The 335,000-nt window shown below is 65.1% G+C and carries 291 protein-coding genes, 3 tRNA genes and 1 pseudogene (1 of these 295 running past the window's edge); 151 read left to right on the forward strand and 144 right to left on the reverse strand.

All coding sequences use genetic code 11. From position 1 onward, the window contains the following. The first annotated feature begins 80 nt into the window (after window positions 1–80). Together AC1DRD_RS00005 and AC1DRD_RS00010 are read left to right on the forward strand one after the other, a co-directional pair. Complete coding sequence (locus tag AC1DRD_RS00005; RefSeq protein ID WP_478039402.1) at window positions 81–1,097, forward strand: IS110 family RNA-guided transposase; 1,017 nt, start codon at window positions 81–83, stop codon at window positions 1,095–1,097. Window positions 1,098–1,516: 419 nt separating this feature from the next. Beyond that, a complete protein-coding gene (locus AC1DRD_RS00010) occupies window positions 1,517–4,447 on the forward strand; it encodes a TIM-barrel domain-containing protein (RefSeq protein ID WP_478039404.1) in 2,931 nt (976 codons plus the stop codon). A 124-nt stretch (window positions 4,448–4,571) separates the two neighbouring features. Here AC1DRD_RS00010 and AC1DRD_RS00015 read toward each other — a convergent pair whose 3' ends face one another. From AC1DRD_RS00015 to AC1DRD_RS00025, 3 genes are all read right to left on the reverse strand, one after another. After that, on the reverse strand, window positions 4,572–6,005 hold the full coding sequence (locus AC1DRD_RS00015) for a GH1 family beta-glucosidase (RefSeq protein ID WP_478039406.1): 1,434 nt from the start codon (window positions 6,003–6,005) through the stop codon (window positions 4,572–4,574). 128 nt (window positions 6,006–6,133) lie between these two features. Next, complete coding sequence (locus tag AC1DRD_RS00020) at window positions 6,134–6,481, reverse strand: antibiotic biosynthesis monooxygenase family protein (RefSeq protein WP_478030730.1); 348 nt, start codon at window positions 6,479–6,481, stop codon at window positions 6,134–6,136. Continuing rightward, window positions 6,478–6,783 carry an NIPSNAP family protein gene (locus AC1DRD_RS00025; RefSeq protein WP_478030729.1) on the reverse strand — a complete coding sequence of 102 codons (306 nt, stop codon included), beginning with the start codon at window positions 6,781–6,783 and terminating at the stop codon, window positions 6,478–6,480. Before AC1DRD_RS00025 ends, AC1DRD_RS00020 begins: the two co-directional genes overlap by 4 nt. Window positions 6,784–6,854: 71 nt before the next feature. Between AC1DRD_RS00025 and AC1DRD_RS00030 the strand changes: the two genes are divergently transcribed. Next, entirely contained in the window at window positions 6,855–7,511 is a 657-nt protein-coding gene (locus AC1DRD_RS00030) for an ArsR/SmtB family transcription factor (protein WP_478039408.1), read from the forward strand. Window positions 7,512–7,736: 225 nt separating this feature from the next. On the opposite strand, the gene AC1DRD_RS00035 is transcribed toward AC1DRD_RS00030, so the two are convergent. Next, window positions 7,737–8,393, reverse strand: coding sequence for a Crp/Fnr family transcriptional regulator (locus tag AC1DRD_RS00035; RefSeq protein ID WP_478039410.1), 657 nt, complete (start codon window positions 8,391–8,393; stop codon window positions 7,737–7,739). 72 nt (window positions 8,394–8,465) lie between these two features. Here AC1DRD_RS00035 and AC1DRD_RS00040 point away from each other — a divergent pair, with 72 nt between their 5' ends. Then, window positions 8,466–9,296 (forward strand): TauD/TfdA dioxygenase family protein, encoded by an 831-nt coding sequence (locus tag AC1DRD_RS00040; protein WP_478039411.1) that lies wholly within the window; start codon window positions 8,466–8,468, stop codon window positions 9,294–9,296. A gap of 226 nt (window positions 9,297–9,522) precedes the next feature. Here AC1DRD_RS00040 and AC1DRD_RS00045 read toward each other — a convergent pair whose 3' ends face one another. The 3 genes from AC1DRD_RS00045 to pgi all read right to left on the reverse strand — a co-directional run bounded on the left by AC1DRD_RS00045 (window position 9,523) and on the right by pgi (window position 12,963). Then, the gene (locus AC1DRD_RS00045; RefSeq protein WP_478039413.1) at window positions 9,523–9,891 is read right to left on the reverse strand and encodes a hypothetical protein; all 369 of its coding nucleotides are present in this window, start codon (window positions 9,889–9,891) and stop codon (window positions 9,523–9,525) included. A gap of 142 nt (window positions 9,892–10,033) precedes the next feature. Next, a complete protein-coding gene (gene gorA, locus AC1DRD_RS00050) occupies window positions 10,034–11,383 on the reverse strand; it encodes a glutathione-disulfide reductase (protein ID WP_478030719.1) in 1,350 nt (449 codons plus the stop codon). An 89-nt stretch (window positions 11,384–11,472) separates the two neighbouring features. Then, window positions 11,473–12,963: a glucose-6-phosphate isomerase gene (gene pgi / locus AC1DRD_RS00055; protein WP_478039415.1), complete on the reverse strand. Its 1,491-nt coding sequence runs from the start codon at window positions 12,961–12,963 to the stop codon at window positions 11,473–11,475. A 119-nt stretch (window positions 12,964–13,082) separates the two neighbouring features. On the opposite strand from pgi, the gene lepB reads away from it, so the two are divergent. The 3 genes from lepB to era are packed head-to-tail and all read left to right on the forward strand — an operon-like array spanning window position 13,083 to window position 15,564. Then, window positions 13,083–13,973: a signal peptidase I gene (gene lepB, locus AC1DRD_RS00060; RefSeq protein ID WP_478039417.1), complete on the forward strand. Its 891-nt coding sequence runs from the start codon at window positions 13,083–13,085 to the stop codon at window positions 13,971–13,973. Next, window positions 13,910–14,674, forward strand: coding sequence for a ribonuclease III (gene rnc, locus AC1DRD_RS00065; protein WP_478030713.1), 765 nt, complete (start codon window positions 13,910–13,912; stop codon window positions 14,672–14,674). Before lepB ends, rnc begins: the two co-directional genes overlap by 64 nt. Then, on the forward strand, window positions 14,671–15,564 hold the full coding sequence (gene era, locus AC1DRD_RS00070) for a GTPase Era (protein WP_478030711.1): 894 nt from the start codon (window positions 14,671–14,673) through the stop codon (window positions 15,562–15,564). Before rnc ends, era begins: the two co-directional genes overlap by 4 nt. Before the next feature lie 127 nt (window positions 15,565–15,691). Here the strand turns inward: era and AC1DRD_RS00075 are convergent, their stop codons facing one another. Both AC1DRD_RS00075 and AC1DRD_RS00080 read right to left on the reverse strand, forming a co-directional pair. After that, window positions 15,692–16,390 (reverse strand): NAD-dependent deacylase, encoded by a 699-nt coding sequence (locus tag AC1DRD_RS00075; RefSeq protein WP_478039419.1) that lies wholly within the window; start codon window positions 16,388–16,390, stop codon window positions 15,692–15,694. Window positions 16,391–16,469: 79 nt separating this feature from the next. Beyond that, a complete protein-coding gene (locus AC1DRD_RS00080; RefSeq protein ID WP_478039421.1) occupies window positions 16,470–16,904 on the reverse strand; it encodes a hypothetical protein in 435 nt (144 codons plus the stop codon). 182 nt (window positions 16,905–17,086) lie between these two features. Here AC1DRD_RS00080 and kynU point away from each other — a divergent pair, with 182 nt between their 5' ends. Then, on the forward strand, window positions 17,087–18,280 hold the full coding sequence (gene kynU / locus AC1DRD_RS00085; RefSeq protein ID WP_478039422.1) for a kynureninase: 1,194 nt from the start codon (window positions 17,087–17,089) through the stop codon (window positions 18,278–18,280). Continuing rightward, window positions 18,277–19,113 carry a tryptophan 2,3-dioxygenase gene (kynA, locus tag AC1DRD_RS00090; RefSeq protein ID WP_478039423.1) on the forward strand — a complete coding sequence of 279 codons (837 nt, stop codon included), beginning with the start codon at window positions 18,277–18,279 and terminating at the stop codon, window positions 19,111–19,113. The genes kynU and kynA overlap by 4 nt, the downstream gene beginning before the upstream one ends. Before the next feature lie 6 nt (window positions 19,114–19,119). Here the strand turns inward: kynA and AC1DRD_RS00095 are convergent, their stop codons facing one another. From AC1DRD_RS00095 to AC1DRD_RS00115, 5 genes are all read right to left on the reverse strand, one after another. Continuing rightward, window positions 19,120–20,568, reverse strand: coding sequence for an ATP-binding protein (locus tag AC1DRD_RS00095; protein ID WP_478040591.1), 1,449 nt, complete (start codon window positions 20,566–20,568; stop codon window positions 19,120–19,122). 105 nt (window positions 20,569–20,673) lie between these two features. Continuing rightward, the gene (locus AC1DRD_RS00100) at window positions 20,674–22,089 is read right to left on the reverse strand and encodes an efflux transporter outer membrane subunit (protein WP_478039425.1); all 1,416 of its coding nucleotides are present in this window, start codon (window positions 22,087–22,089) and stop codon (window positions 20,674–20,676) included. After that, window positions 22,086–23,204, reverse strand: coding sequence for an HlyD family secretion protein (locus AC1DRD_RS00105; RefSeq protein WP_478039427.1), 1,119 nt, complete (start codon window positions 23,202–23,204; stop codon window positions 22,086–22,088). Before AC1DRD_RS00105 ends, AC1DRD_RS00100 begins: the two co-directional genes overlap by 4 nt. 1 nt (window position 23,205) lies before the next feature. After that, window positions 23,206–24,870, reverse strand: coding sequence for an efflux MFS transporter permease (locus AC1DRD_RS00110; RefSeq protein WP_478030697.1), 1,665 nt, complete (start codon window positions 24,868–24,870; stop codon window positions 23,206–23,208). 254 nt (window positions 24,871–25,124) lie between these two features. Beyond that, window positions 25,125–25,556 (reverse strand): hypothetical protein, encoded by a 432-nt coding sequence (locus tag AC1DRD_RS00115; RefSeq protein WP_478030695.1) that lies wholly within the window; start codon window positions 25,554–25,556, stop codon window positions 25,125–25,127. Window positions 25,557–25,614: 58 nt separating this feature from the next. Here AC1DRD_RS00115 and AC1DRD_RS00120 point away from each other — a divergent pair, with 58 nt between their 5' ends. From AC1DRD_RS00120 to AC1DRD_RS00180, 13 genes are all read left to right on the forward strand, one after another. Then, window positions 25,615–26,997, forward strand: a complete 1,383-nt coding sequence (locus AC1DRD_RS00120; protein WP_478039429.1) for a glycosyltransferase family 4 protein — start codon at window positions 25,615–25,617, stop codon at window positions 26,995–26,997. Window positions 26,998–26,999: 2 nt separating this feature from the next. Beyond that, the gene (locus tag AC1DRD_RS00125) at window positions 27,000–28,721 is read left to right on the forward strand and encodes a glycosyltransferase family 9 protein (RefSeq protein WP_478039431.1); all 1,722 of its coding nucleotides are present in this window, start codon (window positions 27,000–27,002) and stop codon (window positions 28,719–28,721) included. Then, window positions 28,718–29,356, forward strand: a complete 639-nt coding sequence (locus AC1DRD_RS00130; protein ID WP_478030691.1) for a D-glycero-alpha-D-manno-heptose-1,7-bisphosphate 7-phosphatase — start codon at window positions 28,718–28,720, stop codon at window positions 29,354–29,356. The genes AC1DRD_RS00125 and AC1DRD_RS00130 overlap by 4 nt, the downstream gene beginning before the upstream one ends. 108 nt (window positions 29,357–29,464) lie before the next feature. Beyond that, entirely contained in the window at window positions 29,465–30,670 is a 1,206-nt protein-coding gene (locus AC1DRD_RS00135) for an AGE family epimerase/isomerase (protein ID WP_478040592.1), read from the forward strand. A 68-nt stretch (window positions 30,671–30,738) separates the two neighbouring features. Then, window positions 30,739–32,211 carry a D-glycero-beta-D-manno-heptose-7-phosphate kinase gene (gene rfaE1, locus AC1DRD_RS00140; RefSeq protein ID WP_478039433.1) on the forward strand — a complete coding sequence of 491 codons (1,473 nt, stop codon included), beginning with the start codon at window positions 30,739–30,741 and terminating at the stop codon, window positions 32,209–32,211. Between the two features lie 54 nt (window positions 32,212–32,265). Then, the gene (gene rfaD / locus AC1DRD_RS00145; protein WP_478039435.1) at window positions 32,266–33,237 is read left to right on the forward strand and encodes an ADP-glyceromanno-heptose 6-epimerase; all 972 of its coding nucleotides are present in this window, start codon (window positions 32,266–32,268) and stop codon (window positions 33,235–33,237) included. Next, window positions 33,234–34,409, forward strand: a complete 1,176-nt coding sequence (locus tag AC1DRD_RS00150) for a KpsE/RkpR family capsule polysaccharide export protein (protein ID WP_478030686.1) — start codon at window positions 33,234–33,236, stop codon at window positions 34,407–34,409. The genes rfaD and AC1DRD_RS00150 overlap by 4 nt, the downstream gene beginning before the upstream one ends. 2 nt (window positions 34,410–34,411) lie before the next feature. Next, on the forward strand, window positions 34,412–35,200 hold the full coding sequence (locus tag AC1DRD_RS00155; protein WP_478030684.1) for an ABC transporter permease: 789 nt from the start codon (window positions 34,412–34,414) through the stop codon (window positions 35,198–35,200). Next, the gene (locus tag AC1DRD_RS00160) at window positions 35,187–36,398 is read left to right on the forward strand and encodes a KpsE/RkpR family capsule polysaccharide export protein (protein WP_478039437.1); all 1,212 of its coding nucleotides are present in this window, start codon (window positions 35,187–35,189) and stop codon (window positions 36,396–36,398) included. The genes AC1DRD_RS00155 and AC1DRD_RS00160 overlap by 14 nt, the downstream gene beginning before the upstream one ends. Further along, the gene (locus tag AC1DRD_RS00165) at window positions 36,391–37,107 is read left to right on the forward strand and encodes an ABC transporter ATP-binding protein (protein WP_478030681.1); all 717 of its coding nucleotides are present in this window, start codon (window positions 36,391–36,393) and stop codon (window positions 37,105–37,107) included. The genes AC1DRD_RS00160 and AC1DRD_RS00165 overlap by 8 nt, the downstream gene beginning before the upstream one ends. Window positions 37,108–37,177: 70 nt before the next feature. Continuing rightward, the gene (locus AC1DRD_RS00170) at window positions 37,178–38,299 is read left to right on the forward strand and encodes a polysaccharide biosynthesis/export family protein (protein ID WP_478039439.1); all 1,122 of its coding nucleotides are present in this window, start codon (window positions 37,178–37,180) and stop codon (window positions 38,297–38,299) included. A 97-nt stretch (window positions 38,300–38,396) separates the two neighbouring features. Beyond that, window positions 38,397–39,509 (forward strand): SAM-dependent methyltransferase, encoded by a 1,113-nt coding sequence (locus AC1DRD_RS00175; RefSeq protein ID WP_478039440.1) that lies wholly within the window; start codon window positions 38,397–38,399, stop codon window positions 39,507–39,509. Window positions 39,510–39,543: 34 nt separating this feature from the next. Continuing rightward, window positions 39,544–40,734, forward strand: a complete 1,191-nt coding sequence (locus AC1DRD_RS00180; protein ID WP_478040593.1) for an FkbM family methyltransferase — start codon at window positions 39,544–39,546, stop codon at window positions 40,732–40,734. Between the two features lie 106 nt (window positions 40,735–40,840). Here the strand turns inward: AC1DRD_RS00180 and AC1DRD_RS00185 are convergent, their stop codons facing one another. Genes AC1DRD_RS00185 through AC1DRD_RS00195 form a run of 3 tightly spaced genes read right to left on the reverse strand, consistent with a single transcriptional unit; the run spans window position 40,841 to window position 43,807 of the window. Next, the gene (locus tag AC1DRD_RS00185; protein ID WP_478039442.1) at window positions 40,841–41,905 is read right to left on the reverse strand and encodes a hypothetical protein; all 1,065 of its coding nucleotides are present in this window, start codon (window positions 41,903–41,905) and stop codon (window positions 40,841–40,843) included. Beyond that, window positions 41,902–42,666 carry a phosphocholine cytidylyltransferase family protein gene (locus tag AC1DRD_RS00190; protein ID WP_478039444.1) on the reverse strand — a complete coding sequence of 255 codons (765 nt, stop codon included), beginning with the start codon at window positions 42,664–42,666 and terminating at the stop codon, window positions 41,902–41,904. Before AC1DRD_RS00190 ends, AC1DRD_RS00185 begins: the two co-directional genes overlap by 4 nt. Window positions 42,667–42,709: 43 nt before the next feature. Then, window positions 42,710–43,807, reverse strand: a complete 1,098-nt coding sequence (locus tag AC1DRD_RS00195) for an inositol-3-phosphate synthase (protein ID WP_478030673.1) — start codon at window positions 43,805–43,807, stop codon at window positions 42,710–42,712. Between the two features lie 595 nt (window positions 43,808–44,402). Between AC1DRD_RS00195 and AC1DRD_RS00200 the strand changes: the two genes are divergently transcribed. Beyond that, on the forward strand, window positions 44,403–45,293 hold the full coding sequence (locus AC1DRD_RS00200; protein WP_478039446.1) for a glycosyltransferase family 4 protein: 891 nt from the start codon (window positions 44,403–44,405) through the stop codon (window positions 45,291–45,293). Here AC1DRD_RS00200 and AC1DRD_RS00205 read toward each other — a convergent pair. Beyond that, window positions 45,266–46,141 (reverse strand): CDP-alcohol phosphatidyltransferase family protein, encoded by an 876-nt coding sequence (locus tag AC1DRD_RS00205; RefSeq protein WP_478030669.1) that lies wholly within the window; start codon window positions 46,139–46,141, stop codon window positions 45,266–45,268. The two genes, AC1DRD_RS00200 and AC1DRD_RS00205, sit on opposite strands and share 28 nt — an antisense overlap. A gap of 157 nt (window positions 46,142–46,298) precedes the next feature. Here AC1DRD_RS00205 and AC1DRD_RS00210 point away from each other — a divergent pair, with 157 nt between their 5' ends. Beyond that, the gene (locus AC1DRD_RS00210) at window positions 46,299–47,405 is read left to right on the forward strand and encodes a CDP-alcohol phosphatidyltransferase family protein (protein WP_478039448.1); all 1,107 of its coding nucleotides are present in this window, start codon (window positions 46,299–46,301) and stop codon (window positions 47,403–47,405) included. Between the two features lie 200 nt (window positions 47,406–47,605). On the opposite strand, the gene AC1DRD_RS00215 is transcribed toward AC1DRD_RS00210, so the two are convergent. Continuing rightward, window positions 47,606–49,687: an SMP-30/gluconolactonase/LRE family protein gene (locus tag AC1DRD_RS00215; RefSeq protein WP_478039450.1), complete on the reverse strand. Its 2,082-nt coding sequence runs from the start codon at window positions 49,685–49,687 to the stop codon at window positions 47,606–47,608. 329 nt (window positions 49,688–50,016) lie between these two features. Next, window positions 50,017–51,006, reverse strand: a complete 990-nt coding sequence (locus tag AC1DRD_RS00220; RefSeq protein WP_478039452.1) for an aldo/keto reductase — start codon at window positions 51,004–51,006, stop codon at window positions 50,017–50,019. A 98-nt stretch (window positions 51,007–51,104) separates the two neighbouring features. Here AC1DRD_RS00220 and AC1DRD_RS00225 point away from each other — a divergent pair, with 98 nt between their 5' ends. Continuing rightward, on the forward strand, window positions 51,105–52,010 hold the full coding sequence (locus AC1DRD_RS00225) for a LysR family transcriptional regulator (protein WP_478039454.1): 906 nt from the start codon (window positions 51,105–51,107) through the stop codon (window positions 52,008–52,010). 286 nt (window positions 52,011–52,296) lie between these two features. Here the strand turns inward: AC1DRD_RS00225 and AC1DRD_RS00230 are convergent. Next, window positions 52,297–52,383: transfer RNA gene (locus AC1DRD_RS00230), tRNA-Leu, on the reverse strand. 117 nt (window positions 52,384–52,500) lie between these two features. Between AC1DRD_RS00230 and AC1DRD_RS00235 the strand changes: the two genes are divergently transcribed. The 7 genes from AC1DRD_RS00235 to AC1DRD_RS00265 all read left to right on the forward strand — a co-directional run bounded on the left by AC1DRD_RS00235 (window position 52,501) and on the right by AC1DRD_RS00265 (window position 62,265). After that, a complete protein-coding gene (locus AC1DRD_RS00235) occupies window positions 52,501–53,457 on the forward strand; it encodes an NAD-dependent epimerase/dehydratase family protein (RefSeq protein ID WP_478040594.1) in 957 nt (318 codons plus the stop codon). Window positions 53,458–53,510: 53 nt separating this feature from the next. After that, window positions 53,511–54,317 (forward strand): undecaprenyl-diphosphate phosphatase, encoded by an 807-nt coding sequence (locus AC1DRD_RS00240; RefSeq protein WP_478030663.1) that lies wholly within the window; start codon window positions 53,511–53,513, stop codon window positions 54,315–54,317. A gap of 156 nt (window positions 54,318–54,473) precedes the next feature. After that, a complete protein-coding gene (locus AC1DRD_RS00245; protein ID WP_478039456.1) occupies window positions 54,474–55,913 on the forward strand; it encodes an NAD(P)-dependent oxidoreductase in 1,440 nt (479 codons plus the stop codon). 4 nt (window positions 55,914–55,917) lie between these two features. Continuing rightward, complete coding sequence (locus AC1DRD_RS00250) at window positions 55,918–56,622, forward strand: DUF2059 domain-containing protein (RefSeq protein WP_478039458.1); 705 nt, start codon at window positions 55,918–55,920, stop codon at window positions 56,620–56,622. Next, window positions 56,619–61,130 carry a glutamate synthase large subunit gene (gene gltB / locus AC1DRD_RS00255; RefSeq protein WP_478039460.1) on the forward strand — a complete coding sequence of 1,504 codons (4,512 nt, stop codon included), beginning with the start codon at window positions 56,619–56,621 and terminating at the stop codon, window positions 61,128–61,130. Before AC1DRD_RS00250 ends, gltB begins: the two co-directional genes overlap by 4 nt. Before the next feature lie 60 nt (window positions 61,131–61,190). After that, window positions 61,191–61,607 (forward strand): hypothetical protein, encoded by a 417-nt coding sequence (locus AC1DRD_RS00260; protein ID WP_478039461.1) that lies wholly within the window; start codon window positions 61,191–61,193, stop codon window positions 61,605–61,607. Window positions 61,608–61,707: 100 nt separating this feature from the next. After that, entirely contained in the window at window positions 61,708–62,265 is a 558-nt protein-coding gene (locus tag AC1DRD_RS00265; RefSeq protein ID WP_478039463.1) for a carboxymuconolactone decarboxylase family protein, read from the forward strand. A 190-nt stretch (window positions 62,266–62,455) separates the two neighbouring features. Here the strand turns inward: AC1DRD_RS00265 and AC1DRD_RS00270 are convergent, their stop codons facing one another. Further along, entirely contained in the window at window positions 62,456–62,929 is a 474-nt protein-coding gene (locus AC1DRD_RS00270) for a hypothetical protein (protein ID WP_478039465.1), read from the reverse strand. A gap of 42 nt (window positions 62,930–62,971) precedes the next feature. Between AC1DRD_RS00270 and AC1DRD_RS00275 the strand changes: the two genes are divergently transcribed. Continuing rightward, complete coding sequence (locus tag AC1DRD_RS00275; RefSeq protein WP_478039467.1) at window positions 62,972–63,643, forward strand: glutathione S-transferase family protein; 672 nt, start codon at window positions 62,972–62,974, stop codon at window positions 63,641–63,643. Further along, entirely contained in the window at window positions 63,643–64,014 is a 372-nt protein-coding gene (locus AC1DRD_RS00280) for a tRNA-binding protein (RefSeq protein ID WP_478039469.1), read from the forward strand. The genes AC1DRD_RS00275 and AC1DRD_RS00280 overlap by 1 nt, the downstream gene beginning before the upstream one ends. 189 nt (window positions 64,015–64,203) lie before the next feature. On the opposite strand, the gene pepN is transcribed toward AC1DRD_RS00280, so the two are convergent. Next, entirely contained in the window at window positions 64,204–66,819 is a 2,616-nt protein-coding gene (gene pepN / locus AC1DRD_RS00285; protein ID WP_478039471.1) for an aminopeptidase N, read from the reverse strand. Window positions 66,820–66,929: 110 nt separating this feature from the next. On the opposite strand from pepN, the gene AC1DRD_RS00290 reads away from it, so the two are divergent. Then, window positions 66,930–68,618, forward strand: coding sequence for a M28 family metallopeptidase (locus AC1DRD_RS00290; RefSeq protein WP_478039472.1), 1,689 nt, complete (start codon window positions 66,930–66,932; stop codon window positions 68,616–68,618). Then, entirely contained in the window at window positions 68,605–69,369 is a 765-nt protein-coding gene (locus tag AC1DRD_RS00295; protein WP_478039474.1) for a Rossmann-fold NAD(P)-binding domain-containing protein, read from the forward strand. The genes AC1DRD_RS00290 and AC1DRD_RS00295 overlap by 14 nt, the downstream gene beginning before the upstream one ends. Here AC1DRD_RS00295 and AC1DRD_RS00300 read toward each other — a convergent pair. The 3 genes from AC1DRD_RS00300 to AC1DRD_RS00310 form a co-directional block, all read right to left on the reverse strand. Then, window positions 69,366–70,289 (reverse strand): DMT family transporter, encoded by a 924-nt coding sequence (locus tag AC1DRD_RS00300; RefSeq protein WP_478039476.1) that lies wholly within the window; start codon window positions 70,287–70,289, stop codon window positions 69,366–69,368. The two genes, AC1DRD_RS00295 and AC1DRD_RS00300, sit on opposite strands and share 4 nt — an antisense overlap. Before the next feature lie 255 nt (window positions 70,290–70,544). Continuing rightward, window positions 70,545–71,549, reverse strand: coding sequence for a threonine aldolase family protein (locus tag AC1DRD_RS00305; RefSeq protein ID WP_478039478.1), 1,005 nt, complete (start codon window positions 71,547–71,549; stop codon window positions 70,545–70,547). A 218-nt stretch (window positions 71,550–71,767) separates the two neighbouring features. Continuing rightward, a complete protein-coding gene (locus AC1DRD_RS00310) occupies window positions 71,768–73,882 on the reverse strand; it encodes a transglycosylase domain-containing protein (RefSeq protein ID WP_478039480.1) in 2,115 nt (704 codons plus the stop codon). 127 nt (window positions 73,883–74,009) lie between these two features. Between AC1DRD_RS00310 and AC1DRD_RS00315 the strand changes: the two genes are divergently transcribed. Further along, window positions 74,010–74,588: an NADPH-dependent FMN reductase gene (locus tag AC1DRD_RS00315; RefSeq protein WP_478039482.1), complete on the forward strand. Its 579-nt coding sequence runs from the start codon at window positions 74,010–74,012 to the stop codon at window positions 74,586–74,588. Window positions 74,589–74,620: 32 nt separating this feature from the next. On the opposite strand, the gene AC1DRD_RS00320 is transcribed toward AC1DRD_RS00315, so the two are convergent. From AC1DRD_RS00320 to hutI, 5 genes are all read right to left on the reverse strand, one after another. Continuing rightward, window positions 74,621–75,247 carry a DUF4142 domain-containing protein gene (locus AC1DRD_RS00320; protein WP_478039484.1) on the reverse strand — a complete coding sequence of 209 codons (627 nt, stop codon included), beginning with the start codon at window positions 75,245–75,247 and terminating at the stop codon, window positions 74,621–74,623. Between the two features lie 60 nt (window positions 75,248–75,307). Further along, window positions 75,308–76,972 carry a urocanate hydratase gene (gene hutU, locus AC1DRD_RS00325; RefSeq protein WP_478039486.1) on the reverse strand — a complete coding sequence of 555 codons (1,665 nt, stop codon included), beginning with the start codon at window positions 76,970–76,972 and terminating at the stop codon, window positions 75,308–75,310. Next, on the reverse strand, window positions 76,969–77,766 hold the full coding sequence (gene hutG / locus AC1DRD_RS00330) for an N-formylglutamate deformylase (RefSeq protein WP_478039487.1): 798 nt from the start codon (window positions 77,764–77,766) through the stop codon (window positions 76,969–76,971). Before hutG ends, hutU begins: the two co-directional genes overlap by 4 nt. A gap of 160 nt (window positions 77,767–77,926) precedes the next feature. Further along, window positions 77,927–79,447, reverse strand: a complete 1,521-nt coding sequence (hutH, locus tag AC1DRD_RS00335) for a histidine ammonia-lyase (RefSeq protein ID WP_478039489.1) — start codon at window positions 79,445–79,447, stop codon at window positions 77,927–77,929. Next, the gene (hutI, locus tag AC1DRD_RS00340) at window positions 79,438–80,628 is read right to left on the reverse strand and encodes an imidazolonepropionase (RefSeq protein ID WP_478039491.1); all 1,191 of its coding nucleotides are present in this window, start codon (window positions 80,626–80,628) and stop codon (window positions 79,438–79,440) included. Before hutI ends, hutH begins: the two co-directional genes overlap by 10 nt. A gap of 59 nt (window positions 80,629–80,687) precedes the next feature. On the opposite strand from hutI, the gene AC1DRD_RS00345 reads away from it, so the two are divergent. Together AC1DRD_RS00345 and AC1DRD_RS00350 are read left to right on the forward strand one after the other, a co-directional pair. After that, a complete protein-coding gene (locus AC1DRD_RS00345; protein WP_478039492.1) occupies window positions 80,688–82,034 on the forward strand; it encodes a formimidoylglutamate deiminase in 1,347 nt (448 codons plus the stop codon). Then, window positions 82,031–82,702: a UTRA domain-containing protein gene (locus AC1DRD_RS00350; protein ID WP_478039494.1), complete on the forward strand. Its 672-nt coding sequence runs from the start codon at window positions 82,031–82,033 to the stop codon at window positions 82,700–82,702. The genes AC1DRD_RS00345 and AC1DRD_RS00350 overlap by 4 nt, the downstream gene beginning before the upstream one ends. A gap of 6 nt (window positions 82,703–82,708) precedes the next feature. Here AC1DRD_RS00350 and AC1DRD_RS00355 read toward each other — a convergent pair whose 3' ends face one another. After that, on the reverse strand, window positions 82,709–83,296 hold the full coding sequence (locus tag AC1DRD_RS00355) for an SAM-dependent methyltransferase (RefSeq protein WP_478039496.1): 588 nt from the start codon (window positions 83,294–83,296) through the stop codon (window positions 82,709–82,711). Window positions 83,297–83,447: 151 nt separating this feature from the next. Beyond that, a tRNA-Thr gene (locus AC1DRD_RS00360) sits at window positions 83,448–83,522 on the reverse strand. Window positions 83,523–83,619: 97 nt separating this feature from the next. On the opposite strand from AC1DRD_RS00360, the gene AC1DRD_RS00365 reads away from it, so the two are divergent. Together AC1DRD_RS00365 and AC1DRD_RS00370 are read left to right on the forward strand one after the other, a co-directional pair. After that, window positions 83,620–83,766, forward strand: a complete 147-nt coding sequence (locus AC1DRD_RS00365; protein WP_478030629.1) for a hypothetical protein — start codon at window positions 83,620–83,622, stop codon at window positions 83,764–83,766. An 11-nt stretch (window positions 83,767–83,777) separates the two neighbouring features. Beyond that, window positions 83,778–84,806, forward strand: a complete 1,029-nt coding sequence (locus tag AC1DRD_RS00370) for a glycosyltransferase family 2 protein (protein ID WP_478039498.1) — start codon at window positions 83,778–83,780, stop codon at window positions 84,804–84,806. Between the two features lie 105 nt (window positions 84,807–84,911). On the opposite strand, the gene AC1DRD_RS00375 is transcribed toward AC1DRD_RS00370, so the two are convergent. Then, window positions 84,912–85,643: a class I SAM-dependent methyltransferase gene (locus AC1DRD_RS00375; RefSeq protein ID WP_478039499.1), complete on the reverse strand. Its 732-nt coding sequence runs from the start codon at window positions 85,641–85,643 to the stop codon at window positions 84,912–84,914. Further along, complete coding sequence (locus AC1DRD_RS00380; protein ID WP_478039501.1) at window positions 85,643–86,023, reverse strand: GtrA family protein; 381 nt, start codon at window positions 86,021–86,023, stop codon at window positions 85,643–85,645. The genes AC1DRD_RS00375 and AC1DRD_RS00380 overlap by 1 nt, the downstream gene beginning before the upstream one ends. Before the next feature lie 106 nt (window positions 86,024–86,129). On the opposite strand from AC1DRD_RS00380, the gene AC1DRD_RS00385 reads away from it, so the two are divergent. After that, entirely contained in the window at window positions 86,130–87,926 is a 1,797-nt protein-coding gene (locus AC1DRD_RS00385) for an AcrB/AcrD/AcrF family protein (protein ID WP_478039503.1), read from the forward strand. 84 nt (window positions 87,927–88,010) lie between these two features. On the opposite strand, the gene AC1DRD_RS00390 is transcribed toward AC1DRD_RS00385, so the two are convergent. From AC1DRD_RS00390 to AC1DRD_RS00430, 9 genes are all read right to left on the reverse strand, one after another. Further along, entirely contained in the window at window positions 88,011–88,637 is a 627-nt protein-coding gene (locus tag AC1DRD_RS00390) for a MarC family protein (protein ID WP_478030620.1), read from the reverse strand. Beyond that, window positions 88,634–89,251, reverse strand: coding sequence for a hypothetical protein (locus tag AC1DRD_RS00395; protein WP_478039505.1), 618 nt, complete (start codon window positions 89,249–89,251; stop codon window positions 88,634–88,636). Before AC1DRD_RS00395 ends, AC1DRD_RS00390 begins: the two co-directional genes overlap by 4 nt. Continuing rightward, window positions 89,248–90,123 carry a bifunctional methylenetetrahydrofolate dehydrogenase/methenyltetrahydrofolate cyclohydrolase FolD gene (gene folD / locus AC1DRD_RS00400; protein ID WP_478039506.1) on the reverse strand — a complete coding sequence of 292 codons (876 nt, stop codon included), beginning with the start codon at window positions 90,121–90,123 and terminating at the stop codon, window positions 89,248–89,250. The genes AC1DRD_RS00395 and folD overlap by 4 nt, the downstream gene beginning before the upstream one ends. After that, window positions 90,120–90,377, reverse strand: coding sequence for a DUF167 domain-containing protein (locus AC1DRD_RS00405; RefSeq protein WP_478030616.1), 258 nt, complete (start codon window positions 90,375–90,377; stop codon window positions 90,120–90,122). Before AC1DRD_RS00405 ends, folD begins: the two co-directional genes overlap by 4 nt. 38 nt (window positions 90,378–90,415) lie before the next feature. Continuing rightward, complete coding sequence (locus AC1DRD_RS00410) at window positions 90,416–90,718, reverse strand: YggT family protein (protein WP_478030615.1); 303 nt, start codon at window positions 90,716–90,718, stop codon at window positions 90,416–90,418. A 103-nt stretch (window positions 90,719–90,821) separates the two neighbouring features. After that, window positions 90,822–91,721 carry an acetylglutamate kinase gene (gene argB / locus AC1DRD_RS00415; protein WP_066810266.1) on the reverse strand — a complete coding sequence of 300 codons (900 nt, stop codon included), beginning with the start codon at window positions 91,719–91,721 and terminating at the stop codon, window positions 90,822–90,824. Between the two features lie 296 nt (window positions 91,722–92,017). Then, complete coding sequence (locus tag AC1DRD_RS00420) at window positions 92,018–92,671, reverse strand: queuosine precursor transporter (protein WP_478030613.1); 654 nt, start codon at window positions 92,669–92,671, stop codon at window positions 92,018–92,020. A gap of 79 nt (window positions 92,672–92,750) precedes the next feature. Continuing rightward, entirely contained in the window at window positions 92,751–93,134 is a 384-nt protein-coding gene (locus AC1DRD_RS00425) for a hypothetical protein (protein WP_478030612.1), read from the reverse strand. 307 nt (window positions 93,135–93,441) lie between these two features. Beyond that, window positions 93,442–93,891 (reverse strand): hypothetical protein, encoded by a 450-nt coding sequence (locus tag AC1DRD_RS00430; protein ID WP_478030610.1) that lies wholly within the window; start codon window positions 93,889–93,891, stop codon window positions 93,442–93,444. Between the two features lie 254 nt (window positions 93,892–94,145). On the opposite strand from AC1DRD_RS00430, the gene AC1DRD_RS00435 reads away from it, so the two are divergent. After that, entirely contained in the window at window positions 94,146–95,423 is a 1,278-nt protein-coding gene (locus tag AC1DRD_RS00435) for a NupC/NupG family nucleoside CNT transporter (protein WP_478030608.1), read from the forward strand. A gap of 47 nt (window positions 95,424–95,470) precedes the next feature. Here the strand turns inward: AC1DRD_RS00435 and AC1DRD_RS00440 are convergent, their stop codons facing one another. The 7 genes from AC1DRD_RS00440 to gluQRS all read right to left on the reverse strand — a co-directional run bounded on the left by AC1DRD_RS00440 (window position 95,471) and on the right by gluQRS (window position 101,449). Continuing rightward, entirely contained in the window at window positions 95,471–96,340 is an 870-nt protein-coding gene (locus tag AC1DRD_RS00440) for a 3-hydroxybutyryl-CoA dehydrogenase (RefSeq protein WP_478030607.1), read from the reverse strand. 79 nt (window positions 96,341–96,419) lie between these two features. Then, window positions 96,420–97,193 carry a class I SAM-dependent methyltransferase gene (locus AC1DRD_RS00445; RefSeq protein ID WP_478039508.1) on the reverse strand — a complete coding sequence of 258 codons (774 nt, stop codon included), beginning with the start codon at window positions 97,191–97,193 and terminating at the stop codon, window positions 96,420–96,422. Next, window positions 97,190–98,167 (reverse strand): L-histidine N(alpha)-methyltransferase, encoded by a 978-nt coding sequence (gene egtD / locus AC1DRD_RS00450; protein ID WP_478030603.1) that lies wholly within the window; start codon window positions 98,165–98,167, stop codon window positions 97,190–97,192. Before egtD ends, AC1DRD_RS00445 begins: the two co-directional genes overlap by 4 nt. Continuing rightward, complete coding sequence (gene egtB / locus AC1DRD_RS00455; RefSeq protein ID WP_478030601.1) at window positions 98,167–99,426, reverse strand: ergothioneine biosynthesis protein EgtB; 1,260 nt, start codon at window positions 99,424–99,426, stop codon at window positions 98,167–98,169. Before egtB ends, egtD begins: the two co-directional genes overlap by 1 nt. 76 nt (window positions 99,427–99,502) lie before the next feature. Further along, a complete protein-coding gene (locus AC1DRD_RS00460; RefSeq protein WP_478030599.1) occupies window positions 99,503–100,060 on the reverse strand; it encodes a cob(I)yrinic acid a,c-diamide adenosyltransferase in 558 nt (185 codons plus the stop codon). Between the two features lie 11 nt (window positions 100,061–100,071). Continuing rightward, window positions 100,072–100,305 carry a twin transmembrane helix small protein gene (locus tag AC1DRD_RS00465; protein WP_066810249.1) on the reverse strand — a complete coding sequence of 78 codons (234 nt, stop codon included), beginning with the start codon at window positions 100,303–100,305 and terminating at the stop codon, window positions 100,072–100,074. Between the two features lie 280 nt (window positions 100,306–100,585). Then, a complete protein-coding gene (gene gluQRS, locus AC1DRD_RS00470; RefSeq protein ID WP_478030597.1) occupies window positions 100,586–101,449 on the reverse strand; it encodes a tRNA glutamyl-Q(34) synthetase GluQRS in 864 nt (287 codons plus the stop codon). Window positions 101,450–101,544: 95 nt separating this feature from the next. On the opposite strand from gluQRS, the gene AC1DRD_RS00475 reads away from it, so the two are divergent. The 3 genes from AC1DRD_RS00475 to AC1DRD_RS00485 all read left to right on the forward strand — a co-directional run bounded on the left by AC1DRD_RS00475 (window position 101,545) and on the right by AC1DRD_RS00485 (window position 106,172). Next, the gene (locus tag AC1DRD_RS00475) at window positions 101,545–102,111 is read left to right on the forward strand and encodes an HNH endonuclease (RefSeq protein WP_066810247.1); all 567 of its coding nucleotides are present in this window, start codon (window positions 101,545–101,547) and stop codon (window positions 102,109–102,111) included. 318 nt (window positions 102,112–102,429) lie between these two features. After that, complete coding sequence (ppc, locus tag AC1DRD_RS00480) at window positions 102,430–105,099, forward strand: phosphoenolpyruvate carboxylase (protein WP_478039510.1); 2,670 nt, start codon at window positions 102,430–102,432, stop codon at window positions 105,097–105,099. Window positions 105,100–105,152: 53 nt separating this feature from the next. Continuing rightward, window positions 105,153–106,172 (forward strand): cell wall hydrolase, encoded by a 1,020-nt coding sequence (locus AC1DRD_RS00485; protein ID WP_478039512.1) that lies wholly within the window; start codon window positions 105,153–105,155, stop codon window positions 106,170–106,172. Between the two features lie 4 nt (window positions 106,173–106,176). Here the strand turns inward: AC1DRD_RS00485 and AC1DRD_RS00490 are convergent, their stop codons facing one another. From AC1DRD_RS00490 to AC1DRD_RS00500, 3 genes are all read right to left on the reverse strand, one after another. Then, window positions 106,177–106,959, reverse strand: coding sequence for a hypothetical protein (locus AC1DRD_RS00490; protein WP_478030591.1), 783 nt, complete (start codon window positions 106,957–106,959; stop codon window positions 106,177–106,179). A 105-nt stretch (window positions 106,960–107,064) separates the two neighbouring features. Beyond that, window positions 107,065–107,547: a methylated-DNA--[protein]-cysteine S-methyltransferase gene (locus tag AC1DRD_RS00495; RefSeq protein ID WP_478030589.1), complete on the reverse strand. Its 483-nt coding sequence runs from the start codon at window positions 107,545–107,547 to the stop codon at window positions 107,065–107,067. An 81-nt stretch (window positions 107,548–107,628) separates the two neighbouring features. Next, entirely contained in the window at window positions 107,629–108,204 is a 576-nt protein-coding gene (locus AC1DRD_RS00500) for a cytochrome b (RefSeq protein WP_478030587.1), read from the reverse strand. Between the two features lie 92 nt (window positions 108,205–108,296). On the opposite strand from AC1DRD_RS00500, the gene AC1DRD_RS00505 reads away from it, so the two are divergent. Continuing rightward, the gene (locus AC1DRD_RS00505; RefSeq protein ID WP_478039513.1) at window positions 108,297–109,754 is read left to right on the forward strand and encodes a glycosyltransferase family 2 protein; all 1,458 of its coding nucleotides are present in this window, start codon (window positions 108,297–108,299) and stop codon (window positions 109,752–109,754) included. A gap of 93 nt (window positions 109,755–109,847) precedes the next feature. Here AC1DRD_RS00505 and AC1DRD_RS00510 read toward each other — a convergent pair whose 3' ends face one another. Beyond that, window positions 109,848–110,228: a hypothetical protein gene (locus AC1DRD_RS00510; RefSeq protein ID WP_478039515.1), complete on the reverse strand. Its 381-nt coding sequence runs from the start codon at window positions 110,226–110,228 to the stop codon at window positions 109,848–109,850. A gap of 54 nt (window positions 110,229–110,282) precedes the next feature. Then, window positions 110,283–110,639: a hypothetical protein gene (locus tag AC1DRD_RS00515; protein WP_478030581.1), complete on the reverse strand. Its 357-nt coding sequence runs from the start codon at window positions 110,637–110,639 to the stop codon at window positions 110,283–110,285. A 164-nt stretch (window positions 110,640–110,803) separates the two neighbouring features. On the opposite strand from AC1DRD_RS00515, the gene AC1DRD_RS00520 reads away from it, so the two are divergent. Further along, window positions 110,804–111,082 carry a hypothetical protein gene (locus tag AC1DRD_RS00520; protein WP_478039517.1) on the forward strand — a complete coding sequence of 93 codons (279 nt, stop codon included), beginning with the start codon at window positions 110,804–110,806 and terminating at the stop codon, window positions 111,080–111,082. A gap of 72 nt (window positions 111,083–111,154) precedes the next feature. Here AC1DRD_RS00520 and AC1DRD_RS00525 read toward each other — a convergent pair whose 3' ends face one another. Beyond that, a complete protein-coding gene (locus AC1DRD_RS00525; protein ID WP_478031358.1) occupies window positions 111,155–111,547 on the reverse strand; it encodes an acyl-CoA thioesterase in 393 nt (130 codons plus the stop codon). A gap of 111 nt (window positions 111,548–111,658) precedes the next feature. Continuing rightward, entirely contained in the window at window positions 111,659–113,722 is a 2,064-nt protein-coding gene (locus AC1DRD_RS00530; RefSeq protein ID WP_478039519.1) for a S9 family peptidase, read from the reverse strand. A gap of 218 nt (window positions 113,723–113,940) precedes the next feature. Here AC1DRD_RS00530 and AC1DRD_RS00535 point away from each other — a divergent pair, with 218 nt between their 5' ends. Further along, complete coding sequence (locus AC1DRD_RS00535) at window positions 113,941–115,740, forward strand: aminopeptidase P family protein (protein WP_478030574.1); 1,800 nt, start codon at window positions 113,941–113,943, stop codon at window positions 115,738–115,740. A 42-nt stretch (window positions 115,741–115,782) separates the two neighbouring features. Here AC1DRD_RS00535 and AC1DRD_RS00540 read toward each other — a convergent pair whose 3' ends face one another. The 8 genes from AC1DRD_RS00540 to AC1DRD_RS00575 all read right to left on the reverse strand — a co-directional run bounded on the left by AC1DRD_RS00540 (window position 115,783) and on the right by AC1DRD_RS00575 (window position 124,547). After that, window positions 115,783–117,126: a GH1 family beta-glucosidase gene (locus tag AC1DRD_RS00540; protein ID WP_478039521.1), complete on the reverse strand. Its 1,344-nt coding sequence runs from the start codon at window positions 117,124–117,126 to the stop codon at window positions 115,783–115,785. Next, window positions 117,123–117,908, reverse strand: coding sequence for a carboxylesterase family protein (locus AC1DRD_RS00545; RefSeq protein WP_478039523.1), 786 nt, complete (start codon window positions 117,906–117,908; stop codon window positions 117,123–117,125). The genes AC1DRD_RS00540 and AC1DRD_RS00545 overlap by 4 nt, the downstream gene beginning before the upstream one ends. Window positions 117,909–117,919: 11 nt before the next feature. Further along, entirely contained in the window at window positions 117,920–118,735 is an 816-nt protein-coding gene (locus AC1DRD_RS00550; protein ID WP_478039525.1) for a carbohydrate ABC transporter permease, read from the reverse strand. After that, entirely contained in the window at window positions 118,732–119,607 is an 876-nt protein-coding gene (locus AC1DRD_RS00555) for a carbohydrate ABC transporter permease (protein ID WP_478030567.1), read from the reverse strand. Before AC1DRD_RS00555 ends, AC1DRD_RS00550 begins: the two co-directional genes overlap by 4 nt. Continuing rightward, on the reverse strand, window positions 119,604–120,893 hold the full coding sequence (locus AC1DRD_RS00560; protein ID WP_478039527.1) for a sugar ABC transporter substrate-binding protein: 1,290 nt from the start codon (window positions 120,891–120,893) through the stop codon (window positions 119,604–119,606). The genes AC1DRD_RS00555 and AC1DRD_RS00560 overlap by 4 nt, the downstream gene beginning before the upstream one ends. Then, on the reverse strand, window positions 120,890–122,335 hold the full coding sequence (locus tag AC1DRD_RS00565; RefSeq protein ID WP_478039528.1) for a glucoamylase family protein: 1,446 nt from the start codon (window positions 122,333–122,335) through the stop codon (window positions 120,890–120,892). Before AC1DRD_RS00565 ends, AC1DRD_RS00560 begins: the two co-directional genes overlap by 4 nt. Continuing rightward, window positions 122,328–123,332: a LacI family DNA-binding transcriptional regulator gene (locus tag AC1DRD_RS00570; RefSeq protein WP_478030563.1), complete on the reverse strand. Its 1,005-nt coding sequence runs from the start codon at window positions 123,330–123,332 to the stop codon at window positions 122,328–122,330. The genes AC1DRD_RS00565 and AC1DRD_RS00570 overlap by 8 nt, the downstream gene beginning before the upstream one ends. Before the next feature lie 108 nt (window positions 123,333–123,440). Beyond that, window positions 123,441–124,547, reverse strand: a complete 1,107-nt coding sequence (locus AC1DRD_RS00575) for an ABC transporter ATP-binding protein (protein ID WP_478039530.1) — start codon at window positions 124,545–124,547, stop codon at window positions 123,441–123,443. A 230-nt stretch (window positions 124,548–124,777) separates the two neighbouring features. Between AC1DRD_RS00575 and AC1DRD_RS00580 the strand changes: the two genes are divergently transcribed. Together AC1DRD_RS00580 and AC1DRD_RS00585 are read left to right on the forward strand one after the other, a co-directional pair. Next, window positions 124,778–126,244, forward strand: a complete 1,467-nt coding sequence (locus AC1DRD_RS00580) for a hypothetical protein (RefSeq protein ID WP_478039532.1) — start codon at window positions 124,778–124,780, stop codon at window positions 126,242–126,244. 216 nt (window positions 126,245–126,460) lie between these two features. Continuing rightward, the gene (locus AC1DRD_RS00585) at window positions 126,461–126,727 is read left to right on the forward strand and encodes a GCG_CRPN prefix-to-repeats domain-containing protein (RefSeq protein WP_478039534.1); all 267 of its coding nucleotides are present in this window, start codon (window positions 126,461–126,463) and stop codon (window positions 126,725–126,727) included. A 106-nt stretch (window positions 126,728–126,833) separates the two neighbouring features. Here AC1DRD_RS00585 and lpdA read toward each other — a convergent pair whose 3' ends face one another. From lpdA to AC1DRD_RS00630, 9 genes are all read right to left on the reverse strand, one after another. Beyond that, a complete protein-coding gene (gene lpdA / locus AC1DRD_RS00590) occupies window positions 126,834–128,225 on the reverse strand; it encodes a dihydrolipoyl dehydrogenase (RefSeq protein WP_478039536.1) in 1,392 nt (463 codons plus the stop codon). 108 nt (window positions 128,226–128,333) lie between these two features. Then, on the reverse strand, window positions 128,334–128,600 hold the full coding sequence (locus AC1DRD_RS00595) for a GIY-YIG nuclease family protein (protein ID WP_478040595.1): 267 nt from the start codon (window positions 128,598–128,600) through the stop codon (window positions 128,334–128,336). Window positions 128,601–128,732: 132 nt separating this feature from the next. After that, on the reverse strand, window positions 128,733–129,965 hold the full coding sequence (gene odhB, locus AC1DRD_RS00600; RefSeq protein ID WP_478030555.1) for a 2-oxoglutarate dehydrogenase complex dihydrolipoyllysine-residue succinyltransferase: 1,233 nt from the start codon (window positions 129,963–129,965) through the stop codon (window positions 128,733–128,735). An 88-nt stretch (window positions 129,966–130,053) separates the two neighbouring features. Continuing rightward, entirely contained in the window at window positions 130,054–132,987 is a 2,934-nt protein-coding gene (locus AC1DRD_RS00605; RefSeq protein WP_478039538.1) for a 2-oxoglutarate dehydrogenase E1 component, read from the reverse strand. Between the two features lie 191 nt (window positions 132,988–133,178). Continuing rightward, window positions 133,179–134,063 (reverse strand): succinate--CoA ligase subunit alpha, encoded by an 885-nt coding sequence (gene sucD, locus AC1DRD_RS00610; protein ID WP_066587047.1) that lies wholly within the window; start codon window positions 134,061–134,063, stop codon window positions 133,179–133,181. Further along, complete coding sequence (locus AC1DRD_RS00615; protein ID WP_478039540.1) at window positions 134,063–134,596, reverse strand: hypothetical protein; 534 nt, start codon at window positions 134,594–134,596, stop codon at window positions 134,063–134,065. Before AC1DRD_RS00615 ends, sucD begins: the two co-directional genes overlap by 1 nt. A gap of 5 nt (window positions 134,597–134,601) precedes the next feature. Next, on the reverse strand, window positions 134,602–135,564 hold the full coding sequence (mdh, locus tag AC1DRD_RS00620) for a malate dehydrogenase (protein ID WP_478039542.1): 963 nt from the start codon (window positions 135,562–135,564) through the stop codon (window positions 134,602–134,604). Window positions 135,565–135,705: 141 nt separating this feature from the next. After that, entirely contained in the window at window positions 135,706–135,984 is a 279-nt protein-coding gene (locus AC1DRD_RS00625; RefSeq protein WP_478039544.1) for a hypothetical protein, read from the reverse strand. A gap of 1 nt (window position 135,985) precedes the next feature. Then, entirely contained in the window at window positions 135,986–136,309 is a 324-nt protein-coding gene (locus tag AC1DRD_RS00630) for a YbjQ family protein (protein ID WP_478039546.1), read from the reverse strand. Between the two features lie 184 nt (window positions 136,310–136,493). On the opposite strand from AC1DRD_RS00630, the gene AC1DRD_RS00635 reads away from it, so the two are divergent. Then, entirely contained in the window at window positions 136,494–137,189 is a 696-nt protein-coding gene (locus AC1DRD_RS00635; protein WP_478039547.1) for a helix-turn-helix domain-containing protein, read from the forward strand. A gap of 64 nt (window positions 137,190–137,253) precedes the next feature. After that, window positions 137,254–137,931, forward strand: a complete 678-nt coding sequence (locus tag AC1DRD_RS00640; RefSeq protein WP_478039549.1) for a class I SAM-dependent methyltransferase — start codon at window positions 137,254–137,256, stop codon at window positions 137,929–137,931. Between the two features lie 8 nt (window positions 137,932–137,939). Here the strand turns inward: AC1DRD_RS00640 and zapE are convergent, their stop codons facing one another. From zapE to AC1DRD_RS00660, 4 genes are all read right to left on the reverse strand, one after another. Beyond that, window positions 137,940–139,076, reverse strand: coding sequence for a cell division protein ZapE (gene zapE, locus AC1DRD_RS00645; RefSeq protein WP_478039550.1), 1,137 nt, complete (start codon window positions 139,074–139,076; stop codon window positions 137,940–137,942). Between the two features lie 40 nt (window positions 139,077–139,116). Then, window positions 139,117–139,614, reverse strand: coding sequence for a PaaI family thioesterase (locus AC1DRD_RS00650; RefSeq protein ID WP_478039552.1), 498 nt, complete (start codon window positions 139,612–139,614; stop codon window positions 139,117–139,119). Further along, the gene (locus tag AC1DRD_RS00655) at window positions 139,607–140,392 is read right to left on the reverse strand and encodes a succinate dehydrogenase iron-sulfur subunit (RefSeq protein ID WP_066825678.1); all 786 of its coding nucleotides are present in this window, start codon (window positions 140,390–140,392) and stop codon (window positions 139,607–139,609) included. Before AC1DRD_RS00655 ends, AC1DRD_RS00650 begins: the two co-directional genes overlap by 8 nt. Window positions 140,393–140,454: 62 nt before the next feature. Then, a complete protein-coding gene (locus AC1DRD_RS00660) occupies window positions 140,455–140,769 on the reverse strand; it encodes an ArsR/SmtB family transcription factor (protein WP_478039554.1) in 315 nt (104 codons plus the stop codon). A 131-nt stretch (window positions 140,770–140,900) separates the two neighbouring features. Here AC1DRD_RS00660 and AC1DRD_RS00665 point away from each other — a divergent pair, with 131 nt between their 5' ends. Next, window positions 140,901–141,650 (forward strand): SDR family NAD(P)-dependent oxidoreductase, encoded by a 750-nt coding sequence (locus tag AC1DRD_RS00665; RefSeq protein ID WP_478039556.1) that lies wholly within the window; start codon window positions 140,901–140,903, stop codon window positions 141,648–141,650. A 62-nt stretch (window positions 141,651–141,712) separates the two neighbouring features. Here the strand turns inward: AC1DRD_RS00665 and creD are convergent, their stop codons facing one another. After that, on the reverse strand, window positions 141,713–143,116 hold the full coding sequence (gene creD, locus AC1DRD_RS00670) for a cell envelope integrity protein CreD (RefSeq protein WP_478039558.1): 1,404 nt from the start codon (window positions 143,114–143,116) through the stop codon (window positions 141,713–141,715). A gap of 225 nt (window positions 143,117–143,341) precedes the next feature. Then, window positions 143,342–144,700, reverse strand: coding sequence for an NAD-dependent succinate-semialdehyde dehydrogenase (locus AC1DRD_RS00675; RefSeq protein ID WP_478039559.1), 1,359 nt, complete (start codon window positions 144,698–144,700; stop codon window positions 143,342–143,344). Window positions 144,701–144,858: 158 nt separating this feature from the next. On the opposite strand from AC1DRD_RS00675, the gene AC1DRD_RS00680 reads away from it, so the two are divergent. From AC1DRD_RS00680 to AC1DRD_RS00720, 9 genes are all read left to right on the forward strand, one after another. Next, complete coding sequence (locus tag AC1DRD_RS00680; protein ID WP_478030531.1) at window positions 144,859–145,110, forward strand: GlsB/YeaQ/YmgE family stress response membrane protein; 252 nt, start codon at window positions 144,859–144,861, stop codon at window positions 145,108–145,110. A 58-nt stretch (window positions 145,111–145,168) separates the two neighbouring features. Then, window positions 145,169–145,408 carry an exodeoxyribonuclease VII small subunit gene (locus AC1DRD_RS00685; RefSeq protein WP_066590374.1) on the forward strand — a complete coding sequence of 80 codons (240 nt, stop codon included), beginning with the start codon at window positions 145,169–145,171 and terminating at the stop codon, window positions 145,406–145,408. An 11-nt stretch (window positions 145,409–145,419) separates the two neighbouring features. Continuing rightward, a complete protein-coding gene (locus tag AC1DRD_RS00690; RefSeq protein WP_478039560.1) occupies window positions 145,420–146,316 on the forward strand; it encodes a polyprenyl synthetase family protein in 897 nt (298 codons plus the stop codon). Window positions 146,317–146,333: 17 nt separating this feature from the next. Further along, window positions 146,334–146,843, forward strand: coding sequence for a pantetheine-phosphate adenylyltransferase (gene coaD, locus AC1DRD_RS00695; RefSeq protein ID WP_478030527.1), 510 nt, complete (start codon window positions 146,334–146,336; stop codon window positions 146,841–146,843). 329 nt (window positions 146,844–147,172) lie between these two features. Further along, window positions 147,173–147,982, forward strand: a complete 810-nt coding sequence (locus tag AC1DRD_RS00700; protein ID WP_478039562.1) for a peptidylprolyl isomerase — start codon at window positions 147,173–147,175, stop codon at window positions 147,980–147,982. Between the two features lie 26 nt (window positions 147,983–148,008). Continuing rightward, window positions 148,009–149,046: a tRNA preQ1(34) S-adenosylmethionine ribosyltransferase-isomerase QueA gene (queA, locus tag AC1DRD_RS00705; protein WP_478039564.1), complete on the forward strand. Its 1,038-nt coding sequence runs from the start codon at window positions 148,009–148,011 to the stop codon at window positions 149,044–149,046. Window positions 149,047–149,221: 175 nt separating this feature from the next. Beyond that, window positions 149,222–149,731: an RNA polymerase sigma factor gene (locus AC1DRD_RS00710; RefSeq protein WP_478039566.1), complete on the forward strand. Its 510-nt coding sequence runs from the start codon at window positions 149,222–149,224 to the stop codon at window positions 149,729–149,731. 114 nt (window positions 149,732–149,845) lie between these two features. Then, window positions 149,846–151,624 (forward strand): vWA domain-containing protein, encoded by a 1,779-nt coding sequence (locus AC1DRD_RS00715; RefSeq protein WP_478039568.1) that lies wholly within the window; start codon window positions 149,846–149,848, stop codon window positions 151,622–151,624. 160 nt (window positions 151,625–151,784) lie between these two features. Continuing rightward, window positions 151,785–152,933, forward strand: coding sequence for a tetratricopeptide repeat protein (locus AC1DRD_RS00720; RefSeq protein ID WP_478039570.1), 1,149 nt, complete (start codon window positions 151,785–151,787; stop codon window positions 152,931–152,933). 16 nt (window positions 152,934–152,949) lie between these two features. On the opposite strand, the gene AC1DRD_RS00725 is transcribed toward AC1DRD_RS00720, so the two are convergent. After that, complete coding sequence (locus AC1DRD_RS00725; protein WP_478039571.1) at window positions 152,950–154,782, reverse strand: methyl-accepting chemotaxis protein; 1,833 nt, start codon at window positions 154,780–154,782, stop codon at window positions 152,950–152,952. Between the two features lie 191 nt (window positions 154,783–154,973). Here AC1DRD_RS00725 and AC1DRD_RS00730 point away from each other — a divergent pair, with 191 nt between their 5' ends. The 7 genes from AC1DRD_RS00730 (at window position 154,974) to AC1DRD_RS00760 (ending at window position 161,831) form a co-directional block, all read left to right on the forward strand. Beyond that, on the forward strand, window positions 154,974–155,363 hold the full coding sequence (locus tag AC1DRD_RS00730; protein WP_478039573.1) for a TrbC/VirB2 family protein: 390 nt from the start codon (window positions 154,974–154,976) through the stop codon (window positions 155,361–155,363). A 125-nt stretch (window positions 155,364–155,488) separates the two neighbouring features. Then, a complete protein-coding gene (locus tag AC1DRD_RS00735) occupies window positions 155,489–155,995 on the forward strand; it encodes an EF-hand domain-containing protein (RefSeq protein ID WP_478039575.1) in 507 nt (168 codons plus the stop codon). 2 nt (window positions 155,996–155,997) lie between these two features. Beyond that, entirely contained in the window at window positions 155,998–156,639 is a 642-nt protein-coding gene (locus tag AC1DRD_RS00740; RefSeq protein WP_478039577.1) for an HAD hydrolase-like protein, read from the forward strand. Between the two features lie 39 nt (window positions 156,640–156,678). Next, on the forward strand, window positions 156,679–157,500 hold the full coding sequence (locus AC1DRD_RS00745; protein ID WP_478039579.1) for a nucleotidyltransferase domain-containing protein: 822 nt from the start codon (window positions 156,679–156,681) through the stop codon (window positions 157,498–157,500). Then, complete coding sequence (gene tgt, locus AC1DRD_RS00750; protein ID WP_478039580.1) at window positions 157,497–158,633, forward strand: tRNA guanosine(34) transglycosylase Tgt; 1,137 nt, start codon at window positions 157,497–157,499, stop codon at window positions 158,631–158,633. The genes AC1DRD_RS00745 and tgt overlap by 4 nt, the downstream gene beginning before the upstream one ends. Window positions 158,634–158,635: 2 nt before the next feature. Continuing rightward, window positions 158,636–158,830: a hypothetical protein gene (locus AC1DRD_RS00755; RefSeq protein WP_478039582.1), complete on the forward strand. Its 195-nt coding sequence runs from the start codon at window positions 158,636–158,638 to the stop codon at window positions 158,828–158,830. 136 nt (window positions 158,831–158,966) lie between these two features. Then, window positions 158,967–161,831: a M16 family metallopeptidase gene (locus AC1DRD_RS00760; protein ID WP_478039583.1), complete on the forward strand. Its 2,865-nt coding sequence runs from the start codon at window positions 158,967–158,969 to the stop codon at window positions 161,829–161,831. 171 nt (window positions 161,832–162,002) lie between these two features. Here the strand turns inward: AC1DRD_RS00760 and AC1DRD_RS00765 are convergent, their stop codons facing one another. After that, the gene (locus AC1DRD_RS00765) at window positions 162,003–162,701 is read right to left on the reverse strand and encodes a Crp/Fnr family transcriptional regulator (RefSeq protein WP_478031357.1); all 699 of its coding nucleotides are present in this window, start codon (window positions 162,699–162,701) and stop codon (window positions 162,003–162,005) included. A gap of 360 nt (window positions 162,702–163,061) precedes the next feature. On the opposite strand from AC1DRD_RS00765, the gene murA reads away from it, so the two are divergent. Then, window positions 163,062–164,345, forward strand: coding sequence for a UDP-N-acetylglucosamine 1-carboxyvinyltransferase (gene murA / locus AC1DRD_RS00770; protein WP_478030503.1), 1,284 nt, complete (start codon window positions 163,062–163,064; stop codon window positions 164,343–164,345). A gap of 3 nt (window positions 164,346–164,348) precedes the next feature. Beyond that, a complete protein-coding gene (locus tag AC1DRD_RS00775) occupies window positions 164,349–165,923 on the forward strand; it encodes an MFS transporter (protein ID WP_478039585.1) in 1,575 nt (524 codons plus the stop codon). Between the two features lie 3 nt (window positions 165,924–165,926). Here AC1DRD_RS00775 and AC1DRD_RS00780 read toward each other — a convergent pair whose 3' ends face one another. From AC1DRD_RS00780 to lgt, 8 genes are all read right to left on the reverse strand, one after another. Further along, window positions 165,927–167,921, reverse strand: a complete 1,995-nt coding sequence (locus tag AC1DRD_RS00780; RefSeq protein WP_478039587.1) for a GMC family oxidoreductase N-terminal domain-containing protein — start codon at window positions 167,919–167,921, stop codon at window positions 165,927–165,929. 98 nt (window positions 167,922–168,019) lie between these two features. Further along, window positions 168,020–168,811: a hypothetical protein gene (locus tag AC1DRD_RS00785; protein ID WP_478039589.1), complete on the reverse strand. Its 792-nt coding sequence runs from the start codon at window positions 168,809–168,811 to the stop codon at window positions 168,020–168,022. A 43-nt stretch (window positions 168,812–168,854) separates the two neighbouring features. Further along, window positions 168,855–170,180: a cystathionine gamma-synthase family protein gene (locus AC1DRD_RS00790; protein WP_478030497.1), complete on the reverse strand. Its 1,326-nt coding sequence runs from the start codon at window positions 170,178–170,180 to the stop codon at window positions 168,855–168,857. A 49-nt stretch (window positions 170,181–170,229) separates the two neighbouring features. Next, on the reverse strand, window positions 170,230–170,991 hold the full coding sequence (gene pgeF / locus AC1DRD_RS00795; protein WP_478039590.1) for a peptidoglycan editing factor PgeF: 762 nt from the start codon (window positions 170,989–170,991) through the stop codon (window positions 170,230–170,232). Then, window positions 170,988–171,506 (reverse strand): N-acetyltransferase family protein, encoded by a 519-nt coding sequence (locus AC1DRD_RS00800; protein ID WP_478039592.1) that lies wholly within the window; start codon window positions 171,504–171,506, stop codon window positions 170,988–170,990. The genes pgeF and AC1DRD_RS00800 overlap by 4 nt, the downstream gene beginning before the upstream one ends. Further along, window positions 171,503–172,012, reverse strand: a complete 510-nt coding sequence (locus AC1DRD_RS00805; RefSeq protein WP_478039594.1) for an N-acetyltransferase family protein — start codon at window positions 172,010–172,012, stop codon at window positions 171,503–171,505. Before AC1DRD_RS00805 ends, AC1DRD_RS00800 begins: the two co-directional genes overlap by 4 nt. Beyond that, window positions 172,009–173,052, reverse strand: a complete 1,044-nt coding sequence (locus AC1DRD_RS00810) for a class I SAM-dependent methyltransferase (protein WP_478039596.1) — start codon at window positions 173,050–173,052, stop codon at window positions 172,009–172,011. The genes AC1DRD_RS00805 and AC1DRD_RS00810 overlap by 4 nt, the downstream gene beginning before the upstream one ends. Window position 173,053: 1 nt before the next feature. Then, window positions 173,054–173,938, reverse strand: a complete 885-nt coding sequence (gene lgt / locus AC1DRD_RS00815) for a prolipoprotein diacylglyceryl transferase (RefSeq protein WP_478039598.1) — start codon at window positions 173,936–173,938, stop codon at window positions 173,054–173,056. 78 nt (window positions 173,939–174,016) lie between these two features. Between lgt and AC1DRD_RS00820 the strand changes: the two genes are divergently transcribed. From AC1DRD_RS00820 to AC1DRD_RS00845, 6 genes are all read left to right on the forward strand, one after another. Next, on the forward strand, window positions 174,017–175,702 hold the full coding sequence (locus AC1DRD_RS00820) for a class I adenylate-forming enzyme family protein (RefSeq protein ID WP_478040596.1): 1,686 nt from the start codon (window positions 174,017–174,019) through the stop codon (window positions 175,700–175,702). Between the two features lie 80 nt (window positions 175,703–175,782). Next, window positions 175,783–178,026: a xanthine dehydrogenase family protein molybdopterin-binding subunit gene (locus AC1DRD_RS00825; protein WP_478039599.1), complete on the forward strand. Its 2,244-nt coding sequence runs from the start codon at window positions 175,783–175,785 to the stop codon at window positions 178,024–178,026. Between the two features lie 187 nt (window positions 178,027–178,213). Beyond that, window positions 178,214–179,218 carry a ferrochelatase gene (gene hemH, locus AC1DRD_RS00830; RefSeq protein WP_478039601.1) on the forward strand — a complete coding sequence of 335 codons (1,005 nt, stop codon included), beginning with the start codon at window positions 178,214–178,216 and terminating at the stop codon, window positions 179,216–179,218. Between the two features lie 47 nt (window positions 179,219–179,265). Beyond that, window positions 179,266–179,988, forward strand: coding sequence for an acetoacetyl-CoA reductase (gene phbB / locus AC1DRD_RS00835; RefSeq protein ID WP_478039603.1), 723 nt, complete (start codon window positions 179,266–179,268; stop codon window positions 179,986–179,988). Window positions 179,989–180,129: 141 nt separating this feature from the next. Then, complete coding sequence (locus AC1DRD_RS00840) at window positions 180,130–180,807, forward strand: YwqG family protein (RefSeq protein WP_478039605.1); 678 nt, start codon at window positions 180,130–180,132, stop codon at window positions 180,805–180,807. Between the two features lie 267 nt (window positions 180,808–181,074). Then, entirely contained in the window at window positions 181,075–182,079 is a 1,005-nt protein-coding gene (locus tag AC1DRD_RS00845; RefSeq protein ID WP_478039607.1) for an amidohydrolase family protein, read from the forward strand. A gap of 18 nt (window positions 182,080–182,097) precedes the next feature. On the opposite strand, the gene galA is transcribed toward AC1DRD_RS00845, so the two are convergent. Both galA and AC1DRD_RS00855 read right to left on the reverse strand, forming a co-directional pair. Then, complete coding sequence (gene galA / locus AC1DRD_RS00850) at window positions 182,098–185,007, reverse strand: beta-galactosidase GalA (protein ID WP_478039609.1); 2,910 nt, start codon at window positions 185,005–185,007, stop codon at window positions 182,098–182,100. A gap of 309 nt (window positions 185,008–185,316) precedes the next feature. Beyond that, window positions 185,317–186,054 carry a GntR family transcriptional regulator gene (locus tag AC1DRD_RS00855; protein ID WP_478039611.1) on the reverse strand — a complete coding sequence of 246 codons (738 nt, stop codon included), beginning with the start codon at window positions 186,052–186,054 and terminating at the stop codon, window positions 185,317–185,319. A 265-nt stretch (window positions 186,055–186,319) separates the two neighbouring features. On the opposite strand from AC1DRD_RS00855, the gene AC1DRD_RS00860 reads away from it, so the two are divergent. The 6 genes from AC1DRD_RS00860 to AC1DRD_RS00885 all read left to right on the forward strand — a co-directional run bounded on the left by AC1DRD_RS00860 (window position 186,320) and on the right by AC1DRD_RS00885 (window position 202,334). Further along, window positions 186,320–188,632 (forward strand): beta-N-acetylhexosaminidase, encoded by a 2,313-nt coding sequence (locus tag AC1DRD_RS00860; protein ID WP_478040597.1) that lies wholly within the window; start codon window positions 186,320–186,322, stop codon window positions 188,630–188,632. Next, window positions 188,629–191,220 carry a beta-mannosidase gene (locus tag AC1DRD_RS00865; protein WP_478039613.1) on the forward strand — a complete coding sequence of 864 codons (2,592 nt, stop codon included), beginning with the start codon at window positions 188,629–188,631 and terminating at the stop codon, window positions 191,218–191,220. Before AC1DRD_RS00860 ends, AC1DRD_RS00865 begins: the two co-directional genes overlap by 4 nt. After that, entirely contained in the window at window positions 191,217–193,781 is a 2,565-nt protein-coding gene (locus tag AC1DRD_RS00870; protein ID WP_478039615.1) for a glycoside hydrolase family 3 C-terminal domain-containing protein, read from the forward strand. Before AC1DRD_RS00865 ends, AC1DRD_RS00870 begins: the two co-directional genes overlap by 4 nt. Window positions 193,782–193,862: 81 nt before the next feature. Then, on the forward strand, window positions 193,863–195,785 hold the full coding sequence (locus AC1DRD_RS00875) for an alpha-L-fucosidase (protein ID WP_478039616.1): 1,923 nt from the start codon (window positions 193,863–193,865) through the stop codon (window positions 195,783–195,785). A 573-nt stretch (window positions 195,786–196,358) separates the two neighbouring features. Then, a complete protein-coding gene (locus tag AC1DRD_RS00880; RefSeq protein WP_478039618.1) occupies window positions 196,359–199,370 on the forward strand; it encodes a TonB-dependent receptor domain-containing protein in 3,012 nt (1,003 codons plus the stop codon). Between the two features lie 339 nt (window positions 199,371–199,709). Next, window positions 199,710–202,334: a glycosyl hydrolase 115 family protein gene (locus tag AC1DRD_RS00885; protein ID WP_478039620.1), complete on the forward strand. Its 2,625-nt coding sequence runs from the start codon at window positions 199,710–199,712 to the stop codon at window positions 202,332–202,334. 189 nt (window positions 202,335–202,523) lie between these two features. Here the strand turns inward: AC1DRD_RS00885 and AC1DRD_RS00890 are convergent, their stop codons facing one another. Both AC1DRD_RS00890 and AC1DRD_RS00895 read right to left on the reverse strand, forming a co-directional pair. Next, the gene (locus tag AC1DRD_RS00890) at window positions 202,524–203,918 is read right to left on the reverse strand and encodes an HlyD family type I secretion periplasmic adaptor subunit (protein WP_478039622.1); all 1,395 of its coding nucleotides are present in this window, start codon (window positions 203,916–203,918) and stop codon (window positions 202,524–202,526) included. Then, entirely contained in the window at window positions 203,915–206,068 is a 2,154-nt protein-coding gene (locus AC1DRD_RS00895; RefSeq protein ID WP_478039624.1) for a type I secretion system permease/ATPase, read from the reverse strand. Before AC1DRD_RS00895 ends, AC1DRD_RS00890 begins: the two co-directional genes overlap by 4 nt. A 383-nt stretch (window positions 206,069–206,451) precedes the next feature. Between AC1DRD_RS00895 and AC1DRD_RS00900 the strand changes: the two genes are divergently transcribed. Further along, entirely contained in the window at window positions 206,452–211,263 is a 4,812-nt protein-coding gene (locus AC1DRD_RS00900; protein WP_478039626.1) for a beta strand repeat-containing protein, read from the forward strand. Between the two features lie 126 nt (window positions 211,264–211,389). Here the strand turns inward: AC1DRD_RS00900 and AC1DRD_RS00905 are convergent, their stop codons facing one another. The 9 genes from AC1DRD_RS00905 to AC1DRD_RS00945 form a co-directional block, all read right to left on the reverse strand. Continuing rightward, complete coding sequence (locus AC1DRD_RS00905) at window positions 211,390–213,573, reverse strand: calcium-binding protein (protein ID WP_478039627.1); 2,184 nt, start codon at window positions 213,571–213,573, stop codon at window positions 211,390–211,392. 276 nt (window positions 213,574–213,849) lie between these two features. Then, window positions 213,850–214,374 (reverse strand): flavin reductase family protein, encoded by a 525-nt coding sequence (locus AC1DRD_RS00910; protein ID WP_478039629.1) that lies wholly within the window; start codon window positions 214,372–214,374, stop codon window positions 213,850–213,852. Next, window positions 214,359–215,129, reverse strand: coding sequence for an enoyl-CoA hydratase-related protein (locus AC1DRD_RS00915; RefSeq protein WP_478039631.1), 771 nt, complete (start codon window positions 215,127–215,129; stop codon window positions 214,359–214,361). The genes AC1DRD_RS00910 and AC1DRD_RS00915 overlap by 16 nt, the downstream gene beginning before the upstream one ends. A gap of 3 nt (window positions 215,130–215,132) precedes the next feature. Then, complete coding sequence (locus AC1DRD_RS00920; protein ID WP_478039632.1) at window positions 215,133–216,392, reverse strand: cytochrome P450; 1,260 nt, start codon at window positions 216,390–216,392, stop codon at window positions 215,133–215,135. Between the two features lie 22 nt (window positions 216,393–216,414). After that, window positions 216,415–217,497 carry a zinc-binding dehydrogenase gene (locus AC1DRD_RS00925; RefSeq protein ID WP_478039634.1) on the reverse strand — a complete coding sequence of 361 codons (1,083 nt, stop codon included), beginning with the start codon at window positions 217,495–217,497 and terminating at the stop codon, window positions 216,415–216,417. Between the two features lie 220 nt (window positions 217,498–217,717). Beyond that, the gene (locus tag AC1DRD_RS00930; protein WP_478039636.1) at window positions 217,718–218,332 is read right to left on the reverse strand and encodes a TetR/AcrR family transcriptional regulator; all 615 of its coding nucleotides are present in this window, start codon (window positions 218,330–218,332) and stop codon (window positions 217,718–217,720) included. 80 nt (window positions 218,333–218,412) lie between these two features. Continuing rightward, a complete protein-coding gene (locus AC1DRD_RS00935; RefSeq protein WP_478039638.1) occupies window positions 218,413–219,363 on the reverse strand; it encodes an SMP-30/gluconolactonase/LRE family protein in 951 nt (316 codons plus the stop codon). Between the two features lies 1 nt (window position 219,364). Continuing rightward, entirely contained in the window at window positions 219,365–220,222 is an 858-nt protein-coding gene (locus AC1DRD_RS00940; RefSeq protein ID WP_478039640.1) for a crotonase/enoyl-CoA hydratase family protein, read from the reverse strand. 63 nt (window positions 220,223–220,285) lie between these two features. Further along, on the reverse strand, window positions 220,286–221,392 hold the full coding sequence (locus tag AC1DRD_RS00945) for an LLM class flavin-dependent oxidoreductase (protein ID WP_478039642.1): 1,107 nt from the start codon (window positions 221,390–221,392) through the stop codon (window positions 220,286–220,288). Window positions 221,393–221,561: 169 nt separating this feature from the next. Between AC1DRD_RS00945 and AC1DRD_RS00950 the strand changes: the two genes are divergently transcribed. The 3 genes from AC1DRD_RS00950 to AC1DRD_RS00960 are packed head-to-tail and all read left to right on the forward strand — an operon-like array spanning window position 221,562 to window position 225,200. Then, window positions 221,562–223,235, forward strand: coding sequence for a class I adenylate-forming enzyme family protein (locus AC1DRD_RS00950; RefSeq protein ID WP_478039644.1), 1,674 nt, complete (start codon window positions 221,562–221,564; stop codon window positions 223,233–223,235). A gap of 25 nt (window positions 223,236–223,260) precedes the next feature. After that, window positions 223,261–224,409: a 3,4-dihydroxy-2-butanone-4-phosphate synthase gene (ribB, locus tag AC1DRD_RS00955; RefSeq protein WP_478032864.1), complete on the forward strand. Its 1,149-nt coding sequence runs from the start codon at window positions 223,261–223,263 to the stop codon at window positions 224,407–224,409. 44 nt (window positions 224,410–224,453) lie between these two features. Next, the gene (locus AC1DRD_RS00960) at window positions 224,454–225,200 is read left to right on the forward strand and encodes an SDR family NAD(P)-dependent oxidoreductase (protein WP_478039645.1); all 747 of its coding nucleotides are present in this window, start codon (window positions 224,454–224,456) and stop codon (window positions 225,198–225,200) included. Window positions 225,201–225,223: 23 nt separating this feature from the next. On the opposite strand, the gene AC1DRD_RS00965 is transcribed toward AC1DRD_RS00960, so the two are convergent. Next, complete coding sequence (locus tag AC1DRD_RS00965) at window positions 225,224–225,883, reverse strand: TetR/AcrR family transcriptional regulator (RefSeq protein WP_478039647.1); 660 nt, start codon at window positions 225,881–225,883, stop codon at window positions 225,224–225,226. Between the two features lie 290 nt (window positions 225,884–226,173). Here AC1DRD_RS00965 and AC1DRD_RS00970 point away from each other — a divergent pair, with 290 nt between their 5' ends. The 7 genes from AC1DRD_RS00970 (at window position 226,174) to AC1DRD_RS01000 (ending at window position 234,781) form a co-directional block, all read left to right on the forward strand. Beyond that, window positions 226,174–227,322 (forward strand): LLM class flavin-dependent oxidoreductase, encoded by a 1,149-nt coding sequence (locus AC1DRD_RS00970; protein ID WP_478032860.1) that lies wholly within the window; start codon window positions 226,174–226,176, stop codon window positions 227,320–227,322. 624 nt (window positions 227,323–227,946) lie between these two features. Continuing rightward, entirely contained in the window at window positions 227,947–230,394 is a 2,448-nt protein-coding gene (locus tag AC1DRD_RS00975; protein ID WP_478039649.1) for a TonB-dependent receptor, read from the forward strand. A 139-nt stretch (window positions 230,395–230,533) separates the two neighbouring features. Continuing rightward, a complete protein-coding gene (locus AC1DRD_RS00980) occupies window positions 230,534–231,757 on the forward strand; it encodes an NAD(P)/FAD-dependent oxidoreductase (RefSeq protein ID WP_478039651.1) in 1,224 nt (407 codons plus the stop codon). Window positions 231,758–232,202: 445 nt separating this feature from the next. Then, window positions 232,203–232,397, forward strand: a complete 195-nt coding sequence (locus AC1DRD_RS00985) for a hypothetical protein (RefSeq protein ID WP_478039652.1) — start codon at window positions 232,203–232,205, stop codon at window positions 232,395–232,397. Continuing rightward, window positions 232,394–233,653: a S8 family peptidase gene (locus AC1DRD_RS00990; RefSeq protein ID WP_478039654.1), complete on the forward strand. Its 1,260-nt coding sequence runs from the start codon at window positions 232,394–232,396 to the stop codon at window positions 233,651–233,653. The genes AC1DRD_RS00985 and AC1DRD_RS00990 overlap by 4 nt, the downstream gene beginning before the upstream one ends. Then, complete coding sequence (locus tag AC1DRD_RS00995; RefSeq protein ID WP_478039656.1) at window positions 233,607–234,359, forward strand: TorF family putative porin; 753 nt, start codon at window positions 233,607–233,609, stop codon at window positions 234,357–234,359. The genes AC1DRD_RS00990 and AC1DRD_RS00995 overlap by 47 nt, the downstream gene beginning before the upstream one ends. Before the next feature lie 71 nt (window positions 234,360–234,430). Next, window positions 234,431–234,781 (forward strand): cupredoxin domain-containing protein, encoded by a 351-nt coding sequence (locus tag AC1DRD_RS01000; RefSeq protein WP_478039658.1) that lies wholly within the window; start codon window positions 234,431–234,433, stop codon window positions 234,779–234,781. Here the strand turns inward: AC1DRD_RS01000 and AC1DRD_RS01005 are convergent, their stop codons facing one another. The 3 genes from AC1DRD_RS01005 to AC1DRD_RS01015 all read right to left on the reverse strand — a co-directional run bounded on the left by AC1DRD_RS01005 (window position 234,782) and on the right by AC1DRD_RS01015 (window position 237,163). After that, complete coding sequence (locus tag AC1DRD_RS01005; RefSeq protein WP_478039660.1) at window positions 234,782–235,480, reverse strand: TylF/MycF/NovP-related O-methyltransferase; 699 nt, start codon at window positions 235,478–235,480, stop codon at window positions 234,782–234,784. Next, on the reverse strand, window positions 235,477–236,838 hold the full coding sequence (locus AC1DRD_RS01010) for an O-antigen ligase family protein (protein ID WP_478039662.1): 1,362 nt from the start codon (window positions 236,836–236,838) through the stop codon (window positions 235,477–235,479). Before AC1DRD_RS01010 ends, AC1DRD_RS01005 begins: the two co-directional genes overlap by 4 nt. Window positions 236,839–236,905: 67 nt before the next feature. Next, window positions 236,906–237,163: a hypothetical protein gene (locus AC1DRD_RS01015; protein WP_478039663.1), complete on the reverse strand. Its 258-nt coding sequence runs from the start codon at window positions 237,161–237,163 to the stop codon at window positions 236,906–236,908. 197 nt (window positions 237,164–237,360) lie between these two features. Between AC1DRD_RS01015 and AC1DRD_RS01020 the strand changes: the two genes are divergently transcribed. From AC1DRD_RS01020 to AC1DRD_RS01045, 6 genes are read left to right on the forward strand one after another with little or no spacing between them, the layout of a single operon-like run. Then, window positions 237,361–238,038, forward strand: a complete 678-nt coding sequence (locus AC1DRD_RS01020) for a class I SAM-dependent methyltransferase (protein WP_478039665.1) — start codon at window positions 237,361–237,363, stop codon at window positions 238,036–238,038. Between the two features lie 2 nt (window positions 238,039–238,040). Next, window positions 238,041–239,096 carry an amidohydrolase family protein gene (locus AC1DRD_RS01025; RefSeq protein WP_478039667.1) on the forward strand — a complete coding sequence of 352 codons (1,056 nt, stop codon included), beginning with the start codon at window positions 238,041–238,043 and terminating at the stop codon, window positions 239,094–239,096. After that, complete coding sequence (locus AC1DRD_RS01030) at window positions 239,096–240,556, forward strand: hypothetical protein (protein ID WP_478039669.1); 1,461 nt, start codon at window positions 239,096–239,098, stop codon at window positions 240,554–240,556. The genes AC1DRD_RS01025 and AC1DRD_RS01030 overlap by 1 nt, the downstream gene beginning before the upstream one ends. Next, window positions 240,553–241,278: a polysaccharide biosynthesis/export family protein gene (locus AC1DRD_RS01035; RefSeq protein ID WP_478039671.1), complete on the forward strand. Its 726-nt coding sequence runs from the start codon at window positions 240,553–240,555 to the stop codon at window positions 241,276–241,278. Before AC1DRD_RS01030 ends, AC1DRD_RS01035 begins: the two co-directional genes overlap by 4 nt. After that, a complete protein-coding gene (locus AC1DRD_RS01040) occupies window positions 241,278–243,479 on the forward strand; it encodes a GumC family protein (RefSeq protein ID WP_478040598.1) in 2,202 nt (733 codons plus the stop codon). Before AC1DRD_RS01035 ends, AC1DRD_RS01040 begins: the two co-directional genes overlap by 1 nt. A gap of 12 nt (window positions 243,480–243,491) precedes the next feature. Beyond that, on the forward strand, window positions 243,492–244,676 hold the full coding sequence (locus AC1DRD_RS01045; RefSeq protein ID WP_478039673.1) for a hypothetical protein: 1,185 nt from the start codon (window positions 243,492–243,494) through the stop codon (window positions 244,674–244,676). Here AC1DRD_RS01045 and AC1DRD_RS01050 read toward each other — a convergent pair. Genes AC1DRD_RS01050 through AC1DRD_RS01070 form a run of 5 tightly spaced genes read right to left on the reverse strand, consistent with a single transcriptional unit; the run spans window position 244,663 to window position 248,773 of the window. After that, on the reverse strand, window positions 244,663–245,190 hold the full coding sequence (locus AC1DRD_RS01050; protein ID WP_478040599.1) for a GNAT family N-acetyltransferase: 528 nt from the start codon (window positions 245,188–245,190) through the stop codon (window positions 244,663–244,665). The two genes, AC1DRD_RS01045 and AC1DRD_RS01050, sit on opposite strands and share 14 nt — an antisense overlap. Beyond that, window positions 245,190–245,906, reverse strand: a complete 717-nt coding sequence (locus AC1DRD_RS01055; RefSeq protein WP_478032757.1) for a sugar transferase — start codon at window positions 245,904–245,906, stop codon at window positions 245,190–245,192. The genes AC1DRD_RS01050 and AC1DRD_RS01055 overlap by 1 nt, the downstream gene beginning before the upstream one ends. Continuing rightward, the gene (locus AC1DRD_RS01060; protein WP_478032756.1) at window positions 245,906–246,814 is read right to left on the reverse strand and encodes a transketolase family protein; all 909 of its coding nucleotides are present in this window, start codon (window positions 246,812–246,814) and stop codon (window positions 245,906–245,908) included. Before AC1DRD_RS01060 ends, AC1DRD_RS01055 begins: the two co-directional genes overlap by 1 nt. After that, window positions 246,807–247,646, reverse strand: coding sequence for a transketolase (locus tag AC1DRD_RS01065; protein WP_478039675.1), 840 nt, complete (start codon window positions 247,644–247,646; stop codon window positions 246,807–246,809). Before AC1DRD_RS01065 ends, AC1DRD_RS01060 begins: the two co-directional genes overlap by 8 nt. Continuing rightward, window positions 247,643–248,773: a DegT/DnrJ/EryC1/StrS family aminotransferase gene (locus AC1DRD_RS01070; RefSeq protein WP_478039676.1), complete on the reverse strand. Its 1,131-nt coding sequence runs from the start codon at window positions 248,771–248,773 to the stop codon at window positions 247,643–247,645. The genes AC1DRD_RS01065 and AC1DRD_RS01070 overlap by 4 nt, the downstream gene beginning before the upstream one ends. Window positions 248,774–248,882: 109 nt before the next feature. Here AC1DRD_RS01070 and AC1DRD_RS01075 point away from each other — a divergent pair, with 109 nt between their 5' ends. Genes AC1DRD_RS01075 through AC1DRD_RS01085 form a run of 3 tightly spaced genes read left to right on the forward strand, consistent with a single transcriptional unit; the run spans window position 248,883 to window position 252,807 of the window. Continuing rightward, window positions 248,883–250,115, forward strand: a complete 1,233-nt coding sequence (locus AC1DRD_RS01075; RefSeq protein ID WP_478039678.1) for a glycosyltransferase family 4 protein — start codon at window positions 248,883–248,885, stop codon at window positions 250,113–250,115. Further along, window positions 250,112–251,539: a hypothetical protein gene (locus AC1DRD_RS01080; RefSeq protein ID WP_478039680.1), complete on the forward strand. Its 1,428-nt coding sequence runs from the start codon at window positions 250,112–250,114 to the stop codon at window positions 251,537–251,539. Before AC1DRD_RS01075 ends, AC1DRD_RS01080 begins: the two co-directional genes overlap by 4 nt. Window positions 251,540–251,556: 17 nt before the next feature. Beyond that, a complete protein-coding gene (locus tag AC1DRD_RS01085; protein ID WP_478039682.1) occupies window positions 251,557–252,807 on the forward strand; it encodes an oligosaccharide flippase family protein in 1,251 nt (416 codons plus the stop codon). On the opposite strand, the gene AC1DRD_RS01090 is transcribed toward AC1DRD_RS01085, so the two are convergent. Genes AC1DRD_RS01090 through AC1DRD_RS01105 form a run of 4 tightly spaced genes read right to left on the reverse strand, consistent with a single transcriptional unit; the run spans window position 252,782 to window position 257,251 of the window. After that, window positions 252,782–253,984, reverse strand: coding sequence for a glycosyltransferase family 4 protein (locus tag AC1DRD_RS01090; protein WP_478039684.1), 1,203 nt, complete (start codon window positions 253,982–253,984; stop codon window positions 252,782–252,784). The genes AC1DRD_RS01085 and AC1DRD_RS01090 overlap by 26 nt on opposite strands. 9 nt (window positions 253,985–253,993) lie before the next feature. After that, window positions 253,994–255,115 (reverse strand): non-hydrolyzing UDP-N-acetylglucosamine 2-epimerase, encoded by a 1,122-nt coding sequence (gene wecB / locus AC1DRD_RS01095; protein ID WP_478039686.1) that lies wholly within the window; start codon window positions 255,113–255,115, stop codon window positions 253,994–253,996. Beyond that, window positions 255,112–256,224: a polysaccharide biosynthesis C-terminal domain-containing protein gene (locus AC1DRD_RS01100; protein WP_478039688.1), complete on the reverse strand. Its 1,113-nt coding sequence runs from the start codon at window positions 256,222–256,224 to the stop codon at window positions 255,112–255,114. The genes wecB and AC1DRD_RS01100 overlap by 4 nt, the downstream gene beginning before the upstream one ends. Beyond that, window positions 256,214–257,251 carry a polysaccharide biosynthesis protein gene (locus AC1DRD_RS01105; protein WP_478039690.1) on the reverse strand — a complete coding sequence of 346 codons (1,038 nt, stop codon included), beginning with the start codon at window positions 257,249–257,251 and terminating at the stop codon, window positions 256,214–256,216. The genes AC1DRD_RS01100 and AC1DRD_RS01105 overlap by 11 nt, the downstream gene beginning before the upstream one ends. A 180-nt stretch (window positions 257,252–257,431) precedes the next feature. Here AC1DRD_RS01105 and AC1DRD_RS01110 point away from each other — a divergent pair, with 180 nt between their 5' ends. Further along, entirely contained in the window at window positions 257,432–259,375 is a 1,944-nt protein-coding gene (locus AC1DRD_RS01110; protein ID WP_478039692.1) for a polysaccharide biosynthesis protein, read from the forward strand. Window positions 259,376–259,436: 61 nt separating this feature from the next. Here the strand turns inward: AC1DRD_RS01110 and AC1DRD_RS01115 are convergent, their stop codons facing one another. From AC1DRD_RS01115 to AC1DRD_RS01130, 4 genes are all read right to left on the reverse strand, one after another. After that, on the reverse strand, window positions 259,437–259,754 hold the full coding sequence (locus tag AC1DRD_RS01115) for a hypothetical protein (protein ID WP_478039694.1): 318 nt from the start codon (window positions 259,752–259,754) through the stop codon (window positions 259,437–259,439). An 81-nt stretch (window positions 259,755–259,835) separates the two neighbouring features. Next, entirely contained in the window at window positions 259,836–260,939 is a 1,104-nt protein-coding gene (locus tag AC1DRD_RS01120; RefSeq protein ID WP_478039696.1) for a glycosyltransferase, read from the reverse strand. Further along, window positions 260,936–262,048, reverse strand: a complete 1,113-nt coding sequence (locus tag AC1DRD_RS01125; protein ID WP_478039698.1) for a glycosyltransferase family 4 protein — start codon at window positions 262,046–262,048, stop codon at window positions 260,936–260,938. Before AC1DRD_RS01125 ends, AC1DRD_RS01120 begins: the two co-directional genes overlap by 4 nt. Then, window positions 262,045–262,932: a hypothetical protein gene (locus AC1DRD_RS01130; protein WP_478039699.1), complete on the reverse strand. Its 888-nt coding sequence runs from the start codon at window positions 262,930–262,932 to the stop codon at window positions 262,045–262,047. Before AC1DRD_RS01130 ends, AC1DRD_RS01125 begins: the two co-directional genes overlap by 4 nt. Window positions 262,933–262,986: 54 nt before the next feature. Here AC1DRD_RS01130 and AC1DRD_RS01135 point away from each other — a divergent pair, with 54 nt between their 5' ends. Genes AC1DRD_RS01135 through AC1DRD_RS01150 form a run of 4 tightly spaced genes read left to right on the forward strand, consistent with a single transcriptional unit; the run spans window position 262,987 to window position 267,493 of the window. Further along, window positions 262,987–264,375, forward strand: coding sequence for a B12-binding domain-containing radical SAM protein (locus tag AC1DRD_RS01135; protein ID WP_478039701.1), 1,389 nt, complete (start codon window positions 262,987–262,989; stop codon window positions 264,373–264,375). 3 nt (window positions 264,376–264,378) lie between these two features. Continuing rightward, window positions 264,379–265,179 (forward strand): class I SAM-dependent methyltransferase, encoded by an 801-nt coding sequence (locus AC1DRD_RS01140; RefSeq protein ID WP_478039703.1) that lies wholly within the window; start codon window positions 264,379–264,381, stop codon window positions 265,177–265,179. After that, window positions 265,176–265,967 (forward strand): class I SAM-dependent methyltransferase, encoded by a 792-nt coding sequence (locus AC1DRD_RS01145; RefSeq protein WP_478039705.1) that lies wholly within the window; start codon window positions 265,176–265,178, stop codon window positions 265,965–265,967. The genes AC1DRD_RS01140 and AC1DRD_RS01145 overlap by 4 nt, the downstream gene beginning before the upstream one ends. Next, complete coding sequence (locus AC1DRD_RS01150; RefSeq protein ID WP_478039707.1) at window positions 265,964–267,493, forward strand: B12-binding domain-containing radical SAM protein; 1,530 nt, start codon at window positions 265,964–265,966, stop codon at window positions 267,491–267,493. The genes AC1DRD_RS01145 and AC1DRD_RS01150 overlap by 4 nt, the downstream gene beginning before the upstream one ends. On the opposite strand, the gene AC1DRD_RS01155 is transcribed toward AC1DRD_RS01150, so the two are convergent. Together AC1DRD_RS01155 and AC1DRD_RS01160 are read right to left on the reverse strand one after the other, a co-directional pair. After that, window positions 267,467–268,573: a nucleotidyltransferase family protein gene (locus AC1DRD_RS01155; RefSeq protein WP_478039709.1), complete on the reverse strand. Its 1,107-nt coding sequence runs from the start codon at window positions 268,571–268,573 to the stop codon at window positions 267,467–267,469. The two genes, AC1DRD_RS01150 and AC1DRD_RS01155, sit on opposite strands and share 27 nt — an antisense overlap. 362 nt (window positions 268,574–268,935) lie before the next feature. Continuing rightward, window positions 268,936–269,178 (reverse strand): annotated as a pseudogene (locus AC1DRD_RS01160) (DDE-type integrase/transposase/recombinase); the annotation flags it as partial. A gap of 118 nt (window positions 269,179–269,296) precedes the next feature. Here AC1DRD_RS01160 and AC1DRD_RS01165 point away from each other — a divergent pair. Continuing rightward, window positions 269,297–270,700: a glycosyl hydrolase family 28 protein gene (locus AC1DRD_RS01165; RefSeq protein ID WP_478039711.1), complete on the forward strand. Its 1,404-nt coding sequence runs from the start codon at window positions 269,297–269,299 to the stop codon at window positions 270,698–270,700. Next, entirely contained in the window at window positions 270,697–272,376 is a 1,680-nt protein-coding gene (locus AC1DRD_RS01170) for a glycoside hydrolase family 43 protein (protein ID WP_478032719.1), read from the forward strand. Before AC1DRD_RS01165 ends, AC1DRD_RS01170 begins: the two co-directional genes overlap by 4 nt. A 55-nt stretch (window positions 272,377–272,431) precedes the next feature. Here the strand turns inward: AC1DRD_RS01170 and AC1DRD_RS01175 are convergent, their stop codons facing one another. Further along, complete coding sequence (locus AC1DRD_RS01175) at window positions 272,432–272,575, reverse strand: hypothetical protein (RefSeq protein ID WP_478032717.1); 144 nt, start codon at window positions 272,573–272,575, stop codon at window positions 272,432–272,434. A gap of 276 nt (window positions 272,576–272,851) precedes the next feature. Here AC1DRD_RS01175 and AC1DRD_RS01180 point away from each other — a divergent pair, with 276 nt between their 5' ends. Beyond that, window positions 272,852–274,819, forward strand: coding sequence for a glycoside hydrolase family 97 protein (locus AC1DRD_RS01180; protein ID WP_478032715.1), 1,968 nt, complete (start codon window positions 272,852–272,854; stop codon window positions 274,817–274,819). Window positions 274,820–274,822: 3 nt separating this feature from the next. Here AC1DRD_RS01180 and AC1DRD_RS01185 read toward each other — a convergent pair whose 3' ends face one another. Further along, on the reverse strand, window positions 274,823–275,908 hold the full coding sequence (locus tag AC1DRD_RS01185) for a LacI family DNA-binding transcriptional regulator (RefSeq protein ID WP_478039713.1): 1,086 nt from the start codon (window positions 275,906–275,908) through the stop codon (window positions 274,823–274,825). A 534-nt stretch (window positions 275,909–276,442) separates the two neighbouring features. Here AC1DRD_RS01185 and AC1DRD_RS01190 point away from each other — a divergent pair. Beyond that, a complete protein-coding gene (locus tag AC1DRD_RS01190; RefSeq protein ID WP_478039714.1) occupies window positions 276,443–279,358 on the forward strand; it encodes a TonB-dependent receptor in 2,916 nt (971 codons plus the stop codon). A gap of 140 nt (window positions 279,359–279,498) precedes the next feature. On the opposite strand, the gene AC1DRD_RS01195 is transcribed toward AC1DRD_RS01190, so the two are convergent. Next, entirely contained in the window at window positions 279,499–279,738 is a 240-nt protein-coding gene (locus AC1DRD_RS01195; protein WP_478039716.1) for a hypothetical protein, read from the reverse strand. 76 nt (window positions 279,739–279,814) lie between these two features. On the opposite strand from AC1DRD_RS01195, the gene AC1DRD_RS01200 reads away from it, so the two are divergent. From AC1DRD_RS01200 to AC1DRD_RS01215, 4 genes are all read left to right on the forward strand, one after another. Then, window positions 279,815–280,900, forward strand: coding sequence for a LacI family DNA-binding transcriptional regulator (locus tag AC1DRD_RS01200; RefSeq protein ID WP_478039718.1), 1,086 nt, complete (start codon window positions 279,815–279,817; stop codon window positions 280,898–280,900). Window positions 280,901–281,015: 115 nt separating this feature from the next. Next, a complete protein-coding gene (locus tag AC1DRD_RS01205) occupies window positions 281,016–282,278 on the forward strand; it encodes an oligosaccharide MFS transporter (protein ID WP_478039720.1) in 1,263 nt (420 codons plus the stop codon). Between the two features lie 11 nt (window positions 282,279–282,289). After that, on the forward strand, window positions 282,290–283,441 hold the full coding sequence (locus AC1DRD_RS01210) for a glycoside hydrolase family 88 protein (protein WP_478032706.1): 1,152 nt from the start codon (window positions 282,290–282,292) through the stop codon (window positions 283,439–283,441). 89 nt (window positions 283,442–283,530) lie between these two features. Beyond that, on the forward strand, window positions 283,531–284,475 hold the full coding sequence (locus tag AC1DRD_RS01215) for an aldo/keto reductase (RefSeq protein WP_478032704.1): 945 nt from the start codon (window positions 283,531–283,533) through the stop codon (window positions 284,473–284,475). Here the strand turns inward: AC1DRD_RS01215 and AC1DRD_RS01220 are convergent. From AC1DRD_RS01220 to AC1DRD_RS01230, 3 genes are all read right to left on the reverse strand, one after another. After that, the gene (locus tag AC1DRD_RS01220; RefSeq protein WP_478032702.1) at window positions 284,374–284,919 is read right to left on the reverse strand and encodes a hypothetical protein; all 546 of its coding nucleotides are present in this window, start codon (window positions 284,917–284,919) and stop codon (window positions 284,374–284,376) included. The two genes, AC1DRD_RS01215 and AC1DRD_RS01220, sit on opposite strands and share 102 nt — an antisense overlap. A gap of 177 nt (window positions 284,920–285,096) precedes the next feature. Next, complete coding sequence (locus AC1DRD_RS01225) at window positions 285,097–285,480, reverse strand: VOC family protein (RefSeq protein WP_478039722.1); 384 nt, start codon at window positions 285,478–285,480, stop codon at window positions 285,097–285,099. Between the two features lie 11 nt (window positions 285,481–285,491). Then, window positions 285,492–286,457 (reverse strand): hypothetical protein, encoded by a 966-nt coding sequence (locus AC1DRD_RS01230; protein ID WP_478039724.1) that lies wholly within the window; start codon window positions 286,455–286,457, stop codon window positions 285,492–285,494. Between the two features lie 312 nt (window positions 286,458–286,769). Between AC1DRD_RS01230 and AC1DRD_RS01235 the strand changes: the two genes are divergently transcribed. Beyond that, on the forward strand, window positions 286,770–287,519 hold the full coding sequence (locus tag AC1DRD_RS01235) for an SDR family NAD(P)-dependent oxidoreductase (RefSeq protein WP_478032697.1): 750 nt from the start codon (window positions 286,770–286,772) through the stop codon (window positions 287,517–287,519). A 132-nt stretch (window positions 287,520–287,651) separates the two neighbouring features. Here the strand turns inward: AC1DRD_RS01235 and AC1DRD_RS01240 are convergent, their stop codons facing one another. Together AC1DRD_RS01240 and AC1DRD_RS01245 are read right to left on the reverse strand one after the other, a co-directional pair. After that, window positions 287,652–288,290, reverse strand: coding sequence for a response regulator transcription factor (locus tag AC1DRD_RS01240; RefSeq protein ID WP_478039726.1), 639 nt, complete (start codon window positions 288,288–288,290; stop codon window positions 287,652–287,654). Continuing rightward, the gene (locus AC1DRD_RS01245) at window positions 288,280–291,393 is read right to left on the reverse strand and encodes a sensor histidine kinase (RefSeq protein WP_478039728.1); all 3,114 of its coding nucleotides are present in this window, start codon (window positions 291,391–291,393) and stop codon (window positions 288,280–288,282) included. The genes AC1DRD_RS01240 and AC1DRD_RS01245 overlap by 11 nt, the downstream gene beginning before the upstream one ends. Before the next feature lie 167 nt (window positions 291,394–291,560). Between AC1DRD_RS01245 and AC1DRD_RS01250 the strand changes: the two genes are divergently transcribed. From AC1DRD_RS01250 to AC1DRD_RS01265, 4 genes are all read left to right on the forward strand, one after another. Continuing rightward, window positions 291,561–291,947 carry a hypothetical protein gene (locus AC1DRD_RS01250; RefSeq protein WP_478039730.1) on the forward strand — a complete coding sequence of 129 codons (387 nt, stop codon included), beginning with the start codon at window positions 291,561–291,563 and terminating at the stop codon, window positions 291,945–291,947. A 78-nt stretch (window positions 291,948–292,025) separates the two neighbouring features. Then, entirely contained in the window at window positions 292,026–292,688 is a 663-nt protein-coding gene (locus AC1DRD_RS01255) for a response regulator transcription factor (protein WP_478027575.1), read from the forward strand. An 82-nt stretch (window positions 292,689–292,770) separates the two neighbouring features. Then, window positions 292,771–293,136, forward strand: coding sequence for a response regulator transcription factor (locus AC1DRD_RS01260; RefSeq protein ID WP_478027576.1), 366 nt, complete (start codon window positions 292,771–292,773; stop codon window positions 293,134–293,136). After that, entirely contained in the window at window positions 293,130–294,755 is a 1,626-nt protein-coding gene (locus tag AC1DRD_RS01265; RefSeq protein WP_478039732.1) for a sensor histidine kinase, read from the forward strand. Before AC1DRD_RS01260 ends, AC1DRD_RS01265 begins: the two co-directional genes overlap by 7 nt. A 41-nt stretch (window positions 294,756–294,796) precedes the next feature. Here AC1DRD_RS01265 and AC1DRD_RS01270 read toward each other — a convergent pair whose 3' ends face one another. Continuing rightward, a complete protein-coding gene (locus AC1DRD_RS01270) occupies window positions 294,797–295,618 on the reverse strand; it encodes an alpha/beta fold hydrolase (RefSeq protein WP_478039734.1) in 822 nt (273 codons plus the stop codon). 328 nt (window positions 295,619–295,946) lie between these two features. Here AC1DRD_RS01270 and AC1DRD_RS01275 point away from each other — a divergent pair, with 328 nt between their 5' ends. The 8 genes from AC1DRD_RS01275 (at window position 295,947) to AC1DRD_RS01310 (ending at window position 301,910) form a co-directional block, all read left to right on the forward strand. Beyond that, window positions 295,947–296,705, forward strand: coding sequence for an SDR family oxidoreductase (locus AC1DRD_RS01275; protein WP_478039736.1), 759 nt, complete (start codon window positions 295,947–295,949; stop codon window positions 296,703–296,705). Between the two features lie 24 nt (window positions 296,706–296,729). After that, the gene (locus AC1DRD_RS01280) at window positions 296,730–297,653 is read left to right on the forward strand and encodes a sensor histidine kinase (RefSeq protein WP_478039738.1); all 924 of its coding nucleotides are present in this window, start codon (window positions 296,730–296,732) and stop codon (window positions 297,651–297,653) included. Beyond that, on the forward strand, window positions 297,650–298,237 hold the full coding sequence (locus tag AC1DRD_RS01285; protein ID WP_478039739.1) for a glutathione S-transferase N-terminal domain-containing protein: 588 nt from the start codon (window positions 297,650–297,652) through the stop codon (window positions 298,235–298,237). Before AC1DRD_RS01280 ends, AC1DRD_RS01285 begins: the two co-directional genes overlap by 4 nt. Further along, window positions 298,234–299,007 (forward strand): SDR family oxidoreductase, encoded by a 774-nt coding sequence (locus tag AC1DRD_RS01290; protein WP_478039741.1) that lies wholly within the window; start codon window positions 298,234–298,236, stop codon window positions 299,005–299,007. The genes AC1DRD_RS01285 and AC1DRD_RS01290 overlap by 4 nt, the downstream gene beginning before the upstream one ends. Next, window positions 298,983–299,933, forward strand: coding sequence for an alpha/beta fold hydrolase (locus AC1DRD_RS01295; RefSeq protein WP_478039743.1), 951 nt, complete (start codon window positions 298,983–298,985; stop codon window positions 299,931–299,933). Before AC1DRD_RS01290 ends, AC1DRD_RS01295 begins: the two co-directional genes overlap by 25 nt. 114 nt (window positions 299,934–300,047) lie before the next feature. Continuing rightward, the gene (locus AC1DRD_RS01300) at window positions 300,048–301,031 is read left to right on the forward strand and encodes a Dyp-type peroxidase (protein ID WP_478040600.1); all 984 of its coding nucleotides are present in this window, start codon (window positions 300,048–300,050) and stop codon (window positions 301,029–301,031) included. A 204-nt stretch (window positions 301,032–301,235) separates the two neighbouring features. Then, complete coding sequence (locus AC1DRD_RS01305) at window positions 301,236–301,643, forward strand: cupin domain-containing protein (RefSeq protein ID WP_478027585.1); 408 nt, start codon at window positions 301,236–301,238, stop codon at window positions 301,641–301,643. Window positions 301,644–301,739: 96 nt separating this feature from the next. Continuing rightward, complete coding sequence (locus AC1DRD_RS01310; RefSeq protein WP_478039745.1) at window positions 301,740–301,910, forward strand: hypothetical protein; 171 nt, start codon at window positions 301,740–301,742, stop codon at window positions 301,908–301,910. 192 nt (window positions 301,911–302,102) lie between these two features. Here the strand turns inward: AC1DRD_RS01310 and AC1DRD_RS01315 are convergent, their stop codons facing one another. Beyond that, complete coding sequence (locus tag AC1DRD_RS01315) at window positions 302,103–303,086, reverse strand: LysR family transcriptional regulator (RefSeq protein WP_478039747.1); 984 nt, start codon at window positions 303,084–303,086, stop codon at window positions 302,103–302,105. A gap of 303 nt (window positions 303,087–303,389) precedes the next feature. Here AC1DRD_RS01315 and AC1DRD_RS01320 point away from each other — a divergent pair, with 303 nt between their 5' ends. The 13 genes from AC1DRD_RS01320 to AC1DRD_RS01380 are packed head-to-tail and all read left to right on the forward strand — an operon-like array spanning window position 303,390 to window position 317,246. Continuing rightward, window positions 303,390–304,079 (forward strand): nuclear transport factor 2 family protein, encoded by a 690-nt coding sequence (locus AC1DRD_RS01320; RefSeq protein WP_478039749.1) that lies wholly within the window; start codon window positions 303,390–303,392, stop codon window positions 304,077–304,079. A 37-nt stretch (window positions 304,080–304,116) separates the two neighbouring features. Continuing rightward, window positions 304,117–305,718 (forward strand): GMC family oxidoreductase, encoded by a 1,602-nt coding sequence (locus tag AC1DRD_RS01325; RefSeq protein ID WP_478039750.1) that lies wholly within the window; start codon window positions 304,117–304,119, stop codon window positions 305,716–305,718. A 37-nt stretch (window positions 305,719–305,755) separates the two neighbouring features. Then, a complete protein-coding gene (locus AC1DRD_RS01330; protein ID WP_478039752.1) occupies window positions 305,756–308,206 on the forward strand; it encodes a TonB-dependent receptor in 2,451 nt (816 codons plus the stop codon). Then, on the forward strand, window positions 308,176–309,675 hold the full coding sequence (locus tag AC1DRD_RS01335) for an aldehyde dehydrogenase (RefSeq protein WP_478039754.1): 1,500 nt from the start codon (window positions 308,176–308,178) through the stop codon (window positions 309,673–309,675). Before AC1DRD_RS01330 ends, AC1DRD_RS01335 begins: the two co-directional genes overlap by 31 nt. A gap of 35 nt (window positions 309,676–309,710) precedes the next feature. Then, on the forward strand, window positions 309,711–310,094 hold the full coding sequence (locus AC1DRD_RS01340) for a carboxymuconolactone decarboxylase family protein (protein ID WP_478039755.1): 384 nt from the start codon (window positions 309,711–309,713) through the stop codon (window positions 310,092–310,094). Then, on the forward strand, window positions 310,091–310,966 hold the full coding sequence (locus tag AC1DRD_RS01345) for an NAD(P)-dependent oxidoreductase (RefSeq protein ID WP_478039757.1): 876 nt from the start codon (window positions 310,091–310,093) through the stop codon (window positions 310,964–310,966). The genes AC1DRD_RS01340 and AC1DRD_RS01345 overlap by 4 nt, the downstream gene beginning before the upstream one ends. Next, a complete protein-coding gene (locus AC1DRD_RS01350; protein ID WP_478039758.1) occupies window positions 310,963–312,429 on the forward strand; it encodes a carotenoid oxygenase family protein in 1,467 nt (488 codons plus the stop codon). Before AC1DRD_RS01345 ends, AC1DRD_RS01350 begins: the two co-directional genes overlap by 4 nt. 24 nt (window positions 312,430–312,453) lie before the next feature. Next, window positions 312,454–313,386 (forward strand): NAD(P)H-binding protein, encoded by a 933-nt coding sequence (locus AC1DRD_RS01355; protein ID WP_478039760.1) that lies wholly within the window; start codon window positions 312,454–312,456, stop codon window positions 313,384–313,386. A 2-nt stretch (window positions 313,387–313,388) separates the two neighbouring features. Further along, window positions 313,389–313,811 (forward strand): nuclear transport factor 2 family protein, encoded by a 423-nt coding sequence (locus AC1DRD_RS01360; protein ID WP_478039762.1) that lies wholly within the window; start codon window positions 313,389–313,391, stop codon window positions 313,809–313,811. Next, complete coding sequence (locus AC1DRD_RS01365) at window positions 313,798–314,562, forward strand: SDR family oxidoreductase (RefSeq protein ID WP_478039763.1); 765 nt, start codon at window positions 313,798–313,800, stop codon at window positions 314,560–314,562. Before AC1DRD_RS01360 ends, AC1DRD_RS01365 begins: the two co-directional genes overlap by 14 nt. A 15-nt stretch (window positions 314,563–314,577) precedes the next feature. Next, on the forward strand, window positions 314,578–315,087 hold the full coding sequence (locus AC1DRD_RS01370) for a DUF3237 domain-containing protein (protein WP_478039765.1): 510 nt from the start codon (window positions 314,578–314,580) through the stop codon (window positions 315,085–315,087). Further along, window positions 315,087–316,781 (forward strand): acyl-CoA dehydrogenase family protein, encoded by a 1,695-nt coding sequence (locus tag AC1DRD_RS01375; protein ID WP_478039766.1) that lies wholly within the window; start codon window positions 315,087–315,089, stop codon window positions 316,779–316,781. The genes AC1DRD_RS01370 and AC1DRD_RS01375 overlap by 1 nt, the downstream gene beginning before the upstream one ends. Window positions 316,782–316,817: 36 nt before the next feature. Beyond that, a complete protein-coding gene (locus tag AC1DRD_RS01380) occupies window positions 316,818–317,246 on the forward strand; it encodes a nuclear transport factor 2 family protein (protein ID WP_478039767.1) in 429 nt (142 codons plus the stop codon). 351 nt (window positions 317,247–317,597) lie between these two features. Here AC1DRD_RS01380 and AC1DRD_RS01385 read toward each other — a convergent pair whose 3' ends face one another. The 3 genes from AC1DRD_RS01385 to AC1DRD_RS01395 form a co-directional block, all read right to left on the reverse strand. After that, entirely contained in the window at window positions 317,598–320,417 is a 2,820-nt protein-coding gene (locus AC1DRD_RS01385) for an ATP-binding protein (protein ID WP_478039769.1), read from the reverse strand. A 73-nt stretch (window positions 320,418–320,490) separates the two neighbouring features. Then, complete coding sequence (locus AC1DRD_RS01390) at window positions 320,491–321,333, reverse strand: SDR family NAD(P)-dependent oxidoreductase (RefSeq protein WP_478039771.1); 843 nt, start codon at window positions 321,331–321,333, stop codon at window positions 320,491–320,493. Between the two features lie 13 nt (window positions 321,334–321,346). Next, complete coding sequence (locus tag AC1DRD_RS01395; protein ID WP_478039772.1) at window positions 321,347–322,456, reverse strand: redoxin domain-containing protein; 1,110 nt, start codon at window positions 322,454–322,456, stop codon at window positions 321,347–321,349. A gap of 197 nt (window positions 322,457–322,653) precedes the next feature. Here AC1DRD_RS01395 and AC1DRD_RS01400 point away from each other — a divergent pair, with 197 nt between their 5' ends. The 3 genes from AC1DRD_RS01400 to AC1DRD_RS01410 are packed head-to-tail and all read left to right on the forward strand — an operon-like array spanning window position 322,654 to window position 325,164. Further along, entirely contained in the window at window positions 322,654–323,922 is a 1,269-nt protein-coding gene (locus AC1DRD_RS01400; protein ID WP_478039773.1) for an epoxide hydrolase family protein, read from the forward strand. Window positions 323,923–323,950: 28 nt separating this feature from the next. Next, the gene (locus AC1DRD_RS01405; RefSeq protein ID WP_478039775.1) at window positions 323,951–324,364 is read left to right on the forward strand and encodes an organic hydroperoxide resistance protein; all 414 of its coding nucleotides are present in this window, start codon (window positions 323,951–323,953) and stop codon (window positions 324,362–324,364) included. 23 nt (window positions 324,365–324,387) lie between these two features. Then, window positions 324,388–325,164 carry an alpha/beta fold hydrolase gene (locus AC1DRD_RS01410; protein ID WP_478039776.1) on the forward strand — a complete coding sequence of 259 codons (777 nt, stop codon included), beginning with the start codon at window positions 324,388–324,390 and terminating at the stop codon, window positions 325,162–325,164. A gap of 156 nt (window positions 325,165–325,320) precedes the next feature. On the opposite strand, the gene AC1DRD_RS01415 is transcribed toward AC1DRD_RS01410, so the two are convergent. Together AC1DRD_RS01415 and AC1DRD_RS01420 are read right to left on the reverse strand one after the other, a co-directional pair. After that, window positions 325,321–325,854, reverse strand: coding sequence for a cytochrome P460 family protein (locus AC1DRD_RS01415; RefSeq protein WP_478039777.1), 534 nt, complete (start codon window positions 325,852–325,854; stop codon window positions 325,321–325,323). Window positions 325,855–325,900: 46 nt separating this feature from the next. Further along, a complete protein-coding gene (locus tag AC1DRD_RS01420; RefSeq protein ID WP_478039779.1) occupies window positions 325,901–326,950 on the reverse strand; it encodes an alpha/beta fold hydrolase in 1,050 nt (349 codons plus the stop codon). Between the two features lie 186 nt (window positions 326,951–327,136). Here AC1DRD_RS01420 and AC1DRD_RS01425 point away from each other — a divergent pair, with 186 nt between their 5' ends. Then, entirely contained in the window at window positions 327,137–327,583 is a 447-nt protein-coding gene (locus AC1DRD_RS01425; RefSeq protein WP_478039781.1) for a DUF1348 family protein, read from the forward strand. A gap of 15 nt (window positions 327,584–327,598) precedes the next feature. Here the strand turns inward: AC1DRD_RS01425 and AC1DRD_RS01430 are convergent, their stop codons facing one another. Further along, window positions 327,599–328,834, reverse strand: a complete 1,236-nt coding sequence (locus tag AC1DRD_RS01430) for an MFS transporter (RefSeq protein ID WP_478039783.1) — start codon at window positions 328,832–328,834, stop codon at window positions 327,599–327,601. A 105-nt stretch (window positions 328,835–328,939) separates the two neighbouring features. Between AC1DRD_RS01430 and AC1DRD_RS01435 the strand changes: the two genes are divergently transcribed. Together AC1DRD_RS01435 and AC1DRD_RS01440 are read left to right on the forward strand one after the other, a co-directional pair. After that, window positions 328,940–329,479 carry a TetR/AcrR family transcriptional regulator gene (locus AC1DRD_RS01435; RefSeq protein ID WP_478039784.1) on the forward strand — a complete coding sequence of 180 codons (540 nt, stop codon included), beginning with the start codon at window positions 328,940–328,942 and terminating at the stop codon, window positions 329,477–329,479. Between the two features lie 45 nt (window positions 329,480–329,524). Continuing rightward, a complete protein-coding gene (locus AC1DRD_RS01440; protein ID WP_478027598.1) occupies window positions 329,525–330,493 on the forward strand; it encodes a quinone oxidoreductase family protein in 969 nt (322 codons plus the stop codon). A gap of 55 nt (window positions 330,494–330,548) precedes the next feature. Here the strand turns inward: AC1DRD_RS01440 and AC1DRD_RS01445 are convergent. Beyond that, a tRNA-Ser gene (locus AC1DRD_RS01445) sits at window positions 330,549–330,639 on the reverse strand. Window positions 330,640–330,727: 88 nt separating this feature from the next. Here AC1DRD_RS01445 and AC1DRD_RS01450 point away from each other — a divergent pair. Together AC1DRD_RS01450 and AC1DRD_RS01455 are read left to right on the forward strand one after the other, a co-directional pair. Next, window positions 330,728–331,624: a peptidylprolyl isomerase gene (locus tag AC1DRD_RS01450; RefSeq protein ID WP_478039786.1), complete on the forward strand. Its 897-nt coding sequence runs from the start codon at window positions 330,728–330,730 to the stop codon at window positions 331,622–331,624. A gap of 131 nt (window positions 331,625–331,755) precedes the next feature. Then, the gene (locus AC1DRD_RS01455) at window positions 331,756–332,172 is read left to right on the forward strand and encodes a DUF2147 domain-containing protein (protein ID WP_478027600.1); all 417 of its coding nucleotides are present in this window, start codon (window positions 331,756–331,758) and stop codon (window positions 332,170–332,172) included. 175 nt (window positions 332,173–332,347) lie between these two features. Here AC1DRD_RS01455 and AC1DRD_RS01460 read toward each other — a convergent pair whose 3' ends face one another. The 4 genes in view from AC1DRD_RS01460 to AC1DRD_RS01475 are tightly spaced (at most 1 nt apart) and all read right to left on the reverse strand, a layout consistent with a single transcriptional unit that may run on beyond the window. Beyond that, window positions 332,348–332,929: an ABC-type transport auxiliary lipoprotein family protein gene (locus AC1DRD_RS01460; RefSeq protein ID WP_478039788.1), complete on the reverse strand. Its 582-nt coding sequence runs from the start codon at window positions 332,927–332,929 to the stop codon at window positions 332,348–332,350. 1 nt (window position 332,930) lies between these two features. After that, the gene (locus AC1DRD_RS01465; RefSeq protein ID WP_478027601.1) at window positions 332,931–333,881 is read right to left on the reverse strand and encodes an MlaD family protein; all 951 of its coding nucleotides are present in this window, start codon (window positions 333,879–333,881) and stop codon (window positions 332,931–332,933) included. Beyond that, a complete protein-coding gene (locus tag AC1DRD_RS01470; RefSeq protein WP_478027602.1) occupies window positions 333,881–334,684 on the reverse strand; it encodes an ABC transporter ATP-binding protein in 804 nt (267 codons plus the stop codon). Before AC1DRD_RS01470 ends, AC1DRD_RS01465 begins: the two co-directional genes overlap by 1 nt. Then, window positions 334,684–335,000, reverse strand: the final stretch of a protein-coding gene (locus AC1DRD_RS01475; RefSeq protein WP_478039789.1) for an ABC transporter permease. It continues 799 nt past the right edge of the window; 317 of the gene's 1,116 nt are visible here — the last part of the coding sequence; its start codon lies beyond the right edge, outside the window; the stop codon is at window positions 334,684–334,686. Before AC1DRD_RS01475 ends, AC1DRD_RS01470 begins: the two co-directional genes overlap by 1 nt.

Below are 335,000 nucleotides of genomic sequence, written 5' to 3' on the forward strand. Positions count from 1 at the left end.
GACGTGGCGTAATTGAGGTAGCCATCCTCCTGCTTAGGTGCGGAGTCGCCTTTCGGCGCTCCAGAGCAGGAGGATGACCGGTGAAGATTTTCGCAGCATTGGATGTTGGGGACAAGGCCACGCATATTTGCGTGCTCGATGACGAAGGCGATGTGGTGTGGCGTGGAGTCTGCGCGACTGATCCCGAGGTGATCGCCAAGACGCTGGCGCGTCATGCTCCCGGGCTGGTCCGTGTGGTGCTCGAGACCGGTCCGCTATCGGCGTTCCTCTATCACGGCTTGGTCGAGCGCGAGGTGCCAGTGGTGTGCATCTGTGCGCGACACGCCAAGGGGGCGCTGTCGGTCCGGGTCAACAAGAGCGATGTGCATGATGCCGAGGGTCTGGCGCAACTGGCGCGCACCGGCTGGTTCAAAGCGGTACATATCAAGGGGAGCGCGACCCATCTCGACCGAGCGCAACTCAAGGTGCGCGAGCAGCTAATCCGCGCGCGCCTGGCGATGGCCAACCAACTGCGTGGGCTATTCAAGTTGTTCGGCCTGCGGATGGGCAAGGTCACCACACCGGGCAAGCGCGCCGAACGGTTGGAAGCGCTTCTCGTCCAGAAGCCGGAGTTACGGCCGATCCTCGCGCCGCTGGTAGCGGGACTGGAGGCGCTGGATGCGCAGATCGCTGCCTCGACGCGCAGCATCAAGGCGCGCGCCGCCGCCGATCCGGTGGTCGCGCTGCTGATGACCACGCCGGGCACCGGACCGATCACGGCGCTGACGTTCAAGAGCAGCATCGAGGATCCCACACGCTTCGAACGCGGCGAGGATGTGGGTGCGTTCGCGGGCCTCGCGCCGAGACGAAGCCAGTCGGGCGAGCGCGACGTTCATGGCCGCATCTCCAAGGCCGGCGATCCGATGCTGCGTTCGGCGCTTTACGAAGCAGCCAACAACCTGCTCTGCCGGGTCAAGCGGCCATGCCATCTGCAGACATGGGGCAAGGCGCTTGTCGCAACCAAAGGGGTCAAGCGCGCCCGTGTCGCGGTCGCTCGCAAGCTTGCCATCCTGCTCCACCGACTCTGGATATCCGGCAACAGCTTCCAATGGGCCTGAAGGCTCGGACTGACCGGATATCCAGACGGGCGACCTCGTTGCACGTGTAGAGCATCAAGCTCGTCGGTGACCTGGAGGCGCTCGATAGTTACCGCCTGACCGCAACCATGACGGCATCGACAATCACGGCTCCTCAGCCAGTCGATGACCTCGAAGACAACCATAGATGACGGTCACGCTTACTTGAGAAAGATCACATCATGCCAATATCAATTAGACAACACGTGCAATAACCCCTTTACTGAGATCAATCACTCGCGAATCTGGACGGCCGTCGGCGGCCCGCGGAATGTTTGTCGTGCCGATCCCATTTGGCGATTGCCATGCAGGGCATGTTTTGCAACTGATAGCGCTATCATAGTCGGCGCGTCCCTTCAAGCAGGGGCTGTGGCGAACAATTGAAGTGGGGAGAGAACCGGATGGGCGGCGGCAGTATCGTGGTTTTCGCGCTCCGTGTGGCGGCGATAGCGCTGATCGCCGGTAGCGGCGCGGCCAACGCGAAGGAGATTCCGACAGGACTCGATGCGAACGGGCACCTCCAGCTAGTCTCGCCAAAAGGCGGCCGTGCCTTCGCCTACCAACGCCTCGCCGATGGCCTGCAGTTGCGTGTCAATGGTGTCACCAAGAATATCATCTTCTACGGCCCCGACACGGTGCGGGTGAACGCCAATCTGGGCGAGAATTACTGGACGGCGCCCAGCATCGTCATTGTCAAGAAGCCGCAGCCGGTTCCCTTCACGATCGCCGAGACGCCGAGATCCCTGGCGATCATCGGTCAGAAGCTGCGGATCGAGGTGGACAAGGCGACAGGGGCCTTGCGCTTCCTCGATCCGAAGGGGGGGCTCTTCACTCAGGAAAAGGCGGATGGGCCGCAGGAGCTGAAGAAAGTCACCATCGCGGGCGCCCCTAGCTATGAGGCGACCAACAGCTTCACCCTGCGCCCGGACGAGGCGATCTACGGCTTCGGTTTCACTGGCGACGATACCAGCAACCGGCGCGGCAAGGACCTGCTCCTCGTCCAGACCAATGTCGGCATCATCATTCCGGTCATGATGTCGACCCGGCGTTACGGCATAATGTGGGATACGTATTCCCAGATGCGCTTCAAGGATGATGCCGGCGGCGCATCGCTCTGGGCTGAAAGCGCGCCGGGAGGCGTCGATTATTACTTCATGGCGGGCACGTCGGCGGACGACGTGGTCGCCGCCTATCGTGCACTCACCGGACAGGTGCCGATGTATCCGAAGCAGGCGTTCGGCCTGTTCATGAGCAAGGAGCGTTACAAGACGCAGGCGCAGCTGCTCGACATCGCGCGCACCTTCCGCAAGGAGAAGTTCCCGCTCGATTACGTCGTACAGGACTGGCAATATTGGGGCTCGGACAAAGACGGCAGCTGGAGCGGGATGATATGGGACCCGACCCGCTATCCCGATCCGGGCAGCATGACTCGCCAGCTCCACGACATGAACCTGAAGCTGATGGTGTCGATCTGGCCGTCGATCGGCAACGATACCGCGCTCGCGCGCGCGTTGGACGCGCACCATCTCCGCTTCGAGCCGCTGCACTGGATCTCGAAGCATGCGCGTGTCTACGACGCCTATAGCCCGCTCGGGCGGCAAATCTATTTTAAGTACATCAAGTCGGGCCTGCTCGATCAAGGCGTCGATGCACTGTGGATGGACGGCACCGAGGTCGAGGTGAGCAGCGCCATGTGGAACGCGGCCGACAATATCCGCGACACCAAGGCGCTCGGCTCCAACGCGCTCGGCGATTTCTCGCGCTATCTCAATCCCTATTCGTTGCTGACGACGCAGGGGACCTATGACGGCGAGCGCGCGACGAGCAACAAGCGCGTCTTTACCCTCACCCGATCGGCTTGGGCCGGCGCACAGCGTACGGGCGCGGCGTCGTGGAGCGGCGACATCTCCGCGAGCTGGAAAACGCTCAAGCAGCAGATCGCCGGTGGCGTCGACGTGACCGTGACGGGCAACCCCTATTGGACCAACGACACTGGCGGCTTCTTCGTTTCAGATTTCCCCGGCGGCGAGCAGAATCCGGCATGGCGGGAGCTGTACGCGCGATGGTTGCAGTTCGCGGCGTTCAACCCGATCATGCGCATCCACGGCACCGACGTCGAGCGCGAGCCCTGGCGTTTCAAGACGCTCGACCCGCAAGTCTATGCCTCGCTGCTCGACAGCACGCGCCTGCGCTATCGGCTGCTACCCTATATCTATGGCTTGAGCTGGAAGGTCACGTCGGCGGGCTACACGCTGATGCGGCCGCTGATGATGGACTTCCCCGACGATCGGGCGACCGACACGATCGACGACAGCTTCATGTTCGGGCCATCATTGCTCGTCCATCCCGTAACGCGAGCAATGTATCACATCCTGCCGCCGCCGGCGGCGACCGTGCCGACCGAATATCTGCGCACGCCCGATGGCCGGCCGGGGCTTGCCGGCCAGTATTTCGAGGGCGAAAAGTTCGAAACGCCGAAAGGCCGCTTCGTCGATACCAAGATCGATCACAACTGGCCCGACCCGCCCCTAGCGGACATTCCCGGCGGCCTCGCCAGCCTCAGTGACTTTTCTGTCCGCTGGCAAGGCACGCTGACCGCGCCCGAGGACGGCACTTACGAACTTGGGCTGGAAGGCGATGACGGGTTCCGCCTGATCGTCGACGGCAAGACGATAGTGTCGAACTGGCAGGTTGGCGCCGCGCGCTACGAGGGCGCCAAATTGTCCTTCCGCAAGGGGCAGCAGGTTGCCGTCAAGATCGAGTATTTTCAGGGTGGCGGCAATCGTTCGCTGCGCTTCGGCTGGCGACTGCCGAGCGAGTTGAACGCTACGGGAAACGCTACCCAGGTACTCGATACCTCGGTTTCGACCTATCTGCCCAAGGGTGCTGACTGGTTCGATTTCTGGAACAACCAGCGTCTCTCCGGCGGGCGAACGGTGACGCGGGACGCGCCGCTCGACATAGTCCCGCTTTATGTCCGCGCCGGCTCGATCGTGCCGATGGGGCCGGAAGTGCAATATGCCACCGCCCAGGCTGACGCCCCTTATGAGGTGCGCATCTATCCGGGCGCCGATGCCCGGTTCACGGTTTATGAGGACGACAACGAGACCTACGATTACGAGAAGGGTCAGCGCGCGACATACGATCTCGTCTGGGACGACAAAGCCCGCACCCTGAGGGTCGGTGCGCGGCAGGGGGCGTTTCCGGGCATAGTGAAGACGCGGGAGCTTGATCTCGTGCTTGTTGCGACCGCCGGCCAGGGTGGGCTGGCCCCCGCCGCGGCCGCCAAGCGCATCACCTATGCCGGCCGCCCGATGGCGGTCCGTTTTTGATGCCGAATGGACGTCGCCAAATGCGCCTCAGCCTTCATAGGCGGTCGGCATGTGCTTTGATGGTCAGGTTGATGAAAGTCACTCGAATGCAAGCCAGCCGCGATACCCACGTCGCCGAAATCCATCATTTCGCGGCACCGGTCTGGGCCGCGATCAGCTTGCGATACCAATAATAGGAATCCTTCGGTGTCCGGCGTTGCGTGGCGTAATCGACGCGCACGAGACCGAAGCGTGGTCCGTAGCCGTCGGCCCATTCGAAATTGTCGAGGATCGACCACACCAGATACCCGCGCACATCGATACCGGCATCCATCGCCTTCCTGACCGCGCGGATATGGGCGTCGAGGAACGCGATCCGGTCGGCGTCATGCACCGCGCCTCGCACGACATCATCGGTGAAGGCCGCGCCGTTTTCCGTGATCACGATCGGGGGCAAGGCGGAGCCGTAGCGATCGCGTAACCCCAGCAGCAGGTCGGTCATTCCCTGCGGATCGACTGGCCAGCCCATCGCGGTTCGCGCGAATTTCGCCGGCGGCGGCGCTTCCTCGATCGGCTGGGCGCTGCCCGGCGGACTGACGCGCATGAAGTTGGTGTTGTAATAATTGACGCCGAGGAAATCGAGCGGCTGCGCGATCGCCGCGAGGTCGCCGTCGCGGACCGCCGTCGCGGTGAGGGAAGCGGGCAATTCGGCGGGGTAGCGGCCGAGCAGCAGCGGATCGACGTGCAATCCCCAATAATAGAGCGTCATTGCCTGGGCAGCCGGTTCGTCCCGCGCCGGATCGGCCGGCCGCACCATCGCCAAATTCTGGGCGATGCCGATCTGCGCCTTGCGTTTCACCGTCGCGCGGAGCGCCTGGACGGCCTTGCCGTGCGACAACAGCAAGTGATGCGCGACCGGGAAGGATTGCGGCATGTCGAGCTTCAGCCCCGGCGCGTTGACGCCGAGAACGTGCCCGAGGACATGGTGCATGAAGGTCTCGTTATGCGTGATCCAGCGCGGCACGCGATCGCCGAGATGCTCCGCCATGATGTGCGCATAATCGGCGAACCGATCGCACGTGTCGCGGTTCTGCCAGCCGCCGGCATCCTGCAACTTTTGCGGCAGATCCCAGTGAAACAGCGTCGGCATCGGCGCGACGCCCTTGGCCAGTAGCTCGTCGACCAGCCGCGAATAGAAATCGAGACCCTTGGGATTGGCCGCGCCGCGGCCCTCGGCTTGAATCCGGGGCCATGCGATCGAGAACCGATAGGCCCGCGCGCCGAGCTGACCGATCAACCCCACGTCCTCGCGATAACGATGATAGTGATCGCACGCGATGTCGCCATTGGCGTTACCCGCGATAGTACCGGGTTGGCGGCAGAACGTGTCCCAGATCGACGCGCCGCGATCGTCCTCGTTTACGGCGCCTTCGATCTGATAGGAGGACGCTGCCACTCCCCATAGAAAATCGCGTGGGAATGCCGGCATGGCGGGTTGTGCCCCGGACTTCGACGCCGCGATCAGGCCAGGTGCCGCGATCGTCGCGCCCGTCGCCAGTACGAATTCACGCCTCCGCATGCTCGCCTCTCCCACCTCCCCATGGTCTCGGCCGCAACGGCACAAGCGGGGTAGTTGGCCGATCAAAGAGCGCGCCGAAACAATAGTCAACGCTATATTTTGGCATGAGGTTACGGCAGCAATAGCGCCTAAATCTCGTGCGCCGCCCGACTATCCTCCGGCGCCTCGTCCCGCTCCGTCATCCCATAATCCCGGACCACTCGTGCCACCCGCAACCGATAATCCGCGAACACCCCGCCGCGCCCCGCCGCCTGCGCATGGCGATGGTCCTCGGTGTTGCGCCACGCTGCCACCGCCGCCTCGTCACGAAAGAAGCTCAGCGACAGCATTTTGCCGGGATTGGCCAGGCTCTCGAACCGCTCGACCGAGATGAAGCCGTCGACCGCCTCCAGTTCGGGTTTCAACCGCGCGGCGATGTCGAGATAGCTGTCGCGCTGCCCCTCGGCGGGCTCGACCTCGAAGATCACCGCGATCATCGGTCGACCCTGGCCAGAAAGACGCGATCCTCGCGGCGGATGAAGCGCTCGCCTTGCGCGAAGGCGAAGTTCTTGCGGCCGAGCGGATGGTCCTTGAGCCGTGCGCGATAGGCTTCGTACTCGGCCAGGCTCTCGACGGTGTAGACGCCGTAAGCGGTGGTCGCCGATCCCTCGTGCGGGGCGAAATAGCCGATCAGGTCGGCGCCGCAGTCGGGGATCGCCTGACCCCAGGCGCGGGCATAGTCGACGAATGCGTCGCGGCCCCAGGGCTCGATATCGTAGCGGATGAAGCAGGTGATCATTCGGTCTTCTCCAAAGTGTCCGCGCACTTTAGCGATTCCGGCTGCTGCGATGGTTCGGTACAGATCGAACCATGAGAGAAGGCCCCTATATCGCCGAAATCGCCGCGCTGATCGGCGACCCCGCGCGCACGAACATGCTGACCGCGCTGATGGACGGGCGCGCGCTGACGGTGAGCGAGCTGGCGCAGGTAGCGGGCATCACGCTGCCGACCGCGAGCGGGCATATCGCGCGGATGGAGACGGCAGGGCTGCTCGCCGCGGAGAAGCAGGGGCGGCATCGCTATCTGCGGCTGTCGGGGCCGGATGTCGCTACCGCGCTCGAGGCGCTGATGGAGCTTGCCCAGCGCACCGGCGCGGTCAGGGTGCGGACGGGGCCGCGCGACCCGGCGCTGCGCGAGGCGCGGGTGTGCTACGATCATCTCGCCGGCGCGCGCGCGGTGGCGGTGGCGGCGAAGCTGGCGGACGAGGGGATGATGGTCGATCACGGCCTGACCGATGCCGGCCGTTTCTGGCTTGCCGAGCGCGGGTTCGTGCGCGGCGATGGGCGGCGACCATTCTGCCGCACGTGTCTCGACTGGAGCGAGCGGCGGCACCATCTCGGCGGAGCGCTCGGCGCGCAGATCTTGAGCCGCGCGCTCGACGAGGGCTGGGCGCGGCGCGGCGAGGGCAGGGTGATCGATTTCGGCCAGCGCGGCGCGGCGGCGTTCGACCGGCTGTTCGGGCTCTGAGCGAGTTGGCGGGACCTAAGCGAGGGCGGGTCGACCTTCAGTTTTTCGGACGCCCCTCCCTGCAGGGGAGGGGTTGGGGGTGGGTGCGCGCGTCCGCGCGCTCACAAAGACTCATAGGCCGACCGCCAGACAGCCTCGGTCGAGGCATCGAGCCTCGCCCGACGCTACACCCACCCCTTGATCCCCTCCCTTGCAGGGAGGGGAGAATCGTAACGTCGATACGGCCTAGATTCCCGCAACGCCGCGAAGCGCCGCTGCGTCGAGCACCCGCAGCGAGCGATAGCCCGGCGCGATCCAGCCGCGTTTGGCCAGCGCCAGAATATGTCCGCTCGCCGACTTGCGGCTGAGCCCGCACATCTCGGCGAGATCGGCTTGGGTCGCTGGAACTTCGCCCTTGTCGTCGGCTAGCTGCGCCAGCCGTGCCGCAACACGCTCGCGCGGCGACAGGCAGAGGTTGAGCGCGGCATTGTGCACCGCGACGTCGAGCTGGTCGTAGAGCAAGGCCATCGTCGCCGGCCACGCGCCGGGCTGACGCGCCGCTATTCCCGGCAAGGCGACATCAGGAACCAGCAGCACGCGCGCCGCTCGCTGGGCACGCGCGGTCACGATCCGCCGCCCGCCGCCGAAGCGCCGGGACTGGCCTATCGCTTGGCCGGGGCCTGCCAGCCCGAGCAGCACGTCGCGGTCGGGGCCGACGCTCGCCTCCAGTCGCAACACGCCCTCGATTACTAGACACAAGCCCGGCTCCTCATCGCCCTCCGAATAGATCCATTGCCCGGCGTCGAGCGTGGCGACACGTCCGGCTGCGATCAGTTCGGCGGCAAGCGCGGGGTCGAGCGTGGCAAACCAGCGGCCGTGGCGGAGAGTGTTGAGCAATTCCATCGGCCAATTGCTACGATCGTAGCAATTCTGTCGCAAGCGGCGCGATAGTGTCGCGGGCAAAGGAGAGGACTCATGACCATCCAGATTCGCCCGATCGCCGATCATTGCGGTGCCGAAGCCAGCAGCATCGATCTGCGCGACGTCGACGATGCCGGGATCGAAACGCTCAAGGCGGCGGTCGCCGATCGCGGCGTGCTGTTCATCCGCGATCAGGAGCTCAGCCCTGAGGATCACATCGCCTTTGCGCGCCGTTGGGGCGAGATCGACATCAACAATTACTTCCCCGCGAACGGCGGCCATCCCGAGATCGCCGAGGTGCGCAAGGCCGAGACGCAGACCACCAATATCGGCGGCGGTTGGCATACCGATCACAGTTATGACCAGGTCCCGGCAATGGGCTCGATCCTGCTCGCGCGCGAAACCCCGCCGACCGGCGGCGATACGCTGTTTGCTAGCCTGGGCGCAGCCTACGATTCGCTGTCGGACGGGCTCAAGGCGACGCTCGAGGGGCTCCGCGCGGTCCATTCGGCCGATCACATCTATGGCCATGACGGCATCTACGCGAAGACCGACCAGGCCGCCGACCTCAAAGGGCATGAGATCCGCGCCAATGCGGTCCATCCCGTGGTGATCCACCACCCGGTGACGGGCCGCAAGATCCTCTACGTCAATCCCGCCTTCACGCTCCATTTCGAAGGCTGGACGCGCGAGGAGAGCATGCCGTTGCTCGCCTACCTCTATTCGGTCGGCATGCGGCCGGAATTCCAATGCCGCCTGCAATGGGCGCCGGGCTCGCTCGCGATCTGGGACAATCGCTCGACCTGGCATTGCGCGATGAACGACTATCAGGGGCATCGAAGAGTGATGCACCGGATTACGATTTCGGGGGTGGCACTCCGTTAGGAGGATGCCAAATTCCCTCTCTCATTGGGAGAGGGAGGGAGCCGCCGGAGGCGGCGGAAGGGCGAGGGCAGCATTAGGTTCTCTAACTGCCCTCACCTTCCCACTCGGCTGCGCCGAGCGGGCCCCTCCCTCTCCCAAAGGGAGAGGAAATCGCGCCAGATTTAAGGCGTTAAGCTGGATCGAAGGCGACCGCGCCAGATGGGAGCATGTCGGATTTGCAGCGTGATCAGGCCCTGAGCTGGTCCGGTCGCGCCGCCTGCGGGTGAGCGCCGGCACCGCGTTTCACGGTCCAGGCGAGGACGATCGGCACGAGATTGACCAGGCTACCGATGTGCCAGCCGTGCCATCCCGGCCCGACATTAAAGCTGATGATCATCAGGCCGATCCACGCACCCGCCAGTGCTGCGTCGCGTAGCCGGTAATATGTGATCACGATCAGCAGGATGTAGAGCGCGATTCCGATCAGCGCGCCGATCCAGTCGGGACCGCCCAGCATGTTGAGGATCGCAGGAAGCCCGAAGGCGGCAAGCAACAAGATGACCGACGCTATCCTGTACGGCGTGCGCGCGGCACAGCTTTGCACGAACGAGCCCATGCGCGCTTTCTATCCTGTCCGATGCCTGCGTTCCAGGGATAGTGACGTCGCGCCTGCCGTCGTGCGCCACGCCGTCGGACGTGCGGCCCGCCGCCCGACGTGACGAGTCCCGGATTTGCCGCGGGCAAATCCGGGCCGTCCGCTACTTCATCAGCACCAATTCCTCCGCCATCGTCGGATGCAGTGCCACCGTCTGGTCGAACGCGTCCTTGGTCAGTCCCGCTTTCACCGCGACCGCCGCCGCCTGGAGGATCTCCGCCGCCTCCGGCCCGATCATGTGGATGCCCAGGATCTTGTTGGTCTCGCCGTCGCAGATCATCTTGTAGAGCGCGCGCTCGTTGCGGCCGGCGAGGACGTTCTTCATCGGGCGGAAGTCGCTGACATAGACTTTGACCGAACCGAATTTTATCTTGGCCTGGCTCTCGGTGAAGCCGACGCCGGCCATCTGTGGGTGGCTGAACACCGCGGCGGGGACGCAGTGATAATCGACCTTGGTCGGCTTGTTGCCGAAGATCGTGTCGGCAAAGGCTTGGCCTTCGCGGATGGCGATCGGGGTCAGCTGGATGCGGTCGGTGACGTCGCCCACGGCGTAGATGCTCGACACGGTCGAGCGATTGTCCTCGTCGACCTTGATCGCGCCTTTCTCATTGAGTTCGACTCCCGCCGCGTCGAGCCCGAGATTCTCGGTATTGGGCACGCGGCCGGTGGCGAACATCACGCAATCGACCTCGATTGGCGCATGGTTCGACATCGACACCTTCAAGGACCCGTCGGCCTGCTTCTCGATCCCTTCGAACTTGGCGTTGAAGCGGAAATCGATCCCCTTCATCATGCTGATCTGTAGCAGCCGGTCGCGGATCTGCTCGTCATAGCCGCGCAGGATCTGGTCGCTGCGGTTGATCAGGGTCACCTTGGCGCCGAATTCGTGGAAGATGCCGGCGAATTCGTTGGCGATATAACCGGCCCCCGCGATCAGGATGCGCTTGGGCACGCTTTCCAGGTGGAACGCCTCGTTCGAGGTGATGCCGTATTCGTGGCCGGGGCAGGTCGGGATGTGCGGCCGCGCGCCGGTCGCGATCAATATGTATTTGGAGGTGACCTCGCGTCCCGATGCCAGGCGGATCGAATTGGGGCCGGTCAGCTCGGCGCGCTCGTTGATGACCTCGACCTTATGGCTGTCGAGCGTGGTGTTGTACGCCTTGCTGATCCGGTCGACTTCCTCGAACACATTGCCGGTCAGCGTCTTCCAATCGAACTTGCAGTCGGCCGGGACATCCCAGCCGAAGCGCCGCGCGTCCATCAGATCTTCGGCGAAATGCGCGCCATAGACGAGCAGCTTCTTGGGAACGCAGCCGCGGATCACGCAGGTGCCGCCAACGCGATATTCCTCCGCCGCCGCGACCCGCGCGCCATGCGCCGCCGCTACCCGCGCCGCGCGCGTGCCGCCAGATCCGATGCCGATGACGAACAGGTCGTAGTCGTAGTCAGCCATTCACTCTTCCTTCGTCACCCCAGCGAACGCTGGGGTCTCGTGCCGTATTTCCCCGCCTGAGATCCCAGCTTTCGCTGGGATGACGGTTGTTACCCAAACGCCCGCTTGATCAAATCCTGGGTCGAGGCGTCGAAATCGCCGCCGCCCTTGGCCGCCGCCTTGGCCATTTCCTTGCCCAATTCGACGCCGAACTGATCGAACGAATTGATCCCGAGCAGCACGCCCGACACGAACACGCGATGCTCGTGATAGGCGATCAGCGCGCCAAGGGTGCGCGCGTCGAGTTCGTCGAGCAGCAAGGTGGTCGACGGCCGGTCGCCGGGATAGGCGCGGGCGAGGTCGTCGGGATTCTCGCGGCCCTTCATCAGCGCGGCGCCCTGCGCGAACATGCTGTTGAGCAGGGTCTTGTGATGGTCCTCGCTCAGCGTATCGGCCTGTTCGATCACGCCGATGAATTCGAGCGGGACGAGATGCGTGCCCTGGTGGAGCAACTGGAACACCGCATGCTGCTGGTCGGTGCCGACCCCGCCCCAGGTGATCGGCGCGGTTGGACGACCGACGGGCTTGCCCTCGATCGTCGCCCCCTTGCCGTTCGATTCCATCTCGAGTTGCTGGAGATAGGAGGGGAGCAGCCGCAGCCGCTCGTCGTAGCAGAAGACGCCGCGCGTCTCGCAGCCGAACGCCTGGGTGTAGAGCAGGTCGGTGAAGGCGGCGAGCGCGGGGACGTTTTCGTGCAGCGCCGACAGCCGGAAATGGCGGTCCATCTCGGCCGCACCCTCGAGCAGTTCGGAAAAAGCGTCCCAACCGAGCGCCATTGCCGCCGGGAAACCGATCGACGACCAGAGCGAATAGCGCCCGCCGACCGTATCCGCGAACGGCAGGACGCGGGTCTCGTCGACGCCCCATTCGATCGCCTTGTCGGGATCGGCGGTCAGCGCGACGACGCGGCCATAAGGGTCCTCGACTCCGCCCGCCTGCATCCACTCGATCACGCTTTCGGCGTTGAGCATCGTCTCGGTGGTGGTGAAGGTCTTGGACGCGATCGCCAGTACGGTCGCGCTCGGGTCGAACCGCTTGAACGCTTCCTCCAGCGCCAGCCCGTCGACGTTCGAGACGATCGCCACTTCGTAGCGATTGGCGTCGCGCCCCAGCGCGTCGATCAGCAGATCGGGACCCAGCGCCGACCCGCCGATCCCGACGTGCAGGATATTGCGGATCGGCCCCAGCGCCTCGGCCTCGATCGCGTCGATCAGCGCGCGCATCCGGGCGTGGAGTGCCTGCGCCGCGGCGACGTCGTCCTTGGCACCTTCGCCGCGCTCGGCGGTGTGGGTGACGGCGCGGTTCTCGGTGACGTTGATCACCTGGCCCGAAAACAGCGCCTCGCGCTTGCCGGCGAGGTCGCTCGCCTTGGCCAGTTTCTCGAACGCCTTGATCGCCTCATCGGTCAGATGCGTCTTCGACCAATCGAAATGAATGCCGGAAACGTCGGCCGAATATTTGCCCAGCCGCTCGGGATCGTCGGCGAACAGCTTGGTCAGGGGGATGCGCTTCAGCGCCTCGATCTCGCTCCAATCGGCCATGTTTGGGTTCCTTATTCGACACTGGGGCCTCAATGGGCGTTCCGGCCGTCCCGTTCAAGGAAGCGCGGCGTCCCGAGCTAAGCTTGACGCGCGCAACGCGGATGCGCAAACCGCGCGCCATGACCGATACACCTCAGGCGACCCCGACCGACGCCGCGCTCGATCCCGTTGTGGCGCCCGCCGGCACGCCTGCGCCCGCCGCCAAGAAACCCAAGAAGGAAGAGGATTGGAAAGACACGTTCAGCTTCATCATCAAGCTGGTCGTCGTCGTTGTGATCTTCCGCAGCTTTCTGTTCTCGCCTTTCTCGATTCCGTCGCAATCGATGCTGCCGCGGCTCTATATCGGCGACTATCTGTTCATCTCGAAATGGAATTACGGCTTTTCCAAGCATTCGCTGCCGTTCAGCGTGCCGCTGATCCCGGGGCGAATCCTCGGCCGTAATCCGACGCCGGGCGACGTCGTGGTGTTCAAGGCGCCGCCGGGCAATGATCAGGATTATATCAAGCGCGTCATCGGCCTGCCCGGCGACACGATCCAGATGCGCCACGGCCAATTGATCCTGAACGGCGTCGCGGTGCCCAAGGTGCGCGTCGCCGACTTCGTCATCCCGCTGACGCCCAATTATCCCGCCGGCAAGGAATGTCCGGCCGAATTCCAGGCGACCGACAGCGCGGGCACGCCGATCTGCCGCTATATGCAGTTCAAGGAAACTTTGCCCAACGGCGTCAGCTACACCGTGCTCGACCGCGGCGAATTCCCTGACCGCGACGATACCGATGTCTATACGGTTCCCGCCGGCCACGTCTTCCTGATGGGCGACAATCGCGACGATTCGGGCGACAGCCGCTTCCCCGCGCAGGAAAATGGCGCGATCGGCATGGTCCCGCTGGAGAATCTGGAGGGCAAGGCAGTCGTCACTTTCTGGTCGACCGACGGCAATGCGCAATGGTTGCTGCCCTGGACCTGGTTCTCGGCGGCGCGCTGGAGCCGCTTGGGACAGGGCTTTTGACCGCTGCCCCTCGATCGGGGAATAGCCACGTGACGACCAAGGAGCTTGCCGGCTGGATCGTCGCAACCTTTGGCCGTGCGCCCGGTGACCTCGCGCGGTTCGAGCGCGCGCTGACGCATGGCAGCCAGGCGAGCGCGAATTACGAGCGGCTCGAATTCCTCGGCGACCGCGTACTTGGGCTGGCCATGGCCGAATGGTTGTACGAACTGTTCCCCGATGAGCCTGAGGGCAGCTTGTCGAAACGCCTCAACGCGCTGGTCACCGGTCCGGTCTGCGCCGACGTCGCGCGCGAGATCGGGGTGCGGCCGTTCCTCGGGCTGGGCAAACAGGCGCGCGACGATGGCGCCGCCGATAGCGACAATGTGCTGGGCGATGTGATGGAGGCGCTGATCGGCGCGCTCTATCTCGACGGCGGGTTCGAGCCGGCGCGCGATTTCGTCCGCGCGCGCTGGGCCGATCGCGTCCATGCCGATGCGCGCGCGCCGCAACATCCCAAATCGGCGCTGCAGGAATGGGCCGCCGCGCACAATCGCAAGTCGCCGGTCTACGAAGTCATCACGCGATCCGGACCGCAGCACGCGCCGCGTTTCACGGTGCGCGTGTCGCTCGGTGCCTTCGCCAGCGCCGATGCCGAAGGATCGAGCAAGCAGGAAGCGGAAACCGCCGCCGCCCGCGTGCTCCTCGCGCAGGTGCAGCCATGACGCAACATTGCGGTCTCGTCGCCGTGCTCGGCGCGCCCAATGCCGGCAAGTCGACCCTGGTCAATGCGCTGGTCGGGCAGAAGGTCGCGATCGTCAGCCCCAAGGCGCAGACCACACGCACGCGGCTGCTCGGTGTGGCGATCGAGGGTGAGACGCAGATCCTGTTGGTCGACACGCCGGGCATTTTCGAACCGCAGCGCCGGTTCGACCGCGCGATGGTCGCGGCCGCCTGGGGTGGGACCGAGGGGGCCGACGTGACCGCTTTGGTAGTCGATGCCAAGGGCGGGCTCGGCCCCAAGGTGATGCCGATCGTCGAGAGCATCGCGGGCCGCCCCGAACGCAAGTTCCTGGTGCTCAACAAGGTCGATATCGCCGACAAGGCTCGGCTGCTGGTCCATGCCGAGCGGATCAACGCGGCGACGCATTTCGATGAGACCTTCTTCGTCTCAGCCTCGACCGGCGACGGTCTGGCCGAACTCAAACAGGCGTTGAGCTACGCCATGCCCGAAGGGCCATGGCATTTCCCCGAGGATCAGGTCAGCGACGCGACCGAACGCGCGATGGCGGCCGAGGTAACGCGCGAACAGCTCTACCTCCAACTGCACGCCGAATTGCCTTATGCCAGCGCGGTCGAGACCGAGGCGTTCACCGAACGCGAGGACGGATCGGTCGAGATCCGCCAGCAGATCCTGGTCGAGCGCCCGACCCAGCGTGCGATCGTGCTGGGCAAGGGCGGCAGCCGGATCAAGGAGATCGGCGCGCGGGCGCGAGCGCAGTTGAACGAATTGCTCGATCGTCCGGTGCATCTGTACCTGCACGTCAAGGTCAAGCCGGGCTGGGACGAGGATCGCGAGGTCTATCGCGATATCGGGTTGGATTGGGTGGATTAGGCCTTCCGTCACCCGCGAACCCTGCCGTCATCCCAACATACTTCCGTCACCCCAGCGAAAGCTGGGGTCTCGTACGGTGACGCGATGCGGCTTGAGATCCCAGCTTTCGCTGGGATGACGGAGTGGGTCAGGCGACCATCTGACCCACCCACTCCGGCACCAGCACTCCTGCCGGCCCCAAGCGACTCTCGTGAAACCACCCGCTGCCCTCGGATCGATCGAGGTTGAGCTCCAGCGTCCGCGCCCCGTGATACTTCGCGGTCTGGACGAACCCCGCCGCCGGATAGACCGCGCCCGACGTCCCGACCGATACGAACAGATCGGCGCGCGAGATCGCGCGCTCGATCACATCCATCGCGTAAGGCATCTCCCCGAAGAACACGATGTCGGGCCGCACCGCCGTCGCGCCGCACGCCGCGCAGATTGTCCCCGGCGGCATCTCGCCTTCCCACACCTGGCGGTGCTCGCACACCGCGCACAATGCCGACTTCAACTCGCCGTGCATATGAAGCAGCCGTTTGGCGCCCGCGCGCTCGTGCAGATCATCGACATTCTGCGTGACGATCAACAACTCGCCCGTCCACTCGGCATCTAGCCTGGCCAGCGCATGATGCGCCAGATTGGGGTCGACCCCGGCCAGCGCCGCACGCCGGAGGTCGTAGAAGCGGTGCACCAACTCAGGATCGCGCGTCAGCGCCTGCGGCGTGCAGACATCCTCGACCCGATGCCCTTCCCACAGCCCGCCCGGTCCACGAAACGTTGCAATACCGCTCTCGGCGGAAATGCCCGCGCCGGTCAGGATGACGATGTTGTGGATGTCTGTCATTGCGCTGGTCTAATCAAACACATCGCCATCGGCCACCACGGAGGAGCGGCGGTCGCGCGATGCGCAACCTAGCTCAGCATCATGAGCCCGGTGATCCAATATTGAATATCTTCTCGACCAAGCTAGCCACAAATATCATGAAAAATCCGACCGGGACGGCAAGGAAGACTGCAAGCAAGGTGGGATCGAAAGTCTCGATCTTCGGTTGCATTGCAATGAACACCTCTACCAAGAACAAGAATATCATCGTCGCTGTGAAACGCGCGTCGTGAATGATGCGACGTTTTACATACAATACCGTCAGCAGATCGAATGTGAGCATCGCAGCCGCAACGCCGCGGTTGATTTGATGGAATGGGATGAACGCCAGGAAAATCGGAAAAACCAAAAGGCTGAATCCGCATCCGACGAGTCTCCCCTTCGAGATATGGAACTCCGACCCCCCGTCTTTTATCTCCAGCATCGCCACCCCAATCGATCGTTGTACCGCCAAAATTATGATGCGACCGGCCACGCCGCCACCGCGATCTCCGCTTCACCCATCAACGCCGTCACGCGCCTGAAGGGCATTTTCGGTTAGTTAAGTCCTTTCGATCAAGGTCGACACCAGCGTGTGCTTCTGCTTCCTGTGCCGCACCGAGCGTATAGGTGACTCCAGATCGCCGCGTTCGGCGAGTGGATTCTGGCGGAGGCCGAATGACCGATTTCGCGACGACCCGGCGGTTGTTCCATCTGCCCGGGGGTGTGCTTTACCTCGACGGCAATTCGCTCGGGCCGCTGCCGCTCGCGGCGGAGGCGCGCGTGCATGAGGTGATGACGAGCGAATGGGGTAATCAACTGATCAAGGCGTGGAACACAGCCGATTGGATCAATTTGCCTGCGCGCGTCGGTAACCGCATCTGCAAGTTGATCGGAGCGCCCGAGGGCAGCGTCGCGACCGGCGATACGCTGTCAGTCAAGGTGTTCCAGGCGTTGGCCGCGGCGCTGGCGTTGCGGCCCGAGCGCAAAGTAGTATTGTCGGATACCGGCAACTTTCCCTCGGACCTCTATATCGCCAGCGGGTTGCTCCAGGCGCTGGGCGGCGGGCTTGAATTGCGGTTGGTGGAGCCCGAAGACGTCGAAGGTGCGATCGACGAGAGCGTCGCGGTGACGTTGATCACCGAAGTCGATTACCGCACCGGCCGCTGCCACGACATGAAAGCGCTGACCGCCAGGGCGCATGCGGCGGGCGCGGTGACGGTGTGGGATCTCGCGCACTCGGCCGGGGCGGTGCCGGTCGACCTGACCACCGCTGATGCGGATTTCGCGGTTGGTTGCACCTACAAATATCTCAACGGCGGCCCCGGCGCGCCCGCCTTCATCTATGTCGCGCCGCGCTTTGCCGACAGCGCGCGGCCGATCCTGTCCGGCTGGATGGGGCATGAAGCGCCGTTCGCGTTCGACCTGGATTACCGCCCGCATGCCAGCGTCGAGCGGATGCGCGTCGGCACGCCGCCGGTGCTGGCGCTGGCGGTGCTCGATGCCGCGCTCGATGCCTGGGACGGGGTCGATATGGCCGATGTCCGCGCCGCCTCGATCGGCTTGAGCGAGCGCTTCATCGCCGAGGTCGAGGCGCGTTGCCCTGACCTGACGCTCGCCTCGCCGCGCGACCCGCAGGCGCGCGGCAGCCAGGTCTCGTTCCGCCACCCGCAAGGCTATGCGATCATGCAGGCGTTGATCGCCAACAATGTGATCGGCGATTTCCGCGCGCCCGATCTGATCCGCTTCGGCTTCACCCCGCTCTATCTGTCGAAGGAGGATGTCGTCGCCGCGGCGAAAGTGCTCGAACGTGTGATGACCGAGCGCTTGTGGGACGACCCTGCCTATGCCACGCGATCGAAAGTGACATGAACGACCACCATTCAAATGCCGGCGACGCCGGCGGGCCAGAAACCGACTTCGCCGATAAGATGGCCTATGGCGACTATCTGCGCCTCGACCTGATCCTCGGCGCACAGCAGCCGCGCTCTGCCGCGCATGACGAGATGCTGTTCATCATCCAGCACCAGACGTCGGAACTGTGGATGAAGCTCGCGGTGCACGAACTCGAATCGGCGTGCGACGCGATCGCCAACGACAAATTGCCGCATGCCTTCAAGATGCTCGCGCGCGTCTCGCGCATTCTCGAACAGCTCAACAACGCCTGGGACGTGCTGCGCACGCTGACCCCGAGCGAATATACCGAATTCCGTGCAGATCTCGGCCAGTCGTCCGGGTTCCAGTCACACCAATATCGCGCGATCGAATTCCTTTGCGGCAATCGCAACGCCGCGATGCTCAAGCCGCACGCCCACCGCGCCGAGGTCATGGCAGAGCTCGAAGGCATCCTGTCGCGGCCGAGCCTGTACGACGAAGCGATCCGCCTGCTCGCGCGCTCCGGCTTCGACGTCGGACCGGAGCGTGCCGACCTGGGTGAGCAGCGCGTCGAAAGCGACAAACTCCGCGCCGTCTGGGCTGAGATCTATCGCGATCCCGACACGCATTGGTCGCTCTACGAACTGGCCGAGAAACTGGTCGATCTCGAGGATTATTTCCGGCGTTGGCGGTTCAACCATGTCACCACGGTCGAGCGCGTGATCGGCCTCAAGCGTGGCACCGGCGGCACCCAGGGCGTCGCCTATCTGCGCCGCATGCTCGAAGTCGAGCTGTTTCCCGAATTATGGCACGTGCGGACCGAACTTTAGCGCGCGTCACGCGTCGGTCGACGCGGTCGTCCAGCCGAGGCGCGGGATCGTCACTGACCGCCGCCCCGACAGATCGGTGCGCGTCACGATGACGTCGCGATCCTCCATATAGGCCAATACGCGGCGCGCGCGGCCGAGCGAGCTGGTGCCATAGATGCGCGCAATCTCCTCGTCGCTCGGACAGGGCGCATTTTCGCGCGCGGCGCGGGCGATCAGCAGGAAGGCGCCGAGCATCTCGTCGGGCACCGCGGCGGCGGCGGTCATCGCCGGCGCCCATTGCTCGTCCTCGGGCTGGTAGATCCCCGCGCGCGCCGCGGCCAGCCGGCGCGCGAAGCTCGACGGGTCGAGCGCGATGCGGCGCAGCCCGGCCATCCGGCAGCGTACCTGGAAATCCTGGAACAAGGCGGCGGCGGGACGCAGCGCGCTGTCGGGATCGGCGACGATGCCGTGCAGCGCATCGGCCATGACCGCATCGGCATCGACCGGGTCGGCGTCCTCGGGTTCGGCCGCGGGAGTCGCGGCCAGCGCCTCGAGTAATTCGGCCGCAGGCGCCGGGCGCGGCGGCGGCGGGGGAGGCAGCGGAAGCGACAGCGTTTCCTCGACCGGCGCCAGGATGAAGTCGCGCATGTCCTTGGCCGGGCTCTGGTCCGGGAGCGGCACCAGCTTGGGGCTCGAACTGCGCGCGCTGGTCTCGACCTCGCCGATGCGGATCGTCACCGAACGCCGCGCAACCGCTGGGCCCAGCCCGAGGAAAGTACCGCGCGGCAAGTCGCGGATCGCTTCGGCCTGGCGCCGCTCCATCCCGAGCAGATCGGCGGCGCGCGCCATGTCGATGTCGAGGAAGGTCCGCCCCATCAGGAAGTTGCTTGCCTCGGCGGCGACGTTCTTCGACAGTTTCGCCAATCGTTGCGTGGCGATGATCCCGGCCAGTCCGCGCTTGCGCCCGCGCGACATCAAATTGGTCATCGCGCCCAATGAGGCGCGGCGGACTTCCTCGGCGACCTCGGCTCCGGCAGCGGGCGCGAAGATCTGCGCCTCGTCGATCACCACCAGCGCGGGGTACCAATAATCGCGCGGCGCATCGAACAACGCCGACAGGAACGTCGCCGCGCAGCGCATCTGCCCTTCCATCTCGAGCCCTTCGAGGCTGAGCACGACCGAGGTGCGATGCTCGCGGCAACGCGCCGCGAAGCGCGTGATCTCGGCCAGCGAATAATCGACCGCCTCGATCGCGACATGGCCATAGGGACCGGCGAAAGTGACGAAGTCGCCCTCGGGATCGACGATGACCTGCTGCACCTGGCGCGCGCTGCCTTCGAGCAGACGGCGCAACAGATGCGACTTGCCCGATCCCGAATTGCCCTGGACGAGCAAACGGGTGGCGAGAAGTTCTTCGAGATCGACGCATGCCGGCCGGCCGCTCGAATCGATCCCCATATCGATCTGGAACGTCATCGCCCCGCGCATGGTGGCAACCGCCATCGAAGGGCAAGCCGTGACGGCGAAAAAAGCTGCGGATTATCCGTTCGCTATGCTGGGCGGAGGCACGAAGGCCACCGATCAATAGCCGGCAATCTCCGGCACGCAGGTATCTCCCGCCGTCGGGCATCGTTGCCAGCCGCCGCCCATTGCCTGGAACAGTTGGACGCGCGCGGTGAGTGCGTCGGAACGAAGCTGGATCAGCGACAGCTGGGCGCCGAGCAGTCCGCGCTGGGCATCGAGCTGTTCGAGATAAGGCGAATAGCCTTCGCGATAGCGGTTGGTCGCCAGCCGTAATCCCTCCGCCAGCGCATCCTGCTGCGCACGGGCGAGGCCCACTTGCTCGTCGAGCCGCTTGGCGCTGGCCAAGGCATCCTCGACCTCGCGGAACGCGGTCAGTGCGGCGCGGCGATAGGAGAACGCCGCTTGGTCGCGCTGCGCGCCGGCCGCTTCAGCCTGCGCGGTCAGCCGGCCGCCCTCGAAAAGCGGGGCCAGGATGCTGCCGCCAACGGACCAGATCGTGATCGGGTCCTTGAGCAGGGTGGAAAAGGCGGCACCGGCGGCGGCGCTAAGCCTGACTTGCGGCAGGAAGCGTTTGCGCGCGGCGGCGAGCGACTTGTCCGACGCGGCGAGCTGGAACTCGGCTTGCGCCACGTCGGGCCGCCGGCGCAGCAATTCCGACGGCAGTCCGGCGGGAACAAGCGGTACGGCCAATCGGTCGAGCGGGAGGCCGCGATCGATCGCTTGCGGCGTCTCCCCGGTCAGCTGGCTGAGTGAATCCTCGGTCCGCGCGATGGCGAGCTCGATCTGTGGCACGATCTGCGCGGTGGCGTCATATTCGGCCAGCGCCTGCTGGAGCTCGAGCTTGGGCGAATAGCCGCGCCCAACCCGCGACTTCGCCAGCCGGAGCGATTCCGCCCGCGCCGTGACGGTGGCCTTCGCGACCTCCAGCCGGGCGTCGAGCCCGCGCAGGGAAATATAGCCGCTCGCCACCGCGGCGGCGACCGATAGCCGCACCGAATCGCGCGCCGCCTGGCCGGCGAACCAGGCGTCCCTGGCCGCTGCTTTCTGGTCGGCGAGCCGGCCGAACAGGTCGACCTCGTAAGCGGCCTGGACCTGGGGTTGCGCGGCATTCTGCACCGACGGCAGGCCGAACGCGTTGACCGAGCGCGACCGCGCGCCGCTGAGACTGGCATCGATCGTCGGCAGCAATTGCGCGCGCGCGAGCGCCAGATTGGCCTCCAGTTCGCGCACCCGCCCCATTGCGGCGCCGATATCGGTGTTGTTGGCCAGCGCCTTGTCGATCAGCGCAGTCATCGCCGGGTCGCCGAACGACTGCCACCAGGCGCGGTCGATCGGCGCCACCGGACCGGCATCGGTGCGCCAGGTTGGAGGCGGCGCCACCGGCGGCACCGCGGCGGTCCTCACCGGAGGGCCGGCGCAGGACGCCAGCGCTACCACCAGCGCGAGCAGCGGCGTGGCGTACCGCAGCTTCATCGTTGCCGCCCGCCACGCGTGTCGATGCTGACCTCGACCGACATGCCGGGCCTGAGCCGCGCCGCCGCGGCCTGTCTCGGGTCGATCGCGATGCGGACCGCGATACGTTGCGCGACCTTGACGAAATTGCCCGTGGCATTGTCGGGCTTGAGTACCGAGAATTCAGATCCCGCCGCCGGCGACAAATTCTCGATCCGGCCGTTGAGCCGCGCCCCGCCAAGCGCATCGACCTTGAACGTCGCGCGCTGGCCGATTGCCATGTCGCGCGTCTGTGTCTCCTTGTAATTGGCGATCACCCAGACATTGTGCGGCACGATCGACAGCAATTGCGTGCCGGCGGTGACATAGGCGCCGTCGCGCACCCCGATCTCGGACAATTGGCCATCGACCGGCGCGCGAATGATCGTGTTGTCGAGATCGATCTGGGCAAGGCGAAGCTGCGCCTTGGCCGATTCGACCGATGCCTCCAGCCCGGCGCGACCGACGACGACAGTGCGGACGTCCTGCGTGCCGATCGCGCGGCTGGCCTGGGCCTGGCGCACGCCGGCCTGGGCGGCCAGCAAGGCGGCGCGGGTCTGGTCGAATTCGCGCGTCGAGATCGATCCATCGGCGACCAGCGCGCGGGCGCGGCGCATATCGGCCTGCGCCTTGACCAATTGCGCCTGGGCGTTGGCGATGCCGGCATTCTGCGCTTCGGTCGCGACTTCGCGCGAGCGTTGCGCCTGCGCCGAATTGGCCAACGAGGCTTGCTGTGCCGCGACATTGGCTTCCGCCTGGGCGACGCGGGCGCGATAGATGCGGTCGTCGATCGTCGCCAGCACCTGGCCTGCCTTGACCTCGGCAAAGTCCTGAACGGTGACGTGCATCACATAGCCGCTGACTTGCGGACTGATGATCGTGACGCGACCACGGACATAGGCATTGTCGGTCTTTTCCGACCAGCCGGCGAAGGGCGGCAACCGCCACGCATAGAGGATCGCCAGGATCGCGCAGAGCGCCAGCACGATGATCGCCGCTACGGTTACGCGTGACTTGGCCGGCGGCCGCCAACTCGATGGTGCTGGATCGACCTGAGCGTCGGGTACTGGTTCCGCTGGCAACGGTTGGTCGCTCATCTCATTGCCCCTTTTGCGCTTGCGCCTGAGCCTGCATCTGCTGCTGGAGCAACACAACCGGCGATGCTTCGCCACGCCGCCAGATCGACCAGCGGATCACGAAACCCCACAGCGCCATCAGGATGGCAAGCACCCCGACCAACAGGAAAACGTCGTTGAACGCCAGGATATTGGCCTCGCGCGAGACCTGTTGGCTCAGCAGGGCCGCGCCCTGGGCGCTGCGCAAGGTTGGATCGCCCACTACGCCGGCGATCGCGCCGCCGCTCGCGCGCAGCCGCGCCGCGACCAGGGGATCGGTCGCCACGATGCGCTGGACCAGTTCGTGCGAATGGAATTTCTCGCGCATCACCTGAAACGTGCCGAGCAACGTGCCGCCGAGCAATCCGCCGACGCTCTGGCTCAAGCCGAACAGCACGACGAAACTGACGAAGTTGCGGCCGCCGGCGAGCAAGGTTCGCGCGATGCCGATCACCATCGCCTGGGCCAGGAACAGCAAGGAGGCGAAGCCGATCAGGGCCTGGCTGACATAGAAGCTGCTCGGCCGGGTCAGGTTGGTGGCATCGGCGTCCATGAACGCGCCGATCACGATCAGGATCACCGCGATACTGATCGGTAGTCCGACGTCGCTCGGTCGGAAGGTCAGCACCGCGGTGACCAGTCCGGCGATCGAGGCGAGCACGATGATCCAGTTCAAGGTGACCATCTGGTCGTTGATCAGCCCGAGCACGTTGAGCAGGCCGACCGACCCGAATGCCTGTTCGGACAGGAGGATGCGTACCGACGCGGCGACCACCATCAATCGTACGATCTCGCGGCTGCCCAGCCAGCGCGTATTGATCAGCGGATTGGCGCGCTGGTGTTCGACGATCACCGCGCCCGCGATCAGAGCGATGCTGGCGGCGAGCGCCCAGCCAATCCAGGGCTGGTCGGTCCACCATTCGATCCGCCCCTCCGACAGGACCGCGATCAGCAGCCACAGCCCCGGGGCGAGCAGCCCGAAGGTCAGGAAATCGGCCGGCTCGAACGCTTTTTCGCGCTCGCTCGGGGGTAACGGCAGGCTCATCACCGCCGCCAATGTCGCCAGCGCCAGCCCCAATTCCAGCCAGTAGAGATTGTGCCAATCGCCCCATTCGAGCAGGTGCGGCGACAGAATCCGGGCGAACGGCGTCGCCAGTTGCGGGATGCAGATCCCGATCATCACCCCGGCGAGGCGCTTGGCCGCGGGCAGCGACTGGAAGAAATAGAGGATCGTCAAGGTCGTCAGGCCGCTCGCCGCGATACCGCTCATCGCCCGCACCGCTACGGACGTCCAGAAATCGTGGACGAACAAATGCATCAGCGTCGTCGCGGCATAGACGACCAGCGAATAGCGGATGAAGGGCTGCAGCCCGAATTGCTGGCGGTATTTGACCAGCAACAAATTGGCGGTGACGTTGGTCATGAAATAGGCGCCGGTCAGCCAGGCGCTCTCATTGGTGTAGAGGTCGAGCGTCCCCTGCGCGAAATTCAGGTTTACCGTGACCAGCGCATTGCCCAGTCCGCCGGTGATCCCGATCAGGCAACCGATCAGGAAATAGAGCAACCGGCGGCTTGCCGGGTGATCGGGATTGGCCGGCGACCCGGGCAGCGTCGGCCTTTCGTGCGGCTTGAAGACATAGTCCGTCACGCATCTGCCCCTGGCATCCCGGCCACCCACCGCCGGCCGCCCAGAGTTATCAGCTTTCGCTCGATTGGCCAGTAGCGCAGGCTGGTGAGGGCGAAAGTCCAGAACACTCCCGAAGTTTAGCTTTCGCGGCGGCAAAGCCGCACGACGCGGCGCCGACGATCTGACATCGCGAGAGCGGCCTTCGGGCCGCTCTCCACTTCCCTTCCTCGACCATCGCCTAGCGGCGCGGGCGCTGAGCCACGATCACAATCTCTTCACCGCATTCCCTCTCGATGCAGGTCGCTTCGAGCATCCTGTCTAGTTTCGTCACGATCGGACCGGTCGAGACGGCGGTCGTCTTTGCCAGCCTGACCGCCGGCGTCTAATGCAGCCAGCGCCGCAGCCTGGTATTGCGTTCGGTGACGATCGCCGGCTTCGTCCTGCTGCTGTTCGCGGTCGGCGGCGCGCTCGCGCTTTCGCTGCGGCGCAACCAGAGCGCTTCCCCTGTCGTCAGTTTCCTTAGCAGCGGCTCGCCAAAACGCCGAAACGACGCCGATATGGACCGAATTCCCCGGGGACACATTGACGGCCGGCAAAATTTGCGCGTAAGCCAACCTATCGTTCCTACAGGATTTCTTTGCCAAACAGCAGGACTCAAGCGAACCTTTTCCTGTGTCTTCCGCGCTCGCCGCGGGCGGGGTTGCCATGACGGTGACTCCGTTGGTCGCGGGTATGTTGACGTAGTGGCGTATCGAGGCGGACTGCATGCTGGAACGGGAATTTGCTCTTGACGTGAGTCGCCTGGTTTGGCGCAGTTGGTCGCGACGCTTGGCGACGGGCATAGACCGCGTTTGCCGCGCATATCTGGAATACTTCGGAGATCGCTCGCAGGCGGTGGTTCAATATCGCGGCGTCGCTCGTTTTCTTTCGGCCGGCCATTCCGACGCGCTGTTCAAAATCCTTCTCGATGATGATGATGATGGTGAGAATTTCAGAAGAAGGTTGCTGGCGCTCGCGCCCAAGGCGTTGAGCGATTCGCAATCCGTACTGAACTGTGATGGCGCCTATTACATCAACGTCGGGCATACGGATATCGATCTCGATCGATCGATGCGCTGGATCGATACCTGCGGGTTGCGATCCATTTATCTAATCCACGACTTGATTCCCCTGACGCATTCGGAATTCTGCAACCCGAGTTCGATCGTCCGTCATCGCGGTCGCGTGACCAATGCACTCAATCATGCCGCCGGCATCATTACGAATTCGAACGCATCGGCGCGGGATTTGGAGCGCTTTGCTGTCGCGGAGGGTCTGCGCCTCCCGCCCGTCATTCCGGTCTGGCTCGGCGGCGCGCGGATCGAAAAGCCCGATGCGTTACCGTTCGCGGCGCACTCTTATTTCGTGTGTGTGGGGACAATCGAGGCGCGCAAGAATCATTACCTCCTGCTTCAGATTTGGCGCAGGCTGGTGGAACGTTTGGGCGCTGCCGCGCCACGGCTGGTGATTATCGGCCAAAAGGGTGCCCAGGCGAACCATGTCGAAAATATGATCGAGCGATGCACAGCCATCCAAGATCATGTGATCACCCTGCCATATTGTTCCGATGAGGAACTGGGGCGTTGGATCGGCGCTGCACGAGCCCTGTTGATGCCGTCGTTCGCCGAGGGTTTCGGCCTGCCGATAATCGAGGCGTTGCAAATCGGCACTCCCGTGATCGCCAGCGACTTGCCATGCTTCCGCGAGATCGGCGCTGGCATCCCCACGTTGCTGGACCCGCTCGATGCAATGGCATGGGAGCAGACGATCACGGGATTCCTGGACAACGGGCCGGATCGCAGTCGTCAATATCGCCTTTTGCGTGACTATCGGGCGCCAACCTGGACGGACCATTTCGCGCAAGTGGAGGCGTGGCTCGAAACATTGCCGCGCCATGGCGCCGGTCGCAGGTTGCCGAGCTTGGCTGCCGCTGGTCCGAATGGGCGCAATTTCAGAAAGCCGCCGGACGACCGCCGAGCTGCGATGAGCCCGCTTCACCTTTTTACTCAGGCGACTTCTGAGCCGGCAAAGATCGAGCGATCACGAGTGCGACTTGATCAACAGTGGATCGAGACGCGTGCACAAGCGGCCTGGTCGCTGGGCTCCTGACCATGGATATCATGACCCACATTCACGATCGCGCCGAAGGCGCGGACCTGCTGGCTCGTTTCTTCGCCGAATTTCTCGACGAGAACGCGTTTTCCGAATTCCGCAGGATCGAGCGCCTATTCGATAATTTGCGCGAACAGGGTGCAACGGTTTCGGGGTATCCGGTTATCCGTCCGAGCGACTGCGCCCGGATCACGAGATCGCTCGACGAGTTTTTCGAGCAGTGCCGGCCACAATTCCGGACGTGCGATGTCAGGATCACCGAACGATTCGAGGAATTGATCGGCGCCTTTCACGCCTTTTGCCGCTCCATCTATCCGAGCGAGGCAGCCGCGGTGCTGGTGTTGCACGGTAAAGTTCTTCTGTTCATGGGCCGGATCGAACGGGTGATTGAGCTCGTCTCCCACCTCGCTCTCCGCCCCTATGCGGTCGAAAATAACCTCGGGCATTGCATCGAATTGGTCGAATTGTTCGGGCAAGCCCATTTGCAACGGGGCTCAGTTGCAGAGCAGCCGCTCTCCTTCATTGCCTTCGGCGCTTGGTTGTTGGCGCAGGCGAAAGGGCCGTCCACAGCCGCCGTGGCGAAAAGGATGGCGCCTTATGTCAACAACGAGCGCTCAGAGGGCGCCGCGCCCTTCAGGTTGCGGCTGATCCGGTGGGCAACCGCTGGGTATTTGCGGGCTATACGTGGTCATATCGGGATTCGAAGCAACGTCTCGGCCTTCTTAAGGCGGAACCTCTATCTCGGGCTGATGACGTTGGGCTACCTGACCCTGCGCCGCGCGCCTGGTCGCAATGCACCCTTCTCGCTACGAATGAACCAGGCGGGAAAAACCCTCATCACTCGCGGAATGGGCGGAATCGGCGATTTGCTGATGATGGCCCCCGGCCTGGCGGCGCTGGCCGAGCGGGAAAAGGTCGCGGTGGATTTCGCCATCCCGCGGAAGTTCTTTCCGGTTTTCGCCAACAATCCGCACGTCCGACTGATCGATATCGACGGACCGGCAATCGATATCTCTGCCTATCGGCGGTTCGTGAACCTGAGTTTTTGCCCCGCAGGCCAGTATGAAAGCCGCACACGTCCTTTCGTGAAGCGAGGCCGGGTAGAGATTTTCGCGCGAGCGATGGGAATTCGGTCGTCCGAATTGCAGAAGCAGGGCTGGCATATCGATCAGTTCGTTGATGCGGAGCGGGAAGCTTTTTGCGGCGCGTTCTTGGCCGAAAGAGATCTGGGCGCGCGGCCCATCGTGGGTGTTCAGCCCTATTCACGCGACAGCTACAAGGATCACCCCAATATCCGCGGGATCATCGCGGCATTGGCGGTGCATTATGATGTCCTGATCTTCCATCATGTCGCCGACGGACTGCCCCAGGGGCCGGGCGTCGCCACTACCGCGGGTACGGCTCTTGCCAATTCTCTGGCACTTGTCTCGCGGCTAGATGCCATGGTCTGCGTGGATAGTGCGTTTCTCCACGCAGCTGCTGCACATCACATCCCGACCATCGCGCTTTTTGGCCCGACCGACGCGCGAACCTTTACCAGGCATCATCGCGATGTAACAATTTTGTGGAAGCCTCAAATCTTCGGATGCGTCCCTTGCTGGCGCAATGAGGACATCCCTTGTCGAATTACCGGACAGCGCTCGCTCAGCCCATGCCTTGCGGCCATCACAGCCGAAGAAGTGCTCGACGCGACGGCAAAAGCAATCGGATCGCCGCGATGACGGACCTGGATGATGCTCTGAAGCCATGGGTGCAGATCGCGACGCAACCGGCGGCGGATTCGCGGGCGCTGTTCCTCGATCGCGACGGAACGATCATCGAAAATGTCCCCTACCTTTCGGACGCCGATGCGGTCTCCCCGATCCCCGGGGCGACCGACGCGATCAATGCATTCCATAGTGCCGGCTTCGCGGTGGTCATCGTCACCAATCAATCCGGCGTTGCGCGAGGGCTGATCAGTCCGGAGCAGTACAATGCGGTGGATGCGGCGACCCGGGAGCAACTGGGTCGAGGATTTGTCAACGCGACCTATGCCTGCCCCTATCATCCCGAAGGCGAAGGACAATATGGCGGCGACCATGACTGGCGCAAACCAAATGGGGGCATGATAACGGCCGCCGCAGAGCATCTGCGGTTGGATCTTACCCGATCCGTGATGGTGGGCGACAGCCTGACCGACATCATGGCCGCGGCAAACGCCGGCGTCGGCGTCGCGATACACGTTCTGACGGGACACGGCGCGAGTGAACGCGATGCGGTGGAGCAATGGGTCGCGGACCAGAAAGCGGGGGGAGCTATGCCGCACGTGCGGTTCGTTTCGAGCATAGCCGCTATCTCGCCAGAGGACCTCGCATGATGCTCGTCGTATTGCCCCCGCGTTTGGCGACTTATCTGGACTTGGCTGTGCCGCCCGGTCTAACTGCGCGGACCCCACGAGTCGCCAAAAGCAGAGATAAGTGACGTGATGTACGCAGAAAATTTGCGCCACGCCGATATCGGCACGCCCTTCGACCCGCGGGTCTGGCTCCAGCTTTTCGACTATGAGCGTTTGCTTCAACCTGCGAAATTACCGGTGGTCGAGCGGTTCGACTGGTCGGGTCGTCCCGTCGAGCCCGGCTTTCGCCGCGTCCGCGTTATGGCGCGGCAGACATATGTCTTGAGCCATGCCGCGATCGGTGGGAGCCCCTCGGCTGCCGCAGCGGCTCCGCGTGCTGCCCGTGCGCTGATGGATCACGGTGTGGACGCCGGCCAGTTCCATTGTCGGCTTGGTCCGGACGGGGCAGTGCTCGATTCAACGGCGGACTTGTACGACATCGCGTTCGGCCTCTTCGCGATGGCATGGTGGTATCGCTATTCCGGTGACGAAATCGCTCTCTCCGTGGCCGAGCAATCGATCGCGCATCTTCGGGAACACCTCGCCAGTCCCTCCGGACGGGGTTTCGAGGCAAGGGCGGGCGGCACGGGCCGGCACGAACAGAACCCGCACATGCACCTTTTCGAAGCCGCGATCTTCCTCACAGCATTTTCGGCGCGACCGGCATTCCGCGCCCTGGCCGACGAGTTGTTCGCGCTGGCGGAAGACGTGCTGATCGACCGTGGCACGGACACGCTGGCCGAATTTTTCGATGACGAATGGCGGCCGATCGCAACTGACGGGGCCGTGCTCGTGGAGCCTGGCCATCATTACGAATGGGTCTGGCTCCTCCACCGGTACAGCGCCCTTGCAGATCAACCGCGGGCTTTTGCGATCGCTGACCGACTATTCGATTTTGCCCTTCGCCACGGCCATGACGTCCGCACGGGGCTGGTCCTTGCTGCCGTCTCGTCCACGGGGGAATCGCTCGGAACCGACCTGCGCGCCTGGCCGAACACCGAATTTCTGAAGGCCCAAATCGCCATGCGCGAACTCAGAGGAAGCCGGCCCGGCTTCAATGAGGCGGCGATCGAAACAAACATCAACCGTATCTGGTCATATTTCCTGAGGTCGCCAGCGGACGATATCATGGCCGGACTCCAGGATGGGATGTGGATCGATTGTGTCGAAGCGCAGGGCTATCGACCGAAAGGCGACCATGTGCCCGCGTCCACGCTCTACCATCTGTTTTTTGGCTTTTCCGAATTGCTCCGCGATCGCGGGGGTCACCCGCAATTCAGCGGGCTTCCATGGTAACAGCGCGGTTCACTCCGGTCGGCGGCACCGCCGAGAATCCCGCATCTGATGGCGTAACGAGAGCTGATATGTCGACGTACCTGCCCCAGCACTTCTCGTTCGACGGCGCGCGCGTGCTCGTGATCGGCGACATCATGCTCGACAAATTCCGCTATGGGTCGGTCAACCGGATTTCCCCGGAAGCGCCAGTGCCTGTCATGCATGTTTCCAGCGAGCAGGCGATGCTCGGCGGAGCCGGCAACGTGCTGGCGAATCTCGCCGCCTTGGACTGCGCCTGCGGACTGATCGCGGTGGTGGGAGAGGATGAACCGGGTCGGCATTGCCGGCGGTTGATCGAGAAGGTGGGGGCGAACCCTGAGTTGTTGGTCACTGCGCCGACCCGCATGACGACCCAAAAAACGCGGCTCGTCAGCGGTAGCCACCAACTCCTGCGGTGCGACGAAGAAGATGCGACGCCCATCGATGCCGAGCTCGAGGCATCGATCATCGAGCGATTTGACGAGGTCATCCTGGGCTATACGGCGGTTGCGATCTCGGACTATGCGAAAGGGGTCCTCAGCGATCGAGTGCTTCGGCACGTGATTTCCCGCTGCCGCGAGGCCGGCATTCCGGTCATAGTCGACCCCAAACGGCGCGATTTCGGGGTCTATGCGGGCGCCACCGTCATCAAGCCGAACCGGGCCGAACTCGCAGCCTATGTCGGCAGGCCTTGCCGTGACCTTTCGTCAAGCCGTGTAGCGGCCGATAAGGCCATGGAGGCGACGGGGTCGGCAATTCTGCTCACACTCTCCGAAGATGGCATGGCCCTGTTCAGACCGAACATGGAAATGCAGCATTTTCACGCTACCGCGACGGAAGTGTACGATGTCTCCGGCGCGGGAGACACCGCGCTGGCGATTTTTGCCGCGGGCATCGCGGCGGGCTTGCCGATGGACGAGTGCGTGATGCTGGCCAATGCCGGTGCCGGCGCCGTCGTGCGCAAGCTCGGCACCGCTACATTGAACCGTCTCGAACTGACCCGGGCCGTCCATGCGGTGGGCGATCCCCGGATCGGGGCGGTCTGCAGCCAAGAGGACGCCGCGATGCAGGTGGCGCACTGGAAACTCGAAGGGCTGCGTGTCGGCTTCACCAACGGCTGTTTCGACATCGTGCATGCCGGTCACATCGAGATCCTGCGGCAATCGCGTGCTCGATGCGATCGTTTGGTCGTGGGGCTCAACAGTGACGCGTCGGTGTCGCGGTTGAAGGGGCCCGACCGGCCGATCCAGCCCGAGTCATCGCGCGCGCAGGTGCTGGCGGCGATCGACGCGGTCGATCTGGTCGTGGTCTTCGACGAAGACACGCCGCTGAACTTGATCAAGACCTTGATGCCGACCGAACTGATCAAGGGTGCCGACTATAGCGAAGATGCGGTAGTGGGGGCTCATGAGGTCAAGTCTGCCGGCGGCCGGGTGCACCTGATCGACCTGATCCCTGGGCTTTCCACCACGCGCGCGGTCAAACGCATTCGCGGGGAATTGGCGCCGTCCTACCGAATCTGAAGGCCTGAATTGCATGTTGAGTCGCGCGTACACGAGAACAGGTAACGGTCGGTCATGATTCTAATTACGGGGGGCGCGGGCTTCATCGGCGCGAATATCGCCGTCGCTTTGCAGGGACGCGAGCCCATCGCGGTGCTGGACAGGTTCAGCGCCGACGACAAGTGGAAGAATCTCCGTCATGCACGGGTCGATCACTATGTCTTCCCCGAGGAGCTTGACGCGTTCCTGGCCGAGCACGGGCCCGCGCTGTCGAGCGTCGTCCATATGGGCGCGATAAGCGCGACGACCGAGCGGGACGTCGATCTTATCGTACGAACCAACCTCCACCTGAGCCGTACGCTTTGGGCCTTCTGCGCCCGCCGTGGCATCCCCTTCATCTACGCCTCATCGGCTGCCACCTATGGCGATGGCAGCTTCGGTTTCGACGATCGCTCCGACGACGCCCATCTCGGCCAATTGCGTCCGCTGAACCCCTATGGTTGGAGCAAGCTCGCCTTCGACCGCATGGTCCTCGATATCGTGCGCCGAGGCGAAGCAGCGCCGCCGCGTTGGGCAGGGTTGAAGTTTTTCAACGTCTATGGCCCGCGCGAGCAGCACAAGGGATCGATGCGGTCGGTGATGACCAGCAATTTCGATTCGCTGCGCGATGGCGGAAGCCTTCGCCTTTTCCGTTCCGATCGACCGGATTACCCCGATGGCGGACAGAAGCGCGACTTCGTCTATGTCGACGACTGTGTCGGAGTGATTTCCTGGATGCTCGACCACGAATTTCCGGCGGATCTCTACAATGTGGGTACCGGCAAGGCGCGGACATGGCTCGACGTGAGCGATGCCATGTTCGCCGCGTTGGAACGCGACCCGGCGGTCGAATTCGTCGATATGCCCCCGACGCTGGTCGGGCGATACCAATATTTTACCGAGGCACGGATGGAGAAGCTCGCCGGAATCGGCGCACCGATTCCCGCCACGAGCCTGCGCGATGGCGTGGCGGCGACCTATCGATATCTCGCGGCGGAAAGCGAATGAGCGCCGGCCAAGCCAAACTGCAATCGCTTCGTTTCACGACGGAAGAAAAACGCGGGCCACTGCGCACCTATCTCTCGGCGCATTACGGCCGCGTCCTGTTCGTCGCGGTCTTTATTCTTCCGACATTGTTGGCCGCCATCTATTTTGGGCTCGTCGCATCGGATCGATATATTTCGGAAGCGCGCTTCATCGTGCGCTCGGCCGACAAGCCAGCATCGCAGGGCGCGGCCGCGTACCTGCAGGATTTCGGCATCACGCGCGCCAATGACGATGCATTCGCGATCGCCGATTACATCCATTCGCGCGATGTGATGCAGGCGATCGAAAAGCAGATCGACATTCCCGCCGTCTATTCGCGCCCTGGCGCCGACATTTTCAGCCGTGTCGGCGGTCTATCGGGTAGGGCGAAGTCCGACGAAGCGTTGTTCCGCTATTTCATCCGACAAGTCGCGGTCGAGAAGGACCCCGAAAGCGGGATTACGGCGGTGAAGGTCAGCGCCTATCGACCGGAAGACGCCAAGGCGCTGCTCGATCGGATCGTCGCGCTGAGCGAAGCTCGGGTCAACCAGCTCAATGTCCGGGCGCGGCGCGACAGCCTGGCCGATTCCCAACGGGCGATGGACGACGCGGCACGCCGACTGGCCCAGGCGACGGTGGATGTCACTCGCGCTCGCGAGATTGCCGGTACCGTCGATCCGCAGCAGAGCGCGGGCGCCACGGTCGATCGCAGCTCTTCGCTTCAGCAGGAACTTGCCCAATTGCGGGTCACCCTGCAGACCATGGTGGCGCGGGCGCCCGGCAATCCATCGATTCCGGCGCTGCGCCAGCGCATCGCCGCACTTGCCGGGCAAGTGACGGCGCAACAGAACCAATTGACCGGCCGGCAAGGGTCTCTGTCCGGCAAGCTGGGCGATTACGAACAGCAGCAAGTCGAACGCGAATTGGCCGAAAAGGCCTATGAAGCCGCGCAGAAGCAATTCGATACCGCACGCTCGGAAGCGGATCGCCAGCAGGTCTTCATCGAATTGATCGCGCGGCCGAACCTGTCGGACGACCCTCAGGAGCCGCGCAGGTTGCGCTACATAATGACGGCCGCGTTGCTGTCGTTCTGGGCCTTCCTCATCCTTTACCTTCTGCTCTCGGGCAGCCGCGAACATTTGAATTTGAATTAGCGATGGCGGCTTCTCTCTCTTTCCCCCGGCTCCGGAAAAAGGCGCGGACTATCAACGCGCTGCTGATCCGCGAACTGATGGCGCGTTTCGGCCACCACAATATCGGCTTTTTGTGGCAGGTGATCGAGCCGCTGATGCTCACGCTCGGCGTGATGATCTCCTGGTCGTTCATCTACGGCGAGCGCAATCACGGCGTCCGTGTGATCCCGCTCGTGCTCACCGGATATACTTATCTGACGCTGTGGCGACATATGGTGGCGCGCCTGACGCACGCATTCCGACACGGCTCGGGATTGTTGTTTCACCGGAACGTCAAGCCGGCCGACATACTCGTGGCGCGTGGTTTGCTCGAGAGTATCGGGACGATCATCTCGTTCTTCGTCGCCTATATCCCATTGGCGTTGCTCGACGTGATTCAGCCCGTGGACGACTATCTCATTCTGCTGAGCGCCTGGACGCTGATGTGCGCGTTTTCGTTCGGGGTGGCGATGATCATCACCGCCTTGGCGCATTTTTCGGACGCGTTCGACCGCGTGGTCCAGCCGATCATGTACCTGATCCTGCCCCTCACCGGCGTGTTCTACATGGTCTATTGGCTGCCGGCGTCGTTGCAGATGATCGTGTCCTATTCGCCGCTCGTGAACATAATCGAGATGTTCAGGGCGGGCTATTTCGGTGCCGACGTGCCGACGACGTGGGACGTTGGCTACGTCGTCGTGTGGGTGATCGCGGTGAATGCCATCGGGTGGGTGTTGGTGCTCAAGGCGCAGCGGCATATTGAGCTGGAATGACGCCACGATGCGAGCTGGAAACCCTAAAGTGACGGACGAGACGTCGGACACCGTCAAACACCATCGTCAGCTGGTGCTCCTAGAAGGGGCCCAGGGCATCGACGATCGCGAGGACGTGACCGCGCGCCGTCGCGACCTCTTCCTGTTGGGTGTGTTTCTGGTCGTGGCGCTGGGGGCGGCGCTGTACAATTTCGTGATTGCGACCCCGCGCTACAGCTCCGAGTTCAGTTATGTCGTCCGCTCGCTCGACAGTTCGCACGAGCGCTTCAGCATTCTGAACGTTGCCGCGACCGGCGGCGGAAGCGACAATAGCGAAGCGATCGTGTCATTCGTGGGGTCCCGCGACATGTTGGCCCTGATCGATCGCGATGGCCTCATAACGCGCATGTTCGCCGCGAAGGGCATCGATGTCTTTTCCGCGTTTCCGTCCTTTGTCTCCGGGCATAGCCGGGAAGATCTATACCGTCATTTTCAGCATTATGTTCGCGCGTCGTTCGATCAATCGACCAATATCACCCATGTCGAGGTCCAAGCCTTCTCTCCCGGCGAGGCTCAGGCCATCGCCCTCCGCGTGATGCAGGCGTCCGAGCAAATGGTGAACGCGCTCAATGACCGGGCAAGGGCCAGCCTCGTCACCTCCGCGGAAAAGGAGGTCGACACCGCCAACGCGTCGCTGACGAGCACGCTGGACCAGCTCAACCGCACGCGCAACGACCTTCGGCTGCTCGAACCCAAGTTGGAGGCTGGCGCCGCGATCAAGAATTCGTCGGGCGTCGCCAGCGAACTGGCGCGGAGCAATGTCGAGCTCGCTCAGACGATGCGCGTCGCTCCGAACAGCCCCGCGATGGGCCAGTTGCGCGCCCGTCGCGCCGCGCTCGAGGCCGAATTGTCGCGGCAGATATATGCGTCGGCAGGCGCTCCTGGCTCGCTAGCCGAGCGGACCCGCCCGTACGAGGAATTGAATGCCAAGCGTGACATCGCCGAAAAGCACCTGCTGGCGGCCAGCCTGGCGCTTGCCAGCGCACGGGCGAGCGCAGGGCGGACGCAATTATATGTGGAACGCATTTCGCAACCCAATCTTCCCGATGAGCCTCGGTATCCGCGGGGTTTGGTCAATTTGCTGATCACCATGGCGCTCGCTCTTGGCGTGCTGTGGATCGTCCGCTCGCTTTCGGAATTGTTTCTCGACCATGACTAGTTTGCCGGACCTTCTCATCCCGCCTCGGGAAAAACCCGTCGCTGCCAAGCGGCGCGACGGTGCGATAACCGCGCGTCGGATCAGCAAGATTTACGAGACGCCCACTGGGCCGAAAAAGGTGCTTACCGATATCGACTTCACGATCGCGCGAGGTCAGAAGCTCGCGGTGCTCGGCCGTAACGGCGCCGGGAAGTCGACGCTGGTCAAGATCATCGGCGGTGTCGAGCGGCCCACGACCGGTGAGATCCGTCGCGGCATGTCGATGTCGTGGCCGCTGGCATTTGGCGGTGGCTTCGAAGTGAGCATGACCGGGTTGGACAACATCCGGTTCATCGCGCGGATCTATAATCACCCGATCGAGGAGACGATCGAGCGGGTCGACGATTTCGCCGAACTGGGGAAAAACCTGCTTCTGCCGGTGAAATATTACTCGTCCGGCATGCGCGCGCGCCTGGCGTTCGCCCTCACTCTCGCGATCGATTTCGACTGTTTCCTGATCGACGAGGTCATCGCCGTCGGCGACCAGCGCTTCCACCAGAAGTGCCACGACGCATTGTTCCGCGACCGGCGCGACGCGGCGATGATCCTCGTCAGCCATGACACTGGCATCATTCGGGAATATTGCAGTTCGGCGTTAGTGCTCAAAAATGGCCATGGCCGCGAATTTGAAGATCTCGACCTGGCGATCAGTATTTATGCCACCCTCTGATGATTACCGAAATGCCGACGACCGGGCAGCCAGGTTCGCGCGCGCCGTTGAAGGACTGCAGGAGAAAATGATGCGCCGGGCCAACCGCAGCAAAATGACCAAGGCCATGGCCTGCGCCTGCCTGACGATGATGAGCGGTTGCGCCGCGCTTCCGCAAGCCGGTCCGATCGGCAAGACGATTACCCGCGCTGGCGAGCGGGGGGCGTTCACCGTGGTGGAAGTGGATACAGGCGCTGCGCTCCCGCCGCTGCCGGCCGCGCCCGATTATGCGCCGCTACCGGCGGTTGGGGCACAAGATGTCGGCGCGATTGCGCCGGGCGATGTGATCAGTGTCATCTATTACGAGGTTGGCGCGCGCGTCTTTTCCGGTGGCGGGTCGGCACCGGGGAGCGCGTTCGACCCGGCGGCCAAGGAGCAGCGGGTCGGGCCGATCGAGGTAGATGAGAATGGCCAGATTCGCCTGCCCTATACCGGCACGATACGGGCAGCGGGACGCACGCCAACGCAATTGGCGCGTGATGTCGAAGCCAGCCTGCGTGGAAAATCCGAAAACCCGCAGGTCATCGTCCGCCTGGAAGCTGCGAACGGCAGTTCGGTGATCGTCGGCGGCGAGATCGGCAGCCCCGGCCGGGTCCGGCTGAGCGGCGCTCATGAGAAGCTGCTCGACATCATCAACCTGGCCGGCGGGCATCGCGGTTCGGCGGCGGACATCCTCGTCCAGATCAACCGACAGGGCACGATCAGTGACGTACCGTTCGAGAATCTGACTTATGCCAATATCGGCGGCATGGCGATGCAGCCGGGCGACCGGGTCGAGCTGATCCGCCAGCCGCGCAGCTATTCGGTTCTGGGCAGCGCGAACAAGGTCAACCAATATGATCTTCCGTTGCGGCGCTTTTCGCTAGTTCAGGCTCTGGCATTGTCGGGCGGACCCAATGAGAATCTCGCCGACCCCGCCGCGGTGTTTATCTTCCGGTTCGAAAAGAGCGGGGAGAACGGGACCGAGCGTCCGATGGTCTATCACTTCAACATGTTGAAACCCGCCTCCTATTTTCTCGCCCAGCAATTCTTTCTGACTGACAAGGACGTGCTCTACGTCGCTGGCGCGGAAGCGAACCAGCCAGCGAAGCTGCTGCAGATTATTGGGCAGGTGTTCACGCCGATCGTGATCGCGAGGCAGGTGACGAATTAATTTAGTTATACCAAACGGTATTCGTGTGCATCGAAAATTCCGTTCTTATATCTTGCTCTCTTCTTCTTTTTTTTGAATACTAATGGAGTAATATTGTATGTCGCTTCCCCAAAACCCCTTCGCGCGACGCACTCAAACGCCTCCGCAATCCCCAGAGAAAGTCGGTGCACGGCCGGAGTTGCCTTCCGAATCAGTGCCTTCTGTTCGTGACCAATTGCCGGAGTTGCTCAGCCTTACGAACGCCGAGGGACATCCTAATATCAACGCTCTGACCGAGCTTCTGCGTGACTTCAGCGCCATGAAGTTCAACATGAAATTTTTCGGTTATGAATTAGCAAAAACGCTCGCGGAAGCACTGCCACCGTTGCCGAGTAACGGACCATTTGACGTCGACCTCGAATCTAAACCGTCGACCCAGGCCGATTTGGAGGCGAACTGGACGCGCCATTGGTCCTCTGAGCTCCGCGTTACGCATGTCATGCATCGAAAAATCTGGGAGCTGGCCTACGTGCTTCAGGTCATCTGGCAGACCGGCAATATGCAGCCCGGACGGCGCGGGCTTGGCTTCGGCTGCGGGGAGGAACCATTGCCGTCGTATCTCGCTTCGAAGGGATGCGAGGTCACCGTTACTGACCTTGAACCCACCGACGAGCGCGCTGCGGGTTGGGTCGCAACAGATCAACATGCCAGTGTCGATAGGGCGTTCCGATCCGAATTTCTCGACCGTGCCACTTTCGATAAACTGGTCGATTTCCAGTATGTCGACATGACGAAAATTCCTGATCACTTGCGCGACTATGATTTCTGCTGGTCGATCTGCGCCTTTGAACATCTGGGCTCTATCGAAACCGGCATCGATTTCATCGACAAGGCGGTGGATGTGCTGAAGCCGGGGGGCGTCTCCGTCCATACGACCGAGTTCAATTTTATGAACGACCTGGAAACGGTGGACAATTGGAATACAGTTCTGTTCCAGCGCCGGCACTTCGAAGAGATGAAGCGTAGATTGGAAGCGAAAGGCTGCGTGGTGGCACCGCTTAACTTCGACGTAGGGTCGAAGCCGCTGGACAAATTTATCGACGTGGCGCCTTATCCGCATGACTGGAACTTTGCCCAAGCAAATGCCTGGGTTGGGGATGCCAATCACATCAAATTAACTGCGGATGGTATTCCCGTGACATGCTTCGGCATCATAGCGATTAAGCAATGACCGCATTGCTTAATTAAGAGTCGGGGCATTGGCGGTGAATGAATATTACTACCTCGGAAATTCCACTGGTATGGCCAGGCTTCACGGCTCTTCGAGCCTGATCTGCGTGGATACGCGATCGTGGGAGTCGTTGACCTACATCCAGGGATATCCAGTCGAACCGCATGAGGTTTCCGTCATGCGACGCTTCCTTTCGCCCGGTGACGTTTTCCTTGATATCGGCGCGAATTTCGGCCTGTACTCGATGATCGCGAGCGAAATCATCGGGAGCAAAGGGGAGGTCTTCGCGTTCGAGGCCAACCCGCATACGTACAAATTTCTTCGCCGATCGGCGATGGCCAACCGGTTGATTTGGTTACCCCAATATCATTGGGAAAACCTCGCCGTCGCCGATCAGGATGGCGAATTGGAATTTGCATACGATCCCGAGCACCTTGGTGCGGGTCATATTCGCAACCCGGGCGACACAAGCGACACCCAGACGGTCATCAAAGTCCGTTCGATTACGATCGACAATTTCCTGCCCAGTGACATCAATCCCAATTTCGTCAAAGTGGACGTTGAGAGTCATGAACTCCCTGTTCTGAAGGGTATGGAAAAAACCATCAGGCGGTCGCCTGACATTCGCCTTCTGCTCGAATATTATACCAACACGAACGAGATCACCGAATACGGACGCAATGTCGTAGAATTTGTCCGGCATCTTGGTCTGGGTCTGTGCGTCGTCGAAGGTAGCGGAACGCTGCGGGTCGTCCCGGAGGGCGAAATTCCGACGGGGAACATCTATCTTCTAGCGACCCGAACACCGGAAAATGACGCAATGCAGTCGCCGACCGCAATGTCGATCAAGCCTGCAGGGTTGCACTATCACGCTGTCTTCGCGGAAGGCGACGGAGCCTTGCTTCGTTCGGACGGCACCTTCCGATATCGCCGCGCGGATCACCCTGACGTTGCTGAGCCCAGTTTGTTTTTCGGGCCTTATGTGAGCTTGCCTGCAGGAAATTACACGCTGAGGATCGATGCCGATGCGATCGGCACCGCGGATTTGTCGATCACGACCGATTTCGGTCATTCGATCATTTTGTCGAAAACGCTTTCGCATTGGGATAGCAAAATCAACTTCACGCTGCCCCGCCCGGTCGAGGCTTTCGAAATCGTGTTGCGCAAGCGCGACGATCTCGAGCAATTGGACCTGAAAAGAATGATCGTCGAGCGGATTGAGTAACGTCAAATCCTTCTCGACGGCACGCATGAACCCGGCGCGAACAACATGGATGTGCGCCCCGCGCGCTCATGATGCGCTGGAGAACTGTTCGATAGTTCTATCGGCATCACTGGCTGTAGCGCTCCAGGGCAAGCGAGTGCAACTTTAGCCCTCCCTCGATCGACCCGCGGCGTAAATGGCTTCGGAACTCGAACGGATAATATGGATCGTCTATTTTGAACCGAAACTCGATAGAGAACTTACCATCAACCTCTATTTCGAAATTTTCCTCCAGCTTGATTTGCTCATCAGCGGTAACATCGAAGCCAATCACGTTCGTCGATCGGTTGTCCGACGAGGAGAAGGTGAGAACGCTCTTCCAGTCGCCCCTCGGCAAATGGAGATATGGTCCGATACTCAAACACCGCGCGGGGCCGAGCAGGTCGAACGGATGGGTCGCGGGCAAATAAGGAGGCGCCGCCTCAATCAACAGTTCGAGTGGAAGGTGCCATGCCGGATCGCGCTGCTCGGCATGAAAGCTGTAGAAGCGATCAAGTCGGCATAACAGCTCGGTAACCTCCTCGGAAGGTTGTTGCCGTTCGTAGTTGAAATGCGAGGCGAGAACATCGCGCAGCGGGCGATGGAGATCGCGTTCATCGATCATCGCCTGACACATTGCCGGGTCGACATTGCAAATGGCCGCGATGCGTCCGGCGAGAGCCGAAACGGGTTCCCGATGGTTCGCCGCCAGCAACTCGCTCCGCGGGATCTCAAGCAATGCATCCAAACCGATCTGCGCACGGGCCATCGTCCGCACCGTATCGAGCAGCTTCGCGTCGCGCGCCGCAATGAAATCCAGGCTTGCTTCGGAGAAACTCTGGTCGATTATAAGCACGGGAAAGTCGAACCGACCGATCGCCTCGGCGACGGCGGCGTCGGGAACTTCCGAGAGAAACATGATGGGATGGCTGGCGGATGCGATCTTTTCGAGCGTCGCTTCGCCGAGATCGTTGAGCGGGATCACTTCACACGCGCCGTATTTGCGCGACAACAGGTCGCGGCAGAGTTCGGCGGCGAAATAGGTCGCCGAGCACGGCAGCCCACCGACCAGGGCCAGGTGATTGCTTTTGGAAGAAAGCGGCGAAAGCGCGGTCACCGGCTCGTTGAGGGCTGGGTCAAGCTCGCCGGTCATGGACAGCCCGTCGTAGCAATCGCGCGGTCCGCATAGAGATCGGCCAAGCGCGCCGGCGCCTCGGCTTCGGCAATCGTCAACGCGCGCGGATCATCCACGTCGAGCCACCAGGCTCCGTCGATCTCCATCGTCGCCGCTCGTCCACGGTCCGCCAGTCGCTGCATGCCGTCGGAGAGGCTGCCCGGCCGGCCGGCCGCAATCGCCTCGGCAATCGCGGACGACAGCGCCGGCGTCGCCAGGAACGCACCGCAGTCCACCGCATCATATGGCGAAACCGTTTTGCCGATCGCCGTAATGAACCCACGCTCATCCAGCCTGACCCAGGTGGCATCCTCCGGATCGACCAGGGGACTGTCGACCCGACGATCTATCGCCAGCGTCACGTCGCGATCGGTTCCGCCCCGACCGACCAGATCGGCGAGGATCGATCGCGTAAAAAGATGGTCCGCCATCATCAGCAGATAATTGCCCTCGATGCGCGCGGCCCCCGCCATCACCGAATAGCCATTGGGTAACGACCAATCCTCGACCCGCTGCGCGACCACCGGAATTCCCGCGCCGCGCGCAAAGGCGGGCAGAGCCGCCTCGACCGCCTCAGCGCCATGCCCGGTCACGACGACGGCGCGCCGCGCACCTGCGCTTGCCGCCTGCCGGATGCCGAGTTCCAGCAGCGCCACTCCCAATATCGGGGTCAGCGGCTTGGAATCGGAAACGGAACGCAGTCTGCTGCCGAAGCCGGCCGCGATGATCAGCGCGTCCATCGAAGCATCATCCGGAGATCAGCAACAGGTATCGGCTCGGGCATCAGCCCACGGCGCGCGCGACTTCGACGATGTAGGCGTCGAGCATGCGGCCCGCGACTTCGTCATTGAATTGCTGGGGCGGATGCTTGCAGAAATAGGCCGAGGGCGCGATCAGCACGCCGCCTTCGCCGCGCTCGAGCGCGATCTTGCAGCAACGGATAGCATCGATCACGCACGCCGCGGCGTTCGGGCTGTCTTCCACGGACAGGCGCACTTCGACGTTGAAGGGCACATCGCCCCATTGCGTACCCTCGACCCGGAGGAAGCAGACCTTGTTGTCCTTCTGCCACGGCACGTATTCGGACGGGCCGATCAGAATGTTTTCGTCTTCCAGCCGCTCGGCAAGCGCGGCCTGCACGGCTTCGGTCTTGGATAGTTTCTTGCTGGTGAGGCGTTGACGATCCAGCATGTTCATGAAGTCGGTATTGCCGCCGGTGTTGATCTGATAAGTGCGCTGAACGGTCACGCCCCGTGCGGTGAACAGGCTGGAGAGCGCGCGGTGGACGATCGTTGCGCCAACCTGCGCCTTGATGTCGTCACCGACGATCGGAAGCCTGCGCTCAGCGAAACGAGCCTCCCAATAGGGGTCGCTGGCGATGAAGACGGGCATGCAATTGACGACCGCCAAACCTGCCTCAAGGGCGCATTCCATATAGAATTCAGTAGCATCCTGCGATCCGACGGGCAGGAAGTTGACGAGTATCTCCGCGTTGGATTGCCTCAGCGCCTCGACGATGCCTTCCTTGGTGGCATCCGGTCCATCGGCGAGCACGAACCCGCGCTCCCCGGCTGTAGTCATATGCGGAGCGACGCCGTCAAGCGCGCGTCCACGGATCACCGTCGCGCCCGTCAACGGCACATCGGGATTGAACACCGTGGTGTTGTTGGGCGCGGCGTAAATCGCCTCCGCAATGTCCTTGCCTACCTTGCGGGCGTCGACATCGATGCCGAGCACGAACTGCACGTCACCCGCACCGTACCGCCCGATCGTCTCATGGATTAGTCCCCGCGACGCATCGCCCCGGTAATGATATACCCCCTGTACCAGCGAGCTTGCGCAATTTCCGATGCCGACAAGCGCGACGCGAATCGATTTCATTTTACCTCACTCATTTACTCGCCTTCAAATCTCGGCGCGGGTAGGACGACCTGCTCGTTGATACCAGAGTAAGTTTGCCAGGGAACGGAAATTCCATCCATTTTCGCAGGTTATCCAATCACAGGCACGGTTGGGCTTTGCGGATGGGATATTTTCCACCTATTGCGGCATCGCCGCGGCGCATTTTTGCTGGCCAATGGCCGCGAGCCCATCGGCTAGGAAAGACGGCGGGCTAGGGAGTGTTTTCGAGGTTCGTCCCTGATGCGTTTACGGCTCCCCAAAATGGTAAAGCATCGCTTCGTCGGCGAGCAGCCTGGCTGGGACCGATGAGAGAGCAACCCCGATCCATTATCCGTGCTGCATGACGACCGTCTGCATCGACTGCCGGTATATCGGGCCGCGTCCCAGCGGCATTGGCGAGGTGGTGCAAGGTCTGGTCGACTTCCTGCCGGGTCTTGCCCCTGACCTTCGATTCCTGCTGCTCCGCAATCCTTCCGCAAAGCGGCTCAGCATGGCCGAGAATGCCCGCGAGATAATTGTCCGACAAGCCGCCAACGGCCCCGCCACCTTATGGTGGATGTCGCGTTGCGCCGATTTGTCGGGCGTCGACCTGTTCCATGCTCCTTTCAACATCATGCCCGGTCGCCTTTCGATGCCGTGCGTCACGACCGTTCACGACATCATGTGGCTTTCGAATCCGGAATGGTGCGCTTCCGGGATGTTCGCACCAGTCAAACGAACTTTCTATACTCGCGGAATCGATCGCGCCCTGCGCTACTCGGCGGCGATCATGACGGTCAGCGCGGCAAGTCGGGATGCCATCGCCGCTTGGTTGCCGGATGCTGCGGATCGGATCGCGGTGACGCGATCGGGCGTTTCGCCGGCGTTTCGCCCGGTCGACCCAGATCCGACTCTGCTCGCGTCGCTCGGATTGCCTGCGGGGAAGCGCTTTGTACTCACGGTCGGTCAGTTCGCGCCCTACAAAAATCATGAAGGCGCTCTCCGCGCCTTCGCCGCGGCCTTTGCTGACCGTGATGAGATCGACATTGTCCTCGTGCAACGAATGAGCCGGGGCACCGGGCGGCTGTTACGGCTCGCCCAATCACTCGGCATTTCGGGGAGGGTGCACTTGCTGGGAAAGATCGATCGCGAGGAACTCGTGCATCTCTATTCCGCCGCGCTTGCGTTGCTCCACCCGTCGCTATGTGAAGGATTTGGCAACCCGCTTGCCGAGGCGATGGCGTGTGGCTGCCCGGTCGTCACGAGCAATTGTTCGGCAATGCCGGAAACCACCGGAGGTGCCGCCATCCTGGTCGATCCGCGCAATCCGCTGGAGATTGCCGGGGCGCTCCGGCGTATCGCCGAGGATCCCGGGCAGGCGCGCGAAATGCGCGAACGCGGTCTGGCACGCGCCGCCGAACTGAGCTGGCGCGATTTCGCCAGGGCCAATCTGGACGTTTATCGTAAAACGCTGGCGCGCGGTTGACCGAGCAGGGCGTCAACGCGAATCGTCGCGGTCCTGCAGCGGCCGATCGACCGGAACAGCAGGAGGTTTAGGATTATCGATTCATAGAGGAAATAATAGATCGGTGACCCAAAGAGCATGGAAAGGCCCAGCATCAACGTTCGCTGATTCGCGCCGAGCAGTTGCAACTCGGCCAAGGGCTTGAGGAACTGTCCGCGCACGACCGAACGAATTTTCTCCAGCGCCGCGGGATCGTTTGCGGCGGCTTCGATGGCGTCGTCGATCCGTCTCGATGTAGGAGCCACACTGTTTGCCACCGCCAGATAAGCTGCGCCCAGAACGAACAAACCGCCTTTGTTACGGAATTCGCCGCGGGGCGCATTGCGCAACCAGGGCACGGCATACACCCACCATTGATACTGACGCCGCTCGACCTCAAAATGATTGGCCTGCAGGATGCGGCTCATCCCTGCGGCAATCGTCGGCATCCAGGCAATTGGGCCGATCGCTCTCTGCAGCATTGCGCCCAGCGCGAGATACAGGACGACATGCCCTGCATAGTCGCAAATGCCGTCGATCACTTCCCCGATCGGTCCGCTCCGTCCGGTGAGACGCGCGACGTCGCCATCGGCGCCGTCCAGGACATGCCAGGCCATGTGAAATAGCAACCCGAGGGCCGCGGATAACGGCCAGGCCAGCCGGGTATAGGCGATCGCTGCGGCTACGATGCACAGGCCCCCAGCGACCGAAATCATGTTCGGCGTGATCGGTGTCCTGGCGAGCCGCCGAGCGAGCCACCAGGCAAGCGGGTGATATAGATGGAAGTTCAGCGCATCCTGCAACTCGCGCGGACGCGATTGGCGACTCATCGGATTCGCGCCTTCTTTTCGCCCATCGTCCTCACAAATATCTGCCGCGACATTTTATACCCTCTGAATCAATCGCATCGGCGCCTTTCTCCACTTGCATAAGAGTTCGCCCGACGGGAATAGCGTCGGCGCATTCTTTTTCGGAGCTCCTCGCACTGTGACCAGTCTGGTGCTCGTGTTTTCACGAGCGGATACCGCCAATTATCTCGTCGCCGGCGTACCGGCGGCTGCCCGTGCCGCGCGGGAGGTTTCGCTGGCGGGCCGCGAGATCGACGCGATCGGGCGATGCATTATCGCTGTGCCCGGCGGCTGGAGCCCGAATGCCCGATGCGAAGCGGAACTAAAACGACTCGCGCCCGACCGCACCTGGACTATTGCCGACGCTTGCCTGTTAGGCCCGCTCTCCGACGCGCTTTATCTGCGCGGCGAAGCGCTTTCGCGTGCGCCCGACATTATAGCAGCGATAACAAATCCGCTCGCGGCATTGTCCGGGATCTGCCGTGATCAATTTGATCTGGCCCACATGGCCGACCCCGGCTCGGTGAGGAAATCCCTTGCCGAATTGAACAGACGGAGCGGGGAGATCTTGCTCGCAACGGCAAAACCGAGCGACGGCATCGTATCGCGCACGATCAACCGTCCGATTTCCCGGACCATCAGCCGAGTTCTGCTATGCGTGCCCGGCATCACGCCGCTGCATGCCACCTTCGGTACGGCGGCACTCGGCATTGCGATGGCGGCCTGCTTGTTCCTGGGCCATTCAATGGGCTTGATCTGGGGCGCTGTACTGTTCCAGGCGGCGTCAATCTTCGATGGCGTCGACGGCGAGATTGCGCGCGCTACTTTTCGAACGTCGGCGAAGGGCGCGATGCTCGACAGTGTTACGGATGCCGCCACAAACCTCGCCTTCATTGCGGGACTGACGATCAATCTGGGGATCCAAGGCCGGCACGTCGCCGCCGCCGCGGGCGCGGAAGGTCTTGCGATGCTGACGTTGGGACTAATCCTGATCGGCCGACGCGCGCATTTAAGAGGCGGACCCTTCACTTTCGATGCGGTAAAGGATCATTTTCGCGCAAAGCCGTCGCGGCTCATGCAAGTGCTGACCTGGATAACGATGCGGGACTTCTTCGCGGCTGCCGGCGCCGTTTCTATCCTGTTGGGATTGGCTTCCGAAACGCTAATCATCTTCGCAATTGCCGCGACAATCTGGCTGGCTATTACCTTATCGGTACTTCTACGAACTCACAAAGAACCAGCATGAGCGAGAACGCCCTACGCGAATAGGTGGTGCGGACGGCGCTGCAGGACGCCGCGTCGGTGACGTCGTTGCTGATCACGACCGAAGTTTTGGTCGCCGAGCTGCCGAGGGAGGAAAAGGCCGCGCCGATGCCGACGATGGATTATTGATCGAGATCGTGGAGCGCGCCGCGGCCGCGCTCCACATCCGGCCGGTGTCCAGCTTCAGCGGATCGTGATCGGCAGATCGCGCCCGGCCGATGCGACATTTCCGGCGCGGTCCGCGGCATGGATGCGGATCGTGTAATTGCCGGGAGCGACATCCGCCGGGTTCCAGCCGCCGGGACTGACGCGGCCATGTCGCACGACGTTGGTGACGACGTAGAGAAAGCGCGTCCGCTGGTCGCTATGGACGGTATCGCCGCTGGACGGCGCGTAGGCGATTTTCGCCGCCAAAGGCGCGGTCGGCATGCGATCGAACTCGATCGTGATGCGCGGCCGTTCGAACCCGGCCACCGGCGTGCCGTCTTGTTTCAGGATCTGGAAGCCTGCCGCATAGAGACCGAGACGGCGGCGCGCGGCATTCTCGTCGACCTGGTCCCATGCGTCGGCAACGATCCCGACCGCGCCGCCTGCGGCGGGAACGATCAGCCGGCCATCCTGCTTTTCGCTGAGGCGCTGACCATTGGCATCGAGCACATAGATGTCGTCGATATGCGGCGCGACGTGATCGCCGAAATTGGGGAAGTGCAGCAACAGCGCATTGACCTTGGCGCGCGCGGCCCCGAGTTCGAGATGGACATGCGCCATGCGGTTGATCGTGCCGAGCGGATCGCCGACCTGGAAACGAGTGCCGCGCTTGACCCGGACCCGGACGACATGGCCTTCGCCGTCGCGGACGATCTGGAACCGATTCGTGTCCAGCGGAACGCCGGTCGCGGTGCGGCCGACGCGCATATGGATATAGGTCATCTGGTCGACGCGCAGCCCTTCGCTCAGACCCTCGACATCCCAATTGGGGAGCGGGTCCCGCACCGTCTCGTCCGCGGAGGCGAGCACCGTTCCTCCTACCGGCGCGCTGATATCCAGCCCGGCATGGAGATGGTCCCGACTTTCGCCATCATAATTGCCGCGCACTTCGCCCATGTCGCCGACCACTTCGTGCCAGCCAAATTGCGGGTCGACCGGCCAGGGGAAGACCGGCTTGCTGACCAGCGCGGGGGCAATTGGTTCGGGAATGGCCGCAGGGATCGGGGCGGCACCGACAAGACGCGGACTGAACTTGCGAACGGCATAGGCCGAAGCGTCGGCAATATAGAGGCCGCCAGCACCATCGATCGCGAGCCCGGCCGGCCCCGTTAGCGGCAGCGCGGCATTGCCGTCGATCGTCGATCCCGGCCCGGCGAGCACGCGTAGCGATCCCGCGGGCGACATTTCGACGATCCGCCCGCGGCGATAGGAAGCGATATAGACGAACCCGTCCCAAGTCGGCGCCAGTCCGATGATCCCTTGCAACAGGCCGGCGCCATCATTGGGATCGGTACGGGCGAGCGTCGATACGCGGCCGTCCTTTTCGATCTTGCGGATCGCGTTGTTGCCCGAGTCCGCGACGAGCAGCACGCCGTGCCGGTTGAGCGCGATCCCGGTCGGCGTGTCGAACGCCGCGGCCGCGCCCTGTCCATCGGCAAAGCCCGGCGCGTCCTGGCCCGCCAGCGTCCGCACCCGGCCTTCCGGCGTGATGACGCGGATACGATCGTTATAGCTGTCCGCGACATAGACATTGCCTTTGTCATCGGCCGCCACGCCGATCGGCCCATTGAAGCGCGCGGTTGCGGCGGGGCCATCGCGATACCCCGCCGCTCCGTCTCCGGCGAGTGTCGTCACTATGCCGTCGGGACTGATCTTGCGGATCGTATTGGCGCCGGTGTCCGCGACGAAGAGGTTGCCAGCGGCGTCGAGCGCAAGGCCCGATGGCGTTTCGAACGATCCCGGCAAGGTGGTCACCTTGCCGTCGGGATCGATCTTGCGGATGCGGCCAGTGTCGCCGGCGTCCGCCACGAATAAAGTGCCGCGCGCATCCAGGACGACCGCGAAGGGATCGCCGAATCGCGCTTTTGCCGCTCCGCCGTCGGTCTGCCCTCGCGCTCCCTCGCCGGCGACAGTGGTCATGGCGACTGGCCAACCGAACTTTGTCGACGGCGGCGTGAACCAGCCCAGCGTCATCAGTAGCCAAACCACGCTCCCCGCCGCCGCGAGGACGATCAGACCCAAAAAGATGGCGACCTTGCGGGGCGATTTCACGAGCATGCGGATGCCCTAGCAACAAACCGGCCGGCATCTCCACAGGCTGCTACAATCGCTCACCACCCGATTCGCGGCCTCGCTGAACGGTCCAATCGAGCTGCGAGCGAACGGATTGTGTCCGTCTCTTGGCACTGACCTGCCGCGCATTGGCGCGCTGGCACCGTGATCAGGCGAGGGGTCACGGCAGCGTTTTGGTCCGCCCAGAGCTCAATCGTCGAGAAATGCCGAGCCTGCCGATCGGCGTGATTTCGGCCGCATGGCCTCCGCCATCGAGCGGAGACCATGCGGCTTTTCAGGGCCGATTTGCTGTGGCCCGATTGCAACCGACGAGATCACTTCCGGTCGACCAGCGCCGCCTCGCGCTGGCCATAGCGCTCGCCCCGCACGTCAGCCATGACGCCGCCGATACGGGCGATGTCGTCATCCGACAATGCGATGTCGGCGGCGGCGACATTGTCTTCCAGATGCGGGATTTTGCGCGCGCCGGGGATCGGCACCACGTCATTGCCCTGCGCCAGCACCCAGGCGAGCGCCAGTTGCGCCGCCGTGACGCCCCGCTCGCCCGCCATGGCCGAGAAGGTGTCGACCAGCGACAGGTTCGCCTCCAGATTGCCCTCGGCAAAGCGTGGCAGGGTCGAGCGGAAATCATTCTGCTCGAGATCGTCTTTGCTGCGAATCTGGCCCGACAGGAATCCGCGTCCGAGCGGGCTATAGGGTACGAACCCAATGCCAAGTTCGCGACACGCCGGCAGGATGCTTGCTTCTACGTCGCGCTGCCACAGCGAATATTCGCTCTGCAAGGCGGCGATCGGATGAACCGCATGCGCGCGCCGCAGCTGGTCAGCGGTAACTTCGGACAGGCCGATCGCGCGCACCTTTCCTTCCCGGACCAGGTCCGCCATCGCGCCGACCGAGTCCTCGATCGGGGTCGCCGGGTCGGGGCGGTGGAGATAATAGAGGTCGATCACGTCGGTGCCCAACCGCTTCAGCGACGCCTCGGCGACGCGCTTTGCATTGGCCGGCGATCCATCCAGTCCGTTGGCTCGCTGGAAGCCGACGCCTTCGTCGCCGATCCGGAAGCCGAATTTGGTCGCGATCTGGACCTTGTGCCGAACCTCTTTCAGCCCGCGGCCGACGATCGGTTCATTCTCATAAGGGCCATATACCTCGGCTGTGTCGAACAGAGTGACGCCGAGCTCGACCGCGCGGTGCAGCGTCGCGATCGACGCGCCTTCATCCTGGCCGCCATAAGCCGCGGTGAAGCCCATGCAACCGAGCCCGATGGCCGAAACATCCAGAGGTCCGAGTTTTCGCATTTGCATGATCACGTCTCCATCAGAAAGTGCGCCAGCGATATGGCGTGCTCGACTGTCCGGATTAGACCAACTATATCGTACATCCTGTTCGATGAGGTCGATCAATGGATCGCGACCGCTTGCCCCAGCTTGCTTTGTTTGCCGAAGTCGCCCGCACCGGCGGCTTTCGCGCCGCCGCCCGCCAACTCGGCATGTCGCCATCGGCGGTCAGTCACGCGGTCGGCGCGCTGGAGGCGCGGCTGGGCATGCGTTTGCTCAATCGCACCACGCGCAGCCTCGCGCTGACCGAAGCCGGGCAGCGGCTGCTGGGCCGGCTCGGTCCGGCACTGGGCGAGATCGAGGAAGCGATGCGCGATGCGCACGCTACCGACACCACGCCCGCCGGTCCTGTGCGCGTGACTGCGCCGCGCTCTGCCACGCTGCAGATGATCGGACCGCATCTTGCCGCCTTTGCCGAGGCCTATCCGTCGGTGGCGATCGATCTGGTCGTCGAGGATCGCTTCGTCGATATCGTCGCCGATGGCTTCGACGTCGGGCTTCGCCTCGGCGAAAACCTGCAGCCGGACATGATCGCCACACGGATTGGCGGACCGCAACGCTTCACGATCGTCGCCGCCCCAGCCTATATCGACCGCCACGGCGCTCCCCTGGCGCTCGAGGATCTGGCGCGGCATCGGTGCCTGGTTCGCCGCTTCACCGGCGGCGGCGTCTATCAATGGGAAGTGGTCCGCGACGGCGCGGAAATCACGCTAGGCGCCGCACGAGACTCCTTCACCACCAATGACGATCAGCTCATGGTCCGCGCTGCGCTCGATGGCATGGGGATCGCCTTCCTCCACGAACATCGGATCGCGGATTACCTGGCCAGCGGGGAATTGGTGGAACTGTTTCCCGATAATTGCCCGCCTTTTCCCGGCTATTATCTATACCATGCCAGTCGCCGTCACGTACGCCCGGCGGTTCGCGCGTTCATAGACTTCTTCGTCGCCGCGAACCGTCCGGCTCGCTAATCGCGCTCGCCGTCGGCGCTTCCGTCACAAATTCGGACCAGTTGACCGGAAAATGTCATTGCCCGTCTCCGTATGGCGCCCGCGTCCGCAGTCCCGTCGTTCAGTCGCGCAATCGACGACAACATCCCGATTGGTCCGTGCGACGGTGATTCTGTAGCACACGTGCGATTCAACGCTGGGCGCTCCGCGCGCTCCCATAGCGGCAGGTTCATTCGGCGATTTTCGATAAAAATATGCTGTAAACCAGCCGCTCGGTGGACCTTTCCGGACGATGCCGGAAGGTCCCTGGTGCCCAGAAGAGGACTCGAACCTCCACGCCCTTGCGAGCGCCAGCACCTGAAGCTGGTGCGTCTACCAATTCCGCCATCTGGGCACGGGGTAGGGGGCGCGCTCTATTGGCGCACCTGCTGGTTGTCAACAGCGACCGCGACGCTTGCGGCACGGCGCGGGGCGCGGCATGGGGAGGGCAGGCATGGTGTCGAGGATCGTCATGAAGGACAAGCTGGTAACACTGATCGGCGGAGGCGGATTCATCGGCCGTTACGTCGCGCAGGAATTGCTCGCCGCGGGCGCGCGGATTCGCGTGGTCGAGCGCGATCCGCGCCGCGCCTGGTTCCTGAAGCCGCTGGGCGGGCTCGGTCAGACGCAGTTCGTCGCCGCCGACGTGACGAAGCCGGACACGATCTCGCGCGCGGTCGCCGGCTCGGACGCCGTGGTTTATCTGGTGGGAACCTGGGGTCCCGATTTCCACGGCATCCACGTCGCGGGCGTGCGCGCGGCGGCGAAGGCGGCGCGCGATACCGGCGCGGCGGCGTTCCTCCATCTCTCGGCGCTCGGTGCCGATGCCGAGTCGCCGTCGCGTTATTATGCCAGCAAGGCAGCGGGCGAAGCTGCGGCGCGCGAGGTTTTTCCGGATGCCATCGTGCTCCGTCCCTCGGTCGTGTTCGGGCCTGAAGACAAGTTCCTCAACCGCTTCGCCGGGATGATCAGCAGTGCCCCGGGCGTGTTCGGCCGCGCGGCGGTGCCGGTGCTGCGCGCGGGCGCTAAATTCCAGCCGGTCCATGTCGTCGACGTCGCGCGCGCGGTCGTGCGGGCTTTGGAAAAGAGCGATTCGCAGGCTGGCCGGACGATCGAGGCGACCGGTCCCGAAGTCATCACGATGCGCGACCTGCTGCGCTGGCTATCCGAGACGATCGGGCGCGAGGCCGACTTCATCGAATTGCCCGACATTGCCGGCCAGGCGATCGCTTACGCCGGCTTCCTGCCGGGCGCGCCGATCAAGCTCGACCAGTGGAAGATGCTCAAGACCGACAATGTCGCCGGCGGCACGCTTCCCGGATTGGAGTCGCTGGACATCGCGCCGACGCCGATGGAAGCGGTCGCGGGGTCCTGGCTGGTGCAATATCGCAAGGCGGGCCGGTTCGGCCTGCGCGCCAAGGCGGCCTGACCTTCCAACAGACATCCGTTCGCGGCTGCGCCCGCGTATAGGGAGTATCCCCCGTGAACGACGTGATTACCGCCATCATCCTCGGCATTGTCGAGGGCGTGACCGAATTCCTGCCGGTTTCCTCGACCGGGCACCTCATCCTGGCCAGCGCGCTGCTCGGCTATAATTCCGAATATTGGGCGCTGTTCAACATCGTCATCCAATTGGGCGCGATTCTGGCGATCGTCGTCCTCTATTGGCGGACGTTCTGGGCCGTGCTCCAGGGGCTGTTGCGGTTCGATCCGACCTCGGTCCGCTTCGTCCGCAACCTGCTCGTCGCGTTCCTGCCCGCCGCAGTGATCGGGCTCGTCTTGCACAAGCAGATCGAGAAACTGCTCGGATCGCCGCTGACGGTGGCGATTGCGCTGATCGTCGGCGGCATCGCGATCATCGGCATCGAACGCACGGTCAGGGAAGGCCGGATCAAGGGCGTCGCCGAGATTCCGCTGCCCAAGGTAATCGGCATCGGCTTCATCCAATGCCTGGCGATGATCCCCGGCGTCAGCCGCTCGGGCGCGACGATCCTCGGCGCGTTGAGCCTGGGGGTCGAACGCCGGACGGCGGCCGAATTCAGTTTCTTTCTCGCCATCCCGACCATGCTCGGCGCGACCGTGCTCGAACTCGTCACCAAGCGGCACGAACTGATGGCCGCGAACAGCGTCGGGTTCGGCCTGATCGCCGTCGGTTTCGTGGTCGCGTTCGTCGTGGCCTTGCTCGTGGTCAGGTGGTTCGTCGGGCTGGTTGGCAAGACGGGGTTCAGCCCGTTCGGCTGGTACCGAATCGCTGTCGGCGCCTTGGCACTGGTGTTCCTACTCAAATAAGTCCACATCGGAACTAAATAGATGATCTTCTCCACGCTATGCGGCGGAACAACCCAGAATGACGGTTAAATAAGGCAGTATAACTGCCGTATCGGACCGAATTTGCGTGACGAACGGAGAGAAACAGGCTAGCGGCCGTTCCGAAGGGAGCGGGCGATGGCCGGTGATATGCTGAAATTCGTGGGTGTAACGCAGGCCTATCCGGCCAAGCGCGACGCTCAGCAGCGCGCGGAGGACTTTCACGAGATCGCCGACCGCTATGGTGTGCCCGCCGCCGAGGAACAGTCGGCGCGCTGCTCGCAATGCGGGGTGCCTTATTGCTCGGTGCACTGTCCGCTGCACAATCATATCCCCGATTGGCTGCGGCTGACCGCCGAGGGTCGGTTGCGTGAGGCCTATGAGCTCAGCAACGCGACCTCGACCATGCCCGAGATTTGCGGCCGCATCTGTCCGCAGGACCGGTTGTGCGAAGGCAATTGCGTGATCGAATTCTCCGGCCATGGCGCGGTGACGATCGGCTCGGTCGAGAAATTCATTACCGACACCGCCTGGGAGAATGGCTGGGTCGAACCGATCGTGCCGGGGCCCGCGCGCGGCCAGTCGGTCGGCATCATCGGCGCGGGGCCGGCCGGGCTGACCGCGGCCGAGTTGCTGCGCGTCGCCGGATACGAGGTCCATATCTATGACCGCCACGACCGCGCGGGCGGGTTGCTGACTTATGGCATCCCCGGCTTCAAGCTCGAAAAGCCGGTGGTGATGCGTCGCGTCGATCGCCTGAAAGCGGGCGGCATCGTGTTCCACGAAGGGTTCGAGGTCGGGCGCGAGGCGGACCTCGAGGAATTGCGGACCAAGCACGACGCCATCCTGGTCGCGACCGGCGTGTACAAGGCGCGCGGTCTTGCCGCCCCGGGGGTCGAGGCGAACGGCGTGGTCGAGGCACTCGACTATCTGACCGCATCGAACCGCAAGAGCTTCGGCGACGCCGTGCCCGATTTCGACAGCGGTGCGCTCGATGCGGCTGGCAAGAATGTGATCGTGGTCGGCGGCGGCGACACCGCGATGGATTGCGTGCGCACCGCGGTGCGCCAGGGCGCGGCCTCGGTCGCCTGCCTCTATCGCCGCGACCGCGCCAACATGCCCGGCTCGCAACGCGAGGTCGGCAATGCCGAGGAGGAAGGCGTCGAATTCGTCTGGCTATCGGCGCCCGAGGCATTCGGCGGCGGCGATACGGTCGACAGCGTATCGATCGCGCGGATGCGGCTCGGCGCGCCTGACGCCAGCGGTCGCCGCGCGCCGGAACCCGATGGTGGCGAGAGCGAAGTTCGTCGGGCCGATCTGGTGATCAAGGCGCTTGGCTTCGACGCTGAGGATCTGCCGCGATTGTTTAACGCGCCCGAGCTCGGGGTGACGCGCTGGGGGACGTTGCTGGTCGACAATGCCACGCTGATGACCAGCCTGGATGGCGTGTTCGCCGCCGGCGACATCGTCCGCGGTGCCAGCCTGGTGGTCTGGGCGGTGCGCGACGGGCGCGATGTCGCGGCGCATATGGACAAATATTTGCGCGCGAAGAGGGCGATCGAAAGGAAGGCGGCATGACGGGGTGCGCGGACGCGCGGGGGAAACTGCCATGATTAGGGCACCCCTTTTCACCATCGCGACAATGCTCCTCGCCGCACCGGCGTCTGCGCAAAGCGTGCCGTCGGCAGCATCTTCGCCTGTAGCTGGCCCGGCCGACCTCGGACCGGTCGACCCCGCGCGGCTGGCGGCTGCGCGACAGGTTATCGACCAGGTCTGGCCGCTGGGGACCTACGAGCGCATCATGCGGGCGGTCATGGACCAGATGGTGAACGGGACGATGGCCAGCATGTACGACATGCCTGCAGACACGTTCGCCAAGGGATTGAAGGCGGACGGCCCCGATAAATCGACAGGCAAGACGTTTCGCCAAGTCTTGGCTGAGGACGATCCCTTTTTCGAGGAGCGTATGCGCCGGTCGATGAACGTCATGATGGGTGAAATGACCGCCCTGATGAACGAGGTCGAGCCCGACGTGCGAGTCGCGTTTGCGAATGCCTATGCACGGCGATTTACCGTCGCCCAGCTCAATGACCTCCACACCTTCTTTCAGACTCCGACCGGCCAGATATACGCGCGCGAATCGATGACGCTGATGATGGGTCCGGACATGATGAAGGCGATGCAGGCTTTCGCACCGAAGATGATCGAGCGGATGCCGACGATCATGGCCAAGGTCGAGGCGGCGACCAAGGATCTGCCGCCCCCAAAGAGAAAGACAGCGCAATGACCGATCAACGCGCCCGCCTGGCTGCCGAGGGGATGTACCGTCCCGAATTCGAATCCGATGCCTGTGGCGTCGGCCTTGTCGCCGCGACCGACGGCCAGCCGTCGCGCCGGGTCGTGCAGTCGGCGATCGATGCGCTGAAGGCGGTATGGCACCGCGGCGCGGTCGATGCCGATGGCAAGACCGGCGATGGCGCCGGCCTCCATGTCGACTTGCCGCACAAATTCTTCGACGAGGCGATCCAGGCGTCGGGGCACAAGGTCGCTGACAACCAGCTCGCGGTCGGCATGATCTTCCTGCCGCGCACCGATCTTGGCGCACAGGAATCGTGCCGCACGATCGTCGAAAGCGTGATCATCGAGGCGGGCTATTCGATCTATGGCTGGCGGCAGGTGCCGGTCGACGTGTCGGTAATCGGCCGCAAGGCGCAGGAAACGCGGCCCGAAATCGAGCAGATCATGATCGCCGGCCCCTTGCCGGGCACGCAATCGGCCGAGGAGTTCGAGAAGGATCTGTATCTCGTTCGCCGCCGCATCGAAAAGCGCGTCATCGCCGCGCAGATCAACGGCTTCTACATCTGTTCGCTGAGCTGCCGCTCGATCGTCTATAAGGGGCTGTTCCTGGCCGAGAGCCTGTCGGTCTTCTACCCCGACCTCAAGGACCCGCGGTTTGAGAGCCGCGTCGCGATCTTCCATCAGCGTTATTCGACCAACACCTTCCCGCAATGGTGGCTGGCGCAGCCGTTCCGCTGCCTCGCGCACAATGGCGAGATCAACACGATCCGCGGCAACAAGAACTGGATGCTCAGCCACGAGATCAAGATGGCGGCGAACGCGTTCGGCGAAGCGTCGGAAGACATCAAGCCGGTGATCCCGGCGGGGGCGTCGGACACCGCGGCGCTTGACGCGGTGTTCGAGGCGATCTGCCGCTCTGGCCGCGACGCGCCCACCGCCAAGCTGATGCTGGTGCCCGAGGCATGGGGACCGAAGGGCGAGATGCCGAAGAAGCATCTCGACATGTTCAAATATCTCGGCTCGGTGATGGAGCCGTGGGACGGCCCCGCCGCGCTGGCGATGACCGACGGCCGCTGGGCGGTCGCCGGCATGGACCGCAATGCGCTCCGGCCGTTGCGCTATACCCAGACTTCCGACGGGCTGCTGATCGTCGGGTCGGAAGCGGGCATGGTCGTCGTGCCCGAAACGATGATCGTCGAAAAGGGCCGGCTCGGACCGGGCCAGATGATTGCGGTCGATCTCGAGCAAGGGCGCCTGCTCCACGACCGCGAGGTCAAGGATCGCATCGCCGACGAGCACGATTACGCCACGATGATCGGCGAGTTCCTGACCGTCGATGAACTTCCGGCGCCCAAGGGCGAAACGGTCACCCGTTTCGACCGCGCCGAGCTGCTGCGGCGCCAGGTCGCTGCCGGCCAGACGCTGGAAGACATGGAGTTGATCCTGTCGCCGATGGTCGAGACCGCCAAGGAAGCGATCGGATCGATGGGCGACGATACGCCGCTTGCGGTCATCTCGGACAAGCCGCGACTGATCAGCCAGTTCTTCCGCCAGAATTTCTCGCAGGTCACCAACCCGCCGATCGACAGTCTGCGCGAGCGTCACGTGATGTCGCTCAAGACGCGGTTCGGCAACTTGGCCAACATTCTCGACACCGGCGTGCGGCGGGACCGCGTGCTGGTGCTCGAAAGTCCGGTGCTGACCGGCGCCGACTGGGCCAAGCTCAAGGCGCATTTCGGCAGCCAGACCGCTGAAATCGACTGCACTTTTCCCTCGGGCGGGGGACCCGATGCGCTGCGCACCGCGATCCAGCGCATCCGCAACCAGGCCGAGCAAGCCGTGCGCGAGGGAAAGAGCGAAATCTTCCTGTCCGACCGCGCGATCGGCCCGGACAAGGTCGCGATCGCCGGCGTGCTGGCGGCGGCGGCGGTGCACACGCACCTCGTCCGCCGGGGCCTGCGCTCCTATTGCTCGGTCAATATCGAGACCGCCGAATGCCTCGACACGCATTATTATGCGGTGCTGATCGGGGTCGGCGCGACCACAGTCTATGCCTATCTGTCCGAAGCGGCGATCGCCGATCGTCATGCGCGCGGCCTGTTCGGCGAGCAGAGCCTCGACAAGTGCCTCGGCAATCATCGCAAGGCGGTCGAGGAAGGGCTGCTCAAGATCATGTCCAAGATGGGGATCGCGGTGATCTCCAGCTATCGCGGCGGCTATAATTTCGAAGCCGTCGGTCTGTCGCGCAGCCTGGTCGCCGATTTGTTCCCGGGCATGCCGGCGAAGATTTCGGGCGAGGGCTATGCCTCGCTCCACCTCAATGCCGAACTGCGTCATCAGCAGGCGTTCGATACGGGCGTGGCGACCTTGCCGATCGGCGGCTTCTACCGGCAGCGCTATGGCGGCGAGACGCATGCTTATTCGGCGCAGCTGATGCATCTGCTGCAAACCGCGGTCGGAACCGACAGCTATTCGACCTATCAGAAATTCTCGCGCGGGGTAGCCGATTTGCCGCCGGTCTATCTGCGCGACCTGCTCCAGTTCAATTTCCCCGACGAAGGGATCGCGATCGACCAGGTCGAGCCGATCACCGAGATCCGCAAGCGCTTCGTCACCCCGGGCATGAGCCTGGGCGCGCTGTCGCCCGAAGCGCATGAGACGCTGGCCATCGCGATGAACCGGATCGGCGCCAAGGCGGTGTCGGGCGAGGGCGGCGAGGACAAGCTACGCTACCAGCCCTACGAAAACGGCGACAACGCCAATTCGGGCGTCAAGCAGATCGCCTCGGGCCGGTTCGGCGTGACGGCGGAATATCTCAATGCTTGCGACGAGATCGAGATCAAGGTCGCGCAGGGCGCCAAGCCCGGCGAGGGCGGCCAGCTGCCCGGCTTCAAGGTCACCGAATTCATCGCCAAATTGCGCCACGCCACGCCCGGCGTGACCCTGATCAGCCCGCCGCCGCATCACGACATCTATTCGATCGAGGATCTGGCGCAGCTGATCTACGATCTGAAGCAGATCAATCCGCGCGCCCGGGTCTGCGTGAAGCTGGTCAGCTCGGCGGGAATCGGCACCGTGGCAGCCGGCGTCGCCAAGGCGCATGCCGACGTCATCCTGGTGTCGGGCCATGTCGGCGGCACCGGCGCGTCGCCCCAGACCAGCATCAAATATGCCGGCACGCCGTGGGAAATGGGGTTGTCCGAAGTCAACCAGACGCTGACGCTCAACGGCTTGCGCGGCCGGGTGAAGCTGCGCACCGATGGCGGGCTCAAGACCGGACGCGACATCGTCATCGCCGCGATCCTGGGGGCCGAGGAATTCGGCATCGGCACGCTCAGCCTGGTCGCGATGGGCTGCATCATGGTGCGGCAATGCCATTCCAACACCTGCCCGGTCGGCGTCTGCACCCAGGATGCCAAGCTGCGCGACAAGTTCACCGGAAGCCCGGAAAAGGTCATCAACCTGATGACCTTCATCGCCGAGGAAGTGCGCGACATCCTGGCGCGGCTCGGCGTGCGCAGCCTCGACGAGATCATCGGCCGCACCGAATTGCTGCGTCAGGTCAGCCGCGGCGCCGAACATCTCGACGATCTCGACCTCAACCCGATCCTGGCCAAGGTCGATGCCGATGAGGACCAGCGCCGTTTCAGCCTGCAGACCTGGCGCAACGAAGTGCCCGACAGCCTCGACGCGCAGATGATCAAGGATGCGGCGCATGTCTTCTCGCGCGGCGAGAAGATGCAGCTGACCTATTCGGTGCGCAACACGCACCGCGCGGTCGGGACGCGTCTCTCCAGCGAGATCACGCGTACCTTCGGGATGGACAAACTCGCCGACGGCCATGTTACCGTGCGGTTGCGCGGCTCGGCCGGGCAGAGTCTCGGCGCGTTCCTGTGCAAGGGCATCACGTTGGAAGTGTTCGGTGACGCCAACGACTATGTCGGCAAGGGGCTGTCGGGCGGCACGATCGTTGTTCGCCCGGTCGTCTCTTCGCCGCTGGCGAGCCAGGAAAACACCATCATCGGCAACACCGTGCTCTATGGCGCGACCAGCGGGCGGTTGTTCGCGGCGGGGCAGGCCGGCGAGCGGTTCGCGGTGCGCAATTCGGGAGCGAGTGTCGTCGTCGAGGGCTGCGGCGCCAATGGCTGCGAATATATGACCGGCGGCATCGCGGTCGTGCTCGGCGCGGTCGGGGCCAATTTCGGCGCCGGCATGACCGGCGGGATGGCGTTCGTCTACGACGCCGGCGCCAGCTTCGAGCGGCGCGCCAATGGCGACTCGATCATCTGGCAGCGGCTGGCTTCGGCGCATTGGGAAGCGGTGCTCAAGAACCTGGTCCGCGCGCATGCCGCGGCGACCGACAGCAATTGGTCGCAAGGGATTCTCGACGATTGGGATCGCGCGCGCACCAAGTTCTGGCAAGTTATCCCGAAGGAGATGCTCGAGCGATTACCGCACGCGCTCGACGACAGCGAGGAACTCCAGGCCGCAGAGTAGCGTTGAAGGGGCGATCGGTGCTATAAGGCGACTCACCGGTCGTTTCTCGGGTGATGTGTCATGCGTAACTATATGCTGCTTCCCGTCCTCGCTTTCGCCGCGACTCCGGCGATCGCGCAAGATCGCGATGCCCCGCCGCCGCAGATGGACGCGCGCGCGGCGGCCAATGCGCTCAACAACCCGATGGTGCAGAATGGCGTCGTCGGACTGATCGACGCGCTGACCGATGCAGTGATGCAGACGCGAGTCGGCCCAATGGCCGCGATCGCGCCCGATTCGAGCATCCGTCCCAGCGACACGCTCGACAGCATGGCGGCGCGCCGCAATCCCGATTACCGCAACGAGATTCACCGTAACGCCAAGCAGACGGTGGTCGCGGCCGGCCGGACCGCAGGCGCCGCGGTGGCGGTGTCGGACGAGCTCAAGGCGACGACCGAGCGCATTCGCCGGGTGCTGGGGACGACCAACCCTAACTGACCCACTCGGAAAACCGAATATGGTGACCTGATGGCGTTGCTGTCGGGCTTGTCGAACGATGGGTATCGGCTACCCTTCTCCAACATAAGGAGAGGGATCGATGAGGCTCAGCCAGCCGCGAGTGGCGCCGCTCGCCGATAGCGAACTCGACGACGAACAACGCGAGGTGCTGGCACCGTTCGGTGGACGCGTGCTCAATATCTTCCGCACGATGGCGCGCGCGCCCAAGGCGCTGAAGCGGTTCAACCTGTGGGGCGGGTATATCCTGTCCGACCGCAATTCGCTGGCGCCGCGCGAGCGCGAATTGCTGATCCTGCGCTCCGGCTGGCTGTGCCGCTCGGGCTATGAATGGGTGCAGCACACGCGGATCGGGCTGCAATCGGGGCTCAGCCAGGAAGAGATCGACCGTATCAAGCTCGGCCCCGACGCCCCGGGCTGGAGCGCGGCCGATGCCGCCCTGATGCGCGTCGCCGACGATCTGGTGCGCGATTTCTTCGTCAGCGACGCGACCTGGGCGGGCCTGAGCGATTTGAGTGAGCGCCAGCGGATGGATGCGGTCTTCACCGTCGGCCAATACACCCAGGTGTCGATGTTCCTGAACAGCTTCGGGGTGCAACTCGACGACGGGCAAATGCTCGACGCGGACTTCCCGCGATGACCGGGCGCGTCGCCGGCAGGGTCGCGCTGGTGATGGGCGCGGGGATTGGTCAAGCCTGATTGGTATGGATTGAATTCCACCCCGGGGAAGGCTGGGGGCCAGTATGGGGATGGCGCCGCTGGGAGCGGATCGCGGCTGGGCCCCAGCCTTCGCCGGGGTGGTCTAAATACGATTCTGCCGGATAGAGATTTTACGCCGTCGCGGTCCGCTTCCATAGCATGAAGTAGGACGGCGTGCGCGGTGGCGGCGCGCCGTTGAACACCAGCAACAGCTGCGTGAGCAGCACCAGCGCAATCGTCGCCATGCCGTCGTCCGGACCGATCAGGACGAGCGCCACGGGCATCGCCGTGGCCGCAAGCAATGCCAGAACGACGATGATGCGATACAATCCGGGCAGTCCGAACGCGTAGGGTCGAACCGCCGCGGGCCGCTCGGCGACTTCGGCGAGCAGGTCGAGTGCCTCATTCAGGGACCCCAGGGCGACGCGTATCTGGATACCCTGCAGCGCGGTCAGGATCGGACCCTGTGCCGAAACATGCCGGCGCCCGAGTGCAAACGCCGGGATGCCGTAGAAGTCGAACATCGACAGCATCACCGCGGCTTCGGGTTGGCTCCAGGTGATTGCGACGGTCTCGAAGCGATCGTCGAACGAATAGTCTGCCAAGCCATCTTCCCCCGCCCGTCGCCAGCTTATAACAGCGGTAGGATGTGGCAACTCCTTCAATTCCCGCTCTGCCCCTTCTCGCGCAAGGTCCGGCTGCTCCTCGGGGAGAAGGGGGTCGGCTATACATTGGTGCGCGAGAATCCGTGGGAGCGGCGCGACGAGTTCATCGACATGAACCCGGCGGGACAGACGCCGGTGATCACCGACGCCCAGCGGGACATCCGGCTGATCGATTCGCTGGTCATCTGCGAATATTTCGAGGAGACGGTTGATAAGGCGCAGATGATCAACGGCACCGCGATCCAGCGCGCCGAGATCCGCCGCCTGGCGACTTGGTTCGACACCTTCTTCTTCCGCGACGTGACCGAGCGACTGCTGGGCGAGCGCATGCTCAAGCGCGTCGTCACCAAGGCGAGCCCCGACGCGCGCGTGCTGCGCGAGGCGATGAAGTCGGCGGTCGAATATCTCGATTACACCGACTACCTACTCGATCGGCATAATTGGATGGGCGGCGCGACGCTCAGCCTCGCCGATCTGGCGGCCGCGGCGCAGATCTCGGTCGCCGACTATCTCGGCGGGATCGACTGGAAGAATCACGAACAGACCGCGCGCTGGTATGGTGGCATGAAGAGCCGCCCGAGCTTCCGCCCGCTGTTGAGCGAGCGGATGGAAGGCATTCCCGCCTCGCCGCATTATCATGATGTGAATTTCTGATGCACGTCACCCACGACAGCGCCGCGCCGGCGGCCGAGACGATCGCCTTCGACGATTTCCTCAAGGTCGACATCCGCGTCGGCACGATCGTCGCCGCCGAGCCCTTCCCCGAGGCGCGCAAGCCGGCGTTCAAGCTGACGATCGATTTCGGCGATCCGATCGGCACCAAACGCTCGTCGGCGCAGATCACCGAACATTATGCGCTGGAGGATCTGATCGGCCGCCAGGTCGCCGCCGTGGTCAATTTTCCGCCGCGCCAGATCGGGCCGATGAGGTCGGAGGTGCTGACGCTGGGGTTTCCGGATTCGGGCGGCAAGGTGGTGCTGATCGGGCCGAGCGAGCCGGTGCCCAACGGCGGGCGGTTGTTTTAGCCATTAAATCCTCTCCCCTTGTGGGAGAGGATAGCGAAGCTTGCGAGCTTGCTCGCTAGCGTAGCTTGGTGAGGGGAAGCGGAGCGCGGTCGCGTCGCGACCGCTTCCCCTCTCCCAACTACGACTAGGGTCCTGACGGACCCAAGTCTCCGTATCCCTCTCCCACAAGGGGGGAGGGTTTATTTGGCACTACCCCTCCAAACTCTTCGACGCCTGCTCGAACAGATCCTTCGACAGGCCCGGCGTTGCCAGGATCCGCTCCAGCTCCGCCTTCATCAGTGCCGCGCGAGTCTCGTCGAACCGGCGCCAGCGACCCAGCGGCGGCAGCAGCTTGGCGGCGGTCTGCGGATTGAGCCGGTCGAGCGCGATCAGATTGTCCGCCAGGAAGCGATAGCCCGCGCCGCCCGCGGCGTGGAACGCGCGCTGGTTGACGCTGAACGCGCCGACCAGCGAGCGCGCGCGGTTGGGATTGGCCAGCGTGAAGTCGGGATGCCGCGCCAGTTCCTCGACCGTCGCCGGGGTGTCGTCGCGCGACGACAGCGCCTGGGTCTGGAACCATTTGTCGAGCACCAGCGCGTCGGTCGAATAGCGATTGTAGAAGATGTCGAGCGCGGCGATCCGCTTGTCCGACATACCGTTGGCGAGCGTGGTCAGCGCGCCCTGGCGGTCGGTCATATTGTCCGCTGTCTCGAACTGGGCGAACGCCACATCGGCGGCATCGTCGGCGCCCGAGGCGGCGATATAGCCGAGAGCGACGGTGCGCATCCGGCGATCGGCCTTGGCGGCGGGCGAATAGACGAACGGGGCGCCGGTCGAGGCATCGACATAGGCTTGGCGCCATAAGGGTGCGAGCGTCTTGCCCAGGTCGCGGCGCAGCGCCTCGCGCGCGCGAAACACCGCCTCGGGATCGACCCGCTCGAGCTGGTCGCCGATGAAGCTGTCCGACGGGAGTAACACCGCTTCGGCGACAAAGGCATGGTCGAGCGCCTCATCCTCGAGCGTGCGGCGCACCGCCTCGATCAGCGGGCCATGATCGGCGCGGCCGAGCTGCGTCGCGGTCACCAACGTATCGAGCATCAGCTGTTGCATCGCTTCGTAGCGCGCGAACGAGTCGTCGTCGTGCGCCGAGAGGAACGCAAGGTCGCGCGCCGAACGGTCGCTTTCGATGATGACCGGCGCGGAGAAGCTGCGGTTGATCGACAGCACCGGCGCTTCGCTCACGCCATCGAACACGATCTCGCTGGTCGGCTGATCGAGCAGATAGAGCTGCTCTTGACTTAGCGCCGCGCCAGTCGCGCTGCCGAAAAGCTTGAGCTTGAGCGGCAGGACCATGGGTTCCTTGACCGACTGGCCAGGCGTGGGCGGCGTGCGTTGGGCGAGGCGCAAGGTGGCGCGGCCCGACCCGGCGTCGTGATCGAGCGCGGCGGAGACGCGCGGGGTCCCGGCTTGCGAATACCACAGGCGGAACTGGGTCAGGTCGATCCCGCCGCCTTCTTCCATACAGCGGACGAAATCCTCGCAGGTCGCGGCCGTCCCGTCGAAGCGGTCGAAATAGAGGTCGGTGGCGCGACGGAAACGATCCTTGCCCAGGATCGTCGCCATCATCCGGATCAATTCGGCGCCCTTGTTGTAGATCGTCGCGGTGTAGAAGTTGGAGATCTCGATATAGCTTTCCGGGCGAACCGGATGCGCCAGCGGGCCGTTATCCTCGGGGAACTGGCTGGCGCGCAGGCCGCGCACGTCCTCGATCCTTTTGACCGCCGCCGATCCCTGGTCGGCCGAGAAGCTCTGGTCGCGAAAGACGGTGAAGCCTTCCTTCAAGCTGAGCTGGAACCAGTCGCGGCAGGTCACGCGATTGCCCGACCAATTGTGGAAATATTCGTGCGCGACCACCGCGGCGATCGCGTCGTAATCGTAATCGGTCGCGGTATCGGGGTCGGCCAGGATGTAGCGGCTGTTGAAGATATTCAGCCCCTTATTCTCCATCGCGCCGAAGTTGAAATCGTCGACCGCGACGATGTTGAACACATCGAGATCATATTCACGGCCATAGACTTTCTCGTCCCACGCCATTGCCAGTTGCAGCGCGTCGAGCGCATGCTGGGTCTTGGCCAGATCGCGTTCGCGCACCCAGATGCCGAGCTCGACCTTGCGCCCCGACATGGTGGTGAAGGTCGCGCGATTGGCGGCAAGGTTGCCCGCGACCATCGCGAACAGATAGCTTGGCTTGGGAAAAGGGTCGCGCCATTCGGCCCAGTGGCGGGTCGGTTTCCCTTCTTCTGGGTCGAGATCGCCCGAGGCGATCGGATCGCCATTGGCGAGCAGGATCGGGAAGCGCTTCTTGTCCGCCGTCATCCTGACCGAATAGCGCGCGAGCACATCGGGCCGGTCGGGAAAGAAGGTGATGCGGCGAAACCCTTCCGCCTCGCATTGCGTGCACAGATTGCCGCCCGACGCGTAGAGCCCCATCAGCTGGGTATTGCGGTCGGGATGGATCTCGACCTCGGTCTCGACCCGGTGCTTGCCGGCGGGAAGGTCGATGACCAGGTCCGACCCGTCCATCCGCCAGTCATTGTGCGGATTGCCGTCGACGCTGACCGACAGCGGCACCTGCCCGTCGCCATCGAGCCGGAGCGGGCGATCGTGATCGCCGCTGCGCGTCACATCGAGCGCCGCCTTGACCCGCGTCGTCGCCGGATCGAGCTCGAAATCGAGCGCGATGTCCGGGACCAGCCAATCGGGCGCGCTGTAATCCTCGCGGCGCGTCACGACTGGGTTGGCAAGGGCGGATTGGGCGTCGATCATTCTGTTCTCGTTCGTTCTCGTTGGCCTGGCTGTATCGTAAACATCACGCAGCGTTGCCAAGTTTCATCGGTCTGCTACGCGCCGCGACAGGGACAGCCAAGAGGAAAGCCATGTTGAGACTGATCGGCGCGGTCGCATTGACGCTCGCCGCCGGGACTGCGCTGGCGCAGACCGGGAAGGTTCCGGGCATCCCGACTCCGAAAAAGGAGAGCGCTAGGTCGATCAACGAGCGGGTCAATGCGCCGCTTCCCGCCGACCAGGCGGCGATGAAAGCCCATGTCATGTTCCTGGCGTCCGACGCGATGCGCGGGCGGGAAGCGGGTAGCGCCGAATTCGACATCGCCGCGCAATATGTCGCGGCGCAATTCTACGCCGCCGGGCTGCGCCCTGGGGGCGATGATGGCGGCTATCTTCAGAAGGTGCCGCTGATCGGCGTCAAGCTGGCCGACAAGGGCAATTTCGTCTGGACGCCGTCCGGCGGGAAACCACAGACGCTCGTGTTCGGGGAGGATTTCGTGCCCTCGGCCAATGCCGCCAAGGCGGAGACCAGCGTCAACGCGTCGATCGTCTTCGTCGGCTACGGCATCGTCGCGCCCGATTACAAACGCGACGATTATCGCGGCGTCGATGTGAAGGGAAAGATCGTCGCTTTTGTCGGCGGCGCGCCGACCAAATATGACGGCGAAGAAAGAGCCTTCTTCTCGAGTGCGGCGACCAAGGCGCGGATCGCCGCCGACCATGGCGCGATCGGCGCGGTCCAGATCGAAAGCCCGCGCGGCGGGCGCGGCAATTTCCCGATCGCGGCGCTGGCGCGGTCCTGGGACCGCGAACGGGTGACCTGGTCCAACGGCAAGAGCACCGGCGGCGCCGAGGGCGTGCCGGTGCTGGGGACCTTGTCTACGGGCGCCGCTGCGAAGATGTTCGCCGGCGCCAGGATCGGCTGGGATCAGATACGCAGGGCAGCGGACAGTGACGATGCAGCGTTCAAGCCGGTCGCGCTCAACGGTACCTTGTCGGTCGCGATCAAGACCGAGACGCGACCGATGCCGTCGTCGAACGTGATCGGCGTCCTGCTCGGAAGCGACCCCAAGTTGCAGGATGAAGTTGTCATCCTGTCGGCGCACCTTGACCATATCGGCGTCGGTGCCCCCGACAAGACCGGCGACACGATCAACAATGGCGCCGAGGATAACGCCATCGGCATCGCCAGCCTGATCGAAGAGGCGAAGCGGTTCGTCGCGTCGGGCAAGCCGCCGCGGCGAACGATCCTGTTCCTGGCGGTGACCGCCGAGGAAAAGGGCCTGATCGGCTCGGACTATTTCGCCAACAACCCGACCGTGCCGCTCAAGTCGATCGTCGCCGACGTCAATCTCGACATGCCGCTGATCACCTATCCGTTCGAGGACATGGTGGTGTTCGGGGCGCAGCGCTCGACGCTGGGGCCGATCGTCGAGCGCGCGGCGGGATCGGTCGGCGTGTCGATGTCGCCCGACCCGATGCCGGAGCAGGGCATCTTCGTGCGCTCCGACCATTTCCGTTTCGTCCAGAAAGGCATTCCCTCGGTCTTCCTGTGGCCGGGTGAGAAGGGCGCGGGCAAGGCGGCCTGGGACGACTTCATGGCCAATCATTACCATCAGCCGTCGGACGACCTGTCGCAGCCGCTCGATTGGGCGCAAGGGGTGCGGTTCGTGACGGTCAATTACACGATCGCGCGCGAAATCGCCGATAACGACGAGCGGCCGCGCTGGAACAAGGGCGATTATTTCGGGACGTATTTCGGCGGTTATGGCGCGAAATAACCTTCTGATCTTTGGCTTGGGCTATGCGGCGAGCGTCGTCGCCGCCCGGCTCCAAGGCTGGGAGGTCGTCGCGACCGGGAGCGCGGGCAATCTCGATTTCGACGATCGCGACGGCGTGATCGCGGCGATCGATCGCGCGACGCATATCCTGTCCTCGGTGCCGCCCGACGCGGTCGATCCCGTCTTCGCACGCTACGGCGCGGCGCTGGCGGATGGCGGCAAGTGGCTCGGCTATCTCTCCTCGACCGGCGTCTATGGCGACGCCGGAGGGGCCTGGGTCGACGAAAGCGCGCCGATCCTTGGGCGGCGGCAGGCCCGCAACCGCGCGGATGCCGATTGGCTGTCGCTCGGCGCGCGGGTGTTCCGCCTGCCGGGCATTTACGGTCCGGGCCGTTCGCCGCTCGATCGCGTGCGGAGCGGACGGGCACACCGGACCGGAATCGCCGGGCAAGTGTTCAGCCGCATCCATGTCGACGATCTCGCCGCCGGCGTGATCGCCGGGTTCGACGCGCCGCCTGGTGCCTATAATCTGTCCGATGACATGCCCATGAGCCAGGATGCGGTGATCGAGTTCGCCGCGAATTTGCTCGGCATCGATCCGCCGCCGATCGTCCCGCTCGACGCACTGACGCCCGAAGCGCGCGCCTTCCACGCCGAGAACCGGCGGGTGTCGAACCTGAAGGCGAAACGCGTGCTTGGATGGCGGCCGGTCTATGCCGACTATCGGTTGGGCCTGCGTGCTCTGCTTTAGCGATTGGGCCTTCTGGCCCTGAGGGCGATCACCAGCCCGAACGCGGCCAGCGCGGCGCCGCCGATCGCCAGCCCCGACCAGCGATAGCCCTCGAACAGGGTCGACAGCATCATCGCGATGACCGGCACGATCACGCTCGAATAGGCCGCCTTGGCCGGGCCGATCGTGCGGATCACTCCGAAATAGAGCGGGAAAGCGAGCGCGGAGGCGAAGATGCCGAGATAGAGGATGCCGAGCAGATAGACCGCGCGATGCTCGATCACCGGCGCGCCCGTCGTAGCGTAAGCGAAGATGGCATCGATCGCGGCGCCGACGAGCATCGCTACCGCCACCGTGCTGCCCATCGGGTAGCGTGCCGCTGTCGGCGTCGCCTGCATGACGTTGGCGGTCGACGCACACAGGATCGCGCACAAAGTGAAGCCGATCCCGGCGAGCACCTGGCCCGGTCCATGCGGGTCGACTCGCGCTTCGCGCACGAACAGCAGGATGACGCCCGCCATCGCGATCGCCGATCCGATCATCAGCTGGCGGCCGAGCTTTTGGCCGAGGAAGATGCGGCCGAACAGCGCGTTGGGGATCAGCAGCATCGCGAATACCACCGACACCAGGCCCGAGGTGACGTGCTGTTCGGCGCGATAGACGAAATTGAAATTACCGGAGAATTGGAGCAGCCCGAGCAAAGCCGCGAAGCCATAGCCGCGCGCGCCCAGCCGCCAGCTCTCGCGCTTCCACAGCGCCCAGCCGGCCATGCAGATGCCGGCGACCAGGAAGCGATAGGTCACCGACCAGCTCGGCGGCACCACGCCCAATTGATCGCGGATCACCAGCCAGGTCGATCCCCAGATCAGGGTGACGATGCCGAACGGCACCAGCACGCTGAGCGTGGTCGAGCGGGGCTTGGCTTGGGGCGGCTGGAGCACGATTCCGCTCTACCGCGGTGCGTGGGCGTAACAACCCGGCTTCTGCTTGTCGGATGAAAAGGTCACCTCATGGAAATGTTCTTCCGATCCTCTCGCGGGCGGGACAACTAGCCCTCTCCCGCTTGCGGGAGAGGGTTGGGTGAGGGTCTTCTTTCTTCTGCTCTGCGGCTCAATGCCAAACAGAAGAAAGAAGACCCTCACCCTCCCGCTTCGCGGGCCCCTCCCTCTCCCGCAAGCGGGAGAGGGGATAGGGAATTATGCCAAAGCGGCAATCGCGTCCGCCAGCGGGCGGATCGCGTCCTCGGCCTGGTCCCAGCAGGTGACCAGTCGCACTTCGCCTGGCGCCCAGTCGTAGAAGTCGAAGCCCAGAGCACGCAAACTCGCCGCTTCCGCCGGCGTCGCGCGCAGGAACACCTCGTTCGCCTCGACCGGATAGACCAGCCGGTCACCCGCCGCGCGCGCCAGCAGCGCCGCGCCGGCATTGGCGGCGCGCGCATTCTTCAGCCACACGTCATTGTCGAGCATCGCCAGGATCTGCGCCGCCAGATAGCGCCCCTTCGACGCGAGCAGCCCGGCGCGCTTGCGACGATAATGGCTCGCCGCGGCAAGCTCGGGCTTGAAGAACACCAGCGCCTCGGCGGTCATCCCGCCATTCTTGATGAACCCGAAGCTCAGCGCATCAACCCCGGCGCGCCAGGTCAAATCGGCGAGATCGGCGCCCGAATGCACCACGGCATTGGCGAAGCGCGCGCCGTCCATGTGGAAGCCGAGTCCGCGCGCCTTGGCGAGGTCACCCAGTGCGGCGACTTCATCGGGCGTGTAGCTGAGGCCGTATTCGGTCGCGTTGGTGATCGATAGCGCATGCGCCTGGACCTGGTGGACGTCGTTGCGGATGCCGGCGAGCACGCCCTTCACCGCGTCCGGCGTCACCTTGGCGCCCGGCCCCTCGGCCAGCAGCAATTTGGCGCCGTGGAGGTAGAAGCCCGGCGCTCCCGCCTCGTCATTGTTGATATGTGCCTCACGGTGACAAATGACCGCGCCGTGCGGCTGGCAGAGCGCGGCCAGCGCCAGGCAATTCGCCGAGGTGCCCGAGGGTGTCCACAACACCTCGACTTGCGTTCCGAACAGGTCGGAGAAGCGCCCGTTGAGCTGCTTCGACCAGCGGTCGCCGTCATAGGCGGTGTCGAGGACATTGGCGGCAGAGATCGCGTCGATCACCGCGGGGCAGGCCGGGGCGGCGTTGTCGGAGAAGAAGCGCATAATGGCTCCATCTTTCATGCGGGGGCGAGAGGGAAGAGGGAAATATCCTCCTAGCCCTCTCCCGCTTGCGGGAGAGGGTTGGGTGAGGGTCTTCTTTCTTCTTCTTTCTCATCGCGTCGATCGAAGAAGAAAGAAGACCCTCACCCTCCCACCGCTGCGCGGCGGGCCCCTCCCTCTCCCGCACGCGGGAGAGGGGAAACAAGAGGTCGAGCTAGAGCTTAATGCTCGCCATCATCCTCATTGGGCGGCCGCGGCGGGCGGTCGCCGGGGTCGGGGGCGGGCGACAGGCGCAGGGTGCCGTCGCGCTTGACCTGGAGGTTGACGCCCAGCCCGGAGATATTGCCCTCGACCGGCAGTGGACCGGTGCCAGGATCGATCATGGTGCCGTCCTCGTCGCCGTCAGTTGCATTATCATCGACCGGCGGCGGGGCGACCGGCGGCGGCGGGGCGATGCCCAGCGCGTTCTGCATGAAGTCCTTCCACACCCGCGCCGGAATGCCGCCGCCCGACAGGCCGGCATTGGGGGTATTGTCGTCATTGCCAACCCACACGCCGACCACCAGGTCCTTGGCGAAGCCGACGAACAGGGCGTCGCGATTGTCCTGCGTCGTCCCGGTCTTGCCATAGGTCGGGACCGACAAAGCCGCCTGCCGTCCGGTGCCCCCGTCGGTCGAGGACGACAGCAGGTCGAGCATTTCGTCGCGGATATTGCCGCCGAGCGAGCGCGGGCCGCCGACGATGTTCGAATACCAGGCCTTGCCCTCGGTCGCCTCGATGCCGCGCGCGCTGACCGGATAGCCGTCGCCGGCGATCGCCGCGAACGCACTGGTCAGTTCGAGTAGCGACCCGGTCGAGGTGCCGAGCGCGATCGACGCGTCGTGAGCGATCGGAGTCGAGATGCCGAGGTCGCGCGCCGCCTTGATGACGTTGTCGATTCCGACCTTCTGGATCAGCCGCGCCGCGGCGACATTGCTCGATTTCTGGAAAGCTCGGCGCAGCGTGATCTGGCCTTCGTAGCGGCCGTCGCTGTTCTTGGGGCTCCAACCGCCGATCGTGATGGGTTCGTCCTCGACCATATCGTCGGGAGTCATCCCCGCGCGCATCGCCGCCAGGTAAACGAACAATTTGAAGGTCGATCCGGGCTGGCGGCGCGCTTGCGTCGCGCGGTTGAACGGGCTGGTCTTGTAATCCTTGCCGCCGACCATCGCGACGACGCGGCCGTCGGGGCGCATCGCGACGATCGCGACTTGTGCCTGGCGCAGGCCCGCGCGCCTGACCGCGCGCTCGGCAGCCTTTTGCAAACGAGGTTCGAGCGTGGTGACGACCCTGGTTTCCTGGCTGAGATCGCCTTGCGTATCGCGCGCCTCTGGCAGGACCCAGTCGGCGAAATAGGTGCCGTCGGGCAATTCCTTGACCGGCCGTACGCGGACCGAAGCCAGCCGCACATCGACCTGATCCTTGGTCAGGACGCCGGCGGCGACCATCGCGCCGAGCACTACCTTCTCCCGATCCTGAGCGCCCCGCAGATTGCCGGTCGGCGCCAGCTTGGACGGCGCCTTGACCAGCCCCGCCAGCATCGCCGCCTGGCTGACGCTCAACTGCTCGGGTTCGACGTTGAAATAATGGAGCGAGGCGGCGCGCAGGCCATAGACGTTGTCGCCGAAATAGACGTTGGACAGATAGCGCGACAGGATCTCGTTCTTCGACAGCCACGCTTCGAGCCAGAAGGCGATCAGCGCCTCGCGCAGTTTGCGCCCGGCGGTGCGATCCGAATCGAGAAAGGCGTTCTTGGCCAGCTGTTGGGTGATCGTGCTGCCGCCTTCGCGCACGCCGCCGGCCATCACATTGTGCGCCATCGCGCGCATGATACCCCAGGGATCGACGCCCCAATGCGAATAGAAGCGGCGGTCCTCGATCGCGATGAACGCGCCTGGCACGTATTTGGGCAATTTCGACGCATCGACGGGTTTGTCGACCGTTGCGCCCCGCCGCGCGATCGGCGTGCCGTCCGCGGCGAGCAAGGTCACCGAGGGTGGCGTGGGCGGTTGTAGCGACTTGGACAGAGGAGCGGTGATCGCCAGCCAGCCGACCAGGATCACGAACAGCACGACGCACGCGGCCATCGTCCGCACGATGATCCGGCCCCAGCGGCGCCTCTTGCGAACGACCGGCAGGTTGGTGGTGTAGCCGGGCTCGGGCTGACCCGAACCGCCCGGGGAATCGGGTGGAGGAACCGCCGTTGCCGCCTGGCTCAGATAATCGTCGGGATAGGCCGAATGCGCGCCCCAGCGGGGGTCGGGTCGTCGGTTGCCGTCAAAGGGGTCGTCGCGCATCCACTGCTTCCACACGGCCCACGGGGCCAACAGGCGTATTACTCGAATAACACAGACCGTGCAATGCCGCTGTAGCAGATCGCGCGCAGGGAGGCTATCGCGGGGCATTGGTGGCGAAGGAGCAGGCATGCCGGACAAACCGTTGATCGTCGGAATCGGGGGAACGATCGGCGCGGTTTCGTCGACCGAACGCGCGCTCAGGATCGCGCTGGACGCGGTCGAACGCGAAGGGTTCGCCACGCGGCTGTTCGGCGGCGAGGACATGGCGCGGCTGCCGCTCTATGATCCGCGCGCAACCTCGCGGACGTCGCAGGAACGCGAGTTCGTCGACGCGGTGCGCAAGGCGTCGGGCGTGATCATCGCCAGCCCCGGCTATCACGGCAGCCTGTCGGGCGTGGTCAAGAATGCGCTCGATCTGCTCGAGGAGACCGCCAAGGACGATCGACCTTACCTCGCCGACATGCCGGTCGGGCTGATCGCCACCGCTTATGGCTGGCAAGCGACGGGGTCGACGATCGCGGCGCTGCGCTCGATCGTCCACGCGCTACGCGGCTGGCCGACGCCGTTCGCGGCGGCGATCAATACCCAGGTCACGCAGTTCGATGGCCAGGGCGGGGCGACCGACCCGGCAGTGGTCGAGCAATTGTGCCTGATCGGGCGGCAAGTCGCCCGCTTTGCGCCGCTGGTCGAGCGGACGAGTAGTTAGGCTTCTAAGCCCCTCCAGGGGCTTGATGAGCTCTACTTCTTCAGCTTCTTCGCCATATCGAGGTGCTCCCGCACCTTGGGCAGAATCTCGCCCGCCGCTGCCTTCAGGCTCGGCGTATCGCCCTTGTCGGCATAGTTTTTCATCAGGGACAGGGCGTCTTCGTGTGCCGAAACCTGGCCGTCGATATAGGCCTTGTCGAAATCGGCGCCCTTGAGCTTGGCGAGATCGTCGAGTTTCGACTGCAGGTTGCTGGTAAGGGCCGGATCGGGCTTGATCTCGGGGGTCGCCTTGGCGGCGGCGGCCTTGATCTTGGCGGTTGATCCGGTGTGCGCCTCGATCATCGCCGCGGCGAATGTCTTGACGTCGGCCGACTCGGCATTGGTCTTGGCGAGCTTGGCCGCGGCGATCTCGAATGCGTCGCTCTTGGCCGCCTTGTCGGCGAATTCTTGTCCGCTGGGCGTGGGATTCAGCGCGTTGCCGGCGGCATCGAGCGCATTGCCGGCGACGTTGCCCGCCGCGTCGATCGCACCACTGGTCGTATTGCCGATGTCGGACCCGATATCGGTCACCGCATTGGTGGTCGTGTCCTGCGCCTTTTGCGAGCAGGCACCGAGGGCCGCGATAAGCGCGATCGCACCGAAGCTAAGTTTGGCGTTCATGCTTTCTCTCCTTCGAGGGGCACGAACGCCTTGGTGGCCGGGGACGTTCCGATGTCCCGCCTAAGCGAGGCTCGGCAAGTCGAGCGCCTTCTCGCGCGCGCAGTCGATCGCGATGTCGTAGCCGGCATCGGCATGGCGCATCACGCCCGTCGCGGGGTCGTTCCACAATACGCGCTCGAGCCGCTTCGCTGCCTCGGGCGTGCCGTCGGCGACGATCACCATGCCGGCGTGCTGCGAATAGCCCATGCCCACGCCGCCACCATGGTGGAGCGACACCCAGGTCGCGCCGCTGGCGGTGTTGAGGAGCGCGTTGAGCAGCGGCCAGTCGCTGACCGCATCGGAGCCGTCCCGCATCGCCTCGGTCTCGCGATTGGGGCTGGCGACCGATCCCGAATCGAGATGGTCGCGGCCGATCACCACCGGTGCCTTCAATTCGCCGCTGGCCATCATCTCGTTGAACGCGAGGCCGAGCCGGTGGCGGTCGCCCAAGCCAACCCAGCAAATCCGCGCGGGCAGGCCCTGGAAATGGATCCGCTCGCGCGCCATGTCGAGCCAGCGATGGAGAGGCGCATTGTCGGGCAGCAACTCCTTCACCTTGGCGTCGGTCTTGTAGATATCCTCGGGATCGCCCGACAGCGCGACCCAGCGGAACGGGCCGATGCCGCGGCAGAACAGCGGGCGGATATAGGCGGGGACGAAACCGGGGAAATCGAAGGCGTTGGCGACGCCTTCGTCCTTGGCAACCTGGCGGATATTGTTGCCATAATCGACCGTCGGCACACCCGCCGCCTGGAAATCGAGCATTGCGCGGACATGGACCGCCATCGATGCCTTGGCGGCCTTGGCCACGCCTGCCGGATCGCGCTTGCGCCCCTCGAACCATTGGTCGAGCGTCCAGCCGATGGGGAGATAGCCGTTGACCGGATCGTGCGCCGAGGTCTGGTCGGTCAGCAGATCGGGGCGGATGCCGCGGCGGAACATTTCGGGCAGCAATTCGGCGGCATTGCCGAGCAGGCCGACCGAGGCCGCCTTGCCCTCGGCCTTGGCGCGGTCGAGGATCGCCATCGCTTCCTCGATAGTGTCCGCTTTATAGTCGAGATAGCCGGTCGCCAGCCGCATCTCGATCCGGCTCGGCTGGCATTCGATCGCCAGGCACGAGGCGCCCGCCATCACCGCCGCGAGCGGCTGCGCGCCGCCCATCCCGCCGAGCCCGGCGGTCAGCAGCCAGCGGCCGGTCAGGTCGCCGTCATAATGCTGGCGGCCCATTTCGACGAAGGTCTCGTAGGTGCCCTGAACGATGCCCTGGGTGCCGATATAGATCCACGACCCGGCGGTCATCTGGCCGTACATCATCAGCCCGGCGCGATCGAGCTCGGCGAAATGCTCCCAGGTCGCCCAATGCGGGACGAGATTCGAGTTCGCCAGCAGCACGCGCGGCGCATTCTCGTGGGTACGGAACACGCCCACCGGCTTGCCCGACTGGATCAGCAGCGTCTCGTCGCTCTCCAGCCGGCGCAGCGTCTCGACGATGCCATCATAGCTTTCCCAGTCGCGCGCGGCGCGACCGATACCGCCATAGACGACCAGTTCCTGCGGATTCTCCGCCACGCGCGCGTCGAGATTGTTCATCAACATGCGCAGCGGCGCTTCGGTCAACCAGGATTTGGCCGAGAGTTCGGTGCCGGTTGCGGCCTGGATGTGACGCTGATTGTCGATGCGGGTCATGCTTGGTCCTTGGCGAACGAAAGAGCGGCGGCGAGCACGTGCGCAAGGTCGGCGCGCAGCGGGGCGGCGAAATCGGGATTGTAAGCGGGCGGCCAGTTGCTCTCGTCGGGCTCGCCTTGCGGCTCGTCGAGATAGGCGCGCATCGCGATTTCCATCTGGATCGCGTGGACGCCTTGCTCGGGCTGGCCGTAATGGCGCGTCGTCCAGCCGCCGCGGAAACGGCCGTTGAGGACGTGGCTGCGGCCGGCGCAGGCGGCGACCACCGCATTGCTCAGCGCCGGATCGCACGTCGCGCCGTTGTCGGTGCCGATATTGAGTTCGGGAAGCTCGCCGTCGAACAGCCGTGGGACGTGGCTTCGGATCGAGTGGCAGTCGTACAGCACGACGCGCGGATGGAGAGTGCGGAGGCGCGCGATCTCGGCCGCGATCGCGGCGTGATAAGGCGTGAACCAGGTATCGCGACGCGTCGTGACCTCGGGCGCGGCACCGTCGCGATAGAGCGGCTCGCCATCGAACGTCTCCGTCGGGCACAGGCCAGTCGTCGCCTGCCCGGGATAGAGCGACGCGCCGGAGGGATCGCGATTGCAGTCGATCACGCTGCGCGACACGTCGGTCCAGATCAACGTCGCGTCGGCGAGGCCGTCGTACAGCGCGCGGATATGCCAGTCCGCATCGCGGACCGCCCACCAGCGCGAGCGGAAATCAGGGAGCAGGAGGTCTGGGATCTCAGTTCCGCCATGGGGGAAGGCGAGGATCAGCGGGGAGTCGCTGCGCTGGACGTGGAGCCAGGTCATGCTGTGTGCCCTCCGCTCGCGCCAACTCCCAACGTCATCCCGGCCTTGTGCCGGGATCCACCGTGCCGCGAACCCTGGACAAGGGGCTCAAGCTTCGCGCTCGGTTGCGCAGTGGACCCCGGCACAAGGCCGGGGTGACGGGTAAGGAGACGGGGCCCGATCATCCCACCACTCCCGGCAATTCCCCCACCGCCACCAACAACCGCTTCGATCGCACCAGCTCGGTTGCGATCGCCATGTCGGGTGCCATGTGCCGGTCGTCGGTCAGCATCGGCACGCGTTCCCGCAGCAACCGCCGCACATGCTCGACCGGCTCGCTCGACAGCATCGGCGTATGGAAATCGCAGCCCTGCACGCCAGCGAGCAATTCGATCCCCAGCACCGCGTCGACATTCGCCGCCATCTCGATCAGCCGCCGCGCGCCGTGCGCCGCCATCGAGACATGATCCTCCTGATTGGCCGAGGTCGGGATCGAATCGACGCTGGCGGGCGTCGCGCGTTGCTTATTCTCGGACACCAAGGCGGCGGCGGTCACTTGCGGGATCATGAAGCCCGAATTGAGCCCGGGTTTCGGCGTCAGGAACGCCGGTAGCCCCGACAAGGCCGGATCGACCAGCATCGCGACGCGGCGTTCGGCGAGACTCCCGATCTCGCAAATGGCGAGCGCGATCATGTCGGCGGCGAAGGCGACCGGCTCGGCATGGAAATTGCCGCCCGACAAAGCCTCGTCGGTTTCCGGGAAGATCAGCGGATTGTCCGATACGCCATTGGCTTCGGTCACCAGCGTCTCACCTGCCTGGCGCAAGATGGTCAGCGCCGCACCCATCACCTGGGGTTGGCAACGCAGGCAATAAGGATCCTGGACGCGCGTATCGCCTTCGCGGTGCGAGGCGCGGATCGCCGACCCCTCCATTATCCGGCGCAGCGCGTCCGCCGTCTCGATCTGACCGCGATGGCCACGCAATGCATGGATGCGGTGGTCGAACGGCGCGTCGGAGCCTTTGGCCGCCTCGGTCGACAGGATGCCGGTGACCAGCGCGACGCGGTACAGTCGCTCGGCCTCGAACAAGGCGGCGAGCGCATAAGCAGTCGAGAACTGCGTGCCGTTGAGCAGCGCCAGCCCTTCCTTGGGGCCGAGTTCGAGCGGCTCGAGCCCTGCCTGCACCAGTGCGTCCGTCGCGGGCAGGCGCTGGTCGCCGACAAACATCTCGCCGACCCCGATCATCGCCGCGGTCATGTGCGCGAGCGGTGCGAGGTCGCCCGACGCGCCGACCGATCCTTGCGCGGGCACTACCGGCACCAGGCCTTTGGCCAGCATCGCTTCGAGCAACTCGACCGTCGCCGGCGCCACACCCGACGCGCCGCGCGCCAGGCTGGCGAGCTTCAGCGCCATCATCAGCCGCGCGATCGGCACCGGCATCGGATCGCCAACCCCGGCGGCATGGCTCAGCACGATATTGCGCTGGAGCTTCGCCAGATCCTCGTCGCCGATCCTGACGCTGGCGAGCTTTCCGAACCCGGTATTGATGCCATAGATCGGCTCGTGCCGCGCCAGGATGCGCCCCACCGCCGCCGCGCTTTCGGCGATCGCCGGGCGGCAGACGGGATCGAGCACCGGCACGGCACCTTCATAGATCGCTTGCCACGCCGAATAGGGGACGGCACCGGGAGTCAGCAGCATTCGCCGTCCTTCACGCGTAGATGGAGAGGATTGAAGCCGATCCGGTAGACCAGCTCCGCCGGCGCGGAGATGTCCCACACCGCCAGGTCGCAGGCCCTGCCGGGTTCGAGCGTGCCGATCGTGTCGGCGAGACCCAAAGCGCGGGCGGCATTGACCGTCACGCCGCGCAACGCCTCGGTCACGGTCAGCCGGAACAGCGTCGCCGCCATGTTGAGCATCAGCAGCAGCGAAGTGGTCGGCGAGGTGCCGGGGTTGCAGTCGGTGGCGATCGCGATCGGCACGTGATGCGCGCGGAACAGGTCGACCGGCGGCAATTTGGTTTCGCGCATGAAATAGAAGGCGCCGGGCAGCAGCACCGCAACCGTCCCCGCCGCCGCCATCGCCTTGGCGTCGGCCTTATCGGCATATTCGAGGTGATCGGCGGATAATGCACCAAAGCTTGCGGCGAGGCTGGCGCCGTGGAGCGCCGACAATTGCTCGGCATGGAGCTTGACCGGTAAGCCGGCCTGACGCGCCGCCGCCAATACGCGCCCGGTCTGCTCGGGCGAGAAGCCGATCCCCTCGCAAAAAGCGTCGACCGCATCGGCGAGGCCGTTCGCTGCGGGGATCATCTCCTCAGTGACCAGCGCGACGTAATCGTCGGGCCGCCCGGCATATTCGGGGGGCAACGCATGCGCGCCAAGCAACGTGGTCGCGACACGCACCCGGCGTTGCTCACCCAGCGACCGCGCGGCGCGCAGCATCTTGAGTTCGTCGGCGACGGTCAGGCCATAGCCCGACTTGACCTCAATCGTCGTTACGCCCTCGGCGAGCAAGGCGTCGAGCCGGGGCAGAGCGGTCGCGATCAGATCGGCCTCGCTTGCCGCCCGCGTCGCGCGCATCGTCGACACGATGCCGCCGCCGGCCCGCGCGATCTCCTCATAGGACGCGCCGGCGAGCCGCATTGCCCATTCGCCCGATCGGTCGCCGGCATGGACCAGATGGGTATGGCAATCGATCAGCCCCGGGGTGATCCAGCGTCCGCCGCAATCCACGATCTCACCGGCCGTCGCGGGCGCATCGTCACGCGGGCCGGCGTAGGTGATCGCGCCGTCGCGGCTCGCGACCACGCCGTCCTCAATCACGCCCAGCCCGTCGCCGGCCATGGTCGCGAGTCGGGCATTGGTCCAGGTCCGCTCCATGACCTCCATCCTTGCCCGGGCGCATTATTATGTCTAGACATAATCGACAGGAGGACCCGATGCCGTATCTCTGGTTCGAACGCGCATTGCTGCCGGATGGCTGGGCCGAACGGGTCCGCATTGCGATCGATGGGGCGACCATATTCGCCATCGACACCGGCGTCATGCCCCAGCCCGGCGATCAGCGGCATGGGGCGGCGCTCCCCGGCCTGTGCAACGTCCACAGCCACGGTTTCCAGCGCGGCATGGCGGGCCTGTCCGAGCGTCGCGGCCGCCCCGACGACGATTTCTGGAGCTGGCGCGAGGTGATGTATCGCTTCCTCGACCGCCTGGCTCCCGACGACATCGAAGCGATCACTGCCCAGGCCTATGTCGAGATGCTCGAGGGCGGGTTCACTCGCGTCGGCGAATTCCATTACCTCCACAACGACGTGGACGGCGCGCGCTACGCCGATCCGGCCGAGACTGCGGGCGCGATCGTCGGCGCGGTGGAGGCGACAGGCATCGGTCTGACCTTGCTGCCGGTCTTCTATGCGCATGCCGATTTCGGTGGCGCTCCGCCCGCGCCGGGGCAGCGCCGCTTCATCTCGGACGTCGATGGGTTCGCCCAATTGGTCGAGGCGAGCCGCGCCAAATTGCCCGCCGATGCCGCGCTTGGCATCGCGCCGCATTCGCTCCGCGCGGTGACGCCCGACGAGCTCGCCGCGATCCTGCCGCTGGCCGATGGCGGTCCGCTCCACATCCACGCCGCCGAACAGGTTCGCGAGGTCGAGGCCTGTATCGCCTGGAGCGGCGCGCGGCCGGTCGAGTGGCTGCTCGATCATGCGGCGGTCGACCATCGCTGGTGTCTGATCCACTCGACCCATGTCGATGCACACGAGGCCGCGCGTCTCGCGGCAAGCGGCGCGGTTGCCGGCCTGTGTCCGGTGACCGAGGCCAATCTGGGCGACGGCGTCTTCCCTGCGGTCGACTATCTCGCGGCTGGCGGGCGGTTCGGCGTCGGCACCGATTCGAACATCCTGATCGACGCCCCTAGCGAACTCCGCGGACTCGAATATTCGCAGCGACTGACGCTCAGAAAGCGCGCCCTGCTGGTCAACGGGGCCGAGCCCTCGGTCGGCGCGACCCTGTTCGCCAAGGCGCAGGCCGGCGGGGCGCAGGCGCTCGGCGTGGCCAGCGGCATCGCTGTGGGGAACGCCGCCGACATCGTCTCGCTCGACCTCCAGCACCCCGCCTTGGTCGGTGCCGGCAGCGACTTGCTCGACCGCTGGATCTTCGCCGCGCGGCCGGGCGCGATCGATTCGGTCTGGCGCGGGGGTCGCAAACTGGTCGACCACGGCCGCCACATCGCCGCCGACACGATCGCCGACCGCTATCGCCGCTCCGTCGCCGCTCTGCTGGCATGACGGTCGAGGCGCGCATCCGTCACGATATCGAGGCGCGCATCCATTCGGGCGAATGGAAGCCCGGCCATCGCATCCCGTTCGAACACGAGCTGGTCGCGACCTATGGCTGCGCCCGCGCGACCGTCAGCAAGGCGCTGGGCGGTCTCGCCAAGGACGGCCTGATCGAACGCCGCCGCAAGGCCGGATCGTTCGTTGCGTATCCCCAGGTCCATTCCGCGGTGCTCGAAGTCCCCGATCTCGCGCAAGTCATCGCCGCGCGAGGCGAGGAATATCGCTGGCAGTTGACCAATCGCTACATCGTAGACCACGCCGAAGACGTCCCGCTTCCGGCTTTGCTGGTCGAAGGCGTGCATCATGGCGGCGGCGAACCCTTCGCGCTCGAACACCGATTGATCGCGCTGGGCGCGGTCCCCGACGCCGCGCAGGAGAGTTTCGCCGACGAAGCTCCAGGCACCTGGCTTCTCCACCACGTCCCCTGGACCGCCGCGCGCCATCGAATCCGCGCGGTCGAGGCGACGACAGCGGAGGCGAGGGCTTTGAGGCTGCGGCCGCGCGGCGCCTGCCTCGAGCTCGACCGCACGACCTGGCGCGCCGGCCAGGTCGTCACACACGTGCGCCAGCTGTTTCGCGGCGATCGCTACGATCTCGTCGCGGAGTTCAAGCCGTAAGCGGGGTCAGTCGACGACCCAGAGGAATACTTCGCGTCCATCGACGGTCTCGTGGGCGCGCGGCGCCCAGTCGGGCATCGCAAAGGCATGGCTGAGGACGCGGCTGCCCGAGGCAAGCTCGGCGCGCAGACGCGCGGCGAGCAGTCGATTGGGAAGCGGCAGCAGATAGAGCGTGACCACGCTGGCGCCGTCCAGCCGCGTCGCGAACAGGTCTTCGCAGCGGAACCCGACGAGATGCTCGAGGCCCGCTTTATGCGCTGCCGCCTCGGCTTCGGCGATGCGCTCCGAATCGATGTCGACGCCAAGCGCGGTGGCGCCACGCCGCGCGGCGGCAATGACGACGCGGCCGTCGCCGCAACCGAGGTCGATGAGATGATCGCCGGGCCCGACCCTGGCGAGATCGAGCATGCGCTCGACCAGCGGCTCGGGCGTCGGCCAGAAGGGGGCATCGAAATGATGCGGCGTACCGGCCCAGGGTCCACGGAGCGTCTTGAACGCGCGGTCTTCAGGGTCTTCCGCGGCGGTCGTCGGGTGAGTTGGATCCACCGCGTCCTGTTCCTTGCCGATATCCATGCCCATTGCCGCCCCGATCATGGCGGCTTTTCGTCCGCTCGTTCGCGAGAATGGGAGGCTGGGTACGCCAGGTCAATCCAATGCCGGCATCGGGCGCGCATTGTCTCATGCGTTGCCCATGCCGCCCGGGAGGCGACGGCAGGGGTTTGATATCAGCCAATTATCGGAAAAATGGTGCTGCCGGTGAGGATTGAACTCACGACCTCAGCCTTACCAAGGATGCGCTCTACCACTGAGCTACGGCAGCACTCACGCGGGACCAAAGGCCCCGACGGAGGCGCGCCTATGTCCGTCGACCCGGATATTGTCAAGGCGCGGTCGGCGGGTTTAGGTGATTCCGCCTGATGACCGCCAAGAACGACAAACCGGACCGTGCCGCCCGCCTGGCCGAGCAATTGCGCGCCAATCTGCGCCGTCGCAAGGCGCAGGCGCGCGAGGGCGTGGCTGTGGAAACCACGAAAGGCGATGACGCGGACCGCGCAGACGATTAAGCAGCACCGCCATGCACCGTCCCAAACTGTCGATCGTCGTCCCCTGTTATAACGAGGCGCTCACCCTCGAGACTTTGCACGGCCGCGTCACTGCCGCCGCCAAGGCGGAGGTCGGCGAAGATTACGAACTCGTCCTGATCAATGACGGATCGAAGGACGATAGCTGGTCGATCATGCGCCGGCTGTCGCAAAGCGATCCGCGTTTGGTCGCGATCAACCTGTCGCGCAATCACGGCCACCAGCTTGCACTGACCGCCGGGCTCGATCTGTGCGCGGGGCAGCAGATCCTGATCATCGACGCCGATCTGCAGGACCCGCCCGAATTGCTCGGCGATATGCGCAAGATGATGGCCGCGGAGGATGCCGATGTGGTCTATGCCGTTCGCCGCAAGCGCGAGGGCGAGACTTTGTTCAAGAAGGCGACCGCCGCGGCCTTCTATCGTCTGCTCGATCGCGTCACCGACACGCCGATCCCACTCGACACCGGCGATTTCCGGTTGATGTCGCGCCGCGCGCTCGATGCGTTTCTGTCTCTGCCCGAACAAGCGCGTTTCATTCGCGGCATGGTTGCCTGGATCGGCTTTCGCCAGGTGCCGTTCCCGTATGACCGCGCAGAGCGCTTCGCCGGCGAGACCAATTATCCGCTGTCGAAGATGCTGCGCCTTGCGTTCGACGCGATGACCGGTTTTTCGACCAAGCCGCTGACTTTTGCCAGCCATGTCGGCCTCGCGCTGACCGGGGCGTCGTTCCTGCTGCTGATCTATATCGCGGTGGGCTTCTTCTCGGGGACCGCGGTGCCGGGTTGGACATCGCTCGCGTTCATCGTCGTGCTGCTGGGCGCGGTGCAGATGTTCGTGCTGGGGATGATCGGTGAGTATCTCGGACGGCTGTACGTCGAGTCGAAGCGGCGGCCGCTGTATCTGGTGTCGGATGTCGCCGGGCCGGTGCAGGGCAAGGCGACCTTGGGCTATCGCGCCGAGGATCGGGAGCAGACGGCTAAAATCCTCCCCGTTCACGGGGAGGGGGACCAAGCCGCGTAGCGGGTTGGTGGAGGGGGCAGGCGGCTGCTGGAATCCGAGGAGGCGAACCCGCTCCACCACGCGACTTCGTCGCGCGGTCCCCCTCCCCGCAATGCGGGGAGGATTTTACCCCTTCGGCATTGCCAGCGTCAGGATCGACAGACCCGGCGTCATCGGCACGCGTCCGACCATGTGACGCTCGAGCCGGAAGATCGTCTCGAACAATTTGTTGACCGGACCTGGCGGCGGCGAATCGTCGCTGTCGTCGCGGCCGGTCATCCGGCCGGCGACACGCGCGGCGGCAGCCAGCGGGAACAGTAGCGAGTTGAAATAGCCGAACTTGCGCGTCTCCAGCCCGGCGGCATGGATCGCTTTTTTCAAGCTCCCCTTCGAATAGCGGCGATGGTGATGGTTCACGACGTCGTGCGCCGACCACATCCATTGGTGCGCGGGCACCGCGATCAGGATCTTGCCGCCGGGCCTCAGGCAATCCTTCATCGCGTGCAGCGCGGCAACGTCGTCATCGATATGCTCGACCACGTCGAGCACCGCGATCATGTCATAGGCGCCGCGTTCGATCCCCGGCAGCGTCGGCAGCGGCGCGTTGCTGACCGGCTTGTTGAGCCTTTTGCTGGCGATCGCGGCGGCGGCGGGATCGATCTCGATCGCGTCGACATCCCCGAATTGCTGCAACATCGCCAGATTGTGCCCGGTGCCGCAGCCGATCTCCAGGATACGCGCCTGTTTGGGCAGATCGGCGTAGCGCGCGACATAATCGTGCAGGATATCGCGACGCGCGACATACCACCAATGCGACGAATCATGCTCCGCCATGCGGTCGTAAACGATACGGTCCATTAAGCGAACACCAGCCAGCGATTGAGGATGAACGTGAAGATCGTTGCCAAGGCGATCGCCGGCAAGAGCGGTGCCCAGGCGGGATAGCCGAGCAACGCGGTCCCGACCCAGGTGATCAGGGCATTGAGCCCCATGCCCGACGCCTGCACCATGACGAACTTGACCTGCTGTGCGCCGCCCGGTTGGCGCGTGCCGTGGCCCTTGAAGCTCCAGCGGCTGTGCAGGAAGAAACCGGCGGTCACCGCGACGGCAAAGGCGAAGGGAACGGCATAGACTGCGTGCGCGCCGCGGAACACCCAGGTGGTGAGCGGCAGATAGACCACCGAATAGATCAGCGTCGAAATCCCGCCGGCGACGCCGAAGCGCACCAGCTGGCCCATGAGGCCGCTTTCCCGCCACGTATCGATTTGTTTGAGAATTGCCGTCACACGCTTGCCCCGGGAGTGGGGGTCCCCCTAAAGCGAGCCAAGGCGCGAGGGAAGCATTTTGAGCAAGATCGAAAGCTGGTGGTCCGACCTGGTCGCTGAACTCGACCGGCACTGGATCAAATACGCGCTGCTCGCCTGGTTCATCGTCAGCCTGTGGTACGTCATCAGCTCCTGGCCGCAGATCCGGTCGCTGGGGCTCGGCGATACCGACGACAATATGCGGCTGATGCAGGTCCGCGCGCTGCTCAACGGGCAGGATTGGTACGATCTGCGCGATTATTACCTCAATCCGCCGGGCGGCTTCGACATCCATTGGAGCCGCATCGTCGACTTGCCGATCGCCGGGCTGATCCTGATCCTGCGGCCGTTCGTCGGCACGCCTTGGGCGGAGCGGGTCGCGTGCGGCATCGCGCCGCTGCTGCCGCTGTCGATCGCGTTTATCGGCCTGGGCGCCACCGTCCGCCGGCTGGTCAGCCCGCATGCCTGGCCGCTCGCGATGGCGCTGCTGGTCTGCGCGTGCACGCCGACGATGCTGATGTTCGCGCCCGATCGGATCGATCATCACGGCTGGCAACTGGCGATGCTCAGCCTGACCGTCGCCGGGCTGTGCGATCCCAAGGGCGCGCGTGGCGGCGTGATCGTCGGGCTGGCGAGCGCGGTGAGCATCTCGATCGGCCTCGAAATGCTGCCTTATGCCGCGATGGCGGGGGCGATCATCGCGCTGCAATGGATCTGGGATCGCGGTGAGGCACGGCGCGTCGCTGCCTATGGCGTCAGCCTGGCGAGCGGCACCGCGCTCGGCTACGGCGCGTTCGCGTCCTATGCCAATTCGGTGATGCGCTGCGACGCGCTGACGCCGGTCTATTTGACCGTGATGCTGGTGGCGGGCGGCTTGCTGTTCGTCCTCGCCTGGTTGAGCCCGGCGTCGCGTTGGGCGCGGTTGGGGCTGGCGGTGGCAGCGGGCGCAGTGATCGTCGCCGGCTTCGCTTGGCTGTTCCCGCAATGCTTGGGCCGGCCCGAACAGGTATCGCCCGAACTCGTGCGCAACTGGCTCGACAATGTGCGCGAGGCCAAGCCGATCTACCAGCATCCCTTCCGCCAGGCGTTTCCGATCGTCACCCTGCCGATCATCGGCCTGCTGGGCGCGGCAATCGCGACCAAGCGTGCCATCGACGGTCGCGCGCCGAATATGGTCGGCTGGTCGGCAGTGACGCTATTCACGCTGTTCGCCTGCCTGATGCTGTTGTGGCAGACGCGTGCTGGGCCAGCCGCGCAATTGCTCGCGGTGCCCGGAGCGGCGGCGTTGATCTGGATCGCGGTGCCGTTGCTGCTCGACAGCCCTAATATCCTGGTCCGCGTGCTCGGGCCGGTTGCGGTGGTGCTGATCGCCTCGGGCATGTTCAGCGGGCTGTCGCTCAGATACCTGCCGATCGATAAGCCCGATGCGCGGATGACGACGATCAACCGTGCGAGCGCGCGATGCCCCGCCATCACCAGCCTCGCGCCGCTCAATCGATATCCGAGCGCGACGATTTTCAGCTTCGTCGATCTCGGGCCGAGGATCATCGTCGTCACGCATCACAAAGCGGTGGCGGGGCCCTATCACCGCAACGGCGACGCGATCCTGGACGTCCAGCACGCTTTCGGCGGATCGCCCGACCAGTTCCGCGCGATCGCCAAGAAGCATGGCGCGACCTTGCTGTTGATCTGTCCGAACATGGCCGAATCGACGATTTATCGTGTCCGCAATCCGGGCGGATTCTACGATCGCATGGCCAAGGGCGAGACGTTCGCGTTCCTTGAGCCGCTGGAACTGCCGAAGAATTCGCCGTTGCGGTTGTTCCGGATCAATTAGGCTAGCTCCGTCATCCCAGCGAAAGCTGGGATCTCAAGCGATATTATACTTTGCGCGAGACCCCAGCGCGCGCTGGGGTGACGGTTACGTCAGCCCCAGGCTGATCCGAATCCCGTCGATCACGAACTGCACCGCCAGCGCGCCGAGCAGCACGCCAAGAATGCGCGTGATGACGGCCTCGATCCGTGCGCCGAGTAACCGCATCAGCGGCCCGGCGGCGAGCAAGGCAGCCAGGGTCAGCGCCAGGATGGTCGCCAGCGCGGCGAGCACCACGGCCACTCTCTCGAAGCCATGGTTGCGGCTCATCATCAGCATGACCGAGGCGATCGATCCCGGCCCGGCGATCATCGGCATCGCCATCGGGAAGATCGACACGTCCTCGACTTCGGGGCTCTGCGCGACCTTGGCGGCACGGTCCTCGCGGCGTTCGGTGCGTTTCTCGAACACCATTTCGAGCGCGATCAGGAACAGCATGATGCCGCCGGCGATGCGGAAGGCCGCCAGGCTGACGCCCAGCGCCTTGAGCATCGCCTCGCCGACCGCGGCGAACACGAACAGGATGATCGCGGCGACGACCACCGCGCGGATCGCCATCGATCGGCGATGCGCGGGCGTCGCGCCATGCGTCAGCCCGGCATAGATCGGCGCGCAACCGGGCGGATCGATGACGACGAAGAAGGTGACGAGTGCGGAGAGGTAGAGTTCGATCACTTTTCGGCTGCGATCCGGTCGTCGATTACGGTGACGAGCTTCTTTCCATTGTAAGAAAAGACCGTGAACTGGCGCTCGCCGTTCGGCATGACGACCCAAAGCCATTGCAGCGAACCGTCATCGGACTCTCCTCTTGCGGTCTTTGCGCTGGGAGCGTTGGCGACGGTTCCGACGGCGTCACCGCTCCTCAAGCACTGCGCGATCTTGACCCGCGGCGCGGTTGGGCGCCTGCGAGCGACTTTTAGGTCGTCCCCACCATCGACGATCCACTTCCATCCGCCATCGGGCTGAAGTCGCCATACGGTCGAAAAATAACCGACCTTGCCGTCGGGACGCTGCCAGCCGCCGGTATTCACCGCCAGCTTGCCATCACACGAAAGATAGCTCGCGGTCGGCCACCAATCGATCGCCTGGGGTGGATCCTTGCGGTTCTTGAGGAAATCGTGGGCGTTGGCCGGCTGCGGCACGAACATCACCGCATCGTCGGTCGACCATTTGCGGAAGGCGGTCCATTGTCCGATCGTCTTGGCATCCGCGGCGAAAGCGCGCTCGGCGTCGACGGCCGTCGTTGCCGGCGCATCGGCCCCCGCCAGCATCAGCAACAACGGAATCATAGCGCCCCCTTGTCATACGCCACACCCGCGCGGCGATGCGCGGACACCAATGTGTTCCGGAGCAACACCGCGATCGTCATCGGTCCGACGCCGCCCGGCACCGGGGTGACCGCGCCCGCGACGCTGAGCGCGCCGGCAAAGTCGACATCGCCGACCAGGCCCCGTTCGGTGCGGTTAATGCCGACGTCGATCACGGTCGCGCCGGGCTTGATCCACTCGCCCTTGACCATTTCCGGTCGGCCGACTGCTGCCACCACGATGTCGGCGCGCTTGACCACGCTCGACAGGTCGCGGGTCTTCGAATGCGCCACGGTGACGGTGCAGCTTTCCTTGATCAGGAGCTGCGCCATCGGCTTGCCGACGATGTTCGAGCGTCCGATCACCACCGCGTCGAGCCCGGCGAGGTCGCCCAATTGATCTTTGAGCAGCATCAGGCAGCCGAGCGGCGTGCAGGGCACGAAGCCATAAAGCCCGGTCGCCAGCCGCCCGGCATTGACCGGGTGGAAGCCATCGACGTCCTTGTCGGGATCGATCCGCGTGGTCACCACGCGCTCGTCGATATGGCTGGGCAGTGGCAGCTGGACCAGGATGCCGTCGACCGCGGGATCAGCATTCAGCCGGTCGACTAGCGCGATCAGATCGGCCTGCGACGTATCGGCGGGAAGCTTGTGTTCGAAGCTTTCCATTCCCGCGCCGATGGTCGCTTTGTGCTTGTTGCGGACATAGACCGCCGAGGCGGGGTCTTCGCCGACCAGCACCACCGCCAGCCCGGGCGCGCGGCCCGCCGCCGCGCGGAAGCTCGCGACCTGTTGCGCCACGCGCTCGCGCAATCCCTGCGCGAACGCTTTCCCATCGATGATGCTCGCCGTCATGGCCCGGCCTGATAGAGCGCGGCGGCGATCTTCGCCAGCGCTTCGGCGTCTCCTGCGATCGTCAGTCGCTTCAATCTGGCGCGATCACCGGCGATCAGCCGGACGTCGCGCTTGGCCACCCCGAAATGCTTGGCCGCGAGGTCGATCAGCGCGGTGTTGGCGGCACCGTCGACCGGCGGCGCGTTGAGTCGCGCCACGGCGTGGCCCGGACCCGGCGACAATTCATTGCGCGACGATCGCGGTGTCACGCGCACCGCGATCTCGATTCCGTCAGGTGTCGTGCGCCAGCCGCTCAGAGCGCGCCTGCGCCGACCCACCACAATGCCAGCCGCCCGATCGCGATCTGGATACACCAGATGATCAGCAACACGACCAGCGGCGACAGGTCGAGCGCGCCAAAATCGGGCAGGATGCGCCGGATCGGCCGATAGAAGGGCTCGGTGATCCGATCGAGCGCCGTCCAGATCGCGCGCACGGTGTCGTTGTGCGTGTTGATGACATTGAACGAGATGAGCCAGGACAGGATCGCCTGGATGATGATGATCCACTGCGCGACGGTCAGCAGGACCTGCAGGATACTGAGGATGGTAATCAAGTTTGTCTCCGGACGTGCGGCCCTGTCCGGATCGATATAGGAACGAACCGGCCGCGAACAGCCCTTGGAGCGTGATGGCGGAGCAAACTCACGCCATCACGCTCTAGGCGCGCACCAGCGTGCCGGCGCCGCGCCGGGTGAAGATTTCGAGCAGCATGCCGTGCGGCACACGACCGTCGAGGATGACCGCTGCCTCGACCCCGGCCTCGACCGCGGCGACGCAAGTGTCGACCTTTGGGATCATCCCGCCGGAGATGGTGCCGTCATCCTTCATCGCCTCGATTGCCGCGCGGTCGAGGTCGGTCTGGAGCTCGCCCGCTTTGTTGAGCACACCGGCGACGTCGGTCAGCAGAAAGAAGCGCGTCGCGCCCAGCGCGCCGGCGATCGCGCCTGCCATCGTGTCGGCGTTGATATTGTAGGTTTCGCCATCCGCGCCCAGCGCGACCGGCGCGACGATCGGGATGAACCCGTCGCGCGCTAGATTCTTGAGGATCGATGGATCAACCTTCACCGGCTCGCCGACAAAGCCCAGGTCGACATGGCGCTCGATGCCTGAATTGCGGTCGGGTTCGGTGCGGGTGACCTTTTTGGCGATCACCAGATTGGCGTCCTTCCCCGAAATGCCGACCGCGCGACCGCCGAGAGCGGCGATCCAGCCGACGATTTCCTTGTTGATCTTGCCGGCCAGGACCATCTCGGCGACCTCGGCAGTCGCGGCGTCGGTGACGCGCAGCCCTCCGATGAATTCCGATTCGACGCCGAGCCGCTTGAGCATCGCGCCGATCTGCGGGCCGCCGCCATGGACGACCACCGGGTTGATCCCGACAGCCTTGAGCAGCACGACGTCCTCGGCGAAATCGCGCTGCGCCTCGGGGTCGCCCATTGCGTGGCCGCCATATTTGATGACGAAGGTCTGGCCCGCGTAGCGCTGCATGTACGGCAGCGCCTCGACGAGCGTTTCGGCCTTGGCGAGCAATTGGGGCGAGGGGCTATGGTCGGTCATGGGCGCGCCATACTCATTCCGTCACCGCAGTGAAAGAATATCAGGAGGCTCCTGTCTCGGACGATCTAGGCTTGGGTGTCATGCTCAATCGGATCTGGTTCGATCGACGGCGAGAGATGCCAGTTTCCGCTGACAGGGCGACCCCAAGTGGATCGATCCGACCACCCCACATCCGCAATCCGTCATGCCGGGCTTGTCCCGGCATCCACCGGGCACCGCTCCTAGCGCTCAAGCCTCTTGCTTCTCGGCTGGCGGCACGGTGGACCCCGGCACAAGGCCGGGGTGACGGTGAAGAGTCAGGCGCGATCCAGCCTTTTCCCCAGCGCGACGAAGCCGGTGATCAGGAACGGCACCAGCACGATCGACAGCACGATTTTGGTCAGCATCTGCCCTTCCATCAGCTGGAGGATCGGGCGCTCGCCGTAGAAGGAGATGGTGATGAACAGCAGGGTGTCGACGATCTGGCTGATCACGCTCGCCACCATGCCGCGGAACCAGACCAGGCGGCCCTTGCCTTCCTGGCCCTTGAGCTTGGAGAAGATGAAGACGTTCAAGGTCTGGGAGGTGCCGTAGGAGACGAATCCCGCGAGCATCATCCGCACGCTCTGACCGACGACGATCGGGAACGCGTCGATCGCCGGCGGATACATGCCCGGATCGTGCGGCAGCGCGAGCACGATCTGGATCAGCGCGGCCGAGGTGAACAGGGGCACGAAGCCGAGCCGGACCAGCATCGTCGCGGTCTTTTGCCCATGAATCTCGGCGACCGCGCTCGACAGCACGACCAGCAGCAGGAAGCCGAAAATACCCGCCTCGACCGCGAGCGGTCCCAGCGCGACTTGTTTGACGCCCAGCACGCCCGCCATGCAGACCATGCCGCCATAGAGGATCGAAAAGACGAAGAGCGAACGGGGCAGCTTTATCTCTAGGGCGGGAGCGGGTGTTTCCATGCAGATCAACGCTAGCGACTATTCCGCTAACGTCAAACGGCCCGGCCGACAGGGGGATCGACCGGGCCGCCCCCGTGGGTCACTTCAGCCGCTTGTTGCAGGCGCTCCAATATTGCGGCCAGGTCTGGCCCGGTGCGATCTTGCCGGCAGCCTTGTCGGCCTTCCACTGGTTGCCGCACTCGTGCTGGCGAGATGCGGTCGCGGTCTGCGCCGCGCTGCGAGGACGCCTGGCGCCAGTCGATGCGGCTGGTTTGTCGCCACTAATGGCGGCGGATTTGGGCAGGGATGCACGGCATTGCGCGAGGAACTGCATCCATGTCTGTCCGGCGGGCAAGGTGCCGGCGGTCTTCGCTTCCCGGTATTTAGCGCCGCAAATCTTCATCGGATTGTCGGCGGCCAGCGCCGGAGTCGCCAGCACACCAAGGCCTGCAATCGTGATCGCAGCCATCGCGGTCTTCACCATCATCGTCATCCCACATCCTTCCTTTGCGACGTGTTCGCCGCCGGCGGTGGCCGACCGGAGGATACCGGCGGCCGTGGGATGGGAGATACCGCACTTGGTGCATCCGAGTCCGCGATTGCCTCCAAAACCGATCAATTTGTTCGGCATTCGTTCCCGGCTCGTGCCGCGAACTGAGATGCGCACCGTTGGGGGCAACTAGGAGGCTAAGACGGCGAGGTGGGCTCTCTGCGTTGCGCCAGACCCAAGCGTGCCGACAATCCACCGTAAACGGCCCGGCCGGTTGCCGCCGGCCGGGCGCTTGGAGCAGTTATTTCATACGCTTGTTGCACGCGCTCCAATATTGCGGCCAGGTCTGGCCGGCGGGAAGCTTGCCGGCGGCTTTCTCGGCGCGATATTGCGCGCCGCACTGACGTTCGCGGGCATACATGGCGGCCTGCGCAGGGCTCGGCTGGCCTGGGGTCTTAGGCGGCTTGGCCACAGCGACGCGCGTCGGGGCCGGTTTCGCCGCAGCGGCCGGCTTGGCGGCGACCATTGGCTTGGCCGGCGTCGTCACCGCGGCCGGCTTGGGCAAGGATGCCCGGCATTGCGCCAGATACTGGTTCCAGGTCTGGCCCGCAGGCAGGGTCTTGGCGGTCTTGGCGGCCTGGTATTTGGCGCCGCACACCTTCATCGCGTTGTCGGCCGCGAACGCAGGAGCGGCGGTGCCGATCCCCGCTAGCATCGCCGCGGCCACCGCGATCTTCATGATATGAGTCATCGTCCATGCTCCCTCGCAGGCGCGCCCTGCCACGCGGCGCGGGCTGCCTGTTTTATACGGCGTGATCCCGCGAAGATGAACGCCAGATGACTGAATTTATGCGCCGAAGAAGCTGTTGGTAAAGACGTCGGCCAAGGGGCTGTCCTAGTCCGATTTTTGCCGCCATAGTTGCCGGCAATTCGAACGATCGCATGCGCGGGCGCGGGGTATGCCCGCCACGGGCACCAGATGAGTGAGTGGGGGCTTACCAACACATGCCACGTTTCCTGATCGGCGTTGCCGGCATCCTGGTCATTCTGGCGATCGCCTATCTGCTTTCCACCAACCGGAAGGCGATCCGGCTGCGCGTCGTCGGCGCGGCGTTCGCGCTACAGGCAGTGATGGCGGTGCTGGTGCTGTACGTGCCAGCCGGCAAATTGGTGATCGAAAAGATGGCGGGCGGGGTCACCGCGTTGCTCAATTACGCGCATGAAGGCACCAATCTGATCCTCGGCCCGCTGGCGACCGATCCCAAGTTCAAGGATGGCTTCGCGATTTCCGCGCTCCCGGTGATCATCTTCTTCGCCGCTCTGGTGTCAGTGCTCTATCACCTCGGCATCATGCAGTTGATCGTGCGCTGGCTCGGCGGCGCGATTGAGAAAGTGGTCGGCGTCAGCAAAGTCGAATCGCTATGCGCGGCGGCCAATATATTCGTCGGTCAGTCCGAGGCGCCGCTGGTCATCCGGCCGTATCTCGCCGCGCTCACGCCGCCGCAATTGTTCGCGGTGATGTCGGTCGGCATGGCGGGCGTCGCCGGCACCATCCTGGCAGCCTATGCATCGTTGCTCGGGCCGACCTCTCTGCCCTATCTGCTGGCCGCCTCGTTCATGTCGGCGCCGGGTGGGCTGCTGATGGCCAAGCTGATCATGCCCGACGATCTGGTGCCCGCCGGCGAATTGCCACTCGAGGGCGGCGCGGCGATGCTCGCGCATGAGGACGATGCGATCCGCGTCGCCGATGTACAGGTCGAGGAAGAACGCGCGTCGAACGTCATCATGGCGGCGGCGATGGGCGCGCAGACCGGCGTCAAGATCGCGGTCGCGGTGGCGGCGATGGTGCTCGCCTTCGTCTCGCTGGTCGCGCTCGCCAACGGGCTGCTCGGCTGGGTAGGCAGCTGGTTCGGCTATCCGACGCTGAGCTTCCAGGGACTCCTCGGCGATATCTTCGCGCCGGTCATGTACCTACTCAACATCCCGTGGAACGAGACCGGCGCCGCCGGGCAATTGTTCGGGCAGAAGATCGTGCTCAACGAATTCGTCGCTTTCATCGACCTCGGCCAGATGAAGAATCTGTCACCGCGCACCAACCACATCGTCACCTTTGCCCTGTGCGGCTTTGCCAATTTCTCGTCGATCGCGATCCAGATGGCCTCGACCGGCAGCCTGGCACCCAACCAGCGGCCGATGATCGCCAAGCTTGGCCTGCGCGCGCTGGCGGCGGGCAGCCTCGCCAATCTGATGTCGGCGGTGCTGGCGGGGATGCTGATTCCGTAAGGGCGACCGCGCGGACCGGAGTTAATGCCACCCCCGAGCCTTGTGGCTCACCGCGTCGGCACCGGTTCCGCGCCCGAATAATCGTAGAAGCCGCGCCCGGTCTTGCGGCCGTACCAGCCGGCCTCGACATATTTGACCAGCAAGGGCGCGGGGCGAAATTTGGGATCGCCGGTGCCCTCGAATAGCACGCGAGTGATTTCCAGGCAGGTGTCGAGCCCGATGAAATCGGCCAAGGTCAGCGGCCCCATCGGATGGTTGAGCCCGAGCTGACAGGCGAGGTCGATGTCGCGGATCGTCGCCACCCCTTCGCCGAGCGCGAAGCACGCCTCGTTAAGCATCGGCATCAGGATGCGGTTGACGATGAAGCCGGGTGCATCGTTGGCGCGCACCACCTGCTTGCCGAGCGCGGCGGCATAGGTCTCGATCAACGTTACCGTCTCGTCGCTGGTGGCGAGGCCGCGGATGATCTCGATCAGCCCCATGACCGGGACCGGATTGAAGAAATGGACGCCGATGAATCGTTTGGGGTCGGGCGTCGCCTGGGCGAGCCGGGTGATCGGGATCGATGAAGTGTTCGAGGCCAGCACTGCGTGGGCGCCGAGCACCTTGCCGACCTCAGCGAAGATTGCGCGCTTGATTTCCTCGCGCTCGGTTGCCGCTTCGATGATCAGCCCGCATTTGCCCATCGCCGACGGGCCCTCGATCGTCTCGATCCGTGCCAGCGTCTGATCAGCGACCTCCGCGGTGATCTTTTCCTTCGACACTGCGCGCGCCAGCTGCGCGGCGATTCCCGCCTTGCCGGCATCGGCGCGTTCCTTGGTCACGTCCGCTAGGAGCACGTGATAGCCGGCCTGTGCCGATACCTGCGCGATGCCTGCGCCCATCTGTCCCGCTCCGATCACGCCGACGCTCTGCATGTCATTTCCCGTTCAAGCTGTTGCGGCCGAGGCCAATCCGGTCCGCCCTAGCCATAGCGGCGGGCGCGCGGCAACCCGGTCAGTCGATCCGGCGGCAATCGTAAGCACGAGTTACATAGGGGAAATGGACCTTGCGCTTGCCGGCCAGCTCAGGCGTCGCGGCAATCATCGCGCGAATTTCATCGACCAGGGTGGCGCGGCGATCGTCGGGCAAAGCGGCGATGAAGCTGGTCGACAAAGTGCGGCCGATAATGACCTCTTCGGCGGTTCCGGCATGATCGTAGCGCATCGCGGTTTCGTGGAGCGGTGAGAAGCCGGGCGCCGGAAATACGTCACGCCATGCCTGGGACTTCTGGCGCGGCGCGTCGTCCTGATAACGATCGGTGATCTCCGACAATCGCCGCACCCAGGGGACCTCGGTATCGCGCACGTTCCAGATCAGCCCGAGCGTTCCGCCCGGACGCAGCACGCGATGGAATTCTGCGAGCACCGGCGACGTGGCGAACCAATGGAAGGCGGTGGCGCAAATCACGGCGTCGACCGACTCCGCCGCGACCGGCAATGTCTCGGCGGTGGCGATGGCAGTCGCGACGCCCGGCACCGTCGCCGCCAGATGGGCAAGCATCTCCGCCACCGGGTCGACAGCGAGGACCCTGGCGCCGGTTTCCAGGATCAGGCGCGTGAACAGCCCGGTGCCTGCGCCGACTTCCACTACGCGGCTGGCCGCCCCGATTCCCATCCGGTCACGCAGCCAGTCGAGCGCCTCGCCCGGATAGGCGGGGCGGCTCGCGGCGTAGATGTCGGCGCCGTCAGCAAAACCGGTCGCAGCGGCGCGATGGACGCCGGCTGTCACGGCGCGGGGCGCGGCGGCTGGGCCTCGGCAAGATAGAGCGCGAACTGGTCGTCGGAGTCGGTCCATTCGGCGATCGGCGTCCACCCGCCCGACCGCAGCAGCAGACGGGCGTCGCGCGCGCCGTATTTGTGGCTATTCTCGGTATGGATCGTCTCGCCCGCTGCCATCTCAAACGGTCGGTCTTCGACCATGAACCGCACATCGCGCACGGCTTCGAGGTGCATTTCGATCCGCGCGCGATCGTCGTTCCAGATCGCGCGGTGGCGGAATGCCTCGACCGGGATCGTCCCGTCGAGTTCGCGATTGATCCGTTCGAGCAGGTTGAGATTGAATTGCGCGGTGACCCCGGCGGCATCGTCATACGCGCGTTCGAGCACGCTTACGTCCTTGATCCGGTCCATCCCGATCAGCAGCATCGCGCCCTGGTCGAGCGACGCGCGCATCGCGCGCAGCAGGTCGGTCGACGACAAGGGGATCATGTTGCCGATCGTCGATCCCGGAAAGAAGCCCAGCTTGGGCGCCGTGCGGACTTGTTGCGGCAACGCGATCGGTTTGAGGAAATCGGCCTCGACCGGGAAGACCGGCAGGCCGGGGAATCTCTCAGCCAGCGCGCGCGAGGATTCGCGCAGGAAATCGCCCGAAATATCGATCGGCACATAGGCCGAAGGATCGAGCGCCTGGAGCACGATTGGTGTCTTGGTCGACGATCCTGACCCGAATTCAACCACCGCGCGGCCCGGTCCGACACGCTCGGCAATCTCTTCCGCGACCGAGCGCAGCAAAGCGGTCTCCGTCCGTGTCGGATAATATTCGGGCAATTCGGTGATCGCCTCGAACAATTCGGAGCCGCGATGATCATAGAACCAGCGCGCCGGAATCGCGCGCGGCCGTCGCGCCAGCCCGTCGATCACGTCGGCGCGGAAAGCAGGATCCGCGAAACTTCGAGTGCCGTCCTCGATTTCCTGTTTGAGCATCAGATATCCTTGGCAAGGCGCACGCCGGTGAATTGCCAGCGCTGATGGGGGTAGAAGAAGTTGCGGTAGCTGGCGCGGGCGTGACCGCGCGGCGTGGCGCACGATCCGCCGCGCAGCACGAACTGCCCGCTCATGAACTTGCCGTTATATTCGCCGACCGCGCCCTCGGCCGGGTGGAAGCCCGGATAAGGGCGATAGGCGCTGCCGGTCCATTCCCAGACATCGCCGAAAAACGCGGGGCCGCCAGGGGAGGGACGTGGTTCAACCGGTCCGGCGACGTCGAGCTGATTGCCGCTGTCAGGATCGTAGGCCGCCGCGGCGGCTTCCCATTCGACTTCGGTCGGCAATCGCGCGCCGGCCCAACTGGCATAAGCATCCGCCTCGAAGAAGCTGACGTGCGTGACCGGCGCGGCGGGGTCGATCGGCCGCCGCCCGTCAAGCCCAAAGCGGGTCCAGGCGTCCTCGCGCTGTTCCCAATAAAGCGGCGCCGTCACGCCCTCGCGTTGCACCCAGGCCCAGCCGTCGGACAGCCAGTGGCGCGGCTCGGCATAGCCGCCATCGGCGATGAATGCGGCCCATTCGCCATTGGTCACGGTACGGTCGGCGATGGCATGCGGGTGGAGCAGCGCGCTGTGGCGCGGCCCTTCGCAATCGAACGCGAAATGCGGGCTGTCATGCCCGATCTCGACCACGCCGCCCGGATGCTCGATCCAGCCCAGCGCATCGGGCATGCCGACCGGTACCTTGCGTGCGCCCGGCCAGATCGCCGGCTCGATCGGATTTTCCGAAAACAGATGGAGGATGTCGGTCAGCAGCAATTCCTGATGCTGCTCCTCATGATGACAGCCGAGACGGACCAGTTCGCGCGCCTCTTCCGGCAATGTCGGCAACGCCGCCGCCAGCGCGGCGTCGACCGCGGCGCGATAGCCCAGCACCTCATCCAGGCTCGGCCGCGTCACCATGCCGCGCCGCGCGCGGCTGTGACGACGGCCCTCCGCCTCGTAATAACTGTTGAACAGGAACGGGAAGCGATCGTCGTGGAGCGTATAGCCGGGCACGAAATCGCGCAGCACGAACGTTTCGAAGAACCAGGTCGTATGCGCCAGATGCCATTTGGCTGGCGACGCATCCTCCATCGACTGCACCGTCGCGTCCGCGTCGGACAGCGGCGCGACGAGCGCCACGCTCAGTCCGCGCACCGCCGCATAACGGGCGCCAAGCGCTTCCGGAGTCGGGCGGAGGCCAAGTCGCGTTCTCATTATGTTCCTCTTTTCGGTCGTTTCGCCGACGGAGTCAATCGCTCACATAGGAAATACGGGCCGAAACCCAAGTGGGTCAGCGCGAGGCGCCAGGAACCCAAAGAACGTCGCTGGCGCCCAAATTGTTCAATCGCCGCGCGGCGACGAACAGCCAGTCGGACAGGCGATTGATATAGGTCAAGGCCTTGGGACTGAGCGCATTGTCGGCTGTAGCGGCGACCGCGCTGCGCTCGGCGCGGCGGACGATCGCGCGCGCCAGGTGAAGCTGCGCCGCCCCGGCCGCTCCGCCGGGCAGGACGAAGCTGGTCAGCGGCGAAAGAGCGGCGTTCATCGCGTCGATCTCGCGCTCCAGCCGGTCGATCTGCTCGGACGTCACGCGCAACCCGCCGTCCATGTCGAGCGGCGTCGCGAGATCGGCGCCGAGGTCGAACAATTCGTTCTGGACGCGCCGCAAGGGTACCACGGTGCTCTCGTCGTCGATCGACACCAGCGCCACGCCAATCGCGCTGTTCGCCTCATCGACGTCGCCGATCGCCGCCATCAGCGGATCGGCCTTGGAGATGCGCCCGCCGCCGACCAGCCCAGTAGTGCCGTCATCGCCGGTGCGCGTGTAGATCTTGTTGAGCTTGACCAACGGTCAGCCGCTCAATGCTGGCGGCCGACGAGCAACAATAACAGCACCGCGATCAGGATCGCTACCGCCTGAAAGATGATGCGGTACATCATCATCTGGTTCGACCGGATCGAGGTCGCGCTGGGGCCTTCGCCGCTCTTCACATCGTCGGTCGCGCCCTTGAGGAACAGGATGACGCCGCGGACCAAAGCAGCGACGGTCGCGATCATCGCGGCGATCAGCAGGAGGGCGAGGAAAGTGGTCATGGGGTTTATCTAGGCTTGGTCGAGTGCGAAGCCAATGGGGAGGGGCGTTCATTTGGCGACCGCGCCGTTCGCCGGTCGGCGTTTTCTGAGCCCTCTCCCGCTTGCGGGAGAGGGTTTGGGTGAGGGTCTTCTTTCTTCCAAGCAGGTAGAACCAAAAAAGAAGAAAGAAGACCCTCACCTTCCCACCGCTTCGCGGCGGGCCCCTCCCTCTCCCGCTAGCGGGAGAGGGAGCAGCCAATGCGTTACTTAGCCGTCCTTGCCAGCGTATATTTCCCGTCCGCTACGCTTGGTCGAGCCTATATCCGAAAGGTAATTCACCGACCCGCAATCGCTCGACCAGCGCGATGCCATCCATCCCTTCGGCCCGCCAGTCAGCCAGCGTGGGCGCGCTATGGCGCTTGGCGAGGCGGTTGCCCTCGGCATCCAGCACTAGGCTATGATGCCGATAGCGCGGCTCGGGCAGACTGAGCACGGCTTGGAGCAGGCGATGCGCGTGGGTCGAGGGCATGATGTCGCGTCCGCGCACGACATGGGTCACCCCTTGCGCCGCGTCGTCGACCACCACAGCGAGGTGATAGCTCGCCGGGCGATCCTTGCCCTTGAGCACCAGGTCGCCGAGCAGTTGCGGATCGACCGGCGTCGTGCCGGCCAGTTCGTCGGTCCAGGCGAGCGGCCCCGCGCGCCGCGCCGCTTCGCCCGCATCGAGCCGCCAGGCGTAGGCCTCGCTGGCCATCCGCGCCGCGCGCGTCGCCGGATCGATCACTCGGCACGTGCCGGGGTAAAGCGGTCCGTCGGGACCATGCGGCGCGTGCAGGCTGGCGGCGACTTCGCGTGCGATCTCGGCGCGGGTGCAGAAACAGGGATAGGCGAGTCCGGCATCGCGCAATTGATCGAGCGCGGCATCGTACAGCGGCAACCGCTCGGATTGCATCGACATCTCATCCCAGCCCAGCCCGAGCCACTCGAGATCGGCGATGATCCCGGCGACATGTTCCGGGCGCGACCGCGTCACGTCGGTATCCTCGATCCGCAGGAGGAACCGCCCGCCCGCGTTCTTCGCACGATCATGCGCCTGGATCGCCGACCAGGCGTGGCCCAAATGCAACCCTCCGGTCGGGCTCGGCGCGAAACGGCTGACGATCATCGCGGCGACTCTTGACCGCGAGTCATGGCCTGTGCTGTCATCATGGCGTCATCCTGATCGGCTTTACGCCCGCCAGGAAAGCGAAGGGGGAAGGTGTGTTTCATCCCGACCTAATGCGACATCCGGACAGTTGCCCGGCGTTGGTGCTGAACGCGGACTATACCCCGCTCAGCTATTACCCGCTCTCCGTCTGGCCATGGCAGACCGCCGTCAAGGCGGTCTTTTTGGATCGGGTCGATATCGTCGCGCATTACGAACGCGAAGTGCGCAGCCCGACCTTCGCGTTGAAGCTGCCCAGCGTGATCGCGCTCAAGCAATATGTCCGGCCGAGCGCGTTCCCGGCCTTCACCCGGTTCAACCTGTTCCTGCGCGACCGTTTCCAATGCCAATATTGCGGCACGCACAAGGATCTCACCTTCGACCATGTCATCCCGCGCGCTTATGGCGGACGCACGACCTGGGAGAATGTCGCCACCGCCTGCGCGCCGTGCAATCTGCGCAAGGGCGGGCGGACGCCGCGCGAGGCGAAGATGCCGCTGCATGTCGAGCCGATCCGCCCGACCAGCTGGCAATTGCAGGAACATGGGCGGAGTTTTCCGCCGAACCATCTGCACGATACGTGGCATGACTGGTTGTATTGGGATGTCGAGCTGGAGGCTTAGGGGCTGCGGCCCCGAAAACAGTCATTCCCGGGCATTATTCGAGCAAAATGACGCGGCTGGGTGAACTCAACCCGTCACGCCGGGCTCGTCCCGGCATCCACTGTGCGGCAGACCGAACGGCCTGAGTTCCTCGTCCTGCGCCGGCGGCACGGTGGATCCCGGCACAAGGCCGGGATGACGGTCGGGATATAGACGCTTGCTGATCTGTTTCATGCAAACGTATGCGCCCTCCGTGAGCGCATTTTGGAATAAAATGCCATGAGCGGGTCCGATAACGAAATGATTGACCCAAATCGCGCTGCAGTGCAGCAGGGCGACATGGCCGACCTCCCCACCATCACCAACAATCCCGACGTGCGATTCCTGGGCAAATTGCTCGGCGACGTGATCCGCGCTTATGGCGGCGAGGCGCTGTTCAAGCGCACCGAATATATCCGTTCGGCCTCGGTCGATCGCCATCGCGGCGTCGGCGGCGATGTCGATCTCGGCCTCGACCGCCTGTCGCTCGACGAGACACTCGATTTCGTTCGCGGCTTCATGCTGTTCTCGATGCTCGCCAACCTGGCCGAGGACCGGCAGGGCGTCGCCGCCGAGCCGGGCGCGGATGTCGCGGCGGCGCTGCAACGGCTGGCGGATGAGGGGATCGGCAAGGACAAGGTCATGCATCTGCTCGACCACGCTTTGGTCGCGCCCGTCCTGACCGCGCATCCGACCGAAGTGCGGCGCAAGTCGATGATCGACCATCGCAACCGCATCGCCCAATTGATGGCGCTGCGCGATCGCAAGGTGGCGACGACCCAGGAAGGCGACGATGTCGAGCAGGCGATCACGCGGCAAATCGCCTTGCTGTGGCAGACGCGCGTGCTGCGGCGCGAGCGGCTGTACGTCGCGGACGAGGTGGAGACCGCGCTCTCCTATCTGCGCGACGTGTTCCTGCCGGTGCTGCCAGGGCTGTACCAGCGCTGGGACCGCGCGCTCGGGGAACGTACGCCGAGCTTCCTCAAGCCGGGCAGCTGGATCGGCGGCGATCGCGACGGAAATCCCAATGTCGTCGCGGAATCGCTGACCGCGGCACTGGCCCGTTCGTGCGAGGCGGTCCTTGGCTATTATCTCGACGCGGTCCATGCGCTCGGCGCCGAATTGTCGATCTCGACCGATCATGCGCGAGTCAGCGATGAGTTGCTCCAGCTGGCGGCGGCGAGCGGCGACGATGCGCCGAGCCGCGACGACGAGCCGTATCGCCGCGCGTTGTCGGGGGTCTATGCCCGGCTCGCGGCGACGCATCGCGCGCTGACCGGCAAGTCCGCACCGCGTCCGGCCGCGCTCAAGGGCGAGGCTTATGCAGATCCGCAGGCGCTGCGCCGCGACTTGGTCATCATCGCTCACGCTTTGGCGGACGAAGGCGCGGGGCCGCTCGCCTCGGGCGGCGCGCTTGGCCGGCTGATCCGCGCGGTCGATACGTTCGGCTTCCATCTGGCGACGCTCGACCTGCGCCAGAACAGCGCGGTCCACGAACGCACGGTCGCCGAATTGCTCAAGGTTGCAGGGGTCGAGGCCGATTATATCGCGCTCGACGAAGCCGCGCGCGTGGCGCTGCTGCGCCGCGAACTCGCCAATGTCCGCCCATTAGTCAGTCCCTATGCGACCTATAGCGCCGACACCGCGTCCGAACTCGCGATCCTGCGCGCGGCGGCGGAGGCGCATGGCAAATACGGGCCGGCCTGCATCCGCCAATATATCGTCTCGATGGCGATGTCGGTCAGCGACCTGCTCGAAGTCCATCTGATGCTCAAGGAAGTCGGGCTCTACGTGCCCGGCGATCCGCCGACCGCGGCGATCATGGCGGTGCCGCTGTTCGAGACGGTTAGCGATCTCGAAGCCGCACCGGCGATCATGGCCGAATGGTTCGGCCTGCCCGAAATCGCCGGGCTCGCGGTCGGGCGCGGCGTCCAGGAAGTGATGATCGGCTATTCGGATTCGAACAAGGATGGCGGTTATCTGACCTCGACCTGGCAATTGAGCCGCGCGTCGGAAGCGCTCGAGCCGGTGTTCGAGCGGGCGCATGTCGGCATGCAATTGTTCCATGGCCGCGGCGGCGCGGTCGGGCGCGGCGGCGGGTCGTCCTTCGCGGCGATCCAGGCGCAGCCGCCGGGATCGGTCCAGGGCCGCATCCGCATCACCGAACAAGGCGAAGTGATCGCTGCTAAATACGGCACCCGCGAAAGCGCCACCACCAATCTCGAGGCGATGGCCGCTGCGACCCTGCTCGCCAGCCTCGCCCCGCCCGCGCTATCGGATGCCGACCGCAAGCGGTTCGGCATGGCGATGGACGAGCTGTCGGCGACAGCGTTCAAGGCCTATCGCGACCTGGTCTATGGGACCGAGGGCTTCCGGACCTTCTTCCGCGAAATGACCCCGATCGCCGAGATCGCCAATCTCAAGATCGGCAGCCGCCCGGCGAGCCGCAAGAAATCGGACGCGATCGAGGATCTGCGCGCGATCCCCTGGGTGTTCAGCTGGGCGCAGGCCCGCGTGATGCTGCCGGGCTGGTACGGGGTCGGCCAAGCGCTGGCGGCGTTCGAGGACAAGCCATTGCTGCGCGAAATGGCGCAAGCTTGGCCGTTCTTCGCGGCGACGCTCGACAATATGGAGCAAGTGATCGTCAAATCCGACATGGCCATCGCCGAACGCTATTGCTCGCTGGTCAAGGACCGCGCGCTGGCCGAGGCGATCTTCCCGCGCATCCGCGACGGCTGGAAATGGACCCGCGATGGCCTGCTCGACGCGACCGGACAATCGCGGCTGCTCGAACGGAATCCTGGCCTCGATGCCTCGATCCGCTTGCGCCTGCCTTATATCGAGCCGCTCAACCTGCTCCAGATCGAGCTGATGAAGCGCCACCGCGCGGGGGAGGACGATCCACGGATCGGCGAAGGCATCCTGCTGTCGATCAACGCGATTGCCACGGCATTGCGAAATTCAGGCTGAAGACGCGTCTCTGGTTAACCAGCTTCTAACATCCTGCCGTTACTGCGGCGGGCGTGTCACGGCGCTGGTTCCTCCTTCGAACGCGTATTCCGGCAGGCTTCGGCCTGCTGGCGATGGTCGCGTCGTGCCTGCCCCAGGCCGGTGTACCGCTGCAAAGCACCCAGCGTCCGATCGCGACGGTGACGATGATCAATCGCCTCGCGCTCGACTTGCCGGCCGATATCGCTGCCAAGCTTCCGGCTTTGGTCGATGCCACGGTTTCCAATGCCGCGATCAGCGCCGCCCAGCCGCTGCTGGCGCTGTCGACGACGCGCAGCCCCGACGATGCCGCGCGCGCGATCGAATGCATGACCGCGGCGGTCTATTATGAAGCACGGTCGCAGAATGACGACGGCCAGCGCGCCGTCGCGCAGGTCGTGCTCAATCGCGTGCGCGATCGCGCCTTTCCCGACAGCGTGTGCGGCGTGGTCTATCAGGGATCGACCCGGCGCACCGGATGCCAGTTCAGCTTCACCTGCGACGGATCGATGGCGTTCCGCCGTGATCCCGCTTCCTGGGCGCATGCCCGCGACATCGCGGTTTCGGCGCTGTCCGGCCAGGTCTATGCGCCGGTCGGCTCGGCAACCTTTTATCACGCCAATTACGTGCTGCCCTGGTGGGCATCGAGCATGGATCGCATCGCGACGGTCGGCGCCCATATCTTCTACCGCTGGCGCGGCGGGCTGGAAGGCGCGCTCGCCAACAGCCAGAATTATTCGGGCCTGGAGCCCAGCGTCACTGGCCGCACAACGCCATGGCCAGGCGGCGACAGCGGCACTGCCCTCGCGGCAACCTATGCCGGCTTTAATGCGCAGGAAGTCGATTCGGGGGTGGTCGTCCATCGCGGCGGCGCGACCGCTCCTGCGCCCGAGATCGCGGCGCTGTCGGCCCCGGTTCCGGTCGCGCCGCTGCCGATGGGCAAGCGCATCCGTGTGAGCAGCGCGATGGCCTCGACGGGCAATGTCCGTGTCCATCGCGGCGTGGGGCTGGCGGATGCCGGCGATATGCCGGCCGATCTTCCGAGCGCTGATTAAGCGATCAAGCGGCGCGCATTGCTGCGCGCGGCTTCGGCCAAGCGGACCATAACGACGCTGCCCCGGCCAGGATGCCGATCGCGGCCAGCGCCGCTACCGGAACCCGGGTCAGCGCGGCAAAGGCCTCGGTCCAGGCCGCGCTACGCCCGAAGCTTTCGACCAGAGCGGCCTGCGCAACGGTGATCGCGGCGACCGTCAGGAACGGCCTCCGGCTGCGGGGATAGGCCAGAGCGAGCAGGACGGCGACCACGCCGGCGCCCAATTCGGCGGTCAGGTAAGCGGCATCGAACGGGCTCAGCCCGGGAACGGCCATTGGCGGCAACAGCCGGGTCACGATCGGCGGCAAGACCAGCAACAAAGTCGATAACATGTAGCCGGCATGCAGCCAGACCTGGCGGCGATCGAGCAACGCGGCGCGGACGAAGAACAGGAGCGCGATACTGGCGATCGCGTCGTCGAGCCCCAGCATCGCGCCGAACGGGGCGTAGAAGGGATGCCCGGCGAGTGCTTTCGCCGCCATGCTCTGCATTGCCAGCAGCGCGCCCGCCATGAACAGCGGCACGACGGCGAACACCGCCAGGCCGGCCGTGCGATGAAGGGCATTGCGTCGCTGATGGATCGACCAATGCTGAAAGAAGACCAGGGCGATCCACAAGGCGGCGGTGAGGCCGTGGGCATGAAGCGCGAATGCGGCGTGCGGCAGGTCATGGAGATATTGCGGCCAGAACGCGACCGCGATCATCGGCACCAGCAGCAGCAACGCCCATCCGGCATGACGAAACGGCATGTGTCCCCCATCCCCCTTAACCGTCACCCCAGCGCAAGCTGGAGTCTCAAGCATATCGCGCTTCTGCTTGAGATCCCAGCTTGCGCTGGGATGACGGGTGGAAGGTCAGGCCGCGCCCTCCAGTTCAAGCAGGAAGGCTTTACCCTCCAAGCCCCCCGCAAAGCCGGTCAGCGCGCCGTTGGTGCCGATCACGCGATGGCAGGGCGCCACGATCGAGATCGGATTCTTCCCGTTCGCCGCACCCACCGCGCGGAACGCGGTCGGGCGGCCGAGCTGGCGGGCGATCTCGGCATAGGACCGCGTCTCGCCGAACGGGATGGTCAGCAATGCCGCCCACACGCTCTTCTGGAAATCGGTGCCGTGGAAATCGAGCGGCAGGTCGAAATGGGTGCGCGTGCCAGCGAAATAGTCGCTCAACTGGCGCATTGTCTCGACCAGCACCGGGTGGTCGGGCTGTTCGGTCATCGCGCCCAGCCGGACGCGATCGGGATCGTCATTCTCCCACAGGATCGCGGCTAGCCCGCGGTCGCTCGCGACGAGCTTGAGCATGCCGACCGGGGAGGCGTAGCTGGTGAAAGCAAAGGTCATGGCTTGGTCCTTCGTGGCTTGGACCAAGGATCTAGGCGCGCCACCGACCGCCGGCTTCCCGGCCCTTGCGCTCAATGCCATTTAGCGTCCAATCCCCATGCGCTGCAGCTCCTTATGCCCTTCCATCTGGTGCTTGATCGCGCCGGCGAGATGCAGGACGAACAATAGGTAGACCAGATAGGCGATCAACTCGTGCGCTTCGCCGAAAGTGGAATGGATCCATTCTTTGGTGTCAGGCGCCATGCTCATGATGAAGCCCAGCCGCGGCCATTCGAACGTGCCGAAGAACAGCATCGGATGCGTCGCCGCGTCCTTCCATGCCGAATCCATCACCCACCCGGTGATCGGCATCGCCAGGATGACGACATAGAGCCCCCAATGGACGATATGCGCCGAGATCCGCTCCCATGGCTTGTAGCGGGCGGGAAAGGGAGGCGGCTTGTGCCCGATCCGCCACAACAGCCGCAGGATGGCGAGCGCCAGAATGGTGACGCCGGTCGATTTGTGGATGTCGATCATCGGCCGGACATATTCGCCGATCGCGTCGTTATGATCGCCGAGCGGCCAGACCCAGGCAAGGGTGACGTTGGTCACCACGCCGATCGCGATCAACCAGTGCAACCAGATTGCGGTTTTCGTGAACCGTTCGTTCTCCACGACGTACTCCCGTAAGCAATTACCATTCCGGCTAGTCCGGCGCCGTAACGAACGCTAGGGATATGGCGCCCCCAAATGAAGTCGTGTTCTCCATGATTCAGCGTACCCCGGCGGACGCGCTCGCCCAGTCCTTCGCCAAGCTTTCCCCGCGCCTCAATCCCCGCCGCGTGGGGTGGCCGAGCCGCGGGGTGACGGCACTCGTATATGTGGCTTTCGCCGCCTTGGTGGTTCAGGCGTTCCTGCGCCAGGGCTTCCTGGTCTGGTCGGTCGGCGTCGGCTATATCCTCTATGACACCGCGCTGTTGATCTTCACCGCAGTGCAGATCTGGCCGCTGCGCCACGGTGCGCGACCCGCACCCCCGTCCGACGCCCGGTCCAGCCTCGCCATCATCGTCGCCGCGCGCAACGAAGCCGCGGTGCTCGACGTGACGATTGATCGCCTGGCCGCGCAGAAGGACGCACCCGACCTGATCCTGATCGCCGATGACGGATCGGACGACGCGACGCCGGAGACGCTTGCCCGCTATGGCCTGGCGCAGCCAGCGCGGGGCACGATCAGCCCGCAGGCGCCCGGCCTGCCGTCGCTGCGCTGGCTGCGGCTGCCGCATGGCGGCAAGGCGCGCGCGCTCAATGCCGCGATCCTCCATGTCGACGAGGAGATCGTCGTCACGGTCGATGCCGATACCTTGCTCGAGCCCGGCGCGATCGCCGCGATGCGCAACGCCTTCGCCGCCGAACCCGAACTGGTCGCCGCAACCGGCGTGATCCGCCCGATGTGCGGGCCCAGCCTGTCCGGCCGGCTGTTCGAGTGGTTCCAGACCTATGAATATGTCCGCAACTTCCTGTCGCGTTATGCCTGGGCGCGGCTGAACGGCCTGCTGCTGGTGTCGGGTGCGTTCGCCGCGTTCCGGACCAGGGCAGTGGTCGAGGTCGGCGGGTTCGACCCGGATTGCCTGGTCGAGGATTACGAGCTGATCCACCGCCTGCACCGCGTCGCGCACGATACGGGCCGCGATTGGCAAGTCCGGGTGGTCGGCGATGCGCTCGCCTCGACCGACGCGCCGGCGACGCTTCCCGCGTTCCTGCGCCAGCGCCGCCGCTGGTTCGGCGGGTTCCTGCAGACTCAGCATTGGAACCGCGACATGGTCGCCAATCGCCGTTTCGGGAAGCTTGGCACCGCGATGCTGCCGGTCAAGGCGGCCGATACGGTGCAGCCGATCTTCGGCCTGACTGCGTTCGTCATCCTGTTGGTGGTCTTGTTCAGCGGCCGCTTCCACATCGTGCTGCCGATCCTGATCATCATGGCGGCCAAGATCCTGGTCGACCTGACTTTCCATCTGACCTCGCTCCACCTCTATTCGCGCTGGACCGGGCAGACCAAGGGGCTGCGTTTCGGGCCGGCACTGGCGGCGGCCGTGCTCGAGCCGTTCAGTTTCCAGCTATTCCGCCACTGGGGCGCGATCCTTGGGTGGAAGGCGTTCCTGACCGGCCGCGAGACCTGGGCGCGGCAGAACCGGACAGCGATTGCGGAGGTGAAAAGAGAGGGGTGAGGTTTGCCTGCCGTCTGCCGCGCCGTAGATGTCCGGAAGGAGTCATTGGCGGCGAAAGCTTAGGCGCGGGGCTAAACTCGCCGATTCGAGCGATTAGCAGCCACCGGACGGTAGCTGCCACGTAGCCGGCATGTCCGCGAAGTAGCCCCATGATTCCCAGGGACCGACGCTGCCGCTCGACGGCGTTGCCAATCTCCACTCAGGCGGATCGGGAAAGCCATGCCAGGCTAATTGCATTAGCAACATATCCTCGCCTTCATGCGTAGCGAAATATCCCACGTCGGCGCCCACACGCTTCTGTTTTTCGATCCCGAACAACGACGGGCCTGCGGCAGGCAACAGCGTCCAGCCGATTGTCTTGGCTGCTCTCGCTTGAAATCCCTTCAATTGGGAATTGGCTACTTCATCGGAAGCATCCCATGGGTCGGCTTCCCAAACGTTTGACGCGGAATTCATGCGCTCGGCTTGAGTCATCGCCGTCTCCGTCCGGTACCTTATGCCGTAGGTTGAAGGTTGGCCAGTGCGTCGTTAGCCGCTATTCGTTAGCGAGCGTTCGCTGAGTTTTACGAGCCAGGCTTGAGCCTGTTTGGGCTCACCCACGGCGCTTGATGCTACCGGGCCGCGGGATGCCAGGAACTCCTGATGCAGCTCGAATGCTTCCAATGAGAGCTGCTCGCGGAGGCCATCGATTGCCTGAGCAAGCTCGCACAGATTCTCGACGACCGGCGCTATTTTAACACGTGTCCAACGATCTTGATTGTGATCGAACAAGCCCCAGGCACCGGCGGCGGTGACTTGAAGAGCCGCGATCAACGTCTCCAAATATTCCGCTTCCAGCTCACCTCGCCGAATGTCCAGGCGTTCGAGACGATCAGCTTTTCCCATGGGAGAGTCGTAGCTGGGATGAGGTGGCCGTCAATGATCTGGGATCTCTGAGGCGATCGGCGAGCGCGCAATCCAACCCTAAACCCAGCCTGTACGGCCGGTTCAGCGCCGGCCAATATTGCGGTCGATAAACCTCGCTCGGTCATCACCGATAGGAGGTTGTAATGACGCGTACCATGATGTTGCTTTCGACTGCCGTGGCGGGCAGCCTTCTCGCTTTTATGCCGGCTTCTGCGTCCGCGCAGCGCTGGGGTTCTTCGTATAGCCAGGATTATCGCGGCTATGGCTATAATGATGGCTATTATCGCGATGGCCGGCGCGACCATTGGCGCGAACGCCGCGAGCGTTGGGAAGCGCGGCGGCGCTGGGAGCGCGAGCGCGAATGGCGCCGCGAGCATCGTCATCACCGGCGCTACTGGGGCTATGACGACTACCGCTATTGAATGATGCGGCGCGGCGCGGGCTCCCAAGCTCGCGCCGCGAGCGTTGCCGTTGCGTTACACGGAACGGCGGCGTCAGTCGAGAAACGGTGCCGCGAGCTCGGGCCTGACCCGCATCAGGCGGCCCGTCGCCCGGTCGATCAGCGCCCAGGTTGTGACCGCCTCGACCTTCACTTTCCCATCCGCGCCGGTGAACCGGACATGGCGGTCGAACCGCGCGCCTTGCGGCGGCTCCGACACCCAGGTCTCGGCTGTCACCGTCTCTCCGACCGACACGTTGCCGCGATAATCGATCTCGTGCCGCGTCACGACCCAGATCATGGCGTCGCGCTGTTCAGGCGTGGCGATCGTGTTCCAATGCGCCACCGCAATATCCTGGATCCACTTCACCCAGACCGCATTGTTGACATGGCCGAGTTCGTCGATGTCCGCCTCGGTCGCGGTGATGGGGTAACTTAGCCCCGCCATCTCAATAGTCGTCACCCCGGACTTGTTCCGGGGTCCAAATCTCCGCAACGGAATCCCGCCGTTGTTGCGCGTTGGATGCCGGAACAAGTCCGGCATGACGGTGTGAGGCCTTCACTCCTCGACCCCCATTTGCCACAACACGAAGCAATGCTCCTCGGCGCCTTCGTACAGGCTGTCGAACCGCCCCGACTTGCCGCCATGGCCTGCGCCCATATTGGTCTTGAGCAGCAATAGATTGTCGTCGGTCTTGGTCGCACGTAGCTTCGCCGCCCATTTGGCCGGCTCCCAATAGGTCACGCGCGGGTCGTTGAGTCCTCCGCTGATGAACATCGGCGGATAGGCCTGGGCAGTGACATTGTCGTAGGGCGAATAGGAGCGGATCAGCTCGAACGCCGCTTTGTCCTCGATCGGGTTGCCCCATTCGGGCCATTCGCCGGGAGTCAGCGGCAAGCTGTCGTCGAGCATCGTGTTGAGCACGTCGACGAACGGCACGTCGGCGATCACCGCGCCCCACAGATCGGGGTCCGAATTGACCACCGCGCCCATCAGCTCGCCGCCCGCCGAACGCCCGGCGATCGCGATCTTGCCGGCGCTGGTCCAGCCATCCGCCACCAGCGCGTTCGCCACGTCGACGAAATCGTTGAACGTGTTGCTGCGCTTTTCGAGCTTGCCGTCGTGATACCATTGCTGGCCGAGATCGTCGCCGCCGCGGATATGCGCGATGGCATAAGCGAAGCCGCGATCGAGCAGCGATAGCCGCCCGGTCGAGAAGCCCGGCGGGATGGCATAGCCATAAGCGCCATAGGCATAGAGGAAGAGCGGACGCGATCCGTCTTTCGGAAAGTCCTTGGGATAGACGATCGACACCGGCACTTCGGTCCCGTCGCGCGCCTTTATCTTGAGCCGCTCGGTATCGTATTTGTCGGCGTCGTAGCCCGAGGGGATTTCCTGGACTTTGAGCGTCGTCATCTCGCCCGTGGCGACGTCATAGTCGTAGACCGTTCCCGGGGTGACCATCGATTCATAGCCGAGCCGGATCACCGGCATATCGTATTCGGGATTGTCGCCCAGGCCAGCGGTGTAGCTCGCCTCCGGAAACGTGATCCGTTGCGGCGTGATCGCCGGATCGTAGCGATGGATCCAGATCTGATCGAGCCCGTCCTCACGCCCTTCGACGACGAAATAGTCGCGATAGCATTCGACCCCGGTCATGTAGAAATGCTTGGACGGGGCGATCAGCTCGCTCCATTTTTCCGGATCGGCGATCGGCGCGGTCACCAGCCGCCACATCGGGTCGGTGTCGTTGGTGTGGATGTAGAGCGTATCGCCATGCGTCTCGACATCATATTCGCGACCTGTCTTGCGCGGCGCGACGCAAATCGGCCTGGCCATCGGGTCGCTTGCCGGGAGCAGATAGACTTCGCTGGTGACATGGTCGCCTGTGGCGATGACGATCCACTGGCGGTCGCTGGTCTCGCTGACCCCGACGCGGAAACCTTCGTCATGCTCGTGATAGAGTTCGATATCGGTCGCGGGATCGGTGCCGAGCTTGTGCAGTCGGGCATTGTCGGTGCGCCATTGCTCGTTGGCGAGGCCGTAAAGGAACGCGCTGTCGTCGACCGCCCAGACGATCTCCGACAACATGCCGGGGATGGTGTCGGACAGGTGCTCGCCGGTCGCCAGATCCTTGACCCGGATGGTGAAGCGTTCGGACCCGTTGTCGTCGATCGCATAAGCGAGCAATTTGCCGTCGTTGGACACAGAGAAGGCGCCGAGCCGGAAATATTCCTTGCCCTCGGCGAGCGCGGGTTCGTCGAGCAGCAACTCGTCGGGACCACCCGCGACGGGCTTGCGCCACCATTTGCGATACTGGCCGCCGGTCTCGTACGCGGTCCAATAGAGCCAGTCGCCGTCCTTTTGCGGGACCGAGGCATCGTCCTCTTTTATCCGCCCCTTCATCTCTTCGTAGAGCCGGTCAGTCAGCGGCTTGTGCGGCGCCATCATCGCCTCGAAATAGGTGTTCTCCGCCTCGAGATAGGCGAGCACGTCCTTGTCTTTCACGTCGGGATAGCTGGGGTCCTTGAGCCAGGCCCAGGGGTCCTCGATCGTGATGCCGTGGGTGGTGAAGGAATGCGGACGGATCGCTGCGACGGGCGGCTTGGGTTGGTCGGTCATGGCACCGACATAGCGACGCCGCGGCACTTGTCGAAGGCCTTGCGTGACGGGAAAGGCAGGCACACGCCTGTCCCGTTCTGCCACAGCGCCGGGCGTTGTGTTCCCGCCGCGCGTATCGTCGCTTGACCTCTGCGTCTCGCGCGCAAATGTGCGCCATTGCGCTTTTCGCGCGTTAACCACCCTGTCGTCCCGGGGACGCCGCCGATGGAAATAGCCTGATGTCCACTTATGCCGACCGTCTTTCCGCTCTTCGCGAACAATTGAAGCGCGAGCGCCTAGACGGTTTCGTCGTGCCGCTGACCGACGAGCACATGTCCGAATATGTCGGCGCCTATGCGCAGCGGCTGGCCTGGCTGACCGGGTTCCAGGGATCGGCCGGGACCGCGGTGGTGCTGCCGGCGGAAGCGGCGATCTTCACCGACGGGCGCTACACGCTCCAGGTGCGCGAGCAGGTCGACGGCGATCATTGGCAGTTTGTCGGCGTGCCGGAGACCAGCGTATCCGATTGGCTCGGTCGCCATGCCGGACAGGGCGCGCGGATCGGCTACGATCCCTGGCTGCACACCTCGGCCTGGGTCAAGGAGGCCGAAAAGGCGCTGGCGGCCAAAGGCGCGACCCTGGTCGCGGTCTACACCAATCCGGTCGACGCGGTGTGGCCTGACCGGCCGGCGCCGTCGGATGCGCGGCTGGTGGTCCAGCCCGATGCGCTTGCCGGCAAATCCTCGGCGGAGAAGCGCGCCGATATCGTCGATTGGCTGAGCGAGCAGCAGGCCGATGCCGTGGTGCTCTCGGCGCTCGATTCGATTGCCTGGACGCTCAACGTGCGCGGCGCCGATGTCGAGCGCACGCCGGTCGCGCTCGCTTATGCCATCGCCAATGCCGACGGCACGGTCGACCTTTACGTCGCGCCCGAGAAGATGAGCGAGGAGGTCGCCGCGCATCTCGGCAATGCGGTGCGCGTGCATGATCGGAACGATTTCGCGCCGGCGCTCGCGGCTTATGGCGGCAAGCGCGTCGCTGCAGATCCCGAACGCGCTGTGGCGGCGATCTTCGACGGTCTGCAGCGCGGTGGCGCGACGGTGCTCGCATTGCGCGATCCCGTGGTGCTGGCCAAGGCGATCAAGAACCCGGCCGAGGCGGCAGGGCATCGTGCCGCGAGTGTGCGCGACGGGGCGGCGCTGACCCGCTTCCTCAAATGGTGCGAGGAGACGCTGCCCAAGGGTGCCGAGACCGAGTTGACCGCAGCGGCCAAGCTGCAGGAGTTGCGCGAGGCGACCGGGCTGCTCAAGGATCTGAGCTTCGACACGATCTCGGCGACCGGGCCGCATGGCGCCAGCCCGCATTATCGCGTCGACGAAGACTCCAATCTGAAGATCGAACAGGGCCAGCTCTATCTGGTCGATTCGGGCGGCCAATATGCCGATGGCACTACCGACGTGACGCGCGTCGTCCCGGTGGGCGAGCCGACCGCCGAGATGCGCGATCGCTTCACCCGCGTCCTTCAGGGACATATCGCGCTCGCCACCGCGGTGTTCCCGGAAGGCACCAATGGCGGTCAGCTCGACAGTTTCGCGCGCCGGCCCTTGTGGGAGGCCGGTCTCGATTTCGCGCACGGCACCGGCCATGGCGTCGGCTCGTACCTTGCGGTGCACGAAGGGCCGCAGCGCATCGCCAAGCCCAATTATCCCGGCGGCGGTCCGGCCGAGCCGCTTCGTCTCGGCATGATCATCTCGAACGAGCCGGGTTATTACAAAGCGGGCGAATACGGTATCCGCATCGAGAATCTCGTGCTGGTCGAGCGGCGCGACATTCCCGGCGCCGAACAGCCGATGATGGGCTTCGAGACGCTGACCTTCGCGCCGATCGAGCGCCGGCTGATCGAGCCGGCGATGCTGACCCAGGCCGAGCGTGCGTGGCTCGACGCCTATCATGGCCGCGTGCTCGACGTGCTGGGGCCGGAGCTCGGTGCCGACGAACGGGCGTGGCTGTTGGCGAAGTGCGCGCCGATCGGCGGATAAGGGCGGCTCCGAATTCGCGACGGGCGGGGAGGGCGGATTTGATCAGCTCAAACACGCCCCGTTCGTTGCGATCACCTCGCCGTACAGCTTGGCCGAATCCTTGAACGTCCGTTCCTGCGTTTCGAAATTGACATGGACGATGCCGAACCGTTTCGAATAGCCGAGCGACCATTCGAGATTGTCGAACAACGACCACAACATATAGCCCTTGATCCGCGCGCCCTGCTCGATCGCCTTGCCGACCGCGGCGACATGTTCGCGCAGATAGGCGGCGCGCAACGGGTCCTCGACCCGGCCTTGCGATGCGGCGGGGGGGTCGTAGAAAGCGGCGCCATTCTCGGTGATGTAGATCGCCGGATCGCCGTAATTGTCCTTCACCCACAACAGCACGTCGGTCAGGCCTTGGCCGAACACTTCCCAGCCGGTGGTGGTGTAAGTCGCTTGCGGTTGCACCACCATGCCTGCCCGCACCGGGAAACTGTCGTCGGCCTTGGTGACGTTGCGGGTGTAGTAATTGACCCCGACGAAATCGATCGGCTGTTTGGCCAGCGCCAGATCCTCCGCCGACCAGTCGATCCAGGCCTCGCCGAACACGTCGGCGAGTTCGGGCGGGTTCGTGCCATGGATGGCGGGGTCGAGATATTGGCGGTTCATGTAGGCCGTGGCGCGCGCGGTCGCGGCCTGGTCCTCGGGCGAATCCGACGCCGGATATTTGGGCTCGAGATTCACCACCAACCCGATCTCATGCTTGCCGATCTCGCGATAGGCTTTCACCGCGGCGCCATGCGCGCGCATCAAATTGCGGCTGGCGATCGGCGCTTCGAACACATTCTTGTGTCCCGGCGCGAGCGCGCCGTGAAGGTAGCCGCCATCGGTCACCACCCAAGGTTCGTTGAGCGTCACCCACTTCGTCACGCGGCCATCGAGCCGGTCGAACAGCACGCGGCCATAATCGGCGAACCAGTCCGCACTATCACGATTCAGCCAGCCGCCTCTGTCGTCGAGGGCGGCCGGCAGGTCCCAATGATAAAGCGTGCACAACGGCTCGATGCCGTTGGCGAGCAACGTGTCGACCAGTCGCTCGTAAAAGCCCAGCCCGGCCTCGTTCACCTGGCCGATGCCGTCGGGCAGCACGCGGCCCCAGGCGACCGAGAAGCGATAGGCCTCGAGCCCCAGCCGCTTCATCAGCGTGACGTCGTCGGCCATGCGGTTATAATGATCGCAGGCGACGTCGCCGGTATCGCCCTTGGCCGCCATCAGCCGCGGATCGTGGCTGAATCGCTGCCAGATCGACGCGCCGGCGCCATCGGCGAGCGGTGAGCCCTCGATCTGGTATGCCGCGGTCGCGCATCCCCACAGGAAATCGTCGGGGAACGGATTACTCATGTGTCTCGGGCCTTCTTTTTGTTGGTTTTCTGGGGACCGCCTGGGGCGGGAACGGTGCGGCGCTGCTCGAGCAGCCAGCGCCACATCGCCGGATCGTCATAAGCAGGCTCCCACGATCCGTGGGTCATCTGCGGATAGATCGTCATCTTCGGGCGGACACTGCCCTTGCAGGCATCGACCTTTTTGACGATCGCGAAGCCTTGCTGGGGATCGACAACGTCGTCCTGGTCGCCGTGGAACGCCCAGATCGGCACGTCCTTGAGCACGCAGGGGTCGAGGTCCTTGTCCTCGGACAGGCCGGCGACCGGCACGATCGCGGCGAACAGTTCGGGATGCCTCAGTGCCCAGGCCCAGGTTGCGTACCCGCCCAGGCTGAGCCCGGTCAGGTAGATGCGGCTGGAATCGACACGATACTGCTTGCGGACGGCGGCGAGCAATTGGTCGAGCTTGGCCGTGTCCCACCGCTTGTCGTCGTCGCTGGCGGCTTCGAGCTGCGGCGACACCAGGATGAAGGGCGATCCGGGATGCTGTGCGATGATCTTGGGCGGGCCGTTGCGTTTGACCGCCTCGATATCGCTGCCGCGCTCGCCCGATCCGTGGAGGAAGATGACCAGCGGCCATTGCTGCGTCTTGTCGGCATCGTAACCGCGCGGCTTGAAGAGCAGATAGGGATAGCCGCCCTCGGCCGGCGCGGGTTGCGCGGTCTGCACGCCTTCGGGAAGCGGGGGAGGGGCGGAAGGGTGTTTGGTCGCGGCGATCGTCGCCGCGGCGGCCAGAGCCAAGATCAATCTCCTCATCCCTTGACGCTCCCCGCCATCAGCCCGGCAATGTAGTAACGCTGCAACAACAGGAAGAGCAGGAGGACGGGGATGAGCGTCACTACGGTGCCGGCCATCATCAGCTCGATATCCTGGACATGCTCGCGGCTGAGGTTGGCGAGCGCTACCGGCAAGGTCTGCTTCTGGCTGTCGTTGAGGATGATCAGCGGCCAGAGGAAATCGGACCATGAGCCGAGGAAGCTGAACGTCGCCAGGGTGGCCAGGATCGGCTTCAAGGTCGGCAGCACGATCGAGCGGAAGATCCTGCCCTCGCTTGCGCCGTCGATGCGCGCGGCCTCGAGCATCTCGTCTGGGATCGACAATGCATATTGGCGGACCAGGAAGATGCCGAACACCGTCGCGATCGACGGTACCAGCACGCCGGCGAAGCTGTTGACGATGCCGAGCGACTTGCAGATCAGGAACAGCGGAATCATCGCGACCTGCGCCGGGATGACGAGCGCGGTCAGCAGGAAGCGGAACAGCCGCTCGCGCCCGCGGAACCGCAATTTGGCGAAAGCATAACCAGCCATCACGTTGAAGGTCAGCGACATCAGCGTCGCTAATGTCGCCAGGGTCAGGCTGTTGACCAAATATCGCGCCATGTCGGTGCTGGCGAAGAGTTCGACGAAATTGGCAATGGTCGGATGCGCCGGGAGCAGGGGCGGCGGGAAGGACGAGGCCTCGCCCGGGGTCATCAGGCTGACCGATACCATCCACAGCAATGGCGCCATCGCGAACAGCGCGATGGCCCACAGTGCCAGATTGGGCAGGACACCGCCGCGCTTCATTGCGTCCACCGCTCGCTGACGCGCAGCTGCACCAGGGTCAGCGCGAACATGATCAGGAACAGCACGAAGGCGATCGCGCTGGCGAAGCCCAGGTTCCACCAACGGAATCCCTGCTCGTACATGAAATAGAGGATCGAAACGGTGCTCTCGACCGGGCCGCCCTGGGTCATGACATAAGGCTCGGCGAAGAGCTGGAAATAGCCGGCCATGGTCAGGATCGACACCACCAGCAGCACCGGGGCGAGGCCGGGAAGAGTGACGTGGCGGAGGCGCTGGAAGGCGTTGGCGCCATCGATCCGCGCCGCTTCGTGCAACTCCTCGGGGATGGTCTGCAACCCCGCCAGGATGATGATCATGTTGTAGCCGAAATTCTTCCACACCGCGAACAGCACGATCGCGGGCATCGACCAATGCGGATCGCCCAGCCAGTCGATCGGCGCGACACCGATCCCACCCAGCGCCCAATTGATCAGACCGTATTTAGTGTGGAGCAAATAGCGCCAGATCACCGCCACCGCGACGAGCGTGGTGACCACCGGCGCGAAATAGACGGTGCGGAAGAAGCCCTTGAACCGCGCCAGCTTGTTGTCGAGCAGCAAGGCGGCGGCGAGCGACATCATGATCGACAGCGGCACGCCCAGCACCACGAACCAGGCGGTGTTGCCCAGCGCTTTCCAGAATAACGGCGTCTCGAGCAGGTGGAGGTAATTATCGAACCCGACGAAGCGCAGATTGCCGATATCCGCCACCGCATAGATGTCGAAATCGGTGAAGCTCAGGATCAGCGCGGCGGCGACCGGCAGGAAGAAGAACAGCCCCAGCGCAACCAGCGCTGGCGCGACGAATCCCCAGGCTGCGCGCTCCTGGTTCATGACCGTACCTCCGCGAGCACGCCGACTTGCTTCTTGCGCGCCAATATCCACCGCCGTTTGGCGAGTATCTCATCGGCGCGCTTGTCCAGCTCGGCGACGGTCTGGTCGGTGGTCAGCTCACCGTGCGCGGCCTTCTCGGAGACGAGTTTGAGCTCGGTCGCGATCCGCTCCCATTCCGGGACCTTGGGCGTGGCACGCACCCGCGTCATCTGTTCGCCGAACGCCTTGGCATAAGGGTCGTTGGCGAGTTCGGGCGTTTTCCACACACTGATCCTGGGCGGCATATCGCCGGTCAGCGCATGGAAGCGAATCTGGATGTCGGGACGCGACAGGAACGCGACCAGCTTCCACGCCGCATCCTTCTTGGTCGAGGTTTTGAACAGCACCAGGCTGGACCCGCCAGCATTCGACACGCCGGGGCCGTCGGGGCCGGGCATCGGCGCAGTCATCCATTCGCTTTGGTGTGCGAGCGGCAGGCGGCGCTTGAACTCGCCGATCTGCCACGGGCCGGTGATGTAGAAGCTGAACCAGCCGCGATCGAATTCGTCCCAGACATTTGCGACCTGGGTGGTCGCCGCGACCGGCGCGAGTCCGTCGCGCATCGTGCTCAGGTAGAAATCGAGCGCCTTGCGGAACCCCGCGCTGCGAAAATTGCCGCGCGCATCGTCGGTAACCATCGGCTCGGATGCCTGCAGTCCGAGGATTTCGAGCGGCTCATATTCGTTGAGCGGCAAATAGGCGGCGTATTTGTCGGGCCCGACCAGTTTCTTGATCGCCACCATCTGGCGGCGCCATTCCGCCCAGTCGCGCGGCGGATGGTCGAAGCCCGCCCGCTTGAGGATATCGCGGCGATAGAAGAGCAACCGCGTGTCGACATACCAGGGCACGCCGTAGAGCTTGCCGTCGACGACATTCGAGTCCCAGATGCCCGGATAATAGTCCGCGCGCGGGATCGCCGGGGTCGCCGCGATCCGCGCGTCGAGCGGTTCGAGCGCGCCGAGCGTGGCGAACTCGGGTACCCAGCTATTCCCCAATTGCGCCAGGTCGGGCATCGCGTCGCCGACGAACGCGGTCAGCAATTTCTCGTGGGCGGCGGTGAACGGCAGCTGCTGGATGCGGACCTTCACCCCCGGATTCTCGCGTTCGAATTCGGGGACGAGATCGCCGATCACCTCGCCCTCGCGGCCCATCGCCCAGACGTCGAGCACCGTCGCCGATGGCGCGGCCGAGCACGATCCCAGGAAGATCGAGACCAACCCGAAGACCAGGGGCAGCAGCCGATTCACCCCAGCCAGCCGCCGGAGAATCCCGCGCGCTGCAGCCCGCGCCTGATCGCGGGGTGGCTGCGCATCGCGTCCCAGATCATGCCGCTCCGCTGGTTCTCGATCATCGTCACGACCGGGCCCTGGTCGAAGCCGAGAAAGTCGCTGTCGACCCAACCTGCCGTCGCCGTGATCGTGCCATGTTCGTGCGGCTGATCGGCGAAGCTGAAACTCGGGTTGAACGCGTCGAGGAAGCCGTACTGGCCGTAAATCGCGCTACCGTAGCGCGTGTACAGCGCCTGAGTGGCGGGCTCGACGATTTCCGGCGCAAAGGGCAGCGAGCCGACCACGGCGGTCGGCGCGAGCGTGCCGTCGTCGAACCCGTCGGGCAGGCCGATCGGACCGCGCGCCGAATAGCCGGTGAACTGGCGTTGCGTGCCGTTGACCATCCCCTGCACGCCGCCGGGTCCATCGCACGCGGTCAGACCCCAGATGTCCTGCGAATAGCCGACCCACCTGCCGGGGTTCCGCTTCGCGTAGTCGCGTTGCCAATAGGTCGCGCGGCGGCTGTTCTCGAAATAGTCGAACCCGGCCTCGCGCATCGTCGCGTCGCGGATGCCACGCATGTCGAGCCAACACTGAGTATATTGGTGCGCAAAGTGCGGGCCGAAGCCGAGATGGCGTGTGTCGCCGCTGCCGCGCCAGCTGTTGGGATAGGTCGAGCACCACCCGTCATAGGCGTCTTTGTCGAGGTAGAAATCGGGCGCACCAAGCGCGAGGACGTAGAGAATCTGCCCCTCGGTATAGCCGAACCACGGCGTCGCGATGAATCCGCTTTCGGGGTGCCAGCCCATCGAGACGCGCTTATGCGCGTCCTGCTGCTGAAACCACCGCCAGTCGCATCGTGCGTAGATCTTGGCCGAGAGGTCGCGGATCTCGGCCTCGTCGGCCTGGTCGTAATATTGCCCGGCGAACAGCACGCCAGCGAGCAACCAGCTGGTGTCGACCGAGGACAATTCGTTCTGCCGGAAGCGCAGCCCGGTATCCATATCGAGGAAGTGGTAGAAGAAGCCCTTGTAGCCCGCCATCCCGCTCGGCGCGTCGCCTTGCGGCGCGGTCCAGAAGAAACGCAACGTCGCCAGCGTACGCTCGCGCGCCTGATCTCGCGTGATCCAGCCGTGCTTCACGCCGATCGGATAAGCGGTCAGCGCGAATCCGGTCGCGGCGATGCTCGAGAAGCTCGGCGTCGGCCAGCGATCGACCATCAGGCCGTTGGCCGGGTTCGACCGTTCCCAGAAGAACCGGAACGTGCGCCGTTGCATGTCGGTGAGCAGATCGGCGGTCGACATCGCCGCCGGCGCCGGGGACGCGGAGCTCGACGGCGCACCGCTCATCAGATCGGTGGAACAGCCGCCGAGCAGCGCCGTAGCGCCTCCGGCAAGCAGCAACTGGCGACGGTCAAGCATGGCGACGGCTGGACGCGCGGATGACGAGTTCGGGCTTGAGCATTTCGGTGGTCGCCTCGACAGTATCTTCGGACTCGGTGATCGCGACGAGCTTTTCGAGCGCGCGCTCGCCGAGTTCGGCGAGGTTGAGCGCCATCGTCGACAAAGCGGGCGTGACATATTGCGCGATCGGCACGCCGTCGAAACCGATGATCGCGACATCGTCGGGCGCGCGCATGCCGCCTTCGGCCAGGGTTGCCATGCACGCGACCGCCATCATGTCGTTGGCCGCGAACACGCCGTCGATATGCGGGCGCTGGCTGAGGATCTGCCATGCCGCGTCGATTCCCGAGGCTTCGCTGAAATCGCCTTCGATCTCGATTGCTGCGTCGGCGCCGAGCAACTCGGTCACCGCCGCGCGGAACCCGGCGCGGCGCGCATCGGCGTCGGCATTGCCTTGCGGCCCGGTGACGTGCGCGATCCGCTTGCAGCCCTGCGCCACCAGATGCGCGACTGCCTCGCGCGCGCCGGCCAGATTGTCGATCGCGATCGTCGGATGCGTGCCGTCGCTCGCCGCGGCGTTCATGACGATCGCGGGCAGCCCCTTGGGCAAGTTGCGACCAAGGAATTCGGCATCGACTTGCGGTGACATGACGAGCAATCCGTCGACTCGCCCGCGCATCGCCCGGATCGCCAACTCGGTCTCGTCGGCGCTGCCATGCATGTTGGACAGCAGCAGCTGAAGTCCGCGGCGATGCGCGGCGTAATCGATGCCGCGGATGATTTCGGAGAAGAACTCGCCGAACAGATCGGGCAGCACGACGCCGATCGTGTTGGAGCGGCCGCGCGACAGGCTGCGCGCGCCGAGATGCGGCACGTAATCGAGCGCGCGCGCCGCCTCGATCACGCGCTGGCGCGTCGCTGGGGTGACGCTGGCATGATTGTTGAGCGCGCGGCTGGCGGAGGCGACCGAAACCGCGGCGCGGCGAGCGACATCGCGAATGGTGACGGCCGACATCTATTCCTCCCCAACGCGCCCGCGGGCTGCGCGTGTAACCGTTTCCACGAACTCTTCTAAGCCCCAATCGGGCGCCGCGCCAAGCGGCTTTTTATGAACGTATCGATGCTAAGCGGCAGCGCGTGGGACAGCCGGCATCGGCCGCGGCAGCGCACGACCGTATTCGTCGAACAGGTGCAGCGTCTCTGGCGCCAGCGCGATACTGAGCGTCTCACCCGCCGGTCGTGTTGGCAGCGAGGCGACCAGCGGTTCGGCGAGCCCCTCGATCGCGAGATGGACGTGATGCACCGCACCAAGCGATTCGACCATCCCAACCGTGCCTGTCAGTCGGTTCGTCGCGCCGTCGGTTCCTACATGCTCGGGCCGGACGCCCAGCGTCAGGATTGTTCCGTTCGCGATCACCTCGGTGGCGATCATGGTTTCGATGACCAGACCGCCGGCCAATCTGACCGTCGCGCCCTTCGCACCCGGTCCGGCATAGGTCGCCGGAATCAGGTTCATCGTCGGCGATCCGATGAACCCCGCGACGAACATCGTGTCGGGCCGTGCATACAGATCGTCGGGCGTGCCGACCTGTTCGATCACGCCGCCGTTCAGCACGACGATGCGATCGGCCAGGGTCATCGCCTCGATCTGGTCGTGCGTGACGTAGATCATGGTCGTTCCCAGCGCCTTGTGCAGGCTGGCGAATTCGTAGCGCATGCGCACGCGCAGCGCGGCGTCGAGATTGGACAAAGGCTCGTCGAACAGGAAGACCTTGGGCTGGCGGACGATCGCGCGACCGATCGCGACGCGCTGGCGCTGGCCGCCCGACAATTCCTTGGGCCGCCGGTCGAGCAGATGCGCGATGTCCAGCGTCGCCGCAGCGGCATCGACCGCCTCCGCAATTTCCGCCTTCGATCGTCCGGCCAGCTTGAGCGCGAAGCCCATATTCTCGCGCACGCTCATATGCGGGTAAAGCGCGTAGGATTGGAACACCATGGCGATGCCGCGCTCCGACGGCGCCACGTCATTGACCGCGCGGTCGTCAATCTCGACCGTCCCCGAACTGAGAGATTCCAGACCGGCAATGCTGCGCAACAGGGTCGATTTGCCGCAGCCCGAAGGTCCCACGAACACGACGAACTCGCCATCGGCGATATCCAGATCGATTCCCTTCAGGACCTCGACCGGCCCGAACGCCTTGGCTGCTTGTGTCAGGCGTACCGTCGCCATCGCGCTCTCCTGCTGCGGCGGTGCCGCTTGCCGCGACCCTAACTGCGCTACGCCGCGATGCAAGGCGGCGGTGCGAGCGGTGACGGCAGCGATTGACTCCATGCCGCCGCACGTCAGGCTGCGGCGTAGATATGGGGCGTGATCAAGACAACGCGGGCTGAACGAGCGCGACAGGGTCAGTTCATTGACATTGTGCGATGACCTCGGCGGTGTCGGCAGGAGTGGGGCAGATGATGACGCGGAAGCGGATCGGTTCGGTGACAGGGGCGATTTTCGTGCTGTTGGCGAGTGTGGCGCTACCCGGCATGGCCGCCGCGCGGGATGGACCTTCCGTCGCCGCATCCGCATCCGACGACGCTTATCGCTATATCGACGATGCCGATGCGCTGCTCGACGCGATGGGCACCTCGCCGCCCGATCACGGCTTCAGGTTCGACGGTGTGGATTGCTGGGCCTGGGTGATGGCCGATGGCTCGACGATCCTCGCCGAGCCGCTCGGCGACGATTACCGCTATTACATCTTCGCCCCCGGCGACGATTATCCCTTCTTCGTCGGCGACCGGACCTATGCCTATGGCTTTGACGGGCGGACGCTCGCCGCGGTCTATGGCGACAACGGCGACCTGATCGATCCGTCCGACGACATCGCCGACGGGGCGGCTTGGCTGTCGGATCGCGGTTTCGGCATGAAGCGGGCGATGCAGACTCCCGAGCCGGTCTATGCCGGCGACTGGGCCGACAGCATCGGCTGGTTCGGCGCGATCGAGCTGCGGCTCGACACCTGGCGCAATCGGCCGGGCTGGGTTCGCTATCGCGCCGGACCGGGACGGTGGCATCATCGCGACTGGCGCGAGAAGCTCGGTGCCGAGGGCCAAAAGCGGCGTGAGCGCGCCGAGTGGTTCGACCGGTGGCGGCGTGGCGGCTATCGCGGCCGGCCGCAAGATGGCGGCAAATGGGTCACCACGCCGGGCGGCGCGCAGCCGGGCAAGGACATCGGCCCTGGCAATCGGCCTGGCAGAGGCCATTGGATCGGGCGCCCACGGCCGGTCGCACCCCCGACGCCAGGCACGCCTGGAGCGACACCGGGCTGGCCGGGTCGCGGTGACGGTGCCGGGCCAGGTCGCCGGCCCTACCCGCCGCGCTTTGGCCGGCCGGTCCCGGGTTCGCCCATGCCGGCCGCTCCCACTGCTCCCGAGACCTCCCCGACGCCGGGCGGCGACCGTCGCGATCGCCCGGTGCGCTGGCCTCGGATACAGAGCGATGGCGATCGGCCGACTATAGTTGCGCCACCGGCTGCGCCCGCACCCGCTCCGGCACCAGCACCTGGCGCGATGCGCGGCGGGCGCTTCGAACGGCCGGTCCGCATCGCGCCACAGCCGCCGATGGTGAAGATAGACCGCGGGGGAGCGACCGACTCGCTCCCACCCGAAGTGCGGGCCGTATCGCCGCGCCCCGAGCCTCGGCGCTTCCGGCCGCCCGTTTCGATCGCGCCGCGGCCGAGCTTCACACCGCCGCGCGCACCCGTCTCGGCGCCGCCCTCGCCGCCACCCTCTCCGCCTTCGCCACCGGCGGCGGCGCGAGTCGCTCCGGCGCCGCCGGCCGCGCGACCAGGCGGCCTGGCTTCCGGGCCACGCAACGTCGGATCGCCGCGGGGCGATGGCGGCAACAGGCCCGGCGGCAAGGGCAGAGACAAATAGCGCTACCGGCATGATCACCCCGGTTGCTCTCGCGGCGGAAGGGTCCCGCGCGCGCTCCGGAGCCGGCGCGACGTGCGTGTCCAAACTGCAACCGACCGCGCATAAAATCGTTTCACCTGCCGCGCGATCGGAGGGAATTCCGCGGTCGTGCGTTGATGACATGTCCGGCGGCGTTTGACGCGTTACCGGGCGTGTAAGAAGAAGTGAGAGGTCACCATGCGTAACAAGATGATTCTGGCTTTGGCTGCCGCCGGCACGATGCTGGTCGCCGCTACCCCAGCCGTGGCGCGCGACGGATGCGGTCGTGGTTTCCATCGCGGTTGGCATGACCGCTGCGTGCCCAATCGTGGACCGGGCTATTATGGGGGCGGCCCGAATGTCCGACTGGTCATCGGCAATTATTATCCCAATCGCGGCTATTGGGACGGTCGCCGCTATTGGTGGCACCGCGAGCGGTGGAACGGTGGCTGGCGCTATCGCTGAGCTGACGAAGGGCTAGGCGGCGCGGCAAAGCCGCGCCGTCGGACGGGCCGGGCTGCGCCCGCCCGCCGGCCGGGGCAAACCCCTTTGATCCACATTTAGCCGCAGGCTAAATGTGGATGGGTTTGCCCGTCACCGCCATCGCCGCTTCCTTGATCGCCTCGCTGTGCGTCGGATGCGCGTGGCAGGTATAGGCGATGTCCTCGCTGGTCGCGCCGAACTCCATTGCCTGCGCGGCCTGGGCGATCATCGTGCCGGCGACGCTGGCGATGCACCAGACTCCCAGCACGCGATCGGTCTTGGCATCGGCGATCACCTTCACGAAGCCGTCGGGCTCGTGATTGGTCTTGGCGCGGCTGTTGGCCAGCATCGGGAATTTGCCCACCTTCACTTCGCCGCGCTCCTTCGCCGCTTCCTCGGTCAGGCCGACACCGGCGATTTCGGGCCAAGTATAGACCACCGACGGGATGACATCGTGGTTCACGATGCCGTGCTGGCCGGCAATGTTCTCCGCGACCGCGATGCCTTCGTCCTCGGCCTTGTGCGCGAGCATTGGGCCGGGAACGACGTCGCCGATCGCCCAAATGCCGGGGACCGAGGTGCGGAAGTCGTGGTCGATCTCGATCTGGCCGCGCTGATTGGTGCTGAGCCCAGCCTTGTCGAGCGCCAGGCCATCGGTGTTCGGCTTGCGACCGATCGACACCAGGACGGTATCCGCCTCGATCGTCTCGGCCGCGCCGCCGGCGGCTGGCTCGATCGTCACAGTGGCCTTGTCGCCCTTCACCGTGACGCCGGTGACCTTGGTCGACAGCTTGAACTCGAGACCCTGTTTCTTGAGGATCTTGTTCGATTCCTTGCGGACCTCACCGTCGAAGCCGGGCAGGATCTGGTCAAGGAATTCGACCACAATGACCTTGGCGCCGAGCCGGCGCCACACGCTGCCGAGCTCGAGCCCGATCACGCCGCCGCCGATCACGACCATCTGCTCCGGCACCTTGGGCAGTTCGAGCGCGCCGGTCGAATCGACCACCACTTTCTGATCGATCTCGACGCCGGGGAGCGGGGTGACCGACGAGCCGGTGGCGATGACGATGTTCTTCGCGCGCACGCTGCGGTCGCCGACCTGGACGGTATCGGTGCCGGTGAACGCGGCGTGGCCCTTGATCCACTCGACCTTGTTCTTCTTGAACAGGAATTCGACACCGCCGGTCAGCTGCTTGACCGCGTCCTTGCGCTGGCCGTGCATCGTGTCGAGGTCGAGCTCTGGCGTGACCTTGATGCCCAATTTGGCCATCATGCCGTTGGCGGCGTGATCGTAGAACTCGCTGGCGTGCAGCATCGCCTTGCTTGGGATGCAGCCGACATTGAGGCAAGTCCCGCCCAGCGTCTCCCGGCTCTCCACGCACCCGGTCTTGAGCCCGAGCTGCGCCGCACGGATCGCCGCGACATAGCCGCCGGGGCCGGAGCCGATCACCAGGACGTCGAAATCATAGTCAGCCATCACACACTCCACCGTGCTCCTGCGAAAGCAGGAGCCTAGGGTAACAGAGCCCTTCGCGGCCCTGGGCTCCTGCTTTCGCAGGAGCACTGATAAAAACAGCGATACGCATCAGAACAGCGTGTCGTACAAATCCTTCCACTGCGGGTTGTCCCGCTCGATTACCTCGATCTTCCAGCTCCGCTTCCATTTTTTCATTTGCAATTCGCGACGCCGTGCTTCTTGAAGATCGTCATACGCTTCGTACCAAACAAGGAGCGTGCAGCCATGCTTCTTGGAGAAACCGTCGACCACCTTGTTGCGGTGCAGATAGGCCCGCCCCGGCAGATCGCTGGTAACGCCCAGATATAGCGCGCCGTTTCGCCCGCTCGCCATCAGGTAGACGCAGCCTGACTTCGTGGTCGGTCTCCTTCCTCATGCGTTCCTGCGAAAGCAGGAACCCAGGGCCAAATCTCCAGCGGCCCGCGATATAACCCTGGGCTCCTGCTTTCGCAGGAGCACTGCAGGGACTTACAGGTCGATCAAAATCCGCGTCGGGTCCTCAATCGCGTTCTTAAGCGCGACCAGGAAGGTCACCGCCTCGCGACCGTCGATCAGGCGATGGTCGTAGCTGAGCGCGAGATACATCATCGGGCGCACCACCACCTGGCCGTCGCGGACTACCGGGCGGTCCTCGATACGGTGGAGGCCGAGCACCGCCGATTGCGGCGGGTTGATGATCGGGGTCGACATCAGCGAGCCGAACACGCCGCCGTTAGAGATGGTGAAGGTACCGCCCTTCATCTCCTCCATCTTGAGCGTGCCGTCCTTGGCGCGCTTGCCGAAATCGCCGATCGTCTTCTCGATGCCGGCGACCGACAGCTGGTCGGCGTCGCGGATCACCGGCACGACCAGGCCCTGCGGCGCCGAGACGGCGACCGAGATGTCGGCATAATCGTGATAGACGATTTCCTCGCCGTCGATCTGGCCGTTGACCGCGGGCACGTCCTTCAGCGCCATGCAGGCGGCCTTCACGAAGAAGCCCATGAAGCCCAACCGGACGCCGTGCTTCTTCTCGAACAGATCCTTATACTTGGTCCGCGCTTCGATCACCGCCGACATGTCGACGTCGTTGAACGTCGTCAGCATCGCCGCGGTGTTTTGCGCGTCCTTGAGCCGCTTGGCGACGGTCTGGCGCAGGCGCGTCATGCGGACGCGCTCTTCCTTGCGGCCGGTTGAGGCGGCGACCGATGGGGTCTGGACCGGCTCGGCAGCTGGCGCGGGTGCGGCGGGGGTTGCGGCGGCAGCGAGCACGTCGTCCTTGGTCAGCCGGCCGTCCTTGCCGGTGCCCTTGACCGTCGCGGGATCGACGCCGGTTTCGAGCACCGCACGGCGCACCGAGGGGCTGAGCGCGGCGGGTGTATCGCCCGATGCCGGCGCCTGCGGACCGGCGGTCGCGGCGGGGGAAGAGGCGAGCGTCGGCGCGGGCGCCGCCGGGGCAGGGGCCGGTGCGGCGGCGCCGGCACCGCCTGCCTCGATCGTGGCGAGCAACGCGCCGACCGCGACATTGTCGCCGACCGCAACCGCATGCTGGCCCATCACGCCGGCGACCGGCGAGGGCACTTCGACCGCGACCTTGTCGGTTTCCAGGCTGACGATGGGTTCGTCGGCCTTCACCGGATCGCCCGGCTGTTTCAGCCATTCGCCGACAGTTGCCTCGACGATCGATTCGCCCAGCGTGGGGACATTGACTTCGGTTGCCATCTTCACCTCGTCATCCCAGCGGAAGCCGGGATCTCATGATTGGTATCTGCCGCTCGAAACCCCGGCTTTCGCTGGGGTGACGGGCGGATTAGCTCTTCCGCGTGCGGCGGATTTCTTCGCGTACGTTATGGCCCAGCGCGTCGGCGACGAGCGCGGCCTGTTCGGTCTGGTGGCGCTTGGCGAGGCCCGTCGCGGGCGACGCCGAAGCAGCGCGGCCGGCGTAGCGCGCGCGCTTCACCTTGCACTTGGCGGCGGTCAGCGCTTCCTCGATCAGCGGCTCGACGAAGAACCAATAACCGTTGTTGCGCGGCTCTTCCTGCGCCCAGACGATCTCTTCGAGATTGGGCATCCGGCGGACGCGCTCGGCGAGCGGGTCGCCCGGGAACGGATAGAGTTGCTCGACACGAACGATCTGGGTGTTCTTGTCGCCCGCCGCGTCGCGTGCCTCGAACAGGTCATAGGCGACCTTGCCCGAGCACAGCACCAGCCGCTTGGTATCCTGGTCGGCCGACGCATCCGGATCCGACAATAGCCGGCGGAAGTGGCTGTCGCCCAGGAAATCCTCGGCCTTCGACACCGCGCGCTTGTGGCGCAGCAGCGACTTGGGCGTGAAGATCACCAAAGGCTTGCGGAACGTCCGGTGCATCTGGCGACGCAACAGATGGAAGATGTTGGCCGGCGTGGTGCAATTGGCGACTTGCATATTGTCGCCGGCGCAGAGCTGGAGGAAGCGTTCGGGGCGCGCCGAGCTGTGCTCGGGCCCCTGGCCTTCGTAACCGTGCGGCAGCATCATCACCAGGCCGTTGGCGCGCAGCCACTTGGCTTCGCCCGACGCGATGAACTGGTCGATCATGATCTGCGCGCCGTTGGCGAAATCGCCGAACTGCGCTTCCCAGATCACCAGCGTCTTGGGATCCGCGAGCGCATAGCCGTATTCGAAACCGAGCACGCCATATTCGCTGAGCGGCGAATCGAGCACTTCGAAATTGCCGTGCTCGACGCTCCAGAGCGGCACGTATTTGTGCTCGTCATTCTGGTCGACCCAGACAGCGTGGCGCTGCGAGAACGTGCCGCGGCCCGAATCCTGGCCCGACAGGCGGACGCCATAGCCTTCGGACAGCAGCGACCCGAATGCCAGCGCCTCACCGGTCGCCCAGTCGAAATTCTCGCCCGACTTGAACATCTCGCGCTTGGCGTCGATCACGCGGTTGAGCGCCTTGTGGACGGTCAAATCCTCGGGGATCGTGGTCAGCGTGCGGCCCAGACTGTCGAACAATTTGCGCTCGATGCCTGTCTCGACGTTGCGCCGCGCGCTCTCAGCATCGGCCGGCGCGTGCAGCCCCGACCAGCGGCCGGCGAACCAGTCGGCCTTGTTCGCTTTGTACGATGCGCCCGCTTCGAACTCGCCTTCGAGCAAGGTATCGAACTGATGCGTGATCGTGTCGATCCAGGCCTGGTCGACCACGCCCTCGGCGATCAGCCGCTTGCCATAGACTTCGCTGACGCCGGGATGCTGGCGGATCGCCTTGTACATCAAAGGCTGGGTGAAGCTCGGCTCGTCGCCTTCGTTATGGCCGAAGCGGCGATAGCACCACATGTCGATAACGATGTCGCGATGGAATTTCTGGCGGAACTCGATCGCCATCTTGCAGGCGAAGGTCACCGCTTCGGGGTCGTCGCCATTGACGTGGAAGATCGGCGCCTGGACGCCCTTGGCGACGTCCGAGCAATAAGGCGACGAGCGCGCGAATTGCGGGCTGGTGGTGAAGCCGATCTGGTTGTTGATGACGAAGTGGATGCAGCCACCAGTATTGTAACCACGGATGCCGGAGAAGCCGAAGCATTCCCAGACGATGCCCTGGCCCGCGAACGCCGCGTCGCCATGGATCAGCACCGGCAGCGAGTGGCTATGCTCCTCGAGGTCGCCGGCCAGCGTCTGGATCGCGCGGACCTTGCCGAGCACGACCGGGTCCTCCGCCTCGAGGTGCGAGGGGTTGGCGACCAGCGACATATGGACCTTGATCCCGTCGAACTCGCGGTCCGTCGAGGTGCCAAGATGGTACTTCACGTCACCCGATCCGCCGACGTCCTCGGGGTTGGCCGAACCGCCGCCGAATTCGTGGAAGATCACGCGCAACGGCTTGGCCATGACGTTGGCCAGCACGTTGAGGCGGCCGCGATGCGCCATGCCGAAGACGATCTCGTTGACGCCCATCGCGCCGCCATATTTGATCACGCTTTCGAGCGCGGGGATCATCGCTTCGCCGCCGTCGAGGCCGAAGCGCTTGGTGCCGACGAACTTCTTGCCGGCGAAGCGTTCCCACTGCTCGGCCTCGATCACTTTATTGAGGATCGCCTTCTTGCCATCGACGGTGAACTGGATGGCCTTGTCCTTGCCCTCCATCCGCTCCTGCAGGAAGCGGCGTTCCTCGACATCGGCGATGTGCATATATTCGAGGCCGACATTGCCGCAGTAATTGGCGCGCAGGATGTCGACGAGTTCGCGGATCGTCGCCCATTGCAGCCCCATCGTGCCGCCCATGTAGACCGGGCGATCGATGTCGCTTTCGGAAAAGCCGTAATATTCGGTCTTGAGGTCGTCGGGCAGGTCCTGCCGGATAAGGCCGAGCGGATCGAGCGTCGCCGCGAGGTGACCGCGTACGCGATAGGTGCGGATCAACAGCATCGCACGGATCGAGTCGCTCGCCGCCTTGACGATATCGTCCTGGCTGGCCGGCTTGGCGGCCGGAGTCGGCACGGGAGTGCCGCCGCGCGCGGGCTTGGGCGCGGGCTCCATCTGGGTCGGGTCGAGCGCAGCGGTCAGATCGTCGGTCGACGCCAGCGGCCAGGCGGGGTTCGCCCAGCTCGCGGTCGACGGGCCGCTCTCCAGCCCCTCGAACCAGCCGCGCCATGACGGCTCGACCGACTCCGGCGATTCCTTGAACTTCCTGTACAGCGCTTCCACGAACGCAGGCGATACTCCCGCCGCGATCTCGCTGAAATCCAGACCTTCGTAGCCCATCTTACTTCTCCTTCCCCTCTCCCCTTGTGGGAGAGGGAGGGGCCCGCTCGGCGGAGCCGAGTGGGAGGGTGAGGGGAGCGAGCCGAAGGCTCGCGCGGCGCCTGGGCGCCGCTCCCCTCATCCAAGCTCCGCTAGGCAGCAAGCTGCCAAGCTTCGCTATCCTTCTCCCACAAGGGGAGAAGGAAGAATCATCAACCCTTCAACACCTCGAGCAGCGTCTCGCCGAGCAGGCTCGGGCTGGCCGAAACCTTGATGCCGGCCGATTCCATCGCCGCGATCTTGTCCTCGGCGCCGCCCTGGCCGCCCGACACGATCGCCCCGGCATGGCCCATGCGGCGGCCCGGAGGCGCCGTGCGGCCGGCGATGAAGCCGGCCATCGGCTTCTTGCGGCCGCGCTTGGCTTCGTCCTTCAGGAACTGCGCCGCTTCTTCTTCGGCCGATCCGCCGATCTCGCCGATCATGATGATCGACTTGGTCTCGTCATCGGCCAGGAACAGTTCGAGCACGTCGATGAAATTGGTGCCGTTGACCGGGTCGCCGCCGATCCCGACCGCGGTGGTCTGGCCAAGCCCTGCATTCGAGGTCTGGAACACGGCTTCATAGGTAAGCGTACCCGAGCGGCTTACAACGCCCACGGAGCCCTTCTTGAAGATGCTGCCCGGCATGATGCCGATCTTGCACTCGCCGGGCGTCAGCACGCCGGGACAGTTCGGGCCGATCAGCCGCGACTTGGAGCCGGACAAAGCGCGCTTGACCTTGACCATGTCGAGCACCGGAATGCCTTCGGTGATCGTCACGATCAGCGGCACTTCGGCGTCGATCGCCTCGAGGATCGAATCCGCGGCGAAGGGCGGCGGGACGTAGATCACCGACGCGGTCGCGCCGGTCTTGCTCACCGCCTCGGCGACGGTGTCGTAGACCGGCAGGCCGAGATGCTCGGTGCCGCCCTTGCCCGGCGTCACGCCACCGACCATCTGCGTGCCGTAATCGAGCGCCGCCTTGGTGTGGAAGCTGCCGGTTTCGCCAGTCATCCCCTGGGTGATGACCTTGGTGTTCTTGTCGACGAGGATGGACATCAGTTTTCCTTCTTCGCGTCTTTGGCGGCACTGTTGCCGATGACGAGGATGATGGTGGAGGCGGTGCTATCGGTCTTCGGTGTGACGACCGGGATAATCAATTCGCTGTTCGGGAGCGCGATCGGCGTCGGTTGGCCGCCCGGTATCGGGGCCTGCACCGTGGCGCCGACCGCCGCACTGACTTGCGGATAGAAGGTCGCCGGATTGAACGAGGCGTCGCCCTTGGCCATCACGACGCAGCCGCCATCGATCCCGGTCTTGTAGATCACCAGGACGTTGTCGCGCTGCAGGACGGTGCCGTCGGGGCCGTTATCAAGCCCCTTGCTCTGGTCGGCCGTCGCGGGTGTCCAGCCCGCGAAGCGAGTCGCCTGGCTGGCGGGGTCGGTCGTCGTACCCAGGCAAGCCTTTGCTGCAGCGACGATCGTCGCCTGCGGGGCCGGTTGCAGGTTCGGATCGTCCGCCGCTGCGGCCGGCGCGGTGGCGAGAATCAGCGCCGCTGTAACGCAGCCTGCCAGCCCCAAGGAGGAACGCATCGGTATCACGCCAGCGAGCCGTCGATGCCCTTGCAAGCCACCAGCAATTCCTTGACCGCGTCGACCGAGACACCGAGGTTCGCCTTGGCTTCATCGTCCAGCGCGATCTCGACGATCTCCTCGACACCGCCGGCGCCGATGATCACCGGCACGCCGACATAAAGGCCGTCGAGACCATATTTGCCGTCGACATAAGCGGCGCATGGCAGCAGCCGCTTCTGGTCGCCGAGATAGGCTTCGGCCATCGCGATGCCGCTGGTCGCGGGGGCGTAATAAGCCGAGCCGGTGCCGAGCAAAGCAACGATCTCGCCGCCGCCGCCGCGGGTGCGCTTGACGATCGCGTCGATCCGCTCCTGCGTCGACTTGCCCATCTTGATCAGGTCGGGGACCGGGATGCCCGCGACGGTCGAATATTGCACCACCGGGACCATCGTGTCGCCATGGCCGCCGAGCACGAAGGTGGTGACGTCGCGCGCCGACACGCCGAACTCGTCGGCGATGAAATGGCTGAAGCGCGCCGAGTCGAGCACGCCCGCCATGCCGACGACCTTGTTGTGCGGCAGGCCGGAGAATTCGCGCAGCGCCCAGACCATCGCGTCGAGCGGGTTGGTGATGCAGATGACGAACGCGTCGGGGGCGTTGTTCTTGATGCCCTCACCGACCGCCTTCATTACCTTGAGGTTGATACCGAGCAGATCGTCGCGGCTCATGCCCGGCTTGCGGGCGACGCCGGCGGTGACGATGATGACGTCCGCGCCTGCGATATCCTTGTAATCGTTCGAGCCGGTGATCTTCGCGTCGAAGCCCTCGATCGGGCCGCACTGGCTGAGGTCGAGCGCCTTGCCCTGGGGCACACCCTCGACGACATCGAACAGGACGATGTCGCCCAATTCCTTCTGGGCGGCGAGATGGGCGAGCGTGCCGCCGATATTGCCGGCGCCGATCAGCGCGATCTTCTTGCGGGCCATGAGCACTCCTAAGCGCGAGTGGGCGCACCCCAAGGCGCGCGGGACGCGACGGCGCTTAGGCGCTTGGCGGCCCCGAAGCAACCGCTAAACGGGAGGAATTAACTTGCATTACTGCAATTCATTCGCAAGTGCAATAGTGCGTCAATCATCGATATAACGGCGCTCGCCGGTTGATGCGTTGAACCAGACAGTGATCGGCCGCCCGGTCGCCTCGTCGAGAAAGCGTTCGTTGGTCGGTCGCCAATTGGCGTCGAGCGGCGTGCTGGCATTGCCGCGGTAATTGACGCGTTCGAACACGATCCCGGCGACGAGGATCGCCGGGACAATCAGCATCGGCCAGCCGGCGGCGTCGACCAAGGTGACCCACAGCCCGACCGCCAGCCAGGCAAGGCCGAGTGCCAGGACGACGTTGCGCAACATGTCAGGGGGCCGGGTCGAGGACGACCGCCGTGCCATAAGCGACGACCTCGTTCATCGCCTGCGCGATCTCGCCCGAGTCGAAGCGCATCATGACGACGGCATTGGCGCCCATCACGGTCGCGTTCTGAATCATGCGGTCGATCGCGTGCCGCCGCGCATCCTCGACCAGCTTGGTATATTCGGGAATCTCGCCGCCGACGATCGAGCGCAGGCCGGCGGTGATATTGCCGCCCAGGCCCCGGCTGCGGACGACGACGCCGAACACCTGGCCCAGATTCCTGACGACGTTGTGGCCGGCGACGTTCTCGGTAGTGGTGACGATCATGCAGCTTCTCCTGGATTGGGGCGGGCGCAATTCCATCGTGAGGGCGCGGCTTTGCCGGATGCCGGCGGCACGCAATCGCCCAGCGTATTTGTATTCGGATGGCCTTGAACGGCAAGCCTGATAAAGCTGCGCACACCTTTTGGCGGAATGGTCGATGCAGGACAGGGTTGGCAAAGACTCGGGTATGCCCGGACCCGACGAAGCGTCCTCAGATGCCGTGGGGACGCTGTTCGTCGGCGACGGCTATATCGATCTGGACGGCTGGATCGGCGAGAATGCGGCGCACAGCCATCTCGCGTTCCAACTCAGCATCGGTCTCGACGGACCGATCGAGCTGGTCGGAGAAGGCGAAACCAGATTCGTTGCCGATGCGGTCCTGATCGCGCCCAATACGCGGCATTGGATGGGTCCGATCGGACGGCGTGTGCGGTCCGTCTATGTCGAACCGCAATTGCCCCTGGCGCGCTTGTTCGCGGGGCGGCTTGGTGCACGGCGCATGATGGGCGGCGCGGCCGACCTGGTCGCACTGGCCGGTCAGCTCGTAGTCGGCAGCGACGGCAGGGCGGCACGGTTGCGGGCGCTGATCGAGAATGCGCCGACCGAGCAGGGGCCACGCGATTGGGCCAGGGCATGGAACTTGTCTCCCAGCCGCTTCCGCGCGCTATGCGTCGAATTGCTTGGCGCCCCGCCGATCCGGCTGCGGCAATGGGGGCGCCTCAAGACCGCGGCCCGCGCCCTCATGGACGGTGCCGGCCTGGCCGAGGCGGCCGCAGCAGCAGGCTATGCCGATCAGGCGCATTTCACGCGCCAGCTCCGGCGCTGGTTCGGTGTGTCGCCCGCGCGTGGCCTGGCCTCGTTCAGGATACGCGCCGCGCGATAGCAGGCGTTTCGTTCAAGCCGCTCGCCCCGCTTCCCGGCTAGGCCCCGGCGCGAGGAGAAGGTTGATGACCGAGGATACTCTGCCCGCGCCCGCCCGATTCACGCCGGCTGCCGGCTGCCGCTGGCTGACGCCCTTGTACGACGGGCTGGTCATTTTGCTGACGCGCGAGAAGGCGTGGCGAGACGCGCTCGTCGCACAAGTCGCGCCAGCACGCGACGACGTGATCGTCGACTTGGGGTGCGGGACGGGATCGATGCTGATCCGGTTGGCGGCCGCGGATTCGGGGGCAAGCCTGATGGGGGTCGATCCCGACCCGGCGATCTTGCGGCTCGCGCGTCGCAAGGCTGCCGCTGCCGGGGTTTCGCTGCAACTGCTCGACGGTTTCGGGCGCGATGTCGCCGGTCTGTTCGGTGGCTGGGGCGTGACCAAGATCCTGTCGAGCCTGGTGCTGCACCAGGTGCCGCTGGTCGAAAAACGCGCCACCCTGGCAGCGGCATACGATCTGCTGCTGCCGGGCGGCGAGCTGCACATCGCTGATTACGGGCGACAAGCCGGCGCCGTGATGCGTCTGCTGTTCCGGATGACGGTGCAGATGGTCGACGGGGTCGCCGATACGGGTCCGCAAGCCGACGGCATCCTGCCGGACCTGATCGCCGAAGCGGGCTTCACGGACATTGTCGAGACACGGGCGTTCGACACGCCGACTGGCACCATCCGTCTGTACCGGGCGATGCGGCGATAATGCGGTCGCTACTTTGACGCCGCGTGGAAGCCGGCGTCACCCAGCCCGTGACCTTGCGCCAAATAGTCGTCGGAGCGCATTTCCTCGAGCCGGCTGACGGTGCGCTCGAACTCGAAGCGGCCGTCGCCCTTGGGGTAGAGGTCGGCGGGTTCGGCATCGGCGGCGGCGAGCAATTTGACCTTGTGCTCGTAGAGGGCGTCGATCAGCGAGACGAAGCGCGCCGCCTCGTTGCGGTTGTCGGGCCCGAGTTTGGGGATGCCGACCACGATCACGGTATGATAGCGCCGTGCGATCGCGAGATAATCGGCGCTTCCACGCGCTTCCGCGCATAATCGCTTGAAGCTGAACACGGCGACGCCCTTGAGCGACTTGGGCACATGCAGCGTCCGTCCGCCCTGGACCGGGATATCCTCGCTCGGCACATGCGCGGCGTCCTCGGGCGGATAGTCGGTCAGGCGGAAGAAAGCGGCGGACAATTCCTTGGTCACTTCGGGACCGTTGGGCACCAGCCAGGTTTCCTGCTGGCCGAGCCGGTCGCGGCGATAATCGACCGGGCCGTTCAAAGGCAGCACATCGAGGCGCTGCTCGATCAGGTCGATAAAGGGCAGGAAATGCTCGCGGTTGAGGCCGTTCTTGTAGAGGTCCTTCGGCGGCCGGTTGGAGGTGGTGACGACGGTCACGCCGGCTTCGATCAGCGCGGTGAACAATCGTGACAGGATCATCGCGTCGGGCGAGTTGGTCACCATCATCTCGTCGAACGCGAGCAGCCGCGCTTCATCGGCCAGCGCGGCGGCGACGGGCGCGATCGGGTCGCCGACCTCCTTCTTGCGCTCCTCGGCAATGCGCTGGTGCACTTCGAGCATGAATTCGGCAAAATGGACGCGACGTTTGCGGTTGATTGCCAGGCACCCGAAGAACAGGTCCATCAGCATCGATTTGCCGCGCCCGACATCGCCCCACATATAGATGCCGCGCGGGGAATCGGGCTTGCGGCCGAGCGCGCGCCACAACACCGATCCGCGTTTGGGCTGGGCTTCGAGTTCCTGCTGCAGCCGGTCGAGGCGCCGGGCGGCGGCTTCCTGGTCTGGATCAGCGCGCAGTTCGCCCGCCGCGATCAGGGCTTGATATTGGTCGATGACCTTCATCAACGCCCTCTCCCCGATGAGGAGAGGGAGAAAGAGCGCCTCATTGGGTGCCGCCCGGAGGTGACGACTTGCGCAACGTCCCCGTAAAGCTCGCGATCGTCGGCGCGCCTTCCTGCACGATCAGCCCGCGCAGGAACAGCATGCGGCTGGTTTCGCGCAGCAATTCGATATGCGCCTCGAGCGGCTCGCCGATCATGCCGCCGCCGATGAATTGCGCCGACAAATCGAGCGTCACCGCGCCGCCGGCGCTCAGGCATCCGAAGGCCCGGCTGGCGGCGAATAGCGACACGTCCATGAAGCCCAAAAGCGCGCCGCCATGGACATTGTCGCGCATGTTGGAATGATCGTGGCGCGGCATCATGCGGACTCGCGCGATACTGCCCTCCAGCTTGACCTGGAGCGGCTCGAGGAAGGAATTGAACCGGGTCGAGTCGCGAAACTGCCAGCGCTTCCAGCCGGGCAGATCGGGATCGTCGTCGTAGAGGAAGAGCGGGCTCGGCGCGTCGGTCACAACTGGTCCGGCCGGGGCGTCAGACAATCCGCTCGGCTTCCATCTTCTTGATCTCGGCGATCGCCTTGGCGGGATTGAGTCCCTTCGGGCAGGCGTTCGCGCAATTCATGATCGTGTGGCAGCGATAGAGGCGGAACGGATCCTCGAGCTGGTCGAGCCGGTCGCCAGTCATCTCGTCGCGGCTGTCGGCGAGCCAGCGATAGGCCTGGAGCAGGATCGCCGGGCCGAGGAACTTGTCGCTATTCCACCAATAGCTCGGGCAGCTGGTCGAGCAGCAGGCGCACAAAATGCATTCGTACAGGCCGTCGAGCTTCTCGCGATCCTCGGGGCTCTGCAGCCGTTCCTTGCCCGCGGGCGCCGGGGTGACGGTCTGCAGCCACGGCTTGATCGACGCATATTGCGCATAGAAATGAGTGAAGTCGGGGACCAGGTCCTTGATCACTTCCATGTGCGGCAGCGGGGTGATCGTCACCTCCGACTTGCAATCCTCAATCGCGGTGGTGCAGGCGAGGCCGTTCTTGCCGTCCATGTTCATCGAGCAGGATCCGCAAATCCCTTCGCGGCACGAGCGGCGGAAGGTGAGCGACGAATCCTGCTCGGACTTCATCTTGATCAGGGCGTCGAGCACCATCGGGCCGCAGGTATCGAGGTCGACCTCGAAAATGTCGTAGCGCGGATTCTCGCCGGTGTCGGGATCGTAGCGATAGATTTTGAAGCGCCGGATATTGGTGGCGCCTTCGGGTGCCTTGTGGACCGTGCCGTTCTTGCGGATCTTGCTATTCTTCGGCAGGCTGAACTCGGCCATTGCGTGTCCCTATCGCGGTGCTGCGGTGCGGCTATGCCTTTCGGCTGCGGAGTGCAACCCCGTCAAACCGCGTTGTTGGCAAGTATCGCATCGAGCAGGCCGGGAAAGCGCCGGTCGAACTCGGCGCGGCGCAGCACGTTGATCATCTCGCGGCCCGATTGCGTGGTTTCGATCAGTCCCGCGGCGCGCAGCGTCTTCAAATGGTTGGATAGCGTGCTTTTGGGAACCGGCGCGTCGCATGGCGCGGCGTTCGCACAGCTCAGCCCCGTCGCGGCCGCCAGTCGTGCGACGATCGTCAGACGATTGGCATCGGCCAGCGCATGGAGCGCCAGATCGAGCGGCACGTCCTCCAGCCGGGGATGGGTAAAGCGGGGCATGCGACGAATATAGGAAAGGTTCGTGATTTTCATAGTTCGGGAATATTGAACTATTTAACCGAGCTTCCCAGATCACGGTCCGCCGGCAGCGCACGACGTCGTGATCGCGGGCAGATATTCGGAGAAGACACATGTCCCATAGCAAGGTCCTCGGCGGCAAGAAGGCGCTGGTCACGGGTGGATCGCGCGGGATCGGATCGGCGATCGCCAAGCGGCTGGCGGCTGACGGCGCCGATGTCGCGATCACCTATGCCGGCAACAAGGCCGCCGCCGACGCGACCGTCGCGGCTATTGAGCAAGCAGGTGGAAAGGCAGTGGCGATCCAGGCCGACGCCGCCGACGATGCCTCGCAGCGTGCCGGGATCGAAGCGGCCGCCAAGGCGTTGGGCGGGATCGATATCTTGGTCCATAATGCCGGCGTCGCCGAGTTCTTCGAGGTCGATCAGGATACCGACGAGTCGTTCGCCCACCAGTTCGGGGTGAACGTTCGCGGCCTGCACGTCGGAACGCGCGCGGCGCTGCCGCATATCCCCGACGGCGGACGGATCATTCTGATCGGATCGATCGCGGGCGACACCGCGGCATTTCCGGGCATCGCGACCTATGGCGCGACCAAGGCGGCGGTGGCCGGATTGGGGCGTGGCTGGGCGCGGGATCTCGCCGCCCGCAAGATCCTGGTCAACGTCATCCAGCCGGGACCGATCGCCACCGATCTGGCGCCCAGCGAGGGGCCGGTCCACGATCTGCTGATCTCCCAGGTACCGCTCGGCCGCTTCGGCGAGGCCGAGGAAGTCGCCGGGGTCGCCGCTTTCCTGGCGGGGCCGGATGCGTCGTACATTACCGGCACGACGCTGACGATCGACGGTGGCATGACGATCTGAGGCGGAGCGGAGAACAAAAAAAGCCCCTCCCCGGACAGGGAGGGGCTTTCAGATGGTTTAGCCTAAACCGGAACCGGCGGCGCCGTCCGTCCCCAGTCGATGTTGCGGGTGAGGAACATCACCGCCGCCAGGGCCGCGAACAGCAGCAGCGATCCGATCAGCAGCGAATAAGCCTCCAGGCTGAGCAGGATATAGAGCACTGCGTAGAGCGCCACGAGCAGGCCGAGGATGAACCCGGCGCGCCGGCGGCTCTTGAGCACCGCTGCCGAATAGGCCGTCAGCAAGCCGACGATCGCGGCTGCCGCGACCAGATAGGCGAGCGTGAAGCCGACCACTTCCGCGAACGCCAGCAGCATCACGAAGAACAGGATCAGGCCGGCGCCGACCAGCAGATATTCGACCGTCGCGACGCGCACCCCACCGACCACATCGAACATCAGGAACGCCATGAAGGTGAAGCCGATGAACAGGAAACCGTATTTCACCGAGCGGTTGACCTGGTCGTAGAGGTCAACCGGCGTGACCAGGTCGACCTGCGCGGTCATCGCTTGCGGGCCGGCGGCAGCCGTGCGCTCGACCGATGCGGAGCCGGGCGATGCCGGGACGACCGGCGCGGCCGCTGTGTCGCCGGTATCGACCAATGTCCGACCGAGCGCGAGGTTGCCGACGCGATAGGTCGCGGTGAACCCATTAGCCGCGACATGACGATCGGTTGGCAGGAATCCGCCCTGGAAGCTGGGATTGGGCCAGGGCGAAGTGATCGCCCAGCGCGTGTCGCCGGCACGCGGGACCAGGGCCAGCGACGCGTTACCGCGCAGGTCGAAGGCGAAATCGGCGATCATCGGCTTGGTCGCGAGCGTGGTGGCGTCGAGCCAGGTATAGAAGCCGGCACCGTTGGTTTCGCCAGGTCCCTTGCCGGGCTGGAGCGAGCGCGCAACGCCGTCGATCGTGACCTTGGGCGGCGCGCCGTAGAGACCACGCGGATCGGATACGCCGAAGCGCAGTTCGGCACGATCGAGCTGGAGTTTGTCGGCGGCGACGCCATAGCGCAGCAGGTCGGCGGGCAAGGCGAAGCGCGCCCGCCCGGCGGTGTGCGCGCCATAGACGACCGCTTCATAGATCGACCGCTTGCGAACCTCGGGCGCGATCTTGGTCACGACATCGGCGGTTTCCGGCGAGAGCACCAATTCGCGCGTCTCGATACCGGTCTTGGTCACCTGCTTGCCGTCGACCGTCTCGGTGGTGGTGGTCTCGGCCCGATAGGGAATGACCAGCAGCGGTCCGATCAGCGTCTGCGGTCCGCCCCAGCCCTGCGCGATCGAACTGCGTGCGGTATCGGACTGGTGCTCGCGATCATAGACCAGAAGGTAGATCGCGAAGAGCGGAACGGTCAGCATCATGGCGATGACGATCGCCAGGATGAGCTTCAATCCGGGCGATCTCTGAGAGGCGGTATCGGGCTGCATGCGCGTGCTCCGTCGACGAACCGTGCTGTTTCATAGACGAATTGAGTAGGGCGTCAAGGCTGTCGCGATAGAGCGACGTTCAACTCCGTCATCCAGTCAACATCCCGTCACCCCAGCGGACATTCTTCGTCACCCCAGCGAAAGCTGGGGTCTCGTGCGGTGTTGCGATGCGGCTTGAGATCCCAGCTTTCGCTGGGATGACGGAATGGTCGGATGAGGGGGCAGTCAACCGATCACGGCCTTCAGGTTCATGAATTCGTGCAGGCCCCAGGGTCCGAGTTCGCGGCCATGGCCCGAGCGTTTGATCCCGCCGAACGGCGCCTCGGGAGTCGAGGAAAGCATGCGGTTGACCGCGGTCATGCCGGCGGCGATGTCGCGAGCGAAGCGCTCCTTTTCGGCATCGTCATTGGTCCAGACCGACGATCCCAGCCCGAACGGCACGTCATTCGAGAGCGCTATGGCCTCGTCGATATCCTTGACCTTGAAGACCATCGCGACGGGACCGAACACTTCCTCCTTAGCGACGTCGCTGTCGGGATCGACATCGACCAGCACGCCGGGCGTCAGATAGGCACCCGGCAAATCGGGCTTCTCCGCGCCGAACAGCAAGGTCGCGCCGGCGTCGCGGAATTTCGCGATCTGGCCGAGCACGGTTTCCCGCTGCTCTTCGGACGAGAGCGGCCCCATCTCGGTTGCCGGATCCATCGGGTCGCCGGTCTTCACCGCTTTCATGCCCGCCGAAAACGCATGCATGAAATCGTCATAGACATCGGCGTGGACGATCATCCGCTTGGCACAGATGCACGACTGGCCCGTATTCTGGGTCCGCGCGGTGACCGCGGTCTTGGCGGCGAGCGCGATATCGGCGGACGGCATGACGACGAACGGGTCCGATCCGCCGAGCTCGAGCACGACTTTCTTGAGTGCGCGACCCGCAGCCTCGGCAATCTTGGCACCTGCTCCTTCGCTGCCGGTCAGCGTCACCGCGACGATACGGTCGTCGGCGATCAGCTCGGCGACCTTGCCCGATTTGATCGCCAGATTCTGGAATAGGCCTTCGGGCGCTCCGGCCGCCAGGATCGTCTCCTCCAGCGCGGCGGCGCAGCCCTGGACCGAAGAAGCGTGTTTCAACAGCCCGACATTGCCGGCCATGATCGCCGGTGCGGCGAAGCGGACCACTTGCCAATAAGGGAAATTCCACGGCATCACCGCCAGCACGGGCCCCATCGGCAGCCAGCGCGTGACGGCATGGCCGACCGGCGTGTCGACTTCGACCGCCTTGAGCAGTTGCGCCCCGTACAGCGCATAGTAACGAAAGGCGGACGCGCATTTCTCCACTTCGGCGACTGCCGATTTCAGCGTCTTGCCCATTTCCTCGGTAGCGATCCGCGCCAGCCGATCCTTGTCGTCCTCGAACCGCTCGGCGATGTGGCGGAGCAGGGTCATGCGGTCGGCGAAATCGCTGCTGCGCCAGGCGAGGAAGGCCTCGTGCGCCTTGGCCAGCCGTGCTTCGACCTGCGCATCGGTCAGTTCGGCGAAGCTGCGACCGGGCTCATTGGTGGCAGGGTTGATGCTGGTGAACATAGGGTTGCCTCTCGTTTCGGTCAGCCGAACGCACGGCTCCGATGGCGGGTCCCGTGGTCCGCATTCTCCAGGGAACGACTTCTCGAACGAGTCATTGTGCAACCGGAATGGTCATGCAATCCTGCTGACGCCACATGGCCTTAGGGAGAGAGAAAGTAATGGGTATCATCCGCATGATCATCGTCGGATTGATCGTCGGCGCGCTGGCGCGCTGGTTCTATCCCGGTCCCGTCCACGTCGGTTGGATCGTCACGATCTTGCTGGGCATCGCTGGTTCGTTCGTTGCCGGTTTCGTTTTGCAGCTGCTCAATCGTAGGGCGAGCGAGCCGTTCCATCCGGCGGGTCTTATCGCATCGATCCTTGGCGGCATGGTGCTGATCTTCGTCGCGCGGCTGCTGCATATCGCTTGATTACAAGTGGCGGATCGGCGGGTTGCCCCCGCCGGTTCGCTGCCGCATAGCGTAGCGGATGGACACGCCGATCGATGACCTGTCGTTCGAGGACGCGCTGAAGCGCCTCGAGGAAATCGTCCGCCAGCTCGAAAGCGGCGAGGCGAAACTGGATGACGCCATCCGCCTCTACGAGGAAGGGACGCGCCTCCGTCAGAAATGCACCGAGCGGCTCGACGCGGCGCAGGCGCGAATCGAGGCGATCCGGCTCGATTCGGATGGCCGCCCCGCGGGTGTCGCGCCGTTCAACGCCGCATGAGCGTCGGCGCCGTGGCAACCTCCCCGTCGCTCAAGGCCGCGTTGACCCAGGTGGGCGCGGAGGTCGATCGCCGCTTCGACGTGATGCTCGCGGTACCCGACGATCCGCGCGCCGAATTGTACCAGGCGATGCGGCATGCGGCGATCGGTGGCGGCAAGCGGCTGCGGCCGTTGCTGGTCTTCGCCACCGCCGGCCTGTTCGGGGTCGATCGCGAATGCACCGCGCGCACCGCCTGCGCGATCGAGGCAATCCATGTCTATTCGCTGATCCATGACGATCTGCCGGCGATGGACAATGACGATATGCGCCGCGGCAAACCGACCGTGCATCGCGCTTTCAGCGAAGCGGCGGCGATCCTCGCGGGTGACGGCCTGCATGCCCTCGGGTTCGAATGGCTCGCCGATCCGGCGACCCATCCCGATCCCTATGTCCGCGCCGAATTGGTGCTCGAGCTCGCGCGCGCGGCGGGGCCCGGCGGGATGGCCGGCGGGCAGGCGATGGACTTGAAAGCCGAAACCCAGACGTTCGACCTCAACACCGTCACGCGGCTGCAGGCGATGAAGACCGGCGCGCTGATCAGCTGCGCGGTGGAGATGGGCGCGATCCTGGGCCGCGTCGCGCCCGAGGGGCGGACGGGGCTGCGTGGCTATGCCCGCGATATCGGGCTCGCGTTCCAGATCTCCGACGATTTGCTCGACGTCGAGGGCGATGAGGAAAAGGCGGGCAAGAAGTTGCGGAAGGACCAAGGCGCGGGGAAAGAGACGTTCGTCTCCCTGCTCGGCGTCGATCGCGCACGCGGCCAGGCCCGGATGCTGGTCGATCAGGCGATCGATCATCTGCGCGGTTATGGGCAGGAGGCCGACCTGCTGCGCAGCATCGCGCGCTATGTGCTAGAGCGCGACCGCTAGCCGAAGGGAGGGGGGACATGACCATTCGCACCGGGGTCTATCCCGGCACGTTCGATCCGATCACGCTCGGGCATATGGACATCATCCGGCGCAGCGCGAAGCTGGTCGACCGGCTGGTGATCGGGGTTACCACCAATATCGCCAAGTCACCCTTGTTCGCTGACGACGAGCGAATCGCGATCGTCCGCCGCGAGGTCGAGGCGACCGGCATCGACAATATCGAGGTGGTCGGGTTCAGCTCGCTGCTGATGGACTTCGCCGACAGTCAGGGGGCGTCGATCGTCATCCGCGGCATTCGCGGCGTCACCGACTTCGAATATGAATATCAGCTCACGGGCATGAACCGGCAACTCAATCACCGCGTCGAAACGGTGTTCCTGATGGCCGACGTGTCGCTCCAGCCGATCGCCAGCCGGCTGGTCAAGGAAATCGCGATGTTCGGCGGCGACATCTCCAAATTCGTCACCCCCAGCATCCGCGACGAGGTAATCGCGCGAATCGACCGCGACGGCCTGCGGCGGGTTTAGGTCGGCAGTGATTTTGCTCGCACAAAGACACGAAGGCGCAAAGTAGGGAAGAATTGGTTCGCGCATAGGCGTAGAGCGCGCAGAGGTTGGTTGGGCTCCCTTTTGGGCGGCAGATTGCCCCACAGCCCCCACTGCCCACTGCCCGGTGCCCGTGCCCTAAGCGGACCAATCTTCGCGTCTTCGTGTCTTTGTGCGAGTCATTCTTCGAGCCATGTCGCCGGCGACGGCACCAAAACCTGCCTCAAAAAAGCCGCACGCACTGCGCATTGGCGCTTGGCGATAATTGCTCTAAGCCCCCACACCGAATGACCGTCTTTTCCGGAGTGCCCATGCGTTTCTTTTTCGGCCTGATTGCGATGATGAGTGTCGCGATCGCCGGCAGTCCTTCGATCGCTGCCAAGAAGCAGAAGGCACCTCCGACTCCGCCGGCGGCACCGCGGCTCGCTCCGCCGCCGATGACCGACAAGGAAAATCTGCTCTATCTCGATTTGTCGACCGGCGGCCGCGTGGTGATCTGGCTGCGGCCCGATGTCGCGCCCAAGATGGTCGAGCGGGTGAAGACGCTGACTCGCCAGCATTTCTATGACGGCCTCAAATTCCACCGCGTGATCGACGGTTTCATGGCGCAGACCGGCGATCCCAAAGGCGACGGCACCGGCGGCTCGACGCTTCCCGACCTGCCCGCCGAGTTCAACTATCTGCCGCACGTGCGCGGCGCGGTGGCGGCGGCGCGCGAGGGTGCGGCGCCCGACGCCTCGCCCGAGGACAAGACCAAGGCGGAGAACAGCGCCAACAGCCAGTTCTTCATCGTGTTCCTGCCCAAGCTGGCGCTCGACAAGAAGTACACCGTCTTCGGTCGTGTCATCTCCGGGATGGAATATGTCGACGCGGTCGAGCGTGGCGAGCCGCCGGCGAACCCGTCGACGATCTTCCATGCCTATGTCGCCGCGGACAACCCGCCGCCTTATAGCGCGCCACCGCCTCCTCCGCCGCCGCCGGCCCCCCTGCTGGCGCCCGCGCCGACGCTGACAACGCCGACCCCGGCACCGGGCAAGAAGGCGCCTGCGGCCAAGGTGCCGGCTGAGAAAGCACCGGCAGCAACGACGCCAGCGCCGACGCCGGCTCCGGCCAAGAAGTAATCACGACCAACTGACGCGAGGGCGGCGTGGACGTCGACCTGTTCGACTTCGACCTGCCGCCCGAGCGGATCGCGCTGCGCCCGGCCAGTCCGCGCGACGCGGCGCGGATGCTCGTGCTCGATGGTGCGGGACCTGACGGGGTGACCCGCGACCGGCTAGTCAGCGACCTAACGGGCGAGCTGCGGCGCGGCGACGTGCTGGTGTTCAACGATACGCGGGTGATCCCGGCGCAGCTCGAAGGCGTGCGCGGAGAAGCGCGGATCGGCGCGACGCTGCACAAGCGTGAAGGCCCACGGCGCTGGCGCGCCTTCATACGCAACGCCAAGCGACTGCGCGACGGCGAGACGATCGATTTCGGCGCGGGCGTCACCGCGATCGCAACGGACCGTGCCGCGGATGGCAGCTTCGTGCTCGATTTCGCCGGCGACGAGCCCGTCGAATTGCTGCTCGACCGCGCCGGCCGGATGCCGCTCCCGCCGTACATCGCCGCGCGCCGCCCGACCGATGCGCGCGACGCCGACGATTATCAGACGATGTTCGCGAACGAGCCCGGCGCGGTCGCGGCGCCGACGGCCGCGTTGCACTTCACGCCCGGCCTGATGGCGGCGCTGGAGGCGGCAGGCGTCGGGCACGTTACGCTGACGCTTCATGTCGGCGCGGGCACGTTTCTGCCGGTCAAGGTCGAGGACACCGATGAGCACAAGATGCACGCCGAATGGGGCCGCATCGACGCCGCCACCGCCGATCGCATCAACGCGACCCGCGCCGCCGGCGGCCGCGTCATCGCGGTCGGTACCACCAGCCTCCGCCTGATCGAGAGCGCGGCGGATGAAGCGGGCCGGGTTCACCCGTTCGAGGGCGACACCGCGATCTTCATCACCCCGGGAGTTCGAATCCGCGGGGTCGACGGGCTGATGACCAACTTCCATTTGCCGAAGTCGACCCTGTTCATGCTGGTTTCGGCGTTGATGGGGCTGGAGCGCATGCAGGCGGCGTACGCGCACGCGATCGAGAACGGCTACCGCTTCTATTCGTACGGGGATGCCTCACTGCTGTTGCCGTGACGGTGCTGTTGCCGTGCGGTTGGACCTATCGGAGCGATGGCATCGGCGGCGCGAATGAGGCACAAAGCAAGTCATGTCGGGGGAAATGGCGTCGCCTTGGTCCGGGAAACCATCTCGCCGCTGCGGTAGCCGCTGACCCATGGCCGGTCGCGGCGATGATCCTGACGCAGACTTGGTGGCCGGCGCGGTTGCCGGTGACCGCGCGGCATTCAGCGCGCTGCTCGAACGTCATTATGACCGCATTCACGGCCTGGCCTGGCAATTGACCGGGACGCGCGCCGATGCCGACGATATCGCGCAGGACGTGTGTTGCGCGCTGGTCGAGCGGATCGGATCGTTTCGCGGCGAGGCCAAGTTCACCACCTGGCTGTGCGGCATTGTCTTCAATGCGTGCCGCGACTTTCATCGCCGCCGCAAATCCCTGGGCGGGTTCGCCGCGCGCCTTGCGGTGCTGGCGGGGCTGGCGCGGGGTCCCGACGGCCGCGATCTGCATGACGCGATGTGGGTGAAGAGCGCGATCGCCGGCCTGCCGCCCGCGTATCGCGACACGGTGGTGCTGGTCGCCGGACAGCAGTTGTCGCATGCCGAAGCTGCGGCGATCCTGGGGGTGGCCGAGACCACCGTGTCGTGGCGGATGCACGAAGCGCGGCGGATGCTCGCCGGGAAGGAGGCCGCCGAAGCCTGACGCCTGGCAAGAGGCGCGCGAAAAAAATCTCGACCCTTGTCCAAGGAATCCCCGCCGAGCCGCGTCGAAGGGGAATGCGGACGATCCTGCCCGCTGCAACCAAGGGAGAATGATATGTCCCATCTGTATCGGGCAGTCGCCACCGGGCTGGCTCTGACATTGCTCGCGTCCTGCGCCGGATCTGACACCCGCCTCACATCCGCGTCGGACGCAAAAGGGGAGGCCAAAGCGGATGAAGGCGCCGCTGAGATCGTCGTCACCGGACAGAGCATCGCCAATGCGCCGACGGACAGAGCGTCGCGAATATCGACCTTCGCCCCGCCAGCTCCGCCCGCACCGCCGCCATCGCTATCGTCCCCGCAGCAGCCCTCGGTGCCGTCGCCCGTGATGACCACCAGTCGGCTTGCCAAGCGCGCAGCGCCGGAGCCGCGGCCTTATCCCCCTTATTATCAGGATGTCGGCCGCGACAAGTTCACCAGCGTCGACCAGAATGCGTTCAAGATCGTCAAGGAAGAGCCGGTCTCGACCTTCTCGCTCGATGTCGACACCGCCTCCTATTCGTTCGTCCGTGCCTCGCTCAACCAGAACACGCTGCCGCAGCCAGCGGCGGTGCGGACCGAGGAGATGGTCAATTACTTCCCTTATGACTATGCGCCCGCGGCCGGCGCGTCGCAGCCGTTCAGCACCAATGTCGCGGTATTCCCGAGTCCCTGGACGCCCGGCCGCAAGCTCGTCCGGATCGGCGTGAAGGGCTATGAGATCGGGCGCAGGACGCGGCCGCGCGCGAACCTGGTATTCCTGATCGACACGTCGGGATCGATGTACGCGCCCAACAAGCTGCCGCTGGTCAAGCAATCGCTCGAAATGCTGCTCGATCAGCTCGACGGCAACGACAGCGTTGCGATCGTCACTTATGCCGGCAGCGCCGGTACCGCGCTCGAGCCGACGCCGGCCAGCGAGAAGGCCAGGATCAAGGCCGTGATCGAGGGGCTGGGCGCGGGCGGCAGCACCGCCGGTGCCGAGGGTATCCGCCAGGCCTATCGGCTGGCCGAGCAGCATTTCGATGCCAAGGGCGTCAACCGCGTGATCCTGACCACCGACGGCGACTTCAACGTCGGCATCACCAATCAGGACGAGCTCAAGGGCTATATCGAGCGCGAGCGCGGCAAGGGCGTGTTCCTGTCGGTGCTCGGCTTCGGCATGGGCAATTACAACGACGCGATGATGCAGACGCTGGCGCAGAACGGCAACGGCACCGCTGCCTATATCGACACGGTCAACGAAGCGCGGAAGACCTTGGTCGACGAGGCGACCTCGACCCTGTTCCCGATCGCCAAGGACGTGAAGATCCAGGTCGAGTTCAATCCCCGCACCGTCGCCGAATATCGCCTGATCGGTTACGAGACGCGGATGCTCAAGCGCGAGGATTTCGACAATGACAAGGTCGATGCCGGCGATGTTGGGTCGGGCCAGACCGTGACGGCGTTGTACGAGGTCGTGCCGGTCGGCGGGCCGCGGGCGAATGGCGATTTGCGCTATGCCGCGCCGGCCCCGGTTGCCGCGGCGGGATTAAGCGGCGAACTCGGCTTCGTGAAGATCCGCTACAAGCTGCCCAAGTCGGACGCGAGCCTGTTATTGTCGACGCCGATCGATCGGCGCGTCCAGTTCGCGCGGTTCGAAGACGCGCCGCAGGATGCGCGCTTCGCCACCGCCGTCGCCGGTTTCGCCGAATTGCTCCGCGGCGGGCGCTATAACGGCGCGCTCAGCTATGACGACGTCCTGCGCATGGCGAGCGGCGCCAAGGGCAAGGACGAATTCGGCTATCGGACCGAGTTCATCCAGCTCGTCCGCACCGCCCGAATTGCCAACGGCATTGCGGCGACCGGGCAATGATGTGGAACGGGACGCTGCGGTTGCGGCGTCCCGCATCGCCGTTCGCGATCATGGCTTAGACCGGGCAAAGATTGCCGTTATAGACCGATCGATGTCCGTTTCCCGCCTTCCTTGCCTCAGCGGCGCCGGCCATTGCCGGTTCGTCATTTGGGGGCGTTGAATGGCCGACGACAGCGATCTCGCCCGCCTGCTCCCCGACTCGCCACCGCCGCGGCCCGCCGCGCGCGATGCGGCGATCACGGCTGCGATGCGTCGCTTCGACGGCGTCTCCGATCCGACGCCCGCCGCTGCTCCCGCTCGGCGTCCAACGCGATGGGTGTCCGGCAAGCAGATCGGTGCGTTCGCCTCGATCATCCTCGTCGCCGGGATCAGCCTGTCGATCGCGCTCAACCGGCCCGGTGGTCTGCAGCCCGGCAAGGTCGAGCAGCCCCCGGCCGACATCGCGCCGCGCTCGGCGCCGGCGCCTGATCGCCCCGGCGTTTCAAAACCGCCGGCGACCAGTGCAGCCAAAGAGTCGACGCCTGCCGTCAAGCCGGAGCCGCCAATCCAAAAGCCGACCGCTCCGGCTGCCCCGGTCACCTTGGCCGGCGGTGCTGATCGTCGCGCCTCCGAGGACCTGGCACGGTCCGCCTCGCCGCCACCTCCGCCGTCGCCTGCGCCCCCCGCAGCCATGGCACCACCGCCGATGCAGTTCGCGCCACGGAGCGCGGCACCGGCTCCGCCAGCTGACGAGAGTCCGGTCGCTGCTGCCGGGCGCGTGGCGCAGCCGAAAGCGATCGAGTCCGCGAGTCCGGTCAGTATGGCAAGCAAGAAGGCTGATGAAGATGAAGGGCCTCGCGACGTCGTGGTAACGGGTGCGCGAAGGCGTCCGAATGCCTATGCCGCGCGTGGCGATTGGAATGCCTGCACGGTGATCGATCCCGAGGAAAGCCTGCGCGGCTGCAAGAGCGTGCTTGGCATTGGTGCGAAGGGACCGGCGGGCGAGGCGGCGGCGCGGCTTGCCAATGGTCTGGCGCTTGCCTGGCGTGGAGACTTGGACGGCGCGATCGCCGCGTTCGATCAGGCCATCGCCCTCAAGCCCAGATTCGCCTTCGCATATCTCAACCGGGGACTGGCCTATCAGCGCCAGGGAGAGCCGGCGCGCGCCGCCGCCGATCTCGATCTCGCGATCAAATATGCGCCCTATGCGGCGCGCGGCTATTACAATCGCAGCGTCCTGCGGCGCGAACAGGGCAACCGGCGCGGCGCTGACGCCGATGCGAATCGGGCGGTCCAGCTTGACCTGGATTATCCGGACCCTGCGCAATGACTCCGACCGACGATCCCTAGGCGGCGGCCTCCAGCCGTTCGACCAGGGCGGCGAAGCGGGCGTCAAGCTTTTCGGCATGCCTCCGGACCGCGAGTCCGATCACCCGGGTCGAGCCGGCAGTGTCGGCCACCTGATCCAGCGCGGCGGAGATTGCCGTGATCGCTTCTTCGGAAGTGCGGACATTGTCGGCAATGCCGATCGAGTTGCGCTGGATCGCGCCCACCGCCTGATGCTGCTGGTGGGCAGTCGTCGCCGCCTTTCCGACGGCGTCGAGCAAGGCGCCCATGATGCCGTCCACCTGATCGACCAGCGCGACTGTCTCGCGCACCGCCGAGGAGACGCCATCGACGCGCCCCTTGATCGCCGACGTCGTGTCGCCGACCTGCTTGGCGAGTCCCTTTACTTCGCCCGCTACCACGGCGAAGCCCCGCCCTGCCTCGCCGGCGCGCGCCGCCTCGATAGTGGCGTTGAGCGCCAACAGGTTGGTCTGGCCGGCGATCTGGGCGATCAGCTCGGCCGCCTCGCGGATCAGATCGACGTTGCGGACGAGGTTGCCATTGGTGCTCCGCGCTCGGGCGGATTGCTGGCTTGCATCGTTGACGGCGACGCGTGCCCGCTCGGAAGCCGTGCCGATCTCGCCGATCGAGGAGGAAAGCTCGGTCAGCGTATCGGAGATGGATTGCGTCGCGCGGCTCGCCTCGTGCGAGCGATCGCGGATTGCACCGGTTTGCGCCTGCTGGTCGGCGATGACGGAAAGCATTGTGTCGGCGCTGCGTTCCAGCGCGCCGGCGGAATCGATCAGATCGGTGACGAGGCTGGCCAGCGAGCGGCGCAATTCTTCCGCGACGTCGCGCTGGCTTTCGCGCAGCTGGACCTCGTGGCGCGCTTGTTCCTCGACCGCGTGGGCGGCGAGCCGATCGGCGCGAACTCTCGCTTCCTCGGCCTGGCGGAGCGCGTTGGCCGTTTCGGCGGCGCTGCGTTCGGCGCGGCTTGCCTCGGCTTGCGCGGCGCGCATGCTGTCCTCCAGGCGTCGGCGCGACCGGAGGATCAGCCGCAACAACCAGGCGGAGGTCAGCGCGAACGCGCCGCCGACCGCGAGCAGTATAGGCAGGATGCCACGTAGCGCGTCCTGCCCGGCGGTGGCCAGCGGCCAGGTTATCGTCCCGATCGGCACATTAGCGGCATCGCGCACCATTAGCCTATTGGGCGCATCGCCCGTCATGGACGACCAGCCGATGCTGGTCAGGCCATAGGCGTCACCCCATGCTGACAGCACTCGGCTATCCAGCTCGCGCACTAGCACCAAATAGCGCAGTCGCTCCACTTGCCTGGGCCGCAAAAGAGGCAGGATCGGCATGCCCGAAATCACCGCCGGTCGACCCTGAAAACGAACCGGGAAGGCAGTGCCGGTGGTCATCCTTTCGGCTATGCGCTGGCTGTGCGGAAGGCGCGACATCAGGGCGGCAAGGGTGCTGCCGATCGCGCCGGCAAGCGGCACCGGCTTCCCCTTGCCGTTGGGCGGGCAAGCCCAGAGCGTGTTACCCTGATCGTCGATGATGTAACTGTGCATCGGATAGGAAAGGTTGGTGCGGGCCCATTCCGCATCGACGCGGCCATAGAGGTGATCGACGGCGTCGTCCCAATGAGCAGTAGTCGATGTCGAGTCGGCCAGGCTCCGCGTCTCGCGCTTGACGGCGCCGGACACCAACGTGTGCATGGTGGCGGTATCGTTGCTGTCGACGCGATGCACCAGCGAGACGACGACAAGCGCGGCGCCAGTCGCCGCCAGACCGATCAGGGTCAGCAGCGGGCCGAGCAACCCATCGAATTTCCTGCCGGCTACGTCCAACTCACGCCCCCTACGACTGGGGCAGTCTAATATGAGTTGGTTATCGCGCTCTTAAGCATGGCTCCGAAATCCTGCCAAGGTTGGGGTGGGCGAGCCTGTTTCCAGTCGGCGCGATCGCGATCGAGCTTTCGCGACTGAATGCGGCACAATGCGCGCTGTTCCTTTCCGCGCCTTCGGCATAAAATCCGGATGTGATCCTATCCTACGCCCCGATTTCGCTCGCCGATTCCCCCGCCGGGTCCAGCGTGCTCGTCGCGGCGATATCCTGGCTGCAGGATGTGCTGCTCGGCACGGCGGCGACGTCGATCGCGGTGATCGCGATCGCGGCGATCGGGTTCGGGATGCTGACCGGGCGAGTCAATATCCGCCATGGTGCGACCGTCATCCTCGGCTGCTTCATCCTGTTCGGCGCGTCGACCATCGTCAACGGACTGCGTTATGCGGCCAGCGGCGTCGGGGGGTATGACCCGCCGCCGGTAGTCGTCGCCGCACCTCCGCCGCCGCCGCCTCCACACGTCCAGCCGAGCAAGACGCCGGCGCCCTATGATCCCTATGCCGGGGCATCGGTTCCGATGCAGTAACGCAGCACATCGCCAGTCAGTGGCTGTTGCCGAGCCCGGCCCGCTGGGGCACAGCCTGTCTCATGCCGCCGAATCGCTTTACGCCAGCCATCCGCCGCGGCTTTGCCCTGGCTCCTCGGACTTTCGTGCTTGCCTCCGCCCTGGTGGCGATCGGCTTGTCGAGCCCAGCCGCCGCGCAGAACGATAATCGCGTGCCCGTACCGCTCGGCAGCAAGAAAGGCGCGCCGGTATCGATCGCCGCGCCGCCGATCCTGGTGGTCGAGCCGGTGGCGATGATGATCGCCGCGTTCGACACGGACGGCGATGGCCGCGTGACGCGCGACGAGATGCGCAAGGGTGTGGCGAGGAGTTTCGCCGCGATCGACACGGCCAATACCGGCAAGCTCGGCTATATCGCCTTTTCCGACTGGGCGCAGAAATGGCTCGGCGATCCCAACGCGCTGCCCGGCGCGTACGAGACCGACAGCGACAGCGACAACCAGATCACGCTGGCCGAACTCCAGGCGAAGTTCGACCAGATCTTCACCCGGCTCGACAAGGACAAGGATGGCGTCCTGACTCGCGCCGAACTGCTGACGATCCGCGCCTTCCCGATGGGCGATGGCGGGAAGCGCGGGAAACGAGGCGGGTAATCGTGGTGGCCGCTCGGCATCCATATCAGCTGGTCATTTTCGATTTCGACGGGACGCTGTCCGACAGCGGCCACTGGTTCCTGTCGATCGTCGACGATCTCGCCGAACGCTTCCGGTTCCGCAGCGTCCATCCCGACGAGGTAGAGGGATTGCGCAAGCGCACGACGCGCGAAGTGATCGACCATCTTGGCATCTCGCGCTGGAAATTGCCGCTGATCGCGCGCCACGTCCGCGCGCGATTCGGTCGGCATACGGATGAAATCCAGCTGTTCGACGGCATCCGCGACATGCTGAAGGCGATCAGCGAGACGAACGTCCGGATGTTCGTCTGTTCGTCCAATTCGGAAGCCAATGTCCGCGCAGTCCTGGGACTGGAGGATTGCGCCAGGATCGAGCGCTTCTTCTGCGGCTCGGGCCTCTTCGGCAAAGTGCGCAAATTCCGCCAGGCGATCAAGGCAAGTGGGCTCCCGCCCAGCGCGATCTTGTCGATCGGCGACGAAACTCGCGACGTCGATGCCGCGCGCGCAGTCGGGATCGGCGCCGGCGCGGTGTTATGGGGCTATGCCAATCCCGAAATGCTGTTGGCGATGAAGCCCGACAAGACGTTCGCGACACCGCAAGAGGTGGTCGACTATCTGACCTGAGGTCGACAAACCGCAGACCCCGCCGCTAGAGCGACGGCGATGTCTCCCCAGCGCTCTATTCCCGATAGTTTCGATCCTGAGATCGTCGCGGGCATCGATGCGCGCCTCTCCGAGGCGGAGCGCGACGAACTTGTCCATATCCCGATAGCGATCGAGAGCGGCAGTCGTGCCTGGGGTTTCCCGTCGCCCGACAGCGACTATGACTGTCGGTTTGTGTTTGTGCGGAGCCAGGACGATTATCGTTCGCTCTGGCAACCACGCGATGTGATCGAGACGCCCCTTGATGCGATCTATGATGTCGGCGGTTGGGATCTTGGCAAGCTTATCAAGCTGATGGTCAGGGGCAATGCTGTTGCGATCGAATGGCTGACCTCGCCGATCCGCTATCGATTCGACCAGCGTATCGCCAACCGCCTGCTGGATCTGGCGCGTGATGTGACCGATCGGGCCGCGGTCCGACGGCATTATTACAATCTGGCCAAAGCGTCTTGGGTGCCGCTCGATCGCGAAACGCACGATGTCCCGCTCAAGAAGCTCCTTTATGCGTTGCGTCCAGTCGTTGCGATGACTTGGCTCGACCGCCATCCCGGCGAGGTCGTGGCACCGATGGCGTTCACGCAGTCGCTCGCTGCGATCGATCTGCCCCTGGCGCTCCGTGCCGAGATCGATTCGCTGATCGAACGCAAGTCGGTCACCGCCGAGCTAGGAGGAGGGCCGGTGCCACCCGCGATCGCTGCGCTGATCGATGCAGCGCTTGCCGCCGATCCGCCGATTGCCGTCGATCCGGTCTCGCCGGAAGAACGACGCCGCGTCGCCGATCGCGTTTTCCTCGACCTTCTCGACGAACTGGCTCCCGCATGACTCCCCGCTTCGACTTCACCATCCACGCCACCGACGGCAAGGCGCGCACCGGCGAGATCGCGATGCGCCGCGGCACGATCCGCACGCCTGCCTTCATGCCGGTCGGCACCGCCGCGACGGTCAAGGCGATGAAGCCGGGCGATGTCCGGGCCGCCGGCGCCGACATCATCCTGGGCAACACCTATCATCTGATGCTGCGCCCGACCGCCGAGCGCGTCGCGCGGCTGGGCGGATTGCATCATTTCATGGGCTGGGACCGGCCTATCCTGACCGACAGCGGCGGCTATCAGGTGATGAGCCTGTCCGAACTCACCAAGCGGGACGAGAATGGAGTCGAGTTCAAGAGCCATCTCGACGGCACACGGCACCTGATGAGTCCCGAGCGCTCGATGGAGATCCAGCGGCTGCTCGGATCAGACATCGTCATGGCGTTCGACGAATTGGTGCCGACGACCTCGACGGCCGAGGTGCAGGCGGCGGCGATGGCACGGTCGATGCGCTGGGCGCGGCGCTCGCGCGAGGCATTCCTTGGCGGCGGCGAACATGCCGAGAACGCAGCGCAATTCGGCATTCAGCAGGGCGCGCTGAACGAGCAATTGCGTGGCGAAAGCGCGGCGGCGCTGACCGAGATCGGGTTTGACGGCTATGCGATCGGTGGGCTTGCGGTGGGAGAAGGGCAGGCGGCGATGTTCGGCTGTCTCGATTTCGCGCCGAGCCAGCTTCCCGCCGATAAGCCGCGTTACCTGATGGGGGTGGGCAAACCGGACGACATCGTCGGTGCGGTCGAGCGCGGGGTCGACATGTTCGACTGCGTGCTGCCGACGCGCTCGGGCCGCACCGGCCAGGCGTTCACACGGACCGGTCCGATCAACATCCGCAACGCGAAGTTCGGCGAGGATCAGGGGCCGCTCGATCCCGAATGTGGCTGCCCGGTCTGCGCCACCTGGGAACGCGCCTATCTCCACCATCTGGTGCGCGCCGGCGAGATTCTGGGCGCGATGTTGATGACCGAGCACAACATTTGGTTCTATCAGGCGTTGATGGCGGACTTGCGCGCAGCGATTGCCGCTGGAACGCTCAACGCATTTGCGAGCGGATTCCGGGCACGCTACGGACAGGGTCGAGGAGAGTGAGCGTGAGCGACAAGCCCGAAGAAGAGAATGAGATCATGGCCGCGGCGCGGATTGCCAAGGAGCGCCAGAAAGGCGCCGAGGGCACGCCCGAGCCGGCCAAGCTCAGCAAATGGGGCCTGGCGGCACTGGGCGCGGGTGTCGGATCGGCGGCGATCGCCGCGGCAGTGCTCTACGCCAATCGCAACAAGAAGCGTTGAAGACTTCTCCCGTCTGATCGCTGACGATTGTTCGTCGGCGATGGCGGCGGGCGGAGCCAGGTTCGGCGGGCGATTGACTCGCGGTGTTTTAGCGCGACACATCGGCGTCATCCTCACCTCCTTTGCGGAGAATTGAATGCGTCTGACTCGTGCCGCCCTGTTAATGGGCGCCGCCCTGATTCCCGTCGCCGCCACCGCCGCCACGCCCGCCCGGAAGCTCGCTCCAAAAACGGCGGCGGCCACCAGTGCGACGGCGGTCAAGCCGATCGCCTATACCGTCCGCACGCTTGCCAATGGCCTGCGCGTCTATGCGATCCGCGACACCAAGACCGCCAATGTCTCGGTGCAGGTCTGGTACGATGTCGGCTCGAAGGACGATCCCAAGGGCAAATCGGGCTTCGCGCACATGTTCGAACATCTGATGTTCAAGGCGACGAAGAATCTGAAATCGGAGAATTTCGACCGCCTGACCGAGGATGTCGGCGGCTATAACAACGCCTCGACCAACGACGATTACACCAATTATTTCGAGGTCGTCCCGGCCAACCATCTCGAGCGGCTGCTGTTCGCCGAGGCGGATCGCATGGCGAGCCTGGTGGTCGAACCGGTCAGCTACGCCTCCGAGCGCGACGTGGTGAAGGAAGAGCTTCGCCTCCGCACCTTGGCGACGCCGTACGGCAAGCTCTATTCGATCTACTATCCCGAGATCAGTTACCGCGTGCATCCCTATGCGCGACCCGGGATCGGCAGCCTGGAGAATCTCGAAGCTGCGACGATCGACGACGTTCGGGCGTTCCACGCGACCTATTACCGCCCCGACAATGCGGTACTGGTGGTGGCGGGCAATTTCGATCCCGCCGAGCTCGATCGATGGGTCGACAAATATTTCGCGGGGATCAAGAAGACCGACCGCCCGATCCCGCGCGTGACCGTCGCCGAGCCCCCGCGCACCACGCCTACCCGCTATACGGTCTATGAGGCCAACACGCCGCTGCCTGCGGTACTGATCAGCTATCAGGTGCCGTCGGACAACAATGCCGACATCCCGGCACTGACTCTGCTCGACGCGATCCTGTCGCGCGGCGATAGCTCGCGGCTATATCAGGACCTGGTCTATCGCGATCAGCTCGCGCAATCGGCCAATACTTTCCTCGATACCAAACAGGGCACCGGCTCGTTCGTCGTCACCGCGACGATGGCTGACGGCAAGAGCGTCGCCGATGGCGAGAAGGCGTTACGTGCCGAGGTCGCCCGCGCGCGCGACACCTTAGTCACCCCGGCCGAGCTGACCCGCGCCAAGAATCAGCTGATCACCGCGACGATCGAGAGCCGTGAGACCGCCGATGGCAAGGCGTCGACGATCGCGCGATCGGTGATCATCGACGGCGATCCCGCCGCCGCCGACAAGCAGCTTGCCGCGATCGGCAAGGTGACTGCCGCCGACATCCAGCGTGTCGCGCGCAAATATCTGACCGACAATGGCTCGGCGATGATCAACTATATGCCCGCCGAAATGGCGCCCAAGGACGGGACGAAGGGCGACAAGATCGCGGTCGCCGATACGGTCGAGGTCGCCGAGCTGAAGACGCCGGGCAATGTCGAGGTCGTCAAGCCGGCGAGCGATGCCGACCGCGTCGCCGTGCCCGCGCCGGCCAAGCCGGTGGTCGCGGCACTGCCGGCGCCGGTGACGGCGACTTTGGCCAACGGCATGAAGCTGATCGTGGTCGAAAAGCACGATCTGCCGCTGATCACCACGCAGGTCCTCGCCAATGGCGGCGGCGCCGCGGACCCGGCCGACCGCGCCGGGCTCAACAGCCTGGCCGCCGATTTGATGACCAAGGGGACCAAGACGCGCTCGGCGACGCAGATCGCCAATGAGGTCGAGAAGCTCGGCGGATCGATCAGCTCGGCCGTCGCCTGGGATGCGGCGGCGGTGACGCTGCAGGTCAAGTCCGACCAGATCGCTCCGGCGATGGCAGTGCTCGCCGACGTCGCGCGCAATCCGGTCTTCACGGCCGAGGAACTCGAACGCGATCGCGCGCAGACGATCGACAGCGTCCAGGTCCAGCTCAAGAATCCGGGCCGGCTCGCCTCTTTGGTCGCGGCGCGGACGGTAATGGGCGGCGGGCCTTATGGTCATCCCATCGCGGGTACGCCGACCTCGCTCAAGGCGATCACGCGAAGCGAAGTGCAGACCGCCTATGCGCGCACCTGGGCGCCGGCGCGCGCGACCATGGTGATGGTCGGCGACATCACGCCGGCGGCGGCGAAGGCGCTCGTCGAGGCCAATTTCGGCAGCTGGCAGGCTAAGGCCGCGCCGGTCGCCGCGCCCAAGACCGATTCCGCCACCGCAACGCCGCGGATCATCGTCGTCGATATGCCCAATGCCGGCCAGGCTGGGGTCGTCGTTGCCCGCCCAGGCATTGCCCGCAGCGACCCGGATTTCTACGCGGCGAGCGTCGCCAATGCCACTTTGGGCGTCGGTTTCTCGTCGCGGCTCAACCAGGAAATCCGCATCAAGCGCGGCCTCGCTTATGGCGCGGGCAGCGGCATCGCGGCGCGGCGCCAGCCCGGCTATGTCGCGGCCAACACCCAGACCAAGAACCCCTCGGCGCCCGAAGTGGTCGGGCTGATCATCGACACGATGAAGGGGATGGGATCGGCGCCGGTGCCGAATGACGAACTCGCCTCGCGCAAGGCGGTGCTGATCGGCGATTTCGGCCGCGATACCGAAACGACCGGGGGGATTGCCGGCGTGCTGGGCGATTATGTCGTCGAGAACGTGCCCCTGTCTGAACTCAAGGCGTTCACGCCCAAGATCGAAGGCGTCGATGCGGCGGAGGTGCAGCGTGTCGCGCAACGGCTGCTCGATCCGACCGACGCCAGCGTCATCGTCGTTGGTGACGCGAAATTGTTCCTCGACGATCTCCGCAAGAAATATCCGAATGTCGAGGTGATCCCGGCGGACAAGGTCAATCTGGACAGCACGACGTTGCGATAGCGCCCTCCGTCATGCCGGCCTTGTGCCGGCATCCACCGAGCCGCAAGCGCCAGGGGCGTGAGGAGGAGTGGACCCCGGCACAAGGCCGGGGTGACGGCTAGGGCTAGGGGCGGGGCACCCAATTAACGTCGGGGGAACGGTTGCCCATCCCCCCGACGCCCCCTCCGAGCTCTAACGCGGTGCCGGCAGCCAGCTCAGGTCGAGACCCTCATAGCGGTCGATATAATTGGCCGCGCGCAGCAGCCCGCGTTCGTTGGTGAAGGTGACACGCCCGTTCACGCGCGCGATCAGCCCTTCTTCCTCGATCTGACGCAGCATGCGGTTGACATGGACCGCGGTCAGGCCGGTCGCGTCGCCGATCTCTTCCTGGGTCAGGCCGATCGTGAAAGTGTCGGTGATCGACTTGTCACCCGCGCGCAGGCGGTTGCGCATATCGATCAGCATCGCGGCGACACGGGTCTTGGCCGAGGTGCGGCCGAGCGCCGCAAGCCGGTCGGTCAGCGCCGCGCGCTCGATCTGGCTATAGACCAGCAGCAGCGCCGCGAGTCGCGGATGCGCCGCGATGACGTCGCTCAACATCGATCGCTCGAACGGCGCGACGACCGCGTCGCTCAGCGCGGTGAGCGTCTCGGGCGTCTCGCGATAGACCAGGCTCGACAGCGCGATCACATCGCCGGGGAACAAGAACCGCAGGATTTGGCGGCTGCCGTCGTCGAGCAGCATCGACGACATCAGCATACCCTTGCGAACGATGAACATCTCGCCGGCGCGATCATTTTCTCGCTGGATTGTGGCACCCCGCCGGACCGGTCGCTCGCGCTCCTCCAGCCGCTCGAGCGCCGCATGTTCTGCCGGAGTAAGAGTAACCAGATCGCCCAATCTTTCGGCGAAACAACTGCCTGACACGTCGACGCAAACTCCCCCGGACCTTGGAGGCTACAGAGCAGCGCGCGCGGACCTGTGCATTAAAGTCGATCAATGGGTGTGGTGGCGTTGTTTGCAGCTTCGCTGAGTTGGCACCGGCCCGCATTGGGTGAACAGCGCCCCGCGCTGTTCACCCAATGCCGGGGGCATGGCAGATCCAATGCGCCCCCACCCGACCACCCATAGAATACGCTGTTGGGCGGTCGGGTGGGGGAGCGGGCCGGTGCGGCAACCGTTTCAGCTCCGCTGAAACACAAGAGACGCGTTACGCTTGCTTGTGGTGCGGCGGGCGATAGAAGCCTTTGGATGGACCGTATCCTCATTCGCGGCGGTAATCGCCTGACGGGCAAACTGCCGATTTCGGGCGCCAAGAATTCGGCGTTGACGCTGATGCCGTGTGCATTGCTGACCGAGGAGCCGGTGACGCTGCGCAATTTGCCGCGGCTCGCCGATGTCGACAGCTTCGGGCATCTGCTCAACCAACTCGGCGTGTCGACCGAGATCGAAGGCGCGCGGCCGAGCGATTTCGGCCGCGTCATGACGATGCGCGCCGGGCGGCTGACCTCGACCGAGGCGCCGTACGACATCGTGCGCAAGATGCGCGCGTCGATCCTGGTGCTGGGCCCGCTGGTCGCCCGCGCGGGCGAGGCGACGGTGTCGCTGCCTGGTGGTTGCTCGATCGGCAACCGCCCGATCGACCTCCACCTCAAGGCGCTCGAGGCGATGGGCGCGCGGATCGAACTCGCCGCCGGCTATGTCAAGGCGATCGCGCCAGGCGGGCGCCTGCCGGGCGGTCGCGTCGCCTTCCCGATCGTGTCGGTCGGCGCGACCGAGAATGCGGTGATGGCGGCGGTGCTCGCCAAGGGCGGTACGGTGATCGAGAATGCGGCACGCGAGCCCGAGATCGTCGATTTGTGCAATCTGCTGCTCGCGATGGGCGCGTCGATTTCCGGCGTCGGGACCGAGCGGCTGGAGATCGAAGGCGTCGACCGTTTGCACGGCGCCACCTATCGCGTGATGCCCGACCGCATCGAGGCCGGCAGCTATGCTTGCGCCGCTGCGATCACCGGCGGCGACGTCGAATTGATCGGGGTCAAGGCCGACGATATGCGCGCGACCATCGCGGCCTTGATCGACGCCGGCGTCAAGGTCGAGGAAAAGGGCAGCTCGCTGTTCGTATCGTCGGACGGCAAGCTCAAGCCGCTGACGCTGTCGACCGCCCCGTTTCCCGGCTTCGCCACCGACATGCAGGCGCAATTCATGGCGATGCTGTGCAAGGCCGACGGCGCCAGCGTGCTGACCGAGACGATCTTCGAGAACCGCTACATGCACGTGCCCGAGCTGGCGCGAATGGGGGCGGACATCCAGGTGCGCGGCCGTACCGCCGTCGTGCGCGGGGTCGACCATTTGGTCGGCGCGCCGGTGATGGCGACCGATCTGCGGGCGTCGATGAGCCTGATCATCGCCGGGCTGGTCGCCGACGGCCAGACCGAGGTCAGCCGCGTCTATCACCTCGATCGCGGCTATGAGCGACTCGAGGAGAAATTGTCGGCGGTCGGCGCCGATATCGAACGCGTCGGCGACGGCTGATCCATGACGGTTAGGGGGTTCAGCACGACGCTCAGCGACCGCCAGGCGCTCTGGGCGTTTGTGCTGGGATGCGTCGCGGTGACCGCCGGCGTGGCCATGCATATCCCGATGTTCCTGATGGGCCGGACGATGCACTACCGGCTCGCCGGCATGGCGATGGGCTGGGACATGGTGCTCGGCATGGGGCTGATCATCGCCGGTGTTGGCGTCGCCGCTTACGGCCTGTTGCCGCGCGACATCGGCAGGCAGCGGGCCGAGAGCGGTGCGATCGAGATTTCCGCGCCCGAGGACGCGCCGTTGAGCTGGGCGCATTGGCGGTTGATGCTGGTGCTGGTCATCGCGCTGATCATCGACGTGATGAAGCCTGCCTCGCTGGGCTTCACCGTGCCCGGCATGGTCAGCGAATATGGCGTGCCCAAAGCGACGGTCAGCCTGGTGCCATTCTTCGCCTTGATCGGCACCGTGACCGGATCGGTGCTATGGGGCGTGATCGCCGACATCTACGGCCGCAAGGCGTCGATCCTGTTGTCGGCGGTGATGTTCGTCGGCACGTCGATCTGCGGTGCGATGCCCAGCCTCGCCTGGAATATCGGCATGTGCTTCATGATGGGCGCGGCCGCCGGCGGGATGCTGCCGGTGACCTATGCGCTGCTCGCCGAGATGATGCCCAACAAGCATCGCGGCTGGAGCCTGGTGCTGGTCGGCGGGCTCGGCGCGGTCGGCGGCTATTTCGCCGCGAGCGGGCTGTCCGCGTTGCTCCAGCCCCAATTCGGCTGGCGGATATTGTGGCTGCTCAATTTGCCGAGCGGGTTGATCCTCGTCCTGCTTGGCGGCTTGATTCCCGAATCGGCCAAGTTCCTGTTGGCGCGCGGCCGTGATGCCGAGGCGCGGACAGTGATGGCGCGGTTCGGCTCGACCGCGAAGCGGCTGGCAGCGCTGCCGCCGCTGCCCGCGGGGACAGTGAGCCATGCGCTGACCGGGGCCAAGCTGGTCGGCAAGTTGGCCGCTTTGTCGATCGCGGCGATCGCCTGGGGGCTGGTCAATTTCGGGTTGCTGCTGTGGTTGCCCGCCGATCTCGTCGCCAAGGGATATTCGGTCGCGGTGTCGAGCAAGCTGCTTGCCGAATCGGCGCTGATCGCCTTTCCGACGGTGTTCGTCGCGGCGCTGATGTACAGCCGCTGGAGCACCAAATGGTCGCTGGTCACGATGATCGGCGTCACTTTGTTGGGGTTGGTCGGCGTGCTGCGGCTGGAGTTCGCCGGGATCGGCAGCCCGGTCCTGCCGGTGGCATTGCTCATCGTCGGATCGAACGGGATCATCGCGATTCTGCTGCCTTATACCGCGGAAAGCTTCCCACTGCGCGTCCGCGGTCGCGCCACCGGCTGGGTCGCGGCGTGCACCAAAGGCGGCGGCGTCGCGGCTCAGGCGCTCAGCATCACCGCTTTGGTCCCGGCGATGGGCGTGACCGCGGGGCTGATCATCGTGCCGACGGCGCTCGCGCTCGGTCTGTGTGCCTGGTTCGGCCGCGAAACCAAGGGCAGGGACCTCCGTTTGCTCGACGACGCACTGGCCGGCTGACGCTCAGAACGGTGCGATCGCCGTCGCGTAATGCGCCATCGCCATCGTCGTCAGCTGTGCATTGACCCGGATACAGCTGGCGAAGGTGCTGGCATCGGTGACGAGCACGTTGGCGGTGCCGTGGACGCGGCAATCGAGGTCGACCACGCCATGCTCGCGATCCTTGCCACGGGCATTGCCGCCTTGGGGATGCGAGCTCGACAGAGTAATATCGTCGGCCTCGCTGATCGCGCTGTCGAAAAAGGCATCGACATCGTCGCCGGGCTTGAGCGTCTGACCGCGCGCGAGCGCCGGATAGACTTCCTCCGCGCCGGCCGCGAAATGGACCTTGGTCAGTGCTGACAGCGCGCGTTTGATCAACGGAATTTCGACATCGTTGCGCAATTTGAAACTCAGGCCGGAATCGATCAGCTGGCCGCAGCGATCGGCGGGGATCAGGATGCCGGCCGACGCCAGCCGGCCGTAATTGCGCATCCGCTGGGCATGGTCGCCGAACCAGCCGGGCATCAGGGTCGACATGCTCATCGGCGGCTGGAAATGCGATTCGAGCAGGAAGTCGCCGCGATCGACATAGGTCGCCATCTGGTCCTCGTCCCAGCTGCGCATCGACTGCTCGCCGGGCATCAGCGCGACCACCGGGCAGGCGATGTTGAGCGAGATACCGGTGCCGGTGCCGTCGATCCCGCTCGCCGCGAGGATGCGGCTCGACGCCATCGTGCCGGCCGCGACCACCACGCCTTCACGCGCGCGGATGAAATGCTTGCGGCCGTCGGCCAGCACGACCTCCACTCCGGTCGCGCGCCGCTTGTCCCAGTCGAGCGGGGTTTCCCAGCGGATCGCCGTGACCTTGGTATCGGCCAAAATATGCGCGCCGCTCCTGCGTGCGTCGAGCAGGAAGGACTGCGCCATACCCTGCTTGCGGCCATAGGGGCAGCCGGTGTTGCAATAGCCGCAATAGGCGCATGCCGCTCCGGCGGAATCGGGGCCGTAATTCTTGCTGAACCAGGGCGTGGGCGAAGACTGGTCGCCTGGGAGACCGGTCGCGGCCGCATGTGCCGCCCAGCCTCGTTGCAGATGCGGACCGTTATTGCGCCCGGCGCGCGCGTCGATCGGACCGACCGACAAGCGTTGTTCCACTGCACGATAAGCGGCATCGAACCGGTCGCGGTCGACCGGCGCGCCGAGCTCGGCCCATTTGGCGAAGATGTCGGGCGCTTGCGGGTGCGTCAGCCCGGGCTGGTTGACGCGCAGGCAGATGCCATTGTTGAGCACGGTCGATCCGCCGACGACGCGGCCCTGGAACACGACCACGTCATGGTCGCGGCTGGTCTGCACGCCGCCATCGACGAACAGCCGCGCGGTCATTTCCCATTCGCGGTGATTGATCTTCGAAGAAGGGTAAAAGGGACCAGCTTCCACCACCAGCACGTCGTGCCCTTGCGTCGCCAGCGTCGCTGCGGCGACCGCGCCGCCGGCACCCGATCCGATCACGATCACCCCGGCTTCGTCGGGCGCCTCTTTCAGAATGTCGGCATCGGTCAAATCGCGGCCGGGAAAATCGGTGATCGGCACTTCGCCCGGCGCCGAGCGATCGCGATGAGCGGGCAGGGTAAAGCCGATCTGCGCGAATACCGGATTGTCGCGGTTATCGTCCTGGGTCTCGCCCTGCCAATGGCCGTAATAGCCGGCATAAACCACGCTCCGCACGCGGGCGAGATCCTGCATCAGGTCGTTGCGCGTGCGCTCGAGCCGCCTGGCGACTTGCCGCGCGCGCCAGGCCGGGCTCAGGATCAGGAACAACGGCCCGCCCATCACCAGGCAGAGCAGATAGAGGCTGAGCCCGATCTCGGTCGCCTTGCCGCCTTTCACCAGCGCGAACTGGCGCTGGAGGTTGGCGACCACCTGGCTCGAGGGGATCGCCATGTCGGTATCGTGGAACAGTGCTTCGGCCAGCGCCTTCAGGATTGCGGCCTGGACGAAATTGAACGGCTTCCCCATGCCCTTACTCCCCCGCTGCAAGGTCAGTCGGGCTCGGTCATAGCCGGTTTGTTGGCCACCCGAAATCGCGTTTGAGGTCACAATGGGGAGAAGTGACTCTACACCTCCCACCATCCATCTTTGTTGGGCGTCCACCATGGCGCGCCGGCGGTGATGCGCGCGGCGAGCCCGGATTCCCGAGACAACACGAGCGGCAGGCCGGTTTGCGCCGCCAGGCGTTCGACGTCGGCGTCGGAAAAGTCGGTCGGCATCCCGCCAGCCTCGCGACAGGCGAGACGAAAGAGTTCCATCTCCTGTCCCCAGAAATAGAGCGAGCTCGCGCCGATATTGGCCTGAAGGCGGTGGACGTCGTCCCATTTGCCGGGCTCGACGATCTTGGCCCAGATGTCCGCCTGGAGGCTGTCGACCGCGGCGTCGGGGCGCCAGTCGAAGGCGTCGGCATTGACGATCGTTACCTTGTCGCGGGCGGCGCTGGGAAGCTGGTCGAAAACGCCCTGCTCGGCGATCAGCGCGATCACGTCGGCGTCCCGCTCAATCACGGTGACGCGATCGACTTTGGGGTTCAGCGCCACATTGGCCGCGGCCCAGCCCATGCCCAGCCCGAGCACCACGGTATGGCCGCTTGCGGCGGCGATGCCGATTTCCTGGCTTTCGACCTCCATCGGGACGATCGACATCCAGGTGGCGTCGCCGTCGCGGACGGGGCCGCTGAGCACCGCACTGCCCAGCGTGGCATAGGTTTGTCCCCAATATCCACGTCCGGCCGCGAGGAACGCGACCCGTAGCGACCATTCGCCCCAAGTACCGGCGCGATAATGCGGCAGCCACAGACTGGTCGTGAACTGACCGAGCAGGTCGATCGGACTGATCGCTTCCGGATCGTACGTCACGACGCAGTCGGCTGGACGTGTGCGTAGCTGTCGGGCCGTTCGCTCACACCGTTTCCAGCGCCGCCGCGAAATCGGCGATCAGATCGTCGGCATCCTCGACGCCGATCGAGATGCGGACCAGATTGTCGGTAATCCCCAGCGCCTGTTTGCGCGCGTCGGGCACCGACAAATGGGTCATTCCGGCGGGATGCGACGCCAGCGTTTCCGTCCCACCCAGGCTGACCGCCAGCTTGGCGATCTTGAGCGCGTCGAGGAAGGCAAATGCCTCTTTCTCGCCGCCCTTGAGGTAGAGCGAGAAAGTCGACCCGGCGCCCGAGCAATGCCGCTCGTAGATATCCGCCTGGCGCTTGTCCTTGCCGTCCTTGAGGAAGCCGAGATAGCCGACCTTCTCGACCTTGGGATGATCGCGCAGGAATTCGCAGACCTTGACGGCATTCTCGCCGGCGCGGCTCATTCGCAGTTCGAGCGTCTCCAGGCTGCGCAGCAGCATCCAGGCGGTGTTGGGATCGCAGATCGTGCCGATCGTGTTGCGCATCAATCGGATCGTGTTGATGTGCTCCTTCGACCCGAGCACGCCGCCTGCGACGAGGTCCGAATGGCCGCCGGCATATTTGGTCAGCGAATAGACGACGATGTCGGCGCCATGTTCGAGCGGCTTGTGCCACAGTGGCCCCAGGAAGGTATTGTCGATCGCGATCGGCGGCTTGTTGGCGCCGGTGAAGATCGCGTCGCGGCTGGCGGCGACCGCCTCGACATCGACCAAAGCGTTGGTCGGGTTGGCCGGGCTTTCGAGATAGATCAGCGGGACATTGCCCGACGACGCCTTTTGCAGCACCGCGTCGATCTCGGCGCGCGTCGCGCCGGCCGGGAAGTCGAGCCAATGGACGCCGAAGCGACCAAGAATGCGTGCGATCAGCGTCTCGGTCGCAGCGTAAAGCGGACCCGAATGGACGATCGTGTCGCCGGGCTTGACCATGGCGAGAAACAGGGTCGCGATTGCCGACATACCTGAGGAGAAGGCAAGCGCATCCTCGGCGCCTTCCCAGATGCCCAGGCGATCCTCGAGGATTTCCTGGTTTGGGCCGTTGAAGCGCGAATAGACCAAACCCTCGGCGCCACCCGGGCGCTTACCCGTCACGCCCTCGAAATGGCGCTTGCCGGCGGCGGCGTTGGGGAACACGAAGGTCGAGGTCAGGAAGATCGGCGGCTTGAGCGATCCTTCGGACAGTGTCGGATCATAGCCATGGCCCATCATCAAGGTCGATGGCTTGAGTTGCCGCCCGCCGATCGATGCCGGCTCGGTCTTCTTGGGTGCGAGGGCCTCGACCCCGGTCAAATCGGCTTCGGTCTGGGTCGGCTTCTTGGACATCATCTACTCCTTTGGCCGACGCTGTAGCGCCGTGTGGTTTCAGAAGAAACTAAATCCCGATGATCGAAATCTGTCGTCCATAATCGGGCTCACCCCGGTGCGTCGCGCGGCGGAAGCTGTAGAAACGATCCGCGTCGGCATAAGTGTCGAGCCCCATCATTTCGATGGTCGGCACCCCGGCGGCGGCGAGGCGATGCGCGACATAGCCTTCCAGGTCGAACTGGGCATGGCCCTCACGGCCCGACGTGAAGAAGCGTTCGTTGGCGGGGTCCTCGGCCTCGAAGCGGCGCTGGAACGCCTCGTCGACTTCATAACTGGCGCGCGCGATGCACGGGCCGATCGCGGCGACGATGCGGTCGCGGTCGGCGCCGAGCTTTTCCATCGCGGCGACGGCCGCGTCGGTGACGCCGCCGATCGCGCCTTTCCATCCGGCATGCGCCGCACCAACGATCCCGGCATCGCGATCGGCGAGCAGGACAGGCGCGCAATCCGCGGTCAGGATGCCGAGCGCGAACCCGGGACGGTCGGTCACCATCGCGTCGGCATGCGGCCGATCGGTATCGTCCCAGGTCGTGGCGAGCGTCACACAGTCCGCTGAATGGACCTGATAGAGTGTGACGAGCTCGGCGCCCGGCAGCACCGCGGCGACCGCACGGCGGCGATTCTCGGCAAGGTCGGGGCCGATTTCGACTTGCCCGCGCCGGCCGAGATCGAGCCCCGCGGTGATGCCGGTAGAGACGCCGCCGCGGCGCCCGAGGAACCCATGCGCCACGCCATCGAGCGCGCGAGCGCGATTGATCTCGACCGTCACAGCGCCAGCCGCATCAGCCGGTCGTCGTCTTCCTGTTCGCCGACCATGAATTTGTATTGGCCGATTTCCTCGAAGCCATAGCGTTCGTAGAACCGCCGCGCGCGATGATTGTCGATATAGACCGACAGGATCATCTCGCTGGCGCCGCGCGCCCGCGCCTGATCGAGCGCCCAGTCCATCAGCACCGGCGCCAGGCCCGCGCCGTGATGATCGCCAAGGATATAGAGTTGGTGCAGCTCGATCGCTTTATCCGGCCAGTCACCGGGAAAGGTGACCGGGCCGATCTTGCAATAACCGACGATCGTGTCGTTGTCGGTCGCGACGCGGACGCGATAAGCGGGGTCGGTCAGGTCTGCGGGCAACCCCGCCGATCCGAACGCCGCATCGAGGAACTGCGCGAGATCCTGCTGGCGATAGAGCGTGCCGAAGGTATCGGTGAAGCTGCGCCGCGCCATCGCCGCGAGTTCCGGTCCATCGGTGGGTGTCGCGTCGCGATAGGTGATCGCCCCGCTCACAGCGCCAGCCGCATGATATGGTCGGTGTCGACCTGGGTGCCGACCGCGAAGGCATAGTCGCCGATATGGTCGAAGCCGTGCTTGCGATAGAAAGCGGCCGCGCGGTGGTTTTCCTCCCACACCGTCAGCAGCAACGCCGTCGCGCCTTCCGCCCGCGCGGTAGCGATCGCCCAGTCGAGCAACGCCTTGCCGACGCCGGCGCCATGCTGGTCGCTGCTGACATAGATCTGGCTCAATTGCAGCGCGCTGGGCTCGGCATCGGGCAGCCAGGGCGGGTTGACCTTGGCATAGCCGACCACCCGGCCGTCAACGAGCGCGAGGTGAAAGCGTGCCGCGCCGCTCGACAGATCGGCGAGCAGCTTGCCGTTGGGGCCATAGGCCTGGGCGAGATAGGTGGCCGCATCCTCGGCCGAGACGCCGTGCGCGAACGTCTCGATCCAAATTGCCTGCGCCATGGCGTCAAGCGCGTCGCCATCGGCGGGGGTAGCATCGCGATATTCGATCATAGGAATCCTGCTGGAATTGGCCAGTCGCGCGCGGTCCAGGCCATCGCCCTGAACAATGTTCCCATCTGGTCGTGCTCGACCAGCCGCGCGCGATCGGCGGCGATCGCCTCGGCCTTTTCTGGCGTCGATCGCGCCAGCGCCTCGGCGCGCGGAGCGATCCCCAATGCAGTTAGAAATGCGCCTTGCCCGACCGGGCCGTCGACCCTCACGCCCTCGATCCCGGCGGCGGCGGCCAGAGTGGCGAAATCGACATGGGCGGTCAGGTCGCGGCTGCCCGGTTCCTCGAACGGATTGGCGAATTGGTGTCCGCTCACCGCCTGCAACGTGTCGCCGATTGCCGGACCGTCATAACCATAATCGACCACCAAGGCGGCCCCGCCGTGCAGCATCAGGCGCTGCGCCAGCGCGCGACCAATCGCCACCGACGCCGGCGAGGTTTCGATCACCGATCCGACCGGCGCATCGCGCAAATTTTCCGGGATCACGCTGGCGGGCACGTCCTTGCCGGCGATCGGCAGGAACATCAGGTCCTGACAAGCGACCAACCGCTCGCGCCAGGCATCGCCCGCCTTGACCAATTGGCGGATCGGCAGCGCGTCGAAGAATTCGTTGGCGACCGCGATGATCGGCCGGTCGTCGGGCAATTGCGTGATATCGTCGTGCCAGGTGGCATAGGGGACCGCAGCGCGCTGCCGGGCGCGCAGCGTCGGGCTGGTTTCGACGAAATGGACCGGCGGATCGAGCCCGACCCGGCCCATCGCGCGCATCGCATCGGCGGTCAGCGTGCCGCGCCCGGGGCCGAGTTCGACCCAATAGATGTCAGGCTCGCCTGCGCGCTGCCACAGATCGGCGGCCCATAGTCCGATCAGCTCGCCGAACATCTGGCTGACTTCGGGCGCGGTGGTGAAATCGCCCGCCGATCCCAACGGGTCGCGGGTCGCATAATATTCGGCATTGGCCGCTGCCATGTACTGCGACAATGGGATCGGCCCCGCCATGGTGATGGCGCGCGACAGCCGATCGGGCAGCGACCCGTCCATCTCAGGCGACGCTTTCGTCCCCGGCGATCGGGGTGACGCGATCGCGCCGGCCTTTGGCCGTCCAGATCAGATAGATGCCACCCAGAATCATCGGCACGCACAGCCATTGGCCCATGTGCAGATAGCCATTGTCGAAGATCGTCCCCTGGAACTGGGCGTCGGGCTCGCGGAAGAATTCGACGATGAAGCGCGCAAGGCCGTAGCCGGTCAGGAACAGCCCGACGAGCTTGCCCGGCTCGTAGCGCGCCTTGGTTCGCCAGAAGGCGTAGGCGAGCAGCGCGGCCAGCACGACGCCTTCGAGCAGTGCCTCGTAAAGCTGGCTGGGATGGCGCGGCATCGGACCGGCATTGGGGAAGATCATTGCCCAGGGCAGGCTGGCATCGGTGGGCTTGCCCCACAATTCGCCGTTCACGAAATTGGCCAGACGACCGAAGAATAGCCCGAACGGGGCGCAGCAGGCGACATAGTCATGGACGCGGAGCCAGCTGAGCTTGTTCCGCCGCGCGAACCAGAAGATGCCGAGCGAGGTGCCGATCACACCGCCGTGGAAGGACATCCCACCTTCCCATAATTTGAAGAAGCCAAATGAAAACAGCAGGCTGGGGAAATGTGTGTCGTAGAACAGCACATAGCCGATCCGTCCGCCGAGAATGATGCCGAGCGTCGCGTAGAACACCAAATCCTCGACGTGCCGCTTCGCCATCGGCGCGCCCGGCGCGCGCAGCATGCGCATCAGGTACATCCAGCCGACGACGATGCCGGCGATGTACGCAATCGAATACCATTTGATGTCGAATATATCGCGCCCGAACAAATGGATGTGCAGCAGCACCGGGTTAAGGTGCAGGTCGTTGAAATCGATCGCGGTCAGTGCATGCAGGATCAAGGCTTTTCCCCGGGCTTTGTCGCTCCCATAAGGGGGTCAGGGTCCCAAGTCGACAAAGACCAGGTGGAGAGAATGCCGATGCCGAGTGCGCTCGATCTACGGATGGACCGCGGAATCGCAAAGCTGACCGGTCCCGGCGCGCCGATGGCGGTGAGCGAGATCGAGGTGCGCGGTCGGACCTATCCGGCGATCGCCGCGGCACCGCCCAGCCTGGCGCATTATTTCGCGCATTTCTGCGCCCAGCACGCCGACGTGACGTTCCTGGTGGCGGGCGAGGAGCGGCTGACGTTCGGACAGGTGTACGACCAGGCTGGCGGCGTCGCGCGGTCGTTGGTGGCGCAGGGAATCAAGCGCGGTGACCGGGTCGGCATCGCGATGCGCAATTCGCCGTCCTGGATCGCGCTTTATATGGGCGTGCTGTTGGCGGGCGGCATCGCGGTGCTGCTCAACGGCTGGTGGCAGTCGGAGGAATTCGCCAACGCGCTGGCCGAGGTCGAATGTTCGATCGTGTTCGCCGATCCGCCGCGCGGCAAAAGGCTGGCTGACATCGAGGGCCTGACCGCCAGGGTGGTGGTGATCGACGATTTCAAGCCGCTGTCCGAGGCGCTCGCCACGACGATGGGCAACGCGGAGACGGCGCTGCCCGAGCTCGGTCCCGACGATCTTGCCACGATCCTATTCACCAGCGGCTCGACCGGGCAATGCAAAGGCGCGCTCAGCGATCATCGCGCAGTGCTGCAGGCGACGCTCAATTACCTCACCCAGGCGCTGATGATGCTGGGTTTCGCGACGGAAGACGGCAATCCGCCGCAAGGCCAGCCATCGACTCTGCTCAACGTGCCGCTTTTTCATGTCACCGCCGAGGTGCCGGTGATGCTGCAAAGCTTCGCAATGGGCCGCAAGCTGGTGCTGATGCCCAAATGGGATGCCGAGGACGCGATGCGGCTGATCGAGCGCGAGCAGATCAGCTATTTCGTCGGTGTGCCGCTGATGAGCTTCGAGATCCTGACGCACCCCAATCGCGCCAAATACGATCTGTCGACGGTGACCGATTTCGCCGCCGGCGGGGCGCCGCGCCCAATCGACCATGTCCGCCGGATCAACGAGGAAATGGGCGGGGGCGCGCCACTGATCGGCTATGGCCTGACCGAGACCAATGGCGTTGGCTGCGGCAATTGGCGCGAAAATTATCTCGCCAAGCCCAATTCGACCGGCCGCGCCTCGGCGCCGTTGGTCGATCTCGCAATCCTCGACGATGCGGGCAACAAGGTCGCGGCGGGCGAGCGCGGCGAGGTGGCGATCCGCTCGATCTGCAATTTCCGCGAATATTGGCACCGGCCTGACGCGACTGCCGCGGCGTTCAGCAAGCATGGTTATTTCCTGACCGGCGATATCGGCTATCTCGACGAGGACGGCTATCTGTTCATCGTTGACCGCAAGAAGGATATCATCATCCGCGGTGGCGAGAATATCAGCTGCCAGGAAGTCGAGGCGGCGATCTACGAGCATCCGCTGGTCGCCGAGGCGGCGGTGTTCGGCCTGCCCGATGAGCGTTTCGGCGAAGTGCCCGGCGCCGTCGTCCATTTCCATGATGGCGAGACGGTCGACGAAGCCGCACTGCAGGGTTTTTTGTGCGAGCATATCGCGGCGTTCAAGGTGCCGGCGCGGATCTGGATCGCGCCCGACCCGCTGCCGCGGCTGGGCACCGAGAAGATCGACAAGGTCGGTCTCCGCGCCAAATATCGCGCGCTGGCGGTTGCCTAGCGACGTTGAAAATCCGCTTCCGTCCAGGAGAGGAGCTTGGCGGGCTTCCCCGCCAGGCCCCCTCGCGATAGAGCGGGGCGATGGCTGACGACGCTCCGACCAAAGCCCACCTGACGCGTCGCCAGTTGCTGATCGGTGGCGGCGTCGGAGTCGGGCTGGTGATCGCTTGGACAGTCTGGCCCCGGCGCTACGGCCCGAACCTGACGGCCGCGAAAGGCGAGCACATCTTCAATGCCTGGCTGAAGATCGGCGAAGACGGGCATGTCACCGTCGCGGTGCCGCAAGCCGAGCACGGCCAGGGGAGCTGGACCACCCTGCCGCAGATCGTCGCCGATGAGCTTGGCGCCGACTGGCGCACCGTCGCGGTCGAGCCGGCGCCGCTCAACCCGCTCTACGCCAACCCGCTGGCGGCATCGGAATTGTTCGACGGCGTGTTCGATCGATTGCCGCAGAATATACGCGAAGGCCATGTCACGCGGTCGGCGCTGATGCTGACCGCCAGCTCGACATCGGTGCGCCAGTTCGAAGGCGATCTGCGCGATGCGGGCGCCGCGGCGCGCGTGCTGCTGCAGAAAGCGGCGGCGAAACGGTGGAATACCGATTGGCAAGCGACTGGCACCGCGCAAGGCTTCGTCGTCCACGACAAGGACAAATTGCGGTTCGGCGAGCTGGCCGCCGAGGCGGTCGGCGGCAGCTTGCCCGACCCGCTGCCGCTGCGCGCGGGCGAAAACGGCCGGCTTTCGGGCCAGTCGCTGCAACGGCTCGACAGCCCGGCCAAGATCGATGGCTCGGTCAATTTCGCCGCCGACATGCGCCTGCCCGGCATGGTGTTCGCGGCGATCCGCCAGGGGCCTACGCCCGACAGCCGGTTGGTCAGCGCCGACAAGGCGGCGGCGGATCGCGTGCGCGGTGTGCTCAAAGTGGTCGAGGGCGATCATTGGGTCGCTGCCGTCGCCGACAATTGGTGGGCGGCCAACCGGGCGCTCGGCGCGCTTGCCCCGCGCTTTGCCGCGCCGGTCGGCGGGGCGAGCGATTATTCGATCCGTAGTGCGCTCGATACGGCGCTGAACGGCGACGGTATCCGGATCGGTGCCGCCGGCGATGTCGGCGCCGCCTTTCGTGGCGTGCAGGTAGTGAGCGCGGAATATCGCGCCGCGCCCGCGCTCCATGCCGCGATCGAACCGCGAACGGCGACCGCCGCTTGGAGCGACGGGTCGGTCGAATTGTGGATGCCGACGCTTGCCCCAGGACTCGCGCGATCGGCGGTCGCCACGGCGATGGGCGTGGGCGAGGATGCGGTGATCGTCCATCCGATGCCGATCGGCGGCGGGTTCGGGATCGGGCTCGAATCGGACGCCGGGGTGCAGGCGGCGGCGATCGCCCGCGCGATCGACCGGCCGGTGCAATTGACCTGGTCGCGCGCCGAGGACTGCGTGCATGATCGGTTCCGCGCGCCGGCCGCGGCGCGGATGACCGGACGCGTCGATCAGAACGGACGGCTGGTCGGGCTGCTCGCCAAGATCGCCGCGCCATCGACCGGTCACGAACTCGCCGCGCGGTTGCTGGCGAGCGACAAGGCGGCGCAGGCCGCGCTGGCGCTGCCCGCCAATGGCGATGCCTATGCCGTCGCCGGCGCCACGCCTTTCTACCAGATTCCCAATTGGGCGCTCGATCATCATCCTGCTGACGTCGGTATCCCGACGGGCCATTGGCGGTCGGGCGCGCACAGCTACACCTGCTTCTTCACCGAATGTTTCATCGACGAACTGGCCCACGCCGCCAATACCGAGCCGCTGTCATTCCGCGTCGCGATGCTGGGCGGTAATGCCCGGCTGGCGCGCTGCCTGACGACGGTGGCCGCGCTCGGCGGCTGGGAAGGCGGTGTGGCGGGGAGCGGGCAGGGGATCGCCTGCCACAGTTTTCGCGGCAGCCATATCGCGGTGTTCGCCGAAGCGCATATCGAGGAGGACCAGTCGATCGGGATCGACCGCATCGTCGCCGCGATCGATTGCGGGCGGCAGATCAATCCCGACATCGTCCGCCAGAATATCGAAGGCGGGTTGGTATTCGGCATCGCCCAGGCGCTCGGCGCCTCGACCCGGTTCAAGGACGGCATCGCCACTTCGCGCGGGTTCGGCGACCTCGATCTGCCGGTGCTCGCCGACATGCCCGACATTACCGTCGAATTGATCGCCAGCGAGGCCGATCCCGGCGGCGTGTCCGAACTGGCGGTGCCGCCGGTCGCGCCGGCGATCGCCAACGCCCTGCAATCGGCGACGGGTTTCCGCATTCGCAGCCTGCCGCTCAAGATAGGAGAGGCGTGATGCGCGCCTTCAACCCCGCCCGTCACCCCGGCCTGGTGCCGTGTTCGAGCTTTGGCTTGCCCCCGGCAAGCCAAGATCGTGTCCGGGGGACACGATCTCGCTCGAACATCAACCCTCCGCAACGGAATCCAGCCATTGTCGCGCCTTGGATGCCGGGACAAGCCCGGCATGACGGGGAGGGCTTGGCGTGACGATACCGCCAAACCACCCGTCCATCCCAGTTCCCCGCATCGGCGTGTTGCTGATCAATCTCGGCACGCCTGACGAGGCCAGTCCGAAAGCGGTGAAGCGCTACCTCGCCGAATTCCTGTCCGATCGCCGGGTGGTGGAAATCCCCCCGCTGGCCTGGCAACCGATCCTGCGCGGCATCATCCTCACCACCCGCCCGAAGAAGTCGGCGCATGCCTATCAACAGGTCTGGACCGACGCGGGATCGCCACTAGCCGCCGTCACCCGTGCGCAGGCGGAAGCGCTGAAAGACGCATGGCCGGGCGTCACCGTCGACTGGGCGATGCGTTACGGCAGCCCGGCGATCGGCGACCAATTGGAGGCGATGAAGGCGGTGGGATGCGAGCGCATCCTGATCGCCCCACTTTACCCGCAATATTGCGCCGCGACGACCGCGACCGCCAACGACAAGGCGTTCGAGGCACTGGCTGCGATGCGCTGGCAGCCGGCGATCCGCACCTTGCCGCCTTATCACGATGATCCCGCTTATATCGACGCGCTGGCGCAGTCGGTGCGCGCCTCGCTCGCAGCACTCGATTTCGAGCCTGAGGCATTGATGGCGAGCTTCCACGGCATGCCGGCGCGTACACTCGAGCTCGGCGACCCCTATCATTGCCATTGCCAGAAGACCGCGCGCCTGCTCGGCGAGGCGTTGGGGCGCGAGTTGATCGTCAGCTTTCAATCGCGCTTCGGTCGGGCCAAATGGCTCGAGCCCGCGACCGATACGACGCTCGCAGCATTGCCGGGGCAGGGGATCAAGCGCATCGCGATCATCGCGCCAGGCTTTTCGGCCGATTGCCTCGAGACGCTGGAGGAATTGGCGATCCGCGGCCGCGATACGTTCCTGACCGCGGGCGGCGACCGTTTCGCGTATCTGTCATGTCTCAATGATAGCGCGCCGGGCCTGACCATGCTCCGCGACATCTTGTCGCGGGAACTTGCCGGTTGGATCAGCGCTCAATAGCCTCGACCCGACGACACCGCCCGAATCAGGGCCAATAGGAGAGAAAAATGGCACGCGTAGCGATCGTAACCGGCGGAACGCGCGGGATCGGCGAGGCGATCAGCCTGGCGCTCAAGGACATGGGGATGACCGTCGCGGCGAATTATGCCGGCAATGACGAACGCGCCCGCGAATTTTCCGACCGCACCGGGATCAAGGCGTTCAAATGGGACGTCGGCGACTATGATGCGTGCCAGGATGGCGTGAAACAGGTCGAGGAAGAGCTCGGCCCGGTCGATGTGGTGGTCAACAATGCCGGCATCACTCGCGACGGCACGATCCTCAAGATGACCTACCAGATGTGGAAAGAGGTCATGGACACCAATCTGGGCGGTTGCTTCAACATGGCCAAGGCGACTTTCCCTGGCATGCGCGAGCGCAAATGGGGTCGGATCGTCAATATCGGTTCGATCAACGGCCAGGCCGGGCAATATGGCCAGGTCAATTACGCCGCGGCCAAATCGGGCATCCACGGCTTCACGAAGGCGCTGGCACAGGAAGGCGCGCGGGCCGGCGTGACGGTCAACGCGATCGCGCCCGGCTATATCGATACCGACATGGTGGCAGCGGTGCCGGCCGACGTGCTCGAGAAGATCGTCGCCAAGATTCCGGTCGGGCGCTTGGGCCAGGCGCAGGAGATCGCGCGCGGCGTGGCGTTCCTGTGTTCCGAAGATGGTGGGTTCGTTACCGGCTCGACGCTGAGCATCAACGGCGGGCAGCATATGTACTGACGGGCGGAGGCGCGGAAGCGACGCTTCCGCGCCGGTCGCGCCTGCGGCGCGAGCGCCCGGCACGGCCGGCGGGTCGGCAAAGCCGAACCCGTCCGACGACGGCGGCTTTGCCGCCGGCGGGACGCCATGGGAATTATCCACATGAAGTCCGACCTTGATAAAGCTTGGGGGGAATTGGAGTCGATCCGACGCTCGGCCTCTGTGGCCAAAATCGGGGGATTCCGGCCGCCAGACGATCCGATCACTTCTTGGATGATCAAAGGCGTTAGCCTTCAGGGCGAGCGCGCGCCGACTTGGAACGGCAGAGAAATGTTTCCGCTTATTCAAGTCAGGATCGATGAGCTGCCAGTCGTCCCGCAATCTTTGCATGGCGTCGCGATGCTAGTCGTGTTCATGACCCGATCGACAATACCGTTCGACAAGGCGCACGGAGAAGGTTGGTTAATTCGGGAGTATGCGTCGTTGGATGGCCTCGTGCCGATGCCAGCCGGTGATGTTCCGTATCGCCCGTTCGCAATTGCCTGGGAAAAAGTCGAAGATGACATGCCGGGATGGGAAGATGCTTGGGAATTGGTTGATCTGACGGCGATCAACGACGATGAAACGGCAAGCAACCGGTTCTTCTCCGAATTCAACCGCTATAACGGCACCAAATTTGGCGGATACCCGGTCGAAATCCAACACGGCGCCGGCGTTGGTGATTTTGTCTTTCAAATTGATTCAGACCCGAAGTCCGGCTGGAACTGGGCTGGTGATGGCATCGCTCATTTTCACCGTGCGGAAGGCGAGGATTGGCGTTTCTCGTGCCAGATGACCTGACCCCAAGACGCTGTCAGAAATTCATTATTGAGCGCGCGCCGCGCTAGGTGCGGCGACAGAAAGGCCGCCGGCAAGCCATCGATCGGATCGGGCTTCGCGCCCCCGCCGACCGTGTTGGTCGCTCGCGCTTTACGCGATCGGCGCTTTGCTCTGACGGTGCCACGCCTTTGCCTCGCGATATGACCTGCGAGGTCATGTCGCGGGGCCCGTGCGCTTGGTAACCGATCCGCACGGGCGCGAAAGCGCGTTTCAGTTCGGGGTGATGATATGCAGATCGCGCGCAGAGACTTCCTGAAATACGGCGGCGGCACGGTGGCGGCGCTCGCGGTTCCGGGAGGATTGGCGGCTGCCGTTGGTCCTCGCAAGCCGATCATCGACGTCCACATGCATGCTTATCCGGCCACGATGAAGCTGCCCGTCCCGATCGTGAACCCGATCACCGGCGCGAAGAGCTCGATCATCACCGGGGCAGACCATCTCACTGCCTGTCTCGAGCAGATGCGGCGGTACAATATCGTCAAGGGCGTGGTCAGCGGCGGCGATGGCGACCGCTTGCAGGCAGCCTATGATTGGCAGGATCGCGATCGCGCACGCATCGTCGCCGGCGCCGGCATCCGCGGCTCGGAGGACACGCCGCTGCCGCCGCTCGAAACGCTGCGCAGCGCCTTCGCCTCGGGCAAGCTGAAGGTGTTGGGCGAGATCACCGCGCAATATGCCGGCCTGTCGATCAGCGATCCCAAATACGACCCCTATCTGGCCCTCGCCGAGGAATTCGACGCCCCGGTGGCGATCCATCTCGGCACAATGCCCGCGGGAACCACGTTCGATCCATGTTGCCGCACGGCGCGGGCGGCGTTCGGGCATCCGGAGACGGTGGAGGGCGCGCTCAACAAGCATCCAAAGCTGCGCGTCAACCTGATGCACAGCGGTTGGCCCTATATCGAAGAAGCCGAGGCGATGATGATGCTCTACGACAACGTCAACATCGACACAGGCGCGCTGTCATGGCTGCTGCCGCGGCCGGCCTTTCACGACTATCTGCGTCGACTGGTCGATGCCGGCTTCGGCAAACGGGTGATGTTCGGGTCCGACCACATGTACTGGCCCGATGGGATAGGGCTCGCGGTCGAGCATGTCGAGGCCGCGACGTTCCTGACCGAGGAGCAGAAGAGCGACATTTTCTACAATAATGCGGCGGCCTTTTATAAGCTGGCACCCGCGGCTCCCGTGACCCTCTCCGATGCTGATGCAACCCGCACACCGAATGGCTAATGTTGGCGTGTCAGGCTTCTAGCGCGCGGTGACCGCCACCGGGCCCAGGATGCCGGAGGGCTGGCCAGCCGGTGCATAGACGAGCAGCGCGACGATGCGCGGTCCGGCGCCGGGCGCGATCGGTGCGCGCAGGGGAGCGGTATCGGTGCCGTCCTTGACGGCTGTTCGGGTGCCGTCGATCCAGAGTTCGGCCCTGCCGCCAACCGCGTCGAACGCGATCATGCCTCCTTCGGCGGCGATACGCTTCCAGGGGATGATGCGCGCTCGATAGAGCCGCCACCCGGGCTGCGCCTCTCCGGGCGTGGGGTCGCCGCTATGGATGAGGTCCCAGCTGTTGTTGTCGCCATCGGCGGGGGCGAGACCGGGATCGGGGCGTTGGGTGAAGGTCGGCGAACGGCGCCAATCACGTAGCTTCAACACGGTCGGAACGACCGCGACCTGCGGGCGCGGGGCGATATCGGCACGATCGAGCTTCAGCACGGCGGGTTTCAGCCCGGACGCTGTGGCGCGGACGGTGATGCGTCCCCGGCCCGCATCGGCGCGGATGATCAACTGGGCCAGGCCATTGAACAGCGACCGTTCGCCCGCAGGCCCCGCAAACTGCTCGGGCTCGTGACTGTTGGGATCGCCATTGCCGACACCCAATAAAGTCGCACCCTCGACCGTGAAGCGCGTCGCCAGATTGGCGGTCGGGACGTGGCGGCCGCGCGCATCGATCGCGTCGATGGTGATCGGCTGGGCGTCCTCGTCGTCGCCGGCCATGACCATGCGCGCGGGCGTAAGTCGCAGCGCCACCGGCGCGCCCGCTGTCTCGTGCACCGCGGTCGCCACCACCTTGCCGCCGCGCATTGCCCGCGCCTCGATCCGGCCGGGAGCATAGGGAACGGTCCATTCATTCCCCATGATGCGGTCGACCCGCTGCACGCCAAGGTCGCGGCCGTTGAGCATTAGCGCCACGGTCTCGGCGTTGCTGGTGACGAAGACCTTGATCGGCTGACCCTCGCGGCCGGGCCAGGTCCAGTGCGGGGCGATCGCCACGACCGGCCGGTCGTCGACCCAGTGTGCGCTGTGGATGTCGAAGGCGGTCTTGGGAAAGCCGCACAGGTCGAGAATGCCGAAGAAGCTGGAGATGGTCGGCCATTCGTGCGGCGTCGGCTCGCCGTGATAGTCGAACCCGGTCCAGACGAAGCCGCCCGCGACGAAGGGGCGCTCGGCGATGTTCTTCCACGATGCGCGGTGCGTGCCGCCCCAGCTTGCGGCATCGGTGTCGTAGGACGTGATGACATGCCCGGCGGGATCGGTGGTGAAGGCGCCGCGCGTCTCGAACGCGCTGGTGTCCTCCGAACTCGTCATCGGCTTGCTCGGGTTGAGCCGGTGAAACTTGTCGTAATCGCCCTGATAATAGTTGAACCCCATCACGTCGACGACGGACGACACGTTGGAAGGAGTGTAGAACGAGCCGTTCATCGCCGCGGTGATCGGCCGGCTGTCGTCGAGCCGGCGGACAGCGGCCGACATACGGCGCACCATCTCCACCCCGGCTTCGGTGCCCTGCATCGGCTCCTCGTTGAACACCGACCAGAGAATCACGCTCGGGTGGTTGCGGTCGCGCCGGACGAGCCATTCGAGCTGGGCGAGATAGTCGGGCGCCGGATTGAAGTTGCGATTCTCGTCCATGACGAGGAAACCCATCCGGTCGCACCAGTCGAGCAGCTCGGCAGTGGGCGCGTTGTGCGACATGCGGATCGCGTTGCAACCCATCGCCTTGAGCCGCTCCAACCGCCAGGCGAGCAGCGCATCGGGCATCGCGACGCCGACCCCGGCATGGTCCTGATGGAGGCAGACTCCCTTGAGCTTGACCGGTCGGTCGTTGACGAACAGCCCCTTGTCGGCATCGAAGCGTATCGTGCGGAAGCCGATCGCGACGCGACGCTCGTCGACGATCTCGCCACCGCGCAGCACGCGGGTCCGCACCGTATGGAGCGTCGGCGTCTCGACCGACCAGCGCGCGGGGGTGCCGGCCTCGAGAGTCAGCGCGGCATCGGCTCGTCCCAGCACGGGGACGGGCACGTCGGTCCGTTCCGTCGCGATCTCGCGGCCGTCGGGATCGAGCAGGGCCGTCTCGACCGTCACGTTCGCAGCGGCGCGATCGATGTTGGCGAGGGTCGCGGTGACGGGGACGCGCCAGTGTCCGTCGGGCCCCTGGCGCGGATCGCAATGGACACCGTCGCTGACGATGGCGACGGGGGCGCGGCGAACCAGCCAGACATGGCGGTAGAGGCCGGCGCCCTCGTACCACCAGCCCTCCTTGGCATCGGCATCGGCGCGCACGACGATCATGTTGGTCTCGTCGCCGAAGCGCGCGAACGGCGTCAGATCGACATAGATGCTGTTATAGCCCGACCAATTGTGCACAGCGAGGCTGCCATTGACCCAGATCGTTGCATTGGTGGCGATGCCGTCAAAATGGAGCTCGATCGTCTTGCCGCGATCGGCCGGGTCGAGCCGCAGCGCGCGCCGGTACCAGCCGATGCCGCGCGGGCGATACCCTTGCGAGACGTTCGCGGTGCGGACGAAGGGTTGCGCCGCCGCCCAGTCGTGCGGCAGCCGCACTTCCGCCCAGTCCGAATCGTCATAGGCCATCGCCGCCGCGCCGCGCGCATTGCCGGCCTTGACGCTCATATAGGTGTCATCGTGCCCCTGCGGCTCCGGCGTCGGGACGTCGCCTTGATGGAAACGCCAGCCCAATTCGAGGCGCGTGCGTGAGGGATCGGGCTCGGGGAGCCGCGGCAGGAGGCGCCGCTGGGGCTCCGGCATCGGAAAGCCGTCGCCATCGCCGCTCCCGTGCGTGGCAATCGCCGCCTGTCCGGGCACCGCAAGCAGCGCGCCCACACCGGCACCTCCGAGGAGAAGTTGGCGACGATCCATTGCTGATACTCCAACACGATGCGGGGAATGCGGGGTGCCCAGAGCGTGATGACGTGAGTTTGCCCCGTCGTGACGGAGCGGATTTTGGCGCAGGGCGAGGAACGAGGAGCGGAGCGATGCATAATGCATCGTGACCGACGAGAGACGCTGCCATGCGCCAAAAGGCGCCCGCCGCTTTGCGGTTGCCCGGGCGCGCCCGCTGGTCTGCGTCGCGGTCCTTGCGCGTAGCGCCGCTACGCGCTGCACGCCGCTCCTTGCCAGCGAACACGCCCGGGCAATCACGACGGGGCAAACCCACGTCATCACGCTCTAGACGTCGCTCAATTCGGCGACGAAATCATAGGCGTCGCCGCGATAATAAGAGCGGGTGACTTCGGCCGGGCGGCCATCGCGCAGAAAGGCGCGGCGCTCGATCAGCAGGCCGGCATGGCCGGGATCGACACCGAGCATGCGGGCATGCTCGCCGCCAAAAGGTACAGCCCTGAGTCGCTGCAGCGCGCGCACCGGCCGATTGCCGACTTTTTCGAGCGCGCCATAGAGCGAGTCCTCGACCGCATCGACCGAGGCGAGGCAATAGCCCGCGATGGTCGAGAATTCGAGCGCCATCGGTTCGTCATCGGCATAGCGGATGCGCGCGAAGCGGAGCACCGGCGCGCCTGGCGACAGCCCCAGCATCATCGCTTCTTCCGGGTTCACCTGGCCGGGTGCGCGCGAAATCCAGCTGCTGCTCGCCCGGCGGCCACGCGCCGCCATGTCCTCGGTGAAGGAGGAGAGCTTGGAGAAACTCTTTTCGACACGCCCGGCAACGAAGGTGCCGGCGCCGCGCCGGCGGGTGAGCAGCCCCTCCTCGACGAGCCGGCCGATCGCCTTGCGCACGGTGATGCGCGACACGTTATATTCGGTGGCGAGATCGCGCTCGGGAGGGATCGCGTTGCCGGCGACGAGGATGTCGGCGCCGATCGCGTCGCGAATGAGCTGTTCGAGCTGGAGGTAAAGCGGGGACGGATTGTCCTCGCGCAAACGTCCCATCTGATCCGAAAACGCCATCAACTCCTCCCCCCGGGAGGCATCTTGTCGCCATCGCTGCCTCGCATGAGGTAACGCTATCGCAACCGGCCCGGTCGGGCAATGGGATGGTAGTGGATTTATATTGGTATCTACCGATGAAACCGCTCCTGAGTAGAGGTTGGCGTAGGGGCAGGAGCAAAAAAGTGGGAGCGGTAACAGTCTCCTATTGTGCCATAGGATCTATATTGGTTACACGTTCGGCGGCCGCGCCGGCCGGCGGAGGATGAAGATGCGGATTGCCGGGATGCGGCTGCGGAATCTGACTTGGGCGATAGCGTTCTGCAGTTCCGCGGCTTTCGCACAGGCATCCGATCCGCTCCCGTTGACACCTCTTCCCCAGTCCGTGGTGCGCGGCACGGGCAGCTTCACCGTGTCGGACGATGCGACGATCGGTACCGCACCGGATGACAGTGGCGCCAAGGCCGCGGCGCGCGTGCTGGCGGCGCATGTGAGGATCGAGCGCGGTCTAATGCTGGCTCCGCGAGAAGGCGCAGGCACGATCACGCTTGCGCGCGACGCTTCGATCCGCGGCGACGAAGCCTATCGGCTCGTGGTCGACGCGCGGGGCATCCGCATCAGCGCCTCGGGTGACCGCGGATTGCTCTACGGCGCGATGACCGTCGCCCAGCTGCTGAGCCCCGATCGCCGCTTCGGCGCGCCGGTCAAGGTGCCGGCGGTGGCGGTCGAAGATGCGCCCCGCTTCGGCTGGCGCGGGCTAATGCTCGACGTTGCCCGCCACTATCAGCCGATCGAGGCGATCTACGTGGTGGTGGACCAGATGGCGTCGGTGAAGCTCAACACGCTGCACCTGCATCTGACCGACGACCAGGGCTGGCGCTTCGAAGTGAAACGCTATCCCAAGCTCACCGAGCTGGGCGCGTGGCGCACGCCCCCTTCGGCCGGTGGTTCGCCTGGCGCCAAGGTGGGCGGCTTCTACACCCAGGACCAATTGAAGGCGTTGGTCGCCTATGCCGCCGAGCGCGGCATCACCATCGTCCCCGAAATCGACCTGCCCGGACATGCCCAGGCGCTGGTCGCGGCCTATCCCGAGTTCGGCGTGTTCGGCGACCGGCCCAGTGTCTCCCACGACTGGGGGGTCAATCCCTATCTGCTCAACCCCGGTCCCGAGGGCGTCGCCTTCGTCAAGCAGGTGCTCGACGAGCTGATCGCGGTGTTCCCAGGTACGTACATCCATCTCGGCGGCGACGAGGCGATCAAGGATCAGTGGCAGCGGTCCCCGCAAGTCCAGGCCCAAATCAAGGCACTCGGGCTGAAGGACGAGGATCAGCTGCAGAGCTGGCTGATCGACGAATTCGGCAGTTACCTAGCCGCCAAAGGTCGGCGCCTGATCGGCTGGGACGAGATTCTCGAGGGCGGGCTGCCGCCATCGGCCTCGGTGATGTCGTGGCGCGGCGAGAAGGGCGCGGTCGACGCCGCCAACCAGAATCACGACGTGGTGCTGAGCCCCGCGCCGACCTTGTATTTCGACAGCCTGCAGAGCGATCGCGCCGACGAACCGCCGGGGCGGCTTTCGATCCAGACGCTCGCCGATGTTTATAAATATGAGCCGATGCCCGTGGGGATTGATGCCGACAAGGCGAAACATGTGCTCGGTGCACAGGCCAATGCGTGGAGCGAATTCCTCGTCACGCCTTATCAGGTGCAGCACATGCTCTTCCCTCGCGCCGCGGCGCTTGCCGAGATCACCTGGTCGGCGAAGGGGAAGCGCGATTTCCCTGATTTCCTCGCGCGGCTCGATCCCCAGATCCAGCGCTGGCGGCGCTCGGGCGTGGAGGTCGCCGACAGCGCCTTTGCGGTGGGATTCCGGCTCGAGGGCACGCGCGGCGCGGCATTGCGCGCGAACCGGGTGCGCGTCGCGCTCGCGACCCAGGCGCCTTACGGCACGATCCGCTATACGCTCGACGGCAAGGCGCCCGGCGCGACATCGTCCGTCTACAAGACGCCGCTGGAGCTCAAGCCCGGCGTGACGATCCGCGCCGCGGCGTTCGACGCCGCCGGCCAGGCGACCGCTCGGCCGCGTAGCTTCGACACTGGCCGGACGGCGCTGCTCACGCGGACCAGCTCCGAGCTGGTTGCCTGTCCGCACGGCGCCTTCGGCCTGCGTGTGCCGCTGACCTCGGAGGCGACCGACAACGCGCCCGCGTTCAACGTCAATTTGTTCGACACGTGCAGCGCCTATCCGGCGGCACCGCTCGATCTGGCCAGGAGCTTCACCGTCGACGTTGCCCGGCTGCCACGGCACTATGGGCTCGCGCACGAGGCCAAGGCGCTGCGCGACCATTATAATATCACCACTTATGGCGAATTGGTGATCGTCGCGCGCTGCATCGCCGCAGCCAAGGACAAGGCAATCGCGCCGATCGTGGTCGCCACATTCCCGCTGCCCGACCCGGCGGCGGCGCCCGCGCGGTTCAGCGTCTCGGGCGCTCTGCCGGCGATGGCGGGTGACGAGGATCTCTGCTTCCAGTTCACCGCGCCGCTGTCCGGCCCCTATTATGCGGTCGAACGCGCGATACTCCGGGAGACGACGAAATGAGGTGGGGTAGGCTCGCGCTGTTGCTGCCGGCGCTCCTCGTCAGCGTATCCGCCTGGGCGGCGCCGCGCGAGACGGTATCGCTCGACGGGGCGTGGGAAGTAAGGATCGATCCCACCGACCAGGCGGCGAAGGCGCACCCTAAAGAGGCGCGATGGTTTCCCGCGCACGTGCCGGGCAGCGTCCAGCAGGACCTGATCGCCGCCGGTCGGGTCCCGGATCCTTTCAAGGGGATCAATGAGGCACCGATCCAATGGGCAGGGCTGACGAACTGGCAGTTTCGCCGGGTGATCGACGTGACGCCAGCGATGCTGGCGCGCGGGCGTGTCGATCTGGTGTTCGACGGGCTCGACACGTTCGCGACGGTGACCGTGAACGGCAAGCAATTGCTGACCGCCGACAATGCGCATCGGCGCTGGCGGGTCGATGCCAAAGCGGCGCTGAAGCCGGGGCGCAACGAGCTGATCGTCGCCATCGCCTCGCCGATCCGGACGCTCCAGCCGATGGTGCTGGCCACGCCCAATCCGCTGCCGGGCGAATATGATTCCGCGTTCGGCGACGAGCCCAAGGGCAAGCAGACCTCGCCTTACATCCGCAAGCCCAAATATCAGTACAGCTGGGACTGGGCGCCACGGCTGGTCGCCATTGGCCTATGGCGGCCGGTGCGGCTCGAGGCGTGGGACGAGGCGCGGATCGACGGCTTCCGCGTGGACCAGGAAGCGATCAACGACAATGAGGCGCGGCTGGTCGCGCGCTGGCGGATCACGGCCGATGGCCCAGCGAACGTGACGGTGCGGGCGCGGGTGACCGGGCCGGACGGCAGGGCCATCGAGGTCAGCCGCGCCGCCAGCCTGATTGCCGGCGACAATTGGGTGAGCGCGCCGATCGCGATCGAGAAGCCGCAGCGCTGGTGGCCGGTCGGCTATGGCGCGCAGCCGCTCTATTCGGTCGAGGCGCTGCTCGACACTGGCGGCGGGGCCAGCGACCGTGTGGTCCAGCGGATCGGGCTGCGCACCACCGAGCTGATCCGCAAGGACGGTAGCTTCGGCTTCCGGATCAACGGCGTGCCGATCTTCGCCAAGGGTGCCAATCTCGTTCCGTTCGACAGCTTCCCCACGCGCGTATCCGACGCGCAGATGCGCCAAATCCTGCAAAGCGCGCGCGACGCCAATATGAACATGATCCGGGTCTGGGGCGGCGGTTATTATCTGGACGATGCTTTCTATACGCTCGCCGACGAGATGGGCCTGATGATCTGGCAGGACTTCATGTTCGGCGGAGCGGTGACGCCGCCCGATGCGGCGTTCCGCGACAATGTGCGGGTCGAGGCCGAGGAGCAGGTCGAGCGGCTCCAGCCGCATCCCGCTTTGGTCGGCTGGTCGGGCGGCAACGAGATCCTGGCGGGCTGGGAGAATTGGTCCGACCGCAAGGACTTCAAGAAGCGCGTCGGCGCCGACGAACAGGAGCGGATCGGTACGGGCATGGCGGTGCTGTTCGACCGCGTGTTGCGCGACGCCGTGCTGACCCGAGCACCGGGCACGCCCTATTGGCCGGGCTCGCCCTCTACCGATTATGAAGGGCCCATCGACACCGGCAAGGATGGTGACCGGCATTTCTGGGACGTGTGGTCGGGCTCCAAACCGGTCGAGCGCTATCTCGATTCCTGTCCGCGCTTCATGTCCGAATATGGTTTTCAGGCGATGCCGGACCTGTCGACGATCCGCGGCTTCGCGGGCAAGGGGCCGCTCGCGATCGACAGCCCGGTGCTCAAGGCGCATCAGAAGTTCCTGGCCGGCGAGGGCAATAGTCGCCTTCAACTCTATCTCGACCAGCGGCTGCGCAAGCCCCGCGATTTCGCCGATTTGGTCTATCTCACTCAGGTCAACCAAGCCCAGGCGATCGAGATGGCGGCCCGGCACCACCGCGCGTGCCGTCCGGTGACCCTGGGCTCGCTCTATTGGCAGCTCAACGACACATGGCCGGCAATCTCGTGGTCGAGCATCGACTATAATGGGCAGTGGAAGCTGCTCCAATATGCGGCGCGGCGCTTCTTCGCGCCGCAGGCGATCGTCGCCGAGCATAAGGACGACGCCACACGCATCGCACTCGTCTCCGACGCGACCGCCCCGATCGCGGCCGAATGGCGCATCCGGGCGTTCGACATGGCCGGTAAGCCGATCGGCACGAAGAGCGCCAAAGTGACGCTCGCGCCGTTGGGCGCGCAGGAAGCGGCGAGTATCGCCGATGCCGATCTGTTCGCGGGCACCGATCCCAAAGCGAGCTTCGCCGTCGCCGAGTTGCTGGTCGACGGACGCGCCGTCTCGCGCACGATCGTCGAACGCGCGCTGCCCAAGGACATGACCTATCCGGCGCCCGCGCTCACTGCGCGCTGGGACGGCAAGCGCGTGACGATAACCGCGGGCGCGCTTGCCCGCGCGGTGATGCTCGATTTCGGCGACCTCGCCGCGCAGCCGAGCGATGATGGGTTCGACCTGCTCCCCGGCGAGAGCGTGACAATCGACGTGGTATCCGACGCATCCGGTGCGGCGCTCCGCAAGGCCCTCACTTTGCGCACATTGGGGCCGCAATGAGCATTCCGCTGATCCTGCTCGCCTTGTTCGGGCCCGATCCCGACGCCGTGGCCAAGGCGGTCGATACGATGACCGTCGAGGAGAAGGCGGCGCAACTCCAGAATACGGCCCCCGCCGATCCCGAGGCCGGGCTTCCCGCTTATGACTGGTGGAACGAAGGGCTGCACGGGCTGGCCCGCGACGGCGATGCCACCGTCTTTCCCCAGGCGATCGGGTTGGCCGCAACCTGGGATACCGACCTGATGCGGCGCGTCGGCGATGTGGTCGCGACCGAGGCGCGCGCCAAGTTCAATGCGCGCCCGATCGGGGCCGATCGGCGGATCTATGAAGGGCTGACGATCTGGTCGCCCAATATCAATATCTTCCGCGATCCGCGCTGGGGCCGCGGCCAGGAAACCTATGGCGAGGACCCGTATCTGACCGGGCATCTCGGCGTAGCCTTCATCCAGGGCTTGCAGGGTCCCGACCCCGCCCACCCCAAGGTGATCGCCACGCCCAAGCATTTCGTGGTGCATAGCGGCCCCGAGGCGGGGCGCGACGGCTTCGACGTCGATCCCAGTCCGCAGGACCTGGAATCGACCTATCTCCCCGCTTTCCGGCTGGCGGTGACGGAGGGCAAGGCGCGGTCGCTGATGTGCGCGTACAACGCGATCCATGGCGTTCCCGCCTGCGCGCTGCCGTCGCTGATGATCGACCGCCTGCGCCGCGATTGGGGTTTTACCGGCTTTACCGTTTCCGACTGCGATGCCGTCGCAAACATCTCTCTGTATCACCATTACCGGCTCGACACGGCGGCGGCCGCCGCCGCGGCGATCAAGGGCGGCACCGATCTCAATTGCGGATCGGCCTATGCCGCCTTGCCGCAGGCGGTGAAGCGCGGGCTGGTGAGCGAGGCCGAGATCGACACCGCACTCGTCCGCGCGCTCTCGGCGCGGCAGGCGCTCGGCATCGTCTTTGGCGCCGCCAGCCCTTGGAACCGGATTGCTCCCGACGCGGTCGGCGCGCCGGCGCATCGCGCGCTGGCGCTGGAGGCGGCGCGCAAGGCGATCGTGCTGCTCAAGAACGACGCCGGACGGCTGCCGCTCGCGCCGGGCAGTCGCGTCGCCGTGATCGGCGCCGATGCCGACGATCTGAACATCCTCGAAGCCAATTACCATGGCACTGCCGTCGATCCCGTCACGCCGCTGGAGGGCATCCGTCGCCAGTTCGGCGCGACCAATGTGCGTTATGCCCAAGGCTCGACACTGGTCGATGGCGCGCCCGTGCTGGTACCCGAGACCGCGTTCACGACAGACGGCAAGCCCGGGCTGAAGGCTGAATATTTCGCGAGCGCGACCGTGGCCGGCACACCGGTCGCGGTGCGGCAGGATCGGCGGATCGACTTCAACTATACGCGCGCCGCGCCGCTTGCCGGGCTCGACCCTCGGGGCTTCGCGGTGCGCTGGACGGGGGTGCTCGTGCCGCCGGGCCCGGGCCGCTACACGCTGGCGATTGATATTCCGGCGTGCTGGAAGGATTGCAAGACGCACGACGCGGTGCGGCTGTGGATCGACGGCAAGCCGCTCCACCAGGGGCCGCTCGGCAAGGGGCGCGTCGAGCTTCCGTTCGTCAGCGACGGACGCCACCACGATTTCCGGCTCGAACTCGACCATCACGGCGAGGATGAGGGGATCAGGCTGCTATGGGTCCCGCCGGCCGAGCCCTTGCTCGCCCAGGCGGTGGCGGCCGCCCGCGATTCGGACGTGGTGGTGGCGGTGCTCGGACTCTCGCCCGATCTCGAAGGCGAAGCGCTGCCGGTGAGCGTGCCCGGCTTTGTCGGCGGCGATCGGACCGATATCGCCTTGCCGCTGGCGCAGCAGCGGCTGCTCCAGTCGCTTCGCGATACCGGCAAGCCGGTGGTGCTGGTGCTGGCCAGCGGCAGCGCAGTCTCGGTGGATCCAGGCATGGCCGATGCGATCCTCGCATCATGGTATCCGGGCGAAGCGGGCGGAACGGCGCTGGCCGAGACGCTGGCGGGGCTGAACAACCCCTCGGGACGCCTGCCCGTGACTTTCTACCGGTCGACGTCGGACCTGCCCGCATTCGTCGATTACGGGATGAAGGAGCGCACTTATCGCTTCTTCACCGGTACGCCGCTCTGGGGTTTCGGCTATGGCTTGAGCTACACCCGCTTCGACTATGCCGGGGTGATGGCGAAGGCGATCGGTACCGCCGCGCCGGTCGATGTGCGCGTCACCGTACGCAATAGCGGTGCGCGGGCAGGCGAGGAAGTCGTGCAGGCCTATCTCGTGCCGCCGGCCGAAAAAGGCACGACGTTCACAGCGCCCGTGCTGCAGCGCCAGTTAGTCGCTTTCCGCCGCGTGCCGCTGGCTCCCGGCAAGACCCAGACGCTGCGCTTCACGCTCGATTCGCGCAGCATCAGCACGGTTGCGCGCGACGGCACGCGTCGCGTCCTCCCGGGCCCCTATCGCCTCTGGGTGGGCGGCGGCCAGCCAGGCATGGCGCCTGGCCAATGGGTCGATTTCACGCTCGGCGGGGAAGCACAGGCATTGCCGAAATGATCGACCATCGCACCTTCGCCATCAGCCTTCCCGCGCTCGCCGACCGGCCGCCATCGTTATACTCCCGCTGAGAGAATCCGCATGACCGAGCTTTCCCGGCGCAGCCTGATCGCCACTGGTCTGGCGGCCGGCGCCGTGCCCGCACTTCCGGCAATGGCAGCCGCGCGTTCGGCTGCGCCCAAGCCGTTCGGCGCGGTGCCCAGCCCGCGGCAGTGGCGCTGGCATGGCCGCGAGCAATATGCCTTCGTCCATTTCTCGATCAACACCTTCACCGACAAGGAATGGGGTTATGGCGACGAGGACCCCAAGATCTTCAACCCCAGCGACTTCGATGCCGACCAGATCGTTGCCGCCGCCAAAACGGGTGGGCTCACGGGGCTGATCCTCACCGCCAAGCATCATGACGGCTTCTGCCTGTGGCCGACCAGGCTGACCGAGCATTGCATCCGCAACAGCCCGTACAAGGCCGGCCAGGGCGACATCGTGCGCGAGATGGCGGACGCCTGCCGCCGCGCGAAACTGCCGTTCGGTGTCTATCTCTCGCCCTGGGACCGCAACCACGCCGATTATGGCCGCCCCGCTTATGTCGATTATTATCGCGCCCAGCTGACCGAATTATGCACCCGCTACGGCGCATTGTTCGAAGTGTGGTTCGACGGCGCCAATGGCGGCGACGGTTATTATGGCGGCGCGCGCGAGGCGCGGAAGATCGATGCGCCGCGCTATTACGATTGGCCGTCGATCGTCGCCTTGGTCCACAAGCTCCAGCCCGATGCCTGCACCTTCGACCCGCTGGGTGCCGACATCCGTTGGGTCGGCAATGAGGACGGCGTTGCCGGCGACCCCTGCTGGCCGACCATGCCCAACGAGCCCTATGACCAGAAGAACGGCAATGCGGGGGTCCGCGGTGGCGCAATCTGGTGGCCCGCGGAAACCGACGTGTCGATCCGCCCGGGCTGGTTCTATCATGCCGACGAGGATTCCAAGGTCAAAAGCCCCGAACGGCTGATCCGGCTCCACGACGAATCGGTGGGGCGTGGGACCAATCTGAACCTCAACATCCCGCCCGATCGCCGTGGGCGGATTCCCGACCAGGACGTGCGGATCCTCAAGTCGTTTGGCGACGCGATCCGCGCCACCTTTGCCCGCGATCTGGCGCGGGATGCGGTCGCGCATGCCAGCCACAGCCGTGGCCCCGGCTTCGAGCCGGCGCGCGTGCTCGACGGCGATCGCGAGACCTATTGGGCAAGCCCCGACGGCGTGGTCGGTCCGACGCTGACGCTCGATCTCAAGCCGGGGACGCGCTTCGATGTGATTCGCCTGCGTGAGTATCTGCCGCTCGGCGTGCGGGTGACGCGCTTCGCGGTCGATGCGGAGATCGATGGCGCCTGGCGCACGCTTGCCGAGCATGACTGCATCTCGGCACAGCGCGTGATCCGGCTCGACGCGCCGATCGCGCCGCGCCGCGTGCGGCTGCGCGTGCTGGATGCGCCGGTCTGTCCGGCGATCAGCGAGTTCGCGTTGTTCCGTGCGGTCGCGCCGGTGCCCGTGCCGGCGATCGTCTCGAGCGACCCCAATGTGCTCGACGTGACCAAATGGAAGGTCGTGTCCGCCAGCGCGCCCGGTGCGGAGAGACTGCTCGATAATGATGTGGCGACGATCTGGGTTCAGGCGCGCCCGACGCCTGATGCGCCCGCGCAGGTGACGATCGATCTGGGTGCGGATACCAACCTCGCTGGATTCAGCCTCACTCCCTCGCGTCAGGTGATGACCGACGCAGCGCCACCCAAAGGCTATATCGCCGAAACGAGCCTGGATAATACCAATTGGGAACCAGCGGCGGCGGGCGAATTCGCCAATATCGCTTATGCGCTGTCCACACAGCGAATCGCCTTCGCAAGAAGGCGCCGCACTCGCTATCTGCGGTTGACCTTTGCTGAAGCGGCTGTGCCGGCGGCGAAGCTCGCGATCGCGGGCATAGGCGGATTTGTCGCGCGTCCATAGCGCCGAACGCTTCCCAAGCCGACGCCATCACCGGCTTCCAACCCTTTGAATAATTGCCCGACTGACGGCCCTGCGCGCGGCGCGGCGGCGTTTCCGTGCGACCGGAAGCGGCGAGTTGGTATGCAAGTGGTGCGAAAATGATAAACCAAAGTAATTTTTGGTATTGAATTGAATTTTTATATATGAGAAATTCTGTTGCACACGGAAAGAGTTTCCGGGGACGATTGGGGCGTTTTGAGCCTCTGGCAGGTCGCGAAGGATCTGGGATTGATAGCGATGGGGACGTCTCGCCGCGGCGCATTTGACTTCGGACTTGCCGGAGCCTCAGCGGCTGTCGTGCAGCCGGCGCCGGCGCGGCCAGCCGTCATCGTCGCGACCTTGAATCTCGATTCCGCCGCCAATGGCGTGGCCTTGAAGTTCGACCGCCGGGCGAGCACCGCTGCGCTGCGGCCCGGCCTAGCCTTTGCAATGAACAGCCAAGCAGGGGGCTCGTAAGTCCAAGCCGCCGAGAGCCCAAAGGGCCCGGTGGAACGAAGTGATTGTCAGGGATCGAAAAACAAGAGGGATTTAGTCATGCGTTTGCACAAGCTGTTATTGAGCACCACTTGCGCCGCCGGCCTGTTCGCCGTGCCTGCGATGGCACAGGAGGCGGCCAATCCGCCGGCCCCCGAAACCGCGCCGACCAACAATGTCGACATCATCGTCACCGGCAGCCGTATCACGCGTCCCAATACCAGCGCCGCTGCGCCGGTCACGTCGGTCACCTCCGATGCGATTCGCGCCCAGGCCGCGGTCAATATCGAGGAAGTGCTGAACCGCCTTCCGCAGGTCGCGCCGGACAGCCAGCAGAATTATCAGGATTCGGACGGCCGCCAGCGCGTCAAGCTGCGCAACCTGGGCTTCGAGCGTACGCTCACGCTGATCGACGGCAAGCGCGCCGGGACGATGAACGGCGTCGACCTCAACATGATCCCGACCGCGCTGATTGAGCGCGTCGACGTCCTGACCGGCGGCGCCTCGGCGGTCTATGGCTCGGACGCGGTTGCCGGCGTCGTCAATTTCATCATGAAGGACGACTTCACGGGCATCCAGCTCAACGCGAATTACAATTTATACGCGCATCAGAACAAGCCTGGCCTGATCTCGCAGGTTGCCAGCCAATACGGCTTCGCCCAACCGGCCCGCGGTTTCACCAACGACGGCGGTCGCGCCGATTTGTCGCTGACCGCAGGCACCAAGCTGTTCAACGATCGCTTCCACATCTCGGGCTATGTCAATTACCGCAAGGCCAACCTCGTTCCCTATGACGCGCGCGAGACTTCGGGCTGCCAGCTGGTCGAGGCCGTCAAGGACGGCCCGCTGACCTGCTCGACCTCGACCTACACCTATAACGGCTATGTGTCGCCGCTGAGCGGGCCCAACGCCGGCAACGCCTATGTGAACAATCCGAACGGCACGCGTACGTTCATTCCGTATTCGACTGCCGTGGCCGCCAACCCCTATTCCGATTATTCCTTCCAGCGCGCCAACGAACGCTGGAATGCGGGCGGCTTCGCCTCGTTCAAGATCTCCGACGCCGCGGAAATCTATACCAGCGCGATGTGGTTCCGCGACAAGTCGGTCAACGGCTTCCCGGCGCGGGTCTACAGCTACACCGCCTTCGGCTCGACGCCCTATCAGGTCAATTGCAACAACCCCTATCTCTCCGCCTCGCAGTCGCAGGTGATCTGCGGCGCGCAGGCCGGAACCAGCGCGATGGTACCGGTCGAGCTTCGCTACCGCTTTGCCGGTGTGCCGGATCTCGACGACCGCTACATGAACGAGGGGCTGCGCCTCACCGGCGGTATCCGTGGCCAGATCGCCCAGGGGTGGAGCTACGATGTCGGCGGTGTCTATGCGCGCAACCAGCAGGACTATAGCTGGTCCTTCCCGTCGATCGACCGGGTCAACAACGCGCTCAACGTCGTCAACGTCAATGGCGTGCCGACCTGCGCGTCGGGAACGGCGGACGGGTGTCTCCCGCTCGATCCGTTCAGCTCGCTCTCGCCGGTCAACAATATCGGCGTGTTCAACTATCTGGTGAATGGCAGCTACGGCACCCAGAGCACGGTGAACCGCCTCTACAACGTCGTCGCGACGGTGCAGGGCGACCTGGGTACCTATGGCATCAAGGCTCCTTGGGCCGAGCAAGGCGTGGCCATCGCGTTCAGCGCCGAATATCGTAAGGACGAGCTGGAGAGCACCGCCGACGCGCTGTGGCGCGCCAATATGGGCGGTAGCGACCAGAATCTCTCCCAGCATGTCTGGGAAGGGATGGTCGAGCTCCAGGCCCCGATCGCGCAGCACAAGCCGTTCGCCGATCTCTTGCAGGTGAACGGCGCGTTCCGCCTCTCGAAATATAGCAGCAACCCGAACACCTTCTCGACGTGGAAGGCGGAAGCCTTGTGGGCGCCGATCCCGGACATCACCTTCCGGGGGTCGATCAACCGCGCGCAACGCGCGCCGACCGTGGTCGAGGCGTTCCAGGGCAGCAACATCAGCTACGACCGCATCACGACCGCTTATAACGACATTTGCGGGCCGACCCCGATCGGGACCACGACGGATCCCAATACCGGTCAGCAGATTCCGATCTATGGTGCTCCCCAGGCGTCGCAAGCGGTCTGCGCCGCCACCGGCCTGCCCGCCAATCTGTACGGCAGCCCCACCTTGCTGTGCCCGACCGATGTCGGCTGCACCGTGCGGCGCGGCGGCTTCACGGTGAATCCGGAAACGGCTTATACCAAGACCCTCGGCGTTGTGCTGAAGCCGCGCTTCCTGCCGGGCCTGACCGTGTCGGTCGATCGCTTCGTGATCAATCTCAACGACTCGATCGGCTACAACGACTATGACTATTTCTCGAACGGCTGCCTTGCTACCGGCAGCGACTTCTTCTGCAAGATGTTCGTGCGCAACGCCGACGGCACGCTCTACAGCACCCCGTCGACCAATCCGGCGACCGGCTTCCTGCGCGGCGGTACGACCAACTATTACAAGAGCAAGTCGCACGGCTGGGATTTCCAGGGCCAATATGCGCTGTCGCTGGGCGGCGCGGGGCGGCTGGACTTCGACTTTACCGGTTCGTTGACCACGCTGGCCGGCGGTCAGGATTCGCCGATCCTGCCGAAGTATAATTGCGCGGGCTATTATGGCGGCGGCTGCGGTCAGCTGATCCCCAAATGGTCGCATGAACTGCGGGCGACCTATACGACCAATGACAAGTTCTTCAGCGCTTCGGTGAACTGGCGCCATTTGGGGCCGCTCACCAACGTGACGAACTCGGGCGATCCGGCGCTCGGCTGGACGCCGGAGGGTGTGCGCACGACCTTCTATCGGATCCCGGCGTACGACTATATCGATCTGGCGCTCAGCTTCCGGGTCAACAAGGCGTATTCGTTCCGTATCTCGGCGAACAACCTGTTCGACCGGACCCCGCCGATTCTGCCGAATTCCTACAATTACGGCCTGTCGCGCAGCAACACGCTGTCGGCGCGCTACGACTCGCTCGGCCGCCAGGTCGCCGTCGGAGTCACTCTCAACTTCTGACCTTCCCTCCACCCCTGGAGGATTCCACTGAGCCCGCCTCTTCGAGGCGGGCTCTTTTTTTGTCATTTCGGTGTGGTGCAAGCGTGGCCCGGAAGCCGCATTCGCTGGCGGTTCCTTGTCGATAAAGGCATCAGCTTCAAAAAAAGAGCGTGCTGCCCTCAGAACAGATCGGCGCGATATGGCCCGAGACGAGGAACTGGAATGAGACGACAAGTGATCGGCGCGTGGGCTGTTCTTGCCGTGGCCGCCGCCATCCATCCTTTGAGCGCAATCGCTAGAGAGACGGTTCTTTACGACGGCCGCAACGTACCGACGATCATCCGCGATAATGATCGTACGATGACGTTGGCCGGAAATATGCTGACGCATGATCTTACGGCACTCACCGGGCAGACGCCCGTCGTGTCCTCCGATATTTCCGCATGTCACCGGCTCTGCGTTGTTCTCGGCCGCTATGATTCCGATCTGGTGCGCGGAATTGCCAGCGAGGCTGGCGTCGATCTTAGCCCGCTGAGGGGGCAATGGGAGCGGTATGAGCGTATTCTGGTGCGCTCGAAGCGCGACCCTGGGACGCGTTATCTCCTGATTGTCGGGTCGGATACGCGCGGCACGATCTGGGGCATTGTCGACCTGACCCAGGAGCTCGGTGTTTCGGCCTGGGAGTGGTGGGCAGACGTCACGCCGCGCCGGGTCGGGCGGCTCACGGTCGACGGCGATCGCCGGCTTTCGGATCCGCCTTCGGTCAAATATCGCGGTATCTTCCTCAACGACGAGGACTGGGGGCTCGAGCCCTGGGCCGCCAACACCTATGAGCCCGAAACGGGCAATATAGGCCCCAAGACCTACGCGCGGATTTTCGAACTGCTGTGGCGATTGAAGGCCAACACCATCTGGCCCGCGATGCATCCGTCGACCAAGCCATTCTACCAAATCCCGGGCAATGCCGAGGCCGCGCACGATTATGCGATCGTCGACGGCAGCGCGCACGACGAGCCGATGCTTCGCAACAACGTGCGCGAATGGGACGACAAGAACGGGCCGTTCAACTTCTTCACCAACCGCGCGGCGATGGTCGGTTACTGGCGTCAGCGCGTGGAACAGGTGAAGGACTTCGAGAATGTCTACACCATCGGCCTGCGCGGCAGGAGTGACTCGGCACTGGAGGGCGCGAAGACGCCGGAGGACGCGCTCGTCGCGACCGGCCAGGCGATAGCGATCCAGCGCGGACTGCTCTCGAGCGTCTTGGGCCGGCCGGCGGACGCGGTGCCGCAGATATTCATTCCGTACAAGGAAGTGCTCGACATCTACAACACGGGCTTAAAAGTGCCCGACGATGTGACGCTGGTCTGGCCGGACGACAATTACGGCTACATCAGCCAGCTCTCGAACGCAGCGGAGCGCCGGCGCGGCGGTGGTTCCGGCCTCTATTATCACATTTCCTATTGGGGGCGGCCGCACGATTATCTGTGGCTCGGGACCACGCATCCCGCGCTGATCCGCGAGCAGCTCGACCGGGCCTGGCGCATGGACGACCGAAGGTTGTGGGTCGTCAATGTCGGCGACATCAAGCCGGGCGAGATTCTGCTTCAATATTTCCTCGCTCTCGCCTTCGATCACAAATTGGCCGCGCAGACTCCGCAGGCCTACCTCACCGGCTGGGCGGCGAGGCAGTTTGGCGAGGCGGAAGCCAGCGAGATTGCGGCGGTCCTGACGGAATATTACGACCTAGCGTTCGAGCGGCGACCCGAGTTCATGGGGTTCGGCCAGGTCGAGCCGATAACGCCCAACCGGACAAGCGACTACATCCGCACCGGCGGCGGCGAAGCGCATAACCGCATCGACCGGTATCGGGAGATCAGCGCCCGCGCCGCGGCGGTGGCGAACCGCCTTCCCGCCGATCGCCGAGACGCTTTTTTCGAACTCGTGCTCTACCCTGTGCGTGCGGCGGCAAGCCTCAACGAGCGCAACCTGCTGCTCGACCTCGCCGCGCTCTACGCGCGCGAAGGCCGCGCCAGCGTCAACATCTATTCGGATCGCGCAAAAGATGCTCATGACCAAATCGTCGCCGATACCGCGACCTACAACGGGCTCAATCACGGCAAGTGGCGCGGGATCATGAACATGGCGCCGCGCAATCTGCCGGTATTCGAGGAGCCGCTCTATCCGCACGTGACAACCCCCGATCGGCCGGGCTGCGTGGTTGATGCGTCGGAGTTGACCTTCGTCACCGGCCGTCCGGCCATGCATGTGCTGACGGTCTATACCCGCGGTAGCGCCGCCGACTGGTTGGCGAGCGGCCAGAAAGGCCTCGCGCTCTCGGCTAGCGAAGGTCGGCTCGATGCCGCCAACGGGTTCGAGCAGCGGGTGCGAGTCAGGTATGATGGCAGCGGCGCCATCGACGGCGGCACCATCACCTGCGGCGGCAAGCCACTTCGGGTCGATGTGACGCAAGTCGCAACTACAGCCTCGGACGCGCCGGTCGAAATCGACCACATTGTGTCGCTCACCGCCGCGATCGCCGACAGTCCGGACTGGGAGAAGGTGCCCGGCCTCGGCTCACGTGACGGAGCTCTGCGGTCCAAGCTCGACCTGCCGTCACGTAACGACGTGAGTGCAGCGCCGCCGTTGACCTACAGCTTTGAGATCGACGGTACGTCCGATGCCCAATTGAAGATCGTCACCGTTCCGGTTCACCCACTCACCTCCGAGGATAACCTGCGACTTGCGGTGCAACTCGATGACCGGCCGGTCCAACTGCTCGATTACAAAACTTCCGGCCGCAGCGACGAATGGAAGCAGAACGTTCTCACAAACACTGCCGTTCGAACCGTCGGGATCAGTCAGCTTGCAAAAGGTAAACATCGGCTCAGAGTCTTCGCGATGGATCCCGGGTTTATCCTCGACCGAATCGATGTGCGGCTCGACCGCGCTCCCGACTTTTACGGCGCGCCGCCGCTAAGGTAGATGCTGTCGATGGCGTGCGGCCGCGCTCGACGGCGCGCCCGATCCGCGCTCGTCGTCTTCGCGATGCAAGTGCGCCAACATTTCGGGAGGTGCTGCCAGTCTGAAGCGAACTTGTCTCTCGACGGCGGCATTGCGCGCGTTAGCGGTCCGTCTCCCAACGAGTGGGCATTTGCTCTGAGAGAGCCGGCGTTAGTGCTCCCGCGCGGCCGTCTTGCGGATCTCGTCGATCGGGCTCAGCAGATAGGAGACGAGCGAACGACGGCCGGTGCGGATATCGGCGGTGACCGCCATGCCGGGGGTAAGGGCGACTGTAGCACCGTCCCGCTGGATCGTCGCACGGTCCAGCGTCACCCGCGCGGTGTAGATCAGTCCGCGTTTATCGTCCTGTATCGCGTCCGAGCTGATCTGCTCGAGCCTGCCCTGCACGGCGCCATAGCGCGTGAAAGGAAAGGCCTCGATCTTGAGCGCGACCGGTTGGCCGGGACCGACGAAGCCGACATCCTTGTTGGCGATCGCCACTTCGGCGACCAGCGCCCCGCGCGCGGGCACGATCACCATGATCGGCTTGGCCGCCTCGACCACGCCGCCGACGGTGTGGACGGCCAGTTGCGTGACCGTGCCGTCGACCGGGCTGACCAGGCGTTGGAGGCTGCTGCGTTTGGTGGCCTTGGTCAGTTCCTCCCTGCGCAGCCGCGCGTCGCTCTCGGCCTTGGCGAGATCGGCGAGGACGCGGGCGCGCGCCTCCGCGGTGGACTGGCTCGAATTGCCGCCTGTCACCGCGATCTGCGCCTCCGCCTTGCGTGCGGTGGCGAGGGCGGCGTCGCGGTCGCGCGCGGCGCTGAGGCGCTGGCGGCGCATCTCGATCACGCGCAGCTTCGAGACATAGCCCTTTTCGAGCAGCTTCTCGTTGGCGGCAATCTGCTCGTCGAGCAGCGGGAGGGTCTCGGTGAGCTTGGCCGCTTCGATCTGCGCCTCGGTACGGGCGGCCTGGGCGACCTGAGTGTCGGCGGCGCGCGTTCGGCCGGCCGCCTGGATCTCGGCAAGCTGGGCGCGGGCGAGCGAGAGCTGGGTGGCGGCGACTTCGGGCGTGGTCCCGGCGGGCGGGGTGAATCGCAGACCTTGGCCGTCGAGCGCGGACAACACAGCGCGCAGCCGCGCGGCGTCGAGCATGGCGGTTTCCAGCGCCTTGCTGGCTTGCGCCGTGTCGGCATCTGAAACGGTGGGATCGAGCTCGACCAGAGGCTGGCCGGCGCGGACGCTCTGGCCGTCGCGGACCAATATGGCGTGGACGATCCCGGCCGCGCCGGGCTGGATCAGCTTGACGTCGTCGGCGGGGACCAGCTTGCCCGGCGCCGAGGCGACGACGTCGACCTGGCCAAGGACCAGCCAGAGCAGCGCGACCGCGAGCAGGCCGAGCAATAGCCAGGCCGTGACCCGTGCGGTCGGCGACACGGGGCGTTCGATCACTTCGAGCGCGGCGGGAAGGAAGTCGGCCTCTTCGGTGCGCAGAACCCGGCGCGACCGCGCGCGCTCATTGTCGAGCGCGTCGCGAACGGCAGTCCAGTGATGGGTGAGCGCGTTCATGCCGCGGCCCCTGACTGAACGCCGATCTGGCGATGGTGGAGCGAGGCATAGCGGCCGCCGAGACGGAGCAGCTCGTCATGCGTGCCGCTCTCGACGATGCGCCCCTTGTCGAGCGTCAGGATATTGTCGCATTGGCGGATCGCGGAGAGGCGATGCGCGATGATCAGCACGGTGCGGCCGGCGGCGATCGCCTTGAGATTGCGCTGGACGATCTCCTCGCTCTCGGCATCGAGCGCCGAAGTCGCCTCGTCGAGGATCAGGATGCGCGGATTGGTGATCAGCGCACGGGCGATGGCGAGACGCTGGCGCTGCCCGCCCGAGAAGTTGACGCCGCGCTCCTCGACGATCGTGTCATAGCCCCGCGGCAGCGCCAGGATGAAGTCGTGCGCGCCGGCGAGGCGGGCGGCGGTCATCACTCGCTCGATCGGCATGGCAGGATCGGCGAGCGCGATATTCTCGCGGATCGAGCGGTTGAACAGGATATTCTCCTGCAGCACCACCCCGATCTGGCGGCGCAACCAGGCGGGATCGATCTGCGCGACATCGACGCCGTCGACCAGCACGCGGCCGCTCGCGGGCAGATACAGGCGCTGGAGCAGCTTGGTGAGCGTCGACTTGCCCGAGCCCGAGGCGCCGGCGATGCCGAGCGTGACGCCGGCGGGCAGGTCGAGGCTGATGTCGTCCAATGTCCAGGGGCCGTCGGCGGCATAGCGGAAGCGGACATTCTCGAAGCGGACATGACCGGCGAGCGCGGGTAAAGCGGTGCGCGATCCGGCGCCGGGCTCCGCGCCGGTGTTGAGGATGTCGCCCATTCGCTGGACAGAGAGGCGGACCTGCTGGAAGTCCTGCCAGAGCTGCGCCATGCGGATGACCGGGCCGGAGACGCGCTGGGCGAACATGTTGAACGCGACCAGCCCGCCGATCGTCAGCGCACCGGCGATCACTTGCTGCGCGCCGAAGAACAGAATCGCGGCGAGGCTGAGCTTGGAGATGAGCTGGACCGCCTGGCTGCCCGAATTGCCGAGGTTGATCACCCGCTGGTTGGCGGCGCTGTAGGCGGCGAGTTGGCGTTCCCAGCGGTTCTGCCATTGCGGCTCGACCGCGGCTGCCTTGAGCGTCTGCATGCCCGAGACGCTCTCGACCAGCAGTGCGTTGTTGGCGGCGCCGCGCGCGAACTTCTCGTCGAGCCGCCGGCGCAAGGGCCCGGTGACGGCGATCGAGACGACCACATAAGCGGGGAGGGTGAGCGCGACGATGACGAACAGGAGCGGCGAGTAGAGGAACATCGCGACGAGGAAGACGATCGTGAACAGCGGATCGACCAGCACGGTGAGCGACGCGCTGGTCATGAATTCGCGCACCGTCTCCAGCTCGCGGACGCGAGTAACGGTGTCGCCGACGCGGCGATTCTCGAAATAGGCGAGCGGCAGGCGGAGCAGGTGGCGGAAGAGGCGGCTGCCCAGCTCGACGTCGAGCTTCTGGCTGGTCTCCGAATAGAGTCGAGTGCGCAGCCAGCCGAACGCGACTTCCCAGAGTGAGACCAGCACTAGCCCGATACTGAGCACCTGCAGCGTAGCCAGGCTGTTGTGCGCCAGCACCTTGTCGACAACGTTCTGGAAGAAGAGCGGCGCGGCGAGACCGAGCAGGTTGAGCGCGAGGGTGATCAGCAGGACTTCGCCGATCAGCTTTCGGTATTTGACGATCTGGGGGATGAACCAGGTCATGTCGAAGGCGGCCGCGGCAACCTGCGCGGAATCGCGGGTGGCGACGAGGAGCAGCGTGCCCGTCCATCGGGTCTCCAGCACGGCGCGGTCCCAGCGTTCGATCGCGGCGCCGGGACGCTGGATCGCCACGGCATCCTCGCCGACGCGGCCGATCACGAACCAACCCTCGGCGCCACTCGCCATCACCGGCATGGGAAGGCGCCTCAATCGTTCGAAATCGCCGGTCGTCGCGCGGGCGCGCACGCCTTCGATACGCTTTGCCAAGCGTAGCAGATCGGAGGTCGTGACTGGATTGGCATGGCCGAGGCTGTGGCGCAGCTCGGACGGGTCTGCTGCGATGCGGTGCATGGCGAGGATCAGGACGAAAGCGTCGAGGCCGGTGTCCGCGGGCGGTCGGGACGTACCGAAGGACAGGTCCTGATGCACGGTGGATCTCCGATCGGGTTCCTCAGGCGTGGCAATCTCCAGCGTGCGGCAGGCTGGCGTAGAACATGCGCCTCCCGCTCAAAGTCGCTGCGTTGCTTTTGCGGTGCAGCAACATGAATCGTCGATCCTTGGTAGCGGTCAAAGTCTGGAGAGCGAAGGCGCCAGCGGCTCCGGTCGTCGATGCAAAGGGGCGATTCGGCTTTCGCGGACGCAGCATATGGTTGACCCGGGCGCCGTCGCGGGCTGTCTGGTGCGACAAGACGGGTCAGCTTCCCCCAAGCGCGTGCGGCGTGAGCTTCGAACAGACGCGCGACGCCGGGGTGGCACTGTGCAGGCGATCGGATTTGGGGGGTGCGTTTTGGGCTTATGACGGGAGTCTTGCCTTGCCTACCCTGTACATCTCACCGACCGGCAGCGGTTCGGGCGACGGCTCAAGCGCCGCGAACGCCGCGACGCTGAAGGATCTGCCGCGACTTATCGCGGCGGCCGGACCGGGCGGGCAGGTGCTGCTGCTCGCCGACCAGGGAGCCTATATCGCGCCGTCCGACGCGTTGGCGATCGTCGCGGGCGGGACGGCGAGCGCACCGGTGACGATCCGCGGGGTCGATAGTGCGGGCAATGCGATGGCGGCGACGGTCACCGGCACGCGACCCGAGCCCTTCGACCCGGCCAACCCTCCGGGCGAGGAAATATTCCGGCTGCTGAACGGCGCGGACAATCTGCGCTTCACCGATCTGACGTTCCAGAATGTCGGCACGGCCTTTCGCGTCGGTGCGGATGTGCACAACCTGGCGATCGAGCATGTCGACGCCGCCAACGTCGCCCGCTTCTTTGACGACATGGTTTCGGGGGCCAGTGCCAGCGCGACGATCACCGGGTTGACGATCCGCGACGTCGCGGTGAACGGCTATTCCAAGGGCGCGATCCGCATCCAGTATGACAGCAATGACGTGCTGATCGAGGATGTGCGCGGCGATAGCCAGTTCCAGGACGGCGACAATTTCGCGATCGGCGTCCACATCACCGGCACCGCGCACGACGTGACGATCGATCGTGTCGCCATGCGCAACGCGCTCGACACGGTGAACGACTATCGCAACGGCGACGGCTTCGCGACCGAGCGCGGCACCTATGACATCACGCTGCACGACGTCATCGCCACGGGCAACAGCGATGGCGGGCTCGACTTGAAGAGCGATAACATCGTCGTCGACGGCGCGATCGTCTCGGGCAACGGCCGCAACATCCGGCTGTGGGGCACCGGCGCGCAGCTGAGCAATATCGTCAGTCTCGACGGGGGTGCGCCGCTGGCGGGCGGCAATCGCGAGCATATCTGGTTGGCCGAAGGCGCGAGTGCGACGATCCATGGCGCGCTCTTTTCCGACCCCGGATCACCGAAGCTGTTCAACCTGGCGGAGAGGAACGGCAGGCTGGTGGTCGAGGATTTCGGACTCGTCACCGGGCCGGGCACGATCCAGTCGCAGCGTGGCACCGGATCGGTGCTGACCCTGACCGGGCAACGCGTCGCGGTGGCGGCGGGCACCGCGGGCGACGACCTGCTGGTGGGCACGGCCGCGGCCGATACGCTGGCGGGGGGAGACGGGCGCGACATGCTGGTCGGCGACGCCGGCGACGACCATGTCGAAGGCGGCGCGGGGCGGGACATCATGGTCGGCGGCGCGGGGCAAGACCTGCTCAGCTATGCCGGCAGCGCCGCCGGGGTGCGGATCGACTTGCTGCGCCTCACCGCGAGCGGCGGGGATGCCGAGGGCGACCTGTTCGACGGGTTTGAGGGGGTCGAAGGCTCGGCCCTCGCCGATGTCCTTGCGGGCGACGCGGGCGCGAACCGGTTGTTCGGCGGCGTGGGTGACGATGTGCTTTCGGGCGGTGCCGGCGATGACATGCTGGACGGCGGTACGGGCGCGGACCTGCTCGACGGGGGCGCGGGGTTCGATTGGGTGGACTATGGCAGCAGCGGCGCCGCGGTGGTCGTCGATCTCGCCAATGGTGCGGCAAGCGGCGGTGAGGCGGCGGGCGATCGGCTGATCGGGATCGAAGCGGTGCTCGGCTCGCGCTTTGCCGATACGCTGTCGGGCAATGACGGCGCGGACTCGATCGGCGGCGGCGCGGGCGACGACCGGATCGACGGGCGCGGCGGTGACGATCTGCTGGTTGGCGGCGCAGGCGCCGACACGCTGATCGGCGGCGCTGGGTTCGACAGTGCGGATTATTCGGGCAGCGGCGGCGCGGTAACGGTCGACCTTGTCGCCGGCACCGGGATTGGCGGCGATGCCCAGGGCGACCGGCTCCAGGGGGTCGAGCGGCTGATTGGCTCGGGCTTTGGCGATGTGCTGACCGGCGACGGCTTCGACAACGTGCTGGTCGGCGGCGCCGGTGCGGACCGGCTGACTGGCGGCGCCGGGATAGACACGGCCGATTACTCGACGAGCGGCGCAGCGGTGAACGCGGTGCTGGGCGGCACCGGCAGCGGCGGCGATGCCCAGGGCGATGTGCTGACGGGAATCGAGAATCTGGTCGGCGGCGGTTTTGGCGATGTGCTGGTCGGCGACGGCGCGGCCAATGCGCTGTCGGGCGCCGCCGGTGACGACCGGTTGATCGGCAATGGCGGGGCGGACCGGCTCGACGGTGGAGCGGGTGTCGATATCGCCGACTTTTCGACCCGCGCAAGCGCAGTGACGGCGGACCTTGCGGCGGGCGCGGCGTCGGACGGGGTAAGCCTGATCGCGATCGAGGGCCTGATCGGCTCGGCCTTCGACGATGTGCTGAACGGCGATGCAGGCGACAACCGGCTGGTCGGCGGCAAGGGCGCGGACCTGATCAATGGGCGCGATGGCTTCGATACTGCCGACTATTCGGGCTCGGCGGCGGCAGTGCAGGTCGATCTTGCTTTGTCGGTGCAGGGCGGCACCGGCGATGCGGCGGGCGATCGGTTGACCAGCATCGAGGCGCTGGTCGGCTCGGCCTTCGACGATTCACTGGCCGGCGTGGATGCTGCCGAGGCGTTGTACGGCGGCGCGGGCGCGGACCGGCTCGACGGGCACGGCGGTGACGATCTGCTCCAGGGCGGTGCGGGCGCCGATATGCTGATCGGCGGGGCCGGTATCGATACGGTCGACTATAGTGCCAATGCGAGTGCCATCTCGATCAACCTCCAGACCGGCGCGAGCAGCGGCGGCGAAGCGGAGGGCGACCGGTTCGACGGGATCGAGCGTTTCATCGGTACCGGCTTCGCCGATACGATCGTCGGCGACGGCGCGGACCAGATTCTGGCCGGCGGCGCCGGGGGTGACCGGCTGGACGGTGCCGGCGGCTTCGATATCGCGGTCTATACAGGCAGCGCTGCGGGCGTGAAGATCAATCTGGCGACCAATATCCTGTCGGGCGGCGATGCGCAGGGCGACAGTCTCTCCGGGATCGAGGGCCTGGCGGGGAGCGCCTTCGCCGACACGCTGACGGGCGACGCGAACGCCAACCGGCTCGAGGGCGGCGCGGGCAACGACACGCTGGACGGCGGCGCGGGCGCGGACCTGATGATCGGCGGCACCGGCGATGATTCCTATGTCGTCGACAATGCCGGCGACCAGGTGATCGAAGCGGTCGGCGGTGGGCTCGACATCGTGCGTACGAGCCTGTCTTCGCTGACGCTCGCCGATGGCGTCGAGGATCTCAGCTATAGCGGCAGTGGCGGCTTTACCGGCACCGGCAATGCGCTCGATAACAGTCTCTACGGCAAGGCATCGGACGATACTCTCTACGGGCTCGACGGCGACGACAAGCTGGTCGGCGGCGCGGGCGCGGATCTGCTCGACGGCGGGGCGGGCCGCGATCAGGTCGATTATACCAAGTCGGCTGCGATCAATGTGAACCTTGCCACCAACGTCAATCACGGCGGTGAGGCCGAGGGAGACCGGCTGGTTGGCATCGAGACCGTGATCGGCTCCAACTATTCCGACAGCATCACCGGTAGCGATGATCCGCTGCTCGGTGATATCCTCTATGGGCGGGGTGGCGACGATCTGCTGGTCGGCGGGTCAGGTGACGATCAGCTCGATGGCGGCAGCGGCAACGACGTGATGCGCGGCGGCACCGGCAACGACCTCTATATCGTCTATGAGGCTGGCGATCAGGTGATCGAGGCGGCGGGAGAGGGGCGCGATCGCATCCGCACCGCCGCGACCAGCTACACGCTCGGCGCCAATATCGAGGAGCTGGTCTATACCGGGACGATCGGCGCGACGATGACCGGCAATGCGCTCGACAATTTCATCGTTGGCGGCGGTGGCGAGGATCGGCTCTCCGGCGGAGACGGCGCTGACATGCTGCGTGGCGGGGCGGGCGGCGATCTGCTCGACGGCGGCACGGGATCGGACACCGTGGATTATACCGGCTCGCTCGGCGGCGTGTTGGTCAATCTGCGTACCCAGACCGGGAGCGGCGGCGATGCCATGGGCGACAGCTTGGTCAGTATCGAGAACGCGCAGGGCTCGGCCTTCGGTGATGTGCTGCTGGGCAGCGCCGGTGCCAATGTGCTGACTGGCGGCGACGGCGACGACGCGCTCTCCGGCGACGACGGCAACGATACGCTACGGGGAGGCGTCGGCACCGACCGGCTCGATGGCGGCAAGAACGAGGATATTCTCTACGGCGATGATGGTGACGATACGCTGTACGGCGGGCAGCAGACCGACCGGTTATATGGGGGCGCGGGCAACGATCTTCTGATCGGGGATACCGATTGGGTCTCGTCGCTCGCCGCCAGGGACACGCTCGACGGCGGCGACGGCGACGACATATTGATCGGCGACGGAATGAACATGACGGCGAGCGGGGTCGGCGGTGCTGACACGCTGATCGGCGGGCTCGGCAACGACGTGCTGTACGGCGACGCCGTGAACATGGCGGCTGGCGCGCGGGGCGGGGCGGACAAGCTGACCGGCGGCGCGGGCGCTGACCGCTTCGTTTTCGCCCCCGGCTCCGGCGCCGATGAGATCACCGACTTCATCCGCGGCGGGGCCGAGGCCGACCATATCGACCTCAGCGCCTTCGACATCGCCTATGAGGCGCTGCGTTTCACCACGAGCAGCGCGGGGGTGACGATCCAGCTGGGCGGCAGCGATACTATCTTCGTGCGCGGCGTCACCGCGCTCGATCATGCGGACTTCGTCTTCGGCTAGAGCGGAGTGCGTGATTTCTGAATCACGCACTCCGCTCTAGTTATTTGTTGTCGCATCGCTCTTTGCGGAAAACCGGTACCCACTTTTCCGCGCGATGCTCTAAGCGCTCTTTCCCTTGAGGGGACCTCAGCCGAAGACGAAATCGTTGGGGGAAAGCTCCTGCGCGCCGCGGACGAATATGCTGTCGGTGCCCATGGAAATGCGAACGCCGCCCGCGCTCGTGGCGAAACCGAGTTGCTCATAGGCAATGTCGAAGGCGCTGAGATCGATATGGTCCGCGCCCGGGGTAAAGTCGGTGATCTCGTCGGCGCCGGAATCGGGCGCGAACACGAACCAGTCAGCGCCCGCGCCACCCTCGAGCAGGTCGTTGCCGCCGCCTCCTGTCAGGTGATCGGCGCCGTCACCGCCATAGAGCTTGTCGGCGCCGCCGGTCACCGTCGCGGCCGACTCCCGACCGTCGCCATAGAGCCAGTCATTGCCGTCGCCGCCGTCCAGCGTGTCAGCGCCACCCTTGGCGCTATCCGTCATCACGTCACCATCGCCGATCAGGATGTCGTCGCCCGCGCCGCCGGTCAGCCGGTCGCTGCCCCCTTTGCCGCTGTCATAGATATTGGTCGCATCGCCGATCAGCAGGTCGGCATCGTCTCCGCCGTCGAGCCGGTCGTTGGCGCCCTGGCTGCTCAGCCATTCCTGGTCGCCGAGCAGCCGATCGGCCCCCGTGCCGCCATCGAGCCAGTCCGACTGCCAGCCGCCGAGCAGCATGTCGGCACCTGCCTGGCCCTGGAGCAGATCCTCGCCATTGCCGCCCGCGAGCGAATCGTCGCCCGAATTGCCGGCAATGGCGTCATTGGCGGCAAGCCCTCCCAGCGTATCGCTGCCCGCGCCACCGATCATCGTGTTGGCGAGCGCGTTGCCATTGCCGGTGAAATCGGCGGCGCCGCGGCGGATCAGTTCCTCAACATTGCCGGGGAGCGTGTAGTTGTCGAGCGTCGTCTCGACCCGGTCGAACCCCGCGTCGGCGGCTTCGGTGATCCGGTCGCCGGTGTTGTCGACAAGGAAGATGTCGTCGCCGGCGGTGCCGAGCAGCGCGTCCGCCGTGGCCGTGGCGGGCAGGGGCAGCAGCGCGATATAGTCGGTCGCGCCAGGCGACGCGCTGCCCTGATCGACGGTCAGTGTTTCGCGGATCGTCTCCGCGCCGCTGAGGCCGGCGAGCGAATCGCTGGTGGCGAGCGTCGAGAGTTCGGACCGGGTGATCTCGACGTCCTGCAAGGTGAGGTGCCCCAGGGAGGAGATCACCTTGGTGCGCGATCCGGCGTCGTCAAAGTGTCCGCCGATCACGGTGACGTTGGCGGCGTCGTCGAGCCAGAGCTGGTTCTGCTCGGAGATGCCGCCGCGCAGCACCGGATTCAGGCCGACCGAGTCGATCAGCGTCGCCTCGCCCCAGAGCCGGTAGTTGCGGCCATTCTCTTCGCTGAGCGCGCGGACAAGCACGGTGTCATTCGACTTGAGATCGTAGCCGCCGTCGCTGTTGCCGCGCGCGACCGTGTCGATGAAGCGCACGTCATAGACACCGCGCTCGCTCGCGAAGCCGTCGCCGTTGAAATAGGCGCCGGCGGTGCTTTGGACATTCTCCATCACCACCTGGCTGAGCGTGACGTTGTGGACGGTGCCGTCGAGATGGACGCCTTCGGGCAGGTCGTCGCCGGTTTGCCCGGCCATGTCCGCCGTGACGTTGTCGATCACCACGTTATTGGTATCGTACTGGAGGCGGATCGCGGCCTTGGAGAATCCCTGCACGTCGACGTCGCGGATCGTTAGCCCGGTGACCGTCGCGGTACCCGATGGCGCGCTGGAATAATCCTCGAAGAAGCGGCGGACGTTGTTCGCGTCGACATCCTCGATATGGAGATTGCTGAGATCGGCGGTGGCGCGGAAGGCCGTGCCGACATTGTCGATCCGCAGGTCGCGGAATTCAAGATTGTCCGCGCCCGTGCCGAGTTTGAACAGCTCGTTGCCGGAGGCATCTCCCGCCTGCCAGTCGGCCGGGCGCGAACCGGTGAAATGCGCGGCCATCGCATTGCCGTCGGAATCGATGCCGCGCACGACCACGGGCTGGCCCTCCGCCCCGCCGCGGGTGATGCCGAGGATACCGGTAACGTTGTAGTCGCCCTGGTCGGCCAGCAGCAGCACCTCGCCCCCCGGCCCCGCCTTTCCGATCAGCGTGTTGAGCGAACCGATCGAAGCTGCGTTGTTGATGTCGCTGCCGCTTTTGTCCCCAGATCCGGCAGGCGAGATATACAGGCTTGGCATGGCGAATCCCCTGCTGTTTCACGAGGTTAACCTCGATCAAGTCGCAATGCTGCACGGAAGCGTGGTTAAGCCAACATCATGCTGATAATCGGTGAGATTATCGCGATGGACCGTCGTGGATCGAGGCCGCGCAACGATTAAGTCCGCCCCTTGAGGGCGAAGCCGGCCGGCGAGCGACTGGCGCTCGGCCAACTCGGCGGGGCGTCACTCCTTGGGGATTTTTGCGATCAACAAGTTAGCTGGTCCAGCTCTCGACATCTGCAGCCCGACCCAACTTCAACAGGACGGGGTGTCGATCAGCGGCGCGAAGTTGCCGTACTTTCCACGAAAGAAGAGCAGTGGCTGATCGGCGCGAACGATGTCGAGTTCGCGCACATGGCCAAGAACGATGAAGTGATCGCCCGCCTCATGAACGGCATCGACCGTGCAATCGATCCAAGCGACGACCTCGTCAAAGATCGGCGATCCGTTCGTGGATAGCCGGTAATGGAAGCCTTGGAATTTGTCGTCACCCTTGGCGGCAAAGCGGCGGCAGAGATCTTGCTGGTGACTGCCCAGGACGTTGACGCAGAATCGACCCGCCCGCGCGATCCGCGGCCAACTGGTCGAACCGCGATCCGGAAAGAACGCGACAAGGGGCGGGTCGAGCGAAACGGAGGTGAAGGAACCGACCACCATCGCCGCGGGCGTCCCTTCGGGTTCGATCGCTGTAACGACACAGACCCCGGTCGGATAATGGCCCAGCACGCGCCGGAACGTCGCACCGTCGATGGGCTGCTCAAGCTTCACTGTCCGGTCCACAATGGCTTCCTTCGTTCTTTGGCGGCCGTTTCGGCTTCGCGCTTGTCAAGGCTGTCGGCGTAAAGCTCGATCGGTTCGAACCGCGTTGCCAGCGCGACGTCGAGCGGATGACCGAGCCGGGAAAGCGCTGCGGCCTTCGCCGCCTGGTTGGCGAGCGGAGATGCCGCGTTGATTTTATTCGCCCAGCGCGCGGCTGCGTCGGCCAGATCCGCAAGAGGTACGATCTCGTTGACGAGACCGAATTGGGCGGCGGCTTGCGCCGATATGCGTTCTCCCGTCAGGATCATCGCCATCGCGATATGATGCGGTAATTGGCGTACGACGCGGTGCACGACCCCGCATTCACCGATGACGCCGACCTTGGTCTCGGGAAGGCCGAACTGTGCATTGTCCGCCGCCACGATGATATCGGCGCACATCGCGAGCTCGAACCCACCCCCGACGCAAAAGCCCTGGACGGCTGCGATCAACGGCTTTTTCAGGGTGACGAGCGGGCCACCTATCCCCGTCAGGCCACCACCCAGCGCCATCCGCCGCGGCCGATCGATTCCTTCCGAAAGATCCGCGCCGATCGAAAACGCGCGTTCGCCTTCCGCCGACAGGATCGCGCACCAGATGCCCGGGTCGGCATTGATCGTTGTCCAGGCGTCCGACAACAGATCGTCCATCGCGCTGGTCAGCGAATTGAGCTGATCCGGACGGTTGAGCCGCACATGCGCCACGCGTCCGTCGCGATGGAACTGGACCTCGGTCAATGGTCAGTGCCCGGCCGTGACCGGCCATTCGAGCTGAACGTCGTCGACAGCGGCGATGATGCCCGACCTGAAATTGGGGCTGGTCCCCGGTTTGACATGAAAATCGGGAATGCGTGACAGCCATTCCTGCAAGGTCACGATCGCCTCCATGCGCGCCAGATGCATGCCGGCGCAGCGGTGCGGACCGCCCCCGAAAGTCATATGCGACGGCCGCTTGCGGCGGATGTCCAATTCCATCGCGTCGGCATTCTCGCTTTCGTCGAGCCCGTGCATCGCGGTCGGGATCAGGATCATGTCGCCGCGCTTCAGTTCGACGCCGCGATAGACCTGATCTTTTGCCACCATCCGGGCTTCAGCGATCACCGGGAAGCGCCGGAACATCTCCTCGACACCGCGTTGGAGTACCAAAGGATCGCTGCGCAGGTCGGCGACGATTTCCGGGTGCTTGGCGAGGTGAAACATCATGAAGCTGAGAAAATTGACGACCGTGTCCAGTCCGCCGAGCAGCAAGAGCGAGATCAGGCCGATCGCACGCTCATGGCTGATCGGCTCGCCGTTGATATCGTTGTTGACCATGACCGTGATCAGGTCATTTCCCTCGCCGCCGCGACGAGCGTTGACGATCGGTTCGACATAATTGTCGAAGCCCGCCTGGGCGGCCTCCAGCGCTGCTGCCATCTCTTCTGGCGTCGCGCCCGGCGGCCGCGTCATGTCTTCGGCGAACCGCGTCAGCATCGCCGCGTCCGACATCGGCAGATCGCACAATGCCATGAACACCCGAACGGGAAAGATGCGCGCATATTCCGTCGAGAATTCGCAGCCGCCTTTTGCCACCAGCCCTTCGATCAGTTCGATCGAGATTGCCCGGACTTCATCCTCGACGCGGCGCATCTGGGCAAGGTTCAGACCCCTGTCGAGCGTCTTGCGATAGGGGGTGTGCTCGGGCGGATCCATCCGCGTCGGCACCATCAGATACTTCTCGCCGGCTTCCTTGGGCAGGAAAATCACCTCGCTCGAGAAGCGCGTCGGGTCGGTATAGATTTCCTTGATCAGTTCGCCGCGCGTTGCGACCCAATGCCCGCCGGTAAATGGCGTCCAGACGAGCTCTGGGACGTCCGGGCGCTGCAGCGCGCGCCACGCCTCGTGATACCCATTCTCGATCCCGTCGGGCGCATACATGTCGATATCGCGGACTAGATGATCCGGAACATGGGCAGGCTTCGGTGTGCGGTGGCGCCCGATATGGGGGTCTGCGTCGGCCATAAGAAATCCTCTCTAATGATGGTCAGAGTGTCGGATCGATAATTGCTTTGATCACCTCGCCCTTCTTGACCGCGTCGAGCGCCTTGGCGGCATCGCCGATCGCGAAGCGGTGGCTGATCAGATCGGCCAGGGGAAAGCGATCCTGCAGGCGGGCAGCGAGATGCATCGCGCCGTGATAGTTCTTGGGTTTGGGAAAGCTCGCGCCGCCGATCGTCAGGTTCTTGGTCGACAGATCGCGCGGGCTGATCGGTTGCGTGCCGATCGCGCCCCACAAACCCAGGATGATGTAGCGCGCGTGATTGCCGGTGAGATCGACGCCTTCGGGGAATGCCGGCAGAAACCCCGCCGCCTCGATCACGACGTTGGGGCCATTGTGCCCGGCAATATCGCGTACCTTGCGCAGCCGTTCTTCGGGCGAGTCCCGCAACGATATGGTCGCGGTGGCGCCGAGCGACTTGGCGACCTCGAGCCGCTGCTCGACACCGTCGATGACGATGATCTCGCGCGCGCCGGCGACAGCGGCGACCAATACGGCGGAGAGCCCGACGGGGCCGGCGCCCTGCACCACGACCGTGTCGTTGACCTGGATCTGTCCGCAGCGGTCCAACCCGCGCAGCACCGTCGGTAGCGCGCAGCCCAAAGCCGCAATTGCGTAAGGGTCTGCGCCGTCCGGCAGGCGAAAAAAGGCCAGTCCGTTGGGGAGCCACGCAAAGTCGGCATAGCTGCCCCAATTGGGCTTTTCGGCGTGCTCGAAATATTGCGAATTCTCGCATGGCGTCTCTTCGAGCACCGTGCAGGAATGGCAACGGTGACACAGCGCGATCGGCGCCCAATAGACGAGGTCGCCGGTTTGGACCGGAACGCCGGCATAATCGGTCGTGACGCCCGGCCCGAGTTTTTCGATCCTGCCCACACCTTCGTGACCGAGAATGATCGGAAAGGGCATCACCCCGACTTCGCCCGTCGCGATGTGCACGTCGCTGCCGCACACCCCCCCGATCACCACGCGGACCAGCGCACCGCCCGGTTCCGGGTCGGCAATCGCAACGTCCCATGTCTCGATGCGATTGGGCTCGACCAGCACCGTTGCCCGACCGGTTACCATGACGATGTCCTCCTGTGATGCTTCCCGGTGCCGATGCGCGAGGCCGGCTGTCCGGCCCGCGTCGTGCGCACCGGCGTTCGCGGCATGTGGTGCTGTCGCGGTTCTGCCCGCCGTGCGGCGCGGCGACATTCGCCGTCGCCGGCTAGGCCGCGGCATTGTCCGGTCTGCGATGAACCAGGCGGCTGCGCTATCCCAACGGGAAACGCGCTTGCCGGTGCGTTTAGCGATCCGATTCCGGCTGGAGGAAACCGTGCAGGAACAGATGACACGCCTGACGAGCGATCTCCGGAATTTCCAGATGGCCGGGTCGATACCATTCCGCCGTGGAATCGAGCATGTTGATGAGAAACTTGCGCGCGACGGTCGGGTCGAGCTCGCTCCGTGCCACGCCGCTCTGGCGTGCGGCCAAGATCAGGTCGCGCCAGTAATTGTCGAACCCGGCGTAAGCGGCGAGAACGCGGCGCTTCATGTCGTCCGGCAAGTCCTGAAATACCCGCGATACCGCGGACGAATATTGATCGCCGGTCAGGAGAAACGTCAGGTGCGCCGTAATGGCTGCTTCGAGACGCGCGGTCGGCGACGCCGACGATCCCAGCACTTCTACCTGGGTTACGATGTAGCGGGTGTTGCGATGGCAGCCCTCTACCAACACTTCCTCGATCAACTGATCCTTGGAGTCGAAATGGTGATAAAGGCTGGGTGCCAGCATGCCGGCTCGCTTGGCCACTTCCGATAGTTTCGTTCCCTGCAGGCCGCGGGTACGCAGCAGATCGGCCGTGGCATCGAGAATGCGGGATCGTGACGTTGTGTCTTCCATAACCCTCGCATCGCGCATCGCGCGCGCAAAAGAAAGTGCGCGGCATCTCGGCTCCATGGCGTTTCCCGCCGGTGCCTTGCCGAGGGCCCGATAGGGTTTCAGCCGGCGAAGGCGACATTGGGCATGCCCCTGACCAGCGGATCGAGAATTTCGAACAGACTGCCGGCGAGCGGCTGCTGCGCCTTCGCCTCCTCGCTCAGCGCATTGGCGGCTGAAGTCAGGAATAGCCGCTCCATGTTGGCGCCGCCAAAAGCGGGCCGCAGCCCCTGGCGAACAGGTAGCCTGCGTTCCTCCAGCAACTCGGCGTCCGGCGAATAGCGCCGAAGCATCCAGCTCTCGTAAAAGGCAATCCAGATACCGCCTTCGACATCGACTGCCATGCCATCGGGAAAGCCGTCGTTTTCGCCATATTTCAGCCAGTCGCGGCGATTGGAGATCGATCCATCCTCGGCCAGATCATAGGCCCAGGTGACGCGGGGGAGCGAATCGTTGAAATAGATGGTCTTGCCGTCCGGGCTGAATGCGGGACCGTTGGCCGTCACGACGTTGCGCTCCATCGTGGCGATCGTGCCGTCCGGGTCGATCCGATAGAGCTCGCCGGTGCTGCGCTTGTCGAAATCGCGGACGCTGTCTTCCTTGTTCTCGGACGTCGTGCTGTCCTCGAACTGGGTGACGTCGCAGCTGCCCGTCCAATATCGTCCCTTGTGATCGACGACACCGTCATTCAGTCGTGCGATCTCGCTGTTCGGGCGTGGATCGGCGAACAGCTCGAACGTCTCGGTTGCCGGGTCGACATAGGCCAGCCCGTCGCGCGTCGATGCGATGAAGCCGCCCTTGCCCCGAAGACCGAGCGCCGAAATCCACATCGGCGGAATCCACCGGCCCTTTTCCTCGGTCTCGATGTCGATCCAGTTGACGCTCGGGTTTTCGACATCGACCCAATAGACGCGGCCATCACGCGGATCGTAAAGCGTGCTCTCGCCCAAGGTCGCCTTCGCCTCCCACAGGCAGCGCCAGCCCGGTCCTTCCATCTCCATCCCGCTCTCCATTCTATAGTTCCACGCGTCCGGTACCGAACGGCGCGTCGCGCTGTTTCACCGCTTCCTTGAGACCCTGTTCGCGCACCGTGCGATTGAACGCCGAACGGCTGTCGGCGAGATGCCCGCGCGCATCCATTTCCGCCGCCATCCGCTGCAGCGTGCGCGCGCCCATCAATTCGAGCCCGATATTGACGATGCGCTTGTTCGCACTGAGCAGATCGGCGTCGATCAACGCGAGCCGGTCGGCCAATGCCTCGACTTCGGCGACAAGCTGATCGCCAGGGACAGCTTTCAGCACCAGCCCGATCGTCGCCGCGTCGCGCCCGCCGATCAGATCGCCGGTGAGCAGCAGGCGCTTGGCCCATTGCGGGCCGACCATGTACAGCCACATGTTGCTTGGCAGCGAGCCTTGCGAACGCGCCGGCGGGAAGCCGAAGCTCGCGTCATCGGCGCAGATGATCATGTCACACAGCAAGGCGAGGTCGGTTCCACCGGCGAGACACCGGCCCTGAACCTGGGCGATGACCGGCTTGTGCATGTCGAACAAGGCCATGCGCAGGCGCTGCAGGCGTTCCTGATGCCAGGCGTCGTCGTCGAACTTCGCTCGACCGCGGCGATGCTCCACCTGAAGCGCGACCGGGCGGTCGTACCGCTGCAGGTCGTAGCCCGACGAGAAATCCGGGCCGGCGGCGGCAAGGATCACGCAGTGCACGCGATTATCCTCGTCGGCCTCCCACAAGGCGTCGTGGAGTTCAGTGAGCAATTCCTCGTTCAGCGCATTACGCTTGTCGGGCCTGTTCAGCGTGATCCGCGCTCGCCCGTCGGCGAGTTCGTAGCGGATGAATGTGTAGCGGTCGTCGCTCACCATTGCTGCTTCCTCGTCCCATCGTGCGAGCAGTCTCGAGCGCCGCGCGTCACGATCATTTCCCCGTCACACGACGGAATGCGCCCTGTCGACCATGCGCGGCGCGCTCGTGTCGATGTCCTTGAGTTTCGGGAGCACCTTCCTGGCGAACAACTCATAGTTCGCGCGACCCATTTCCTGCGGCATTTCGCCATATTGGAAATAGGTGATGAAGCTGCCGATATCGAACTCCTCGACCATCGTCGCGAGTTTCTCGGCTACCTCGTCGGGCGTCCCCCAGACTTGCAGATCTGCCAGGAAGCCGTTGAACTTGTGCAACCCGTGCTTGGCGATATTCTTGGCCAGTCCGCCATAATATTCATAGCCCTCGATATTGGCGAACCCGGCATTGGCGAACTGGTAGAAGTCCGAGGTCGATCGGGTATAGGCCTGGATGTGCTGGTCGCGCATCTCCTGCGCGACCGCGGGATCCTCGTGCACGGCGATGAACACCGCGAAGACCGGTTTCGGCGCGGGCGCCCCGTTCTGTTTCAGGAACAGCTGACGATAGCTCTCCAGATCCTCCGCCACCTTGTCCCACGGCTTCTGTGCGATGACCATCAATCCGACGTCGAGCTTGGCCATCAGATTGACCGATTCCGGTGAGATTGCCGACGCGAAGGTGCGGCCACGGAAGCTTTCATAAGGGCGAGGGCGGAGCTCGACGCGCGGCTGCCGCAGATACTTGCCGTCATATTCCATTATGCCGGTTTCGAGCGCGGTCAGCACGGCTTCGGCATATTCGGTGAAGCGGCCGCGCGATTCGCCCATCGGCACGTTGAAGCCCGCGAATTCGGAAGCGCCAAGTCCGCGGCCGATACCTAGTACCGCCCGACCCTCGGAGAAATAGTCGAGCAGGATGAAGTTCTCTGCGGTGCGCACCGGATCCTGCCACGGCAGCACGCACACCGTGGTGCCAAGTTTGATGCGCTTGGTCTGGCCGGCGACGAACGACAGGAACTGCGGCACGTTGGGCGTCATGTTGTAATTGGTGAAATGATGCTCCGGTGTCCACACTGAGTCGAAGCCGAGCGACTCGGTGTCGACAGCCATCTTCAGCTGGTGGCGATAGACTTCCTTGTCGGACAGCTTGTCGCGCAAATTCTGGAAGGTGAGGCCAAGCCCGACGTCCATCGTCCTAATCCCTTGCTCATATTGTCGAGCTAGCCTAATGGTCATTAGGTTAGGAACGCAAGCCCCTTTCGTGCAAGCGTTGATTTTATGTGTAGTTGCTGCCGAAGCTCTTGACCAGCGAGCAGCTAGGGCAGAATAATATGCATTAGGTTGAGGACGGAGAGGCTTGATGGAATCGGCGATAGCCAGCGTCGACGAACGCCGCGCCAGCATGGAGCGCCGACATCCCGCGTGGGTGCCGATGTCGCTCGACCGATATCTCGCCAGGGCAGCCTCGGAATTTGCCGACCGCCCGCTCGTCATCACCGACGACAGTGTCATGAGCTATGCCGAGGTCGATGCCGCGGCCACGCGCATCGCGCAGATGTTACGGAACCGCGGCATCAAGCCGGGTGACCGGGTCGCGATGCTGATGGCCAATTATCCGGTCACCGTGGCATTGCTGTTCGGCATCTGGCGCGCAGAGGCTACCGCGGTGCCGTTGAACACGCTGTACCGGCCGGAAGAGCTCGGGTTCGTGCTTGCCCAGTCGGCGCCGCGATTGCTCATCGCGATGACCGGGTTTCTCAAGCGCGATTACGCCAAGGAGATACCGACGATCCTGCCTGCTGGCGTCGATCTGCTGTTCTATGATCCCGAAACCCCGGCAAGCTCCGATCTCGTCGCGGCGATCGATGCCGTGACGACGATCCAGCCTGCGGGGCCCGTCGACGCCGAGCGCTTTCCGGCGGTGATCATGTACACGTCGGGGACGACGGGCAGCCCCAAGGGCGTCATGTTGACGCATGACAATCTGCTCCGCGCCGCTTATGCCGGCGCCCATCATCAGGCGTTCGAGGACGGGCGTCGCGCGATCTTCTCATTGCCGCTCTATCACGGCTTCGGTCTCGTCGTCGGCCTGTTGTCGGGCATCGTCGTCGGGGGCTCGATCGTACCGCTGCCGCGCTTCGACCCGCGCGCCATATTGACGGGGATAGGTCGGCACCGCGCGACATATCTGATGGGCGTGCCGACGATGACTGTCGCGATGCTCGAGATCGCCGAAAGGGAAAAGTTCGACCTTAGCTCGCTGACGTCCATCCACAGTGCCGCCGCACCGACGCCGAGCTGGGTCTGGCAGCGTATCCAGGACGTGTTCGGCTGTGGTGAAATCTTCACCAGCTATGGCCAGACCGAGGCAACGGCGACGATCATTTGCACGCAGCCCGGCGACGATCTGGAGGTTGTCGCGACGACGCAAGGTATCATCGTGAAGGGCGGCGTGGCGGGCATAGCGGAGCGGGGCGGCGACATCGCCGAATTCCGTATCGTCGATCCGGTGAGTGGCGCGGACAGCCCGTCGGGGACGCCGGGGGAGATCTGGACGCGCGGGCCGATGAACAGCCTGGGCTATCTCGATCGGCCGGCGGATACCGCAGCGTTGTTCGCCGAGGGCGGCTGGCTCCGCACCGGCGACCTCGGTTACTTCCGCGACGACGGCAATCTGCTGCTTACCGGCCGGATCAGGGAGCTGTTCAAGAGCCGCGGCGAACTCGTCTCTCCCAAGGAGGTCGAGGAAGTCATCACCACGCATTCGGCGATCCGCGAAGCCTATGTCATCGGCATGCCCGATGATCGCTATGGCGAGTGCGGCTGCGCCTGGCTGGTCTCTGCCGACCCGGTTGCGCCCAGCGTGGCCGAGATCACCGCGTACCTCGCTGAGCGTCTGCCAGGCTACAAGATGCCGCGCGACATCTGGTTCATCGACACCGCCGAATTGCCCAAGACCGGTACCGGCAAGGTGCAGAAAAACCTGCTCAAGGATCGTGCCGAGCGGCTGCTGGCGGCGGGCGCCGCGGCATGACCCGGCTTTATGGGGAGCGCAATCAATGAACGCCGACATTTCGACGATCGAGGCCATTCTCGAGGATGCCCGCGATGGCCTGCCGTACATTCTCGTCGATGCGGATGACCGCGAGAACGAAGGCGACATCATCATCCCCGCGCAGTTCGCGACACCGAGCCAGATCAACTTCATGGCGCGCCATGCGCGCGGGCTGATCTGTCTGGCAATCACCGAGGCGCGAGCCGGGAAACTCGAGTTGCCGCCGATGACGGCCAACAACCAGTCCGGACACGGCACGGCCTTCACCGTCTCGATCGAGGCGCGGGAAGGCGTGACGACAGGGATTTCCGCGCAGGATCGCGCCCATACCGTCGCGGTCGCGATCGATCCGACCAAAAGCAGGCGCGATATCGTCTCGCCGGGCCACGTCTTTCCGCTCGTGGCGAGGGAAGGAGGCGTTCTCGTCCGCGCCGGCCATACCGAGGCGGCGGTCGATATCTCGCGGCTCGCCGGGCTCAATCCCGCGGGCGTGATCTGCGAAGTGATGAACGACGACGGCACGATGGCGCGGCTGCCCGAGCTGATCCAGTTCGGGCAGCAACATGGCCTCAAGATCGGCACGATCGCCGACCTCATCGCCTATCGGCGACGGTCCGAGCGGATCGTAACCGAAGTCGCGACCGCGCCGTTCGACTCCGTCTACGGCAACGATTTCACGATCCATGTCTATCGCAACAGCATCGATGGCGGCGAACATATCGCGCTCGTGCGCGGCAACATCCATGCCGGCCAACCGACATTGGTGCGCGTCCACCAGGTCGATCTGACCGCCGATCTGCTCGGTTGGTCGCTGGCGCGGCGCGACTATGTGCCGCGCGCGCTGTCAGCGATCGCGGCTCATGACGGGCCGGCAGTGGCGGTGTTCGTCCAGGATCCCGATCCGACGTCGATCGCGGCGCGTGTCAACGGCGGGCGCCGCGCCTATCACGAAACGCATGCGATCCGGGATTACGGCGTTGGTGCGCAGATCCTGCGCGATCTCGGGGTGCAGGAGATGGTCCTGCTCACCTCCAGCAACGACAAATTGACCGCGCTTGAAGGGTTCGGCCTCAGCGTGGTCGGGCGTCAACCGATTCCCGACGAACGGGTGACGGCCGGCGCACGATCCGTCGCGGCGGTCGGCGGCGCGTGACCGCGACACCAGTTTCGACAACGATAATCACGAGGAGAGATCAGATGGGCAGACTATCGGGCAAGGTCGCAATCGTCACCGGCGCCGCGCGTGGCATGGGCGAATCGCATGCCCGCACGTTCGTGCGCGAAGGCGCCAAAGTGGTGATGACCGATTTGCGCGCCGACGCCGGACGCGCATTGCAGCAGGAACTCGGCGAAAACGCGCTCTTCATCGAGCAGGACGCGACCGATTTCGCGCAATGGGAGGTCGTCGTCCAACAGGCCGAAGCCACGTTCGGCCCGGTCGATGTGCTGGTCAACAATGCCGGCATCCTCGGCGCGATGGCGCGCACCGCCGATCTCACCGAGAAGGATTATCTCGCGGTTTGCGCGATCAACCAGCATTCGGTGTTCTACGGCATGCGCGCAGTGCTGCCGTCGATGTTGAAGGCCGGCCACGGATCGATCGTCAACATCTCGTCGATCGCCGGGATCGCCGCCAATTACGGCTTTCCGAGCCTGGCCTATGTCGCCAGCAAGTTCGCGGTGCGCGGCATGACCAAGGCGACGGCGATCGAATACGGCCCGCACAACATCCGCGTGAACTCGGTCCATCCGGGATTCATCCAGACGCCGATGATGGTCGAGGCGACTGATGAGGAAGGCGGCGATGCGTTGTCGCTGATTCCGCTCGGCCGGATCGCCGATCCGCAGGAAGTGTCGAACCTCGTGCTGTTCCTGGCATCCGACGAATCGTCGTACATCACTGGTTCTGAGCACCTCGTCGATGCGGGCATGCTCGCGCAATAATTCGCGGGCGGCCTTGCCGGAAGTTAATCGCGCAGACGCAGCGGCGCGCAGACGCAGGCGACGATCTGGTCGATCGTGTCGTCAAGCGCCGCCTCGAAACTCTCCTCGCCCGGTGCGCGCGTCTCGAACGTCTCGTACCGCGCGAGGATCGCGAGGAACATGAAACTCGCCGTGACGAGGCGGCGCTGCGCGACATCCTCGGGCAGATACGAGAGGCGCGCGCGCAGCAGGTCGAAAATCCGCGCGAGATGCGGATGCGATGCGCCGCCGAAGTCGCCAAAGCGGTGCGAGCGGCTGCGCATCAGATATTGGCTGAGAAAGCCGGCATAGGAATGATGGCCTTCGCCATCCGGCAGTTCGAGCTGCGGAAGATAGACCATGTCCAGCAGCGTGCGCGCGTCCACCAGGCGGCCCTTCGCTTCGGCCGCCGCAAGCATCCGGGCGCGAATCGGTTCCATCTGCTCCATGCGATAGTCGAAGATCGCCTCGACCAGCCCTTCGCGCGATCCGAAATGATATTGGACGGCGAAATGATTCCCTTGCCCCGCTTTCGACGCGATCTCGCGCATCGAAACGCCGTTGATCCCGCCCTCGGCGAACAGCGCCTCAGCGACGAGGATCATGCGGGTCTTGCCGTCGATCTCAGGGCTATCCTGGACGACAGGGTCGGCGAGGTCGGTCAAGCTCGGCTTCCTTGAGACACGTGTTTTAGATTACATTGATTCTACGCGTGGGCGTCACCGTTGTCGATTCCCGGGCGCGCGGATCAAAATAGGGCTGAACGATAAAATCTCGGAGGAGGGCGCGACGCGGCGTGCCCAACGCGCGGTTCATTTGTGATGCCTGGCACCGGACAATCGTTCAAACGGTTGACTTAATTTGGCGGCTGCGACATCATCCTCTCCAACGCGGGCGGAACGACCGGCGTGGGCCCCCTGTGACGCCCCTGAAACGGCCCCCAAGGAGAGCGATTATGGCAATGGAAACTGGACTGATCTTCCACCCCTATATGCGGCCCGGCCGGACCGCGCGGCAGACGTTCGAATGGGGTGTGCAAAGTTCGATCGCGAGCGACAAGGCCGGCTTCGATTCGATGATGATCTCCGAGCACGCCTCGCAGATCTGGGAAAACATTCCCAATCCCGAGCTGATCATCGCGGCCGCCGCACTGCAGACCAAGAATATCAAGTTCGCACCAATGGCGCATATCCTGCCCCACCATAACCCGACCAAGCTGGCGATGATGGTCGGCTGGCTGTCGCAGATCCTCGAAGGCCGCTATTTCATGGGGATCGGCGCCGGCGCGTATCCGCTGGCTTCCTACATGCATGGTATCCGCGGCGAGGATCAGAAGACCGAACATCTCAACGAGATGGTGCGCGAATCGCTTGAGATCATGGAAAAGATCTGGAAGCGCGAGCCCTTCTTTTATGAGGGCAAATATTGGGATGCCGGATTCCCCGAGGAAGAGGTGGCGCTGACCGAGGAGGACGAGCAGCATAAGCTCGCCAATTATGCGCCCTGGGGCGGTTCGTTTCCGGAGTTCGCGGTCACCGGTTTCAGCGCGAATTCGCCGTCGATGCGGCTCGCGGGGGAGAAGAATTTCAAGCCGGTCTCGATCTTTTCCGGCAAGGAGGCGCTCAAGCGCCACTGGGACATTTACGCGGAAGCCAATATCAAGGCGGGGTTCACGCCCAACCGCCAGCGCCACGCCGTATCGCAGACAGTCTTTGTCGGCGACACCGATGCCGAGGCGAAGAAGGAAGTGATGGAAGGGCCGATCGGCTATTGCTTCAACAAATATCTCATCCCGATCTGGCGCCGTTTCGGCATGATGGATGGCTTCGCCAAGGACGCAGGGATCGATCCGCTCAAGGCCGATCTCGAATTCCTGGTGGATCACGTGTTCGTGGTCGGCTCGCCCGACACCGTCGTGGACAAGATCAATACCCTGTTCGCTGAAGTCGGCGGCTGGGGCACGCTACAGATCGAAAGCCACGATTATTACGACGACCCCTCGCCCTGGTTCCATTCGCTGGAACTGGCGGCGCGCGAAGTTGCCCCGCGGATCAGCTTGCCCGGCTCGACCGCCGATCAATCGGCAGCGCGCGTCGCTGCCTAACGCCTGATGCGGAGCGCACCCTGGGGTGCGCTCCGCTTTTTTAACCCGCGCTCGTCCGATGCGCAGCATAGCGTCAGGCTAATAGCTGTTTTCAACGCAAATCGTCGAGACGGACTGGCCATGGACGCGCATCGTAATGCGCTCTGGCGTAGCCTCGCCGATCCAAATCTGAAAAGAAATATACGATAGTTCAACTAGTTAGTGCGTCTATGAGACGGCTATCGGCGGTAAGTCTACGCGCCTTTGCTCCGAAAATACATGGCGAACTACAAAGTTGTTGCAGCGCTAGCCTAATTATGATTAGGCTAGCGTCCAAGAGCGCTAAAGGCGCCGTCGATGATCCAACGTCGCCAGATTCCGCGCTGCGGGCAGGAGAGGACATGCAGGATGCAGTTGAAGCGTCGAGGCCGTGCCGGGTCATCCGGCCCGCCATTTCGACTTGCTTTCGCCTCGGCGGCCCAATCGCGCTTCGCCGATCTGGCAAAAACCCCAACGCACCATTGAGCCTCGCAGAAGGCGCGGTCGAGCCGGGCTGCTGAACCTAGTCAGCACCGCGTGATGCCCGACCAAAAAGAAAAAAGAACCACGAGGAGAGACATGATGATCAGGGAAGGGACCATTCCGATGACACTTCGGCCGCTATCCGTATCGGAAAAGGGGCGCCTGTCCGGCCAGTTCCGCTCGTCGACGATGACGGCGGCAATCGCGCTCGCCGCGATCAGCAGCGCGCCGGCCTTTGCCCAGTCGAGTCCAGCAACAGCGCCGGCCAGCCCGCCGTCGCAACAGACCGCGCCGGCGCCCGCCGCGAAAGATCAGGTGGCAGCGCCTACGTCCGACGACATCATCGTTACCGCGACCCGCCGCGAGGAATCGCTCTCGAAAGTGCCGTTGTCGATCACGGCGCTGAGCAGCGATACGCTCCGCGACCGCGTCGTCACGAGAGAGCAGGATCTTGCCGCGCTCGTGCCGGGCCTGGTCGTGAAGAACGGCCAGAATCAGAACCAATTGAGCTTCACGCTTCGCGGACAGACTCTCGACCCGTTCTCCGGCGCCAGTCCCGCCGTGCTGACGTATCTGAACGAAGTTCCGTTCGGCGGCGGCAATTCGGCGACGTCTTTCTATGACTTTTCGTCGGTCCAGGTCCTCAAAGGGCCGCAGGGGACGTTGTTCGGCCGCAACGCGACGGGCGGCGCCGTCCTGTACACGTCGAATCTGCCCGGCAATGACTTTGGCGGCTATCTCACCGTCCGCGGCGGCGAGCGGAACCTGCGTCAGGTTCAGGGCGCGGTCGACATCCCGTTGATTTCCGACGTCCTGCTCATTCGCATCGCGGGCGATTATCAACGCCAGGACGGATATGTGCGCAACCGCCTTGCCGGCGGCACGCTGGGCAACATCGACAACAAATCCGGTCGCATCTCGGTGGTGTTCAAGCCGACCAACGACATCAAGAACGTGACGGTGTTCCAATATAGCAAATTCGGCGGCAACGAGGCGGCGAGCCAACTATATTCCTATTACAAGCTCGGCCAGACCAACAACGGCTATGCGCTGACGACGACGCTCGACACGGTGTACGGCAACGGCTTCTTCCCGGGCGTCGGCGACGGCCCGCCGGGACCGGGGACCTTCCCGGGCGCCGTGGCGGGCTATCTCGCTTATCAAAAAGCGCATCCCTACGACATCTACCTGTCCTACGACCTGCCGCACGACGCGGACAATTACTTCGTGCAGAACACGACCACGATCAATCTGGACAGCACGACGACGTTCAAGAATATCTTCGGATATCAGTCCAGCTACGCCAGGACTCCGGGCATCTTGAGCGGCTCCCCCTTCGCCTCACTCGATCTCTATAACTCCACGGGCGCCTTCAAGGGGCCGCCGGGCGGCGAACTGTTCAGGAACACCAGCCTGTCGGAAGAAATGCAGATCCAGGGTCAGGCCGCCAACGGCAGACTGAAGTTCATCATTGGCGGTTTCTACAATTACCAGACCAAGGAAGAAGGCATTCCGGTCATCGTCGGTGGCGAACTCGCCGCTCCGCTTGGCCAGGTGCTTTACCATACCCGCGGCACTGATGAGTCGCGCGCGCTTTACGCGCAGGTGACCTATGATCTGTCCGACGCGGTCCGGGGCCTGAGCATCACGGCGGGCGGTCGCTATACGTGGGAGACGGTGGGGGAGACGCCTTATGCGGACCACGTCTTTGCGCCCAATTTCCCCCACGAGCTGGTGGATCTTCAAGCGCCGAGCTGGAATTTCAACCTTCAGTGGCAGTTCAATCCGGAAAACCAGATCTATTTCACGCAGCGCGGCAGCTTCCGGTCGGGCAATTTCAACGGCGCCGTCGTACCGTACAATCTCGTGAACTTCTTCAAGAACGAATACACGCACGATTTCGAGCTGGGCTATAAGTTCAACGGATCGGTCGCCGGGAAGCGCGCCCATTTCAATATCGCGCTCTACGATCAGATCGTGACCAATGCGCAGCATTCGATCTACGCAGTGGTTGCCGGGGCACCTTCCGCCTTTACGGTCAACGTCCCGCAGGCGACGATCAAGGGCGTCGAGGTCGATGGCGACATCAGCCTGGTCGATTGGCTCAAACTGGGCTTTTCCGGCGCCTATACGGATGCGAAATACACCAGGAACATTGTCGATCTGTCACGGCAGACCGGCGTGCCGGGGTATACGGTTCCGTTCGATTCCTATCCCGACGCGCCGCACATATCGGGGTCGCTATACGCCGATCTGACGCTGCCCGTTCCCGATAGATACGGTCGCGTCCATTTGCGAGCCGACTCCTTCTCTCAATCCTCGTCGTTCTTCTCGAACAACAACGAGTCGTTGACGCCTGGGACCAAGGTAAAGGGCTATACGACGGTGGCGCTGCGGCTGGGCTGGGAGGACATTCTGGGAAGCAAGCTATCCGCCTCCGTCTATGCCAAGAATGTGTTCAACCGGCTCTATTACCAAGCCGGCTATGTCGAAGGTAATTCGGGCGGCTTCAACACGGTGATCGTTGGTGAGCCTCGCACCATCGGAGCGGAACTCTCGTTCAAGTTCTAAAGGCGAGCATGCAAAACGGCTCGGCTACGTATCTGAGCCGGGTCGTTCTGCGGCTCTTTCAGGTGAACAAGATGGTTGGGCGGGGCCGGGCGATCGTCAGGACCTGCGGCTCACCTCAAATTGACACTGGTACAAGCTCTTGACCCACTATGACGTCCTTATTGTCGGCGCCGGTCATGGCGGTGCACAGGCGGCGATCGCGCTGCGGCAGGGCAGGTTTGCCGGTTCGATTGCCATTGTCGGCGACGAGCCTGACCTTCCCTATGAACGCCCGCCGCTGTCGAAGGAGTATCTCGCAGGCGACAAGTCGTTCGAGCGCATCTTAATCCGCCAGCCGAGCTTCTGGATCGAACGGGACGTCAACATGCTGCTCGGTCACCGCGTCGATCGGGTCGATCCCGTCGGTCATCAGGTAACCACGGCGGATGGCGTCAACATCAGTTATGGCAGTCTGGTCTGGGCGACTGGTGGCAGAGCCCGGCGGTTGACCTGCGATGGCCACGATCTGGCAGGGGTGCATACCGTGCGGACGCGCGCCGATGCCGACCGAATGATGGCCGAACTGCCGGCGGTCACGAACGCCGCGGTCATAGGCGGGGGGTTCATCGGCCTCGAGGCAGCCGCGGTGCTCGCGAAGTTCGGCAAAAAGGTCGTGCTGATCGAGGCGCTCGACCGCGTCATGGCGCGTGTCGCCGGGCATGATTTGTCGCGCTTCTATGAAGGCCAGCATCGCGCGCACGGCATCGATGTCCGCCTCGATGTGACGGTCGACAATATCGTCGGCGACGGTGCTGTCTCCGGAGTGCGATTGTCTGACGGTTCGGTCGTAGCCGCCGATCTGGTCGTGGTCGGCATCGGCATTGTCCCCGCGGTCGAACCGCTCCTCGCCGCAGGCGCCATGGGTGGAAACGGGGTATTTGTCGATGCACAATGCCGCACGTCGCTTCCCGACATCTATGCGGTCGGCGATTGCGCGCTCCACGCCAATCGTTTTGCCGGGGGCATCGAATTGAGACTCGAATCGGTGCAAAATGCGACCGACCAAGCAACGGTCGCGGCCAAGACGATCCTGGGTGAGGCGACGGCGTACGAAGCGGTGCCTTGGTTCTGGTCGAACCAGTACGACCTCAAACTTCAAACGATCGGATTATCGATCGGTCACGATCTGGCCGTCATGCGCGGTGAACCCGCGACGGGCAGCTTTTCCGTGGTCCATCTTCGCAAGGGCAAGGTGATTGCGTTGGACTGCGTCAACGCGACCAGGGACTATGTTCAGGGCCGCAAGCTTGTGGAAACCGGGGCTGTCGCCAGCCCTGAAATCCTCGCGGATGTCTCGATCCCGCTGAAGGCGATAGTCGCTTAGCCAGGCAGAATGACTTGGCAATACAGCGGCTCGGTCTCGAGGAGCCGAATTTTATGCGGTCGGATAGGAGAGCTCACCGGCTTCGCCCAGATGTTTGCCAAGCGCTTTCGGTACTGTACCTGGAAATGGTTGCGGACGTTAGCATGGACCGAAGCGAACTTCTGTAGCGACTTTATTCGTTGGGATCGGAGCATCGTTCGCTCTCGTCGCGGAAAGGATAGGTGGCTATTTTCGACCCTGTTGTTGGCCCGGCGCCCGACCTCCCGTTTGTCTCGATTGCCTAGCTCGTCCATCGCGGCGCTCTGGATTTGCGGCTCATCCGCGCTCGCTATTACCTGCCCTCGTTGGTCTGACAGTGCCGTATCACGTCATGAACTATCCGATGTAGCTCCGACACAAACCCGGTATCATGGGTGCGGCGGCGGATGGTGAAGGTGAGGTCAGGTTGATAGCGGCCCGCGACGTCGACCTGCGCGCCGCGCTGACCAAGGCAGGCGCGCGCGTCGTCGATGGCCCGACCGCGACCGGTGCCTATGTCGTGCGGATTGCCCCCGATCGCCGGGGCCAGGCGATCGACGGCCTGCGCGCCACGCCGCAGGTCGTGCTGGCCGAGCCGATCGACCCTGGATCGCAGCCATGACCTGGCGCGGATGGTTCCGGCTCTGCCTGGCCTTGTGCGGTGCCGCCGCGCTCGGCGTGGTGACGCCGGGCCATACGCAGGAGCGGCCGACCGCCGACGCCGATCGCCAGATCCTGGTGATGCTCAAGATGGCGCCGCCGCATTACCGGCCCGGCGGGAGCTACGGCGGCAGTTACGGTGACACGACGGCGATGGCCGCGCGGCGGCGCATGGCGGCAGGAATCGCGCGGCGCAACGGGCTGAAGCTGGTCGATGGCTGGCCGATGCCGCTGATCGGGGTCGATTGCTATGTCATGCGCGTGCCCGATGGCAGGGCGCTCGACGCGGCGATCGCCCAGGTGTCGAAGGAGCCGGGGGTCGCCTGGTCGCAGCCGCTGCAACTGTACCAGGCGCGCGGCTCGCCCGCCGGGGCCGCGCTCAACGACCCTCTCTTTCGGGCCGAGCCCGCCGCCATAGCCTGGCGGCTCGCCGACCTCCACCGCATCGCCACCGGCCGCAACGTTTCCGTCGCCATCATCGACAGCAAGATCGACGTTGCGCATCCCGACCTTGCCGGCCAGTTCACCGCCAATCTCGATTTCGTCGCCAATCCTGATTCCGGGCGCCGCACCGTCCCCAGCGAGGCGCATGGCACCGGCGTYGCCGGCATCGTCGGTGCCAAGGCGGGAAACGGCATCGGCATCGCCGGGATCGCGCCCGACGCGCGGATGATGGCGTTGCGGGCGTGCTGGCAGACCGCCGCCGGCCCTACGCTTTGCAACAGYCTYAGCCTGGCGCGCGCGCTGCAATTCGCGATCGACCACAATGCCGAGGTGATCAACCTCAGCCTCGCCGGGCCGGCAGACCCGCTACTCGCCCGGCTGATCGCCATCGCGATATCGCGCAACGTCTCTGTGGTCGCGGCATTCGATCCGTCGCTGCCCCAGGGAGGATTCCCCGCATCCTTGCCCGGCGTCATCGCCGTCGCCGACGAATCTTTGCAGTCTTTGCCCGCGCGCGTGTACATTGCGCCCGGCCGCGACGTGCCGACGACACAACCGGGGGGTAAATGGTACCTCGTCAATGGCAGTTCCTATGCGGTCGCGCATGTCAGCGGGCTGATCGCGCTGGTGCGCCAGTCCAGCGGCCGCGCGACACGGATCGCGCTGAACCGCATGGCGGGCGGCGCGATCGACGCCTGCGCGACCCTGGTCGGGACGTCGCCGGCCTGTGATTGCTCGTGCGCGATCGACCACCGGCTCGCGGGACGGCGCTAGCGCCAGACGCCTTGGTGCGCTGGCCGCCCTGTCGCTTTCTTCCTTCGCCGCAACCCCCGCATTCGCCCAGGTCAGCGGCAGCGTCGACATCGAGAGCGATTATCGCCTGCGCGGCTATTCGCTCAGCGCCGGGCGGCCGGTGGCGACCGCGCAGATCGGCTATGACGACGACAGCGGGGTCTATCTCAACCTGTCCGCCACGGGCGAGATCGGCCATGACGATCCGCTGTTCCTCGGGGTTCAGGGCAATATCGGCTATGTCCGACGGTTGAACCAGAAGCTGTCGATCGACGCCGGCGTGACGCGTAGCCAATATCGCGCTCCCGATCGCAAAAGTCGCGCGCACGATTATACCGAAATCTATCTCGGCCTAGCCTCCGATCCGTTTTCGGCGCGCCTTTATTATTCACCCGATTATTATCAGTCCGGTGTTTCGACGCTTTACGGAGAGGTCGAAGCCACGATCAGGCCGGCAGAGCACTGGCGACTCACTGGCCATCTGGGGTCGCTCGTCTATCTCACGACGCCGGCGCGATATATTCCTGGCCGCGAGGCACGGTATGACTGGCGCGCGGGCGTGTCGCGCGAACTCGGGAATTTCGACCTCCATGCCGCGCTGTCGGGCGGGGGCCCGGGAAAGGAATATTATTCCGGCGAGCTCCACAGCAAACTCGCCCTGACCGCTGGTGCGAGCTGGAGTTTCTGACACGCGGCTTAAACCTTTAGTGGCCCGGGCGGCATCAACCTTCCAGAAACCAGCTGGAAGGATCGGGCCCCATGGGTGTTCGCACGACGATGATGTTCAGGATGGCGCGGGTCGGCGCTGCGCTCGGCGCGCTGTCGGTGACGGTTGCCGCCACCTCACAGACGGCGGCGAAGCAATATACGGTGGTCATGGCGAACATGAATTACGGGGCGCTGCCCGGCGGCGCCAAGGTGGGCGACACGATCGTCTGGGTCAATCGCGACTCCGTCCCGCATACGGTGACCGCACGCGACCACAGCTTCGACCTGCGCATCGCGCCGGGGCAGAGCGGGCGGATGACGCTGCAGAAAGCCGGCACCATCCCATTCTATTGCATCTTCCATTCGATGATGCGCGGTACGCTCAAGGTCGCGGCCAAATGATCAGCCCTGCCTGACCACCATCACCTGACCCCAAGGCAATTCGATCAGGGTGTCGGGGCGGTCGGCGAAGAACGTCCCGAACATCTCGCGCACCTCGCGATCGGCATAATCGTCGCCGATCAGGATCCCACCGGGCATCAGCCGCGGATGGAAGAAGTCGAGCGCGTCGCGCGTGGCGCCAGGCAGGTCGAGGTCGAGATGGACGAATGCGAAGCGCTCGTCGGCAACCGCATCGGCGGTTTCCGGGAAAACGCCGGCGTGGACGTGCACGGCAGGATAAGGAGCGAGCAGCGCTTCGACCGCTGATCGTTGGCCATGCGTCGTCCTGAAATGGTCGCGCACCGTCGCTGCGTCGCCGCTCGTCATGGCGGCATCGGCAGCTTGCAGCGTCTCGAACACGTCGAACAGATGGAGGGACGTATCGCCCTTGGCATGGCAGATCAGCCGCGCGCTGCCGCCGTGGAACACGCCGGCCTCGGCCATCGCGCCGTCGAGCCGTCGCGCGGCGCGCACCGCGATCAGGATCTGCAATGCCGCCGCGTCGCTCAACAGCATCGGCACCAGCCGCCGCGTCGCGCGGATCAGCGGCAGTTCGGCTTCCCAGCCCGCGCCAAGCGGCGCCATGATCGCGCCGCGCGAGGCGACGAGCGTGCGTAGCGCCCGCCCCGGCAGGCCACGCCAGCCTTGCCGAGGCGTCATGGCCGGACCGGGGCCGGCGCCGCGCGTAGCATCATCATCGCGGCGATCGCGAACAGCGCGCCGAGCAGGGGCGTCCGCAGCGGATAGTCGACCAGGCTCGACGCCATCAGGATGACCGTCATGCCGATCGCGGCAATGCCTAGCGTCCGGCGTGTCACCGACTCGCGCGTCCGCACGATGGCGACCGCGGTACGCGCCCACCACCAGACGAACAGGCCGAGCAGCATCAGCGCGGGTACGCCGCCCTCGATCGCGAGCTGCAGCGGCTCGTTATGCGCCTGGTTCATATAGATGGTCGACAGCAAGGCATCGGGCTCGAAGCGGCGATAGACGTCGCTGAACGACCCGAAACCGGCGCCCCAGGGCAGGAACGCGCGCGCGGTGCGCAACAACGGCCCGACTATCGCGGCGCGGCTTTCGCTGGCAGGGTCGGTATGCATCAGCCGATCGACCGCGCCACTGTGCATGGCGGCGGCGGCAGTGGTTGCGGTCGCTCCGATCAGCACTGCGGCGACGCCCGCCCAGTGCAGGCGACGAACCGGCACCAGCCGCTGGCCTGTCGCGGCATAGGCCCACAGGCCGGCGCCGAGCCCAATCGCGACGAGCAGTAGCCCCATCCTCGATCCCGTGGCGATGCCGCCGAACAGCAACAGGGCGACCGCGATCAATGTGGCACCAGCCACCACGCGCGGCCGGCCGCCCCGCCGCAACCACAGGCCCGCCAATGCGGCGACAAACGGCAGCGCGCAGGCCATCAACGCGGCCTGGTGATTGCGGTTGGCCAACAGCCCGATCGGGGCATTCTCGCTGCTTTCGCGATAGAAACGCAGCGCGCCGCCACCGGGCGCAAGCTGGATCAGCCCGGCGAGTGCGCTGACCAACGCGATCGTGACCACAGCCCAGGCGAGCCAAATTCGCGAGCGGCTGTCGCAATACAGAGCGACGAGCGTTGCCGCGGTCGCCGGCAATAGCGCACCGAGCGTGTTGATTGTGAGGTCGGGAGTCAGGCTGAGCGGCCGCCAGCGCACCGCCCCGCTCGCCACGGCGATCCGCGCATAGATGTCGTGCCCGGGCAGCATTGCCCAGAGCGACGGCGGCAACGGGATCAGCTGGAGCAGGACCAGGCCATAAGCCGCGGCGATCATCGCCAGCAGCCGTTTACGCCGTCGCAACGTCTCGATCTCGAGCGGCCACAAGCTGGCGACGATCGCGGCGATAGCGGCGAGGCGAGCCAGCATCTGCTGGTCCTCATCGTATCGCGACGCGCCCCCCAGCGCGGCGAGCGCCACCAGCAGCGCGATGGCGACGATCAGGCGATAGCGCTGCCCGTATCGGCTAGCGGCTCTCTGTGTGGCCAATGCCTGCCCCTCGCGATGGGAATAGCGGCGCGACGGCCGCTATTCCCGACCACCCGCTGGAGATCGTTTACGAGCTGGCGGGCTTGCTGCCGTTGTGCCCCAGCGCAACCGCGGCGACCACGACCACCGCGATGGCGAGGCCGGCATAAAGGAAACCCGACCCACCGCCGCTCGCTTTGTTGCCCTTAACCTTGGCGCCCGCGCGGACGTCCTTGTTGGCGAGCGACAGCTTGGCCGCCGGATTGGCGGGCGATGCCGCGGCGATGGTCGGAACGGCGATCAGCGAAAGGGCCGCGGTGGCGGCGATGACGTTGCTCAGGCGCATTGATGCACACCCCTTTTCTGCGCGGCTCGCCCAACGCGAACCAATCATCAGTGCCGTCGGGGGTGGGCAGGGTTCAACGCCGCCGTGCAAAAATCCGCGCGTTGAACCCCGTCCGTCGCGCCGGGAACAGATGGGGCAGCAATTGGGGTGAAAAGGGTGCGTCTCATCAGCAACCGGTCTTTTCTGAGGCGGCCCGCATGCCGGCGTTGAGCGCACGCGACGGATATCGGCGATGGGCGCCGATGTATGCGCGCGAGACGGCGATCAGCCTGCTCGAGGATCAGCTCGTCGCCCCGATCAGTCCGCCGCTTGCCGACAAGCGACTGCTCGACGTCGGCTGCGGGGTCGGCCGTCGCCTGATCGATTGCGGCGCGGCCGAGGCGGTCGGGATCGACCTTAGTCCCGAAATGCTCGATGCCGGGATCGGACGCGGCGCGGTCATGCCGGGCGTCAGGACGCTGGTCGGAGACGTCCGCCATTTGCCCTTTCCGGATCGCTATTTCGACGTGGTCTGGTGCCGGCTGGTGCTGGGGCATTTGCCGGCGATCGACCGCGCTTATGCCGAGCTGGCGCGCGTCACCGCGCCGGGCGGGATGATCCTGGTCAGCGATTTCCATGCCGAGGCGCATGCCGCCGGGCACCGCCGCACTTTCCGCGATGATGAAGGCGTGCACGAGGTCGAGCATCACGTCCACGATCTGTCGGCACATGCCGGCGCGGCGCGTGCCGTCGGGCTTGTCCCGGTGGCGACGCGCGAGGCGGTGATCGGTCCCGCCGTCCGGCCGCTCTACGAAGCCGCCGGGCGCGGCGCGCTGTATAGCGAGCATCTCGACCTCCCGGTCGTGCTCGCGCTCGCTTTTCGGCGGGAGGGCTGAGGATGCGGATGCTTGTCAATGCCCGCAACTGCGCCGTCGCGATCGAGGGCGAGCGCATCGTCGCGGCGGAAGGGCGGTTCGACATCGTCCTTGATTGCCCCGATGCGGAGGTGCGGCCGGGCCTGATCAACGCGCACGATCATCTCCATCGCAACCATTACGGGCGGCTGGGGCGGCCCGGCTATGGCAACGCCTATCAATGGGCCCGCGACATCCAGACGCGCTATCGCCGCCGCATCGCGCACGGCCGCGCGCGGCCACGGCGAGAGGCGTTGCTGGCGGGCGCGTGGAAGAATCTGTTCGCCGGCGTCACCTCGGTCGTCCATCACGACGCGTGGGAAGACGCTTTCGACCGCGATTTTCCGATCCGCGTGGTGCCGCTCGCCAGCGCGGATTCGCTCGGCATGACTCCCGACCTGGACGGCGTGGAGAAGGGCGAGCGGTTCGGCCTGCACCTGGCCGAAGGCGTCGATGAGGCCGCTGCCGATGAAGTCCGAGCAATCGCGGCGAAGGGGCTGCTCACACGCGATCTGATCGCGGTGCACGGCGTCGGCATGGATTCCGATGGCGTGGCCCGGTTCCGGGCGTCGGGCGCGGCGCTTGTCTGGTGCCCGAGTTCCAACCTTTTCCTGTTCGGCCGCACCGCGCCGGCAGCATTACTCGACGACGGGATCGACGTGCTGCTCGGCAGCGATTCGCTGCTGACCGGGGCGGGCGACCTGCTCGACGAACTGGCTTGTGCGCGTGCGATCGGCGGGTTGAGCGACGCGCGGCTCGAAGGCGCGGTGGGCGCGGTCGCGGCCACGCGGCTCGGCCTCGATCCGCCCGCGCTCGATCCGGGCAACCGCGCCGATTTGATCCTGCTGCGCCGTCCGCTGGTCGAGGCGCGTGCGGCGGATGTGCTGCTTGTCGTCGCCAACGGGGCAGTGCGGGTGGCGTGCCCCGACCTTGCGCCAAGTCTCGGCATCCACGCCGACCACGGCATCGAAATGACCATCGGCACGGTGGTGCGCTGGACCAACGCACGCACCCCAGAACCGGCATCCGGGAGGTATTGATGAAGTTTGTTGCGTTCCGCCTTGGCTCGGCCGGCGCGTTTGTCCTGGCGGCGATGACAGCGGTCCCCGCCGCCGCGCAGACCGCACCCGATCCTAACGCCGCGCCGGCACCGAACGCGACGCCCGCGCCGTCGGCAACTCCTGTCCCGACGCCGCAGGATGTGCCCACCGACAGCGCGACTAATGCGCCCGCGGACGGCACCCAACCGGTCACGGCGACCGATGCGGCGGCACTGCCGCCCGATGCCGCGCCGTCGATGCCGCGCACCGATATCCTGTCGAAGAACACCATCTCGATCCTGCTCGACGCGCGGCTCGCGGTCGCCAATGGCGAGAAGTCGTTCACGAACGGCGGCCTGGGCAAGACGCGGTTCCAGGGGACGCAGAATGGCGACTATCGCGCTTATGCCGTGCCGGTCGAAGCCGATCTGATCTGGCTGCCGCGCTTCACGCCTTCGCTCAGCGCCAACGTTTCGGGTGCGTGGCAGCGCGATCAGGAAAACAAGTTCGACCTGATCGAGGCGTTCGTGAACTTTCTGCCCCAGCAATCGGGCAAAATCGGCTTCCAGGCGCGCGCCGGATTGATGTGGCCCGAAATCTCGCTCGAACACTCGACCGGCGGTGCGTGGAGCGTGGTCAACACGATCACGCCCTCGACGATCAATTCCTGGGTCGGCGAGGAAGTGAAGGTCCTGGGCGTCGAGGGCACCTTGCGCGCCAGCCTGGGCCAGCACGAATTGTCGTTCACCGGCGGCGTGTTCGCGGGCAACGACACGTCGGGCACCTTGCTGTCGTTCCGCGGCTGGGCGCTGCACGACGAGAAAGCGACCGGGTTCGGCCATTTCCCGCTGCCACCGCTCAATTCGTTCATCAAGCTGTTGCAGGAAGACCGGACGCGCTCGACGATCGAACTCGACAACCGTCCCGGCTTCTACGCGCGGCTCGATTGGCGGCCGCCCTGGCCGTTCGGCGTGGCGCTGTTCTATTACGACAATCGCGGTAATCCGGAGGCGTTCAAGCCGACCGGGCAATGGGGCTGGCGGACGCGCTTCTGGAACCTGGGGATCAACGCCGACCTCGGCGCCAATACCAAGCTGCTGATCCAGGGCATGAGCGGCTCGACGATCATGGGGTTCGAGGAGAACGGCGTCCCCTGGGTCCACACCTATTTCAATTCGGCTTATGCGATGGTGACGCGGCGGATCGGCGACAAGCTCGCGATCAGCGCGCGGGTCGAGGCGTTCAACACGCGCGAACATGGCAGCGAGATGTCGCCGCTCGACAATGAGGACGGCTGGTCGTCGACCGTCGCCGCGCGCTACAATCTGACCAACCGGGTGACGGTCCTTGCCGAGGCACTCAACGTCCGCAGCAAGCGCGGCGTCCGCGCCACCGATCTCGGGATCAACCCGTTCCAGGCGCAGACCGTGTTCCAGCTCGCGTTGAGGATCCATCTGTGACCGCGCGCGCGATCCTGGCGCTTATCGCGGGCGCGCTGGCGCTGGCGGGATGCTCCAACGGTCCACGGCTCGGCGAGACGGCCGAGCCGATGGCGGTGACCGCGCTCAAGGATTTGCCCCCGCCGGGCGGTGCCGATCTTGTCGCCGGGACGACGCCGTATCGCGTCGGCCCGCTCGACAAGCTCAACATCGCGGTGTTCGGCGTGCCCGAGCTGAGTGGCACGTTCCAGACCGATGCCGCCGGGCATCTGTCGATGCCGCTAGTGGGTGAGATCGACGCTTCCGGCCAGACCCCCAAGGAGCTCGCGCTCGCGATCGATAAGCGGCTGCGCGGCATCTATGTCCGCGACCCGCAGATCACGGTGAACCTGGAGGAGACCACCAGCCAGGTCTTCACCGTCGATGGCCAGGTCACCCAACCAGGCAGCTATCCGGCGATCGGCAACATCACGCTGATGCGCGCAGTCGCGACCGCCAAGGGGGTCGGCGAATTCGCCCGGATGGACGACGTCGTCGTGTTCCGCACGGTCGAGGGCAAGCCGCTCGCCGCGCTCTACAATCTCGGCGCGATCCGGCGCGGGCTGTACCCCGATCCCAAGATCTACGCCAACGACGTGATCATCGTGGGCGATTCGAACGCGCGGCGGATGTTCCAGAAATTCCTCCAGGTGGCGCCGTTGCTGACGACGCCGCTGATCCTCGGGCTGGAGCGCATAAGGTGATGGATTCGATTTCGCCCCGAATGCTGGGCCAGGTCCAGCTACTGACCGGCGCAGGGGATGGCGGCCCGCCCGCCGCGCAACGCACGCCGCCGTTGCGCCGACTGATCCGCGCGGTAACGCGCTGGCGCTGGGTGCTGCTGGGTGGCGTCGGGGCAGGCGCGCTCGCCGGGCTGCTGGTCACGTCGGTGATGACGCGCCAGTACAGCTCGACCGCGCGGCTGGAGATTTCGCGCGACACCGCGCGCGTCACCAATATCGACAGCGTCGAACGCGACGTCAGCATCGGCGACCAGGAATTCTACCAGACCCAATATGGTCTGCTCCAGACCAAGGAGCTGTCCGAGCGCGTCGCGCGCGATCTCGGCGCGGTCGACAATCGCGATTTCTTCAAGCTGTTCGGCCGCAATGATCTGTTCGACGGCAATGCCGCGGACGTGAACAGCCAGGCGCGGCGCGGCAAGCGCGTGGAATTGGCGGGCCGGATCCTGCTCGACCATGTCGGCATCGCGCCGGTGCGCGGATCGCGGCTGGTCGACGTCACCGCGGAGACGCCCGACCCCTTCTGGTCGCAGCGGATCGCGCAGACGTGGAGCAAGGATTTCATCGACGGCAATCTCGAACGCCGGTTCGCGGCGTCGGATTATGCCCGGCAGTTCCTCGAAACGCGGCTCGAGCAATTGCGCCAGAAACTCGAGGAATCGGAACGCCAGGCGGTCGGCTATGCCGCCAACCAGGGGATCATCAACCTGCCGGCGGTGAGTTCGGGCAAGGACGGCGCCGGAAGCGCGGTCGGCGGCGATCGCTCGTTGCTGACCGACGACATCACCACGCTCAATGCGGCGCTCGCCACCGCAACCGCCGAGCGGATCGAGGCGCAGGCCCGGCTCGCCGCGGCGCGCCAGCCGGGATCGAGCAGCGAGGCGCTAGGGAGCCAGGCGATCGGCGACCTTCGCCAGAAACGCGCCGAGGCCGCGTCCGAATATGCCAAATTGCTGTCGCAGTTCGAACCCAAATACCCGCCGGCCAAAGCACTCGAATCGCAAGTCCAGGTGCTCGATACCGCGATCGCGGCCGAAGAGGGGCGCGTGCGCACATCGCTGCAACAATCCTATGCCTCGGCATTGGGCCGCGAACGCGCGCTGCAAGCGCGGGTCGAAGCGCTCAAGGGCAACCTCACCGATCTCCGCCAGCGCAGCATCCAGTACAATATCTATCAGCGCGATGCCGACACCAACCGCGAACTCTATAGCGCGCTGCTGCAGCGCTATAAGGAGATCGGCGTCGCCGGCGGGATCGAGAATAACAATATCGCGGTGGTCGACGCCGCCAAATTGCCCGACCGGCCGTCGCGGCCCAGCCTGATGATCAATCTGTTGCTGTCGATCTTCGCGGGTGGGCTGGCCGGCGTTGCGCTCGCCGCCGCACTCGAACAGATCGACGAAGGGATCGGCGATCCGGGCGAAGCGCAGGAAAAGCTCGGCCTGCCATTGCTCGGCACCTTGCCCAAGGTGAAGAGCGGGGGACCGCTGGACGCGCTCGAGGACCCGCGCTCGCCGTTGGTCGAAGCCTATCTGGCGGTCCAGGCCAATCTCGAACTGTCGACGGCGCGCGGCATGCCACGGTCGCTTGCGGTCACCAGCACGCGGCCGCGCGAAGGCAAATCGACCACCGCGACCGCACTCGCCCAGTCGCTGGCGCGCGCGCATCGCAAAGTCGTGCTGGTTGATGCCGATCTGCGCTCACCGTCAGTCCACTCCGCGTTCGGGGTCGCAAACGAGGCTGGGGTCAGCAACTTCCTGGCCGGCAGCGACACTCTCGACGCCTCGATTCACGCCACCAGCCACGAAGGGTTGAGCGTGATGCCGGCGGGGCCGCCGCCGCCCAACGCCGCCGATCTGCTGACCGGCGAGCGGCTGCGGGTGCTCATCGAACGGCTGCAGGAGCGGTTCGACCATGTCATCGTCGACTCGCCGCCGGTGATCGGCCTGGCCGATGCGCCGCTGGTCGCCTCGGCGGTGGAAGCGGTGATTTTCGTCGTCGAGGCGCGTTCGACCCAGGCGGGCGTGGTGCGCAACGCGCTCAACCGCCTGGCAACCGCGCACGCCAATGTGCTCGGCGCCGTCCTCACCAAGTTTGAGGCGAAGCGCGCGCATCTCGGCTACGGCTACGGATACGGCTATGAATATGGCTATGGCCGCTAGGTCGAGCGCCTGATGCCGTCGCCGATGGTCTGGCGTGGTGCGATCGTCGCCGGCGCCCTGGTGGCGGCGGCGGGAATCGTCCAAGCCGGAACCGCGCAGTGGTTGGTGCGGAGCGATCCGGTCGCTGCCGCACGCGTGGCCCCCTACGATGCGCGGATCGCGATGGCGGCCGCGCGCAAGCTGGTCGAGGACGGCCGCGGCGCGACCGATCCGTCGATCCGCGCGCTGACCCAGGCGACGCTCGCGCGCGATCTTACCCAGAATGCCGCGATCGAGTTTCGCGCGGTCGACGTCGAGGCGGCGCGCAACCCAGCGCGTGCGGCGCAATTATTCGACCTGTCCGACGCGATCAGCCGGCGCAGCCTGCCGACCCGATTGTGGCTGATCCAGCGCTCGGTCGATCGCGGCGATGTCGGCCATGCGCTGCGCGACTTCGACGTGGCGCTCCGGACCACGGCGGCAGCGGCGCCAACTTTGTTCCCGGTGCTGGCCGGCGCGACGAGCGACCCCGGCCTGGTCGCGCCGATCGCGCGAATGCTCGACCGGCCGAGCGACTGGCGGCTGATGTTCCTGAATTATGCAGTCGCCAATGGCGATAGCGACGGAGCGGCGGCCGTGCTTCTGCACATGCGAGACCGCGGTCTGGTTACCGGCAATGGCGTCGATCGCGCCTTGATCGCGCGGTTGGTGGACGAGCGCCGCTTCGCATTGGCGGGCCGGGTGCGTGCTGCCTTCTCGAGCGGGAAAGCACAGCCGCGCCTGGTCGTCGACGGTGGCTTTGCTGACGCGACCGGAAGCTATCCTTTCGGCTGGAGCCTCACCGAACGCGGCGACATCGGGGCTGAGCGCAGCATCGCCGACGGCCACGCTGCGCTTGGCTGGCGGTCGGAGCCGGGCCGGGGAGGGCAGGTCGCGGCGCAATTGCTGCTGCTTCCCCCGGGCAATTATCGGCTGACCACGATGGCGGCGTCGGCGATACCGAACGACGCGCCTTATTGGTCGTTGACCTGTGGCGTGCAGGGCGGTGCGACACTCGCTCGGCTGGACGTGCCGTCAGCGTCGAGCGCCGCGGCAGCCATGGACGTCGCCGTCCCGGCGGGATGTGAAGGGCAATGGCTGACATTGACGCTGCGTCCCGGCGGCACCTCGGGCGAGCGGACAGGCGCTGTCGCATCGGTGGCGATCACTCGGCGATAGGCTTGAACCGGTACTGACCCCACAGGGCGATGCCGAGCGGGCGCGTCTTGTAGCCTGTCCCGAGCCGGCGGTAATTGCAGCGCGTCGCACTCGCGATCGACGCCGCATTGTCGTCGTCGGTCAACCACCACCACCGCCGCTCGCGATCGCCGAACAGGCGATGCGCTTCGCCGATGACCGTTGGCGCCAGTTTCTGGCCGCGCGCATCGGGTCTGGTCCAGATATTGCCGACTTCGAGATCGTCGGGCGTCATGAACGGCAAGCGGTGCCAACGTGGCGTTACCAGCAGGCGATGGACCAGGGTTCCGCCGTGCCAGACCGTGAGCTCGGTGAACTCATCGGTTGCGAAGAAGCCCAACCGGTTGAGCAGCCACCAGACGAAATTCACCGGGGTGCGCGATCCGCGCGGGGGTAGACCGGGCTTGCCCGCTTGCCAGCGGCGCAAGGTCATGTCGGGCGGCAGGCGCAGGAGCGGCGGCGGCGGATCGCTCGGCCCGTGGCTGAAGAATATCATCACGTCGCCGGCTCCCGCGGCTGAGCGACCGGTAATGGCGCCGATCGTGCGCAAACGCGGCGCAGTTCGGGATCGGCGCCCCATCGTGCCAGGATCGCATCGACCCCGCGCAACGCGGCAGGCCGCGCGACGATCGCCAGCGCGGTCAGCCAGAGCAAGTGCAGGTCGGTGGAGATGTCGCCACGCTCGATGTAGAGCAGGCCCAACCGGCTCTTCCACGGCCTGATCAAGATGTCATAGGCGGAATCGGGATCGGCCGCGCTGTCGATGATATCGCCTTCGTCAGCGAAAACGATCGAGGACAAATCGGTAATGCCGGGGCGGATTTCGAGCAGTTTCAATTCGGCCGACGTGTAGCGATCGACGCCGCCCCGGCGCGTGTTGGGGCGCGGACCGACCAGGCTCATCTCGCCGATCAGCACGTTCCAGAATTGCGGCAGCTCGTCGATCTTCCAGCAACGCAGCTTGCGGCCTAGCGGGGTGATGCGCGGATCGCCGCGCGCGGTCGACGTGCCGCCGAGCGCTTCGGCATCCACCGCCATCGATCGGAGCTTGATCATCCTAAAGTCGCGATTGCCGCGGCCGACGCGAACCCCGCGATGGAGCGGCGACTGGCCGTCCTGCAGCCATATCGCGAGCATCGCGACCGCGAGGACCGGCGACGCCAGGGCGAGCAAGACGACTGAAACGACGACGTCGAACGCGCGCTTGGCCATCACAGAACCGCCCGGAGTGCGGCGAGCACCGCGGCGCGATCCATGCCGTAGCGCGCGCGCAGCCAGGCCTGGTCGCCGACGATGTCGGGGAAGCAGTCGGCCAGGCCGAGGCGCTGGAAGCTGCGCAACGCGACACCGCCATCGAGACAGGCCTCGGCGACCGCCGCGCCGAGCCCGCCGACGATATTGTGCTCCTCGAGCGTGACGACATGGCCGCAAATGCGCGCGGCATCGCAAATGGCGGCGGCGTCGAGCGGCTTGATCGTGTGGACGTCGATCACGCGCACCGCCGCGCCCTCCGCGGCAAGCGTATCGGCGGCGGCGACCGCTTCACCCAGGATGCCGCCGGTCGCGAAGATCACCGCGTCATCGCCATCGCGCACCTGCCGAGCCTCGCCCAGGATGACGTGGCCTTCGGGCAATCCGGCGCGGCTCTTGTCGATCCTGAGATAGGCGGGCCCGCCGCGCGCATGGAGCTGGCGGGCCAGTGCATAGGCCTGCCACGGATCCGAGGGTGCGACGACGGTCATATCGGGCAGCGCGCGCAGGATCGCGAGGTCCTCGGTCGCGAAATGCGACATGCCGAGCTGGCCGTAGGAAAAGCCGCCGCCGACCGCGACCACGGTGACGTCGGCATGATGGTAGCAGACGTCGTTGCGCAATTGTTCGAGGCACCGCAGCGTCGGGAAATTGCCGATCGAATAGGTATAGCTGCGCGCGCCGGTCAGCGCCGCGCCGCACGCGATCGCGGTCATGTTCTGCTCGGCGACCCCGGCATTGACGTAATTGCCGGGGAAGCGCTCGATAAAGTCGGTCAGGACGCCGAAGCCCAGATCGCCATTGACCAGCAGCACGCGCGGATCCTCGCCGGCGAGCTCGGTCAGCGCGCGGACGAACGCGTCACGCATCGCGCGCCTCCACGCCCAGTTCGCGCATCGCCGCGGCGAATTCCTCGCCCTGCGGCGAGCGATAATGCCACAGCACCTGGTTCTCCATGAACGAGACACCGCGGCCCTTGATCGTATCGGCGATGATGCAGCTGGGTCGGTCGGTTTGTGTGGAGCGCGCGAGGGCGGCCTTGAGCGCCTGATGATCGTGCCCGTCGATCCGCTCGACCGCCCAGCCGAATGCGCGCCATTTGTCGGCAAAGGGTTCGAGCGCGATCGTCTCGGCGACGGGCGCGATACTCTGCAATTTGTTGTAGTCGACGACCGCGCACAAATTGCCCAGGCGATGGTGCGCGGCGAACAGGATCGCTTCCCAATTCGACCCCTCGTCGCATTCGCCGTCGCTCAGTACGACATAGACGCGCTGGTCGCCGCCCATTCGGCGCAGCTGGAATGCCATACCCGCGCCGATGCCCAGGCCATGGCCGAGCGAACCGGTCGAGAGTTCGACCCCGGCGACGCCCTTGTGGCTGACATGGCCCGACAGGCTGGAGCCGTTGGCATAATGGTGGTCGAGATCGGCGAGCGGGAAGAACCCGCGCTCGGCAAGCGCCGCATAGACGCACGCCCCGGCATGGCCCTTGGACAGGATGAACCGGTCGCGGCCGGCCCAGCTCGAGTCGGTCGGATCGACGCGCAGCGTATCGCCGTAAAGCACCGCGATGATGTCGGCCATCGACAGGCACGATCCGACATGCGAGCTGCCGCCGCGGCTGCACATGCGCACCACGTGGCGGCGCAATCGGAGCGCGAGGTCGACCGTATCGGGCGGCGCGATCGGCTCGATCTTCATGCGAAGAACCCCCGCACGCCGTCGATGACACGGCCGACCTGCGCATCGCTCAGCAAATGGTTCATCGGGATCAGCAGCGATCGTGCGAAGAAGCGGTCGGTACGCGGCAGCAGCCGTTCGAGCCCTAGGTTGCGGAATTGGTGGATACCCGTCCCGCCCCATTGCACGATCGTGCCGATCCCGAGATTGGTCAGATGGACGCGCAGCTTGTCGCGGCGGTCGCAGCACATCTCGTAATTCTGAAAGACATCGAACCGCGTGGGATCGGCGTCGGGCGAGGGTGGCAAATCGAGCTCGGCAATCCCGTTGAACGCATCGTGATAACGTGCGGCGATCGCGCGTCGCCGGGCGATCGCCTGATCGTACCAGCCGAGCTTATAGGTCAGGATCGCGGCGTGGAGATTGTCGATGCGGGCATTGGTCCCCCAGATCGCGCAGTCCGCCGGGATGATCTTGTCGGGCCCGGCGCCATGGTTGCGCATCGCCCGGACGCGCTCGGCGATGGCATCGTCGTCGGTGACCAGCGCGCCGGCATCGCCGAAACAGCCCAAAGTCTTGGACGGATAGAAACTGAACGCTCCCCATTGGCCGAACCTGCCGGCCGGCACGCCGTCGATCGTCGCGCCGAGCGCCTGCGCCGCGTCCTCAACCACCAGCAGGCCGCGATCGTCGGCAATCGCCCGGATCGCTGCCATGTCGCAGACCCGCCCGTTGACGTGCACTGCCATGATCGCGCGGGTATAGGGCGTGATCGCGGCGCGGATTGCGTCGGGATCGATTAGCCAGTCGTGGTCCTTCAGTTCCACGGGCACCACCGTCCCGCCGGCGAAATGGATCGATTGCGCCGCCGCGATGAAGCCATGGCCGGGCATGATCACTTCGTCGCCCGGCTTGAGACCCGACGCGCGCAGGCCCAGCAGCATCGCATTAGTGCAGTCCGACAGGCCGATCGCGTGGCGTACGCCCAGATAGGCCGCGAGCGCCGCCTCGAACGCGTCGACCGCCGCTTGCAGGATGAATCCGCCCGCCGATGCGGTCTCGTCAACGATCCGGCGATATTCTTCGGCACGCTCGGCATAGAGTGCCTTCCAGTCGAAGAACGGGACTGGAAGCTCCCGCAATGACATGAACTCGCAACCCCTTACCGCGCACTAACGGGGCATGGCCCGCCGACTACGGAATTGGTGCCTGGTTACCCGGTCGCGGTTCAACGCGGGCCGGATCGGCGGGGGCGGAATGCGGATTCTCTATCTGACGCAATGGTTCGAACCCGAGCCCAATATCATCAAGGGGATTCACTTCGTCCGCGCGCTCGAGGCGGCGGGGCATCAGGTGACGGTCGTTACCGGCTTTCCCAATTATCCGACCGGGAAGATCTATCCCGGCTATCGGCTCCGGCTGGTCCAGTACGAAACGATCGAGGGCGTGCGCGTCGTCCGCCTGCCGCTTTATCCCAGCCACGACGCGTCGTCGCTGCGGCGGTCGCTTAACTTTCTATCGTTTTTCGTCTCGGCGATGCTCTACTGCCTGATCCGCGGCGGGCGGTACGACATGGCCTATGTCTATCATCCGCCGATCACGGTCGGGCTGGCGGCGGCAATCGGCGGCGGATTGCGCAGGTTGCCCTTCGTGCTCGATATCCAGGATCTGTGGCCAGACACGCTGGCGGCGACCGGCATGGCGGGCGCCGCGCGGATGGTAGGGCCGATCGGCGCGCTGTGCCGCTTCGTTTATGCCCGTGCGCGGGCGATCGTCGTCCAGTCCGAAGGGATGCAGCGTACCCTGGTCGAGCGCGGCGTTCCCGACGCCAAGCTGACCGTGATCCGCAACTGGGCCGACGCCGAATTCGCCGAACGAGGTGTCGCGGAGACAACGGATCCCGGCCGCTTCACGATTGTCTATGGCGGCAATCTCGGCCGCGCCCAGGCACTCGAGACGGCGATCGACGCGGTTGCGATCGCAGCTCGCTACCGGCCCGAAATCGAGCTGGTGCTTTACGGCGACGGGGTCGATGCCGCCGCACTGCGCGATCGCGCCGCGGGCAACGCCGCGGTGCGGTTCGCCGGACGCGTGCCGCCAGAGCGGATCATCGCCGTCTTCGCTGCTGCGGACGCGTTGTTGCTTCACTTGCGCGACGATCCGCTGTTCGCGATCACCATCCCGTCCAAGACGCAATTCTATCTCGCGATGGGCCGGCCGATCGTCGCTGGGGTGGCGGGCGAAGCCGCCGACCTGTTACGGCGATCGGGCGCGGCGTTGGTCGCGCCGCCAGGGGATGCCGCGGCGCTGGCCCGCATCCTGGTCGAGATCGCAGGACTGCCGCGCGACCGGCGTGACGCGATGGGGGCGGCGGGCCGACGCTTTTATGCCGAGAATCTAGCGTTCGATCGCGGGATGACGCGAACCCTCGGCGTGATTGCGGGCACTAACCCGACAGCGATGACCAATTCACCGGCCCGGACGATTTGAGCCTGACGAGCGCCTTGCCGTTGCCCGGCGCGGGCGCCACCCGCGTCGTGCCGGTGGTCAGCCCGGCGGGAATCACGCGCGTGCCGCTGATGCTGGTGTTCGGCTATGTCGTCGGTACGTTCCTGCTGTTCCTCGCCTGGCCGGTGAACTGGCCGATCTATTATACCGCCGACTGGGTGCGACTGTTCTTCTATGTCGCCTTGTGCCTCACCGTGCTGTGGGTCGCGACGTTCACCGGGTCGGCGGGGCCGACGCGCGTGACGGCGCCGTTGCCCGGACTGGCGTTCTTCTTGCCGCTGGCCGCGCTCGTCGCGGTGCTGCTGCTGATCCCATCGAGCTTCGCTTATACCGGCAAGGCACCGTGGGAAGTGCTCGATGCATTGGCCGATCAGGGCGCGGCCTATCGCCGGTTCCAGCAACAGCTCCTCGCAACCGGTGGTCAACGCAACATGATCGTCATGGTGCGCGCGTTCACCGCACCGTTCGTCTATGCGATCCTGCCGCTCGGCATCATCCACTGGCAGCGGATCGGCTGGATCGGCCGCGCCTCGTTGGGTGTCGCGGTCGCGACGTCAGTCATCTTCTCGATCCTGCGCGGCACCGACAAGGAGATCGCCGATCTGTTCGTGATCGGTGCGGCCGCGGCTCTCGTGTCGTTCGGCCGCGCCCGTGCGATGGGGGAATCGGCGGGCGAATTGGTGCGCCGCTACTGGAAACCGGTGCTGATCGGGCTCGTCTTCCTCTATGTCGCGCAAGGGCTGTTCACCGATCGCAAGGAAGGGCGGCTGGGCAGCTATGTCAGCCGCACCGCGGTCTGCATCAACGACAGCCGGATCTGTGCCGATCTCGACAATCCGGCGATCAGCTGGCTGCCGCTCCGCCAGCGCTTCGGGCTGACGATCTTCATCCTGTCGACCTGTTCGGGCTATTACGGACTCGACCTCGCGATGGAGAAACCGTTCGAGCCGGCCTGGGGCGTCGGGCATTCGCCCGCCGCGCTGTCAGTCTATGAAGCCGCGACCGACGATCGCGGGCCGCATCTCAACACCTATACCTGGCGCAACGGCGCCGATCATTGGCCCGAAGAGAATTATTGGTCGACGCTGATCACCTGGATCGCGAACGATGTCGGCTTTGTCGGCGCCATCCCCGTCCTCGCACTGATCGGCTTCTTCTGGGGGCGCTGGTGGCGCGAAGCGGCGGCAGGGATGAACGACCCCGCCGCGGTGCTGTTTGCGCTGACGACGACGATGATCTTCTACCTGCCCGCCAACAACCAGGTGCTGGCGAGCTATGACGGCTATACGACGTTCGGGGCGTGGATCGCGATCTGGCTGTGGCATCGGTCGCGCCAGGCCCTTTCCGCGGCACTGCCCGCAGCGCTCCCGGCGACCTTGCCGGCGGCAATGGGTGCGCCGTCATAGTTCGTCGCCTGGCCTCGGTGCCGATCTTCTTCGGCGTGCGCATCGCGTCGGCGCTCGTCCTGCTGAAGCTCTCGGCGACGCATCTGCCGGTGCACGGCTTCACCGTGTTCGCGCAATTGATGGCGTTCGCCGCCTTGCTCAACCTGATCGCGGTCGGCGGCACGCAGAATGGCGTGATCCGCGAGGCTGCGGCGGCGGAAGATCACGCGGCACTTGGCGCGGTACACGGCGCGGCGCTGGCGATCTGGGCGATCGCGGCACCGGTGATCGGGCTGGGCGTGCTGATCGGCGCACCGGCGATCGCCGATTTGCTGATCGACGCCCCGCATCGCTGGCCGCTGATCGCAAGCCAGGCCGCGCTCGGGCTGGCGGCGGGCCCCGGGCAGATCTGGTGCAGCATCCTGTCGGGGCGCGGCCGCGCCAGCTTCAGTCTCGCGGCGCAGGCTGCCGGGCTGCTGGCCGCGACGGTGACGGCGGCGTGGCTGATATCGCGGCATCAAGCCGAGTTCGCCGCGCTGGCGTTCGCCGCCGGTCCGCTGCTGACCATGGCGCTCGCGTTCGTCTTCGCGCGACCGCTCCATCTGGCGCTGGCGCCTGCCGGCGTGGTCAGGACCGAGGTGCGGCGGCTGCTCGGCTATTCGGCGTCGATTGCCGCGACGACGGGATTTTCGGCGATCATGCTGTTCGGCCTGCGCTCGATCTATCGCGATCATTTCGGCGTGACGACGCTCGGCTATTGGATGGCGGCCAATCGCATTTCGGACCTGTCGACGCAGTTCCTCGGGCTGTTCATGGTGCAATTCTTCGTGCCGCACGTCGCGACCTTGACCGAGGATGCCCAGCGGCGGCGGTTGGTCGTGCAATGCGCCGCGGCGGGAACGGCAGTGATGGCGGGCGCATTGCTCGTCTTCACGCTCGGCGCGCCACTGCTTGTCCATCTGTTTCTGGCGGATACCTATCTGCCCGCGATCCCGGTGATCCGCACCTATATGATCGGCGACACGATGCGCGTGCTGGTGTCGCTGGCGATGTTCTCGGCGTTCGCGCGAGGGCGGCCGGGGCGCTACGCAGCGATCGAGATCGCGACGCTGGCGATGATGGCGGCGATCACCCTGACGCTGATCGGTATGGGCGATCCGCGCGCACCGCAGATCGGCTATGCGAGCGCTTATGCGCTGTCGGCGGGCATTGCGGTGCTGTTGTTCCTGATGCGACGCCGTCCTGGCGGCGCTGGAAACGCGATCAGGGCCGCGTCGCCGCTTCGATAGTCGCCACCGCGTGGCGGACATCGAACACCTCGTCGAGGCAGCGCGGTGCGTTGGTTCGAACCTCGTCGCGGATTGTCGGGTCGGTCGCCAGCAATTCGGCCGTGCGATGGAATCCGCCGGGGTCATTGAACGAGACGGTCCGCCCAACGCGATATCCTTCCAGGATAGCGGGAAAGTCGCTGCCATGTTCGACCGCGGCAACCACCGGCAGGCCCGCCCGAAGATAGTCGATCGTCTTGGACGGGATGCTGAACGAGGTCACGCCGGGCACCGTCGCGACCATCCCGACATCGCAGGCGCCGAGCAGCTTCAGATAGTCGGCGCGCGGCACCGGCGGACGATACAGGACATTCGTGGCCCTGGCCGCCCGATCGCGGATCATCGGCGCCAGCCGACCGTCGCCGACGAACAGATAGCGAAGCGGCGATCCCGCGGCGTGCCCGGCCTCTGCCGCGCCCAGCATCTGATCGAACCCGCGGCCCTCGACCAATTGTCCGCCGAACACCGCGATCGGGGCATCGCTCTGCAGGTCGTACTGTCGCCGAATCGCAGCGCTATCGACCGGAGGCAGCGGCCTGGTATCGGCCCAGACGGGCGTCACCAGCACACGCTGATCGGGCCGTACGCGGTAATGCGCGCGCAGATAGGCTTCGTTTCCCGGCAACGTGCAGACGATCGCGGTGAACCGGTTCATCTCCCACTGTTCCCACCACCGCGCGATACGAAAGGGCAGGCCGCCCGGCATCCGCCCGATCTCGCGATGATGGTCGGGGAAGAAGTCCCAGATGAACAACAGGCGATGCCTGACGCGCGCACGACGGATCAGCGGCAGCAACGGCGCGATCGCCATCGCCGGCATCCAGGCGATCAGCGCGTCGAAACTCTCCAGATCGAAATGACGCCAGGTGACGCGGGCGGCGTGGCGGCCGCTCAGCACGAACTTGCTGGCATGGCGCAGCAGACCGGGGCCGCCCAGCGCCCGTGGCGCGCAGCGGACCACGCGGACGCCGCTATCGGTGAAGAAGGTCCGGGTCGGGCCGCCGGGCGCCGCGCTCCAGTCGAGATGGAGCACCTCGACCTCGTGGCCCGCTGCGACCAGCGCATCGGCCAGCTCGGTCGTGAGGTACGATTGCCCCGGCTCGACCGGGAATTGCATCGCGACCATCAGCAAGCGCATGGCCGGGGCTCAATATTCCTTCCACACCGTGCGGCGGACGTAATCGGTGTAGCTCAGGATCAGCCGCACGACCTTTTCCGCCACGTCGGGTATGGCATAGTCCGCCGGCAGGCGCGGTCGGTCGGTGCGCGCCGCCAGCATCGCCAGGCCCTGCAGCACGCGTTCGCGGCCGAGGCCGGTCAGCATCACGACCGCTTCCTCCATCGCCTCGGGCCGCTCGTGCGCGTCGCGGATGTTGAGCGCGGGAAAGCCCAGGATGGCGGACTCCTCGCTGATCGTGCCGCTGTCCGACAGCACCGCGCGGGCATGAAGCTGGAGCGCGTTATAATCGAGGAAACCGAGCGGCTTCATCACTTGCACGCGGGAGTCGAAGGCGATCCCGAGCGCCTCGATCCGCTTGCGCGTCCGCGGATGCGCGCTGAACAGGATCGGCTCGTCGTGAAGCCCGGCGACTGCGCCAAGCGTCTCCGCGAGCTGGCGGAGGCGATCGTCGGCATCGACATTCTCCTCGCGGTGGCAACTCACCACGACGTAGCGCCCGCGCTCGACGCCCAGCCGGCGGTGGACGTCCGACGCGTCGATGCCCGGGCGGTAATGGTTCAGCACCTCGAACATCGGGCTGCCGGTCTTGATCACGCGGTCGGCGGGAAATCCCTCGGCGAGCAGATAGTCGCGCGCGATGGTCGAATAGGGCAGGTTGATGTCGGCGGTGTGGTCGACGATCCGGCGGTTGATCTCCTCGGGCACGCGCTGGTCGAAGCAGCGATTGCCTGCCTCCATGTGAAACACGGGAATGCGGCGGCGCTTGGCGGCGATCACCGCCAGGCAGCTGTTGGTGTCGCCCAGTACCAGCAGCGCCTCGGGCGCCTCGGCGGCGAGCACCTTGTCGGCGGCGATGATCACCTGGCCCATCGTCTCGACTGGGGTGCTGCCCGCGGCGTCGAGGAAATGGTCGGGGGCGCGCAAGGCCAGGTCGTCGAAGAAGACCTGGTTGAGCTCATGGTCGTAATTCTGCCCGGTATGGACGAGCAGATGATCGGTATGGCGATCGAGCGCGGCGATGACGCGCGACAGGCGGATGATCTCGGGGCGGGTGCCCAGGATCGTCATCACTTTCAGCTTCTTGGTCATAGCGGCAGCGCCACGGTATCGGGGCGGTCGCGGTCGAACACCTCGTTGGCCCAGACGATCGCCACCAGCTCGCCATCGCCGATATTGGTGACGTCATGGGTCCAGCCGGGGATCGTTTCGACCACCACCGGCTCGGCTGCCGAGGTGACGATCTCATGTTCGTCACCGCTCAGGATATGGCGAAATCGGAACCGCGCCTCGCCGTGGACAACGAGGAATTTCTCGACCTTGGTGTGATGGTAATGCCCGCCGCGCGTCACGCCGGGATGCGCGGTGAAATAGGATGTCTGCCCGGCGGTAGGCGTCTTGAGCATCTCGGTGAAGCTGCCGCGCGGATCGCGGTGCGCGACAAGGCGGTAGCTGAACGCGGCTTCGGGCAAATAGGAAATGAAGGTCGCGTAGAGCGTGCGCGACAAGCCGGTGCCGACGTCGCCGATTTCGCCGCTCGACCGGCGCGCAGCGAAACCGGCGATAAGGTCGGCGATCTCTCCGACACTGCTCGAATAGACCATTTCCGGGGCGACCACCCCTCTGGCTGTCGGCGGCGTGGCGATCAACGCGAGCCACTGGTCGATCAGATCGTCGACATGCAGTAGCCGCAACGGCGTGGCGCGGTCGTGGATATCGATCGGCAGCCCGCGCGCGATATTGTGGCAGAAGGTCGCGACCACCGAATTGTAATTGGGCCGTGCCCATTTGCCGAAGACATTGGGCAGCCGCCAGACCGACACCTCCGCCGCATCACCCAGGCCCAGCGCGACCTGTTCGCCTGCCAGCTTGCTGGCGCCGTAGGGCGTGTCCTCGGTCGCCTTTTGCGACGAGGCCATGATCACCAGCGGATGCCGGCCGCCGGCCGCGATCGCATCGGCCACCGAAGCGGTATAATCGCGATTGCCGCGCAGGAAGTCGCCGGGATCGTCGGGCCGGTTGACGCCGGCAAGGTGGAAGACCACGTCGCTCGCGCCCAGCGCCCGATACGCATCGTCGGTTTGGGTGTCGCGGGTGATCGGCAGGACCGGGTAATCGAGCTCGTCCAGCCGCACCGCGAGGTTACGCCCGATGAAGCCGTTCGCCCCGGTGATCGCGACCGTCGGCCGCTCAGCTTTCATCGACTGTTTCTCCCGCCAGCACGCCGCGAACATAAGGTAGCCGGCCGAGGATGTCCGCCAGTTCCGCGACCTCTAGCTGGCGCGTATTGTGCGAATTGAAGTCGTCGGCGCGCGACACCTGCTCCCGCCCGTCGCTGAAATAGGCGTCGTAATTGAGATCGCGATTGTCGGGCGCGACGCGAAAATAGGCGCCGCGATCCTCGGCCACCGCCATTTCCTCGCGGCTCAACAAGGTTTCGTGCTGCTTCTCGCCGTGGCGCGTGCCGATCACCCGGATCGGATGGTCGGGCCGGTCCATTACCGCGAGCACGGCGTGCGCGAGCTTCTCGATCGAGATGGCGGGCGCCTTCTGAACGAACAGATCGCCGTTGCTGCCATGATCAAAAGCGTAGAGGCACAGGTCGACCGCTTCGTCGAGCGTCATGACGAAGCGCGTCATCTCGGGGTCGGTGATGGTGATCGGCTGGCCGCGCAGCACCTGGCGCATGAACAAGGGCACGACCGAGCCACGCGAGGCGAGCACATTGCCATAGCGCGTCGCGGAGATCGCTGTGCCGCTGCCTTCCGCCATCCGTCCGCGCGCGATCGCGACCTTTTCCATCAGCGCCTTGGACATGCCCATCGCATTGACCGGATAGACTGCCTTGTCGGTCGACAGGCAGACGACGCGCTTCACGCCGTTCCTGATCGCCGCGTCGAGCACATTGGCGGTGCCGGTGATGTTCGTCGCCACCGCTTCCAGCGGATGGAATTCGCATGACGGCACCTGTTTCAAGGCGGCGGCGTGATAGATGAAGTCGACGCCGCGGCTGATCATTTCCATCGCGCGCGCGTCGCGGACGTCAGCGATATGGTATTTGATCCGCGCGTCGTTGAACCGCAGGCGCTGGTCTTCCTGCTTCTTCTCGTCGCGGCTGACGATGCGGATTTCGGCGATCGGCTGCGCCAGCAGATGGTGCAGGATGGTCGTGCCGAACGACCCGGTCCCGCCGGTGATCATCAATGTCCTGTCCGTGAAATCCCCCATGCCGAGCGCCGGCGTCCTTTCCGTCTGTCCCGGTTGGTCGATCCCTCCATCCTTGGTGCCCGGCGCGCGGCGAAGCGTTCACCCCGGTTGAACTTGGCGGCGCGCACATGGCCACTAAGCCGATGTGACAGGGCGTTTGGACACGATCGCACTTCCCCGGTTGCCGCAACGGAGTCTGTCGTGACTCTGCCGCGGCCGCTCATGGCGCTGCGCCATTTTGCCGTGTCGCGGCCGCGTCCGACCAAGCGCTGGATCGCGATGCTGGTCGACGGCTGCCTGTGCGCGATCACTTGCTATGCCGCGGTTATCCTACGGCTGGGTTTCTGGCCCGAACGCGACACGCCGTTCGGCTTGCTGGTCGCGGTGTCGATCGCGATCGCTCTTCCGCTGTTCTGGGCATTGGGCCTGTATCGCGAGATCTTCAGCCAGGCGGGCATCCGCGCGATCGTCAACATCGCCCGCGCCTGTGCGATCTATACCTTGCCGTTCGCGACCGTGTTCACCGTGATCAGCGTGTTCGGCATCCCGCGCACGATCGTGCTGATACAGCCGATCCTGCTGTTCGTGGGCATCGCCGGATCGCGCGTGCTCGCGCGCTATTGGCTGTTCGACGTGGCGGGTGCCGGCCGCGCGCCGCACCGACGCGTGCTAATCTATGGCGCGGGGTCGGCCGGGCGCCAGCTCTCGGCCGCGATCGCGCAAAGCAGTGAGATGGCGGTGGTCGGCTATTTCGACGACAGCCCCGCCTTGATCGGCAGCGTACTCGACGGGCGCCGGATCCATCATCCGGCGCGGATCGCCGAGGTGGTCGAGCGGCTCGGCGCCGACGAAATCCTGCTCGCGGTGCCGTCCGCCTCACGCGCGCGGCGCAATCAGATCATCGCCGACGCGCTCAGCGCCAACGCCCGGATCCGGACGCTACCCGGGTTGATGGACATCGCGCACGGTCGGGTCGAAGTCACACAGTTGCGCGACGTCGAGATCGAGGATCTGCTCGGCCGCGCCTCGGTCGAACCGGACGTCGCGCTGATGCACGGTCACATTCACGGCAAGGTCGTGATGGTCACCGGGGCGGGTGGATCGATCGGCAGCGAATTGTGCCGCCAACTCGCCAGGCGCGACCTCGCGGCGCTGCTGCTGGTCGAGATCAGCGAGTTCGGACTGTACGAGATCCACCGCGAGCTCGCCGCGCGCTATCCATCGCTCAAGGTCGTCCCTTTGCTCGGGTCGGTGTGCGACGGCGCGCGGATGGACGAAATCATCGGCGCTTGGCGGCCCGACACGCTCTATCACGCCGCCGCCTACAAGCACGTGCCGATCGTCGAGCACAATCCGGCGGAGGGCATCAGGACCAACGTGTTCGGTACCTGGACGCTGGCGCGCGCGGCGGCGCGCTGGCGCATTCGCGATTTCGTGCTGATCAGCACCGACAAGGCCGTGCGGCCGACCAACGTGATGGGGGCGACTAAGCGCGCCGCCGAGCTCGTGCTCCAGGCGCTCAATCAGGTGTCGCCGGGGACCAATTTCTCGATGGTGCGGTTCGGCAATGTGCTGGGGAGCAGCGGATCGGTCGTGCCATTGTTCCGCCAGCAGATCGCGGCGGGCGGCCCGGTGACGCTGACCGACCGCCGCATGACGCGCTATTTCATGACGGTGCCGGAGGCCGCCGAACTGGTGCTCCAGGCCGGCGCGATGGCGCGCGGCGGCGACGTCTTCGTGCTCGACATGGGACAGCCGGTCCGGATTCTCGACCTGGCGCGCAACATGATCGAACTGGCTGGGCTGGCGGTGCGCAACATCGACAATCCGGGCGGCGACATCGACATTGCCGAGATCGGGCTGCGGCCAGGCGAAAAGCTCTACGAGGAATTGCTGATCGGCAACGATCCCGCACCGACCGAGCACCCGCGCATCCTCAAGGCCGATGAAGATTTCCTGCCGATCGACGCGCTCCATGCCCGGCTCGATCGGCTCGAAAACGTACTCGATGCCGCCAGCCGCGGGCAGTTGATCGCGGCGCTGACCGAGCTCGTTCCCGAATTCCGTTGCGAGGGCGGGGTGGCCGATTGGGTCTATCGCGAAGCCGGGACGCCACCGGCGATGCCGGTCGCCACCGTCGCTTAGGTCGTGAGCCAAAAACGAGGGCGTCTGAAAATGGGTGGAAAGCGGTCGTCGTGAGAACCGGCTATTGGCAGCCCGCTGGCGCGACTTCGGAGTGATGCGGCGACACGATCAACTTGATGTTGCTGCCGGCCTTGCAGTCCCTCAACAGCTCTGGCGTCGTCTCAATCTGGCGCTCGGCTCCGTCGCTAGTAGCCACGACCAGGGTCGGATGATTCCCCAGATTATCGGCATAAGTCCCGAACCGGACTACTTTCGCTGTTTCGTAGGTCTGCGGTGCCGACCTTCTCCAGACAAATGCCCCAGCAAGACCGAGGGCAAGAAGGCTGAAGATGACGATAGCTTTGAGTTCGTCCCGCCAGCCAAATGTCCGATCATACATTCCTGTATCTTATAGGTTCTTGGCACGTCCGCAAATTGGGTCGCTTCCAGACTGGCTGCATTTGATGAGCCTAGCCTGGGGCTATTCCCGCGCAAACGCGCTATAAAGGCTGCGCATCTCGGCGACGAAGGCGTCGGCATCATGCTCGATCGCGAAAGCCTGGGCGTTGGCGGCGAGCCGCAGGCGTTCGTCCTCGTCGCCCGCCAGTCGCTCGATCGCATCGGCTAGCGCCTCGGCGTCGCCGATCGGGACAGCGATCGCCGCATCCGGCGCCCAATCGGCGATTTGACCGACTGCCGTGCCGACCGTTGGAACGCCGGCGACCGCGGCCTCGAGCGCGGCGATCGGGACGCCTTCGTGCCGCGAGCTCACCACCATCAGGTCGGCGCGCTCGATGAACGGGCGCACCGCAGCGTGTTCGACGAAACCGTGGAAGCGCACGCGATCGGTCAGGCCGAGATCGCGGCAGCGCCGCTGCACCGCGCCACCCAGCGTATCGAGCCCGATCAGGTCGAGTTCAAACGCTACGCCGCGTGTCGCCAGCACGTGCAATGCGCCCAGCAACGTCTCCTGGTCCTTAACCCGATTGAGATTGGCCACCTGAACCAGCCGCAGCGGAGCTGCCGGGTCGCGCGGTGTGGGCGCGCGCACTGGCCAATGGTCGAGGGCGACGCCGTAGCGGATGCAGGTCGCATCGATACCCAAGGCGGCAGCCTGGTCGCGCATCCACTCGCTCGGCACGATCACGCGCGTTGCCTGTCGAACCGCCAGGTCGACCCAGAAGCGCCCGCGCCGCGTCAGCCGCGCGCCATAGCCGATGTCGGGCATCGCGCTGAGGTCGCCTCCCGGGAGCGTCAGCAACGCCGGTACGCCGGTGAGCCGGGAGAACAGGGCAGCGGCGACGCCGGGGCCGCCCGCCCAGAAAGCATGGACGACGTCGAACCGACCGCGGCGATGTTCGCCCAGCATCTGGCCGAGCGTCCGCAGGCGGCGCGGCCGCGCGCCGGCATTATGGACCTGGGCACCGAGCAGCGGCCATCGCGCGGGGAGCTTCTCCTGCTGGAGGGCGAAGACATGGACCTCGTCCTCCACCGCCAGGCGTTCGATTAGCCATAGCAGGGCGGGAATGACCCGGTGCGTGCCCGACCGGTCGACGCCGCCGGGAACGACGATCGCGATCTTCATCGCCCGCGCTCGATCAGGTCGGCATAGATCGCGCAGAGCTGTGCGCCGATCCGGTCGAACGACAAATGCGCCTCGAAATGCTCGATCGCGCGGCGTCGCAACGCTACGCGATCCTGTCGCGCCAGGGCGACCAGCGCGCGCGCGAATTCCGCCGCATCGCCGACCGAGACCAAAGCGCCGACCGGTCCGGTGATAGCGCGGAACGGCGCGATGTCGCTGACGATCGGCGTGACGCCGCACGCCAGCGCTTCGATCAAGGCATAGCCCGATCCTTCGCAATGGCTGCCGAGCAGGAAGAAATCGCTGGCGTTGAGCAATGTCTCGATCCGCGCATGCGGCACGCAACCAAGCAGGTGGACGCGCCCGGCCAATGCTGGCGACGCGGCGATTCGCGCCTCGACCTCGGCCAGCAACGGCTGTTCGTGGAAGCAGCACCATAGTTGGATGCGGGGAAGGTCGCGCGCCGCGATCTCGATCGCCGCCAGGACCGTCAGCGGATCCTTGTTGTCGTCGAGCCGACCCACCCACAGAACCGCCGGATCGCCCTCCACCCCGATCCGTGCGCGCGCGGTTGCCTGGCTGGCGGGCGAAAACCGTGTCGAGCTTTCGGGCACGGCGAAGACGGGGACGCGCGGCGACAACTCGCCGGCATCGACGAACGGCTGCGCTTGCTCGGCGGCGGTGAAAGCGATGCCCGCGACATGCTCCAGCGCGCGGCGCCGCTTGCTCCCGCCGGCGCCCGCGCGGCTGGCATGGTCCTGCACCAGGATCGGTACGCCGAGCCGGCGCAGCGCACGCATGTAGCGAGGGAAATCGAGCCCGTTCACGTGCAGCACGTCCGGCGCGGTCGCCCGAACCGCGCGCGCCAGCCGTCCCGGCATTAGCCCGGTCGCGCGGCCGGGCAGCGCGGGTTCGGCGACGAAGCGATAGCGCACCCCGTCGCGAACGATCTCGGCATCGCGATGGAACGACTGGACAACGGTCACCTCGGCGCCGGCACGCTGCGTCGCGGTGGCGATGTCGGCGAGCGTCGGCCAGTCGGCGAGCAGGCGATCGGGGTCGATCTTCTCGCGCGGGCGAACGATGCCGATCTGGGTGACGCGGATCACCCGAACGCTTCCTGCAGCAGCGCGATTGCGGCGTCGGGATCGTCGGTCAGTTGGAGCCGCCACGCGCCATCCGCCGCCAGCGCCGCGACGGTCGCGGCGGATTCCTCGCGCAACAAATCGAAGCCGGGTTCGAGCTCAGCCAAATGCCGCGTCGCTTCCTCGGGCGCGATCGCCTCGAGTGCCGGCGTGTCGCCGCGCGCGAGCACGACCAGCGTCGAGTGATCGGCATATCGCGGGCCCGCCGGGAGCTGGACAGCATGCTTCACCTTGCCACCGCGCAAGCGGGTTTCGTGATCCCCGGGCGGCGCGTCACGCGGAAAGACGTGGATCGGTCGCGGCACTCCCCAGACGCGCAGGCGCGCGCCGTGCTCGACATACAACGTGTCGTCCGACAGCACCGCCAGGCCGCGCGCCATCGCGGCGAGCGCGAGCGTGCTCTTGCCCGACCCGCTCGCGCCCGCGAGCACCTTCACCGTATCGCCGATCATCACGCCCGACGCATGAACCGGCGTCCGCCCGCGCCGCGTCGCCAGGAACAGCAGCAGCGGGTCGAGGATCTGATCGGCCAACATACTCGGCGCATCGATCAACCGCGCCGGCACCCGACATCGCGCCGCACCGGTCGTCGCATCTGCCTCTCCGCGGATTCCTTCGCCTTCGATCGTCAGGCGTGAACCTTCGACGCGGATCGCCGGACTTACCCAATCGGCAGGCCCGTCGTCGCGCGCGAGCCGGAGAGTGATTTCCGGTTCGGGCATCGGCACTTCGATGAGCCAGTCGACAAGGGCCGCCCGAGCGGTCGCGAGCAAACGGGGATCGTCGGCGATGATCAGGGTCGCAATGCCAAACAGCGTCAGGTGGCAGTATCCGGCCTCGTCTTGCACCAATCCGTCCCCTGCTCGCGAGCCCGTCGGCGGCGTCCGAAAGGCGCACGCCGCGTGATTTTGTTCTCCCATTCGAACTTCATGGTTCATGACGCCAAGCAACAATCGAGAATGCGGCCTTATTCTCCGCTCTCGACGTTGATCGCCGCCGCCCTGGTGCGGCGCGAGGGGCATGCGGTCGCCTTGTTCGACGCGACCTTCGAACCCGGCATCGAGCGCTTCGAGGCGATGCTCGACGCGGTCCGCCCCAAGGCGGTCGTCGTCATGGAGGACAATTTCAATTTCCTGACCAAGATGTGCACCACGGTGCGCCGCGATACCGCGTTGGCGATGATCCGCGCGGCCGCCGCGCGGGGCTGCCGCGTCGCTGCCAACGGGCCCGACGTCAGCGACAATCCCGCCATGTATCTGGGCGCGGGTGCCGACGCCGTAGTGCTGGGCGAGGGCGAGAGCGCGGTGCTCGAACTGGTCGACCATTGGGAACGCGGCATCGGTGAGATTGGCGATATTGCCGGGTTGATCCTGCCCGACCTCGGCGCGACCCGGCCGCGGCGTGCGCAACAGGATCTCGATACCTTGCCGCACCCGGCCTGGGATCTGCTCGATATCGCCGCCTATCGCGCCGCCTGGACTGGCGCGCATGGTGAGTTTTCGTGGAACATCGCGACGTCGCGTGGCTGTCCCTATGCCTGCAATTGGTGCGCGAAACCAACCTTCGGCCGCCGCTACACGGTGCGATCGCCTGAAGACGTGGTGCGTGAGATGGCGCGGCTGAAGCGGGACGTCGCGCCGGATCATTTGTGGTTCACCGACGACATATTGGGCCTCGATATCGACTGGACCTGCGCGTTCGCCGACGAGGTTCGCCGCGCCGACGCGGCGATCCCCTTCACCATGCAATCGCGCGTCAACCTGATGACCGAACACAGCGTGGCGGCGTTGGCCGAAGCGGGCGCGCGAGAGGTGTGGCTGGGCGTGGAATCGGGGTCACAGAAGATTCTCGACGCGATGGACAAGGGTAGCAATGTCGAGGCCGCGCGCAGTGCGACGCGGACACTCCAGGCGCACGGCATCAAGGCCTGCTGGTTCATCCAGCTCGGCTATCCGTCGGAAGGGTGGGACGACCTGATCGCCACCCGCGACCTGATCCGCGACGAGGCGCCCGACGAGATCGGGGTGTCGGTTTCCTATCCTTTGCCCGGCACCGATTTCTACGAGCAGGTCCGCGCGCAACTTGGCCGGCAGCGTAACTGGAAGGATACCGGCGACCTGGCGATGCTGTTCCAGGGCACCTACGACACCACCTTCTACCGCAAGATCCGTGACCTCCTGCACCATGAGGTCGAACAGAGGGCACGCGACGATGCGGCCTGGGCACGGCTAGAGGAACTGACGCATGATCATCGGTCGCCGAGCCCGTTCCGCCTCGCCGTCGGGTCCTGACGCATGTCCGTGCGCGACCTGTCGTCGGCCGCTCTGGCGTTCGATTCGATCGCCGAGGGGTTCGACGCGCGCTTCACGCCCTGGCTCAGCGTCGCGGCGCAGCGCCGAGCGGTGCGCGAGACGCTCGCAGCGACCTTCGCGCCCCGGTCGCGGCTGATCGAGCTTGGCGGCGGCACGGGCGACGATGCTCTGTGGATGGCGGGGCGCGGGTACCGGGTGTTGATGACCGATCCGTCGCCGGCGATGGTGGGAGTCGCTGCGGCCAAGTTCGCCGGGCGCCCGATGCTCGCCGCCGAGGTTGCGCCGGCGGAGGATCTCTCCGCGATCCATGGAATGTTCGACGGCGCCTGGTCGACCTTTGCCGGTCTCAATTGCGTCGCCGATCTCGCGCCGGTCGGACAAGGGCTGGCGCGCTTGCTGCGCCCGGGGGCTTCGGCGTTGCTGGTGGTGTTCGGGACGTGCTGCCCGGGCGAGATGCTGGTCGAGGCATTGCGCGGGCGCCCGCGCAACATGTTCCGCCGTCGCGCGCGCGGGCCAGTGCCGGCACGCCTCAACGGGCACGATTTCACCGTGGTCTATCATCGCCGTCGCGATCTTGCCGCTGCGCTGTCGCCCTGGTTCGAGCTCGCCGGGCGCCAGGGCATCGGCCTGTTCGTCCCGCCGAGCGCGGCCGAGCCGTGGATCTCGCGCCACCCGCATCTGCTTGCCGGGCTCGACGCGCTCGACGACGCGCTGGGAAAGCCGCTGGCGATGTTTGGCGACCATATCCTCTATCGCTTCGTGCGGACCGAGGCGGCCGCATGACCGAGGCGGCGCTCGCCCAATTCGCGGCCGATTATGCCGAGCATCGCGCCGCCGAGGGCAGGGGCTATGCCGGGGATGCGCTGCTCAGCCTGCCCTATCTGAAGGACGGCCCGTTCGCCGCGCAATGGGCAGTGCGCGCGCGCAGTTTCGAGGCGTTGATGGCGCGGATCGTCCGACCGCTTGCAGCGACGCGAGGCGCGCTCACCATGCTCGATCTCGGCGCGGGCAATTGCTGGCTGAGCTATCGTGTCGCGCTCGAAGGGCATCATGCCATCGCGATCGACATCCGCGACGACGCGGTTGATGGGTTGGGGGCCGGGTCACCTTTCGTCGCGCGGGCACCAGGCGGGATCGACCGCATCACCGCCTCGTTCGACGCCATCCCGCTCGATGCGGCGAGCGCCGATCTGACGGTGTTCAACGCCGCGTTACACTATGCGACCGACCTGTCGGCGACGCTGACGGAGGCGGTGCGCGTGACGCGGCCGGGCGGCCGGATCATCATCCTCGATTCTCCCTTCTACACCCGCGAGCGCGACGGGCTGGCGATGGTCGCCGAGAAACGCGCGCAGGCGGCGCAGCATTTCGGCGCGCGCGCCGATAGCCTGCTTGGGCTGCCATTCATCGAATTCCTCACCCGCGATCGGTTGGCCGCGGCGCCTGAGCTCGATTGGCGGCGACATTGGATATTGTATCCAATCAGCTATGAACTGCGCCCAATCAAGGCTGCGTTGCGGCGGGCACGCGTGCCATCGCGGTTCGACCTCTGGGTCGCCGAACGGCCATGATCCTCTTGGTCAATCCACGCGCCACGCGCCCAGGCAACCGCCGTTTCCCACTATCGGTGATGGCGGTCGGTGCGGGACTGCCGGCACATCGCAGTTGGGAGATCGTCGACGGCAATCTGCCGCATATCGACCTGTTTGCGGCGATCTGCGACTGGGTCGAGACGCGCGCTGGGGGCAATGATCCGGTCACCGCGATCGCGCTGACGGTGATGCCGGGCCCGCAATTGGTCAGCGCGGTGCCGCTGTCGCGCGCGCTCAAGCAACGCTTCCCCGCCATCCCCATCATCTGGGGCGGCAATTTCGGCAGCCTCTATCCCGAGCCGGTGCTCAACGCGCCTTATGTCGATTGGGCGATCCGCGGGCAGGGGGAGAACGCTTTCGCCGAATTGCTCGACGCGATCGAGGGCAAGCGCGATCCGCGCACGATCGCCGGTATCGCTTTCCGCGAGCCCGACGGGACCCATTTCAAGGCGCCCGAGCGGATCTGGCTCGGTCCCGACGATCTGCCCGAGCCGCCCTATCACAAGATCGACGTCGCCCAGTATCTCCACCCGACCTTTCTCGGCCGCAAATCGGGAGTCTATCAGGCGTCGATCGGCTGCCCGTTCGGGTGCAATTTCTGCGGCGTGATCTCGGTGTTCGGGCGGCGCGAGAAGGTCCAGTCACCCGCCCGCACGGCCGAGCACCTCCGTTTCCTGTCGCGCGACTACGGGATGGATTCGGTCCATTTCTACGACAACAATTTCTTCCTCAACGAACCGCACGCGCGCGAGATCGCGGACGCCTTCGCGCCGCTCGGGCTGCGCTGGTGGTGCGAAGCGCGGGTCGACACGTTGACGCGCTTTTCCGACGACACCTGGCGCAAGCTGAAGGCAGCCGGATTGACGATGGTGTTCTGCGGCGCCGAATCCGGGTCGGACGAAATCCTCAAGAAGATGAACAAGGGCACGACCACCGATCAGATCGTGCAGACCGCCGCCAAGTGTCGCGAACATGGCATCATCCCCGAATTCTCGTTCGTGTTCGGCGATCCCGACGAGCCCGAGCGCGAGATCGAGAATACGCTGACCTTCATCCGCAAGCTGAAGGTCATCAACCCGGCGATGGAGTTGATCAGCTATTTCTACACGCCGACGCCGCAGCGCCGCGACATTTATGGCGATATCGATCCGCTGGCGGGCACGCCCGAGGCGCTCGAGGAATGGATCGAGCCCGAATGGGTGACATGGATGACGCACGAAAACCCGCACACGCCGTGGCTCGAGCAACGGCTGAAGACGCGGGTCGACGATTTCGAACTGGTGCTCAAGAGCCGCTTCCCCTCGGTCCACGATCGCCGCACGCGCGGCTGGGGCAAGGCGCTGGGGCAGATCGCGGCGCGGCGGCGTTGGGCGCGCGAGGATTATGCCGAGCCGCATTTCCTGCGCCGCATCCGTAAACTCGCGCGGATCGTGCCGGACGACGATCAGCTCTACGGGCATTTGCGGCCCTCCGCGGAGTCAGTCGCGACCGAAGCTGCCGAGTAACTGCCAGGCGCGCGCGCGATAGATTTCAAGGCTGCGTCGGAGCGATGCGTGCGGGACGAGATCGGCGGCGATCTGCCGAGCCCAGCCCTCCATCCCGCGCGTCCACATGAAATGCATGGCCAGGGACGGCCGCCCGATGCGTTGGGCAGTCGCCGGGGTAAGGCGCCGGACGATCCCCACCGCGCGGCGCGACGCCGCACGCGCACTTTCCGACAGGATATGGCGAGGTATCGTCCCGGGGGCCAGCTGTTCAGCAAAGGCCAACGCGGGATAAGCGTAGCCGAAGGCGTCGGCGGCGGTAGCGAGCGCTGCGAAGTCGGGCCACGACAGGCGACCCGACGCCGTATCATTGCGAATGACCAGCACCAGTTCGACCAACCGCAGCAAGGTCAGATTGTGCAGCCCGTGCCCGGCATGGACCGCGAGGTGCAAGGCGAGCAGCGGCTGGTCGAGCGTGTAGCCAGCTTCCCTGCCGGCCCAGCGGCGCCCGCTCTGCATCGGCTGACCGAGATCTAGCCGTGCGATCGGAGCGCCAGGCGCTGGAGCGATGTCGAGCGAGTGGTGGAGGTCGACGGTCCAGGGATCGTCGCGATGGACCAGATAGAGTGACGCTGGCTGAGTCGCGGCAGCTCTCTCGCGCCAGCTGCTTTCGAACGTGCCGCGCGATGCCGGCACAAGACCGCGGGACGATAGGACCCGCTCGGCCGCGGCTCGTTTGCCGCGCTCGACCAGGAGATCGATATCCGATGCGGGGCGGGTTCCCGGAGCGGGAAAATACGCGCTTTCGGTATGGAGTCCCTTGAGCACTATTGATTTGATTCCGGCCGAATCGAGTGCGGCGGTGATCGCGGTACAGGCCCGGCGCAACCGCCCCGCGCGGTCGCGATTGTGGCGCAGATGCTCGCGTAGAGTCGCGGCAATCGCATCTGGAGCGGAAATCAGCCCGCGGTCGACCCACCAGCCGAGTAATGGCCCCATGCCCGACACATAGCCGGCAAGCCCGATTGCTGCGGCGTCGCTGGTCAGTTCGGCCGCATCCCCAGCCAGGACTTGATGCGTCACGGTTGCGAGCTGTTCCATTGCCGCTTGGCGCCGCGCTCGATCCACCTCGGGCCACAGCCATATCGGATTGCCGCGCGCACCCGCGCGCCGCAGCCGCGATCCGATCTCCTCCGTCGTGATGATGGGCATGGCGCGGGACAAACCACCGTCGGCGGCTCCATAGCACGGTTCCGTCTCCGGCATTGGGCCGGCGATAATCTCTCTATCTGCGGCCATCCGCTCGTTGGTGGTTGTAATCGGACACTTAGTTCAACGCGGGGCCGCGACTTGCATGGGATTGTGTGCACGTCCGCTCATAGAGGCGGAAAAGTGATCGCCCGCACCTGCTGGCTGACGACCACCGCGTCGAACTGCCGGAGCGGGATGATGATCTGCTCAAGGGCGAACTTCTGCAGCGACTTCATCCGTTGAAATCTGAGCATCGCTCGTTCGCGCCGTTGGAACCAGAGGTGGCAGTTTTCCACCCTGTTGTTGGTCCAACATCCGACCTCTTGCTTCTCGGTGTTCCCGAGCTCGTTCAGTGCGGCCCGGTAGGATCGTAGACCGTCGGGGGTGATAGCATCCGGAGAGCCATGGCGCTTCAGCCCCTTCTTCATGACGCGCAGCGCCGCCTCGTTGTCTCGGGCTCACTTCGCCGGCATCACGGGCGCCCGCTGGTAGTCCTTTGCAATCCAATCGCCTTGTGATTCTGCTCAGGTATCGATATCAGAGCGGGATTCAAAAGATAAACGGGGAGGCCAAATGCGGCACAGCTTTCTTGGATTGGCGATGCTCGTACTCGGACATGCCACGGCTGCGTCCGCGGGCGACCTCTTCACCTATCAGGTCCCACCAGCCCTTCTATACGCGGACCACAACGACGACTTCACGGTACAGGCCCGCACGCCCGGCGGCGAGTGGAAGGACCTCTACGAATGGAAGGTCATGGTCGATCTCGATCAGCGTCAGGACGCTTCGATGGTCTACTTCGACTTCACCGGAGCGGTGGAGGTGCGCATACAGAAGAACAACGGGACGTTCTCGAAGGTGGCGATCGGCCCGCGTGCAGGCGCCCCGAAGCCGGTAGTCCGTGATGGCAAGGTCTACCTTACGCTGGACCATCCCCAGAATTTCGCCGTCTTCTTCGATGACGACCACCTGCACAACCTCCACGTCTTCGCCGGCGCTCCCGTGCCGGTGCCGGAAGGGCCCTCGGTCAGGCGCTTCGGCCCCGGCCTCCATGTTCCCGAAGGCGGCGGCGGGACGTTCGAGGTGCGTTCCGGCGAGACGGTGTACATGGACGGTGGTGCGGTCATGCTCGGCACCTTCCACGTGGGCGACGCGCACGACGTGAAGATCCTCGGGCATGGCCTTATCCTTCCGCCGACCGGCGGCAAGGGTGCACAGTTCCTGATCGAGAAGTCGCAGAACGTGACCGTCGAAGGGCCGATCGTGACTCAGGCCGACGCTGGGGTCGGTCGGTCGGTCATGTCGAAGGACGTCCGCATCGCCGACGTGAAGGGCATCGCCGGTGGCCAGTGGACCGACGGCATCAACATCTACAGTTCGGAGCGGGTCACGCTCGACCGCCTGTTTCTGCGCACGTCCGACGACTGCGTGACGGTTTATGCGCATCGTGGAGAAATCTACGGCGACTCGCGTGACATCCGCGTCACCAACTCGACGCTCTGGGCCGACATCGCGCACGCCATGTTCATCGGCATTCATGGCAACTCGATCGATCCCGAGACGATCGAACGGGTGACATTCGACAATATCGACGTGGTCGACCTCGACGAGGACGATCCCGAGTTCGAAGGCGTGATGGCGATCCTAGCCGGCGACGCCAACCTGGTCCGCGACGTGACGTTCAGCAACATCCGGGTCGACCGGATCGAGGAAGGCAAGCTCTTCAACTTCCGCGTCGGCTTCAACGGCAAGTACAACACCAGCCCGGGCCGCGGCATACAGCACGTCGTCCTGCGCAACGTCTCCTACCCCGGCATCGGCATGCCGAGTGCATCGGTGATCGGCGGCTACGATGCCAAGCGCGGCGTCGACGATGTGCTGCTCGACAACGTAACGATCGCGGGCCGCCGGATAGATCTACGGGATCCCGAGGCCGTGAAGGTCGGGCCATTTGCGACGAACGTGCGGTCGCGGTGACGCTCGCGCGCGCCCTGGCAGCGGTGCTCGCTGTATCCGCGCCGGCCGGCGCGGCGCCGTGGCAGCCGGACCTCGGTGACGGCACCTATCGTAACCCGATCCTCGCCGGCGACTATTCGGATCCCGACGTCGTGCGGGTGGGACAGGACTTCTACCTGGTCTCGTCCTCGTTCACGAACGTTCCCGGGCTGCCCATTCTGCATTCGCGCGATCTCGTAAACTGGACGATCGTTGGCCACGCCCTCGACAATCTCGAACCGGCCGCCCAATTCTCGACGCCGCGCAGGGGCGGTGGCGTCTGGGCCCCCACGATCCGCCATCGCGACGGCCTGTTCGTGATCTACTATCCTGATCCCGATCACGGCATCTTCCGCGTCACGGCCAAGGATCCGCGCGGGCCCTGGTCTTCACCAACGCTGGTGTGGGATGCCAAGGGGGCGATCGATCCCGCACCGTTCTGGGACGATCGGGGACGCGGCTGGCTGGTGAACGCGTGGGCCGGAAGCCGCGCGGGTTTCAACAACGTCATCACGCTCAACCGGCTAAGTGCCGACGGCAGCCATGTGGTCGGGGAGGGGCGAGTCATCATCGATGGCAAGGACCTCGCTCCCGTCGAGACCCGTGATGGCGCTCGCCGTTGGAGCGTGATCGAGGGCCCCAAGCTCTACGCGCGCGGTGGGTGGTTCTACGTTTTCGCGCCTGCCGGCGGGGTGAAGCAGGGGTGGCAGGGAGTCTTCCGATCCAGGAACATCGAGGGTCCCTACGAAGCGCGCAACGTCATGGATCAGGGAACGACCGACGTTAACGGTCCTCACCAGGGCGCATGGGTGACTACGTCACAGGGCGAGGACTGGTTCATCCATTTCCAGGATCGCGACGGCTATGGGCGGGTGGTCCACCTGGAGCCGATGGCGTGGCGCGACGGCTGGCCGGTGATCGGAGCCGATCCCGATGGCGACGGTCGGGGCGAACCCGTGACGACGCACGCAAAGCCGCGCGTCCCACTTCAGCCGATCCGCACGCCGCAAGCGAGCGATGAGTTTGAGGCGAGGCCGCACCTTGGATGGCAGTGGAACAGCAATCCCGCCAGCGACTGGTGGACGATTGCCGATGGATCGTTGCGTCTCAAGTCGGTCACGGCGCCGGCCGATCTCTATGAAGCCGGGAACCTGCTGTCGCAGAAGCTGCCCGCTGTCCGGTTTTCCGCGACTGCGAAGGTCGTCTTCTCGGCTGAGCATGTCGGTGAGCGCACCGGACTTGCTCTCGCAGGCCAGACCTATGCCTTCATAGGTCTTGAAAGAACCGCCGACGGAACCCGCGTCGTCGAGGCCTCGTCGGGCGCGGCTGGGGAAACGAAGGCTTGGGGACCCTTGGTGCCGACCGGCCAGGTATGGCTGAAGATGCGGGTCGAGCCCGTCGAGGAGGCGTTGGAGCCGCCAAAGGATCCGGAATTCGATCAGCCGGCGATGCGTCGGGCGGTCGAGCCGAAGGTGCGGTTCAGCTATAGTCTCGATGGAGAGCATTTCATCGATCTGGGCGGTGCGTTCATCGGGACCGCGGGCAAGTGGGTCGGCGCGCAGATCGGGCTTTTCGCAACGGCGCCCTATGGAACGCCAGCAGCGGTCGCGACGAAGGCCGGCCATGCCGATTTCGACTGGTTCAGGATCGGTAACTGAGGTGGGACCGACCGGCATCTCCTGTCACGGACGCTAGGGTGGCCGGCGTTGTCGCTCATCGATAGGAAATCCCCGAGACGTTCGGTCCGATGGCGAGCAGGTCGGGAGAAGGCCCGGTCAAGCGGGTCCCCGCGATGCGCACGAACATGATGACGTTGGAACCCGACGGGTTGGACGAGCGGTCGATGCTGCCGGCCAAGACGTGCCCCTCTCCATTCTCTCATCGTTGGGTTGCGCCGACCGTCGGGACTCGCCGCATCGTCCAACCCTGCAGATCGTGCAGGTATAAGTTATCGATATCAATGGATCTTCGGATTGTCATCCGCCAGAACGTCGCCGACGGAGAGAGGGGTGCGCCACATGGGCCACGTCCTTCCGTTCGACAGGCGCGGTCGGTTGCGATCCTGACGGATATCGATATCAGCACGATCGAAGGAAGCCAGGCGGACATATCGACCGGTGAGGAGGGCTAAAGATGGGCGACACGAACCTGGTAGTCGGACGGCGCGACATTCTTGCCGGTCTGGGTACGGCCGCGATCGGATCGGCTTTGGCGATCCCAGCCCAAGGGAAAGTGTCCCACGGCTTGGTGGTCCGGTCCCCAGACGGACGCATTCGTCTCGAACTGCACCTGGCCCGTCCGGAATTGCCGCCGCGCTGGAGTGCTTCCTTCGAAGGGCGCTCGGTGCTTCGCGAAGGAAGCTTGGCGTTGCGTCTTCAGGACGGCTCGCTGCTGGGCCCGAATGCAAGCCTGACCGGACAGTCGCGGGCAAGCCACCGTGGCGTCTGGACCCCACCCTATGGAACGGCCGCGAGATACGACGAAAGCTACGAGGAGTTGACCGCGCTCTTTCGGGACGCGCGTCGTCAGGTCAGCTTTGCTGTGATCATCCGGGTGCACGATCATGGTTTCGCGCTCCGGTACAGGATCGAAACGGCTGCAAAGGCGGTGATCCGCCTATCCGCGGAAGAGACCGAGTTCGCATTGCCGCAGGGATCGAAGGTATGGAGCAGCAGAGACGAGGGGGAGTATCTGAAGTCCTCGGCGCTGCGCATGGACCCGGTCCCGGATCCCCCGCTCACACGCAGTTCCGACGCCGGCCCTATGGCGGACCTTCCGCTGACGGTCCTGACGCCCGATGGGCTCGCGCTTTCGCTCGCAGAGGCGGACCGGTTTGACTATCCCCGCCTTGCGTTTCGTCCTGGTCCGGCGGCAGACTGCATCCTGTCCCATCTGATGCGTTTTCCCGGTCGTGCGACGGGCTGGTCGGGCCCTGGCGACACACCGCCGGAGATGTCGTTCGATGTCGCTGTGCCCTTCTCGACTCCATGGCGGGTCGTGGCCGTTGCGCGCAGTCAGGTCGAACTCATCGATAGGGCCGGTCTGCCGGCATTGTTCGCTGCGCCGAACCGCCTCGGGAACACTGATTGGATCCGGCCCGGCAAGGCGGTCCGAGTGCGCGTACCCTATACGACTGCCCGGGCGCTCGCGTGCGTCGAATTCGCCAGACGTCGCAAGCTCTCCTACGTCCTCTTCGACGCGCACTGGTATGGTGACGGCACCGATCCCAGCGATGCGTCCGTCCCGGTTGTAGGTCTCGACATCGAAAGGGTGATCCGCGAGGCAAGGGCAGCCGGTGTCGGAACCCTGCTCTACGTTGACCGCGTCCCCGCGATGCGCCAGTTGCCGCAGCTTCTGTCGACCTACCGCCGATGGGGCGCTGCCGGCATGAAGTTCGGCTTCATGTGGGAAGGCCGTCAGAGCGACGTGCGGTTCGTCGACCGCCTCGTGGAGAAGTGTGGTCGCGCTGGCTTCGTCGTCAGCCTTCATGACGATTTGCGCCCAGCAGGCCTCGAACGTACCTGGCCAAACTACCTGTCGTTGGAAGGCGTCAGAGGGAACGAGCACTTCCCAACCGCGCGTCACAACGTGACGCTCCCGTTCACCCGCTGCATCGCGGGCCCGATAGACTACACGATTTGCTACGCTCTCGACCGAAACCAAACCACAAACGCGCACCAACTCGCGGCCGCGGTGGTCTATTACAGTCCGCTTACGCTGCTCTATTGGTATGACGAACCCGACAAGTTCGCGACCGGCAATTGGGACGCGCTCGAGTGGTTCGACGCGTGCCCGACTACGTGGGACGAAACCCGCGCGCTGTCCGGAGCTATCGGCGAGCACGTCGCGATCGCGCGCCGCAGCGGAAGCCGCTGGTTCGTCGGAGCCATGACGAACGAGGATGGGCGAAAACTTCGTCTCCCGCTCGCTTTCGTGAAGGCCGGCCATTGGACGGCAAGAATATTCTCTGATGGCGAACCCGCGGAACAGCCGTGGAGAACGCCGGTCATGATCTCGGAACGCCGGGTCGATTCGAACGATGTGCTCGAGCTGACGCTCGCCGCTTCCGGAGGCGCCGCAATAATCCTGACGCCCGCCTGAGGCCTATGCGTCCAGTCTGGCGGTCGATCCGCGGACTTGAAGGGTGAAGTCGCAACGTCGGTGATGCGTCTCGACCCGCTCGCCGGTTCGGCGCTGACGCGCCATCTCGAATAGGATCTCGACAGCCGCCGATGCCATCTGGGCCAGCGGCTGATGGATGGTGGTGAGCTGCGGCCACACGGTGGAGGCTATTGGCGTGTCGTCGAAGCCGGCCACGCTGAGCTCCCCCGGCACCCGGATGCCGAGACCGTGCGCGACCGCCAGGATGGCTGCCGCCATGTCGTCGTTGCTTGCGAACACGGCCGTAGGGCGGGCTCGCGCCTTGCGCTCGAGCAGCTCGCGTCCGACGGAGAGGCCCGACCGGTAGGTGAAGTCGCCGTTGGCCATGAAGTCGTCCTTCGGCGAAACCCCCGCCTCCGCCATCGCGGCGCGGAATCCCTCCTCTCGCGCCCTGGCCGTGGAGTGCAGCGGGTCGCCGCGCACGAAGGCGATCTCGCGATGGCCAAGCGTGAGCAGATGGCGAGCCAAGCTCCGTGCCCCCTCGAAGTCGTCGATCGACACCGAGGAGGAATACGAGCGCGGGTCGGCCGATGCGAAGCTGAGGGCGGGGATTTGCGCGTTCCACAGGACCTCCATCGCCTCCATGTCGTCGCAGAGCGGTGGAGGCAGGACCAGACCGTCCACGCCGAGTTCGACGATCTTGCGGACCGCATCGACGCCTCGCGGATGACCGGCCGTCGGTTCGATGACCAACTGGCAGCCGAGACGAGCGCTCTCGGTGAAGGCGCCCATCAGGAATTCGCCGAGGTTGGAGGACCGAGGATTGCTGAAGAGCACGCCGAGCTTGACCGTGCCCGACCGCGCGGCGCGGGCGGCCAAGTTGGGCACGTAGCTCAAGTCGCGAATCGCGGCCTCCACCCTCTCGCGCAGGTTGGCGCGGACACCCTTGGCGCCGTTGACGACGCGCGAGACCGTCATGGAGGAGACGCCTGCGTGCCGGGCGACGTCGTGCACGGTCGCCCCGTGCCGACGGGTCACATCAGACCCCTCGCCTCCGGCCGTCGTCGCTTCGTCCTGCTTGCGCGCCATCAGTCCACTGCCGCTCCCCATCGGCGCCAGTCCGCGGGTGCGGATGGCGTTCTACAGTCGAGGCAGGTCGGCGCACGCCGCTTCCGCCTTATTAGCTTCCTCTCGCGGTCGCGCGACATGTCGTCGCGCGTCGTCGATATCAATTATCAGATAACGATACCAACCGTTTCGCATATGGCAAGCGGACTTACGTATGCACGCGATCATGGCAAATCTGTCACGCTGGCGGCTAGTAGAAGCTCGTCAGAGCAGCTTTTTCCCCAGAGAACCTTCTGCAAACGCCAAGGTGGGCGACTTTTCAGCGGCCTCGACGCGATCATCGCAATTGACCTCAAATTAAGTCAGACAATTTCCTATTGCATGGATTGTCAGTTATCGTTACCAGATTCGAATACCGATCTAGGTCGGTGGAAGAGCGGAAACCGCCGAGAGGGTGTTGAAACCGGGCGTCGCTGATTGCGGCTGCCCCACGTCTCCTCGGTTGGCTTCGGCTTCGCCGCACTGGCAAAAGACCAGAACAGAGGAGGGGATAGGATGAATACGAAGATTTCGACGATCGCGGTGCTGCTGTGCACGACCGCCGTTACGCCCGCATTCGCTCAGAACGCTGATGCGCCCGTAGCCGCCGCGGCGAGCCAGAGCCAACCCACCGCGGACCAGGCCGCCGAGATCGTGGTGACTGGCGTCCGCCAGAGCCTTAAGACTTCCACCGCCGTCAAGCGCAACGCGCCCGAGGTGGTCGACTCCATCTCGTCCGACGACATCGGCAAGCTGCCCGATCTCAACGTCGCCGAGACGCTGACCCGCGTTCCGGGTGTCCAGGCCTACCGCTTCGGTGGCGAGGCGGCATCGCCCGTCGGTCAGGGCAGCGGCCTCACCATCCGCGGCCTCACCGGGCAGACGGCGTCACGCGTCGACGGTCGCGCCTACTTCACCGCTGGCCAGCGCGAGTTCAACGTCGAGGGCGCCTCGCCCGGCACCGTTGCTGGCATCGACGTCTACAAGAACCCGACGGCCGACCATATCGAGGGCGCGATCGGCGGTCTCGTCGACATCCGCACCCGCCAGCCACTGGACTTCAAGGGCACGACCGTGACGGTCGCGCTCGGCGGCCACTACAACGATCTTGGCAAGAAGCTCACGCCCGACGTGTTCCTTCTGGGCTCGTCGCGCTGGAAGGCGGGCGACGGCGAGATGGGTTTCCTGATCTCCGGCAACTATTCGAAATCGTTCAACCGCGGTGACAACGATCCTGCCAACGGCGGCCTGAACTTGCGGCGCGCGATCGCAGCGAACAGCGCTGAATATGTCGGCAATGCCGCCTACAACCAAGCCTATGCCGGACGGTCGGATGTGTCGGTCCTGGTTCCCGTCGCCGATCCGAGCACACTCACCGCAGCACAGCGGGCAAACGTCATTTCGGCGGTCGCAGAGACGAACAACAACAACGAGGAAGACTATATGCGCACCCGCATGGGTGTCAGCGCCGCCTTTCAATGGAAGCCAAGTCCGCAACTCGAATTCTACGTCAACGGGACCTACAACGATTACCTGTACCACCAGCGCTACCGCTTCCTGAACACGGCCGACAGCGCCTACGTGCAGAACCTCGTGACCATTCCGTTCACGATCGACGAAGCCTTGGCGAACCGGAACTCGAACGGCGGCAGCAACGACGTGCTGGCCAACGCGCGACTGGGGGGCGGCACGTTCCTCAATTCGGGCCTATCCACCACGGGTGGCGAGGAACACCATCGCTACCAAACCGGCATCGTTGCGACGGGGTTCAAATGGAAGCCGACCGATCATCTCGATGCGAACTTCGACTTCTCCTACATCAAAGCGCGGCAGATCCAGGACAACCGGTCGGTCACACTTCTCCCGAAGGCCGGCGAGACGTGGAGCATCACCCGCGACCTCACGACCAAGGTGCCTCAGCTGTCTATCGCGGGTCCGGATCTTACCAGTCCCGCGACGTGGGTTTATGGGCAGTATTCCAACAGCACCAATCAGGTCTTCAATGATAACGGCGTTTCCGTTGCTCTTGACCTCAAGTATCGCTTCGATGACAGTTTCTTGAAGGACATCAAGTTCGGCGGACGTTTCGCCACGCAGCGCGATCACTACAAGAACTATTCCTACGGTGGAAAATACCTGACCACCAACGGCCTTGCGCTGACCGCCAACCAGTCGAACGCGATTCCGGTCACCAGCGCGCCGGATGTCGTCGAATTCTCGCCTGACAATTTCCAGAACGGCCAGGCCGGCTATTCGGGGGGCTACCTCGTTTACAGCCCGGACGGTCTTACCGGAAATCAGGTTCGCGACCGCTTTACGGCGGCGGGCATTCCGGCAAATGACGCCATCCCGGAAAATCTGTTAAACCGCCGCTATTTCAGCGAGAAGACCTATGCCGGCTATGCGGTCGCCGACTTCGGCTTTTTTGACGACTTCATCACGGGCAATGCCGGCGTGCGCGTCGTCAAGACCGATACTTTCGTCCGGGCCGAGGTCACCGACCTCACAGGGCCGACCCCGGTGATCCGTCCGAACTCGACGAACTCGTCCTATACGGACGTGCTTCCGACGGTGAACCTCAAGGTGCAGATCACGGATCGGGCGATCATCCGCTTGGGCTACGGCAAGGGTCTCACGCGCCCTGACCTCAGTTCGCTAAACCCGACAATCATCGTCAACCCGACGAACGGCACGGGCAGCGTCGGCAATCCCAACCTGAAGCCCCAGCGTGCCGACAGCTACGACGTCTCGTTCGAATACTATCAGTCGCCGGTGAACTATGCGGCGGTCGACTTCTTCTACAAACGGATCGATGGCTTCTTCAGTGGCATCTCGACGTGTCAGACGGTGCCAACGGCACCCGCCTATACGCAGATCGTGCCGAATAGCTGCACCGGTGGGCAGTATTTCGTGACCCAGACGATCAATGCGCAGCGGGGCTCGGCCAAGGGTGTGGAGGCGACGGTTCAGACCTTCTTCGACTATCCCTTCGTGCCGAACTTCCTGCACCAGTTCGGCGCCAGCGGCACGTTCACCTATGCGGATACCAAGAATCCGCTCGTCCTGAACGGCATCCGCACGATCACGCCGCAGCCGCTGACCTCGAAGTACAATTACTCTCTTCAGGGTTTCTTCGACAACGGCACCATCTCGGCGCGTGTAGTCTACACCTGGCGCTCGCCTTCGGTGCTGTTCGGCATCTCGGCCAACCCGATCGATGGCCGCTATATCAAGGCGTATGGCCTTCTGGACGCATCGGTGACGGTGAAGCTCCCGGTGGGACTGTCGCTGGCGCTCAGCGTGGCGAACATCACGAACAATGCGGCCGACCGCTATGTCGGCGAGCCGGCCCTGGCGACGCGCATCCTGCGCCAGCATTTTGTGAACGGACGCAACTTTGGCGCCACGCTGCGCTATACCTTTGGCGGCTGACGCCGACAGGTCTCTTTCCGATGGGGCGCCTTCGGGCGCCCCTTTTTTTGGCCGGGATGTTGAGGTCGCAACCTCAGACATCCGCTGGCCACCCCGGGCGTTGAGACCATCGTGACGCCGCCCGAACTTCGAAGTTCCGGCTAACCCCGGATGAATGCGAGGACGTCTGCGTTGAGCTCGTCGGCATGCGTGGTGTGCATGCCGTGTGCCGCGCCGGAGTAGATATTGGGCGGGCTGACCTGCAGCAGCTCGTTCTGCTTCAGCGCCGCGCTCTTTATCCTCGAGGCTGCCGCACCGGACAGGTGGCGTTTCGCTATGGTTCTGATATCGATACCTGGAAATAGTATGTCCGGCGATCTATGCAACGCGCGGATGGCCAAGATTCTTTGGTATCCACGACGACTCGTCCTAGGCACCGAGGTCGGCTAACGTCAGGCCGCAAGGACCGGGGGTGCGATGAAGGGCGACAAGAAGAAGCGGACCAACGAGCCGGGAACCGGCCGGAACCAGGCGGTCACGATCCATGACGTGGCGAAACACGCGGGCGTCTCTTCGATGACCGCCTCGCGGGTCGTGAACCAGCGTCATCACGTGAGCGGAGAGATGCGCGAGCGCGTAATGGCATCGGTGCGCGCGCTCGGCTACAAGCCCAATCTCGCCGCCAGGGCCGCACGAAGCGGAAACCTGCAGATCGGTCTTCTATATTCGAACCCGAACTCGTCCAACCTAAGCGCCTTCCTGATGGGGGCGTTCCTGCAGGCTGGAAAGCTTGGCTACCAGCTTCTCGTCGAGCCGACGGCGACGCATCCGACCCATATCGCAGCCGTCCGCAAGCTCGTCGAGCACAGGGTGGAGGCCCTCATACTGCCCCCGCCGCTGTGCGACGACGAGGAGATACTTAGGATGCTGCGCAAGCGCGGCGTCACGGCGGTCGCTTTCACGACTGCCAAGCCGCGATCTGACACGTCGGCGGTACTGATCGACGACTACAAGGGTGCTGCGATGATGACCGAGCGGCTCATCGCCCTCGGCCACCGCGATATCGCCTTCGTTAGGGGCGACATGAAGCATTCAACCGCTGTGCGGCGAGAGGAAGGCTTCCGTGCGGCCATGGCCGACGCCGAGATCGAGGTACGGCCCGAGTGGATCGTCGACGGCGACTTCACCTATCGCGGCGGGCTCGAAGCCGGCCGCAGGCTGCTCGACGCGAAGGTGCGGCCGAGCGCGGTGTTCGCGAGCAACGACGACATGGCGACCGCCATACTCGCGGTCGCGCACGGGCTGGGGCTCGCCATCCCGGGCGACGTGAGCGTGGCCGGCTTCGACGACACCCCGGTCGCCACTGCAGTCTGGCCCGAACTCGCCACCATCCACCAGCCGATCGCGGACATGGCGGCGCAGGCAATCCTGCTCGCATTGGAAGGCCTCCGCCGACGTCGCGAGGGCGAGGCGGCCTCGATCATGCATCGTCACGCGGACCTGGAACTGGTCGAGCGAGCATCGATCGGTGTCGCGCCCAGGGTGAAGGCCAAGCGCTCGTAGCAACGACGCTTTCTGAAGACAGGCTTCCCTTGCGTCGCCCGCCCGCCTGGCGCATGATCTGGTATCGATCACAAAAAAGCCGCCAGCGGGCGGCGCGAGGGGACGGATGGGAAGCTTGGCGGGCCGCCGCAATTACATTCTGCTAAGCGCGTTCGTTTTCTGCTTCTTCTTTGCGCAGGCGGCGTCGATTTCGCTGCTTTCGATCTGGCTGACGCAGACACTGCACCTGAGCGGCGTCCAGGTGGGCACCGTGTTCTCGGCGAACTTCGTCGCGGCAATGATCAGTCAGCCCATTTACGGCTACATCTCGGACCGTATGGGATTCCGACGCATCGTGCCGGCCGCGATCGCGATCCTCGTCGTGTTTGCTGGCGTCTTCTTCACCTTCGTCTACGGCCCGCTCCTCAGGACCGACGTCCTGGCGGGCGCCGTCGTCGGCGGTGCCTATATCGGCGTCACCTTCGTTGCCGGCAGCTACGCGGTCGAATCCTACGTGGATCGGGTCAGCCGCAGGGACGGCTTCGAATACAGCCGGGCGCGCCTCTGGGGGTCGCTCGGCTTCGCCTCGGCCGCCCTGTTCTCGGGTCGCCTGTACAACCTCGATCCGCGAATCAACTTCTTCATGGCGTCCGCCGCCGGACTGCTGCTCCTTCCGCTCATTTTCGCCGCGAGAACGCAGGATGGCGTCTCGTCCGATGCGCCTCGTGCCTCTCTGCGTCTGGGTGATTCGCTTGCCGTGCTCCGTATGCCCCGGTTCTGGGGGTTCATGGTGCTCATCCTGGGCGTCACCGACCTTTACCTGGTCTACGACCAGCAGTTCCCTTTCTACTTCTCGTCGCTGTTCCCGACCCGGCTGATGGGCAACGCCATGTTCGGCTACCTCAACTCCGCGCAGATCTTCGTCGAGGCGGGGATGATGTTCGTGGCTCCGATCATCGTGCGGCGGACGGGCGCCACGCGCGGCCTGCTGATCGCGAGCGGCATCATGATCCTCCGTATCGCGGCGTCGGGGCTGGCCGTCGGCCCCGTCACCATCTCGATGTGCAAGATGCTGCACTCGATCGAGCTGCCTATCCTGCTCGTCTCGGTGTTCCGCTACATCGCGCACCATTTCGAGGCGCGGGTGGCGTCGACCGTGTATCTCGTGGGATTTAGCTTTGGGCACTCGCTCGGACTTGCTGTCCTCTCGCCGGTCGCCGGGGTGCTCTACGACCATATCGGCTTCCAACCAACCTACTTCGCTATCGCCGCGTTCGCCCTGGTGTTCTGGCTGCTTTCATTCCTCACGCTGTCGCCCACGCCGCCCGAGACGGCGAAAGCGCGCCACGCAGGACGCGAGCCGCTGCCCCAGACCGCTGGTGGCACGGAAACGATCTGACCGGAGCCCAGATGTCCACCTTGCCTGATTTCCTTTCCAACCCGTCGCACGTCGACGCCATCATCGACCGCGCCCTCGCCCGGCTCGACCGGGCTATGCCCGACTTCCGCACCGCATGGCCCGCTCCCTCAAGCGTCGGCGGCCTCTATCCGCCGATCGCCAACGTCGAGTGGACCAACGGATTCTGGACGGGCATGCTGTGGCTCGCGTGGCAGCTGCGGGGCCAGGCTCTCCACCTGGACGCGGCGACGGACCAGATCGCGAGCTTCGCGCGCCGGGTCGACACTCGCACGGCGGTCGACCACCACGATCTTGGCTTCCTCTACACGCTGTCGTGCACGGCGGGCTGGCGCCTGTCCGGCGATGAGACCGCGCGGCGGGCGGCGCTGGACGCGGCTGCCCTCCTGCTCGCGCGATACGATCCGGTGGCGCGGGTCATCCAGGCGTGGGGAGACATGGCGGATCCCGATCAGCGCGGGCGCATGATCATCGACTGCAACCTCAACCTGCCGCTGCTCTGGTGGGCGGCGGCCGAGACGGGTGACGATCGGTATCGACGGGCGGCGGACGCTCACGTCGCCCAGGCAGCCCGCTATCTCGTGCGCCCGGATCACTCGACCTATCACACGTTCTATATGGACACCCAGACGGGGAAGCCGCGCTTCGGGTCTACCCACCAGGGCTTCTCCGACGACAGCTGCTGGGCGCGCGGACAGGCCTGGGGCATCTACGGATTCGCGCTCGCCTTCCGCCACACCGGCGACCCGGCCTATCTCGACCTCGCCTGCCGCCTCGCGGACTACTTGCTCGAACGGATGCCGAGCGACGGCATCTGCTGCTGGGATCTGGTCTTCACCGCCGATGAGGACATGCGCGACAGCTCCGCTGCGGCGATCGCCGCGTGCGGTCTCCTCGAGATTGCCGGCTCGCTTCCGGTCTCTGATGCGGCACGTGGGCGATACGCCGATGCCGCAGTTCGCATGGTGGCGGAACTCGACCGCGGATACCTCGCGCCGCTTGAGGGCTCGAACGGAATTCTCGCCCATGGGGTGTATCACTGGCCGAACGGCGTCGGCGTGGACGAATGCTGCATCTGGGGCGACTATTTCTACCTCGAGGCGCTCATGCGGCTGCGCGACCCTTGGCGGCCCTACTGGGCATGAGGATCGAATCCCGTCAACTCGGCCGAACGGGTATCGAGCTGCCGCTCCTAGGCGTGGGCTGCAGCAGTCTCGGCGACCGAGGCCAAAGAATGACGCAGTGGGATGCCGACGCATTGGTGGGCGTGGCATTGGACGAGGGCGCGACGTATTTCGACGTCGCCCCCTATTACGGTTTCGGTCAGGCCGAACGCCGCCTCGGCGATACGCTGAGGCGGGCCGACCGCTCCCGGGCCCTCCTTTCGACGAAGGTGGGCCGCCTGCTGGTGCCCGATGCGGACCTCGACACATCCCGGCCGCGCAGCGGCTTTCACAGCGCCATGCCCTTCCGACCCGAATTCGACTACAGCTACGATGGTGTGATGCGTTCGCACGACGCAAGCCTCCAGCGGCTCGGTCTGGCGCGTATCGACATCCTTCTGGTCCACGACATCGGCGAATTCGCACATGGTTCCGATCACGGACGAAGGTTGGCGGAATTCCTGGACGGCGGCCTGATTGCGCTTCGCGAACTCAAGGCCGCGGGCCGTATCGACGCATTTGGTCTTGGCGTGAACGAGACCGCGATCTGCCATCAAGTGTTGGACGAAACCGAGCTAGACAGCATCCTCCTCGCGAGCCGCTACACGCTGCTGGAACAGGACAGTCTCGACTTGCTTGACCGGTGCTGGGAAGCGAGCACCTCGATCATCGCGGGCGGGCCTTACAACACGGGCCTTCTCGCCAGCGGCACCCGCCGGGCAGGCGCTCTGCGTTACGATTACGGCGCAGCGCCCACGCATATCATCGATCGGGTGACGCGGATCGAAGAGGTCTGCGACCGTCACGGTGTGCTGATCGCGGCCGCAGCGCTGCAGTTTCCCCTGGGTCACCCCGCTGTCGCCTCGGTCCTTCCGGGCATCGGCAGTGCGGCGCGCTGTGCCGAGACGATCGCGCTATTGCGCAGGCCGATACCGCCTGAATTCTGGGAAGACCTCCGCGCCGCAGGCCTGCTGTCGGTCGCGGCTCCCGTGCCATCGGCGGATGGCGCCGTCTGACGCGCCGGGCGGGCATATTTCATTGTCCCGGCGTGTGGATGTTGTCCGGGCCCCCGGCGGCTGATGCATCGACATCCGTCCAATCTGTGCCGGATCGTGCGGCTTGAGCGTGAAGTCCGTCTTGGACCGATCGTTCACCAGCCGGTTTCCGGGCGCCAGGCCGAAGTCCTCGTCGGCGCTGATCGCGGGGTTCACCTCCCACGGCCCGAGAATGTTCTTCGCCCGCGCCGCGGGCATCCGCATTCGCCCGTCCGACCAGGCGCTCAGGATGAAATATTGGTCGCCGATTTTATAGCGGTGCGATCCCTCGCCCATCTGCGAGTCCTTCGGAAAGAGCTCACGCTCATTGCCCGGCACGATTCCGCTCAGGTCCGGTTTCAACTCGGCCAGCTTCAGGTTGCGATATCCCCAGACCGCGTAGATTTTGCCGTTGTCCAAGGGCACCGAGAGAGGAGCCGTCGGTCCAAAGCGAACTCGTCTCTGGAAGTTGGCTTCGACCGAAGGCTCAAAAAGCGGCCATTCGCGAGCATCGGCATGTTTCGGCCATCGCCTTGGCGCTCGTAACGTACGGCTGCCGCCCGGGTTTTAGCCATCGAGCCGCCGTTACCGGCTCCGGCGACACTAATTCGCGTGGCCGCTGGTGATGTGCAGAATGTTGCCGTCCGGATCCCTGAACCAGATCACGCTTAGCGCCCCCCTTACATGGACTCCCTCGACCACCTTGTCGAAACCCTCGGGATATTCGTCGAGCGTCACCCCCTTAGCGCGCAAGGCGGCGGCGACTAATTCGATTTCGTCGCCGACCGCCCAGATCACGGCATCTGCCCGGTTGGTCCCGGCAAAATCGCTGCGATAGATATTGAGCTTGGTCTCACCGGTCGCGAAAACGAAGCCGTTGCCGTGATCGGCGATCAGCGGCAGGCCGAGTATCTCGCCGTAGAAGGCCTTGGCCCGAGCGAGATCGGTACACGGCACGATCGCCGACGAAGCGTAGTTTTTGAGCATGTCGTATCCTGTTAGCCGATCGCGGGTGGATCACTGGCCGGAAAGCTTTCCTCGAGCGCTTCATCGAGCTCATGCTCGAGGCGCATTTGCCGGTCGTCGGTCGGCCGCCCGGCCAACCATAGCGCCAGGTTGCGCACATAGGTTCGGATCGAAGCCTGCGCTTCCGGCGAGTGGGCGAGCCCGTCGCCCGGCAGCTCGCTGACAAAGCTCGGGCAACCCTTATTCGGGTCCCAATTGTAATCGGCGAAATGGTGGAAAGTGGACTGGGCAATCGCAGGCCCACCGCTCGGCGTCGGCTCGAAGGCCACCACAAGGTTGAACGGTCTGCCGCTCACCTTGCTCACGCCCGTAGCGATCACGCGCGCGGTAGGATCTTCGGCGGGCGCGTCGACCGCTCCTTCGTGGGGATGTGAGGGGAAATAGCGGATCAGCCCGTTCGGCGCCCCCGGGTCCCGCAGCACTGGGTGGGGCGGATCGAGCACGCTGATCTGCTGGAAGTCGCCATTCGCGCCGGAATGGTAATTAGGCCAGAGAATGTAGCCGGTCTCACGATCATCGATCACCCGGCGGCTGGGATCGGGGTCGAGATGGCTGCTGTGGAAGAAATGCGCGGCACCGACGCCGCCCAGCGTGCAGACCGAGCAGCCCAGGTCCATATGGTCACGCGTCACCAGCAGGCCGCGCCCGGCTTCACGGAACCGGCCGATCGCCGCGCAATCTTCGGGATCGAGCCCGTCGCCGGTGTCGACTGCGAACAGCCAGAGCTCGTCGAAATCCGAGCGGTCGATTGTCGAGAGTATCGGATCGGGGCTGTCCGTCGCGGTGCGATCCCGGGCCGTCACGTCACACAACGGCGCCCCGTCCTCATCGGTCAACCCGGCGAGATAGTCGCGCAGCATCGAGAAGCGGCCGATATTCCAGTCATCCGCGGTTCCCGGGATCGTCGTCTGGAGCAGGATACGGATCGGCGACGACATTCATTCCTCCTGAGCATTGAAGGAGCCGGACAGGTAGGACGCTCGACTGCCATTTCGTTGGCCGCAGGGTGAAATCGGAAAAACCCCTGCGTTCATCATCCCTGTCACGTCCGATTAACACGGCTCTCCAAGCTGCTCCAATGGTTCGACCGGAGCCTCGGCTCGCTTTGTCGCGCGTTTGCGTGGCGGCCGCATCTGGCCAGGGGAGGGGCGCGGCCAAGACTTTGGGGGGTAGGGGGCTGAACCAAGGGACAGGTGACGCGCAAGGGCCCTCGCGCCCATCTCCGGATGAACCCAGTTCAGGAGGAAGATATGGCGTTGCTCACGGGCAAGACGGCGATGATCACGGGCGGTACCAGCGGCATCGGCTTCGCGATCGCCAGGTTATTCGCCTCGGAGGGTGCCCAAGTGATCGTCTCCGGGCGCCGCGAAGACGCGGCGAGGGAAGCGGTACGGCAGATCGGGGCCGGGGCTGCACACATCCTGGGCGATGTCGCCGACCCGGCGTTCCACGTCCGGGCGGCGGACGAGATCGCCGAGCGGTTCGGCGGGCTCGATATCTATGTCGCCAATGCCGGCATCAACACGATCCGTCATTCCGGCCAGGTGCCCGAGGCGGAGTATGATGCACAGTTCGCGACCAATGCGCGCGGCGTGTTCATCGGCGTGCAGACGATCGCGCCGATCCTGCGCGATCAGGGCGCGATCGTGATCACCGGCTCGCTGGCCAGCGAGAAAGTGTTGGACGGCCATGCCGTCTATGCGGGTTCCAAGGCGGCGATCGGTGCCTTCGCGCGCAGCTGGGCGCTCGAGCTCAGGGACCGCGGCATCCGCGTCAATGTGCTGAGCCCGGGACCGACCGACACCGAGATCCTGGGTAAGCTCGGCGTCACGCCTGAGCAGCGTCCGGCCTTCGAGGCGCAGATGGCGGCAGCAATCCCGCTCGGGCGGCTTGGGCGCCCGGAGGAACTGGCCAGTGCGGCGCTGTTCCTGGCGTCCGACATGAGCAGCTTCATCACCGGCGTGAACCTGCGCGTCGATGGCGGGATGGCGCTTCTCTAGACTCGTTTTCAGCTTCGCTGATTCGGTGCCGGCCCGCGCCCCCACCCGACCTCCCAATCAGGATATTCTATGGGAGGTCGGGTGGGCGCGCGTGCCGGCGCCGCCACCGTTTCAGCCTTGCTGAAACGAACTCTAGAGTTCGATGATCCCGCGCCGCGCGGCGACCGTCACCGCATGGGTGCGATCGCTCACGTCCAGTTTGGCGAATATGTTCTTGAGATGCGCCTTCACCGTCTCTTCCGAGAGCGACATGGCGTGCCCGATCTCCTTGTTCGCTTTGCCTTCGGCGACGAGGCGCAGCACCGCGACTTCGCGCCCGCTCAGATCGTCGTCGGCCACGTGCATGGCGATCTCGGCGGCGACATCGCCATGCACGTGGCGGCGGCCGCGATGCACATTGTGGATCGCATCGAGCATCTCGGTCCTGAGGCTGCTCTTGAGCAGATAGCCCGTCGCCCCGGCCTTGAGTGCGCGCACGGCCTGCACATCGCCGTCATAGGTGGTGAGAACCAGGATGCGCGCATCGGGGAAATCGGTACGGATCGCGGTGATCGCGTCGACGCCGTTCATGACCGGCATCTGCAGATCCATCAGTGTCACATCGGGCCGCAACTCGCGGTAGCGCGCGACTGCCTCGGCGCCGTCACGCGCTTCGCCGATCACGATCATGTCGGTGCGGTCCTCGAGGATCGAGATGACGCCTTCGCGCAGGATGGGGTGATCGTCGACGATCAGGATGCGGACGGGCGAGGCGCCCTTGTCAGGCGGCATGGCTCGGTTCCTTCTTCTTGCGGAGAAGCCAGGACAAAAACCGCCAGCGCCGGCCGGGCGCGTGGTCGGCAAAGGCGAGGCGGGCAGGCAGCGTCATGGTGATTGCGCAGCCCATGCCCGTGCGGCTGTCGATCGAGAGGCTGCACCCGATCCGCTCGGCGCGCTCGCGCATCCCGACAAGGCCGAAATGGCCGGGCTTGTGACCCTGCGCGACCACCTCGGACGGCATGCCCACCCCATCGTCACGGATCTCCACGCCGAGCTGGCGATTGCCGAAGCGGACGACGATCTCGACCGCGCTGGCGTTGGCATGGCGACAGACGTTGAACAGCGCCTCATCGACGATCCGCCCGAGTTCGACCGCGACGAGCGGATCGACCGGGCGCTGCCGGCCTTCGACCACGATGCGCACCCCGATCGCGGGATCGAAGCCGGCCGCCACAGCACGTTCCTTGAGCAGCTCGGGCAGGTCGCCCTTGTCGCTGGCACCGCGCAGGTCCTGAACGCGGTCGCGGCCCTCGGCGATGATGTCGTCGGCGCGAGCGAGCGCGGAGTCGAGCTGGCCGCGCGCCGGCCCTTCCGGCGGCATCTTGTTGGCGACCGATTGGAAGCGGAGCACCAGGCCTTGCACGCTTTGCAGCAGCGTATCGTGCAGCTCGCGGGCGATGCGCTCGCGTTCGCCCATCCGTTCCTCCAGCCGCGCCCGAATCCGGCCCGCGACCGTCGCCATGCGCAGCCGATAGGCCAGCCACAGCAGCGCCAGTACAATCGTGACGCACAAAGCGAGGAAGTATTTGGACTGGATGAAGGTGGGCGGAATGGTGAACTCGACCGTGGCGCCGGTCTCGTTCCACACGCCATTGTCGTTCGCCGCGATCAGCCGGAAGCGATAGGTGCCGGGAGCGAGGTTGGTGTAGAATGCCTGGCGCCGCGTGCCGGCTTCCACCCACTCACTGTCCTGCCCTTCGATCCGATAGCGGACCCGGGTGGCGCGCGGGTTGGAGAAGCTCAGCACCGCGAAGTCGATCTCGATATTGGAGCGGCCCGCCGGGAGCATCACGTTGCTCGGGTCGCGATAGATCCGATCGGCGACGAGCGCGCCGACCGCGACCTTGGGTGGGGTCACGCTGCGCTTGACGTCCTTGGGGTCGAGCCACAGCGTGCCCGTCTGCGTGGCGATCCAGAGGCGTCCGTCGCCACCCTGCACGATCGCGTTGCGGCTGTGCGAATGGGGGCGGCTCCTGAGACCATCGGCTGCGTCGAATACCTGCATGGGCGGCGTCCAAGTCGGTTCGGCAAAGGCGCGGTCGAGATCGGCCGAACGCAAGCGCAGGATGCCCGCCGGACTCGCGAGCCAAGTGTCGCCGGTAGTGGTGCGAACCGTACCGTTGACCCCGCTGAAGAGCGGTAATCGCCGTGCCGCGACGGTGTGAAATCCCGTGCCGTCGAAGCGGGAGAGACCGAATTGCCCGGCGACGAGAAGGGTACCCGGGACATCGCGGTTGAGCGAGATATCGTTGGGCGCATATCCGCCGAACGGAAGCCGAAAGGATTGCCGAGCGAGCCCATCGAGCCGGCTCAGCACGCGATCGCTCCAATGCACGACGATCCGGCCCCGATCGTCGGTCATCATCGAACGTGGCGCAAAGGGCAGACCGGGCGTGCCGGCGATCCGCTGCCAGCGCCCCTGATGCAGGCGCGCGATGCCCCCGTGCCACGCGGTCACCCAGAAGTCGCCCCGCCCGTCGAAGGCGCAATCATAGACGACATATCCGAGCGGAATGCGTGGGCCGGGGCGGATAGTGCCGTTCCGCCAGATCATGATCGGCTTGCCCGGGTTCGGACCGGGCGCGTTTGCGTTGTTCAGACCGATCCAGATTGCGCCGTCGGGCGCCTCGCACAAGGTACGCGGTTCGTTGCCCGGGCTCTGGAAGATCGGCTCCGGTCGCGCGTTTGGCCGTACGCGATAGACGGTCGCGGCCTCCCCGATATAGACGCTGCCGTCGGATGCGCGCAGCAACAGGTCGCCGTATGCGGCGGGCTGGGCAAGCCCGGGTTCGTAGCGCAGGGTCGCCGGCCAGAACCGGTCGAGCCCGTTCTGGGTGCCGGCCCAGACATTGCCTTCCGCGTCCTGGAAGATCCGGGTCGTGGCGTTTGACGACAAGCCGTCGCGGGCGGTAAATCGCTCCACTCGTGCAGTGGCCTCGGCCTTGGTCGCGGCGCCGCGGGGATCGGGCCGAGTGACGCGTTGCAGTCCGCCATAATAAGTGGCGATCCACAGATTTCCCTCGCGATCGAAGCGCGGCCACCCGCGAATCTCGCCGGCGTCGGTCGCATAGGGGTAGCGAAGGGGTGGGGGCGCACCCCGACCGCCCGGCCCGGTCAGCGGATAGCTGCCGTGCATGTCGCTGATCCAGACACGCTCCTGCGGATCCAGCGACAAGCGCCCCTGGGCACCGGCGTCGTGGTGGATGAACTCGAACCCGCTGGCGCCGGGGCGCACTCTTGCGACCTTGCCCGACAGGGCAAAGCTGACCCAGGCAGTCCCGTCCGTGGTGACGACCATGCTGAATGGATTGTCGAGCGGTGCGCCTGCTTTCGTGCCGAACGAAGCCCAGCGACCGGCCCGGTATCGCAGCAGGGGCAATCCTATCTTCTCTGTCAGCACCCAGATCGTGCCATCGACAGTCTCGTGCATCGCCAGCACGCGATCGGGCGACGGCGGTGCGTCGAGCAGCCGCAGCCGGCCGTCGCGATAGACGGCGAAGCGGCCGGTACGCTCGAAATTGGTCCAGACCTCGCCGTTGCGCCGGACGAGGATCGCCGAGGGCGCGCCCTGGGCGACAAGGTCCATGTCGGCGCTCACCGGCTCGAAGCGGATACCGTCGAAGCGGAAAAGCCCCGCCGCGGCGGCGATCCATAGATAGCCGCGCTGATCCTGCGCCAGCGCGAACACCGGGCGCGGCGCATCGCTCTCCTCGCTCCAGCGCTGGTGGGTGTAATGCGCCATCAGGCGAGGCGAACCCGCATCGGGCCTGGCCGCCGCCTTGGCGACCGGCTGCAGCAGCATCGCCGCAGCAAGAAAGACCCTGATCAGTTGCATTGTCGTTCCAGCAACTCCCTCGGGGATCCCTCCTGAGCCAAATCCGAAGCAACCCGGCCTTCGCCGTCAGGCGCCAGTGATGCTACCCCCGAATGGGGGAGTGGAAAATCCCCGGAGCGAAGGCTGGCTGGCATCCGCAAAGGGGCTATCGCCGGTAGGTGCCCAAATTGATCTTACGTTATCCGGACGGCCTTTTCGGCGTCGCGCTGTTGCTCCTGCGACTATCCTATGCCGCGATCGCGTTTCCGGCGCTCGCCCGTTTATGGCCCGCGCCGGCGATCACGGTGCCGATCGGGCTCGGGGCGGCAGCGATCGCGCTGGCGCTTGTATTGGGTTTCGGCGCGCGGGCGGCGGCATTGCTGCTCGCCATCGTGCTGGTGATCGGAATCGGCAGCGCGCGAGACGATCTCACCTGGTTCCTGGTCGGCTGCACGGGTGGTGCGGTAGCGCTGGTGCTGCTCGGCCCCGGCGCCTGGTCGATCGACGCGCATCTCTATGGTCGCCGCGTGATCCGGCTCGAGCCGCGGTCCCCGGAACGGGGAGGTCCGGGCTAACCGGGTTCGGGATTATGCCCGGTTGCCCGTCATGAGAGGTTCTCCTGTCTCCAGCCACGCCAGCCCGGAGGTCGCATGATGAACGAGGGACTGCAGATGAACCGGCCGGCCGACCAGGATCGACCGCTGGTGGTGATCGTCGATGACGATGCCGCCGTCCGCACGTCGATCGAGGAGCTGATGCTCTCGGTAGGGATCGACGCGGCCGGCTTCGGCTCGACGCGCGAATTGCTTGAGGCGAAGTTGCCCGAGCGGCCCGGTTGCCTGGTGCTCGACGTTCGCATGCCGGGATCGAGCGGGCTCGATCTGCAGCAGCACCTCGCCGCCGCGGGCAACGCCAAGCCGATCATCTTCCTGACCGGGCATGGCGATATCCCGATGAGCGTGCAGGCGATGAAGGCCGGCGCGATCGACTTTCTCACCAAGCCGGTGCGCGATCAGTCGCTGCTCGACGCGGTGGCACTCGGCATAGCGCGCGACCTCGCCCAGCGCGTCGGCGCGCAGGTCACGAAGCTGCACGCTGATCGCTACGGCACGCTTTCCCCGCGCGAACGACAGGTGCTTCGCCAGGTGGCGCAGGGCCGGCTCAACAAACAGATCGCCTTCGATCTCGGCATCAGCGAAGTCACGGTGAAACTCCACCGCAGCAGCGTGATGCGCAAGATGGTGGCCAATACGGTCGGCGAGCTGATCCGCGCCTGGGACCTGCTGCCCGAACACCTAAGGCACGAGGGGACCTAGACCATGGTATGGTACCGACGCGCTGAAAATTCGGCGACATCCGGAGGCGGGCGCGGCTTGCGCGTCGAGAAGGACCCTCCGCTTGTCCAGACTATCGGTGATCGCGATCGTGGATGACGATGAGGCCGTGCGCGACGCGCTGTTCGATCTGCTCCAGGTGGAGGGGCTGTCTGCGCGTACCTTCGAGGGAGCGGCACCCTTTCTCGCGGCATGTGGCGATTTCGACTGCGTGATCACCGATGTCCGCATGCCCGAGATCGACGGGATCGAGCTGCAGCGCCGGCTGCGCGCCGGCGGTTCGGCAATGCCCGTAATCTATGTGACCTCGTGTGACGAGGACGTGCTGCGCGCCCGCGCGCTCCAGGGCGGCGCGACCGGCTGGTTCACCAAGCCGGTTGATGACGAAGCGCTGCTCGATACCTTGAAGGCGGTTCTCCCGCGATGCTGACCGGTCCGGCCTTGGTGCAGGACGCGGCGGAGGCGGCCTGCTGGCGAGTTGATTTGTCGCAGGTCCGCGTGCTGATCGACACCGTCGCCGCCGGGGGCGAATGGGCGGATTGGGTCGCGGCGCTGCTCCACGGCGCGCGCATCGTCGACGCCAACACCCGCAGCCTTGACCTGGTCGGCGCCCCTTCGGCGCGCGAGATCATTCTCGGACAGCCGGTCGCCAATTTCTGCCCTCAGGAAAGCTGGAATACAGTCGCCGCGCTGATCGTCGCGGTGGTCACCGATCCGGCGCACGCCGCTCGCACGCAGGCGGTCAATTCCTTCATGCTGCGCGACTCCACACTCACTGTGTGGGGCGCGCCGGGCGCGGCCGACACGGTGTGGGTGCAGGTGGATGGCGAGCTTGCCGACGACCGTTCTTTCTGGGCGGTACGCGCCAGCGAGCAGCGCTATCGCCGGCTGATCCACCATCTGCCTGGCGCGCTGCTCCAGGTCGACGCGCGACCGATGGGCGCCGTCTTCTACCAGCTGCGGGCGGAGGGCGTGACGGACATCGTCGCACATCTCGACGCGCGTCCCGGGCTGGTCGAACAGGCTTGCGCGATCGTGCGCGTGACCGACGCGAATGGCGGTGCTGCCCGGCTGATGGGGACGAGTGGCGTCGAGGATCTGATCGGCCCGGTCGCCTTCATCTTCGCCCGGGCGCCCGAGACCGCGCGCAACGTCGTCATCGCTCATTTCCAGGGGCACCGCAGCCATGTCGAGTTGATCAAGCTCGAGACCTTCGACGGCCGGCTGCTCGACGTCGAACTCACCGTTACCTTTCCGACGCCGCCGGAGCGGCTGGACGTGACTCTGCTCACCTTCGAGGATGTGACCGAGAGGCTGCGCACCGAGGCGCAGCTCCGCCAGCTCCAGGAGGAATATGCCCGCGCCGCGCGCATCTCCACATTGGGCGAGCTTGCCAGCTCGATTGCGCACGAGGTCAACCAGCCGCTCGCCGCAATCGCGATGAACGCCGAGACGAGCCTGCGCTGGCTATCTCGCGACAATCCCAACCTCGCCAAGGTGGAGCAGCTCACCCGGCGCGTTGCCGACAGCGCCCGCCATGCCAGCGAGATTGTCCAGCGTATCCGCGGCATGGCCTCGCGCCATGTGCCGGAGCAGGCGCCTCTCGACTTCAACGCCGTGGTCGAGGAGGCGCTGATGTTCGTTTGCCACGATGTCGAGACCAGGGCGATCCTGCTCTCGGTGCGGCTCGATATCGGCGTGCCGCCTGTACTCGGCGACCGCGTCCAGCTCCAGCAGGTCGTGGTCAATCTGCTGGTCAACAGCCTCCAGGCCCTGACGGACGTCGAGACGGGCCGGATCGAGCTTGCCACTGGCCCGGATGGCGCGGGCGGCGTGCGGTTCTCGATCCGCGATACGGGGCCTGGCATCGCTGCCGAGGATCTCGATCGCGTGTTCGAGGGCTTCTTCACCACAAAGCCGGAAGGGATGGGGATCGGCCTGGCGGTCTGCCAGTCGATCATCGCTGCGCATGGCGGGGCGATCGCGGTGTCGAACCATGAACAGGGCGGTGCCTGTTTCCATTTCTCGTTGCCCTCGATTCCCGCCTGAACGTCCGGCGGCGCTGGGGACACCGCCGGACGCCGCGCGCCTCAACTGCGCAGGAATGCGAGCAGATCGGCGTTGAACCGGTCCGCATGCGTGGCGGTCAGGCCGTGGGGCAGGCCGGGATAGAAGAGCGTCTGCGCTCCCTTTACCAGCTTGGCTGATTTGTAGGCAGAGTCCGCGATCGGGACGATCTGGTCGTCCTCGCCATGGACGATCAATGTAGGCACGTCGACCTTCTTCAGATCCTCGGTGAAGTCGGTCTCGCTGAATGCCTTGATGCAGTCATGGGCGTTCCTCAGGCCCGCCTGCATGCTGATCAGCCAGAACTCGTCGAGCAGGCTCTGCGGCACGTTCGCGCCCTCGCGATTGGCGCCGTAGAAGGGGATCGCGAAGTCCTTGTAGAATTGCGAACGGTTGGCGAGGATGTCGTGACGCAGACCGTCGAACACCGTGATCGGCAGCCCCTCTGGATTGGCCTCGCTCTGCACCATCACCGGCGGTACCGCGCCGAGCAGCACCGCCTTCTTGACGCGCTTCGTACCGTGGCGGCCGATATAGCGCGCGACTTCGCCGCCGCCGGTCGAATGGCCGACCATGACGATGTCCCGCAGGTCGAGCGCGTCGAACAGTTCGGCCAGGTCGTCGGCATAGCCGTCCATATCGTTGCGAGCGCTGGTCTGCGCCGACTTGCCATGCCCACGACGATCATGTGCGATGCAGCGATAGCCCTGCTCGGCGAGGAACTGCATCTGGATGCTCCAGGCGTCCGAGCTGAGCGGCCAGCCGTGCGAGAAGGTAACCACCGGGCCCGTGCCCCAATCCTTATAGTACATCTCATGTCCATCGCTGGTGGTGAAGATCGGCACCGCGGGTCTCCTTGAATGAGCGTCTGGCGGCCCGCCGTGGGACGCCTTTCAGCACCGCACGCCTATGAGCCTGCGCACTCGCGAACGATTGGACGCAGGGTGAGGCACCTCAAGGCCAGAGGAGGGGAAGCGCTCGCCTGGCGGCGCATCGCCTGCGCCGACCGCTTTGGCACTAACCAGAAACACGACGGCAAGGCGCGTCCGACCTGCACCAAGGGCGAGGTTCGCCTGCCATATGGCGAGTGCCACAAAGCTGTACGCATGATGGCCGCACCGGCCCAACTGCGTGATCTTGCCGGCATTCCACATTGCCACGGAGGGCAACAGCATGAAGATCGTCGTTATCGGCGGAACCGGCCTGATCGGATCCAAGACTGTCGAGAAGCTCAAACAGCACGGCCATGACGCGATCGCGGCTGCCCCCAATACTGGCGTCAATGCCGTCACCGGCGAGGGACTGGCCGAGGCACTGGCAGGCACCGACGTCGTCGTCGACGTCGCCAACTCGCCGTCGTTCGATGACCAGGCGGCGATGGATTTCTTCCAGGCGGCCGGCAAGAACCTCAAGGCGGCCGAGGTCGTGGCCGGCGTCAAGCATCACGTCGCGCTTTCCGTGGTCGGCACCGAGCGCTTGCAGGACAGCGGCTATTTCCGCGCCAAGCTCGCCCAGGAAGGGATGATCAAGAGCTCGCCGATCCCTTACACGCTGATCCACGCCACCCAGTTCTTCGAGTTCGTCCGCTCGATCGCGGGATTCTCGATGCAGGGCGATGACGTGCATCTGCCGCCCGTTCTCTTCCAGCCGATGGCGGCGGAGGACGTCGCGAGCGCCATTGCCGAGGCGGCAATGGGCCAGCCCGCGAACGATACGATCGAGATCGCCGGACCGGACACTTTCACGCTGGACGAGCCGGTTCGTCAGGCGCTCGCGCATGACGGCGACCCGCGCAAGGTGATCGCCGATCCCGATGCGCCCTATTTCGGTGTGAAGGTGAGCGAGCGGACACTGGTGCCCGGACCGAACGCCAGGCTCGGTTCGACCAGGTTCGACTGGTGGTTGGCCAACGTCCCGCCGCCGCGCCGATAGGTCGCCAATCGACCGCGCCCGCGGATGCGGTCGAAGAGCCGGTGGCAGCAGCCGCCTGACCACCGGTGGATGCGAGGCACGCGTCCCCCTTCCGAGCGTGCCTCGCATCCTATTTTGCAAAGGGCAGGACTCATGAAATTCCGACCCGTCCCTGGTGCGTACGGCGTGGAAGATGTCACGATCCTCGACGAAGCCGGTCGAGTGACGTCGGGCGGCCTCCATGACGGCTCAATGGTTGCTGCCGCCGGGCTGATTCATGATCTCGGGAATCTTATCCAGATCGCCTATTCGGCCATCAACATATTAGCCAGGGCGCCGGACATGCCCGCGTTGCGCTCGGGGCCGATCCTGCACCGCGCGAGAACGTGTCTGGAACATGCCGGCGCACTCGTTCGACAGAATATCGAGCTTGCCCGCGACCGCGCGATTCCCGGCGCGTGTAGCGACGTCGCGAAGTGCCTTTCGGAAGTAGCGGCGCTGGTCATCGCGATGGACGAGCCCGGCCTGATCCTCGAAACCGATATCGAGCCGAGGCTGCCCGATCTGCGCTGCGATCCGATCGGATTGCGCCGGGTGCTCCTGAACCTCGTCTTCAACGCGCGCGATGCCGTTGCCGATGGTGGCTTCATCGTGATCGCCGCGCGATCGATACGGAGCGATCAGCAGCCGACCGCGGTCGAAATACGCGTCGTCGACAATGGCGTCGGCATGTCGGCAGCGACGATCGCGCGCATCTTCGATCCGTTCTTCACCACCAAGGCTGACGGGCTCGGGGGCATTGGCTTGCCGATGGTCGAACGCTTCGTCCGCGAGGCTGGCGGCGAGATCGCCGTCGACAGCGAACCGGGCCTTGGCACAACCATGGCCCTGCGGTTGCCGGCGGCCAGTGCCGGCGGACCCAGCTCAGCCTTTCGGACCCAACCCACTTCAGAGGAACCAGACCTATGAAACTCTATTATTCCCCCGGGGCGTGCAGCCTTTCGGTGCGCATTTCGCTCCATGAGGCGGGGCTTCCCGCCGAATTCGAACGGGTCGATCTCAACTCGAAGATCACCGAGAGCGGCTACGATTATTCAGCGATCAATCCCAAGGGCTATGTGCCCATGCTCGTGCTCGACGACGGCAACGCGGTGACCGAGAACGTAGCGATCCTGGCGCTTCTCGCGGATCGCGATCCCGAGCTTACGCCGAGCGGGCCGCTCGGTCGCACTCGCCTGGTCGAAATCCTTTCCTGGCTGTCGACCGAACTGCATGCTGCGTTCAAACCCTATTACCATGACGCAAATGATGCGGCGAAAGCCGCTGCCGGCGAGGTGGTCGCGCAGCGGCTCGATCTTGTCGAAAACCAGATCAACGAACTCTATCTGTTCGGACCGCGCTTTACGGTGGCGGACGCCTATCTGTTCGTCATGCTGCGCTGGGCCAAGGCGTTCGGCGTACGAATCTCGCCCGAGATGCACGGCTATTTCGAACGCGTGGCGGAACGGGAGACAGTTCGTCGGGCCCTTGCCGAAGAAAGCCTCAGATTATGAAGATCGTCGTGATCGGCGGTGACGGCCGCATCGGCTCGAGACTGGTCAGGAATTTGCGCCAGCGGAACTATTGGGTGCTTCCGGCCTCTCCGACCACTGGCGTCGATACGGTTGCCGGCACGGGATTGGCGGACGCCCTGATCGGCGCGGACACGGTGGTCGATGTTTCGAACGTGCCCTCGCTGGAGGGCGACGATGCGCTGCAATTCTTCGAGACCTCGACCCGTAATCTCCTGCAAGCCGGCCGAGAAGCGGGCGTCCGGCACCATATCGCGCTCTCGATCGTCGGCGTCGATCGCCTGGCGGACATCGATTATTTCCGCGCGAAGAAAACCCAGGAAGACCTGATCAAGGCATCGCGGATTCCCTTCACCATTGTCCGCTCGACGCAGTTCTTCGAGTTCATCAGCGCCGTGGTGCAGGCCGGCACCGACAGTAAGATCGCGATATCTCCTGCGTTGGTGCAGCCGATCGCTGGTGACGACGTCGCCGACGCCCTTGCCGAGGTGGTATTGGGCATTGCGCTCAACGCCACGGTGGAGGTCGCTGGGCCCGAGTTGCTGCGTCTTGACGAGGTCGCGACTGACATCGCCACGGCTCACGAAGATGGCCGGCAGATCGTCGCCGATATTCATGCTCGCTACTTTGGCGCGGAGCTGGGCGAACGATCTCTGCTTCCCGGGCCGGATGCGCTTATCGCTCGAGGAACGTTCGACGACTGGTTGCGCCAGAGCCTGCAACCGGAATGGGTGTCGAGCCCGCACCATTGAGGCTGGCAGGTTTATCCATACCCCCGGCGTACCCCGACCTACCCAAAGGACTAGTCGCCGATACCTTCGTCGGATTGGTTTCAAAAACCGCCCGGAGCATCCGATTTCCAAGGCCATTTCTGGCCGTTCGAGGAAAACATATGCTCAAGAATCTTGGCGGCCTGATTGTCGCCGTGGCCCTGCTTCATCCTGGTCCAGCGGCTGCTCAAGCCAAGGCCGGACAGGAGAAGCCCACGGTTGTCCTCGTACATGGCGCATTCGCGGATTCGTCCGGCTGGAATGCAGTCGTCGCGAAGCTCAGCAAGGATGGCTACCGGGTTATCGCCGCCGCCAATGCGCTTCGCAGCGTCAAGAGCGACGCTGTCACCATTTCCGCGGTCGTCCGCTCGATCAAGGGACCAGTAGTGCTGGTCGGCCATTCCTATGGCGGGCCGGTGATCACCGAGGCGGCCAATGGCAATGGCAACGTCAAGGCGCTGGTCTATGTTGCTGGGTTCGCACCGGATACGGGGGAATCCAGCCTTACCCTATCGGCGAAATTCCCCGGCAGCACGCTGGGAAATGCCCTGATGCCGGTCGCGCTGCCCGACGGCGATGAGGATCTCTATATCCAAATCGGCAAGTTCCACGCCCAGTTCGCCGCCGATGTACCGGCGGCAGCGGCGGATACGATGGCACTCACGCAGCGCCCGATCACGCTGTCCGCCTTGGGCGAGCCATCCGGCGTCGCTTCATGGAAGACGATCCCGTCTTACATGATCTACGGGTCTGCCGATCAGAACATCCCCGCCGCGGTGATGAAGTTCATGGCCGAGCGGGCGAAGGCAAAGAAAACGGTGGTCGTCGAGGGAGCGTCGCATGCGCTGATGATCTCGCAGCCGGACAAGGTCGCCTCGTTGATCGAGGATGCAGCGACGGCGCAATGAGGGGCGCTCGGCGCGGGGGGGTCGATATTGCGCCACCGCCCGCGATCACCATAACCTGACCGGCAAGCGGTACCCGCTGACGGACAACCAGCTCACTTCGAGAGGTGAATGACGATGGCGGGGGATAATTGGGACCGGGTACCGATCGATGCGCAAAGCATCGACGCCCCGCTATCGTCTTCGGCGATCTTCCTGGTGGTAACCGTCGCGAACGGGCAGGGGCCCCTCGCGACCGTGTGCTCGGCCCTTGGCGGGCTCGACGATCTCGTCAAGACGGTGGGCTTTCGCGATCTTTCCGGCCGGCTATCGTGCATCGCCGGGATCGGCAGCGATTTCTGGGATCGTCTTCAGCCTGGCAAGCGACCAAAGGAACTGAAGCCCTTCGAACCGATCGACGGGCCTGTTCACACAGCGCCGGGCACGCCGGGCGACATGCTCTTCCATATTCGCGCCGAACGTGCCGATATGTGCTTCGAGTTCGAACGCCTCTTGCTTGACGCTCTCGGCGATGCCGTCACCGTTATCGATGAAGTGTCGGGCTTTCGATATTTCGACGCGCGCGACTTGCTCGGCTTTGTCGATGGCACGGCCAATCCAACGGGGCTCGATCTGCCGGCGTCCGCGCTGATAGGGTCGGAAGATCCCGACTTCGCTGGCGGCAGCTACATCGTGGTGCAGAAATACCTGCACGATCTCGGTGCGTGGAGCGGGATTTCCACCGAACAGCAGGAGGAGATCATCGGTCGAAGGAAGTTCGACAATGTCGAGATCGATGACGACGACGCCCCTCGCAAGTCACACAAATCGCTGACGACCATTGTCGATGCAGCAGGCACCGAGCACGACATCCTGCGCGACAACATGCCGTTCGGCCAGCCGGGCCGAAAGGAGTTTGGGACCTACTTCATCGGTTATTCCCGCTTTCTCTGGGTCATCGAATTCATGTTGCGCCGCATGTATATCGGCGATCCTCCCGGCGCCTATGATCGGTTGCTGGACTTCTCGACGCCGCAGACCGGCACGACATTTTTCGCGCCCTCGCGCCCCGCGCTCGAAAAGCTCGCCCAGGCGACGCCGGCAATAACACCGCTGGCTTGATCGTTCTCGAATGATCGGCGGGGAGTAGATAGCGCCATCGAGCCTGCACCAAGGGTCAGGTTCGCCTGTCATTTCGCGAGGTGCCAGCATCCATCCGGACGATAGCGACAAGACGCGTTTCCAGGCGATCTACCACTCGTCTCAACGCTGTGCGGGAAGCACGGACAAGATCATTCCCGCAGGGCGAGCAACGAGGATAGCACGATGACCATTTTCAGATATTCCGCTCCCCTGCTGCTGCTGGCGCTCACCGCGAGCGCCGCTCCGGCGAAGCCGACCCCACCCGCAGCGATCGTCACCGAGTTGATGACCAAAGCACTTGCCGACTATCCCGGCAAAGAAGCGCTGGTGCTTACGGTCGTCTATCCGCCGGGTGCCGTCGATCCCGTGCATCGTCACAATGCGCACGCTTTCGTCTACGTGCTCGAGGGCTCGATCGTGATGGGCGTGCGTGGGGGCAAGACCGTCACGCTCACGCCGGGGCAAACCTTCTACGAAGGCCCCACCGACGTGCATACGATCGGCCGTAACGCCAGCCGGACCAAGCCCGCGAAGTTCCTCGTCGTCCTGCTGAAAGGCAGCAACAACCCTGTCGCGGTGCCGGCGACCTGAATTGAACACGAGACGGTTTGCCCAGCTTGGTCGGTTGAAGCGTTACCCGCTGGCAACCCTGCTTTGCCGGGCCTATCAACGAAGCGAGCATGCGCCATGCCCGATAACATCAGATACTATCTGCAGCGCGTCAGAACGGAGATCAGGCAAGCGAAGCAGGCGGTCAATCGAGAAGTGACCATTGCTCATTTCAATTTCGCTGATGCCTATCTGGAACGAATTCATCAGCTCTTTCAGGAGATCGGCGACATCGATGCGAGCGAATAAGGGTCGAGATCAGCGTCCCGGCGCCTGATGACAGAGGCGACTGGCGGAGCTGTCAGTCTAACGCGAACCGGTCTCCCCACGATGGATTTTCGGTTTATGAGGGGCGGGGGTAGCTCGCTAGTAAACGCCAATCGGCCCAAGTGGCCGATTGGTATTCCTTGTCCTTCACGTTTGTCTGACAAGCCCACTGCGCTAATGTGGTGGCGGCACCAGATTGGATCGCAGACTGTGCCAGTGCTGTCTGCGCGCCGTGGCGGCGGCGAACCGGTATTGGTTCGCAAGATACTCGCTGGCGATGCGCAGGTGCTGGTTGTGACGGCATTCCGCCCCGGTCAGGAGCAGCGCCTCGAGCGGCGGAATAGAGAATGCCAGATCGAGCGGCGCCAGCCGGTGCGTTATGGCGTCATGGGAGCCGGTTTCGGTGAACATGCATGCCAGCCCTTCCCCAGCAGAAGCCATGGTCAATATCTCAAGATAGTCGTCAGTCTCGACATCGCATTTGAGACCGGCCAGCCCGGCGTGTCTGAGCGACGAGTCCACCATTTTCCGGAAAGGGTGGCTGGCCGAGAGCTTGAGGATCGGGAAAGCTAGCAGATCGGACTGGGTGAGGTTGGAGCGGGCGGCCAGGGGGTGTGAATATCCGACAAAGATCGAGAGCGGCTCCTCTATGATCACATGCTGCTCCACCCCCGTGGCGGGCTGCCCCATCGAGGCGGTGTCGCCGATCAGCAAGGCTATATCCAGCACGCCCTTGGCAACCATCTCGGTCATTTCGGCATGGTCCTGATCGGCGATCTCGGTAACGATATTACGCTCGGGAAAGCGCTTGCGTATGTCCGAGATCGGACCGGCGAGATGCCGTGCCAGGAACGGGATCAGCCCCAGCCGCCAGGTTTGCCGTTTCGCTTCGGGCGAAAGATCGGCCTCGAGCATCTCGACTGACGCCATGATTTCGCGAGCGCGCTCAGCGGCGATCTGTCCGGCCATATTCGGCACCGGCGAGCTTCCCGATCTGCGATCGAACAATTCCGTGCGCAAGCGTGTTTCGAGCGCCCTGATATGCTCGCTGACTGCCACCGCTGACATGCCCAGAAAGCCGGACGCACGTCGGAAACTGCCATGCTCAATGACGGAGAGGAAGATTTCCAGCTGCCTCAAGGTAATGCGCGAAGCCATGCGGATACTGCCCGATCCTCTCCCTCACCCTTTGCCAAGGGTGTAAGGGTAATACCTTACACCATATCCGATGAATCGCAATTCTGGGAAGGGTCCGGAAAATCTACATCCTCCTCAATTGTAGGCCGCGCATACAAAATTGACGATGCGGCCGATGGAGGAGAGGGTGAATGTCGTTTCACGGCGACACTATCGGCCTGTGCTTGGGTAAATGCGGCGCGGTAGCCCGCGATAGGCTGGCGGCGAGCGGGTCGACGGATCGCCGCTCATCGCCGCGGGCCTGACTGGTCCGTGCGGTATCACATGGAAAAGCGGATCAAGGCGCTCGAGACGTTGGCCACACGCCAGCAATCACGGATCGATCGTCTCGCGATCGAGGTCGAACGGCTCGAGGATCGGGTAGCGATCGAGCGGCTGCAATATGCCTATGGCTATCTCATCGACAATCGCATGTTCGACGAAATGGCCGACCTCTTCACCGACGACGAGCCGTGGATGGAGATCGGCCAGCGCGGCCGTTACCGCGGCAAGGAGCGCATCCGGACCTTCCTTCTCGACGTGCTGGGCGAGGGGCGCTGGGGCCTGCTCGAGGACGAAGTGATCAACCACGTCCAGATGCAGCCGGTCATCAGCATTGCCCCCGATGGCTGCTCGGCCCGCGTCCGGGCACGGGCGCAAGTGCAGGGCAATTCCCCGCCCACCACCGAATTCTTCCTCCTTGCCGACGGTATCTACGAGAACGAGTACGTCAAGGAGGGCCGGGTCTGGAAGATCAAGGGCATCAGCGTCGCCATGACCTATTACGCTCTGCTCCAGCGCGAGAAGATCTGGTTTCGATCGACGCCGCCGAGCGAGAGTTTTCCACCCGACCTGCCCAGCCGGCCGATCGATCCGGAACTCGGCCGCCAATTCTCCGCCTGGCATTTCACCCATCCCGTGACGGGCGTGCCATTGAGGGTACCGGCCAGCGGCGCCGTGGAGGCCGGACGGTGACCGGCTCCTGCATCCAGATGTCGAGGGCCTTCGCGCGATGAACGAGCTGGTGCCTGATATCATCGTGGTCGGCGGCGGATCGGCCGGTAGTGCGCTTGCCGCCCGCCTTGCCGAGAGGGGCGTGAGCACCCTGCTGCTCGAAGGCGGCAAATCCGATGTCGACATCCGTTGCATGGTGCCGGCGCTCACCGTCGCGGTAGTCAACAACCCCGCTTACGACCGTGGTGTCGTGGCCGAACCGGACGATTCCGTCGGCGGACGACAGGACTTCTGGTCCGCGGCCCGGCGCCTCGGCGGCGGCAGCGCGATCAACGGCATGATCTATGTGCGGGGCCATCGCCGCGACTATGACGGTTGGGCTGAACGGGGGGCGACGGGTTGGTCGTTCGACGACGTGCTCCCCTATTTCCGGCGGATGGAAACCAATAGCCGGGGCGGCGACGCTTGGCGTGGCGATGCGGGGCCGATCGGCGTTTCCGATAACCGCATTTCCTATCCGATCATCGACCAGTTCGTGGCGGCGGCCCAGGCCCATGGCATTCCGCGCAATCCCGATCACAACGGCGCCAATCCGGGAGAGGGAACGGATTATTCGCAGGCCACGCAGGCCGGCGGGCTGCGATGCAGCACCGCGCGCGGCTACCTGCGGGGGGCGCTGGAGCGATCCGCTCTCCAGGTCATGACCGAAACGGAAGTCTTGCGCGTGCTGATCGAGAACGGCCGCGCGACCGGCGTCGTGGTGCGACGGGGTGGTGAGGAACTGGTGCTCAAGGCGCGTCGTGGCGTCGTGCTCTCGGCCGGAACACTCAACACGCCGCGCCTGCTGATGCTCTCGGGCATCGGTCCGGCCGTCGAATTGCAGCGCCATGGCATCGCCTGCATTGCCGACCGCCCGGAAGTGGGAAGCAATTTGCAGGATCATGTCGGCACGCACCTGATCGTTGGCACGCGCGCGCGCAGTATCAACAGCGACATCAATGGCCTCGCCGCGCTTGGTCAGGGGCTCGATTTCCTGTTCCGCCGCAGCGGCGTGCTCACCTCGTCGATGTGCCACGCCCAGGCGTTCGTACGGACCTCACCCGACGAAGCGATACCCGATGTGCAAGTCTCGATGACCGCCTTCGCGTTCGAATTCGGTCCGAACGGACGAGCCGTTCTGCTCAAGCGCCCGTCCATCACCATCACGGTCTGTCTCGCCCGTCCCGAAGGGCGCGGTAGTGTCAGCCTGCGCTCGGCGCGGCCGAAAGACCCGCCGGTGATCAGGCATCGCCTGCTGGGTAGCGACGGCGACGTGGAGCGCATCGCGCGCGGGGTCGAGATCGCGCGGGAAATCCTGTCGCAGCCGGCCATCGCCGGGTCGATCGAACTGGAATTACGGCCCGGGCGCGATGTCACCGGCGCGGCACTGCGCGACTATGTCCGGGCGGCCTCGGTGCCGCTCTACCACCCGGTGGGCACCTGCCGAATGGGGTCGGACCCGGCATCGGTCGTCGACCCCGACCTCAGGGTTCGCGGCGTGGAAGGGCTTTGGATAGCGGATGCGTCCGTGATGCCGCGGCTGCCGATCGGCAACACCAACGCCACCGCGATCATGATCGGAGAGAAGGCATCCGATCATATTATCAAACTAATTCAATAAGATAATTTATAAAAATCGATGGATTTGGGAGAGGGCGATGAACAGTTTGAAGGAAAAGCGGATCGGCATTCGCGCCGGCCTGTGCGTTGCAGCCGCTACGACCGCCATGGCGGTCACGTTCGTGCAACCGGCCATGGCCCAGTCGCAGCCGCCGGCTGATGATCAGTCGAAGGCAGCGCCGGCAGCAAACGACGCCGCGACGGACCAGACGAACGATATCGTCGTTACCGCGCAGTTCCGCAGCCAGCGGCTGCAGGATACGCCGCTCGCCATCACCGCGCTGTCGGGCGACGAACTCGCCGCGCGGGGGCAAACCTCCATCACCGATGTCGGCAGGACGGCGCCGAACGTCAATCTCTCTCCGGCGACAGGCCTCAACGGCAGTGCGGTCGCCGCCTTCATCCGCGGCATTGGCCAGTCGGACTCGAGCTTCGCGCTCGAACCGGGCGTCGGCGTCTATATCGACGACGTCTATTACGGCACCACCTATGGCGCGGTCATGGACCTGACCGATCTCGACCGGGTCGAGATACTGCGCGGTCCGCAAGGGACGCTGGCCGGCAAGAACTCGCTGGGCGGCGCGATCAAGCTGTTCTCGGCCAAGCCCGACGCCAACGGCGGCGGTTTCATCGAGGGCACCTATGGCCGGTTCGACCGAATCGACCTTCGCGCCAGTGCGGACATCCCGGTCAGCGATGGCGTCTATTTGCGGCTTTCGGGAGTCTCCAAGCACACCGACGGCTATATGACGCTGCTCGATTATGGTTGCGTCAATCCCAGCGGGGGCCTTCCGCCGACGGGGGGCAGCAACGACTGCAAGCTAGGGACCGAAGGCGGCGTCGACGTCAAGGCGCTGCGTGGCGCCCTGCGTATCGCGCCATCGGGCTCGCCGCTCGAGATCAATCTTGTCGGCGATTTCGCGCAGAACGATTCACAGCAGGTCGCGACGAAACTCGTCTACGCCAACAACCCGGGCATCCGGAGCTATGATGCGGCCAATCCCACCGGCGGTGTACCGTTCGACAGCCGCTTCATCACTTGCGCGCATTGCTACACGTCCTACGCCACCTATTCGAGCGGCGGGAATTACGATTCGGGCTTCCCGCCCGTTCCGCCGTTTACCTTTTTTCCCCAACTCCAACTCGCGCCAGGCGGGTTTTCGACGAGCCCGACCAGCCATGTGAAGAGTTGGGGTGTCGCGGGGACGATCGACTATCAACTCGGCGCCAATCTCAGCCTGAAGTCGATCACGGCCTATCGTTCGGCCAAGGGCACCACTGGACTCGACCTCGACGGCTCGCCGCTGGAAATCCTGCTCGAACAATTCGGTTACAGCCACCGGCAGTTCACGCAGGAACTACGCTTGTCGGGCAAGGTGGGAACCGTCGCCGATTTCACCATCGGCGGATATTATTACCATGCCACCGACCTGCTGACGGGCCGAGTCCAGATCCCCAACGTGGCCTTCGATTTCCTGAACGACGATCCCGTCAAGAACACCAGCAAGTCGGCGTTCGCGCACCTCGAACTCCACGCGACGGACAAGCTCGATATCATCGGGGGTATCCGGTACACCAAGGACAAGAAGAGCTACACTTTCGGGCGTCGCAACGCCGATGGCTCGGCGATTTCGCCGGCCAATTTTCCGGAAAACATCCTGTTGCTCGGGCTTGACGGTACGTCGTCGACCTATTCGGGCGACCGGGTCGATTACCGCATCGGCGTGAATTACCGGTGGAGCAAGGCGCTGATGACCTATGCCCAGGTATCGACCGGCTACAAAGGAGGCGGCATCAACCCGCGGCCTTATTTCGCCAGCCAGGTGCGGCCGTTCAATCCAGAAACGTTGACGACCTATGAAGTCGGTTTCAAGTCCGACCTCTTCGATCGCCTCCTGCGGCTCAATGGCGCGGCATTCTACAATAAATACAATAACATGCAGCTCGCCCTGCAAGTCTGTCCGGCGTTTGCGGATCCATTCCCCTGCGCGGCGATCGCCAATGCGGGCAATGCGCATGTCAAGGGCGTCGAACTGGAAGGCACGCTGAGGCCGATGGCGGGCCTGACGATCGAGGGCTCGATGGGCTATCTCGATTTCAACTACACGTCGGTCAACCCGAACACCGGCATCACGCCGGGCATGAAGGCGCCGTTCAACAGCAAGTGGCAGGCGTCGGGATCGATCGAATATGCCGTGGACCTGGGGAGCACCGGCACGCTGACGCCGCGGCTCGATTGGAGCTATCAGTCGAGCTTCTACTACAATGCGGTCAATACGCCGCTCGATCTGGTAGCGGGGCGCAGCCTGTTCAACGCGCGCCTGACCTATCAGGATGCCAAGAAGGACTGGTCGCTCAGTCTGGCGGTCACCAATCTCGCCAACAAATTCTATTACGCCGGTACCAGCTACAACGCGACCTATGGAGTGGCGACCGGAACGGTGGGCAGGCCCCGCGAATGGTCGATCACCGTGCGGCGGAACTTCTGATCGCCATGGCGAGCTCGAACACAGCATTGCCGCGCGTGGCGCACCCCGATCGCATCTTTGTCGATGGGAATTGGGTGCGGCCGACCTCTGGTTCCCGGCTGGCCGTCGTTTCCGCGCATAGCGAGGAGACGATCGCCGAAATCGCCGAAGCGGGGCCGGAGGATGTCGATCGCGCGGCGCAAGCCGCGCGTCGGGCCTTCGACGACGGACGCTGGAGCGAAAAGACGCCGGCAGAACGCGCCGGCTATGTGCGCAACGTCGCGGAAATACTCGAGCCACGGCTGCCCGAGCTTGCGCGCGCCTGGGTGGAGCAGATCGGCGCGCTCGCTTCGGTCGCGCCGATGGTCGTGGGCGGCGGCAAATTCTGGTTCGATTATTATGCGGGGCTGGCCGAGACCTTCGCCTGGGATCGCCAGGTACCGCGCTTCGACGGCCAGGGGCACGCGCATATCGTGCGCGAGCCGGCCGGGGTCGTCGCCGCGATCGCGCCGTGGAACAATCCCTTCGGGATCATGGCGGGCAAGGTCGCACCCGCGCTGGTCGCGGGCTGCACGATCGTGATGAAGCCGGCACCGGAAACCCCGATCGAGGCCTATATCCTGGCCGAGGCGATCGAGGAGGCCGGCATTCCCGACGGCGTCGTCAATCTCGTCTGCGCCGATCGTGCCGCCTCCGACGCTCTTGTCCGCCATCCCGCGATCGACAAGGTGAGCTTCACCGGCAGCGTGGCGGCGGGGCGCACGATCGGCATGGCCTGCGCCGAGCGATTCGCGCGCTGCACGCTGGAGCTGGGCGGCAAGTCCGCGGCCATCGTGCTGGAAGATGCGGACATCCCGCAGGCCGCTGCCATTCTGGCCAATGTCATCACCACGTCAGCGGGCCAGGTCTGCGCCACGCTGAGCCGGGTTGTCGTCGTCGACGCCGTCCACGATCGGCTTTGCGAAGCGGTGCGCGCGGAAATGGCGCAGGTGACCGTTGGTCATCCGGACGATCCCGCCACGCGGATGGGGCCGCTCGCGATGCGGCGCCAGCGCGACCGGGTGGACGACTATGTCGCCATCGCCCGGTCCGAGGGTGCCACGCTGGCCCTGGGCGGATCACCCAGCGCACACATGGACAAGGGTTGGTATTTCGACCCGACGTTGTTCATCGACGTGCGCCCCGAGATGCGTATCGCCCGCGAGGAAGTCTTCGGCCCGGTACTGACAATCCTGCGCGCGAGCGACGAGGCCGAGGCGGTCCGCATCGCCAATGATAGCGATTTCGGCCTCTATGGCGCGGTTTTCTGTGCCGATCCCGGCCGTGCCTATCGCATCGCGCGGCAGGTCCGCACCGGCACCATGGCGCATAACGGATTCCAGTTTGATCCGTCGCTGCCGTTTGGCGGCTTCAAGCATTCCGGCGTGGGCCGCGAGGGCGGAGAAGCCGGGCTGCTGTCCTTCACCGAAACCAAGTCGATCATTTTATGAACCGATCACGCGCCTCGAAATCCTCGGAGACCAACATGGAGAATATGTTCGAAAAAGGCATGCAGGTCCGCCGCGAGATGTTCGGCCCTCAGCTGGCCGAAGTCGCGTGGAACAACGCGACCGACTTTACCCGCCCGTTCCACGACCTGATGACGCGCTATTGCTTTGGTGAGACCTGGGGCAATCCCGACCTGAGCCGGCGCGACCGCAGCCTGGCGACGCTGTCGATGCTGATCGCCCAGGGCAAGGAGCTGGAGATCAAGATGCACGTCAAGGCGGGCGTCACCAATGGCCTCACCATGGAGGAAATCCGCGCCCTGGTGCTCCACGCCATGATCTATTGTGGCGTTCCCGCCAGCTTCACCGCGCTGCGCGCCGCCGAAGCGGCGTTCACCGAGATCGAGGAAGCCAAGGCATGAAGGTGACCTTCATCGGCCTGGGCATGATGGGCCAGCCGATGGCTCGGCGCCTCATCGACGGAGGCTTCGACCTGCGCGTTTCGGATGCCAATGCCGCGCTTGCCGCGGAATTCGGCGCGGCCTGGGGAGGTACGCCCCGCGAAGCGGCCGCCGGCGCGGACGTGGTCATCACCATGCTGCCCACTGGCCAGATCGTGCGCGATGTCCTGTTGGGACAGGGAGATGTGGCCTCGGTTCTGAAGCCGGGCACGATCGTGATCGACTGCAGCTCGTCCGAAGCGGGCGGCACGGTCCAATTGGGCGCGGATCTGAAGCAGCTTGGCATCGGACTGGTCGATGCGCCCGTCTCCGGCGGCGTGCCGCTGGCACGGGAAGGCAAGTTGACGCTGATGGTCGGCGGAACGGACCAGGCGCTGCTGGCCAGGCTCATGCCGATCCTCGAATGCCTGGGCGCGCGGGTGGTGCCGGTCGGCGAGCTGGGCGCGGGACATGCCGCCAAGGCGATCAACATGGCGATCGCTGCCTGCACGCTGGCCGCGACCTGCGAGGGCTTGTCGCTGGGCGAGCGCTTCGGGCTCGACCCCGCTACCCTGCTCGACGTCATCAACAGCTCGACCGGCCGCAGCGCGGTAGGTGAGACGGTCGTGCGCAACCATGTCCTGCCCAAGACCTATGCGCAGGGCTTCGCGCTCGCGCTGATGGCCAAGGACGTGGGTCTCGCCGACGGGATGCGTGACGGCATGGCGCTGAACCTGCCCATGTTGCAGGCCACCATGCGTCAGTGGAGCGACGCGCTCGCAGCACTCGGCACCGCGGCCGACTTTTCCGAATATGACAAGTTCGTCCGGCATAACCTGGAGCGGGAAGCATGAACATTTCGCCCAGCTACCCCGATACCGTGCACTATCTGGGGCTCAACCGGCCCAGGCACATCGAGGCCAGCGCCCATGACATCTATGTCGAAGGCGAGATTCCGGGGGATATTGATGGCGCCTTCTTCCGCGCCGTCCACGATCCGGCCTACGTACCGATGCGGTCCGACGACGTCGTGCTGTCGCGCGACGGCATGATCAGCAAGATCGAATTCAAGCACGGCCGCGTGAACTGCGGCATCCGTTACGTACATACCGACCGCTTCCTGGCCGAACGGAAGGCCGGTCGATCATTGTTCGGGCGCTACCGCAATCCCTACACCAACGATCCGCTGGCCGAGGGGGTGAACGGGACCGTCGCCAACACGACGCCTTATTATCATGCCGGGCGGCTGTTCATGTCGAAGGAGGACGGGTTACCCTATCGGATCGACCCGGGCACGCTCGAGACGATCGGCAAGTGGAACTATGGCGGCAAGCTGCGCTCGGAAACGCTGACCGCGCATCCCAAGATCGATCCCGACACCGGCGAGCTTTTCCTGTTCGGCTATGAAGCGAACGGCCTCGCCAGTCCGACCGTCTCCTATTGCGTGGTCTCTGCGGAGGGGGAACTGGTCTCCGAACAATGGTTCGACGCGCCATATTGCGCGCTGATGCATGATTTCGCGATCACCAGCGACCATGCGATCTTCACTGTCTACCCCACCAAGGCTGATCTCGCCCGGCTGAAAGAAGGCGGTCCGCACTGGATCCATGACCAGAACGATCATTGCTGGATCGGAGTGATGCCGCGCTACGGCAAGGTGGAGGAACTGGTCTGGTTTAGGGGACCCGTCGGCGTTCACAGCTATCACGTGATGAACGCGTTCACCGAAGGCACCAAGGTGCATCTCGACCAGTGTATGGCGGTCACCAACCTGATCCCGTTCATCACCCAGGATTCGGGGCTGGACATCCCGGTCGATGGCGGTCTGACCCGCTGGACGATGGACCTTGCCGATCCCGAGGCCGGTATTGCCGAATGGAAGATCGGACCCTTCGGCGAGATGCCGCTGATCGTCCCTGCCGATGCCGGTAAAGCCTATGATCGCGGCTGGTACCTCACCGTCGATCCGGCGAAGATCACGATGTTCCAAAACGGTCCGGGCGAACTGCTCTTCAATTGCCTGTTGCGGGTTTCGCTCGCCGACGGTTCGCTGGAAAGCTATTCGGAAGGGCCGGGCCTTGGCTTCAACGAGCCGGTCCACGTTCCCGCGCGCGACCCGGGTCATGGCGGCTGGCTGTTGCTGATGGTCGACCGGATCCTGGGCGAAGGCCAGGTCGCGCAGGAGGTCTGGATTCTCGAAGCCGACGCGATCGCCAAGGGGCCGGTCGCCAAGGTGTTGATGCCCTTCGCTACCTGCGAGCAGGTTCATGGCACCTGGGTGCCACGGGTCCGGCTCGATCATCATTGCGAAGACTGAAACGGCAATGAAGGGAGCAACGGCATGAAGATCGCGATCACCGGCGCATCGGGGCATTTCGGACGGATGGCGACCGATCGCCTGCTCGAAACCATCGCCCCGCACGACCTGATTCTGCTGTCGCGCACGCCGGCAAAGCTGGCGGATTACGCGGCGCGCGGCTGCATCGTGCGCAAGGGCGATTTCGACGATCCGGCGGGCCTGCCGGCAGCGCTGGCCGGGGCCGAGCGGATGCTGCTGATCAGCGGAACTCGCGTCGGCAAGCGGGTGCCGCAGCACGGCGCGGCGATCGATGCCGCGCGTAAGGCTGGCGCGCGGCACGTGATCTACACCTCGTTCCTCGGCGCGGGCGATCCCGACAATCCGTCCGAGGCGGTGACCGATCATCGCGGCACCGAAGCGTTGCTGCGGCAGTCCGGGCTGGACTGGACATCGCTTCGCGACGCGCAATATGCCGATGCCGTCACCGACGTGATCGCGCCAATGGTTGCCGCCTCGGGGGTGATGGTGTCGGTAGCGGGCGACGGCCGGATGCCGTTCGTCTGGCGCGAAGACTGTGTGGACGCAGCGGTCGCCGTGCTGCTGGGCGCGGGCGAGCCAAACCGGGCTTATGACATCACCGGCCCCGCACCTCTCCCATTCCGTGAAGTGGCGGCGCTGGCCGCAGAATTCATGGGGAAGCCGGTGCGCTTCGACGTCACCGACGAGACGGGCCTTTATGCGATCTTCGACGCGCTTGGGGTTCCCCGCGAGCCCGTCGACAATCTCGTCGTCGGAGACAATCCGTGGAATTCGAACGATATCGTCAGCCTGGAAGTGGCCATCCGTGATGGCTTTTTCGACATCGAATCCGACGACTTCGAACGGCTGACCGGTCGCAAGCCGCGCAGCCTTCGAGCATTGTTCGAAGACAGGGCGCGGGCACGGCATGCCACCGCCGGCGCGTCGGCGGCCTGATCGTGCCGAAGCGGATCGGGCAGGATCGCGTGACGCGTGTTTATTCGATAGCTGAGGAGGCAAACCTTCGTCTTGTCCGCGCCGTCTATGACGATGTGCTCGAACCGCTCGACCCAGCCCGCGTCGATGCCTATTTCGCCGCGGACTATATCCAGCACAACCCGCTGGCCAGGACCGGAGCGCAGGGGCTCAAGGACTTCCTGACCTGGGCGCGGGACGCCTCGCCCGACGCGCACCATGAAGTGAAACGCCTGTTCGCCGATGGCGACCATGTAGTCGCCCACGTCCATGTCGTGATCGAGCCGGGCACGCCCGGCAACGCGGTGATCGACATCTTCCGGATCGCGGATGGACGGATCGCCGAGCATTGGGACGCGATGCAACCGATTTCCGGGACGTCGGCCAATGACAATGGCATCTTCTGACATGGGCAGCTTCGCCGGCAAGGTGGTGGTCGTATTCGGCGGCAACAGCGGTATCGGCAGGGCCGCCGCGCTCGCTTTCGCGCGTGAGGGCGGCTGGGTGATCGTGACCGGCCGCAATCCGGAAACACTAGCCGGAGTGGCGCGCGACCTCGGCGATCGGGGCCGCGTCGTCCAGGCGGACATCGGCGATCTCGATGCCACGCGCGCGCTGATGGAATCGATCGCCGCGCGCGAAGGACGGATCGATGTGCTCCTCGTCAATGCCGGAAACGGGGCCTTTCGCCCGGTCGAGACGGTGGACGAGGCATTCTATGACGAGATCATGCTGACCAACCTCAAGGGCCCCTATTTCGCGGTCAAGCTTGCGTCCGATCTGTTGCGCGAGGGGGCCTCGGTCATCCTCACTTCGTCGATCGGGCACTGCAAGGGCCTGCCCGGCAACAGCGTCTATGCGGCGAGCAAGGCGGGGCTGCGCGCGCTGGTGCGCAATTTCGGCGTGGAATTCGTCAAGCGCGGCATCCGCGTCAATTGTTTCAGCCCGGGCCCGATCGACACGCCGCTGATTACGCGCGGCGACATGAACGAGGAGCAGATCGCCGGTTTCCGCCGGATGATCGAGGAGACCGTTCCCATGGGCCGGTTCGGCTCTCCCGAGGAAGCGGCGGACGCCGTTTTGTTCCTCGCTTCCGACCGGTCCAGTTTCATCACTGGCATCGACCTCCTGGTCGATGGTGGTACCGTCAGCTTCTGAAATCGGATTTGCACAATGCCCTATTTCGCCCAGACTTCGCTTCCCGACGCACCGCGTTTCGAGTTCCTGTTCGAGATCGCGCTGTCCTGGAAGAACATCCAGAACATCCAGAATATGCCCAGCGGCGCGGGGCGTGGCGCGACCTATCTCGATACCGGCACGATCAAAGGACCGCACCTCAACGGCCGGGTCGTACCGCAGAGCGGCGCCGATTGGGCGCTGTTCCGGCCCGACAAGGTGTTGGGGCTCGACGCGCGCTACATGCTCGAAGCCGATGACGGCACGCTCATCCTGATGCGGAACACGGGCTATCTCGCCGGCCGCGCGCCCGACGTGATCCCGCGCATCCAGGCCTGGATGTTCGAAAATGGCCCGCCAGTGCCGTTTGAGGATTATTATCTGCGCACGACGCCGACGTTCGAGGTCGAGACCGGCCCCTACGACTGGTTGATGAGCACGGTCGTCGTCGGCATCGGCACGCGCCAGCTGACCGGCAATACCATCCGTTATTTCGCGCTCCTTTGATGGATTTCTCTTATTCGGGCCAGGCGCAGGCCCTTCGTCGTCACCTCGAGATCCTGCCGCTGCGTGACCGGCTCGATAAGCTGGCGCCCGGCCTGCTTGACCTGTCGATATCCGGTGCGGTTCTGGAACAAGCCGCGCGCTTCGCCGACACCGAACTCGAGCCGTTGGGGACCATACTCGATCGCGAGGGTGTTCGCCTGAAAGAGGGGCGCGTGCGGACGGATGCGGCCCACAAGAAGGCGTGGCAGGCTTTCGCCGGGATGGGCTGGCTGGCGATGTCGGTTGCCGAGCCGATGGGCCAGGGGTTGCCTCTTCCGCTGGTGACCGCCTGCGAGGAATTGTTCAACCGCGCCTCGGCCGCCTTCTATATGCTGGCGACGCCCGCACGCTCCGGCGCGGCGCTGCTGCTCGAAACCGCGACCGAGCTATTGTGCGAGGAGTGGGTGCCTCGCTTGCTCAGCGGCGAATGGGCGGCGACGATTTGCATATCGGAGCCGGACGCCGGGTCGGACGTCGGCCGGATCCGGACCCGGGCGCGCCGGGAAGATGGGCGATGGCTCATCTCCGGCGAAAAATGCTGGATCTCTTTCGGCGATCACGATCTCGCGTCGCGCATCGGCCACCTCATGCTGGCGCGTAGCCTCGACAAGCCAGGCGCGCGGGGGCTCAGCTTGTTCCTGGTGCCTTCGACGCTGGAGGACGGTGCGCCCAACGGCATCGCGGTGCGGCGCGTCGAGGAGAAGCTGGGTCTGCATGGGTCGCCGACCTGCGCGCTGGGGTTCGAGGATTCCGAAGGTTATCTGCTCGGCGAGGAAGGCCGCGGCCTGCAGCACCTGTTCCGCATGATGCTGCTCATGCGGCTTGCCTGCGGGCCCCAGGGTTCGGGCGTGGCGAGCGCCGCGCTCAGCGCGGCCTGGAGCTATGCGCAGGACCGCCGTCAGGGCGGAGCGCCGGACCAGCGCGCGGTGCCGATCGCCGCCCATGCCGACGTCCAGCGCCAGTTGCTCGCGATGGCGGCCAAGGTGGAGCTGGCGCGCGGTCTCAACCTGATCGCGGCCATGGTGATGGAGCTGGCGGGGCAGTCGACGGATGCCACTGAACGCGAGGAATGGATGATGCTGGCGCAGTTCCTGCTGCCGCTGGTCAAGGATGGGAGCGCCTGGGCGGCGTTCGAGGTGTCGAGCGATGCCGTGCAGGTGCTCGGCGGGGCCGGCTACACCTGCGAATGGCCGGTGGAGCGCTATCTGCGCGATGCTCGGGTCTTCCCCATCTTCGAGGGAACGACCGGCATTCAGGCGCTCGATCTGGTCCATCGCCGACTGTGGCGCGATCGTGGGGTGGGGCTCGCCGCCTTCGTCGCGCTGGCGCGTCAGGATAGCGAGGATCTGCCCCAGCTGGCCGTCGCGCTAGACCGGCTGGAGCAGACGGTGCGGGCGTTCATCGAATGGGAAGCGACGCCCAGGCGCGCGGAAGCCGGCGCGACCGCCTTGCTGGACCTCTGCAAACTCGCCGCTCAGGGCTGGGTAGCCGCACGCATCGTCCGCCTGGGCGGAGACGACGAAACCGGCCGGCACATGGCGGCGGCCGCGCGCTTCTTCCTCGCGGAGCTCGACTTGCGAAGCGACTATCTCGCCCGACTGGCGATGCTGGGCGAGGCGCGGCTGGCACCCTTGGAAATGCCCGGCGGGGAATGACTTGGAACGTGCCTGACGACGCCGACGGAGAGTAACGTGAACCTCGAGCAATATCTTGCCTATCTCGACCTGTTCAACGCGAGGGACGATGACGGCGTCCTGTCCCATTTCCACGATGACGCGGAAATCGCCTTTGCCGGCCTGGCGCTGCGGGGGCACCGGGCGATTCGGGATTTCTATTCGTTCTTCCACGCGCATGTGGACGAAACGATCTCGCTGAGCCGTTTCCTCAGCGACGACGGCACGGTTGCGCTGGAGGCGACGGTTCGGCTGGAAGCAAGGCATGATCTGACCGCGGAAATGCTCGCCGCAAAGGGACTCGAGCGGCTTGTCGCGCTGGAACGGGGTGACGTCGTCGAGATGCGGCAATTCATCCATTACCAAGTGGTGGACGGCCGGTTCTCCCGTGCCGATTGCGCGGTGCTCGAACCAGTCGGCAGGATCATTACCGGCCTGGCCGAATAACCGAGCGGGAGCGGGCAGTCCAATGCGGAGCCGTCTCTTCGCGGTGGCGCAAATGGCGCGGAACCGCCAGTTTCGGGAAAATGACGGTTTACCGCTAACGCTGTCAGAGGAAATGGCGGTGCTGTCAGACCAACGCTAACCGCTCTCTGGACGATGGAGTTCAGCTTTTGAGAACGGCTGCCTGACTTGCGAGCCTCCGCCGGTGCGCCGCACGGCGAGCAGTCCTCGGTGCTTCGGGACCAAGCAGAAATCGCACGTACATGACATCAGGGGCACCTCGGACGAGGATTGAGACTAAGGGGATGGCGCTCTTGATCTATGCTCATACGCGCCCGCTATCGCCTGCCCCCATCAACCTGACAGTGCTCCGGGTAACGAATCCGGCCAAACGGCTTCGAGCAGGGCGGTCGCTTCTTCCATTTTCTGCTCCGCAGTGAGCGCCTTGGCGAGATCGATCGCAATCTTGAGTTCCCAGGCGCGGGCGCCCTGCGCACGGCTCAGCGTGAGCGCCTCTTCGAGCAATACGATGCTGGCGTCGGGCGCTCCTTCGCTAAGTCGCACGACCTCGGCTTTGAGGCGAAGCAGTTCCGGCACCGCGAACCGCTCGCCATTCGCATCGCAATTGGCGAGGGTAGTGGCAACGAGGTCCCGCGCTTCGTCGAGCCGTGAGTCCAGAATGAGGCCTTTCACCAGAGCGATCGAGAATGGCGTGGTGAGCAATTCGTAGCGCGCCGCGCGGAGCCGGGAGAGGCTTTCCTCGACCGCGCCCAGCGCGTCCCCGGTGCGACCGCGCTGGATCTCCAGCTCGCCGCGAAGGCCCGCCGCGGCAATAATATAAGGACCGAGCGCATTGACCTCGGCGCATTGGGTGAATGTCGCGAGATCCTCCTCAGCTGCGGCAAAGTCCTCCATCCACAGAGAGATCGACAACGACCAGATCAGCGCGATGCAGTGGGTGACCGAATGATCGAGGCCGGCTGCCTCGCGCACGACATCCCGTGCGAGCCGTCCGGCCTGGTCGGCATGCCCGCAAAGCCATAAGGTTCGCGCGAGGGCGATACCGGAGCGATTCCGGTGATCGAAGCCATAATGGATGGTCCTGCTGCGTGCCGAGGCGGGGCTCTTGCTCAGCGAAAGTTCGAGGTCTCGCCGAGCCCGCTTCTGGTCGCCCGCGAGATGGTGTGAGATGCCCGAAAGCGAATAGGCCACGCCGATCGCCTCGGGCATGGCGATGATCTCGGCGACTTCCACTGCCTGCTCGGCATAGCGCAGCGCGGCCGTATATTCGCCGATCCGCTCATGGAAGATGTGCAGGCGGCCGAGCAGACGCAGCTGATTCCATTTGTCGTCGAGGGCGGTCGCGATCTCGAGCGCACGGCCGAGCGCGTCTCCCGCCGCCTCGCTATTGCCTCGGGTGAACATCAAGGTGATGCCGAGCGCCGCCTGGAGCTCGAGTTCCAGTCCGGTATCGCGCTGCGCCTCGTCGATCCCGGCAAGGGCGCGGGCGCACCAGGTGCGGCACTCGATCAAGTGCGAAAGATTGAGGAAGACAGGCGCGCTGGCGGCGGCCAGCCGCACGGCGATTCTGGGGTCGCCGCTGCTTCCAAAGCTCCAGTCGAGCGCGCTGCGGATGTTGCCGAGCTGCTGCCGCAAGGGCTTGGCGTCCTGCAGCATGCCTTCGTCTTCCTCCTCCGCCGCCTCGAGTTCGGCGAGGAAGAAGGCGGCGTGGCGGCGGGCGACCGCGCTTTGTCTCTCCGCCCCACGCTCCGACAGCTTGGCCCGGGCATAGGCGCGGGTCATCTCAAGCAGCCGATAGGTGTCGGTGCGTCGCGAACGATCGGGCGCGATCAGCGACTTGGAGGTTAGCGAGTCGAGCGCGGCGGCGATCTCGTCCGATCCGATACCGACATCCGCGATTACCTCCAGCGCAGCGTCGATCGAGAAAGGGCCGACGAACACCGAAAGACTTTCGAATACGGTGCGCTCGACGTCGGAGAGCAGATCATAGCTCCAGTCGAGCGCTGCCTGCAGCGTCTGTTGGCGAGGTTGCGCAGTCCGCCGGCCCGCCCAGCCAAGACTGAACCGCTCGCCCAATTGGCGTGCGGTGGCAGCCACGCCGTGCGTCGCGACGCGCACCGCGGCGAGCTCGATCGGCAGCGCCATCCCGCCGAGGCGCTGACACATCTCCGCGATCAACCGCGCAGCGTCCTCGTCGATGACGAGCGCGCTGTCGGCGGCGGTGGCGCGTTCGCAGAAGAGCTGGACCGCGGGAAAGGCCAGGAGCTGGTCGCGCGTCAGCCCCGACAATTCCTCAGGATAGCCGAGCGCATCGAGGCGCAGCACATGTTCGCCGCGTACCCGCAGCGGCTCGCGCGAGGTGGCCAGCACGCGTGCCTGGCGCGCTGCCTCGACGATCTGCTCGACGACGCTGGCGACCGGCTCGATGACGTGCTCGCAATTGTCGAGGATGAGCAGGAAGGCCCGATCGCGGATATGGCCGAGGATCACCGCGAGCGGGTCCTCGCTCTGCACCGCGATCCCCATGGCACCGGCGATCATCGAGGGGACCACTGCCGGGTTCTCGATCATGCTGAAGTCGACGAACGTGACCTTGTCGAATTTGCCGGCCAATTGGCGCCCGATCTCAATCGCGAGCGAGGTTTTGCCGACGCCCGCCGGGCCGATGATCGAGAACAGCGGCGTATCGGCGATGCGTTCCGTCAGAAAGGCAACGTCGCGCTCACGCCCGATCAGGTGGGGCAGGTAGGTAGGCAGATTGGTGCCGCCGGCGGGTCTCGATTCTCCGTCGGTCAGGCGCGGCGATGCCGTGTCGCCTTGCCGCTCGATCGGCGCGACGAAGGCGTAGCCGACGCCGACCTGGGTCGCGATGTAGCGGGCGCCGTCGACACCATCGCCGAGCAGCTTGCGCAGGCTCGCCATGTGCCAGCGCAGGCTGCCGTCTTCCACCACCACGTCCGACCAGACGCGCTTGAGCAATTCGCGCTTGGACAGGACGCGACCAGGCTGCTCGGTCAGCACGACGAGCAGATCGAACGAGCGTCCGCCGATCTCGACCGCCTTGCCGCGCTTCGTCAGCAGCCGCTCGCCCGGAGACAGGCGGAAGGGCCCGAAGCATATGCCTCCGCCAAGCTGCTGATCCAGGTTCGCCACGATCTGCCATTACCCTTGTCTGGTCGACCGATCCATGCCGCGAGCGACGGCGCGCCTCAACCTTGGCTAGATACTATTCTCCCGGATCTTTCGGGAAATCGGTGGAGATGCTGAGCGGCCGCCAGCGTTCCAGTTCGTCGAGGCGTGTCCGGTCACTGCGCTCGATCGCGGCGATGGCATCGCTGCCGAGCGGCAGGCGGAGCGGCGGGGCGTCCGCGGAGACGATTTCGAGGATCGCCCGCGCGCCCCGGCGGGGATCCCCGGGCTGCTTGCCATTATAAGCGGCCTGCATGCGGGCGGCATTGCCGACCACTGCGTCATATTCCGGGCGGCCGGGGTCGAGCGTCGTCGAGGCCCCGGCGAAGTCCGTGCGGAAGCCGCCTGGCTCGATGATCGTCACCCGCACGCCGATCAGCTTCATTTCCTGCGCAAGCACTTCGGAGAAGCCCTCTACTCCCCATTTCGCCGTCGAATAGGGTGCGCGGCCGGGCGCGCCGAGACGACCGCCGACAGAGGAGAATTGGATGATATGGCCGGCGCGCCGCTCGCGCATGTGTGGGATGACCGCCTTGGTCATGATGATCGTGCCGAACAGGTTGGTCTCGATCTGGCGGCGATAGGAATCGAGCGGCGTATCCTCGACCGAGCCGATATCGCCATAGCCGGCGTTGTTGACCAGGACGTCGAGCGCGCCGAACTCGGCGATCGCGGTGGCGACAGCGGCGGCGGCGTCTTCCTCGCAGGTCACGTCGAGCCGGGTGGTGGCGAGCTTGCCCGGGCGCCCGTCGCCCAGCCCGGCGAGCTGGGCCGGATCGCGCGCCGTCGCCAGCAGATTGTCGCCGGAATCGAGGATCGTTTCGCACAGTGCGCGTCCGAAGCCGCGCGAACTGCCGGTCACCAGCCAGGTCCGTGTCATCGTTCCGCTCCCATCAGCCAAAGGTGAAAACATAAGCGCGTACGCCGGGGCGGCTGAACTCGACCGCGACGGTGCGATCGGCGATGGCGCCGGATTGGCGGACCAGCTGATAGAGCCGGTCCTCCCTGACCTCGCCCCAGCCGGCCGCGTCGACATCGACGCCGTGGCCGGCACCGGGGGCGCGGCCGTCGATCGTCACGCGGAAGCGCACCGGCTTGCCGTCGGCCGTGCCGCCGAGCACGAGATGCACGTCTCGCGCATGGAAGCGAAAGCGGATGGTGCCGGGGCCGCTGTCGAGCAGCGCATATTCGCCGCCGACCTTCCAGCTGCCCGCGAGGTCCCATTGGTTGAGCGATAGCCGCGCGGCGGAAGCGTAGCTGCCCGGCGCGTCGCTGCGGAAGCCGCCTGGCGACGCGAAGTCGGCGGCCTTGTCATAGCCGATATAGGCTTCGGGCGAGCCGAGGTCGGCCCAATCCGCTTGCGCCTCGACTCCCGTACCTTCGATCGGAGCGATGGGGACGCCGGAGACGTCATGCCCCGCCTCGGCGAGCAGCGTGCGGATCAGCCGCTCGCCCTCGTCATATCGGCCCTCGCCCAGGCGATAGCCGCGCACCTTGCCCTTCGCGTCGATGAAGTAAATGCCCGGCCAGCCCTGGTTGGCGAAGGCGCGCCACGCCGTATAATCATTGTCCTGCAGGTTGGGGTAAGCGACCCTGAGCTGGCTGGTGGCGAGGCGGACGTTCGCCGGATTCTTCTCGAAGCCGAACTCCGGCGCGTGGACGCCGATCACGTCGAGCCCCTTGCTCCCATATCGTTCGCTCCAGGTGCGAAGATAGGGAAGGGCGCGCAGCGAGTTGATGCACGAATAGGTCCAGAAATTGACCACCACGACCTTGCCGCGGAGCGCCTTGGGTCCGTCCGGCACGGGCGTGAGCCAGGGCCTGGCGCCCTGCAGCACCTCGATCGGGTGTGCGGGGGTGTCGAAGCGCGCGGACACGATGGAGTCGTCGGCCTTGGCCGGGGAACGGACGAGACCGAGTGCATCACCGAAGCAGATGACGGTGGTGGCGCCGGCCGCAGCGATGCCGGCGACGGCGAAACCGAGGGAACGTCTCAGGGTCATGGTACCTGCCTCATCTTGCTGGTCAGCGCCGATATAGGCCAGCGCCGCGGCACCGCTTGTTAGCTGTGAGCGGCCGCGCGTTAGGTCCTGAAAGCCGTAACGGATGCGTGAAGGCTAACGCCGCATCGCTCCACTTAACGGGCGCCGCGCCCCTTCTTCGCTAGATTTGGCCGCGACCAGATCACGAGGAGAAGCCAATGTTCGCAGACCAACCCTCGCGCCGCCAGTTCGTCGTCGGCGCGAGTGTGGCGGGGGCGCTCGGCGCCATGCCTTCCATGGCGCGCGCGCAGGCCGGAGGCAGCGCCATCCGCTCCTTCAAGGTCGCCATTCCCGCGGCTGAAATCCTGGCGATGCAGCGTCGCATTGCCGAGACCCGCTGGGCCGACCCGCAGCCCGCGGGCGATGATAGCCTGGGCGTGCGGCGCCAGACGCTCGAACCGCTGATGCGCTATTGGGCACGCGGCTATGACTGGCGCAAGATCGAGGCCAGGCTCAACGCGCTGCCGATGTTCATGACCGAGATCGATGGTCTCGACGTGCATTTCATTCATGTCCGCTCGCGCCACGAACATGCGCTGCCGATGATCCTGACCCATGGCTGGCCGGGCTCGGTCCTCGAGTTCCTCGGGGTCCTCGCGCCGCTCACCGATCCGACGGCCTATGGCGGCAAAGCCGAAGACGCGTTCCACCTGGTGATACCGTCAATCCCGGGCTTCGGCTTCTCCGCCAAGCCGACGCAGATCGGCTGGGGCTCGGATCATATCGGCCGCGCCTGGAGCATGCTCATGCAGCGACTGGGCTATGACCGCTATGTCAGCCAGGGCGGCGATTGCGGTTCGGTCATCTCGCAGCGCATGGCGCTCCAGCACGTGCCTGGCCTGATCGGCATTCATCTCAACATGCCGGCGGTGGTTCCGGCGGACATTGCCAAGATCCTTGCTGCCGGCGATCCCGCGCCGGCGGGCCTGTCTGCCAAGGAGCGCGGCGCGTTCGATCAGCTGGCAGCCTTTTACCGCGACAATTCGGCCTATGCCGCGATGATGAACACGCGCCCCCAGACGATCGGCTATTCGCTCGTCGACTCGCCGGTCGGCATGGCGGCCTGGATGTACGAGAAGATCGCGCAATGGACCTATAGCAACGGCCAGCCCGAACGCGTGCTTGGCCGGGACGCGATCCTCGACGACATCTCGCTCTATTGGCTGACCGGGACGGGGGCGTCCGCCGCCCGGATCTACTGGGAAGATCACACCAACAATTTCAACGCGCGCGGCATCATCGATCTGCCGGTCGCGGTGAGCGTGTTCCCGGGTGAGATCTTCCGCGCGCCCAGGACTTGGGCAGAGCGCTGTTACAAGAATCTCTTCTACTTCAGCGAAGCGTCCAATGGCGGCCATTTCGCCGCCTGGGAGCAGCCCCAGTTGTTCACCGAGCAAGTGCGCGCCGCCTTCCGCCTGCTGCGCTGATTCACTTCCCGCTCCAAGGAGACGTCTCATGTCCGATACCAAGACCCTGTACACCGCCCGCGTCCATGTGACCGGCGGCCGCGAAGGCGCCGCCCGCAGTTCGGACGATCGCCTCGACGTCAAGCTCGCGACCCCCGGCGGCCCCGGCGCGGGCACCAATCCCGAGCAATTGTTCGCCGCCGGCTGGTCGGCCTGTTTCGAGGGCGCGATGGCGATCGCCGCCAAACTCAAGGGCATGGCCCTGCCCGCTGACCTCGCGATCGACGCCGAAGTCGATCTGCGGCAGGGCGAGGACGGCTATTCGCTGGCTGCCCGACTGAACGTGAGCGTTCCCGGGATCGATCCCGCGATCGCTCGCCAACTTATCGAAGCGGCGCACCGGACTTGTCCCTATTCCAAGGCGATCAAGAGCAATATCGATGCGGTCGTCACGCTGGTCTGACCGCCAATCAAAAGGAGAATGACATGAAGAAATGGATTGCCGGCGGGCTTGCGCTCGCCACTGCCGTGCTGGCGCCGGCGGCGCTGGCCCAAACGGCCAAGCCCACCATAGTGCTCGTCCACGGGGCGTTCGCGGATTCGTCGAGCTGGAACGGTGTCATCGCCGTGCTCGAGCGCGACGGTTACACCGTCGTTGCCGCTCCCAATCCGCTGCGCGGCGTGCGCGCCGATGCCGATGTCGTGAGCGATCTGGTCAAGAGCATCCAGGGCCCGGTCGTGCTCGTCGGCCATAGCTATGGTGGCTCGGTGATCAGCGAGGCGGCCGAAGGCGCGCCGAACGTCAAGGCGCTGGTCTATGTCGCGGCCTTTGCGCCGGAAGCGGGCGAGACGGCGCTCGGCCTGACCGGCAAGTTCCCGGGCAGCACGCTCGCGCCGGCGCTGGCCCCGCCGGTCAAGCTCACCAGCGGCGGCAACGATCTCTACATCCTCCAGGCGCGTTTTCACGACCAGTTCGCCGCCGACGTGCCGGCGGCCGGCGCGCTGTTGATGGCTGCCGGTCAGCGTCCGGTCGCCGAAGCGGCGCTGGGCGAGGCTTCGACCGCGCCGGCATGGAAGCACACCCCGTCCTGGTTCATCTATGGCGACAAGGACAAGAACATCCCGCCAGCCGCGCTCAAGTTCATGGCCGATCGCGCCCAATCGCGCGGGACGGTGGTGGTGAAGGGCGCTTCGCACGTCGTGATGGTGTCGAACGCGCCGGCCGTGGCCAGCCTGATCGAGAAGGCGGCGACTGCCCAATGAGTTGAGGCGCCGGCGGTCCCAGCCCCCCCTGTGCCGGCGCCCAGCCCACGGTCGGCTTCGCCCCCAGCGATGCCGGCCGTGGGTACTTCTCGTCCTTATTGCGGACGAGAAGTACCCACGCGGTTATCCTGCCCGGGGCCTTCGTTGGTTCGGGACTTAGTGCGAATAGCTGGTGAAGACGAGGTCGGCGTTCTTGTCGAGCGCATCGAGCTTCACATGACAGGCGAAGCACGATCGTGTGAGCGTCGCGTCCTGGTTCGCGGCGCCATTCTCGAATTGCCCATAGCCCCAGCCGTTGCTCGCGGCGTAGCGTTTGGAATCCTTCACGCTCACCTGAACATTGGTCGGCGGCCCCGCGACAAAGGATTGGGGAGCAGGGAAGACGCTATCGTTGCGCGGCGACGAATCGTATCGCCAGGCGAGCCGCACGATGATCGCGCCGTCCGGGAAAGGCCGCTTGCCCGTGCGAAGGGCGTTCACTGCGATGTCGTTGCCCAGGATGGCACGGATGTCGTTGTTCTTGCCAGCTTCGTGCGCGACGCTGATCAGCTTCCAGTCGCGATAGCCCTTGGGCAATTTCACGCCATAGATTGGCGAACCCCGATCCTCGACGCGCTGGGTGGCAGCTATAGCGGAGACCCCGAACACCAGGGTTGCCACCACGAGGCCGCAGGTGGAAAGATGCTTCATGGCGTGCTCCTCGAAGGCGTCGGAGCTGGACGCCCCGACGGGATGGTCAGCTGGCGAGCTTCGCCACGTCGAGCACGGCCTTGGCGAAAGCGGCTGGCGCTTCTTGCGGCAAATTGTGGCCGATGCCGCCAGCGATCAACCGATGCTCGTATGGACCGGTGAACTTGGCGCGATATTGCGATGGGTCGGGATGCGGCGCGCCATTGGCGTCGCCTTCCATGGTGATCGACGGGATGGTCACCGGCGGCGCGGCGGCCAGCCTGGCCTCTGTCGCGTCATATTGCGGTTCGCCCTGGGCGAGACCGAGGCGCCAGCGATAATTGTGAATCACGATCGCGACATGGTCGGCATTCACGAACGACGCGGCCGAGCGGTCATAGGTCCCGACGTCGAACTTCCACTGAGGCGAGGCGAGCTGCCAGATCAGCCGATTGAACGCCTTGGTGTTCGCGGCATAGCCCTCTCGGCCGCGCTCGGTCGCGAAATAGAATTGGTACCACCATTGCAGTTCGGCCTGTGGGGGCAGCGGCTTGGCGTTGCCCGCCTGGCTGCCGATCAGATAACCGCTGACCGAGACCAGCGCCTTGCACCGCTCCGGCCAGAGCACCGCCATGATGTCCGCCGTGCGGGCACCCCAGTCGAATCCCGCGACGATCGCAGTCTCGATGCCGAGTGCGTCCATCAGCGCGAGCCCGTCGGCGGCCAGCGCGGCCTGTTGCGCGTTGCGCGGCGTCCCCGCCGAACGGAACAGGGTGGTGCCATAGCCACGGAGATGTGGCACGATCACGCGATAGCCGCGCGCGGCAAGCAAAGGCGCGACGTCGGCGAATGCGTTGATGTCATAAGGCCAGCCGTGGAAGAGCAGGACCGCCGGGCCTTTGGCCGGGCCCATCTCGACATAGCCGATGTTGAGCACGCCCGCGTCGATCTGCTTGAGCGGGCCGAAAGCTGAGGGGGGTGGAGGAGGAGAGCGGCGCGGCGCCGTTATCGCTTGTGCAGAGCCCGCGGCGCCGGTCAGCGTCGCGACGATCGCAGCCGCGCCCTGGACGAAGCCGCGGCGATCGAACGTAGAGATTTCGGGCAAGGGCTTCGACACGACTCGGTCCTTTCGATAGTTGGGATATGGCCACTCGAGATAGTCTGACGCGCCGATGGCCGCTCGTTAATCGCTATGATGTGCTGCCAGCGATGCCTCTTTGGAAACTAACAGCGCCTAACTGGCGGAGCCGCCAGTCGGCAGGCTAGCACCCGCGCAGATACTCCGGAGAGGATCGAAAGGCCGATGCCCAATTTCAGCCCGGCGATGGAGCAGCATGTCCGTGCCGCGGAAAGCGCCTGGAACAACCGTGACCTGCAAGCGATCCTCCTCGCCAGCACGATCGATTGCCAGTGGCGCAATCGCGTGAACTTCCTTTGGGGTCGCGAGCAGATCCGCACCTTTATCGAGCGCCAACTGCGTCGCGAGATCGACCTCCGGCTGATCGTCGAGATCTGGGCCGAGGGAGATCGCCGGCTCAGCACGCGCCATGCCGCCGAATTCCACAATGACAGTGGTACCTGGTTCCGCGTCTATGGCAGCGAGGAAATCGCGTTCGACGGAGCCGGGCTGGTCGTGCGACGGCTCACCGCCGCCAACGAGCATCCTATCCAGGAGCATGAGCGCGCGCTCCGCTGGCCGGCGGGACCGCGCCCGGTCGAACATCCGAGCCTGACAGACCTGGGCTTCTAGAGTCTGAAACGGAGGCTAGCTGCCCTTGATGGCCGGCGTGAAATCCATGCCTCTGGTTTCGCGCAGCAGTGCAGCCGCGACCAGCACCAGCGCATAAGCGATGGATACATAGATGCCGATCGAATGCGCGATGCCATGAGCGGCGATGCTACCGCCCACCGCGAGAGGGGTAAGGCCGGCCACGCCACGTCCGACATTGTAGCAGAAGCCGAGCCCCGATCCACGCAAGCGCGTCGGGTAGAGCTCATTCAACGCCGGCCCGATCGCGCTGTAGAGACCCATCGCGAACAGCCCCAGCGGGACGCCGAGCGCGAGCAGCGCGGCGTCGGACACGGGCAGTTCGGTCGCGATCAGCACCGTCCCGATCCCGCCCAGCGCGAAGATCGCGAGTGTCGCCCGGCGTCCGATCCGGTCGCTGAGCGTCGCGCCGAGCATATAGCCGGCGAGCGATCCGCCGACGAGCATCGCCATGTGGGTGGCGGTCTCGGCCGTCGTCATGCCGCGTTCGAGCTTGAGCATCGTCGGCCACCAGGTCGCCAGTGCCCAATAGCCGCCATGCGTCCCGATCGCGAGCAGAGAACCCCGGGCAGTGTTGCCGCCCATTTCGAGCGAGAAGATCCGATGCCAGCGATCGGCGCCGGCGCTGGCGAGAAAGGTGGCGGATTCACGGAGTTGCATGCGGGCGAGAAAGATCGCGACGGCGGGCGGCAAGCTCACGAAAAAGGTCGCGCGCCAGCCCAATTCCGGCGGGAGCAGGGCGATAGCGATCGCGGATGTCGCGGTCGCGAGGCCCCAGCCGATTGCCCAGGCGCTCTGCGCGGTTCCAACCAATCGACCGCGCGTCGCCGCTGCGGCGATCTCACCCATGAACACCACGCCGACCGCCCATTCGGCACCAAAACCGAGACCCTGAAGCATTCGGGCGACGAGCAACTGCTCGTAATTCTGTGCCATTCCGCACAATATGGTGGAGGCGGCCATGCAAAGAATGGTGATCCGCAGCAACCGCACTCGACCAAGCCGATCGGAGAGCAGACCCGCCAGCCAGCCGCCGGCGGCGGAAGAGACAAGCGTGACGCTCGCGAGCAATCCCCCGGCCGAAGGGGAGAGGTGCCAGAGCGTCAGCAGCGCCGGCAGAATGAACGCATAGAGCTGGATGTTCATCGCATCCATGCTGAACCCGGCATAGGTGCTGCGAAACGCGCGCCGGCCATTCGGGTCGAGGTCGCGATACCAGCTCGGGGTGATCATCGGGATGCGGGCGCCAGAAAAATCATTGGAATTTCCCCAAGCACATCTTGAACGATCGTTCCAGTACATTATTTTGCAGGCATGGCACGCCCCAAGGAATTTGACGTGGATACCGCCGTGGAGGCTGCGGTGGAGGTGTTCCGCGAGCATGGTTTCGAGGGCACGTCCGCGCAGATGCTGGTCGATGCGATGGGGATCGGTCGGCAAAGCCTGTACGACACGTTTGGCGATAAATGGGGCGTCTATCTGGCGGCGGTCCGTCACTATTCGCAGCAGGAAGTGCGCGCGCACGGCGAGGTGCTGGCGAGCAGCGAAAGGGGCGTCGACGCAATCCGCGCAATGCTTGATCGCGTGGTGGCGGACGCGGGGAGAGGGTGCCTCGGTCTCGGCTCCATCGTCGAGTTCGGGTGCACCCGACCGGATCTGGTGAAGAGTCGTGAGGCTTCGGGCGACATCCTGGCCCGCTCGGTAAAGAACGCGCTCGTGAAGGCCAGGGACCAGGGAGACATTGCGGCTGACCTCGATCTCGATCATCTCGCGGCCTTCCTGGTGACGACGATTGCCAGCATCCGTCTCGCCGCACGGTCGGGCGCCGATGGACATCTCCCCGCTTTGGTCGATCTCGCGATGCGCGCCTTGCGCTGATTTTTTTGCCCAATTTTGGAACGATCATTCAACAAGGAGTCTGATATGAAGACCATAGTGATGACCGCGATCGGCGGGACCGAGATACTGGAGATGGTGGATCTGCCCAACCCCGTAGCGGGGCCTGGCGAGGTGCTGGTCGAGGTCGCGGCCAGCGGGGTCAATTTCATGGACGTGGGCGTGCGCCAGGGAATGGCGTGGCACGAGACGCCGCTGCCGCGCGCGCTGGGCGTCGAGGGCGCGGGGCGTATAATTGCACTAGGCGAGGGAGTGACGGACCTCTCGATCGGACAGCGCGTGGCCTGGGTCTATGCGCCGGGCAGTTATGCCGAGCGGATCGCCATTTCAGCCAGCTCGGTCGTGCCGGTGCCCGAGGATATCGACGACCGCACCGCTGCGTCGCTGATGATGCAGGGTTTGACCGCCAGCCATTTCGCGACCGATTTTTACCCCGTCCAGCCGGGCGATGTCGCGTTGGTGCATGCGGCCGCGGGCGGATTGGGACAATTACTCACCCAGATCATCAAGCTGCGCGGCGGCACGGTGATTGGCCGAGTTTCGAGTAATGCCAAGGTCGAGGCGGCAAAGGCCGCGGGGGCAGATCACGTGGTGGTCGATGCCGAGGGCGATTTCGCTGCCGAGGTGCACCGGCTGACCGGCGGCGAAGGCGTGCACGTCGTCTATGACGGTTCGGGCCCCACGACTTTTGACGGCTCGTTGGCTTCCTTGCGACGCTCGGGGACCCTGTGCTGGTTCGGCCCGGTGCTCGGCGGCCCCGGCCGGATCGATCTCATGAGCCTGCCGCGCAGCATCAAGCTCGGTTATGCGGTGTTCTTCGATCACATTCCCACGCCCGAATTGTTGCGTGCCCGCACGAGCCGCCTGTTCGACTGGGTTCGCCAAGGCAAGTTGCGGGTGGCCGCCGCGACCGAGTTCGGCCTGTCGGATGCGGCGAAGGCGCATGAAGCGATGGAAAGCCGTGCGACAACGGGCAAGTTGCTGCTCATGCCTTGAGCGGGCCCCACTCACGGCTCGGGGATGGCGGCGTTCCGTGGTAGAGCAGACCGGCTGGCGGAGCGGGAGGGATTCGAACCCTCGATACGCTTTTGACGTATACTCACTTTCCAGGCGAGCGCCTTCGACCACTCGGCCACCGCTCCGCATTGCCGGGAAGCGTCGCCCCTAGAGATACCCGCGCGTCCACGCAAGCGCTTGCCGGATCGGGCGGGGGTGTGGCAGCTTCCGGTCATGCCGATCCTGCTCTCGCTCGCTCTCGCGCTCGCCGGCCAACCCGCCGCCGACACGCCGAAAAAACCCGCGGCCAAGCCGCCGCTCTCGCCGACCGAGATCGCCAACAAGGCGCCGGCCGCGTCGTGGCGAACGATCGCGGACGACGACATTCTGATCTTCACGCTGGCCAACGGGCGCAAGGTGATCATCCAGCTCGCGCCCGCTTTCGCGCCCCAGCACGTCGCGCGGATGCGGATCCTCGCCAATCGCCACTGGTGGGACGACACCAGCGTCTATCGCATCCAGGACAATTACGTCGCGCAATGGGGCGACGTCACCGAGAAGAAGAAGCTGCCCGATGGCGTCGCCGATGGCGGGCCCAGCGAATATACGCGGACAGGGGGCTTGCCAGCGGTGCGCATGACGCGGCCCGACAGCTTCGCCTCGATCGCCGGGTTCACCGCCGATGGCTGGCCGGCGGCGTCCGACGGCAAGCGCAGCTGGCTGACGCATTGCTATGCGATGGTCGGCGTCGGCCGCGATCTCGCGCCCTCGGTCGGCAGCAGCGCCGAACTCTACGCAGTGATCGGCCATGCGCCGCGCGCGCTCGATCGCAACATCGCCTTGGTCGGCCGCGTGATCGAGGGGATCGACGCCTTGTCCTCGCTCGAGCGCGGCACCGGCAAGCTCGGCTTCTATGGCGATGGCCAGAAACCGACCCCGATCGTCAGCGCACGGCTGGCGAGCGCCTTGCCGGCAGGCGAACGGCCGCATTTCGAATATCTCTCGCCCGCCAGCCGCGATTTCGCGCGCTATCTCCACGCCCGCGAAAATCGCGAGCCGCCATTCTTCACCGTGCCCGCCGGCGGGGCGGACATCTGCAACGTGCCCGTCCCGGTACGTCGCAAGACCTGACCGGCGCATCGCAAGGCTTGAGGCATACATACGAATTCTTGCCATGGTCCACGCTAGTGGTGCCGCATTGCCGTCCCATATCGCGATTAGTTTGAAATGCCCGGGTCAGGCGGGAAAATCGGGAAATCACTATGTTGTCGCTGCTTACCATGGCGCTGGCGCTTGCCGGCCAGACCCCGCCAGTGGCGCCATCGGTCGATGGCGTATGGGCCAATCCCAAGGGAACGGTCCAGGTGCGCACCGGGTCGTGCGGCGACAAGATCTGCGGCTGGATCGTCTGGGCAAGCCCCAAGGCGCAGGATGATGCGCGCAAGAAGGGCGTGAACCAGCTGATCGGCACCGAACTGTTGCGCAGCTATCGCGCGACCGATCGCGCGCATTGGGCCGGGCAGGTCTATGTCCCCGATATGCAATCGGCTTTCTATTCGACGATCACGATGGTCGATGCGCAGACGCTCAACATCAAGGGCTGCATCCTGGGCGGGCTGTTCTGCAAGGCGCAGATCTGGCGCCGCGTCGCGAGCCCGGGCGCAATGGCCGCGCGCTGAACTTGAATCCCCTCTCCCGCGTGCGGGAGAGGGAGGGGCCCGCCGCCGGAGGCGGCGGGAGGGTGAGGGTCTTCTTTCTTCTTCTTGAACTCTTACCGCTCGGAAGAAGAAAGAAGACCCTCACCCAAACCCTCTCCCGCAAGCGGGAGAGGGCTTTAGAGCGCGGGAACAGAGTTCAGCTCCCAACCCAATCGGCGACTTCGCCGGCGACCTGATTGGCCGCCTGGTTGAGCGCCGGGCCGACCGAATTGGCGTCGATCTGGGCGACCGGCACACGCGCCTCGAACTTCTTCTTCTCGACCTTGCTCGCATCGCTCCGGATCAGCGAGCCCTCGAACGTCACCACTGCCTCGTGCGTGCTGCCGTCGATCCCGAAATTGCGCAGCTCGCCCGACAGGCGCGCGCCGGGGTCGCTGAACGATTGCGCCGGGGTCAGCACGACGCGGCCGGTCTTGGCGGCGATCGTGTCGGACATCAGCCGGGCGAACAGCCGCTGCGGCGCCTCGACCCAGGCGACGTCGGTGACATAAGCGAGCTGGTCGCCGGTCTGCACCGGCACACGCGCGACCGCCAGCGATTGCGGCACCACCGGCACCTGGATGGTCACGGTCTTGGCGCTCGCCGAATTCTGCGTCGATCCGACGGGTAAGGCTGCCGTCGAGTTGATCGTCAGCAGCACCTTGGGCGGCTTGCCGCCAAAGCTGAGGCAGCCCGCAAGCGGCAAGGCGAGGAGCAGGGGAAGAAGGCGCTTGGTCATCTCACTTGCCCTTGTAATCGGGGAGCTTGGGACTGCCGACGATCGATCCGGCGCCGCCGCGATCGATCTTGTCGGCCACCGAGGACAGCGACTGCGACATCTGGCGCAGATCGTGGATCAGCTGGCCGAGCTCGGGAATGGTCTGTTTGGAGAAGCTCTGCAGGCCGGGCCGGGCATCGCCGATCGCGGCGTCGAGCGTCTCCATCGACTTCTGCGCCGACGCCACCGCCTTGTTGAGGTTGCCGACGGCTGGCTTGACGTCGTTGGACAACAGGCCGTTGGTCGTCGCGGCGAGATCGCCGATCTGCTGCGACGCCACGCCCGCCTTCTGGATCGCGATCCGCGTCTCGGCCAGCGTCGCGGCGATTTCCGGCCCGCGATCCGACAGCGCCTTGCTGAGCTTGTTGGTGTTGTCGAGGATGCCGGCGATCGATGCCTGGTTGCGGTCGCTGAGCAAGGCGGTCAACCGCTCGGTCAGCGTCGTCAGCCGCTCGAGCAATTGCGGCGCGTTGGACAGGAGCGCGCCGAGCCCGCCGGGTTTGGCCGGGATCAGCGGCACGCCCAACGGGCACGCGCTGTTCGAGCAATCGATCAGCGGACGGCCGGCCTGCGCGCCGTCCAGCTGGACGGTCGAGGGACCGGTGAAGCTGCCCTGGATCGCGGCGGTGGTGCCGAGCAGGATCGGCGTCTTGTCGTCGACCGACACGCGCACGCGGACGAATTCGGGGGACTTGGCGTCGAGCTTGATGTCCTTGACCTGGCCGATCGGCACGCCCGAGAAATTGACCGCCGAGCCCTTGGCCAGGCCGTCGACCGATTGCTTGAACAGGATGTCGTATTCGCGCTTGCCCTCGGCGCCGAAGCGCGAGATCCACACCATGAACAAGGCGAGCACGGCGAGCAGGATCAATACGACCCCGCCGACCAGCACATGATTGGAACGCGTTTCCATCAGTCAGCCCCTGCCTTGCCCATGCCCGCTTCCTGCGTCGCGACCGCGGCGCGGCCGCGGGGGCCTTTGAAATATTCCTCGATCCACGGGTGATCCAACGCGATCAGCTCGTCGATCGTGCCGACCGCGATCACTTTCTTGTCGGCGAGCACCGCGACACGGTCGCAGATCGCATAAAGCGAGTCGAGATCGTGCGTGATCAGGAACACGGTCAGCCCCATCGTGCGCTGCAACGACAAGGTCAGCTCGTCGAACGCCGCGGCGCCGATCGGATCGAGCCCCGCGGTCGGCTCGTCGAGGAACAGCAATTCGGGATCGAGCGCCAGCGCGCGCGCCAGGCCGGCGCGCTTGCGCATGCCGCCCGACAGCTCGGCCGGATATTTGGGCCCGGCGTCAGCGGGCAGGCCGGTCATCACCACTTTATACGACGCGATCTCGTCGAGCAGCGCGGGATCGAGGCCCGGGTAGAATTCCTTGATCGGCACCTGGACATTCTCGGCGACGGTCAGCGTCGAGAACAGCGCCCCGCCTTGGAACAGCACGCCCCAACGCTTGCGGATCTCCATCGCCTCATATTCCTCGAGGTCGATCGTCGGTTCGCCGAACACGGTGATCTCGCCTTCATCGGGCACCTGCAGCCCGATGATCGACCGCATCAGCACCGACTTGCCGGTGCCCGATCCCCCGACCACGCCGAGAATCTCGCCGCGCCGGACGTCGAGGTCGAGCCCTTCGTGCACGACCTGCTCGCCAAAACTGTTCTTCAAGCCGCGGACGCGGATGACGATGTCGTCGTCCGCCATCAAATCCATCCGACCGACGAGAAGAATACCGCGAAGAACGCGTCGAGCACGATCACCAGGAAGATACCCTGGACCACCGCGGCGGTGGTGCGCAGGCCGACCTGCTCGGCATCGGCCTCGACCAACATGCCCTGGAAACACCCGGCGATGGCGATGATCGCCCCGAACACCGGGGCCTTGATCATCCCGACATAGACGTCGCTGATCGGCACCACTTCGCGGATGCGCTGGATATAGGTGACCGGCGGGATGCCGAGCGCGATCCAGCACAACAGGCAGCCACCCATCATTGCGATGAGCGCCGAATAGAAGCCGA

It is taken from the genome of Sphingomonas sp. P4_G2 (assembly GCF_056401155.1).

Bases quoted from the DNA above. Each gene is read 5' to 3' on its own strand.
- AC1DRD_RS00010 (WP_478039404.1), top strand. From the start codon at position 1,517: ATGGGCGGCGGCAGTATCGTGGTTTTCGCGCTCCGTGTGGCGGCGATA.
- AC1DRD_RS00015 (WP_478039406.1), bottom strand. From the start codon at position 6,005: ATGCGGAGGCGTGAATTCGTACTGGCGACGGGCGCGACGATCGCGGCA.
- AC1DRD_RS00020 (WP_478030730.1), bottom strand. From the start codon at position 6,481: ATGATCGCGGTGATCTTCGAGGTCGAGCCCGCCGAGGGGCAGCGCGAC.
- AC1DRD_RS00025 (WP_478030729.1), bottom strand. From the start codon at position 6,783: ATGATCACCTGCTTCATCCGCTACGATATCGAGCCCTGGGGCCGCGAC.
- AC1DRD_RS00030 (WP_478039408.1), top strand. From the start codon at position 6,855: ATGAGAGAAGGCCCCTATATCGCCGAAATCGCCGCGCTGATCGGCGAC.
- AC1DRD_RS00035 (WP_478039410.1), bottom strand. From the start codon at position 8,393: ATGGAATTGCTCAACACTCTCCGCCACGGCCGCTGGTTTGCCACGCTC.
- AC1DRD_RS00040 (WP_478039411.1), top strand. From the start codon at position 8,466: ATGACCATCCAGATTCGCCCGATCGCCGATCATTGCGGTGCCGAAGCC.
- AC1DRD_RS00045 (WP_478039413.1), bottom strand. From the start codon at position 9,891: ATGGGCTCGTTCGTGCAAAGCTGTGCCGCGCGCACGCCGTACAGGATA.
- gorA (WP_478030719.1), bottom strand. From the start codon at position 11,383: ATGGCTGACTACGACTACGACCTGTTCGTCATCGGCATCGGATCTGGC.
- pgi (WP_478039415.1), bottom strand. From the start codon at position 12,963: ATGGCCGATTGGAGCGAGATCGAGGCGCTGAAGCGCATCCCCCTGACC.
- lepB (WP_478039417.1), top strand. From the start codon at position 13,083: ATGACCGATACACCTCAGGCGACCCCGACCGACGCCGCGCTCGATCCC.
- rnc (WP_478030713.1), top strand. From the start codon at position 13,910: ATGGTTGCTGCCCTGGACCTGGTTCTCGGCGGCGCGCTGGAGCCGCTT.
- era (WP_478030711.1), top strand. From the start codon at position 14,671: ATGACGCAACATTGCGGTCTCGTCGCCGTGCTCGGCGCGCCCAATGCC.
- AC1DRD_RS00075 (WP_478039419.1), bottom strand. From the start codon at position 16,390: ATGACAGACATCCACAACATCGTCATCCTGACCGGCGCGGGCATTTCC.
- kynU (WP_478039422.1), top strand. From the start codon at position 17,087: ATGACCGATTTCGCGACGACCCGGCGGTTGTTCCATCTGCCCGGGGGT.
- kynA (WP_478039423.1), top strand. From the start codon at position 18,277: ATGAACGACCACCATTCAAATGCCGGCGACGCCGGCGGGCCAGAAACC.
- AC1DRD_RS00095 (WP_478040591.1), bottom strand. From the start codon at position 20,568: ATGACGTTCCAGATCGATATGGGGATCGATTCGAGCGGCCGGCCGGCA.
- AC1DRD_RS00100 (WP_478039425.1), bottom strand. From the start codon at position 22,089: ATGAAGCTGCGGTACGCCACGCCGCTGCTCGCGCTGGTGGTAGCGCTG.
- AC1DRD_RS00105 (WP_478039427.1), bottom strand. From the start codon at position 23,204: ATGAGCGACCAACCGTTGCCAGCGGAACCAGTACCCGACGCTCAGGTC.
- AC1DRD_RS00115 (WP_478030695.1), bottom strand. From the start codon at position 25,556: ATGGCAACCCCGCCCGCGGCGAGCGCGGAAGACACAGGAAAAGGTTCG.
- AC1DRD_RS00120 (WP_478039429.1), top strand. From the start codon at position 25,615: ATGCTGGAACGGGAATTTGCTCTTGACGTGAGTCGCCTGGTTTGGCGC.
- AC1DRD_RS00125 (WP_478039431.1), top strand. From the start codon at position 27,000: ATGGATATCATGACCCACATTCACGATCGCGCCGAAGGCGCGGACCTG.
- AC1DRD_RS00130 (WP_478030691.1), top strand. From the start codon at position 28,718: ATGACGGACCTGGATGATGCTCTGAAGCCATGGGTGCAGATCGCGACG.
- AC1DRD_RS00135 (WP_478040592.1), top strand. From the start codon at position 29,465: ATGTACGCAGAAAATTTGCGCCACGCCGATATCGGCACGCCCTTCGAC.
- rfaE1 (WP_478039433.1), top strand. From the start codon at position 30,739: ATGTCGACGTACCTGCCCCAGCACTTCTCGTTCGACGGCGCGCGCGTG.
- rfaD (WP_478039435.1), top strand. From the start codon at position 32,266: ATGATTCTAATTACGGGGGGCGCGGGCTTCATCGGCGCGAATATCGCC.
- AC1DRD_RS00150 (WP_478030686.1), top strand. From the start codon at position 33,234: ATGAGCGCCGGCCAAGCCAAACTGCAATCGCTTCGTTTCACGACGGAA.
- AC1DRD_RS00155 (WP_478030684.1), top strand. From the start codon at position 34,412: ATGGCGGCTTCTCTCTCTTTCCCCCGGCTCCGGAAAAAGGCGCGGACT.
- AC1DRD_RS00165 (WP_478030681.1), top strand. From the start codon at position 36,391: ATGACTAGTTTGCCGGACCTTCTCATCCCGCCTCGGGAAAAACCCGTC.
- AC1DRD_RS00170 (WP_478039439.1), top strand. From the start codon at position 37,178: ATGCGCCGGGCCAACCGCAGCAAAATGACCAAGGCCATGGCCTGCGCC.
- AC1DRD_RS00175 (WP_478039440.1), top strand. From the start codon at position 38,397: ATGTCGCTTCCCCAAAACCCCTTCGCGCGACGCACTCAAACGCCTCCG.
- AC1DRD_RS00185 (WP_478039442.1), bottom strand. From the start codon at position 41,905: ATGACCGGCGAGCTTGACCCAGCCCTCAACGAGCCGGTGACCGCGCTT.
- AC1DRD_RS00190 (WP_478039444.1), bottom strand. From the start codon at position 42,666: ATGGACGCGCTGATCATCGCGGCCGGCTTCGGCAGCAGACTGCGTTCC.
- AC1DRD_RS00195 (WP_478030673.1), bottom strand. From the start codon at position 43,807: ATGAAATCGATTCGCGTCGCGCTTGTCGGCATCGGAAATTGCGCAAGC.
- AC1DRD_RS00205 (WP_478030669.1), bottom strand. From the start codon at position 46,141: ATGAGTCGCCAATCGCGTCCGCGCGAGTTGCAGGATGCGCTGAACTTC.
- AC1DRD_RS00215 (WP_478039450.1), bottom strand. From the start codon at position 49,687: ATGCTCGTGAAATCGCCCCGCAAGGTCGCCATCTTTTTGGGTCTGATC.
- AC1DRD_RS00220 (WP_478039452.1), bottom strand. From the start codon at position 51,006: ATGCAAATGCGAAAACTCGGACCTCTGGATGTTTCGGCCATCGGGCTC.
- AC1DRD_RS00225 (WP_478039454.1), top strand. From the start codon at position 51,105: ATGGATCGCGACCGCTTGCCCCAGCTTGCTTTGTTTGCCGAAGTCGCC.
- AC1DRD_RS00235 (WP_478040594.1), top strand. From the start codon at position 52,501: ATGAAGGACAAGCTGGTAACACTGATCGGCGGAGGCGGATTCATCGGC.
- AC1DRD_RS00245 (WP_478039456.1), top strand. From the start codon at position 54,474: ATGGCCGGTGATATGCTGAAATTCGTGGGTGTAACGCAGGCCTATCCG.
- gltB (WP_478039460.1), top strand. From the start codon at position 56,619: ATGACCGATCAACGCGCCCGCCTGGCTGCCGAGGGGATGTACCGTCCC.
- AC1DRD_RS00260 (WP_478039461.1), top strand. From the start codon at position 61,191: ATGCGTAACTATATGCTGCTTCCCGTCCTCGCTTTCGCCGCGACTCCG.
- AC1DRD_RS00265 (WP_478039463.1), top strand. From the start codon at position 61,708: ATGAGGCTCAGCCAGCCGCGAGTGGCGCCGCTCGCCGATAGCGAACTC.
- AC1DRD_RS00275 (WP_478039467.1), top strand. From the start codon at position 62,972: ATGTGGCAACTCCTTCAATTCCCGCTCTGCCCCTTCTCGCGCAAGGTC.
- AC1DRD_RS00280 (WP_478039469.1), top strand. From the start codon at position 63,643: ATGCACGTCACCCACGACAGCGCCGCGCCGGCGGCCGAGACGATCGCC.
- pepN (WP_478039471.1), bottom strand. From the start codon at position 66,819: ATGATCGACGCCCAATCCGCCCTTGCCAACCCAGTCGTGACGCGCCGC.
- AC1DRD_RS00290 (WP_478039472.1), top strand. From the start codon at position 66,930: ATGTTGAGACTGATCGGCGCGGTCGCATTGACGCTCGCCGCCGGGACT.
- AC1DRD_RS00295 (WP_478039474.1), top strand. From the start codon at position 68,605: ATGGCGCGAAATAACCTTCTGATCTTTGGCTTGGGCTATGCGGCGAGC.
- AC1DRD_RS00305 (WP_478039478.1), bottom strand. From the start codon at position 71,549: ATGCGCTTCTTCTCCGACAACGCCGCCCCGGCCTGCCCCGCGGTGATC.
- AC1DRD_RS00310 (WP_478039480.1), bottom strand. From the start codon at position 73,882: ATGCGCGACGACCCCTTTGACGGCAACCGACGACCCGACCCCCGCTGG.
- AC1DRD_RS00315 (WP_478039482.1), top strand. From the start codon at position 74,010: ATGCCGGACAAACCGTTGATCGTCGGAATCGGGGGAACGATCGGCGCG.
- AC1DRD_RS00320 (WP_478039484.1), bottom strand. From the start codon at position 75,247: ATGAACGCCAAACTTAGCTTCGGTGCGATCGCGCTTATCGCGGCCCTC.
- hutU (WP_478039486.1), bottom strand. From the start codon at position 76,972: ATGACCCGCATCGACAATCAGCGTCACATCCAGGCCGCAACCGGCACC.
- hutG (WP_478039487.1), bottom strand. From the start codon at position 77,766: ATGACCTGGCTCCACGTCCAGCGCAGCGACTCCCCGCTGATCCTCGCC.
- hutH (WP_478039489.1), bottom strand. From the start codon at position 79,447: ATGCTGCTGACTCCCGGTGCCGTCCCCTATTCGGCGTGGCAAGCGATC.
- hutI (WP_478039491.1), bottom strand. From the start codon at position 80,628: ATGGAGCGGACCTGGACCAATGCCCGACTCGCGACCATGGCCGGCGAC.
- AC1DRD_RS00345 (WP_478039492.1), top strand. From the start codon at position 80,688: ATGCCGTATCTCTGGTTCGAACGCGCATTGCTGCCGGATGGCTGGGCC.
- AC1DRD_RS00350 (WP_478039494.1), top strand. From the start codon at position 82,031: ATGACGGTCGAGGCGCGCATCCGTCACGATATCGAGGCGCGCATCCAT.
- AC1DRD_RS00355 (WP_478039496.1), bottom strand. From the start codon at position 83,296: ATGATCGGGGCGGCAATGGGCATGGATATCGGCAAGGAACAGGACGCG.
- AC1DRD_RS00365 (WP_478030629.1), top strand. From the start codon at position 83,620: ATGACCGCCAAGAACGACAAACCGGACCGTGCCGCCCGCCTGGCCGAG.
- AC1DRD_RS00370 (WP_478039498.1), top strand. From the start codon at position 83,778: ATGCACCGTCCCAAACTGTCGATCGTCGTCCCCTGTTATAACGAGGCG.
- AC1DRD_RS00375 (WP_478039499.1), bottom strand. From the start codon at position 85,643: ATGGACCGTATCGTTTACGACCGCATGGCGGAGCATGATTCGTCGCAT.
- AC1DRD_RS00380 (WP_478039501.1), bottom strand. From the start codon at position 86,023: ATGGGCCAGCTGGTGCGCTTCGGCGTCGCCGGCGGGATTTCGACGCTG.
- AC1DRD_RS00395 (WP_478039505.1), bottom strand. From the start codon at position 89,251: ATGATTCCGTTGTTGCTGATGCTGGCGGGGGCCGATGCGCCGGCAACG.
- folD (WP_478039506.1), bottom strand. From the start codon at position 90,123: ATGACGGCGAGCATCATCGATGGGAAAGCGTTCGCGCAGGGATTGCGC.
- argB (WP_066810266.1), bottom strand. From the start codon at position 91,721: ATGACCGACCATAGCCCCTCGCCCCAATTGCTCGCCAAGGCCGAAACG.
- AC1DRD_RS00420 (WP_478030613.1), bottom strand. From the start codon at position 92,671: ATGGAAACACCCGCTCCCGCCCTAGAGATAAAGCTGCCCCGTTCGCTC.
- AC1DRD_RS00425 (WP_478030612.1), bottom strand. From the start codon at position 93,134: ATGGTGAAGACCGCGATGGCTGCGATCACGATTGCAGGCCTTGGTGTG.
- AC1DRD_RS00430 (WP_478030610.1), bottom strand. From the start codon at position 93,891: ATGACTCATATCATGAAGATCGCGGTGGCCGCGGCGATGCTAGCGGGG.
- AC1DRD_RS00435 (WP_478030608.1), top strand. From the start codon at position 94,146: ATGCCACGTTTCCTGATCGGCGTTGCCGGCATCCTGGTCATTCTGGCG.
- AC1DRD_RS00440 (WP_478030607.1), bottom strand. From the start codon at position 96,340: ATGCAGAGCGTCGGCGTGATCGGAGCGGGACAGATGGGCGCAGGCATC.
- egtD (WP_478030603.1), bottom strand. From the start codon at position 98,167: ATGCTCAAACAGGAAATCGAGGACGGCACTCGAAGTTTCGCGGATCCT.
- egtB (WP_478030601.1), bottom strand. From the start codon at position 99,426: ATGAGAACGCGACTTGGCCTCCGCCCGACTCCGGAAGCGCTTGGCGCC.
- AC1DRD_RS00465 (WP_066810249.1), bottom strand. From the start codon at position 100,305: ATGACCACTTTCCTCGCCCTCCTGCTGATCGCCGCGATGATCGCGACC.
- gluQRS (WP_478030597.1), bottom strand. From the start codon at position 101,449: ATGATCGTCAGCCGTTTCGCGCCGAGCCCGACCGGAGGGTTGCATTTG.
- ppc (WP_478039510.1), top strand. From the start codon at position 102,430: ATGGCCGACCTCCCCACCATCACCAACAATCCCGACGTGCGATTCCTG.
- AC1DRD_RS00490 (WP_478030591.1), bottom strand. From the start codon at position 106,959: ATGCCGTTTCGTCATGCCGGATGGGCGTTGCTGCTGCTGGTGCCGATG.
- AC1DRD_RS00495 (WP_478030589.1), bottom strand. From the start codon at position 107,547: ATGACCTTTGCTTTCACCAGCTACGCCTCCCCGGTCGGCATGCTCAAG.
- AC1DRD_RS00505 (WP_478039513.1), top strand. From the start codon at position 108,297: ATGATTCAGCGTACCCCGGCGGACGCGCTCGCCCAGTCCTTCGCCAAG.
- AC1DRD_RS00510 (WP_478039515.1), bottom strand. From the start codon at position 110,228: ATGACTCAAGCCGAGCGCATGAATTCCGCGTCAAACGTTTGGGAAGCC.
- AC1DRD_RS00515 (WP_478030581.1), bottom strand. From the start codon at position 110,639: ATGGGAAAAGCTGATCGTCTCGAACGCCTGGACATTCGGCGAGGTGAG.
- AC1DRD_RS00520 (WP_478039517.1), top strand. From the start codon at position 110,804: ATGACGCGTACCATGATGTTGCTTTCGACTGCCGTGGCGGGCAGCCTT.
- AC1DRD_RS00525 (WP_478031358.1), bottom strand. From the start codon at position 111,547: ATGGCGGGGCTAAGTTACCCCATCACCGCGACCGAGGCGGACATCGAC.
- AC1DRD_RS00530 (WP_478039519.1), bottom strand. From the start codon at position 113,722: ATGACCGACCAACCCAAGCCGCCCGTCGCAGCGATCCGTCCGCATTCC.
- AC1DRD_RS00535 (WP_478030574.1), top strand. From the start codon at position 113,941: ATGTCCACTTATGCCGACCGTCTTTCCGCTCTTCGCGAACAATTGAAG.
- AC1DRD_RS00540 (WP_478039521.1), bottom strand. From the start codon at position 117,126: ATGAGTAATCCGTTCCCCGACGATTTCCTGTGGGGATGCGCGACCGCG.
- AC1DRD_RS00550 (WP_478039525.1), bottom strand. From the start codon at position 118,735: ATGAAGCGCGGCGGTGTCCTGCCCAATCTGGCACTGTGGGCCATCGCG.
- AC1DRD_RS00555 (WP_478030567.1), bottom strand. From the start codon at position 119,607: ATGAACCAGGAGCGCGCAGCCTGGGGATTCGTCGCGCCAGCGCTGGTT.
- AC1DRD_RS00565 (WP_478039528.1), bottom strand. From the start codon at position 122,335: ATGCTTGACCGTCGCCAGTTGCTGCTTGCCGGAGGCGCTACGGCGCTG.
- AC1DRD_RS00570 (WP_478030563.1), bottom strand. From the start codon at position 123,332: ATGTCGGCCGTCACCATTCGCGATGTCGCTCGCCGCGCCGCGGTTTCG.
- AC1DRD_RS00575 (WP_478039530.1), bottom strand. From the start codon at position 124,547: ATGGCGACGGTACGCCTGACACAAGCAGCCAAGGCGTTCGGGCCGGTC.
- AC1DRD_RS00580 (WP_478039532.1), top strand. From the start codon at position 124,778: ATGATGACGCGGAAGCGGATCGGTTCGGTGACAGGGGCGATTTTCGTG.
- AC1DRD_RS00585 (WP_478039534.1), top strand. From the start codon at position 126,461: ATGCGTAACAAGATGATTCTGGCTTTGGCTGCCGCCGGCACGATGCTG.
- lpdA (WP_478039536.1), bottom strand. From the start codon at position 128,225: ATGGCTGACTATGATTTCGACGTCCTGGTGATCGGCTCCGGCCCCGGC.
- odhB (WP_478030555.1), bottom strand. From the start codon at position 129,965: ATGGCAACCGAAGTCAATGTCCCCACGCTGGGCGAATCGATCGTCGAG.
- AC1DRD_RS00605 (WP_478039538.1), bottom strand. From the start codon at position 132,987: ATGGGCTACGAAGGTCTGGATTTCAGCGAGATCGCGGCGGGAGTATCG.
- sucD (WP_066587047.1), bottom strand. From the start codon at position 134,063: ATGTCCATCCTCGTCGACAAGAACACCAAGGTCATCACCCAGGGGATG.
- AC1DRD_RS00615 (WP_478039540.1), bottom strand. From the start codon at position 134,596: ATGCGTTCCTCCTTGGGGCTGGCAGGCTGCGTTACAGCGGCGCTGATT.
- mdh (WP_478039542.1), bottom strand. From the start codon at position 135,564: ATGGCCCGCAAGAAGATCGCGCTGATCGGCGCCGGCAATATCGGCGGC.
- AC1DRD_RS00625 (WP_478039544.1), bottom strand. From the start codon at position 135,984: ATGTTGCGCAACGTCGTCCTGGCACTCGGCCTTGCCTGGCTGGCGGTC.
- AC1DRD_RS00630 (WP_478039546.1), bottom strand. From the start codon at position 136,309: ATGATCGTCACCACTACCGAGAACGTCGCCGGCCACAACGTCGTCAGG.
- AC1DRD_RS00635 (WP_478039547.1), top strand. From the start codon at position 136,494: ATGCCCGGACCCGACGAAGCGTCCTCAGATGCCGTGGGGACGCTGTTC.
- AC1DRD_RS00640 (WP_478039549.1), top strand. From the start codon at position 137,254: ATGACCGAGGATACTCTGCCCGCGCCCGCCCGATTCACGCCGGCTGCC.
- zapE (WP_478039550.1), bottom strand. From the start codon at position 139,076: ATGAAGGTCATCGACCAATATCAAGCCCTGATCGCGGCGGGCGAACTG.
- AC1DRD_RS00655 (WP_066825678.1), bottom strand. From the start codon at position 140,392: ATGGCCGAGTTCAGCCTGCCGAAGAATAGCAAGATCCGCAAGAACGGC.
- AC1DRD_RS00660 (WP_478039554.1), bottom strand. From the start codon at position 140,769: ATGCCCCGCTTTACCCATCCCCGGCTGGAGGACGTGCCGCTCGATCTG.
- AC1DRD_RS00665 (WP_478039556.1), top strand. From the start codon at position 140,901: ATGTCCCATAGCAAGGTCCTCGGCGGCAAGAAGGCGCTGGTCACGGGT.
- creD (WP_478039558.1), bottom strand. From the start codon at position 143,116: ATGCAGCCCGATACCGCCTCTCAGAGATCGCCCGGATTGAAGCTCATC.
- AC1DRD_RS00675 (WP_478039559.1), bottom strand. From the start codon at position 144,700: ATGTTCACCAGCATCAACCCTGCCACCAATGAGCCCGGTCGCAGCTTC.
- AC1DRD_RS00680 (WP_478030531.1), top strand. From the start codon at position 144,859: ATGGGTATCATCCGCATGATCATCGTCGGATTGATCGTCGGCGCGCTG.
- AC1DRD_RS00685 (WP_066590374.1), top strand. From the start codon at position 145,169: ATGGACACGCCGATCGATGACCTGTCGTTCGAGGACGCGCTGAAGCGC.
- coaD (WP_478030527.1), top strand. From the start codon at position 146,334: ATGACCATTCGCACCGGGGTCTATCCCGGCACGTTCGATCCGATCACG.
- AC1DRD_RS00700 (WP_478039562.1), top strand. From the start codon at position 147,173: ATGCGTTTCTTTTTCGGCCTGATTGCGATGATGAGTGTCGCGATCGCC.
- AC1DRD_RS00715 (WP_478039568.1), top strand. From the start codon at position 149,846: ATGTCCCATCTGTATCGGGCAGTCGCCACCGGGCTGGCTCTGACATTG.
- AC1DRD_RS00720 (WP_478039570.1), top strand. From the start codon at position 151,785: ATGGCCGACGACAGCGATCTCGCCCGCCTGCTCCCCGACTCGCCACCG.
- AC1DRD_RS00745 (WP_478039579.1), top strand. From the start codon at position 156,679: ATGTCTCCCCAGCGCTCTATTCCCGATAGTTTCGATCCTGAGATCGTC.
- tgt (WP_478039580.1), top strand. From the start codon at position 157,497: ATGACTCCCCGCTTCGACTTCACCATCCACGCCACCGACGGCAAGGCG.
- AC1DRD_RS00760 (WP_478039583.1), top strand. From the start codon at position 158,967: ATGCGTCTGACTCGTGCCGCCCTGTTAATGGGCGCCGCCCTGATTCCC.
- murA (WP_478030503.1), top strand. From the start codon at position 163,062: ATGGACCGTATCCTCATTCGCGGCGGTAATCGCCTGACGGGCAAACTG.
- AC1DRD_RS00775 (WP_478039585.1), top strand. From the start codon at position 164,349: ATGACGGTTAGGGGGTTCAGCACGACGCTCAGCGACCGCCAGGCGCTC.
- AC1DRD_RS00780 (WP_478039587.1), bottom strand. From the start codon at position 167,921: ATGGGGAAGCCGTTCAATTTCGTCCAGGCCGCAATCCTGAAGGCGCTG.
- AC1DRD_RS00790 (WP_478030497.1), bottom strand. From the start codon at position 170,180: ATGTCCAAGAAGCCGACCCAGACCGAAGCCGATTTGACCGGGGTCGAG.
- AC1DRD_RS00805 (WP_478039594.1), bottom strand. From the start codon at position 172,012: ATGATCGAATATCGCGATGCTACCCCCGCCGATGGCGACGCGCTTGAC.
- AC1DRD_RS00810 (WP_478039596.1), bottom strand. From the start codon at position 173,052: ATGGACGGGTCGCTGCCCGATCGGCTGTCGCGCGCCATCACCATGGCG.
- AC1DRD_RS00820 (WP_478040596.1), top strand. From the start codon at position 174,017: ATGCCGAGTGCGCTCGATCTACGGATGGACCGCGGAATCGCAAAGCTG.
- AC1DRD_RS00825 (WP_478039599.1), top strand. From the start codon at position 175,783: ATGGCTGACGACGCTCCGACCAAAGCCCACCTGACGCGTCGCCAGTTG.
- phbB (WP_478039603.1), top strand. From the start codon at position 179,266: ATGGCACGCGTAGCGATCGTAACCGGCGGAACGCGCGGGATCGGCGAG.
- AC1DRD_RS00840 (WP_478039605.1), top strand. From the start codon at position 180,130: ATGAAGTCCGACCTTGATAAAGCTTGGGGGGAATTGGAGTCGATCCGA.
- AC1DRD_RS00845 (WP_478039607.1), top strand. From the start codon at position 181,075: ATGCAGATCGCGCGCAGAGACTTCCTGAAATACGGCGGCGGCACGGTG.
- galA (WP_478039609.1), bottom strand. From the start codon at position 185,007: ATGGATCGTCGCCAACTTCTCCTCGGAGGTGCCGGTGTGGGCGCGCTG.
- AC1DRD_RS00855 (WP_478039611.1), bottom strand. From the start codon at position 186,054: ATGGCGTTTTCGGATCAGATGGGACGTTTGCGCGAGGACAATCCGTCC.
- AC1DRD_RS00860 (WP_478040597.1), top strand. From the start codon at position 186,320: ATGCGGCTGCGGAATCTGACTTGGGCGATAGCGTTCTGCAGTTCCGCG.
- AC1DRD_RS00865 (WP_478039613.1), top strand. From the start codon at position 188,629: ATGAGGTGGGGTAGGCTCGCGCTGTTGCTGCCGGCGCTCCTCGTCAGC.
- AC1DRD_RS00870 (WP_478039615.1), top strand. From the start codon at position 191,217: ATGAGCATTCCGCTGATCCTGCTCGCCTTGTTCGGGCCCGATCCCGAC.
- AC1DRD_RS00875 (WP_478039616.1), top strand. From the start codon at position 193,863: ATGACCGAGCTTTCCCGGCGCAGCCTGATCGCCACTGGTCTGGCGGCC.
- AC1DRD_RS00880 (WP_478039618.1), top strand. From the start codon at position 196,359: ATGCGTTTGCACAAGCTGTTATTGAGCACCACTTGCGCCGCCGGCCTG.
- AC1DRD_RS00885 (WP_478039620.1), top strand. From the start codon at position 199,710: ATGACGTTGGCCGGAAATATGCTGACGCATGATCTTACGGCACTCACC.
- AC1DRD_RS00890 (WP_478039622.1), bottom strand. From the start codon at position 203,918: ATGAACGCGCTCACCCATCACTGGACTGCCGTTCGCGACGCGCTCGAC.
- AC1DRD_RS00905 (WP_478039627.1), bottom strand. From the start codon at position 213,573: ATGCCAAGCCTGTATATCTCGCCTGCCGGATCTGGGGACAAAAGCGGC.
- AC1DRD_RS00920 (WP_478039632.1), bottom strand. From the start codon at position 216,392: ATGGCCGACGCAGACCCCCATATCGGGCGCCACCGCACACCGAAGCCT.
- AC1DRD_RS00925 (WP_478039634.1), bottom strand. From the start codon at position 217,497: ATGGTAACCGGTCGGGCAACGGTGCTGGTCGAGCCCAATCGCATCGAG.
- AC1DRD_RS00930 (WP_478039636.1), bottom strand. From the start codon at position 218,332: ATGCGCGATGCGAGGGTTATGGAAGACACAACGTCACGATCCCGCATT.
- AC1DRD_RS00935 (WP_478039638.1), bottom strand. From the start codon at position 219,363: ATGGAGAGCGGGATGGAGATGGAAGGACCGGGCTGGCGCTGCCTGTGG.
- AC1DRD_RS00940 (WP_478039640.1), bottom strand. From the start codon at position 220,222: ATGGTGAGCGACGACCGCTACACATTCATCCGCTACGAACTCGCCGAC.
- AC1DRD_RS00945 (WP_478039642.1), bottom strand. From the start codon at position 221,392: ATGGACGTCGGGCTTGGCCTCACCTTCCAGAATTTGCGCGACAAGCTG.
- AC1DRD_RS00950 (WP_478039644.1), top strand. From the start codon at position 221,562: ATGGAATCGGCGATAGCCAGCGTCGACGAACGCCGCGCCAGCATGGAG.
- ribB (WP_478032864.1), top strand. From the start codon at position 223,261: ATGAACGCCGACATTTCGACGATCGAGGCCATTCTCGAGGATGCCCGC.
- AC1DRD_RS00960 (WP_478039645.1), top strand. From the start codon at position 224,454: ATGGGCAGACTATCGGGCAAGGTCGCAATCGTCACCGGCGCCGCGCGT.
- AC1DRD_RS00970 (WP_478032860.1), top strand. From the start codon at position 226,174: ATGGCAATGGAAACTGGACTGATCTTCCACCCCTATATGCGGCCCGGC.
- AC1DRD_RS00975 (WP_478039649.1), top strand. From the start codon at position 227,947: ATGACACTTCGGCCGCTATCCGTATCGGAAAAGGGGCGCCTGTCCGGC.
- AC1DRD_RS01000 (WP_478039658.1), top strand. From the start codon at position 234,431: ATGGGTGTTCGCACGACGATGATGTTCAGGATGGCGCGGGTCGGCGCT.
- AC1DRD_RS01005 (WP_478039660.1), bottom strand. From the start codon at position 235,480: ATGACGCCTCGGCAAGGCTGGCGTGGCCTGCCGGGGCGGGCGCTACGC.
- AC1DRD_RS01015 (WP_478039663.1), bottom strand. From the start codon at position 237,163: ATGCGCCTGAGCAACGTCATCGCCGCCACCGCGGCCCTTTCGCTGATC.
- AC1DRD_RS01020 (WP_478039665.1), top strand. From the start codon at position 237,361: ATGCCGGCGTTGAGCGCACGCGACGGATATCGGCGATGGGCGCCGATG.
- AC1DRD_RS01025 (WP_478039667.1), top strand. From the start codon at position 238,041: ATGCGGATGCTTGTCAATGCCCGCAACTGCGCCGTCGCGATCGAGGGC.
- AC1DRD_RS01030 (WP_478039669.1), top strand. From the start codon at position 239,096: ATGAAGTTTGTTGCGTTCCGCCTTGGCTCGGCCGGCGCGTTTGTCCTG.
- AC1DRD_RS01040 (WP_478040598.1), top strand. From the start codon at position 241,278: ATGGATTCGATTTCGCCCCGAATGCTGGGCCAGGTCCAGCTACTGACC.
- AC1DRD_RS01045 (WP_478039673.1), top strand. From the start codon at position 243,492: ATGCCGTCGCCGATGGTCTGGCGTGGTGCGATCGTCGCCGGCGCCCTG.
- AC1DRD_RS01050 (WP_478040599.1), bottom strand. From the start codon at position 245,190: ATGATATTCTTCAGCCACGGGCCGAGCGATCCGCCGCCGCCGCTCCTG.
- AC1DRD_RS01055 (WP_478032757.1), bottom strand. From the start codon at position 245,906: ATGGCCAAGCGCGCGTTCGACGTCGTCGTTTCAGTCGTCTTGCTCGCC.
- AC1DRD_RS01060 (WP_478032756.1), bottom strand. From the start codon at position 246,814: ATGCGTGACGCGTTCGTCCGCGCGCTGACCGAGCTCGCCGGCGAGGAT.
- AC1DRD_RS01065 (WP_478039675.1), bottom strand. From the start codon at position 247,646: ATGAAGATCGAGCCGATCGCGCCGCCCGATACGGTCGACCTCGCGCTC.
- AC1DRD_RS01070 (WP_478039676.1), bottom strand. From the start codon at position 248,773: ATGTCATTGCGGGAGCTTCCAGTCCCGTTCTTCGACTGGAAGGCACTC.
- AC1DRD_RS01075 (WP_478039678.1), top strand. From the start codon at position 248,883: ATGCGGATTCTCTATCTGACGCAATGGTTCGAACCCGAGCCCAATATC.
- AC1DRD_RS01090 (WP_478039684.1), bottom strand. From the start codon at position 253,984: ATGCGCTTGCTGATGGTCGCGATGCAATTCCCGGTCGAGCCGGGGCAA.
- wecB (WP_478039686.1), bottom strand. From the start codon at position 255,115: ATGACCAAGAAGCTGAAAGTGATGACGATCCTGGGCACCCGCCCCGAG.
- AC1DRD_RS01100 (WP_478039688.1), bottom strand. From the start codon at position 256,224: ATGAAAGCTGAGCGGCCGACGGTCGCGATCACCGGGGCGAACGGCTTC.
- AC1DRD_RS01105 (WP_478039690.1), bottom strand. From the start codon at position 257,251: ATGGGGGATTTCACGGACAGGACATTGATGATCACCGGCGGGACCGGG.
- AC1DRD_RS01115 (WP_478039694.1), bottom strand. From the start codon at position 259,754: ATGTATGATCGGACATTTGGCTGGCGGGACGAACTCAAAGCTATCGTC.
- AC1DRD_RS01120 (WP_478039696.1), bottom strand. From the start codon at position 260,939: ATGAAGATCGCGATCGTCGTTCCCGGCGGCGTCGACCGGTCGGGCACG.
- AC1DRD_RS01140 (WP_478039703.1), top strand. From the start codon at position 264,379: ATGTCCGTGCGCGACCTGTCGTCGGCCGCTCTGGCGTTCGATTCGATC.
- AC1DRD_RS01145 (WP_478039705.1), top strand. From the start codon at position 265,176: ATGACCGAGGCGGCGCTCGCCCAATTCGCGGCCGATTATGCCGAGCAT.
- AC1DRD_RS01150 (WP_478039707.1), top strand. From the start codon at position 265,964: ATGATCCTCTTGGTCAATCCACGCGCCACGCGCCCAGGCAACCGCCGT.
- AC1DRD_RS01155 (WP_478039709.1), bottom strand. From the start codon at position 268,573: ATGGAACAGCTCGCAACCGTGACGCATCAAGTCCTGGCTGGGGATGCG.
- AC1DRD_RS01165 (WP_478039711.1), top strand. From the start codon at position 269,297: ATGCGGCACAGCTTTCTTGGATTGGCGATGCTCGTACTCGGACATGCC.
- AC1DRD_RS01180 (WP_478032715.1), top strand. From the start codon at position 272,852: ATGGGCGACACGAACCTGGTAGTCGGACGGCGCGACATTCTTGCCGGT.
- AC1DRD_RS01185 (WP_478039713.1), bottom strand. From the start codon at position 275,908: ATGGCGCGCAAGCAGGACGAAGCGACGACGGCCGGAGGCGAGGGGTCT.
- AC1DRD_RS01190 (WP_478039714.1), top strand. From the start codon at position 276,443: ATGAATACGAAGATTTCGACGATCGCGGTGCTGCTGTGCACGACCGCC.
- AC1DRD_RS01200 (WP_478039718.1), top strand. From the start codon at position 279,815: ATGAAGGGCGACAAGAAGAAGCGGACCAACGAGCCGGGAACCGGCCGG.
- AC1DRD_RS01210 (WP_478032706.1), top strand. From the start codon at position 282,290: ATGTCCACCTTGCCTGATTTCCTTTCCAACCCGTCGCACGTCGACGCC.
- AC1DRD_RS01215 (WP_478032704.1), top strand. From the start codon at position 283,531: ATGACGCAGTGGGATGCCGACGCATTGGTGGGCGTGGCATTGGACGAG.
- AC1DRD_RS01225 (WP_478039722.1), bottom strand. From the start codon at position 285,480: ATGCTCAAAAACTACGCTTCGTCGGCGATCGTGCCGTGTACCGATCTC.
- AC1DRD_RS01230 (WP_478039724.1), bottom strand. From the start codon at position 286,457: ATGTCGTCGCCGATCCGTATCCTGCTCCAGACGACGATCCCGGGAACC.
- AC1DRD_RS01235 (WP_478032697.1), top strand. From the start codon at position 286,770: ATGGCGTTGCTCACGGGCAAGACGGCGATGATCACGGGCGGTACCAGC.
- AC1DRD_RS01240 (WP_478039726.1), bottom strand. From the start codon at position 288,290: ATGCCGCCTGACAAGGGCGCCTCGCCCGTCCGCATCCTGATCGTCGAC.
- AC1DRD_RS01245 (WP_478039728.1), bottom strand. From the start codon at position 291,393: ATGCAACTGATCAGGGTCTTTCTTGCTGCGGCGATGCTGCTGCAGCCG.
- AC1DRD_RS01255 (WP_478027575.1), top strand. From the start codon at position 292,026: ATGAACGAGGGACTGCAGATGAACCGGCCGGCCGACCAGGATCGACCG.
- AC1DRD_RS01265 (WP_478039732.1), top strand. From the start codon at position 293,130: ATGCTGACCGGTCCGGCCTTGGTGCAGGACGCGGCGGAGGCGGCCTGC.
- AC1DRD_RS01275 (WP_478039736.1), top strand. From the start codon at position 295,947: ATGAAGATCGTCGTTATCGGCGGAACCGGCCTGATCGGATCCAAGACT.
- AC1DRD_RS01280 (WP_478039738.1), top strand. From the start codon at position 296,730: ATGCGGTCGAAGAGCCGGTGGCAGCAGCCGCCTGACCACCGGTGGATG.
- AC1DRD_RS01285 (WP_478039739.1), top strand. From the start codon at position 297,650: ATGAAACTCTATTATTCCCCCGGGGCGTGCAGCCTTTCGGTGCGCATT.
- AC1DRD_RS01290 (WP_478039741.1), top strand. From the start codon at position 298,234: ATGAAGATCGTCGTGATCGGCGGTGACGGCCGCATCGGCTCGAGACTG.
- AC1DRD_RS01295 (WP_478039743.1), top strand. From the start codon at position 298,983: ATGGGTGTCGAGCCCGCACCATTGAGGCTGGCAGGTTTATCCATACCC.
- AC1DRD_RS01300 (WP_478040600.1), top strand. From the start codon at position 300,048: ATGGCGGGGGATAATTGGGACCGGGTACCGATCGATGCGCAAAGCATC.
- AC1DRD_RS01305 (WP_478027585.1), top strand. From the start codon at position 301,236: ATGACCATTTTCAGATATTCCGCTCCCCTGCTGCTGCTGGCGCTCACC.
- AC1DRD_RS01310 (WP_478039745.1), top strand. From the start codon at position 301,740: ATGCCCGATAACATCAGATACTATCTGCAGCGCGTCAGAACGGAGATC.
- AC1DRD_RS01315 (WP_478039747.1), bottom strand. From the start codon at position 303,086: ATGGCTTCGCGCATTACCTTGAGGCAGCTGGAAATCTTCCTCTCCGTC.
- AC1DRD_RS01320 (WP_478039749.1), top strand. From the start codon at position 303,390: ATGGAAAAGCGGATCAAGGCGCTCGAGACGTTGGCCACACGCCAGCAA.
- AC1DRD_RS01325 (WP_478039750.1), top strand. From the start codon at position 304,117: ATGAACGAGCTGGTGCCTGATATCATCGTGGTCGGCGGCGGATCGGCC.
- AC1DRD_RS01330 (WP_478039752.1), top strand. From the start codon at position 305,756: ATGAACAGTTTGAAGGAAAAGCGGATCGGCATTCGCGCCGGCCTGTGC.
- AC1DRD_RS01335 (WP_478039754.1), top strand. From the start codon at position 308,176: ATGGTCGATCACCGTGCGGCGGAACTTCTGATCGCCATGGCGAGCTCG.
- AC1DRD_RS01340 (WP_478039755.1), top strand. From the start codon at position 309,711: ATGGAGAATATGTTCGAAAAAGGCATGCAGGTCCGCCGCGAGATGTTC.
- AC1DRD_RS01345 (WP_478039757.1), top strand. From the start codon at position 310,091: ATGAAGGTGACCTTCATCGGCCTGGGCATGATGGGCCAGCCGATGGCT.
- AC1DRD_RS01350 (WP_478039758.1), top strand. From the start codon at position 310,963: ATGAACATTTCGCCCAGCTACCCCGATACCGTGCACTATCTGGGGCTC.
- AC1DRD_RS01355 (WP_478039760.1), top strand. From the start codon at position 312,454: ATGAAGATCGCGATCACCGGCGCATCGGGGCATTTCGGACGGATGGCG.
- AC1DRD_RS01365 (WP_478039763.1), top strand. From the start codon at position 313,798: ATGGCATCTTCTGACATGGGCAGCTTCGCCGGCAAGGTGGTGGTCGTA.
- AC1DRD_RS01370 (WP_478039765.1), top strand. From the start codon at position 314,578: ATGCCCTATTTCGCCCAGACTTCGCTTCCCGACGCACCGCGTTTCGAG.
- AC1DRD_RS01375 (WP_478039766.1), top strand. From the start codon at position 315,087: ATGGATTTCTCTTATTCGGGCCAGGCGCAGGCCCTTCGTCGTCACCTC.
- AC1DRD_RS01390 (WP_478039771.1), bottom strand. From the start codon at position 321,333: ATGACACGGACCTGGCTGGTGACCGGCAGTTCGCGCGGCTTCGGACGC.
- AC1DRD_RS01395 (WP_478039772.1), bottom strand. From the start codon at position 322,456: ATGACCCTGAGACGTTCCCTCGGTTTCGCCGTCGCCGGCATCGCTGCG.
- AC1DRD_RS01400 (WP_478039773.1), top strand. From the start codon at position 322,654: ATGTTCGCAGACCAACCCTCGCGCCGCCAGTTCGTCGTCGGCGCGAGT.
- AC1DRD_RS01405 (WP_478039775.1), top strand. From the start codon at position 323,951: ATGTCCGATACCAAGACCCTGTACACCGCCCGCGTCCATGTGACCGGC.
- AC1DRD_RS01410 (WP_478039776.1), top strand. From the start codon at position 324,388: ATGAAGAAATGGATTGCCGGCGGGCTTGCGCTCGCCACTGCCGTGCTG.
- AC1DRD_RS01415 (WP_478039777.1), bottom strand. From the start codon at position 325,854: ATGAAGCATCTTTCCACCTGCGGCCTCGTGGTGGCAACCCTGGTGTTC.
- AC1DRD_RS01425 (WP_478039781.1), top strand. From the start codon at position 327,137: ATGCCCAATTTCAGCCCGGCGATGGAGCAGCATGTCCGTGCCGCGGAA.
- AC1DRD_RS01430 (WP_478039783.1), bottom strand. From the start codon at position 328,834: ATGATCACCCCGAGCTGGTATCGCGACCTCGACCCGAATGGCCGGCGC.
- AC1DRD_RS01440 (WP_478027598.1), top strand. From the start codon at position 329,525: ATGAAGACCATAGTGATGACCGCGATCGGCGGGACCGAGATACTGGAG.
- AC1DRD_RS01450 (WP_478039786.1), top strand. From the start codon at position 330,728: ATGCCGATCCTGCTCTCGCTCGCTCTCGCGCTCGCCGGCCAACCCGCC.
- AC1DRD_RS01455 (WP_478027600.1), top strand. From the start codon at position 331,756: ATGTTGTCGCTGCTTACCATGGCGCTGGCGCTTGCCGGCCAGACCCCG.
- AC1DRD_RS01460 (WP_478039788.1), bottom strand. From the start codon at position 332,929: ATGACCAAGCGCCTTCTTCCCCTGCTCCTCGCCTTGCCGCTTGCGGGC.
- AC1DRD_RS01465 (WP_478027601.1), bottom strand. From the start codon at position 333,881: ATGGAAACGCGTTCCAATCATGTGCTGGTCGGCGGGGTCGTATTGATC.
- AC1DRD_RS01470 (WP_478027602.1), bottom strand. From the start codon at position 334,684: ATGGCGGACGACGACATCGTCATCCGCGTCCGCGGCTTGAAGAACAGT.